The following is a 456,371-nucleotide window of genomic DNA, read 5'->3' as shown; positions in this document are numbered from 1 at the left end:
GGGGAAGCGGTGTCGCCCTCGCCGGGGATGATCAGCCAGCCGGCGACGTACACGATGATGCCGATGCCACCGAAGAAGCCGAGCACGGCCAGCAGCACGCGCCACAGCACCGGGTCGGTGTTCGTGGCCCGGCCGATGGCGGCGCACACCCCGGCCAGGTAGCGGCCCTCGCGGGGGCGCACCAGCCCGTACCGGGTGGTGAAGCCGGCGGCGCCGGGCGGCGGGGCGTACCCCCCGGGTGGCGGGCCGGTGAACGGCGCGCCGCCGCCGGGCGGCGTGGTCGCGTGGTCGGTGGGGGGCGCCGACCCCGGTGGGGGCGGCGGCGGGGCGTCCTGTGCTGCCGCCCAGGGGCGGGGCGGACGGGCAGCGTCCTCGGTCATGCCTCCGATACTGCTTGCCCGGCCGCCCGGACTGCCTCAGGACCCGACCCTGACCCCACCCTGAGATCCGCCGGTGGCGAAAGTCCGGGGCGTCCCCGTGGTCCGGGACGTCGCCGCCGTGTGACGATCTGAGCGTCGGCGCCGCCGCCCTCTCCATCTCGACCTGGGAGTTTCCGATCAGCAGCACCCCTGCCCCGCACGCCCCGCGCCTCTACCGGGCCACCGAGCACCGGCTGGCCGCCGGGGTGGCCGCGGGCATCGCCGAGCACCTGGGCATCCCGGTGCTGCGGGTGCGGATGGCGTTCATGGTCCTGCTCGGGCTCAGCGGCCTCGGGCTGCTGCTCTACGCCGCCTTCTGGGCGGTGGTGCCACCCCGCCCCGGCGACACCGCCGTCCCGCCGCGCCGTGACCTGGCCCAGCTGCTGCCGTTCGTGGCGATCGGGCTGGGCGTACTGCTGTTGCAGGTCTTCGCCTTCAACTCGGTGGGCGCGGCCGGCACCGCCGGCTGGCTGGTGGCGATCATCGCGGTCGGCGCGGGCGTCATCTGGCACCAGTCCGGGCCGGAGCGGCGCCGGCAGTGGGGCGACGCGGCGGTGCCCTGGCTGGGCGCGGTGGTGGAAGAGACCGACCGGCGCGCGTTCGTGCTGCGCTTCATCGGCGGCGGCGTGCTCGTCGCGGTCGGCATCATCGGCGTGGCGGCCGTCTACTCGCCGGCGCAGAACTTCGACGCGGTGCTCAACGGCGTGATCTTCGCGCTGGTCGGGCTGGCCGGCGTCGGCGTGGTGACCGGCCCGGTGCTCTGGCGGACCTGGAACCAGCTCCGCTCGGAGCGGGAGGGACGCATTCGCGAGCAGGAGCGGGCCGAGCTGGCCGCCATGGTCCACGACCAGGTGCTGCACACGCTGGCCCTGATCCAGCGCAACGCCAGCGACGTCAAGACGGTGCAGCGGCTGGCCCGTGGCCAGGAGCGCTCGCTGCGCAACTGGCTCTACAAGCCGACCGCCTCGCCGACCGAGCGGTTCGCGGCCGCGCTGGAGCAGGCCGCCGCCGAGGTGGAGGACACGTTCGCCATCACTGTCGAGGCGGTGGTCGTCGGCGACCGGGAGACCGACGAGCGGGTCGGCGCGCTCGTGGCCGCCGCCCGGGAGGCCCTGGTCAACGCGGCCCGGCACGCCGGTGTGCAGACCGTGTCGCTCTACGCCGAGGTGGAGCCGGAGCAGGTGAGCGTCTTCGTCCGGGACCGGGGCAAGGGCTTCGACCCGGATACGGTGGAGAATCACCGGCACGGCGTCCGAGGATCGATCATCGGGCGGATGAAGCGGCACGGCGGCCGGGCGGAGATCCGGTCCGAGCCGGGAGAAGGGACCGAGGTCCGGCTGATCCTGCCGATCAGCGGCTCCGGCTCCACGGCGGAAAGGGACAGGTGACATGTCCGAGCAGGAACCGGTCGAGGGCACGGCGCCGCGCGGGCCGCTGCGGGTCTTCCTCGTCGACGACCACGCGATGTTCCGGGCCGGCGTGCGCGCCGAGCTGGGCGCGCGGGTCGAGGTGGTCGGCGAGGCCAGCTCGGTGGCCGAGGCGGTGACCCGGATCGCGGCCACCGCGCCGGACGTGGTGCTGCTCGACGTGCACATGCCCGACGGCGGCGGCCGCGCGGTGCTGGAGGCGATGCGGCGTACCCACCCACAGGTGCGGTTCCTCGCGCTGAGCGTGTCCGACGCCGCCGAGGACGTGATCGGGCTGATCCGGGCCGGCGCGCGGGGCTACGTCACCAAGACGATCTCCCCGGAGGAGCTGACCGACGCGATCCGCCGGGTGGCCGACGGCGACGCCGTGTTCAGCCCCCGGCTGGCCGGGTTCGTGCTTGACGCGTTCGCGTCCCGGCCGGACGCGCCGGTGGCCGACCCCGAGCTGGACCAGCTCACCAACCGGGAGCGCGAGGTGCTCCGGCTGCTCGCCCGCGGGTACGCCTACAAGGAAATCGCCAAGGAGCTGTACATCTCGATCAAGACGGTCGAGACGCACGTCTCCAACGTCCTGCGCAAGCTCCAGATGTCGAACCGGTACGAGCTGTCCCGCTGGGCTGCCGACCGCCGCCTGGTCTGAGCTCACGTCGCTCGGCGACCCCCTGGGAGGCATCGTCCCCCCGGGGGGTCGTTGTTGTCCGCACAGTCGACGTCGGTATCCTCCGGACGGACAAAAAAGCCGCAGCCGTGCGCCCGTTGACGGCCCGGAGCGGGCGCGGTCCACGTCACAGCGCATGCGGGCGGCAGGGATGCCCGTCAACCTCCATGTGCCCGTCTTGCCTGTTCAGGGCCCTATCGTCCGTACGCTTTGTGATCTTTTCTCAAGTATCGGCAACGTGGCGGGCAACTAACGTCTTGATAACGGCACCTTCACGGAAAGGGCCGGTGGGTGTCACAGTGGCAGCACCTCACCCCCCGGTGTGAGGCATCTCGTCGGGCCTGCCGACCACGTGGACGCCGCCACCAGCGTCGCCGCGTGGTTGTCGACCCTGCGCGGTGCCCACGTCCAAGGTGTGGCGCCCGGCGGATCGGTACCCCTGGGGTGTCCCGAAATCCTCTGCGGTAAACCGACGTCCGGCTTGTCCGGGTCGCCGGTGGTGTCACCCCCAAACGTGCGTGAAACCCACGACGGAACCAGGTTAAGAAAGAGGAGGCCCCTCGGAATGAGAGTCTCGAAGCGGGCGAGCGGCGCGCTCGCGGTGGGCGCGGCATTCGCGCTCGTCGCGTCCGGCTGCTCCAGCGGGAACAACGACGGTGGCGACGCCGGCGCCAGCTCGGACGGCGCGATCGTCATCGACGGTACCCAGCCGGAGAACCCCCTGGTTCCGGCGAACACCACCGAGACCGGTGGCGGCGCGATCATCGACTGGATGTGGAGCGGTCTGGTCGAGTACCCCAACAACGGTGGGGCGCCGCAGAACCTGCTCGCCGAGTCGATCGAGACGAGCGACTCGAAGGTCTTCAAGATCAAGATCAAGCAGAACACCAAGTTCCACGACGGCACCACCGTCAAGGCCGAGAGCTTCGTCAAGGCCTGGAACTGGGCGGCGTACGGCCCGAACGGCGCGCAGAACGCCTCCTTCTTCTCCGACATCCAGGGCTTCGACGAGGTCTACACCGAGGACCCGGACGGCCCGGACGGCCCGCAGAAGGCCCCGGAGCCCAAGGCCAAGGACATGTCCGGCCTCAAGGTCGTCGACGACTGGAACTTCGAGGTCACGCTGAACGCGCCGACCGCCGTGTTCCCGACCAAGCTCGGCTACAGCGCCTTCGTGCCGCTGCCGGACGCCTTCTTCTCCACCACCCCGGCGGAGTTCGGCAAGAAGCCGATCGGTAACGGCCCGGTCAAGCTCGTCTCCTGGCAGGACGACGTCGAGATCAAGCTGACCCGCTTCGACGACTACAGCCTGCGCGACAAGATGAAGATCAAGGACGTCACCGTCAAGATCTACCAGGACGACACGGCGGCCTACAACGACCTGCTCGCCGGCAACCTGGACTTCCAGCAGCAGGTTCCGGTCTCCGCGCTGGCCGGTGACAAGTGGAAGACCGACCTGGCCGAGCGGGCCATGTCCTCGACCACCCCGTCGACCGGCATCATCGCCTTCCCGATCTACGACAAGCGCTTCCAGAACCCGAAGCTGCGCAAGGCGATCTCGCTGTCCATCGACCGGCAGGCGATCACCGACAAGATCTTCTTCGGTACCCGTAAGCCGGCCGACAGCTGGGCCAACCCGCTGACCCCGGGCGCCGAGCCGGGCAACTGCACCGCCTGCAAGTTCGACGTGGCCGAGGCCAAGAAGCTCTACGCCGAGTCCGGTGGCTTCCAGGGCAAGCTGACCCTGTCGTACAACGCGGACGCCAGCCACAAGGAGTGGATGGAGGCCGTCGCCCAGCAGATCAAGACCAACCTGGGCATCGACGCGGTCGCCGTCGGCGTGCCGACCTTCGCGGTCTTCCGCGCCAACATCAACGCCTACAAGATGACCGGCGCGTACCGGGCCGGCTGGCAGCAGGACTACCCGGACGTGGAGAACTGGATCAACCCGCTCTACGTCACCGGTGGTTCCTCGAACGACGGCAAGTACAGCAACCCGCAGGTGGACGCCCTCTCGAAGGAGGCCACCGCGGCCCCCAGCATCGAGGAGGCCCACAAGAAGTTCGCTGAGGCCGTCAAGCTGATCGACCAGGACGTTCCGTCGATGCCGATCTACTTCGGTGGCCAGCAGTCCGGCCACTCGGAGAAGATCAAGAAGCTCGAGCTGACCAACGTCGGCGAGCTCGACATCACCTCGGTCGAGCTCTGATCCGAACGCTCTGACCCCGGGTCGGGCTCGCCTACCGGTGAGCCCGACCCGGGGCCGTTCCGCGAGGGGGTGTACAACGAACCCCTCGCAACGTTGTCGCCGCCGCGCCGGCCCGCCCCGGCGCTCCCTGTCTGGAGGACCACCCCATGGGCCGTTATCTCTTGAGACGGCTGCTGCAACTCGTGCCGGTGTTCATCGGTACGACGTTCCTGATCTACTGGCTCGTCTGGTCAGTGCCCGGTGACCCCTTCGCCGGCAAGTGCGGCGACCGCGGTTGCCCGCCGAACTACCGCGCCATGATGACCGAGAAGTACAACCTCGACGAGTCGATCTGGGTGCAGTACGCCAGCTACATGAAGAACCTTCTGCAGGGTGACTTCGGTATCACGTTCGGCGGTCGCGAGATCAGCGACATCATCGCCACGTCGTACCCGAACACCCTGAAGCTGGCGGTGGTCGCCCTCGCCATCGAGGCCGTGATCGGTCTCGGCGCCGGCATCCTCACCGGCCTGCGGCGCAACGGCTTCCTGGACAACCTGGTCCTGGTCTCCACCCTCTTCCTGATCGCCCTCCCGGTCTTCGTCATCGGCTTCGTGCTGCAGTGGCTGCTCGGTGTGAAGTGGGGCATCATCAACCCGACCGTGTCCAACGAGATGCGGTTCAGTGAACTGATCGTGCCGGGCTTCGTGCTCGGAAGCGCATCGATGGCGTACATCGCCCGGGTGGCGCGTACGAGCATCGCCGAGAACCGGCGTGCCGACTACGTCCGCACCGCGATCGCCAAGGGCCTCCCGATGCGCCGCGTGGTCGGCGTGCACCTGCTGCGCAACTCGCTCATCCCGGTGGTCACCCTGCTCGGCACCGACCTCGGCGCGCTGATGGGTGGCGCGATCGTGACGGAGGGCATCTTCGGCATCAACGGCATCGGCCGTCAGGTGCTCCGCTCGATCGTCACCAAGGAGAGCGCTACCGTTGTCGGCATCGTCGTGGTGTTGGTGCTCGTCTATCTCATCATGAACCTGGTGGTGGACCTGCTCTACGCCGCCCTCGACCCGAGGATCCGCTATGAGTGACCGCCGCAGCGTACGAAACGTCCCAGCAGTCTGCGCGGGTAACCACGCCCGCGCCGAGCGCAGCGAGGTACGGGCATGAGTGACCCGAATACCGCGTCGATCGTGTCGACGCCGCCCGCGACCATGCCCACCGAGGCGGGGTCGGGCGCGCCCACCAACGCGGGCCTGCCGGAGAGCGCGAAGCAGAACAAGCCGCGTGGCCTGCTCGGTGACGCCTGGATCGACCTGCGCCGCAAGCCGCTGTTCTGGATCTCGGCGACGATCATCCTGATCTTCCTCGTGATGGCGGCCTTCCCGTGGCTGTTCACCTCCGGCGACGCGGTCAACGGCTCGCTGGACCGCAGCCGGGTCGAGCCGTCGTCGGCCGCCTGGTTCGGCTACGACGTGCAGGGCCGCGACGTCTACGCCCGGGTCATCTACGGCGCCCGCGCCTCGATCGTGGTGGCAGTGGTCTCCACCGTCCTGACGCTGCTCGTCGGCGGCACGATGGGCATCATCGCCGGCTACCGCGGCGGCTGGGTGGACGCGCTGCTGTCCCGTGTCGCGGACATCTTCTTCGGCCTGCCGTTCGTGCTCGGCTCGATCGTCATCCTGACCACGTTCAACGGCTCCGGCACCGACAACGGCGAGTGGACGATCATGGGCCTGGTCATCCTGTCCCTGAGCGTGCTGAGCTGGCCGGTGGTGATGCGGCTGATGCGCTCCTCGGTGCTCGCCACCAAGGAGGCCGACTACATCGTCGCGGCCCGCGCGCTCGGCGCCAGCACCGGCCGGATCATCCTCAAGCACCTGCTGCCGAACTGCCTGGCCCCGCTTCTGGTCTACGGCACGATCATGGTCGGCTCGTTCATCGGCGCGGAGGCCACGCTCTCGTTCCTGGGCATCGGCCTGAAGAGCCCGGTCGTCTCCTGGGGCATCATGATCAGCGAGGCGCAGAACTACATCCGGGTCTCGCCGTACCTGCTGTTCTTCCCCTCCGCGTTCCTCGTCGCCGCAGTGCTGAGCTTCGTCATGCTCGGCGAGGCGGTCCGCGAGGCCCTCGACCCGAAGCTTCGATAGGGGAACTGAGTTGTCCGACATTCTCGTGTCCGAGCAGTCCGCGCCGGGCGCCGACGGATCCGGTCGCCCCTCGGGCCGGCTGCTCGAGGTCGACGACCTTCGGGTGGAGTTCCGTACCCGGGACGGCGTCGCCAAGGTCATCAACGGAGTCACGTACCACGTCGACGCGGGGGAGACCCTCGCCGTGCTCGGCGAATCGGGCTCCGGCAAGAGCGTCACCGCGCAGACCATCATGGGCATCCTGGACACCCCGCCCGGGTTCGTCACCGGCGGCCAGGTCCGCTTCCACGGCAAGGACATGCTCACCATGTCCCCCGAGCAGCGGCGGCGGATCCGGGGCGAGGGCATCGCCATGATCTTCCAGGACTCGCTCTCGGCCCTCAACCCGGTTTTCACAGTCGGCTTCCAGATCGCCGAGCAGTTCCGCATCCGGCGCGGCATGAGCCGCTCGGACGCCAAGAAGCGCGCGATCGAGATGCTCGACCAGGTGAAGATCCCCAACGCCAAGGGCCGGTTCAGCAACTACCCGCACCAGTTCTCCGGCGGTATGCGGCAGCGCGCCATGATCGCCATGTCGCTGGCGCTGGACCCCGAGGTGCTGATCGCCGACGAGCCGACCACCGCCCTGGACGTGACCGTGCAGGCCCAGATCATGGACCTGCTCGGTGAGCTCCAGCGGGAACGGCAGATGGGCATGATCCTGATCACCCACGACCTCGGCGTGGTCGCCGACGTCGCGGACCGGATCGCGGTCATGTACGCCGGCCGGATCGTCGAGGAAGCCGACGTCTACGACCTGTACCGCAAGCCGGCCCACCCGTACACGCTCGGCCTGCTCAACTCGATCCCGCGGATGGACGAGAAGGGCCAGGAGCTCCGCACGATCAAGGGCCTCCCGCCGAACCTGATGAACATCCCGCCGGGCTGCGCGTTCAACCCGCGCTGCCCGATGGCGCAGCCGGTGTGCCGGGAGAAGGTCCCGCCGCTGCTGCAACTGGGCAACGGCCGGGCCAGCGCCTGCCACTTCGCCGAGGAACTGGTGAACCGTGACTGAGAACATCATCGAGGTTCGTGACCTGGTCAAGCACTACCCCGTGACCCGGGGCGTGGTGTTCAAGAAGACCATCGGCCACGTCAAGGCGGTCGACGGCGTCTCCTTCGACCTCAAGGCCGGCGAGACGCTCGGCGTGGTCGGCGAGTCCGGCTGTGGCAAGTCCACGCTGGCCCGGGTGCTGATGAACCTGGAGAAGCCGACCGGCGGCCAGGTGCTCTACAAGGGCCAGGACATCTCCAAGCTCTCCGGTGGCGCGCTGCGGCGGCTGCGCCGGCAGATCCAGCTGGTGATGCAGGACCCGTACACATCGCTCAACCCCCGGATGACGGTGGGTGACCTGATCGGCGAGCCGTTCGAGATCCACCCCGAGGTGGCTCCGCGCGGCAGCCGGCGCACCAAGGTCAAGGAGCTGCTCGACCTGGTCGGCCTCAACCCGGAGCACATCAACCGGTACCCGCACCAGTTCTCCGGCGGCCAGCGGCAGCGCATCGGCATCGCCCGGGCGCTGGCGCTGCGGCCCGAGGTGATCGTCTGCGACGAGCCGGTGTCGGCGTTGGACGTCTCCATCCAGGCGCAGGTGATGAACCTGCTGGAGAAGCTCCAGGGCGAGTTCGGCCTGTCGTACGTCTTCATCGCCCACGACCTGTCGGTGGTGCGTCACCTCTCCGACCGGGTCGCGGTGATGTACCTGGGCAAGATGGTGGAGATCGGCACCGAGGACGAGATCTACGAGCGTCCGACCCACCCGTACACCCAGGCGCTGCTGTCGGCGGTGCCGGTGCCCGACCCGACGGTGCGCGAGAGCAAGGCGATCATCCGGCTCCAGGGCGACGTCCCCTCGCCGGTCAGCCCGCCTTCGGGCTGCCGGTTCCGGACCCGGTGCTGGAAGGCGCAGGACGTCTGCGCCCAGGAGGTGCCGCTGCTCCAGATCCGGCCGGGCTCGGACCACCCGAGCGCCTGCCACTTCGCGGAGAAGCGGGAGATCGTCGTCACCCACGACGCGGCCTGACCCGAACCGGACCGCCTGCCGCCGTCAACTCGACGCCGGCAGGCGGTTCGTCGTATCCGGGGGCGTCACGGCGTCACAGCGGGCCGCGACCGGCGCGCAGCAGCAGGAGCGCGAGCTGGGTGCCGTCCGCGCCGAGCTCGGCCCGGAACCGCTCCAGGATCTCCCGTTCGCGGGAGAGCACGAGCCGGGTCCCACCGGAGGCCATCCGGGTCGCGCCGACCTCCTGGGAGAGCGCGGCCCGCTCCTGCCAGAGCGCGATGAGCGTGCTGTCGATCTCGTCGATCCGCCGCCGGATCTCACCGATCCGCTCGGCGGCCGTCGCGTCGTCGGTGCCGGTCCGGGACGCCGCGGCGCCGCTCGGGTCGGCGTCGGTCGGCCGGCCGTTGCGCGCCGGGCTGCCGCTGGACTCCACCACGTCAGTCATCATCGTCGTCCCTCTCGGGGCTCGGGCCCGGTACCCGGATCCCGGGACGGAAACGCCCCGGGCTCTCCGAGCCCGGGGCGTTTCGTAGGTCTGTGATCAGGCGCGACCCACGGCTGCCGGACTCCCGGTGCCGTAGTAAAAGTAGAAGCGCTGATCGAACACGTCGTCGAGTATGCCGACCACCCGGGCGGGCGCGCAAGAAGACGCACCAACAGGTGAGACGTGCCGCCGGGCGCCGACCGGCCGCGCGGGCGGGGAAGTGTCCGGCCGACGGCATAGACTCGGACTGCGATGCATCCTCTCTTCGACATCCCCGCGTCCCCGCCTGCGCCGGAGTCCCGGCCGACCCCGCCGCGCCGCCCCGGGGCCCCCGGGTCGGACCCGCAGGCCCTCCTCGACGGCCTGAACGGCCCCCAGCGGGACGCGGTGACCCACGCCGGCTCCCCGCTGCTCATCGTGGCCGGCGCCGGCTCCGGCAAGACCCGGGTGCTGACCAACCGGATCGCCTACCTGCTCGCCGCCCGGGACGTGCATCCCGGCGAGATCATCGCGATCACCTTCACCAACAAGGCCGCCGGCGAGATGAAGGAGCGGGTGGCCGCGCTCGTCGGCCCGCGCGCCCGGATGATGTGGGTGTCGACGTTCCACTCCGCGTGCGTACGCATCCTGCGGGCCGAGCACGAGCACGCCGGCCTGAAGTCGACGTTCTCGATCTACGACGCGGACGACTCGCGCCGGCTGATGCAGATGGTCGCCCGCGAGCTGGACCTGGACCCGAAGCGCTACCCGGCCCGGGGTCTGGCCGCCCAGGTGTCGAACCTGAAGAACGAGCTGGTCGACCCGGAGGAGTTCGCCGGCCGGGCCAAGGGGCCGAACGAGCGGGCGCTGGCCGAGGCGTACACGCTCTACCAGCGGCGGCTGCGCGAGGCGCACGCGCTGGACTTCGACGACCTGATCATGACCACGGTGCACCTGCTCCAGTCGCACCCGCACGTGGCGGAGAGTTACCGGCGGCGGTTCCGGCACGTGCTGGTCGACGAATACCAGGACACCAACCACGCCCAGTACGTGCTGATCAAGGAGCTGGTCTCCGGCACCGAGGGGATCCCGCCGGCCGAGCTGTGCGTGGTCGGCGACGCCGACCAGTCGATCTACGCGTTCCGCGGCGCGACCATCCGCAACATCCTGGAGTTCGAGCGGGACTTCACCGACGCCCGCACGATCCTGCTGGAGCAGAACTACCGCTCGACCCAGACCATCCTCAACGCGGCGAACGCGGTCATCGACCGCAACACCTCCCGCAAGCCGAAGCGGCTGTGGAGCGACGCCGGGGCCGGGGAGCAGATCGTCGGGTACGTCGCCGACACCGAGCACGCCGAGGCCGACTGGGTCGCCCGCGAGATCGACCGGCTGGTCGACGACGGCGACACCCGCCCGGGCGACGTGGCCGTCTTCTACCGCACCAACGCCATGTCCCGCGTGTTCGAGGAGGTGTTCATCCGGGTCGGCCTGCCCTACAAGGTGGTCGGCGGGGTGCGCTTCTACGAGCGCAAGGAGGTCCGCGACGCGCTCGCGTACCTGCGCGCGGTGGTGAACGACGACGACACGGTCAGCCTGCGGCGGATCCTGAACACCCCGCGCCGGGGCATCGGCGAGCGGGCCGAGGCGTGCGTGGAGGCGCTGGCCGCGCGCGACCGCATCTCCTTCGGCGCCGCGCTGCGCCGGGCCAAGGACGCACCCGGCATCTCCACCCGGGCCGCGAACGGCATCGCCGAGTTCGTCGCGCTGCTCGACGCGGCGCGGGAGCTGGCCGCCACCGGCACGCCGGAGGAGGTGCTGGAGGCGGTGCTGACCCGCTCGGGCTACCTGGCCGAGCTGGAGGAGAGCCTCGACCCGCAGGACGCCGGCCGGGTGGACAACCTCCAGGAGCTGGTGAGCGTCGCCCGGGAGTACACCGAACGGATCGAGGCGCTCGGCGCCGACGACGAGCGGGCCACCCTGGCCGGGTTCCTGGAGCAGGTGGCGCTCGTCGCCGACGCCGACCAGATCCCCTCCGACGACCCGGACCACCAGGGCGTGGTCACGCTGATGACGCTGCACACGGCCAAGGGCCTGGAGTTCCCGGTGGTCTTCCTGACCGGCCTGGAGGACGGCGTCTTCCCGCACCTGCGCTCGCTCGGCGACACCCGGGAGCTGGAGGAGGAGCGGCGGCTGGCGTACGTGGGCATCACCCGGGCCCGCCAGCGTCTCTACCTGTCCCGCGCGGTGACCCGGTCGGCGTGGGGCGCGCCCGCGTACAACCCGCCGTCGCGGTTCCTGGAGGAGCTGCCGCCGGAGCTGGTCCGCTGGGAGCGCACCGAGGGGTCGTACACCTCGTGGGGTGGCGGGGGCGGCGGCGTCGGCGGCCGGGCGGACCGCCTGGGCCGCGGCGGCTTCGCCGGCGGCACGCCGAAGGCGACCGAGCTGGCGAAGCGGCTGGGCGTGGACGCCAGCCGGCTGTCCACGGCGAGTGAGCTGAAGCAGGCCCCGAAGGTCTCGGCCGGGGACCGGGTCAACCACCAGCGGTACGGCCTGGGCCGGGTGCTGGCGGTGGAGGGGGCCGGGCCGGGCGCCCGGGCGCAGATCGACTTCGGCGACCAGACGATGTGGCTGGTGCTGCGGCACGCCCCGATCGACAAGCTCTGAGCGTGAGCGGGCCCGGTCCGGCTCGTGGCCGGACCGGGCCCTGCCCCTGTCGTGGCGCGGTCAGCAGGCCACGTCGATGCCCCGCGCGCGCAGGAACGGCGCCGGGTCGATCTGGTTCCACATGGCGCCCTGGTGCACCTCGAAGTGCAGGTGCGGGCCGGTGGAGTCGCCGGTGGAGCCTTCGTAGCCGATGACCTGACCGGCGGTGACCTTGTCGCCCACGGCGACGGCGAGCCGGCTCTGGTGGGCGTAGTGGGTCAGGTAGCCGTTGTGGTGGTCGATGAAGACCGAGATGCCGTAGCCGTCGCCCACGTCGCCGGCCTTGACCACGGTGCCCGCCGCGGCGGCGTGGATCGGGGTGCCGGCCGGCATGGCGAAGTCGATGCCGGCGTGCTGGGTGCCCCAGCGGGGCCCGTAGCAGGACGTGATGTCCGCGCCCTTCATCGGGATGACCCAGGTCGGCTTCTTCGCCACCGCCTTCTTCGCCACGGTCTTCTTCGGCTTGGGCTTGGCGGTGGCCGTCTTCTTCGGCGCCGGGGTGGTCGCGCTCGGGCTCGGCGCGGGGCTGGCGGGGACGGCGGACGGGGTGATCGGTTCGCGGGCCGAGCGGTCGGCGCGGGCCGCGTCGTCGACGCGGGCCTGTACGCCGAGGTCGACGGCGGCCGGCGTCGGCGCGGACCGGTCGGCGACGGTGACCACGCCGCCGATGCCGAGGCCGAGCAGGGCCACCGCGCCGGTGACCACGTATGCGGTGCGCCGGGCGCGGCGCGGACGCCGGTGCCGGGCGGGAGCGTTGTCCGGGGTGGGGCTGCTGTGCTGCACGGGATCCTTCACCAGTCGAGGGGCACGTGACCACGAAATACTGGTGTCGGCGCAGGTGGTGGCGGGTATCGGGTGGCCGGAGCAATGGCTGCGGGCCGTCGCGGCGTGCCCGGTTGCGGACCGGACGGGCGGTTCATCGGCGAAGACGATCACCTACCGATGTGGTCCCGCTCACACCGGCGGGTGTGACGTGGCAGACTTCCGCCAAACGAAACCGCCCGGATCGTGTGATCCGGGCGGTGACGGGGCGTACTGAGCGTCAGGAGGCGGCTACGTCGCCGTAAATCGCTTCGATTTCGAGCTGGATGTCCACTCCGCGCTCCTTGAGGAACGCCACCGGGTCCTGCGGCTGGCCCTTGACATGGATCTCCAGGTGCAGGTGGGAGCCGTAGGAGTGGCCGGTGTTGCCGACCAGGCCGAGCTGGTCGCCGGCCTTCACCTCCTGGCCCTCCTTGACCGACACGGCGGAGGAGTGGCCGTAGATGGCCTCGGTGCCGTCGGAGTGCTTCACGATCACCGCGTAGCCGTAGCCGCCGAACCAGCCCGCCTTGGTGACCGTCCCGGCGTGGACCGCCTTGTACGGCGTGCCCTCCGGCGCAACCAGGTCGATGCCGGTGTGCAGCTTGCCCCAGCGCATGCCGTAGGGGGACTTGAAGTCGTAGCCGTGCAGCGGCAGGAGCCACGGGTCCTGCTCGGTGATCTTGCTGTCGGTGCGGTCGGACCGGGACGCGCGGTCGGCGCTGTCGGCACGGGCCGCCGCGTCCTGGCTGGCGACCGAGGCCTGCCGGAGCTCGTCGAGGACCGAGGGGTTGACGCTCTTGGCGTCAGGAAGGGCGTTCGCGCCGATGGCGACGATGCCGGCGCCGACGAACGCGGTGGTGACCACCGCCGCGTAGCGGCTCCGCGGGGGGGTGGGTACGCGACGGCGGCCGCGATAGCGATCGGGCTCAGACGACAGGCGCTGGCGCACGCACACCCTCCGTTGTCGGGGATCCGATGCGACTCCGGACCGTTCGGTGAAGCTCGGTGGAACCTCCGGTGTCGCGTCGTCACCCGTCCGTGGACCTGATGACAACCGTGGACACGTTAGCCAACTGCCACTCCTGTCACAAGCCGAAGCGCCGAACTGGCGATTCGTTATGTCCGTTTCCATCCTGGCTTGTCATGTCTCGTGCCGCCGGTCGGATGGGCCTCCGACTGTCCATTCGTCGCGGACAGTGACCGATCGGCGGAGGTGTCCGGCTTTCCGCGTCCGCGCCTGAGCGGTAGGAGGGTAGCCCGGGCGTGGGACGGTCCGGGCCCCGCTTTCCGCCCCCCGCTCCGCCGGGTTACCGTTCGTTCAGGTCAGTGTCCTGGTGAAAGGTGTGCGCAGATGAGCTCTCGTATCCGGGTCGTCGTCGCGAAGCCCGGCCTGGACGGCCACGACCGGGGCGCGAAGGTCGTCGCGCGTGCCCTGCGCGACGCGGGCATGGAGGTCATCTACACCGGCCTGCACCAGACGCCAGAGCAGATCGTGGAGACCGCCATCCAGGAGGACGCGGACGCGGTCGGCCTGTCCGTGCTCTCCGGCGCGCACATGACGCTGTTCAAGCGCGTACTCGAACTGCTCGCCGAGCGCGAGGCCACCGACATCGTGGTGTTCGGCGGCGGGATCATCCCCGAGGCCGACCTGCCGGAGCTGGAGCGGCTCGGCGTCGCGAAGATCTTCACCCCCGGCGCGACCACCGGGTCGATCGTCGAATGGGTGCGGGAGAACGTGGCCCAGCCGGTCGGCTGACCCGCCGCATCTGCGGCTCCGGGCACGGGGGAGGGGCCGGACGCACCCCTCACACGCCCGGCCCCTCTATGCACGATGCCCCGCCGCCACCCCTCGACCGACAGGGCATCGGCCGCTCCCGTCGTCGCGCTTGACCAGCGCTCCGACATCACACTCAACGACGCCCCCGACCGGCGGTTACGCCCGGTCCGGCACATCCCCCGGACGGCTGACAACCGCGGCCGCCGCCGCGTGCCGGCGCCGCCGGAAACCGGTGCCGGCCGAAGAGGGCTGTGCATTACCGCACACCCCGCACCCGCTCGGTTGCCGCCGGTTCCCATCTCGTTAGGCTGCGGCAAATGGCCTGTCTCTTCTGATGACAGGCGTCAAACTGATTTTCCAACGCTGGTGGCGGCGCGACGGCGCGCCGCGGAGACGGGACGGGACGCGCAAACGTGGACCTGTACGAGTACCAGGGGCGGGACCTGTTCGAGCGGCACGGCTTGCCCGTGCTCGCCGGCGGCGTCGCCACTACCCCGGAGGAGGCCCGCGCGATCGCCGAACGCCTCGGCGGTCGGGTGGTCGTCAAGGCGCAGGTGAAGGTCGGTGGCCGCGGCAAGGCCGGCGGCGTGAAGCTGGCCGAGGGCGCGGAGGAGACGGTGGCCCGGGCCACCGACATCCTCGGCATGGACATCAAGGGTCACACCGTCCACAAGGTCATGATCACCGTGACCGCGGACGTGGCCGAGGAGTACTACTTCTCTTACCTGCTCGACCGGGCGAACCGCGCCTTCCTCTGCATCGCCAGCGTGGCCGGCGGCATGGACATCGAGCAGGTCGCCGCCGAGACGCCCGAGAAGGTCGTCAAGGCTCCGATCGACGCCAACACCGGCGTCGACGAGGCGAAGGCCCGGGAGATCGTCACCGCGGCCGGCTTCCCGGCCGAGGTCGCCGACCAGGTCGTCGACGTCGCGGTGAAGCTGTGGCAGGCGTTCGTCGCCGAGGACGCCACGCTCGTCGAGGTGAACCCGCTGGCCACCACCAAGGACGGCAAGCTGCTGCTCCTGGACGCCAAGGTCACGCTGGACGAGAACGCCGCGTTCCGGCACCCGGACCACGAGGCCCTGGTCGACCAGGCGTCGGTGGACCCGCTGGAGCAGGCCGCCAAGGCCAAGGACCTCAACTACGTCAAGCTCGACGGCGAGGTCGGCATCATCGGCAACGGCGCGGGCCTGGTCATGTCCACGCTCGACGTGGTCGCGTACGCGGGCGAGCGGCACGGCGGCGTCAAGCCGGCCAACTTCCTCGACATCGGCGGCGGCGCGAGCGCCGAGGTGATGGCGAACGGCCTGGAGATCGTCCTGTCCGACCCGTCGGTCAAGAGCGTCTTCGTCAACGTCTTCGGCGGCATCACCGCGTGCGACGCGGTCGCCAACGGCATCGTGCAGGCGCTGGCGCTGCTGGAGCAGCGCGGCGAGAAGGCCACCAAGCCGCTCGTCGTCCGTCTCGACGGCAACAACGCCGAGGCCGGTCGGGCGATCCTCGACGGCGCGGCCAACCCGCTGATCCAGCGGGTCGACACCATGGACGGCGCGGCCGAGCGGGCCGCCGAGCTGGCAGCTGCGGGGGTCTGACAATGGCTATCTGGCTGACCAAGGACTCCAAGGTCATCGTGCAGGGGATGACCGGTTCCGAGGGTTCCAAGCACACCCGGCGGATGCTCGCCGCCGGCACCAACGTGGTCGGCGGCGTGAACCCGCGCAAGGCCGGCACCACCGTCGACTTCGACGGCACCGAGCTGCCCGTCTTCGCGTCCGTCGCGGACGCGATGAAGTCCACCGGCGCGGACGTCACAGTCATCTTCGTGCCGCCGCAGTTCACCAAGGCCGCCGTGGTCGAGGCGATCGACGCCGGCATCGACCTGGCCGTGGTGATCACCGAGGGCGTGCCGGTGCACGACACCGCCGCGTTCTGGGCGTACAACAAGTCCAAGGGCGAGCGCACCCGGATCATCGGCCCGAACTGCCCGGGCATCGCCTCGCCGGGCGCGTCCAACGCCGGCATCATCCCGGCCGACATCACCGGCTCCGGCCGCATCGGCCTGGTCAGCAAGAGCGGCACGCTGACCTACCAGATGATGTACGAGCTGCGCGACATCGGCTTCTCCACCTGCGTCGGCATCGGCGGTGACCCGATCATCGGCACCACCCACATCGACGCCCTGGCCGCCTTCGAGGCGGACCCGGAGACCGACGCGATCGTCATGATCGGTGAGATCGGCGGCGACGCCGAGGAGCGGGCGGCCGAGTTCATCAAGGCCAACGTCACCAAGCCGGTGGTCGGCTACATCGCCGGCTTCACCGCCCCGCCCGGCAAGACCATGGGTCACGCCGGCGCGATCATCTCGGGCTCGGCGGGCACCGCCGACGCCAAGAAGGCGGCGCTGGAGGCGGTGGGCGTCAAGGTCGGCAAGACCCCGACCGAGACCGCCAACCTGATGCGGGAGCTCATGTCCGGCCGCTGAGCGGCCGTACCACGCGCCGAGGGGGCCGACCGGGGAACCGGCCGGCCCCCTCGCGTTCAGCGGTACCAGTACGGGTAGTACGAGTTGCCCCGGGCCCGCACGATGGCGCTGGCGACGATGTTGATCACACCGAACGCGATGGCCAGCCAGCCGAGCAGCTGCGACTTGCCGTTGCGCCGCGCGTCGCGGATCGACAGCGCGCCGAAGACGATGCCCAGGATGCCGCAGCAGAACAGGCCGAAGACGATGCCGAGGACGCCCCAGAGCGTGGTCCGGTCCCGGCCGACGGCCGGCGGCGGCGGTGGTGGTGGCGGATACGGAGCGTGCACGGCTTCCTCCGAACGGTAGGCGCCGCGACGGGAATGGTCGCGTCTGAGGCCGAGGCTAGACCGGATGACCACCGCTGAGGCGGGGGTTCGACGAACTCGCCGCGCTGCCGACCCGGTATCGGACTGCCGTCCTTCCCGCGGCGTGCCAGAGTAGACCCGATGTCACGTGTCACCCCTGACCAGCCACGCCGTCCGGCTTCCGGTCCCCGCGCCGGGGAACGGCCACCCGGCCGCGCCCGCCCGGCCGCGCGGGTGCCCGCGCCGCGCTCGGGCGAGGAGCCGCGCAGCCGGGCGCCGTTGCCCGTCGCGGCCGGGGTGGCGGCGCTCTGGGCCGCGCTGACCTCGTGGCTGCCGGTCTCCGTCGTGCTGGGCCTGGCCCAGCTCAGCGAGGACGCCGGCTCGCTCGGTGGCGCGCTGCGCGCCGGCCTGGCCGGCTGGCTGCTCGGGCACGGCGTGCCGCTGCAGACCACAGCCGGGCCGCTGGGCCTGATCCCGCTCGCGCTGAGCGCGCTCGCCGTCTGGCGGCTCACCCGCGCCGGCGTGCACGTCAGCCGGGCCGTCGGCGCGCGCGGGGCCGGCTCGCCCCGCCAGGCGCTCACCGTCGCGGCCGCCGTCGGGATCGCGTACGCGCTGCTCGGCGCGCTCGCCGCGTTCGCCGTCGACGCGGGCGGGCTGCGGGTCTCCCCGGTCACCGCCGCGCTCACGTTCGCCGCGTTCGGCGTGCCGGCCGCCCTGGTCGGGGCGCTGCGCACCACAGGCGTCTGGGCGCTGCTGACCGCGCGCTGCCCACCGCCGCTGCGCGACGGCCTGCGTACCGGCCTGGTCGCGGCGCTGCTGCTGCTCGGCGCGGGCGCGGGGGCGGCCGGACTGGCGGTGGCCACCGGCGGCGGCGACGCGGCCGACATGATCGGCGCCTACCGGACCGGGGTGGCCGGTCAGGCCGGCATCACCCTGGTCAGCCTCGCGTACGCGCCGAACGCCATCGCCTGGTCGGCCAGCTACCTGCTCGGTCCCGGGTTCGCCGTCGGCACCGACACCGCCGTCCGCACGAGTGAGGTGTCGGTCGGCGCGCTGCCGGCCGTACCGTTGCTGGCCGGCCTGCCGCGCGGCCCGATGGACGGGCTCGGCGCCGCGCTGCTCGCGGTGCCGGTGCTGGCCGCGATGGCGGCCGGCTGGCTCCTGGCCCGGCGGCTGATCCGGGCGGCCGCCGAGGAACGGGCCGATGTGGCCTGGCCGGCGCTGCTCGGGCCGGCCGCGCTCGCCGGACCGGTGGCCGGCGTGCTGCTGGGGCTGGTCGCGGCGGTCTCCGGCGGGCCGCTCGGCGGCGGACGGCTGGCCGAGGTCGGCCCGTCGCCCTGGCCGGTGGCGGTGGTGGCCACCCTGGTGATCGCGGTGGGCGCGGTACTCGGCGCGGCCGCCACCCGCACCCTGACCCGCCCGGCGCGTCCGGCACCCCCGCCCCGCGCCACCCCGGCGCCCCGCTGATCCGTCCGGCGCCGCGCGGGGAGAGAGACGCGCGAGGGGCGCCCGGCGGTCGCCGGACGCCCCTCGTTCGAACGACGGTCAGGCGCCGAAGTTGTTCATGTTGATCGCAGCGCCCGCGATGGCGCTGACGATGCCGACGACCACGCCGACGGCGCCGCAGATCAGGGCGGCCCGCGCCTGGCCGGCGTTGCTGGCCTCGCCCGCCTGGACCTTCTTCTGGCCGAGCACGCCGAGGACGACCGCCACGATGCCGGCCGGGACACCCAGCAGCGGGCAGCACAGGCCGAGCACGATCGAGGCGATGCCGACGATCATGCCGGCCAGGCCCATGGTGTTGTTCTGGCCCTGACCCTGCGCCGGGCCGGCCGGGTAGCCGGCGGTCGGGTACTGCGGCGCGGCACCGTACGGCGGCTGCTGCTGCGCGTACGGGTCCTGGCCGTAGGCGGGCTGACCCGAGGTGGGCTGGCCGTACGGCTGGCCCGACGTCGGCTGCTGGCCGTACTGCGGCTGCTGGCCGTACTGCGGGGCCTGCGGCGGCTGGGCGTACGGGTCGTTCGGCTGAGCGGTCGGGTCCTGGTTCGGCTGCTGGCCGTACGGGTCCTGGCCGGGGTAACCGGGCTGCATGTCTGGGTGCTCCTCAGGTTCGGTTCGGTTGTGCGTCAGTTGCTGCCGCTGTTGCCGGCGATACCAGCCAGGCCGCCGAGGAGGCAACATCCCACCACGATGATGGCGATCCAGGCCAGGCCGGCGATGAGGGCCCACTTGGACCACTTCTTGGACTCGGCGGCGGCAGCCTGGGCGCCGGCGTAGTCGCCCTGCTGGATCAGCGGGTTGACCTTCGACGCGTTGATGATGGCCGGGATCGCGAGCGGCCAGAACAGGAAGATCGCGACGATGGACATCGTCATGTTGTTGTCGATCTGCTGTGGCTGCTGCGGGGGGTATCCGGGCTGCATGCGACGTACTCCTCGGTCCGACGGCACGCGGCGTGCCGGATTCTTCGTGGGGTGCGGGCCGGGCGCGAGGCCGGACACCGGGCGACCGGCAGCGTACCGCGAGCACGCCACCCGGGAGGTCAACCGTTGAGCCGCTGCCCCGAGGCCGGGGCGCCTGACCTGCCCGATAGGGTTGCCGCGTGACCGAGCCCGCGTCCGTCGCCCGCCTCGTCGTCCTCGTCTCCGGTTCCGGCAGCAACCTCCAGGCGCTGCTGGACGCCACCGCCGACCCCGGCTTCGGCGCCCGGGTCGTCGCCGTCGGCGCCGACCGGGACGGGATCGCCGGCCTGGACCGGGCCGCCGCCGCCGGCGTGCCGTCCTTCGTCGAGCGTGTCAAGGACCACCCCACCCGCGCCGACTGGGACAAGGCGCTCACCGCGCGGGTCGCCGAGCACCGGCCGGACCTGGTCATCAGCGCCGGGTTCCTCAAGCTGGTCGGGCCGGAGTTCCTGGCCGCGTTCGGCGACCGCTACCTCAACACGCACAACACGCTGCTGCCGGCGTTCCCCGGCATCCACGGCCCCCGTGACGCGCTGGCGTACGGCGTGAAGGTCACCGGGGCCACGCTGTTCTTCGTCGACGCCGGGATGGACACCGGGCCGATCGTGGCCCAGGTCGCCGTGCCGGTGCTCGACGGCGACGACGAGGACACGCTCACCGAGCGCATCAAGTCCGCCGAGCGGCGCCAGCTCGTCGAGCAGGTCGGCCGCCTGGTCCGTGAAGGCTGGACGATCACCGGAAGAAAGGTCACCATCCCGTGAACGCCACTGAGGACGCCGGCCGCCGCCCGATCCGGCGCGCGCTGGTCAGCGTCTACGACAAGACCGGCCTGGCCGAGCTGGCCCGCGCCCTGCACGGGGCCGGCGTGGAGATCGTGTCGACCGGGAGCACCGCGTCGACGATCTCCGGCGCCGGGGTGCCGGTCACGCCGGTCGAGCAGGTCACCGGCTTCCCGGAGATCCTCGACGGGCGGGTCAAGACGCTGCACCCGAAGATCCACGGTGGTCTCCTCGCCGACCTGCGCAAGGACGCGCACGCCGCCCAGCTCGACGAGCACGGCATCGCCGGCATCGACCTGCTGGTCTCCAACCTCTACCCGTTCCAGGCCACCGTCGCCTCCGGCGCCGACACCGAAGAGTGTGTCGAGCAGATCGACATCGGCGGCCCGGCGATGGTGCGGGCCGCGGCGAAGAACCACGCCTCGGTCGCGGTGGTGACCGACCCGGCCGCGTACCCGGCGGTGGTGGCCGCGCTCGCCGACGGCGGTTTCACGATCGCCCAGCGCCGGGCGCTCGCCGCCCGGGCCTTCGCCGACATCGCCGACTACGACGTGGCGGTGGCCGACTGGTTCGCCACCACCGTGGCGCCGGCCGAGGACGGCTGGCCGCAGTTCGCCGGGCTGGCGCTGCGCCGCCAGGCCGTGCTGCGGTACGGCGAGAACCCGCACCAGGCGGCGGCGCTCTACACCGATCCGGGCGCGCCGGCCGGGCTGGCCCAGGCCGAGCAGCTGCACGGCAAGGAGATGTCCTACAACAACTACGTCGACGCGGACGCCGCCTGGCGGGCCGCCAACGACTTCCCGGACCAGCCGGCGGTGGCGATCATCAAGCACGCCAACCCGTGTGGCATCGCGGTCGGCGCGGACGTGGCCGAGGCGCACCGCAAGGCGCACGCCTGCGATCCGGTCTCCGCGTTCGGCGGGGTGATCGCGGTGAACCGGCCGGTCGACGCGGCGATGGCCGGCCAGGTCGCGGAGATCTTCACCGAGGTGCTGGTGGCGCCCGGCTTCGACGAGGACGCGCTGGAGCTGCTGCGGGCCAAGAAGAACCTCCGCCTGCTGCGGGCGCCCGAGTTCGCTGTGCGGCCCGCCGAGTGGCGGCAGGTCAGCGGCGGCGTGCTGGTGCAGTCGCGGGACGCCGTCGACGCGCCCGGCGACGACCCGTCCGGCTGGACGCTGGCCACCGGCGACCCGGCCGACTCCGCGACGCTGCGCGACCTGGCGTTCGCCTGGCGGGCGGTCCGCGCGGTCAAGAGCAACGCGATCCTGCTGGCCCGCGACGGCGCCACCGTCGGCGTCGGCATGGGTCAGGTCAACCGGGTGGACTCGGCGCGGCTGGCGGTCAGCCGCGCCGGCGACGAGCGGGCCCGCGGCTCGGTCTGCGCCTCCGACGCGTTCTTCCCGTTCGCCGACGGCCCGCAGATCCTCATCGACGCCGGGGTACGGGCGATCGTCCAGCCGGGCGGCTCGATCCGGGACGAGGAGACCATCGCGGCCTGCAAGGCGGCCGGCGTCACCATGTACCTGACCGGGACGCGGCACTTCTTCCACTGACCAGGCCGTAATCGCCCGGGTGCGTCGGTCGTCCACCCGACGGACGCACCCGGACGCCGGGCCGTTGCCCGCCGCCGGAACCGGTTGCTAGCGTGTGCGCGGCGACGATCGACCGTCTCCGCCGCCCGTGAGACCGGCAGGTGTGCCATGCGCGTTCGCGACCGGTTGACCGCCGTCGTCGTCACGCTGGCCTTCGTCCTGGCCGGACTGGGATCGGCCGCCGCGCCCGCCGTCGCCGCGCCACCTGCCGGAACGCTCGCCGCCGCGCCGGCCGCCGGAACGAGCCCGGTCGCGCTGCGTACCGCGTACCCCGGAATCTCCTGGTCGGGGCTTGCCGCCGGGCCGTGGCACGACCACGGCGGCGGCCTCGGCTACGCCGACGGACCGGACGACCTGGCCCCGGCCGGGCTCCCGCGCGTGGCCGGTCCGGCCGTGCCGGAACCCGTCGTGCCCGCGCCCCGGCCGCCGGTCGTGCCGCTGCCGCCGCGCGGCCCGCTCGCCGCGCGCGCCCCGCCGGCCGCCTGAGCCACGCCGGACCCGGGACCCGCACGCCGGGACACCTCACCCGAGCCGCACCGGACCGCCGCGTCGACCCGGCGGTCCGTCGCGGGACACCGATCACGTACGGCGGCGCGCCTCAACGCCGCCGGGATCGCCCCGGGTCCACGCCCAACCCGCCGCAGCGGAGGCCCCGCCCCCTCTTCCTCCGGGGGACGGGGCCTTCGTCGCGCTCACACGTCGGTGCGGACCTCGGCGAAGTGGCAGGCGCTGGGGTGCGGGTCCGCCGCCCGGGGCACGGTCTGCGGGTCCTGGACCGCGCAGACCTCCTCGGCCTTCCAGCAGCGGGTCCGGAAGTGGCAGCCGGACGGCGGGTCGGCCGGGCTGGGCACGTCGCCGCTGAGCCGGATGATGGTCTGCCGGTCGCGGGCCTCCGGATCGGGCACCGGGACCGCCGACAGCAGCGCCTGGGTGTACGGGTGGGTGGCCCGCTGGTAGATCTGCTCCTCGGTGCCGATCTCGACGATCCGGCCCAGGTACATCACCGCGACCCGGTCGGAGATGTGCCGCACCACCGACAGGTCGTGGGCGATGAAGATGTACGACAGCCCGAACTCGTCCTGGAGCTGCTCCAACAGGTTGATCACCTGGGCCTGGATGGAGACGTCGAGCGCCGACACCGGCTCGTCGCAGACGATGATCTCGGGCCGCAGCGCGAGCGCCCGGGCGATGCCGATGCGCTGCCGCTGGCCGCCGGAGAACTGGTGCGGGTACCGGTTGACGTGTTCCGGGTTGAGCCCGACCACGTCCAGCAGCTCCTGCACCCGCTGCCGCCGGCTGCGCTTCGGCGCCACCTCCGGGTGGATCTCGAACGGCTCGCCGACGATGTCGCCGACAGTCATCCGCGGGTTCAGCGAGGTGTACGGGTCCTGCATCACCATCTGCATGTTGCGGCGCAGCCGGCGCAGGTCCGCCCCGCCGGCCCGGAGCAGGTCCCGGCCCTCCAGCGTGACCCGCCCGGCGGTGGGCGTCTCCAGGCGCATCAGCAGCCGGGCCAGCGTGGACTTGCCGCAGCCGGACTCGCCGACCACGCCGAGCGTCTCGCCGCGCCGCAGCTCGAACGAGACGCCGTCGACCGCCTTGACCTGGCCGATGGTCTTCTTGAACAGCACGCCCTGGCTGATCGGGAAGTGCTTGACCAGGTGGTCGACGGAGAGGATGGTCTCGCCGCGCACCTTCGTGGCGTCAGCCGGCGCTGTCATCGTGCACCTCCTGCGCGAAGTGGCACGCGCTGGTCCGCCCGTCGCCGAGCACCAGGTCGTGCGGCACCTCGTCCACACAGACCTGCTGGACGTACGGGCACCGGGGGTGGAACGGGCAGCCGGAGGGGATCGCCATCAGGTTCGGCGGCAGGCCGCGGATGCTCGACAGCTCCTGGCCGCGCACGTCCAGGCGCGGGATCGACTCCAGCAACCCCTTCGTGTACGGGTGGGCCGGCGCCCGGTACAGCGCGTGCACGTCGGCGTGCTCGACGATGCGGCCCGCGTACATGACCGCGATCCGGTCCGCGACACCGGCGACCACGCCCAGGTCGTGGGTGATCAGGATGAGCGCCGTGCCGAGGTCGCGGCGCAGGTCGGCCAGGAGGTCCATGATCTGCGCCTGCACCGTCACGTCCAGCGCGGTGGTCGGCTCGTCGGCGATCAGCACCTTCGGGTCGAGAGCCAGCGCCATGGCGATCATGACCCGCTGGCGCATGCCGCCGGAGAACTGGTGCGGGTAGTCGCCGAGCCGCTTCGCCGCGGCCGGGATCCGGACCAGGTCCATCAGCTCGATCGTGCGCCTGCGCGCGTCGGCCCGGGACATCCCGGCCCGTTCGCGCAGCGACTCGCCGATCTGCCAGCCGACCGGGAAGACCGGGTTCAACGCCGACAGCGCGTCCTGGAAGATCATCGCGATCTCGGTGCCCCGGATCTGACGGCGTTCCTCCTCCGGCCGGGTCAGCAGGTCCCGCCCCTGGTAGAGGATCTGCCCGCCGCGCACGTACGCGGGCGGGGTGTCCAGGATGCCCATGATCGCCTGGGCGGTGACGGACTTGCCGGAGCCGGACTCGCCGAGCACCGCGAGCGTCTCCCCGGCGTCCAGGTGGTACGTCACCCCGTTGATGACCCGGGCCACGCCCTCGCGGGTGCGGAACTCGACGTGCAGGTCCCGTACCTCCAGCAGGTGCCCGCCCGGCGGGGTGGGCGAGGCCGGCGTGGGCCGGGCCGACGACTGGGTCATGGGTTGTCACCGCAGCTTCGGGTCGAAGGCGTCGCGGATCGCGTCGCCGAGCATGATGAAGGCGAGCACGGTCAGGGCGAGGAAGGCCGACGGTACGATCAGCGGCGTCGCCGACTCGCGCATGTGCACCCGCCCGGCGTCGATGTCGATGCCCCAGGAGATGGTCGGCGCCTTCAGGCCGATGCCGAGGAAGCTCAGCGTCGCCTCGGCCGCGATGAACGAGCCGAGCGCGATGGTGAGCACCACGATGGCCGGGGCGAGCGCGTTCGGCAGGATGTGCCGCCACATGATCCGACCGTTGCCGGCCCCCAGCATCCGGGCTGCGGCAACGTAGTCCTGCTCCCGGGCGGTGATCACCGAGGAGCGGACCACCCGGGCCGCTGTGGTCCACCCGAGCAGCGCCAGCACGAAGATCACCGCGAACAGCCGTACCGTGTCGCCGCTGGTGCTGACCCGCTTGAGCAGCACGATCGCGGCGAGCAGCAGCGGGATGCCGAGCACGATGTCGATCACCCGGGAGAGCACCGCGTCGACCCAGCCGCCGAAGTAGCCGGCGAGCATCCCGACGACGAGCGCGATCACGCCGGTGATCAGCGCGGAGAGCGCCCCCACCAGCAGTGAGGCGCGGGCGCCGTAGACCGCGCGGGCGAACGTGTCGCAGCCCTGGAAGTCGTACCCGAAGATGGCCCCGCCGGACGGCCCGGCGTGCTGGCGGGAGAGCACGCAGTCGCGCGGGTCGTTCGCGGCGAACAGCCCGGGGGCCACCGCCATCGCGGCGACGAGCACCACCAGGAGCAGGCTGATCCAGAAGACCGGGTTGCGGCGCAGGTCCCGCCACGCGTCCCCGGCCAGGCTGCGGGCCCGGTCGGGGCGCCCGGCCCGGCCGGGCGTGCCCGGTTCGCCGGAGACGCCGCGCCGCGCCGCCTGGTTCTCGGTGGCCGCCACCGTCTCGAAGTCACTCATAGCGGATCCTCGGGTCGAGGACGGCGTAGAGCACGTCCACCACCAGGTTGGAGAGCAGGTAGACCACGACGAGCACGCTGACGATGCCGACCACCAGGGGGCCGTCCTCGGTGCGGATGCCGCGGAACAGGTTGAAGCCGACGCCGGGCACGTTGAACACGCCCTCGGTGATGATCGCGCCGCCCATCAGGTTGCCCAGCTCGACGCCGAGGAAGGTGATCACCGGGATGAGCGAGTTGCGCAGCACGTGCACGCCGACGATGCGGCGTCGCCGCAGGCCCTTCGAGCGGGCGGTGCGGACGTAGTCGGCGCGCAGGTTCTCGGTCACCGAGGTACGGGTCAGCCGCAGCGCGGTGGCCAGGGACAGCGAGCCGAGCACGATGCCGGGCAGCAGCAGCGCGTAGAAGGAGGGTTGCGCTCCGGCGGTGGGCGGGAAGATCGGCCAGCGTACGCCGAGGAAGTACTGCGCCAGCGGCGCGAGCACGATGGTGGGTATGCCGAGCACCAGCAGCGTGAGCACGAGCGTGGCGTGGTCGAACACGCCGGAGCGGCGGATGGCCGCGATCACGCCGGCGGTGACTCCGAAGATCACCGTGACCGCCATCGCGATCACCGCCAGCTTGAGGGTGACCGGCCAGGCGGCGGCGAGGATGTCGCTGATCTGCCGCCCGGTCAGCGACTGCCCGAGGTCACCCTGGACCAGACCGCCGAGGTAGTTGAAGTAGCGGTAGAAGAAGCCGCCGACCCCTGTCGCGTCCAGGTGGTACTTCTCGGTCAGGTAGGCCCGCTGCGCGGGGGTCACCGGCCGCTCCCCGGCGAGGGCCTGGATCGGGTCGCCCTGCCCGGCGAACATCAGCGCGTAGACGATCAGAGTGGTCCCGAAGAAGGCGAGGACCATCTGCAGGAGTCGCCGCAGGATGAAGCGGAGCATGCTGGCAAGTCTGCCGAAAACGGCGCAAATGCGGGCCAATGCCAGGGCCGGGCCACCCGGTGGGGGTGGCCCGGCCCGTCAGCAGGGTGTCAGGCGAGTTCGATCTTCAGCAGGTCCACCCGGTCGAAGAGGTCCACGTGGACGTTCTTGACCTTGGTCGAGTGGCCGAAGTTGTTCTGCCCGTACCGTAGCGGGATCACCGGCATGTCCTGCGCGAGCAGGTCCTCCGCCGCCTGGTACTTCTTGATCGCCTCGTCCTCGGTCGCCGCGCGGGCGCCCTCGGCGAGCAGCTTGTCGAACTCCGGGTTGCTGTAGCCGTAGTAGTTCGACGAGCCGGTGCTGCTGTACAGCGGGCCGAGGTAGTTCTCCATGGACGGGTAGTCCATGACCCAGCCCATCCGGAACAGGCCGACCGGCTGCTTCTTCTTGACCTTGGTCAGCAGGTCCGCGAACTTCGGCTCGGCGGTGCCGACGCAGTCCACGCCCAGGTTGGCCTTGAGCTGGTTACAGGTGGCGTCGATCCAGTCCTTGTGGCCGCCGTCGCCGTTGTAGGACAGCTCGATCTTCTTCGGGCCGCCCGCGGCCTCGTACATGGCCTTGGCCTTGACCGGGTCGAACGCGCCCGCGGTGCCGATGGTGTTCTCCCGGTAGCCGGCGACCACCGGCGAGACGAACGAGCGGGCCGGCCGCTGCGAGTCCTTGAAGATCGACTTGGTGATCTCGTCCCGGTCGATCGCCATCGAGATGGCCTTGCGCACCTCGGGCTTGCTGAACTCCTCCTGGAACGTCGGGAAGGCCAGCACCTGCAGCGAGGAGGCCGGGCTCTCCTGGTAGCGGTCGCCCAGGTCGGTCGCGGCGGTGGACAGGTTCTCGGTCGGGATCGTCTTGATCACGTCGAGGTTGTCCGACAGCACGTCCGCGTACGCGGCGGTCGGCTGCTGGTAGATGCGGAACTCGACACCGGCGACCTTGGGCTGCTGGCCCGGGAAGGCGTCGTAGCGCTCCACCTCGACCTTGGCGTCGTGCTGCCAGCTGCCCTTCATCTTGAACGGGCCCTGACCGATCGGGGCCTGCTCGTAGCCCTCGGCCAGCACGCCCGGCGCGGAGAAGGCCGCCTTGGGCAGCGGGTAGAAGGCGGTGTAGCCGAGCATCGACTTGAAGTCCACGTACGGCTCGTTGAGCGTCACGGTGAAGGTCAGGTCGTCGACCTTCTGCAGGCCGCTGAGCGTCTTCGCCTTCGGCGTCTCGCCCTGGAGGTCGTCGTAGCCGGCCACCTTCTCGAAGAAGTAGCTGGAGTTCTGGCCGTTCGGGGCGTACGCGCCGTAGTTCCAGGCGTCGATGTAGTTGTCGACGGTGACCTTCTCGCCGTTGTGGAACGTGTAGCCGGGCTTCAGCTTGATCGTCCAGACCTTGTTGTCCGACGTCGTCACCGAGTCCGCCGCCACCTCGTGCGGCTTGTTCGCCTCGTCGTAGTCGACGAGCGGGCTGAACAGGGCCGACAGGACCTGGGAGCCGCTCGTCTCGTTGGTGTTTGTGGGCACCAGGTGCTGCGGCTCGGCGATCTCGATCCGCACGGCCGCGTCGGGGTTGCCGGCACCGCCGCTGCCGCCGCCCGAGCCGCAGGCCGTCAGGCCGAGCGTCACCGCGAGCGGGAGCGCGGCCCAGGCCGCGAGCCTACGAACACGCATGGGGTCTCCTCATCTCCTCACGCTGCGCGGTCGTCCCGACGTTGGGTGACTCTGCGCAACGAGCGGTAACGGTAGGTCGCGGTTCGGCCCATCGACAACTGGCGCGTGGTTGATCGATGACGGATCGTGTTCGCCCTGTCTTGTCGTTGCCGCTCGCGCGTGCTAAACCTCGCTCCTGCCTGGTTCTTTCCTGGTTGCCTCTGTTCCGGTCCGCGCGTGGCCGGGCGGTCTGCGACGGCTGTTCCCGCTGTCCGGTCCCTGCCCGTCCGGGTGTGACCGGGCTGCGGCGTCACCGTGATTGGTGACTCTCCGTGACTTAGCGCACGTTGCGCAGCGTGATCGTCGGCCGTCGTCGTCCGGGCCCGCCAGCGGGCGTGAGACGATCACGACGTGACGGCGACGATCCTGGACGGCAAGGCCACCGCGGCGGAGATCAAGGACGAGCTACGGGCCCGGGTCAAGGCGCTCGCGGAACGCGGCATCACCCCCGGCCTCGGCACGGTGCTGGTCGGGGAGGACCCCGGCTCCCAGGCGTACGTCAACGGCAAGCACCGCGACTGCGCCGAGGTCGGCATCGCCTCGCTGCGGGTCACGCTGCCCGCAGACGCCACCCAGGAGCAGCTCGACGCGGCTCTGGCCGAGCTGAACGCCGACCCGGCCTGCCACGGCTACATCGTCCAGCTCCCGCTCCCCGGGCACCTCGACACCCAGCGCGCGCTGGAGTCGATCGACCCGGACAAGGACGCCGACGGGCTGCACCCGGTCAACCTGGGCCGGCTCGTCCTCGGGTACGACGCGCCGCTGCCCTGCACCCCGCGCGGCATCGTGGAGCTGCTGCGCCGCCACGACGTGCCGCTGCGCGGCGCGAACGTGGCCGTCGTCGGCCGGGGCAACACGGTCGGCCGTCCGCTGGGCCTGCTGCTGACCCGGCGCAGCGAGAACGCCACGGTGACGCTCTGCCACACCGGCACGCTCGACCTCGCCGCGCACACCCGCGCCGCCGACGTCGTCATCGTCGCCGCCGGCGTACCGGGTTTGCTCACCGCCGACATGGTCAACCCGGGCGCGACAGTGGTCGACGTCGGCATCACGCGCGTGATCGGCGACGACGGCAAGGGCCGCTACACCGGCGACGTCGACCCGGAGGTCGCCGAGGTCGCCGGCAAGCTCGTGCCGATGCCCGGCGGCGTCGGTCCGATGACCCGGGCGATGCTGCTCACCAACGTGGTCGAACGGGCCGAGCGGGCGGGCTGACACCCACCCAGGTCATAACCGTCCGCCCCTGGCCCGATCGGTGCCAGGATGGCTGATACGGTCCGGAAAACCGACTGGGATCAGGGAGTGGGACGACCATGGGTAAGAAGGTCACTGTCGTCGGCGCCGGCTTCTACGGCTCGACCACCGCACAGCGCCTGGCCGAGTACGACGTCTTCGACACCGTCGTGATCACCGACATCGTGGAGGGCAAGCCGGCGGGTCTCGCGCTCGACCTCAACCAGTCCCGCGCGGTCGAGGGCTTCGAGACCAAGGTTGTCGGCGTCACCACCGGCCCGAACGGCGAGGGCTACGACGCCATCGAGGGCTCGGACGTGGTCGTCATCACCGCCGGCCTGCCGCGCAAGCCCGGCATGAGCCGGATGGACCTGCTGGAGACCAACGCCAAGATCGTCCGGCAGGTCTCCGAGAACGTCGCCAAGTACGCGCCGAACGCCGTCGTCATCGTGGTGTCCAACCCGCTCGACGAGATGACCGCGCTGGCCCAGCTCGCCACCCAGTTCCCGCGCAACCGGGTGCTCGGCCAGGCCGGCATGCTGGACACCGCCCGCTTCACCAACTTCGTCGCCGAGGCGCTGAGCGTACCGGTGAAGTCGGTACGGACCCTGACGCTCGGCTCGCACGGCGACACGATGGTCCCGGTGCCGTCCAAGAGCACCGTGAACGGCAAGCCGCTGCGTGACGTCATGCCGGCCGAGCAGATCGAGGAGCTGGTCGTCAAGACCCGCAACGGTGGCGCCGAGGTCGTCGCGCTGCTCAAGACCGGTTCGGCGTACTACGCCCCGTCCGCCGCCGCGGCCCGGATGGCGAAGGCAGTGGCCGAGGACTCCGGCGAGGTCATGCCGGTCTGCGCCTGGGTCGACGGCGAGTACGGCATCTCCGGCGTCTACCTGGGCGTCGAGGCCGAGATCGGCGCCGAGGGCGTGAAGCGGGTCGTCGAGACCGACCTGGACGCCGACGAGCTGGCCGCGCTGAAGGAGGCCGCCGAGGCCGTCCGCGCCAAGCAGGGCGACGTCGCCAGCATGTGAGCCCGACCAACTGCGCAGAAGGCCCGCCGGCTTCCGCCGGCGGGCCTTCCGCTGTCCCGCCCGCGTCTCTCCCCGCCCTCCCAGTTCTCCCCGCCCTCCCCGTCGATCATGAAGTTGACGGCGTATTCGATCTCCAATTCCGCCGCCAACCTCATGATCGAGCCGGTCGGGGGTGGGGGGTGAAGGGAGCGGTCAGGTGGGGAGTGGCCAGGGTGGCGGGGGAGAGGGTTGCCAGCAGGGTCGTGCGGGAGTGGCGGGCTTCGTCCGGGTCCACCTCGTGGGCGTACGCCAGCTCCGGGGCGACCAACTGGATCGCGTGCACGAGCAGGTCGCCGGTGATCAGGAGGCGCTCGTCGTCCGCCTCGATGAGCACCGACTGGTGACCCGGCGTGTGGCCTGGGGTGTGCAGCAGCCGTACCCCCGGGGTGAGGGGCGTCTCGCCGTCGACCACCCGCAGGCGGCCGGCGGCGCGCAACGGCCCCAGGAGCCGGGCCGGCAGTTCCGGGTGGAACAGATCCAGCGCGTCCAGCTCGGCGCGCTGTACCAGGTGGTCCGCGTTCGGGAACAGCGCGCCGGCCCAGCCCACGTGGTCGGTGTGCAGGTGGGTGAGGACCACGGTGCGGACGTCGGCCGGATCGATCCCGGCGGCGGCCAGCTCGGCCGGCAGCCGGCCGGGGACCGGCGCCCAGCTCGCGGCGAGCGAGTCGGCCGGGCCGATGCCGGCGTCGACGAGCGTGACCGGCCCGTCGCCGGTCCGCACCGCGAACGCGCGGAACCGCAGCCACCACCGGCCGTCGGCGGTGACGGCGCCCGGGTCGAGCCGGTCGGCAGCCGCCCAGTGCGCCTGGGTGGCGCCGGGAAACGCCTCGCCGCGGGGCTGGAAGAAGGGCCCCTCGCCGTCGGACAGCGCGGTGACCGTGATAGACCCGAGGGTGCGGCTGCGCGGCATCGCACGATGATGCCAGCGGGTCGCGGTACGGCGCAGCCCGCTTTTCCGGCGGCCCACCCGGGCCGCCTGGGGACTGCCGGCCAGTTTCCAGTACGCTCGTACTGCTTGAGCACGTGTCCCCCGAGAGGAGCGCCGGCCGATGGCGAAGATCAAGGTAAACAACCCGGTCGTGGAGATCGACGGCGACGAGATGACCCGGATCATCTGGAAGCAGATCCGGGAGCAGCTGATCCTGCCCTACCTCGACGTCGACCTGCACTACTACGACCTGTCGATCCAGCACCGTGACGCCACCGACGACCAGGTCACCGTCGACGCCGCCAACGCCATCAAGGAGCACGGCGTCGGCGTCAAGTGCGCCACCATCACCCCGGACGAGGCCCGGGTGGAGGAGTTCGGCCTGAAGAAGATGTGGCGGTCGCCGAACGGCACCATCCGCAACATCCTCGGCGGCGTGGTCTTCCGCGAGCCGATCATCATGTCGAACGTGCCGCGGCTCGTCCCGGGCTGGACCAAGCCGATCATCATCGGCCGGCACGCGCACGGCGACCAGTACAAGGCCACCGACTTCGTCGTCCCCGGCCCGGGCACGGTGACCATCACCTACACCCCGGCCGACGGCGGCACCCCGATGGAGATGGAGGTCGCCAACTTCCCCGGCGGCGGCATCGCCATGGGCATGTACAACTACGACGAGTCGATCCGGGACTTCGCCCGCGCCTCGTTCCGGTACGGCCTGGACCGCAACTACCCGGTCTACATGTCCACCAAGAACACCATCCTCAAGGCGTACGACGGCCGGTTCAAGGACATCTTCGCCGAGGTGTTCGAGAACGAGTTCAAGGCCGAGTTCGAGGCCGCCGGCCTCACCTACGAGCACCGGCTGATCGACGACATGGTCGCCGCCGCGCTCAAGTGGGAGGGCGGGTACGTCTGGGCCTGCAAGAACTACGACGGTGACGTGCAGTCCGACACCGTCGCGCAGGGCTTCGGCTCGCTCGGCCTGATGACCTCGGTGCTGCTCTCCCCGGACGGCCGCACCGTCGAGGCCGAGGCCGCCCACGGCACCGTCACCCGGCACTACCGGCAGTACCAGAAGGGCGAGAAGACCTCGACCAACCCGATCGCCTCGATCTACGCCTGGACCCGGGGCCTGGCCCACCGGGGCAAGCTGGACGGCACCCCGGCGGTCACCGAGTTCGCGAACACGCTGGAGAAGGTCATCGTGGACACCGTCGAGGGCGGCCAGATGACCAAGGACCTCGCGCTGCTCATCTCGCGGGACGCCCCGTGGCTGACCACCGACGAGTTCATGAACGCGCTCGACGAGAACCTGGCGCGCAAGCTCGCCGCCTGACGTGTAAGGAAGGGCCCCTTCTTAACGCCTCGCGTTGTAGAAGGGGCCCTTTTTAACACCTCAGGGCCATCGGGGCGGCGTGACCTCGCTCGGTGCGTTCTCGTTGACAGGGTGGACGAGATGCCAGTCGCGTCCGTGAAGGTGGGCCGTCGCCGCGCGCCGGCTGGCCGACCTTCGAGGCTGCTGAGCGCAGCCAGCCGTCCCTTCCCTGCGGGGGGTCCTGTCCCGGGCCCCCCGCGCCCCCGCGCCCGGGCCGCGGTTGTTAAGAAGGGGCCCTTTCTCTACCGCAGGCGTTAACAAGGGGCCCTTCCTTTCATGCGGCGCGCAGCAGCTCGGCGGCTCGCTCGGGGGCGATGTCGTTGATGAACACGCCCATGCCGGACTCCGACCCGGCCAGGTACTTCAGCTTGTCCTTGGCCCGCCGGATGCTGAACAGCTGCAGGTGCAGGTGGCCCAGCTCCCTGTCGATCCGTACCGGCGCCTGGTGCCAGGCCGCGATGTACGGCATCGGCAGGTCGAACAGCCCGTCGAAGCGACGCAGCAGGTCCAGGTATAGCGGCCCGAACGCGTCCCGCTCGGCGTCGTCGAGCGCCGGGATGTCCGGCACCGGCCGGTGCGGCGCCACGTGCACCTCGAACGGCCAGCGCGCCGCCGCCGGGACGTACGCGGTCCAGTGCTCGTTGCTCGTCACCACCCGTTCCCCGGAGGCGCGTTCGGCGGCCAGCACGTCGGCGTACAGGTTGCCGCCGGTGCGCTCGGCGTGCCGCCGGGCGGCGGCCAGCATGTCGCGGGTGCGCGGCGTGACGAACGGGTACGCGTAGATCTGCCCGTGCGGGTGGTGAAGCGTCACCCCGATCTCCACGCCCCGGTTCTCGAACGGGAAGACCTGCTCCACGCCGGGCAGCGCGCTCAGCGCTTCGGTGCGGTCGGCGAGCGCGTCCAGCACGGTCCGCACCCGGTGCGGGGAGAGCCGGGCGAACGAGGCGTTGTGGTCGTCGGTGAAGCAGACCACCTCGCACCTGCCGAGGCCGGGCCGTACCGGGGTGAACGGCGTGATCTCGGCCGGTTCGTCGGCGACCCGCTGGCTCAGTGACGGGAACCGGTTCTCGAACACGACGACGTCATAGTCGGGCGCCGGGATCTCGCTGTGCCGGTCACCTCGGGACGGGCACAGCGGGCACTGGTCGGCCGGGGGCAGGAACGTGCGGGTCTGCCGGTGCACCGCCACCGCCACCCACTCGTCGGTCAGCGGGTCGTACCGCAGCTGCGAGGCGGGTGGGGGAGGGGGCAGGTCCCGCCGGTCCGGCTGGTCCCGGACCGCGTCGTCCCGCTCGTCGAAGTAGATCAGCTCGCGGCCGTCGGCCAGCGCGATCTGCGTACGCTTCACTGCGCCCCCCTCTGCGCGGGCACCGTCACCAGCTCGCCCACCCTGTCGTCGAGTACCCGTCGTGCCTCGGGCGTCAACCGGTCGTCGGTGACCAGCACGTCCGCCGCGTCCAGCGGCACTATCGACGAGATGCCGACGGTGCCCCACTTGGTGTGGTCGGCCAGCACCACGAGCCGGTCCGCGGCGGCCACGAGCGCCCGGTTCGTGTCCGCCTCCATCAGATTGGGCGTGGTGAACCCGGCCCGTTCGCTGATGCCGTGCACGCCGAGAAAGAGCACGTCCAGGTGGAGCGCGGCGATCGCGGCCACGGCGAGCGGCCCGACGAGCGCGTCCGACGGCGTGCGTACCCCGCCGGTGAGCACCACTGTCTGGTCGGGCCGGCCGCCGACGTGCAGCGCCTCCGCCACCGGCAGCGAGTTGGTGACCACCGTGAGGCCGGGCACGTCGACAAGTCGCCGGGCCAGCTCGGCGGTGGTGGTGCCGGCGGAGAGGGCGATGGCGGCGCCGGGCCGGACCAGCCCTGCGGCGTGGTCGGCGATCGCCGCCTTCTCGGCGGACTGGCGGTCGGCCTTGGCGCGGAAGCCGGGCTCGTCGGTCGAGCCGGGACCGGCGGGCGTCGCGCCGCCGTGCACCTTGGCGAGCAGGCCCTGCTCGTGCAGCGTGTCCAGGTCGCGGCGGATGGTCATGTCGGACACGCCGAACTCGGCGGCCAGTTCGGTGACCCGGACGCCGCCGGCGAGACGCAGTCGTTCCAGGATCGCCGTCTGCCGCTGCCGCGCCAGCATTCCGGCCCACCTCCGAGCGTCACCGACCGCGATGCTCACGCGGTCGAACGTGTTCCAACAAAGGCGAACACTACCGCGCAACGAGGGGCGATGCGAAACCGCCGTCGTCCGTAAGGCCGGACGACGGCGGTCGAGGTGCTCGCAGGCCGGACGCGTCCGGCGGCCGAAAGGTCAGGCGGGCTGGAGGCGGGGCTCCACCCAGCCGGTCTCGGTGAGGTGTTCCATCACCTTCCCGATGGCCTCCTCGACGCTGATGTCCGAGGTGTCCACCACGAGATCGGCGTCGGTGGGCTCCTCGTACGGGTCGTCGATGCCGGTCATCCCGGTGAGCAGGCCGGCCCGGGCGCGGGCGTACAGGCCCTTGCGGTCGCGCTGCTCACAGACCTCAAGCGGCGTCGCCACGTGGACCAGCAGGAAGCCCGCGCCGGCCGCCTCGGCCATCTCCCGCGCGGTGGCGCGGGCCGCCGCGTACGGCGCGATCGGGCAGCAGATGCCGACCCCGCGGTGCCGGGCGATCTCGGCGGCCACCCAGCCGATCCGGCGCACGTTGAGATCCCGGTCGGACTTGCTGAACCCGAGCCCGGCGGACAGCTCCCGCCGCACCACGTCGCCGTCGAGCAGCGTGATCGTGCGGTCGCCCTGCTCACGGAGCACGTCGGCCAGGCCCCGGGCGATCGTCGACTTGCCCGAGCCGGACAGCCCGGTCAGGAAGATCACCAGTCCCCGGTACCGCCGCGGCGGGCGGGCCCGGACCAGTTCCTTCGCCACCGCCGGCGGGGTGTGCCACTCGGGCAGCGGGAAGCCCCGGTCCAGCAGGTCGTCGATCTCCTCCACGCTCAGCGCCAGCCGGCGGTTGCGCGGCGGGATGTCCTCCCGCCAGCGCCACTGCCCGTCCCGGTTGTCGTAGGCCAGCTCGCGGGGCACCAGCACACGCAGGCCGGCGCCGGAGAGCATGCCCTCGGTGGAGAGCAGGTGGGTCACGCCGTACGCGGCGGCGACCCGGGCCCGCAGCAGCGCGTCGCTGATCTCGTCACGCCGGCGGGCCAGCGGCACCGCCACCAGCGTCGCCGGGGGCATCCGGTCGCGGGCGGCGAACACGGTACGCACCAGCGCCTCGGACGGCAGGCCACCGGTCGACCCCTCGCCCACCGGGATCAGCACCAGCAGGTGCGCGCCGAGCGTGCGGGCCGCGTGCGCGATCTGCGCCAGTTGCGGGCGGTGCAGCGGACGGTCGGCGAAGACCCCGAGCACCCGGCCCGGCGGCAGCAGGCCGCGTACCTCGTCGGGGCCGCGCCGCAGGCGCTGGAACGGTCCGTGGCCGCCGTCGCCCAGGCGGCGCACCGTGCCACCGACGCCCACCAGGCCCTCGCGGCCCGGCCAGACGTCCGTCACGTCCATCGCCGCGACCGGCGCGCCCTCGCCGTCGGTGAGCACCACCGCCCGGCGGGCCGGGTCCGCCGGGTCGAGCCCGTCGGCCAGCGCGGCCGGCACCTGGAGCGTCACCGGCACCGGCCACGGGGTGCCGTCGGCCAGCCGGCCGCGCCGGCTCAGCGCGGTCAGGTCGGCCCGGCTCATGAAACCGGTGAGCGGCGCGTACGCCCCGCTCAGCAACAACTGGAGATCGGCCAGCTCAGCGGGTCTGGGCGCGTACGACGGCGCATCCCGCAGAACGTCCTCGGGCAGCAGCCACCCGTTGCTCATCGAACCCCCAACTCACCGGCCGGCACACAGTTTCGCAGCCCACCGGCGATCGGTCGAGAGCGCCACCCGGCCTCCCGGTAATCGCGCGTTCCGGCGATCGTGCCGAGGACGAACCGGGGTCTTCGAATCCTTACCGCCGGGCCGCCGCCGGTCGATCGTGCGAACGGCTGCCGGCGCGCGCCGTCCGGCCGAGCGCGCGATCCCGGATCCGCCGGACCGCCCGCCGGATCCGGGCGCGGAGCCGGCGCGGATCCTCCACCCGGGGCGGCCCGCCGTCGGCCGCGCAGCGCACCACGAGCGGCAGGTTCGCGTCCAGCGCCCACCCGGCCTGGATCACCCGGGCCCGGACCTCCCAGGTGCCCCGGGTCCGGCCGCCGTCGAGCGCCGCGAAGTCGACGGTGGCGGTGCTGCGGTGACAGACCCGGCCGTCGGCGGCCGGCTCGGTGGTGGCGTCGACCGGCAGGAAGAACTCCTCCCGGGTCTCCCGGCGGCGGATCACCACGTCGGTCCTCGCCCCGCCGGCCCGCATCACGACACCGTCCGGCGCGGCCTCGGCCACCGGGAGCACCGGCAGCCCTCGGTCGTCGAAGCGCAGCGGCTCGTCCCCGGCGCGCAGGTGGGCGGAGACGGCGACGGTCAGCGTCCGTCCCTCCACCTGCCACCGGTCGACGGCGGCGTGCGCCCGGACACTCACGTCCCACTCCGCCAGCCGGCGCAGGTCGGCCATCCGCCCCTGCGCGGCGAGATGCGCGATCACCTGGTACATCGGCGGCACCCCGGCGATCGCCTCGGGTGCGACACGCTCCTTCACGAGCTGCCCCACCTCGTCCGCCACCTGCCCGGCCCAGGGCTCCGGCGCGCTCAGCAGCGCCTGCCCGCGCAGCCGGTTCAGCATCTCCTTGCGCAGCCAGCGCCGGTGCAGCCGCAGGCGGGCCGCGGCCGGTGGGCGGTGGGCGTCCACGATGTCCATCGCGGCCCGCAGCGCCGCGTAGTACTCCGCCGGGTCCATCCGGGTGGCGGTGACGTTGCCCGCGTCCTCGCGGCGGGCGTGGTGGTAGCAGGGGTGGTCGGCCAGCACGCAGATCCGTTCGGCGAGCAGGTAGGCCGCCGCCATCAGCCGGTGGTCCTCCAGGCGTCGCGGGTGGCCCTCCGGGAAGCGCAGCCCGTGCCGGTCGAGGAAGGACCGCCGGAACAGCTTGTGACAGGTCATGCTGTCGGCCAGCGGCGCGTTCGCCAGGGTGGCGTCGAACCGGTTCTCCCGGAACAGCTCCCGCGGTACGCCCCGCCGGTGCCCGATCATCCGTCCGACGACGATGTCCGCGTCGTGTGCCCGGGCGCAGGAGTGCAGGCGGGCCAGCGCCTCGTCGCCGAACCAGTCGTCGTCGTCGGCGAAGAAGACGTACTCGCCGCGTGCCTGCTCCAGCCCCTGGTTGCGCGGGCGCGACGGCCAGCCCGAGTGCGGCAGGCGCAGCACCCGCACGTGCGGGTCGGCAGCGGCCAGCTCGTCCAGGCGCTGCGGCGTCCCGTCGGTCGACCCGTCGTCGGCGAAGATCACCTCGTACCCGCCGGGCGGCAGCCCCTGCCGCGACAGCGACGCGACGAGCGGATCGAGGTGGGCCCCGCAGTTGTACGTGGGCACCACCACGCTCACCGCCGGCCGGTCCGTACCGTCGCTCATGACGCCCCCCGTCGAGTCGCCTCACACGGTGGCAGCTTCCCCGCGACGCCGCTACCCCGTCGGTCACCTAGGGGGCCCGGAGCCGAGGGATCAGGGGATCGCCCGGGTCAGGACGGGCTCCGGCGCGGCCCCGGAGTTCTACGCTGAACGGCGTGACACTGCTCGCGACCGAGTCGCTGACCAAGACGTACGGAGGCCGGGTCACCGCGTTGACCGACCTCACCGTATCGGTCGAGCCGGGGATCATCGGGCTGGTGGGCGCGAACGGCGCCGGCAAGTCCACTCTGATCAAGATCCTGCTGGGTCTGCTCCCGCCGACCAGCGGCCGGGTACAGGTGCTCGGCCTCGACCCGACCACCGACCCGGCCGCGGTCCGCGCCCGGGTCGGATACATGCCCGAGCACGACGCCCTCCCGCCCGACCTGTCCGCCGCCGAGCTGGTCACCCACCTGGGCCGGATCAGCGGACTGCCGCGCACCGTCGCCCGGGAACGGGCCTCCGAGGCGCTGCGCCACGTCGGCCTGCACGAGGAGCGGCACCGGGCCGTCGGTGGCTACTCCACCGGCATGAAGCAGCGGGTCAAGCTCGCCCAGGCGCTCGTACACGATCCCGATCTGCTGCTGCTCGACGAGCCGACGAACGGCCTCGACCCGGCCGGCCGGGACGCCATGCTCGCGCTGATCCACCGGATCGGCACCGAGTTCGGCATCTCGGTGGTGGTCTGCTCGCACCTGCTCGGCGAGGTGGAGCGGATCTGCGACACGCTCGTCGCCATCGACGGCGGCCGGCTGCTGCGCGCCGACCGGGTGTCCGCCATGACCACCGCCACCGACGTGCTCGCCGTCGAGGTGAGCGAGGGCACCGACGAGCTGGCCGCCCGGCTCGCCGCGCTCGACCTGCCGGTGACCCGCGACGGGCGGCTGCTGCTCGTCCCGCTCGCCGACGACGCCACCTACGACCAGATCCTCGGCGCGGTCGCCGAGCTGGACCTGCCGCTGCACCGGCTGGACCAGCGGCGGCACCGGGTGGCCGAACTCTTCGCCGCGAGGGAGCCCAGCCATGTCTGACGCGACCGGGGTCATCCACGACATCGGCTACCAGCGCTACACCGGCCCGCGGCTCGGCCGCCGGCAGGTCTTCGGCGCGCTCTACCTGCACGGCGTGCGTACCGTCTTCGGGCTGGGCCGCAGCGCCAAGGCCAAGATCTTCCCGTGGCTGGTCGTCTCCGTGGTGACCGTGGTGGCCGCCGGGGTCACCGCGGTGCGCAGCCAGATCGGCGAGGTGGTGATGACGTACGCCCAGTTCGCCGACGCGATGAGCTGGCTGGTCATCTTCTTCGCCGCGGTGGCCGCGCCCGAGCTGGTCTCCCGCGACCTGCGCAGCGGCGTGCTGCCGCTGTACTTCTCCCGGCCGCTGCCGCGCGGCGACTACGCGCTGTCCAAGCTGCTGGCGCTTGTCACCGCGCTGTGGCTGCTGCTCGGCGGCCCGCAGCTGGTGATGTTCCTCGGCGCCGCGTTCACCACGAACCGGGGCGTACGCGGGGTGTGGGACGAACTGCTCGACCTGCTGCCCGGGCTGCTCTACGCCGGGCTCTGGGCGGTGGTGTTCGCCTCGATCGCGCTGCTCGTCGCCTCGCTGACCGGCAAGCGCGCGTTCGCGGCCGGCGGCATCGTGGCGGTCTTCCTGATGACCACGCCGGTCGTCGGCGTGCTGTCCATCCTGCCCTCGCGGACGATCAACGAGCTGGCCTTCGTCGCCTCCCCGCCGACGCTCGTCGGCGGCGTGGGCAACTGGGCGCTCGGCGACCGGCTGACCCAGGGACGGGGCGGCATGCCGATCGGCGACTTCGGGCCGGTCTACGCCGCGGTCGCCGTGCTGCTGGTCGCCGCCTGCGTCAGCCTGCTGCTCCTGCGATACCGGAAGGTGGCCGCCCGATGACGGCGATCAGCACCCAGTCGACGGCCGGCGCGCCCGCCGCCGCGACGAGCACGCTCGACCTGGCCGGTGTCTCCCGCTGGTACGGCAACGTGGTGGCGGTCAACGACGTCACCATGCGGCTCGGCCCCGGCGTGACCGGCCTGCTCGGCCCCAACGGCGCCGGCAAGACCACGCTGCTGCACATGATGGCGGGCTTCCTGTCGCCGTCGCGCGGCACCGTGACGCTGGACGGGGAGCCGACCTGGCGCAACCCCGGCGTCTACCGGCGGCTCGGCCTGGTCAGCGAGCGCGAGGCGGTGCACACGTTCCTCAGCGCGTACGAGTTCGTGCTGGCCAGCGCGAAGCTGCACCGGCTGCCCGACCCGGAGGCCGCCACGAAGCGGGCGATCGAGCTGGTCGAGATGGAGGACGCGCAGACCCGCCGGATCGGCACCTACTCCAAGGGCATGCGGCAGCGCACCCGGGTCGCCGCCGCGCTGGTGCACGACCCGCAGGTGCTGCTGCTCGACGAGCCGTTCAACGGGATGGACCCGCGCCAGCGGCTGCACATGATGGCGCTGCTGCACCGGCTCGGCGACGCGGGACGGACCATCCTGTTCAGCTCGCACATCCTGGAGGAGGTCGAGCAGGTCTCCGGCACCGTCCAGGTGATGGTCGCCGGCCGGCTGGCCGCCTCCGGCGACTACCGGACCATCCGCCGCCTGATGACCAACCGGCCGCACGTGTTCGCGGTCCGCTCCACCGACGACCGCGCCCTGGCGGTGGCGCTGATGGCCGAGGCGTCGGTCTCCGGCGTCGAGCTGGGCCGCACCGGCCTGACCGTCAAGGCCGGCGACTACGGCGCGTTCACCCGGGCCCTGCCCCGGATCGCGCTCCGGCACGGCATCCGGGTCCGGCAGCTCCTGCCGGAGGACGAGTCGCTGGAGAGCGTCTTCTCGTATCTGGTGGAGGCATGATGTCGACAGTCACCTGGATCACCGCGCGCGGCCTGTTCGGCCGGAGCCGGTTCCTCATGCTGCTGCCGTTGCCGCTGATCCTGATCGGCCTGGCGGTGCTCTGCCGGTCGCTCGGCGTCGACCCCGGCCAGTGGGGCCCGCCGGTGCTCGTCGGTCTCGGCCTGGCGGTGGTGCTGCCGGTGGTGGCGCTGATCGTGGGCACGGGCGTGCTCGGCGCGGAGATCGACGACGGCACCGTCGTGCACATCCTCACCAAGCCGCTGCCGCGCTGGCAGATCGTGCTGCCGAAGCTGGCGGTCGCGGCCGGCGTCACGGCGGTCACCGTCGGTGTCCCGATCTACGTCGCGGGCGTGCTCGCCGATTCGGTACGCCTCGGACTCGCCCTGGTCGTCGCCTCGGCGGCGGGCGCGCTGGCGTACTCGGCGCTGTTCCTGGCGCTGAGCCTGGTGACCCGGCGGCCGGTGCTGCTCGGCCTGGTCTACGTGCTGATCTGGGAAGGCCTGCTGGGCCGGTTCGTCAGCGGCACCCGGGTGCTGTCGATCCAGCAGTGGGTGATCGCCCTGGCCGACCGGATGGCGCCGACGCCGCTGCTCGGCACCAGTGTCTCGGTGCCGGTCGCGGCGGTGCTCACCGCGCTGGTGGCGGTCGGGTTCACCGTGCTGGCGATCGACCGCCTGCGCTCGTTCAGCGTGGCCGGCGAGACGAGCTGAGCCCGGAGGGCGGGACCCGTTTTCCGGCGTTCGCGACGGAAAACGGGTTCCGCCCTGCCGTGTCCGGTCTGCTAGTTTGCGGCGGCTACGAACACCGACACGGGGAGAACACTGTGCGTTCAGCTCGCTTCGCCCTGCTCGCTCCGGCCGCGGTGGCGATGATCGTCATGTCCGGCTGCGGCGACGACGAGGACACCCCCTCGGCCGGGTCGGCGGCGCCCTCCGCCCCGGCCGCCACGTCCGTGCCGCCGGTGACGCCGGCCCCGGTGGGCCTCGACGAGGCCACCCGGAAGACCTGCACGACGGCGGAGAAGGACATCACGGCCGCCCTGAAGGAGGTGGCCGAGGCGGAGAAGATCGGCCCGCCGGCCGGTCACTCGGCGGTCAGCGCGCAGTACTCGGCGGGCGCGGCCACGCTCTACACGCACGCCTTCACCAACAGCGACGAGGTGAACAGCGCGGTGAAGGGCGTCGCGACCGAGATGACCGACCTCGCCGACGCCTGGGCCAAGGCGCCGGGCAAGGCGCCGAGCAGGGCGGATCTCACCGCCGCCCGGGACAAGCTCAAGGCCACCTGCGCCGTCGACTGAGGAATGCACCGCCGCGGGCCGGTCCGGCCGGCCCTTCGGGGTGTTAAGAAGGGCCCCTTCTACAACGCCAGGCGTTAAGAAGGGGCCCTTCCTTACATCGCCGGCGGCGCTCAGAACGCGCAGGCGATGACCAGCTCGGTGGTGCGATCCGGCAGCAGGTCCAGCTTCGCGATCCGGCCCGCCGCGCGCAGGTCGTCGGCGACCGTGCCGAGCTGGTCCAGCACAGCCGCCGGTCCGAGCGCCTCGGCCAGCGGCACGTCCGCCTTCATCGACAGCTTCCGTTCCGACTTGGCGCGGCGCACCTGACCCAGCGCGTCCGCGGCCAGTCGCAGCAGTTCCGGGTCACCCGGCGCCTGCGTCGCGCGGCCCACCTCGTACGTGGTCGGCCACGGCGAGCGGTGCACCGAGCCGTACCGCCACCACGACCAGACCTCCTCGGTGACGAACGGCAGCACCGGCGCGAACAGGCGCAACTGCACCGACAACGCGGTCGCCAGCGCCGCCCGGGCCGAGTCGGCCGCCGGCCCGGTGCCGTAGGCGCGCTCCTTCACCAACTCGATGTAGTCGTCGCAGAACCGCCAGAAGAACGCCTCGGTGGCCATCAGGGCGGCCGTGTGGTCGTACCCGTCGAAGGCGGTGGTCGCGGTCGCGACCACGCCGGACAGTTCGGCGAGCATCGCGGTGTCCAGCGGTTGGGTCGCCGCGGCCCGCAGCGCGTCGGCGGCGCCCAGCCCGAGCGCGAACCGCGACGCGTTGAGCAGCTTGGTGGCCAGCCGCCGGCCCACCTTGACCTGGGCCGGGTCGAAGGCGAGGTCCATGCCCGGCTTGCCGTTGGCGGCCCAGTAGCGGACCGCGTCGGAGCCGTTCTGTTCCAGCAGCGCCATCGGCGTGACCACGTTGCCCTTGGACTTCGACATCTTCTTGCGGTCCGGGTCGAGGATCCAGCCGGAGAGCACAGCGGTGTGCCAGGGCAGCGCACCGTGCTCCAGGTGGGACCGGGCGACGGTGGCGAACAGCCAGGTCCGGATGATGTCGTGCCCCTGCGGGCGCAGGTCCATCGGGAAGACCCTGGCGAACAGGTCCGGGTCGGTCTCCCAGCCGCCGACGATCTGCGGGGTCAGCGACGAGGTGGCCCAGGTGTCCAGCACGTCCGGGTCGCCGGTGAAACCGCCCGGCACGCCGCGCTGCGACTCCTCGTATCCGGGCGGCGGTTCGCTGCTCGGGTCGATCGGGAGCGTCGCCTCGTCCGGTGTGAGAGGGTGGGTCCAGTCCGGCTCGCCAGTGTCGTCGAGCCGGTACCACACCGGCACCGGCACGCCGAAGAACCGCTGCCGGCTGACCAGCCAGTCACCGGTGAGGCCGCCCACCCAGTGTTCGTAGCGGTGCCGCATGTGCTCCGGCACCCAGCGCAGCTCCCGACCCCGGGCCAGCAGCTCCTCGCGCAGGCCGGCGTCCCGGCCGCCGTTGCGCAGATACCACTGCCGGGTCGAGACGATCTCCAGCGGCCGGTCGCCGCGCTCGTAGAACTTCACCGGGTGCGTGATCGGGCGCGGCTCGCCGACCAGATCACCCGCGTCGGCCAGCAGCTCCACCAGCGTCCGCCGGGCGCCGTTCACCGTCTGCCCGGCCAGCGCCGCGTAGGGCGCCGCCGGCACGCCGGCCGGCGGCTCCGGCAGCAGCCGCCCGTCCCGGCCGATCACCACCCGGGTGTCCAGCCGCAGCTCACGCCACCAGGTCACGTCGGTCAGGTCACCGAACGTGCAGACCATCGCGATGCCCGTGCCCTTGGCCGGGTCCGCCAGCGGATGCGCGCGCACCGGCACCTCGACCCCGAACACCGGGGTACGCGCGGACGCGCCGACCAGGTCCGCGTACCGCTCGTCGTCGGGGTGGCAGACCAGCGCCACGCAGGCCGGCAGCAGCTCCGGGCGGGTGGTGTCGATCAGCACCTCGCGGCCGTCCGGCCCGGTGAACCGCAGCCGGTGGTACGCGCCGGGCCGCTCCCGGTCCTCCAGTTCCGCCTGCGCCACGGCGGTGCCGTACCCGACGTCCCACAGCGTCGGCGCCTCGGCCTGGTACGCCTCGCCCCGCGCCAGATTGCGCAGGAACGCGCGCTGGCTCGCGGCGCGGGCCGCCGACCCGATCGTGGTGTACGTCAGCGACCAGTCCACCGACAGCCCGAGCCGCCGCCACAGCGCCTCGAACGCCTTCTCGTCCTCGACGGTGAGCAGTTCGCACAGCTCGATGAAGTTGCGCCGGGAGATCGCCGTCGGGTTCTTCCGGGCCGTGTCGTCCACCGGCGCGGACGGCGGCCGCCAGTTGCTGTCGTATGGCAGCGCCGGGTCGGGACGCACGCCGTACACGTTCTGCACCCGGCGTTCGGTGGGCAGCCCGTTGTCGTCCCAGCCCATCGGGTAGAAGACCGTGCGCCCGCGCATCCGCTGGAACCGGGCCACCGTGTCGGTGTGCGTGTACGAGAACACGTGCCCCATGTGCAGTTCGCCCGACACGGTCGGCGGGGGAGTGTCGATCGCGTATACGTCCGACCGCTCCTTCGTACGGTCGAACGCGTACGTGCCGTCGGACTGCCAGCGGCGGGCCCAGGTCTCCTCGATGCCGTCCAGGCTCGGACGCTCGGGGACGCCGCCGCGGGCGCTGATCGTCGTGTCGGTCATCGTCCGATGGTAGGCAGCCCGGTTGCCGCACTCCACGACTTTCCCCACCCCGCGCGTCCTCGCCGATCTTGCGCTTGCCGCCCCGGCACAAGCCGCTTTTCGGGCATCCCTCGGGCCGCAAGTGCAAGATCAACGAGGGTCGGAGGAGCGAGCTAGAGGAGCGAGTCGCGCCACTGGCGGTGCAGGGCGGCGTAGCGGCCGTCGGCGGCGATCAGCTCGGCCGGTGGGCCGTCCTCCACGATCCGGCCGTCGTCGAGCACCAGCACCCGGTCCGCCGTCTCCACGGTGGAGAGACGATGGGCGATCACCAAGGCGGTACGGTCGCGCAGCACGTTGTGCAGGGCCCGCTGCACCAACCGCTCGGTCGGCACGTCCAGCGACGAGGTCGCCTCGTCCAGGATCAGCACCCGCGGGTCGGCGAGGAACGCCCGGGCGAACGCGACGAGCTGCCGCTGACCGGCGGACAGCCGCCCGCCGCGCCGGTGCACGTCCGTGGCGTACCCGTCGGGCAGCGCGGCGATGAAGTCGTGCGCGCCGATCGCCCGCGCCGCCGCGACCACCGCCTCGTCGTCCGCGTCCGGCCGCCCGAACCTGATGTTGTCGGCCACGGAGCCGCTGAACAGGTGGGTCTCCTGGGTCACCAGCACCACCGCCCGGCGCAGTTCGGCGTCGGCCAGGTCACGCAGGTTCACCCCGTCCAGGTCGACAGCGCCCGCGTCCGGGTCGTGGAACCGGGCCAGCAGCTTCGCGACAGTGGACTTCCCAGCGCCGGTCGGCCCGATCAGCGCCACCGTCTGCCCGGGCGGCACGACCAGGTCCAGGCCGGACAGGATCGGCGTCTGCCGCCGGTAGCCGAAGTCGACGGCGCGGAACGTCACCGCCCCGCGCGGCGGCCCGGCCGGCAGCGGCACCGGGTCCGCCGGTTCGGCCACCGCCGGGCGCTCGTCCAGCACCCCGGCCAGCTTCTCCAACGCGGCGGTCGCCGACTGGAGCGCGTTGTAGAACTGGCTCAACTCCTCCATCGGCTCGAAGAACCGGCGCAGGTAGAGCAGGAACGCGGCGAGCACGCCCACCTCGACGCCGCCGCCCAGCACCCGCCAGCCGCCGTACCCGAGCACCACCGCCGTGGTCAGGTTGCCGATCAGCCGGATGCCCGGCGAGTAGATCGCGATCAGCCGGAACGCGCGCAGGCTGGAGCGCCGGTAGTCGTCGTTCACGGCGGCGAAGATGCGCTCGTTGCGCTCCTCCCGCCGGTACGCCTGCACCGCCCGGATCCCGCGCAGCGACTCCACGAAGTGCACGATGACCAGCGCCACCGCCTCCCGGGTACGCCGGTACGCGCCCGCCGACGCGCGCGCGAACCAGCGTGACAGCAGGAACAGGAACGGGAACGCGAGCAGCGTCACCGCCGCCAGCGGCAGGTCCAGCCAGAGCAGGATGCCCGCCACCGACAGCACCGACAGCCCGGCCATCACCAGCTTGTCGATGCCGCCGTCGACCAGTTCGGCGATCGACTCCAGGTCGCTCGTCAGCCGGGACACCATCCGCCCGGAGGTGTAGCGCTCGTGGAAACCGACGTCGAGGCGGAGGAAGTGCCCGTACACCCGTCGGCGCAGGTCCAGCAGGACGGCCTGGCCGATCCGGGCGGCGAGGGTGAGGAACGCGCGCCGGGCCGCGTACTCGACGGCTGTCGCCACCACGAACGCGGCGGCGACAGCGATCAGCGGGCCGGGATCACCGGCCCGCAGTGGCCCGATGCCCCGGTCGATGCCGAGCATGACCAGGTACGGGCCGGACATCGCGGCGGCGTTCTGGGCCAGCAGCAGCGCCACCGCCAGCCCGAGCGCACGCCGGTGCGGCCGCAGCAGTTGCCGCAGCAGGAGCCGGCTGCGGGCGCGGAGCCGGGCCACCGCCGCCGGTGAGGAGTCCTCGGCGCGGCTGCGGTCGGCGTCCGGGTCGGTGGCCCGGCCGCGCCAGCGGGACAGGTCGTCGCGTCCGCCGGTGCGGTTCGCGTCGTCGTGGCGTGGGCCGGCTGCGCCGTGCGCCTGCCCGTGCCCGGCGGTGCGCGCGCCGGTGTCGCGCGGCGCGTCGCGGGGCCGGGGCACCCGCGGCGCGCCGCCGGTCACGAGCGCACCAGACCGACGCCGCCGGAACGGCGCTCCGGCTCGGCGGAGAGCACCGCCCGGTACGCCGGCACCCGGGCCAGCATCTCCGAGTGGGTGCCGACGGCGACGATCCGGCCGCCGTCCAGCAGCGCCACCCGGTCCGCCAGCGCCACTGTGGAGGGGCGGTGCGCCACCAGCAGGGCCGTGGTGCGGCTCTCCCGCAGCACCCGGCGCAGCGCCGCCTCCACGAGCGCCTCGGTGTGCACGTCGAGCGCGGAGAGCGGATCGTCGAGCACCAGCAGTGCGGGCTGCCCGAGCACCGCGCGGGCCAGCGCGAGGCGCTGCCGCTGCCCGCCGGACAGCGACAGCCCCTGTTCACCGACCCGGGTGGCCAGCCCCCAGGGCAACTCGTACGCGAAGTCCGCCTGCGCCAGCGCCAGCGCCGCCCGGACCTCCTCCTCGCCCGCCTCCGGCCGCCCCAGCGTCAGGTTCTCCCAGACCGACATGGAGAACAGGGTCGGCTCCTCGAACGCCACCCCGACCAGCCGTCGCAGCGAGCCGAGCCGCAGGTCACGCACGTCGCGCCCGTCGACGGTGATCCGGCCGCCGGTCACCTCGTGCAGCCGGGGGACGAGCGACAGCAGCGTGCTCTTGCCGCAGCCGGTGACGCCGACGAGCGCCATCGTCTCGCCCGGCTCGACGGTCAGGTCCAGGTCGTGCAGCACCGGCGCCGAGGTGCCCGGGTAGCGAAAGGTGACCCCCTCGAAGCGGAGCCGGCCGCGTACGTCGGCGCGCTCCAGCGACCGGGCGTGCGGCGCGTCCACGATCGTCGGGCGGGTGTCGAGGACCTCCTGGATCCGGTCGGCGGCGGTGGCGGCCTCCTGGCCGTTGGCGATGATCCAGCCGAGCGACTGCACCGGCCAGATCAGCATGAGCTGGAGGCTGACGAACGCGACCAGCTCCCCGATGGACAGCGCGCCCTCGGCGACGGCCGCCGCGCCGGTCACCAGGACCGCGCCGAGGGTCAGGTTGGGCACCAGGTCGAACAGCGCCGAGGTGCGGGCCAGCAGCCGCGCCTTGCCGATCCCGGTGTCGTGCAACCGGCGCGCGCCGACGGCGAACCGTGCGGCCAGTTCCGGCCCCCGCCCGTACGCCCGCATGGTGCGTAGCCCCTGCGCGGTCTCCTCGACGAGCGTGGCCACGTCGCCCTGCTGGTCCTGCATCCGGCGCGACGCCGCGTGGTAGTGCCGGGCGAAGCGGCGGCTGATCAGGAACAGCGGTACGGCGCTGGCCGCGACCAGCGACCCCAGCCAGGGGTGCAGCCGGATCAGCAGCACCACCACGGCGACGTAGGTGATCAGGTTGAGGACCAGGAACAGCAGCCCGAAGGAGAGGAACCGCCGGATCACCGAGAGGTCGCTGGTGATCCGGGACAGCAGCTGGCCGGACTGCCAGCGGTCGTGGAAGCCGGCCGGGAGCCGTTGCAGGTGGGCGTAGATGTCGGCGCGGATGGCCGCCTCCATGCCCACCGAGGACGACGACTGGGTCCAGCGGCGGATGAAGATGAGAACCGCCTCGGCCAGCCCGAGCAGCAGCGCGAGGGCGCCGAGCCGCAGCAGCCCGGCCTCGTCGTGCCGGGCCACCGGCCCGTCGACCACCCGCTGCACCACCAGCGGAACGGCGAGGCTCGCCGCGGTGGCCGCGAGCGCCGCCACCAGCAGCCAGGCGAACTCCGTCGCGTACGGGCGCAGGTAGGGCCGCAGCCGCCAGAGGTTGCGCAGCGGCTTGGACCGGGCGTCGTCTTGCGCCGCGGGGTTGCCGTCGCTGGGCGCGGGCACTACCCGACGGTAGCCGCCGGGGGTGACGTTTCCGCTGTCAGCTAGCCGTCACCCGTCCCTCATGCCCGAGAAGCCACTTCTTCACGGGCAGGCCCCAGCGGTAGCCGCCGAGCGTGCCGTCGGTGCGCAGCACGCGGTGACAGGGCACGAAGAGCGCTGCCGCGTTGCGCGCGCATGCCGCCGCGGCGGCGCGGACCGCGGCGGGGCGTCCGGCCAGTGCGGCGAACCCGGTGTAGGTGACCGGGTCGCCGGGCTTGATGTCGCGCAGCACCTGCCAGGCGTGCGTCAGGAAGAGCCCGCCGCTGTGCTGCTCCACCGGGATCGCGTCGATCGCGGCGAGGTCTCCGTCCAGGTAGGCCCGGACGGCGGCGGTGACCGGACCGAGGTCGACCCGTTCCCGCAGGTCACCACGGAGGCTCGGGTGGGTCAACGGCGCCAGGGCCTCCGGGTCGGGCGTGAAGCCGGCCGCGCGTACCGCGCCGTCGGGGCCGGCGAGCACGCTCAACGGGCCGACCGGTGTGTCGATGACGGTGCTGTCCACAGTGCTCATGCTGCTCTCCAGAGTCGGATCGTCGCGTAGGACCGCCAGGGGCGCCAGCGTTCGGCGTACGCGAGCAGGGTCTTGGGGGTGTCGGGCAGGCCGAGCGCGGTTGCGCCGCGGCGTACGCCCAGGTCGGTGGTGAGGGCGACGTCGGGGTCGCCGAGTGCGCGCATGGCCAGGTAGCCGGTGGTCCACGGGCCGACGCCGGGCACCGCGGCCAGGAGCCGGACCGTCTCCTCCCGGTCGCCCCCGGGTTCCAGGTCCAGCGTCCCGTCGGCGACGGCGCGGGCCAGCGCCCGGATCGTCTCCCGGCGGGCGGCCGGCATCCGGAACGCCGGGTCCGGCGCCGCGAGCACGTCGGCGGGACCCGGGAACGCCACCAGGCCGTCGGCCGGGTCGTCGGTGCCCGAACCGCTCGCCGACCGGACGGCGGAGAGCAGGCGGGTGAGCGTGGTCCGCGCCGAGGTCAGCGAGACCTGCTGGGTCACGACGGCGCGGACGGCCAGCTCGAAGCCGTCGACCGCGTGCGGAAGCCGGACGCCCGGCTCGGCGACGACCGCCGGGGCCAGCGCCGGGTCGGCGGCCAGGGTGGCGTCCACCGCGACCGGGTCGGCGTCCAGGTCGAGCAGGCGGCGGCAGCGGGCCACCGCGGGAGCCAGGTCACGCATGTCGGCCAGCCGCAACGTGGCGTCGATGTGGCCGTCGGACGGGGTCAGCGCCACCGTGCCGGGACCGTGCGGCAGGCGCAGCCCCCGGTGGTAGGTGCCGTCGCGGACCACCTCGACGCCGGGCAGCGCGCGCAGCGCGAGGAAGTCCAGCAGCGCGCCCGCGTGCAGCGGTGGCCGGTATGCCAGCCGCAGCGAGAGCGTGCCCGCGCCGGTGGCCGAGGCCGGACCGCGTCGCCCGGCGCGCAGCTCGGACGGGGTGCCGCCGTAGACCTCACGGACCGTCTCGTTGAACTGCCGGACGCTGCCGAACCCGGCGGCGAAGGCCACCTCGGCCAGGCCGAGGCCGGTGGTCTCGATCAGGATCCGGGCGGTCTGCGCGCGCTGTGCCCGGGCCAGCGCCAGCGGGCCGGCGCCCAGCTCGGCCTGGAGCATCCGGTGCAGGTGCCGCTCGGTGTAGCCCAGCCGGCCGGCCAGCCCGGGCACCCCGTCGCGGTCGACCACGCCGTCGGCGATCAGCCGCATGGCGCGGCCGACCAGGTCGGCCCGGACGTCCCACTGCGGGGAGCCCGGCGCCGCGTCCGGCCGGCACCGGCGGCACGCCCGCAGCCCGGCCCCCTGCGCGGCGGCGGCCGACGGGAAGAAGCGGACATTCTGCCGCTTGGGTGTCATCGCCGGACAGGACGGCCGGCAGTAGATCCCGGTCGACGTCACGCCGGTGTAGAACCAGCCGTCGAACCGCGGATCGCGGCTGTCGACGGCCCGGTAACACCGCTCAAAGTCCAGCTCCATGCCCCGATCCTGCCCCCCGCCCCGCCGGCGTGGCTGGCGGTATTCGGACATGACGTGTGGCAGTCGCGTCAGCTCGGGGAGGTGGCGGTATCGCCGGTTCCCGGATGCCGCCACCTCGGCGGAATGGTGTGGATCATGCCCGGCGGACCCGAGAAAGTGTCGTAAGTGGTCGGTACGGTCCCGCCACCAACTCAAGAAAAGGTGCGGGGCATGGCGAGCGTGGCCGGGCGGGGTGTCCGCTGATGCGATCGGGGCGGGCACCGTTGGACGCCGCGGTGGTGCAGGGCTTCTACGAGCGGATGAGGTTGGTGGCGCCGGCCGCGTACGGCGCGATCGAGCGCGACCGGGCCGGTGACCCCGGCCGCCCCTTCCCCGACACCGCCTGCGGCCGGCTGGCCGGCTCGCTCGCCCCGGACGGGCTGCGCGCGCTCGGCATGTGGGCGCACCACTGGTGCATGCGCTTCTACGACGACGACACCCGCGTCGGCCTGCGGCTGGTCCGGGAGATCGCCGCCCGGTCCGGCCTGGGCTGGACCGTCGACGAGGTGCGGTGGCTGCTCGACCGGTCGTACGAGGCCGGGCCCGCCGCCGCGCACCGGTTCACGCTGCCGCTGGCCGCCGCGGCGCAACTGCCGGCCGGTGCGCTGCCCGAGGGTGTCGCCGCCGAGGCGTGGCCGGACGACTGGCGCCGGCTGCGGGCCGGCTGACGGCGCCGCCACCAGCCCACCGCTCCGCCGCCCGCCCGAACGCCGACCAGCGCCATCGCCGGGTGGTCTGCGTCGCCACCCAGCCGCGGGCGAGGAGGCCGGTCCGGCATCTGGGCGAGCACCATCGCCGCCACGGCCACCGCGAAACCGGCGAGCTGGACCGGGTCCAGCGCCTCACCGAGCACCGCCCAGCCGAGCGTCGCCGCAGTCAGCGGGCTCAACGCGCCGAGCACCGACACGCGGGACACCGGCAGTCGCGCCGCGCCCCGGAACCACAGCACGTACGCCAGCGCGGTGCCGGCCAGCCCGAGCCACGCGTACCCGAGAAGGGCCGGCCCGTCGGGCACGGGCGGCGCGCCCTCGACGGCGGCGGCGACCGGCACGATCATCAGGCCACCGGCGACGAGCTGCCAGCTCGTCGCTGCCAGGACGCCCACTCCGGGCGGCCGGCCCCAGCGGCGGGTGAGCACCAGCCCGGCGGCCATCGCCACGGCCCCGGCGAGCCCGGCGGCGACGCCGAGCGGGTCGAGGCCGGCGCCGGGGCGCAGCACCACGAGGGCGACGCCGAGCGGGGCGGCCACGGCGGCGACCAGCGCCGGCCGGGTGGGGCGGTCGCGGAGCAGCGCGACCGTCAGCACCACCACCAGCAGCGGCTGGGCGGCGCCGAGCACGGCGGCGGTGCCGCCGGGCAGCCGGTACGCGGCGAGGAAGAGCAGCGGGAAGAACACCCCGATGTTGAGCGCGCCGAGCGCGGCGGCCCGCCCCCACCAGCGGCCGTGTGGTCGCCTTCGGGTCAGCGCGAGCAGCAGCAGACCGGCCGGGAGGGCGCGGATCGCGCCGGCCCAGAGCGGCCGGTCCGGGGGCAGGAGTTCGGCGGTCACCAGGTAGGTGGTGCCCCAGGTGACGGGGGCGGCGGCGGTGAGCGCGACGTCGGTCCAGCGAGAGTTCACAGCAGCTTCCTCAGTTCTAAGTATCTTAGGGCTAAGCTACTCAGGCCCGAGCGAAAAGGGAAGTGGGACGTGGGGCACAATCGGCAGCCGTGACAGGCGACGAGGTGGACGCGATCGTCGAGCAGTGGCGGCGGGAACGACCCGGCATGCGGCCCGAGCCGATGGCCGTGTTCGGCCGCATCTACCGGCTCGCCCGGCTGGTCGGCGACGGCCAGGAGAAGGTGTACGCGGCCTGGGGCATCGGCCGAGGTGAGTTCGACGTGCTCGCCGCGCTGCGCCGCTCCGGTGAGCCGTACACGCTGGCGCCGAAGGCGCTCGCCGCCTCGCTGATGCTCACCTCGGGCGGCATGACCGGGCGGCTCGACCGCCTCGAACGGGCCGGCCTGGTACGGCGCTCGCCGGACCCGGCCGACCGGCGGGCGCTGCGGGTCACACTCACCGACACCGGTCGCCGGGTGGTCGAGGAGTCCGCCGAGGCCGGGCTCGCGGTGCAGCGGCGGATCCTCGACGCGCTGCCCCCGGCCGACCAGGAGCGGCTGGCCGACCTGCTGCGTACGCTGCTCGCCGCGGCCGACACCTCCGGTCCGGCACAATGATCGTCACTGTCATCGGCCGGAAGGACGCCCGTGCCCGCCTCTGAACCGACGATCGTCGCCACCAGCATGGGTTTCGCCAGCCGTCGTCGTGGCCCCTGGGACGCCCGGCCCAGCGCCCTGTTCGACCTGATGGCCGACCTGGCCGGGGCCGGTGACGCGCCGCGCGTCTGCTACCTCGGCCAGGCCACCGGCGACCAGCCGACCGGGTTCACAGTCTTCTACGGCGCCTTCGCCGGCACCCGGTTCCGCGCCTCCCACCTGGCGCTCTATCCGATGCCGAACGTCGAGGACATCCGCGCCCACCTGCTCGCGCAGGACGTCATCTGGGTCGGCGGCGGCAGCGTGGCCAACCTCTGCGCGGTCTGGCGGGTGCACGGTCTGCCGGAGATCCTGCACGAGTGCTGGCAGGCAGGCGTGGTGCTCGGCGGTGTCTCCGCCGGCTCGATCTGCTGGCACACCGGCGGCGCGACCGACAGCTACGGCCCGACGCTGCGGCCCTTCACCGAAGGGCTGGGCTGGCTCCCGTACGGCAACGGCGTGCACTACGACAGCGAGGAACAGCGGCGACCGCTGATGCACCAGCTGGTCGCCGACGGCACGCTCCCGGCCAGCCACTGCACCGACGACGGCGTCGGGCTGATCTATTGGGGCACGCGGCTGGCCGAGGCGGTGGCCGACCGGCCGGGCGTGGCCGCGTACGAGCTGGTCCGCGCCGAGGACGGCACCGCCCGGGAGACCCGGATCGAGCCGAGCCTGCTGTCGGAGTGACAGGCTTCGCGGACCTGCCTGCCCGGCGCGGGCGGCGAACCGCGTAAGCTGGTTCGTCGTGAGTCTCACCATCGGCATCGTCGGCCTGCCCAACGTGGGCAAGAGCACCCTGTTCAACGCGCTGACCAAGAACGACGTGCTCGCCGCGAACTACCCGTTCGCCACCATCGAGCCGAACGTCGGCGTGGTCGGGCTGCCCGACGAGCGGCTGGCCAAGCTGGCCGAGATCTTCTCCTCGCAGAAGGTGCTGCCGGCGCCCGTCTCCTTCGTCGACATCGCCGGCCTGGTCCGCGGCGCGTCCAAGGGGCAGGGCCGGGGCAACGCGTTCCTCGCCAACATCCGCGACGCCTCGGCGATCTGCCAGGTGGTGCGCGCCTTCTCCGACCCGAACGTGGTGCACGTCGACGGCAAGGTCTCCCCGGCCGACGACATCGAGACGATCAACACCGAGCTGATCCTGGCCGACATCCAGACGCTGGAGAAGGCGCTGCCCCGGCTGGAGAAGGAGGCCAAGCTCCGCAAGGACCGGGCCGCCGCCGTCGAGGCAGCCAAGAAGGCGGTCGAGGTCCTCGACAACGGCGTGACCCTGTACGCGGGCGCCGCCGCCGCGAAGGTCGAGCTGGAACACCTGCGTGAGCTGCACCTGCTCACCACCAAGCCGTTCCTCTACGTCTTCAACGTCGACGAGGCCGAGCTGGGCAACGCCGAGTTCCTCGACGAGCTGCGCGGCCTGGTCGCGCCCGCCGAGGCGATCTTCATGGACGCCAAGATCGAGTCCGAGCTGGTCGACCTGCCCGAGGACGAGGCCCGCGAGCTGCTGGAGTCGATCGGGCAGTCCGAGCCCGGCCTGAACCAGCTCGTCCGGGTCGGCTTCCGGACGCTCGGGCTCCAGACGTACCTGACGGCCGGCCCCAAGGAGGCGCGGGCCTGGACCGTCCCGGTCGGCGCGACTGCGCCGGAGGCCGCCGGGGTGATCCACAGCGACTTCCAGCGCGGCTTCATCAAGGCCGAGGTTGTCTCCTACGACGACCTGGTCGAGGCCGGATCGATGGCGGCGGCGAAGGCCGCCGGCAAGGTCCGGATCGAAGGCAAGGAGTACGTGATGCAGGACGGCGACGTGGTGGAGTTCCGCTTCAACGTCTGAGGCGGTGACGTCATCACTTCCGCTTCTCAGGCTGCCCGGCCGCCCACATCGCTGCGACGATGCACAGCAGCAGCAGACAACTGAACCCGCCGCAGAGCAGTGCCCCGACGGCGAAGAGACCTTCCATACGCATGATCGTAGAGTCGGCACAGCGCCACAGCGGCGATGGAGCTCAGGAAGATCAGCTTGGCGTTTCTGGGCCGTTCGGGCCGCCGAGGGCCGACCGGAGATGACCGACGACGACCAGCATTGCCCAGAAAAAGAGCAGGTCAACCGCCACGTAGAGGCGGCTGACCTGGTGGGCGACGGACGAGTCGGCCTGTGCGCACCGCTAGCAGCTGGCCGGCGAGGGAGAGACGCACCGGACGATCAGCCATCACGGCCCTAGTGACGGATGACCAGAACGAGCCTGACATGCGCTAATCTGCCCCGTGATCAACAACCCCACCGATGCCAGCCGTCGTCGCCGGCGTGCCGCCATCCCCATCACTGTGGGCGTCGCACTGTGCCTGGTCGGGCTCGGTGTCTGGCTCACCTTCGCCGTGCGCGGCGAGGATGGGCGTGGCGAGGACGCTCGTGAAATCGAGCTGGAAGTCACCTCAGGGGCCGGCCAGGTAAAGGGCATTGTCTGGCGGTACCCGGATGACGGGAACAAGATCCATGACGTGAGCGACTCTTCTGGCATGATCAAGACGCCCTGGTCACGGCGGATCGACGTCAAGTCTCTGAAGGGGCCGATCATTCTCAACGTCATCCATGACCCGGACTCCACCGGGGCGACCTGCCGGATACTGGTCAACGGCAAGGTGACGGAGGAGCAGAGCGGCGTCTTTCCGCACTGCATGACCACGGTCCAGCGGGCGTTCCCGGCGTCGTGACTTGTCAGCCTGCTTGGTCAGGCATGGCCGGGTCGCGCCCGTTGACCCCGGGGGCGAAGGCCGCACGGGTGAAGCTGGACATACTCGCCCGAGGTGAGACGGGGAGCTTGCAAGCGAGGGATCAGCGCGGGCCGGGGCGCACCGGCTGCGGCGGGTCGACGAGGACCAGCTCCAGGCCGTCGCCAGGCCGCCGGATGTCGATCCAGAGTGGCCAACGACGATCACTGGTGACGACGTCTGCCCGGGTGACAAGGCGTGATGGGCCCGCTAAGCAGGGTTGGCCGGGGCCTCCTTGCCTGTAGCTGGTGAACTGGTGGGGCGCGTCGAAGGTGTACGGGCCAGCGCTCAAGGCGAGACAGGGGTGCAGATCCGGCACCAGTCCCAGCTCACAGCGCGGTTGGCTCGTAGGTCAATGCCTCTTCGATGAAACATGTAGTCGGCGACGTGCGGGCATTGAGGATGGTTCGAGTTCTTTGACCTTTTTGCCTACCTCCTCGTCGGGCGTGTGCAATAGCTCAGCCATGAGCGCCAAGGCGCGCTGTCGAGCCTGCGGGCGAAAGTTCTCACGCCAGCTTCCGCCTCCGTCAAAGGTTGGCAAGCAGCCGGCAGTACTGCGAGGTACCAACACCTCTTGACCTGGACCGCAGGCATGTCGGTGCAGGCCATCGGCGAGCCGGTCCAGGTTCCGCTTCGACGTCTGAATCCGGCCCGCTTTCTCAGGAACCAGGCTGCCGAACGGGCCGCAGGTGACGTCCGACTATGACGTGCCCGACGCGGCGAACCTCTTCACGTCCTGGAGCAGGCAGTCGAGGAAGGTGGCCAGGTCCGGGGCGGCCACGTCGAAGCGCGGGTCCTCCGAGGTGTAGACGCCGTCGAGGACGAGGTCGGGAGGGAGTCGGTAGACGGGCGACCCGTCCGGCATCGCCAGCGCGTACTGCGTGCCGCCGCCGTCGCTGGCGAACACGACGACATCGGCGTCGTGGCGGCCACGTACGCGCCAGAGGTGCCGTGCCTCGTGAACGTGGACCACGTGGGAGGCGCTGTGCAGGAAGAACCCGTTGTCGATGTCGGCCAGGTCGACGGCGTCAACCACCGCGTACAGGTCGGCAAGTGCAGCGGGGATGGCGGGACGGGCAGCGGCGATCAGCGCGGCAGAGGTCGTCGAGGGCTCACTGACGGCGTTCTCACCGGGCGGGTATCCGTAGCGGTCCTCGAAGTCGAGCACCGCGGAAGCGACAGCATTCCGCAGATCCTCTCGCCAGGTCACCAGGTCTCGTTGCATCACGGCAGGACACTGCCACCGTGGACCAGAACTGACCAGGAGCGCTGGGAGCGGGACGACCGTCCGACCTGTCAGACGTCCGTACGCCGGATTTCGGGTCTTTGATCTCTGGGCCGGCACTGCGACGATGCAGGCCGTCGGAGGCGGCCGTGTGCGGACGTCTCGTGTCTCACCGACCGAGGAGCCGATGTGCGTCTGCCCCGTGAGCCCCACCCGGTTGACCGGCCGGGCCTGCTCATCTCCATGATCGTCTGTGGTGGCCTCGGGACTCTTGCGGCGAGCGGATGGAACGGCGACGCAGGGCGGTTCCAGCCGATCGCGGCGGTGCTCGCCGTGGTGCTGTTCGCGTGCTTCCTGATCTTGTTCGCGGTGTTCTGGGTCGGCTGGCTGATGCGTGGGCACGAGTTGTGGCGCGAGGCGCGACGTGAGCGCTGACCAGGACCGTCACCGGCATGACCGCCCGGTGGCTCGAACATGCGGTGCACGAGCTTCCGGGCGGGGTGCTGTGGGGCGCCGACGGCGCGACACCCACTACCTGAGCCGCCGCCGTCATTTCGTGGACCACGCGACGTACATCAGGGACCGTCGCGGGCCGATGCGGGTCTCGTCGTCGCCGCCGCCGGACTGGCTACGACGTCGCTGACCACCGCCGGGCCCGTGCAACGATGTGGGCGTGTCGGGCACGGCGGTGGACAGGCTGGCGGCGCTGGTCGGCTGGAACGGCAGGTCCTCCCACCGCCCGGACTGGTCGTCGTTGCACGCCGCGTTCGGCCACCGGTTTCCCACGGACTTCCAGCAGTACGTGGAGCGGTTCCCTCCGGGCGCCGTCGACTTCGTCCAGGTGTTCCACCCGTACGAACGGGACTACCAGGGGGATCCGGCCGTCTATGTCGAGCAGCTTCTGGCGCGCACCGATCCGGCCAACGACATCGAGGACTGGTACCGGTTCGGCAATGCGCCGGGGGAGCTGTTCTCCTGGGGCACGGTGAACGGCGAGTTCGAGCTCTGCTGGGAGCTGACCAGTGGGTCGCCCGACACCTGGACGTGCGTGGTGGCCGACATCCGCTGTCAGACCGGGGAACGTCATCCCGGCGGCATGGTGGACCTGCTGCTGGACGTCCTGGGTGGCACCGGAAGGGTCAGCTCCCTGGACTATCTCCGTGAGATCCTGCCGTCCGCCTTCGAGCCGTACCTGTAGTCGCGTGCCCACCCAGGCGACGACGCTTTTTTCAACGTCTGGTCCCAGCCTCGTGCCGAGAGACGTGTCCGTCGTGGTCAGGCGCGACGCTCGGCAAGGACCCTGCGGAACAGGGCGGGGTAGTCGGCATGAGCCAGCGGTAGCGCTCCGAGCGCGTCCGCGGTGAACCAGCCGACGGCTTCGTGTTCCTCCGGCGCCAGGTTGGCCGGAGACCCGCTCCACGCTTCGATCAGCCAAATCCGCATGTCGAACGTGTCGGCGTGAACCTCGTGCACGGGCGGACCCGCCGGCACCGCCACGTCGACGCCCAGTTCCTCTCGAAGCTCACGGGCAAGTGCGACACGGGGCGGTTCCCTGGGCTCGACGTGCCCGCCGGGCAGGTCCCAGACGTCGGGCAGCACACGACGCAGGGGAGAGCGGTGGCACAGGAGTATCCGGTTGCCGTCGCACAGCAACCCGGTGACGATGCGCGCCTTGGGAGATCCGTCCGCCGAGGCCTCCGATGCGGGGCCGGTCCACGTGGACACCGGACGCTACGCCTGCGCGTCCAGGTCGCGCACTGCGAAGCGGAGGTGTTCCCACTCCTCGTCGAAGATGACGTGAAGGCAGTGCAGGACCGGCTTCTCGTGTTCGGGTGACCACGCTGACGGCCGAGGCTCGGCGAGCAGCTCCGGAGTGACGCCCGTGAGGAAGTCCCGCACCATGGCCTGCCGCTCGGCGCGCAGATCGAGCACCTGGGCGAGACTCGGCCGCGCCGCGGGGAAGATCGACATGTCGAGTCCGTCCGTCTCGTACTCGGCGTGCGGCTGCCCGAGCGGATGGAAGGGCTGCGGCAGGCGCAGGATCGCCTTGCCGAGCCAGGCGTCGGTGGCGAACGCGAGGTGGCGCAGGGTCTGCGCGAACGACCACTCGCCGTCGATCGAGATGTCGGCGGCACCCTCGGGCATGGACACGACCCGGTCGACCGCGGCCGCCCAGGCTCGTTCGAGCGCCGCCCACGCCGCGCGCAGGCCGTCGGGATCCTCGGCACGCCTCAGCTCGCGCCCGGGGAACCGCCGGTTGAGTTCGGCCTCGACGAGCGGCACGACGTCGACACCGTTGACCAGCAGCGCGCCGTCGGTGAGCCACGGCGCGTCGATGTCGAGCCCGCGCACGTCGACGCCGCGCATCACCGCGCCGGCAAGCGTCGACCTGGTGAAGCGCGCGCCTTGCAGGTCCCGGTCCACGAACGTCGTGAGGTCGCTCTGGTCCACGGCGCACCCCTCTCGTCGGCGATCGCGGCAATGCTAGCGAGCAGGTCCGACAACAGCTGTCGATGCGACCGAACCGGGGAGCTGCGGGTGGCGGCCGACGACCCGCATCGCGCGGATCGTCGGCCGACCATCCGTGCCCGCCGTCAGGCGTTGGCCCGGCGGATGGCCGCCATACCCCCGAGGGCGGCCACCGCGGCGATCAGCGCGGGCCACCCCACCAGCAGGCTGACCTGGTGCTGGCTGCTCAGCCACTGCCAGATGTCACCGAACCATCCCTGCCAGGTGATCAACGCGACGAGCAGGCCGGTCACCAGGATCAGGGCCGCGCCGGCCCCGAACAGGCCGTTCATGCCGAACCGGACGTACCAGACGGCGACGAAGACGGAGACGAAGTTCAGGAACAGGAACGGCACCGCGTAGACGGCGATCTGCAACAGCCCGTTGTCGACGTCGACGTACGGGATTCGGAAGAACCGCAGCTGGATCCCGAAGCCGCCGGTGGCGCCCTCGATCAGGTTGAGCAGGTAGAGCAGGACGCCGTAGACGACCGCCTGCACCACGTTGACGAGCACCGTGGCGAGGTAGAAGGTGCGCCGGGTGACGCCCATGCCGAGCGCGAACGGGAACACCTGGCTGATCGAGGTGGCGGCGACGATCGAGCAGACGATGTAGATACTGACCAGACCGCCCGTGGTGTTCTTGCCCGGCGCGGCCTCGTCGATCGAGGCGAAGATCAGCAGGTTGACGCCGAGCGAGATGGCCATGATGCCCCATGGCCAGGCCAACTGGCTGACCCAGGCGATGGTGTGCATCCGGGCGACGTCGAGGATACGAGTCATCGCGCGTTCGTCCTTTCCGTCGTCAGGCGCACCACGGCCTGTTGGAGCGACACCGGCGCCAGGTCGATGCCGAGCTTCTTGGCGCGCGTCCGTTCGGCGTCGTCGAACGACCCGCGCAGCGACGCGCGGACCGCGCCGCCGAGTTGCTCACGATGCAGCGCCTGGTGCGCGGCGGCGAACTCGTCCACCGCAGCGGCCGGGCCGGACGCCTCCACCACCTCGCCGCGCAGCTCGTCGCTGGGCGCGTCGAGCAGCAGCTTTCCGCGGTCGAGCAGCAGTACGTGCTCGATCAGGTCGGCCACCTCGTCGATGAGGTGTGTGGAGAGCACGACGGTGCGCGGATTCTCGGCGTAGTCGGCGAGCAGCCGGTCGTAGAAGAGTTGCCGGGCGACCGCGTCGAGACCGAGGTACGGCTCGTCGAAGAAGGTCAGCGGCGCGCGTGCGGCCAGGCCGATCGTCACGCCCAGCGCGGACAGCATGCCGCGGGACAGTTTGCGTACCTTGCGCTTGCGCGGCAGGTCGAAGTCGTCCACCAGGGACTGCGCGAAGTCCTCGTCCCAGTTGGGGAACAGCCGCTTGGCCAGGCTCAGCACGTGCCGGACCTGGTACGCGGTCGGGTACGTCTGACTCTCCTTGATGAAGACCACCCGCGACAGCACCCGCTCGTTCTCGTACGGCCGCTCACCGAAGAGCATGAGGTCGCCGCTGGTGCCGCTGTTCTGGCCGGTGATCAGCTGCATCAGCGTCGTCTTGCCGGCGCCGTTGCGGCCGAGAAGCCCATAGATCTTGTCGCCCGTCAACGTGAAGGTGACGTCATCGAGAGCGGTCACCTCGCCGAACCGCTTCGTGAGCCCGGCTGCCGCCACGACGCTCATCGCTGTTCCTCCCCTGTGTCGATGAGCTTCTTCAGCTCCTCGGTGCCGATGCCCAACTTGCGTGCCTCCTCGATGAGGGGCCGCACGTACTGGTCGGAGAACTCGCGCCGGCGGCGTTCCCGGAGTGTTTCGACGGCGCCCGTTGCCACGAACATTCCGATCCCCCTGCGCTTGTAGAGAAGCCCGTCATCGACCAGGCGGTTGATCCCCTTGGCGGCGGTCGCCGGGTTGATCCGGTGGAACGCCGCAAGCTCGTTCGTCGACGGCACCTGGGTCTCCTCCGCGTACGTCCCGTCGATGATCGAGTTTTCGATCATCTCCGCGATCTGGACGAAGATCGGCCGGCCGTCATCCATCCTGGTTCTTTGGTTCATTACTCATGTAACTAACCTTGGCGCTCGCGGGCCGGGGCGTCAAGTCTTCTTCGGTACGCGTGGCCGATTACGGCTCGATCGAGTTCGCGCCGTGACACTGACGATCGACGAGAGCACCCGCCAGGTACGGCAGTCCGTCTGCGGCTGTTGCGACACCGCCGCGGAGCGGACCTGGGCCGACATCCATGCCGACGACGCGTCACCTTCGGCTGCCGGGTCGGGCCGGTGGCCGGCTCGCCGGGGCCGGCCGCGACGCTCGTCAACGGCGGTGAGGTCGCGGGGGACAGCCCGATCTTCGGCCGCAAGCTCCCCGAGTTCCGGCAGATGGTTGACCTGATCCTGGAGCGTGTCCTGCCGCGACCTCACCCGGTGATCAAGGGGTTTACGTCTCCCGGACCGCGCCGACCGGACACAAACTCCTTGATCACCGGGCGGGCCGGGGCGGGCCCGGGCCGGGGCGGGCGGGGCGGGCGGGGCGGGCGGGGCGGGGAGCGTCAGGTGACGTGCGGGCTGCGGCGTTCGATCAGGGTCACATCGCGCCAGGTGCCGTAGTGGCGGCCCACCCGCTCGCGGGTGCCGACGACGCGGAAGCCGCACGTCGCGTGCAGCGCGAGACTCGCCGTGTTCTCCGGGAACACGCCGGACTGGATGGTCCAGATCCCGGCCGCCTCGGTCGAGGCGATCAGCGCCTCCAGCAGCGCCCGGCCGACCCCGCGCCCGCGCCCCCGCGGGTGCACGTAGACGGAGTGCTCGACCACACCGGCGTAGACGCAGCGGTCGGAGACAGCGGAGCAGGCCACCCAGCCGAGCACGTCGCCTGCCTCGTCGAGCGCCACCCAGCGGTGACCGGGCAGGCGGGTGGCGGTGAACCGCGCCCAGTCCGGCGGCTCGGTCTCGAACGTGGCGTTGCCCTCGGCGATGCCCAGACGGTAGATCTCCAGTACGGCGTCGGCGTGCGAGTCGTCCATCGCGACGACGGTGACAGTCATCGGTTCCCCCTGTCCGGACCGGCGGTCGTCAGCGTAGTCGCGCGTCGAGGGGCCGGTACGACGCCCGGCCCCTCGACGTGAGCGCTACCGCCGCCGGTAGACGGAGATGTGCGAGCGGCTGCCCGCGTCGAACGGCGACCGGTCCCAGTCGGCGTACCGCTCGGTGAGCCGCAGCCCGGCCCGCTTCGCCAGCTCGTCGACCTGCTCCGGCCAGGCGTAGCGCATGGCGAACGGCTTCAGGTGCACGCCGGAGGCGTCGAACGTGACGGTCTGCCGCACGAACGTCTGCGCCGCGCGGTCGTACCGGTGCACGCGGATGGTGGCCGAGTCCTCGGTCACCTCCCGCACCTGGACCTGCTCGTCCCGGTCGAAGTCCGCCGGGTCGGGCACGAACGTCTCGATGACGAACGCCCCGCCGGGCGCGAGCACCCGGGCGACGTTGCGGAAGCACGCCGCCTGGCGTTCCTCGGAGACCAGGTTGAACAGCGTGTTGAACACCAGGAAGACCAGATGGTACGGCCCGGCGACCGGGACGTCCGCCATGTCGCCGATGGTGACGGGCAGGTCCGCGCCGCCCGGCTTGGCGCGCAGGTGCGCGACCATCTCCGGGGACGCCTCGACGCCCTCCACGGTCAGACCGCGGGCGGCCAGCGGCAGGGCCACCCGGCCGGTGCCGACCGCCAGTTCGAGCACCGGGCCGCCCTCGGCCAGCGGTGCGAGGAAGTCGACGGCCGGGGCCGGATCGGGATTGCCGGGGCCGTCGTAGGTGTCGGCCCAGAGCCGGCCGAACAAGCCGGGATCGTCGAAGACGGACATCACACGCCCTCCCGCCGGGCGGAAGGGACAGGACGCGGCGCGAGGTCAGCGACCTCCGCCGGAATGGGGTACGGAAACACGAAGCCTCGTTTCGGCAAGGGTGACGACGGGTCGGTTGGGCTTCGCAGCGTGTGGCATGGCGGTGCTCCCTCCGGTCGGCTTCGAGGGGTCCAGCAGACCAGCAGCCGACCGGGGCGACAACCGGATTACGCCCGCAGCGCGTCGTCCACACCGGTCTCCCGGCGGCCGAGGTGCACCGGGTCACGCCCGCTGAGCACGTCCACGGCGGCCTTGACGCAGGCGGCGTGCTCCCGGGTGGAGCTGATCCGCCACTGACCGGCGTACCGGCGGGCGGTGTCGTCGCCGACGCCGACGGTGTCGATGCCGGCGTCCCGGCAGAGCGCCACCGCGCGCGGCAGGTGGAACGACTGGGTGACCACAGTGGCCCGCCGGACCCCGAAGACGCGATGCGCGCGCACGCACGAGTCGTACGTGTCGAAGCCGGCATGGTCCAGCACCGTCTTCTCCGCCGGGACGCCCCGCTCGACGAGCCAGCGCCGCATCGCGTCCGGCTCGTCGTAGTCCCAGTCCATGTGGTCGCCGGAGAGCAGAAGCACCTTGACCTTGCCGGCGGCGTACAACTGGCGGGCGATCTCCAGCCGGCCGGCGAGGAACGGCGCCGGGGTGCCGTCCGGGTCCACCTTGGTGCCCAGCACCAGCGCGACCGGCGTCTCGGGCACGTCCGCGGCGCCGAACAGGCGGCCCTCGGCGGCGCCGCGGACCCAGGTCACGCTGGCGGTCGTGGCGGCGCCCAGCAGCACCACGGCGGCCGTGGCGAGCAGCAGGAGCCGGCGGACCAGGCGTACGGCCCGGCGGCGGTCGCCCCGCCAGGCCCGCCAGCGCGCCGTCAGCCCTCGCATGGCGGCGATTGTGCCAGTGCGGGTCAGGAGATGTGGTGCAGGATCACGTTGTGCACGTGGTGGCTCTTCTCCGCACCCCGGAACTCGACCTCGTAGGTGTGCGTGCCGACGTGCACGGCGATCGACCCGGTGGAGAAGAACGAGCCACCCCAGGACTTGTTGCTCACCACGCTCACGCTGGTGATCTTCGAGTACGGGATGCTGGTGATGGCGTACCGCTTGCCGACGAAGGAGCGGTCCTGGATGATCACCCGCCGGTCGGTCAGGCCGATGAAGCCGGTGCCGGTGCCCACCGCGTCGTAGACGGCGATGATCTGCTCACCGGGCAGCAGCCCGCTCTGGATCTGCTGGAACTGTTCCTTGCGGTCGTACGTGGGGCCAGACATGCATCTGAGGGTAGGCGGGGCGCGCCAGCGCTCAGGGCTCGGTGACCGCGCGGACCGCGTCCTCGATGCGCGCCGCGAGCAGCACCTCACCCTCGGTGAGTGGCTCGCCGTCGCCGTGGCCCAGCCGGATCTGGGTACGATCGGCCCGGCGGCTGATCTCCGGCCGCAGCCGCAGCGCGTCGGCGACCACCGCCACCCGTTCGGTGAGCGCGGCGTGCTGGGTGTCGTCGAGGACGATCGTGCGGCGGATCTGTTCGCCCTCGCGCGTCCATCCCGACAGCAGGGCCAGTGCGTCGCTGAGGTAGTCGTGCTTCGCACGGCCGCTGAACAGCACGCGCATCACCGCACCTCCCAGGCGTCGTTGCCGGCTTGTGGCCAAATCGTCGCCATCCCGTGTCCCAGTCGACGCTCTCTAGTCTCTCGCCACTCAGATGGTGTGTCCACGCCCACACTTCCGTGTTCTGCTGACCTGACGGCCGACGCAGCTACCCAAACCGCCGATTGATCTGGCACGCTGGTGGCCCGTGCGGACCGAACGGATTAGCGGGGGCGGACACGCCGACCGGCGGGAGCCGAGGGTGGTCGTCGGGGCCGCGATCATCGAGGGCGGCCGGGTGCTGGCGTGCGAGCGCTCCGCGCCCCCCGAGGTGGCGGGCCGGTGGGAGTTCCCCGGCGGGAAGGTCGAGCCGGGTGAGGCCGAGACCGACGCGCTGGCCCGCGAGTGCGCCGAGGAGCTGGGCGTACGGGTGGCTGTCGGCGCCCGCGTCGGCCGTGACGTACGGATGGCGCACGGCCGGTCCGTGCTGCGCGTCTACGCCGCCCGCCTGCTGCACGGCGACCAGCCGAAGGCCCTGGAGCACGCGGAGCTGCGCTGGCTCTCCGCCGCCGAGCTGGACAGCGTCGACTGGCTTCCGGCCGACGTGCCGATCGTGGCCGCGTTGCGTCCGCTGCTCGCCGCGTCCGACTGAGGCTCCGGACCGGACAGGCGGGCCGAAACGGGACGGGGGCCGGCGGCGTGTGCCGCTGGCCCCCGTCGTCGTGCTGTCGTTCAGTGCTTCGGCTCGTCCTGCTGCGGGTGGGCGAAGTTGAGGTGCTCCGGGGGCAGCGGGAACGTCACGTCGTCGCCGAACGGCGACGGCGCGGCGGCCCGGTTGAACGTCAGTTCGGTCAGCGGCAGCTTGCCGTTGGCGTCCACCGCCGGGGCGGTCGGGTGCGGCACCTCGCGGTGCCAGTTGACGCCCTGCTGGGCCTGACGCTCGGCGGCGCTGTCGTGCGAGCCGCCCGCGTGCGAGTGCACCCCGCCGTGCGAGTGCGTTCCGCCGGAGTGCGCGTGCGCCCCGCCGTGCGCCCCTCCGGACGTGACGGCACCGCTGGAATGCCCGCTGGTCGCGCTGGTCTGAGGCACCTGACCCCTCCGGAAGATCTTGTTACCGAGCCATACAAGGGGATCGTACCTGCGGTCGACGACCCGTTCCTTCATGGGGATGATCCCGTTGTCGGTGATCTTGATGTGCTCGGGGCAGACCTCGGTGCAGCACTTGGTGATGTTGCAGAAGCCGAGTCCCATGTCGGACTGCGCGTACTCCCGGCGGTCGGTACGCGCGTCCAGCGGGTGCATGTCCAGCTCGGCCGCCCGGATGAAGAACCGGGGGCCGGAGAACGCCGGCTTGTTCTCCTCGTGGTCCCGGATCACGTGGCAGACGTTCTGGCACAGGAAGCACTCGATGCACTTGCGGAACTCCTGCGAGCGCTCCACGTCGACCTGCTGCATCCGGTAGTCGCCGGGCGCCACGTCGGCCGGCGGCGCGAACGCCGGGGTCTCCCGGGCCTTCTCGTAGTTGAACGAGACGTCGGTGACCAGGTCCCGGATCACCGGGAACGTGCGCAGCGGGGTGACCGTGACGGTCTCGGACTCCTCGAACGTCGACATCCGCGTCATGCAGCCCAGCCGCGGCTTGCCGTTGATCTCCATGGAGCAGGAGCCGCACTTGCCGGCCTTGCAGTTCCACCGGCACGCCAGGTCCGGCGCCTCGGTGGCCTGCAGCCGGTGGATCACGTCGAGGACCACCTCGCCCTCGTTCACCTCGACCGTGTAGTCCTTCAGGTCGCCGCCGGTCTCGTCGCCCCGCCAGATGCGGAACTGGCGCTTACTTCCCATCAGTGTTCGCCTCCTCGGTGAGGGCGTCGAACTCGGCGAGTTCCTCGTCGGTCAGGTACTTGGCCAGCTCGGCCCGGTCGAACAGCCCGATCAGCTCCGGCCGCATCTTCGGCAGCGGCTTGTGGGTCAGCCGGACCGCGTCCCCGTCCAGCGAGCAGACCAGGTTGACCCGCCGCCACTTCGGGTCCATCGCCGGGTAGTCCTCCCGGGTGTGCCCGCCGCGCGACTCCTGCCGCTCCAGCGCCGCCATCGCGGTGCACTCCGAGACCACGAGCATGTTGCGCAGGTCCAGCGCCAGGTGCCAGCCCGGGTTGTAGCGCCGGCCGCCGACCGCGCTCACCTTCGCCACCCGCTCCCGCAGCTCGGCCAGCCGGCGCATGGCGTCCGCGAGCTCGCCCTCGCGCCGGATGATGCCGACCAGGTCGCCCATAACCGCCTGGAGGTCCTGCTGGAGCTGGTACGGGCTCTCGCCGGTGTCGCGCTGCAACGGCGCCAGCGCCGTCTCCACGGCGGCCTCCACCGCCGCCACCGACACCGCCGGGCGGCTGGTGAGCTGATCGGTGTACGTGGCCGCGTGCCCGCCCGCGCGCTTGCCGAAGACCAGCAGGTCGGACAGGGAGTTGCCGCCGAGCCGGTTGGAGCCGTGCATGCCGCCGGACACCTCACCGGCGGCGTAGAGCCCGCGCACCGTGCCGTACGCCGCGCCGGAGTCCGGGTCGACCTCGACGCCGCCCATCACGTAGTGACAGGTCGGGCCGACCTCCATCGGCTCCTTGGTGATGTCGACGTCGGCCAGCTCCTTGAACTGGTGGTACATCGACGGGAGGCGGCGGCGGATCTCCTCGGCCGACTTGCGGGAGGCGATGTCCAGGTAGACGCCGCCGGCCGGCGTACCCCGGCCCTCCTTGACCTCGCTGTTGATCGCGCGGGCGACCTCGTCACGGGGCAGCAGCTCCGGCGGACGCCGGTTGTTGTCCGGGTCGGTGTACCAGCGGTCCGCCTCCTCCTCGGTCTCCGCGTACTGCTTGCGGAACACGTCCGGGACGTAGTCGAACATGAACCGCTTGCCCTCGGAGTTCTTCAGCACCCCGCCGTCGCCGCGCACCGACTCGGTGACCAGGATGCCCTTCACCGAGGGCGGCCAGACCATGCCGGTCGGGTGGAACTGGAGGAACTCCATGTTGATCAGCGTCGCCCCGGCGCGCAGCGCCAGCGCGTGGCCGTCCCCGGTGTACTCCCAGGAGTTCGAGGTGACCTTGTAGGACCGTCCGACGCCGCCGGTGGCGAGCACCACGGCGGGCGCCTCGAAGAGGATGAACTCGCCGGACTCGCGGTAGTAGCCGAACGCGCCGGCGACGCGGTCGCCGTCGAGCAGCAGCTCGGTGATCGTGGTCTCGGAGAAGACCCGGATCCGCGCGTCGTAGCTGCCGAACTCCTGCTTGTCCTCCTGCTGGAGCGAGACGATCTTCTGCTGAAGCGTACGGATCAGCTCCAGGCCGGTCCGGTCGCCGACGTGCGCCAGGCGCGGGTACTCGTGGCCGCCGAAGTTGCGCTGCGAGATCTTCCCGTCCTTGGTGCGGTCGAACAGCGCGCCGTACGTCTCCAGCTCCCAGATCCGCTGCGGCGCCTCCTTGGCGTGCAGCTCGGCCATCCGGAAGTTGTTCAGGAACTTGCCGCCGCGCATGGTGTCCCGGAAGTGCACCTGCCAGTTGTCCCGCGAGTTCACGTTGCCCATCGCGGCGGCGGCGCCGCCCTCGGCCATCACCGTGTGCGCCTTGCCGAACAGCGACTTCGAGATGATCGCGGTCTTCTTGCCGGCCAACCGGGCCTCGATCGCCGCGCGCAGGCCGGCGCCGCCGGCCCCGATCACGACGACGTCGTAGTGGTGTCGTTCGATTCGCGTCTCAGTCATGTCCAGGCTCTCAGTTGATGAACCGCAGGTCGTTGATCCAGCCGGCGGCGACCGCCATCACGTAGAAGTCGGTGAGCGCCAGGGTGCCCAGGGTGATCCAGGCGAGCTGCATGTGCCGGACGTTCAACCAGGACACCCCGGTCCACGCCTTGTAGCGCATCGGGTGCTTGGAGAAGTGCTTGAGCCGCCCGCCGATGATGTGGCGGCAGGAGTGGCAGGAGATCGTGTACGCCCACAGCATCACCACGTTGCCGACCAGGATGATGTTGCCCAGGCCGAAGCCGAAGCCGTCGGGGGAGTGGAAGGCCAGGATCGCGTCCCAGGTGTTGATCAGCGAGATGATCGCGGCGGCGTAGAAGAAGTAGCGGTGCAGGTTCTGCCCGAGCAGCGGGAACCGCGTCTCACCGCTGTACGACTGGTGACCGTCCGGCACCGCGCAGGCCGGCGGCGACAGCCAGAACGACCGGTAGTACGCCTTGCGGTAGTAGTAGCAGGTCAGCCGGAACAGCAGCAGGAACGGCAGGGTGAGCGCCGCGTCCGGGATGATCCACCAGCCGGGCAGGAACTGGCCGAAGTGCGAGGAGCCCTCGACACAGCGGTCGGTGACGCAGGGGGAGTAGAACGGTGTCAGGTAGTGGTACTGCTCCACCCAGTACCACTTGTGCATGAAGACCCGGACCGTCGCGTAGATGACCCACGCGCTGAGCCCGACCACGGTGATCAGCGGAGCGAACCACCACCGGTCGGTCCGCAACGTCTTCGCCGCGATGGCGGCGCGCGCCCGCCCTCCCCGCGGCTGCGATCTCGGCGTCTTGGCCGACGTAGTTGTCATTCGAGTCATCTCCCTGACGTCACTGTCACGTCTTGCGCACGCACGAGGCCACACCGGCGAACCGGTGCGGCTAAGTGACACACGTTACGCCGATCTTCACGGCCCGGCCGCGCAACGCAGTGTCCCGTGTGTCCCGCAGCTTGGAAAGAGTCAGTTCATGATCAATGTGGCGGGTCGGTCGAACGGTGCGCCGACCGGCGCCGCGGGTGCGCCCGGCGACGCGCCGGATCACCCGGACGCGCCGCCGGTGAAGTGCCAGGAGGACAGCCGCAGCGTCGGCGCCTCGTACCAGGACCCGTCGACCCGGCCCGGCTGCCGGACCGGCGCCCGGCCCAGGCCCAGCACCCGCCCCGGCCCCAGCGCCCGCGGGTACGACTCGGTGAACCGGAAGTCGCGCACCGCCCGGGTCGGCACGCCGTCCTCGACCAGCCACACCCCGTTGCGCGTCAGCCCGGTGACCACCAGCTGCTTCGGGTCCAGCACCCGCGTGTACCAGAAGTCGCTCACCAGCAGCCCGCGCTGCATCCCGGCCACCAGCGCGGCGGTGTCCGGGTCGCCCACCGCCCCGGTGACGCCCGCGCTCACCGGCCCGGCCGCGACTGTCGCGTCCGCGTCGGCGACACCCGGATCCGCCAGCAGGCGGATGTTGTGCGGGATCGGCCCGAACGTCGCGCTACCCGGCATGCCGTGGCCGGTCGACCCGCTGCCCGCCTCCGCGCCGCCGCGCCTGTCGTACGCCACCGCCCCGGTGATGCCGCCCTCGACCAGCGGCAACGCCCGCCGCGGCGTGCCCTCCAGGTCGAACGGCAGAGTACCGGCGTGCAGCGGGTCGTCCACCAGCGTCACCAGCGGGTCGAACTGGGCGGTGCCCGGCTCGGCGAACGACTGCCGTTCGGCGTACCGCTTGCCGTTGAAGCCGAACCAGGCGAGGTTCTGCAGCAGGTCGGCGACGGCAGCCGGTTCGAGCACCACCTCGTAGTGCCCGGGCGGCAGCTCGACCGGGTCGGCCGCGGCCCGTGCCTTCGCCGCCGCGTGCGCGCCGAGCGCCGCGCCGTCGAGGTCGGCGAGCCGGTCGGCGCAGAGCCGCGCCACCCCGTCCGCGGCGCCGGCGCGGGCGATGCCGTCCATGGCCGCCTCGGCCGCGCTTCCGGCCGCCGTGTGCCCGGCCGAGTTGGCGAACGCCCCCGACCGGTACGCGGTGCGGCAGTAGCCGGCCGCCTCCAGCCCGTCGACCGCGTCCACGAACGCGCGTACCCGCTCGGCCCGCTCGCCGGGCGAGGCGAACGCGGTGGCCTCGTCGGTGGCCGGGCCGGACGGCACGGGCGTCGGCGCGGTCAGTCCCGGCCAGGCCGGGTCGGGCGGCGCGAGCCGGGCCGCGGCCCGGGTCCGCTCGACCAGGGCGGCCAGCCCGTCGGCGTCGACCCGGCTGCCGCTGCCGGTCGCGGTCCGCCCGTCCACGTGCAACCGCAGGTGTACGGAGACACCGGTCTCGGACACGTTCTGATGGATGAAGGAATTGGCGAACCGGGTCAGGGCCAGGTCGGTGCGGGTCACCAGCACCTCGGCCTCGGCGCCCGGACCGGCCGTACGCCGGACCAGGTCCACCACTCCGGCGGCGATCCCCAGTTCGGCGCTCATGCCGGCACTCCGCTTCGCTCCGTGCCGTCATGAGGCACTGTCGCCCTGAGCCTGCTGATTCGCTCGCTGCGCTCGCTCATGCCCGCACCCCCACCCGGACGCCGCGGAACCGGGCCGGCGCGGCCGGATGGCCGGTGTGCCCGACCTGGCCGGGCTGCCCCTTCCCGCAGTTGGGCGTGCCCCAGGCGACCGTCTCCGAGGAGAGCATGTCCATCGAGCGCCAGAAGACCGGCCCGATGCCGGTGTACGTCGGGTTGCGCAGCATCCGCCCCCGGCGGCCGTTCTTGACCTCCCAGCCGACCTCGCAGCCGAACTGGAAGTTGAGCCGCTTGTCGTCGATCGACCAGGACCTGTTGATGTCCATCAGCACCCCGTCGTCGGTGGCCGCGATGATCTCGTCCAGCGTGTGCGGGCCGGGTTCCAGGCCCACGTTCGTCATCCGCACCATCGGCAGCCGGGCCCAGCCGTCGGCCCGTACGCTGCCGCCGTAGTCCAGGCCGGCGACGGCGGCCGAGTCCCGGCCGGCGAGCACCCCGACCCACCGCCCCTCGCGGACCGCGTCCCGGGCCACGGCGGGGGAGCCCTCGTCGTCGTAGCCGAAGCTGCCCAGCGCCCCGGGGATGGTCGGGTCGATGGTCACGTTCATCAGCTCGGAGCCGTAGCGCAGCGAGCCGAGGCGGGCCAGGTCGAGCCAGGACGTGCCGGCGAACGCCGCCTCCCAGCCGAGGATGCGGTCCAGCTCGATGGCGTGCCCGACCGACTCGTGGATCTGCAGCGCGAGCTGCTCGCCGCCGAGGATCAGATCGGTCTCGCCGGCCGGGCAGAGCGGCGCGGTCAGCAGCTCGCGGGACTCCTCGGCGATCCGGGCGGCGTGCGCGGCCAGGTCCAGCGAGGTGACCAGCTCCCAGCCGGTCGTGCCGTACTGCCCGCGGTAGCTCGGGTAGGACCGGCGCTGCGTCTCGCCGTCGCCGATCGACGTGGCCGAGATGCCGCCGCCGCACTCCCGGATGTGCTGGTCGATCCGGTGGCCCTCGCTGGAGACGAACCATTTCGTGGTGTCCCAGATCTGGTAGAGCCCTTCGGCCAGGTCGGCGCCGTGCTCGCGCATCGTCGCGGTGGCGCGGACCAGCAGGTCGCCCTTGTCCGACAGCGGCACCCCGAGCGGGTCGACGGCGCACTCCGAGGCCCAGCTCGCCACCGCCGCCTCGGAAGGCACCAGGTCGATCGGCGGGCCGGGAACCCGCGCGCTCGCGGTGGCGATCGCCGCGGCGCGCCGGCCGGCGTCGCGGGCCGCCGCGTCGGACAGATCGGGTACGGCGTGGAAGCCCCACCCCGAACCGACGAGCGCGCGTACGCCCAGCCCGATGCTCTCGTCCTGGCTCAGCTCCTCGATGTCGCCGTTGCGCGCAGACATCGACTCGTAGCGGCGGTGCATGACCCGGGCGTCGGCGTAGCGGGCGCCCGCGTCCAGGGCGGCTTGGACGGCAGCGGTCGCCGCGTCGAACTCGCTCATGCTGGCACTCCGTTGCCCTGCTGACGCTCGCTCATGCCGGCACTCCGCTGCGCTGCGTGCCGGCATGAGGCACCTTTGCGCTGCCCCGATGATTCGCTCGCTGACGCTCGCTCATGCGCCGACCCTAGGCGAGCCCACCGACATCCGTCAGGGGACGAGATCCTCCGGCCGGATCGTGGCGCGGACGGGCTCGGTCAGCTCCAGCAGGGAACCGGGCTTTGTCACCGACACCTCCCGGTAGTGCCGACCCTGCCGCCGGTGGAGGTGCAGCGTGCCTGTCTCCTGCTCCACCAGCAGGTACCACTCGATGCCCGCGGCGGCGTAGTAGTGCATCTTGAGCACCTTGTCGGTTGCCGCGTTACCAGGTGAGATGACCTCGCACACGAGCCGAACGTCCCGCGCCTCGATCATCGGCTGGTCGAAGTCGATCGGCTCGGTGACGACCAGGTCGGGAATCGGTATGCGGCCTGGCCGGAGCCGGACGTTCACCGTCTCCAGCAGTTCCAGGCCGACGTGCCGGGCCGCGGCCTCCAGCAGGTTGCCGAGGTTCCGCTGGATTCGCTGGTGCCGCGGAGTCGGTGCCGGTGTCACGTGCAGGCTCCCGTCGAAGAGTTCGACGCGTTGCCGCGTCTCGCCGAGGGCGAGGTACTCCTCTTCGGTCCACGGGCCGTCGTGGCCGAACACCGCCGCGGTCATGGTCGCCTCCACCTCGTGCCGACAGGAATGGTCCCTTCGTCACCGGGACCATGGTCGCACTCCGGGTGCGGCGATGAGGCCGCGACGGCCAGTCGCGAGTGTGGATGTCCCAGGTGACGGGCGTGCGAGACGGAAACCCAGTCGTTACGCTCAGGCCGCTGACAGACCGCTCGATGTAGCTTATTTTCGCCTCCTGGGTTTTCCTGTAGGTTCTCTTCATCACCGAAGGGGAGGCGGTCAATGGGCAGGTCGGAGGCGGTGCCGTCCGGGGAGCCGGACCGCCCGGAGGTGCCGGAGCAGCGCTCCGGCGACGGGCCCTATCTCCAGGTCCGGGACCTGCGGGTGCGGTTCGACACCGAGGACGGTGTCGTCAAGGCCGTGGACGGGGTGTCGTTCGCTGTCGAGCGGGGCCGCACGCTGGGGATCGTGGGGGAATCGGGTTCCGGTAAGAGCGTGACGTCGCTGGCGATCCTCGGTCTGCACAACGTGAAGCGGACGACCATCTCGGGGGAGATCTCGGTCGGCGGGCGTCAGTTGGTGGGTCTGCGTGAGGAGGAGATCCGCCGGTTGCGGGGCCGGGACATGGCGATGATCTTTCAGGATCCGTTGTCGGCGTTGCATCCGTACTACTCGGTGGGCAGGCAGATCGCGGAGGCGTACCGGGTGCACCACCCCAGAGCCGGAAAACGGGAGGCCCGCAGCCGGGCGGTGGACATGCTCGGCCGGGTCGGCATCCCGCAGCCGGCGAAGCGGTTCGATCAGTTTCCGCACGAGTTCTCGGGTGGGATGCGGCAGCGGGCGATGATCGCGATGGCGCTGGTGAATGATCCGGATCTGTTGATCGCTGATGAGCCGACGACGGCGCTTGATGTGACGGTGCAGGCGCAGATCCTGGACCTGCTTGCGGATCTGCAGGCGGAGTTCCGGTCGGCGATCATTCTGATCACGCATGACCTGGGTGTGGTGTCTCAGGTGGCTGATGACGTGTTGGTGATGTACGCGGGTCGGGCGGTGGAGCACGGGAGTGTGGAGCGGGTGTTGCGGGCGCCGCAGCATCCGTACACGTGGGGGTTGTTGTCGAGTGTGCCGTCGTTGCACGCGGACGCGGACGCGGACCTGGTGCCGATCCCGGGTAACCCGCCCAGCTTGATCAATCTGCCGTCGGGGTGTGCGTTCCATCCGCGGTGCCGGTGGGCCGGCGTGAACGGTGACCGGTCCCGCACCGAGGTGCCCGAGCTGCGGGAGGCCGGCGTGCCGGGTCACCTGGTCGCCTGCCATCTGCCGGCGGGTGACCGGGAGCGGATCTACCGGGACGAGGTCGCGCGGGTGGGGGTGGCCCGATGAGCGCCGAGACCGAGCCGCTGCTGTCGGTGCGGGGGCTGACCAAGCATTTCCCGGTGCGGCAGGGCCTGCGTAGCACGGGTGCGGTGCGGGCGGTGGACGGGCTGGACTTCGACGTGCGGCCGGGTGAGACGCTCGGCCTGGTGGGGGAGTCGGGGTGTGGGAAGACCACGACCGGGCGGATGCTGGTGCGTCTGCTGGAACCCACCTCGGGCAGCATCATGTTCGCGGGGCGGGACATCACCCACGGCGGGCGGCGTGAGCTGCGCGCGCTGCGGCAGGACCTGCAGATCATCTTCCAGGACCCGTACGCCTCGCTGAACCCGCGCCACACGGTCGGGCGGATCGTGGCGATGCCGTTGCAGGTCAACCGGATCACCCCGCCCGGCGGCGTGAAGAAACGGGTCCAGGAGTTGCTGGAACTCGTGGGGTTGAATCCGGAGCACTACAACAGGTACCCGCACGAGTTCTCCGGCGGGCAACGCCAGCGCATCGGCATCGCCCGCGCCCTCGCGCTGAAACCGAAACTGATCGTCGCCGACGAACCCGTCTCGGCGCTGGACGTGTCGATCCAGGCGCAGGTCATCAACCTGCTACGCGACCTGCAACGCGACCTGGACCTGGCGTTCGTGTTCATCGCCCACGACCTCGCCGTCATCCGTCACTTCTGCCACCGCGTCGCCGTCATGTATCTCGGCAAGATCGTCGAGATCGGCGACCGCGACGACATCTACACCCGGCCCCAGCACCCCTACACCAGGGCCCTGCTGTCGGCGATTCCGGACGTCTCCACGCTCGGGCCCGCCGGACGGATCCGCCTCACCGGCGACGTCCCGACCCCGTTGAACCCGCCATCGGGCTGCCGCTTCCGTACCCGCTGCTGGAAAGCCACCGACCACTGCGCCACCGAAGAACCGGCGCTGACCACCCGGGACGGCGGCGGGCAGCTCACCGCCTGCCACTACCCGGAGAGCGGACCGGTCGGCGTGCCGACCGGCGAACCCGTGGAGGTGTCGAAATGAGCCTGTCGCCGGTCGAGGGCGTGGCGCTCGCCGAGATCGAGTCCTCCGATCAGGAGCCGGACGAGAAGAAGCGGCTGGTCGGCCGCTCACCGGGCCAGCTCGTCTGGGCCCGGCTGCGGCGCGACCGTACCGCAATGGTCAGCGGTGTCGTGCTGGCCCTGTTCATCCTGGCGGCGGTGGCCGCGCCGCTGATCCAGCGGCTGTACGGCGTGTCGCCGAACCAGCAGTTCGGTGACCTGTTGGACGCCACCGGCATGCCGCTGGGCTACGTGGGCGGCGTCAGCGGTGACCACTGGTTCGGGCTGGAACCGGGCCTGGGCCGGGACATCTTCATCCGGATGATCTACGGCATCCGGACGTCGCTGCTGATCGCGCTCGGCGCCGCGCTGGTCACCACGACCATCGGCGTGGTGCTCGGGATCGTCGCCGGCTTCCTGGGCGGCGTGGTCGACTCGGTGATCAGCTGGATCACCGACGTCGCGCTGGCGTTGCCGTTCCTCATCTTCGCGCTGGCCGTGGTGCCGACGTTCTCGCTGCGCTTCTACGGCCCCCGGGACGCGGTGCCGACGTGGTTCGCGGTGACCACGCTGATCGTGGTATTCGCCGCGTTCGGCTGGACCGGCACGGCCCGGCTCGTCCGGGGCCAGGTGGTGTCGCTGCGCGAACGGGAGTTCGTGGAGGCGGCGCGGGCCAGCGGCGCCGGGCTCGGGCACATGCTGTTCCGGCAGTTGCTGCCGAACATCTGGGCCCCGATCCTGGTGGCGTTCTCGCTCGCCGTGCCGTCGTACGTCACGGGCGAGGCGGCGCTGTCCTTCCTCGGCGTCGGGCTGCCCGAGTCGGTGCCGAGCTTCGGCCGGATGATCTACCGCAGCATCGACTACCTGCAGACCGACCCGGCGTACGTCTTCTTCCCCGGCATCACCATCTTCGCGCTCGTGCTGGCGTTCAACCTCTTCGGCGACGCGCTGCGCGACGCGCTCGACCCGAAGTCGTCACGGTAGGGGGTTCGACGACATGGTGCGGTTTCTGCTGAAGCGGCTGCTGCTCGCGGTCTCGGTGCTGCTCGCGGTGAGCATCGTCAGTTTCCTCATGTTCTTCGCGCTGCCCCGCGACCCGGTGACCGGCATGTGCCCGAAGAACTGCAACGCCGAGCGGCTGGAGCGGGTACGCACGGAGCTGGGGCTCAACGACCCGAAGCCGACGCAGTACGTCAACTACATGAAGGGCATCTTCGTCGGCCGTGACCTGGGCAGCGCGCAGGGCGGCAAGTGCGAGGCGCCCTGCCTCGGCTACTCGTACGTCAACAGCGAGGCGGTGACCGACACGTTCGCCCGGGTGCTGCCGGTGACGCTGAACATCGTGCTCCCGGCGGCGGTGCTCTGGCTGGCGCTCGGCGTGGGGCTCGGGATGATCTCCGCGCTGCGGCGGGGGTCGCTGCTCGACCGCATCTCGATCGGGTTGACGCTGACGTTCGCCTCGCTGCAGCTCTACTTCGTCGGCGCCGTGCTGCTGCTGGTCTTCGTGTACTCGCTGAAGATCCTGCCGACACCCCGCTACGTGCCGTTCCTGGAGAACCCGATCGAATGGGCGCGCGGCCTGGTGCTGGCGTGGGTGACGCTCGCGCTGCTCTTCTCCGCGATCTACGCGCGGCTGTCCCGGGCGCAGATGCTGGAGACGCTCTCCGAGGACTTCGTGCGGACCGCGCGGGCCAAGGGCGTGGCGAAACGCAATGTGTACGGACGGCACGCGCTGCGCGCCGCGATCACGCCGATCGTGACGATCGCCGGGCTCGACGTGGGCGCGGCGCTCGGCGGCACCGTCATCACCGAGACGACGTTCGGCATCCAGGGGCTGGGGCGTACGGCGGTGGAGGCGGTACGCCAGGGCGACCTGCCGACCATCATGGCCACCGTCCTGGTGTCGGCGCTGTTCGTGGTGGTGGCGAACATCGTGGTCGACCTGCTGTACGCGTTCATCGATCCACGGGTGCGTCTCGGCTGATCCGGGCGTCGCCGGTGGTCGATCGTTGTGCCCCCGTTATCTGCTCGAAATTTACCGCGAGTGAAAGCTAGGCGAAGCTTTCCTTCATCGGACCCGAGGAGTTGAGTATGCGAGCAAGACTCGCCACCGCCGTGGGCGGTGCGATGGCACTGGTGGTCGCCCTCAGTGCGTGCAGCAAGAACACCGGCGACAACGGCGACACCGCGGACACGAACAAGCCCCGCAGCGGCGCCATCGCGACCGACCCGAAGGACTCGCTCGGCCCGGCGGCCGAGGTGCCCGGCGCGGCCAAGGGCGGAACCTTCTACATCCTGCGCGAGAGCAAGATCTCCCACCTGGACCCGCAGCGGGTCTACTCGTTCGCCGGCCTGATGGGCAGCCAGCTCTACGCCCGGTTCCTCACCACCTTCAAGGACGACGGCAAGGGCAACGTCACGCTGGTCGGCGACCTCGCCGAGACGCCCGGCAAGAACGTGAACAACGACTGCAAGGTCTGGGAGTTCACGATCAAGGAGGGCGTCAAGTTCGAGGACGGCCGCCCGATCACCTCCAAGGAGATCGCGTACGGCATCGCCCGCTCGTTCGACCCGGACCTGACCGGCGGCCCCACCTACCTGCAGGAGTGGCTGGCCGACAGCCCGCAGTACGACACCAAATGGGACTTCAAGAAGAACAAGACCTCGCTGCCGCCCGGCCTGACCACGCCGGACCCGCGCACGCTGCGCTTCGAGTTCAACAAGCCCCGCTGCGACCTGCCGTTCGCGGTGTCGCTGCCGGCCACCGCGCCGCTGCCGCCGGACAAGGACACCGGCGTCAACCTGGACAACATGCCGTTCTCGTCCGGGCCGTACCGGTTCACCAAGATCCAGCCCGGCGTGGAGATGGTGCTGGAGCGCAACACGAACTGGGATCCGGCCACCGATCCGGTGCGGCACGCGTACCCGGACAAGTTCGTCTGGTCGCTCGGCTCGGACAACACCACCCAGACCAACCGCGTCCTCGCCGGCACCGGCAACGACGCGGCGGCGGTCGCCACCGGTGGCGTGCCGCCCGAGCTGATCGCGAAGGTGACCGGCGACCCGGCGCTCAAGGCGCGGATGATCGTCGCGGCGACGCCCAACGCCTACCGGCTGAGCATCAACACCACCCGGGTCACCGACCTGTCCGTGCGGCAGGCGATCAACTACGCGATCGACCGCAGCAGCATCACCAAGAACCTCGGCGGCCCGTACGGCGCGGTGCCGCTGACCACGCTGCTGCCCCCGACCACGCTCGGGTACAAGAAGTTCGACGCGTACCCGGCCGGTGAGAGCGGCGACCCGGCGAAGGCGAAGGAGACGCTGGGCGGCAAGTCGGTGAACCTGGTGCTCGGCACCTCCGACGACACCGCCTCGCAGGAGACCGCCACCCAGGTCAAGAACGCGCTGGAGAAGGCCGGCTTCACGGTCACCGTCAAGCCGATCCCCGAGGACGGCTACCTCGACTTCGTGAAGAAGAAGAGCAACCCCTGGGACCTGTGGGTCGACTCGTGGGCGGCCGACTGGCCCAGCGGCGCCTCGATCCTGCCGGTGCTCTTCGACGGCCGCAGCCTCAAGGCCGAGGGCAACAGCAACACGTCCCAGCTCAACAACGAGGCGATCAACGCCGAGTTCGACCGGGTGCTGGCCCTCGACCCGGCCAAGCAGGCCGAGGAGTGGAGCAAGCTGGACGAGAAGCTGATGAAGGAGTCCGCGCCGGCGGTGCCGCTCTACAACGAGGTGGTCTCCGTGGCGCACGGCGAGAAGGCCGGTGGCATCTTCATCGGCAGCATCTTCGGCTGGCCCAGCTTCGTCAACGCGTACGTCAAGCAGTAGCTCTGCAAGGAAGGGCCCCTTGTTAACGCGCGGCGTTAATAGGGGGCCCTTCCTCTACCGCAGGCGTTAACAGGGGGCCCTTCCTTACAAGTAGCGGCGGAGGAAGTCCAGCTCCAGCCGGAGCAGGCGCTCGGACACCCCGCCCGCGGCCAGGTGGCTCGCCCCGGTCAGCGGCAGCACCGCGTGCGGGCGGCCCGTCGCCAGCAGCGCTGCGGACAGCCGCAGCGTGTGCGCGGCCAGCACGTTGTCGTCGGCCAGGCCGTGCACCAGCAGCATCGGCCGGGCCTGCGCCGGGTCGCCGAGCGGCTCGGCGGCCAGCTCGACCAGCGAGTGGTGGGCGTAGACGTCCATGCCGTCGTCGGGCATGCCGAGGTAGCGCTCGCTGTACGCGGTGTCGTACAGCGCCCAGTCGGTGACCGGCGCGCCGACGATCGCGCACTTGAACAACTCCGGATGGCGCAGCACCGCCAGCCCGGCCAGCCAGCCGCCGAACGACCAGCCGCGCACCGCCACCCGTTCCAGGTCCAGGTCGGGGTGCTTGTCGGCGAGCGCGGTGAGCGCGTCCACCTGGTCGGTGAGGATCACGTCGGCGACCCGGCGGTGGATCGCCTTCTCGAACGAAGGCGCGATGCCGGGGGTGCCCCGGTTGTCGATGGTGACCACCGCGAAGCCCTGCTCGGCCCACCACTGCCGCTCCAGCCAGACGCTGCGGGCCGCCACCACCTCCTGGTGGCCGGGGCCGCCGTAGATGTCCAGCAGCACCGGCAGCCGGGTGCCCTTGACGTGCTCGGCCGGGTAGAGCACCGCGCTTGGTAGCCGCCGGTCGGTGACCCGGACCATCGTCGGCCGCGGCGCGTACGAGCAGGTGGCGGCCAGCGAGCGCAGCTCACCCACCTCGCGGTCGCCGTGCCAGACCCGCCAGCGCACGCCGGGGTGCTCCAGCGACGCGATGCCCACCGCCAGCGTGGAGCCGCCGATCGAGGCGGTGTGCCAGCCGGGGTCGCTGCCCATCCGGCGGGCGTCCATGCCGCCGCCGATGGTGGTCCGCACCCGGTAGAGGTGGCGCTGGCTCGGCTCACCCTCACTCGCCTCGACCAGCAGGTCCGCGGTCGTGCCCGGGCCGTTCGGCAGCCGCCCGACCACCCGCCGCACGTACAGCGAGGGCGGGGTGAGCAGCGTGCCGTCGGCGAACAGGCAGCGTGCGTCGTACCCGTCGTGGGCCAGCTCGCCGCCGACCAGCACCCGCCCGTCGGGCAGGTGGGCGGGGGTGCCGGGGATCGGTTCCACCCAGCGCGGGTCGGCCAGCTCGGCGTGCACCTGCGTCTCCCCGGTGCGCGGGTCCACCGCCAGCACCAGGCCGTGCTGCTGCGAGCGGCGCAGCACCGTGATCAGCGGCCCGCCGTCGGACCAGTCCGCCGAGCTCAGGTAGGGGTAGGTCTCCCGGTCCCAGTGCACGTCGACCCAGCCGCCGTCGAGGTCGAGCAGGTGCAGGCTGACCTCCGCGTTCGGGCCACCCGCGACGGGGTACGCCAGCGACGTCGGCGGGCTCGCCGGGTCGGCCGGGTCGTGCAGGTACCAGCGTTCCAGCCGGGACTCGTCGACCCGGGCGGCCAGCACGCTGCGCCCGTCCGGCGCCCACCAGTAGCCGCGGTAGCGGTCGAACTCCTCGGCGGCGATGTGCTCGGCCAGCCCCCAGGTCACGCCGCTGTCCTCACCGGCGAGCAGGTTGTCGGTACCGTCCGGCTCCACCACCCGCAGCTGGCCCCGGCGTACGCCCTCGGCGGCGTCGGTGACGTAGGCCAGCCGCTCGCCGGTCGGGTCGGGCCGGGGGTCGATCACCGGCCCGCCGGTGGCCACCTCGACCACGTCGCCGTGCACCAGGTCGGCCCGGAACAGCCGCCCGGCCAGCGCGAACGCGGCCACCCGGCCGGCGGCGTCCAGGGCGTACGAGCCGATGCCGCCGGAGCTGAGCCGCAGCCGCTCGCGCAGCGCCCGCTCACCCGGGGACAGGCGGGCCGGATCGGCGTCCGCGCCCAGCAGCACCGCCGGGTCGGCGACCAGGCGTTCCTCGCCGCTGTCGATGTCGAGCAGCCAGAGCGCGTCGGCCGGGTCCTCCGGTCCCGCGGAGCGCAGGAAGACGACCCGGGCGCCGTCGCCGGAGACGGTGACGGCGCGCGGCGCCCCGTGGCTGAACCGACGGGTACGGGCGGCCAGCTCGGGAAAGTCCACGCCTGCAGCGTAGGCGCGCGCCGGAGGTGATGTGGCCGACCTGAGCGGACGCATCACCGTCGAGCGGGCAGGACCGCCGGTTAGAGTGACGGGCGTGACGACGCTGCCCGACCGACGCCTTCTGCTGGTCCACGCGCATCCCGACGACGAGTCGATCGGCACCGGCGCGACGATGGCGCACTACGCCGCCACCGGCGCCCACGTCACGCTCGTCACCTGCACGCTGGGCGAGGAGGGCGAGATCCATGTCCCGGCGCTGGCCCAGCTCTGCGCGGCCGAGGCGGACCAGCTCGGCGGCTACCGGATCGGCGAGCTGGCCGAGGCCTGCGCCGCGCTCGGCGTCACCGACCACCGGTTCCTCGGCGGGGCGGGCCGCTACCGCGACTCGGGCATGATGGGCATGGCCACCAACGAGCATCCGCGGGCGTTCTGGCAGGCCGACCTGGACGTCGCCGCCGGGCACCTGCTGGAGGTCATCCGCGAGGTCCGTCCCCAGGTGCTCGTCACGTACGACCCGAACGGCTTCTACGGCCACCCGGACCACATCCAGGCGCACCGGGTGGCGATGCGCGGCGTGGAGCTGGCTGCGGCCGAGGGGATCGCCCCGGCGAAGGTCTACTGGACGGCCATGCCGCGCAGCGTGCTCGACGCCGGGCTGGAGACGTTCACCGAGTCCTCGGACAACCCGTTCGCTGGCATCGAGAGCGCCGACGAGCTGCCGTTCGGCACGCCGGACGCGGAGATCGCCGCCCGGATCGACGGCACCGAGCAGCACGCCGCCAAGGAGGCGGCGATGCGGGCCCACGCCACCCAGATCCCGGCCAACTCGTGGCTCTACTCGATCGCCGGCAACTTCGGCGGCGAGTTCATGGGCGTCGAGTACTTCACGCTCGCGGTGGGCGAGAAGGGGCCCGGCCATGGCCCGTACGGCTGGGAGGACGACCTCTTCGCCGGGATCGCCCCGGACGCCGCGGATCGGTCCCCCGTCGCGGCGGCCGGTGTCCGGTGACGCTGCCGGCCGTACCCGTGTCGACAGTTGCCGAGCCGCCACCGGAGGCCGCGCCGCCGAGCCGGGCGGAGCGGACGCTCGACCGCGCGCTGCGGGTTACCGGCGGCGTGCTGACGGTCTGGGGCGGCGTGCTGCTCGCGCTGCTCGAACTGATCTTCTCGACCTGGGCCTGGGAGCTGGTGCAGGGCCGTTCCGGCGCGGCGCAGGCGCTGGTCGGGGTGGGCGCGGTGGTCGTCGGCGTGCCGGTGGTGGTGGCGGCGACGGTGCTGCTGGGCTCGTTCGGGCACCGGTCGACGGGGGGCCGCTGGGCGGTCGTGCTGGCCGCGCTGCCGTGGTTCGTGGTGATCGTGGCGGGCGGTGTCCGGACCGTCGAGGGTGATCTCGCGCTGGTCGGCGACAACGTGCTCGGGCTGGCGCTGATCGTGGCCGGCGCGGTCACGTTCGCGGTGGTCGGTTTCCGGCACCTGGTGACGCCGCCCCCTGTCCGGTGAGGTGCTGACGCCACACAGGCGACGGTGGTAGACATTCCTGCCAGAGGCCCGCCGAGGGAGCGGGCGGTACGGCGGGAGGCGTGCGATGGGTCAGCGGTGGCGTGCGGTCGGAGTGCTGGCGGCCGCGTTGTTCGCGGTGAACGTGGTGGCCCGGCTGGTCACCAGATTCGCGTTCCCGGACGACGACGCCGCGTCCGACCGGGTGTCGCTGGCGATGTTCCTGGTGATCGGGCTGATCCTGGCGGGCGTCGCGTTCCGGTGGGGGGCCGACCGTCCGCTCGGCCGCCTGGCCGGTGACCTGGCCGCCGCGGTGGGGGTGGCGCTGGCGCTCACCGTGTTCGTCGGTCCGCTGGTGGTCGGGGAGAGCCCGTTCGGCGGTGGCGCCGGTCTCTTCTTCGCCCAGATCTGGCTCTATCTCGCCGCCACCGCCGCCGGTGTGCTGGTCGGCTACCTGATCCTCACCGCGCTCGGCCGGGACTACCGGTCCCGGCAGCTCAAGCGGTACGCCGAGATGAAGCGGTCCCGGCCGCGCCGGGTCGTCCGGCGCTGACCCTCCGGCCGTTCAGGCGGCCGGGGCGACCCGGGTCAGGTAGGTGTGGTGGGTGGTGAACCCGAGCCGGCGGTAGAGCTCGACCGCGCCGGTGTTGCTCTGCTCCACCTGGAGGAACGCCCGCGTGGCGCCCTCGTCCGCGCCCCAGCGGGCCAGGGCGCGGACGACCGCGACGGCGAATCCGCGCCGACGCGCCTCGGGCAGCACTTCGAGCAGGCTGACGCCGAGCCAGCGGCCTTCGCCGGTCACCGTGCCCCGGCCGACCGCGAGCAGCCGGCCGTCGATCCGCAGCTCCGCGAAGCGGACCCGGTCGACGGCCGTGAGCACGTGCCGCGCGGCGTCCGGCAGGCCTCCCTTGCGACCGGCGGCGATCGCCAGCCAGTCGTCGGCGGGCGCGCCGGCCAGCGTCACCGGCGGCGTGCCGTCCGGACCGGCGAGCGGCGGCGGGCCGTCCGGGCCGGCGGTCGGCGTGTCGGCATCCGGCGGCGTGTCGGCGAGCCCGGCGTCCGGCGGCGCGGCCAGGGCGCGCAGCGGCACGGTCTGCACCAGCACCGGGGGCCGGGCCGTCCAGCCGCGCGCGTCCAGTTCGGCGCCGACCGGGGCGGCCAGCGGCAGCGGGGTGTTCACCAGCGCGGTGCCGCCCCGCTCGGCGTACCAGCGCTGCACCGCGTCCAGCGCGGCGGGCAGGGGCCGGTCCGGGTCGCCGACCGGCAGCGCGCTGTTGGCCCGGCCGGTCCAGCCGTCGGCCCAGCGCAGCCGCCAGTCGCCGAGCCGTCCGCGTACCGGTGCGGGCCACGCCTCGTCGGCGGCCAGCTCCAGCGCGACCACGGCGGCGGCGGTGGGGCGGCGGGCCGGCGGCACCCGCTTGGCCCGGTGCACCTCGGCGACCGGTACGCGCAGTGGACCGGCGTCGGTGGCGAGGGTGATGTGGGTCTCGCTCAGCTCGACGAGTTCGCCGAGCGCGTCGGAGAACAGCGTGCGGCCCTCACGAATCCCCACAATCCGGCGGACCACGATCCGGTGTCCCACGTCCTGCTGTCGGAGCACGATCGACCCCCTCCCCGGCGAGATACTAGGCTCTTACCGTTGCGGGTGATCGCGACGAGTCTGCGGAGGAGAAGACCGGTGACCTACATCATCGCCGAGCCGTGCGTGGATGTGCTCGACAAGGCATGCATCGAGGAGTGCCCGGTCGACTGCATCTACGAGGGCAACCGGATGCTCTACATCCACCCCGACGAGTGCGTCGACTGTGGTGCCTGCGAGCCGGTCTGCCCGGTAGAAGCGATCTTCTACGAGGACGACGTCCCGGAGCAGTGGAAGGACTACACCGGGGCCAACTACGAGTTCTTCGAGGACCTGGGCTCGCCCGGTGGCGCCTCGAAGATCGGCAAGGTGGAGAAGGACGCCACCTTCGTCGCCGCGCAGCCGCCGCGCGGCGAGGGCCACTGAACCGGCGCTCGCCGGTCTCGGCACGGCTGCCCGACTTCACCTGGGACACCCTGGACGCCGCGGCCGCCACGGCCGCGGCGCATCCGGACGGTCTCATCAATCTGTCGATGGGCACGCCGGTCGACCCGGTGCCACAGCTGATCCGGCAGGCGCTGGCCGACGCGTCGAACGCGCCGGGCTACCCGCTGACCGCCGGCACCGCGGCGCTGCGGGACGCGATCGCGGCGTGGGTCGCCCGGGCCTGCGGCGCGGGCGTCGACGGGCTGGGCGTGCTGCCCACGATCGGCTCCAAGGAGCTGGTGGCGTGGCTGCCCACGCTGCTCGGGCTCGGCCCCGGTGACGTGGTGGTGGTGCCGTCGGTGGCCTACCCGACGTACGAGGACGGGGCGCGGCTGGTCGGCGCGACCACCGTACGCACCGACTCGCTGACCGCGCTCGGCCCGGATCCCCGGGTCCGGCTGGTCTGGGTCAACTCGCCGGGCAACCCGACCGGCCGGGTGCTGCCCGCCGCCCACCTGCGCAAGGTGGTCGAGTGGGCGCGCGAGCGCGGGGCCGTGGTGGCCAGCGACGAGTGCTACCTGCCGCTGGGCTGGGACGCCGAGCCCGTCTCGGTGCTCTCGCCCGAGGTGTGCGGCGGCTCGTACGACGGCGTGCTGGCGGTGCACTCGCTGTCCAAGCGCTCGAACCTGGCCGGGTACCGGGCCGGTTTCGTCGCCGGTGACCCGGCGCTGGTGGCCGAGCTGCTCAAGATCCGCAAGCACGCGGGTCTGATCGTGCCCGCGCCGGTGCAGGCCGCGATGGTGGCCGCGCTCGGCGACCAGGAGCACGCCGACGCCCAGCGGGAGCGCTACCGCGTCCGGCGGGAGAAGCTGCGTGCGGCGTTCACCGGGGCCGGCTTCACGGTCGAGCACTCGGAGGCCGGCCTCTACCTCTGGCTGACCCGCGACGAGGACTGCTGGGACACGGTGGACTGGCTGGCCCGCCGGGGCATCCTGGTTGCGGCCGGGATCTTCTACGGCCCGGCCGGCGCCCGGCACGTCCGGGTGGCGCTCACCGAGTCCGACGAGCGTGTCGACGCGGTGGCCGGGCGGCTCGCCGGGTCCTGACATGGCGGGCGAGCTGGCACGGGCGGCGGTGGTCGGCACCGGGCTGATCGGCGGTTCGCTGCTGCTCCGGTTGCGCGACGCCGGGCTCGACGTGACCGGCTGGGACCCGGACCCGGATACCCGCGGGCGGGTACGCGAGCGGGGCGTCGTGGTGGCCGACACGGTCGAGGACGCGGTGGCCGGCCGGGACGTGGTGTTCCTCTGCGGCCCCCTGCCGACGTTGCCGGCGACGTTGGCCCGGGTCGCCGCCGTCACCGACGACAGGTGCGTGCTCACCGACGTCGGCAGCGTCAAGGCCGAGGTGAGCACCGTCGCCACCGTGCAGGGGCTCGGGCACCGGTTCGTGCCGGGCCACCCGATGGCCGGGGCCGACCGGGCCGGACCGGACGCGGCCGAGCCGGGCCTGCTCGACGGCGCCGCCTGGGTGCTCTGCCCGGGGCCGACCGGGCTGGACGCCTTCCGGTGGCTGGCCGCGCTGCTCGTGGACGTCTTCCACGCCCGGGTGGTGCCGATGTCCGCCCCGGAGCACGACGGAGCGGCGGCGCTCGCCTCGCACGTGCCGCACGTGCTCGCCGGGGCGCTGGCCGGCACCGTGCACCGGTCGGCGCTGCGGGACGCGGTTCTGACGCTCGCGGCCGGGAGCTTCTCCGACGGCACCCGGGTCGCCGGCGGGCCGCCCGAACGGACCGCGAACATGCTGCTCGGGAACCGCGACCGCGTCCTCGCCGAGCTGGACGCGCTCGGCGTCTTCCTGGGCGAGCTGACCGAGGCGCTGCGCGCCGGCGACGCCGACGCGCTGGCCGAGCGCCTCGCCGAGGGGCGGCAGACCCGGTCCACGCTGCGGGCGCGCGAGTTCACCGCGCACCGGCGGGAGTTCCCGTGCGCCGCCGACCACGTCGGCGAGCTGGCGTACCTGCGGGAGTTGGGCGCCGCGGGCGGTCACCTGACCGGGGTACGCGAGGCGGGCGGCGCGGTCACCTACACGGGGCACCTGCCGGCCACGCCGCCGTTAGGCTGAGCGGCATGGCGGACGCACCGGTCGTGGCGGTACGCGGTGAGGCGTACCGGGAGGTGGCGCCCGAGCTGGCGCGGTTCACGGTGACGGCGACGGCCCGGGACCGGGATCGCGAGACCACGCTGACTCGGCTGGCCGAACGGGCCGCCGCGGTGCGGGCGCTGCTCGACGCGGCCGAGCCGGCGGTGGAGCGGCGGGAGACCGGCCAGGTGCACGTCTGGCCGGTGACGAGGCGTTCCGGCGACCGCGTGGTGGCCTACCAGGGCAGCGTGAGCACCACTGTCACGACGAGCGACTTCACCGCGCTGGGCGAGCTGATGCTCCGCCTGGCCGACCAGGAGCAGGTCGAGGTGGCCGGCCCGGTGTGGTCGCTGCGGCCGGACAGCCCGGCCTACCGGGAGGCGCGGCAGGCGGCGATCGCGGACGCGCTGGTCCGGGCCCGGGAGTACGCCGAGGCGCTCGGCGCCCGGGTGACGGCGCTGCGGGAGCTGTCCGACACCGGGCTGAGCGCGTCCCCGCCGATGATGGTCAAGGCGGCGTACGCGCGCTCCGGCGAGCAGCCGGAGCTGGAGTTGGAGCTGGACCCGGCGCCGCAGCCGGTGCAGGCGGCGGTCGAGGCGCGGTTCACCATCAGCGAGCCGGTGCTGGGCTGATGCCGGCGGCGGAGGTGCTCGGGCTCGACGACCTGGTCGCCCGGGCGCGCGCGCTGGCCGAGGCCGGCCCGCGTCAGCTGCTCGGCATCGCCGGGGCACCCGGTGCGGGCAAGTCCACCCTGGCGGAAGGGATCGTGGCCGCGCTCGGCCCGGTCGCCCGGCTGGTCCCGATGGACGGCTTCCACCTGGCCGGGACGGCGTTGGAGCGGCTCGGCCGGTCGGGGCGCAAGGGCGCGCCGGACACGTTCGACGTCAACGGGTTCGCCTCGATGCTGCGCCGGTTGCGCCGGCTGGAGCCGACGTCGGTGTGGGCGCCGGAGTTCCGCCGTGACCTGGAGGAGCCGGTCGCCGGGGCGATCGAGGTCCCGCCCGAGGTGCGCCTGGTGGTCACCGAGGGCAATTACCTGCTGCTGCGGGACGACCCGTGGGAGGAGGTGCGGACGCTTCTGCACGAGGCCTGGTTCCTCGATCTGGACGCGGAGGTGCGGGTGCGCCGGCTCACCGCGCGGCACGAGGCGTACGGGAAGTCGCCGGAGCAGGCCCGGGCCTGGGCGCTGGGCAGCGACGAGGAGAACGCCCGGCTGGTCGCGGGCACGGCCGTGCACGCCGACCTGGTTGTCCGCCTGGCCGACCCGCCGCCGGCGTGACGCCGGGCGCTGCCGCCGACCCGCCGCCGCACCGGCGCACGGTCAGCCGGCCCGCTGCCGGGGCGACGGCACGGTGCGGCGCAGCAACCGGGCCACCACGGCGCGCTCGCGGGTGAACTCCGCCGCCTCCGGGTAGCCGCTGTGGCTGCGGATGGGCGGGTCGGCCACCTCGCCGCCGGTCGGGTGCAGCGCCTCCGGGTCCGCCACCGGCACGTCCCGCTGCCCGGCGCTGACCTGCCAGCCGAGCGGATCCGTGTCCCGCCAGAAGTTCGTCCAGGCCACGTGGCCGCCGGGCCAGGTGAGCGCGCCGGCCAGCGTACGCAGCCGCTCCGGGCCGAAGTAGGACGGGAAGACCCGCCCGTAGAGCCGGGTGAGCTGGCAGCCGTAGGAGAAGAACCAGGTACGCAGCCGCCACCGGCGGGGCAGTTGCAGAAGCACTGCGGCGCAGATGACGGTGCCCTGGCTGTGTCCGGAGAGGATGACGCCGTCCATCCGGTCGCTGTGGTGCGGCGGTAGCGCCAGCAGGCCCGCGACCCGGGTCTGGAGTTCCGGTACGGCGCGCTCGGCGTAGCTGGGCGGGGCGAGCGGGTGCGCGGCCCGGGGCCAGAACGTGCACACGTCCCAGATCACGCCGACCGAGCGGCGTACCGAGTCGGTGCGGTAGACCAGCAGCCCGAGCGCCGCCATCACCACCGGCAGCCAGCCGAGGATGGCGTCTCCCCGTTCGGCGGTCCAGTGGATGGCGGTCTGCCAGCCGGAGGGGGACAGCGGGCTCGGCCGTTCGCCGGAGAGCGCGGCGGCGCAGCAGAGCGTGACCAGGACCGCGCAGAACGCGGCGTAGCAGCCCATCAGCCGGACCGCGTGCTCGCCGACCAGCCGGTGCAGCGCCCGGTACGTGCTGACGTCGCGGCAGCGTCGCCGGTCGTGCGCGGACAGGCCGGGGGCGGCGGTGAGCCGGGCGTACTCCACCCGGCGCAGGCGGTGCAGCAGGACCGCGACCCGGACCAGCAGCCCGATCAGCGCGAGCAGGCCGACCGCGCAGGCCAGCCCGGCCCAGAAGACGGCGAGCGGAGGTATCACCCGGCTCGGGCCGCTCGGCTCGGCCGACGCGTCCAGCCGGTCGCTGACCCAGTAGAGCAGTCCGGCGCAGTAGGCCGCCGCCATCATCCAGCCGAAACCGGCGATGACCGCCGGGGCGCAGCCCCGCCAGGCCAGATCGGTGTACGCGCCGAGCGGCTGGGTCGGCACCGTCGGGCGCAGGCGGGGCAGGAGCAGTCCGATGCCGGCCAGCACACCGGCCGGGCCGACGAGCATCCAGGTGCGCAGCGCGTCCGGCGCGTCGGGCAGGCCGGGCAGCCCGTGTTCGATCCAGGTCGCGCCCAGCGGCAGCAGCAGCGCCCCGGCGGCCGGACCGGCCAGTGCCCGCCGGCCGGAGCGGTTCGCCGCGGCGATGGCCACCAGCAGCAGCACCTGGTAGGCGACGAGCCAGGCGATGGCGGTGTCGTACCCGGGCAGTGACCGGTCGGCATGGCAGCCGGCGATCTCCGGCTGCGCCGCGCACCCGAGCGGCGGCCGGTACGCCGACAGCGGCTGGCCGGCCGGGCCCTCGGGCAGCAGCAGCAGGACGAACGTGCCGACCAGACCGAGCGCGGTGAGCGCCGCGACGGCGATGCTCCACCGGCCGAGCGGGGTGGAGCCCTGGCGCCGGCTCAACCAGGGCCGGGCCACCGCGATCACGGCGATCGTCACCACGGCGGCGAGCAGCGCGACGGTCGGCCAGGCGACAGCGGCCCGCAGGCCGCGCGGCGGATCCATGATGAGAACCGCGGTGACGGGTACGGCGGCGGCGGTGACCGCGCCCGTGCACAGGTGCAGCACGGCGGCGCGGCGCAGTTGCCCTTCCCCGTTCCAGAACGTCGGATCCTGGAGCGGGTTCTGCGGCGGCTCGCGCGGCTCCGGTGGTTCGACCGGCTCACCGTCTTCCCGGACGGGCGCATGGTGGTGCGGGTCGGCGGGCATCTGCGCCTCGTACTGGTAGGTGCGGAAGGCGACGAGTCCGATCGCGGCCAGCATGAGCAGCGGCAGCAGCAGTCCGAGCGCGAGCGCCCGGGTGCCCTGCCGCCACCAGGAGTCGCCGAGGAACTGCCACGGCCCGGGGAGCCGGCCGAGGCAGTCCGCCTCCACGCACTGCCAGCCGATCAGGTCCACGCCGACGCCGGTCACGGTCATGACGAGCGTGCAGGTCAGGCTCAGGCAGAACAGGCGGATGAGCCAGGCGGTGATGCCGGACCGGCTGGCCCAGCGCTCCTGGTCCGGGTCGGGCGGGATGCCCGCGCGGGCGTGCAGCGCGACGTTCGCCAGGGCGAAAGGGAGCAGCAGCGTCCACAGCGCCCGTTCCACGTCCCGCCGGGTCCGCGCGCCGGAGGTCAACTGCCCCCAGCTGTACGCCTCGACGGTGATCGGGTCGTCCCGGCCGGCTGTGGTGGACCGGTAGAAGCCGGTCACCTGACCGCCGGCGACGAGTGCTGGTTGCCCACCGTCACCGTTCGCGCCTGCTTTCAGGCCGAGCAGCTGATCCGGCGGGGTGTTCGACACCCCGTGCACCCGTAGTTCGAGGACCCGCTCCATAGTGCCTCCCGGTGAACGCCCTACTACTCAGAGTGCACGCCGGGGCTGGAGTCCGCATCCGCTGGAGCGGTTGTTCCCGCAGCTCAGGATGGCTGAGTCAGGCTTCTGATCGGACGAGCGGGGTTACCCACCGCCACCACATTGGCCGGCAGGTCGCGGGTCACGACAGCGCCGGCGCCGACCACCGTGTTCTCGCCGATGGTCACCCCGGCCAGGACGATCACTCCGCCGCCGAGCCAGACGTTGTCACCGATGGTGATCGGCTGTGCGGATTCCCACTTGGCCCGGCGCGCCTCCGGTTCGACCGGGTGGGTGGCGGTGAGCAGCTGCACGTTCGGTCCGATCTGGACGTCCGCGCCGATGGTGATGCGGGCGACGTCGAGGAGGACCGCGTTGAAGTTGACGAACGTGCGCGGGCCGATGTGCGTCTGGTGTCCGTAGTCGCAGTGCAGTGGCGGCCGGACCCAGGCGTCCTCGCCGAGTGAGCCGAGCAGTTCGCGCAGCGCGGCGAGGCGGCCCGCCGGATCGTCGGCGGAGCTGCGGTTGAAGCGTTCACTGAGCCGGGCCGCGCGCTCCAGGTCGGCGATGATCGCGGGATCGTCGGCGATGTACTGCTCGCCGGCCAGCATCCGGTCCTTCATGGAGGTCATCGCTCGATCGTCCCGGCCGGTTCGGGAGCGTGGTGGCGGTTCCGTCGGATCGGCGACTTCCCGATGCATACGCGGTATGCAATGCTGATACCCGCATCGATGTGTCCCTCATCGATGAAACGTTCGACGAAGGAGGAAGGTTGCTCCGGAATCGCAGAAAACTGGGCGCGCTGGGCATGGCCCTGGCGCTGGCGCTCGGTCTGCCGGTGCCCGCGCGGGCTGCCGCGCCCACCGGCCCGACCGCGCCCACCGGCCCGTCCGAACAGGCCGGCAACCGTACGGCCACCGTCACCCTGATCACCGGGGACCGGGTCACCGTCACCGGCGGCCACGCCGCGGTACGCCCCGGCGCCGGGCGTACCGGCATCGAGTTCCTGGTCCGCCGCGAGCGCGACCGCCTCACCGTGCTGCCGCAGGACGCGCTCCCGCTGGTCCGCGCCGGCAAGCTCGACCGGCGGCTGTTCGACGTCACCGGGCTGATCGAGGCCGGCTACGACGACGCGCGGCGCGACACCGTACCGCTGCTCGTGACGTACCGGCCGGGGGTGGCCCGGCGTGCGGCGGCTCCGCTCGCCGGCGCCCGGGTGACCCGCGACCTGCCGGCGATCACCGGCGCGGCGGTCGTCGCGTCCAAGAGCGACACCGGCGCGCTCTGGAACGCGGTCAGCGCCGACAGTTCCGGTGCCCGGCTCGACGCGGCGGGGGGTGTCGAGCGGATCTGGCTCGACGGCCGGCGGCGGGTGACGCTCGACCACAGCGTGCCGCAGATCGGCGCGCCGACCGCCTGGGCCGCCGGATACACCGGCAAGGGCGTCCGGGTCGCGGTGCTCGACACCGGCGTCGACCTCACCCACCCGGACCTGGCGGGCAAGGTCGCCGAGTCGCGCAACTTCACCGAGGAGACCAACCCGGACGACATCGTCGGGCACGGCACCCACGTGGCCTCGACCATCGCCGGCAGCGGGGCCGCCTCCGGCGGGAAGTACCGGGGCGTCGCGCCGGACGCCACGCTGCTGTCCGGGAAGGTCTGCGAGGTCTACGGCTGCACCGAGTCGGCCATCCTGGCCGGCATGCAGTGGGCCGCCGCCGAACAGCACGCCACTGTGGTCAACATGAGTCTCGGCGGCGGCGACACGCCGGAGGTGGACCCGCTGGAGGAGGCGGTGGGGACGCTCACCGAGCAGCACGGGACGCTCTTCGTGATCGCCGCCGGCAACGACGGCGCCGACGGCTCGGTCGGGTCGCCGGCCAGCGCCGACGCCGCGCTGGCGGTCGGCGCCGTGGACCGCGACGACGCGCTCGCCGACTTCTCCAGCCGTGGCCCCCGGGTCGGCGACGGAGCGATCAAGCCGGACATCACCGCGCCCGGCGTGGAGATCGTGGCCGCCCGGGCCGCACACGGCGAGATCGGCGACCCGGTGGGCGACAAGTACGCCGCACTGTCCGGCACGTCGATGGCCACGCCGCACGTGGCCGGCGCGGTCGCGCTCCTCGCCCAGCAGCACCCCGGCTGGACGCCCGCCAGCTACAAGGCGACGTTGATGGCCTCGGCGAAGCCGCACCCGGAGCAGACCGCGTACCAGCAGGGCGCGGGCCGGGTCGACCTCGCCCGCGCGATCACCCAGCAGGTGACCAGCGACCCGCCGTCCGTCTCGTTCGGCGTGGCGACCTGGCCGCACACCGACGACCAGCCGATCAGCCGGACCGTCACCTACCGCAACGGCGGGACCGCCCCGGTCACGCTGGACCTGAGCACCGAGTTCACCGGGCCGGGCGGACGGTCCGCACCGGCCGGCATGCTCACCCTCAGCGCCTCCCGGCTCACCGTCCCGGCGGGCGGCAGCGCCCAGGTGACGGTGGTCGTGGACACCCGGCTCGGCGGCGCCGACGGCTACTGGACCGGCCGCCTGGTCGCCCGCGCCGGCGACGCGGTGGCGGTGACCCCGCTCGCGGTCGACCGCGAGGTGGAGAGCTACGACCTGACGGTGACGCACCGCAACCGCTCCGGCGCTCTGACCGGTGACTACTTCACCAGCCTGCTCGGGCTCGACGACGCCAGCTACCGCGACGTGTACGACGCCGACGGCGAGGCCCGGCTGCGGGTGCCAAAGGGCCGGTACGGCGTGCAGAGCCTGATCTTCGCAGCCGGCGACGAGGGCTGGTCGGAGGTCTCCTTCCTCGCCCAGCCGGAGCTGGTGGTGACCGGCAACCAGCGGCTCGTGCTGGACGCGCGGGCGGCGAAGCCGGTCCGTACCACGGTGCCGCAGCGCGGCGCGGCACCGCTGCTGATCGACCTCACCGCGGCCTGGAAGCTCGACGACTTCCAAGCCAGCTTCGGGCTCTGGGCCGACAAGTTCGACGGTCTCTACTCGGGCCAGGTCGGCCGCAACGTCTCCGGCGACCTCTTCGTCGGCGCGGTCGCCAGCCAGTGGACCGAGGCGAAGGCGCCCGAGCGCAGCCCGTACTTCTACGGCCTGAACGAGCAGTTCCCGGGCCGGTTCCCGACCGGTTTCGTCAGGCACTACCGGCCCGCCGACTTCGCCACCGTCACGAGCCGGTTCGCCGCCGGCTACACCGGGATGGACAACGAACGGGTCGTGTTCCCGGAGTCCGACTACGACATCGGCGGCTCGGCGATCGTCCTGCCGGTCCAGGTGCCCGGCAAGCGGATCGAGCACCTCTCCACCGCCAAGACCCGCTGGAGCGCCGAGCTGGACTTCGGTGAGCGGGACGAGGACGGCTGGCTGGAGGCGCGGGCGGTGCTGCAGTCCGTGCCCACCCGCTACCGGGCCGGGCGCACCTACACCGAGGAATGGAACAAGGGCCCCTTCGGCCCGTCGTTCCCGCAGCCGCGCTGGCCGGAGGAGAGCATCACCCGCATCGGCGACAGCATCGTGGTCGCGCTGCCGGTGCACAGCGACGCGGCCGGGCATCCGGGCGGTTCGCTGAACGACACCGAGCACACGCGGCTGTTCCGCAACGGCAAGCTGGTCGGCGAGTCGCCCTACCCGGGGTACGGCGAGTTCACGGTGCCGCCGGGCGCGGCGAACTACCGGCTGGAGACCGTGGCGAAGCGGGGCTTCACCGACCTGAGCACCGAGGTCTCGGCGAGCTGGACGTTCCGCTCCAAGCGGGTTCCGGGCGACGTGCCGGCCCGGCTGCCGGCCATGGCGGTCCGGTTCACCCCGCCGCTGGCGGTGGACAGCTCGGCACCGGCGGGCCGGACGTTCACCGTGCCGGTGGCGGTGCAGCGCCAGCCCGGCGCGCCGTCCGGCCGGGTCGTCGCGCTCACCGTCGACGTCTCCTACGACGGCGGGAAGACCTGGCGCAAGGCGACGGTGAAGAAGCAGGGCGGGGCGTGGACGGCCACCGTCCGGCACCCGGCCGGCCCGGGGTACGCGTCGCTGCGGGCCACCGCCCGTGACGACGCCGGCAACACCGTGACCCAGCGGATCATCCAGGCGTACCGCCTGCGGTGAGCCGGCCGTCCGGGTCCGCGCGGTGGGCGCGGACCCGGACGGGGGTACGGCTCAGTCGTTGGCGTGCAGCGCGGCGTTCAGTTTGATGCCCTGGCCGGTGCGGGGCTTCGCCTCCAGCGCGCCGGTCACCGAGTTGCGCCAGAACAGCAGCCCGTCGACGCCGGACAGCTCGCGGGCCTTGACCGTCCGGCCGTCCGGAAGGGTGATCTTCGAGGCGGCGGTGATGTAGCAGCCGGCCTCCACCACGCAGTCGTCGCCGAGCGTGATGCCGACACCGGCGTTCGCGCCGATCAGGCTGCGCTCACCGATGCGCACCCTCTCCGTGCCGCCGCCGGAGAGCGTGCCCATGATCGAGGCGCCGCCGCCGACGTCGGAGCCGTCGCCGACCACCACGCCCTGCACGATGCGGCCCTCGACCATCGAGGTGCCCAGCGTGCCCGCGTTGAAGTTGACGAAGCCCTCGTGCATCACGGTGGTGCCGGAGGACAGGTACGCGCCCAGCCGGACCCGGTCCGCGTCGGCGATCCGCACCCCGGACGGCACCACGTAGTCGGTCATCCGGGGGAACTTGTCGACCCCGTACACGGCCAGGTGGCGGCCCACCGCCCGCTCGATGACACGCAGCTCGTCCACCCGCTCCGGCGGGCACGGCCCGGCCGACGTCCAGGCCACGTTCGCCAGCTTGCCGAAGATGCCGTCGAGGTTCAGCTCGTTCGGCCGCACCAGGCGGTGGGAGAGCAGGTGCAACCGAAGGTACGCGTCGGCCGCGTCCTTGATCGGGTCGTCCAGCGAACCGATCACCGTGGTCACCTCGACCGTGCGCAGACCGGGCAGCGCACGCGCGCCGATCGCGCCCGGCGGCAGGTCGAGCACGTCGGCCTGGTCCTCGCCGGGCACCAGCGGCAGCTCGCCCAGGCCCAGCTTGCCGGTCGGGTACCAGGTGTCGAGCACCTGGTCCTCGGCGGTGACGGTGGCCAGGCCGATGCCCCAGGCAGATGGTGCGGACGTCACGATGTCACCCTTCTCCTCCGGCAACGGCGTCCGCCGCTGCTCGCGGCCGCGGGCCTCGCCGAACGTGTTCCCTGGCCCGCCGAGGTTGACGGTACCGTGCGAGACATGCAGAACCCGTTGACCCCCGAGGTCCTGGCCGATCCGGTGGCGCTGACCCGCGCCCTGGTCGACATCGAGTCGGTCTCCCTCAACGAGAAGGCGATCGCCGACTGCGTCGAGGAGGTGCTGCGCCGTGTGCCGCACCTGACCACGTACCGGCACCAGAACACCGTCATGGCCCGTACCGACCTGGGCCGGGCCCAGCGCGTGGTGCTCGCCGGCCACCTGGACACCGTCCCGCTCAACGGCAACTTCCCCTCGACCATGCGCGGCGACCTGATGTACGGCTGCGGCACCTCCGACATGAAGTCCGGCGTGGCGTTCGCCCTGCACCTGGCGGTCACGCTGCCCGACCCGCGCTACGACGTCACGTACTTCTTCTACGAGGCCGAGGAGATCGAGTCGAAGTACAACGGCCTCACCCTGGTCGCGCAGACCCACCCGGAGTGGCTGGAGGCCGACTTCGCGGTGCTGCTGGAGCCGACGTACGGGATCGTCGAGGCGGGCTGCCAGGGCACCATGCGCGCGGTGATCACCACGCACGGGGAGCGGGCCCACGCGGCGCGTTCCTGGCACGGGGTGAACGCCATCCACGGCGCGAGCGAGGTGCTGCGGCGGCTGACCACGTACGAGGCGCGCCGGGTGACGATCGAGGGCTGCGACTACCGCGAGGGCCTCAACGCGGTACGGATCACCGGCGGGGTGGCCGGCAACGTCATCCCCGACCGGTGCGAGATCGAGATCAACTACCGGTACGCCCCGGACCGCGACCCGGCGGGCGCCGAGGCGCACCTGCGCGAGGTCTTCGCCGGCTTCGACCTGGCGGTCACCGACGCGGCGGCCGGCGCGCCACCCGGGCTGGACAACCCGGCGGCGCAGGAGTTCCTGACGGCGGTGGGCGCCGCCCCGATCGGCAAGCTGGGCTGGACGGACGTGGCGCGGTTCGCGGCCATGGGCATCCCGGCGCTGAACTTCGGGCCCGGCGACCCGAACCTGGCGCACCACAAGGACGAGCACGTCGAACTGACCAAGATCCGGGACGGCGCGGCCACCCTGCACCGCTGGCTGGCCCCGGCCTGACGCGCCGCGATCCGGGGCCCGCACCCGCCTGGCGGGCCCCGGATCGTCAGACGCTGGTCGTCAGGGGCGCGTCCGCCTCGCCGGTCTCGCCGGTGAGGTCGGTGCGGTGGGTCTCCATCATCCGGGCGCGGCGGCGCTCGGCCACCACGTCGCGGATCCGCCGCTGCATCTGACGGCGAATCCGGATCATCTCGCTGTTACTGATCAACGCTGGCTCCTCCCCCGAAGGCGCGTCGCCCGGGGTATACCGGGTATGTGAATAGTAAGACGTACGAGCCAGCGATTTAGTTGCCCGTATCCCAGATTTTCTTCGGCTCCCGGGCCAGCGCGTCCCGCCGGATCCGCTCCATTACGGTGACCACATGGGCGAGAGCAGCGGGAAGTCGGCTGGGCAGGGGCGGCGGGGGGAGACGCGTCGGGCGGAACGGCACCGCGGTGCGGTGACGCTGCGCAACCGGGCGATTCCGACGAGTACCGCTGATCAGCGACTGCTCGACTCCCGGGGACGCAGCGACTGGAAGACCAAGGACGCCTGGCGGGCCCTGCGGATCCTGTCCGAGTTCGTCGAGGGCTTCGACACCCTCGCCGACCTGCCCCCGGCGGTGAGCGTCTTCGGCTCCGCCCGCAGCAAGCCGGACAGCCCGGAGTGCCGGTTGGCCGAGGAAGTGGGCGCGGCACTGGCCCGGGCCGGCTACGCGGTGATCACCGGGGGCGGCCCCGGCGTGATGGAGGCCGCCAACCGTGGCGCCGGCGAAGCCGGCGGCCTCTCCGTCGGGCTCGGCATCGAGCTGCCGTTCGAGCAGGGCCTCAACGACTGGGTCGACCTGGCCATCGACTTCCGCTACTTCTTCGCCCGCAAGACCATGTTCGTCAAGTACGCCCAGGCGTTCGTGGTGCTGCCCGGCGGCTTCGGCACCCTGGACGAGCTGTTCGAGGCGCTCACCCTGGTGCAGACCGGCAAGGTGACCCGGTTCCCGGTGGTGCTGATGGGCACCGACTACTGGCGCGGACTGCTCGACTGGCTGCGTACGACGATGGCCGCCGAGGGCAAGATCGGCCCGGCCGACCTCGACCTGATCCGGCTCACCGACGACGTCAACGAAGCGGTCCGGCACATCGTGGAGGCCGAGGCGGTGCTCTCCGCCGAGCAGGAGGCGGTACGCGAGGAGGCGGTCGCCCGGGTCGCCGCCGACCAGCGCGCCGCCGCCGAGGCCGCCCCCGAGGGCCCGGCCGGACGGAGCTGAACGTGGCGAACGTCTGTGTCTTCTGCGCGTCCTCCCGTACCCTCGACGACCGCTGGCTCGCGCTGGCCACCGAGACCGGCGAGGAACTCGCCCGGCGCGGTCACACGCTGGTCAGCGGCGGCGGCTGCGTCGGCATGATGGGCGCCGTGGTGGAGGGCGCGCGGGCGGCCGGCGGCCGCACCATCGGCGTCATCCCGCAGTCCCTGGTCGACCTGGAGGTCGCCGACCTGGACTCCGACGAGCTGCTGGTGACCGACAGCCTGGCCGACCGCAAGACGCTGATGGACGAGAAGTCCGACGCGTTCGTGGCGCTGCCCGGCGGCCTGGGCACGTTGGACGAGCTGTTCGAGGTGTGGACCACAGCCACCCTGGCCCTGCACGCCAAGCCGATGGTGATCGTGGACGTGGACGGCTTCTACCGGCCGCTGCTCGACTGGATCCGCGGGCTCGGCGAGCAGCGCTTCCTCAAGCCGGCCGCGCTGGACCTGCTGATGGTCGCCGACAGCGTGCCCGCCGCGCTCGACCTGATCGACGCCCGCCTCACCTGACGCGCGCCCGGCCACCCGTGCTTGTTCACTACCGTCTCGGCGTGCTTGATCGACACTACTTCGGGGAGGTGGTGGTGTCCGGGCGCGCGTGATGCGGCCACTTCGCCGAGGTGGCGTGAACGCATGGAGCCGGGCGTGGGGCGGAGCCGGCAATGGTGCGCGCCGCGGGCAAGGTGAGCTGGTGACGGGCGGGACGACTGTCGGTTTCCGGGTGTCGTACCGGCGTGGTGGGATGTCGGTGATGCAGGCGTACCGGTTGGTGCGCCGGCCCGGCGGCGCGGGGGCGGGGGTCACCCACGACGCCGGGGCGGGGCAGGGGGTGGGTCGGTCCGGTGGGCCGGCCGAGGCGGAGCCGCGATCCGGGGGGTCGGCGGGCGATGCCGCGCACCCACAGACCGCCACGCCGCACGACAGCGCTTCGCCGCAGACCGGGACCGGGGCCGGGGCGGGCACGAACGTCTCGCGCCGGGTCGATCCGGTGCAGGCCGAGGTGGTCGCGCACACCGACGGGCCGATGCTCGTCGTGGGTGGTCCCGGCACCGGCAAGACGTCCACGCTCGTCGAGGCGGTCGCCGCCCGGGTGGCCGAGGGCGTCGACCCGGAGCGGATCCTGGTGCTCACCTTCGGCCGGCGGGGCGCCACCGAGCTGCGCCACCGGATCGAGGCGCGTATCGCCGGGGACGGACACCGCGTGGTCCGCGAGCCGCTGGTGCGCACGTTCCCGGCGTACGCCTTCGGGCTGCTGCGCCGCGCGGCGGCCGAACGCGGCGAGCCCTCACCGCGGCTGCTCACCGGCCCGGAGCAGGATCTGATCATCCGCGAGCTGCTCGACGTGGTGGGGGAGGAGCCCGGCGACGACCCGGTCGGCTGGCCGGAGGATCTGCGCCCCGCGCTGCGTACCCGGGCGTTCGCCCAGCAGCTGCGCGACCTGCTGATGCGGGCCGCGGAGCGCGGCGTCGGGCCGGTGGAGCTGGCCCGGCTCGGCGAGAAGCTGGGCCGCGCCGACTGGCCGGCCGCCGCGCGTTTCCTGCGGGAGTACGTCGCCGTGCTCGCCCTGCGCGACGTGAGCAACAGGGGCTCGGTCGCGTACGACCCGGCGGAGCTGGTGCGCGCCGCCACCGGCATGCTGCTCGACGATCCCGACCTGCTCGCCGCCGAGCGCCGCCGCCTGGCCCACGTGTACGTCGACGAGCTGGCCGACACCGACCCGGCGCAGCTCGACCTGCTCGCCGTGGTGGCCGGAGGCGGGCGGTCCCTGGTGGCGTTCGCCGACCCGGACTCGTCCACGTACGCCTTCCGGGGCGCCGACCCGGCCGGCGTCGCCACGTTCCCGCACCGCTTCCGCACCGCCTCCGGCGCGCCGGCGGCCCAGGTCACGCTCACCACCTCGTACCGGGCCGGGCCGGAACTGCTCGCGGCCACCGCCCGGCTGGCCCGGCGGCTGCGCGGCCCGGCGGCGCACCGGCGGCTGCGCCCGCTGCCCGATGCGCCGGCCGGAACGGTGGAGGTACGGACGTTCCGCTCCGCCACCAGCGAGTCGGCCTGGCTGGCGCACGCGTTGCGCGAGGCGCACCTGCTCGACGGCGTGCCGTGGTCCCGGATGGCGGTGCTGGTCCGCTCCACCGGCCGGCAACTGCCGTCGCTGCGGCGCGCGCTGCACACGGCCGGGGTGCCGACCGTCGTGCACGGCGAGGACCTTCCGCTGCACCTCCAGCCAGCGGTCGCCCCGCTGCTGCTCCTGCTGCGCTGTGCGCTCGAACCGGACCGGCTGGACGAGGAAGCCGCTGTCGCGCTGCTGCACTCGCCGCTGGGCGGGGCCGACCCGCTGGCCGAGCGGCGGCTGCGTCAAGGGCTGCGGGCGCTGGCGCTGGCCGGCGGCGACCGCCGTTCCTCCGGCGACCTGCTGGTGGAGGCGCTGCGCGACCCGGCCGAACTGTCCACCATCGAGCGCCGCTGGGCGGCCCCCGCGCAGGCCGTGGCGCACCTGCTGGAGACCGCCCGGCAGGCCGCCGCCACCCCGGGCGCGACGGTCGAGGACGTGCTCTGGGCGGTGTGGCGGGAGAGCGGGCTGGCCGAACGCTGGGCCGGGGCGATCACCAGGGGGCGGGCGGCCACCGGCGAGCACGAGACCGCCCAGCGGTGGCGGGCCGAGGCCGCCGACCGGGACCTGGACGCCGTACTCGTGCTGTTCGACGCGGCGGCCCGGTTCACCGACCGGCTGCCCGGCGCGCGTACCGAGGTGTTCCTCGACCACGTTCTCGGGCAGGAACTGCCCGCCGACACGCTCGCCGCCGCCGCCGACCGGGGCGACGCGGTACGCCTGCTCACCGCGCACGCCGCGAAGGGCCTGGAATGGGACCTGGTCGCGGTGGCCGGGGTGCAGGAGGGCGTCTGGCCGGACCTGCGCCTGCGCGGCAGCCTGCTCGGCTCGGAGCGCCTGGTCGACGTGCTGGCCGGTCGCGCCGACGGGGCCGGCCTGCGGGCCAGCCTGGTCGGGCAGACGTCGGCGTTGCTGGACGAGGAGCGGCGGCTGTTCCACGTGGCGATCAGCCGGGCGCGGCGGCGGCTGCTGGTCACCGCTGTGGCGTCGGCGGCGGTCGGCGGGGACGACCACGAGGAGCAGCCGAGCCGCTTCCTGCACGAAATCGCAGCCGCCGACCCACCCGCCACCGGCGCAGGCGGCACCGCCCCGACCGGCCCGGACCCGACCGGCCCCGGCCCGGCCGGGAACGGACCGACCGGCCAGGTCACGCGCGGGCAAACCGCTGACGGGCCGGTGCCGCACGGGGACGAGCATCCGCAGGACGGGCCGCCCGCCGTACTCCCGGTCACGCTGCCGCCACGCGGTCTCACCCTGTCCGCGCTGGTGGCGGAGCTGCGTACCGCTGTCACCGACCCGGCGGCGCCGATCACCCGGCGGCACGCGGCGGCGGGTGAGCTGGCGCGGCTGGCCGCCGCCGGGGTGCCCGGCGCGCACCCGGACGACTGGTGGGGGCTGCGCGGCCTCTCCGACGACCGGCCGCTGGTCGACGAGGGCGAGCCGGTGCGGGTCACCCCGTCGGCGATGGAGAGCGCGTTGCGGTGCAGCCTGCGCTGGCTGCTGGAACGGCACGGCGGCAGCGGGCCGGCGAGCGCCGCGCAGGGCGTCGGCAACCTGGTGCACGCCGCCGCGATGCTCGCCGAGGACGCCAGCGTCGACCGGGAGGCGTTGCTGGAGTACGTGGCCGCGCGGTTCGACGCGATCGAGCTGGCCGCCCGGTGGATGGCCGGTCCGGAGCGGCAGCGCGCCGAGGCGATGGTGGACAAGCTGCTGCGCTGGCTGGCCGGCAACCCGCGCCGGCTGCTGGCGATCGAGCACGAGTTCGCGGTCCGCCTCGACGATCCGTCCCGCCCGATCGAGCTGACCGGCCGGGTCGACCGGCTGGAGGTCGACGCCGAGGGGCGGCTCGTGGTGATCGACCTGAAGACCGGCAAGTCGACGGCGGTCACCGAGCGGGAGGTGGCCGAGCATCCGCAGCTCGGCGCGTACCAGGCGGCGGTGGAGGCGGGCGGGTTCGCCGAGTTCGGCGAGGAACCGGGCGGGGCCGCGCTGGTGCAGCTCGGCACCGGCGCGCGGGACGCCAAGGAGCAGACCCAGGCCGCGGCCGGGGAGGGCCCGGAGGCCGGGTGGGCCACCGCGCTGGTGCGCCGTACCGCCGACACGATGGCCGCCTCGACGTTCGCCGCGGTGGCCAACTCCAAGTGCCGGGTCTGCCCGGTGCGCACCAGCTGCCCGGTCTCCGGCCAGGGCCGCCAGGTGGTCGAGCCGCCCCCGGAGAACTCATGAGCGTTCAGCCGGCGCTGTTCGGCGCCTCCGCCACGCCTGCGCCGCGCGCGGCCGACGCCGGGCCCCGCTACACGCCCGTCGAGCTGGCCCGGCTGCTGCGGCTGCCGGCGCCCACCCGGGAACAGGCCGCGATCATCGCCGCGCCGGTGGAGCCGCTGCTGGTGGTCGCGGGTGCCGGCTCCGGCAAGACCGAGACGATGGCCGCGCGGGTGGTCTGGCTGGTCGCCAACTCCTACGTACGCCCCGAGCACATCCTCGGCCTCACCTTCACCCGCAAGGCGGCCGGCGAGCTGGCGCACCGGGTCCGGACCCGGCTCGACCAGCTCATCCGGCGGCTCGGCCGGCAGGGGCGGGACCCGCACGACGACCCGCTGGCGGGCGAGCCGACCGTGTCCACGTACCACTCGTACGCCGGGCGGATCGTCACCGAGCACGGGCTGCGCGCCGGGTACGAGCCGACCACCCGGCTGCTCACCGAGGCGTCCCGCTGGCAGCTCGTCGACATGCTGGTGCGCAACTACGACGGGGACATGTCCGAGGTGGACCGGATGCCGTCCACCATCACCGACGCGGTCCTGGCGCTCGCCGGTGAGCTGGACGAGCACCTGGTCGACCCGGACGAGCTGGCCGGCTGGACCGGCCGGTTCTTCGCCGAGGTGCAGTCGCGTCCCGGCCGGGTCTACGCCGACGTGCGCAAGGCGCTCCAGCTCCAGCGGACCCGGCTGAAGCTGCTGCCGCTGGTGCGCGCGTACGCCCGGCGCAAGGACGACTTCGAGGCGATGGACTTCGCCGACCAGCTCGCCCGCGCGGCCCGGGTGGCCCGCGACCACCCCGGCGTCGGCGTGATCGAGCGGGACCGGTTCCGGGTGGTGCTGCTCGACGAGTACCAGGACACCAGCCACGCCCAGGTGGTGCTGCTCAACGCGCTGTTCGGCGGCGGCCACCCGGTCACCGCCGTGGGCGACCCGTGCCAGTCCATCTACGGCTGGCGCGGGGCCAGCGCCGGCACGCTGGACCGGTTCCCGGCCGAGTTCGCCCGCACCGACGGCAGCCCCGCCGACGTGCTCAGCCTGACCACGAGCTGGCGCAACCGACCGGAGATCCTCGGTGTCGCCAACACGCTGTCGGTGCCGCTGCGGGCGGTCGGCGCGCGGGTGCCGGAACTGCACGCCGCGCTCAGCGTCCGCGACCCGATCCCGCACCGCACCCCGGGCGGGCAGGCCGCCGGCACCGTGCACTGCGCGCTGCTGGAGACGTACGCCGACGAGGCCGACTGGATCGCGGACAGCGTGCTGGCGGCCTGGCGGGGCGCGGCCGGGATGCCCGGCGCGCTGCCCGAGCACATCCCGGCCGACCGCCGCCCGACCACCGCGGTGCTGGTGCGGCTGCGCAGCCAGATCCCGGCGATCGAGGCGGCGTTGCGCGCCCGTGGGCTTCCTGTCGACGTGGTCGGCCTGGGCGGGCTGCTGGACACCCCCGAGGTACGGGACGTGGTGTGCACGCTGCGCGTGCTCGCCGACCCGACCGACGGGGCGGCGTTGCTGCGGCTGCTCACCGGCGCGCGCTGGCGGATCGGCCCGCGTGACCTGGTCGCCCTGCACCGCCGCGCTCGCGCGATCGCCCGCAGCCGCCGGGAACTGACCGGCGACGAGGGCCCGGAGATCACCGTGGACGTGCTGGACGAGGCGACGCTCGTGGAGGCGCTGGCGGACCTGGGGCCGGCGCAGGCGTACTCGGCCGAGGGCTACGCGCGGCTGCGCTCGTACGGGATGGAACTGGCGCTGCTGCGCTACCGCCTGGACCAGTCGCTGCCGGAACTGATCGCGGACATCGAGCGGACCATCGGCCTCGACGTCGAGGTGGCGGTCCGGGCCGGCCGGGACGGCGCGGGCGACGCCGGGCTGGCCCGCGCGCACCTGGACGCGCTCGGCGACGTGGCGGCCCGGTTCAGCGGCGAGACGCCCGGCGCGACGCTCGCCGGTTTCCTCGCCTACCTGGCCGCCGCCGAGGACGAGGAGCGCGGGCTGGCGCCGGGCGAGGTCGAGGTGGTGGCCGGCGCGGTGCAGGTGCTCACCTCGCACGCCGCGAAGGGCCTGGAGTGGGACGTGGTGGCGGTGGCCGGGATGACCCGGGGCGTCTGGCCGGGGCCGGTGCGCAACTCCGACCACTGGCTGGGCGGGCTGGGCGTGCTGCCGTTCCCGCTGCGCGGCGACGCGGACGGGCTGCCCGAGCTGGCCCTGCCGGAGGCGGAGGACCAGCGCGGGGTGGCCCGGGCGCTGACCGAGTTCACCGACGACTGGCGGGCGCACGACGAGCGGGAGGAGCGCCGGCTGGCGTACGTGGCGGTGACTCGCCCCCGCCGCCTGCTGCTCTGCTCCGGCTACTGGTGGGGGGAGGGGACCAAGCGGTTCCGCGGCCCGTCGGTGTTCCTGCGGGAGGTGCACGACGCCTGCCTGGCCGACCCGGACGGCCGTGTGGTCGACGCGTGGACGCCCGAGCCGGCCGGGGACGCGGTGAACCCGACCACCGAGACGGTGCTGCGGGCCGAGTGGCCGGCCGACCCGCTGGGCGCCCGCCGGCCCGCGCTGACCGAGGCGGCGGCGCTGGTCCGCCGGTACCTCGCCGACCCGGAGGTGGCCCGGCGCGAGGCGGCGCTGCTCGCCACCACCGGCGCGGCGGAGGACGCCGAGGTGGCCCGCTGGCGGCGTGAGGCCGAGCTGCTGCTCGCCGAGCGGGCGGAGCTGGCCCGGCAGGCCGAGGCGGTCGAGGTCGAACTGCCCGGCCATCTCTCGGTGACCCAGCTGGTGGCGTTGCGCCGCGACCCGGAGGCGCTGGCCCGTACGCTGCGCCGCCCGATGCCCACCGAACCGACGCCGTACGCCCGGCGCGGCACCGCGTTCCACGCCTGGCTGGAGCAGCGCTTCGGCGCGGACCGGCTGCTCGACGTGGACGAGCTGCCCGGCGCGGCGGACGAGGACGCGGCCCCGGACGAGGCCCTGGTCGAGTTGCAGGAGCGCTTCCTGGCCAGCGAGTGGGCCGACCGGGTGCCGGTGGAGGTGGAGGTGCCGTTCGCCACTGTCGTCGCCGGGGTGGTGATCCGGGGCCGGATGGACGCCGTGTTCGCCCGCCCGGGCGGGCGCTACGACGTGGTCGACTGGAAGACCGGGCGGCAGCCCACCGGCCGGGAGGCCGACGCGGCGGCGGTGCAGTTGGCGGTCTACCGGCTGGCCTGGGCGGAACTGGCCGGGGTGCCGGTGGAGCGGGTCGGCGCGGCGTTCCACTACGTCCGGGACTCGGTGACCGTCCGCCCGGCCGACCTGCTCGACGCGGACGGGCTGGCCGATCTGGTGGCCGCCGTGCCGGAAATCCCGGGGGATCTACCGCAGCACACGAGTCCGTGATACGTTGTCCGGGTTGCAGTTTTGGTTTCCAGAGACTCTGTGTGCGCCTGGCGGATTGTGGCCCCAGGCGCTCTTTGTTGTGTCCGGAGTTCTCCGGGCGGGGCGACCAGCAGCGACAGGCACGCCGCGTATTCCACGCGCGGGGTGCTCCTCTCCGGCCCGCAACACGTGCGGGCCGACCGTTCCGTCAAGGAGACGAAACACATGGCAATTGGCACCGTCAAGTGGTTCAACGCTGACAAGGGCTTCGGCTTCATCACCCCGGACGACGGCGGCGCCGACGTCTTCGCCCACTTCTCGGCGATCCAGACCTCCGGCTACCGGAGCCTGGACGAGAACCAGCGGGTCGAGTTCGAGGTGACCCAGGGCCAGAAGGGCCCGCAGGCGGAGAACATCCGCCCGCTCTGATCTTCGGATCAACCGGCACCACCACCGCGCCCTCTCGGGCGCGGTGCACGGGCCGGCCCGCCTCTGCCGGGCCGGCCCGTCCCTTTCGGTTCGTGCTTGTGACCACCGGTGACGCCGGTGACGCGCCGCAGCCCGGCGCCCTTCCTCGACACGTGCCGCCTCGAGGAAGGCTTTCCGCATGACCACGACCCTGCCCACGTTCGCCGCCACCGGCCTGGCGCCGGCGCTCGTCTCCGAGCTGACCGCGCAGGGCATCTCCGCGCCGTTCCCGATCCAGGCGGCCACGCTGCCGGACTCGCTGGCCGGCCGCGACGTGCTCGGCCGGGGCCGCACCGGCTCCGGCAAGACGCTCGCGTTCGGGCTGCCGCTGCTGCACCGTACGGCCGGCCGCCGGGCCCGCCCGGGCCGTCCGCTCGCGCTGGTGCTCGTACCCACCCGGGAACTGGCCGCGCAGGTCACCGCCGCGCTCACCCCGTACGCTGCCACGCTCGGGCTGCGCTGCGCCACAGTGGTCGGCGGGCTCTCCCTGACCCGGCAGGCGGCCGCGCTGCGCGCCGGCGCGGAGGTGCTGGTGGCCACGCCGGGCCGGCTGCACGACCTGATCGACCGCGGGGACGCCCGGCTGGACCAGGTGACCATCACGGTGCTGGACGAGGCCGACCAGATGGCCGACATGGGCTTCCTGCCGCAGGTGACGAAGCTGCTGGAGCAGGTCGCGCCGGGCGGGCAGCGGATGCTCTTCTCGGCCACCCTGGACCGGGGCGTGGACCGGCTGGTCCGCCGATTCCTGGCCGACCCGGTGACGCATTCCGTCGACCCGGGCACCGCCACCGTCACCGCGATGACCCACCACGTGCTGCACCTCGAGGCGGACGACAAGCAGGCCGCGCTGGCCCACATCGCCGCCCGCGAGGGCCGCACCATCGTCTTCATCGCCACCAAGCACCGCGCCGACCGGGTGGCCCGGCAGTTGCTCGCCAAGGGCGTACGCGCCGCGGCGCTGCACGGCGGCAAGTCGCAGCCGCAGCGCACCCGCATCCTGGAGCAGTTCCGCACCGGCCAGGTCACCGCGCTGGTGGCCACCGACGTGGCGGCCCGGGGCATCCACGTCGACGGGCTGGACCTGGTGGTCAACGCCGACCCGCCCGCGGAGGCCAAGGACTACCTGCACCGGGGCGGCCGGACCGCGCGGGCCGGCGAGTCGGGCACCGTGGTCACGCTGGTGCTGCCGGAGCAGCGCCGCGACGTCGCCCGGCTGATGAGCACCGCGGGCATCAACCCCAAGACCACCCGGGTACGCCCCGGCGACAGCGAGCTGAGCCGGCTCACCGGCGCCCGGGAGCCGTCCGGTGTGCCGGTGACCATCGCCGCGCCCGCTGCCGCGCACCCCGCCCCGGCGACCCGGCCCCGTCGGCGTCCGCGCCGCCGCTGACCGCGCCTGACCGGCTCGGCTTCGAGCGGGCCGGGTGATCGTTCCTGAGTCGGGAATCAGTCGACGTTCGGTCGGCTGTCCGACTGTCCGGCCTCGCCGTGGCGGCGATGCTGTCGGGCGGGGAACCGGTCGGGGGGTCGGCCGGACGCGGAGGGAGCGGTTCATGGCGGGGGAAGCCGGATCGGGCGGTGCACGGGAAGTGCTGCTGGTGCTCGCGGTGGCGGGGGCCGGCCTGGCGCTCGCCGCGATGGCCGCGTTCGGGCCCTGGCGGCCCTCCGACGGCGGCTCGCCGGATCGCGGCGCCGCCCGCAGCTTCACGCCCGGGATGAGCGTCCCGCACGCTCAGTAGCCCCGCCGGGCGGATGATGCCCGGAAAGCGATATGACTCTCAGGTATAAATATGCCCGAGAGTCATATCGGCCAGGAGTCATGCCCTCTGTGGCCGACAACGGCCGGGTCCGCGACCCCGCGCGCCGTCGCCCTGTGACCGGACGCGCGTCAGGGTGCCGTCGCCCGGTCGCTCAGCAGGTCGGCGAGCGTGGTCCGGTCCACGACCAGGGCGATCGCGCCGTCCACCGCCAGCCACACGTCCCGCAGGCCGGTGGCCACGCCGTGGTAGCCGGCCCGGTCGGCGGGGATGCCCCGGACGCTGGTGATCGCGCCACCCACCGCGCGGAGCACGTCGCCCACGCTGATCTCGTCCGGCGGGCGGGTCAGCGCGTACCCGCCCTCGGTGCCGCGATGGCTGTGCAGCAGCCCGGCCCGCCGCAGGTCGAGCAGGATCCCCTGGAGGAAGCTGAGCGGGATGTCCTGGCTCTCGGCCAGGCTCGCCGCCTTGACCAGCTCGCCGCCGCCGGACACCGCGTCGCCGGGGGTACCGGCGGCGTCGGCGACGGCGAGCATGGCCCGGAGCGCGTAGTCGGCGCGCGCGGAGATGTACACGACGTCAGTTGCCGGCCTGGTCCAGCACGCCCCAGCGGCGGCGGATCGCCTTGTCGGCGGCACCGAACGCGGTGTCCACGAGCAGGCCCACCACCAGGATGACGATCATGATGGCCATCAGCCGGGGCGCCTCGCTCAGTTCACGCGCGTACGTCAGCTGTGCGCCGATCGAGGTGCGGGTGGCGATGACCACCAGCAGCTCACCGGCCATCAGGCTGCGCCAGGCGAACGCCCAGCCCTGCTTGAGCCCGGCCACGATGGCCGGCAGCGCGGCCGGCGCGATCACGTACCGGTAGAGGTTGAGCCCCCGGGCGCCGAGGTTGCGGCCGGCGCGGACCAGCAGCGGCGGCACGTAGTCCACGCCGTGGATGACGCCGTTGGCGACCGACGGCGCGGCGCCGAGCACCACCACGAAGAAGATCGCCTGCTCGCTGAGCTGGAACAGCAGGATGGCCAGCGGGAACCAGGCGATCGACGGCATGGTCTGCAACGCGGTGATCATCGAGCCGAGCGCGGCCCGGAGCACCTTGACCCGGGCCACGCCGAGGCCGAGCAGCAGGCCGACCGCGACCGCGGCGGCGAACCCGACCGCCGCCCGCCGGGCCGTGGTGGCCAGGCCCTCCCAGAGCGCCGAGCTGAGCAGGTACTCTCCGAGGTCGCCGAAGACCACGGCCGGGCCGGGCAGCGCCCACGGCTCCTTCCACCCGGACCAGACCACCGCCTGCCAGATCGCCACCGCGAGCGCGAGCGCGGCGAGCTTGGGCCAGGTGGCCGACCACAGGCGGCGTACCCGGGACGGGCCCTTCTCCCGGCCGGCGATCTCCAGCGCGTCGAGCCCGGAGATCTCCGCGTCGGCCCGCGCCGACGCGGACAGGGTGTCACTGGCCATGCCGGCCCACCTCCTTGCGCAGCCGGTCGGTGACCTCGGCGGCGATGGCCGAGACCTCCGGCGAGTCGATCCGCCGGGGGCGCGGCACGGCGACCTCGGTGGAGTAGATGATCCGGCCGGGCCGGCTGGAGAGCAGCACGATGCGGTCGGCGAGCCGGGCCGCCTCGCGGACGTTGTGCGTGACGAACAGGACGGTGAGCTTGCGCTCGGTCCAGATCCGCTCCAGCTCGTCGTGCAGGATGTCGCGGGTCATCGCGTCCAGCGCGCCGAACGGCTCGTCCATCAGCAGCACCGGCGTCTCCAGCGCGAGCGTGCGGGCCAGCGCGACGCGCTGCCGCATGCCGCCGGAGAGCTGGTGCGGGCGCTTGCGGCCGAACTCCGACAGGTGGACCGTGCGCAGCAGCTCGGCCACCCGCTCCTTGCGCTGGTCGCGGGGGAGACCGCGCAGCTTCAGCGGCACCTCGACGTTGCCCTCGACGGTGAGCCAGGGGAACAGCGCCGGCTCCTGGAACATGAGCCCCGGGTTGACGCCCTCGCCCAGCTCGATGGTGCCGCCGCTGGCCCGGTCCAGGCCGGCGACCAGGTTGAGCAGCGTGCTCTTGCCGCAGCCGGACGCGCCGACCATGCAGACGAACTCGCCGGGCGCGATGTCCAGGGACAGTCCGTCCAGCGCCAGGACGGCCTGGTCGCCCTGGCCGTACACCTTTGTGACGCCGCGCAGCGCGACCGAGCCGGTCGCGCTGCGCGGGGTCGTGGTCGTCGACGTCACGGCTGGCTGACCTCGGCCTTGCCCTGCGCCTTGAGGACCTCGTTGAGGTACTTGAGGTCGTACAGGCCGTTCAGGTCGACCGGCTGGGTCAGCCCGACCGCGACGGCGTGGTCCAGGCCGGTCTTCAGCGAGGCCGGGATCGGGTCGTTTGTGAACTCCAGGGTCGGCCAGGCCTGCTTGATCAGCTTGAGGTCCAGCGGCTTGCCGGTGATCTTGCCGATGTGGTCGGAGATGGCCTGCTGCGCCTCGTCCGGCTTGGTGTTGACGAACTCGTTCGCCGCGACCTGGCCCTCGACCAGCTTCTTCACCACGTCCGGGTGCGCCTTGAGGAACTTGGTGCTGACCAGCAGGTTGGTGATGACGAACTTCTTGTCCGGCCAGAGGTCACGCTCGTCGACGAGCACCTTGCCACCGGCGTTGACCAGCCGGGAGACGAACGGCTCGGGCACCCATGCGCCGTCGATGGCGCCGCTGCCGAACGTCTCGATCGTCTGCGCGTTCTCCTGCGGCACGATCTTGACGTCGCCGCCGCCCTCCTTGGTGGTCTCCAGGCCCTTCTCCTTGAGCCAGAAGCGCAGCGCCACGTCCTGGGTGTTGCCGAGCTGCGGAGTGGCGATCTTCTTGCCGCGCAGCTGCTCCACCGAGGTGATGCCGGGCTTGACCACGAGCGCGACGCCGCCGGACGCCGCGCCGGAGATGACCCGGACCGCCTCGCCCTTGGACTTGGAGAAGGCGTTCACCGTCGGGTTCGGGCCGATGTACGTGGCGTCGAGCGCGCCGGAGAAGACCGCCTCGATGGCGGCCGGGCCGGCGTTGAAGGTCTTGGTGTCCAGCTCGACGTCGCTGCCGAGTTTCTCCTTGAAGATCCCCTTCTCCACGCCGACCACGGCCGGGGCGTGCGTGATGTTGGGAAAGTAGCCCAGGCGCAGCGTGACCGGGCCGGACCCGCTGGCGGCGTCGCTGTCCTCGCCGCAGGCGGCGGTGGTGCCGAGCGTGGCCGCGCCGACCGCGGCCAGGGTCGCCAGGGTGACCAGGCGGCGCAGGGGAAGCCCTCTCATCGAATGTCCAATCCGCAGTATTCCTATTTAGTTGGTAGGAAGAGTGGGGCAAGTGGCCGCCGGCGTCAAGACCCGTCCCGCAACAGTCCACCGTTCGGCCAGGGCACACCGGCGATAGAGCCGGTACGGAAGCGCTAATGTCGATCTCGTGTCCACGCGGAGAGCGAAGATCCCAGCGACGAAGTACCCGGCCGAACGGTTCACCCTCGACAACGGCCTGCGTGTGGTGCTCACGCCGGACCGCAGCGCCCCGGTCATCGGGGTGGCTGTGGTCTACGACGTCGGCATCCGCTCCGAGCCGGAGGGACGCACCGGCTTCGCCCACCTCTTCGAGCACCTGATGTTCCAGGGGTCGGAGAACCTGGAGAAGCTGGCCCACTTCCGGCACGTCCAGGGCGCCGGCGGGACGTTCAACGGCTCCACCCACCTGGACTACACCGACTACTTCGAGACGCTGCCCGCCAACGCCCTGGAACGCGCGCTGTTCCTGGAGGCCGACCGGATGCGCGGCCCCCGGCTGACCGAGGAGAACCTGCGCAACCAGGTCGACGTGGTCAAGGAGGAGATCCGGGTCAACGTGCTGAACCGGCCGTACGGCGGGTTCCCCTGGCTGACGCTGCCCCCGGTGATGTTCGACACCTTCCCCAACGCGCACGACGGCTACGGCTCCTTCGACGACCTGGAGTCGGCGACGGTGGCCGACGCCGCCGACTTCTTCCGCCGCTACTACGCCAGCGGCAACGCCGTACTGGCGGTCAGCGGCGACATCGACGTGGCCGAGGCGACCACGCTCATCGAACGGCACTTCGGCGACGTCCCGGCCCGTCCCGCCCCGCAGCGGCCCGACTTCACCGAGCCCGACCTGACCACCGAGCGGCGCAGCACGTACACCGACGCGCTGGCCCCGCTGCCGGCGGTGGCCGGCGCGTGGCGCGTGCCCGACCCGGTCGACGACTTCGCCGGCTACCTGCCCTACGTGGTGCTGGCCGAGGTGCTCACCGACGGCGACGCGTCCCGGCTGGTCGAGCGGCTGGTGCAGCGCGACCGGTCGGTCACCAGCCTCGGCGGCTACGTCGGTTTCATGGGCGACCCGTTCGACGTGCGCGACCCCACCGCGCTGCTGCTCCAGGCGCACCTGCCGCCCGGCGGCGACGTGGACAAGGTGCTGCGCACCATCGACGAGGAACTGGACCGGCTGGCGACCGACGGGCTGACCGACGGAGAGCTGGCGCGCACCCAGGCCCGGATGGCCACCCACCTGCTGCGCGACACCGACGCGGTGCTCGGCCGGGCGCTGCGGATGGCCGTGCTGGAACAGCAGCGCGGCGAGCCGGGCCTGCTCAACGAGCTGCCCCGGCTGGTCGGCGCGGTGACCGAGGACCAGGTCCGCGCCGCCGCCGCCACCCTGCGGCCCGAGCGCCGCGCGTCCGTCGAGGTCGTCGCCGGAGGAGCCCGATGAGCACGAGTACGACCACCGCCACCGCCGTCCGGCCGCTTCCGGCGCTGCGCCCGAACCGCCGTCTCAAGGTGCCCAAGCAGGCCGAGCGCACGCTGCGCAACGGCCTCACCGTGATCGCGGTACGCCGCTCCGCCGTACCGCTGGTCGAGCTGCGACTGTGGATGCCGTTCGGGCGCACGCACCTGGCCCGCGGCGCGATGCTGGCGCAGACCATGCTCGCCGGCACGCAGGCGCACAGCGCCACCGAGATCGCCGCCGAGCTGCAGAAGGTCGGCGGCGGACTGACCGCCGGGCTCGACCCGGACCGGTTGATGCTCTCCGGCGCGGGCCTGGTCACCGGCCTGGACCGGATGCTGGAACTGCTCGCCGAGGTGCTCACCGGCGCCAACTACCCGGCCGACTGGGTGGAGACCGAACGGGACCGGCTGGTCGACCGCATCCAGGTCGCCCAGAGCCAGCCCTCGCACCTGGCCCGAACCGCCCTGCTCAAGCGGGTGTACGGCCGCCACCCGTACGCCGTGCAGACGCCCGACCCGGACCAGGTCCGGGCGGTCCGCCCGGCCGCGTTGCGCCGGCTGCACGCCGAGCGGGTGCACCCGGCCGGGGCGGTGCTCGTGCTCGTCGGCGACGTGGCGCCGGAGCGGGCGCTGGACGCGGCCGAGCAGGCGCTCGCCGGCTGGCGCGGCGACGGCCACGTCGCCGAACTGCCGCCCGCGCCGCCGCTGGAACCCGGGCCGCTGCTGCTCGTCGACCGGCCCGGCTCGGTGCAGTCCTCGGTACGCCTCGCGCTGCCCGCGGTGCCCCGTACCCACCCGGACCACGCCGCGCTGCAACTGGCGAACCTCATCTTCGGCGGCTACTTCTCCTCCCGCTGGGTGGAGAACATCCGCGAGGACAAGGGCTACACGTACGGGCCGCACTCGCTCGTCGAGCACTCGGTGGCCGGTTCGGTGCTCATCGCCGGCGCCGAGGTGGCCACCGAGGTGACAGCGGCGGCGCTGGTGGAGACGAACTACGAGCTGGGCCGACTCGCCACGGTGCCGCCGAAGGCCGACGAGCTGGAGCAGGCCCGCCAGTACGCGCTCGGCACGCTCCAGCTCGGCATGTCGACCCAGGCCGGGCTCGCGTCGCTGACCAGCGCGTACGCCGGCAACGGGCTGCGACTGGACTTCCTCGCCGAGCACGCAGCCCGGCTCGCCGCCGCGACTGTGGACGACGTGGCCGAGGTGGCCGCCCGCTACCTGGCGCCGGCCCGCGCGGTCACCGTCGTGCTCGGCGACGCCGAACGGGTGGCCGACTCGCTCGCCGCGCTGACACCGGTGCGTACGGAATCCGCGTGAGCGGCGAGCCCGCGCCGCCGCTGGCCCGGTCCACGCTCGACCGGGCCGCCCACCGGCGTACCGACCCGGCCTGGCTGGCCGAGGCGTGGGAGCGGGCGCGGGTGCTGGTGCTCGACTCCGCCGCCGAGGGGCGTGCCCTGGTCCGGGGCGTGGCGAGCCCACCCGAACTGGTCCTGGTCGGCCCCGGCGACCTGCCCGAGGTGCCCCGGTCGGTGCCGATGTTCCTCGGCGTCGAGCCGGACGGCGTGCCGGTCTTCGCGGTCGACGGGCCGCTGCCGGCGCTGCCGGAGACCCGCCCGGCGCACCTGCGCGAGGTCGGCCACCTGATGACCGACCGGGACGCGGGCCTGTTCACCACCGCGCTGGCGCTGCTCAACTGGCACCAGCGGCACGGCTACTCGTCCACGACCGGGAAGGCGACGCAGGCCGACGAGGCCGGCTGGTCACGGATCGACCCGGGCGGCGACCGGGTCTGGCCGCGTACCGACCCGGCCATGATCGTGCTGGTGCACGACGGCATGGACGGAGCGGACGGCCGCTGCCTGCTCGGCAACAACGCGGCCTGGCCGCGCACCCCGGGACAGCGCCGCTACTCCTGCCTGGCCGGATACGTCGAGCCCGGCGAGTCGGCCGAGGCCGCCGTGCTCCGCGAGGTCCGCGAGGAGGTAGGCGTCCCGGTCGAGGAGATCGCGTACGTGGGCAGCCAGTCCTGGCCGTTCCCCGGCTCGCTGATGCTCGGCTTCCTGGCCCGCGCCGACCCCGACGCGCCGATCCGGGTCGACCTGGCCGAGATCGCGCACGCGCGCTGGTTCACCCGCCGGGAGATCGGGGCCGCGCTGGCCGGCGAGCCGGTGCCGGTGGGCGGGGGAGACCGGCTGATCCTGCCGCCGCCGTCGTCGATCGCGCTGTTCCTGGTGCACCGCTGGCTCGACGGCCACTGCTGACCCGCCCGCCCGCCCGTCGGGTTGGGGCGTTTCGGCTGGCGGGCGCAGGGCCGGGCGGGCACGGTCCCGGCCCGGACCGTCGTTGCCGCGACGGTCGCGGGCCGGGAACACGGGCCGTCGTGGCCGGGTGAGGCGATGATCGGCGGGGGAAGCCGGTCCGGCCACGACGGACGTCAGCGTCCGGTCATCCACCGTGCCAGCGGTACGGCTGCCCCGGTGCGGAGTCCTCGATGGGCAGCACCTTGACCCGGTGCCGGCCGGCGCGTACCGCCCCGACGGCGGACAGCGCTCGGGCGAGCAGGAGCGCGGCGTCCCGGTCCTCGGCGTGGACGACCTGGCGGCGGGGTTCCGGCGTGCTCGTCTCGTCCCGCAGGCGGCCCCCACCGGCCCAGGCGGCGGCGATGTCGGCGTCGGCGGCGGTACGGATCTCGGTGCGGACGATCAGGAACCGCATGGTGTCCCCCGGAGAGTGGACGGTTACCCGCTGGAACTTCCACGTCACTCCCGCGTCATGTTACGCCGATGTGTCCTCCCGACAAGTGGAACGCGCCACCTCGACCGATCGGGGGATGCCAGGTCAGCACCGTTGTCGGGGCCGGACACGCGAGGGGGCCGCCGGCGTGACGCCGACGGCCCCGAACGTTCGCCGGATCAGTCCAGATCGAACTGACCGTTCTTCGCTCCGGCGAGGAAGCCGAGCCAGCCGGCCCGGTCGAACAGCAGGACCGGCCCGCTCGGGTCCTTGCTGTCCCGCAGCGCCATGGTCGCCGGCCCGGTGCCGAGCGGCGCGACCTCCACGCAGTTGGAGGTCTGGCTGCGGGTGCTCTTGCGCCAGGCGGCGCCCACGAGCTGTCCCGAGAGGGCGGTCGTGCTGGTACAGATCTTGTTCATGGTGCTTGCTCCTGGTGAGGTGCTCCGATGGGACCGAGCGACGCCGGAGCGCGGACGGTGTCCTTACCGGATCACCGCTCCGTGGTGAGGCGCCCCGAGTCCCGGCGGCGCTGGGTCGGCGCCGTTGCCGGCCCGTACACCGCCGTGGACTCGACTGCCGTGCCGGTCAGCCGTCCTGTCGCCTCGATCAACCAGGAGAGGGTGTCCGATGCGGAGAGTGCCGACGAGCATAGCCACTCGAACACCACTTTATAGCGATTTAGGGTGTTCACCTCGGTCGACATGACGTCGGTGAACCCACCTTCGATGGCCAATGTCTCCGGATCGAGCGGATCGGCGAACCGGTAGACCGAGAACGCGGTCGGCGGAAGGTACCAGTCGCCGACCCGAGTGTCCCGCAACAGCAGCAGCAACGTCACGTTCGGGAGCAGGGCCATCTCGCACAGGTGGACGAGCTGGTCGTGCAGCACCTCCGGCGGGCCGGCCCGCCGGCCGAGGGCGGCCTCCTCCAGCACGGCCGTGTACCGGGGCACGTCGGGGGAGCGGGTCAGCAGCGACTGGCGGGCCTGCCGCGCGCGTACCTCGGTCTCCGGGTCCTCGTGCTCCTGGTCGCCGGCCTGGGCGGCGACCTGCGCGGCCGACATGATCCGGTGCCGGGCGTACCCGGGCGTCTGCAGCAGCCCCGGGACCAGCACCGGGTTGTACTCGGAGATCTCCGCGCAGCCGGCCTCCAGCTCGGCGAAGGCGCGCTGCTGCTGGGTCATCACCGGGAAGTTGCGCAGCCAGCCGCGCATGTCGCCGGCCTCGTGGGTGATGCCGGTCAGCTCCGCGCGCTGCTCCTCGTCGGCGCCGTAGAGCGTCAACAGCACGTCCACGTCGTCCGGGTCGGGCCGGCTGCGGCCGTTCTCCAGGCGGGACAACTTGGATGCGGAGGCCCAGCCGATCCGCTCGATGACCTGGTCACCGGTCAGACCGGCCTGTTCGCGGAGCCGGCGCAGCTCGATGCCGAGTCGACGGCGGCGCAGAATCGGGCCTGGTACGGCAGGAGGCACGGCGTCCTCTTTCCCGTCGACCGTCGCAGGACGCGACGGTAACTGTATGAAATTCGCCCCCCACGGTCAGTATGGACGTCGCGACCGGCGTCGGAGGTTCCGGCACGGGCGTGTCACGAGACAAAAAGAGGACTGTGGAGGGTGTCTTCACCAGCGCCCACCCCCGACGCGCCCCTGGTGGCGCACCCCTGCCGGAGGCAACCCGATGCGCACCGTCCTGCGCCGCCCCGACTTCCGTCTCCTCTTCGCCGCAGTGGTGGCGAGCATGGCGGCGGAGTCGGTGCTGCTGCTCGCCCTGGCCGTCTGGGTCAAGGATCTGACCGGGTCGGACAGCATGGCGGGGGCGACCATCTTCGCGGTCATCGCACCGATGGCCCTCGCCCCGCTCGTCGGCTGGGTGGTCGACCGCTACCGCCGGAAACCCTTCTTCATCGCCGCCAACCTGGTCGCCGCGGCGCTGCTCAGTCCGCTGCTCACGGTCCGGGACCGCTCCGACGTCTGGGTGATCTACGTGGTCGCGGCGTTCTACGGACTCTCGTACATCACCCTCGCCGCCGTGCTCAACGGACTGATCCGGCATCTGGTTCCGGCCGAGTCGCTGGCCGACGCGAACGGACTGCTGCAGACGGTCCGGCAGGGCCTGCGGCTGATCGGGCCGCTCGCCGGGGCGGGCGTCTACGCCGCCGTCGGCGGCTGGCTGCTCGCCGTCCTGGCCATGACCGGATTCCTGGTGGCCGCGGCGGTGGTCGGCCGGCTGCGGGCGCAGGAGCGGGAACCGTCCCGGTCCGGCCGCCGCGGGCCGTCCGAGCTGAGCGCCGGGCTGCGCCACCTGACCGGCGAGCCGGCGCTGCGCCGGGCGCTGCTCGGGTACGGGCTCGGCTCGCTGGTGATGGGCTTCACCGAGTCGCTGATCTTCGCGTACGTCGACCTGGGTCTGCGCCGCGAGGCCGCGTTCGTCGGCGTGCTGGTCATGGTGCAGGGCGTCGGCGGCCTGGTCGGCGGCCTGTTCTCGGCCGCCGTGGTCCGCCGGTACGGCGAAGTCGGGGCGCTGGCCGCCGGGGTGACGTTCTTCGGACCGGCCGCGCTGGCGCTCGCGTACCCCCGGTTGTGGCTCGGGGTGGTGGCGCTGCTGCTGGCCGGCCTGTCGCTGCCGCTGACCATGGTGGGGTTGAACACGCTGATCCAGCGGCGGACGCCGCCGCGGCTGCTCGGCCGGGTCACCGCGGCGTCGGAGGCCCTGGTCAGCGGTCCGCAGGCGCTCTCCATCGGCACCGGCGCGCTGCTCGTCGGGGTGTTCGACTACCGGCTGCTGTTCGCAGTGGTCGGGGCGGTCACCACGGCGGCCGGCCTCTACCTGTGGCGGGGCCGCGGGCTGAGCGCGCCGGTCGCCGGGCCGGTGCGGATCCCGGGGCCCCGGAAGCCGGCCGACGACGGCGTGCTCAGTCGGGGCGGCTCCTGAACGGCGGCGAGCGGCCGTACCCGGGTCGGGTACGGCCGCTCGCAGTGTCGCGGGAGATCAGCCGGGCAGCGCGGCCAGGTGCTGCTTGACCTGGTTGATCGAGGGGTTGGTCAGGGCGCTGCCGTCGGCGAAGCGCAGCGTCGGGACGGTCTGGTTGCCGCCGTTGACGCTCATCACGAAGTCCGCGGCCGCGGGGTCCTGCTCGATGTCGACCACCTCGTACGCGATGCCCTCCCGGTCGAGCTGCGACTTCAGCCGGTGGCAGTAGCCGCACCACGGGGTGGAATACATCGTCAGCATGGTCTGGTCCTCCAAGGGGTGGCTCGCGCCCGGTCCGATCAGGCCAGGCTAACCGCTGCAACGTCACACGATGCTGGGATGATTCCCTGCTGTGGGCGTTCACTCAGGTGCGGAACGGGTGCTGGCCGGGCTGGATCCGGAGCAGCGGTCCGCGGTGACCGCCCCGGCCGGGCCGGTCTGCATCCTGGCCGGCGCCGGCACCGGCAAGACGCGGGCGGTGACGTCGCGGATCGCGTACCGGGCGCTGACCGGCGACATCGCCGGCCGGCACGTGCTGGCGGTCACGTTCACCGCCCGCGCCGCGGCCGAGATGCGCAGCCGCCTCACCGTGCTCGGCGTGCAGGGGGTGCAGGCGCGCACGTTCCACGCGGCGGCGCTGCGGCAGGTCCGCTACTTCGCGCCCCGGCTGCTGGCCGGGCGGGCCATGCCGGAGCTGCTGGACAGCAAGGTGCGGGTGGTCACGCTCGCCGCCGCCAAGGTCGGGCTGCGCGCCGACCGGGCCGCCGCGCGCGACCTCGCCGCCGAGATCGAATGGGCCAAGTCGTCGCTGGTCGAGCCGGGGGAGTACGTGGTCGCCGCGGCCAAGGCGCTGCGCGAGACGCCGTACGAGCCGGCCCGGGTGGCCGACGTGTTCGACGCGTACGAGCGGCTCAAGCGCGGCAACGGGGTGATCGACTTCGAGGACATGCTGCGCGCCGCGGTCTGGGGCATCGAGGAGCATCCGGACGTCGCCGAGCAGGTGCGCAATCAGTACCGGCACTTCGTGGTCGACGAGTACCAGGACGTCAACCCGCTCCAGCAGCGGCTGCTGGAGGCGTGGCTGGGTGGCCGGGACGACCTGACAGTGGTCGGCGACGCCAGCCAGACGATCTACTCGTTCACCGGCGCGACCTCGTCGTACCTGGTCGACTTCCCCCGGCTGCACCGGGGCGCGACAGTGGTCCGGCTGGTCCGCGACTACCGCTCCACCCCGCAGGTGGTCGGGCTGGCCAACGCGGTGATCTCCCAGGCGCGGGGCACCGAGGCGCGGCTGCGGCTGGAGCTGCACGGCCAGCGCCGGCCCGGTCCGGAGCCGGAACTGCGGATCTTCACCGACGAGCCGGCCGAGGCGAACGCGGTCGCCGCCCGCTGCCGGGCGCTGGTCGCGGGCGGCACCCCGGCGCGGGAGATCGCTGTGCTGTTCCGCACCAACGCGCAGTCCGAGGCGTACGAGAAGGCGCTTTCCGAGGCCGGCGTGCCGTACGTGCTCCAGGGCGCGGAGCGGTTCTTCGAACGGCCCGAGGTGCGCCAGGCGATGATCGCGCTGCGCGCCGCCACCCGGTCGGCGTCCGTCGACACGCCGCTGCCGGCCGCCGTGGTCGAAGGGCTCTCGGCGGTCGGCTGGGCGCCCGACGCGCCCCCGCCCGGCGGCGCCGCGCGCGAGCGGTGGGAGGCGCTCGCCGCGCTGGTCCAGCTCGCCGAGGAGTACGCCGCCGACGCCGAGGCGGAGCCGGGGCTGACCGGGTTCACCGAGGAACTGGCCCGGCGGGCCGCCCAGCAGCACGTGCCCACCGTCGAGGGGGTTACGCTCGCGTCGCTGCACTCGGCGAAGGGGCTGGAGTGGGACGCGGTGTTCCTGGTCGGGCTGGCCGAGGGCACGCTGCCCACCACGTACGCGAAGACCATGGAGCAGGTCGAGGAGGAACGGCGGCTGCTCTACGTCGGGATCACCCGGGCCCGGGAGTGGCTCTGGCTGTCGTACGCCACGGCGCGCTCGCCGGGTGGGCGGGCCCGGCGGCCGTCGCGCTTCCTGCCGCAGCTCGACCGCTCCGGCGGCGGCGAGCGGGCCGGCGGCGGCGGACCGGCGCGGCGGGCCGAGCGGCGCCGGCCGCAGGTGGTCTCGTGCCGGATCTGCGGCGCGACGCTGCTCGCCGGCGCGGACCGCAAACTGGGCCGCTGCCCGACCTGCCCGTCGGACATCGACGAGGAGCTGTACGAGCGGCTGCGCGATTGGCGGCAGCGGGTCGCGGGAGCGCAGAAGGTGCCGGCGTACGTGGTCTTCACCGACGCCACGCTCACCGCGCTGGCCGAACGGAAGCCCGGTCGCACCGAGGAACTGGTGGCGATCGCCGGGATCGGGCCCCGAAAAGTCGGGCTTTACGGTGATACGGTCCTCGCCCTGGTGGCGGGCGCCACGGTGGACGAGGTCTGCTCACAGAAAACTTCTGAAAACTAGCCGTAAATCGTTTGCCCTCGCCCGAGGGCGAGGAATAGCCTCATGACACACCTCGCGAGCGGCGCTGTTCTGGCTGCTCAACGGGGATGAGTCCACGGTCGGCACGAGGAGAGTAGGGAGGTGGCACCAGTGAAGATCTTCAACTATGAGCGTCTCGCGGCGATGCCGTCTGCCGTCGCTCCGCTGTCGGCTGTCCGGGTGGCCCTCGCCGCTCGACCGTCGGCTCCGCAGGTGCACCAGGTCCAGGTTCAGGCCGAGCTGAACCTGACCGTTGCGCCGATCGCCGGAGTCGAGGGGACCAGTGGCTTCGCGGGCAAGGGCATCGATGGCGCCAAGAAGCGCACGGATGTCCGCGGCGTTCCACCTCGAGGTAGACCGGTCTGATCCATCAGACGCCGGCTCACCTCGAGGCCGCGGAACCCGCATACCGGGATCCGCGGCCTCAGTTTTTTGTCCCGCCGAAGTACGTCGGAATGCGATCCACGAGATCGAAGTGAGAGAGAGGTGACCGGAGGATGAGTCTGGCGTTGGCCCCCCTCGACGTGAGCGTCGACGTGGAGGCGAACCTGCCCTGCCGGAAGTTCGACCCCGACCTGTGGTTCTCCGACTCGCCCGCCGAGCTCGAGCTGGCCAAGTCGCTCTGCGGGGACTGCCCGCTGCGCGTCGAGTGCCTGGCCGGGGCGGTCGAGCGAGCCGAGCCCTGGGGCGTCTGGGGCGGCGAGATCTTCGAGCGTGGCGCGGTCGTCCCGCGCAAGCGGCCCCGTGGCCGTCCGCGCAAGGAGGACCTCGCCCGCGACGCGCAGCTCCGGGTCGAGGCGGAGGCGCGACTGGCGGCCAGCGGGCTGTCCGAGTCGCGTAGCGCCGTCCGGCTGGCAGCCTGACACACCTACGTTCCGAAACCGACCGATGCCGGTGTCCCTCCACCGGCCGACCTGAGAGAGAAATTCTGATGCTGAACCTGCCGAACGGATTCGAGATGCAACTACTCCACGAAGCGTTGTCCAGGGCCCGAATGCGCCGGCCTCAGGCCGGTCGCACCACCACGAGCACTGAGGCAACCCGTTCCGCCCGTACCGTCGCCATGCGGAGTCGCAGCCAGTCGGCACGCGACCTGGGCGTCCTGTAGAACGATCGCGTGAGGAAGGGGCGGTGACCTGCTGGTCACCGCCCCTTCGCCTGCTCCGTGCCCAGCCGGTGCTCAGGGCACCGGCGCGAAGCCGGGCAGCCAGCGTTCCAGGATCGACCGGTAGGACGCCTTCGCCTCCAGCTGGCAGAGCACGCCGATCGAACCCAGCGTGACCCGATGGATCATCAGATACGACGGGGGCAGGTTGAGCTGGCGGCTGAGCTGGTACGCGGGGGAGCGGGGACTGGCCAGCCGGGTCGCCTCGGCGCGCAGCCAGGCCCGGGTGAAGCGGAACTCGTCGGCCGCGATCGGCTCCAGCATCGGACGCAGGAAGTCGAGCACCGCCGGGGCGTCGATCGACTCGGTGCGGCTGACGAAGCCCTCGGCACGCAGCCCCTCCACCACGGCGTCGGCGTCGCCGTTCAGCGCGAGCGCCGCGATCCGGCCGATCGGCTCCGGCGTGCCCTGCGGCATCCGGGCCACCGCGCCGAAGTCGATCACACCGAGCCGCCCGTCCGGCAGCAGCCGGAAGTTGCCCGGGTGCGGGTCGGCGTGCAGCAACCCGGCCCGCTCCGGCGCGGACAGGTGCAGCTCGGCCATCAGCCGGCCGGCCTCGTCGCGCTGCTCCTCGGTGCCCTCCCGGATGATCTGGGACAGCGGGATGCCCTCGACCCACTCGGTGATCAGCACCCGGGGCGCGGCGTCGAGCACCTCCGGGATGAAGATGTCCGGGTCGTCGGCGTACGCGGCGGCGAACGCGCGCTGCGACTCCGCCTCCAGTTCGTAGTCCAGCTCCTCGGTGATGCGCTCGCGCAGTTCGGCCAGGAGCGGCTTCACGTCCAGCCCCGGCTGGATCGCCCGGAACATGCCGCCGAGCCGGGAGAGCTGCTTGAGGTCGGCGAGCAGGGCGTCACCTGCGCCCGGGTACTGGATCTTCACGGCCACGTCCCGGTGCTGCGGGCCGCCGTTCGGGCCGTACCCGGGGTCGCGCCAGAGGGCGCGGTGCACCTGGCCGATGCTGGCCGCCGCGGCCGGGGTGTCGTTGAACTCGACGAACCGGTCGCGCCAGTCCGGGCCGAGCTGCTCGGCGAGCACCTTGTGCACCGTCGCCGCCGGCAGCGGCGGGGCGGCCTCCTGGAGCTTGGTGAGCGCCTGCCGGTAGGGTGCGGCCACCTCCTCGGGCAGCGCCGCCTCGAACACCGACAGGGCCTGGCCGAACTTCATCGCCCCGCCCTTGAGCTGCCCGAGCACGCTGAACAGCTGCTCGGCGGTGCGCTGCTGGATCTCGGCGGAGATGACGTCGGACGCGAGCCCGGTCACCCGCTTGCCCATGCCGAGGACGGTTCGACCGGCGAATCCGAGCGGCAGGGCGGCGAGTTTGGCGGTGCGGGACACGGCCCGGCGCGGGATGTCGGTCACCCGGCCATTGTTACCGACTCGGGGCCCTCGATGCTGCCGTGCGGCCGGGAGCGGCCGGGGCCGACCGGATCGGGCGACGCCGGCAGCAGCCACAGGAGGGGTGCGGCGGCCACCGTCGGTGACGCACCCGGCCCGGGGCTGCGACCTCCACCGCGCCGCCGAGCGTCTCCGGGTGGCCGCCGTCGAGCTGGGCCAGCGCCTCGGCCGTGGCGAACGCGGCGGCGGCGAGCCGGGTGGTGGCGGCGCAGGCCCGCTCGCCCCGGTCGGCGGCGAGCTGGGCGGCGAGCGCCGGCCAGTCCGGGTCCCGGTCGCCGCGGTGCAGGTCGAGGCAGCGCAGGCACGGACCGACGGGTGGGCGGACCAGCGGGCCGATCACGGGTACGCCGCCGCGCAGGTCGAGCAGCAGGTGGGGCTGGCGTCGGCGGGCGTACCCGGTGGCCAGCAGCTCGGCCGGCCGGTCCACGCCGAGCTGCACCACCAGGTCCGGCCGGGCCGCCCGGATCGGGGTCGTGGCAGTGCCCGGCGCGCACCGCTCCAGCGCCGCGCGTACCGCCGGGCCCAGCGGCCGGCCCAGCTCCGCGGCGGTCAGGCCGGTCCCGACCAGGTCGCCGGCGCCGACCGGGCCGGCCAGATCGGGTACGACGTGCCCGACGCCGGCCTGGGCCAGCGCGACGGCGACCGCCGCGCCGAGTCGTCCCGTGCCGGTGACCAGCACCCGGGCGGACCGGCGGCGGCGCAGCAGCCGGGCCGGTGTGCCGGGCAGGTCGGGGCAGGTAAGCGCCAGCGCGGCGGCCTCGGCTGCCAACCGGGTCCGGACCGCGCCGGCGAGGTCACGGGGGAACAGGGCCTGCGCGGGCACCACCAGGCCGGCGTTGCGGAGCGTGTCGAGCAGCGCGCGTGCCTCGTCGGGCGGCACCCGGGCGGCGCCGGCCTCGGCCAGCACGGCGCGTTCGCTGCGGGTGCCGTCGAGCAGGTCGAGCAGGCGGGCCGTGCCCGGCGAGGACATCTCCAGCAGCACCGCCCGGCCGGGCAGCTCACCGAGTTGGAGCGTATGGCGGTCGCGCCAGAGCCGGGTCAGGCCGGGCAGCAGGATCGGACGGACGAGCGGTGTCGGATCGGTCACGGCACCGATAGTGACCGTCTCCAAGCGCTCCGTCGTTCGTTGTCCACAGGTGCGGCGAGCCGTGGCCAGCCTTGTCCACAGGATCTCGCCGGTTTTCCACAACTGGCGGGTAACTGTGTCGGTTACCCGACGGGGAGGGCGGCCGAGGGCCGCCCTCCCCGTGGAGCGGTCAGACCTTGGCCTTGCCCAGGATGCGGTTCACTGTTGTGCCGCACACCGGGCACTTGCCCTTGGCCATGTTCATGCCGGTCTTCGAGACCTCCACGTGCCCCTCGAAGTCCCGCTTCTCCTTGCACTTGACGCAGTAACCGTTGTAGGTCTGGGCCTGGTCGGCCACGGTAGCCTCCTCGTCTCGTCCGCCGGAGGTTGTCCCGGCGGTCTCCCTGCGGCCGAACGCGACGTCGGCGCCGGGGGGTTCTCCGCGATCAGTCACCTGACCGTGGTTGGCGGACCCTACCCAGGTCTGGGCGGTTCCATGTCAGCTGTACGCCGACTCTGTGAGCTAGTCGACGTCGAGAGTGTGCATGCCGAGTTACGTCGGATAAGTCAGTTTCGCGCGGACACGCCGGGTAAAAGCGCCCAGATCCCCTTCGTGTGCCCCTGACGCCGGTCACTCACCGTAGATCACTTAACGTTGCAGAGGGTCGGTTGGTGATGGTCATCTACCAGCGCAAAGAATTTTTTCTGGACTCCTGACAATCAACCGCCATTTTCCGGGCGCGTGTCGTCGTGTTGACTCTTGCGGAGTCCTGGTCAGTACGCATTAGCTTTCCATCGTGACAGTCAACCGAGGCTGCGCGGGCCGGTAATGGCCGTGACGCGGAAGCCCGTCGTCGAGGTACGGCGCAGTCAGCGCCGGCGGCGCACGGTGTCCGCGTACCGGGACGGGGAGCGCGTCGTCGTGCTGATCCCCGATCAGTTCTCCCGGGCCGAGGAGAGCGAGTGGGTCGACCGGATGCTGGCCCGGCTCGCCGCCCGCGAGGGCCGGCTCGCCCGCTCGGACGCCGAACTGCTCGCCCGCGCCCGCCGCCTGATCGACAGCTACCTTCCCGAGTACGGCTCGGCCGCCGTTCCCGCGAGCGTGCGCTGGGTGACCAACCAGAACGGCCGCTGGGGCTCCTGCACCCCCGCCGACCGCACCATCCGGATCTCGCACCGGATCCAGGACATGCCCGACTGGGTGATCGACTACGTCCTCCTGCACGAGCTGACGCACCTCATCGTGCCCAGTCACAACGCCGAGTTCTGGGCGCTGGTCGCCCGGTACCCGCGCTCGGAGCGGGCGCGCGGCTACCTGGAGGGCGTGGCCGCCACCGCCGCCATCCCCTGACCGCGCCCCCGCCCTCTGGCGCCCGCGCGGTCGATCATGAAGTTGACCTGGTGATCCGTCCGTTTCGTCACCGTCAACTTCATGATCGCGTGTGGGGTGGGGTTAAGGTCGGCGGGTGTCCCGACGTGTGGTGGTGGCGTTGCTCGGCCCGGTGACCTGGACGCCGCCCGGAATCGAGCCGGCGCGATGGCGTACCGCCCTCGCCGAGGACGTGGTGGACCTGCTGGTCACGCTGAACGAGGTGGAGACCGCCGTCGCGGTCGCCGCGCGGGACCGCTGGCTGGCCGACGCCGTGGTCTGGCCCGGCACCCCGGTGTACGAGGTGCCGGAGCCGACGCCGAACGCGGTGTTCGCGACGCTCGCCGCTGCCGGCCCGGAGGCGGTCTACGACCAGGTGGCAGTGGTGGCGGCGGACGCGCCGGACGTGCCGGGGCTGACGCTCGGCAAGCTGCTGCGGCCGCTGACCACCCGGCCGGTGGCGGTGGCCCCGGTCGAGGGAGGCGGAACCGGGCTGCTGGGAGTGGCTGCTCGACTGCCCGTACCGGCGTGGTTGCCGGCGCTGGACCTGGACACGACCGCGCCGGCCGAGGTGCGCCGGGCCGCGCCGAGCCCGGGGGACTTGGCGGTCACCGCCGGCTGGCGCCGGATGCGCGGTCCCGCCGACCTGGCCGCGCTCGACCCGGCCGTCGAGGGCTGGGAGGCCACCCGGGCCCTGCTGTCCGGCCGCCCCGTCTGACCCCTGTCCCTACTGCCTAGCCGCGCATCCGGCCACTCCGCGCATCCGGCCACTCCGCCGATCTTGGAGTTGTGGTGCCTGACAAACGTCGCTACCCGGGCATCCTGGGCGCCACAACTCCAAGATCGACGGGCCGGGCCGGGCCGGGCCGGGCCGGGGCGGGCCCGGGGCGGGCCCGGGGCGGGCCCGGGGGTGTACTGCGTCAGCGCTTGTCGTCGTCCTCGCCGGGGGACTTCTCCTCCGGGGCGCCCGGCGCGGAGAAGTCGAAGTTCGCCAGCTCGTCGTCGAGATCGGTGCTGGTCGTGGCGAACGCCTCCGGCGCGGCGAAGTCGTCGTCGGAGGGCAGCAGGTCCGGGTGGCCCCAGATCGCGTCCCGGCCGGCGATGCCGCGGTGCTCGGTCAGCGCCGCCCACAGCACAGTGGCCTCGCGCAGCCGACGGGGCCGCAGTTCGAGACCGACGAGCGCGGCGAACGTCTGCTCGGCCGGGCCACCCGCGGCGCGGCGGCGGCGGAACGCCTCGCCGAGGCGTACGACGTTGGGGAGGCGGTCACCGGCGGCGCTGTCGACGACGTGGCAGACCCAGCCCTCGACCAGGGCGAGTACGGTCTCCAGCCGGGCCAGCGACGCCTTCTGCGCGGGAGTGTCCTCGGGCGTGAAGATGCCCTCCAGCGCGATCGCCTGCATCGACTCCGGGTCGGTCGGGTCGACCCGGCCCATCGCCTCCTCGATCGCCTCCCGGTTGACCCGGATGCCCGCGGCGTAGTTCTCCACCGCGGTCAGCACGTGCCCGCGCAGCCACGGCACGTGCTGGAACAGCCGCTGGTGGGCGGCCTCGCGCAGGGCCACGTAGAGGCGTACCTCGTCCTCGGGCAGCTCCAGGCCCTCGCCGTACGCCTTGATGTTGGCGGGGACGAGCGCGGCGGTGCCGGCGGGGCCGAGCGGCAGGCCGATGTCGCCGGCGGAGAGCACCTCGGCGGCGAGCGAGCCGAGCGCCTGGCCGAGCTGGCCGCCGAAGAGCGCGCCGCCCAGCGTGGCGACCATCGACTGCATCGGGCCGAGCTGGGCGCGGGCCTCCGGCGGCACCAGGTCGCCCATCGCGCCGACCATCCGGCTGGCGACCGGGTCGCAGAGCTTGCGCCACACGTCGAGCGTCTTGAAGATCCACTCGTTGCGGTTCCAGGCGACCGAGGTGCGGATGCCGGAGGGCCACGAGGTCGCCGGCTCCAGCCAGAGGTCGGCGATGCGCAGCGCCTCCTCGACCGCGTTGCGTTCGAACGGCGACACCGCCGGGTCGCCGGCGGCGGCGAGCTGGCTGGCGGCTACCTGCCGGGCGAGGTCCCAGTTGACCGGCCCGCTGCCCGGCGCCGAGAGCAGGTGCTGCAACTGCGACATGAACTGCTGCATCGCCGCGGGATCGTTGGGGTCCGGTGGTTGACCACCCGGGAGCGCGAAACCGAACGGAATATCAGGCACGACGTCTACGGTACGCGCGCCCCGCCGCAGGTCGTGCCACTCGGCGTTGCGCTGAGGGCGAAGTCCTCGGGTCACCGCGCCGGGCGGCGGGGCGCGGATCGGTACGCTCTGGCGCATGAGACGTCGCGGCGTGACCGTCCTGCTCGGTGCCCTGCTCACCGCACTGCTCAGCGTCGGTGTGCTGAGCGTGCCGCTGCCGTACGTGGTGCTCGGCCCGGGTCCGACGGTGAACACGCTGGGCAGCGAGGACGGCAAGGAGGTCATCCAGGTGACCGGCCGCGCGACGTCGACGTCCGCCGGTCAGCTCCGGCTCACCACGGTCGGCGTGCAGCCGACGGTGCGGCTCCGGTCGGCGCTGGCCGGATGGTTCTCCTCGGACGAGGCGGTGGTGCCGCGCGAGCTGGTCTACCCGCCGGGGCAGTCGCAGGAGGAGGTCGAGAAGCGCAACGCGGAGGACTTCCAGAACTCGCAGACCAGCGCCGAGACGGCGGCCCTGCGTGAGCTGGGCTACCCGATCAAGGTGCTGGTCAAGGCGGTCACGGCGGGCGGGCCGTCGGCCGACGTGCTGCGCCCCGACGACGTGCTCACCTCGGTCGACGGGGTGCCGGTGACGAGCGCGGCCAAGCTGACCGAGCTGATCCGGTCGAAGCCGGCCGGCACCGCGCTGCGGATCGGCTACACCCGCGGCGACACCCCCGGCACGGCCACGGTGACCAGCCAGGAGCAGGACGGCCGGCCGCGGATCGGCGTGGAGATCGACCAGCAGCAGCCGCACCCGTTCACCCTCAAGATCGACCTGGGGGACATCGGCGGGCCGAGCGCCGGGCTGATGTTCTCGCTCGGCATCATCGACAAGCTGGAGCCGGCCGACCTGACCGGCGGCAAGATCATCGCCGGTACCGGCACCATCGACGACGAGGGCCGCGTCGGCCCGATCGGCGGTATCGCGCAGAAGCTCGTCGGCGCCAAGGAGGCCGGCGCGAACGCGTTCCTGGTGCCCGCCGACAACTGCGCCGAGGCCGTCCGCAACCCGCAGCCGGGCCTGCCGATGCTGAAGGTCGCCACGCTGGACGAGGCATTGAAGGCACTCGAGGCGCTGCGTACCGGGGGGCAGCCGACGCGCTGCTGAACCGGCCGGGACCACGACTGCTGTGCCGATCGTGACGTGACCTTGACCCGACGTGCTCAGGATGACCCCGTACTCTTGGTGCCTGGTCGGAGCCGATCACATCGAGCGTGCGGAGCCAACAGTGGTCATGCGTAGCAGTCCCTTGCCGAGGATGAGCCGACGCGGACGCGTCACCATCGGTGTCCTGATCGGGGTGTTCGTCTTGTTCACCCTGCTCGGCTGGGGCGTCAACGCATGGACGGACTGGCTCTGGTTCAACGAGGTCCGCTACACCCAGGTCTTCACCGGCGTGCTCGCCACCCGGCTGCTGCTGTTCCTGGTGGTCGGCGTCGGCATGGCGCTGATCGTGGCCGGCAACCTCTGGCTCGCCTACCGGCTGCGACCCCGGATGCGCCCGCACTCGGCCGAGCAGGCCACGCTGGAGCGCTACCGGATGCTCCTGAGCCCTCGCCTCGGCACCTGGATCGCGCTCGCCGCCGCCGTCGTCGGACTGTTCGCCGGCCTGTCCGCGCAGAGCCGGTGGAGCCAGTGGCTGCTGTTCCGCAACGGCGGCGACTTCGGCGTGAAGGACCCCGAGTTCGGCATCGACGTCGGCTTCTACGTCTTCCAGCTCCCGTTCTGGCGCTACCTGCTCGGCGTCGGCTTCACCGCCGTCGTGCTGTCCCTGCTCGGCGCGCTCGCCGTGCACTACATCTTCGGCGGGGTGCGGCTGCAGGGCGTCGGCGACCGGATGACGAACGCCGCCCGCGCCCACCTCAGCTCGCTGGTCGCGTTCTTCGTGCTGCTCAAGGCCGTCGCGTACGTGCTGGACCGGCGGGCCATGCTGCTGGAGTACAACGACAGCGCCAAGCTCTACGGCGCCGGCTACGCCGACGTCAACGCGCTGCTGCCGGCGAAGGAGATCCTCGCCTGGATCTCCGTCCTGGTGGCGCTGGCGATCATCGTGTTCTCCAACGCGGTCATGCGGAACCTGGTCTGGCCGGGCATCTCGCTCGCCCTGCTCGGCGTCTCCGCGGTCGCGATCGGCGGCATCTACCCGTGGGCCGTGCAGACGTTCGAGGTCAAGCCGAGCGCCCGGGACAAGGAAGCGCCGTACATCGAACGCAGCATCAAGGCCACCCGCACCGCGTTCGGCCTCGAGGGCACGAAGACCACACCGTACGCGGCGAGCAACCTCGTTCCACCCGCCAGCCTGGCCACCGACACCTCGGTGGTGCAGAACATCCGGCTGCTCGACCCGCAGCTGGTCTCCGAGACGTACACCCAGCTCCAGCAGGTACGTGGCTTCTACGACTTCGGCTCGAAGCTGGACATCGACAGGTACTCGGTCAAGGACAAGACCTCCGACTACGTGGTCGGCGTCCGTGAGATCAACTACGGCGAGCTGACCGACCAGCAGAGCAACTGGATCAACCGCCACACCGTCTACACCCACGGGTACGGCCTGGTGGCCGCCCCGGCGAACCAGGTGGTCTGCGGCGGTCAGCCGTACTTCGTCTCCGGCTTCCTGGGTGAGAAGGCGCAGGAGGCGTGTTCCTCGCCGGCCGAGGAGATCCCGGCCCAGCAGCCGCGGATCTACTACGGCGAGCGGATGGAGCCCGGGGACTACGCGATCGTCGGCCAGAACGGCGACCGCAACGTCGAGTTCGACCGGCCCACCTCCACCGGTGGCGAGCAGTACTACACCTACAGCGGCGAGGGTGGCGTCAAGATCGGTTCGTTCCCGCGCCGCCTGCTCTACTCGATCAAGGAGCAGGAGCCGAACTTCCTGCTCTCCGAGGCGGTCAACGAGAACTCGAAGCTGCTCTACGTGCGCAACCCGCGTGACCGGGTGGAGAAGGTCGCCCCGTTCCTCACGCTCGACGGCGACCCGTACCCGGCGGTCGTGAACGGCCGGGTCCTGTGGATCATCGACGGCTACACCACGGCGGCGACCTACCCGTACGCCGAGCGGGTCAACCTCCAGGCGGAGACCGCCGACGAGCTGACCGGCCGGGGCACGTTCCAGCTCGCCCGGGAGAACGTCAACTACATCCGCAACTCGGTGAAGGCGACTGTCGACGCCTACGACGGCACGGTCAAGCTCTACTCGTACGACGACACCGACCCGGTCCTCAAGGCGTGGAACAAGGCGTTCGGCGGTGACCTGGTGCTGCCCAAGGGCGACATCCCGGCCGAGCTGGCCGAGCACTTCCGCTACCCGGCGGACATGTTCAAGGTGCAGCGCAACCTGCTCACCAAGTTCCACGTCACCGACCCCGGCGACTTCTACTCCGGCCAGGACTTCTGGCAGGTGCCGAACGTGCCGGACGCGCCGGACAGCGGGCAGAAGCAGCCGCCGTACTACCTCTTCACCCAGTTCCCCGGGCAGGAGGGGCCACGCTTCCAGCTGACCTCCGCGGTCACTCCGAACGGGCGGCAGAACCTCGCCGCGCTGGTCTCCGGCTCGTACGTCGACGGCAAGCCACAGCTGGAGGTGCTGGAGCTGCCGGACCAGACCCGGATCTCCGGGCCGACGCAGGTGCACCAGCAGATGACGAACAACGGCGACATCCGGCAGCAGCTCAACCTGCTCTCCTCGAACCAGGCCCAGGTGCAGTACGGCAACCTGCTCTCGCTGCCGTTCGCCGACGGCATGCTCTACGTCGAGCCGGTCTACGTGAAGAGCAGCAACCAGGACGCGTACCCGCTGCTGCAGAAGGTGCTGCTCTCCTACGGTGACGGCGGCTCGTACGTGGTGCTCGCCAACAACCTCAACGACGGCATCAAGCAGCTCGTCGAACAGGGCAAGCGGGCGCCGAACAACAACCCGCCGCCGAGCACCGACGACAACGAGACGCCGACGCCGACGCCGACGCCGACCGGGGGTGACAACAACACCCCGCCGGCGACCGGCGAACTGGCCCAGGCGGCGGCCCGGGTGCAGACCGCGATCAGCGAGGTCAAGGCCGCGCAGGCGTCCGGCGACTTCGAGCGGTACGGGCGCGCGCTGAAGGCGCTGGACGAGGCGATGAGCGCGTTCCAGCAGGCACAGTCCGCGGCCGGCGGCTCGGGCAACCCGGCGCCGTCGGGCAGCGCCTCACCGCCGGCGCCCACGTCGCCCGCGCCCACGCCGAGCGGCTGACGCCGAGCCGACACCACGAGCCCGTGGTCCGGGACCGCAACGGTCACCCGGACCCCGGGCTCGTGTCGTCTTCCGGACTCCCCGCCCGCAACCCCGGACCGCACTGCGCCGTCAACAGTGCAGGTGGACGTGTGGGGGCGGGAGGGCACATGCGGGACGCGAACAGCTTCGACGACTTCTACCGCAGCACGTCGGGGCGGGCCATCCGGTACGGATACGCGGTGGCCGGCGACCCGGCCGAGGCCCAGGACCTCGTGCAGGAGGCGTACGCGCGGGCCTGGCGGCAGTGGGCGAAGCTCGCCGCCCATCCCGCTCCGGAGGCGTGGCTGCGGCTGGTGATCAGCCGGCTGGCGGCCGACCGGTTCCGGCGGCTGCGCGGGTGGCGCCTCGCGGCCAGCCGCACCGGGCCGCCGCCCGACGTCGGGCCGCCGGGCGAGGACACCGTGCTGCTGGTCGGGGCGCTGCGGCAGCTTCCGCCCCGGCACCGGCAGGCGCTCGCCCTGCACTACCTGTTCGACCTGCCGGTGGAGGAGATCGCCCGGGAGGCCGGGGTTCCCGCCGGCACTGTGAAGTCCTGGCTGTCCCGGGGACGGGCCCGGCTGGCCGAGCTGTTGCCCGGCGTCGCCGCCGAGGAGCTGGAGGTCAACGATGTCGCCTGAACTGCACCGCTACTACCGGTCCCTCGCCGCCGACACGGACGAGCGGGTGCTGCCGGCGCCGGACCGGCTGCGCCGCAGCGCCGACCGCTGGGCCCGCCGCCGGGCCGCGCTGACCGTCCTGGCCGCCGCCGGGCTGGTCGCGGGCACGGTGGCCGGCAGCCAGCTGGTGCTCGCCGCCGGGCCGGGCCCCGACCCGGCTCCACCGCCCGCGGGTACGCCCACCCCGCGGCCGTCGTCCGTCGCGCCTTCGGTCGTGCCGTCGTCGCCGCCCCCGCCGTCGCCGTCCGTCGGCCGTACCCCCGGCTCGCGGAGCCCGGCCGTGACCACCACGCCTCCGGCCGCGGCGACCCCGACCACGATCCCGGACCGGGCGTTCTTCGTGCTGCCCGCCGCGAACGACGCCGGTACCGGCAACTACTTCGGCCCGGGGCCGGTGCTGCCGGTGCTCTGCGGCGCGAGCCCCGGCGACGAGCGGGTGGTGGCGCGGCGGGCCCGGTCGCTGCCGTACCGGCGGGCCGGGGCCTCGGCCGACGAGGTGCCGTCGGGCAACTACCGGCACAGCATCACGATCTACCGGTCCGGCGGCGCCGGCGCCGCGCTGGCCGAGCTGCGCGCGGCGGTGCGGGCCTGCCCCGAGCAGCCCGCCCGGGGTACGCCGCCGGTGACGGTGCGGCAGCGTCTGCTGCCCGACAGCGGGTACGGCGACGAGTCGGTGCTGTTCGAGACGCGGACGCCGTACCGGGACGCGAACGGCGATCCGAGCGGCGGCGACGAGGTGCACCTGATCCGGGCGGTCCGCGTCGGTGACGTGGTGTCGCTGCTGTGGGAGCAGGGCTGGGAGAGCACCTCGACCGAGCGCGCCCAGTTCGACGCGGACAGCCGCCGGGCGGTCGAGGCGGTCCGGCGGTGGCTGGAGTGAGTACCCGTTTTGCGCCTCCCCGGGTCGGTGCGCTACGGTTGTCGAGCCGACGCGGGGTGGAGCAGCTCGGTAGCTCGCTGGGCTCATAACCCAGAGGTCGCAGGTTCAAATCCTGTCCCCGCTACTCGTGACGAAGGGCCCCGGAGTTCTCTCCGGGGCCCTTCGCCGTTTCCGCCTGCCGCCGGTCCGCGCGGGCCGGCGGCAGGATCGGGGACCCGGCTGATCTCCGGGATCGGAGTGCGATAAGCTTTACGAGCCGACGCGGGGTGGAGCAGCTCGGTAGCTCGCTGGGCTCATAACCCAGAGGTCGCAGGTTCAAATCCTGTCCCCGCTACTCGTGACGAAGGGCCCCGGAATTCTTTCCGGGGCCCTTCGCCGTGTCCGGCGACATCCGCCCTCATCCGCCGTGCCCCGGTTGCGGGTCTCGGCGAGGATGGGGGGCATGTCTGCATGGAACAAGTGGTGGGGCCGCCTGGGCGCGGTCCTCGGTACGGTCGTGCTCTCGGTGTTCGTGCCGGTCGCGGCCTGGGCGTCGTCGGGCACCGGCGAGATCGTGGTGGAGGCGGCGCGCCGGCGCGGCCGCGGCGGGTTCGGCTTCCTCGGCCTGCTCTGCTGCCTCGTGGTGGTCGGCGGCATCGTCCTGCTGGTGCTGCTGCTCACACGCGGACGCCGCAACCGCCCCCCGCGCTGACCCCCGGGCCCGCCCGCCCCGGCTGATCATGAAGTTGGCGGTGCGCCGCGTCCGATTTGTCGCCGCCAACCTCATGATCACCGGGCAGGGCGGTCGGTCGGGCGCGGCGGGCGGGTCAGCTCGCCAGGGCGGCGTTGGCTTGGGCCATGAAGCGCGAGGTGGCGGTGCGGGCGCCGGAGCGCTTGCCGCGGATGCTCTCGGCCGCGTCGATCAGCAGGGTGCGGACCTTGGCGTGTCCCTTGGGCGGCGGCGCGGGTGACGGACCGGCCAGCCCGTCCAGTTCGGCGCCGAGCGCGGCCATGCGCTTCTCGGACCGGTCGGTCAGCTCGCCGGCGACGAACGAGCGCACCTGCTTGCTGGCGTTGAGGCCGCGCTCCACGCCGAGGAGCCGGCCGGCCGCCACGTTCGTGGTCAGGAAGTCGATCACGTTCGCCACCACCTCCGGGTGGCGGGTGCCCTGGAAGCCGGCCCAGTACATCGACGCCCGGGGCCACTGGGCGGCGGGCGTGCCCGGAAAGGCCACCGCCGCCAGCTCGTCGTCGGTCAGGCGTTGCAGCTCCGGCAACTGGTGCGACCAGGCGAACGAGGCCGCGGTGTGCCCGGTGACCACGAGCTGGCGGGCCAGCTCGCCGCTGTCCGCCTGCTCGACCAGCGCGGCGCTCGGGGTGGCCCGGCCGAAGCGGGCCACCTCCCAGAACTCGAACCAGTCGAGCAGCTCGGCCGAGCTGAAACCGAGCTGCCGCCCCCGGTACATCTCGCTGCCCTGGCCGCGCAGCCACAGCCAGAGCGCCCGGTAGTCGCCGGAGGCGTCCATGGTGCCGGCCACCCGGTTGCCGGAGGCGCGGGTCACGCGGGCGGCCCAGGCGACGTATTCCTTCCAGGACATCCCGGTGCGCGGCTCGGGCTGGCCCAGCCGGCGCAGCAGCGCGCGGTTGAACACCAGCGCCGCGCTGGTCTGCGCGGCCGCCACGCCCACGGTCCGCTCGTCCACCTGGCCGTAGCGGGCCAGCTGCGCCGGCACCTCGCGCAGGTCGATCCGCCCGTCGGCGGCGTACGGGCTGAGGTCGAGCAGGATGTCCCGGCCGGCGTACTCGGCGAGCAGCGTGTCGTCGATCTGGAACAGGTCCGGCGGGTTGCCGCCGGTGGCCTGGGTGGCCAGCCGGTCGTAGTAGCCGCTCAACCCCTGCCAGGTGACCCGGAAGCTGACCCGGGGGTTCTGCTGCGAGTACAGGCGCAGCGCCTGCTCGGTGGCCGCCGCCCGCCGGTCGCCGCCCCACCAGAACACCGACAGCTCGACCGGGCCGTCGTCGACGGCAGCCTCCTCCGGGCTGCACCCGGCCAGTGCCGGCAGCCCGCCGCCGAGCAGCGGCAGCCCGGCGAGCGCGCCGAGAAGCCGTCGCCGGTCCAGGCCGGGACGGGGTACGGACTGCGCAGCGGGCACGGATCTCTCTCCGAACGTCGGTGGACGGATCATTTCACCGGCCCCTACGGCGGGGTGTCAACGCCGGGCGGGACCTCCGGTGGGCGCGCCGGGCGGCCCCCGCCGGTCATGGTGTACTAGCGCCGTGGAACTTCTGCATTCGGGCAAGGTCCGGGACGTCTACGCCGACGGCGAGGACCTGATCCTGGTCGCCACCGACCGCGTCTCCATCTACGACGTGGTGCTGCCGACCCCGATCCCGGACAAGGGCCGCCTGCTCACCGCGCTGTCGCTGTGGTGGTTCGAGCAGCTGTCCGACCTGGTGCCGAACCACGTGATCTCGGCGACGGACGTGCCGGCGGAGTTCGCCGGCCGGGCGATCCGCTGCCGCCGGCTGGACATGGTGCCGGTCGAGTGCGTGGCCCGGGGCTACCTGACCGGCGGCGGCTTCGCCGAGTACCAGCGCACCGGCTCGGTCTCCGGGGTGCCGCTGCCGCGCGGCCTGGTCGAGGCGTCGATCCTGCCCGAGCCGATCTTCACGCCGTCGACGAAGGCGCCGAAGGGCGAGCACGACGAGCCGATCACGTACGAGCAGGTGGTCGACAAGGTCGGCCCGGAGGTCGCGGAGCGGCTGCGGCAGATCACCATCGACGTCTACCGGCGCGGCGCGGAGATCGCCGCCGAGCGGGGCATCCTGATCGCGGACACGAAGCTGGAGCTGGGCTGGGCGGCGGACGGCACGCTGGTTCTCGGCGACGAGGTGCTCACCTCCGACTCGTCCCGGTTCTGGCCGGCCGAGTCGTACCAGCCGGGCCGCGCCCAGTTCTCCTACGACAAGCAGTACGTGCGGGACTGGGCCACGTCCAGCGGCTGGGACAAGCAGCCGCCCGCGCCCGAGGTGCCGGCCGAGGTGATCGAGGCGACCCGGGCCCGCTACGTCGAGGTGTACGAGAAACTCACCGGCAACCGCTGGGACTGACGCTCACTCGGCCCAGTCGAGCGTGCGCTCGACCGCCTTGTGCCACTGGCGCAGCTCACGCTCCCGGTGCGCCGGGTCCATCGTCGACTCCCACTGCGCGTCCGAACGCCACTTCTCGCGCAGCGTGGCCAGGTCCGGCCAGAACCCGACGGCCAGGCCGGCGGCGTACGCGGCGCCGAGACACGTCGTCTCGGTGATCCGGGACCGTACGACCGGCACGGCCAGCACATCGGCGAGGAACTGCATGAGCAGCTCGTTGCCGGTCATCCCGCCGTCGACCCGCAGCCGGCGCAGAGCCACGTCGGAGTCGGCGTTCATCGCGTCGACCACCTCGCGGGTCTGGAACGCGGACGCCTCCAGCACCGCGCGGGCCAGATGCCCCTTGGTGATGTAGCCGGTCAGCCCGGCGATCACGCCCCGGGCGTCGCTGCGCCAGTGCGGGGCGAACAGGCCGGAGAAGGCCGGCACCACGTAGCAGCCGCCGTTGTCGTCGACGGTGCGGGCCAGCTCCTCGACCTGCGGGGCGGAGGAGATCAGGCCGAGATTGTCGCGCAGCCACTGCACCAGCGAGCCGGTGACCGCGATGGCGCCCTCCAGCGCGTACACAGCGGGCTGGCCCTCGATCCGGTACGCCACGGTGGTGAGCAGGCCGTGCCGCGACGGCACCGGGCTGGCCCCGGTGTTGAGCAGCAGGAAGCTGCCGGTGCCGTAGGTGCACTTGGCCTCGCCGGGCTGGAAGCAGGTCTGCCCGAACAACGCGGCCTGCTGGTCGCCGAGCGCGCTCGCCACCGGCACCCCGGCCAGCACCCCCTGCGCGGTGCCGTACACCTCGGCCGAGCTGCGGATCTCGGGCAGCACGGCGGCCGGGACGCGCAGCGCGTCGAGCAGCTCCGGGTCCCAGTCGAGCGTCTCCAGGTCCATCAGCATGGTGCGGCTGGCGTTCGTCACGTCGGTGACGTGCCGGCCGGTCAGCTTCCAGATCAGCCAGCTGTCCATGGTGCCGAACAGCACCTCGCCGCGCTCGGCCCGCTCGCGCAGCCCGTCGACGTGGTCGAGCAGCCAGCGCAGCTTCGGCCCGGCGAAGTAGGTGGCCGGGGTCAGGCCGGTGCGGGCCCGCAGCCGCTCCTGGTCGTACGTCTCGGTCAGCTCCCGCAGCAGCGGGCCGGTGCGGGTGTCCTGCCAGACGATCGCGTTCGCCACCGGGCGGCCGGTCTCCCGGTCCCACACCACAGTGGTCTCCCGCTGGTTCGTGATGCCCACCGCGGCCAGCGACTCGGTGCCGATGTCGGCGCTGGCCAGCGCCTCGCGGACCACGTGCTCGACGTTCGTCCAGATCTCCTCGGCGTCGTGCTCCACCCAGCCCGGCCGGGGGAAGATCTGCCGGTGCTCGCGCTGGGCCACGGCGACGATCTCGCCGGCCCGGTCGAAGACGATGCAGCGCGACGACGTGGTGCCCTGGTCGATGGCGGCGACGAACTCTGCGGTCACGGCAGCACCGTACCCGCCGCGAGTGTCCACCGTCTCCTCCCGGCGGCCCGTACGATCATCAGACGTGCGTGACATTGCCGTGTTCAGCGGGTCGGCCCATCCGGTCCTCGCCGCCGAGATCTGCGCCCACCTCCACGTCCCGTTGCATCCGGTGCGGGTGTCCCGGTTCGCCAACGACTGCCTGGAGGTGCAGTTGCAGGCGAACTGCCGGGAGCGCGACGTCTTCCTCATCCAGCCGCTGGTGCCGCCGGTGCAGGAGCACCTGGTCGAGCTGCTGCTCATGATCGACGCGGCCCGGGGCGCGTCGGCCGCCCGGATCACAGTGGTGCTGCCGCACTACGCGTACGCCCGGTCGGACAAGAAGGACGCGCCGCGCATCTCCATCGGCGGCCGACTCGTCGCCGACCTGCTCACCTCCGCCGGCGCGCACCGGGTGCTGGCCATGACGCTGCACTCGCCGCAGGTGCACGGCTTCTTCAGCGTCCCGGTGGACCACCTGCACGCGCTGCGGGAGCTGGCCGCCCACTTCAAGGGGCACGACCTGGGCAACGCGGTGGTGGTCTCGCCGGACCTGGGCAACGCCAAGGAGGCCGCCGCGTTCGCCCGGATGCTGGGTACGCCGGTGGCGGCCGGCGCGAAGCAGCGCTTCAGCGACGACCGGGTGCAGATCAGCACGATCATCGGCGACGTGACGGACCGGGACGTGATCGTGCTGGACGACGAGATCGCCAAGGGCAGCACCGTGATCGAGCTGATCTCGCACCTGCGCGAGCGGCGGGTCCGTTCGATCCGGCTGGCCTGTACGCACGGCCTGTTCTCCAGCGGGGCGCTGGAGCGGCTCAGCGGGCAGGAGGGCGTACTGGAGATCGTCTGCACCAACACCGTGCCGATCCCGGCGGAGAAGCGGGTGCCGAAGCTGGAGGTGCTGTCGGTGGCGCCGGCTCTGGCCGAGGCGATGCGGCGGATCCACAACGGGGAGTCGGTCAGCGCCCTGTTCGCCTGACGGTGGCGAGCGCGGCGGTGATCCGGACGACGGTGCCGGCGTCGCCGGTCTCCACCTCCATCGTGTCGCTCAGCTCCCGGGCCAGCCAGAGGCCCCAGCCGCCGGCGGTGTCCGGCGCCGGCCGGTCACGGTCGCGCAGCCGCCGCTCGCTGATCCCGGGCCCGTGGTCGGCGACCTGGCAGACCAGCTCGCCGTCGCGCTGCCAGAGTCGCAACCAGCCCTGCCCGCCGCCGTGCCGCACCGCGTTGGTGATCAGCTCGTTGACCGCCAGCACGAAGTCGTCCAGCCGTTGACCGGACAGGCCGGAGTCCTGCGCGCAGGAGGTCACCGAGTGCCGCAGCTCGGTCACCTGCGCCTGACCGAAGGCCGTGGCGAGAAGGAGGGAAGGTTCGATGGGCACAACCGTACGCGGTGCGGGGAGTTCTGCGTCTGTCATGACCCCGTCCCGACGATGGCTCTCGACGACTTTCGCGGCATTTCAACCGTACGTCAGGGTTTCTCAGGCCGCACCGGCCGGGGTCCCCTCGACCGGCTGTGACAGGGTGACGCACATGCCGTCGTCCTCCGGCCTCGAGGGCCCGTTCTGGCGCTCCATCGCGGTGTTCCGGTTCGCCGCGCTCGCGTACGTCGGGCTGGTCGTGCTGCGCGACGCGGACCGCTACGCGCACCCGGTCGCCGCGGGCGGCGTCCTGCTGGCGATGCTGGCCTGGAGCGGCGTGACGGCGGCCGGCTACGGCCGCCCGGCCGGGCGGCGCTGGCCGCTGCTGCTGGCCGACCTCGGCGTGGTGCTGGCGATCATCCTGGTCACGCCCTGGGTGGTCGGGCGCGCGGCGCTCGCCGCCGGCGTGCCGATGCTGACCGCCGCCTGGCTGGCCGGGCCGGTGCTCGCCTGGGCGGTCTCCGGCGGGCGGCGGCGCGGCGCGGTGGCCGCGCTGGTGCTCGGCGGCGCCGACCTCGCCACCCGGGACCGGATCAGCCCGTCCGCGCTGACCGGGGCGATCCTGATGTTGCTCGCCGGTGTGGTGGTCGGGCACGTGGCGCGGCTGGCGGTGCAGGCGGAGGAGCGGTTGCAGCGGGCGGTGGAACTGGAGGCGGCGACCCGGGAACGGGAGCGGCTGGCCCGCGACATCCACGACTCCGTGCTCCAGGTGCTCGCGCTGGTCCGGCGGCGCGGCGCGGACCTGGACGGCGAGGCGGCCGAGCTGGCCCGGCTGGCCGGCGAGCAGGAGGCCGCGCTGCGGGCGCTCATCGGCCGGGCGGGCGCGCCGCCGGACCCGGCCGGGGCCGAGCAGGACCTGCGCGACCTGATCGACAGGTACGCCTCGGCCACCGTCGTGGTGTCCGCGCCCGCCACCCCGGTGCCGCTGCCCGCGCGGACCGCCGGTGAGCTGGGCGCGGCGGTCGGCGCGGCGCTGGACAACGTGGCCCGGCACGCCGGTGGCCGGGCCTGGGTGCTGATCGAGGACGAGGAGGAGACGGTGACCGTCTCGGTACGCGACGAGGGGCCGGGCATCCCGGACGGGCGGCTGGCGGAGGCCGCCGCGCAGGGGCGGCTCGGGGTGGCGCAGTCCATCCGGGGCCGGGTGGCCGACCTGGGCGGCGAGGTGCGGATCGCGTCCGCGCCGGGCGCCGGCACCGAGATCGAGCTGATCGTGCCGAGGAGCCGCGGGTGAGCATCCGGGTGATGGTGGTCGACGACCACCCGATGTGGCGCGAGGGCGTGGCCCGCGACCTCACCGAGGCGGGTCACCAGGTGGTGGCGACCAGCGGCGAGGGGCGGCAGGCGGTACGGGTGGCCGCGGCGGCCCGCCCCGACCTGGTCGTGCTCGACCTCCAGCTGCCGGACATCTCCGGCGTCGAGGTGATCCGGGGGCTGCGCGCGGCGTTGCCCGAGGTGCGGGTGCTGATGCTCTCGGCCAGCGGCGAGCCGCAGGGCGTGCTGGACGCGGTCAAGGCCGGCGCCACCGGCTACCTGGTCAAGTCGGCCGCCCCGGCGGAGTTCCTGGACGCGGTGCGCCGTACGGCGGCCGGCGAGCCGGTGTTCACGCCGGGCCTGGCCGGCCTGGTGCTGGGGGAGTACCGGCGGCTGGCCGCGGCGCCGCCCGCCCCGGACGACGACGCACCCCGGCTCACCGAGCGGGAGACCGAGGTGCTGCGCCTGGTCGCCAAGGGGCTGTCCTACAAGCAGATCGCCGACCGGCTGGGCCTGTCCCACCGGACCGTGCAGAACCACGTGCAGAACACCCTGGGCAAGCTCCAGTTGCACAACCGGGTCGAGCTGACCCGGTACGCCATCGAGCGGGGCCTGGACGGCTAGCTAGCGGGCGTCCGGCGGGCGGGTCTCGTGCACCGCCAGCTCCTCCGCGCTGGCCCCGCCACCGGCCGCGCCCGCGTCGTAGGCGACGTTGTCGGTCTCCTGGTCGGTGTGCGCGCCCTCGTCCGGCTCGACCAGCCGGCCCACCTGGTGGTCGGCGACGGTGCCGAGCTGACCGTGGTCGTACACGGAGACGGGGGAGTCCGGGTCGGATACCGGGCCCGGGTCGATCACGTCGGCGTCGAGCTGGGCCTGCGCGGCGGCCTCCTCGCTGTCCGCCTCGGCGGCGATGTCCGGGTCGACCGGGCCGGCCAGCGGGTCGTCGGCGGGACGCTCGTACTGCTCGCGCTGGAGCTTGTAGTCCAGCGACTCGCCGTCGAGCTGCTCCTCCGCCGTGGTGCCGAACTCGTCCACCGCGACCGGCGTGCGGTCGCCGGGGAGCTGGGCCGGCTCGGGGCCGTCCGCCTCGCGCCCGGTCAGCACGTCGTCGTTGGCGGTGGAGTCGTCGTCGGCGGTGTCGGGCAGGCCCGCCGCCTCGGGATCGGACACGGGGGTGGGGTACTCGTCGTCGCGCATGCTCGGGAACTACCCACTGCGCTCCCCGCCCTAACCGCAACCGGCCGGGTGGATCGGGAGCAACAGGGCGAAAGGGCGCCTCAGTTGCGGACCGCCGCCTCGTCCTCGACGTACAGCACGCACCACACCACCTTGCCGTCGGGCAGCGGAGTGCTGCCCCAGCGCCGGGCCACCGTGTCGATGAGCAGCAGCCCGCGCCCGCCCAGCGCGTCCGCCGCCGCCGGACCCGCGTACGCGGGCTGCCCGGCCGAGTGGTCGCGGACGGCCACGTGCAGCGCGTTGCCGCGCGGCGCCAGCCGGAGCGTCATCGGGGTCAGCGCGTGCGCCACCACGTTGTTGACCATCTCGGTGACCGCGATGCAGGCCGGTTCGACCAGCTCCGGCAGGCCCCACCGGAGGCACCCGGCGGAGACCAGCGACCGTGCCTCGCGCGCGGCCTCGACCACCGGGGGCAGTTCGACGCCGAGCGGGTCCGGCGGCGGGTCCGGCGGCGTGGCGTCCGGGTCGAGCAGCATCTCGCTGGCCGGCCAGTCGGACACCGCCCGGCAGACCTCGTCCAGCGCGTCGCGGGCCAGCGGGTCGGCGATACGCACCCCGGACAGGTCCACGAGCAGCAGGCCGGGGCGCTGCCACAGCCGGGCCAGCAGCGCGTCCCGCACGGCCTCCACCTCGGCCCGGTCGAGCACGCCGGTCAGCCGGACTCTCGCGGAGGAATCGTCGGTCTCCACCAGGCAACGCGCATCCGTCGGCATGATCGCCCCATTGTGCACCTCGGCCGCCGCCCGCGCACCGGTCCGGTCGGCGGGACTCACGGCCGGCCCGTCCGGGACCGGCGGCTGATCGCCGCCGCCGTGCCGACAGCGGTGCCGGCCGCCAGACCGACGGCCGCGGTGAGCCGCAGCAACTGACCCCGCCGCCCGGACCAGCCGTCGGTCCGCTCCGCCGCCGCGCCGGGGGTGAAGACGGCGCCGGTGGAGTCGGCGCGTACGCCGGGCCCGAACTGGGTGCGCGCGGTGTACCAGCCCATCACCCGCTCGGCCAGCGCCGGGGCGAGCCGCCACTGGAGCCCGATCAGCCGGGCCGCGCCGCCCGCGTACGCCTCCCGCCGGGGCCGGCGCAGCAGTTTCACGATCGTCTCGGCGACCATCTCCGGCGGGTACACCGGCGGTGGCGGGGTCAGTTCCCGGCCGGTGTGGTTGGCCGCGTGCCGGAAGAACGGCGTGTCGATGGTGGCCGGCAGCACCGTGCAGATCGAGATGTTGCCCCGCCCGGTCACCCGCAGCTCCTGCCGGACCGTGTCGGCCAGGCCGCGGATCGCGTGCTTCGTGGCGTTGTACGCCGACTGGTACGGCATCGCCACCTCGGCCAGCACCGAGGCGTTGTTGACCAGCACCCCGCCACCGGCGGCGGTCAGCCAGGGCAGCGCCGCGCGTGTCCCGTACACGGCCCCCAGCAGGTTCACGTCCACCACCCGGCGGAACTCGGCCACCGGGATCTCGTCGAACAGTCCCACGGTGCCGACCGCCGCGTTGTTGACCCAGGCGTCGATCCGGCCGAACTCGGCCACCGCCCGCGCCGCGAGCTGCTCCACCGCCTCCGGGTCGGTCACGTCGGTGGGCACCACCAGGGCCCGTCCGCCCAGTTCCCGGCAGCTCGCCGCCACCCGGCGCAGCGCCGACCCGGTCCGGGCGGCGAGCACCACGTCGGCGCCCCGCTGGGCCAGCGCGTACGCGGTCGCCGCGCCGATCCCGCTGGAGGCGCCGGTGATGACGACCGTGGCGTCGGAGAGGCTGCGGGTTAGCGGCATTCTCCGGCGGTACCCCCGGACCGCCCGGTCATGCCGACCGATTTCGACGGTGATCGGGTTCGGTCGGCCGTCCCGCTCGCGGGACAGCGGTGGCCCGGTGACCCCGATCTGCCAGGTTTGGGCGCGCCGGACCTGGGTTAATGGGACGCTCTGACCGGAGACCCCGCTACGCGAGAAACGCATGGAGGTGCACCATGCGCGTCGGCCTTGTATGCGCGCACGCCGGCTCGTCCACCGACGGTCCCACCGTCGGGACGCAGGAGCACATTGCGCGCGTGGCGGCGGAGCTCGCCGCCCGGGGCCACGACGTCCGCGTGTACGAGCGCCGTGCCGCCGCCGCCCAGCCCGCCCTGACCGAACTCGACGGCTACCGGGTGGAACGTGTGCCGGTCGGCCCGCCCGACGTGCTCTCCACCGCCGAGCTGGTGCCCTTCGTCGCCGAGTACGGCCGCTGGCTGGCCGGGCAGTGGGCCGGTGACTGGACCCCCGACGTGGTGCACGGCCACTACTGGATCGGCGGGCTGGCCGCCGCCCATGCGGTACGCGCCACGGACATCCCGGTGGTGCAGACGTTCCACTCGCTCGGCGTCGAGCAGCTGCGGCACCTCGGGCCCCGGTACGGCGGCCCGGGCGAGCGCATCCCGCTGGAACGGGCGCTGACCCGGGCGGTGGACGTGGCGGTGGCCCAGTGCAACGACGAGGTGGACGAGCTGACCCGGATGGGCCTGCAGCGCACGTCGGTGGCGATGGTGCCGACCGGGGTGGACACCGGCCAGTTCCATCCGGACGGCGAGGCGGCGCCCCGCGACCAGCGGGCCCGGATCCTCTCCGTCGGCGGGCTCGCCCCCGGACACGGGCAGGACGACCTGATCCGGGCGATGCGGCTGGTCGGCGACGCGGAGCTGGTGATCGCCGGCGGCCCGCCGGCCGAGCGGCTGGACGGGCACGCCGAGGCGCGCCGGCTGCGGGAGCTGGCCGAGCGGGCCGGGGTGGCGGAGCAGGTGAAGCTGGTCGGCGCGGTGCCGCACGACCAGATGGCGACCTGGTACCGCTCCGCCGACGTGGTGGCCTGCACGCCGCACTACGCGTCGGCCGGGCGGGTGTCGCTGGAGGCGATGGCCTGCGGCGTGCCGGTGGTCGGTTACGCCATGGGCGGCATCGCCGACGCGGTGGTGGACGAGGTGACCGGCAAGCTGGTGCCGCCCGGTGACGTACGCACGCTCGGGGTCACGCTGCGCCGGCTGCTGTCGGACAACGCCGGGCGGTTCGCGTACGGGCACGCCGCGGTGGACCGGGTCCGGTGCAGCTACACGTGGGAACGTACCGCCGCCGCGCTGGAACGTCTCTACGAGCGGGTGATCGGGCGTCGCCGCCCGGCCACGCCGATCGAGCCGACGCCGGTCGAGGTGACGCCGCCGGTCGAGGTGGCCGTCTCGGAACGGGGACCGGTCGAGGCGGCCTGAACCGGCACCATCCCGGCGCCCACTATCGCCTTCTGGCGGGCGCTGGCGTGGTGGTGCTGCGGTTCGGCGTACCGGGTCAGGCCGACCACCGCCGCAAGCGTGACCAGGAAGCCCAGACCGGCCAGCCACTCCCGGCCGGGCCAGATCTTGTCGTTGAGCAGCAGCAGGCCGACGATCGCCGCGGGCACCGCCCCGGCGGCGTCCATCGCGGCCACCGCCGCCGTGGTCGACCCGCGCTGCATGGCCAGGCCGAGCAGCAGCTGGCCGATGACCGAGTGGACGATCAGCAGGTAGAGCAGCGGGTCGCGGACGAACGCCTCCACCGATCCGGCCGAGGCGAGCGGGCGCGCCGCCACCGCGGCGGCGGAGAACGCCATCCCGGCCAGCGAGCCGAGCACCACCGACCCGAGCGCGCCGTGCAGCCGGGCGGCGAAGAACCCGGACCCGGCGATCGCGAACACCGCCACCGCCAGGCCGACCAGCCCGGCGGTGCCGAGCTGCCGCGACGGCGCCGGCTGGGCCGACAGCACCAGCGCGGTGATGCCGGCGAACAGCAGCACCAGCAGCACCACCTCGGCGGCCGGCAACCGCCACTTGAGCACCAGCACGCCGAGCACGGCGGTCACCCCGAGCCCGGCCGCCACGCTCGCCTGCACCAGGAACAGCGGCAGGTCGCGGCGGGCCAGGAACGCCAGCACGAAGCCGACCACCTGGCAGGTCAGGCCGATCAGGTACGTCCGGTGCCCGGCCAGGCGCAGCAGCAGCCCCGGGTCGAACGTGTGGTGCACGGTTGTCCGCGCCGCGGCGACCGACTGGAGAAGGTTGGCGAAGCCGTACGCGACGATCATCGCTGCCAGGAAGCACCAACCGGAGGAAACCACCTGGCGAGGATAGAGGCTCTTCCCGGTTCAGCGCTCGGCTGGACGGCCGAGCCGGGCCAGGATGTCGTCGTGCAGCGCGCCGTTGCTGGCCACGGCGCTGATGTCGGCGGAGTCCGCGCCCGCCGGGGCCGGCCGGCCGGCCAGATCCGTGATCACGCCACCCGCCTCGGTGACGATCGGCACCAGCGCGGCGATGTCCCACAGCGACAGCTCCGGCTCCACCATCACGTCCAGCGCGCCCTCGGCCAGCAGCATGTAACCGTAGAAGTCGCCGTACGCGCGGCTGCGCCAGGTGTCCCGCATGAGCTGGAGGATCGCGTCCAGCCGGCCGGCCTGCTCCCACCCGGTCAGCGACGAGTAGCAGATGCTCGCGTCGCCGAGCGCGGTGACGCCGGAGACCCGGATCGGCGTGCCGTCCGCCGGTCCGGCGCCGGCGAACGCGCCCGCGCCGAGCGCGCCCCACCAGCGGCGGCCCAGCGCCGGGGCGGAGACCAGGCCGAGCACCGGCCGGTCGTGCTCCAGCAGCGCGATCAGGGTGGCCCAGACCGGTACGCCCCGGACGAAATTCTTCGTGCCGTCGATCGGGTCGATCACCCAGCGCCGCCCGTCCGGCCCGGCCGGCGGCTGCTCGCCGTACTCCTCGCCGAGCAGGCCGTCGCCGGGACGGTGGGTGGCCAGCAGCGCGCGGATCTCCCGCTCCACGGCGGTGTCCGCGTCGGAGACCGGGGTCAGGTCCGGCTTCGACTCGACGCGCAGGTCCAGCGCGCGGAACCGGGCCGAGGAGACCGCGTCCGCGGCGTCGGCGAGCAGGTGGGCGAGGGCGAGATCGTCGGCGTACCCGGTCATGACGGACACGCTAGTGGCGTGACCACGACCGTCGGTCGTCGGGGCGTCACCCGAGCGCTGTCACCGCCTCAGTCGGGGCCGACCAGGAGGACGAAGGTGCGTGCCAGGCCGAAACGGTCGGTGCGCGGCCAGTCCAGAGCGGCGAGCGCGGCGGCGGACGGCTCGTGCCGCCGGCCGTTGATCCGCACCTCGCACTCGGTGACGTCACCACCCTGGCCGACCAGCATGCGAACGCCGTTGAGATGTGGACGGTCCAGCCCGGCCGCGATCACCGGCGCCAGGGTCGACCACGGCATCGCCTCGGCGAACCACTCCTGCTTGTGCTGCGATCCGTCGGCGGACCATCCGGTCACGCCGCCGACGATCGCATGCCAGCCGGCGAACCCGCCCTTGTCGCCCGACCTGAAGTGGCTCGCCAGCCGCCCTCGCTGCTCGATCATCTCCAGGACCGTCACCAGGCAGGTCTCGATCCACGCCCCGATCGCCTGACGGGCCGCCTCGACCGGGTCGGCCGCCAGGCCGAGCGTGCAGTCGACGATCGTCGGCACGTCCGGCCGGTCCGCGTTCAGCAGGAGCTCCAGGTCCAGGTGGCGGTAGTCGTCGCTGTCCGGCGGAAGGACCCGGACGCCCAGCGATCCCGACCGCAGCATCGGCCCGTCGGTCATCCGCCACTCGCCACCCACCTCGGCGAGCATCGGCGCGGCCAGCTCCAGCACCCGCTCGGCGGGCAGAGGCCGTGGGGTCGGCCGGGGATCGATCATGGTGGGTCAGCGTACCGGCGAGGCCCGGCGCCGTGGGCCCGGCCGGCGACGCCGGTCAGGACCCGGCGAGCGGATCGCCGGGGTTGCGCTCCGGCTCGCGCGGGTCGCCCTCGCCGCTGCGGGAGGCCAGCAACCGGCGGTACGAGGCGAGCCGGCGCGCGTCCGCCTTCCCGGCGGCCACCCAGGCGTCCAGCGCGCAGTCCGCCTCGTCGGCGGTGTGCGGGCAGTTGGCCGGGCAGTCCACCGTCGCCTCGACGAGGTCCGGGAAGCCGTGCAGCAGGCTCTCGGCGGACACGTGGGCCAGCCCGAAGCTGCGTACCCCCGGGGTGTCGACGATCCAGCCGGTGTCGCCGTCGGCGCCGGGCTCGGCGGGCAGCCGCAACGCCACCGCGCTGGTCGAGGTGTGCCGGCCCCGGCCGATCGCGCTGACCGTGCCCACCGCGCGTGCGGCGTCCGGGACCAGGCGGTTGACGAGCGTCGACTTGCCCACGCCGGAGTGGCCCACCATCACCGACACCCGGCCGGCGAGCAGCGCCCGCAGCGCGGCCAGGTCGGAGTCCGGGCGGATCAGCACGTACGGCAGCTCCAGCTCGGTGTAGTAGCCGAGCACCGCCTCCGGGCCGCCCAGGTCGGCCTTGGTGAGGCAGAGCAGCGGCTCGATGTCGGCGTCGTACGCGGCCACCAGGCAGCGGTCGATGAACCCGGTACGCGGCGGCGGGTCGGCGAGCGCGCTGACGATCACCAACTGGTCGGCGTTCGCCACCACCACCCGTTCCAGCCGCCCCTCGGCGGTGGTCTCGTCGTCGTCCGCGGTACGCCGCAGCACCGAGGTCCGTTCGGCGATGCGCACGATCCGGGCCAGCGCGCCCGGCGCGCCGGAGGTGTCCCCGACCAGACCCACCCGGTCACCCACCACCACCGACTTGCGTCCCAGCTCGCGGGCGCGCATGGCGGTGACGAGCGGGGCATCCGGCCCGGCCCCGGGCAGCACGCAGGTGTAGCGGCCCCGGTCGACGGCGATGACGAACCCGTCGACGGCGTCGGCGTGCCGGGGGCGGGTGCGCGTACGCGGCCGCGACGACCGGCCCGGTCGGACCCGGACGTCGTCCTCGTCGTACTCGCGCCGCTTCGTCGCCAGGACGTCCCCCCGCTGTCAGTTCTTGCCGGTCACCATCCCCGACCATAGTGCCGGGAACTCCGGCATGGTCTTGGAGGTGCACGCCACGTCGTCGACCTCGATGCCGGGGACGGCCAGCCCGGCCACCGCGGCCGCGTGCGCCATCCGGTGGTCGGCGTACGTGCGGAACGTCCCGCCGCGCAGCGGGCGGGGCCGGATGTCCAGCCCGTCGGGGGTCTCGGTGATGTCCGCGCCGAGCGCGGTGAACTCCTTGGCGAGTGCGGTGACCCGGTCGGTCTCGTGGCCCCGGATGTGGCCGATGCCGGTGAGCCGGGACGGGCCGTCGGCCAGCAGCGTGAGCGCGGTCAGCACCGGGGTCAGCTCGCCGACGTCGGAGAGGTCGGCGTCCAGCCCGCGTACCGTGCCGGTGCCCCGCACGGTCAGGCCGTCGGTGCCGAGCGTCACCTCGCCGCCCATCCGGTGCAGCAGCTCCCGCAGCCGCTCGACCGGCTGGAGGCTGCTGCGCGGCCAGTCCTGCAACGTCACCTCGCCGCCGGTGACCAGCGCGGCGGCGAAGAACGGCGCGGCCCCGGAGAGGTCGGGTTCGATCTCCCAGCCCCGCCCGGACAGCGGGCCCGGCTCGACGGCCCAGACGTCCGGCGTGGTGTCGTCCACCGCGGCGCCGGCGGCGCGCAGCATCTGCACCGTCATCCGCAGGTGCGGCGCGGACGGGACCGGGGGACCCTGGTGCCGGACCACCACGCCCCGGTCGAACCGGGGCGCGGCCAGCAGCAGCCCGGAGACGAGCTGGCTGGACGCGGAGGCGTCGATGACCACGTCGCCGCCGGTCACCTGCCCGGCGCCGAGCACGACGAGCGGCAGGCTGCCCGTCGGCGGGGTGTCGATGCGGACGCCGAGCGCCCGCAGCGCGCCGATCAGCGGGCCGAGCGGGCGGGTGCGGGCGTGCGGGTCGCCGTCGAACGTGACCCGGCCGGCGGCCAGCCCCGCCACCGGCGGCAGGAAGCGCATCACCGTGCCGGCCAGGCCGACGTCGACGTGCGCCGGCCCGGCGAGCGGATGCGGGCGGACCAGCCAGCGGTCGTCGTCGGAGATGGACATGTGCGCGCCCAGCTCGCGCAGGCCGCCGGCCATCAGCTCGGTGTCCCGGGCGCGCAGCGGCCGGGCCAGTGTCGACGGCCCGCTGGCCAGCGCGCCGAGCACCAGGGCCCGGGCGGTCATCGACTTGGAGCCGGGCAGGCGCAGTGTCGCGGCGACCGGGTCGCTGGCGGTCGGCGCGGTCCACGGTTGCGGCTGACGGGTAGCGATCGGATTCCCCACGGTCACATTCTGCCAAGTTCCCGGCCCGGTGGAACCGTCCGTGGCCGCTGCTCCCGTTGGGCGGGACAGCCGAAACGTCCGGATGGGGCTAGCGTGGGCGCCATGTGCGGGAGGTACGCCACGACCCGGAGCGCCGGTGACCTGAGCGCGCTGTTCTCCTCGGCTGACGAGACCGGCGGGGTGGCGCCGGACTTCAACGTCGCCCCGACCGATCCGGTGCCGCTGGTCCGGCTCGCTCCGGAGGGGCACCGGCTGCTCTCCCTGGGCCGCTGGGGGCTGTTGCCGGGGTGGTCCCGCAGCGCCGCCGGCGCCGCCCGCATGATCAACGCGCGGGCCGAGACGGTCGCGACCAGCCGGGCGTACGCGCCGTCGTTCGCCCGGCGCCGGTGCCTGGTGCCGGCCGACGGGTGGTACGAGTGGGTCCGGCTCGCCGGTGGCGGGCGGCAGCCCTACTTCATGACGCCCCGGGACGGCTCGGTGCTCGCCTTCGCCGGCATCTGGTCGGTGTGGGAGTCGGCCGGGGTGGCCCGGCTCACGTTCAGCGTGCTCACCACCGCTGCGGTCGGCGAGCTGGCCGAGGTGCACGACCGGATGCCGCTGCTGCTGGCGCCGGATCGCTGGGCGGATTGGCTCGGCCCCGCCGACGACCCGGCCGGGTTGCTCGCGCCGCCCGACGCCGGCCTGCTCGCCGGGCTGGAGATCCGCCCGGTCTCCCGGGCGGTCGGCGACGTCCGCAACGACGGTCCCGAGCTGATCGCGCGGGTGTCTCCGGAGGGCGTGGAGGCGGTCTCCGGGCCGACCCTGTTCTGATCACGCTCCGCCACATCGACGCGCCCCGTTTGCCGGGGTTGCGCCGGAAAAGTCGCCCGGACGTTCAGTCAGTTTCATTGAAGACTCTTGTCCTTACGTATGCGAATGCGATAGAACACAGCGCCGGTGATGGGCGTTGGTTCGCACGGGGCGACGACACCCATCGATCTTGCTGAAAGATCTCTGCCGGTCCCACGGGGGAGGTGGGTGTATTGACACGGGCACGCATGCCCCGCCCGCACGAGGTCGCCGCGGCACGGCGCGACCCACGACTGCTGCGGGCTCTGCACGAACGACGCCAGGACGAGGCGTGGCGCACCAGAGGCACCTGTCAGAACGTCGATCCGGAGACGTTCTTCCCGGCGCCGAACGAGCCGGCCGACGCGGCGGTGGCGCTCTGCCGCACGTGCGACGTCCAGGGCTCCTGCCTGGCCTGGGCGCTGGAGGTGGGCGACTGCCACGGCGTCTGGGGCGGCACCACGCCGCGCGAGCGCCGAGCCATGCTCGTGGCCTGGCGCAGCGAGGTCCAGCCCGACCCGGACGCGATCGACGACGCCGGCCCGCCGGTGCGTGACCGCCTGCTCACCCTGGTGCCGCTGAGCTGATCCCTCGTCGCCCGTGGCCTGTTCGCAGGTCACGGGGGACGACCGGTTCGGCCCGTCCCGGCGCTGCCGGCCGACCGGCACGCGCAGAATGGGCCGGTGCGGCACGACGACGAGTTCGACACACCCCGAGGACGGGCCCGGTTCCGCTTCCACCCGCCCGCAGACGGCGCGACAGTGCTGGTGCTGGGCCACGGGGCAGGCGGCGACGTGGACGCGCCGGACCTCACGGCGGTCCGGGACGCGGTGCGCGACGCCGGGGCCGGGGTGGCCCTGGTGACCCAGCCGTACCGGGTCGCCGGGCGGCGCGCGCCCGCTCCCGCCGGGCACCTCGACGAGGCGTGGACGGCGGTGCTGGCCGAGCTTCGCCGGCGCGCCCCGCAGGTGCGCGTCTGGGTGGTCGGCGGCCGGTCCAGCGGCGCCCGGGTGGCCTGCCGCACCGCCGCCGCCGTCGGGGCGGCCGGAGTCGTCGCGCTGGCGTTCCCGCTGCACCCGCCGGGCCGGCCGGAACGCTCCCGGGCCGCGGAACTGCTCACCGGGCTGCCCACGCTCGTGGTCAACGGCGACCGGGACCCGTTCGGCGTGCCCGAACCCGGCCCGGGGATCGAGGTGGTGGTCCGGCCGGGACAGCGGCACGACCTGCGGGGCGACCCGGCCGGCACGGCCGCCGTGGTCCGGGACTGGCTGCGCGTACACGGATGGTTGTCCTGAGCGACGGCGCGCGCCGTGACCGTCGCCCGCGGCGGGTCGTTGCACCGGTTGGTGCCGGCCGCCCGGTTCGGGTGCGCCGGGGCCACCCTCCCAGGCCCTTCCTGGTCCCAGCGGCGGTCGCGGCCGCCGCCGGGGCCAGGATCGGGTGGGACCGGTGGAATGCCGCACCCCGTACCTCGCGTTACCTCCCTGTGGACGACGACAGTGCCAGCGCGAGGGGGGTGACCGGTGCCGATACAGACACGGAGCCGGGAACGGGACGAACGGGACGAGCGGCAGCTCAGGCGGCTGCTCGACGCGCCGGAGTGGCCCGCGGCGTCGGTCGTGAGCACCGGCACAGACTCCGGAAGTGAATCTGCCGGAAAGTGGGTACGCGTATCCTCAGCGGGAAAGCATCCGACGCGAGGGGATGTGCGGTTGACCACCGAGAAGACGGACGAGCGCAGGGCCCGCTTCGAGCGGGACGCTATGCCCTTCGTCGACCAGCTCTACGCCGCCGGTCTGCGGATGACCCGCAACCCGGCCGACGCGGAGGACCTGGTTCAGGAGACGTACCTGAAGGCGTACGCCGCCTTCCACCAGTTCGAGCAGGGCACGAACCTGAAGGCCTGGCTCTACCGGATCCTGACCAACACCTACATCAACACCTACCGTAAGCGGCAGCGGCAGCCCATTCAGGCGCCGACCGAGGAGATCACCGACTGGCAGCTCGCCGAGGCCGAGTCGCACACCTCCAGCGGCCTGCGCTCGGCCGAGACGGAGGCGCTCGACCGGCTCCCGGACAGCGACGTCAAGGAGGCCCTCCAGCAGTTGCCGGAGGAGTTCCGCCTGGCCGTCTACCTGACCGACGTCGAGGGCTTCTCCTACAAGGAGGTCGCCGACATCATGGGCACGCCGATCGGCACCGTGATGTCCCGTCTGCACCGTGGCCGACGTAATCTGCGGAAGCTGCTCGAGCAGTACGCGGCGGAGCGCGGTTTCAGCGCCGCCTCGTCGAAGAAGGGTTCGACCGCCGCCGCCAGCCGGGAGGTGTGACCGTGAGCTGTGGACAACCGCACGAGACGGACTGCCGCGAGGTGCTCGCCGAGGTCTACCTCTACCTCGACCTGGAGTGCGGCGAGGAGCGCCGGCTGCTGATCCGGCACCACCTGGACGAGTGCGGGCCGTGCCTGCGCGAGTACGGCATCGAGCAGGAGGTCAAGGCGCTCGTGGCCCGGTGCTGCGGCAACGACTCGGCGCCGGAGAAGCTGCGTGAGCGGCTGCGTCTGCGGCTGACCGAGCTGGTGGTCTTCGAGACCACCGAGTCCCGCGAACTGGCCGACTGAACAAGCGACGGAACGGCCCGGGTCCGAATGATCGGACCCGGGCCGTCACGCGTTTCCGGCAGGTGCCGCGCTGCTCCCGATGATCAGGAGTTGGGGCGCTTGCCGTGGTTGGCGCTGCTCTTCTTCCGGGCCTTCTTCTTGCGGGCCTTCTTCGCCATGCTCTGCCTCCTTGTGCTGGTCACGGTTCCGTCCGCGGCTGGCCGCGGCGGAGGTCGCGGTGTGGCTCCCCGGCTCGCCGGTGGCCGACCCGCACGATGCTAGTGCCGACGCAGCCCGCCGGAGCGCGGTGGGGCGCATCGCGTGCCCGGTGGTGCGCGGCCCGGCGTGACCGGCGTCATGATTGGATACCGTTCGCAGGACTGTCGGGGAGTCGTCGGGGAGAGGGAGGGCCGGAAGATGGCCGAGGAGATCCGCGCCGAGATGGTGGCGAACGTCTGGAAGGTCGTGGTGTCGGCCGGCGACACCGTGTCCGAGGGCGACACGCTCGTCATCCTGGAGTCGATGAAGATGGAGATCCCGGTGGTCGCCGAGTCCGACGGCGTGGTGCAGCGCCTCGCCGTCAACGAGGGAGACGTGGTGCAGGACGGCGACCTGATCGCGGAGATCGGTTGACCGCCCTGCTGGTGCGCCGCGCCGAGCCGGCGGACTTCCCGGCCGTGGCGCGGCTGACTGTGGCCGCGTACGAGGCGGACGGCCAGCTCAAGGACGAGAGCGGGTACGCGCCGGTGCTCGCCGACGTGGCCACCCGCGCCCAGACCGGCGAGGTGCTGGTGGCCGTCGACGACACCACCGGCCAGGTGCTCGGCGCGGTGACGTTCGTGCTGCCCGGCACCCCGTACGCCGAACTCGCCGGCCCGGGCGAGGCGGAGTTCCGGATGCTCGCGGTGGATCCGGCCGCGCAGGGCCGGGGCGCCGGCGCCGCGCTCGCGGCCGCGTGCGTGACGCGCGCGACGGAGCTGGGCTGCACGGCGGTGGTGATCTGCGTACGCGCCGGGATGGCGGCGAACGCGCACCGCCTCTACGAGCGGCTCGGGTTCGTCCGGCTGCCGGAGAAGGACTGGTCGCCGCTGCCCGGCATCGACCTGCTCGGTCTGCGGCTGGACCTGACCGCGGCGGGCTGAACCGGCTCAGCCCTGGCCGGTCTCGCCGATCTTGGCGAGCAGCTCGTCGGCCACCTCGAGCGCGATCCGCTTCCGCTCGTCGTCGGTGATGCCGGGCGCGCGGACCGCGAACCAGCTGGTGTGCACCGCGAACAGCGTCAGCGTGGCGCGCAGCTGGGCGGCCGGCGAGTCGTCACCCCGGCACAGCTCGTGGGCCAGCCGCATCATCCGGTCCCGCATCTGCTGGCCGGCGACCAGGCTCTTGAGCACCGTCTGGTTCTGCTCGAAGAAGCGCATCACCTGGGGCAGGTCGCCGGCGAACATGCTGTCGGCGTACCGCCCGAGCAGGGCGCGCCGGGTCGCCAGGGTGGGTGGCTGGTCGGCGGCCCAGGCGATCAGCTCGTCCATCCGGCGCAGCCGGTCGTCGACGAAGCTGGTGACGATCTCGTCCTTGCTCTTGAAGTGGTAGTAAAGCGCCGCCTTCGTGACGCCGAGCCGCTCGGCGATCTCCCGCAGTGACGTCTTCTCGTAGCCCTGCTCGGTGAAGAGTTCCAAGGCGACGGCCTGGATGCGCTGCCGTGTGCCTCCTGTGGTCTCCCTCACCAGCCGACTTCCTTCCAATCCGCTTGACGTCCGACCTTCATCAGCTTACCGTCCGGCTAGTAAGTCAACTAGCCGGGCGGCAAGTAAGTTGATCACATGATCTGCGGGGGAGCCTACCGATGAGTCAACAAGCCCCGGTCGTCGCGAGACCGAACATCCGCGTCGTCCTGTTCGGCCTGATGATCGCGATGATGCTCGCGATGCTCGACAACATGATCGTCAGCACCGCGCTGCCGCGGATCGTCTTCGAGTTCGGGGGCGCCGACCACTTCACCTGGGTGGTCACCGCGTATGTGCTGGGCACTACTGTCTCCACGCCGATCTGGGGCAAACTCGGCGACCTCTACGGACGCAAGGCCGTCTTCCTCACCGCCGTCGTCGTGTTCCTGGTCGGCTCGGCGCTGTGCGGCATGTCCGGCTCCGGCGTCTTCGGCGGCGCCGACAGCGGCATGATCGAGCTGATCGCGTTCCGCGCCGTGCAGGGCCTCGGCGCCGGTGGCCTGATGGTCGGCGTCATGGCGATCATCGGTGACCTGGTGCCGCCCCGCGAGCGGGGCCGCTACCAGGGCATGATCGCCGGCATCATGGCCATCGCCATGGTCGCGGGGCCGCTGGTCGGCGGCTTCATCACCGACAACCTCTCCTGGCGCTGGGCGTTCTACGTCAACCTGCCGCTGGGCGGCGTGGCGCTGCTGGTCCTGGCCACCACCATGCACCTGCCGAAGTACCGTACCGAGCACAAGATCGACTGGCTGGGCGCGGCGCTGCTGTCCGTGGGCATCACCGCGATCGTGCTGGTCACCACCTGGGGCGGCAACCAGTACGACTGGGCCTCGCCGCAGATCCTCGGCCTCGCCGTGCTGGCGGTGGCCGCGCTCGGCGTGTTCGCTCTCGTCGAGCGGCGCGCGCCCGAGCCGATCCTGCCGCTGAGCCTGTTCGCCAACCGCAACTTCGCGCTGATCTCGGTGATCGGGTTCCTGCTCGGCTTCGCCATGTTCGGCGCGATGAACTTCCTGCCGCTCTACCAGCAGACCGTCCAGGGCGCCTCGGCCACCAACAGCGGCCTGCTGCTGCTCCCGCTCATGTTCGGCATGCTCGTGGTCTCGCTCGTGGTCGGCCGGACGATCACCAAGACCGGCCGCTACCGGGCCTTCCCGATCGTCGGCGGCGTCGTGATGGCCGCCGGGATGGGCCTGCTCAGCCTGCTCGACGTGGACACCAGCAAGGCGCAGTCCTCGCTCTACATGGTCGTGCTCGGCGTCGGCATGGGCTTCCTGATGCAGACCTCGATGCTGATCGCGCAGAACAGCGTCGAGCAGAAGGACCTCGGCGCCGCCAGCGGCGCCGCCACGTTCTTCCGGTCCATCGGCGGCTCGTTCGGCGTCTCCCTCTTCGGCGCGATCTTCGCCAACCGTCTCGCCGACTCGGCGGCCGGCCCCGCGTTCGCGGGCTCGGGTGGCGGCGAGGGCGGCGCGATGAACCTGGAAGCCCTCAAGAAGCTCACCGGCCCGATGCGCGAGGCGGTGCTCGGCGGCCTCGCCGACGCCATCTCGCACGTCTTCTTCTGGGCGGTCCTCTTCACCGTGGCCGTGCCGGTGCTCGCCTGGTTCATCAAGGAGGTGCCGCTGCGCGCGACGAACGACGTGCGGCCGGCCGGCCCCACGCCGGAGGACGAGGCCGAGGCCGCGCTCGGCAAGGCCCCCGTCGCCTGACTCACCCGCCGCGGCCCCGCGCCCCCACCCCGGGGGTACGCGGGGCCGCCGCGTCTCCACTCCAGCGAGGCACCCGGTGCCTTCCGCCCGCTGCCCGCCACATCGGGGGAGTGGTGGGGTCGGAGGGCAGTTGATCGCGCCACCTCGGCGAAGTGGCGGCGCTCGGCTGGGTGGTGGGGGCCGGGGAGCCGGCCGGAAATGGGGCCCCGGAACGGTCCCGGCGCTCAGCCTCTGCGGAACAGGGCGGTGAGGCGTCGCCAGAGGCGGCGCAGCGGGCCTCCGCCGGCGCCGGCGATGAGCGAGTCGGCGGTGGCGCGGGCGGCCGGGTCGAGGGCCGGGGTCGCCCGCGCCAGATAGGCGAGCGACACCGCCACCGGGGTACGCCGGGCGGCGCCGGATGCCACCTCGGTGAGCCGCCCGGCCACCACGGCGGCCACGTCGGCGCGGGTGGCCGGGTCCACCCAGGCGGCGGTGACCAGGGCGAACAGCGCCGCCTCGGCGGCCGGGCCGGGAACGGTGGCCAGTTCGTGCAGCACCCGCCGCCGGGTCGACGACTCCCACGGCTCGTCGGTGCGGTGGTGCAGCAGGCCGAGGCAGGCCCAGACCTGCGCGCAGCGTCTCCACAGTGCCGGGTCCTGCCCGCCGAGCACGCGGCCCAGCGCGGTGGCGGGTGCCTCCGGCGGGTGCGCCAGCAGCGCGAGCAGGTCGGCGAGGTCCAGTGTGGCCAGCCCGACGGCGGCGTCGTACGCGGCCGGGGGGTGCGCCCACGCCGGGTGCGCCAGGTGCTGGAGGCGGCGTACCGCGGCTGCCGAGGGGGCGGGCCCGTCGGGGGACGGGAAATCGTCGTCTGCCGGTGTGACCTGACCCAGCCAGGGCCGCCCCCGGCAGCATTCGGCGAGGTCGCCGTGCTCGTGCGTGTCGTCCGGATGTTCCCGGACGAAATCGGCGAGCGCCACCAGGTGGTCCACGTCGCCGTCGCGCAGGTAGCGCAGCCGGTGCGCGGTGTGCACGGCGCAGTCGAAGGTGGGGTCCTTCGCCAGCGCCCGGTCGATCCAGCCCAGCGCCGCGTCGAGCCGGCCGTTGTCGGCGAGCGTGCCGGCGATGTCCGCGTAGACGGCGAGGTCGTCGGGGTCGCGCGCGACAGCCCGTTCCAGCGCCGCCAGCGCCTCGCCGGTGCGGCCGGCGCTGCGGTACGCGTACCCGAGCCACACCTCGCCGAGTTTGGTGGGCTGTGCGCGTACCCCCCGGGTGGCCCAGGTGACGGCGAGGGTGACCTCGCCGAGGCGCCGGGCCAGCGCGGACGCCGCGCCCAGCAGCAGCGGGTGGGCCGGATGCACGGTGATCGCGTTGCGGGCCAGCGTGAGGTACGGCGCCAGCGGCTCGCGCAGCCGGCGCGGCGCGGGGTCGGGCGCCGCCGCGCAGACCTGCATGAGGATCCGGGCGGTGCGTTCGGGGTCGAGGCGTTCCGGCAGGTCGGTGGCGGTCACCCAGGGTACGGCGGCCCACGGCGCGGCGGGCGCGTAGCCGGTGGCGGCGGCCAGCAGGTCGAGCCCTTCGGCGGGCCGGCCGGCGGCGGCGAGCAGGTGCGCGCGGGCCACCACGGCGCCGACGAACGCCTGCTGGCCGAGCGGGAAGAGGTCCAGGTCGCCGCCGCTGGCCGCGTCCAGCCGGGCGAGCGCTTCGTGCGCCTCGGGCAGCGTGGGGGAGCGGACCAGCGCGGCGGCGATGTGGTCGGCGGCGTGCCGCAGGTCGCCCTCGCCCAGCGCCAGCCGGGCCAGCGCGAGTTCCTCCTCCGCCGAGAGCGCGGCGTCGTCCTCGGGCACGTCGTCCTTCCGCCGGTCGGGGTCGGTCAGCCGGGCAAGCCTAGGGGATCTTCCGTCAATTAGTGATCCACTGCGCACTCCTGCTCGTTGCGTTGATTGAGGCTGCTGAAACGTGCAAGACTGAGCATCGAACGCGCGAGAAACGCGCAGAAGGAGGTCTGGAGTGACGCGAGCAGGGGCCGGTATGGCCGCCGACATCGACGAGCAGCCGGCCGGTTACGAGCGTCTGCTCTCCGCCGAGCACGCCGCGGCGATCGCCGAGGTCGCGGCCGTCGTCGCGCAGCGGCGCCCCCGGCACGTGGTGTTCACCGCGCGGGGCACCTCCGACCACGCCGCGCTCTACGCGGCCTACCTGACCGAGATCCGCCTCGGACTGCCCGCCGGACTGGCCTCGCCCAGCGCGATCACCGTCTTCGGCGCCCGGCCCGACCTCTCCGACGCGCTCGTCGTCGGCGTCAGCCAGAGCGGCGGCTCGCCCGACCTCGCCGAAGTGCTGCGGGTTGCCCGCGCCTCCGGCGCGCTCACCCTGGCCGTCACCAACAACCCCGGCTCGCCGCTGGTCGAGACCGCCGAGCTGAGCGTGGACATCGCCGCCGGCCACGAGCGGGCGGTCGCCGCCACCAAGACCTACACCGCCGAACTGCTCGCGCTGCTCATGCTGATCGAGGGGGTACGCGCCGGCGACGGCGTGCTGCCCGCCGAGGAGCGCGCCGCGCTGAGCCGGCTGCCCGAGCTGGCCGCGCAGACGCTCGCCGACGACACCCCGGCCCGGCTCGCGCCGCGCTACCGGTTCGCCGCCCAGCTCGTCACCACCGGCCGGGGGTACGCGTACCCGACCGCGCGCGAGGCGGCGCTGAAGCTGATGGAGACCTCGTACCTGCCGGCGCTCGCCTTCTCCGGCGCCGACCTGCTGCACGGCCCGCTCGCCATGACCGACCCGGACGTACCGGTGCTCGCCGTCGTCGGCTCCGGCCCCGGCGGCACGTCGATGCGCGAGGTGCTGCCCCGCCTCGGCGAGCGCCGCGCCGACGTGGTGGTGGTCGGCTCCGCCGAGGTCGGCGAGACCCGGATGGCGGTGCCCGAGGTCGACGAGCGGTACGCGCCGCTGCTCGACATCCTGCCGCTGCAACGGCTCGCCCTGGCCCTGGCGCTGGCCCGGGGCGAGGACCCGGACGCGCCGCGCGGCTTGAAGAAGGTCACGGCGACGATGTGAGGCCCGGCGTGGCACGCTGTGTGGCGTGTCCACCCTCCGTGACCTCGCCGAGGAGCACACCGCGCTCCGCCCGGCCGACATCGACCACCTGCACCGGATCGCCGGCGACTGGCAGCTGCTGTCCGACCTGTCCTTCGCCGACCTGCTGCTCTGGGTGCCGGTGGACGGCGACGGCACGTTCCTCTGCGTGGCCCAGGTCCGTCCCACCACCGCCCCGACCGCCTACCTGGACGACCAGGTCGGGCGGATCGTCGGCGGGGCCGAGGTGGCCCACCTGGAGGTGGCCTACCGGCAGGGACGGATCTGGCGCGAGGGCGACCCGGTCTGGTACGGCGACGTCCCGGCCCGCCACGAGGCGATCCCGGTCCGGCTGCGCACCGGCGACGGTGAAGCCGGCGAGGTGATCGCCGTGGTGGGCCGGGACACCAACCTGTCCACCGCGCGCACCCCGAGCCAGCTGGAACTGAACTACCTCACCACCGCCGACGACCTGGCCCAGATGATCGCCGACGGCACGTTCCCGCCGCCCCGGCACCCCGGCGAGACCACGTCGGCCCCCCGGGTCGGCGACGGCCTGGTGCGGCTCGACGCCAACGGCAAGGTCACCTACGCCAGCCCGAACGCCCAGTCCGCGTACCGCCGCCTCGGCTACGCCTCCCACCTGGTCGGCGAGGACCTGGCCAAGCTGCACCGCCGGCTCGCCGGCGACCCCCTCGAAGGCACCGACGCGGGCAACGCCGTGCTCGCCGCGCTGCGCGGCGAGGCGCCGCCCCGGCGGGAGATCGACGCCCGCGGCGCGACCATGCTCACCCGGGCGCTGCCGCTGATGCCCGCCGGAGTGCCGATCGGCGCGCTGGTGCTGGTCCGCGACATCACCGAGGTACGCCGCCGCGACCGCGCCCTGATCACCAAGGACGCCACCATCCGGGAGATCCACCACCGGGTGAAGAACAACCTCCAGACCGTCGCCGCGCTGCTGCGCCTGCAGGCCCGGCGGGTCTCCATGCCCGAGGCCCGGGTCGCGCTGGAGGAATCGGTACGCCGGGTCGCCTCGATCGCGCTGGTGCACGAGACGCTCTCCATGTCCAGCGACGAGGCGGTCGAGTTCGACGGCATCGTGGACCGGGTGGCCAGCGCCGCCACCGAGGTCGCCGCCACCGAGGTGAGCGTCGGCATGCGCCGCCGCGGCACGTTCGGCGTCCTGCCCGCCGAGATCGCCACCTCGCTGGTGATGGTGCTCAACGAGCTGCTGCTCAACGCCGTCGAGCACGGTTTCCCGTCGGCCGAGGAGGAGGCGGCCGCTCCTCCTGTGGACGTGCCCCGGCCGGAGGCGGGGGTTTCCGCGCCCCGGCCCGAGGTTGTGGTCTCCGCGCACCGGGCGCGCAAGCAACTGCACGTCACGGTGACCGACAACGGCCGGGGGCTGCCCGAGCAGTTCGACGCCGAGCGCGGCGGCAACCTGGGCCTGCAGATCGTCCGGGCGCTGGTCACCGGCGAGCTGCGCGGCACCATCGAGCTGCGTAACGGCGCCGACGGCGGCACCGAGGCGGCCATCGTCGTACCGCTGGCCCGCGGCACCACCGACCGCCTCACCGGACGAGCAGGGCCACTGTGATCCCCGGACGCGGCCACACCTGCCGCACCGTGTAGCCCGCGCGCAGCGCGTCGCCCTTCGCACCCGGCACCGCCGCCAACGGGTCCGCGCGTCGGCCGGTGACCACCAGCCACACCCGGTCCACCCCGGCCAGGCACCGCGCCGGGTCGTCGCACTCCACGGCCCAGAGGCTCGCGTCCTGACGCTGGTCGCGGACCACCAGCACGTCGCGTGGCAGCCTCGACCCCAGGTGGTACGCCATGCCGAGATCCGGGAACAGCCAGCCGTCCCGGGGCGAGTAGACGATCGCGTCGCCCGGCCGCTGCCCGGCGCGGATGATCCCGGCCGCGCCCGCGTAGTCGACGGGTGCGCTGCGCGGCCACTCGTGGGTGCGGCGCAGCGCCGCCTGATCGGGCAACCCGAGCAGCCCGGCCAGGACCACCACCGCGATTCCCGCCGCGACCCGTCCGCGCGGCGACGTCGGCCCTTGCTCTGCTTCCGTGGGCGCGGCAGTGCGGCCGGCTGCGGCGGGTGTCGCCGTGCGCGCTGGTCCAGCGGGCGTTGCTTCAGCGGGCGCCGGTTCAGCGGGCGTTGCTTCAGCGGGCGTTGCTGTTGCCGGCGTTCGGGCCGGTGCGGGAGTGACCCGCGCGGCAGCCAGCGCGGCGCCGGCCAGTACGCAGGCGAACGGCACGGTGAAGACCAGGTAGCGGGTCACCCAGAGCGGCACCATCGTTCCGGCGGCGAACATCAGCAGCACCGGCAGCAGCACGGCGGCGGCCGGCAGCAGCGCCCGGCGACCCAGCCGGGCCACGCCGAGCGCCGCGAGCGCGAGCACGAAACCGCCGACGACGCCGCTCTGCGCCAGCGCACCTGGTAGCGCCGCCAGGTCGGGCAGGCGCGCCGGGTCGACCCAGTCGAGCTGTCGACCGCGCTGCCCCCGGGCGACGAGTGCCAGTGGGGTGACGAGCACGACGGCCGGCACCAGCGCCAGCAGCCACCCGGCCAGCGTCTCCCGAGCCTCGCCGGTCACGTTCTGCGGTTCCGCTTCCGGCGCGTCCGTGCCATGCTCCCTGCTCCCGGGATGCGGTGACACCCGTGGCGTTCCACCGGCGTTCGATCTCGTGGCTGGGTGGAACGCCGTGGGTGTCTGCGGGGCGTCGTGACACCCTTGGTGTTCCACTCGCGCTCGATCTCGTGGCTGGGTGGAACGCCACAGGTGTCTGCGGCGTGGCCGGCTCGCGTCGGGCATCTGGGCTCGGGACTGGCCGGGCCGATCGACGACCCCCGCAGGGCCATGTGCGGCGGTCAGCAGCACCACCACGGCGTGCGCGGCGAGCAGGGTGAGCGCGACCAGGTGGAGCAGGCCGAGCGCGGCGACCGCAGCGGCGTACCCGGCCCAGCGTCGCCAGGTCGGCCGGCGCAGCGCCTCGACCAGCAGCAGCGTGGCCAGCACGGCGAGCAGCGTGGCTAGGGCGTACGGGCGGGCCTCCTGCCCGTACCTCGAGGTGACCGGCAGGACCGCGAACAGCAGTCCGGCCAGCAGCCCGGCGCGACGGCCGACCAGCACCGCGCCGAGGCGGGCGGTGAGCGCGGCGGCCACGGCCATGGCGAGCGCGGAGGGCAGTCGCAGCGCCGTCGGCGACGTGCCGGCAATCGCCGTCCAGCCGTGCATGAGCAGGTAGTACGGCCCGGTGGCGGCGTCGATGGTGCGGGTCATCCGGGCCAGGTCGGATAGCGGGCGGGTGGCCGCGCTCCAGGTGGCCAGCTCGTCCCGCCACGGCTGGGCGTGCCCGATCCCGGCCAGCGTCACCACGAGCGTGAGCAGCCCCGGCGTCACCCACACCGCCCAGCCGGGAAGGGCGCGAACAGACGCGGGCCCGAACCTCCTCACCCCCGCAGCGTCACACGCCCGCTCCCGCTCACCCCCCAGCTCCCCCATTTCCCACCCACCCGGCCCACCCCACCCCACCCCACCCCACCCCGGCCCCCGCCCCGTCGATCATGAGGTTGACGGCACTCACCGTCCCTTTTGCCCCCGCCAACTTCATGATCAACGGTGCGGTGGCGGGGGTGGACGGGAACCGGCGGTGTCGACCAAGGAGATTGCGGCCTGATGTGGCGGGTTGGGGGACGTCAGCTCCTTGATCAACGGGAGAGGGCGGGGAGGGGCGGCGGGGGCAGGGATGGGAGTCGATCCCGGTTGGGGCCCGTGATGTGGGATCACAGTGCGGAGCTGTGGTCCGGCCGGGCGTGGTGTGGCAGCATGAGGCACATGACCGCCGCTGTCGTCCGCCGCTTCGTGGCTCGCCGCCACGTCGATTACGGCCGCGTGCGCAGCGCGATCTGTCCGGCCCACTGACGACGCCCGACCCTTCCGTCTCGGGCGCGCACTCGCGCCGGCCGTCATCGACATCGCCGTCCACGGCCCACTCCCGGGCCGGCCGCCGCGTCCGCGCTCGCAGGCACCGCAGCAAGCAATGGAGGACGCCGCGATGGCGGTCAGCAGCACCCCGACCCGTCCCGACTCCCCGGCGCCCGCCGCCCGTGCGCCCCGCCGGCCACGCGGCGAGGGCCAGTGGGCGCTCGGGCACAAAGAGCCGCTCAACCCCAACGAGCGGATCAAGAAGGACGACGACCCGCTGAACGTGCGGGACCGGATCGAGAACATCTACGCCCATCGCGGTTTCGCCTCGATCGACCCGCAGGACCTGCGCGGCCGGTTCCGCTGGTGGGGCCTCTACACCCAGCGCAAGGCCGGCATCGACGGCGGGCGTACCGCAGTCCTGGAGCCGCACGAGCTGGAGGACGAGTTCTTCATGCTCCGCGTCCGGGTGGACGGCGGCCAGCTCAACCTGGCCCAGCTCCGCGTGATCGCGGACATCTCCCGCGAGTTCGCCCGGGACACCGCCGACATCACCGACCGGCAGAACATCCAGTACCACTGGATCCGGGTCGAGGACATGCCGGAGATCTGGCGCCGGCTGGAGGCGGTCGGCCTGCAGACCACCGAGGCGTGCGGCGACTGCCCCCGGATCGTGCTGGGCAGCCCGGTCGCCGGGGTGGCCCGGGACGAGGTGCTCGACCCGACTCCGGCGATCGACGAGATCGTCCGCCGGTACGTCGGCGACAAGGCGTACTCCAACCTGCCCCGCAAGTTCAAGACCTCGATCTCCTGGCTGGTCGACACCCCGTACGAGGCGAACGACATCGCGTTCCTCGGCGTGGAGCACCCGGAGCACGGTCCCGGCTTCGACGTGTGGGTGGGCGGCGGGCTCTCCACCAACCCGATGCTCGCCAAGCGGCTCGGCGTCTGGGTGCCGCTGAACGACGTGCCGGACGTGTGGGCCGGTGTGGTCGGCATCTTCCGCGACTACGGCTACCGCCGGCTGCGTAACCGGGCCCGGCTGAAGTTCCTGGTCGCCGACTGGGGCGTGGAGCGGTTCCGGGAGGTGCTGGAGAAGGAGTACCTGGGCCGCACGCTGCTGGACGGCCCGGCCGCGGAACTGCCGGCGAAGCCGGTCGACCACATCGGTGTGCACGCCCAGCGTGACGGCGCGAACTACGTCGGCGCGGCCCCGGTGGTGGGCCGGGTCTCCGGCACCCAGCTGGCGCAGCTCGCCGACGTGGTCGAGGCGCACGGCAGCGGCCGGGTGCGGCTCACCCCGTACCAGAAGCTGCTGGTGCTGGACGTGGCGCCGGAGCGGACCGAGGAGCTGGTCACGGCGCTGCGCGGGATCGGCCTGGAGGCCCGGCCGTCGGCGTGGCGGCGCGGCACGATGGCCTGCACCGGCATCGAGTTCTGCAAGCTCGCCATCGTCGAGACCAAGCGGCGCGGCGAGGAACTGGTCGCGCGACTGGAGGAGCGGCTGCGCGACTTCGACGCGGACATCTCCATCCACCTCAACGGCTGCCCGAACGCCTGCGCCCGCACCCAGGTCGCGGACATCGGGCTCAAGGGCCAGCTCGTGGTCGGCCCGGACGGCCGGCAGGTCGAGGGTTTCCAGGTGCACCTCGGCGGCGGCCTCGGCATGGCCCAGGGCCAGACCGCCGGTTTCGGCCGCAAGCTGCGCGGCCTGAAGACCACCGCCGAGGAGCTTCCGGAGTACGTGGAACGGCTCGCCCGCCGCTACCTGGCCGGCCGGACCGAGGGTGAGACGTTCGCCAACTGGGTGATCAGAGCCGACGAGGAGGAGCTCCGATGAGCGATGCCCGATCTGCGCCTCTCTACTGCCCGTACTGCGGGGAGGAGGACCTGCGACCGCACGAGGCCGGACACGGCGCCTGGGAGTGCCACGCCTGCGCGCGGGTCTTCGCGGTCAAGTTCACCGGTCTGCTGAGCCGGGCGGTGACCCGGTGAGCGGCCTCGTCTCCGCCGCCGGCCTCGGCCTGATCGGCGAGGCCGGGCCGGCCCGCCGGGACTCGGAGGAGTTGCGCGCGCTGGCCGAGGAGGCCGGCCGGGAGCTGGCGGACGCGCCGGCGATCGAGATCGCCCGGTGGGCGGCCGAGACGTTCGGCGAGCGGTTCTGCGTGACCAGCTCGATGGCCGACGGGGTGGTGGCGCACCTGGTCTCCCGGGTCGCGCCCGGCGTCGACGTGGTGTTCCTGGACACCGGGCTGCACTTCCCGGAGACGCTGCGGGTGCGTGACGAGGTGGCCCGCCGGATGCCGGTGCGGGTGCGCTCGATCCGGCCTCGGATGACCGTGGGCCAGCAGGACGGCCAGTACGGTCCGCGGCTGTTCAACAGGTCCCCGGACGACTGCTGCCAGCTGCGCAAGGTCGAGCCGCTGGAGCGGGCGCTGTCCGGGTACGACGCGTGGGCCGCCGGGCTGCGCCGGGACGAGTCGCCGACCCGGGCGAACACGCCGGTGGTGGGCTTCGACGTGCGGCGCGGCAAGGTCAAGGTGAACCCGATCGCGGCGTGGACGCAGCGGGAGGTGGACGCGTACGTGGCCCGGTACGACATCCCGGTCAACGAGCTGTTCGCCCGTGGCTACGGCTCGATCGGCTGCTGGCCGTGCACCCGGCGGACGAAGGCGGGGGAGGACCCGCGGTCCGGTCGCTGGGCGATGTTCGAGAAGACCGAGTGCGGCCTGCACACCTGAGGGCCGGGCCACCCGTGGTGCTGGTGGCGCACGGGAGCCGTGACCCTCGGGCGGCGGAGGCGACCCGGGCGCTGGCCCGGGCCGTGGCGGCCACCTGGCCCGGTCGTGCGGTGCTGCCGAGCTGGCTGGACCACACCGATCCCGGCCCGGCCGAGGTGCTGCGCGGGCTTGCCGCCGCCGGCCACTCCCGGGCGGTTCTGGTGCCGCTGCTGCTGACCGCCGCGTACCACCGGAAGGTCGACATCCCGGCGGCGGTCGCGGCGGCCGGCGCCGAGATCGAGGTACGGGTGACCGACGTGCTGGGCCCGGCCGGCTCCGGCGTGGACGGCGGGTTGCTGGACGGGCTGCGCCGCCGCCTGGCGGAGGCGACCGGCGACGGGCCGGGCGGGCTGGACGCGGTGGTGCTGGCGGCGGCCGGTACCCGGGATCCGGCCGCTCGTGCCTCGGTGGGCCGGGTCGCGGCGGCGTTCGGCGCCGGGCTGGGCGTGCCGTGCCGCGTGTCGTACGCGTCGGCGGCGCCGCCGGAGGTCGGCGGCGCGGTGACGCGACTGCGCGCGGCGGGGGCCCGCCGGGTCGCGGTGGCGGCCTACTTCCTGGCGCCGGGCCGGTTCCACGACGGGGTACGCGCGGCGGCCCGGTCGGCGGGCGCGGTGGCGGTGGCGGAGCCGCTGAACGACCTGCCGGAGTTGGCGGATCTGGTCCGGCGGCGCGTGGACACGGTCGCGGCCTGACGGGTGAGGACAACGCAACGCCCCGGCCGGAATCCCGGCCGGGGCGTTGTCGTGTGGTACGGGTCAGGCGGAGTGAGCGCGCAGCACCCGGAGACCGCCGCGGCGCTTCACCGCGCGGCGCTCCTCTTCGCTCATCCCGCCCCAGACGCCGGCGTCCTGACCGGACTCCAGCGCCCACTGCAGGCACTGGTCGGTCACGGGGCAGCGCCGGCAGACGGCCTTCGCCTGCTCCACCTGAAGGAGGGCCGGGCCGGACGTCCCGATGGGGAAGAACAGCTCCGGGTCCTCGTCGCGGCAGACCGAATCGTGGCGCCAGTCCATGGCGGCAACACTCCTCATTCTTAGTGGGTGGCCAGTAAACGCTTCGTTGCTATTCCTATTTGCGTCCGCATTGCCGAAGGGTGACGGTCAGCATCCATCAATTCGGCGCAGCGTGAGCAGGCTGTGGGGTGCCTGGACCTGCTGGAACAGCTCAACCGAACGAGCATATCCAGGCAATGTCCCGGCAACACGAGTTCGCTTGTGAATACTTTCACGAACTACAGCGATGTCAAGGGTGCCGCTCGGAAAAACTCCGAACAGTGAGCGGGCTCACCACCCATTTGTCCGGGTTTACCAGGGTCCTGGTTACCCGGCGTGCCACAGTCGATAATCAATGTAGTACGGTCTGCGTGACGTTGCTGACATTTCCGGCACCCTTCCTCGGCGTGGCGGCCACCGCGCCCGCGCGGCGGGGGGATCCGCGTCAACCGACTGGAGTACCCGAGACCTAGCAGATTACTCTCAGTGCCGCCGGCACGGAGGTGAATCGGACTTTCTCCCGCTCGCCGAGGTAGTCCCCGTCCATCTGGAACGGCAGTGGGCGCTCCGAGCGCAGGGTGAACTCCGCCAGGTCGTGCAGGCGCAGCACCTGCTTGCCGTGCGGGTCCGGCTTCCGGGAGAAGAACTGCGCCGCCGTACGGGCCGTGCTGGCCACCCGCAGCCGCCGCAGCGCGAGCACGTCGAGCCCGAGATCGAACGAGGCTTCCGGGTTCGGGTTGATCTCCCGGTCGCCCAGGTACGTCCACGGCGCGGTGTTCTGGATGATCGCCGTGGCCAGCTCCGTGTCCGGCGCCTCACCCGGACGCTCCAGCGTGATCGACGGGTGGCGGCGGTCCGAGCCGACGAAGTACTGGCTCGCGGTGGACCGGAAGTAGAGCGCCGGCGTGGAGACGCGCCCCTTCTTGCGGGACTGTTCCACCCGGCGGATGACCGCCGCGTCCAGCCCGAAGCCGGCGCAGAACGTGAAGTAGCGGTCGTCGGCCCGGCCCAGCCCGATCGTGCGGGACCGGCCCAGCCGCAGTCCCTCCAGGATCATGCTGGTGCCGTCCGGCCATTCCCGGGGCAGCCCGAGCGCGCGGGCGAAGACGTTCGTCGAGCCGCCGGGCACGGTGGCCAGCGCGGGCAGCCGCTCGGCCGAGGTCTGCCCGGTCCGGAACGTCGGCGGCTCCGCCGCCATCAGGCCGTTTACCACCTCGTTGACGGTGCCGTCGCCACCGAGCGTTACCACCAGGTCGACGCCCTCCTGGGCGGCCTCCCGGGCCAGGTCCATGGCATGGCCCCGCCGGCGCGTGTAGCGCACCGACAGGTCGACTTCACTGCGCAACGCCCGGACCAGCACGTCCCGGCTGCGCTCGCTGGTGGTGGTGGCCTTCGGATTGACCACCAGGACGGCCCGCATGGGCGGCACTGTACCGCGACTACCCACCGGTATCGTGGCGCCCGTGACGATCGACTCCGACCCGGTCCCCGGCACGCTGCGCGCCGCGGTGCTCCTGCTACGCGCGGAGGCGGCGGCGCTCGGGCTGATCGCGGTGTGGCTCATCTGGTCCGACCTCACCGCTGAGACGACGGACCTGGTCTCGGCGCTGTGGGTGACCGCGTTCGCGATCGGCGGCGCGGTGGCGCTCTGGGCGCTCGGCGGCGCGTTGTCCCGCCGTCGCGCCGGCGCACGCGCGCCCGCGATCGTGCTTCAGCTCATGCTGCTGCCGGTCGGCTGGTTCATGATCGAGGGCGGCATGGGCTGGCTCGGGCTGCCGCTCATGGCGTTCGGCATCGGCATGGTCGGGTTGCTGGTGAGCGGCCCGACCAACCGCGCGCTCGGCTTCGGCGACCCGGCCCGCTGAACGCCGGACGGCCGCCGGAGCGGTGGCCGCGACCCGGTCAGTAGCCGCCGGCGCGGCGGGTCAGCAGCGAGATGGTGGCCCGGCCGTCGGTCGCGTGGGCGTTGGCCCCGGTGGTCAGCGCAGTGAGCACCTTCCAGGCGAACGACGACTCCGACGGCAGCGTCGCGCCCCGGACCGTCGGCACCGTGACCTCGACGGTGAGCGCGTCCTCGGTGACCGCGAACCGGCACTCCAGCTCGGCGTCGCGGGTGGCGATGGCGAGCAGCATGGCGCACGCCTCGTCGACGGCGATGCGCAGGTCCTCGATCTCGTCGAGGGCGAACTGCAGCCGGGCCGCGAGGCCGGCCGTGGCGGTGCGGAGCACGCCGAGGTAACCACCGTCGGCGGGCACGGTGAGGTGGACGACGTCGTCGTCAGTCGTCGGGTGCCCGGTCAGTTGAGTCACGGCTCCTCCCCCCGGTGCGGGACTCTACCCGGTCAGGGGGTCGGCCGCGTGGGCGCGGCCGTCGCGTGCGTGGCGAGCTCGCGCAACGCGGGCCCGGCCAGGCGGTACGGGGTCCACTCGTCCATCGGCGTGGCGCCGATCGCGGCGTAGAAGCGGGCTGCCGGGTTCCAGTTGATCATCCACCACTCCAGCCGCTGGTAGCCGCGCTCGACGCAGATCGCGGCGAGGGTGGCCAGCAGCATCCGGCCCGCGCCGGTGCCCCGGGCGGACGGGCGGACGTACAGGTCCTCCAGGTAGATGCCGTGCACGCCGGCCCAGGTGGAGAAGTTGAGGAACCAGAGCGCGAAGCCGACCGGCTGGTCCGCCGCGTCGACGGCCACGTGACCGAAGAGCGCCGGCGCCGACCCGAACAGGGCCGCCTCCAGCTGCTCGGTGGTGAGGTGGCACTGCTCCGGGGCGCGCTCGTACTCGGCGAGTTCGTGCACCATGGCGACGACGGCCGGTACGTCCCCGGGACGTACCGGCCGGATCGTCGGAGTGCCGTCGGGCGACGTCACGCCTGCTTGGTCTCCCAGAAGATCTTCGAGATCTCGTCGATCTTCGCCAGCAGCTCGTCCGCCTTGGCCGGGTCGGTCGCGCCCTTGGCGCCGGCCGCGCCGGCCAGCTTGGTGGCCTCGTTGAACAGCTGGTGCAGGTGCGGGTACTTCTCGAAGTGCGGCGGCTTGAAGTAGTCGGTCCAGAGCACCCACAGGTGGTGCTTGACCAGCTCCGCCCGCTGCTCCTTGATCAGGATGGCGCGGGTGCGGAACTCCGGGTCGGTGTTGGCCTGGTACTTCTCACAGATCATTTTGACCGACTCGGCCTCGATCCGGGCCTGGGCCGGGTCGTATACGCCGCAGGGCAGGTCGCAGTGAGCGCTGGCCGTCACCCGGGGCGTGAGGATGCGGGGAAGGCGCATCAGGGTCCTCCATGGGTTGTTTGCGATGATCCAAGACGACATTACTCCTGGAGACGCCCTCGGGGGCTGGGAGGTGACATGGCGCCCACCGGCGAACCTCCGGCGCTGCGCGGCCCGCTGACGCCGGTGCTGGTGACCGGCCCCTCCATGTCCCCCACGCTGCGGCACGGCGACGCGGTGCTGGTCCGCACCGGCGGCCGGGCGGTGCGCCCCGGTGACGTGGTCGTCGCGGTCTTCCGCAGCCGTCCCGACCTGCTCGTCGTCAAGCGGGCGGTGGAACCGCGCGACGGCGGCTGGTGGTTGCGCGGCGACAACGAGTTCGTCGCCGACGACTCCCGCGCGTACGGGGTGGCCGACGTCCGCGGCCGGGTGGTGGCCCGCTGGTGGCCGCGTCCGGGACTGGTCAGGGGCCGGTAACGACCGGAGCGGATATGACCCCGCTCACATACTGGCTGCCGAAGCGTGACTATGCTCGGAAAGTGCCCGGGTGACCCCCGCACCGCCGCGCCGCCGGTCGCTGACCACCGCTGACCACGCCGGCCGGTCCGTCTGCTCGACAGATCCTGGAGTCACCATGTCTTCGTCCACCCCGGACCCCGCCGATCCCGTCTTCCGCCTGCACGTCGGCGGCAAGATGGCAGTCGCCTCCACCGTCCCGCTGACCAGCCGCGAGGACCTCTCCCTCGCGTACACCCCGGGGGTTGCCCGGGTGTGTGAGGCGATCGCCGCCGACCCCGCGCTCGCCGACACCTACACCTGGGTGTCGCACACCGTCGCGGTCGTCACCGACGGCTCCGCCGTACTCGGTCTGGGCAACATCGGCCCGCGCGCCGCGCTGCCCGTGATGGAGGGCAAGGCGGTGCTGTTCAAGCAGTTCGCCGGCGTCGACGCGGTGCCGGTCTGCCTGGACACGCAGGACGTGGACGAGATCGTCGCGACGGTCAAGGCGCTCGCGCCCTCGTTCGGCGGGATAAACCTGGAGGACATCAGCGCGCCGCGCTGCTTCGAGGTGGAGCGGCGGCTCGACGAGGCGCTGGACATCCCGGTCTTCCACGACGACCAGCACGGCACCGCGATCGTGGTGCTCGCCGCGCTGCGCAACGCCGCCACGCTGCTCAACCGCAAGCTCGGCGACCTGCGGGTGGCCGTCAGCGGCGCGGGCGCGGCCGGTGTCGCGGTGACCAAGATGCTGATCGCCGGCGGCGTCGACCCGGCCGGGGTGGTGGTGTGCGACTCGCGCGGCATCATCGGCCGGCACCGCGAGCTGACCGGCACCAAGGCCGAGCTGGCCGAACTCACAAACGCCGAGGGCCGCCAGGGCGACATCACCGAGGCGCTGCGCGGCGCGGACGTGCTCATCGGCGTCTCCGGCGGCCAGATCCCCGAGGCGGCGGTGGCCGGCATGGCGCCCGGCGGCATCGTGTTCGCGCTGGCCAACCCCACCCCGGAGGTGCACCCCGAGGTGGCCGCCCGGCACGTGGCGGTGGTCGCCACCGGGCGCAGCGACTACCCGAACCAGATCAACAACGTGCTCGCGTTCCCCGGCGTGTTCCGGGGCGCGCTGGACGCCGGCGCCACCCGGATCACCGACTCGATGAAGGTGGCCGCCGCCGACGCCATCGCGAACGTGGTGGCCGAGTCGCTCACCGCCGACGCGATCGTGCCCTCGCCGCTGGACCCCCGGGTCGCGCCGGCGGTGGCCGAGGCGGTCGCCGAAGCCGCCCGCCGCGACGGCGTCGCCCGCCGCTGAGATGTAAGGAAGGGGCCCTTCTTAACGCCTCCGGTAGAGGAAGGGCCCCTTCTTAACTGCTGCTCAGCTTGTTACCGTGCCGATCATGCGTGCTGCCTTCGCCTCGGCCTTCGACACCGACAACCCGCTCGCCGCGCTCGCCGTCGGCGACCGTCCCGAGCCGACCCACCCGCAGGACGACTGGGTCACCGTGCGGGTCCGGGCCAGCTCGCTCAACCACCACGACCTCTGGTCGCTGCGCGGTGTGGGCCTGACCGCCGACCAGCTCCCGATGATCCTCGGCTGCGACGCGGTCGGCACCGACCCGGACGGCAACGAGGTCGTCATCTACCCGGTGGTGCCCACCCCGGGCGACCCGCGCGGGGTCTCCATCCTCTCCGAGCACTACCAGGGCACGTTCGCCGAGCTGGTCGCCGTACCCCGGATGAACCTCCTGCCGCTGCCCGACGGCCTGTCGGCCACCGACGCGGCGTGCCTGCCCACGGCCTGGCTCACCGCCTGGCGGATGCTGACCACCAAGGGCCGGGTCGCCGACGGCGAGTCGGTGCTGGTCCAGGGCGCCGGCGGTGGCGTGGCCACCGCGGCTGTCGCACTCGGCGTCGCGCTCGGCAAGCGGGTGTACGCGACCAGCCGCGACGCCGCCAAGCGGGAGCGGATCGCCGAGCTGGGCGCGACCGCGCTGGAGCCCGGCGCGCGGCTGCCGGAACGGGTCGACGTGGTGATCGAGACGGTCGGCGCGGCCACGTTCGACCACTCGCTGAAGTCGGCCGCGCCGATGGCCCGGATCGTGGTCTCCGGCGCCACCTCCGGCCACGAGCCGAAGGTCAACCTGCGCCGGGTCTTCGCCATGCAACTGGAGATCCTCGGCACCTCGATGGGCACCCCCGACGAGCTGACCGAACTGCTCGCGTTCTGCGCCGAGCACGAGGTGCGGCCGGTGGTCGACCGGGTGGTGCCGTTCAGCGAGATCACCGAGGCGTTCGCCCGGCTGCAGTCCGGCGACGTCTTCGGCAAGGTGGTCGTCGACCACACCGCCTGAGGCGCGCGGCGCAGCGTGTTAAGAAGGGGCCCCTTCTCTACCGGAGGCGTTAATAAGGGGCCCTTCCTTACAGCCGGTCGTCGAGCGTGGCCACGCCGCCTCGGGCCGCGGCGGCGGGGAGGCGCTCCTTCGCCGCCGGGTCGCCGTAGAGCGTCCAGCGGAGGAACTCGATCGTGGTGTCCGCGACCACGCCGAGCGCCTTGCCGTCGCCGAGCAGCGCCCGGCCGTGGTCGCCCTTCGGCAGGCTGAGCATCGCCTTGGGCCACGGCACCGCGTCGAAGACGGCCTTGCCCGCGGCGTACGACACCACCTCGTCGGTCTCACCGTGCACGTACAACTGCGGCGCGACGGTGCCGGCGAACGCGGTGCCCACGCCGAGCGCGGTGCCGGCGAAGACGATGCCCGCGTCCAGCCGCGCGTCCCGGCCCGCGGTGAACAGGCCGATAGTGGTCACGCCACCGGCGCTGTGCCCGGTCGCGGCCACCCGCTCCGGGTCCAGCCGGCCACGCAGCGGATCGCCCGCCTTCTCGCCGAGCGCGAGCACCCGGGTCAGCACGTACGACACGTCGGCCGGCTGGTTCAGCACGTCCAGCGCGTTGCCGTCGGTGCCCCGAGAGGTGTGCGGGAAACGTGGCGCGGCGACCACGAAACCGGCCGCCGCCCAGCGCGTGAGCAGCACCTGGTAGTCCTCCGGCCGGGCGGTCAGCCCGTGGCTGAACAGCACCACCGGGAACCGCCCGGCCGCCGCCGGGGCGGAGCGCTCGACCGCGCCACCGGCCGCGCCCGCCGCCGGGTACCAGATCGTCACCGGCAACGGCCGGTTGCCGTCCCGGTTCAGCTTCACCTGGCGTACGCCGACCGCGAAGCTCTCCGTGGGCGCCTTGCCGGCGGGTACGCGCGGGGTCGGTGTGACGCTTGTCGGTGCGGTGTCCGGAGCGGGCCGCCCGGCCGGGGCGGCGGGCTGCTCCGAGCAGCCGGCGAGGGCGGCGCCGAGGACGGCGGCGGTGAGCAGGGCGACGGGACGACGGCGCATGAACTGAATTGTGCCTCGCGATCGCCTGTGACCCCGCCCGGTCAGCCGGTCGGGTGGTCGCACGCCGATGCGCGGAGCCGGGCCAGGTCGGCGGCGTCCTTGGCACGGCGGGGCCGCTCCGGCATCCAGACCGGGAACATCTCCTTGAACTCGATCTGCGCGGCGATGCTGATCACCGGGGCCGCTAGCGGACCGATCCGGCCGGGTGGGGCGCTCAGCATGCCCTCGGGCAGGACGGTGCCCGCCCACGGTCCGGCGCCCACGACGACCCGGCCCGCCGTGTCCCGGTCGAGGTACGCGAAGCTCAGCTCGACGTCGTCCCGGACCAGGTCGAGCTGGAGCGTTGCCGGCATTCGGGGGTCGGGCCGCCAGCTGAGCGCGCCGAGCCGGTCGGCCAGCAGGTCGGCGTCCCGCCGCCAGCAGTACCAGTCGACATCGACGTGGGGGCGGCTCACCGCTCCGAGGTGGAAGTCCATCGCCCAGCCGCCGCGCAGCCAGACGTCGATCCCGGCCGCTCCGGCCACCTCGACGACCTCACGGATGGCGCCCAGTTGCCGCCCTTCCAGCCCGTCCACGCCCGCACCCTACCCACCCCCGCCCCGGCTCGCGTCGATCATGAAGTTGGCGGCATCTGCTGTCCGGTTTGTCGCCGTCAACCTCATGATCAACGGCGCTGGGCCGGGTGCCGTCACGTGGGGAGGGAGTGGGTCGTGAAAGTTGTGCCGGGGGCTGTCGCGTCGGCGGGGAGGCGACGCAGCGCTGCCCGGTCGGCGTAGAGCGTCCAGCGCAGGAAGTCGGTGGTGGTGGCGAGCACCTGGGGGAAACCGGCCCGGCCCGGCGTCAGATACTCGCCGTGGCCCTGACCGCGCAGGCTCAGGAAGGCGGCCGGCCCGAGGCAGCGGGCGTACGCGGCCCGGCCGATCGACTCCGGCACGATCCGGTCGGCGCTCCCGTGCACGAACAGCATCGGCGCGAGCGGACGGGAGAAGCCGGCGACCATCCGGCCACCGGCGATCACGATCCCGGCCCGTAGCGGGGTCGGTTGCCCGGAGGCGAACATTCCGAGGCTGGTGTGACCACCGGCCGAGTGCCCGGCGGCGGCGAACCGGTCCACGGCCAGGTGCGCGCCGAGCGGGTCACCGGGGCGGGTGCCCAGACGGACCAGGTGGCGGACCAGCCGCCAGGCGTCGGCCGGCTGGTTGCGTACGTCGTCGCGGGTGTAGCTGCGGGCGCGCAGGCTCGTACGCGGGTAGGTGGGCGCTACCACCACGAACCCGGCGGCCGCCCAGCGGCTGGTCAGGGCGGCGTGCAGCGCGGGCAGGCTGCGCAGCCCGTGGCTGTAGAGGACCACCGGGAACCGGCCCGCCGCGAACGGCGCGCCCGGCCGCACCCGTGGCCCGTCCAGCGTGCCGGTGCCGGACGGCCCGGCGGCGGGGCCGGTCGAGGTGGCGGCGGGGCCCGGCGAGAGGGCGGCGTCACGTGCGGGGGCGGAGCCGGGTAGCGCGGTGGTGTGGGCCGGTGCGGCGGGACCTGCGGAAGTGGACGGGGTCGCCTGCGTGGGCAGGTCGGCCGGGTACCAGACGGTGACCGGCAGCGGCCGCGCGCCCTCCGGGTCGAGCGTGAACTGGCGCATCCCCACCGCGTACTGGCGATCGGGCGCGGGCCGGACACCGGCCGGTACGGGATCGGTGGTGGCGACGGCCTGGCCGCAGCCGGCCAGCAGCGCCGTCATCAGCGCGGCCACCAGCCGCTGCCCCCTCACACCTGCACGGTAGGCAGCCGAGTGGTCGGTCCGCGCCCGCCGTCCGGATCGGCTGCCGTCACCACCCGGCCGGGCGACGCCTCCACCGGCCGGGCGGGTTTGCGCGGGCCGGGTGAGCCGGATGTCGAGCTCCGGCCTGGCGGGGCGGCCTGGTCCGGCCGGTTTCGCTAGGGTCACCCGCATGGCTGAGAACTACACCGACCCGAGTGGCAACACAGCGCAGTTCCGCGCGTTCGTCGATTCGCCCGAGCCGGCCGCGTCGGCGTCGGCGCCGTCCCGGGTGCCGCTGATCGCCGGTGTGGCTGTCGCCGTCGTCGTGGTGGTCGCGCTGGTCGCCTGGATCGCCCTGGGCTGACCCGGCCGCCGCGCGCCGGTCGCCGGCAGCGGCAGGGTCGGGTTTGGAAGCGCTGGGGTCACGCCACCTCGCCGAGGTGGCGACATCGGGCGCACCGGGTCACGCCACCCCGCCGAGGTAGCGGCACCGTCGCCCCGAACGCGGTCAGACGCCCAGCACCTCGCGGGTCTCGCGGGCGATCTCCCGCTCCTCGTCGGTGCCGACCACGAGCACCGCCACCTCCGCGCCGTCCGGCGAGACGATCCGGTCGCCGTGGCCGTCGTTGCGCGCCGGGTCGACGGCGATGCCGAGCCGCTCCAGCCCGGCCAGCGACGCGGAACGCACCGGCGCGGCGTGCTCGCCCACCCCGGCGGTGAACGCGATCGCGTCGACCCGGCCGAGCAGCGCGTAGTACGCGCCGACGTAGCCGGTGATGCGCCGGCAGTAGACGTCGAAGGCCAGTGTCGCGTCCGGGTCACCGGCGGCACGCCGGGCCAGGACCTCGCGCATGTCGTTGACGCCGGTCAGTCCGAGCAGGCCGCTGCGGTGGTTGAGCAGGTCGTCGATGTCGTCGACGCCCATGCCGCCCTCGCGGCGCAGGTGGAAGATGACTGTCGGGTCGAGGTCGCCGCTGCGGGTGCCCATCACCAGGCCCTCCAGCGGTGACATGCCCATCGAGGTGGCCACGCTGCGGCCACCCTGGACCGCGCAGGCGCTCGCCCCGTTGCCCAGGTGCAGCGTGATGGTGTTGAGCTGGTCGTACGGGCGGTCGAGCAGGTCCGCCGTGCGCCGCGAGACGTACGCGTGCGAGGTGCCGTGGAAGCCGTACCGGCGGACGCCGTACCGCTCGGCGGTGGCCTTGTCGATCGCGTACGTGGCGGCGGCCTCGGGCAGCGTGTGGTGGAACGCGGTGTCGAAGACGGCCACCTGCGGGACGTCCGGCAGCGCCTCCCGCGCGACGCGGATGCCGGCCAGGTTGGCCGGGTTGTGCAGCGGGGCGAGCGGCACCAGGTCCTCGATGGCGGCGACCACCGCGTCGTCGATGCGTACCGGCTCGCTGAACTTCCGCCCGCCGTGCACCACCCGGTGGCCGACGCCGGCCAGCCTGGTCAGGTCGAGCCGACCGATGATCTCCCGGACCGCGCTCTCGTGGTCGGCCGGCCCGCCGCCGGGTTCGCCGATCCGTTCGACGGTGCCCTTGTCCAGGACGTCGTCGCCGTCGTACAGCCGGTACTTGACCGACGAGGACCCGCTGTTGAGGACCAGGATGCGGCTCATTCCGACGCCTCCGCGGCGGCCTGGATGGCGGTGATCGCCACCGTGTTGACGATGTCGGGCACGGTGGCGCCGCGGGACAGGTCGTTTACCGGCCGCCGCAGGCCCTGCATGACCGGCCCGACCGCCACCGCCCCGGCCGACCGCTGCACCGCCTTGTACGTGTTGTTGCCGGTGTTCAGGTCCGGGAAGATGAACACCGTGGCGCGCCCGGCGACCGGGCTGTCCGGCAGCTTGGTGGCGGCCACCTGCGGGTCGATCGCCGCGTCGTACTGGATCGGGCCCTCGACCAGCAGGTCGGGCCGGCGTTCCCGGACCAGCTTGGTGGCCGCCGCGACCTTCTCCACGTCGGCGCCCGCGCCGGAGCTGCCGGTGGAGTAGGACAGCATCGCCACCCGCGGCTCGATGCCGAACCGGGCCGCGGTGTCGGCCGACGAGATGGCGATGTCGGCGAGCTGGTCGGCGTCCGGGTCGGGGTTGACGGCGCAGTCGCCGTAGACGAGCACCCGGTCGGCGAGCAGCATGAAGAAGACGCTGGAGGCGACCGAGACGCCCGGCACGGTCCGGATGATCTCGAAAGCGGGCCGGATGGTGGCGGCTGTGGTGTGGGTGGCGCCGGACACCATGCCGTCGGCGTGGCCGGTCTGCACCATCATCGTGCCGAAGTAGTTGGGTTGCGCCACGATGTCGTGCGCCAGTTCCACGGTGACGCCGCGGTGGGCGCGCAACTGCGCGTACGCCTGCGCGAACTCGTCCCGCCACGGGCTGGTCGCCGGGTCGACCACCTGCGCGTCGCCGAGGTCCACGCCCAGCTCCCGGGTGCGGCGGGCGATCTCGTCCGGGCGGCCGAGCAGCGTGATCTCGGCGACGCCCCGGCGCAGCAGCACCTCGGTCGCGCGCAGGATCCGTTCGTCGGCGCCCTCGGGCAGCACGAGCCGGCGGCGTTGGGCGCGGGCCCGGTCGATCAGGTCGTTCTCGAACATCAGCGGGGTGACCCGCGCGGACCGGCTGACCCGCAGCCGGCGGGCCAGGTCGTCGGTGTCCACGCAGCGTTCGAACGCGCCGAGCGCGGCCTCGACCTTGCGCGGGTTGGCGGTGCTGGGGCGGCCCTCGATCCGGCTGGACGCGGACACCGTGTCGTAGCTGTCGCTGGGCACCGACAGCACCGGGAGCCCGGTGTTCATCCGCTCGACCAGGCGCATGGCCCGCGGGTCGGGCTGTTCGCCGAGCGTGAGCACCAGCCCGGCCAGCGACACCTGCCCGGCGACGTGCGCGGCCCCGGCGGCCACCAGCAGGTCGGCGCGGTCGCCCGGGGTGATCACCAGCGCCCCGTCGGTGAGGTGGTCCAGCAGCGTCGGCACGTGCGCCGCGCCGACCACGTAGTCGAGCACGTCACGGTCGAGCGCGGTCTCGTCGCCGGTGAGCACGGTGCCGCGCAGCGCCGCGGCGACCTCCGCCACCGTCGGCGCCGACACGGTCGGCACCTCCGGGATCGCGTACGCGGGCACCGGCAGCTCGGGCAGCGTCATCGGCTCCGGCACGCGGTTGGCCAGCGCCGCGATCACCGTCGCGCCGAGGTCGACCAGATCGTGGTACGCGCCGCGCAGCGCCGCCGCGATCGTCTCGGGCGTCTGCCCGAAACCGTCGACCACCGGGACCACGACGCTGCTGAACTCGGTCGCGAGCCGGGCGTTGAAGGCCAGCTCACGCGGGCCGGTGCCGTCGCCGTAGGCGAAGTCGCTGCCGACCACCACTATCGCCGGGCAGCGGCGTTCGACCTCCCGGTAGCGGGTGACGATCCGGGAGATCAGCTCCTCCCGGCGGCCGTCCGCGACGAGCGCGCTCGCTTCGGCGTACGTGGCGCCGTACAGCTCGTCGACCGGCAGATCCATCCGGTAGCGCTCGGTGAGCAGGGCCAGGATCGGGTCGGTGCCGTCGCCGGTGACGAGCGGCCGGAACGCGCCGATTCGTTCCACCTGGCGGGACAACAGCTCGGCCAGCCCGAGCGCCACTGTCGATTTTCCCCCGCCCGAGCCAACGCCGGTCAGGTACACGCTGCGCGCCACGGCACCCAACCTACAAGATCGAGGTCGGTGCTGTCCGTTCTGCCTGGTCAGCACGGCTAGCCGGGGGAGAAGGTGGAAGTTTCTCGCATCTACACTTGGCCGTGTGGAAGGCCCGACAGCACTGATTCCCGTCGTACCGGAATCGCCCCCCGTCTTCGTCGACCCGAGCGGGCGGCGACGTCGGCGGCTGCGCCGTCTCGCCTACTGCGCCGGCGCGGCCGGCGTGATCTACACGGTCATGGTGGGGGTCAGCTTCGCCGGCGGGCCGATCACCCCGGACACCGTCATCCCGTTCGTCGAGCCGACCAGCGAGCAGCGGCTGCCCTCGCCGAAACCGTCGGACACTCCCGCGCCGACCCGTGCCACGCCGGACACGCCCACCGACATCCGCACCGCGCCGGTGCGGGTGCCGGCAACCTCCGTCGCCCCCGCCGCCACGGTCCCGCCGAGCCCTCGGTATCCCCGGCCGACCCGGACCGCACCGACCGCGCCCCGGCCCGTCCAGACGCCGGCCACCACCGCGCCGCCCACCGCCCCCACCGCCGAGGTGCCGCCGCCCGTTGTCGACCCGCCGGCGGTTGTCGACCCGCCCGCCGCGCCGGTCGCGCCCGCCGATGAGTGACCAGGCGCCCGCCCGCCCGAACCCGCAGACAAGTGAGCAGCCCACAGTCACGCTGGACCGCCGCCGTGTGCGGGCCGCCCGCGGGCACCGGGCCGGGCGGCAGCCGGACGACGCGCCCACAGCCGTGCTGGACGTCCGGCAGATCCCCGGCGTGCGGCAGATCCCCGGCGCGCGCCGGTCCCGTGGGCGGCGTCTCCTGCCCCGGCCGAGCTGGGCCCTGGTCGCCATGGTCGTGGTCGTCCTGGGCGGTCTGCTGGTCGTCGAGGCGTACACGAACGCCGCGTTCGTACCGGACAACCGGGTGACGCCCGGCAGCCAGCGGGAGGTCCCCAGCTCGGTGGTCGGCGGCGGCCCGATCGTCAACGTCGGCGCGGAGGGCCGGACCCAGTCGCACCGCCTGCCGCCGCGGACCGTCGCGCTCACCTTCGACGACGGACCCGACCCGCGGTGGACGCCGGAGGTGCTGCGCGTCCTGGACAAGTACCAGGTCAAGGGCACCTTCTTCGTCATCGGTTCGCAGGTCGTCAGAAACCCGGAGGTGACCCGCCGGCTGGTGGCCGAGGGCCACGAGCTGGGCGTGCACACGTTCACCCATCCCGACCTCGCCGCGCTGCCGGAGTGGCGGCGCGAACTGGAGTACGCGCAGACGCAGCTCGCCATCGCCAGCACCACAGGTGTCCGGACGTCGCTGCTGCGCTTCCCGTACTCGTCCCGGGCGGACGCGTACACCGACCGGGACTGGCCGATGCTGCGGCAGGCGGGCGAGCTGGGCTACCTCACGGTCGTCAACGACGTGGACAGCCGGGACTGGGAGCTGCTCCCGGTCGAGGAGATGATCGCGAACGCCACGCCGGACGGGACGGCCGGCACCATCGCGCTGTGGCACGACTCGGGCGGCGACCGGGCCGGCACCGTGGCCGCGCTGGACCGCTACATCCCGGCGATGCTGGAACGCGGCTACCGCTTCACCACCGTCAGCGAGGGACTCAACCAGACGTTCGCGGCCGCGGGTGTGTCCGGCCCGGTGGGCGGGCACACGGCGGTCCCGCTCGACGAGCGGTTGCGGGGCCACGTGCTGGTCGGCGCGGTACGCGTCGCCGACGGCATGTTCGGGGTGCTCGGCGTCTTCTTCGTTCTCGTCGGGGTGCTCACGATCGGCCGTACCCTGCTGCTGTTCGTCGTGGCCCCGCGGCACGCGCGCCGCCGCCGTCGCCGCGACTGGTCCTGGGGCCCGCCGGTCACCGAACCGGTCTCGGTGATCGTGCCCGCGTACAACGAGCGGGAGGGCATCGCCGCGGCGGTCCGCTCGCTGGCCCTGGGCGACCACCCCGGCGGCATCGAGGTGGTGGTGGTCGACGACGGCTCGACCGACGGCACCGCCGACATCGTCGCGGCGCTGCGCCTGCCGAACGTGCGGGTCGTGCGCAAGCCCAACGGCGGCAAGCCCAGCGCGCTGAACACCGGCGTCGCGCTGGCCCGGCACGACCTGATCGTCATGGTCGACGGCGACACGATCTTCGAGCCGGACTCGGTCCGCCGGCTGGTCCAGCCGTTCGCCGACCCCCGGGTCGGCGTGGTCGCCGGCAACGTCAAGGTCGGCAACCGCCGCGGCCTGATCGCCAAGTGGCAGCACATCGAGTACGTCATCGGCTTCAACCTCGACCGCCGCCTCTACGAGACGCTGCGCTGCATGCCCACCGTCCCCGGCGCGATCGGCGCGTTCCGGCGGCAGGCGCTGGAGCAGGTGGGCGGCCTGACCGACGACACGCTCGCCGAGGACACCGACGTCACCATCGCCGTCGGCCGCGCCGGCTGGCACATCGTGTACGAGGAGAGCGCCCGCGCCTGGACCGAGGCGCCGACCACCATCGGCCAGTTGTGGAAGCAGCGGTACCGGTGGAGCTACGGCACCATGCAGGCGATGTGGAAGCACCGGCGCTCGGTGATCGAGAGCGGTCCGTCGGGCCGGTTCGGCCGCCGGTGCCTGTCGTTCCTGACGCTGTTCGGCGTGCTGCTGCCGCTGGCCGCCCCGGTGATCGACCTGCTCGCCATCTACGGGCTGATCTTCCTGGACCGCAGCGACACGGTAGTGGCCTGGCTGGTGATGCTCGCGCTCCAGTTCCTCACCGCGGTGCTCGCCTTCCGGCTGGACCGGGAGAGGCTCGGCGTGCTCTGGGTGCTGCCGTTGCAGCAGTTCGTCTACCGGCAGGTCATGTACCTGGTACTGCTCCAGGCGGTCGGCACCGCGCTGACCGGCGGCCGGCTGGGCTGGCAGAAGCTGCGGCGTACCGGGGACCTGCGGGTCGCCGGGCGGGGCGCGGCCGGCTGAGGCCGCGCCCGGCCGCGCGCGTCAGTCGTCGTCGTCCGGGTCGTCGAGGCGGGCCAGCCAGGTGGCGAACCGCTCGATCGGGGTCTCGAACTCCGGGTTCAGGTCGACGAAGTCACGCAGCCGCTCGCCCAGCCACTCCAGGCTGACCTGCTCGTCACCCCGGCGCTCGACCAGCTCCTCGATGCCACGGTCGGTGAAGTACACGGTGTTCCTCTCGTCGTACGGCAACGGCCCGCCCCGGGTCGGGACGGGCCGCTGCCGGTGGTGTCACGGGCGGGGGAGAGCCGCCTCGATCAGCGCGTTCTGCTCGACCTCGTGCATCTTCGCCGAGCCCACCGCCGGGGCGGCGGCGGCCGGCCGGGAGATGCGGCGCAGCCGGACCTCGGGCAGGTGCTCCAGCAGGTTGAGCGCGACGAACGACCAGGCGCCCTGGTTGGCCGGCTCCTCCTGGACCCAGGCGAAGTCCTCGGCGTTCGGGTACTGCGCGAGCGCGGCCCGGACCTCCTCGACGGGCAGCGGGTAGAGCTGCTCCATCCGGATGATCGCGGTGTCCGTCACGCCCCGCTCCTGCCGGGCCTGGAACAGGTCGTAGTAGACCTTGCCCGAGCAGAGCAGCACCCGCTTCACCTGCTCCGGCGCCGGAGCCGCGGTGTCGGCCAGCACGGGCTGGAACGTCCCGGTGGTGAAGTCCTCGACCGGCGACACGCAGAGCTTGTGCCGCAGCAGCGACTTCGGCGTGAACACCACCAGCGGCTTGCGCTTGGGCGACATGGCCTGGCGGCGCAGCAGGTGGAAGTAGTTCGCCGGGGTGGTCGGGATGGCCACCCGCATGTTGTCCTCGGCGCAGAGCTGGAGGAACCGCTCCGGGCGGCCGGACGTGTGGTCCGGGCCCTGGCCCTCGTGGCCGTGCGGCAGCAGCAGCGTCACCGCGGAGCGCTGACCCCACTTCACCTCGCCGGACGAGATGAACTCGTCGATCACCGACTGGGCGCCGTTGACGAAGTCACCGAACTGGGCCTCCCAGGCCACCAGCGCGTTGATGTTCTCCACCGAGTAGCCGTACTCGAAGCCCATGGCCGCGTACTCGGAGAGCAGCGAGTCGTGGACGAAGAAGCGCGACCGCTCGCCGTCGGCGGTGAGCGACATCAGCGGCAGGTAGTCCTCGCCGGTCTTGGCGTCGACCACCGAGGCGTGCCGCTGGACGAACGTGCCGCGGCGCGAGTCCTGCCCGGCGAGCCGGACGGTGACGCCGTCGTGCAGCAGCGTGCCGAACGCGATGATCTCGGCGAAGCCCCAGTCGATGCCGCCCTCGACGGACATCTTGCGGCGCCGCTCCAGCAGCTGCTGGATCCGCTTGTGCGGGGTGAAGCCCTCCGGCAGGTTGACGTGCGCCTCGCCGATCGCCTTGACCACCGCGGCGTCGGTGGCGGTGTCGACATGCGGCTCCGGCTCCTCCTCCCGCGGCGGGCGGCTGAGCTGACGCGGTGTGGTCGCGGCGTCCCGGGTGGCCTTGAAGACCCGCTCCAGCTGCCCCTGGTAGTCGCGCAGCAGCTCCTCCGCGTCCTCCACGGTGATGTCGCCGCGCCCGATCAGCTCCTCGGTGTAGAGCTTCCGGACCGACCGCTTGGAGTCGATGATCTTGTACATCTCCGGGTTGGACATCGACGGGTCGTCGCCCTCGTTGTGCCCGCGCCGGCGGTAGCAGACCATGTCGATCACGACGTCCTTGTTGAACGCCTGCCGGTACTCGAACGCGAGGCGGGCCACCCGGACCACTGCCTCCGGGTCGTCGCCGTTCACGTGGAAGATCGGCGCCTGGATCATCCGGGCCACGTCGGTGCTGTAGAGGCTGGACCGGCTGTACTCCGGGGCGGTGGTGAAGCCGACCTGGTTGTTGACGACCACGTGCACGGTGCCGCCGGTGCGGTAGCCGCGCAGCTGGGACAGGTTGAGCGTCTCGGCGACCACACCCTGGCCGGCGAAGGCGGCGTCACCGTGCACCGCCAGCGGCAGCACGGTGTAGCCCTCCAGCTTGAGGTCGATCCGGTCCTGCTTGGCCCGGACTATCCCCTCCAGCACCGGGTCGACGGCCTCCAGGTGCGACGGGTTCGCCACCACCGACACCTTGACCGCGTGCTCGCCGTCCGGAGTGGTGAACTTGCCGTTCTGGCCGAGGTGGTACTTCACATCGCCCGAGCCCTGGGTGGAGCGCGGGTCGAGGTGCCCCTCGAACTCGGAGAAGATCTTCTCGTACGGCTTGCCGACGATGTTCGCCAGCACGTTGAGCCGGCCGCGGTGGGCCATGCCGATGACGACCTCGTCCAGCCCGGCCTCGGCGGAGCACTCCAGCACCTCGCCGAGCAGCGGGATCAGCGACTCGCCGCCCTCCAGCGAGAAGCGCTTCTGGCCGACGTACTTGGTCTGCAGGAACGTCTCGAACGCCTCGGCGGCGTTGAGCCGGTTCAGCACGTGCTTCTGCTCGTCCTGGCTCGGCTTCTCGTACTTGCGCTCGACCCGCTCCTGGATCCAGCGCCGCTCCTCCGGGTCCTGGATGTGCATGTACTCGATGCCGACGCGGCGGCAGTACGAGTCGCGCAGCACGCCGAGGATCGAGCGCAGCTTCATCCGCTGCTGGCCGGCGAAGCCGTTGACCGGGAAGACGCGGTCGAGGTCCCAGAGCGTGAGCCCGTGCTGGAGGACGTCCAGGTCCGGGTGCTTCCGGATCTTGAACTCCAGCGGGTCGGTGTCGGCCATCAGGTGGCCGCGCACCCGGTACGCGTGGATCAGCTCGTGCACCCGCGCGGTCTTGTTGATCTGGCCTTCGCTGTCGACTGCGACGTCGCGCATCCAGCGCACCGGCTCGTACGGGATGCGCAGCGAGGTGAAGATGTCGTCGTAGAAGCCGCGCTCACCGAGCAGCAGCTCGTGCATGACCTTCAGGAACTCGCCGGACTGCGCGCCCTGGATGATCCGGTGGTCGTACGTGCTGGTCAGCGTGATGACCTTGCTGACCGCGTTCTCGGCCAGGGTGGCCTCGCTCATGCCCTGGTAGGGGGCCGGGTACTCCATCGCGCCGACGCCGATGATGGCGCTCTGCCCCTGCATCAGGCGCGGGATCGAGTGCACGGTGCCGATGCCGCCCGGGTTGGTGAGCGAGATCGTGGTGCCGGAGTAGTCCTCCATGGTCAGCTCGTTGCGGCGGGCGCGCCGGACCACGTCCTCGTACGCCTGCCAGAACTGCCGGAAGTCCATCTGCTCGCAGCCCTTGATGGACGGCACCACCAGGTTGCGCGAGCCGTCCGGCTTGACCAGGTCGATCGCGATGCCCAGGTTGACGTGCTCCGGGCGGACCATCGCCGGCTTGCCGTCGACCTCGGCGAAGGAGTTGTTCATCTCCGGGTGCTCGACGACGGCGCGCACGAGCGCGTACCCGATCAGGTGGGTGAAGCTGACCTTGCCACCGCGACCCCGGGTCAGGTGGTTGTTGATCACGATGCGGTTGTCGACGAGCAGCTTGGCCGGGACGGCGCGCACGCTGGTGGCGGTCGGGACCGACAGCGACGCGTCCATGTTCTGCACGATCTTGGCGGCGACGCCGCGCAGCGTCGTGGTGCCGGCGGCGCTCGCGGTCGGTGCCTTGGCGGCCGGCTTGGCCGGGGCGGACTTCTTGGCCGGCTCAGGCGCCTTCGCCGCCGGCTTCGCCGCGGGCCTGGCCGGGGCGGCCGCCTTCGGCTCGGCCTTGGCGGGGGCCGCCTTGGCGGGCTGCTCCTTGACCGTGGTCACTGCTTCCTGCTGCTCGGCCGGCTCCGGCTTCGCGGCCGGCTTGGCCTGCCCCTCCGGGCGCGGCGTGGCGGCGCCCGGGGCCGGCCGGTAGTCGGCGAAGAAGTCGTGCCAGGCCGAATCGACGCTCGAGGGGTCGGCGAGGTAGCGCTGGTACATCTCCTCGACGATCCACTCGTTCGGGCCGAAACCCGCCAGTGGGTTCTCCTGCGAAGTCTGCTGGGTCGACACGGCCGCTAATCGCCTCTTTCACGCGGTTGTGAATGTCACGGTGGCCCCCGGTGACCCCCGGTTGCCGACGCTGGGTAAACCGATGCCAAGGCTACGCCGTGCGCTGGGCGCAGGCATTCTCGCCTCCGGCTGGTGGTCCGTTTCACAGAAGATGCCAGAAGTTCGGCAAACGCTGCGTGATCCGGCGACTCCTGCTAGACGGCGAAGGCCCCGGCCGGTGACGGGTGTCACCGGCCGGGGCCCGGCCTGAGCGCGAGGTCAGGAGATGTCGCGCTTGCGGATCGTGGCGACGCCGATCGCGCCGGCCACCACCGCGTACCCGATCAGCACCAGCGCGCCCGCCCACTGCGGCGGGTTGCCCGGGATGTTGGTGTCGCCGCCCACCATGAGCCCGGAGGCCAGCGACGGAACCAGCAGCTGGAGCTTGTTGATCCAGTCGCCGTACCGCGAGGCGAGCAGGCTCAGCACGATCGCCGCGCCGATCGCGCCACCCAGGTAGAACAGGATGCCGGTCACGGTGGCGCCGATCTGGCTGCGGATCAGCACGCCGAGCCCGACGCCGAGCACCGACCAGAGCACGTAGGCCAGGCCGTTGAGCGCGATCGCCCGCCAGATCGCCCCGCTGCCGAGCTGCGAGCCGACGTCCACCGAGCTGAGGATCAGCGGCGCGGTGATCAGGTTCAGCACCGTGGTGACGACCCAGAACAGCAGCGCCAGCACGCCAGCCGCGGCCAGTTTGGCCAGCATCACCGCGGTGCGGTGCGGCGCGGTGAGGAACGTGGTGGTCACCGTCTGGTGGAAGAACTCGCTGGTCACCACCACGATGCCGAGCAGCAGCACGATGAGCAGGCCGAAGAACTGGCCGTTGGTGTAGAGGTTGGCCGCCAGGTTGTCGGCGGCCGAGATGGCCTGCAACTGGTCGGACTGCTCGGCCGGCACCTCGCCGAAGTCCCCGCCGGCCAGCGCCTCGGTCTGCAGCCAGTTGAAGAACAGCGTGAGCGCCCACAGCGCCAGGCTGATCAGCCCGAAGATCCACCACGTGCTGGTGGTACGGATCTTGAGCAGTTCGGATCGGACAAGCGTCATCGGATCTCCGCCTTTCCGGCCGTCAGCTCCAGGAAGACCCCTTCGAGGTCGGGCCGCTCGGTGGTCAGCTCGTGCAGCTCGACCTTGGCGGCCAGCGCGAGGCGGCCCACGGTCGGGGCGTCCACGCCGCTGACCAGCAGCGCGCCGTGCGGGTCGGCGTCGACGGTGGCGGACTGCTCGCGCAGCACCGTGGCCAGCTCGTCGGCCTGCGGGGTGCGCACCCGCACCCGGACGCCGTGCGTCATCGACGCCATCACCTGGTCGACCGGACCCTGCCGGACCAGCTTGCCGGCCGCGATGATCACCACGTCGTCGGCGAGCAGCTGCATCTCGGAGAGCAGGTGGCTGGAGACCAGCACCGTACGACCCTCGGCGGCGAGACCCTTGAGGAAACCGCGCATCCAGCGGATGCCCTCCGGGTCCAGGCCGTTGGCCGGCTCGTCCAGGATCAGCACCTGCGGGTTGCCGAGCATCGCCGCGGCGATGCCGAGGCGCTGCTTCATGCCCAGCGAGTAGCCCTTGAACTTGCGCTTCGCCGCGGGCGAGAGCCCCACCAGGGCGAGCGCCTCGTCGGCGCGCTCCTTCGGCAGCCCGGCCGCCGCGCAGATCACCCGCAGGTGGTTGATGCCGGTGCGGCCCTTGTGCGCGCTGGACGCCTCCAGCACCGCGCCCACCGTGCGCAGCGGGTCGGGCAGGTCGGCGTACCGGCTGCCGCCGATGGTCGCCGTGCCGGCACTCGGCGTCACCAGGTTCAGCAGCATGCGCAGCGTGGTCGTCTTACCGGCGCCGTTCGGGCCGAGGAAGCCGGTGACCCGGCCCGGCTCGACGGTGAACGACAGGTTGTCCACCGCGCGGACGGTCTTGTATTGCTTGGTCAGGCCGGACACGATGATCTGGCCGGTCCCGGCACTGGGGCGTGGCTGCCCGTCGGACATCATTCTCCTCTCCTGCCCCGGCGGGCATGACGCGCGCCGGTGGGGGCGCTGTTGCGGGGGCGCCCCGCAACAGCCTTCCAACCCGGCGCAAGGGGGTCAATCAGGCGGGACGTGTACGCGCCGTCCTCCTCAGGTAGGACATCAGGCGGTCGCCAGCGCCACCCAGGTGGCCCGGGCGCGGCCGAGCAATGCGCCGTCCGCACCGTACAGGCTGGTGTGCACCTCCGCCTTCCGCCCCTCGCCGCCCACCGCGAGGCCGGTCACCACGCACTCGTCGCCGGGTCGTGGCAGCGCCGTGACCTGTGCGGCGATCCGCCCCAGGACGTACGGGCGGCCGGGCGCGAGCACCGCCCAGCCACCGGGGCAGTCCAGCGCCGCCCACACCGTCGCGGGCGTCACCTCGGCCGGGGCGCGGAACGGCGCGGCGGTCCGCCCGTCCGGCAGCCGCCCCGGGAAGATCCGCAGGCCGTCCGGGTGCGCCGGGCCGCAGACGAAGCAGCGGGGAAACGGGTGGTCCAGCAGACCGGGGTACGCCCGCGCGGCGTCGGCCGCCGTCGCCCGGTCCACCGGCGGCACCACCGCCTCGACCGCCTCCACCCGGCGTACCTGGGCGATCAACTGGCCGTCCGGGTCGCGTACCTCGCCGTCGGCGGCGGTCAGCGGGGTCTCCAGCGGCGGCGGCCGGCGCAACGTGACCTCCACCGGCCCCCGGTCGTCGATCAGCGCGGCGAAGATCCCGGCGCTCCAGCCGCCGTTGCCCGAACCGTCCGGTCCCTGGAACCGGGCCTCGACCAGCATGCGCACCTCCGGGTTCACCTCCGCCGGCGTCCTCGCCGGCGTCCGGCAGCCTCGCACACACCCGCGCCGCACCGGCCGTCCCGGTGCGCACGACGCCGCCGACCGGCGTTCACCGGATCGACACCCCTCACCCCGCCCGGTGGCAACCCACGGCACCTACACAGGAGCCATGGCCGTTCTGCACGCCGCTGGCGCACCGCTCACGACCAGCGGTTACACCCTGCTGATCGCCGACGACCCGACACTGGTCGCGGCCGCGCAACGCCTGCGCCACGAGGTGTTCGCCGGCGAACTCGGCGCCACAGTGCCGAGCGCCGTCACCGGGCTCGACTCCGACGAGTTCGACGCGCACTGCGACCACCTGGTGGTGCTGCGCGAAGGCACCGCCGAGGTCGTCGGCACGTACCGGCTGCTGCCACCCGGCCGCACCGCACGCCGGTACGCCGACGGCGAGTTCGACCTGCGCCCGCTCGCCCCGCTCCGCGACGACCTGGTCGAGGCGGGCCGCTCGTGCGTGCACCCGGACCACCGGACCGGCGCCGTGATCAACCTGATGTGGGCCGGGATCTGCCGCTACCTGCATCTGCGCGGCTCCCGCTGGCTCGGCGGCTGCGCCTCGGTGCCGGTCACCGACGGCTGGGTCGCCGCCGCTGCGGTGTGGGCCGAGGTCAGCGCCCGGCACCTGGCCCCGCCGGCGCTGCGGGTCACCCCGCGCCGACCCTGGTTCGCCGAGGCGCCCGCCGCCGACCCGGGCGCGCTCACCCCCCGCCGAACGCCGGGCGCTCGTGCCGCCGCTGCTGCGCGGCTACCTGCGGCTCGGCGCCTGGGTGGCCGGTGAGCCGGCGTACGACAGCGACTTCGGCTGCGCCGACTTCTACGTGCTGTTCTCGCTCGACCGGATGAACGCGCGCTACCTGCGGCACTTCCTCGGCGGCGGCTCGTGACCGCCGCTGCTCCTCCGCGTGGCAGGGCCGCGGCCGGTCCCGTCGGGGGCGTGGCCGGTCGTGCCGGGGGCGGGCCGGGGGAGGGCCTGTGGCGGCCCGCGTCGGGCTGCGGGCCGGACTGCCTGCCGCCGCCCACCACCCCGGAGGTGTCGCGCCTGCGCCGGGCGGGACGGCTGCTCGGCGTACTCGGAATGCTGCTGGCCGGGGCCGGCCTGGCCGCGCTCCTGCCGCTGCTGCCGGCGGCGCGTGGGCGGGCCGCGACGCGCGGCTGGGCGCGGTGGACGCTGCGTACCCTCGGGGTGCGGCTGGTGGCCCGGGGCCGGGCGCCGCGCGGCCGGGCGTTGCTGGTCGCCAACCACGTCTCGTGGCTGGACGTCCTGGCGGTGCTGGCGGTCTCGCCGGCCCGGATGCTGGCCAAACGCGAGGTGCGGCGCTGGCCGGTGGTGGGTGCGCTCGCCGCCGCGGCGGGCACCGTGTTCGTGGACCGGTCCCGCCCGCGCGACCTGCCCGCCACCGTCGCGCGCGTGGCCGAGTCGCTGCGCTCCGGGCGGCCGGTGGCGGTCTTCCCGGAGGGTACGACCTGGTGCGGCGCCGCCACCGACTGTCGCCCGGCCGGTGGCTTCCGCCCGGCGATGTTCCAGGCCGCCGTGGCCACCGGCACGCCGGTGGTGCCGCTGGACCTCGCCTACCGGTACGGCGGTGACCCGGGCACGCTCGCCGCCTTCCTCGGCGAGGAGACGCTGTGGGCCTCGATGCGCCGGGTGCTCGCCGCCCGGGGCCTGACCGTGGTCGTGACGGTGCGGGCCGCGCTGTACCCGGTGCCGGGGGCGGATCGTAGGGCGCTGGCCCGGGCCGCCGAGGCCGCGATCCGCCCGACCCCGCCCGGCCGCAGGCCTTACCGGCGCGCGCGTCGCGCCGGACCGTCAGAGATCTTGGAAGCAAACGGCCGTCATGAGGACCTTTTGCTTCCAAGATCTACCGGCTGCGGGCGGACGAGGGGGCGAACGGGCGTCGGAGACGCGACACAGTCGCGATAGGCGCTTGTTCAGTCGCGATGTATCGCGTTACGCTCCTCGTGTTACTCGACGTGCCGTCGGTCGGTACGTCGTCGAGGGGAGGACGCCATGACCAACTGGACGGTCGACAGCCCGCAGCGGATCACGGTGGACGAGCCGGTCACCCGGCTCGACGTCCGGCTGGTCAGCGGCCGGCTCAACGTGGTCGCCACGGACGGCCCGGCACGGGTCGACGTCACCCGGATCGGCCGGCGGCCACTCCTGGTCGAGATGCGCGACGGCCGGCTGACCGTCCAGCACGAGCGGCCGACCCGGTGGCCGGGCGTGCTCTGGTCCTTCGGCGGCTTCCACCGCCGGTATCGCGCCGAGGTGTCGGTCGCCGTACCGGCCGAGGTCCTCGCCGACCTGCACCTGGTGGACGGCACGCTCGTCGCCTCCGGCCTGCGCGGGGACACCAGGGTCGACGTCACGTCCGGCGAGGTCACGCTGCGGGGGTTGCGGGGACGCACCAGCGCCAAGGTCATCTCCGGCCCGGTCGAGGCGCTCGGCATCGGCGGCGACCTCGACCTGGAGACGGTCTCCGGTGAGCTGATCCTCGCCGACAGCGCGCCCGAGCGGGTACGCGCCCACGCCGTCTCCGGCTCGATCACCTGCGACCTGGACAACCCGCGGGGCAGCGAGATCCGGCTCAGCGCCATCTCCGGCAGCATCACCGTACGGGTCCGCGAGGACAGCGACCTCACGGTGCACCTGCACACCACCGCCGGCAAGATCACCAGCGGCTTTCCGCAGGTGGACGGCGGGCAGCGGGGCTTCGGTTCGATCAAGGACAGCCACGGAGTGCTCGGCGGCGGTACGGGTAGGCTCTGGGCCTCCGCGACCTCCGGCAGCATCGCGCTGCTCGCCCGCCCGGTCGCGACCGCCGAGGACGTGGAGGAGCTGCCGTGACCGCCGTGTTCAGCCACGGCCGGCTCCGGCTCTACCTGCTGAAGCTGCTCGACGACGGCCCGAAGCACGGATACGAGCTGATCCGCCTGCTGGAGGACCGCTTCCTCGGCCTGTACGCGCCCAGCGCCGGCACCATCTACCCCCGTCTGCAACGGATGGAGGCGGAGGGCCTGGTCACGCACACCGCCGTGGGCGGCCGCAAGGTCTACGAGATCACCGAGGCGGGCCGCGCCGAACTGCGGCAGCGCGCCGACGAGCTGTCGACCCTGGAGGCCGACATCGGCGCCGCGGTCGAGGACCTGTCCGCGCTGGCCGGTGAGATCCACAACGAGGTACGCGGCTCGGTCCGCGACCTGAAGCGCGAACTGCGCGAGGTGGCCCGGCAGACCCGGCAGGGCGCGTGGACGGCCTCCGCCACGGCCCGTCCGGCGGGCGACGGGGGATCGGCCCGTCCGGACGACTCGCCGCTGCTCGCCGAGTTCGACAAGCGGCTGGCCGCGTTCACGGTCGAGGTCGGCGCGCTGGTGCGGGCGCGGCGGCTCAGTGACAACCAGCTCCGGACCGCGATCCGGATGCTCGACGGAGCGGCCGAAGGGCTGCGGCGACTGTTCCGCTGATCTCACAGGTTGTTTCCAGGATCCACCCAGCGTGGCCGCAGCCGGAGCGCGGATGATGGGGCCCATGGCGGCTACCCAGACGGAGGCTCGACTGCTCGTGGTCGAGGACGATCCCAACATCCTCGAACTGCTCTCCGCGAGCCTGCGTTTCGCGGGCTTCGACGTGGCCACCGCGACCAGCGGCAGCGCCGCGCTGAACGCGGCCAAGGACCACCGGCCCGACCTGGTGGTGCTGGACGTGATGCTGCCCGACCTGGACGGCTTCGAGGTCATCCGGATGCTCCGCGAGGGCGGCACCCGTACCCCGGTGGTCTTCCTGACCGCGCGCGACGCCACCGACGACAAGATCCGCGGGCTCACCCTGGGCGGCGACGACTACGTCACCAAGCCGTTCAGCCTGGAGGAGCTGACCGCCCGGATCCGGGCCGTGCTGCGGCGCACCGCGACCGGCGACCAGACCCCGTCCCGGCTCACCTTCGCCGACCTGGAGCTGGACGAGGAGACGCACGAGGTGCACCGCGCCGGTCAGCGGGTGCAGCTCTCGCCGACCGAGTTCAAGCTGCTGCGCTACCTGATGCTCAACGCCAACCGGGTGCTCAGCAAGGCGCAGATCCTCGACCACGTCTGGAACTACGACTTCCGCGGTGACGACAACATCGTCGAGTCGTACATCTCGTATCTGCGCCGCAAGGTCGACAACACCCAGCCGCGGCTGATCCACACGCTCCGGGGAGTGGGTTACGTGCTACGCAAGCCGGCGGCGTGAACGTCGTCCACGACGCGAAGGGCAGGCTGCGCAGCGTCCCGCTCCGGCTGAAGCTCGTCGCCTCCGTCCTCGCGCTCGTGGCTGCGGCCCTGGTGGTGATCAGCGTGTCTACCGCCTATTTCCTGCGCAGCTATCTCGTCGGGCAGATCGATACCGAGCTGAGCGACTCGGTGAACCGGTTCGAGTCGATCCCGCCGACCGGTATCACGTTGCCCAGCGACTACCTCGTGGTGCTGACCAGCCGGGGCAGCGGAGAGGTCGACGGCGGAATCGCCTACGACACGGATCGGTTCCAGGAGCGGGACCTGCCGAGCTGGCCCACGGAGGTGAGCGGGTTCCGGAAACTGGAGGGAGATCCGTTCACCGTTCGGGCGCGCGACAGCTCGGTCCGCTGGCGGGTGCTCTACACCCAGTTGCCGAACGGGCAGATGGCGTTGATCGGGGAACATCTGACCGACGTCGACATGGCCGTTCGACAGCTCGTCTGGATCGACCTTCTGGTCGGGGGCGCGGTGCTGATCTCGCTGGCGTCCGTCGGCGCCGGAATCGTCCGTACCAGCCTGAAGCCGCTGGTGGAGATAGAGCGTACGGCGGCGGCCATCGCCGGCGGCGACCTGACCCGGCGCGTGCCCGACCCGGAGATGGGACGGCCGTGCCCGACCTCGGAGCTGGGTCGCCTGTCCCGGGCGCTGAACGCGATGCTGGCGCAGATCGAGGCCGCGTTCACCGCGCGGGCGGCCTCCGAGGCGGCGGCGCGCAGCGCCGAGATGGGCGCGCGGGACGCGGCCGCGTACGCGCAGGCGTCGGAGGCGCGGGCCCGCCGGTCCGAGGAGCGGATGCGGCAGTTCATCGCCGACGCCTCGCACGAGCTGCGGACGCCGTTGACCACGATCCGGGGCTTCGCCGAGCTGTACCGGCAGGGCGCGGCGCGCGCGCCGGAGCAGACCGCCGACCTGCTGCGCCGCATCGAGGACGAGGCGGCCCGGATGGGGCTGCTGGTGGAGGACCTGCTGCTGCTGGCGCGGATGGACCGGGAACGGCCGATCGCGCTGGCCCCGGTCGAGCTGCCGGTGCTGGCCTCGGACGCGGTGGAGGCGGCCCGGGTGGTCGCCCCGGACCGGCGGATCGAGCTGGAGCGGGACCCGGGCGCGGGCCCGCTGGTGGTGCTCGGCGACGACGCCCGGCTGCGCCAGGTGATCGGCAACCTGATGACGAACGCGCTCACCCACACCCCACCGGACGCCTCGGTGACGCTGCGGCTGCGGGCGGAGGCGGGCAACCTCGCCGTGGTGGAGGTGGCGGACACCGGTCCCGGCCTCACGCCGGAGCAGGCCGAGCGGGTCTTCGAACGGTTCTACCGGGTGGACGCCGCCCGTACCCGGCGGGCCGGCGGGCCGATCAGCACCGGCCTCGGCCTGGCCATCGTGGCCGCGCTCGTGGCCGCGCACCACGGCACCGTCGAGGTGGACAAGACCCCCGGCGGCGGGGCGACGTTCCGGGTGAAGCTGCCGCTGCTGCCCGAGGCGCCCGAGCCGGGCGAGTGACGTTCAGAAAACTTCCAGGCGGATTCCAGGCTGATGACAGTGCCACAGGGAAAGCTGGGGGCATGACCGACCACGAGACCGATCCGCAGCGGTCGCCGGCCCCCGCCGACGCCGAGCCGTCGCACCACACCGCCGAGCTGCCCCGCGTCGAGAGCGGGACGTCGGACTCCTCGAACACCTCGAACACACCGGCCGCCGCGCCGGTTCCGGCCGACTCCCCGGCCGCCGGAACCACGGCGCAGGCCGGAACCACGAACCCGGCCGCTCCGCCGGCCGGCCCGTACCCGCCGCAGGGCGGGACGCCGTACCAGGCCGCGGCGCAGCAGCAGCACCCCTGGTACGGGCAGCAGCACCAGCAGCACGGCTGGGCCCAGCAGCAGAGCGGCTCGGGCTACCAGTCGGCGCCGCACAGCGGCGGGCCGGTCCCGTCGTACCAGGCGCAGCCGTACCAGGGACAGCACGGACAGCACGGGCAGCACGGCTACCAGCCGTACCAGGCCGGGCAGCCGACCCCGCCGTGGGGCACGCCGCAGCCGGCGCGGCCCAGCCGGGCCGGGAAGATCGTCGGCGTGGGCGCGCTGGCGCTGGCGCTGATGTTCGGCTCGGGCGTGGCCGGTGGCGCGCTGGCGCTCGCGCTCGACGGGGACGGCCCGACCCGCACCTACTCCGCCGCCCCGATCATCAACAGCGCCGACCTGCCCAAGATCGCGGCGTCCGTCCAGGACAGCATCGTCACGATCATGACGGGCAGCGGTGAGGGATCCGGGGTGATCCTCAGCGCCGACGGGTTCGTGCTGACGAACAACCACGTGGTGGCCGGCGCCGGTGGCGACACCGTCCGGGTGGTCTTCGCCAACGGCAAGAGCGCGACCGCCAAGATCGTCGGGACCGACCCGAAGACCGACCTCGCGGTGGTCCAGGCCAGCGGGGTCAGCGACCTGAAGGCGGCGAAGTTCGGCGACAGCGACGCCATGCAGGTCGGTGACCAGGTGCTCGCCCTGGGCAGCCCGCTCGGCCTGCAGGGCTCGGTCACCGCCGGCATCCTCAGCGCCCGCGACCGCACCATCCAGGCGGGCAGCGGCCAGCAGAACCCGCAGCAGGGCGCCAGCTCGATCTCCGGCCTGCTGCAGACCGACGCCCCGATCAACCCGGGCAACTCCGGCGGCGCGCTCGTCAACACCCGGGGCGAGGTGATCGGCATCAACACCGCCATCGCCACCGCCGGGCAGGGCAGCACCGGCAACATCGGCGTGGGCTTCGCCATCCCGAGCAACAAGGCCAAGGACGTGGCCGAGAAGCTCCAGCGCGGCGAGAAGATCAGCCACCCCTCGCTCGGGGTGAGCGTGAACGGCGCCGAGGACGGCGGCGCGCTCGTCGCCGCCGTCACTCCGGGCAGCCCCGCGGAGAAGGCCGGGCTCCAGCGCGGCGACGTGATCACCAAGTTCGGCGACAAGGTGATCAACGACTCGAACGATCTGGTCGGCGCGGTGCAGGCCGGCAAGGTCGGCGACCGGGTCGAGGTCGAGTACAAGCGAAACGGATCCGCCGAGACCGCAACCGTGACGCTCGCCGAGACGTCATAGTCCCCAAGACCTGCCTCCCTCCTGGGCGGCGGGCGACGGAGCCAAGGGGGTTGGCTCCGTCGCCCGCCGCCCGTCCTCTTTCTCACCCGGTGCGGGTGAGACCGGCTCACCCGCAACCGGGCCACGCTGGGGGCATGACCACCACGTCCACCGTGCGTACCGACCAGCAGATCCAGCGCGACGTCCTCGCCGAACTGGACTGGGACGCGCAGACCCGGGCCACCGACGTCGGCGTGACGGTCGCCGACGGCGTCGTCACGCTCACCGGGCGGGTGGACAGCTACGCGCGGCGGTGGGCCGTCGAGCGCTGCGCCCACCGGGTACGCGGGGTGCGCGCGGTCGCCAGCGACCTGGAGGTCGACCTGACCGCCACGGACCGGCGTACCGACGCCGACATCGCGATCGCGGCCGGCCGGGCGCTGGAGTGGGACAGCTTCGTGCCGGCCGAACGGCTGGACGTGACGGTCGCCGCCGGCTGGGTCATGCTCCGGGGCGAGGTCGAGTTCGGCTTCCAGCGCCGTACCGCCGAGCGTGAGCTGCGCCGGCTGCGCGGCGTACGCGGGGTGACGAACCTGATCGAGGTACGGCCCCCGGCCCCGCCCAGCGACGAGCAGCAGCGCCTCGACCTGCGCCGCCTGCTGCTGCGGCGGACCGGCACCGAGCGCATCGACGCCCGGGTCGACGGCGACACTGTGGTGCTCGACGGCGTCGTGGGCGCCTGGTGGCAGCGCGAGGAGGCGGAACGGGCCGCGTGGGCCCTGCCGGGCGTACGTGAGGTGCACGTCGGGATCGTGGTGTCCGGCTGAGCCGACGGCGTGTCGTTTACCGCGGGCCGGGCCGGGAACCCGCGACCCAGCGGGTACGCCGGGGACCGAGCGGGGAGGACTCGTGGCCGTGAACCAGCAGTCCTCGGAGCGCTGGCGGGCCGGGCCGCTGCGGATCGCGATGGTGGTGCCGCCCTGGCTGTCGGTGCCGCCGCCCGGCTACGGCGGGCTGGAGACGCTGGTCGCGGGACTGGTCGACGCGCTCGTCGAGCGGGGGCACGCGGTGACGCTGTTCGGGGCGGGGACCGGGCACGGCACCTCGGCCGACTTCGTCTCCACCTGCGACGAGCTGCAGTACGAGCGGATGGGCGAGTCGCTGCCCGAGCTGGCGCACCTGGCCCACGTCGACCGCCTGATCGGCCCGGCGGACTTCGATCTGGTGCACGACCACAGCACGATCGGCCCGCTGGTGGCCGGACGCCGCCGGGTGCCCACTGTCGCGACCGTGCACGGCAACCCGGTGGGCGAGTACGGCACCGTGCTCGGCAACACCGACCGGGGGGTGGGCCTGGTCGCGATCTCGCACGCGCAGCGCCGGGCGAATCCGGGGCTGCCCTGGGCCGGCACCGTGCACAACGCGATGCCGCTGCGGGACGTCCCGCGCAAGCGGGCGCCCGGGACGGGTCCGGTGCTCTGGCTGGCCCGGTTCAGCCCGGACAAGGGCCCGGACGTGGCGATCGCGGCGTGCCGGGCGGCCGGGCTGCCGCTCACGCTGGCCGGCAAGTGCAACGAGCCGGCCGAGCGCCGCTACCTGGAACAGGTGGTACGGCCGCTGCTGGGCGACGACGTCACGCTCGTGCTGAACGCCGACCGCGAGGCCGCGTGGCGGCTGCTGCTGGAGGCCCGTTGCCTGATCATGCCGATCCAGTGGGCGGAGCCGTTCGGCATGGTGATGGTGGAGGCGATGGCGACCGGCACCCCGGTGGTGGCGCTGCGCCGGGGCGCGGTGCCGGAGCTGGTCCGCTCCGGGGTCACCGGGTTCGTCTGCGACGACGCCGACGAGCTGCCGGCGGCGTTGTCGGCGGCAGTCGGCCTGGATCCGGCGGACTGCGTCGCGCATGTCGCGGAGAACTTCTCGGTGGAGCGGATGGCCGCCGACTACGAGGCGGTCTACCGGGGCTTCCTGGCCGCGCGAGCGGGCACACGGGCACCCCGGGCGGTCGCGCCCGCGGTCGCGGGCTGACCGGTCAGGTCTGCCCGGCCACGAGTTCCGCGGCGGCCGCGTCGAGTCGCCGCGCGTACCCGGGGGTGATGCTGCCCTCGCGGCGGCGTTCGTCGATCTTGTCGCGGAGCCGGTCCACGGCGGCGGTCACCTCGCCCTCACCGCTCGCGGCGACCGCGTTGCGCAGCAGGTTGCGCAGGTCCACCCCGACGTCCTCGCGGATCTGACCCTCCGCCAGCCCGGCCTCGATCAGCCCGTCGACCCGTTCGGCGGCGTCGGGCTGGCCGGTCGCGGGCGGACGGTTGCCGCCGGTGGCGGGCGCGCTCGACGGTGTGGCCGGCGCCGTGACGACCGGCGGCTCCGGCGCGGGCGCGACGGTGGACGGCGGCTGGACCGGCCCGGCGGTCGGCAGCACCCGGGGGTCCTCCGGCCGGTCCGGTGTCAGCGTGGGCACGAGCAGCGCGGCGGCGGCGACCACCGCCACGCCGGCCGCCGCGAGCGCGAGGACGCGCCGCCGGCTCGGCGCGGCGGCCGGGTTGCCCGGCGGGACCGGGTCCGCGGCCGGCCCGGGCGGCGGGGGAGCAGACGACGGCGGCAGCGCGGGCAGCGTCATGGTGGGCGCCAGCATGGTGGCGGCCTGCGGGTCGGCGGGCAGCATCTGGTCGCGCAGCACGGCCGCCACCCGGTGCGCGGTGGGCCGCTGTCGCGGGTCGCGGGCCAGGCAGCGCAGGCAGATCTCCGCGACCGGTCCCGGCAGCCCCGGTACGCCGTCCAGGCTGGGCTCCGGGCTCTCCGCGAGCGCGGCGCTCAACTCCTCCCAGGTCTCCGCCGGGTACGGCGGGTGCCCGGTCAGCGTCTCGAACAGCAGCACGCCGAGCGAGTAGACGTCGGTGGCCGGCTGGGCCGGCGCCCCGTCCAGCCGTTCCGGCGCCACGTACGCGGGGGTGCCGAACGTGCCGCCGTCCTCGTCGTCGTCCGGCGTCCCGACCCGGGTGGCGATGCCGAAGTCGAGCACCTTCGCGCCGGTGCCGGTCATCATCACGTTGGCCGGGGTCACGTCCCGGTGCACGATGCCGAGCCGGTGCGCGGCGGCGAGCGCCTCGGCCACCTGCGCGCCGGTCTCCACCGCCTCCGGCCAGGGCAGCGGCCCTTCGGTGAGCCGGTGTTCCAGCTCCTCACCGGCGAGCAGCTCCATCACCACGAACGAGGTGATCGAGCCGTCCGGCGCCACCGTCTCGCCGTAGTCGTGCACGGCCGTGACATGTGGATGGTCGAGCTGGGCGGCCGAGCGGGCCTCCTCGCGCACCATGTCGCGGAACCGGGCGTCGGCGGCGAGCGAGGGCGCGAGCACCTTGACCGCCACCACCCGGTCGAGCACCTCGTCGCGGGCCCGCCAGATCACCGACATGCCACCGGCGCCGATCCGGTCGATGAGCCGGTACCGACGGGCCAGCAGGCGGCCGGCCTGGAGTGTCGCCATCAGCTCGCACCTGCCTGGGCTCGGGAGCGCTATCAGGTTGCGTGAATGTGTCTTACCTGTCAACAGTCCGCGCGGCGCCGATCGCGCGGCGCGCATCCGTGATGGCTCCCGGTCACCGCCGGGACCAGCGGGGACGGTCCGCCCGGCCGGCTGTGGGCCGCGTGCCAGGATGAACGTCATGGCAGCAGGTCCGGTGGCGTTCGTGCTCGGCGGCGGGGGAGTGCTCGGCGCGGTCGAGGTGGGGATGCTGCGCGCCCTGTTCCGCGCCCGGATCAAACCCGACCTGGTGCTGGGCACCTCGATCGGCGCGGTCAACGGCGCCCTGGTCGCCGCCGACCCGACCGAGGCGGTCACCGACCGGCTGGTCCGGCTCTGGGCGTCGCCCGAGGCCAGCGAGGTGTACGGCGACTCGGTCGCCCGCCAGCTGCGCCGGTTCGCCGCCCGTACCCACCTGCACTCGCCCCGGCCGCTGTACCGCCTGCTGGAGAGCACACTGGGCGAGGACACCACCTTCGCCGACCTGGCCGTGCCGTTCCGCTGCTGCGCCGCGAACATCGAGCGCGCCGCCGAGCACTGGTTCCACAGCGGGCCGCTGGTGCCGGCCGTGCTCGCCTCCGCCTCGGTGCCCGGGCTGCTGCCCCCGACCCAGATCGACGGCCAGCACTACATCGACGGCGGCGTGGTCAACTCGATCCCGGTCGGCGAGGCGGTGCTGCTCGGCGCGAAGCAGATCTTCGTGCTCCAGGTGGGCCGGATAGAGCGTGAGCTGAGCCCGCCGCGCCGCCCCTGGGAGATCGCCCAGGTGGCGTTCGAGATCGCCCGCCGGCACCGGTTCGCGCGGGAGATGGCGGCGCTGCCCGAGGACGTGGAGGTACACGTGCTGCCCACCGGCGGGCTGGAGCCGCGCGACGACAGCCCGTGGGCGTACCGGGACACCGCGGCGGTGGGCCGGCGGATCAGTCGCGCGTACACTGCCTCCCGCCGATACCTGGACACCGCGCTGGAGCGCTGATGCCGTTGCCGCCCCGCTGGCTCCGCCGGCTGGTGCTCGCGCCCGGAGTGGTGCTGCTCGCCTTCTTCGTGGTGACCACGCTGCCGGCCTGGGCGCTGCTCGCGCTCGCCGCGTCGCCGCTGGTGCCGGGACGGCTGCGCCCGCTGCGGCTGCTCTGGTTCGGCACCGTCTACCTGGTCTGGGACGCCGCCGCGCTGCTGGCCCTCTTCCTGCTCTGGCTGGCCTCCGGCTTCGGCGTCTACAAGCGTGCGCCGGCCTTCCAGCGGGCCCACTACGTGCTCGCCGGATGGTTCCTGCGGGTGATGTTCTGGCAGGCCCGGTGGACGCTGCGGCTGAGCATCGACGTGGTCGGCACCGACCCGGACACCGCCCTGCCCGGCCGCCCCGAGCTGGTGGTCTGCCGGCACGCCGGGCCCGGTGACTCGTTCATCCTGATCCACGCGCTGGTGAACTGGTTCAATCGGGAACCCCGGATCGTGCTCAAGGAGACGCTCCAGTGGGATCCGGCCATCGACGTGCTGCTCAACCGGCTGCCCAACCGGTTCATCGCGGCCGGGCCGGACGGGCGCGACTCGGTGGTGCGGCAGATCGGGCACCTGGCCACCGGCCTGGACGACGACGACGCCTTCGTGATCTTCCCGGAGGGGGGCAACTTCACCCCGTCCCGGCGGCTGCGCGCGATCGACCGGCTCCGCGGGCTCGGGCTGGAGCGGATGGCGCGCCGCGCCGAGCGGATGCGGCACGTGCTCGCCCCGCAGCCCGGCGGGCTGCTCGCCGCGCTCGACGCCGCGCCGGACGCCGGAGTGATCTTCGTGGCGCACACCGGCCTGGACCAGATGCTCACCGTCGCCGACGTGTGGCGCGAACTGCCGATGGACAAGCGGATCGTGATGCGGTTCTGGTCGGTGCCGCCGGAGGAGATCCCGGCCGGCGAGCAGGAACGCATCGACTGGCTGTTCGACTGGTGGGCCCGCATCGACAGGTGGATCGCGGACAACCGCAACGGCACCGTCGACGCCTGATCCGATTCCCCGCGCCTGTTCGGCGCGCCGGCCGCGCGCCGCGTAAGGTGCGCTGGTGGAGCAGATCTGCGTGGTGACGACTGTGGTGGACGCCCGCGGGGTCGCGGACGTGCTGGCGGCCGCGGCGGTCGCCGGCCGGCTGGCGGCGTGCGCCCAGGTCGGCGGCCCGGTGGACAGCACCTACTGGTGGCAGTCGGCGATCCAGACCACCGCCGAGTGGCAGGTGCGGTTCAAGACCGCGCCGGACCGGGTGGACGCGCTGGTCGACCAGCTCCGCGCCAACCACCCGTACGAGGTGCCGGAGATCCTGGTCAGCCGGGAGGACAGCGGCAACCCCGGTTACACCGCCTGGGTGCGCGAGCAGACCCGGCCCTAGGTACTCCTACTCTGTCCGCCCGCCCCGCCGCCCGCGAAGCTGGCCGGGTGGAGAACACCGGCTACCCCTGCCCCGGTTGCGGCGCCCCGGCCGACCTCGTCGCCGGATGCCGCGGCTGCGGCCGTCCGCCCTACCCGCCCGCCGCCGAGGTGATCCGGCTGGACCGGGAGATCACCGAGCTGGCGCCGCGCGTCGAGGCGGCCCGGCTCGCGTACCACGATCTGTCCGGCCGCCTGTCCACGGCCCGGCAGCGGCGGTCGGCGCTGGCCGCCCGGATCCGTCAGGAGATCCCCGTGCCGGGCGCCGCCGGTCCCGCGCCGCTCCCGGCGCCGCCGCCGCGTCAAATCCCGCAGGCCCCCGCCCCGGTACGCCCCGGCGGCGCGGAAACCTCCACCCGGGCGGTGCAGGGGCTGCTGTTCGTCCTGGGTGGACTGCTGCTCGGCACCGCCGCCGTGGTGTTCACCGCTGTCGCCTGGGCCACGTTCGGGGTGACCGGCCGGGCGCTGGTCCTGCTGGCGGTCACCGCGCTTGCTCTGGCCGCGCCGCTCGTCGCCCGGGCGCGCGGGCTGCGCGGCACCGCCGAGACGCTCGCCTCGGTGGCGTTGCTGCTGGTGGTCCTGGACGGGTACGCCGCCTGGTCGGTGGACCTGTTCGGGGTGACCGGCCTGCCCGGCAGCCGGTACGCGGCGCTGGTCGCTGCCGTCAGTACCGCGGTGGCGGCCGGATACGCGCTGGTCAGCCGGCTCACCGCACCCTGGTTCGCGGCGTGGCTGCTGGCGCAGCCGGTGCTGCCCCTGGCCGTGGCCGCGTTCCGGCCCACCGCCGCCGGCTGGGCGCTGGTGCTGACCGCCGTGGCGCTCGGCGACCTCGCGGTGGTGGTGGCGCTGCGCCGCCGTACCTCCGGCAACCGCGCCGCGGTGGCGGCCGGGCTGGTGCTGGGCTGGACCGGGCACGGCGTGGCGCTGGTCCTGGCGGCCGGCTGCGCGCTGGTGCCGCTGGCGGTCGGCCACGCGGCGGGCACGCCGCTGCTGGCCGGTGGCCCGCTGCTGCTGGTGGTGCTGGCAGCGGTCGTGGGCGCGGTAGCGGCCGGCGGCCGGTTCTGGCGCGCGACCACCACCGGACTGCTGGCGCCGGTGCTCGCGGGCGCGTTGATCCGGCCGGTCGCCGAGCTGCGTTCCGGGCTGCTGCTGATCGCCGCCGGCCTCGTGGTGGCGGCGCTCGCCGGTGCGGTCCGGGCGCTGCCCGCGCCGGTGCGGACCGGTCCGCTCGTGGGCGTGCTCGCGGTGGCCGCCGCGCTGGGCCAGGTCACCGTCGTGCTCACCGGCGTGGTCGGCGCGGCGACCGCGAGCGCCTCGTTCCCGGCCTGGCAGGGCGGGCGGGACGTGCCGGTCCCGTCCTGGGGCTGGCAGCTCCCGGCGGCCCTGCTGCTGACCGCCGGCGCGGTCGCGCTGCTGACGCCCCGGGCCGGCCGGCCGCTGGTCGGTGTGATCGCCGCCGGGCTGGTCGCGCTCGCCGCGCCGGCCGTGACGGCCGTGCCGTGGCCGCTGGTGCTGGTGGTGGACCTCGTGGCGGCCGCCGCGCTGCTGCTGGCGGCGGTGGCCCGGCCGCGCCCGGGCCGGGTGGCGGTCCCGGTCGCCGCGTCGGCCGCCGCGGTGCTGCTCGGGCACGCGCTGCTGGTCGGTGTCGCCGCGCCCGGCGGGGCGGTGGCGGTGCTCGCCGTGACGGCGCTGCTCGGCGTGACGGTGGCCGGGCTGGGCCGGCGCGGGCTGGGCGCGCAGCCGGTCGTCGGCGGCGTCGCGCTCGCGGTGGCGCTGGTCGCCGTACCGGCGGCGGTGGCCGTCGCGCTGTTCGGCCTCGGCGCGCCGCCGTGGTGGCAACTGCGGGGTGCGGCCGCCGCCGTCGTGGTGCCGGTGGTCGTCGTCCTCGCCGTCCGTCGCCTGTGGACCGACCTGAGCGGGTACGCCTCGACCGGGTTCGCCGTGGCGCTCGCCGGGACCGGCCTGGTGCCGCTCGTCGCGCCGGGCGGGGAACCGGTGGCGCTCTACGCGGCGGCGGGGGTCCTGCTGGCGCTCGCCGCCGGGGGTGGCTCCCGGCCGGCGGCCGCCCCGCGCGCGGTGGGCGCCGCGCTGGCCGTGGTGGCGTTGCTGGCCACGGCGCGGACCGTGCTGCTGGTGTTCGCGGGCCTGCCGGTGCGGCCCGGGTCCGGGGTGCCCGCCGCCGCGGCGGCTTCCGCCGGGACCGCCCGCGCCGGGCTGGTGCTGCTGCTCCTGGGCGTCGCCGCCGGGGCGTACGCCGCGACGGGTCGCCGCGTCGCGTGGTGGGTCGCCGGGGCGCCGTTCGGCGCGGTGGCGCTGCCGGTGCTGGCCGAGGCGGCCGGCGCGCCCTGGCCGGTGGTGCCGGCGACGGCGTTCGGGGTCGGGCTGGCCGCGTTGCTGACCGCCGCGCTGACCGGGGCGTACCGGGCGGTGCTCGTGCCGCTGGCAGTGGTGCTGGCCGTACCCGGGTTCGGTGGTCTGCTCGCCACCCGGGCCGGGACGCTCGCCGCGCTCGGTGTGCTGGTGGTGGCCGGGGCGGTGACCGGGGTGGCCGGACGGCCGGCGGTGGTCCGGATCGTGGGGTGGCTGGGCGCCGTCGCGGCGGCCACCGGGTTCGCCCTCGTCGCGTCGCTGACGGCCGGGCAGTCGCTGCGTACCGGGGCGTTCGCGGTCCTGGCCGTCGCGGCCGTGACGCTGCACGCGGCGCCGCTGCTGCGCGTGGTCCGGTCCGGCGGTCCGGGCGGCGTCGGGCGGGCCGGCACGTGGGCGCTGGAGGCGGCGGCGCAGGCGGTGGCGCTGCTCGCGCTGCTGCTCACCGGCGGCTCGTTGCGGCACGCGGCGGCGGTCTGCGTGCTGTGGGGCGTGGCCGTCGCGGTCCGGGTGCTGCGCCGGAGCGAGTCGCCGGGCGGGCGTCGCGTGCTGGCCGCGGTGGCCGCCGGCAGCGAACTGGTCGGTGGGTGGCTGGTGCTGGCCGCGCGCGGGGTGGTCGTGCTGGAGGCGTACACGCTGCCGGCGGCGGCGCTCGCCCTGGGCGCCGGGCTGCTGGCGCTGCGACGCCGGCCCGGGCTGACCAGCTGGCTGACGTTCGGTCCGGCGCTCGGCGCGGCGTTCCTGCCGAGCCTCGTGTCGGTGCTCGTCTCCGGTGAGCCGCAGCCGTGGCGGCGGCTCGCGCTCGGCGCGGCGGCGGTGGCGGTGGTGCTGGGCGGGGCGGCCCGGCGCTGGCAGGCGCCGGTGGTGCTGGGCGCGGCCACGCTGGTGCCGCTGGCGCTGCACGAGCTGGCCCGGGGCTGGGACCTGCTGCCCCGCTGGCTCTTCCTGGGCGTGGGCGGGCTGCTGCTGATCGGGCTGGCCGCCACCTACGAGCGGCGCCGGCGTGATCTGGTCCGGCTGCGCGAGGCCGTGGCCCGCCTCGGCTGACCCGAGCGGCGAGCCCTCTCACCGACTGTGGTGAGAGGGCTTCGCTGCGCCGGTGCGCCTCACCTGATCGGCGAGCCGCCGTCGACCGGGATGGTGTGGCCGTGGATGAACGACGCGTCGTCGCTGGCGAGGAAGCAAACCGCGCGGGCGATCTCGTGCGGTTCGCCGTACCGGCCGGCGGGCGCCTGCATGGTCAGGTCGTAGAACGGGAAGTCGCTGGTGATCTCCGCGCCCTCGAAGGCGGCGGTCTTGATCACGCCGGGGCCGATGCCCACAGCGCGGATGCCCTGGTGGCCGTAGTCGTAGGCGATCTGCTTGGTGAGCCCGATGACGCCGTGCTTGGCGGTGGTGTACTCCGCGCCGACCTCGCTGGCGACCAGGCCGGACGCCGACGACACGTTGATCACGACACCCTTGCCGCGCTCCAGCATGTGCGGCAACGTGGCCTTTGTGGCGAGGAAGACGCCCTTCAGGTCAACCTCCATGACGCGGTCCCACTGCTTGTTCTCGATCTCCAGCAGCGGCACGTACGCGCCGAACACGCCGGCGTTGTTCACCAGCACGTCGATGCGCCCGTACGCGTCGAGGGCGGTGCTCACCATGGCGCGTACCGACTCCTCGTCGGTGACGTCGGCCGCCACCGCCACCGCGTCGCCGCCGGCTTCCTTGACGCGGGTGACAGTCGCCTCGGCGCGTTCCAGGGAGAGATCGGAGACGACGACCTTCGCGCCTTCGGCGGCCAGCTCGACGCACATGGACATGCCGAGTCCGGAGCCGACCTGGTCGGGGCTGAAGCCGCCGCCCGTCACGAGCACCACCTTGTCTGTCAATCCACGCACCGTGATGTCTCCCGTCTGTCGATGACCGTGCGTCCGGCACGGCTGACCGTTCGGATGAACTGTACTCATCTTTACGTACAGATTAGCTGTTCAGAGGGGGTGCGCCCACCGATGCGTGGGCTTGCTGCGGTGTGACGAAGATCGTTTGCCCGGGTCCGGCCCGGCGGGGTAGGGACAGCACCACCCCCGAGCCGGGGGTGTGCGGGATTACCCACGGCGACGATCGTCGCCAGAATCGGTGACGGAGAGTCGCGTACGAGAGCGTGGCTCGCGCATCGGGGGGCGACATGACTTCTTCCACGTCGACGGAACCCGCGGCACGGCGGGGCAGCGACTACGCGCGGCTGTCCCGCCGCATCGCCGAGGCGGGACTGTTCGAGCGGCGGCCCGGCCGGTACGCGCTGCGGATCGCGCTCACGCTCGGCGCGTTCCTGGCCGGCTGGGCCCTGGTGGCGCTCGTCGGTGACTCGTGGTGGCAGGTGCCGCTTGCAGTGGTGATGGCGGTGGCCACCACCCAGGTGGCGTTCCTCGGCCACGACGCCGGGCACCGGCAGATGTTCCGGCGGCGCGGGCCCAGCGAGGCGGCCGGGCTGGTCGCCGGCAACCTCGCCGTCGGGCTCAGCTACGGCTGGTGGGTCGACAAGCACAACCGCCACCACGCCAACCCGAACCACACCGACGACCCGGACGTCGGCGCGGGCGCGCTGGTGTGGACGTACGAGCAGGCGAGCGCCACGCGCGGCCTGGGCCGGTGGATGGCCCGCCGCCAAGCGTGGCTGTTCTTCCCGCTGCTGCTGCTGGAAGGGCTGGCGCTGCACGTGGCGAGCGTGCGGGCGCTCGTCGACCGCGAACCGGACGGGCGGTGGCGGGTGCCGATGCGGCACCGCGCGGTGGAGGCGCTGCTGCTCGCCGCCCACGCCGCCGGCTACCTCGGTCTGCTGTTCGCGGTCATGTCACCGGCCAAGGCGCTGGTGTTCGCGGCCGTGCACCAAGGGCTGTGGGGCCTCTACATGGGCTGCTCGTTCGCCCCGAACCACAAGGGCATGCCGATGCCCACCGACGAGGACGAGCTGGACTACCTGCGTAAGCAGGTGCTCACCTCGCGCAACGTACGCGGTGGCCGGCTCGTCGACCTGGCGCTGGGCGGGCTCAACTACCAGATCGAGCACCACCTGTTCCCGAACATGCCCCGCGCCAACCTGCGCCGGGCCCGGCCGCTGGTGATGGCGTACTGCGCGGAGCAGGGCGTCCCGTACGCGGAGACCGGGCTGATCGAGTCGTACCGGCAGGCGCTGGCGCACCTGCACGACGTGGGCCGCCCGCTGCGCGCGGGCTGACCCGGCCGGCTCCCGGTAGGGTCGTCGCTTGGTGGAGGGCGCGCCACGGTGGTGGCGCGCGGCACGGCGGGGCGTACCACCCCGACCGCGTCACGGGACGACATCGTGCGGAGCTGCGGCATGAGATTCGAGATCAGCAAGGTGCTCGACGCCATCGAGGGACGGGTCTGCACCGATCCGTCGCTGGCCCGGGCCGTGGTCGACCTGGCCGAGGTCATCCGCTGGCAGAACCTGGACGGCGGTCGGCCGGCCAGCCTGCTGCGCCTTGGCATGGTCATCGACGCGCTGTCCCGGCAGATCGGTGAGGACAGCGTCCCGGTCTACGCGATCGTGCACCGGGCGCTGCTGTCCGACGCCGACCTGACCTCCAACGAGCGGATGGTGGTCCGCCGCTGGGCCGACGACGGCCTGGTGGAGGTGCTCGACCAGCCCGGTGACCGGATGCTGGAGGTGGCCGACCTGCTCGGCCTGCCGGTGCTCACCCGGGCCCGGCTGGACGGGCTGGTGGGCCGGTACCCGTGGCTCGGGCAGGCCGGGCGCGTGCTCGCCCCGGTGCCCGGCGCCGGTGGGCCGGTGTTCATCGCGCACGTCGGCGGCGGCCAGGACCCGGCCACCGGCAGCCGCTCACCGGCCGGCGTCAAGTTGCTCTCCCGGCAGTGGCGCTGCCCCGAACCGGGCTGCGCGCTGTTCGGCGGCGGCGGGGGCGGCGGCGCGTTCGCCGACCTGGCCGCCGTGGACCGGGCGCCGGCCGAGCAGCCGCCGCCCACGCTGCGCACCGGCGCCCCGACCTGCCCCCGGCACGGCGCGCGGCTCTCCGACGCCGGTCCGCGCCCGCGTACCGAGGTGCTCGCGGTGCGCATCGGCGGGCTGGTGCGCAAGCGGTTCGCGCTCACCGAGACCGAGCCGGTGCAGGTCGGCCGGGCGCCGGAGGGGCCGGGCGCGGTGACGCTGGGCCAGTGGCTCAACGACGAGGCCCGGCGCTGGATCAGCCGCAGCCACATCCGGCTGGAGCTGCGCGTGGGCGAGGTGGTGGTCACCGACACCAGCACCAACGGCTCCGGCGTACGCCCGGGTGGCTCGATGGCGGAGAACGAGCGGATCGCGCTGGCGCCGCAGCAGTCCCGGGTGCTCGCCGAGGGGGACCTGATCGAGCTGTACCCGGGCGTGCAGGTGGGCCGCGCCGCCAAGATGAGCAGCGACGCCACGTACACCCCGAACTCGGTGATGGCCGAGGCGCCGACGATGGCGATGCGGCTGCCACGTCAGTGACCCGCACGCGAAGGCGCCGGGACCGTCGCGGTCCCGGCGCCTTCTCGCGTACGGCCTCAGCCGGCCAGCACGGCGGCGAGCTGCGCCACCGCGTGGTCGATCTCCTCTTCGGTGATCACCAGCGGCGGGGCGAGCCGGATGGTCGAACCGTGCGTGTCCTTGGCGAGCACACCCCGCTCCATCAGCAGCTCGCACGCCTGCCGGCCGGTCATCAGCGCCGGGTCGATGTCCAGTCCGGCCCACAGGCCGCGACCGCGTACCGCCACCAGGCCCTTGCCGATCAGGCCGCGCAGGCCGGCGTGCAGCCGCTCGCCCAGCTCGGCCGAGCGGCGCTGGAACTCGCCGGTCGCCAGCAGCCGGACCACCTCGGTCGCGACCGCGCAGGCAAGCGGGTTGCCGCCGAACGTCGAGCCGTGCTGGCCTGGCTGGAGCACGCCCAGCACGTCGCGGTTCGCGGCCACCGCCGACACCGGCACGATGCCGCCGCCGAGCGCCTTGCCGAGCAGGTACATGTCCGGCTCGACGCCCTCGTGCTCGCAGGCGAACGTCGCGCCGGTACGCCCCAGGCCCGACTGGATCTCGTCGGCGACGAACAGCACGTTGCGCTCGGTGCAGACCCGGCGCACACCCGGCAGGTAACCCTCCGGCGGCACCACGACGCCCTGCTCACCCTGGATCGGCTCCAGCAGCACGGCCACCGTGTTCTCGTCGATCGCCTCGGTCAACGCGGCCAGGTCGCCGTAGGGGACCACGGTGAAACCCGGGGTGTACGGCCCGAAGTCGGCGCGCGCGTCGGAGTCGGTGGAGAAGCTGACGATGGTGGTCGTACGGCCGTGGAAGTTGCCCTCCGCCACCACGATGTTGGCCTGGCCCGGCGTGACGCCCTTGACCTGGTAGCCCCACTTGCGGGCCACCTTGATGCCGGTCTCCACCGCCTCGGCGCCGGTGTTCATCGGCAGCACCAGGTCCTTGCCGCAGAGCGCGGCCAGCTCGCGGCAGAAGTCGGCGAACTGGTCGTGGATGAACGCGCGGCTGGTCAGCGTGAGCCGGTCGAGCTGCGCGTGCGCGGCCTCGATCAGCTTCGGGTGCCGGTGGCCGAAGTTCAGCGCCGAGTATCCCGCCAGGCAGTCCAGGTAGCGGCGGCCGTCCACGTCGGTCAGCCAGGCGCCCTCGGCCGACGAGATCACCACGGGCAGCGGGTGGTAGTTGTGCGCCGTGTGACGCTCCGCGTCCCGGACCGCGGACGGAGTCCGCAGCATGTCGTCGATGATCACTTGCTCGCCTTTCCCTGACGGAGTCGCAACGTGCAGCACTTCGGTCCGCCGCCGGCCTTGCGCAGCTCGGACAGGTCGATCCCGATGGTCTCGTAGCCCCGGTCGCGCAGCTTCGCGGCCAGGTCGGTGGCCTGCGCGGGCAGCACCACGTGCCGGCCGTCGCTGACCGCGTTCAGGCCCAGCACCTCGGCGTCGGCCATGGTGGCGTGGATCGCGTCCGGGAACAGCCGGCGCAGCACCGCCCGGCTGCCGGGGGAGAACGCCTCCGGCAGGTACGCCACGGTGCGCTCGTCGAGCACGGTGAGCGCGGTGTCCAGGTGGTAGAAGCGGGGATCCACCAGCTGCATGGTGACCACCGGGTAGCCGAAGACCTCCTGGAGCTGCGCGTGCGAGGCGTGCGCGGTGCGGAACCCGGTGCCGGCGAGCAGGTGGTCACCGGCCAGCAGGATGTCGCCCTCGCCCTCGTTGACGTGCTTCGGGTCGTACATCTCGAAGCCGGCGGCCTCGAACCAGGCCCGGTACGCGGGCGCCTCGTCGGCGCGCTGCGGGTCGCGGAACTGCACCGCCATGGCCTTGCCGTCGATCACGGTGCCGCCGTTCGCGGCGAAGACCATGTCCGGCAGGCCGGCGACCGGCTCGATCAGGTCGACCTCGTGGCCCAGGTCGAGGTACGTGCGCCGAAGCTGCTCCCACTGCCGGATCGCCAGGTCGGCGTCGACCGGGGCGGTCGGGTCCATCCACGGGTTGATCGCGTAGTCGACGGCGAAGTACGTCGGCCGGCACATCAGAAAGCGCTGGCGGATGGCGTCCATCGTCATGTCGTGCTCCCAGGGTCGGGCGCGCCCGGCCACCGTCGGCCCACGGGCTGGCGCCGTGGTCCAACGTTATGCGGCCCGGGTAGACGACATCCACCGCGAGAAGTTGCGTTGAGCAGCGAATCGTTGCGTTGAGCCAGTGGGCGGCGAACGATCGTTGCGTCGACGCCGGACACACTTCGGGGGCGGCGAACCGCCGCCCCCGAAAGAGGTGTTGCCCGGCCGGTGAACCACCGGAGCTGATCAGGCTGCCGCCGCCCTGCGTCGGCGATCGGGACAGTGCCCGTCAGAACCAGTTGGCAAACTGTGAGTCGAGCCACTCGCGGAAGCGGCCCACCCAGTCGCCGTCGGTGGTCGGCCAGTCGAACTGGCCGGTCATCGCCACGATGCCGAGCACCACCGCGGCCAGGCCGACGGCGATGCCGATCAGCGCGTCGGTCTTGCCCGCCACGTGCCGGCGACGGGTCGCGATCAGGCCCAGCACGGCCAGCACCGCGCCGGCCGCGCCGACGCCGATGCCGTACCCGGCGAGCGTGCCGGAGAGCACGAACAGCGCCCCGACCACCGAGACGATCAGGCCGAGCGTGGCGAGCAGGCTGGCCCGGGGACGCTTCGTGGTGTACGGCTCCGGCCGGTCCACCCGGCCGTCGCCGTCGGTGTCCGTACCGTCGGGGCGGCCGTCCCGGTCGAGGTCGGTGCGGCCGTCGCGGTCCAGGTCGGTGGTGCGCTCGGCGACGGGCGCCGCGCCGGCGGTCCGCGCGTCGGTCACCGGGACGGTCCGCGTGTCGGCGTCGACCCGGCGGCCGGTGACCGCACGCGCCGCCGCGCCCCGGTCCGCGGCCCGCCGCCGTGCCTCCGCCTCCCGCTCGTCGTCGGCCGCCACGGTCCGGCGGCCGGTCGTCGTGGTCGCCGTCCGGCCGTCGGTGGTGGCGTCGAGGTCGCGTGCGTCCCGGTCGGTCGCCGCGTCCCGGGCGCGCTCGTCGTCGGTGGCGGTGGCGGCGCTGCGGTACGTGGTCCGCTCCTCGTCGCGGTCGGTGACCACCGGCCGGTCGGCCGGCTGCTCGGCGGTCCGGTCGCGTTCGTCGACGACACCGTCGCCGTTGGTATCGGTACTGGTCGCCGGAGCGTTCCGGCGGGACAGGATCTTCACTGTGGCACCTCCTGATCCAGGCGCGGAGGCCGCGCATGACATGCAGGAAGTACCCAGGGGTGCCGAAATCGACACCCCTGGGCTCGCTCCGCACGCTCAGGCGTGCCGTCCGGTCACGCCACCGTGCGTGACCACTGCTGGTTGGTGCCCGAACCGCAGGTGTACTGCTGGACGTCCGCGCCGTCTCCGGTGCCGGCGTTGACGACGTCCAGGCACTTGCCGCTGTGCCGGGCCCGCAACTGGAACCAGCCGTCGCGCGCGGCCCACTGCCACTGCTGGTTGGCGCCGCTGCCGCAGGTGTACTGGATGATGTTGGCGCCGTCGGCGGTGCTCGCGCTGGCGACGTCGAGACACTTGCCGCTCGCGGCGTTGACGAGGCGGAACCATCCGCCGCCGGCGTCCTGGAACTCCCACCTCTGGTTCCCGCCGCCGTTCCAGCTCCACTGCTTGACCTCGGCGTTGTTCGCCGTGGAGCCGTTGATCACGTCCAGCACCCGGCCGCTGTGCCGGGCGGTGACGCGGTAGTACGCGGGCGAGTTGCCGGTGACGGTGCCCGCCGCCGCGTCGATGGTGACCGACGGGTACCAGGTCAGGCTCATGCTGGTGGCGGTCGGAAAGGCGATCGGCAGCCACACGTACTGGGAGTCGTTGGCCGGGCCGCCCCACGCTCCGGCCCACCTGTCACCCAGATAGAGGTAGCTGGTGCCGGACGTGCCCTGGATCGGCAGCACGAACGCCGGCTGCGAGTTGAACGTGGTGCCGTTGCCCACGTCGGTCCAGCCGCTCCACGGTCCCGAGATGCTCGGCGCGGTGGCGTACCGGGCCTGGTTCGGGCTCCACCCCGTCGCCCCCGACGTCAGCAGGAAGTAGGTGCTGCCCCGCTTGAACATCGCCGGCGCCTCGCGGTGCGCGCCGTCCCAGAAGTTGCCCACCAGGGTGGCCACGTTGAGGTAGTCCGACGTGAGCCGGTAGATGTTCAGGTCGTAGTTGTCGTCGGCGGCCGAGATCATGTACGCGGTGCCGTTGTCGTTGTAGAGCGTGATGTCCCGGGACATGTGCTGCCCGAGCGGCCGGAAACTGCCGTGATAGGTGTAGCTGCCGTCCACAGTGGCCGAGGAGGCGACAGCCGCCCGGGCCTCGTTGTAGTCGGACCCGTTCTCCTTGTGCATCCACATCACGAACCGGCCGGTGGCGGCGTTGTAGATGACCTTCGGCCGTTCGATGTTGGCGACCCGCAGCTCGGCCGCCGACGACTGGGTGAGCACGTTGTTGCGGAACTCCCAGGTGCGCAGGTCCGTCGAGCGGTAGACGGAGACCGCCAGGAACGTGTTGTCCGGGTTGCGGTTCTCGCCGAACCAGTAGTAGTAGTCGCCGACCTTGAGCACGCCGCCGCCGTGGGCGTGCACCACGGCGCCGCTCGTGTCGGTGAACTGGGTGCCGTTGGTGACTGTCACCGGCGCCGCCAGCGCGCCCGCCGCCGGTCCCAGCACCGCCGCCGCGAGAGCCACCGCGAGCGCCACCACGACCGCGCCGTACCGTGTCGTCCCTCGCACGGCTGTCACCTGCCACACTTCGGCGTGATGGTGCCGGGCGTCGCGCCGGCCGCCACGAGCAGGCCGAACGTCGTCGAGCCACCCGGCGGCAGCGTCCCGTTCCAGGAGGCGTTGCGGACCGCGACGTCCTGGCCGGTGCCCTCCGCCACCCCACCCCAGACCGACTGGATGCGCTCGTCACCCGACCAGCGCCAGGAGACGAGCCAGCCCGGTGCCGGCTCGGCGCCGTCGTTGCGGACGGTGACCGTGGCGACGAAGCCACCGCCCCAGCCGGCGTCGATCGTGGCCGTCGCGGAGCAGGTTCCCGACGTCCGGGCCGGCCCGCCGATCACGTACGGGTCCCGTGTGCCGTGGGTGTCGCCGAACCGGAACCAGTAGTCGGTGTCGGGGGCCAGGCCGGTGACTGTCACCTTTCCCTGGCGCTCCGGCCCCGTGACGGCTTCGGCCACCGGGTTGCGCCACGCGGCGGCGTCCTCGCGGCTGGTGAAGAGGCTGACGAGGAGCGGCGGGTCGTAGCCGCAGGGCGGGCTGAGCACCATCCAGTAGGTGATGGTGACGCTGGTCGCGGTGGCCCCGGTCACCTGGCCGGTGACCGGCAGCGCCGGCGGGCAGGCGAAGGTGGGCGTGGGAGTGGGCGTCGCCGTGGCGGCGGCCGTCATCGCCGTGGCGGCGGGTGACTGGTCGGCACCGGCCGAGGCGGTCAGGCCGGTCAGGGTGAGGGTGGCGGCCAGTGCCGCGCCGAGCGTACGGAGCATGTGTCTCTCCCGAGCTGGGGGCGCCGGGGGCGGTCGGCGCCGGAGTGGTGGTGGACCGCGATGTCGCCGCCGTAGCGGCACGGCGGAGCGCCGGAGACGACTGCCCGGCACCGGGGTGGCACATCACCCCGCGCTTGTCCCTCCGGCGAGATCGAGCGGCTCGCACTGGCTCCCGAGCGCTACCGCCGCCAGTCTTTCAGTCGACGAACATCGATTCAACGTCGTCTCAGGACCCGACGTCGCCGGCGGTCCGATCCGCTGGCTACGCTTGGTCGTTGTGCCAGAGGGACACACCATCCACCGCCTCGCCGCCCGGCACGCCGAGCTGTTCGCGGGCGACAAGGTGCACGCAGACAGCCCGCAGGGCCGCTTCGCCGAGGGCGCGGCCCGCCTCAGCGGCACCGTCCTGGACGGCACCGAGGCGTACGGCAAGCACCTGCTGCACCACTACGCCGGCGAGCTGACGCTGCACGTACACCTGGGTCTGTACGGGAAGTTCGCCGACGGGCCCGGGGAACCGCCGTCCCCGGTCGGGCAGGTGCGGCTGCGCCTGCACAGCGACCGGAACTGGCTGGAGCTGCGCGGCCCGACCGCCTGCGAACTGCTGACCCCGCCCGAGGTGACGGCGCTGCGCGACCGGCTCGGGCCGGACCCGCTGCGCGCCGACGCCGACCCCGACCGGGCGTACGCGCGGATCCGCCGCAGCCCCACCCCGCTCGCCGCGCTGCTGCTGGACCAGTCGGTGGTGGCCGGCACCGGCCTGATCTTCGTGACCGAGGCGCTGTTCCGGGCCGGCCGGCCGCCGCTGCTGCCCGGCCGCGACCTGAGCGCGGCCGGCTGGGCCGAACTCTGGACGGACCTGGTGACGCTGATGACCCGCGCGGTCGAGCGGGGCCGGATCGACACGGTGCGCGACGCCGACCTGCCCGAGGTCACCGGCCGCGCGCCGCGCGTCGACCGGCACGGCGGCGAGGTGTACGTCTACCGCCGCCCCGGCGCGCCCTGCCACGTCTGCGGCACCGAGGTGAGCCGGGGCACGCTGGCCGGACGCAACCTGTACTGGTGCCCCACCTGCCAGGCGGGCTGACTCACATCTCGTCGAGCAGCCAGCGGGCCGCCTCGACGTTGCCGGGGAAGACCTGGTCGCCGCCGATGCTCCAGGCCACCGTCTGGCCGATCGCCCAGCCGCGTACCCGCTCCCGGTCCAGGCCCAGCTCGGCGCTGAGACGGTCGAGCCGGTGCCGGACCGCCGCGGGGGAGTGGCCCAGCTCGGCGCCGCGCACCAGCGGTACCACCGCGAACTCCCGCTCGCCGACCAGCGGCTTCGGGTCGATCACCAGCCACGGATCGCGTCCCGCCGCCAGGATGTTGCCGGCGTGCAGGTCCTGGTTGACCAGCACCTGCTCACCCTGGCTCGGCGCCAGGTCGGCGAGCAGCCCGAGCGCGGCGTCCAGCAGCCGCCGCTCGTACGGGCGGTTGGCCCGCTGCCAGTTGCCCGGCATCCGCTCCGCCCAGCCGGCCGCCTCCTCGGCGAGCGAAGTGAACGGCGGTCCGGCCGGCACCCCGAGGCGGGGCAGCAGCTCGACCGCCACCTCCAGCGCGGCGTCGGGCGGCAGGCCGTACAGCGGGGTGCCGGGGTCACAGCGCTCGACGAGCAACGCGCGCCGGCCCGGATCGTGGGCGAGCAGCCGGATCGCGCCCCGGCCGTCCCAGTGCGCCAACGCGGTGGCCTCGTGACGGCTGTCGTCGTCCGGGTACTGGAGCTTAAGCACCGCCCGCGTCCCGTCGGGCAGCGTCGCGGGCAGCGCCAGCGACGCAAACGCGTACCCGAACGGCGGCCCGACCGTCAGCTCCCACCGTGCGACGCACGCGGCGAGCCGGTCCGGCAGCTCCGCGAGCCAGGCCCGCCCGGCCTCCGTCCGCTCGACCCAGCGCAGGCTCTCAGGAATGTCACACCGCATCCGGTCATCCTGGCCGAGCGAGGCGACCGGCCGTGCACCGCGGCGTCCTCGACGCGCACGCCGACGAAGTGACGCTCATGGCCGTCCCGGCCCTCGCCGAGCGGCCTGACGAAGACGAGATGGATCAACCGGACGGTGCTCATCTGCCCGAGATCACCGCCGACGCCGGTCCCACCCTTGACGCAGCCACGCCTCCCACCAGCTCGCCGAGGTGGTGGCATCATCACCCTTGATCAACACCACCTCGCCGAGGTGGTGGTGTCGCGGAGCCGTTGATGCCACCACCTCGGCGACCTGGTGTTGATCAAGCTGGGCCGTGGCTGTCAGTCGGCGGGCAGCATTCGGCACCCGGTGTTGACCAAGGAGTTCGCGTCACCGGAGCGCCAGAAATTCGCCGCAAACTCCTTGATCAACTGGCAGGAGTGGAGGGTTCGGCGCGGGACGTCAGGTGCCGGGTGTGGTTGGGGAAGGGGCGCCGGTGTGATCCGCGGTCAGGGGAGCCGGGCCGGGGCAGTCGTCGTGCCCGGCCCGGTGCCCGTCCGGATCTACCGTCCGTCCGGGGTCGGTCGGCGGCGGCGGGCCAGCAGCATCAGGCCGGCGCCGACGATCAGGAGAGCCCCGCCGCCAGCCACCAGCGGCGCGGTGGCGGGACCGGTGATCGGAAGCCCTCCGGTGCCTCCGCCTCCGACGGTGCCACCGCCTCCGCCGCCGCCCGGCGAGGGCTCGCCGCCGGGTGTCGACACGCGTACGGTGACCACCTCGGACACGCCGACCGTCGCCGGGTCTTCACTCGGGACGACTACGCGGTAGCGCAAGGTGCCGGGTGTCTTCGGCGTGATGGGGATGCGGTACGCGCCGCGGTCTCCGCTCGTCAGGTCGGCGGCCACCTTCCGCCACGTCCTGCCCTGGAGTTGCTGTAGTTCGATGTTCCAGCCGGCGTCGGGCTTCACCTCGCCGGTGATGGTGACTGTGGTGCCGGGCGTGACGGTGGTGCGGTTCGCTTTCGCCGTGACTGTCGGCTTCACCCGGGGATGGTCTGCCGTGACGACGATGTAGGACGGTGCGACCCTCGAGTTGGACGGACGGGTGATGCCGACGCACTTGAGGTAGCTGTCGCCCTTCGGATAGGTCCGGGAGAACGTGCCGTCGGCCTTGGTGGTGCCGTTGGGCTCGCTGTGATATTCAACGCAGAGGTTGTCGGTGCCGAAGAAGATGGGCTGGTTACCGATGCCCTCGCCGGTGTCCTCGTAGTAGAACCGTCCCGCCACGGTCAGCGGTCCGTCACCGACCAGCGGGTTCGGGGTGAGACGCATGGTGACCGCGGGCCGGTGTGTGCCGGTGACCTCCAGCCTGGTGTCCGCCGAGGCGGGCGGGTCGACGTCGAGCCGGTTCCAGGCGGCGTCCGTCGCCACCAGACGGTGGACCTCCCAGGTGCCGTTCCAGGTCGACGGCACGTGGATCGTCGCGCTCCAGGTGCCGTCCTGCGGGGTGCCAGCGGTGAGCGACAACTCGGCGCCGTCGGTGCGGTCCGTGCCGACGAGGCGCAGACCGACGTAGGGCAGGGAGCCGCCGTCCATCTCGGAGGCCTCGACCACGCCGGTGTCGTCGGTCAGGTGCACCGTCACCGTCACCGGCACCAGGTCGACGCCCGAGACGGAGACCGCGTCGGGTGAGACCGTGACGTCCACCAGCACCGGTGGCGTCTGGTCCGCCGCGGCCGCAGGGGAAGGCGTGGCGGTTGCGGAGGGCGTGGCGGTTGCGGAAGGTGCGGCGGTTGCGGGCGGCGCGGCGACGAGGACACCGCCGGGCAGCAGGAGAAGAGCCGTCGCGGCCATGCGCCACACTCGCATGTCGGTGCCCCTTCCGAGGTTGACCGGTAACGGAGAGTTCTCCTGTCGGTACCGTACTCCGTCGATGTGTTGCCGGCTGCCCCGTCGGCCTGTCGATTCGCCGGGACGGTCGGCCGAGGACCCCGGCCGACCCGCCCTCCGACTCGGCCGGCGGCTCAGCGCAGCCGGCGGATGTCCCCGTGCGCCCGGTAGAAGCCGCCCCGGCCGGACTCGCGGACCTCGGTGACCAGGAAGCGCGCGCCCGGCTCGCGGATGCCCTTGGGGAACTGCACCGGCCAGTCCCGCCGGTAGCCGTCGGCCAGAACGTGGACGCGCAGCCGGCCGCCCTGCTCGACGCACTGCACCAGCACGCCGTCGCGGTCGTCGGTGGTCACCTCGACGGAGGTCCAGGCGGCCGGCTCGGGCAGCCGGGCCGGCGCCTTCACGTCGACCACGTCCGGCACGCTGCCCGCCTCGGCCGCCCGGATCGCCGCCTCGCTCGCGTCGATGCAGGCCAGGTGGCCGCTCGTGGTGACCACGTAGAGCCGGTTGTCGTGGTACTGCATCGAGTACGCCGAGCCGCAGCCGGTGCCCAGCTTCCACAGCCGGTTGCCGGCCTGGTCGAAGCAGTAGATCGAGGACGCGCTGTCGCCCGCGAACACGTACCGGCCGCCCTCGGCGGTGGCGCAGGAGAAGACCGCGGCGTCACAGCGGTACGTCTGCTCGGCCCGCCCGTCCTTGCGCAGGCGGACCACCTCGCGGGTGCCGGTGCCGGCGAACACGGCGTCCCGTTCCTGCCAGCCGAACAGGACCGCCCCGGTGCCGGTGTGCCACAGTTCCCGCCCGGTACGCCAGTCGTAGCCGGTGACCCCCTGCGAGTGGCCGTGGTAGATCGCGTCGGCGTCGCAGCGCACCATCCACGCGGACCGGCCGCGCCCCGGCCGGCGCCAGAGGAACTCGTCCTCGTGGTCGATCGCCGAGACGCCGCCGTCGCGATCGGACACGCCCAGCACGCCGTCGTGGATGTCCAGCCAGTAGATGTCGATCTCGGGCGCGATCGCGTACGCCGCGCGCGGCACCTTGCCGGACAGGTCGTAGACGTTGCCGTCGTCGCAGCCGGCGTAGACCCAGGCGTCGTCGGCGACGATGCACTTCACCCCGTCGGGGAGCCGGACCTGGTTGACCAGCCGGGCGTCGTGGTCGAGCGTGGTGATCACGCCGTGCTCGTTGCCGACCATGCAGTGCCGGTCGTCGACGAAGATGCCGAAGGCGGGCGCGCCCGAGGCGTACCGCCAGAGGACCGGCGCGGTGCGGGCGGTGGAGCGGGTGCTGACGATCTGCCGGCGCGAGACCGTGCGCTTCTGGCGTACGCCGCGCACCGCCGGGGCGTACCCCTTGCGGACCTTCTCGCCGATCTTCTTCGCGGCGGCGGCGCGAGCGCGGGCGTTGTCCGGGAAGGTGCTCGTCTTCACCTGGCCCTGGTCGCCGATGCGCCCGTAGCGCACGGTCATCGCGGTGTCGTCGACCACCACCTCGTAGAACTTGTGCGCTCCACCGTCCACTTCGGACAGTTCGAGGTAGGTCGTCTCCTGTGACATGGGGGTTTACCTCCGAGGGGAAGTGCCGGACCGGCAACGCGCACACGCTAACGCCGGGCACCGACAAACCCGGGTCTCGGTGTTAAGAAGGGGCCCTTCCTCTACCGGAGGCGTTAATAGGGGGCCCTTCCTTACACAGCGGCGGCGAGGGCGTCGACGGCCTTGCGGGCGGCGATCAGCACCGGGTCCCACACCGGGGCGTACGGCGGCGCGTACCCCAGGTCGAGCGCTGTCATCTCGTCCACCGTCATGCCGTTCCACAGCGCCACGGCGAGCGCGTCGATCCGCTTGGCCGCCTCGGACCAGCCGACGATCTGCGCCCCGAGCAGCCGCCCGCTGGGCCGCTCGGCGATCAGCTTGACGGTCATCTCCCGCGCGCCCGGGTAGTAGCCGGCCCGGTTCGTCGACTGGGCCAGCACCGTGACGAACTCGAAGCCGGCGTCCAGCGCGTCCCGCTCGCGCAGCCCGGTGCGGCCCACCTCCAGCTCGCAGACCTTGGTGACGGCGGTGCCGATCACGCCGGGGAAGGTGGCGTAGCCGCCGCCGATGTTGATGCCGGCGACGCGGCCCTGCTTGTTGGCGTGCGTGCCGAGCGGGATGTGCACCGGCATGCCGCTGACCCGGTGCAGCGACTCCACGCAGTCACCGGCCGCCCAGACGCCGGGCACGCCCGGCACCCGCATCCGGCGGTCCGTCCGGACGCCGCCGGAGGGCCCGATCGGCAGTCCGGCGGCCTCGGCGAGCGCGGTGTTGGGGCGTACCCCGAGACCCAGGACCACGACGTCGGCCGGGACCGGTCCCTCGTCGGTGACCACGGCGGAGATCCGGCCGTCCCGCTCCTCCAGCCCGGTGACGGTGAGGCCGGTGCGGACGCCGATGCCGGTGGCACGCATCGCGTCGGCCACCAGCTCGCCCATGTCCGGGTCGACGGTCGACATGGGTTGGTCGGCCTGCTCCACCAGTTGGACGGAGAGCCCGCGCTGCACGAGCGCCTCGGCCATCTCCACGCCGACGTAGCCGCCGCCGACCACCACCGCGCGCCGGGGCCGGGGCTCGCGTTCCAGCCAGTCGATCAGCGCCGCGCCGTCGCCCAGCGTCTGCACGCCGAACACGCCCGACACGTCGTCGCGCGCCCAGTCCGGCTGCACCGGGGACGCGCCGGTGGCGTACACCAGGGTGTCGAAACCGGCGCGGACCTCGCCGCCGCCGTCCAGGTCCCGCGCGATCACCTCGCGGCGGTCCAGGTCGACGGCGGTGACCTCGTGCCGGGTACGGACGTCGATGCCGAAGTCGTCGCGGAAGGTCTGCGGATCGCGGCTGATCAGCTCGTCCCGCTCCTCGACCAGGCCGCTCACCCAGTAGGGGATGCCGCAGGCCGAGTAGGAGGTGAAGTGCCCCCGCTCGAACGCGACGATCTCCAGGTCGGACCGGTCGCGGCGGCGGCGACGCGCCTGCGACGCCGCCGACATGCCGGCGGCGTCGCCGCCGATGACGATCATGCGCTCCGCCACGCCGCCCATCCTGTCACGCCGGGACACGGCCGTGCGGCCGCTCAGCCACGGGTCTGGCGTGCCACGTCCGTGACCACGTCGACGAGCCGTCCGGTACGCGCGAACACCGCCCGCTGCCGGGCCGCTCCGCTGCCGTGCCGGCGCAGCCCGCCCAGCAGGTCGGTCACCCGGTCGAGGTCGCCGTGCCGCTCCAGTTCCGGGCGCAGCCGGTCGACGAGCCGGTCCAGCAGCTCCCAGGCCGGGCGCAGCTCACCGTCGGTCAGGTCGACGCCCTCGCCCTCCAGCCCGTCGTGGGCGGCCCGCCAGTGCGCCGCGACGAGCAGGTGGTGGTCGGTGTTGACGGCGGGACGGCCGGCGGCGATGTCGGTGAGCGCGGTCGCCACGAGCGCGCGGACCAGCGCGGCGACGAGCACCGCGTCGTCCACGGTCGGGCAGACGTCGCCGATCCTGATCTCCACGGTGGGGTACTTGGCGGAGAGCCGGGCGTACCAGTAGAGCATTCCCTCGTCCAGCATCACGCCGCTGGCGATGAGCTGCCGGATGAGCCGCTCGTAGTGCTCGTGCGACTCCAGGTACGGGGTGGGCGCGACCGACGGCCAGCGTTCCCACTCCACCGAGCGCCAGCTCGCGTACCCGGTGTCCTCGCTGCGGGAGAACGGGGAGTTCGCGGTGACCGCCTGCAGGATCGGCAGCCACGGCCGGACGTGGTTGAGCACCTGCACGCCGGTGTCCGGGTCGGGGATGCCGACGTGCACGTGCATGCCGTTGTTGCCGGGACCGGGCACCAGCAGCCGGAACCGCTCGATCATTCGGTCGAAGCGGGGCTTGTCCACCACCGGCGGCACCGGCCCGTCGACCGGTCCGGTGCCGATCGCGAGCAGCCGTACGCCGGCCCGCTCGGCCGCGTCGGCCAGTTCGGCGCGCAGCATCGACAGCGAGTGCCGGATCGAGGACAGGTCCAGCCCGGGCGGGCTGCCGATCTCGATCTGGCTGGTCTGGAACTCGCGCTCCACCTGACCGCGCAGCTCCGCCGGCACCTGCTCCATGACCAGGTCGACGGCGGGTACGGCGGTCCCGGTGTGCGGGTCGGCGAGCAGGAACTCCTCCTCGACGCCGACTGTCAGCAGGTCGGTTCCGCCCGACGCGGCGCTCCGCTCCCGCTCCGCCACTGAGCCGCTCATCGCCACCACCGTCTCCTCCGGACCACTCGCGGCACGGTGCCGCGTGGTCGAGGACCTGTTACCCACCGTGTCCGTTCCGGAAAACGTGCCGGTGGGCGTGTCGGCGCCGGTTCGCCCGTTCGGGTCGGTCGAGTGCGTTCGCGCACGGGGCAGCAGGGCGTGACACGGCGGGATACCGTGGTCGCGTGGCGGGGATGCTGGCGGTGCTGACGGGGGCGTGGGCGTACGCGCTCGCCCTGTTCGCCGACCGGCCGGCCGGGCTGCTCGCCGGCGCGGCGGTGGTCGCCGCGCTGCTGCTCGCCACCCTGCTCGCGCTGCGGGTCCGCGCGCTGCCCACGCCGCCCGGCACCCGGTTCGCCGCCGCGTTGCGGGCCCGCGCCCGCCGTCGCGGCGTTCCCCGCCAGGTCGACCCGAACGCGCCGGGGCGTCCGCGCCCCCGCGCACCCGGCCTGCGCCCCTCGGCCGCGTAGCCACCCTCCGGCCCGCGCCGGCGGGCCGCCGTTTCCTTCCCGGCTTTCGCGGCCGATTCCGTCGTCATCCGTCCCGCCGTGCGGCACGTCGCCGCCCGGGACACCCGGAATCGCCATCGAGGGGTCCACCCATGCTCGCCTTCGCACCGTTGCACTCCGCGGCGTCGGCCGCGGCCACCGTCGTCACCTGGCTCGCCGACGTGCTCGCCCCGCTCACCGGCGGCGCCGCCACGGCGGCCGCCATCGTCCTGTTCACCGCCGCGGTCCGGCTGCTGATCTCGCCGCTGACAGTGGCCCAGGTCCGCGGGGAGCGGCGCCGGACCGCACTCGCCCCCGAGGTACGGGAACTCCAGCGCCGGTACGCCGACGACCCGGCCCGCCTCCAGACCGAGTTGTTCGCGCTCTACCGCAACGCCGGGGCCAGTCCGGTCGCGGGCTGCCTGCCGGCGCTGTTGCAGGCGCCGTTTTTCCTGGTCATGTACCGACTGTTCGCCACCGGTGACGGCGCGCCGCAGCTGCTGGGGGAGCGGCTGGCCGGCGTACCGCTGGGGTGGCACCTCGGCGATGGCCTGGCCGGCCCGGTGCCGCTGGTGTTCGGCGTGCTGCTGGCCGCGTTGCTCGCGCTGGCCTGGTGGTCGTCGCGGCGGATGCGCCGGGCGGCAGCCGCCACCGGCACCGTGGCCGGGACGCCGACCGAGGGTCCGGGCGCGGCGGTGCTCGGCCGGCTGCTGCCGCTGCTGCCGTACGGCACGGTGCTGGTGGCGCTGGTGGTGCCGCTGGCGGCGGTGCTCTATCTGGTGACCACCACGGCGTGGACGGCGCTGGAGCAGGTGGTGCTGCGTCGCCCGCAGCCGGCGGCAGCCATCGACAAGCGTTGACAAGTGCGGGGGCGGGCGCGTAGAAATCGCTCTCAGAGAGCGCTCTCCCGGACCCGTCCCCGCAGAGAGGCACCCCGAATGAACCCGATCCCGGCGGCTCCGGCCGCCTCCGCCACCGTGCCCCGATCGCGCCGCCGCCTCGCCCTGGCCGCGGGTGTGCTCGCGCTCACCACAGCGCTCGCGGGCGTCTCGATGACCGCCCAGGCCGCGGTGCCCCCGACTCCCTCCGGCTGGAGCCTGGTGTGGAGCGACGACTTCACCGGCTCGGCCGGCACGCTGCCCTCGTCCGCCAACTGGATCATCGATACCGGCACCAGCTACCCGGGCGGCCCGGCCAACTGGGGCACCGGCGAGATCCAGACCTACACCTCCAGCACCGCCAACCTGGCCCACGACGGCTCGGGCAACCTGCGCATCACGCCGCTGCGGGACTCGGCCGGCCGCTGGACCTCGGCCCGGATCGAGACGGTACGGGCGAACTTCAAGCCGCCGTCGGGCGGCGTGCTGGCCCTGGAGGGCCGGATCCAGATGCCGAACGTGACCGGCGCGGCGGCATCCGGGTACTGGCCGGCGTTCTGGGCGCTCGGCTCGCCGTACCGGGGCAACTACCAGAACTGGCCTGGTATCGGCGAGTTCGACGTGATGGAGAACGTCAACGGGATCAACTCGGTCTGGGGCGTGCTGCACTGCGGTGTCGCGCCGGGCGGCCCGTGCGGGGAGTTCAACGGCATCGGCGCGTCCCGGGCCTGCCCGGGCAGCACCTGCCAGTCGGCGTTCCACACCTACCGGTTCGAGTGGGACGCCTCGATCAGCCCGCAGCAGCTGCGCTGGTACGTCGACGGCCAGCTCTTCCACACCGTCGGGCAGAACCAGATCGGTGAGCCGTACTGGAGTCAGATGACCAGCCACGCCGGCTACTTCCTGCTGCTCAACGTGGCGATGGGCGGCGGCTTCCCGGACGGCGTGGCCGGCTCGGCGACGCCGACCGCGTCGACGGTGTCCGGCCGGTCGATGCTCGTCGACTACGTGGCCGTCTACACCCGGGGTGGCGGGAGCAACCCGTCGCCGACCCCGACCACGCCGCCGCCGGGCGGGGTGCGTGACGCCTACTCGACGATCCAGGCCGAGTCGTTCAACGCGCAGAACGGCGTGCAGGTGGAGACGTGCTCCGAGGGCGGCCAGGACATCGGCTGGCTCGCCAACGGCGACTGGGCCCGCTACGACAACGTCGACTTCGGCTCCACGCCGCCGCGCGACTTCGTGGCCCGGGTGGCCTCCGGCGCGGCGTCCGGGGTGAGCGGGCTGGTGGAGGTCCGGGTGGACAGCCCGACCGCGCCGCCGATCGGCAGTTTCGCGATCGGCAACACCGGCGGCTGGCAGACCTGGCGCTCGGTGCCGGGCAACGTCGGCGCGGTGACCGGGCGGCGCACGGTCTACCTGACGTTCAGCAGCGGGCAGCCGTCCGACTTCGTCAACGTCAACTGGTTCACCTTCCGCCGCTGAGGCCGATGGGGGCGCGACCCGGATCCCGGTCCGGGTCGCGTCGAACCGGTGCTGGACAGAAACAGTTAACACTCCTAATAATAGGCGCACGTCGACGGTTGTGAATCCCTCTCCACCCCCGCCCGTCCCCTGGAGGACGCCGTGAGACTCCGCCCCCGCCTGGCGACGCTCGCCGCCGCGCTGACCACCGCCGTGGTCGCCGGCGCGCTGCTCGCCGCCCCGCCCGCCTCCGCCGCCACCGCGGCCTTCGTCCGTACCTCCAGCTGGAGCAGCGGGTACGAGGCCCGGTTCACCGTCACAAACGACAGCTCCGCCGCCATCTCCTCGTGGAACGTCCAGTTCGACCTGCCGTCCGGCAGCACGCTCGGCTCGTTCTGGGACGCCCGCCTCACCACCTCCGGCCAGCACGTCACCGCCGTGAACCAGTCCTGGAACGGCGCGCTCGCCCCGGGCGCCAGCACCAGCTTCGGCTTCGTCGTCAGCGGCACCGGCGACCCGGTGAACTGCACCGTCAACGGCGCCTCCTGCGCCGGCGGCGGCAACCCCGGCAACCCGGGCGCGCCCGCCACCCCCGGCGGCCTGCGGGTCACCGGCACCACCGCGTCGTCGGTCTCGCTCGCCTGGAACGCGGTCTCCGGCACCGTCACCGGCTACCGGGTGTACGAGGGCAGCACGGTCAAGGCCACCGTCACCGGCACCTCGGCCACCGTCTCCGGGCTGGCCGCGTGTAGCGGGCACAGCTACACGGTGACCGCGTACAACGGCAGCGGCGAGTCGGCGAAGTCGGCGGCGGTCGCGGCCACCACCAGCGGCTGCACCGGTGGCGGCGGGGGCGCGATGGCCGCCGCTCCCTACCTCTACCCGGGCTGGGGCGACCCGCCCGCGCCGTCCACAGTGATGGGCGCGACCGGGATCAAGTGGTTCACCATCGCGTTCGTGCTCTCCGGCGGCGGCTGCACCCCGGCCTGGGACGGCACCGGTCCGCTGACCGGCGGCACGCACGCCGCCACCATCGCCGCGATCAAGGCGGCCGGCGGCGACGTCATCCCGTCCTTCGGCGGGTGGAGCGGCAACAAGCTCGGCCCGAACTGCTCGTCCGCCGCCGCGCTGGCCGGCGCGTACCAGCAGGTCATCAACGCGTACGGGCTGAAGGCCATCGACATCGACATCGAGAACAGCGACGAGTTCGAGAACGAGGTGGTGCAGGACCGCATCCTGGACGCCCTGAAGATCGTCAAGCAGAACAACCCGGGGATCAAGACCATCATCACGTTCGGCACCTCGACCACCGGGCCGTCGTACTACGGCACCCGGCTGATCAACCAGGCCGCGGCCAAGGGCGCCGGGATCGACGTGTTCACGATCATGCCGTTCGACTTCGGCGGCGGCGCGAACATGTACCAGAGCACCGTCAACGCGGCCGAGGGCCTGAAGACCGCGCTTAAGAACGCGTTCGGCTGGTCCGACGCCACCGCGTACGCCCACATGGGCCTGTCCGGCATGAACGGCCTCTCCGACCAGCAGGAGCTGACCTCGCCGGCCACCTGGACGCAGATCCGCGACTGGGCGAAGGCGCGCGGCCTGGCCCGGTTCACGTTCTGGTCGGTCAACCGGGACCGGCCCTGCCCCGGCGGCGGCGTGGTCGCCAACTGCTCCGGCATCGCGCAGAACACCTGGGAGTTCACCGGCATCACCGCCGGCTTCTGAGCCCGCGACGCGGTCAGCGCCCGGCGGTCACCGACTGCCGGGCGCGCCGCCGGCGCACCTTCTTCACCGCCCAGCTCACGATCATGAAACCGAAGACGGCGAAGATCGCGTAGTTGAACCACGAGCTGTACCTGTCGACGTCCTCCCACCGCGATCCGAGGGTGAACCCGGCGCCGACGATCAGCGCGTTCCACACCCCGCTGCCGAGCGTGGTGAGCAGGATGAACTCACCGAGCGGCATCCGGTTCGCGCCGGCCGGGACGGAGACCAGGCTGCGGACCACCGGCACCACCCGGCCGATCAGCACCGCCCACCGCCCGTGCCGCTCGAACCAACGGTCGGCCTTCTCCAGATCCTGCAGGTCGACCAGCGGGATGTGGTCCAGCCAGCGCTTGAGCCGCTCCTCGCCGAGCGCCGCGCCGAGCCAGTAGAGCACCAGCGCGCCGAGCAGCGAGCCGACCGTCGCGGCGAGCACGATGAACACCACGTTGAACCGGCCCTCGGCGGACAGGTAACCGGCCATCGCCAGCACGATCTCGCTCGGGATCGGCGGGATGATGCTCTCCAGCGCCACCAGCAACGCCACGCCGACCGCGCCGAGCGAGTCGATCACGCTCGCCACCCAGCCGGTCAGCCCGGTGAACTGGTTCGGGTCGACGTCCTGGGCCACGGCCATGTCGGTCCTTCCACGCGAGAGCCGGAGATCCGAAAGTGTTACCCGGACCGGCCGGTGTCACACCTGTGACTCATCCCTCCGGGTGCAGCGCCGCGTCCGCCGGACCCCGTCGCCAGCCGGTGAAGCGGACCCGCAGCCCGCCCCGGCTGGGCGAGCAGCAGTACGGCCCGGCCGACGCCTGCGCCGCCGGGTCGAGCGGGGCGACGCGGACCAGCCGCCACGGCTCGTCGTCGCACCGGGCCCGGACGGTCAGCGCGTCCCCGGCCCGGCTCACCCGGACCGTCACCTCCCGGCCCGACCACTGCGGCACCGGCGCCACCGACCAGTCCGAGAACTCGTCGGTGACCACGGCGCCGACCTGCGGCGCGCCGTCGCTCACCTCGACCCCGGCCTTGGTCCACCGCCGCTCGTCCACCCGGACCAGCACACCGGCCTGATCGAACTGCTCCGAGTAGTCGAGGAGGAAAGACACCTCCACGGCGCTGCCCGCGCCGAACGGCGCGAGCAGTGCCGAGCCGTCGTCGTGCACGAAGCCGTAGCTGGTGCGCCGCCAGAAGTCGCTGCCGCCGTGCGGCTCGACGAGCAGGCCGCCGTCGACCGGCTCGGCCCGCTCGGGCGGGTTCAGCCAGTGGCCGGCGGACCAGTCGTACGCCTCGTTCATCCCGGCACCGTACCGGGTTTGACGGCGCGCACGTTCGGAGAAGTAGTCCTCGCATGGGTGACAGGTGGTATCAGGAGGCGGTCGTCTACTGCCTCGACGTCGACACGTACGCGGACTCCGACGGCGACGGAGTGGGTGACTTCCAGGGGCTGATCGGCCGGCTGGACTACCTGGCCCGGCTCGGCGTGACCTGCCTGTGGCTGAACCCGATCCATCCCTCGCCCAACGAGGACGACGGGTACGACGCGACCGACTTCTACAACGTCGACCCGCGACTGGGCACGCTCGGCGACTTCGCCGAACTGCTGCACCAGGCGAGCAACAGGGGCATCCGGGTGATCATCGACCTGGTGGTCAACCACACCTCGGACCAGCACCCGTGGTTCCAGTCCGCCCGGTCCTCGCCGGACTCGCCGTACCGGGACTGGTACGTCTGGGCCGACCACGAGCCGGCCGACCGCCACCAGGGCATGGTGTTCCCGGGCGAGCAGCACGAGACGTGGACCTACGACCGGACCGCGAAGGCGTGGTACTACCACCGCTTCTACAAGTTCCAGCCGGACCTGAACATCGAGAACCCGAAGGTCCGCGCGGAGATCAAGAAGATCACCTCGTTCTGGCTCCAGCTCGGCGTCTCCGGCTTCCGGATGGACGCCGTGCCGTTCATCATCGAGCGCACCGAACCGGGCAACCCGAACTCGCCGAAGGACTTCGACTTCCTCACCGACCTGCGTCAGCACGTGCAGTGGCGACGTGGCGACGCGGTCCTGCTGGCCGAGGCGAACGTGGAGCCGGACGAGCTGCCCGTCTACTTCGGTGACGGCAGCGGCTCGGGCAACCGGATCCACATGCTGTTCGACTTCATGCTCAACGGCCGGCTGATGCTCGCCCTGGCCCGGGAGGACCCGGAGGTGATCATCGAGGCGTTGCGGGACACCCCCAAGCTGCCCACCGGCGGTCAGTGGGCCACGTTCCTGCGCAACCACGACGAGATCGACCTGTCCCGGCTCACCGCCGACCAGCGCAACGACGTGCTGGCGAAGTTCGGCCCGGACGAGAACATGCAGCTCTACGGCCGGGGTATCCGCCGTCGTCTCGCGCCCATGCTCGGCAACGACCGCCGGCACATGGAGCTGGCGTACTCGCTGCAGTTCTCGCTGCGCGGCACGCCGGTGCTGCGCTACGGCGAGGAGATCGGCATGGGGGAGGACCTGTCGCTGGACGGGCGCGACGCGATCCGCACCCCGATGCAGTGGTCCTACGCGGACAACGCCGGCTTCTCCACCGCCGAGCCGGAGAAGCTGGTCCGCCCGGTTATCGACAAGGGCGAGTACGGCTACCAGAAAGTAAACGTCACCGCCCAGCGCAAGGACCCGCGGTCGCTGCTCGGCTGGTTCGAGCGGATGATCCGGACGCTGCGGGAGGCGCCGGAGACCGGCTCGGGCAGCACCACCCACATCGACGTGCCGATGCCGCCGGGCGTGCTCGCGCACCGCGCCGACGGGCGTACCGGGACCATGGTCTTCCTGCACAACCTCGGCACCGAGGACGTGGAGGTGGACCTGAGCACGCTGGCCCCGGAGGCGGACCTGCCGATCGACGTGCTCAGCGACCGCAACTACGAGGACGTGGGCAAGCTCGACCGGCTCAAGCTCGGCGGGTACGGCTACCGGTGGATCCGGCTCTGCCGGGGCCACGAGCGGTAGACGCGGCGTACCGGCGGGTTAAGCTCCTTCGATCGAGCCACAAGTTACCGGGAGGTAAGCATGTCGGAGGAGCCCCGCGTCGCCATCGTCACCGGAGCCGCGCGCGGCATCGGCGCGGCGACCGCCCGCCGGCTGGCGGCCGACGGCATGGCCGTCGCCGTGGTCGACATCGACGAGTCCGCCACCAAGGAGACGGTGGACGCCATCGGCTCGGCCGGCGGCCGGGCGCTCGCCGTCGGCGCCGACGTGTCCGACCGGGCCCAGGTCGAGGCCGCCGTGGAACGGATCGCCGCCGAACTGGGCGCACCGACAGTGCTCGTCAACAACGCGGGTGTGCTGCGCGACAACCTGCTGTTCAAGATGACCGAGGGCGACTGGGACACGGTCATGGGCGTGCACCTGCGCGGCGCGTTCCTGTTCAGCCAGGCCGCGCAGAAGCACATGGTCGAGGCGAAGTGGGGCCGGATCGTCAACCTGTCCAGCACGTCCGCGCTCGGCAACCGGGGCCAGGCGAACTACTCGGCCGCGAAGGCCGGCCTCCAGGGCTTCACCAAGACGCTGGCGATCGAGCTGGGCCCGTTCGGTGTCACAGTCAACGCGGTCGCGCCGGGCTTCATCGTCACCGACATGACCGCCGCCACCGCGGCCCGGATGAAGGTCGACTTCGACGACCTCCAGAAGCACGCCGCCGCCGAGATCCCGGTACGCCGCCCCGGCCGCCCGGAGGACGTCGCGCACACCATCTCGTTCCTCGCCAGCGAGGGCGCGTCGTTCGTCTCCGGCCAGGTCATCTACGTCGCCGGCGGTCCGAAGGACTGACCGGCCCCCGACCCGGCGCGGGCCCGCTCAGGCGGGGTCGCGCCGGGTGCGCCAGAGCCAGAACAGACCGAGCACCGGCAGCACCAGCGGCACGTAGCCGTAGCCGCTGCCGAAGCCGGACCAGACCGTCTCGTCCGGGAACAGCTCCTTGTCGGCGATGCTCAGCACACCGACGCCGAGCACCCCGACCAGTTCGACGGCGCAGCAGGCCAGCGCGACCCGGCGGCCGGCGTGCCCGGCCCGGGCCAGCCCGACCGCCGCCACGATGTAGATCAGCGCCGCCACCGCGGACAGCAGATACGCCACCGGCGCCTCGTCGAACTTCGTGGCGATCTGCAGGCCGGCCCGCGAGGTCGCGGCGATGGCGAAGACGATGTAGACGGCGATCAGCAGCCGGCCCGGGCCGCGGTTGGTGGCGCGATGCTCGTGCGCGGTCGTGGTGTCAGCCACCGAGCGCCTCCCAGGTCTGCTGGAGCCGGACCGCCACGACCGGCGTGACAAGGCAGATCGCGCAGACGATGCCCGAGCCCCACCGGGTCGGCTCCATCCGCGCCAGCACCCAGGCCAGCGGCGGCAGGCAGACGAGCGTCGCCAGGTAGCCGAAGAACGCGCCCGGCTCGCCCGGCCGCTCGCCGCCGCCGAGCGCGACGAGCGCCACCACGGTCAGCGCGAGCAGCGCCACCTCCAGCACGGCCAGGCCGACGAACTGGATCCGGTCCGGCGGCCGGTGGCGTACCGCCGCCACCAGGGCCCAGAGCGCGACCGCCAGCGAGATCACGATCGCGACCGTGGCGAGCGGCCCGTCCACCGGCGATCCGGCGGCCGCCGCGACGGTCGTCGACACAGTGTCGTTCACCGGCACAGCCTACTAACCGGTGTAGTAGCGGCCCGCCCGCCGGGTCGAGGCGCGCCGGACCGGCCGGACGACTAGCGTGGATCACGGTCCCGGCGTACGCCGGTGGCGGACGTCGACGGCAGGGGGTCCGGGTGCGGTTCGGGTTGTTCGGCACGGGTTACTGGGCGGCGCAGACGCACGCCGCGGCCATCGAGGCGCACCCGCGGGCACGCCTCGCCGGCGTGTGGGGGCGCAACCCCGCCAAGGCGGAGGAACTGGCCACCCGGCACGGCGTACCGGCCTTCACCGACGTCGACGCGCTGATCGACGCGTGCGACGCGATCGCCGTGGCGCTCCCGCCGGACGTGCAGGCCGACATCGCCGTCCGCGCCGCCACCGCCGGGCGGCACCTGCTGCTGGACAAGCCGTTGGCGCTCGACCTCGCCGGCGCCGACCGGGTGGTCGACGCGGCCCAGGCGTCCGGTGTGGCCTCGGTGGTCTTCTTCACCCAGCGCTTCCACCCGAACGTCACCGGGTTCCTCGCCTCGACCGCCGCGGCCGGCGGCTGGCAGCACGCCCGGGCCACCATGTTCGCGTCGATCTTCCAGCCGGGGAACCCGTACGGCGACTCGACCTGGCGGCGGGAGCGCGGCGCGCTCTGGGACATCGGCCCGCACGCGCTGTCGCTGATCCTGCCGGTGCTCGGCCGGGTCACCCGGGTCGCCGCGATGGACGGCCCGAGCGGTCTGGTGCACCTGCTGCTCACCCACGACGGCGGCGCCACCAGCTCGCTCTCGCTCACCCTGGACGCGCCGTCCGAGGCGGTCACCCGGGACTTCGTCTTCTTCGGCGAGAACGGCACCGAGACCGTCCCGCCCGGCGACGGCAGCGCGCTCCAGGCGTTCTCCACCGCGCTCGACCAGTTGCTGGAAGAGGTCGACGCGGGCACCCGCGACCACCGCTGCGACGTGCGGTTCGGCCGCGAGGTGGTGGCCGTGCTCGACGCCGCCGAGACCGCAAGGTCGCAGGGCCGCACCGTCGAGCTGTAAGGAAGGGCCCCTTATTAACGCCTCCGGTAGAGGAAGGGGCCCCTCTTAACACCCGCAGGTCAGGCGCCGGCCAGCGTGACGATCGCCTCGCCCAGTTCGGTGGGGGACTGGAACTCCTCGGCCGGCAGGGACCGCAGCGCCTGCAGCGCCTCGGTGCTGGCACCGTTCTCCTGGCCCCAGCGGACCAGGTCCTCCCGGGAGACCGGGTAGTCCAGCCCGGCCAGGAACTCCTGCAACTGCGCGCCGGTGACGGTCATGCCGCCCGGCTACCCAATGAGCCCGGCGCCATGCCCCCAGCCGGGCCCGCGTCCGCCGCTACGCCCGCCCCGCCGACCCGGGCCGCAGCCGCCGCCGTACGCCCGCCGCCCGACTCGACGGCGGCGGTTTGCCCCGGCGGGCCCCGGGTAGCCGCGGACATGCTGGTTCAGCGGCTCGGCGCGCCGAGCGACTTCGACCCGCTGCTGGAGCGCGTCCGGGACGCCCGCGTGGTGATGATCGGCGAGGCGACGCACGGCAGCTACGACTACTACCGGCTGCGGGAGCAGTTGACCCGGCGCCTCATCGCCGAGCAGGGGTTCGACTTCGTGGCGGTGGAGGGGGACTGGCCGGACTGCGACAGGGTGCACCGGTCGGTGGTCGGCGCGCCGGACGGGCTCGCCGATCCGCTGGTCGCGCTGGAACGGTTCGAACGCTGGCCCACCTGGATGTGGGCGAACGCCGAGGTGGCCCGCTTCTGCCGCTGGCTGCGGGCGTGGAACCTGGAACGCCCGGAGGGGGAACGGGCCGGCTTCCACGGGCTGGACGTGTATTCCCTCTGGGAGTCGATGCAGGCCATCTTCGACTACCTGGGCGAGGAGGACCCGGCCTCGCTGGAGGCGGCGCAGGAGGCGTACCGCTGCTTCGAGCCGTACGGCAAGCGGCCCGAGGAGTACGCGATGGCCAGCCGGTTCGTCTCCGCCCGGTGCGAGGAGGAGGTGGTCCGGCTGCTGGCGCGTACCCGGGAACAGGCCGCCGCGGACGGCCCGGACCGCTTCTCGGCCTGGCAGAACGCGGAGGTGGTGGCCGGCGCGGAGCGGTACTACCGGGCCATGGTCGGCGGCGGCCCCGAGTCGTGGAACGTGCGCGACATCCACATGGCCGACACGCTCGACCGGCTGCTCGACCGGTACGGGCCGGGCTCGCGGGGAATCGTGTGGGCGCACAACACGCACGTCGGCGACGCCCGGGCCACCGACATGGCGGCGGACGGGATGGTCAACATCGGGCAGTTGGGCCGGGAACGGCACGGCCGGGACACGGTGGCGCTGATCGGCTTCGGGAGCTGGCGCGGCAGCGTGATAGCCGCTCCGCGCTGGGGTTCCCCGGCCGAGGCGATGGTGGTGCCGCCGGCCCGGAAGGGCTCGGTGGAGCACCGGCTGCACGAGCTGATGCCGGACCGGGCGGTGCTGGTCTTCGGCGGCGACGACCAGCCGGAGTGGGTGACCGGCGAGGCGGACCACCGGGCCATCGGGGTGGTGTACGACCCGAGCTTCGAGTCCTGGGGCAACTACGTGCCGACCCGGCTGGGCGAGCGCTACGACGCGTTCATCTGGTGCGACGAGACCACGGCGCTGCACCCGCTGCCGGCGCACGTCACGCCCGGCGAGATGGAGACGTACCCGGCGGGGGTGTGACCGGGTGGGGCCCGTCGGACCCCACCCGGTACGGCTCACACCTGGGCGTGCTGCTTCTCGGCGAGGTGGGCGCGCAGGCCCTCACCCTCGACGTCCACGTTGGGCAGGATCTTGTTCAGCCAGCGCGGCAGCCACCAGGCGGCGTTGTTCAGCAGCGACATGACCGCCGGCACGATGGTCATCCGGACCACGAACGCGTCGATGGCGACGCCGATCGCGAGCGCGAAGCCCATCGACTTGATGATCGGGTCCTCCAGGAAGACGAAGCCGCCGAACACCGAGATCATGATGAGCGCCGCGGCGGTGACCACCCGGGCGCCGTGCCCCATGCCGTTGATGGTGGCCTGCTGCGCGGTGTCGCCGTGCACGAAGTCCTCGCGCATCCGGGAGACCAGGAAGACCTCGTAGTCCATGGCCAGGCCGAACAGGATGCCGATGAGCAGGATGGGCAGGAAGCTGACCAGCGGGGCCGGGGTGTCCAGGCCGACCAGGTCGGCCAGGTGGCCCTGCTGGAACACCGCCACGGTGATGCCGAACGTGGCCGCCACGGTGAGCAGGAAGCCCAGCGCCGCCTTGACCGGCACCAGGATCGACCGGAACACCAGCATCAGCAGCAGGATCGACAGGCCCACCACCAGCAGCAGGTAGACCGGCAGCGCGTCGGAGAGCTTCTCGGACACGTCGATGCCGACCGCGGTGACGCCGGTGAGCAGCACGTCGGCGTTCTGGATGCCGGCGACCTGCTTGCGGATGTCCTGCACCACCGTCTCGGTGGCCTCGTCGGTCGGCCCGCTCTCCGGGATCACGCCGAGCAGCGCGGTACGCCCCGACGGGTCGACCTGCGGCGGGGCCACCGCGAGCACCCCGTCGGTCTTCTGGATCAGCGCGGTGACCTGCGGGATGGCGGCCTGGGTCGCCTGCGGCGAGTCGGCGGTCACCACGACCGCGAGCCGGCCGGTGAAGCCGGGGCCGAAGCCCTCCCGGATCAGGTCGCTGCTGACCCGGGCCGGGGTGCCCTCGGCGGCGGCGGAGGCGTCCGGCAGCGCCAGGCGCATGTCCTGGGCCGGGATCGCGAGCAGGCCGAGGCCGAGCAGCCCGACCAGGATCACCGGGATGCGCAGCTTGGTGACCCAGTTCGCCCAGCGGAAGCCGAAGCCGGTGCGGTCCTCCGAGCCGGTGGCCGGGTCCTCGACCGCCTTGCGGTCACGCAGCTTGCGCGGCAGCACCTTGTAACCGGCGAAGCCGAGCAGCGCCGGCGCCAGCGTGATCGCCACCAGCACGGCGATCGTGACGGTGCCGGCCGCGGCCAGGCCCATCACGGTGAGGAACGGGATGCCCACCACGGCCAGGCCGGCGAGCGCCACCACCACCGTGGCGCCGGCGAAGACCACAGCCGAGCCGGCGGTGCCGACCGCGCGGCCGACCGCCTCCTCCGGGGAGAGCCCGTCGAGGAGGTTCTGCCGGTGCCGGGAGGTGATGAACAGCGAGTAGTCGATGCCGACCGCGAGGCCGAGCATCAGCGCCAGGATCGGCGCGGTGCTGGTCAGCTCGACCGCGCCGCTGAGCGCGAACAGACCGGCCATGCCGACGCCGACGCCGATCAGCGCGTTCAGCATGGTCATCCCGGCCGCCACGAGCGAGCCGAACGTGATCACCAGGACGATCGCCGCGACCAGCACGCCGATCGCCTCGGTCGAGCCGACCTCCGGCTCGGCGTTCAGCACCTCGCCGCCGGGGGCGATCTGCCAGCCCTGCGCCTCGGCCTGCTCGCCGACCTTCTCGTACGCGTCGCGCTGCTCGTCGGTGATCTCGTCGACCCCGCCGGCGAACTGCACCTGGATCAGCGCGTAGCGGCCGTCCGGGGTGAGCGCCTGCGCCTGGTACGGGTCGACCGCGCCGACCACGCCGGGCAGCGTGGCCGCCTCCTGCGTGACCTGCTTGACCAACCCCTGGCCGGCGGGCGTGGTGAGCGCGCCGTCCTGTGGCGCCTTGATCGCGATCGTGCCGGTGGCGCCGCTGGCCGCCGGGAAGCGGTCGGCGAGCAGGTCGATCGCCTTCTGCGACTCGGTGCCGGGCATGGTGAAGTTGCTCGCCGTCGGGCCCCGCAGCGTGGCCGCGGCCAGGCCGAGGCCGACGAGTACGACGAGCCAGATGACGGCGACGAGTCGCCGTCGGCGCAGAGATGCCCGGCCGAGCCGGTACAGCAGGGTCGCCATGGACCTTCCTTGTCCTCGCAGGTTCGGATCAGATGGAGACTTCGAGCGCGCGGTACGCCACGGCGAGCAGCGCGGGTCGCAGCTGTTCGTCGGGGATGTCCAGGAACTCGCCGCAGGTCTCGGCGATGCCGGCGAGCACGACGAGCGCCGCGACCCGGGCCTCGGGCCGGTCGGAGAAGCCGGCGAACGCCGCGACCAGCCGTTCGGAGATCTGCTGGATGTGCATGAACGTGGGCTGCTGGAGCAGGTCGGAGAACTCGCCGCGGAGCAGCGCGATCTCGCGGCGGAAGCGGACCGCCAGGTCGACGAAGCCCTCCGCCGCGACGCGCTGGGCGTCCGCGCCGGTGTGCTCGGCGATCCGGGTGTCGAGTTCCTCCAGCACCGCGATGGCCGGCGCCATCAGCTCGCCGAGCAGCGCGTCCTTGCTGGCGAAGTGGTAGAGCACTGTGGCTTTGGAGCAGCCGACCTCACGGGCGATGTCCTGGAGTGAGGTGCCCTTGTAGCCGGTGACGGCGAACCGCCGAGCCGCCGCGGTGAGCAACTCGTCGTGGGTGGCCGGGGTGGGGCGCGCCATGACATCAAGCATGCCTGACCGATCGGTCAGGTGCTGACCGATCGGTCAGATAGAGCGCGTGGTGTTCGCCACATAAGGGCGATTTCAGTTGTTCAGGCCGGTGGGTGGCCGTGCCTACGGTCGTACTCGGCCCGGGCCGCGCTGATCGCCTCGCGGTGCCGTTCGGCCCAGCTGGTCAGCGCCACCAGCGAGTCGTACAGCTCGCGGGCCATCGGGGTGGCCGTGTACTCGACCTTCGGCGGCACGCAGGGGTGAACGTGCCGGTCCAGCAGCCCGTCCCGCTCCAGGTTGCGCAGCGTCAGCGTGAGCATCCGGCGGCTGATCCCCTCCACCCGGCGCTCCAGCTCGGTGAAGCGAACCGGGCCGGCCGAGGCGGCGATCAGGATGCCGATGGCCCACTTCCCGCCCACCCGGTCCAGCGCCTCCCGCACGGTGCAGGCGCTCGCCTGCTCCGCCGCGCCCGATCCGCACCGGTCCGCCTCTGCCTCGCCCACGCCCCGATCGTCGCAGGTGCCGGCCGGTGAGGCGCGCGCCGGGCACCGTGTCGGGGTTGCCGAGCCGGGCCCGGCCCGGGATGGTGGTCCGATGGGCGCCGCCGACGAGACCCGGGCCGGAGTGTCGCTGACCAACCTCGACCAGCCGCTGTTCGACAGCGCCGGGGCGACCAAACGCGACCTGGTCGACTACCTCGACGCGATGGCTGACCGGATCCTGCCGGAACTGCGGGACCGGCCGCTGTCGGTGCTGCGGGTGCGGCCCGGCCAGGAGCCGTTCATGCAGAAGAACCTGCCGAAGTACACGCCCGACTGGGTGCGCCGTACCGAGGTGTGGGCCGAGGCGTCGCGCCGGCGCATCTCGTACGCCCTCTGCGACGACCGGCGGACGCTGCTCTGGTTCGCCAACCAGCGGGCCGTCGAATACCACCCGACGCTCGGCCGGGCCGCGCAGCCCGAGCACCCGACCCACCTGGTGCTCGACCTCGACCCGCCGGAGGGCGACTCGTTCCCGGCCGCCGTGCGGGTCGCGCTGCTGGTCCGGCAGGCGCTCGCCGACGCCGGGCTGGCCGGCGCGGTGAAGACGAGCGGCGCGAAAGGGCTGCACGTGATCGTGCCGGTCGACCCGGCCACCACGGCGGAGGAGGCCGCCGCCGCGACCCGGGCGCTCGCCGTCCGTACCGAACGGCTCGACCCGGCGGCCGCGACCACCGCGTTCATCGTCGCCGACCGCCGCGGCCGCGTCTTCGTCGACTCCACCCGGGCGTACGGGGCGACTGTGGTGGCCGCCTACAGTCCCCGGATCCGGCCCGGCGCCCCCGTGTCGTACCCGGTGGGCTGGACCGACCTGGAGAGCGCGAGCCCAGCCGACTTCACCGTGCGGACCGTGCCCGCGCTACTGGGCGACCGGGATCCCTGGGCGGAGGCGCTGCCCGCGCCGCAGCGGCTGCCGGCGGACCTGGTCGAGCAGGGACGGACCATCCCGGTGGCCCGGGTGCAGGCGATGCACGAGGGCAAGCGGCGCGCCAAGGCCCGCCGCGAGGCCGGGTGAGCCCGGTCCGCGTCAGCGCCGCCCGGTCCTCGCCGCCGGCGGGTGCTTGCCCCAGGTGAACGCGATCAGCACCACGGCCAGGGCCCAGGTGACGATCATCGTCCAGATCGGGTGGGTCTCGGTGGCCGGGCGGCGGGCTCGCCCGCGTCCACCTCCCGCAGGATCCGCGCGGCGCGGGGCAGGTCGCCGCAGGCGGTTGCGCGGGCCGCGTTCGCCAGGGCCAGCCGGATGGCGCCGCCGGGGGAGGGGCTGTGCTCGTGCGCCCGCTGGGCCGCCGCCACCAGCTCGGCGGCGTCGGGGTGCCCGAACCGGGCCGCCAGCGACGCCAGCATGGTGAGCGTCCAGCTCCGCCCCGCGACGTCCAGCTCCTGGTTCAGCGCCCGCCCGAGGTACGTCAGGGACAGCGAGGGACGCTGGGTCGCGTAGTAGGCGCCGAGCCGCCCGAGCAGCATCGCCCGCTGGCGTGGCCCGTACCGGTCGGCGGCGACCTCCCGGTGCAGCATCCGCAGCGTCTCGTCCACCCGGCCCGCTAGGTAGAGGTTGTCGGCGACGTCGACCAGCCAGGCCAGGCGCGCCTCCGCCGCCCCGGGCGCGGGGGCGGCCAGCAGCAGATCAGCGGCCAGGCTGGGACCGACCGCCGGGTCGACCGCCAGCCGCGCGGCCAGCGCCGAGGCGGACCGGCTCACCGCCGGCAGGACCCGCAGCAGCTGCCGGGCCGCCTGGGCCGGGCGCCCGGCGTCGGCGAGCACCTCGGCCGCCGCCTCGCGCAGCGCCTGCCGCACCGAGGGCGGGGTGTCCCGCAGTACGTCGTCGCGCAACGCGATGGAAGACAGCCGCAGCCCGGCGGCGGTGTCGACGAGGAACCCGCGCGCGATCAGCTCCTCCACCGTCGCGTCGATCCGCTCGTCCGACGTGGTGCCGGTGTGCGCGGCCACCGCTTCGAGGAACCACAGCCCGCAGGGGGCGTCCGCGACGGCGACGGCGCGCATCACCGATCGGTGCGCGGTGGTCAGCGAGGAGGGTACGCCCGTGTGCATCTTGGGGCGGTTGGTCAACGGAGTCTCGGGCAACTGGCTCACCTTCGCAGGTGCTGGGGTTCGACCCGTTCACCGCGAGGTTAGCCAGCCCGTGACCTGTACATTCCCGAATTCGGGGACACTGCCGCGCACGCCGGGGACACGACGAAGGCCCCTGACCGGGCTGGTCAAGGGCCTTGCGGTGATCTGATCTGGTGCCCCCGGCAGGATTCGAACCTGCGCTCCCGCCTCCGGAGGGCGGTGCTCTATCCCCTGAGCTACGGGGGCTCAGCGACCCGAGAAGAGTAGCAAACCCCCTCCCGGATCACCGAATCGGTACCCCGCGAGTCGATCTTCGTCGGATCAGGCGGCGGCGACGGCGCGACCACAGCTCGGCAGCGGATGCAGCACGACGCGCCGGGGCAGCCGACGGGGCCATTCGTTGCGCGGCCACGAGCCGTCCACGATCAGGTGCACCGTGCGCTCCTCGGCGCCGCTGAGCCGCAGCACGAAGTCCCGGGGCAGCGGCGGATCCACCGACGGCGTGGTGACCATGAACCGCACCCGTCCCCGCGACGAGACCGCCGAGACCACGTCGGCGGCGGGCATGGTGCCGCGCAGGCGTACCCGGCCGATCCAGTAGACCTCGGCGGCGTGCTCCTGGGCCGCCCGCGTGATCGTCGGGTACTCGCTGCGTACCCACCGCTCGACCGCGCTGACGCACAGGCCGCAGGCCCGCTCGCGCGGCTCGCGCGGCCCCAGACCCCAGGCCCGCAGGTACGCCCCGACGGTGCCGGCGTCCATCGTCAGCCCGAACCGGCGCTCGATGAGGGCGGTCAGGCTCTGCCGTGTCCAGAGCTCCTCGTCGAGGCCGAACTCGTCGGGGTGGACCCCCCGGAGCACGTCGATGAGTTCGAGTTCCTGTTCGCGGCTGAGCGTTCCCGGCTCGCCCTGCCGCAGTCCGCGACGGACGGCTGCCACCGCTCCGTCACCGCCGATGGTGTGGCGTCGGCACCAGCTGGTCACCGACCGCCCTGCGTCTCTGAGTGCAACCCCCACGTCTTGGGCAACGAGCCCGAATCGCAACTGGTCACGATATGTGGGTAGAAAACTCTCCAACCCCCACAATGACCCGTTAACCCCAAACCGTTACAAACCCACAAACCGGGACATCTCACCCCCGGCCCCAACCTTCGACGTGGCCTCTCCGTCCCACCTCGACCGGCCCGCCTGCCCCGAACACATCACCCCGGGCCACGAGCCCACCCTTGATCGACTCCATCTCGCCGAAGTGGCTGCATCGCACCCACCCTGATCTCGCCACCTCCCCGAACTGGTGTCGATCAAGAGCGGGGATGCCGCCACTTCCCCGAGCTGGTGTCGATCAAGCACCGAGCCGGAAGCGCGGGTACGCGAGGCGGGCGGGGTGCCCGGTCGGGCCGGCCTTCGGCCACCAGCCGACCCTCGGCACGGCCACCCCGTCCCACCTCGTCCTACCTCGACCGGCCAGCCTGCCCGAGCACATCACCCTGCTCTTGATCCACTCCACCTCGCCGAAGTGGTTGCATCCCACCCACCTTGACCCCGCCACCTCCCCGAACTGGTGTCGATCAAGGGCGGGGATAACGCCACCTCCCCGAGCTGGAGTGGATCAAGAGCGGGAGGCGGCCGCTTCCCCGAGCTGGAGTGGATCAAGCTCCGAACCGGAAGCGCGGACGCGCGAGGGGCGGGCGAGGATGCCCTGTCGGGCCGACCCGGGCCGTCCTCACCCATCCTCCCGCGATCTTGCACTTGCGGCCCTCGCGTAACGGGGCGAATCCGGCATGGCCGGGGCAGTAACTGCAAGATCGCCGGGGCGGGCGGGCGGGTGAGGGCGGGACGGGGGAGGCCCGGTGCCCCTGGGAAGGGGGACCGGGCCTCGGGGGTCTTGCGGGGTGGCGGGTGGTGTTACGGGGTGCCGCCCAGGCGCTTCAGCGCCGCGCTCAGGTTGGTCAGGTCGTTCTGCTGCGTGTTCTTCATGACCTGCGCGACCGCCAGCACGTCGTCGTCACGCCCCTGCTCGAGGATGCCGTCGATCATGTGCACGCCGCCGATGTGGTGGCGGATCATCATCTGCAGGAAGAGCACGTCGAACTCGCGGCCGCTCGCGGCGCGCAGCTTCGCCATCTCCTCCGGCGTGGCCATGCCCGGCATCAGGCCGTCCTTGATCAGCCCGCCGCCGTCCTTCATCCACGCCATCGGCGCCTGCCCGCCGGTCGGGTCCAGCTTCCAGGACCGCAGCCAGGTCTGCATGGTGCCGATCTCGCCCTGCTGGCCGGTGGCGATGTCCACGCCGACCTGGCGTACCTCAGGGTCCTGCCCCTGGTTGAACGCGAGCAGCCCCATGGCCACGGCCTGGTTGTGGTGGGCGGTCATGTCCCGGGCGAACCCGGCCTCCGCCGAGTTCTCACCCGGCCGGGTGAGCGTGGGGGTGAGCAGACCGCCGGCGTACCCGAGGAGCAGCCCGACCACGAGGGCGGCGACCACCGCCGGCAGGCCGTAGCGGCGCATCGCGCCCCGGCCGCCCTGGTCGGCGGCCGGAGCCTCGTCCAGCTCGCTGTCGGTGGTCACCGGAGCGGTCATCGCGGCGTCGTCCTTACTGGGTGGGCTGCTGGGGCATGGTGTTCTGCAGGTTGTCGCGCGGAGCGGTGCCGGTGGCCGTGACGCCCTGGTCGCAGAGCGCGTTCGGGCCCTCGATGGAGGCGTTCACCCGCAGCGTCTTGATGAAGTCGTCGATGCGGCCGTCGTCGGCGTTGTCGACCTTGAGCTGGTAGCCCCAGGCCTGCAGCGAGATCGGCTTGTCCAGCCCCTCGAACGGGCTGAGCATCAGCTTCTCCTTGCCCTGCACCTTGCTCTTGAGCTTCTCCACCTGGTCGGCGGGCAGGTCCGGGCGGTAGGTGATCCACACCGTGCCGTGCTCCAGGCTGTGCACCGCGTGCTCGTTGGCGATCGGGGCGTCGTAGACGTCACCCATGCAGTTCTGCCAGGCCTGGTTGTGCGGGCCGCCGACCGGCGGGAGGACGTCGTACTTGATCGCGCCGGGCTGGTGGTTGCCGCCCTTGACCAGGTCCTTGTCCTTCTCGCGGTAGTCGACGATGCCGTTGATCGCCTGGGCCCGCTTCTCCCACGGCTGGCCGCCCTGGTAGACCGCCCAGGCGCCGACGCCGATGATGCCCACGGCCAGCACGCCGACCGCGACGAACAGGGCGATCGGGCCCCACGAGCGACCCTGGCTCACCTTCACCGGGGCGATCGGCTTGCGGCCCTTGCCGCCGGCACCGGGCCGTGGCGTGCCCTTGCCGCCCCCGGCCTTGCCCGCGCCGGCCTTCGCGGCTGGCTTGTCGGCAGCCGCGGGCCGGCCGGCGGCCGGCTTCTTGCCGGTGCTGACCACGGTGGGACGGCGCTCCGGGCCGCCCGGGGTGCTGATGCTCATCGTGCCTCGTCAGGTCGGTCGGTCAGGGGGGCCGCGGGGCCGGTTCACATGCTGGGTCGCCGCCGCGGTGCCCGAGTCTACCCCCGATAACATGGATCAGTGACTCCCGCAGAACTCGCCGAGGTCGTCCTCGCCGCAGCCCACGCCGTCTTCGACGAGCGCGGGCTGGACCGCGCCGCGCTGCCCGCGCAGACCACCGTCGAGCGACCCCGTAACCCGGATCACGGCGACTACGCCTCGACGCTGGCGCTCCAGCTCAGCAAGAAGGTGGGCGTACCCCCGCGGGAACTGGCGACCGCGCTGGCCGACGAGCTGGCCAAGGCGCCGGGGGTCAAGTCGGTGGAGATCGCCGGGCCGGGCTTCCTGAACGTCCGCCTCGACGCGGCCGCCGCCGGTCAGCTCGCCAAGCTCATCGTCGAGGCCGGCCCGGCGTACGGGAGCAGCGACACCCTCGCCGGGCAGCGGATCAACCTGGAGTTCGTCTCGGCGAACCCGACCGGCCCGGTGCACATCGGCGGGGTCCGCTGGGCGGCCGTCGGTGACGCGCTCAGCCGACTGCTGCGCGCCACCGGCGCCGACGTCGGCACGGAGTACTACTTCAACGACGCCGGCTCCCAGATCGACCGGTTCGCCCGCTCGCTGCTGGCCGCCGCGCAGGGCCAGCCCGCGCCGGAGGACGGCTACGGCGGCGCGTACATCGCGGAGATCGCCGCCGAGGTGGTCCGCCGCCGGCCGGACGTGCTCGACCTCACCCCGGACGCCGCCGAGGAGGTCTTCCGGACCGAGGGCGTCCAGCTCATGTTCGCCGAGATCAAGTCCTCGCTGCGCGACTTCGGTGTGGAGTTCGACACCTACTTCAACGAGAAGGACCTGCACGACCAGGGCGCGCTGGACGCGGCGCTGGCCCGGCTGCGGGAGCAGGGGCACGTCTTCGAGTCCGAGGGCGCGACCTGGCTGCGCACCACCGAGTTCGGCGACGACAAGGACCGGGTGCTGCGCAAGTCCAACGGCGAGTGGACGTACTTCGCCGCCGACTGCGCCTACTACCTGAACAAGCGGGAGCGCGGCTTCGACCGGGTCGTGATCATGCTGGGCGCCGACCACCACGGCTACATCGGCCGGATGAAGGCGATGTCGGCCTGCTTCGGCGACGACCCGGCGCGCAACCTGGAGATCCTTATCGGCCAGCTGGTCAACCTGGTCCGCGACGGCGCCCCGGTGCGGATGAGCAAGCGGGCCGGCACCGTGGTCACGCTGGAGGACCTGGTCGACGCGATCGGCGTGGACGCGGCCCGGTACGCGCTGGCCCGCTACTCGGCCGACTCGCCGATCGACATCGACGTGGAGCTGTGGACCCGGGCCAAGAACGACAACCCGGTCTACTACGTCCAGTACGTCGCGGCGCGTACCGCCGGGGTGGCCCGCAACGCGGCCGAGATCGGGCTGACCCGGGGTGACGCCGCCGCGTTCCAGCCCGAGCTGCTCGGCCACGACAAGGAGAACGAGCTACTCAAGGCGCTCGCCGAGTTCCCCGCCGTGGTGGCCACCGCCGCCGAGCTGCGCGAGCCGCACCGGGTGGCCCGCTACCTGGAGGAGAGCGTCGCGCAGGCGTACCACCGGTTCTACGACAACTGCCGGATCGCCCCGCAGGGCGACGAGAAGATCACCGACACCCACCGGGCGCGGCTCTGGCTCAACGACGCGACCCGGGTGGTCATCGCCAACGGCCTGCGCCTGCTCGGGGTGTCCGCGCCGGAGCGGATGTAGTCATGCGGGCGCATGAGGCAGGAGCGCTGCACGGCGAGATCGGCAGCCGGGGGCCGGCCTGGCTGCGTACCCCGGTCGACGTCAACGCCCTGGTGCCGCAGCTGTGGCCGCGCAACGTGGTGCGCGGCCCGGCCGGCGCGCTGACCGTCGCGGGCCTGGACGTCCGCGACCTGGCCGCCGAGTACGGCACCCCGGCGTACGTGCTGGACGAGGACGACCTGCGCGAGCGCTGCCGCGAGTTCCGCGCGGCTTTCCCGGACACGGACGTCTACTACGCCGGCAAGGCCTTCCTGTGCCGCGCGGTGGTCCGGATGATCGCCGAGGAGGGCCTGTTCCTCGACGTCTGCACCGGCGGTGAGCTGGCCACCGCGCTGTCGGCCGGGATGCCGGCGGAGCGGATCGGCTTCCACGGCAACAACAAGTCGGTCGCCGAGCTGACCCGGGCGGTCGACGCCGGGGTGGGGCGGATCATCGTCGACTCGTTCACCGAGATCGACCGGCTCTCCGAGCTGGCCCGCGAGCGCGGGGTACGCCCGAAGGTGCTGGTCCGGGTCACCGTCGGCGTGGAGGCGCACACCCACGAGTTCATCGCCACCGCGCACGAGGACCAGAAGTTCGGCTTCTCGCTCGCCGGCGGCGCCGCCGCCGCGGCCGCGTTCAAGATCCTCGACGAGGACGTGCTGGAGCTGCGCGGCCTGCACTCGCACATCGGCTCGCAGATCTTCGACGCCAGCGGCTTCGAGGTGTCCGCCCGCCGGGTGCTCGCGCTCCAGTCGCAGATCCGCGACGCCCGCGGCGTGGAGCTGCCCGAGCTGGACCTGGGCGGCGGCTTCGGCATCGCGTACACCACCCAGGACGACCCGGCGTCGCCGCACGACCTGGCGAAGCGCCTGCGCAAGATCGTCGACGGGGAGTGCGCGGCGGAGAACCTCGCCGTGCCGCACCTGTCGGTCGAGCCGGGCCGCGCGATCGTCGGCCCGGCCGTGTTCACGCTCTACCAGGCCGGGACCGTGAAGGACGTGGACGGCCTGCGCACCTACGTGAGCGTGGACGGGGGGATGAGCGACAACATCCGTACCGCGCTCTACGACGCCTCGTACTCGGCCACGATGGCGAACCGCACGTCGACGGCGCAGCCGATGCTCGCCCGCGTGGTGGGAAAGCATTGTGAGTCCGGGGACATCGTGGTGAAGGATGAATTTCTGCCCGCCGACGTGCAGCCCGGAGATCTTGTTGCGGTGCCCGGCACCGGGGCGTACTGCCGGAGCATGGCCAGCAACTACAACCATGTCCCGCGGCCCCCGGTCGTCGCCGTCCGTGACGGTCGGGCGCGGCTGATCGTCCGCCGGGAGACCGAAGACGACCTGCTGGCATTGGATGTGGGATGACCTCACCGGTTCGCTTGGCGCTGCTCGGCTGTGGCACGGTCGGTAGCGACGTGGTCCGACTGCTGCACGAGCAGTCGGCCGACCTCGCCGCCCGGATCGGCGCCCCGCTGGAGATCGCCGGGATCGCCGTACGCCGGCTCGGCCGTGACCGCGGCGACCTGCCGGTCGACCCGGCGCTGTTCACCACCGACGCGCTCGGGCTGATCAAACGCGACGACGTGGACGTGGTGGTCGAGGTGGTCGGCGGCATCGAGCCGGCCCGCGGCTGGCTCGTCGAGGCGCTGCGCGCGGGCAAGAGCGTGGTCACCGCCAACAAGGCGCTGCTCGCCGAGGACGGCGCGACGCTGCACGACGCCGCCGCCGAGGGCGGCGCCGACCTCTACTACGAGGCGAGCGTCGCCGGGGCGATCCCGCTGCTGCGCCCGCTGCGCGAGTCGCTGCACGGTGACCGGATCACCCGGGTCACCGGCATCGTGAACGGCACCACCAACTTCATCCTCTCCGCCATGGACGCCACCGGCGCCGGCTTCGCCGAGGCGCTGGAGGAGGCCACCGAGCTGGGGTACGCCGAGGCGGACCCGACGGCCGACGTGGAGGGCTTCGACGCCGCCGCCAAGGCCGCCATCCTCGCCTCGCTGGCGTTCCACACCCGGGTGACCGCCGCCGACGTGCACCGCGAGGGCATCACCGAGGTGACCGCCGCCGACGTGGCCAGCGCCAAGGCCATGGGCTGCACGATCAAGCTGCTCTGCATCGCCGCCCGGGGCGTCGACCCGGAGGGCCGGGAGACGGTGAACGTCCGGGTGCACCCGGCGATGATCCCGCTGACCCACCCGCTCGCGAGCGTCGGCGACGCGTTCAACGCGGTGTTCGTCGAGGCCGACGCGGCCGGGCAGCTCATGTTCTACGGCCGGGGCGCCGGTGGCGCGCCCACCGCCAGCGCGGTGCTCGGCGACGTGGTGGCGGTGGCCCGCAACCGTCTCGCCGGGGTACGCGCGGCGAGCGAGTCCGCGTACGCCGACCTGTCGGTGCGGCCGATGGGCGAGGCGCTCACCCGCTACCACATCAGCCTCGACGTGGCCGACCGCCCGGGTGTGCTGGCCGGGGTGGCGGGGGTCTTCGCCCGGCACGAGGTGTCCATCGCCACGGTGCGGCAGGGCCCGGCCGGCGGCGACGCGGAACTGGTTATCGTCACCCACGTCGCGCCCGACGCCGCGCTCGCGGCCACCGTCCGTGAGCTGCGCGGACTGGACATCGTCCGCTCGGTGACGAGCGTGCTGCGGGTGGAGGGCGGCGCGTAACCGGCGCGTCCCGCCTGATGGTTAAGGCAGGGTGTGCCGGTGGCCGGCCGGGCAGGCTGGTCCACGCTGTTGGCAGGCCCCGGAGCGGGGCGACAGAGGCGAGGAGCGCGACATGTGGCGGGGACTGATCGAGGCGTACCGGGACCGGCTGCCGGTCACCGACGCGACTCCCGTCGTCACCCTGCACGAGGGCAACACGCCGCTGCTGCCGGCACCGGTGCTCTCCGCCCGGGTCGGCGCGGACGTCTGGCTCAAGGTCGAAGGGGCCAACCCGACCGGCTCGTTCAAGGACCGGGGCATGACGGTCGCCGTCTCCAAGGCCGTCGAGGCCGGTGACAAGGCGATCATCTGCGCGTCCACCGGCAACACCAGCGCTTCCGCCGCCGCGTACGCGGCCCGCGCCGGGATCACCTGCGCGGTGCTGGTGCCGCAGGGCAAGATCGCGCTGGGCAAGCTGGCCCAGGCGCTCGTGCACGGCGCGAAGCTGCTCCAGGTGCAGGGCAACTTCGACGACTGCCTCGGGCTGGCCGGCAAGCTCGCCCAGGACTACCCGGTCGCGCTGGTCAACTCCGTCAACATCGACCGGCTGCACGGCCAGAAGACCGCCGCCTTCGAGATCGTCGAGGCGCTCGGCGACGCGCCCGACATCCACTGCCTGCCGGTCGGCAACGCCGGCAACATCACCGCGTACTGGATGGGCTACTCCGAGGACCTGCGCGACGGCAACGCCACGAAGGCCCCCCGGATGTACGGCTTCCAGGCCGCCGGCGCGGCCCCCATCGTCACCGGCCAGGTGGTGCCGGAGCCGTCCACGATCGCCACCGCCATCCGGATCGGCAACCCGGCGAGCTGGACCAAGGCCCTCGACGCGCGGGACGCCTCCGGCGGCCTGATCTCCGCCGTCACCGACCGGGAGATCCTGTCGGCGTACCGGCTGCTGGCCCGCGAGGTGGGCGTCTTCGTGGAGCTGGGCAGCGCGGCCAGCGTCGCCGGTCTGCTCCAGCAGGCCGCCGCCGGCAAGGTGCCGGCCGGGTCGCGGGTGGTCTGCACGGTCACCGGGCACGGTCTGAAGGACCCGGAGTGGGCCATCTCGACCGCGCCCGCGCCGGTGACGATCGCCAACGACGCGCTGGCCGCCGCGCGCTCCCTCGACCTGGTCTGATCCCTCCGTCTCCCGCGGTGTTCCCGGACCGGCCGGCGCCCTCCGCGCTCGACCCATGCCAGTTCGGGGAGGTGGCGGTATCCCCGCTCTTGATCGACACCAGCTCGGGGACGTGGCGGGATCAGGGTGGGCGGGTTGCAACCACCTCGGCGAAGTGGAGTCGATCAAGGCGGGTGCGGGCGACCCTCAAGCACGGCAATGTCATCGGCTGGGGCGGATGCCGGGAGTGTCGGGCCGTGCGGCAGACTCAGGGCCCCGCAAACCCCCTCTTCAGGAGTGAGTAACGCCGATGTCGCTGCTCGCCAGATTCAGTCTCGCCAACCGGGGCCTGATCGCCCTCGTCGCGTTGGTGACGACGGCGTTCGGGCTGTTCGCCGTGCCGTCGCTGAAGCAGCAGCTCCTGCCGTCGCTGGAGTTTCCCGCCGCGTTCATCGTGGCGACGTACCCGGGTGCCGCGCCGGAGATCGTCGAAGCCCAGGTCGCCGAGCCGATCGAGAATAGCCTCAAGGGCATCCCGGGCCTGGACACGGTCACCTCGACCTCGCGCGAGGGCTCGGCCACGGTCCAGGTGCAGTACGAGTTCGGCACCGACCTGGACGACGTGGTCAACAAGATGGAGACCGCGCTCAACCGGATCGACGCCCAGTTGCCCGAGGGCGTCGACCCGCAGGTGATCGCCGGCAGCACCGACGACCTGCCCGCCGTGGTGGTCGCCGCGACCGGTGACGGCGACGAGCGGGCGCTGGCCGAGAAGCTGCGTACCGCCGTCGTGCCGGAGCTGGAGGCGCTGGACGGCGTCCGGTCGGTGGACGTCACCGGCGCCCGGGACCAGATCGTGACGATCACGCCGGACCCGGCGAAGCTCGCCGCCGCCCGGGTGGCGCCGACCGCCATCGCGTCGGCGCTCAAGAGCAACGGTGTGGCGGTGCCGGCGGGCGCGCTCGCCGACGGCGACCGGTCGCTGCCGGTGCAGGTGGGCACGCCGATCCGTACGCTCGACGACCTGCGCGGCATCGTGCTCACCACGGCGCCCGCCGCCCCGGTACGCCTCGGCGACGTCGCAGCGGTGGAGCAGCAGCTCGCCCCGGCGACCTCGTTGACCCGTACCAACGGCAAGCCCAGCCTGGGAATCGCGGTGACGGCCGCTCCGGACGGCAACGCGGTGGAGATCTCGCACGAGATCCGGGACCGGCTGGACGAGCTGGGTGACGCCGCGGGCGCCGAGCTGACAGTGGTCTTCGACCAGGCACCGTTCGTCGAGAAGTCCATCGAGAGCCTGACCACCGAGGGCCTGCTGGGCCTGGTCATGGCGGTCGTGGTGATCCTGGTGTTCCTGCTGTCGGTGCGTTCCACGGTGGTCACCGCGGTGTCCATCCCGCTGTCGGTGCTGGTCGCGCTGATCGTGCTCTGGTCCGGCGACTACTCGCTCAACCTGCTCACCCTGGGCGCGCTGACCATCGCGGTGGGCCGGGTGGTGGACGACTCCATCGTGGTGCTGGAGAACATCAAACGGCACCTGGAGTACGGCGAGCCGAAGCGGGACGCGATTCTCACCGCGGTCCGCGAGGTGGCCGGCGCGGTGACCGCGTCCACGCTCACCACTGTCGCCGTGTTCGCGCCGATCGCCCTGGTGGGCGGCTTCGTCGGGCAGCTCTTCGCCCCGTTCGCGATCACCGTGACGGTGGCGCTGCTCGCCTCGCTGCTGGTGTCGCTCACTGTCATCCCGGTGCTGGCGTACTGGTTCCTGCGGCCGCGCGGCGGCGCCGACGACGCCGCGGCCCGGCGGGAGGCCGAGGAGAAGGAGCTGCGCAACCCGCTGCAGCGGGCGTACCTGCCGGTGATCGACTTCGCCACCCGCTCCCGGAAGACCCGGTGGGCGACCGTCGGCCTGGGCCTGCTGGTGCTCCTGGGCACGTTCGGGCTGGCACAGAAGCTGGAGACGAACTTCCTGGACGACTCGGGCCAGGACACGCTCGCCATCCGGCAGGAGATGCCGGCCGGCACCTCGCTCGCCGGCACCGACCGGGCCGCCGCGCGGATCGAGGAGGTGCTGCGGCGTACCCCCGGGGTGGAGACCTACCAGGTCAGCGCCGGTGGTGGCGACAACCCGTTCGCCGGCGGCGGCAGCGACCGGGCCACCTGGTCGCTGTCGCTCTCCGACGACACCGACGCCGCGACGGTACGCCAGGGCCTGCGCAAGGAGTTCGACGCGCTCGGCCCGGAGGTGGGCGAGCTGACGTTCGGCGGCGGGCAGAACGCCTCGGCCAACCAGGTCGAGGTGGTGGTGCAGGCCGCCGACCAGGAGACGCTGACCCGGGCGGCCGAGGCGGTACGTGCCGCGATGGCCGACACGCCGGGCGTGGAGGACGTCACCAGCAGCCTGGCCACGCGGGTGCCCCGCGTCGAGGTGACTGTGGACCGGGTCGCCGCGGCCCGCGCCGGGCTCACCGAGGCGGCCGTCGGGCAGCTCGTCGCGCAGGTGTACCGGGGTGCGCCGCTGGGCCAGGTCACGCTCGACGGCACGGCTCAGACCGTGGTCCTGAGCAGCGGTGCCCGGCCGCCGCTGACCGTGGCGGAGCTGCGGGCGCTGCCGGTCGGCGCGGTGCCGCTGGATGCGATCGCGGACGTCAACCAGGTCGAGGGCCCGCAGCAGGTGACCCGGATCGACGGCGAGCGCAGCGTCTCGGTCACCGGCACGGCGACCGGCTCGAACCTCGGCGCCACCACGCAGGAGCTGCAGAAGCGGCTGGACGCGCTGGACGTGCCGGGCGCCACGTACGAGATCGGCGGCGTCAGCGCCGACCAGGCGGACGCGTTCGCGGACCTCGGGCTCGCGGTGCTGGCCGCCATCGCGATCGTCTTCCTGATCATGGTGGCCACGTTCCGCAGCCTCACCCAGGCGCTGATCCTGCTGATCTCGGTGCCGTTCGCGGCGACCGGGGCGATCGGGCTGCTGCTGGTCACCGGGACGCCGCTGGGCGTGCCGGCGCTGATCGGCGTGCTCATGCTCGTCGGCATCGTGGTGACGAACGCGATCGTGCTGCTGGATCTGATCAACCAGTACCGGGCGCAGGGCATGGACGTGACCGAGGCCGTGGTGGAGGGCGGCCGGCGCCGGCTGCGGCCGATCCTGATGACAGCCGTCGCGACGATCTTCGCGTTGCTGCCGATGGCGCTCGGCCTGACCGGTGAGGGCGGCTTCATCTCCAAGCCGCTGGCGATCGTGGTGATCGGCGGCCTGCTCAGCTCGACGTTGTTGACGCTGGTGCTGGTGCCGACGCTCTACACGATGGTGGAGCACACCAAGGGCTCGTTCCGGGCCCGGCGCCGGGGCGCGGCGGCGCCGGTCGAGCCGGAGCCGGCGGCCGATCCGGTGCCGGTGCCGGTCGGCGGCGGCGGCGAGGAGCGCGTCGAGGAGCGGGCTCGGGTCGCGCCGCCACCGGCCCGCCCGTCGGGCGCGCTGATCGACGGTACGGACCAGTTCGAGGTGCTCCGCCTGCCCAAGAGCCGCCGTTCCCCGCTTCCCCCCACCGAGTGACGGGTCGGGAGGGGCCCGCGCGGCCCCTCCCGACACCTCGGCGCACGGGACACACCAGAAGCGCATCCGGCGGTACGCTCGGTGAGCTGATGCCTACTTTCGGTGCGGGGGCGCGATGGGGGTCGCGGGCCGGTGGAATCGACGTACCGTGCTGCGCCGGTCCGCGCTGCTGTTGGGCGGCGCCGCGCTCGGCTCCGCCGCCACCGTGGAGAGCACCTGGGTGGCCGACCGCCGCCTCCCGCTGGCGGGCGGCCCGGCCAGCGCCACGCTCGGCAACCGCCACCAGGACGTCGGTCGCGGCGGGGTCCAGGTCGTCTGGGGCGTACGCACCGACGAACCCCTGGTGGCGCTCACCTTCGACGACGGCCCCCGCCCACAGTGGACCCCGATGGTGCTGGACACGCTGGCCGAACACCGGGTGCCGGCCACCTTCTTCCTGGTCGGTGAGCGGGCGCGCCGGCACGCCCCGCTGGTCCGGGACCGGATGGACGGCCACGAGGTCGGCAACCACAGCTGGGCGCACCGCGACCTGGCCCGGATGGACGCCGCGACGGTCTACGACGACCTGCGCCGCAGCCACGATGCGATCACCGCGGCCACCGGATCGTCCCCGCGACTGCTCCGCCCGCCCTGGGGACATCTGGGCGGCGCGGTGCTGTACGCCTCGGCCCGGCTGGACTACCGGCTGGTGCTGTGGACGCTGCAGATGGTCGAGAGCGAGTTCCCGCACGACCCGGCCGGGCACGCCCGGCGGATCGTGGCCGACGTGCGCCCCGGCACGATCGTGCTCGGGCACGACGTGGGCGACGACCGGCGGCTGGTCGCGCTCCGCGGCCTGCCCGACATGATCGACGGGTTGCGGGCCCGGGGATACACCTTCGTCACGGTCTCCGACCTGCTGCGCCGAGCTGCCGGTGGGGGAGCGGCCCGATAGGGTGCCCGCGTGTCGCCCACCCTCTCCGTCCTCGTCCGCAACCGCGACTTCCGCCATCTGTTCATCGCCGAGCTGGTCGTGTTCGGCGCGGACTGGTTCGTCATGGTGCCGCTGCTGGTGCTGCTGCCGGAGCTGACCGGCAGCGGGGTGTGGGGCGCGCTGGTGCTGGCCGTGGACACCGGCACCACCGCGTTGCTGCTGCCGTACGCCGGGACCGTGGCCGACCGGTTCGACCGCCGCAAGGTGATGATGGCGGCGAACATCGCGGCCCTGGCCGGTGTCCTGCTGCTGCTCGGTGTGCGCGGCGCCGGCACGGCCTGGCTGGCGCTGGCGGCGATCGCGCTGGTGGCGGTGGCGAAGGCCTTCTACTCGCCGGCCGCCCAGGCCGCGCTGCCCAACGTGGTCGACCCGGCGGACCTGGCGGCGGCGAACGCGGTCGCCGGCTCGGCCTGGGGCACCATGACAGTGGTCGGCGCTTCACTCGGCGGCATCCTGAGCGCCGTGTACGGCCCGTACGCCAGCTTCTGGGTGGCCGCCGCGGGCCTGCTCGCCGCGTTCGGCCAGGCCGCGCTGATCCGCCGGCCCCTGCAGGCGCCGCGCGACCCGGCGGCGGCCGTGCCGCGCACGTGGGCGGCGATCCGGGAGGCGCTGCGCTACATCGTCCAGCGTCCGCGCGTGCTCGCGCTGGTCACCGTGAAGTCGGCGGTCGGCCTCGGCAACGGCGTGCTGACCGTCTTCCCGCTGCTCGCCGGCGTGTACGGCGTCGGCCCGGTCGGCGCGGGCCTGCTCTTCGCCGCCCGGGGCGCCGGGGCCCTGGTCGGTCCGATCCTGATGCGCCGGGTGCTCAGCAACCGGGCCTGGCTGCTCACCGGTCTGGCGCTGTCCATGTCACTGTACGGCCTGGCCTATCTGGGCGCGTCGGTGGTGTCCTGGTTCCCGCTGGTGCTGGTCCTGGTCTTCCTGGCCCACCTGGGCGGCGGCAGCAACTGGGTGCTGTCCAACTACGCGTTGCAGGGCGAGGTGCCGGACCGGCTGCGCGGCCGGGTCTTCGCCACCGACATGATGCTGGCCACGCTCGCCATCGCGGTGAGCCAGCTGGTCGTGGCGCTCGTGGTGGACCGGGTGGACGAGCGCACCGTGCTGGTCGGTTGCGGCCTGGCCACCGTCGTCTACGCGCTCGGCTGGCGGTTCGCCACCCGGCGGCTCTCGCTCACCGACCCGGTCGACGCGCCGACCCCGGAGCGCACCGGCTGACACGCCGGTCCCACGCTCCGGGCGGTCCGGCCGGGCTGTCGGGGTGACGTCCTAGCATGAGCCGGTGCCGACGACCTTCCTCCCCGGCCCGGTCCGGGTCCGGGTGCCCGCGACCAGCGCCAACCTGGGCCCCGGCTTCGACGCGCTCGGCCTGGCGCTGGGCCGCCACGACGACGTCACGGCCGAGGTGACCGGCGGCGGCGTGCGAGTGGCGGTCACCGGCGAGGGTGCCGGTGAGCTGCCGGCGGACGAGCGGCACCTGATCGTGACCGCCATGCGGGCCACCTTCGACGTGCTCGGCGCGCAGCCGGCCGGCCTGGCGCTGGAGTGCGAGAACCGCATTCCCCAGGCGCGTGGGCTCGGCTCGTCCTCGGCCGCGATCGTGGCCGGGGTGCTGGCGGCCCGCGCCCTGGTTGCAGACGGCGAGCAGCGGATGGACGACGACGCCGCGCTGCGGTTGGCCGCCGAGTTGGAGGGGCATCCGGACAATGTCGCGCCCTGCCTGCTCGGGGGCTTCACGATCGCCTGGACGGAGCCGGGCGGCGCGCGGGCGGTATCGCTGCCGGTGGCGCCGGCCGTGCGCCCGACCGTCTTCGTACCCGCCGAGCGGGGCCTGACCTCGGTGGCCCGGGCCGCCCTGCCGGCCACCGTGCCGCACGCCGACGCGGCGCTCAACGCAGGCCGGGCGGCCCTGCTGGTGCACGCGCTGACCACCGATCCGGCGCTGCTGCTGCCGGCCACCGTCGACCGGCTGCACCAGGAGCAGCGGGCGCCCGGGATGCCCGCCACCGCGGCGCTCGTCGGCGCGTTGCGTGCGGCTGGTGTGGCGGCTGTGGTCAGTGGGGCGGGGCCGACGGTGCTGGCGCTTTCCCAGGTCCCGGTGGGATTTGAGCCGGGAACAGATTGGCGCCGGTGGGAGTTGCCGATAGATGTCAGCGGTGCCCGGGTCATCCGGGGTAGACTTTGACACGCCGAGCGGGGCCCTGTTGCCGCAGGTCGGAAGAGTTGATTACGCTCTAGACCTAGCACAGCCGCGAAGCATGCGATCTTCCTGCGGTTCGGCGCACCCCCGAAGCTCTCGGCGGTCAGCCCGTCACCCCTGCCCAAGGCCCACGCCGCACCGCAGTTTCCACAGGTCGCCGCAGGCGGCGAGACCTGCTCACCGATGGTGGTGAGTCGGGAAACCACCGGCTGCTGTGTCACAGACTCCCGCGACGCGTCCATGCGAGGCGGGTGCACCGAGGCCGCCCGGCCACCTGGCTCCACGACTCCGGGCAGCTCCGGCCTATCGAGGGAAGGAATCCATTGAGCGACACCACCGACGTGACGTCGGATGTTTCCAACGTCGCTGGCGATGCCACCACCGCCGCCCCCACGCGCCGCCGCCGGAGCGGCACCGGCCTGTCGGCCATGCTGCTGCCGGAGCTCCAGAGCCTGGCCGCGTCGCTCGGCATCTCTGGTACGGCCCGCATGCGCAAGGGCGAGCTGATCAGTGCCATCACCGAGCGGCAGCAGGGCGGCGCCGCCGCCGGAACCCCTCGACCGCGCGCCGAGGTAGCGGCCGCGGCTGCTGCTCCCGCCCGTGAGGAGGTGCACGCGGAGGTCCGTGAGGAGCGGGCCGAGGCGCGCCCCGCCGAGCAGGCGCCCGCCGCCGAGGCGACCGAGGGCCGTACCCGTGGTCGCCGCAGCCGGACTGCGGCCGCGACCACCGAGGCCCGCCCGGCCGAGACGCCGGCGACCGAGGCGCGGCCGGCCGAGACGCCGCGCGCCGAGGAGGCGCCCGCCGAGACCGGCGAGCGGACCGACCGTGCCGAGCGCGGTGAGCGCAACGAGGGCCGGGGCCGTGAGCGCGGCGGCGAGCGTGCCGAGCGTGGCGGCGACCGGGCCGAGCGTGGCGACCGGGCCGAGCGCGGCGACCGCAACGACCGGGGTGACCGGGCCGAGCGGGGCGACCGTAACGAGCGTGCCGACCGGGGCGAGCGCGCCGAGCGCAACGACCGGGGCGACCGCAACGACCGGAACGACCGGGGCGACCGGAACGACCGGAACGACCGGGGTGACCGGAACGACCGGGGTGACCGCAACGACCGTGGTCAGCGCGCCGAGCGGGACAACGACGGCGACGACGACGGCGAGGGCGGCGGCCGGCGGGGCCGGCGCAGCCGGTTCCGGGACCGTCGTCGCGGCCGCGGCGAGCGGGGCGAGGGCGACAGCGGTGGCGGCCGCGAGCCGCAGGTCGGCGAGGACGACGTGCTCGTCCCGGTCGCCGGCATCATCGACGTGCTCGACAACTACGCCTTCGTCCGGACCACCGGCTACCTGGCCGGCCCGAACGACGTGTACGTCTCGATGTCCCAGATCAAGAAGTACGGCCTGCGCCGCGGTGACGCGATCACCGGCGCCGTGCGGGCCGCGCGGGACGGCGAGCAGCGGCGCGACAAGTACAACCCGCTGGTCCGGCTGGACACCATCAACGGGATGGAGCCGGACGAGGCGAAGCGCCGGCCGGAGTTCTACAAGCTCACCCCGCTCTACCCGCAGGAGCGCCTGCGGCTGGAGACCGAGCCGCACATCCTCACCACCCGGGTGATCGACCTGGTCATGCCGATCGGCAAGGGCCAGCGGGCGCTCATCGTGTCGCCGCCGAAGGCCGGCAAGACGATGGTGCTGCAGGCGATCGCGAACGCGATCACCCGCAACAACCCGGAGTGCCACCTGATGGTGGTGCTGGTCGACGAGCGGCCCGAAGAGGTCACCGACATGCAGCGCTCGGTGAAGGGCGAGGTCATCGCGGCCACGTTCGACCGTCCGCCGCAGGACCACACCACGGTGGCGGAGCTGGCGATCGAGCGGGCCAAGCGCCTGGTCGAGCTGGGGCACGACGTGGTCGTGCTGCTCGACTCGGTGACCCGGCTCGGCCGGTCGTACAACCTGGCGGCGCCGGCCAGCGGCCGGATCATGTCGGGTGGTATCGACTCCACCGCGCTCTACCCGCCCAAGCGCTTCCTCGGCGCGGCGCGCAACATCGAGAACGGTGGCTCGCTGACCATTCTCGCCACCGCGCTGGTGGAGACCGGGTCCATGGCGGACACGGTCATCTTCGAGGAGTTCAAGGGCACGGGTAACGCCGAGCTGAAGCTGGACCGGAAGATCGCCGACAAGCGTGTCTTCCCGGCGATCGACATCAACCCCTCCGGCACCCGCAAGGAGGAGGTCCTGCTCGCGCCGGAGGAGCTGGCGATCATCCACAAGCTCCGCAAGGTGCTGCACTCGCTGGACTCGCAGGCGGCGCTCGACCTCCTGCTGGACCGGCTCAAGCAGTCCCGCACCAACATCGAGTTCCTGATGCAGATCGCGAAGTCCACTCCGGGCGAGTGAGCTGACGGATCCGACGAACGAGGGGCACGGCCGTACGCGGCCGTGCCCCTCGTCGCGTACCGGGCACCGCCGATGGTGAAGTTTTCCTACGGTTCAGTCGCTAGGTATTGAAACTTCTGTTCATCGTCGGGTTGACTGTCGTCCATGCGAACCCGCAGTCGACCCGCCCGCCTCGCCGGCGTCCTGCTGCTGACGCCGTTGCTGACCATCACCGCGCCGACGCCGTCCGCCGCGACGGCCGCCGGGCCGTCGCCCGTCGCGCCGCCGGCCGCCACCGCCGCCGAGGACGCGCCACGCGCCTCGTCCCGCCCCGACCCCGCCGTCGCGCTCGCCGGTGTGGAGCCGGCCGGCGGCCTGGAGACCGCCAAGAGCACCCGGCCGGTCGCGCCCGGCCTGAGCCTGACCTCCTTCGACAGGTACGACGCGGCCGGCTGGCTGCGCGCCGACGCGCTCACCGCCGACCTGGGCGGCGGGCTGACGGTGGACTACGTGAACTCCGGCGAGGTGACCAGGGACGAGCCGCTGCGCGCCGCGGTGGACCGGTCCCGCGCGGTCGCGGCGGTCAACGGAGACTTCTTCGACATCAACAACTCCGGCGCCGCCCAGGGCGTCGGCATCCGCTCCGGCGAGCTGGTGCAGTCGCCGATCGCCGGGCACCCCAACGCGGTGGGCATCAGCGCGCAGGGCGTCGGCCGGGTGGTCGAGGTCGGCTTCGAGGGCGCCGCGACGCTGCCCACCGGGCCGGTGCCGCTGACCCAGTTCAACAACATGGTGCAGCGCGACGGCGTGGGCGTGTTCACGCCGCTCTGGGGCTCGTACACCCGCAAGCGGGCCGTGGAGGGCGCGGCCCGGACGGTCGAGGTGACGCTGACCGGCGGCCGGGTGGCGAGCGTGGCCACCACGGCGGGCGAGGGGCCGATCCCGGCCGGCAGCACCGTGCTGCTGGGCCGCGAGGCCGGTGCCGACGCGCTCGCCGCGCTGCGGCCCGGCGACGCGGTGGACGTGACCTGGCGGCCGCGGGCCTCCGACGGCGGTGACCTGCGCGCCGCCGTGGGCGGCGGCAACGTGCTGGTCCGCGACGGCGTGGTGCAGGACATCGCCGACGCGTCGCTGGCCCCGCGCACAGCTGTCGGTTTCTCCGCCGACGGACGCAAGATGATCATGATGACGGTGGACGGCCGGCAGGTGGACAGCCGTGGCGTCACGCAAACCGAAATGGGCCGCATGATGGCCGAGCTGGGCGCCGCGAACGCGCTCAACCTCGACGGCGGCGGCTCCTCCACGCTGCTCGCCCGGGAGCCGGGCGCGGCCACGGTCCAGGTGGAGAACAGCCCGTCCGACGGCAGCGAGCGGCCGGTACCGAACGGGCTCGCCGTCTACGCCCCGAAGGGCAGCGGCCGGCTCACCGGCTACTGGCTGGAGACCGCCAGCGACCCGACCGCCGCGCCGGGCGTCGCACCGGTGCGCGGCGGCCGGCCGGACCGGGTCTTCCCCGGCCTCACCCGCCGGCTCACCGCCGCCGGATACGACGAGACGTACGGCCCGGCCGCCGGCGAGCCGCGCTGGCACGCCACCCACGGACGGGTCGACGGCGACGGCGTGTTCCGGGCCGCCGTCCCCGGCCGCAGCACCGTCACCGCCGCCCGCGGCCGGGCCCGCGGCACCATCGAGCTGACGGTGCTCGGCCCGCTGCAGCGGATCGACGGCACCGTCGACCGGGTCGGCCTGGACCGCGCCGGTGACAGCGGCCTGTTCGGCGTGGTCGGCTACGACGCCGAGGGCAACACCGCGCCGATCGAGCCGGCCGACCTGAAGCTGGAGTACGACAGGGACCTGCTCTCCGTCACCCCCACCGCCGACGGCAACCTGTCCGTCAAAGCGCTCGCCGCGACCGGCTCGGCGCTGGTCACCGCACGGGTGGGCAACCACAGCACGGTCCTGCCGGTGACCGTCGGGCTCACCGACGTGCCGGTGGCCGGGTTCGACGACGCGGCGTCCTGGAAGTTCAGCCAGGCCCGCGCCTCCGGGTCGGTCGCACCGGCGGAGGGGCACACCGGGAGCGGGCTGCGGATGTCGTACGACTTCAGCCAGTCCACCGGCACCCGGGCCGCGTACGCCGACCCGCCCGCGTGGATCGACGTACCGGGCCAGCCGCAGGCGTTCGGCATGTGGATCAAGGCCAACGGCACCGGCGAGTGGCCCAGCCTGCACCTGCACGACGCGCAGGACACCCAGTTCGTGCTGCGCGGCCCGTACCTGGACTGGACCGGTTGGAAGTACGTCGAGTTCGCCGTACCGCCGGGCGTGCAGTACCCGGTGCGGGTGCGCCGGTTCTACGTGGCCGAGACCGACCCGGCCAAGCAGTACCGCAGCGAGGTCGTGATCGACGACCTGGTGGCCCGGGTACCGCCGGACGTGCAGGCGCCGCCGGAGCCGAACCGCACCGACCGGGTGGTGCTGCGCGACGGCACAGTGGACGAGGCGCCCTGGCGCTTCGCGGTGCTCTCCGACGCCCAGTTCGTCGCCGCGAACCCGGACAGCGACCTGGTCGCCCAGGCCCGCCGTACGCTGCGCGAGGTCCGCGCCGCCCGGCCGGACTTCCTGATCATCAACGGCGACTTCGTGGACACCGCCTACCCGGCCGACTTCGCGCTGGCCAAGCGCATCCTGGACGAGGAGCTGGGCGGCGAGGTGCCGTATCACTACGTGCCGGGCAACCACGAGATCATGGGCGCGCCGATCGACAACTTCCGCAGCGTCTTCGGGGACACCTCGCGCGTCTTCGACCACCGGGGCACCCGGTTCCTCACACTCAGCACGGCCACCGGCTCGCTGCGCGGCGGCGGGTTCGACCAGGTGGAGCTGCTGCGCCGGACGCTCGACCAGGCCGCTGGCGACCGCTCGGTGGGCTCGGTGGCGGTGCTGTTCCACCACCCGCCGCGCGACCCGAGCCCGGCCAAGGCCAGCCAGCTCGGCGACCGTAAGGAGGCGGCGCTGGTCGAGCAGTGGCTGGCCGACTTCCAGCACCGCACCGGCAAGGGCGCGCTGATGGTCAACGGGCACGTCGGCACGTTCCACGCCGACCGGGTGGACGGCGTGCCGTACGTGATCAACGGCAACTCGGGCAAGGACCCGTCGACCCCGGCCGCGCTCGGCGGGTTCACCGGCTGGACCGAGTTCGGGGTGGACCCGGTGACGCCGGGGGAGGCCGAGCGGGCCCGCCGTGACCCGCTCGCCGAGGGCCCGACGTGGGTGAGCGCGGAGATGCACGCGCACGTCGACCGGCTCGCGCTGACCGCGCCCGCGCAGGTGCGCCAGGGTTCGCCGGTGGACGTCACGGCCACGCTCACCCAGCCCAGCGGCCGGCAGGTGCCGGTGGCGGCGCCGGTCAGCGCCGACTGGTCCGGTTCGCCGAACCTGCACATCGGCGGCGCGACGGGCGTACGGCCGTGGCACGTGGCCCGGTTCGACCCGGCCACCGGCCGGCTGACCGCGCTGCGCCCGGGGGCGCAGGTGCTGCTGGCGGTGACCGTCAACGGCGTGAAGGCCGAGACGACTGTCACCACGGCCGCCGCGGTCCGCGCCCCCGCCGCCTGACCCGGAGGCCGGGGCTCCTCATCCTGGGGGAGGAGCCCCGCCCTCCCCGCCCCCGGCCCCCGCCCCCGCCCCCGCCTCGCTCCCCCGCTCCGCTCCGTTGATCATGAAGTTGACCTGGACAAAAGCGACAGGAATTGCCGCCAAGTTCATGATCAGCAGGGTGGGGGGCGTGGGGGTGGGAATGCGGGAGTGTGGGCGGGCGTTGCGGGTGGCGGACCTCCTGTGCCGGGTGGAAGACGCCCGTGGCAGACTGGTCAATCGGCCACCGGTTCCGGTTCACGCCCGAGCCCGTCGCGGACGACGGGGAGCATCGACGGCGACCCGGCGACCACCGACGAAAGGACCGAGGCGACATGAAGCCCAACATCCACCCGGAGTACGTGACCACCGAGGTCCGCTGCTCCTGCGGCAACACCTTCACGACCCGCAGCACCGCCAAGGGCGGCGCCATCAGCGTCGAGACCTGCAGCGCCTGCCACCCGTTCTACACCGGTAAGCAGCGCGTGCTGGACACCGCCGGTCGGGTCGCGAAGTTCCAGCAGAAGTACGCCAAGGTTCAGGGCAAGAAGGCCAAGTAGCTCCGTCGACGACGCCCGTGTCCGGCTCCTGCCGGGCACGGGCGTTCGTCCGTTTGTGCCGGTTTTCACCCCAAGGAGCATCCGCAGCATGAGCAGTGAGCGCCTGGCCGCCCTCCTCGACGAGTACGCCGAGCTGGAGCGGCGGCTGGCCGACCCGGCCATCCACGCCGACCAGGGCACCGCCCGGCGGGTCGGCCGCCGGTACGCCGAACTGGTCCCGCTGCACAAGGCGGCCGGCGAGCTGGAGCAGGCCCGCGCCGACCTGGCCGCCGCGCGCGAGCTGGCCGCCGAGGACCCGACGTTCGCCACCGAGGCGGAGGCCATCGCCAGCTCCCTGCCGGCGCTCGAGGAACGGCTCGCGGAACTGCTCATCCCGCGCGACCCGCACGACGCCAAGGACGTGATCGTCGAGATCAAGGCCGGTGAGGGCGGCGAGGAGTCGGCGCTGTTCGCGGGGGACCTGCTGCGGATGTACACCAGGTACGCCGAGCGGCACGGCTGGGTCACCGAGGTGATCGACGCCCAGGACTCCGACCTCGGCGGCGTCAAGGACGTGTCGCTGGCGATCAAGAGCAAGGGCGTGCCGGAGGGCGGCAACGGGGTCTGGTCCCGGCTCAAGTGGGAGGGCGGCGTGCACCGGGTGCAGCGCGTCCCGGTGACCGAGTCGCAGGGCCGGATCCACACCAGCGCCGCCGGCGTGCTGGTGCTGCCCGAGGCGGAGGACGTCGACGTCACCATCGACCCGAACGAGCTGCGCATCGACGTGTTCCGCTCGTCCGGCCCCGGCGGGCAGTCGGTGAACACCACCGACTCGGCGGTACGGATCACCCACGTGCCGACCGGCATCGTGGTGTCCTGCCAGAACGAGAAGTCGCAGCTGCAGAACCGCGAGCAGGCCATGCGCATCCTGCGGGCCCGCCTGCTCGCCGCGGCCCAGGAGCAGGCCGACGCGGCGGCGTCGGACGCCCGCAAGGCGCAGGTCCGCACCGTGGACCGGTCCGAGCGGATCCGCACCTACAACTTCCCGCAGAACCGGATCACCGACCACCGCATCGGCTACACCGCGTACAACCTGGACCTGGCGCTGGCCGGCGAGCTGGACGGGGTGCTCGACGCGCTGGCCGAGGCGGACCGCGCGGCCCGCCTGGCCGGCGAGACGGAGCTGTCCCGCCGCTGACCGCTGGGTGTTAACAGGGGGCCCTTCCTCTACCGGAGGCGTTAACAGGGGGCCCTTCCTTACCGCTCAGCTCGCGCGTGGTCGCGCCTTGGCGCGCAGCATCTCCCGGTCGGCCAGCTCGAACGCGGTGCCGAGCGCCTCCCGGACGCTGACAGTGGTGCTGCCGTCGACCTCGGCGAAACCGATCGTCACCCCGACCGGCGTGCCCGGGACCAGGGACTCCCAGTCCTCGGTGCGGACGGCGGCCTCGATCCGCCGGGCCACCTCGACCGCCTCCGGCATGACGGTGTCGGGCAGCACCACGACGAACTCGTCGCCGCCGTAGCGGGCCACGAAGTCGCCCCGCCGCATCACCCGGTTGATCACCCCGGCGACCCGTTGCAGCACCAGGTCGCCGGAGTGGTGGCCGTGGCGGGTGTTCACCGCCTTGAACCCGTCGAGGTCGCAGACCCCGATCACCACGCGCTCGCCCCGGGACACCACGGCGCCCAGGTAGCGCTCCAGCCGGCGCCGGTTGGGCAGGCCGGTGAGCGGGTCGGTGAGCGCCTCGCCCTCGTACCGGGCCGCCTCGCGGCGCATCTCCTCGTGGTCGATCCGGGCGGCGATGCCGTCGATGTAGACGTCCCGCAGCCGGTCGCTGCGCCGCGCGGCCAGCCGGAACGCGTGCCGGTCGGCCCGGTGCGCGCCCGCGTGGTCGCCGGCCCGGGCCAGCGCGACGCTGCGCAGCCGGGGTGCCTCGGCCGCGCCGAGCGTCTCGTCGGAGACCTGGAGCGCGTCCAGCCGGGTGACCGCCTCGATCGGGCGGTTGGCGGCGACGGCCAGGCAGACCTGACCGAGCTGGCGCAGGTCGCGGGCGCGGGCGCTGTCGCCGCCGTGGCCGAGCAGCCGTTTCGGGTCGGCGTCCCCGGCGGACTCCACCCGGTCGCCGAGCGCGGCCCGCCGGGCGGCCGCGTAGCCGTACGCGGCGAGGCTGCTGGGGCGCAGGTTGCCGGCCCGCCCGCCGCGTAGGAAGCGGGCCAGGTCACCGGCGACGTCGCGCAGCACCCGCAGGCAGCCGTCACTGTCGCCGTTGTGGTCCAGCGCCACCGCGTTGCGCAGCCGGATCCCCGGCGCGGCGAACGTCTCCTCCGGGATGCCGGCGCTGAGCCCCACCTCGCGGGCCCGCTCGATCGCGCCCAGCGCGTGGCCGTGGAAGCTCAGGTACGAGTACGCCATCGCGAGGTCGTGCCAGCCCCACGCGGTGTCCCGGTCCGGCGTGTCGTCGGCGCCCAGCGCGCGGGCGGCCCGGACCAGGTGCATCACGCACCGGTCCAGCGCGCCCTGGTGGTGGGCGGCGAGCGCGGCGAGCGCGTTGAGGTGCCCGTGCAGGTAGGGCTCGGCGAGGTCGCGTACCGCGGCGGAGGCGTCCTCGACGGCCCGGGTGAACTCGGCGGTCCGGCCGAGGTTGATCAGCGCGGACAGGCGCTGCACGAGCGCGTCGGCGCGGGCGTACGGGTCGCCGGTGGTGCGGATGACGCGGTCGAGCAGGACGCACGCCTCCGCGGACCGGCTGGCCTCCTGCAGTGACCGTGCGCGTCGGAGAGCGTCAACCTGGTCCTCGACCTGGTCGAGCCAGCCCACTCGCGACCTCCCTGCGGTGTGCGCCCGGACGCACCCGCTCGTGAGGTGAGCCGCGACGCCTCATGATTATTGCGTGACCGCACTCCCGCAACACCCGTCCGAAGGGACAGAACGCGAACGCGCCTCGCTGGTGATCAACCGGGTGGCGCGCGCGCTCGCCGCGGCGGGCGTCGAGGCGCCCCGCGCCGAGGCCGAGCAGCTGGCCGCGTACGTCCTGGACGTGCCACGCGGCCGGCTGGCGCTGGCCGACGGCTTCACCCCGGCGCAGCGTGACCGCCTGGACGCCCTGGTCGGGCGGCGGGTGACCCGGGAGCCGCTGCAGCACCTGCTCGGCTCGGCCGGTTTCCGGCACCTGGAGCTGGCGGTCGGGCCGGGCGTGTTCGTGCCGCGGCCGGAGACCGAGCTGCTGGCCGGGTGGGGGATCGAGCGGGCCCGGGAGCACGCCGCGCCGCTCGTGGTCGACCTGTGCAGCGGCTCCGGCGCGATCGCCCTGGCGGTGGCGCAGGAGGTGCCCGCGGCCCGGGTGGTGGCTGTGGAACGGTCCCCGGCCGCGCTGGCCTGGCTGCGGCGCAACGCGGCCGACCGGGCTGCCGCCGGGGACCGGCCGGTCGAGGTGGTGGCCGCCGACGTGACCGGTCCGGAGCTGCTGGCCGGCCTGGCCGGGCGGGTCGACGTGCTGCTGTGCAACCCCCCGTACGTGCCGAGATCGGTGGCGGTGCCGCCGGAGGTGGCCGGGCACGACCCGGACGAGGCGGTGTTCGGCGGCGCGGACGGGCTGGACGTGATCCGCCCGGTGGTGCGCCGGGCCGCCGAGCTGCTGCGCCCGGGCGGCGCGATCGGGATCGAGCACGACGACACGCACGCGGCGGCGGTGCCCGCGCTGCTGCGCGGCGACGGCCGCTACGACCGCGTCGAGGAGCACCGGGACCTGGCCGGGCGGCCCCGTTGGGCGAGCGCGTCCCGGCGGGCGGACGGCACCCACGCCGAGACCGCCCGGGCGTGGCAGACTGACTCCTCGTGATGCTCTACGACTGTCGGTCGCCCGCCGACCGGGACCGCGGCATCGCCGCTGCCATCGAGGCGGTCAAGAACGGGGAACTCGTCGTCCTGCCGACCGACACGGTCTACGGCATCGGGGCGGACGCGTTCACGCCGTACGCGGTGAAGGCCCTGGCGGACACCAAGGGCGGCGCCCGGCAGGCGCCCCCGGTGCTCATCGGCTCCCGGCACACGCTCGACGGCCTGGTGTTCTCGCTGCCCGGCGCGGCCCGCGACCTGGTCGAGGCGTTCTGGCCGGGCGCGCTGACCATCGTCGTGGAGCACTCGCCGAGCCTGGCCTGGGACCTGGGCGACACCAGCGGGACGGTGGCGGTGCGGATGCCGCTGCACCCGGTGGCGCTGGAGGTGCTGCGGGAGACCGGGCCGATGGCCGTCGCGTCGGCCAACAAGGTCGGCCAGCCGGCCGCGCTCACCGCCGAGGAGGCGCGCGACCAGCTCGGCTACGGCGTGCGGGCCTACCTGGAGGCCGGGCCGGCGGTGGACCCGGTACCGAGCACGATCGTCGACCTGACCGGCGAGGTGCCGCGGGTGCTGCGTGAGGGCGCGGTGACGCTGGCGAAGCTGCGGGAGGTCGTGCCAGGCATCCTCGACGAGCGGGGGATCTGAGTGCCGCCCTTCACCGTCCTGCACGTCTGCATGGGCAACATCTGCCGGTCGCCGATGGCCGAGCGGCTGCTGCTGCTCGCGGTCCGGGAGCGGCTGGCCCGCCTCGGCGTCGACCCGGCCGGTTCGGACGCGCTCGTGCACAGCCACAGCGCCGGCACCGGCGGCTGGCACGCGGGCGAGGAGATGAACCCGCCCGCGGCCCGCCAGGTGCTCTCGCGCGGCGGTGACACCGAGGGGTTCGCCGCCCGGCGGCTGCGCTCGGACCTGATCGACGCCGCCGACCTGGTGCTCACCGCAACCGCCGACCAGCAGGAGTACGTGGTGGCGCTGCGGCCGGACGCCGCCGCGCGCACGTTCGTGCTGGGTGAGTTCGGCCGTCTGCTCGGCGGGCTGGACCGCGCCGCGCTGCCGCCGGCCGAGCCCACGCCGGACGCCGTGTACGCGCGCGGCGTCGCGCTCGTGGCGGCTGTCGACGCGGCCCGGCAGAACGCCTCCGCGCTGCCCACCGACGATCTGGACGATCCGTGGGGCCGGGGCGACCAGTGCTTCAGCCGGGTCGCGGACGAGATCGAGGAGACGGTGCAGCCGCTGGCTGCCGCGCTGTTGCCCTGAGATTCATCCTTCCTCGCGAACTTTCTGCGCCTTTCTCGGAAGGTGTCGGCTAAAGCGAACATTCGGGTCATTCTGAACTGGTCCGTACGGCCGGCTCCTGCGGGGAGAGCTGATGAACCGGGCCTATCTCGACAAACTGTTCACCGTTGTGCTCGCCGGCGTGCTCGCCGGGCTGGTCCTGGCCGTCGCGGCGCTGCCGGCCGCGCTGGTCTTCGGGCTGGGCCTGAAGAACCTGATGCCGTACACCGCGCTGCCGGAAGCGCTCAAGACGCCGCAGCCGGCACAGCGGTCCAACCTGTACGCCAACGACGGGCGGACGCTCATCACCTCGTTCTACGTCGAGGACCGGGTGGACGTGCCGGTCGCCGAGGTGGCGCCGGTGATGCGCGACGCCATCGTGGCCGCCGAGGACGTGCGCTTCTACGAGCACCACGGCGTCGACGTGCGCGGCGTCGCGCGGGCGTTCACCGCCAACCGCCGCGAGGGCACCCGCCAGGGCGCCTCCACGCTGACCATGCAGTACGTGCGCAACGCGCTGGCCGGGGACCCACGGCTGACCGAGGAGCAGCGCGCCGCCGCCACCGAGATCACCGTCGGGCGCAAGATCCGCGAGATGCGGTACGCGCTGACGCTGGAACGGCAGATCGGCAAGGACGAGATCCTCGGGCGCTACCTGAACATCGCGTACTTCGGCGCCGGGGCGTACGGCATCGCCGCCGCCAGCAAGCGCTACTTCTCCACCACACCGGACCGGCTCACGCTGGCCCAGGCCGCGCTGCTCGCCGGGCTGGTCCGGTCCCCGGCGGACGACCCGATCAATGGCGACGCCGACTCGGCGCGGCAACGGCGGGCGTACGTGCTGGACCGGATGGTGGAGACCGGCCGTGCGAGCGCGGCCGACGCCGAGGCGGCGAAGGCGGCGGAGCTGGCGCTGGCGCCCAACACCACCCCGAACGACTGCGCCGCGGTGCCCGCCGACCACAACGACTGGGGCTTCTTCTGCGACTGGTTCACCCAGTGGTGGAACGCCCAGCCGGCGTTCGGCGAGACGGTGGACGAGCGGCAGCGCACGCTGCGCCGCGGTGGCTGGTCGATCGTGTCCTCGCTCGACCCGGACGTGCAGGCCAAGGCGAGCGAGCAGGTGCGGGAGATCTACCCGGAGACGATCGCGCGCGCCGCGCCGACCGCCGTGGTGCAACCGGGCACCGGGCGGGTGCTGGCGATGGCGGTGAACCGCACGTACGGCGTGGCCGCGAACCCGGACGGTCAGCAGAACTACCCGAACACGGTCAACCAGCTGGTGGCCGGCGGTGGCGGCATCACCGGCTACCAGGCGGGCTCGACGTTCAAGCTGTTCGCCCTGCTGGCCGCGTTGGAGTCCGGGCTGCCGCTGGACACGGTGTTCGACGCGCCGCGCGTCTACGTCACGCAGTACCCGGTCGGCGCCGGCCCGGCGAGCTGCGGCGGCCGGTGGTGCCCGGCGAACGCCAACACCTACTGGATGGACGGCGACCGGGACATGTGGGACGCGTTCGGCCGGTCGGTGAACACGTACTTCGCCTGGCTCACCGAGCGGGTCGGCGCGGACCGGGTGGTCGAGATGGCCCAGCGGCTGGGCATCGTGTTCCGCGCTCCGGCCGACGCGAAGATGGCCCACGACGGCGCGAAGAGCTGGGGCCCGTTCACGCTCGGCGTCTCCGCCACCACGCCGCTCGACCTGGCCGGCGCGTACGCCGCGGTGGCCGCCGAGGGCACCTGGTGCCGGCCCACGCCGGTCACCTCGATCGCCGACCCGTCCGGCCGGAAGATCCCCGCCGGGAACACCGACTGCCGGCAGGTGCTCGACACCGAGGTCGCCCGCGCGGCGGCCGACGCCAGCCGCTGCCCGGTCGGCGACCAGTCGATGTACCGGCGTTGCGACGGCGGCACGGCCGAGGAGCTGGCTCCGGGCCTGCGCCGCCCGGTGGCCGGCAAGACCGGCAGCTCGGAGCGGAACGCCACGGAGACGGTCGTCGCGTTCACGCCGCAGCTCTCGGTGGCGACGATCGCGGCGAACCCGGACGACCCCCGGGACGCGGTCGGCGGCGGCGTGCAGAAGCGGCAGATCGCCGCGGTGGGCCGCATCCTCGCGTGGGCGTTGCGCGACGAGCCGGTACGCGACTTCGTCCCGCCGGGCCAGGCGGTCGCCTTCCAGCACACCAGCCCGCGCACCGGCAACTGAGGGTCAGCTCGCCGGCCTGCCGTATCGCGCGACCATGGTTCGGACGGCTTCGTCGACGACCGCTGTCGTGCGGTCCGGGGTGACCGTCCAGTCCGGGAGGACCAGGCGCGGCCAGAGCAGGTAATTGGAGATCATCCCGAGGAAGTGCGTGGCGGCCATCTCCGGGTCGGCGACGTCCGCGGCTCCCGCGTCGTGCTCGGCCGAGAGGTAGATCCGGACGGACTCGAAGTACGGCAGCTTGCCCTGCGCGAAATGTGCTCTGGCCAGCTCGGGAAAGCGTGGCAGCTCGGCGATCACGATGCGGAACAGGTCGGTCATCTCCGGCCGGCTCAACAGCGTCGCGTAGTGCCGTCCGAGGACCGTCAAGCCGGCCGTCAGGTCACCGGCAGGTGGCACGTCGGCGACCTCGTTGCGGGCCCAGGAGTCGATGACGATGGCGTCGAACAGAGCCGCCTTCGTCGGAAACTGCTTGAACAGCGTCGCCTTCGACACGCCGGCACTGGCGGCCACACGCGCCAGTGAGGCCCGGTCGTAGCCCAACTCCAGGAAGAGCTCGGTGGCGGCCTGCACGATCAGCGCGCGCTTCTCCTCCGCCACACGCTGGTGATAGGCCGACGGCGCTGGGGTCATGCGGCCATCATAGCGAGGCGAGTGGGTTGACTCACCATTCGCCCAGGGCGTAGCGTCGGCATGGTGAGTCGCCCGACTCGCCATCCGTCTCGCGTCACCGGAGGATCCGATGTCCCGCTTCGCCAATCAGACAGTTCTCGTCACCGGCGGCACCGGTGGGCAGGGGGCCAGCCACGTTCGCGCCCTGCACGCCGAGGGCGCCAACGTCGTCATCGGCGCCATCGACGCCGAGCGGGGCGCCGGCCTCGCCGCCGAGCTGGGACACCGGGCGCGGTTCGTCCGCCTGGACGTCTCCCGGGAGGAGTCGTGGGTCGCCGCCGTCGCGGAGACCGAGAAGGCATTCGGCGCGCTCACGATCCTGGTCAACAACGCCGGGGTGCAGAACCCGCCGGCCCTCATCGAGTCCACCGACCGGGCCACCTGGGCTCGTATCCTCGACGTCAACCTCACCGGCACGTTCCTCGGCATCAAGGCGGCCGCCCCGGCGCTGCGTCGCGCGGGGGGAGGAGCGATCGTCAACATCGGCTCCACCATGGGCATGGGTGGTACCGCCCTCTACGCGCCCTACGTCGCCGGTAAGTGGGCGGTGCGTGGGCTCACCCGGACCGCCGCCCTGGAGCTGGGCCGCGACAACATCCGCGTCAACGCGATCCACCCCGGCGTGATCGAGACCCCGTTCATCACCGAGCCGGCGGCCGGCAGCGACGCCCCGATCGCCGACTTCTACTCGCCGGAGCCGTTCGCCGTCCCGCGACTCGGGCAGCCCGCCGACATCACCGCGCTGCTGTTGTTCCTCACGTCGCCGGACGCGGCCTTCATCACCGGCGCCGAGTACGTCATCGACGGGGGACTGCTCCTCGGCCCCGCACTGCGGGGCGACTCTCCCGCCTAACCGGCCGGGTGTTCGGCGCCCTTGGCGATGTTGCGGGCCATGCCGCCGAAGACGACGGCGTGGAACGGCGCCACCGAGGCCCAGTAGAGGTGGCCGGGCAGGCCGCGCGGGAGGAACACGGCACGCTGCACGTACCTGCTGCCGCCGTTACCGTCCGGTTCGGCGCGCATCTCCAGCCACGCCCGGCCGGGCAGCCGCATCTCGGCGCGCAGCCGCAGCAGCTCGCCCGGGACGATCTCCTCGACCCGCCAGAAGTCCAGCGCCTCACCGACCTGGAGGCGATGCGGGTCGCGCCGCCCCCGGCGCAGCCCGACGCCGCCGACCAGCCGGTCCATCCAGCCGCGGACCGACCAGGCCAGCGGGAACGAGTACCAGCCGTGCTCGCCGCCGACGCCCTCGATGACCCGCCACAGCGCCTCCGGTGGCGCGTCCACCGCCCGCTCCCGCATGTCGGTGTACGCGGTGCCGCCGGACCAGCGCGGGTCCGACGGCAGCGGCTCGGCCGGCGCGTCCGGCCCGCTCGCGTTCGACCAGCGCGTCTCCACCTGCGCGTCGCGCACCTTGGACAGCGCCAGCGCCACCGCCTGGTCGAAGCCGGTCAGCCCCTCGGGCGGGTCCGGCACGTACTCGGCGATGTCGTGCTCGTGCGCCACCGCCTCGTGCACCAGGCTCTCCACCAGCGGCCGGGCGATCGCGTTCGGCACCGGCGTGATCAGGCCGACCCAGTGCGAGGACAGCGACGGGGTGAGCGGGCGCACCGGCAGGATGACCCGGGGGCGCAGCCCGGCCACCCGGGCGTAGCGCTGCATCATGTCGCTGAAGGTCAGCACGTCCGGGCCGCCGATGTCGAAGGCCCGGTTCACCTCGGCCGGCAGGTGCGCGCAGCCGACCAGGTAGCGCAGCACGTCCCGGACCGCGATCGGCTGGATCCGGTTGCGCACCCAGCGCGGGGTGACCATCGCCGGCAGCCGCTCGGTCAGGTACCGCAGCATCTCGAACGAGGCCGAGCCGGATCCGATGATCACCGCGGCGCGCAGCACCGCCGTCGGCACGCCGCTGTCCAGCAGGATCCGCGCGACCTCCGCTCGGGAGCGCAGGTGCGCCGAGGGCAGGCCGTCACGCTCCGCCGGCTCCGGCCCGCCGAGGTACACGATCCGGCGTACGCCGGCGGCGCGCGCCGCCTCGGCGAAGTTGGTCGCCGCCTCCCGGTCGGCCGCCTCGAAGCCGCGCTGGCCGAGCGAGTGGACCAGGTAGTACGCGACCTCCACGCCCTCGAACGCGGACGGCAGCGTCTCCGGGCGGCGCAGGTCGCCCTCGACGATCTCCGCGTCGGCCGCCCAGGGCACGTCCCGCAGCCGCCCGGCCGTGCGGGCCAGGCAGCGTACGGTGTGTCCCTCGGCCAGCAGCCGGGGCGCCAGGCGCCCGCCGATGTAGCCGGTCGCGCCGGTGACGAGGCATCTCACGGCCTCCAGTCTGCGGCTCCGTAGACTCCTTCGCTGTGGAGAACGCGAGGGACACCTTCTGGGGGCCGGACTTCCAGCAGCTCAGTACCGTCGATCCGGAGATCGCCGAGGTGGTGCTGGGGGAGCTGGACCGGCTGCGCGGCGGTCTGCAACTGATCGCCAGCGAGAACCTCACCTCGCCCGCGGTGCTGGCCGCGCTCGGTTCCACGCTCACCAACAAGTACGCCGAGGGCTACCCGGGCCGGCGCTACTACGGCGGCTGCGCCGAGGTGGACCGGGCCGAGGAGCTGGGCATCGCCCGGGCGAAGGACCTGTTCGGCGCCGAGCACGCCAACCTCCAGCCGCACTCCGGGGCGAGCGCCAACCTGGCCGCGTACGCCGCCCTGGTGCAGCCCGGTGACACGGTGCTGGCCATGGACCTGCCGCACGGCGGGCACCTGACCCACGGCAGCCGGGTGAACTTCTCCGGCAAGTGGTTCCACCCGGTCGGCTACACCGTCCGGCCGGACACCGAGACGATCGACTACGACGAGGTACGCGACCTGGCCCGGGCGCACCGGCCGAAGCTGATCATCTGTGGCGCGACCGCGTACCCCCGGCTCATCGACTTCGCCCGCTTCCGCGAGATCGCCGACGAGGTCGGCGCGTACCTGATGGTGGACGCCGCCCACTTCGTCGGCCTGGTGGCCGGCGGCGCGATCCCGTCCCCGGTGCCGCACGCCGACGTGGTCACCGCGACCACGCACAAGGTGCTGCGCGGTCCGCGCGGCGGCATGATCCTCTGCCGGGAGCCGCTGGCCGCGCGGATCGACAAGGCGGTCTTCCCGTTCACCCAGGGCGGCCCGCTGATGCACGCGGTGGCGGCCAAGGCGGTCGCGCTGCGCGAGGCCGCGCAGCCGGAGTTCCGCACGTACGCCGCCCAGGTGGTGACGAACGCGCGGGCGCTCGCCGACGGCCTGGCCGCCGACGGCCTGCGGCCGGTCTCCGGCGGCACCGACACCCACCTGGCGCTGCTCGACCTGCGCGAGACGGGCGTGACCGGCGCCGAGGCCGAGGCCCGCTGCGACGCCGCCGGCATCACGCTGAACAAGAACGCGATCCCGTACGACCCGCAGCCGCCGATGGTCGCCTCCGGCATCCGGGTGGGTACGCCGAGCGTCACCACCCAGGGCATGCGCGAGGGGGAGATGGGCCGGATCGCCGGGCTGATCGCGCGCGCGGTACGCACCGATCCCGGCGCCCCCGGAGGCGCGGACACGCTGGCCGAGTTGGCCCGCGAGGTCGCCGAGCTGGTCGCCGCCTTCCCGGCGTACCCCCGATGACGGCGCCACGGGCGGGTGAGCCCGGCGCGATCCGGTCCCGGCTGAACCACCTGCGGCTACCGTTGCTGGCGTGCGCGGCCCTCGCGGTGGTGGGGGTGCCGGCGGCGGCGCTGCTGCGCGGCCCGACCGGGGCGGCCGGCTTCGCGGCCGGGGTGGCGCTGGTGATCGTCAGCTACCTGATCTCCAGCCTCTCGGTGGCCTGGGCGGACGCCATCCACCCTCGGATGATCATGTCGGTCGGGCTGGTCACCTACGCCACCAAGATCGTGATCCTGGGCGTGGTGATGGCCGCCGTGGCGGCCACCGGCTGGCCCGGCCTGCCGGACATGGGCGTGGCGATCATCGCGGCCGTGGTGGCGTGGACCGGTGCCCACCTGACCTGGGCGATGAGATCACCGCTGCCCACATTCGAGCGTCGCGACGACAGCGAGTGACTTTGCTGAATCGTGTCCGGTACGGCGGGTGCCCTGACGGGCGCGACAGGAGTAACGTGGCGCCAGGTTGACGCGCCCGCAGTACGGCCCGCACGCTGTCCGCAGTGTGGGGGGTGCCGCACATCCCCGCGCGCCCCTGCTGATATTGTTCGCCACGTCATGGCCGATGACCCCCACTCCCACAAGTCCGACGAGCACTCGTCGGAGGGTGTGGCAGGCGCCGTCGTGGGTTACCTGCTCGCCGGCATTCTGGTGTGGGGTGGCCTCGGCTGGTTGGCGGAACGGTTCCTCGGTCTGCCAGCCGGCATCGGGGTCGCCGTCGGCATGATGCTCGGCGCGGCCGGGGCGATCTACCTGATCATGAAGAGGCTCAGTGCCTGAGTTCCGGCACACGCGGGTCTGTTGAGTGCGGAGGATGACACGGTGAGCGGACAGCTGGTCGTCGCCCAGGACCTTCCCTGGCCCCCCAGCGTCGGGGATTTCTACCCGCCGGACGTGGCCGGCCCCTGGGTCACCAAGTTCAGCATCATGATCTGGATCGCCGTCGCGCTGCTGATCATCTTCTTCGTGGCCGCGTACCGGAAGCCGAAGCTGGTGCCGGGCAAGGGCCAGTGGGCCGCCGAGGCCGTCTACGGGCTGGTCCGGGACAACATCGCCCGTGAGCAGATGGGCAACGCGGGCATCCGCTTCGCGCCCTACCTCACCGTGCTGTTCAGCTTCATCCTGCTGACAAACATCTTCAGCATCGTGCCCGGCCTGCAGATCTCGCCGAACTCGCACATCGCGTTCCCGATCGTGCTCGCCGCCATCTCGTACGTCATGTACAACTACGTCGGCGTCCGCAAGCACGGCCTCGGCAAGTACCTCAAGCAGAGCCTCATCCTGCCCGGCGTGCCGTGGCCGATGCACTTCCTGCTGATTCCGATCGAGTTCCTGCAGAACTTCGTCGTCCGGCCGGTCACCCTGGCACTGCGACTCTTCGCCAACATGTTCGCCGGCCACCTGCTCCTGCTGGTCTTCACCGTCGGCGGCTTCGTGATGCTCGGGTCGAGCAGCGTCTTCGTGCAGGCGACCTCGGTCTTCTCCTTCGCGATGGCGATCGTGATGGCCTTCTTCGAGGCGCTGGTGGCGGTGCTGCAGGCATACGTCTTCGTCACGCTGAGCGCCAACTACATCGGCACGTCGCTGGCCGACGAGCACTGAGATCCGGCTCGGCGGGCACCCGGCCCGGCCAAGCATCTGGTACCGACCGCGTACACGTGAGCCCTCACGTGTGAACTAGGAGGAATACCCGCAATGAACGTTCTTGCCGAGATCGGTGGCAACGTCAACACCATCGGCTACGGCCTCGCCGCCATCGGCCCCGGTATCGGTGTGGCCCTGGTCTTCGCGGCCTACATCCAGTCGAGCGCCCGCCAGCCCGAGTCGGCCGGCTACAACCGCACCTGGCTGGTGCTGGGCTTCGCCCTGGTCGAGGCGCTGGCGCTGTTCGGCCTGGTGCTCGCCTTCGCCGTTAGCTGACGCGAGCTCTCCCGATCCGGAGGTCTGACATGTATCTCGCCGCCGAAGGCGCGCACAATCCGATCTTGCCGATCTGGCAGGAGATGGTCGTCGGAACGATCTCCTTCGCCCTGCTCGTCTTCGTCCTGCTGAAGTTCGTCATGCCCCGCATGGAGGCGATGTACCAGGCGCGGGTCGACGCGATCGAGGGTGGCATCAAGCGCGCCGAGGCGGCCCAGGCCGAGGCGAACAAGCTGCTCGAGCAGTACCGGGCCCAGCTCGCGGAGGCGCGTACCGACGCCGCCAAGATCCGCGACGACGCACGGGCCGACGCCGACGGGATCCGCCAGGACATCCTCGCCAAGGCGCGTGAGGAGTCCGACCGGATCATCGCCGCCGGCAAGGAGCAGCTCGCCGCCGAGCGGGCCACCATCGTGCGCGAGCTGCGTACCGAGGTGGGCACCATCGCGGTGGACCTGGCCAGCAAGATCGTCGGTGAGTCGCTCGCCGACGAGGCGCGTCGCAAGGGCACCGTCGACCGGTTCCTGAGCGGTCTCGAGAGCACGGGGGCCCGCTGATGCAGGCCGCCAGCCGGGAGTCGTACCGGGCCGGGGCCGAGCGCCTCGACGCGTACGTCCGCGGCGCGGAGCCGTCGGCGGTGGCTGCCACCGCCGACGACATCCTCTCCGTCGCCGCCCTGCTGCGGCGTGAGCCGCGGCTGCGCCGGGCGCTCTCCGACCCGGCCCGGGCCGGCGCCGACCGCTCCGGCCTGCTCGGCGACATGCTGCGCGGCCGGGTCGGCGCGGAAGCGCTCGACCTGCTCGCGTCGATGGTGTCCGGCCGCTGGTCGGCCCCGTCCGAGCTGCTCGACGGTGTCGAGCGCCTCGGCGTGGAGGCGCTGCTGGCCAGCGCCGACCTGTCCGGCGACCTGGGCGAGGTCGAGGACGAGCTGTTCCGCTTCGGGCAGGTCGTCTCCGGTTCCGCCGAGCTGTCCAACACGCTCTCCGACCCGATGGCGTCGGTCGAGCGGCGGGCCGAACTGGCCCGGCAGCTGCTCGCCGGCAAGGCCCAGCCGGTCACCGTCAGCCTCGTCGAGGCCGCGCTCGCTGGTTTCGGTGGACGCTCCTTCACCGGTGCGCTCACCCGGCTGGTCGAGCTCGCCGCCGACCGGCGGGACCGTCAGGTCGCGTACGTGACCGTGGCGGCTCCGCTGACCGAGGAGGAGGAGCGACGCCTCGGTGCCCGCCTCTCGGAGATGTACGGTCGGGAGGTCTCCGTCAAGCAGACGGTCGACCCCGACGTGCTCGGCGGGGCGCGCGTACAGGTCGGCTCCGACCTGTACGACGGCACCGTCCTGCGCCGCCTCAACGAGACCCGCAACGCGCTCGCCAAGCGCTGAGCCCTGATTCGTCGCCACCGGACCGGTCGGTACCAGGTATCCCGGGCCCTGAGATACTTAAGGAAGCAGAGGATGGCCGAGCTGACCATCTCGACGGAGGAGATCCGCGGCGCCCTGGAGCGCTACGTCTCCTCCTACACGGCCGACGTCTCCCGCGAGGAGGTCGGCACCGTCGCCGACGCCGGCGACGGCATCGCCCACGTCGAGGGCCTCCCCTCGACCATGACCAACGAGCTCCTGGAGTTCGAGGACGGCACGCTCGGTGTGGCGCTGAACCTCGACGTCCGGGAGATCGGTGTCGTCGTCCTCGGTGACTTCGGCGGGATCGAAGAGGGCCAGCGCGTCAAGCGCACCGGCCGGGTGCTCTCCGTGCCGATCGGTGACGCGTTCCTCGGCCGCGTGGTCAACGCGCTCGGCGAGCCCATCGACGGCCTCGGCGACATCGCCAACGAGGGCTACCGCGAGCTGGAGCTCCAGGCCCCGAACGTGATGTCCCGCAAGTCGGTCGACGAGCCGCTGCAGACCGGCATCAAGGCCATCGACGCGATGACCCCGATCGGCCGCGGTCAGCGTCAGCTGATCATCGGTGACCGGAAGACCGGCAAGACCACCGTCGCGCTGGACACCATCCTCAACCAGCGCGAGAACTGGCGCTCCGGCGACCCGAAGAAGCAGGTCCGCTGCATCTACGTCGCGATCGGCCAGAAGGCCTCCACCATCGCCTCCATCAAGGGGACGCTGGAGGAGGCGGGCGCGATGGAGTACACCACCATCGTCGCCTCCCCGGCCTCCGACCCGGCCGGCTTCAAGTACCTCGCCCCGTACACCGGCTCGTCCATCGGGCAGCACTGGATGTACGGCGGCAAGCACGTCCTGATCGTCTTCGACGACCTGAGCAAGCAGGCCGAGGCGTACCGGGCCGTGTCGCTGCTGCTGCGCCGCCCGCCGGGCCGTGAGGCCTACCCGGGTGACGTCTTCTACCTGCACTCGCGTCTGCTGGAGCGCTGCGCCAAGCTCTCCGACGAGCTGGGCGGCGGCTCGATGACCGGCCTGCCGATCATCGAGACCAAGGCGAACGACATCTCGGCGTTCATCCCGACCAACGTCATCTCCATCACCGACGGCCAGATCTTCCTCGAGACCGACCTGTTCAACCAGGGCGTCCGGCCGGCCATCAACGTCGGCACCTCGGTCTCCCGGGTCGGTGGCGCCGCGCAGGTGAAGCCGATGAAGAAGGTCGCCGGCTCGCTGCGGCTGAACCTGGCCCAGTACCGCGAGCTGGAGGCGTTCGCCGCCTTCGCCTCCGACCTGGACCGGGCCTCCCGCGCCCAGCTGGACCGCGGTTCCCGCCTGGTCGAGCTGCTCAAGCAGCCGAACTACTCGCCGTACCCGGTGCAGGAGCAGGTCGTCTCCGTCTGGGCCGGCACCGAGGGCAAGCTGGACGACGTCCCGGTCGGCGAGGTCCGCCGCTTCGAGTCGGAGTTCCTGCAGTACCTGCGGCACAAGCACGAGGGCGTCCTGGCCTCGATCGCGGACCACAAGTGGGACGACGACATCATCGCCTCGCTCGACTCGGCGATCACCGAGTTCAAGCAGCTCTTCCTGGGCAAGGAGGAGGAGGTCCGGATCAACGAGGCGCCGGCCAAGCCGCTGGAGGGTGAGCAGTCCCGCGAGACGGTGACCCGCCTGCGCGACGGCGCCGACCGCCCGGCCGAGAGCTGATCCGATGGCCGCCCAGGTACGCGTTCTCCGGCAGCGGATCCGTTCCGCCAAGGGGATGAAGAAGATCACCAAGGCGATGGAGCTCGTCGCGACGAGCCGCATCGCCAAGGCCCAGGCCAAGGTGGCGGCCTCGCTGCCGTACGCCGAGGCGATCACCGGCGTGCTGACGGCGCTGGCCTCGAACGCGCGGATCGACCACCCGCTGCTCACCCCGCGCGAGCGGGTGCGGCGGGCGGGCGTCCTGCTGGTGACGGCCGACCGGGGTCTGGCCGGCGGCTACAGCTCGAACGCGATCCGGACCGCCGAGTCGCTGATCGCCCGGCTGCGCGCCGACGGCAAGGAGCCGGTGCTCTACGTCATCGGCCGCAAGGGCGTGGCGTACTACCGGTTCCGCAGCCGGCAGATCGCCGGAAGCTGGACCGGCTTCTCGGAGCAGCCGACGTTCGCCGACGCCCGCGAGGTCGGTGACACGCTGATCAAGGCGTTCACCGCCGGCGCGGACGACGTGGACGGGGATGCCGGCGCCGACGGGATCCTCGGCGTGGACGAGCTGCACATCGTCTACACCGAGTTCAAGTCCCTGATGACGCAGAACCCGGTGACCCGGATCATCGGCCCGATGCAGGTCGAGGACCGGCCTCGGACCGAGGGCGCGCTGCCGGCGTACGAGTTCGAGCCGGAGCCGGAGTCGCTGCTCGACGCCCTGCTGCCGAAGTACATCAACACGCGGATCTTCGCGGCGTTGCTGGAGTCGGCGGCGAGCGAGTCGGCCGCCCGCCGGCGGGCGATGAAGAGCGCCACCGACAACGCCGAAGAGATGATCGAGAAGTACACGCGCGAGATGAACTCGGCCCGTCAGGCCGGGATCACCCAGGAGATCAGTGAGATCGTCGGCGGCGCGAACGCGCTGGCCGCGTCGGGAAGTGAAGTGTGATGACTGTATCCGCAGTTGAGACCAAGACGGCCACGGGTCGCGTGGTCCGGGTCATCGGCCCGGTCGTCGACGCCGAGTTCCCGCGCGACGCCATGCCGGAGCTGTTCAACGCTCTGCACGTCGACGTGACCCTCTCGGGTGGTGAGAAGACGCTGACCCTGGAGGTCGCCCAGCACCTGGGTGACAACCTGGTCCGTGCCATCTCGATGCAGCCGACCGACGGTCTGGTCCGCGGCGCCGACGTGCGTGACACCGGGGCGCCGATCAGCGTGCCGGTGGGTGACGCGGTCAAGGGCCACGTGTTCAACGCGATCGGCGAGTGCCTCAACCTCACCGAGGGCGAGACGATCGAGGCCGACGACCGGTGGGGCATCCACCGCAAGGCCCCGGCCTTCGCGGACCTGGAGCCGAAGACCGAGATGCTGGAGACCGGCATCAAGGTCATCGACCTGCTCGCCCCGTACGTCAAGGGCGGCAAGATCGGCCTGTTCGGCGGCGCCGGCGTGGGCAAGACGGTGCTCATCCAGGAGATGATCACCCGGGTGGCCCGGAACTTCGGTGGTACCTCGGTCTTCGCCGGCGTGGGTGAGCGCACCCGCGAGGGCAACGACCTCATCGCCGAGATGACCGAGTCGGGCGTCATCGACAAGACCGCGCTCGTGTACGGCCAGATGGACGAGCCGCCGGGCACCCGTCTGCGGGTCGCGCTCTCCGCGCTCACCATGGCGGAGTACTTCCGCGACGTGAAGAAGCAGGAGGTGCTGCTCTTCATCGACAACATCTTCCGCTTCACCCAGGCCGGTTCCGAGGTGTCCACGCTGCTCGGCCGTATGCCGAGCGCCGTGGGTTACCAGCCGACCCTGGCCGACGAGATGGGCGAGCTCCAGGAGCGGATCACCTCCGTCCGGGGCCAGGCCATCACCTCGATGCAGGCGATCTACGTGCCCGCCGACGACTACACCGACCCGGCGCCGGCCACCACGTTCGCCCACCTCGACGCGACCACCAACCTGGAGCGGTCGATCTCCGACAAGGGCATCTACCCGGCCGTGGACCCGCTGGCGTCCTCGTCCCGGATTCTCGCCCCGGAGTTCGTCGGCGAGGAGCACTTCGCCGTCGCCACCGAGGTGAAGCGGATCCTGCAGCGCTACAAGGACCTGCAGGACATCATCGCCATCCTCGGTATCGAGGAGCTCTCCGAGGAGGACAAGCTCACCGTCGGCCGTGCCCGCCGGATCGAGCGGTTCCTCTCGCAGAACACGTACGCGGCGGAGCAGTTCACCGGCGTCCCCGGCTCGACGGTCCCGATCGCCGAGACCATCGACGCCTTCCGCCGGATCAGCGAGGGGGAGTTCGACCACTTCCCGGAGCAGGCGTTCTTCATGTGCGGCGGCCTGGAGGACCTCAAGGCCAAGGCCAAGGAACTGATGGGTGAGGAGGGCTGAGAGCCCGCTCACACAGGGGAGGGCCGTCCCGGCGAAAGCCGGGGCGGCCCTCGCCGTTTCCGACCATTGCACTACCAGATGCCCGGATCTCCGGCAAGCAGTTCGCCGAATCGCGCGGTACCGTTCCTGACACGACTTTCACATCCCGGCCGTTGATCTCTGCAACCAAACGGACCCCCGCGCCCGTCTTCCTACCCGTGGGCGTGACGATTGGAGATGCTCGTGGGCGGTAAGGGCGGCACGGACCGCGGCAAGCGGTCCATGTGGCGAGGCGTGCCCCGGTGGGCCCGCGTGTGCACGATCCTGGGCATCGTCATGGTGGTGCTCAGCGGCTCCGTGCTGCTCGGCTCCCGCGCCCTCGTCGCCCGCTACGAGGGCTCGGTCGGCAAGGCCGACCTCTTCGGTGACCAGGCCGCCGGCGCCAACGAGAAGAAGAGCGACATCAAGGGTCCGCTCAACATCCTGCTCGTCGGCGTCGACCCGCGTACGTCGACCGCCCGGCCGCTCGCCGACTCGATCATGGTGCTGCACGTGCCCGCCAGCATGGACCGGGGTTACCTCTTCTCGCTCCCGCGCGACCTGCGGGTGGACATCCCGGCCTTCGCCAAGGCCGACTACTCCGGCGGCAACGACCGGCTCAACGCCGCCATGTCGCACGGCAGCAACGTACCGGGGCAGAATCCCAGCACCGCGCAGGGCTTCGAACTGCTCGCCAAGACCGTGCAGGACGTCACCGGCATCAAGCGCTTCGACGCCGGCGCGATCATCAACTTCAGCGGCTTCAAGAAGATCGTCGACGCCATGGGCGGCGTGGACATGTACATCGAGCGGGAGGTCCGGTCCGAACACCTCCAGCCGGACGGTACGCCCCGCCAGCTCCGGCCCGGTGGCGGCGGCTACCTCGGACCGCAGGCGGTGTACAAGAAGGGCAACGCCCACCTCGAAGGCTGGCAGGCACTGGACTACGTCCGGCAGCGCTACCCGAAGAACGGCGTGCCGGACGGCGACTACGGCCGGCAGCGGCACCAGCAGCAGTTCGTCAAGGCCATGGCGAGCCAGGCGGTCAGCGCCGACGTGGTGACCAACCCGGTCAAGCTCGACCGGGTGCTGCGGGCCGCCGGCAAGTCGCTCGTCTTCAACGGGCGCGGCAACAGCGTGGTGGACTTCGGGCTGGCGCTGAAGGACATCCGTCCGAACGCGATCGAGACGATCAAGCTGCCCGGCGGGGCGATCGGCGCCGGCAGCGCGTACCGGGGTGAGCGGCTGCTCGAACCGGCGGAGGACTTCTTCACCGCCCTGCGCACCGAACAGCTCGATGCCTTCCTGCTGGAGCACCCCGATTTCATTCAGAAAACCAAGTAGCCTGGGCGGGTGCGGGGCCGTGGTGGTCCGGCTCTCACCACCCGCGTTGGGTGGGCCGCGGGGGCGCGACTAGACTTTCGGCAATCCGCCGCCGCAGCAAGGAGACAGCGTGGCACAGCAGCTTCACGTCGAGCTCGTAGCCGTCGAGGAGAAGGTCTGGACCGGCGAGGCCGAAATGGTCGTCGCACGGACGACCGAGGGTGAGCTCGGTGTGTTGCCGGGGCACGCGCCGCTGCTCGGCCAGCTCGCGGAGCCCAGCCAGGTACGCATCAAGCAGGCCGGTGGCCAGCAGGTCGTCTTCGACGTGCCCGGCGGCTTCCTGTCGGTGACCAGCGAGGGCGTCACGGTGCTCGCCGAGAGCGCGACCCCCGCCACCCCGGCCCGCTGAGCAGACCCGCCGATGGAGATCGTCGAAGGGTTCGGAATCGGCGTAGCGGTAGTCGTCGTCGCCATTCTGATCCTCTTCATCCGGCGGGCCCTGTTCACACGTAGCGGTGGCACCATCCGGCTGAGCGTGCGGGTCTCCACGATCCTCGACGGTCGCGGCTGGTCACCCGGGTTCGGTCGCTTCGTCGGCGACGAACTCCGCTGGTACCGCATGTTCAGCTTCGCGCTGCGCCCCAAGCGGGTGCTCTCCCGCGAGGGGCTGGCGGTCGAGCGACGCCGGCTGCCCGAGGGCCAGGAGCGCATGTCGATGCCGGCCGAGTGGGTGATCCTGCGCTGTACCAGCCACCACGCGCCGATCGAGATCGCCATGGCGCGTTCCACGGTTACCGGATTCCTGTCCTGGCTCGAGGCCGCCCCACCCGGGGCGGTCTCGCCGCGTCTGGCCTCCCAGGACTGGCCCGCCGCCTGACCTCAGCCGCTTGATCGACTCCACTTCCCCGAGGTGGCGGCACCCCCGCACACCTTGGCCGGCTGAATCCGGCACCCGGTTCGCCCAGTCCGGCTGCCCCCGCACGACAGCCCTCACCTCGCCATCGATCTTGGAGTTGTGGCGCCCACGATGCCCGTTTGACGAGGTATGCGAGGCACCACAACTCCAAGATCGCCGAAGTTCCCAGGAGTTCCTGACGGGTTGCCGCCCCCCAGCTCCTGATGCCCCGCGCGATCTTGCACTTAGGTGCCCCATAAATCCGGCGAATCGGGTGCCGCGAGGGCTCAAAGTGCAAGATCGCGCGTGCGGCCCGCGGACCTGCGGCGGGGCGGCCGCCTCGGGTCAGCCCCCCTCCGAGAGCGTCGATCATGAACTTGGCGGCACTTGGTGTCCGTTATGTCGCCGCTAACCTCATGATCAACGCTATGGCGGGTGCCCGGGGAGGCTTCTTCGAGGGTGATCAAGGGGTTTGTGTCCTTGTGGGTGCCGGAAAGGGCCGCAAACTCCTTGATCGCCGGGGCGCAGAGCGAGGTGCCCGGGCTGGGCTCGGTGAGGTTTGGCGTGTGTGGGGTGGAAGTCCCGGTTCGGGGGTGGTGGGCGGCACTCTCGTGGCGGAATCGCTGGCGGGTGCGGGGCGTTGTAACCAGGTGAACGACCGAGAAACCCGGCTCGCCCCCGAGCGAGGCGGCATCCCCAAGCCGGGAATCACCCTGGCCGGCCGGTCGTTGAGTATGGTTCCGACGACGTGAACCCCGCGCCGCCCCCCGGTGGCGTGAGGCGCCCGGGAATGATGCCGGGTCGACGGTCGTTGGACATGCTTCCGGCGCCGCGTAGAGGCCCCCAGCCCCCGCGAGCAGCCGGGATCCCCCTTGAGACTTTCTTGAGCGCCTGACGGTGCCCACACCCCCCCCGGTCCCCCCCCCGGGGGGGGTGTGTCGACCCCCGAATGGAGCCCCCATCATGAACACGATTCTGCGTAAGAGCGTTCTGGGTATTGCTGGTCTGGCTTTCACCGGTGGCGTGTTCGCCGGCCCGGTCGCCGCCCACGCGGCCGACACCACCACGCACGCGAAGCCGGTCACGGCCACGGTGCAGTCCGACAAGCTGATCCCGCACGGCGTGCAGGGCGACCAGTCCCGCATCGACCTCAATGACGAGCAGACCGCCAACGTCAAGGCCATCATTGCCGCGACGAAGAAGGCCGGCATGGACGAGCGTGCCGCGGTCGTGTCGATCGCGACCGCGTTGCAGGAGTCGAAGCTGGAGAACCTCGGCCACCTCGGTGACCGTAACGACCACGACTCGCAGGGCCTGTTCCAGCAGCGCCCGTCCTCCGGTTGGGGCACGGTCGAGCAGATCACCGACCCCGAGTACTCCACCACCGCGTTCCTGAAGGGTCTGAAGCAGGTCGACGGCTGGCAGGACATGCCGCTGACCAAGGCCGCCCAGACCGTCCAGGTCAGTGCTTACCCGGACCACTACGCCCAGTGGGAGCAGCAGGCCGCCGACCTCGTCGCCAAGCACTGGAACAGCTAAGACGAGGTAAGACACAGCGAAAGGCCGGCACCCCGAACCAACGGGGTGCCGGCCTTTTCACGTCTCCGCTACCAGCTCGACCTCGTACCCCTGCCCGTCGGTGAGGTAGGCGGCGTAGCTGTCCGGGCCGCCCGCGTGCGGGTGCCGGTCCGGGAACAGCAGCGTCCAGCCGTACTCTCCGGCGGCAGTGACCAGCCGCTCGACGGCGGCCGGCGGGCCGGCGTGGAAGGCCAGGTGGTTCAGGCCGGGCGCGCGCCTGTCGTGGGTGCGGCCGGTGAGCGCCGGTGACTGCTCCAGCACGATGTACGTCGCGCCGAGACGCCAGGAGCGGCCGGCGGGCCAGTCCTGGTACGGCGTCCAGCCCAGCTCGCCGAGAAGCCAGCCCCACGAACGACTGGCCGCCGCCAGGTCGGGTACCCACACCTCCACGTGATGGAGGCTGCCGATGGTCAGCGCTTCCCGCCCGGAACCCATAGCACGTCGCCGTCCGGATTTGCCGTTCTTGACAGGATAAAGAGCAAATCGGAGAGCCGGTTGAGATACTTTGCCGGGAGGGGACTGGTCCGATCGGGGTCGTGTGCGACCAGCGCCCATGCCGCACGCTCGGCGCGCCGGGCGGTCGTCCGTGCCACGTGCAGCAGTGCCGCACCAGCGGTGCCGCCGGGGAGGATGAAGGAGTCGAGCTTGCTCAGGCGCGCGTTGTACTCGTCGCACCAGCCCTCGAGGCGCTCGACGTACTCCTCGGTCACCCGCAGCGGCGGGTACTTCGGGTCCGGCTCGACCGGCGTCGCCAGGTCCGCGCCGACGTCGAACATGTCGTTCTGTACGGACTCCAGCACGGCTCGCAGCTCGTCCGAGAGCTGCCCCAGGGCGAGCGCGACGCCGATCGAGGCGTTGCACTCGTCCACGTCCGCGTACGCGGCGATGCGCGGATCGGTCTTCGGCACCTGCTCGTTGTTGCTCAGCCTGGTCATGCCGGCGTCGCCGGCCTTGGTGTAGATGCGCGTGAGGTGGACGGCCATGACGCACAGCCTACGGATACCGGACCTGACCATCCCGGCCCGGCCGAGTCCGGTTGGGCCGGGGGACGCGAGCGATCCGGCGGTCAGCGACGTCGACGTCATCCGGGTACGCGGTGACGCCCGGCTCGACGGCACCGTGCACGTGGTGGGTGCGAAGAACTCCGCGCTGAAGCTGATGGCGGCGGCGCTGCTCGCGCCCGGCCGCAGCCTGATCACCAATGTGCCCCGGATCACCGACATCGCGATCATGGGCGAGGTGCTGCGGCGGCTCGGCTGTGGCGTACGTTTCGGGCCGGACGACCCGGTCGACCCGATGGTGGCCCACGGCGGTGTGGAGCGGTCCCGCTCGGTGCTCATCGACGTGCCGGAACGGCCGGGCGCGGAGGCCGACTACGACCTGGTGCGGCGGCTGCGCGCGTCGATCTGCGTGCTCGGTCCGCTGTTGGCCCGCCGGGGGTACGTGCGGGTGGCGCACCCGGGCGGCGACGCGATCGGCTCACGCGGCCTGGACATGCACATCGCCGGGCTGGCCCGGATGGGCGCGGAGATCTCCGGTGAGCACGGCTTCGTCATCGCCGAGGCCCCGGACGGGCTGCACGGCGCGGACATCGTGCTGGACTTCCCGAGCGTGGGCGCGACCGAGAACCTGGTGATGGCGGCGGTGCTGGCCCGTGGCGCCACGACTATCGACAACGCGGCCCGGGAGCCGGAGATCGTCGACATCTGCACCATGCTGAACCGGATGGGCGCCCGGATCGAGGGGGCCGGCACGTCGACGCTGCACATCGTCGGCGTACCCGGGTTGCAGCCGGTCCGGCACGCCACGGTGGGGGACCGGATCGTGGCCGGGACGTGGGCGTTCGCCGCCGCGATGACCCGCGGCGACGTGACGGTGACCGGCCTGGACCCGGCGTACCTGGAGGTCGCGCTGGACAAGCTGGTCGCGGCCGGCGGCCTGGTCGAGACCCGGGGTGACGCCTTCCGGGTACGCATGGACGACCGCCCGAAGGCGGTGGACGTGGTGACGCTGCCGTACCCGGGTTTCGCCACCGACCTGCTGCCAATGGCGATCGGGCTGGCGGCGGTCAGCGAGGGCGGCTCGCTGATCACCGAGAACATCTTCGACGGCCGGTTCATGTTCGCCAACGAGATGATGCGGCTGGGCGCGGAGATCCGTACCGATGGCCACCACGCGCTGGTGTGCGGCCGGGAGCGGCTGTCCGGCGCCCCGGTACGCGCGACGGACATCCGGGCCGGCGCCGGCCTGATCATCGCCGGGCTCTGCGCCGACGGGTTGACCGAGGTCTCGCACGTGCACCACGTCGACCGGGGCTACCCGGACTTCGTGGCGGACCTGCGGGCGCTCGGCGTCGAGGTGGAACGCGGGACCGCGCCGGAGGAACCGGACCTGGCCATCTGACAGCCGGTGCTTATCCGTCGTTAAGTAGGGTTCTGGCAGACGTTGCAGAACACGGCGAGGGAGAAGCAGATGGCGGGTCGACTCGCGGTCGTCGGTGCCGGGCTGATGGGCTCGGGCATCGCCCAGGTGGCGGCGCAGGCGGGCTGGCAGGTGACGCTGCGCGACATCGACGACGCGGCCACGAAGCGCGGTGTGGACGGCATCCGGAAGTCGCTGACGAAGTTCGCCGAGAAGGGCAAGATCGAGGCGTCCGACGTCGAGGCGACGCTGGGCCGGATCACGCCGACCACCGATCTGGAGGCCGCCGCCGACGCGGACATCGTGGTCGAGGCGGTCTTCGAGAAGATCGAGATCAAGCACGAGGTGTTCCGCGCGCTGGACAAGATCTGCAAGGCGGACGCGGTGCTGGCCACCAACACGTCGGCCATCCCGGTGACCCAGATCGCCACCGCCACCGAGCGCCCGGAGTCGGTCGTCGGCACGCACTTCTTCTCGCCGGTGCCGATGATGAAGCTCTGCGAGCTGGTACGCGGCTACAAGACCAGCGACGCGACCATGGACACGGTCAAGTCGTTCGCCGAGGGGATCGGCAAGACGGTGGTGGTGGTCAACCGGGACATCGCCGGTTTCGTCACCACCCGGCTGATCTGCGCGTTGGCGATGGAGGCGGTCAAGCTCGTCGAGGCCGGCGTGATCTCCGCCGAGGACCTGGACACCGCCTGCAAGCTGGGCTTCGGCCACGCCATGGGCCCGCTCGCCACCGTCGACCTGACCGGCGTGGACGTGCTGCTCAACGCCACCCGCAACATCTACACCGACACCGCGGACGAGAAGTTCTTCCCGCCGGAGCTGCTCCAGCGCATGGCCACCGCCGGCGACCTGGGCCGCAAGACCGGCCAGGGCTTCTACTCGTACTGACCGGCCCGTCCCGCCCCCGGCCCGAGCGGCCGGGGGCGGTTCACGTCCGGGGCGGGCTGAGCGCGGCGCCGATCAGCGCGAACGCGTCCGGGATGACTGTGCCCCAGTAGCCGAAGTTGTGCCGCCCGTCGGCCCAGGCGGCGCGTACCGGCTCCTCGGGCAGCGCCCGGGCCAGCGCGCGGACATCCTTGAGGAAGTTGTCCTGCCGCCCGCACCAGAGCCCGACCGGCGTGCCGCGCAGTTTGTCCACGCCGGTGAAGACCGCGTCGCCGGGGCTCACCGCGGGGGAGAAGGCCGCCGCCATCCGCAGCCATTTCGGGTACGTCTCGGCCAGCAGCAACGCGCCGAAGCCGCCCATCGACCAGCCCCACACGGCCAGCCGGCTGCTGTCGAAACCGCGCCGGGCGCACCAGGTGGGCACCTCCTCGCGCACCATCCGCTGCGGGTCGTCGTCACCGGAGGCGCGCCAGGACAGCCGCCCGCCGGTGGCGCCCGCGAGCGCGAACGGCGGGGCGCCCCGGCGTACTGCGTCGGTGAGGAAGCGGGCCAGGCCGAACCGGCCGTAGTCGCGCGGGGTGGCCGACGCGCCGTGCAGCACCAGGCAGACGGGCAGGCCGCGGCCGTCGCCGTACCCGTCGGGCACCGCCGTCCAGAAGTCGACCTCGCGGCCGCGCGCGCCGGACGCGATGCGGATCAGGCGTTCGTCGCCGGCCGAGGCGTCCGGCAGGGCCGGGGCCGGTCCCGGGCGGGTGCCGGCCAGTTGCCGGGCGGCCAGACTGCCGACCACCGCGGCGCCGGCCACGCCGGCGGCGGCGCCGAGCAGGGTACGCCGGGTCAGCGTGGGTGCCATGCCGGCGAGTGTGCCACCGCCGGGCGCGTGTTAAGAAGGGGCCCTTTCTCTACCGGAGGCGTTAAAAGGGGGCCCTTCCTTACACCTCAGCCGTCGCGCTTGGTGGTCCAGCGGAACGTGGTCAGGCAGAGCACCAGGCCGATGACGCACCAGGCGCCCAGCACCAGCGCGACGGTGCCCAGCTCGAACGACCCGCCCGGCTCCCGCGCGCCGAAGCTGTCCGGCAGGAACACCGAGCGCAGCCCCTGGCACATCCACTTGAGCGGGAAGATCGCCGCGACCTGCTGCATCCAGGTGGGCAGGCTGGTGAAGACGAAGAACACGCCGGAGATGAACTGGAGCACCAGCGCGACCGGGGTGACCACCGCCGAGCCGCTGCGGGCGGTACGGGCCAGCGACGAGATGGCGATGCCGCAGAGCGTGCAGGCGGTGACGCCGAGGACGGAGACCCAGGCGAACGTCAGCCACTTGGCGGTGGTCTGCGGCAGGTCCAGGTCGAACATCGCCACCGAGACGGCGAGCAGCAGCACGGTCTCGGCGATGCCGATGACCACCACCATGATCACCTTGCCGGCGAACCAGACCCACTTCGGCATCGGCGTACCGCGGTAGCGCTTGAGCACGCCCCGGTCCCGCTCGATCGGGATCCAGATGCCGAGGTTCTGGAAGCTCACTGTCATCAGGCCGGTCGCGATCATGCCGGTGATGAAGTACTGCGTGTAGCTGACCCCGGGCGCGATCTCGTCGCTGAAGATCGCCGCGAAGATCAGAATCATGATGATCGGGAAGCCCATCGTGAACACGACGGACTCCCGGCTGCGCAGGAACTGGGTGATCTCCAGCCGCCCCTGGCGCAGCGCCAGCGCGCCCGCGCCGGGCCGCCGGGCCGCGGCGGCGGTGACCGGGGCCGCGGGGTTCGTCGTGGTGGTCATGAGTGTCCGATCATCCGCAGGTAGACGTCTTCCAGGGTCGGCCGGGTCACGGTGAGGCCGGGCACCTCGCCGCCGAAGCGCGCGGCCAGGTCGTACACCAGCGCCGTCGGCGTCGCGGTCTCCGCCGAGGCCAATGTCCCGTCGGGGGTACGCCAGGAGACGGTCGCGAGCGACTCCTGCCGGTTGCCCAGCCGGTTCGGCGGCGCGACCTCGATCACCCGCCCGGCGGCGATCACGCCGACCCGGTCGGCGAGCGCCTCGGCCTCGTCCAGGTAGTGGGTGGTGAGCACGATCGTGGTGCCGGCGGCGGACAGGTCCCGGATCAGCTCCCAGAACTCGCGCCGGGCCTCCGGGTCGAATCCGGTGGTCGGCTCGTCGAGGAAGAGCAGCTCGGGGCGGCCGATGATGCCCAGCGCCACGTCCAGGCGGCGCTTCTGCCCGCCGGAGAGCGTGTGCGTACGCGCCTTGGCCTTGGCGCCCAGCCCGACCCGCTCGACCACCTTGTCCGGGTCGTCCGCGCCCGGGTAGAAGCCGGAGAAGTGGCGGACCACCTCGATGACGCTGAGCTCGTCGAACTCGCCGGTGCCCTGGAGCACGATGCCGACCCGGGAGCGCCAGGCGGCGTCGGGGTGGGCGGGGTCGGCGCCGAGGACGCGCACCTCGCCGGCGTCGCGCTGCCGGTAGCCCTCGAGGATCTCGACCGTTGTGGTCTTGCCGGCGCCGTTCGGGCCGAGCAGGGCGAACACCTCGCCCCGGTGGACGTCCAGGTCCACCCCGGCCACGGCGACGTTGTCGCCGTACGCCTTGCGCAGCCCTCGCACGGAAATCGCGAGCTCGTTCTCCATGCCGTCAAGTGTGCGTCGTGCGGTGGCCCGTTCCGCTGCCGGGTCAGCTATATACGCGAGGTATACACTCGGTGTAGTCTCTGCTCATGACGGTTCCCCTGACCCTGCTCGGGCTGCTCGAACGCGAACCGAGCCACGGCTACGACCTCAAGCGCGACTACGACACCTTCTTCGGGCGCGGCAAGCCGCTGCCGTACGGGCAGGTCTACTCGACGCTGAGCCGGCTGGCCCGCGACGGCAAGGTGGTGGTCGGCGACGTGGCTCCCGGCGCGGGGCCCGACCGCAAGCGCTACGTGATCACCGACCTGGGCGCCACCGAGGTGGAGCACTGGCTGACCGAGCCGGTCGAACCGGAACCGCACCTGCAGACCCTGCTGTTCACCAAGGTCGTGCTCGCGCTGATGCTCGACCGCCCGGCCGAGGAGTACCTGGACACCCAGCGCGCCGCGCACCTGCGCCGGATGCGTGAGCTGACCGAGATCAAGCGCAGCGGCGAACTCGTCGACGTGATGCTGGCCGACCACGGCCTCTACCACCTCGAGGCGGACCTGCGGTGGATCGAGACGACAGGCGCCCGGCTGGACGCCCTGAGAAAGGCGGTACGGCCATGAGCCCGATGATCGAGGCACGTGACGTCACGTACGCGTTCGGCGAGACACCCGCCCTGCGCGGCGCGAACCTCGCCGTGGCCGCCGGCGAGGTGGTCGCCGTGATGGGACCGAGCGGCTCCGGCAAGTCGACGCTGCTGCACTGCCTGGCCGGCATCCTGCGCCCCGACTCCGGCGAGGTCCGGTTCGACGGCGCCCGGATCGACACGCTCGGCGAGGCCGACCGGAGCACGCTGCGCCGCGACAGCTTCGGCTTCGTCTTCCAGTTCGGGCAGCTCGTGCCGGAACTCACCGCGGCCGAGAACGTGGCGCTGCCGCTGCTGCTGCGCGGTGTCCGCCGCACTCCGGCGCTGCGCGCCGCGCGGGGCTGGTTCGAGCGGCTCGGCCTGGCCGGCATGGAGCACCGCCGCTCGGGCGAACTGTCCGGCGGGCAGGCCCAGCGGGTCGCACTGGCCCGCGGCCTGGTCGCGGAGCCCCGGGTGCTGTTCGCCGACGAGCCCACCGGCGCGCTCGACTCGCTCACCGGCGAGGAGGTGATGACGCTGCTGGTGGACGCCGCCCGCGAGAAGGGCACCACAGTCGTCCTGGTGACGCACGAGGCGCGCATCGCGGCGTACGCCGACCGCGAGGTCATGGTGCGGGACGGCCGGGTCAACGCCCCCGCCGGGGTCGCCTCATGATCGGGCTCGCGCTCCGGCTCGCCGTCGCCGGTGGCCGGGAGGCGCTGCTCCGGCTGGTCGCCATCGCCGCCGCCGTGGCGGTCGGCACCGGCCTGCTGCTCACCACGCTCGCCGGTGTGAACGCCACCGACGCCCAGCTCACCCGCTACGCGTCGATGTACCCGCAGGAGACGGCGGGCGGGTCCGCCGACCCGCTGCTGTGGTCGACCCGGTTTGACTACTTCCGGGGCGACCAGATCGTTCGCATCGACGTCGCCGCCACCGGCCCGGACGCGCCCACGCCGGTCGGCGTTCCCCGCGCGCCAGGACCCGGCGAGTTCTACGCCTCCCCGGCGCTGCGCAAGCTGCTGGCCACCACCCCCGCCGACCAGCTCGCCGACCGCTACCCGGGCCGGGACCTCGGCGAGATCGGGCCGGCGGCGCTCACCTCACCGGACACCCTGCTCGTCCTGGTCGGCGGCACCCCGGAGCAGGTGGGCGGGCTGGACCAGGTCCGCAAGGTCACCCGGCTCGACGGCAACAGCGCTCCGCTGCCCGGGGCCGCGGTCGACCTCATCCTCGGCGTGGTGGCGGGCGGACTGCTGTTCCCCGTACTCGTCTTCATCGGCACGGCGACCCGGCTCGGCGCCGCCCGCCGGGAGCAGCGGTTCGCCGCGATGCGGCTGGTCGGGGCCACGCCCCGGCAGATCTCGGCGGTCGCGGCCGTCGAGGCCGCGCTCGCGGCGGCGGCCGGCGCGGCGGCCGGCTTCGCGGTGTTCTTCGCGTTCCGCAGCCAGCTCGCCGGCATCCCGTTCACCGGCATGCCGTTCTTCCCCGGGGACATGGCCATCGGTGCGCCGGAGGCCCTCCTGGTGGCCCTCGGCGTGCCGGCGGGCGCGGCGGCCGCGGCCTGGGTCGCGCTGCGCCGGGTCCGGATCTCCCCGCTCGGCGTCACCCGCCGCGTCACGCCCCGACCACCACGGGCGTACCGGCTGATCCCGCTCGCGCTCGGCCTGGCCGGGCTCGGCTTCGCCCTGGTGTACCGGCCGCCCACGTCGGACGGTCAGACCGCGCTGTTCCTGCCCGCGCTGCTGCTGGTCATGGTCGGGCTGATCACCGGCGGCCCCTGGCTGACCATGGTCGGCGCCAAGGTGCTGGCCGCCCGGGCCGGCCGCCCGGCCGCGTTGATCGCCGCGCGCCGGCTCGCCGACAACCCGGCAGCCGGGTTCCGGGCGGTCAGCGGCGTGATGCTCGCGCTGTTCGTCACCACGGTGGCCGTCGGTGTGATGGGGACGATCACGTACGAGCGCGGTCCGGCGCCCCGGGGGTCGCTGGAGGCCGGCCGGCTGTCGATGGTGCTCACTGACGACCCGCCGGTGCCGGGCACGCTGCTGGCCGACCTGGCGGCGGTGCCCGGCGTCCGCAACCCGGTGCTCGTCCGGGAGAACCCGGTACGCGGTGACGGCCGCGACTCCGGGGTGATCGCCTGCGCGGACATCCCGCCCGCCTACGGGCGGTGTGCCGCCGGGGCGAACGTCGCCGAGGTGCCGCCGGACCTGATCCCCTGGCGGGAGTCCGCCTCGGCCGACCGGATCTGGCCGTCGTCCCCGGTGGACCCGGCTGCCCTCGCGGGACTCCCGGCGGGTTCGGTGGCGGTCGAGGCGGGGGATCCGGTCGCGGTGGAGCGGGCCCGGACGGTCCTCGAAGCCGCGTTCCCGACGTTCTACGTGGCGCCGAACGTGCCCGGCGACTTCGAGGCCGACTTCGCCGACACCATGCGGGGCTGGCAGCGGCTGGCCGACCTCGTCGTGGTGGCCGGTCTCGTGCTCGCCGGGTGCAGCCTGGCCGTGGCCGTGGCGGCCGGCCTCAGCGAACGGAAGCGGCCGTTCAGCCTGCTGCGGCTCAGCGGCGCCCCGGTTCGGCTGCTGCGCCGGGTGGTGGCCCTGGAGAGCGTGGTGCCGCTGCTGACCGTCGCCGTGGTGGCGGTCGGGATGGGACTGGTCGCCGCACACCTGTTCCTGCGCGCCCAGATGCAGTACGACCTGCGCGTACCGGGGATCGGGTTCGCCGCTGTGGTGGCCCTCGGCGTGCTGGGCTGCCTCGCGGTCATCGCGGCCACGCTGCCGCTGCTGGAACGGATCACCGGCCCGGAGACCGCCCGCAGCGAATGACCCGTACGGTGGGCCGGTGTGTGCGGCCGGCCCACCGTCGCGGGCCTGGGGTTGTGTGGTTTTCCACACTCTCTTTTACTAAACGGTAACTTAAACTCCGGCCATGGACGACGCGATGCCGGGACGGCTGCCCGAGCGGGACCGCCCGTGGGTGATGCGCACGTACGCCGGGCACTCCTCCGCCGCGGCCACCAACGCGCTCTTCCGCCGCAACCTGGCGAAGGGGCAGACCGGCCTGTCGGTCGCCTTCGACCTGCCCACCCAGACCGGGTACGACCCGGACCACGAGCTGGCCTCCGGTGAGGTGGGCCGGGTCGGCGTGCCGGTGGCGCACCTGGGCGACATGCGGGCGCTGTTCGAAGGCATCCCGCTCGCCGAGATGAACACCTCGATGACCATCAACGCCCCGGCCATGTGGCTGCTCGGCCTCTACGGCACCGTCGCCGCCGAGCAGGGCGCGGAGCTGAGCCGCTGCGCCGGCACCACGCAGAACGACATCATCAAGGAGTACCTGTCCCGGGGGACGTACATCTTCCCGCCGGCGGCCTCGCTGCGGCTGACCGCCGACATCATCGCGTACACGCTGCGCGAGATGCCCCGGTGGAACCCGGTGAACATCTGCTCGTACCACCTCCAGGAGGCCGGGGCGACGCCGGTGCAGGAGGTCGGCTTCGCGCTGGCCACCGCCGTCGCCGTGCTCGACACCGTGCGCGACTCCGGCCAGGTGCCGCCCGAGCGGATGGGCGACGTGGTCCAGCGGATCTCGTTCTTCGTCAACGCCGGGGTGCGCTTCGTCGAGGAGATCGCCAAGATGCGCGCGTTCGGCGCGCTCTGGGACGAGATCACCCGCGACCGCTACGGCGTGGCGGACCCCAAGCAGCGCCGGTTCCGCTACGGCGTCCAGGTCAACTCGCTGGGCCTGACCGAGGCGCAGCCGGAGAACAACATCCAGCGCATCGTGCTGGAGATGCTGGGCGTCACGCTGTCCCGCGATGCCCGCGCCCGGGCCGTGCAGCTGCCCGCCTGGAACGAGGCGCTGGGCCTGCCCCGCCCGTGGGACCAGCAGTGGTCGCTGCGCATGCAGCAGGTGCTGGCGTACGAGTCGGACCTGCTGGAGTACCCGGACCTGTTCGCCGGCTCGCACGTGATGACCGCGCTGGTCGACGACATCGTCTCCGGCGCCCGCGTCGAGCTGGAGAAGGTGCTGGAGATGGGCGGCGTGGTCACCGCCGTCGAGTCCGGCTACCTCAAGAGCGCGCTGGTGGCCTCGCTCGCCGAGCGCCGTCGCCGGATGGAGTCCGGTTCGGACGTGGTGGTCGGCGTCAACCGGTTCACCGAGACCGAGCCGTCGCCGCTGACCGCAGCGGGCGCCGAGGCGATCGAGCAGGTGGACCCGGCCGTCGAGGAGGCGGCCACCGACGGCGTACGCCGGTGGCGGGCCGACCGGGACGCGGCGGCTGTCGAGGCGGCGCTGGACCGGCTGCGCGCCGACGCCGCCACCACGGCGAACCTGATGCCGGCGACGCTTACCTGTGTACGGGCCGGGGTCACCACCGGCGAGTGGGCGGGCGCGCTGCGCCAGGTGTACGGCGAGTACCGCGCGCCGACCGGCCTGGCCGGGGCGGTCGGAACGGCCGGTGACGCGACCCTCGCCGGGGTGCGGGAGCGGGTCGCCGCCACCGCGCGGGAGCTGGGCAGCGGCCGGCTGCGGCTGCTGGTCGGCAAGCCGGGGCTGGACGGGCACTCCAACGGCGCAGAGCAGATCGCGGTACGCGCCCGCGACGCCGGGTTCGAGGTGGTCTACCAGGGCATCCGGCTGACCGCCGGGCAGATCGTGGCGGCCGCCGTGGAGGAGGACGTCGACCTGGTCGGGCTTTCCGTGCTGTCCGGCTCGCATCTGGCCGCCGTGCCGGCGGTGCTGGACGGGCTGCGCGCGGCCGGTCGGGGCGACCTGCCGGTGGTGGTGGGCGGGATCATCCCGGCCGCCGACGCCGAGGCGCTGCGGGCCGCCGGGGTGGCCCGGGTGTTCACGCCGAAGGACTTCGCGCTCACCGGCATCATCGACGAGCTGGTGACGGTGATCCGCGAGGCCAACGCCCTGTCGTGAAAGGAAGGGCCCCTTATTAACGCCTCCGGTAGGGAAGGGGCCCCTTCTTAACACCCGCGCGCGAAAGCGGCGCCTCCATGCGGACGGCGCCTCCGGACGGGTGGGTCAGCGGCTCTGGTAGGTCATGCAGTCGGCCATGTCCATGTCGGGACCGACGGTGATGGCCGGGGCGTGGCACTCCAGGTCGGCGTTGTGCCGGCAGTCGGCGCGCGAACACGCGCCGACCTGGGCGACCAACTGGTCGAGGCCGCCGCGCACCGGCATCTCGACGAACGTGTGGCAGTGGGCGTGGTCGCTGCTGCCGATCGTGATGGCGAACGCGTGGCAGTCGTTCGTGTGGTTGTAGGCGCAGGACCGGACGGCGCACTCCTGGACCCGGGGCATCTCCAACGACGCGGTCATCTCCCGTACCTCCTTGGGTTTCTTGCCCCGATTTTAGAGGTTTCGGGAGCTCGCGCGGGTCAGACGCGGAAGCCGGCCGCGCGGGCCGCGGCGCGTTCCCGTCGCCGCTCCCGGCGGCGGCGGAACAGCCACGGTACGAAGAACACCAGGCCGAGCAGGAACACCAGGACCAGCACCGGCAGCAGCAGCGCCACCACCGACATGACCACGCTCGTCGCGTCCTCGGCGGTGCTGGCCACCGGCGCGCCCACCCCGGCGGTGGTCGCGTTGATGACCGGCCGGGCGGCGGCCTTGAGCAGGTGCACGCCGAGCGCGATGAGCACGCCGACCACGACCGGCACCCACTGGTGCGAGGAGAAGAACGTGTCCGGGTCGCTGACGGTGACGGTCTCCGAGCCGGCGCCCGCGCCGAACGCGAGCCCGCCGGCGGTCGGCCGGACCACCGTCTGCACCACGTCGTTTACGTGGTCGACCACAGGCACCTTGTCGGCCACCACCTCGACCGCGAGCAGGACGGCGAGGATCAGCACCACCCAGCCGTTGCCGAGCCACTGCCAGCCGCTGGGCAGCTCGACCAGGTCGGTGTAGCGGGACAGCAGCCCCATCAGCAGCAGCGGGATGTAGGCGTTCAGGCCCGCCGAGGCGGCCAGACCGGAACCGGTGAGGACTTCGAGCACGATCTCAATATGGCACCGGTACGCCAGTGGCGCTCGTCGGCGTCCGCCGGGGCCTCGGCTACCCTCGGCGGGTGCGGTTGGTGATTGCGAAGTGCTCAGTGGACTACGTCGGACGGCTCTCGGCCCACCTGCCCCCGGCGACCCGGTTGCTGATGGTGAAGGCGGACGGCTCGGTGTCGATCCACGCGGACGACCGGGCCTACAAGCCGTTGAACTGGATGAGCCCGCCCTGCCGGCTGGAGGAGGCGCCAGGCGTCTGGCGGGTGGTCAACAAGGCCGGCGAGGAGCTGCGCATCACGCTGGAGGAGATCTTCCAGGACACCTCGTACGAGCTGGGCGTGGACCCGGGCCTGCGCAAGGACGGCGTCGAGGCGCACCTGCAGGAGCTGCTCGCCGCGAACCCGGAGACGCTGGGGGAGGGCTTCACGCTGGTCCGCCGCGAGTACATGACCGCGATCGGGCCGGTCGACCTGCTCTGCCGCGACGCGGTCGGCGGCGCGGTGGCGGTCGAGGTGAAGCGGCGCGGCGAGATCGACGGCGTGGAGCAGCTCACCCGCTACCTGGAGCTGATGAACCGGGACCCGCTGCTCGCGCCGGTGGCCGGCGTGTTCGCCGCGCAGGAGATCAAGCCGCAGGCCCGGGTGCTCGCCACCGACCGCGGTATCCGCTGCGTGGTGGTCGACTACGACAAGCTGCGCGGCATCGAACGCGACGAGCTGACGCTGTTCTGAGGCGCCGCCTCAGCGGCCCCGGCCGTACATCAGCTTGGCGATCTTGACGATGCGGGCGATGTCGGCCGGGGTGCGCTCGAACGTCATCGCCGGCAGCAGCGACCGGGCCCGGCGGCGGGTGACCGACTTGGGCCGGCCGAACTCGCGCAGCCCCTCCTCGCCGTGGATGCGGCCGATGCCGGACTCGCCGACGCCGCCGAACGGCAGCGTCGACATGCCGGCGAAGGTCAGCGCCGAGTTGACCGAGGCCATGCCGGAACGCAGCCGCCGCGCCACCGCCACCGCCCGCGCCCGGCCGAAGACCGAACCCCCGAGCCCGTACGGCAGCGCGTTGGCCCGCTCGACCGCCTCGTCCACGTCCCGGACGCGATTGACGACGAGCGTCGGGCCGAACGTCTCCTCCTGCACGGCGGCCGAGTCCTCCGGCACGTCGACCAGCACGGTCGGGTGCACGTACGGCGGCTGGACCGCCTCCGGGCCGCCCAGCACCGCCCGGCCGCCCCGGTCGAGCGCGTCGTCGATGTGCCGGCGGATGATGTCGATCTGCGACGGCATGGTGATCGGGCCGAGGTCGGTCCCGTCGGGGCCGACAGTCAGCCGCCCGGCCTTCGCCACCACCTTCTCGACGAAGGCGTCGTAGACCTGGTCGACGGCGTAGACCCGCTCGATGCCGATGCACGTCTGGCCGGCGTTGGTCATGCCGCCCCACACGCACGCGTCGGCGGCGGCGTCCAGGTCGGCGTCGCTGTCCACGATCATCGCGTCCTTGCCGCCGGCCTCCAGCAGCACCGGGGTGAGCGTCTCCGCGCAGGCGGCCATCACCCGCTTCGCGGTGGCGGTCGAGCCGGTGAACGCGACCTTGCCGACGCCGGAGCGGCACAGCGCCGCGCCGACCGCGCCGAAGCCGTGCACCACCTGGAACACCGGCTGCTCCGGCACCACCTCGGCGAACCTGTCGACCAGCCACTGGCCGACCGCCGGGGTGTACTCGCTCGGCTTGAAGACCACCGCGTTGCCGGCCGCGAGCGCGTACGCGGCGGAGCCGATCGGGGTGAAGACCGGGTAGTTCCACGGGCCGATCACGCCCACCACGCCGTACGGCTGGTATTCCAGGTGGCCGGAGAACTCGGCGAGGACCAGCCGGGAACGGACCCGGCGCGGCCCGAGCACCCGCTGCGCGTTGCGGGCCGCCCAGTCGATGTGCTCCAGCGCGGTGAGGATCTCCACGACGGCGTCACCGACCGGCTTGCCGCCCTCGGTGTGCATCAGGTCGGCCAGTTCCTCGATCCGCCGCGCGAGCACGCCACGCCAGCGCTGGAGACGGTCCCGCCGGCCGGCGAAGCCGAGCCCGGCCCACCAGTCGCCGGCCGCCCGGGCGCGGTCGACCGCGGCACGCACGTCCGCCTCGGAGGCCAGCGGGAAACTGCCTGCCTCGGCGCCGGTGGCCGGGCTGGTCGACACCAGCCGACCTTCGGAGATGAGCGGGGCGCCCGGCACATGCACAGCGGTCATGGCCGAAGTCTAGACCCGAGGATTACTCGCCGGTAGGTGTCGCACGCGCCGTACGCTGCGCGGACGATCAGCCCTCGCATCGACGGAGATGCCGTCCGAAACGGCGAACGGGAGATGACCGGCCGGGGTCGCGGGGGTGACCGCGCGGTGGTGCAAGCCACTACGGTGAGGTGGCAGGCTGACGCCGCGGGGCGATGTGGGGTGGAGGTCGACTGTCCATGGAGGAGCATCCTGAGCTGATGCCGTTGCTGACGGTGTCCGGCGGGGCGATGCGGGGGCTCACGTTCCGGGTCGGCCAGGACGCGCAGGTGATCGGCCGGGCGCCGACCGCCGACATCGTGCTCGCCGATCCGCATCTGAGCCGGCGGCACGCCACCGTCCGGGCCACCCCCGAGGGGGTGCTGCTCACCGACCTCGGCTCGACCAACGGCACCTGGCTCAACGACACCCGGGTCACCGGCAGCGTGGCGATCGCCGACGGCGACGTGGTCCGGCTCGGCCGCACGGATTTGCGCCTCTACGACCCGGGGGTGGCCCGCACCGACCCGGTCGGGATGAGCTTCGGCGCGCTGCGCCGCGACCAGCGTCCCACCCTGCCGCTGCCGGTCCCGGCGCCCCGCCGGCCGATCGAGGCGCGCGAGGCGCAGCCGGCCGACGTGAGCTAGACCTCGGGCATCCGCTGGACCCGGGGGCCACTGAGTGCCGCCGATCCCCGGGCCCCGCTGACCCCTCACGCCCGCGCCGCCCCCGGCCGCGCACCCACCACCCACCACCCGCCACCTCCCCACCCTCCCCGCCCCACCCATTCGCGGTGATCAAGGAGTTTGGGTACGGAAACGGCTCCCGCGGTGACGCAAACTCCTTGATCACCGCCGCGCCGCGACCGGCGCGCCGCGACCGGCGGAGGGTGGGCTGGGCGGGTTGGCGCTCCCAGGCCCGGTCGATCATGAAGTTGGCGGTGTTCTGCGTCCGATTTGTCGCCGCCAACTTCATGATCGACGCGGTGGCGGGGCGGGGGTGCGCGCCATGGTCGGGTGGGGCGGTGTGGGGGTGGGGGACATGGACCGGGGGCGGGCGGGCGTGCCAGCATGCGCGGATGCGCAGCGCACGGCTCACGGTCCAGGCCAACGGCATCACCCAGGCGGTCCGCGTGGCCGGTCCGCCGGACGGCGTACCGGTCCTGCTGGTGCACGGCAACGTCTCCTCCTCCGCCTTCTGGGAACCGCTGCTCGCCCGGCTGCCGGACACGCTCCGGGTGGTCGCCCCCGACCTGCGCGGCTACGGCGAGACCGACACCGCACCCGTTGACGCCACCAGGGGGCTCGACGACTTCGCCGACGACGTGGCCGCGTTGCTGGACGTCCCGGGGCTGTTCCCGCCCGGCGCCCGGCCGGTGGTGGCCGGGCACTCGCTCGGCGGCGGCGTGGCGATGCGGCTGCTCGTCGGCCACCCCGAGCGGGTATCCGGGCTGCTGCTGGAGGCGCCGGTGTCCCCGTACGGCTTCGGCGGCACCCGGGACCTCGACGGCAACCCCACCACGCCCGACTTCGCCGGGACCGGCGCCGGAGGCGCGAACCCGGACTTCGTGGCGCGGCTCGCCGCCGGTGACCGGAGCGCCGACGGCCCGACCAGCCCGCGGGCGGTGCTGCGCGCCGCGTACGTGGCCGACCCGGCCTCGCTGGGCGAGCACGAGGACCTGCTGCTGGACAGCATGCTGACCACCGCCACCGGGGACGACAACTACCCGGGCACCGCGGTGGCCTCGGCGCACTGGCCGGGGACCGCCGCCGGGCCGCGCGGCGTCCTCAACGCGTTGGCCCCGGCCCACTTCCGGCTCGCCGACGAGCTGGTCGCCGTGCCGGTCAAGCCGCCGGTGACCTGGGTACGCGGAGACGCCGACGTGATCGTCTCGGACACCTCGCTGTTCGACCTGGCGTACCTCGGTCAGCTCGGCGTGGTGCCCGGCTGGCCGGGCCCGCAGGAGTGCCCGCCGCAGCCGATGGTGGGGCAGACCCGCGCGGTGCTGGACCGGTACGCGGCGGCCGGCGGGACGTACCGTGAGGTGGTGCTGCCCGGGTGCGGGCACAGTCCGCACCTGGAGCGGCCGGCGGAGTTCGTCGCCGAACTGCTGGCGCTGGCCGGGGAGAACGCCACCGGCTGAGGCGCGGTGCGTGAAATATCCCACGGCGTCTCGACAACACAGCGTCACGTGGCAGACTCCGGCGCATAACCTTAGCGGCCGTTCATGTCGCGGACGGCGGAGTCGAGCCAGGGGAGGCCGGTCGTGGCGCGGGAGTTCACCAGGGTGGGCGTGGTGGGTCTGGGCACCATGGGTGCCGGCATCGTGGAGGTGTTCGCCCGCAACGGCCTCGACGTCACAGCCGTCGAGATCTCCGAGGCCGCCCTGGAGCGGGGGCGGGTCACGCTGACCGGCTCCACCGACCGGGCCGTCGCCAAGGGCAAGCTCGCCGAGGCCGAGCGGGACGCGCTGCTGGCGCGCGTCGACTTCCGGGTCGGGCTGGACGCGCTGCACGACGTGGACCTGGTGATCGAGGCGGTGCCCGAGCACCTGGACCTCAAGCAGCGGATCTTCGCCGAGCTGGACCGGGTCTGCAAGCCCGAGGCGATCCTGGCCACCAACACGTCCTCGCTGAGCGTCACCGAGATCTCCGTCGCCACCTCCCGGCCCAACCAGGTCATCGGCATCCACTTCTTCAACCCGGCCCCGGTGATGAAGCTGGTCGAGGTGGTCCGCACGGTGGTCACCTCGGCCGACGTGGTCGCCGACGTGGAGGCGCTCTGCGAGCGGCTCGGCAAGGTCGACGTGACGATCAGCGACCGGGCCGGCTTCATCGCCAACGCGCTGCTGTTCGGCTACCTGAACCACGCGGTCGGCATGTTCGAGGCCCGCTACGCCACCCGCGAGGACATCGACGCCGCCATGAAGCTCGGCTGCGGCCTGCCGATGGGCCCGCTGGCGCTGATGGACCTGATCGGTCTGGACACCGCGTACGAGATCCTCGACACGATGTACCGGCGCGGCGGCCGGGACCGCCGGCACGCCCCGGCCCCGCTGCTCAAGCAGATGGTCACCGCCGGGCTGCTCGGCCGGAAGTCCGGTCGCGGCTTCTACACCTACGAGCGGCCGGGCTCGCCGAAGGTCGTACCCGACGAGTACACGCCGCCGGCCGGTGACGCCGCGCTCGCCGACGGCGCCCGCGCCATCGCGAAGGTCGGCGTGGTCGGCTCCGGCACCATGGCCACCGGCATCATCGAGGTCTTCGCGAAGGCCGGCTACGAGGTCATCTCGGTGACCCGGGGCGCGGAGAAGTCCGCGAAGGTCTGCGAAACGGTGAAGACCTCGCTCAACAAGGGCGTGGTGCGGGGCAAGCTCAGCGAGACCGACCGGGACGCCGCGCTGGGCCGGATCACCTGGTCCGCGACGCTGGACCACCTGGCCGACGTCGACCTGGTGGTCGAGGCCGTGATCGAGGAGCTGAGCGTCAAGAAGGCGCTGTTCGCCAGCCTCGACGAGATCTGCAAGCCGGGCGTCGTGCTCGCCACCACCACCTCGTCGCTGCCGGTGATCGACGTGGCGATGGCGACCCAGCGCCCGGCCGACGTGATCGGCCTGCACTTCTTCAACCCGGCGCCGATCATGCCGCTGGTGGAGATCGTGCGGACCATCCGCACCTCCGCCGAGACGTCGGCCACCGCCCGCGCGGTCTGCGCGACGCTCGGCAAGACCGGCGTGGTCTGCGGCGACCGGTCCGGCTTCATCGTCAACGCGCTGCTCTTCCCGTACCTGAACGACGCGGTGCGGATGCTGGAGGCCAGCTACTCGACCGCCGACGACATCGACTACGCGATGAAGCTCGGCTGCGGTTACCCGATGGGCCCGTTCGAGCTGCTCGACGTGGTCGGCCTGGACGTCTCGCTGGCCATCCAGCGGGAGCTGTACCTGGAGCTGCGCGAGCCCGGCTTCGCCCCGGCGCCGCTGCTGGAGCACCTGGTGACGGCCGGCTACCTGGGCCGCAAGTCCGGCCGCGGGTTCCGCGACCACACCCGGCGCTGACCGTCGTCAACAGCCGGGCCCGGTGACGGCGTCTTCGAGGTGTGACCTTCGAGGAGTACGTCGGCAGCCGCGGCCCGGCGCTGTTGCGTCTGGCCCGGCTGCTGACCGGCGACGCGCACCGCGCCGAGGACCTGACCCAGGACGTGCTGGCCCGCGCGTACGTGCACTGGCGCAAGATCGCCCGGGCCGACCGGCCCGACGTGTACGTGCGCCGGATGCTCGTCAACGCCAACACGTCCTGGTGGCGGCGGCGGTCCAGCCATGAGCTGGCCGTCGACACGTTCGCCGACCGGCCCGAACGCGGCGACCTCGGCGGCGAGGCGGCGGACCGGGACGAGATGTGGGGGCTGATCCGCGCCCTCCCGGACCGCCAGCGCGCCGTGCTGGTGCTGCGCTACTACGAGGACCTGGACGACGCCACGATCGCCCAGATCCTCGACTGCTCCCCGGTCACCGTCCGCACCCACGCGATGCGGGCGCTCGCCCACCTCCGGGAGCGCTGCGGCGTCCCGATGACAAAGGGGAGCCGGCTGTGACCGACCTCGACCAGCGAATCGTCTCGGTGTTGCGGGAGCACGCCGAGGGGGAGACAGACACCGGACGCCTGCTGCGCCGCTCGCGCGCGCTCGGCCGGCGCCGGCAGGTACGCCGCCGAGTCACCGCCGGCACCGCGCTCGCCCTGGTCGGCGTGCTCGGCTTCACCGGCGTGGTACGCGCGGACGTGGGCGGGCTGGCCGGGCGGATGCCCTGGACGGCCGCGACGCCGGAGGTGGCGCCACCCCCGGTGCCGCCGCTCGCCGACGGGGTGCCCGGGGCGCTTCAGCGTCCCGATCTGGTCGGTACCGATCCGCAGGTGCTGCACCTGGGCGTCGACACCACCCGGGCCCGCTATCTGGGCTGGTCCGTCCACAGCTCGAACGCGGTCGAGTCGATCCGACTCAGCGCCGACGGCGGACAGCCGGTCCTGCTCGAGGTGAGTCCGGTGGCGAAGGCGCTCGACGACACCTCGATCGAGGGTTTCCCGGTGCAGGCCGTCAGCGGTCGGCTGACCTTCGACGGTGGCGTGCTGCGCGTCGCCGGTACCGACGGTCTGGTCAAGTCGTGGCAGCCCTTCCCCGGTCTCTACGCCCGGGCCGCCACGCTTCGCGGTGACGTGGCCGCCTTGGACCGGGTCGCCGGCCTGGTGCGCTGGGACGAGGCCCGGCGATGCACCGGGCCGGTGCGGCTGACCACGTTGCCGGCGAACGCGGCGGTGACGGCATGCGCGGTGGACGCGGCCGCCTTTCCGAAGAGCCTCACGGTTCAGCTCACCGTCGCCCGGGCGCCCTCCTCGACCATGTGGTTGCGGCTGATCTACGGGGCGGAGATGGGGGAGGACAAGGGCCGCGCCAGCAACCGTGACCTGGGTGGCCGCCCGGGCTTCCGCTATCCGGACGGCAACCGCCTGGAACTGCTCAGCCTGCCCAAGGTGCGCTTGACAGTCGACTTCGCCTGGCCCTTCCCCGGCGAGGGACCCCCGGGGCAGGTGAACTTCACCGAGGCCGACGCGGCGACCGTGCTGACCGGAGCGAAGGTGGCGGCAGACCTCACCCGTCCGCACACCTGGCCCTGACCGGCCACCCGAGCGATCTTGGTACGGAACGGCCCTTGGAAGGGCGTACCCGTACCAAGATCGCTCGGGCCGGTCCGGCCGGCGGCCCGTACGCTTGGTGACCGTGAGCCCCCGTCGCAACCGGCCCCGCCGGGAAGAAGACCCCGGCCTGGACGCCGAGCGTGCCCGCCACGGCGTACCGACAGTGCAGCAGTGGCGCGACGGCGACTGGCAGGTACGCGCGATCAGCGGCGGCGCATCGGTCAAGACGTACCGTTGTCCCGGCTGTGACCAGGAGATCCGGCCGGGCGTGGCGCACCTGGTGGCCTGGCCGGCCGACGACCGGGGCGACCTGACCGACCGCCGGCACTGGCACTCCGGCTGCTGGCGGGCCCGGGACCGGCGCGGCCCGAACCTCCAGCGCGGCCGGGGCGCCCCGCGCTACGGCTGAGCGATCTGGATCACCCGGTTCCCGTCCCACTGGGCGGCCGGGCCGCCGACGCGGGAGACTGGCAGGCGTGAGCACTCCGATTCGCGCGTCGTCGATCCTGCCCGGCCGCCGGGAGGACATCGAGCTGCACACCGCCGACGGGCTGACGCTCGTCGGTGAGCTGGCCCGGCCGCTGGAGGGCGAGCCGTCCGCCACCCTGGTCTGCCTGCACCCGCTGCCCACCCACGGCGGGATGATGGACAGCCACGTGTTCCGCAAGGCGGCCTGGCGCCTACCCGCGCTGGCCGGCCTCGCAGTGCTCCGGTTCAACACCCGGGGCACCAGCAGCGTCCGCGGCACCAGCGAGGGCGCCTTCGACGGCGCCGTCGGCGAGAAGTTCGACGTGGCCGCCGCGATCGAGTACGCCGAGTTCCACGAACTGCCGAACATCTGGTTGGTCGGGTGGTCGTTCGGCACCGACCTGGCGCTGAAGTACGGCTGCGACCCGGCGGTGGCCGGCGCGATCCTGCTCTCCCCGCCGCTGCGCTACTCCGCCCCGGAGGACCTGGCGGTCTGGGCCGAGACGGGCAAGCCGCTCACCGCGCTGGTCCCCGAGTTCGACGACTACCTGCGGCCGGAGGAGGCCGGGCAGCGGTTCGCCGCCGTCCCGCAGGCCGAGGTGGTCGGCGTGGACGGCGCCAAGCACCTCTGGGTCGGCGACGCGGAGAAGGTGCTGGACGAGATCGTCCGGCGGGTCGCCCCGGGCGTACCGCTGCCGCTGCCCACCACCTGGGACGGCCCGATGGAGACCGGCGACGTCAGCGCGTACGCGGACCGCACTGTCGCCGCGTTCGCCGACACCCCGGTGCCCGGCCCGGCCCAGCGGCGCGCCGAGTAACGGCTCAGCGGGCGTCCTGGCGGGGTAGCACCACCTCGCGCAGGATCAGCTGCAACGCGGCCACCGTGGGAATCGCGATGAGCGCGCCCACCACGCCCAGCAGCGCCACCCCGAGCAGCGCGGCCAGCAACGCGGCCACCTCGTTCACCGAGACCGCCCGGCGCATGATCTTCGGGTAGATCAGGTAGTTCTCCACCTGCTGGTAGACCACGAAGAAGACCAGGCAGGCGATGCCCACCGGCAGGTCGGTGGCGAGCCCGACGAGCGTCACCACCACCGCGCCCAGCGTCGCGCCGATCTGCGGGATCAGGTCGGTCACCGCGACCACCACGGCCAGGGCGAACGGGTACGGCAGGCCGACCGCCAGCGCGAACACGAACGTGCTGACCCCGGCCAGCACCGCGATGGCGAGCGCGCCCACCATGTACGCGCCGACCCGGGTCAGGATCTCGTCGCCGATCAGCCGGACCCGCTCCCGGCGCGAGCGCGGCACCAGCGCGTACCCGAGTTCGCGCAGCCGGTCGAAGTACGCCAGGAAGTAGATCGTCAGCACCAGCACGGTGAGCAGGCGGAAGAGCGTCCCGAAGATCAGTTGCGCGCCGCCGAGCACACCGCCGAGCGCCCGCCCGACGTTGTCCGCGTTCGCCGCCGCCTGGACCCGCTCCATCACGTCGTAGCGGATCACCAGATCGTTGACAGTGGGGTTGCGGCGCAGCTCCTCGACGTACCCGGGTAGCTGCTGGATGAACTGGCCGGACTGGGTCACCACCGGCGGCACCAGCGCCAGCAGCCCGGCGACGATCAGCAGCAGCAGGGTGAGTGTCACGACCGCCACCGCCAGCCCGCGCGGCAGGCCCCAGTTGCGCAGCCGGACCACCGCCGGGTGCAGGCCGACCGCGAGGAACAGCGCGATCACCACGAGCACCAGGATGCCGGCCGCGTTCCGCACGCCCAGGAACAGCGCGTACGCCAGCAGCACGCCGAGCGCGCCGGTGAAGCCGATCAGGAAGGCGCTGCGCCGTAGCGGGCGCCCCGGCACGCCGAACCGGCCGCTCGGCTCGAACTCGGCCGGCTCGACGTCGGTCGGCCGCTCGCTGCCCATGTCCGTGCCGGCTCGCGGGTTGCCGACGGCGGTCGTGGCGTCGCGCGCGGGTTCCGCCTCGCCGGTAGGGTTCACGGCCGCCGCCTCGTCATCAGGGGCGGCGGAGACCTCCTGCGACACCCGTGCCTCCCGGCTTCCGCGCTGCCGGCTCGCCCGCCGGTGCCGTCCACGGCCGACGCGCGGCCCTCTGCCCGCAGGGTAGTCCTCGCCGTCCGCCCCGACCATCCCACCACCGCTTCCGGCCGGGCCGTCCCGCCGGGTGCGGCGGGTGGGTCAGTCCTTGTCGACCGTCACCGTGCTGGGCTTGGCGCTGCGCTCGTCGGTGGTCGGCTTGGTCGGGCGCTTGCCGTTCTCACCGGTGCTGGTGATCTTCGTGGGGGTGGCGCCCCGCCCGCCCTCACCCGGCACGGCGGCAACAGTGGGCTCGCCGTCGACGCCCGCCCCGCCGGGGGAGTCCATGGTGGTCACCGGCTCGCCGACCGGTTTCGCCTTGCCCGCGTCGGCGGGCTCGCCGTCACCAGTGGCCGGCCCGGCGCCGCTGGGGACCGCGGTGGCGGTGCCCTTCGCGGCCACCGGCGCACCGCCGCCGGCCGGGGTGTCGCCGACCGTCTCCGCGCCGCTGGTGACCGGTGTGCCCTCGCCCGCCGGCCCGCCGTCGGCAGTGGACCGGCCGGTGGAGGCGGCGGCGAGGTCGTCCGGGTCGACCGGGGTGGCCGTGATGCCGGCCGAGTCGGCGTCGCGCCGCAGATCCGCGAGCTGCCGCTGCAGGTCGTCGGACTCCTGCCGCGACTTCCACGTCTCGGTACGCAGGTCGGCCAGCTCCTGCTGCGCCTTGGCGATCTCCAGCATCACACCGGCGAGCTGCTGCCGGCCGGCGGCCACCTCCTGCTGGGTCGCGGCCAGGTGCTGCTGCGTCGTGGCGAGGTGCTGCTGGGTGGTGGCCGCGTACTCCTCGAACTGGCGGCGCGAGGCCGCGACGTGCTCGTCGGCCTTGCGGCGCTGCGCGGTGGCGTCCGCCTCGGCCCGGCGCAGCAGCTCGGCGGCCTCCAGCTCGGCCTGCTGCCGCATGCTCAGCGCGTCGGCCTCGGCGGCCTGCCGGACGTCGGCGGCGGTGCGCTCGATCTCGTCGCGGCGCATGGTGTACGCCTGTTCCAGCTCCTCCTGCCGCTTGGCGTGCTGCTTGTCCAGCTCGTCGCGGCGCTTGGCGAACTCCTGCTCGGCGGCGGCCCGGCGCTGGGCCAGCTCCTTCTCGGCGCTGTCCCGCCGCTCGGCGACCTCCTTCTCCACCCCGGCCCGCCAGGCGCCCAGCTCCTGCTGGGTCTGGGCGCGGGACTGCTGCACGTACGCCTCGGTCTCGGTGCGCATGCGCTGCACGTACGCCTCGACCTCGGCGCGGTTGCGCTTGCCGGCCTCGGCGGCCTCGGTGGTGAGCCGGTTGGCCTCGGTGCGGGCCCGGCCGCGGGTGGCCTTGGCCGCCTCCTCCGCGTCGTCCACGATCTTCTTGGCCTCGGCGAGCGCCTTGGCGTGCGTGGCCCGGCCGGCCTCGGCGGCGGCGTCGGTGAGCCGCTTGGCCTCCTGCTGGCCCTTGGCGTGCACCTCCTTGGCCGCCTCGCGGAGCTGGTTCGCCTCCTGCTGGGCCTTCGCCAGCGCCTCCTTGGCCGTCTCGCGCAGCCGGGCGGCCTCCTGCTGTGCCCGGGAGTGGATCTCCTTGGCGGTGTCGCGGAGCTGGGTGGCCTCCTGCTGGGCCTTCGCCAGCGCGTCCTGGGCGGTCCGGCGCAGCTTCTCCGCCTCGTCCCGGGCGGCGGCGCGCATCTTCTCCGACTCGTCCTGCGCGCTCTTGCGCAGCGTCGCCGACTCGTCCTTCGCGGCCTTCAGCGTGGCCTCGGCCTCGGCCTTGCGGGCGGCGGTGTGCCGCTCCTCCTCGCTCCGGCGGGCGGCCAGCGCGATCTCGAAGTCCTTCAGCGCCTGGGCGGCCTGCTCCCGGGCCTCCTCGACGATGTGCTCGGCGGCGGCCCGGCGGGCCTCGATCTCCTCGTTGGCGGCGGCGAGGATGTCGTCGGCCTGCTCCTCGGCCATGGTGAGGATCTGCTCGACACGCGGGCCCAGGTGCCGGAACGACGCCCGGTCCACCACCGCCGCCTGCTTGCGCACCTGGGCCAGGTCGCGCTGGAGCACCTCGACCTGACCGGCCAGCTTGTGGATCTGCGTGTACGCCTGTTCCCGCTCGGTCGTCAGCGCCGCGATCTCGTGCTCCGCGCGAGCGACGTAGCGGTCGACCTGCCGTTTCTCGTACCCCCGCAGGGCGGACTCGAAGCTGGGCTCCGTCGTCACGTCCCCGCCGAGCGCGAACAGTTCCTCGCCGTGCGACATGACCCCATCCTCACACGCATCCGGCTCTGCTGGGGCGATACGGACGCCCCTTCTGGGAGCTACTTCACCCTCCCGGCGAAACGGGCCCGCACAGCATGACGGCGCGAGGCGACACCGGTCACCCGGTGTCACCCCGCGCCGTGGCTCATGCCCCCGACAGCGGGTGTAACGGTCAGCCGGCCGACTCGGCCGTCACCTTCTGCCCGGAGGCGTCGGCCTTCGGGGTGTCGCCCTTGCCGCCGGCCGGCACGCCCGGCACGATGCCGGCCAGGCCGGACAGCATCTGCCCGAGCTGCGAGGTGACCGCGTCCTTCTGGCGGGTGAGGTCCTCGACCTCGCGGCGGGCCGCCTGCGTGGTCAGCTCGGCCTCGGTACGGGCCTCGTTGAGCACCCGCTGCGCCTCGGCGCGCGCCTCGTTGAGCGTCTTGTCGGCCAGCGCCTTGGCCTTGTCGACGGTCTCGTTGGCGGTGCGCTCGGACTCGACCCGGCGGGCCTCGGCCCGCTGCTCGATCTCCTTGGCCCGCTCCTGCGCGGCGCGGGCGCGCTGCTCGGCCTCGTTCACCAGCTTCTGGGTCTGCGCGACCTGGGCGGCGTGCCGCTCCGACTCCTCGCGCTCGGCCTTCTCCCGCCGCTCGGCGAGCTGGAGCTCCAGCGCCTGCAGGTCCTTGTCGCGCTTGTCGCGCGCGTCGGTGAGCAGCTTGGTCGCCTCGGCGCGCTTCTCCTCGGCCTCCCGGGCGGCCTTGGCCCGCTGCTGGGTGATCTCCCGCTCGGCGGTGGCGCGCAGCGTGGCGACCTCGCGCTCGACAGTCGACTTCAGCTCGGCCACCTCGTGCGCGGTGACCGTACGCAGCTGCTTGGTCTCGCGGTCGGCGTCGGCGCGCAGCGTGTCGGCCTCGCGGCGGGCCTGCACCCGGACCTCGGCGGCCTCGCGCTCGGCGGCGGTACGGACGCTGCCGGCCTCGCGCTCGGCGGTCGCCTTCATGGCGGCGGCCTCGGCGCGGGCCTTGTCGGTGATCTCACGCGCCTCGAGGCGGGCGGCGGAGAGGATGCCCTCCGACTCGCGCTTGGCCTCGTTGCGGTGGTCGTTGGCCTGCTCCTCGGCCAGCCGCAGGATCTGCTCGACGCGAGTGCCCAGGCCGGACAGGGTCGGCCGGCTGTTCTCCTCGAGCTGCTTGTTGGTCTCGGTGAGCTTCTGCTCGAGCGCGCTCTGGCGCTGCTCGGCCTGCCGCAGCCGGCGCTGAGCGTCGTTCATCCGCTGCTCGGCCTCGGCGCGGGCCTGCTCGGACTGGCTCAGGGCGGCGGTGAGGCGGCCGATGAAGTCGTCCACCTGGTTGGTGTTGTAACCGCGCAGGCCAACGGTGAAATCGGGCTGTGAGTTCGCGTTATCGAAGAACGCAAGAGGGGAGGACTGCTGCTGGGGCATTGGGACATACTGGCAGACGCCCCAGGGTGGTTCGCAAGAGCGGTCGGCACCTTTCGCGTCCTGTTTACATGGTCAACTCGGCCGCCCGGCGGGACCGGACCAATAGGCGATCTTGGCAGCTCCCGGGCGGGTCGGGCGGGTCGGGCTTCTGCGGGGAAGGCGGCGCGAAAAGGGCCGCGGGTTCGACACCCACGGCCCTTTGTGCGTACGCCGGTCGAATGGCGCCCGGGTCGGCCGGAAAGGCAATCCGGGACGACCGTACGGTCAGTGACCGCGGAAGCGGTTGATCGCGCTTTCGTGCCGCGCGCGCATCTCGGTGTCCCGGACGCCCAGTCCGTCGGCGGGGGCGAGGCACCGCACGCCGACCTTGCCCTGGTGCGCGTTGCGGTGCACCTCGTACGCGGCCTGGCCGGTCTGCTCCAGCGCGTACGTCTTCGACACGGTCGGGTGCACCTTGCCGAGCGCGACCAGCCGGTTTGCCTGCCACGCCTCGTGGTAGTTGGCGAAGTGGCTGCCGACGATCCGCTTGAGGTGCATCCACAGGTAGCGGTTGTCGTACTGGTGCATGTAGCCGCTGGTGGAGGCGCAGGTGACGATCGTGCCGCCCTTCTTGGCGACGTAGACGCTGGCGCCGAACGTCTCCCGGCCCGGGTGCTCGAAGACGATGTCCGGGTCCTCGCCGCCGGTCAGCTCGCGGATGCGCTCACCGAAGCGGCGCCACTCGTCCTGGTCCTGGGTCTGCTCGTCGGACCAGAACTTGAACCCCTCGGCGGTACGGTCGATGACCAGCTCGGCGCCCATCTTGCGGCACAGCTCGGCCTTCTCCGGCGAGGAGACCACGCAGACCGGGATCGCGCCGCCGTTGAGCGCCATCTGGGTGGCGTACCCGCCGAGGCCGCCGGACGCGCCCCAGATCAGCACCACGTCGCCCTGCTTCATGTTCGCGCCGTGGTGCGAGACGAGCTGCCGGTACGCGGTGGAGTTGACCAGCCCCGGGCTGGCCGCCTCCTCCCAGCTCAGGTGGCGCGGCTTCGGCATCAGCTGGTTGGCCTTGACGATCGCCAGCTCGGCCAGGCCGCCGAAGTTGGTCTCGAAGCCCCAGATCCGCTGCTGCGGGTCGAGCATCGTGTCGTCGTGACCGGCGGAGTCCTCCAGCTCGACCGACAGGCAGTGCGCGACCACCTCGTCGCCGGCCTTCCACTTGGTCACGCCCGGCCCGGTGCGCAGCACGACGCCGGCGGCGTCCGAGCCGACCACGTGGTACGGCAGGTCGTGGCGGCGGGTCAGCTCGGAGAGCCGGCCGTAGCGCTGGAGGAACTTGAACGTGGGCAGCGGCTCGAAGATGCTCGTCCACACCGTGTTGTAGTTGATCGCGCTGGCCATCACCGCGACGAGCGCCTCACCCGGGCCCAGCTCGGGGGTGGGCACCTCCTGCACGTGCAGCGCCTTGCGCGGGTCCTTGTCGCGGGTGGCCATGCCCTCGAACATGCGGGTGTCCTCGGCGCGCACCACCACGCCCCGGTAGCTCTCCGGCACGGGCAGGCCGGCGAGCCCGGCGAGCTCCCGCTCCGGCTGCGACGAACCCTCCGCCGCCATGATCGCTTCGAGGATGTCCTGCACGGTGACCTCCCGTTTGTCCGCACCCGCACACCGCGGGCAGGGGTGCTGCCATCGTCGGCGCCGATGCGACGGGACCGCCATGTCGGCAATCGACACATTCGGCACCGGTCGCCGCTGCTGTTCGGGCGGACGTTACTTAACGGTAGCTAAAGCAGGAACCCCTCTGTGAAAAACTGCATCGACCGATGCGTGGAGGTGTACGTGGGAACGTGCAAGCGCGCACTGCCGCGCGCGTTCCCACTTGTTAGGAAGGGCCCCTTCTTAACAGACGTCTGTTAAGAAGGGGCCCTTCCTTGCGCATCAGGCGGGCTGGACCAGCTCGATCAGCACGCCCCCGGCGTCCTTCGGGTGCACGAAGTTGACCCGGGAGTTCGACGTGCCGCGCCGCGGAGCGTCGTAGAGCAGCCGCACGCCACGCTCGCGCAGCGCCGCGCAGGCCACGTCGATGTCCGCCACCGTGTACGCCACCTGCTGGATGCCCGGACCGCGCTTGTCCAGGAACTTGCCGATCGTGGTGTCCGGGGACAGCGGCGCGAGCAGCTGCACCATGCCGCCGGACGCGTCCGGCCCGACCGCCAGCATCGCTTCGCGTACGCCCTGCTCCTCGTTCGTCTCGGTGTGCATGCAGCGCATGCCGAAGGTGCGCTGGTAGAAGTCGATCGCGGCGTCCAGGTCGCCGACGGCGATCCCGACGTGGTCGATGCGGCGCAGCCCGATGTCTGTGACAAACTCGGCAGCGGGCTCGACGGGGGAGTTCTCAGCCATGACGCTAGTCTGACCGAACAATCGTTAAGGCGTACAGGTCGGCACCCCCTCGGAGGCAGGCAATGGCTTCGGTGATCGTCAGCGGCGCGCGGACCCCGATGGGGCGCCTGCTGGGCAACCTCAAGGACCTCCCCGCGACCAGGCTCGGTGGCATCGCGATCAAGGCGGCGCTGGAGCGCGCCGGCGTCGCGCCCGACCAGGTCCAGTACGTGATCATGGGGCAGGTGCTCCAGGCCGGCGCCGGGCAGATCCCGGCCCGGCAGGCCGCCGTCGAGGCCGGCATCCCGATGTCCACCCCGGCGCTGACCATCAACAAGGTCTGCCTCTCCGGGCTGGACGCGATCGCGCTGGCCGACCAGCTCATCCGGGCCGGCGAGTTCGACGTCGTGGTGGCCGGCGGCATGGAGTCGATGACCAACGCCCCGCACCTGCTGCTCGGCCAGCGCTCGGGCTACAAGTACGGCGACGTGGCGGTCAAGGACCACATGGCGCTGGACGGACTCACCGACGCCTGGGACTGCTGCTCGATGGGCGAGTCCACCGAGCGGCACGGCGCGAAGCACGGCATCACGCGCGAGGAGCAGGACGCGTTCGCCGCGGCCAGCCACCAGCGCGCCGCCGCCGCGCAGAAGAACGGCCACTTCGCCGACGAGATCACCCCGGTGGTCATCCCGCAGCGCAAGGGCGAGCCGCTGGTGATCAGCGAGGACGAGGGCATCCGGCCGGACACCACCGCCGAGTCGCTCGGGAAGCTGCGCCCCGCCTTCACCAAGGACGGGACCATCACCGCCGGCAGCTCCTCGCCGATCTCCGACGGCGCCGCCGCGGTCGTGGTGATGAGCAAGGCCAAGGCCAAGGAGCTGGGGCTCACCTGGCTGGCCGAGATCGGCGCCCACGGCAACGTGGCCGGCCCGGACAACTCCCTGCACTCGCAGCCGTCCAACGCGATCAACCACGCCCTGAAGAAGGGCGGCCTGAGCATCGACGACCTCGACCTCATCGAGATCAACGAGGCGTTCGCGGCGGTCGGTATCCAGTCCGCCCGTGACCTCGGCGTCGATGCCGACAAGGTGAACGTCAACGGCGGCGCGATTGCGCTCGGCCACCCGATCGGCATGTCCGGCGCCCGGCTCGTGCTCACGCTGGCGATGGAGCTGAAGCGCCGGGGCGGCGGCACCGGCGCGGCGGCGCTCTGCGGCGGTGGCGGGCAGGGCGACGCGCTGATCATCCACGTGCCGACCGGTGACGAGAGCTGATAGCTGATACCTGTGAGTGACGTACAGAACGCCCCGGCGGCGGCCACCGGCCCGGTGCGCCGCAGCCGGGACGTACCCATGCTTGTCGAGCGGGCCCGCGCGGGCGACCCCCGCGCGGTGGCCCGGCTGATCACCCTGGTCGAGTCCGGCGACGAGGTGCTGCCGCAGGTCGCGGCGGCGCTCGCGCCGTACGCCGGGCAGGCCCAGGTCGTCGGCCTGACCGGCTCGCCCGGGGTGGGCAAGTCGACCACCACGAACGAGCTGGTCCGGGCGTTGCGGGCGCGCGGTCACCGGGTCGGCGTGCTGGCGATCGACCCGTCCAGCCCGTTCACCGGCGGCGCCATCCTCGGCGACCGGGTCCGGATGCAGGACCACGCGACCGACCCGGGCGTCTACATCCGCTCGATGTCCAGCCGGGGCCACCTGGGCGGGCTCTCCGCGGCCACGCCGCAGGCGGTGCGGGTGCTGGAGGGCGCGGGCTGCGACGTGGTGCTGGTCGAGACCGTCGGCGTCGGGCAGGCCGAGGTGGAGGTGGCCTCGCTCGCCGACACCACGCTGGTGCTGCTCGCGCCGGGCATGGGTGACGCGATCCAGGCGGTGAAGGCCGGCATCCTGGAGATCGCCGACGTCTTCGTGGTCAACAAGGCCGACCGGGACGGCGCCGACGCCACGGTCCGCGACATCCAGGGCATGATCGCGCTCGGCGAGCGCGGGCCGGGGGAGTGGCGGCCGCAGGTGGTGCGCTCGATCGCCGCCCGCGCCGAGGGCATCGACGACATCGCCGCCGCGATCGACAAGCACCGCGACTGGCTGGAGCGCCACGGCGAGCTGCGCCGCCGCCGGGAGACGCGGGCCGCCGCCGAGATCGAGGCGATCGCGCTGGGCGTCCTGCGCGCGCGGATCGGCTCGCTGCGCGACGGTACGCAGCTCCCGACGCTCGCCGCCAAGGTGGCCGAGGGCGCCATCGACCCGTACGCGGCGGCCGACGAGCTGCTGGCCCAGCTAGGCTCCTGACCCGCCCCCGCTCCCGCCGAGATCTTGGTACGAATCGGCCCCCATAGGGGCCCTTTCGTACCAAGATCTCCACCGCTCCCACCTGGCGGAACGCCGATCCCGCGTGACGGGAGGCGCTCGCCGAACCTCGGGCCCACGCCACCCCCACAACCCCGCGATCTTGCAGTTGCGGCCCCGGGGGCGCCTGCTTCGCGGCTTCTGTCGGGGCCGCAACTCCATGATCGACGGTCGATGTACGCTCCCCCGGACGAGGGAGGGTGGGGCGCGTGGAGCACGACGCTACTCAGGAACTGCCGGTGACACCTGGCGTGGTCGCGGGCGGGAGCACTTCGGTGTCGGACGAGGTGGTCGAGAAGATCGCGGTGGCCGCCGCGAAGTCGGTGCCCGGGGTGGCCGAGCTGGGCGGCGACATCGCCCGCTTCTTCAACGCCGTGCTGGACCGGGTCGGGCTGGACCAGGTCGGGGACGCGCGGCGCGGCTGCTCGGCGCACGTCACCGACGGGTCGGCAGTGGTCAACCTCGTCCTCGTGATCGATGCCGGCCACCCGGTGCCGCAGGTGACGAACGAGGTGCGGGCCGCTGTGGCGTCCGCGATCGAGGCGTACGGACTGCGCGCCGCCGAGATCAACATCCGGGTCGACGACGTGGCGATGGGTACGCCCACCGTCTGACGAGCGCCGCCCGGCTCAGTCGTGTGCCGGGCGGGTCAGCTCCACCTCGTCGCCCGGCAGCAACTCCACGTCGCCCTCCGGGCCGTGGATCTCGAGCACCGGTACGCCCTCGTCCAGCAGCATGTTCCGGCGCTCGGCACCGGTAGGCATCCGCGCGACGACTCTCGCGCCCGCGGCCAGCTCCACCTGCCTGCGCTGCGGCGTCTCCCGGACCCGCGTGCCGAGCGGACGGCTGGTGGTGACGAGCCCTTCCGACCGCAGCAGCGAAATCGCCATCCGGACCGCGTCGCGGCCGATCTGGTGTTCCTGGCTGAGCCGCGACTCGCTGCCGACGCTCGCCCCGGGCGGCAGCGCGCCCGATTCGATCTGCTCCCGGATCAGGTCGGCGAGCTGGACGTAGACCGGCGTGTGCGAGCGCGGATCGATGGTCATGACGTAAGCCTTGTGCCCCGATAGATCTGATCCATCAAGGCTTTATGGCAATGATGGATTGTAGCCATGTTGGATTCTTGCTATGGTCGGAGCGTGTTCGCGCGGTAACCGGCGGACATGACTCCTTCGAGTGCGCTCAATCTCGACTGCCCCGGTGCCGTACCGCGAAGTGACGCTGCGGTGGCGGGGCGGGCGGGTCCGCCCGCGCGCGGCGGGCGGGTGGTCCCGCCCTTCCAGTCCTTCGACCACGAGAGGCAGGCGTTGGTGCGGTGGAACATCCGGTGGCCCGGTCGGCGCGCGCGAGCCGGTCGCGGCACCACCCAGCCGGGCTGCTACCGGGCGGCCAACTACACGCCGTTGCGCCCCTGGCAGGTGCGGGAACGGCGGTTCCGGACGACGCGGCTGGGCCGGCGCGGGCTCGACCCGGCCGAGGTGCACGAGTTCCTCGACCGGGTGGCGCTCGACCTGGCCGACGTCTACCGGGCGCTCGGCGTCAGCCGGGAGGAGACCGCGCGGGTCCGGGACGCGCTGCGGCGCTGGCAGTCCGAGCAGGCGCAGATGCGGATGAACGCGGGGGCGTACCGTCGATGAGTCCCCGCGAGCGGTTCGTCATCCACCTGCCGGTCGTCGCCGGTGACCTGGCCGGCGCCGTACGCCTGGCCCGGGTCGTGGCCCGCTGGTCGGGCGTGCTCGCCCAGGCCGACCCGGGCGAGACCACCGTCTCGGCCGAGGACGAGCAGGGCGTACGCCATCGGGTCTTCTGTGATCTGCGGATGGGCGACGGCCGGCGCTGCCTGCTGCGGGCCGACCACGACGGCCGGTGCGCCCGCCGGCCGCTCCGGTGACCCGCCGCCCGGCCTGCGCACTCGTCGTGACGGGCGGGGGCTGACCGCCGCACGGGTCGATGCACCGTACCGTTGTTCCCAGCGGCGCGAGGCCGCCGTGCGTCGGGAGGTTCGCCATGCCGAAGGGTGTCTCGTTCGCTCCAGTGCGAACCGTGAGGGCGTACGAGGGGATCGTCCGGCAGGTCGAGGAGCGGATCGCCGCCGGGGATCTGCGGCCGGGGGACCGGCTGCCGAGCGAGCGCGAACTGACGACGCAGTTCGACGTCAGCCGGTCCACTGTGCGTGAGGCGCTGCGCGTGCTGGAGAGCAGCGGCCTGATCCGTTCGCGTCCCGGTGACCCGCTCGGGCCGCAGGTGATCGCCTCGACCGCCTCGGCGATGCGCAAGCTGTTCGCCCGGGTCGTGGACAGCCGGCGGCTCGGCGTGGCGGAGTTGCTCCAGTTCCGGATGATCATCGAGTCGGCGGCCGGTTCCGTCGCCGCCCGGATGGCGTCACCGTCCGAGCTGGACGAACTGGAGCAGGCGCTGGCGGGCATGCGGGACGCGGTGGCCGACGGCTACGAGGCGTTCAGCGCGGCCGACGTGCGCTTCCACGAGCACGTCGCCCGGCTGTCCGGCAACGAGTTGCTCGTGCTCTGCCTCGACGCGGTCCGGAGCATGGTGCTGGACCTGATCTCCACCAAGCTCGCCGAGGCGCCGGACCGCGAGGCCCTGATGGAGCGCACCCTGGCCCACCACCGCCGCGTTCTCGACGCGATGCGCGCCGGTGAGGCCGACGAGGTCACCCGGCTGACCCGCGAGGAACTGCACCGCTACTACGCCGAGTACGTGCCGGAGGCGCGCCGCTCGATGGTGGACGTATTGCTCTGAATCCGCCTGATGTGGCCTGACCTCGGATTATGAGAGTCGGCCATCAGCTGAGCAGGCTCTTCCCTTCAACTGGTCTGACCAGTAGCCTCCCCCACATCTCGTCGTGTACCACGGGGGACCACCAGTTGCCCAATGCATCGACCGCCCCGGATTGGGGCGGAGGTCGCACCGCTTCACATGGGAGAAGCTGCATGAAGTCGTCCAGATTCGCCGCGATCGCCGCGGCAGCCCTGGTCTGTCCGGGACTCGTGCTCGTCGGGTCGCCCGCGTCGGCCAACCCCGCCGCCGGCGCCCCGGGCGCCCACAACGCCATCACCGACGTTCCCGGAATCCAGGTCGGCCAGGTTCAGTCCGACACCGCCCCGTACCTGACCGGCACCTCCGTCGTGTACATGCCGCAGATGTCTGTGGCCAGTGTGGACCAGCGTGGCGGCGCTCCCGCCACCAAGGAGACCGACCTGCTCAGTCCGCTCAACTCGAACCCGGGCGTCAACGCGATCCAGCTCGGCGGTAGCAGCATGTACGGGCTGTCCGCCACCAACGGCATCATCCGCTGGCTGGAGGACCGCGGCGAGGGCGTACGCGTCGGCGCCGGCGGCGTGGCCCCGATCGTCCCGGCCGCGGACATCTTCGACCTCGGCCGCGGCGGTGACCCGAAGGCGCGCACCTCCGCCGAGTGGGGCTACCTCGCGGCGCAGGCCACTTCGGACGGTCCGGTCCGTCAGGGCGGCGTCGGCGGCGGCACCGGCGCCCGCGGCGGCGGCCTGCGCGGCGGCGTCGGCACCGCCAGCGTCCACCTCGGCGACGGCATCTACGTCGGCGCGATGGTGATCGTCAACCCGGCCGGCTCCCCGGTCGACCCGGCCGACTGCACCCTGTACGGCGTCAAGTTCGGCATCGGCAACGAGTTCGCCGGCTACAAGGCTCCGAAGAAGCAGGAGTGCAACCCGCCGAGCACCGCCGCGCAGCAGCCGGCGAACACCACGATCGCCGTGGTCGCCACCAACGCGCCGCTGGAGAAGGCCGCTGCCCAGCGGATGTCCGGCAACGCGCACGACGGCATGGCCCGCGCGATCAGCCCGATCCACACCCTGGGCGACGGTGACACCGTCTTCGCCGTCTCCACCGGCAAGGGCGAGGCGCTGCAGATCAACGACCCGGCCGACACCCGTCAGCTGAACGCCATCTTCAACGCCGGCGCCAGCACGCTGGCCCGTGCCATCGCCAAGGCCGTTCTCTCGGCCGAGAGCATCGGCAACACCACCAGCTACTGCGACCGCTACCCCTCGGCCTGCAAGGGCATGAAGCAGCTCAAGCAGTGGCGTACGCAGGGCAACGCCCCGGACGTGACCCCGGAGACCTTCGCCCAGGCCACGCAGGCGCTGGCGCAGACCCCGGTCCCCGCGCCGGCCGGTGCCGACAACGGCAAGCCCAAGCCCAAGCCGAAGGCCGCTCCGGCGGGCAACACCACGCAGCAGGAGTCGCAGAACGGCATGGTCCTCGCCTCCGACAACACCGGCGGTCCCACGCTCTCCACGGGCGTGACCACGGGCCTGCTGGCCGCCGGCATCCTGGGCGTCGGCCTGCTGGGCATGCACCTGCGGGGTCGCCGCCGGGGGCAGGCTTCCGACCAGCTCGCCTGACACGCACGCCGTCTCACCCTCGCGCCGGTAGCTAGGCGCGTGTGAACGATCGAGGCGGGTTCCGTCCACCCCGGACGGGACCCGCCTCGCTGCGTTCCTCAGCCACCCGCCCCGCGCGGCGCGCCCGGCGTGCGCCCGGCGTGCGCCTTGCCGATCTTGGACTTGTGGTGGCTCACAAAAGTCGCCACTCGGGCATCCTGGGCGCCACAACTCCAAGATCGGCGGAGTGGGCCGTCACGGCCCGCGCACCTCGAAGCAGGGCAGATGCTGGGCGCGCCGGACGCAGCCGGCCAGGCGTGGGGAGCGTGCCGCCTCGGCGGGTTGCTGCGCAGCGCTGTCGCCGGACTCCAGGGCCGGGCGTACGCAGTTCAGCCCCGGCTCGGCGACGATCGTCGACGTCCCGCGTCCGGGCAACGCGAACCCGGCTCGGCGATGCCGGTGCCCCGGGCGTTGCCCTAGAGGCCGTCGGCCGGCCCGAGCCGCTGCCGGGCCGGCCGGTGTCGGGGCGCCCCGAGGCACGCCTGCACCATCACCTCGACCTCCTCGCGGGTGCAGGCACACGTAGAAGGACCTGGTGGGCGGAGCCCACCAGGTCCTTCTACGTCGTGGTGCTGGTTACTTCTTGGAGACCTTGGTGACGTCGAACGACTGGGTCACCGCGTCCTTCGGGTAGCCCTCGACGCCGTCGCGGATCACCGCCAGGTTCGGCAGCAGGAACAGCCAGTCGCTGGCCGCCTCCTGCGAGATGACCTTCGCGGCCTCGGCGAACTTCTTGTCCCGGGTGGCCGCGTCCAGGGCCGTGTCGGCCTCGTTCATGAGCTGCGTGACGGCCGGGTTCTTGTACCGGTAGTAGTACTCCGGCTGCCCGTAGCGGACCAGGTCACGGGGCTCGACGTGGGCGATGATCGACATGTCGTAGTTGGCCTTGCCGAGCACCTTGTCCAGCCACTGCGGCATCTCGACGTTGTTCTGGGTCACCTTGATGCCGACCTCGGCGAGCTGCGAGGCGACGAACTGCGCGGAGGCGCGGGCGTAGCCGGGCGGCGGGACGTCCATGGTCAGGGTGAGCCCGTTCGCGTGACCGGCGTCGGCGAGCAGCTGCTTGGCCTTGGCGGGGTCGTGCGGGAAGTCGCCGGTGCGGTCCTCGTACCACGGGTCGCTCGGCGGCACCATGCTGCCGATCTTCGTGCCGTAGCCGGACCACACGGTCTTGATCAGCGCGTCGTGGTCGATCGCGTGGCGGATCGCCTGGCGCACCCGGGCGTCGGCCAGCGGGCCCTTGCTGTTGTTCATCGACAGGACGACCTCACCGGTCGTCTTGCCCTCGATCACCTGGAACTGCTTGTTGCCCTTGAACACCTCGAGCAGCTGCGGCGCCTGGATGTTCGCCACGATGTCGAGCTGGCCGGAGAGCATCGCGTTGTTCAGCGCGTTCGCGTCGGTGATGTAGCGGAAGACGGCGGTGGCGACCTTCGCCTTCTCACCCCAGTAGCCGTCGTTGCGCACCAGGGTGATGCTGTCGCCGCGGTTCCACTTGTCGAACTTGAACGGGCCGGTGCCGTTCGGCTTGGTCCCCAGGTCGGTGGCGTTCTCCTTGAGCACCACGCCGACGCGGCCGGCGACGTCGAACAGCCAGCTCTGGCTCGGCCGCGACAGCGTCACTTCCACCGTGGACGCATCCGGCGCCTCGACGGTCTTCACGACCGTCATCTGGGACTTGAACGGGTTCGTCGAGCCCTCCGCGGTCACCCGCTTGAAGCTCCACACCACGTCCTGCGCGGTGAGCTTCTGGCCGTCGTGGAAGGTCACGCCGTCGCGGAGCTTGAACGTGTACTTGGTGCCGTCGTCGGACATCTTCCATTCGCTGGCCAGCAGCGGCTCCACCTCACCGGTGTCCGCGTTCTGGCGCACCAGGCCCTCGTACACGTTGTAGAGCAGGACCTGCGGGATCGCGGCGCCGGCCTCGGCGGTCAGGTCGAGGCTTACCGGCTCGAGGTAGGCACCGAGGGTGACCGTACCGTTGCCGGAACCGCCACCGCCGGTGGTGGTCTCGGAGTCACCATCGCTACTGCACGCGGTCAGAGCCAGCGCCGTGGCGAGCAGCACGGCGGGCAGCGTTATCTTCAGCCGATTCATTCGTGTGTCCCATCGCGAAGAACGCCAAGGGCGCTCGTAGCCTGTGAGGCGGGACACTAGGAGTGTGGTACCCGATGCAAAAGGGCCAGTTCAGCGGGGTCGGCAGGTACCAATCGGCGTCTGACTACCGGGCCACCCGGAATCCGGTGTTGCCACTTGAGGAGTCAACGGTGGTCCGACTCCGTGCGGCCACGCGGTAACGGTTGCAATAAGAGTCGTGGCAGAGGTACGAACCACCCCTGATGACGCTCTCACCTGGTGAGACGTGTCCTCGGCGGTCGCGCCAGGGTTCGGCCGTGAGTTCCCAAACGTTGCCCGCGACGTCGTACAGGCCGTAGCCGTTCGGCGGAAACGCGGTCACCGGAGAGGTGCCCACGAACCCGTCGTCCGCCGTGTTGACAGCGGGAAAGGCGCCCTGCCAGATGTTGCACAGGTGCCGCCCGCCCGGGGTCAGCTCGTCGCCCCAGGCGTAGCGGGCCTGGGACAGCCCGCCGCGTGCCGCGTACTCCCACTCGGCCTCGGCCGCCAGCCGCGTCCCCGACCACTCGCAGTACGCCTCGGCGTCCCGGTGGGAGACGTGGACGACCGGATGCCGCTCGCGTCCGGACAGGCCCGAGCCGGGCCCGTCCGGGGCCGCCCAGCGCGCCCCCTCGACCGCCAGCCACCAGGGCGCGCCCGGCACCGTGGCGTCGAGCACCCACGGGCGCGCGGACGGGGCGAGCAGCAGGTGGAAGACGAAGGACCAGCCGTACCGTTCCGCGTCGGTGCGGTAGCCGGTGGCCTCGACGAAGCGGGCGAACTGCCGGTTCGTCACCGGTGTCGCGGCGATCTCGAACGGGGCCACGGTGACCGGGCGGACCGGCCCTTCCAGGTCCTCCGGGAAGCCCTCCGGATCGTCGGTGCCCATGAGGAAGGTGCCGCCGGGCAGCGCGATCAGGTCGTCCGTACCGGCGGGGCCGGCGCGGACGGCACTGGGGCCGGCCGTCGATCCGGCGGCGGCGGGCGGGCGTTTCGGCGCGCAACACGGCGACGGCGGAGGGCTTCCTCCGCCGTCGTCCGGTTCAGCCGATTCGGTGCTCACATCCGCGCTACGCCGGCAGGGCGTCCGCCTGGTACGCGTCCTCGCTGATGGCGGCGGCGACGGCGTCCCCGAAGTCCTCCGTCGACATGCCCATCTCCGGCCCGCGCATCGCGCCCAGGCGCGGCAGCACCGCCTTCACCCCGTCCTCCAGGCTGCGGGCCGCCTCCGGGTGGCCCAGGTGCTCCAGCATCAGCGCGGCGCTGAGGATCGACCCGGCGGGGTTGGCCCAGCCCCGGCCCGCGATGTCGGGCGCGGAGCCGTGCACCGGCTCGAACATGCTCGGCGCCGACCCGGTCGGGTTGAGGTTGCCGCTCGCGGCCAGGCCGAGACCGCCCTGCACGGCCGCGCCGAGGTCGGTGATGATGTCGCCGAACAGGTTGTCGGTGACCACGACGTCGAACCGCTCCGGCTGGGTGACCAGGTAGAGGCACATCGCGTCGACGTGCACGTACTCCACCGAGATCTCCGGGTACTCCGCCGCGACCTCCTCGAAGGTCCGCTGCCACAGGTCGCCGGCGTACGTGAGGATGTTCGCCTTGTGCACCAGGGTCACGTGCTTGCGGCGGGTCAGGGCCAGCCGGAAACCGTGCCGGATGAGGCGTTCGACCCCCTTGCGCGTGTTGACCGACTCCTGGGTGGCGATCTCGTCCGGCCCGCCCCGGTGGATGAAACCGCCGGCACCGACGTAGGCGCCCTCGGTGTTCTCCCGCAGGATCACCAGGTCGCACTGCTCCGGACGCAGCCCGCCGATGGGCGAGGGCACACCTGGTAGCAGCTTGACCGGCCGCAGGTTGACGTACTGGTCGAAAGCGGTCCGCAGATGGATGACCAGGCCGCGTTCCAGCACCCCGGGTGGCACCGAGGGGTCGCCGACGGCGCCGAAGAGAATGGCGTCCGCCTTGGCCAGTTCCCGCTCCACGTCCGGCGGCACGACCTGGCCGGTGATCCGCCAGTAGTCCGCGCCGAGTTCGTAGTCTTCCCAGACCAGGTCCAGCCCGAACCGCTGGGCGGCGGCGTCGCACGCCTTGACCGCCTGCGCGGTGACCTCCGGTCCGATGCCGTCGCCGGGCACCAGCGCGATTCGCTGGGCGCTCATTAGTCCACCTCTGTCCGCGTGCAGGAGACCCTCACCTGCCATCGTCGGCCAAGAGTGGCGGGATCGGGCCCTCCGCAACAGGTCCAGGTCTCCGGCTAGGCTGGTACCAGCGGGATGCGGATGGTGTGCGCAGGAGTGCGACGACGGGACGAGGCGAGATCCCCGCGAGAGGTGGGGAGGTCGAGATGGCGGATTTTCTGCTGCCGGTCAACCCGCAGAGCACGGTTCCGCTCTACGAGCAGATCATCACGGGGCTCGAGGACGCGATCCTCGCGGGGCAGTACGACGACGGCCCGCTGCCCAGCACCCGCCGTCTGGCCGAGGCGCTGGGCGTCTCCCGGAACACGGTGCTGACCGCGTACGACCGGCTCATGGAGCAGGGCCTGATCGCGACGATTCCCCGGCGCGGCCTCTACGTCTCCTCCGAGGCGGTGGTCCGGATGCGGGCCGCGCGCCGGACCTCCCGCTCCGCGACACGGCCCATCGACTGGGAGGCACGGCTGCCCGAGCCGCCGCCCACCCCCGTACACCGGGACCCGGCGTGGTCGCGGGCGCCGTTCCCCTTCGTCGTCGGCCAGCCGGATCCCGGCATGTTCCCCACCGGCGCGTGGGAGCGGGCGCAGCGCGAGGCGGTACGGCAGGACGGGCTGTCCCGGGTGATCGGGGACGCCGGCCAGGCCGACGACCCGCAGCTCGTCCGCCAGCTCTGTGAGCACGTGCTGCCGTCGCGTGGCATCTCGGCCGAGCCGAACCAGGTGATGATCACGCTGGGCTCGACGCACGCGCTGCACCTGCTGGCGAGCGTCCTGGTCCGGCCGGGCAGCGTCGTGCTGGTGGAGGACCCGGGCTACCCCGACGCGCGGACGATCATGCAGATGGCGGGCGCCGACGTGGTGCCCGGCCGGGTGGACGAGGACGGCCTCGTCGTGGAGGACCTGCCGGCCGACCTGCACGGCGCGGAGCTGGTGTACGTCACGCCGAGCCACCAGTACCCGACCGGCGCGACGATGTCGGCGTCCCGGCGTGAGGAGCTGCTGCGCCGGGCCGGCGCGGCGGACGCGGTGGTGATCGAGGACGACTACGACCCGGAGATGACGTTCCGGGGCATCCCGGCGGTCGCGGTGCGGGCGCTGGACGACGAGGACCGCGTGGTCTACCTCGGCAGCTTCAGCAAGCTGCTGGCGCCGGGCCTGCGGCTCGGTTACGTGGTGGCGTCCCCGGCGCTGGTGGAGGCGATGCGGGCCCGCTCCCGCTACGTGCTGCGCCACCCGCCCGGACCGATGCAGCGCGCCCTGGCCCGGATGATCGCCAGCCGGGACCTCGCCCGCCACGTGCGGCGTATCCGCGCCCACTACCAGGGGCTGTACGAGGAGATGACGCGCGCGATCGAGCGCCACGTGCGCTGGGGGCCGCAGCCGGTGCCGCGCGGCGGCCTGGCCCGGTGGATCACCGGCCCGCCCGGTCTGGACGCCGGGCAGCTCGCCGTCGACCTGCGCCGCCAGGGTGTCCTGCTCGACCCGGGCGAGCCGTACTGGACCACCCGCCCCACCCCGCGTCACCACTTGCGGCTGGGGTACCAGGTGATGCCGCTGGACCGGATCGACGAGGGGGTCCGGCGGGTCGCCGCGGCCGTAGAAGACCAGGTCCGGCCACGGCTGGTACCCCCACCGACCCGGAAACTGGACGTTCCCCTCCGGGGTCGGAGTTCGTAACCTCCGACGCCATGACGTCGGACACCCATGCCTCCCTCCGCGCCGGCCATCTCGTGGACGAGCAAGCCGTCGTGTCGCTCACCCAGGACCTGGTCCGCATCCCCTCGACCTGGGACGCCGCGCAGGGGCGGAGCGAGCAGCCAGTGGCGGAGCTCGTCGCGCAGGTCATGCGGGGCTTCGGCTGGCGGCCGGAGGTCACCGAGGTCGTTCCCGGGCGGCCCAACGTGGTGGCGGTGGTGGAGGGCGGCCTGCCCGGTCCGACGCTGATGTTCGAGGGGCACACCGACGTCGTCACCGAGGGTTCTCCCGAGGAGTGGACGGTCGACCCGTTCGGCGGCGACATCGTCGACGGGCGGCTGTACGGTCGCGGCTCCGCCGACATGAAGGCCGGCGTCGCCGCGATGATCCACGCGGCCCGGGCCGTCGAGCTGGCCGGACCGTTCCCGGGCCGGATCGTGGTGGCGGCCCTGGTGGACGAGGAGGGCCAGATGCTCGGCGCGAAGCACTTCACCACCACCGCGCTGGCCCGCGAGGTGGACGCCGCGATCATCTGCGAGCCGGAGGCGGAGGAGATCTGCGCGGTCGCCAAGGGCGCGGTCCGCCTGCTGGTCACCTGCACCGGCAAGATGGCGCACGGCGCGATGCCGCAGCACGGCCGCAACCCCGTTCCGGCGGTGGCGGAACTGGTGGCCGCGCTCGGCCGGTACCAGAAGGAGCTGCAGGCCGACCCGGGGGAGCACGAGCACCTCGGCCTGACGTTCCTGACCCCCACGGTCCTGGACGCCGGCTCCGCCGACCAGCTCAACGTCATCCCCGGCCGCGCCGTGCTCGGCGTGGACTGCCGGACCGTCCCCGGCGTCGACCACGCCGCGCTCGCCGCGCGCGTGCGCTCCGACGCCGACGAAATCGGCGCCCGGCACGGCGTCAGCTTCGCCGTCGAGGTCGTCGACGACCGGCCGTGCGCGGTCACCCCGGAGGACCACCCGATCTCCCTGGCGGTGGCGCAGGCGCACAGCGCCGTCACCGGTACGGCGCCGGTCTTCGGCGGTGTGCCCGGCGCGACCGACGGCACCATCCTGTGGCGCGACAGCGGCATCCCGAACGTGGTGTACGGCCCCGGCCCGAAGTGGATCGCCCACCAGCCCGACGAGTACGTCGAGGTCGACGACATCGTCCGCAAGACCAGGGTCTACGCCGAGGCGGCGCTGGCCTTCCTCACCGGCGCCGCGACGGGTGCGGCGTCGTGACCGCGCAGGAGCTGCTGACCGCGCTGCCCGCCGGCCTGCCGATCGGCGCGGGCTGGGCCACCACCGCGCAGACCGCGCCGGTCCGTTTCCCGTACGACGGCAGCACCGTGACCCAGGCGCCCTGGGGTGACACCGCCGACGCGGAAGCGGCTGTCGACGCCGCGCACGAGGTCGCCGCGGAGATGGCCGGCCTGCCCGGTCACCGGCGGCGCGCCATCCTCACGACAGTCGCCGCCGAGGTCCGCGCCCGCGCCGACGACCTCGCCGAACTGCTGGTCCTGGAGACCGGCAAGCCGCTTGTCGACTGCCGGGTCGAGGTCGCCCGCACGCTCGTCACGCTGGAGACGGCGGCCGAGGAGGTCGGACACCTCACCGGCGAGACGGTGGCACTGGACATGCAGCCGGCCGGCGAGGGCATGCTCGGCTTCTGGGTACGCCGACCGGTCGGCGTCGTCGTCGGCATCACCGGGTTCAACTACCCGCTGCTGCTGGCCGCGCACAAGGTCGCGCCGTCGGTGGCGGCGGGCTGCCCGGTGATCGTCAAGCCGGCGCCGAACACGCCGCTGGCCACGCTGGTGCTGATCGACCTGTTCCGCCGGGCGGGCTGCCCGGCCGCCGGCGTCCAGCTCGTCACCGGCGGTGTCGAGGTCGGCAAGCTCCTGACCACCCACCCGCGCGTCGCCGCCGTGTCGTTCACCGGGTCCGCGCAGGTCGGCCACCAGATCGCCCGCGCCGCGGCCCCGCGCAAGGTGCTGCTGGAACTCGGGTCCAACGCGGCGCTCGTCGTCGGCCGCGACGCCGACCTCGACCGGGCTGCGGAAGCGGTCGTACGCGGCGGGTTCTACGCCTCCGGCCAGGCGTGCATCAGCGTGCAGCGGGTGATCGTCGAGGAGCCGGTCCGCGAGGCGCTGCTGGACCGCCTCCGGCCGCTGCTGGCGAACGTCACCACAGGTGATCCCCGGTCCGCCGACACCCGCGTGTCCGCCCTGGTGGACGAGGCGTCCACCGAGCGGGTCCACTCGTGGGTGGACCGCGCGGTCGCCGCCGGGGCGCGCTGCCTGTCCGGCGGTACGGCGCAGGGCCGGGTGCTGCAGCCGACGGTGCTCGTCGACGTCCCCGAGGACGCCGAGTGCTGGGCGGAGGAGATCTTCGGGCCGGTGGTCTGCGTCCGGTCGGTGCCGGATATGGACGCAGCAGTCGAGCTGGTCAACCGGTCCCGCTACGGGCTCCAGGCCGCCGTCTTCACCCGCGACCTGGCGGTGGCCCTCGACGTGGTGCGCCGCCTCGACGTCGGTGGCGTGCTTGTCAACGAGGTGCCCGGCTTCCGCGCCGACAACATGCCGTACGGCGGCGTCAAGGACTCCGGCATCGGCCGGGAGGGACCGCGCTTCGCCATGGAGGAGCTGACCGTGACCAAGATGGTGATGATCAGGCCATGATTCGGAGTGGGAGCACACAGGCATGGTGATCTACTTCGTCCGGCGGCTGGCCATCCTCGCGGTATCCCTGTTCGCCGCGTCGATCCTCGTCTTCACGATGCTGTCGCTGCTGCCGGGCGACCAGGCGCAGGCGATGCTCGGCGTGAACGCCACCCCGGAGGCGCTGGAGGCGCTGCGGGAGCAGTTCGGGACGAACCGCCCGTTCACCGAGCGGTACCTCGACTGGGCCGGCGGCCTGATCCGCGGTGACTTCGGCATCTCGCCGCTCAGCGGGGTGTCGGTCGGCTCGGAGATCGGCGACAAGCTCGGCGTGACGGTGCCGCTGATCCTGGCCGGGATGACGCTGGCGCTGCTCATCGCCGTACCGCTGGGCATCCTCGCCGCGGTGAAGAGCCGGACCGCGATCGGCACGGCGCTGTCCGCGCTGAGCCAGGTCGGCATCGCCGTTCCGTCGTTCTGGCTCGGCATCCTGCTCATCACCGTGTTCGCGGTGAAGCTGCAGTGGCTGCCCGCCGGCGGGTTCACCGGATGGGACGACTTCGGCGGCGCTGTCCAGGCCCTGCTGATGCCGGCGCTGGTCCTCGGCGTGGCCCAGGGCGCGATCCTGATGCGCTACGTCCGGTCCGCGGTGGTCGAGGTCATGCAGGAGGACTTCATCCAGACCGCGCGGGCCAAGGGGCTCAGCCGCTCGCAGTCGCTGACCCGGCACGCGCTGCGCAACGCGGCCATTCCGGTCATCACCGTCCTCGGTCTGCAACTCGCGACGCTGCTCATCGGCACCGTCGTGATCGAGAACGTCTTCGGCCTGCCCGGTCTCGGCCGGATGCTGCTGCAGGACGTGGGCAACCGCGACCTGCTGAAGGTGCAGGGCACGGTGATGGTGCTGACCGCCGCGGTGCTTCTGATCAACTTCGTCGTCGACGTGGTGTACCACGCGGTCGACCCCAGGCTGAGGAGCAAGGCATGACATCAGTCGCCGACGCCCCACCGGACGCCACCGCCGACGTCGTCGCGGCCGGCCCGGTCAAGCCGCGCCGCCGCTGGAACCTCACGCTGGTGATCGGCGCCGGCCTGGTGGGCCTGGTCGTCCTCACCGCGCTGGTGTCGTTCCTCTGGACGCCGTACGACCCCACCCGGGTCGACCCGTCGCAGACGCTGCTCTCCCCGGGCGGCGACCACTGGCTCGGCACCGACCACTTCGGCCGGGACATCGTCAGCCAGCTCCTCGTCGGCGCGCGGACCACACTGTTCGTCGGCGTCGTCGCGGTGGCGATCGCGGCCGTCGTCGGCGTACCGCTGGGTCTGCTCGCCGCCACCGGGCACCGCTGGCTCAGCGAGCCGGTGATGCGGGCGCTGGACATCGTGTTCGCGTTCCCGGCCATCCTGCTGGCGATCATCCTGGCCGCCGGCTTCGGCGCCTCCACGCTCACCGGCATGATCGCGATCGGCGTCGCCAACGTCCCGGTGTTCGGCCGCCTCACCCGGGCCGGCGCGATGCAGGTGCTGCAGAGCGACTTCGTGCTGGCCGCGCGCAGCTACGGCCGCCGGGGCGTGGTGCTCATGGTCCGGTACGTGCTGCCCAACATCGCGGCCCTGCTGATCGTGCAGGCGTCGGTGTCGTTCGCGCACGCGGTGCTCGCCGAGGCGGCGCTGTCCTACCTCGGGTACGGCACCCCGCCGCCGACCCCCACCTGGGGCCGGATGCTCCAGGAGGCCCAGAACTACTTCGTCGTGCAGCCGATGCTGGCCGTCTGGCCCGGTCTGGCCATCGCCCTGTCGGTGCTCGGTTTCAACCTCATGGGCGACGGGCTGCGCGACGCCCTCGACCCGCGGCTGAGAGGACGGTGACCGGCGTGAGCGGGCTCGTGGTGGAGGACCTCGTCGTCAAGGTCCACGACATCCAGGCCGTCAAGGGCGTCTCGTTCGAGATCGGGCGGGGCCGGCGGATGGGGCTCATCGGCGAGTCCGGCTGCGGCAAGTCCCTGACCGCGCTCGCGCTGATGGGCCTGCTGCCGCACGGTGTGACCGCGTCCGGCCGGGTGCTGCTCAACGGGCGGAACCTGCTCGACCTGTCCGACAAGCAGATGTGCGCGGTCCGCGGCAACGACATCGCCATGGTGTTCCAGGAGCCGATGACCGCGCTGAACCCGCTGATGCGGGTCGGCAACCAGGTCGCCGAGTCGCTGCGGCTGCACAAGGGGATGAGCCGCGCGGCGGCCTCCGCCCGCGCCGTCGAACTGCTCGAACGGGTCCAGCTGCCCGAGCCCGACCGGACCGCGCGCAAGTACCCGCACCAGCTCTCCGGCGGTCAGCGCCAGCGCGTCGTGCTGGCCATCGCGCTGGCGTGCGACCCGGCCGTGCTGGTCGCGGACGAGCCCACCACCGCGCTGGACGTCACGGTGCAGGCGGAGATGCTGCGGCTGATGGACACGCTGGTGCGCGAGGAGGGCGCGTCGCTGCTGCTCATCACGCACGACCTGCCGGTGGTCGCCAGCATCTGCGAGGAACTGCTCGTCATGTACGGCGGCTCGATCGTCGAGTACGGCGACGTGACGACCGTCTTCGACTCGCCCCGGCACCCGTACACGGCGGGCCTGCGGGCGTCGACGGTGCTGGAGAGCACCGACGGCAGCGGCCGGCTGTCGACGATCCCGGGCCGCGTGCCGTCGCTCGGGTCGTTCCCCACCGGCTGCGTGTACCGCAACCGCTGCCCGCGCGCCGACGACGTCTGCGGCACCGTGCCGCTGCTGACGGCGCCGCCCGGCAGCACCCAGCGGGCCGCCTGCCACCACCCGATCGAGAGCGACCAGCCCCTAGGAAGCGGGAAGGCCAGCGCATGACCACCACCCCGTTGCTGGAAGCCGTCGACGTGGTGCGCGAGTACCGCGCCCCGCGGCGGTCGCTGCGTACGCCGGGCCAGCCGATCCGCGCGCTCGACGGCGTGAGCGTGCAGGTCCACGAGGGCGAGGCGTTCGGCATCGTGGGGGAGAGCGGCTCCGGCAAGTCGACGCTGTCGCGCATCCTCATGGCCCTCGACCAGCCGACGTCGGGCACCGCGTTCTACAACGGCCAGCGCATCAGTGGCGTACCGGAGCGGAAGCTCGCGTTCCTGCGGCGCGACGTGCAGATGGTGCTCCAGGACCCGATGTCGTCGCTGAACCCGCGGATGCGCGTCGCGGACATCATCGCGGAGCCGATGCGCGCGCTGCGCCTGCCCGGCGACCACCGGGCCCGCGTGGCCGAGCTGATGCACTCCGTCGGCCTGCCCGAGGAGGCGGTGACCCGCTACCCGCACCAGTTCTCCGGCGGTCAGCGGCAGCGCATCGCGATCGCCCGCGCCCTCGCGGCCGGGCCCAAGGTCATCGTCGGGGACGAGCCGGTCAGCGCGCTCGACGTGTCGGTGCGCGCGCAGATCCTCAACCTGCTCACCGACCTGGCCGAGCAGTTCAAGCTGACCCTGATCCTGGTCTCCCACGACCTCTCCGTGGTCCGGTACCTCTGCGACCGGATCGCGGTGATGAACCAGGGCCGGATCGTCGAGACGGGTGACACCGAATCGATCTACTCCGACCCCCAGCACCCCTACACCCAGAGGCTGCTGTCCGCGGTGCCCACCCTGAGCGGCGACCTCCTGGACCGATTCAACAGGAGCAGCACATGAGGTTGGTTGACCGCGTCGCCGTCGTCACCGGAGGCGCCAGCGGCATCGGACTGGCCACCGTCGGCCGGCTGGTCGAGGAGGGCGCGCGCGTCGTCATCGCCGACCTCGACGGCGACCGCGCCGCCGAGGCGGCCGCCGGCTTCGGGTCCGCCGTCGTCGGCGTGGCCTGCGACGTCACCCGGGCGCAGGACTGCCGCGCCGCCGTCGAGACCGCCGTCGAGCGGTTCGGGCGGCTCGACCTCATGCACGCCAACGCCGGTACGCCGTTCACCGGACCGGTCGACGAGGTGGACCAGGCGACGCTGGACCGCGTGATCGACGTCAACCTCAAGGGCGCGTTCTGGACCGCGCAGGCGGCCGTGCCCGCGCTGATCGAGGCCGGCGGCGGCTCGATCGTGTTCACCGCGTCCCTGCAGGCCGTCATCGCCCGCCCCCGGTACGCGCCGTACACCGCCGCCAAGCACGGCGTCATCGGCCTGATGAAGGCGCTGGCGCTGGAACTCGCGCCGCACGGCATCCGGGTCAACGCGATCGCCCCGGCGGCGACCGAGACGCCGATGCTGTCGGCGTTCCTCGGTGGCATGGGCGACGTGCCGGACAGCGCCCGGGAGAACTTCCGCGCGTCGATCCCGCTGGGCCGCATGGCGACGCCACGGGACTCCGCCGACGCGGTGGTGTTCCTCGCCAGCGAGGAGGCGCGGATGGTCACGGGCCACACGCTCGTCCTCGACGGCGGCACGACGGCCGGCTGAGGCGTACCGTGACCAGTTCGCTGGCGGACCCTTCGTACGAGGGCACGATCGGACGCACCTACCACGACTCGACGGAGCACTGGAGCGCGCCGCCGTCGGCCGCCCCGGGCACCCCGAACGTGGTGTACGTGCTGCTGGACGACGTCGGGTTCGCCGACTTCGGCTGCTTCGGCGCCGAGATCGACACCCCGACGATCGACCGGCTGGCCGCGTCCGGGCTGCGGTACACCAACTTCCACACCTCGCCGCTGTGCTCGCCGACCCGGGCCAGCGTGCTCACCGGCCGCAACCACCACAGCGTCGGCATGCGCATGCTGTCCAACTTCGACAGCGGCTTCCCCAGCGGCCGGGGCCGGATCACCCACGCCGCCGCCACCGTCGCGGAGATGCTCGCCGACGCCGGGTTCAACACCATGGCGGTCGGCAAGTGGCACGTCGCGCCGCTGGAGCACACCACGCCGTCCGGGCCGTACGACCAGTGGCCGCTGGGGCGCGGCTTCGAGCGGTACTACGGCTTCCTGGAGGCGGAGACCGACAACTTCTATCCGGAGCTGGTCCACGACAACCACCAGGTGGACCCGCCGGCCACCCCGGAGGAGGGTTACCACCTCACCGAGGACCTGACCGACCGGGCCATCGGGTTCGTCCGGGACCAGACGTCGTTCACCCCGGAGAAGCCGTTCTTCCTCTATCTGGCGTACGCCGCGGCGCACGCCCCGCACCAGGCCCCGCCGGAGTACCTGGCGAAGTACCGGGGCCGCTACGACGCCGGCTGGGACGTCGTCCGCGCGGACCGGCACCGGCGGCAGATCGGGCTGGGCATCATCCCGCCGGACGCGCCGCTGCCACCGCACAACCCCGGCGTCGTGCCGTGGGACGACGTGCCGCCGGAGCAGCGCCGCCTGTTCGCCCGCATGCAGGAGGCGTACGCGGCGATGGTCGACCACACCGACGCCCAGCTCGGGCGCCTGGTCGACTTCCTGGAGCGGATCGGCCGCCTCGACAACACGATCTTCGTCCTCATGTCGGACAACGGGGCCAGCCCGGAGGGCACGCCGCTCGGCACGCTCAACCCCACCGCCTTCCAGAACCGGGTGCCGGAGAACCTCCAGGACAGCCTGGACCGGATCGACGAGATCGGCGGCCCGCGGGCGCAGAGCAACTACCCGCTGGGCTGGGCGCAGGTCAGCAACACCCCGTTCCGCCGCTACAAGCAGCACACCCACGAGGGCGGGGTCCGGGTGCCGTTCGTGCTGAGCTGGCCGGCCGGTGACGTGCCCGGCGGGCAGGTGCGCACGCAGTTCCAGCACAGCATCGACGTCACCGCGACGGTGCTCGACCTGGTCGGGGTGCAGCCGCCCGCGGTGCGCCGGGGCGTACCGCAGATGCCGCTGCACGGCCGCAGCTTCCGCGACGGGCTGCGCGACCCGGCGGCGCCGCCGTCGCGGGACCGCCAGTACTTCGAGATGTTCGGCCATCGTGGCATCTACCACCAGGGCTGGAAGGCTGTCGCGTTCCACGAGCGCGGCACCTCGTGGGACGAGGACCGCTGGGAGCTGTACCGGATCGACGAGGACCCGACCGAGAGCCGGGACCTCGCCGCCGAGTACCCGGAGGTGCTGCGGCGTCTCATCGAGGAGTTCTGGATCGAGGCGGCCCGCTACGACGTGCTGCCGCTGGACGACAGGGGATTCGCGGTCCGGGCCCGGGTGCCACGCCCCGGGTCGGTGCGGGACCGGCTTGTCTTCACCTACCTGGCGGGCGTACCGACTGTGTCCGGCGCGGCGGTGCCGCCGACGATGAACCGCTCGCACGCCATCACCGCGCGGGCGCGCCGCACCGACGCGGCGCAGGGCGGCGTGATCGTGGCGCTCGGCAACGTCAGCGGCGGCTACGTGCTGCACATCAAGGACAACCGCCTGGTGTACGAGTACAACTACCTCGGCGAGCACCACGTGCTGCGGTCCGAGGGCGAGCTGCCGCTGGGCCCGGTGGAGCTGACCTTCGAGCTGACGAAGACCGCCGACTGCCAGGGCGTCGGCCGGCTGTACGTGGACGGCGAGGCGGCGGGCGCGGCGCTGTTCCCGCGGTTGCTGCCGTTCTTCCACGGGTTCGCGGGCATGGACATCGGGCGCAGCATCCACTCGCCGGTGTCGCCGAGCTACCCGGCCCGGCACGAGTTCTCCGGCGAGATGGAGTACGTGCGGTTCCGGCTGGCCGCGTCCGAGGAGGTCGGCGAGCCCATCGCGGCGGCGGACGACGTCGCGCCACGGCCGTCGGCCGGCGTGGGGTTCGAGGTCGTGGACTGACGCGCGCGGCGCGTACGGCGACGGCGCGTGGACGGACCTCGTTGTCCGTCCACGCGCCGTCTGTCTGCGGGGGCCTCAGCGCAGGGCCAGGCCCCACAGCGGGTCCTCCAGGAACCGCCCGACGTGGGCGAGCACCCGGCTGCCCAGCTCCCCGTCCACGAGCCGGTGGTCGAACGACAGTGACAACTGCACCGTCCACCGGGGAACGACCTGCTCGTCGACGACCCACGGCATGCGGCGCAGCGCGCCGAGACAGAGGATCGCCGCCTCACCGGGGTTGAGGATCGGGGTGCCCGCGTCCACCCCGAACACTCCGATGTTGGTGATGGTGACGGTGCCGCCGGCCAGGTCGGCGGGACGGGTGCGGCCCTCCCGCGCGGTGGCTGCCAGCTCGTTCAGCGCGACCGCGAGGTCCCGTACCGGAAGGGTCTGCGCGGCCTTGACGTTCGGCACCAGCAGGCCGCGCGGCGTCGCGGCGGCGATGCCGAGGTTGACGTCGGCGAACCGGACGATCTCCTGGTTCCCCTCGTCCCACCGGGCGTTGACGTCCGGGTGCCGGCGGATCGCGTCCAGCAGCGCCAGCGACGCCACGAGCAGCGGGCTGACCTTGATGCCCTGGAAGGACGGGTCCTGCTTCAGCCGGTCCACGAACTCGACGGTGCCGGTCATGTCGACGGTGAGGAACTCCGTGACGTGCGGCGCGGTGAACGCGCTGGCGACCATGGCGGCGGCCGTCGCCTTGCGCACCCCGCGTACGGGCAGGCGCTCGTCCCGCCGGGCGTCGGTCGCCGCTGCCGGGCCGGTGGTGTGGTCGAGCAGGTCCTGGCGCGTGATCCGGCCGCCGGGGCCGCTGCCGCGCACGTCGGCCAGTTCCACGCCGAGGTCCTTGGCGAGCTTGCGCAGCGGCGGCTTGGTGAGCGCCGGCGGTCGGGACGTGTGCGGCCGGCGGGCCGGCTCGGCCGGGCGGACCGACGGCGTGGCGCGGCGGGGCCGGCGGGTCCGCGCCTGGGCGGACACCCCGTAGCCCACGAGCACCGCGGTACGTTCCGCCGCCGGCTCGTCAACGGCCGGTTCGTCAGCGGTCGGCGGCGCGGCCGCGGGCTCGTCGGCGGGCGTCGCCGGGCCGTCCCCCGGCACCCGGATCGCGATGATCGGCGAGCCGACCTCGACGGTCTGCCCCTCCTCGGCGAGCAGGCGGTCCACCACCCCGGCGTACGGGCTGGGCAGCTCGACGACGGCCTTTGCCGTCTCGATGTCCACCAGGATGTCGTTGAGGCCGACCGGATCGCCCGGAGCGACCCGCCAGGTGACGATCTCGGCCTCCGTGAGGCCCTCGCCGACGTCGGGCAGGCGGAACTGCTGAACGCTCACTGGTACCTCTCCCCTCACGCGGCCAGGACGCGGTCGACGGCGTCGAGGATCCGGTCCAGGTCGGGCAGGTACTCCTCCTCGACCTTGGCCGGCGGGTACGGCAGGTTGAACCCGCCGACCCGCTCGACCGGCGCCTCCAGCGAGTAGAAGCACCGGCTCGTCACCTGCGCGACGACCTCGGCGCCGAACCCGGCGAACGTGGGGGCCTCGTGGACCACCACCGCCCGCCCGGTACGGCGGACCGACTCCTCGATGGTCGCCACGTCCAGCGGGGAGATGGACCGCAGGTCGATCACCTCGATGTCGCGGCCCTCCTGCGCCGCGGCCTCGGCGGCGGCGACGCAGGTGGCGACGGTGCCGCCGTACGTCAGCAGCGTGACGTCGGCGCCGGGGCGCACGACGCGGGCACGGTGAAGCGGCATCGGTGGCCCCGCGTCCTCCGGTGTCACCTCGCCCTTGACCCAGTAGCGGCGCTTCGGCTCGTAGAAGATCACCGGGTCGTCACCGGCGACGGCCTGGCGGATCATCCAGTGCGCGTCGTCCGGGCTGGCGCAGTAGACGACCCGCAGCCCGGCGGTGTGCGCGAAGTACGCCTCGTTCGACTCGCTGTGGTGCTCCACCGCGCCGATGCCGCCGCCGACCGGGATGCGCACCACCACCGGCAGGGCGGTACGGCCGCCGGTGCGGGCCCGCATCTTGGCGAGCTGGGAGACGATCTGGTTGAACGCGGGGTAGACGAAACCGTCGAACTGGATCTCGCAGACCGGGCGGTACCCGCGCAGCGCCAGCCCGATGGCGGTGCCGATGATCCCGGACTCGGCGAGGGTGGTGTCGACCACCCGGGCCTCGCCGAAGTCCTTCTGCAGACCGTCGGTGACCCGGAAGACGCCGCCGAGCCGGCCGACGTCCTCGCCCATCAGGAGGACCTTGTCGTCGTCCTCCATGGCGCGGCGCAGGCCGCTGTTCAGTGCCTGACAGAGAGTGAGCATGAACGAGTTCTCCGATCGGGGCGGACGTCAGTCGAGGAAGGAGCCGCGGTAGGCGACGAACGCGTCGCGCTCCTCCCGCAGAAGCTGGGGCACGTCGGACAGCACCGTGGCGAAGGCGTCCGCGAGGTCCGGGGCCGTCAGGGCCAGGCACTCCCGGCGGGTCCGGTCGGCGAGTTCGTCCGCCTCGGCCTGGATCTGGCCGAGGAACGTCTCGTCGCTCCAGCCCTCGGCGCGCATCAGCGCCTCGACCCGGGCCAGCGGGTCCCGCGCCCGCCAGGCTTCCAACTCGTCGGCGGTGCGGTACCGGGTCGGGTCGTCGGACGTGCTGTGCCCGCCCATCCGGTACGTGGTGGCCTCGACGATCGCGGGGCCCGCGCCGGCGCGGGCGTGCTCGGTCACCGCTGACGTCACCGCGTACACCGCCAGCACGTCGTTGCCGTCGACCCACTCGCTGCGCAGGCCGAACCCGGCGCCGCGCCGGTGGATCGGGGTACGCGTCTGCGACGCGGTCGGCGTGGAGATGGCCCACTGGTTGTTCTGGCAGAAGAACACCATCGGGGCGGCGTTGACGGCGGCGATGTTCATGGCCTCGCTCGCGTCGCCCTCGCTGGCCGCGCCGTCACCGAAGTACGTCACGACCACCGTGTCGCTGCCGTCGCGCTGCACGCCGAGCGCGTACCCGGTGGCGTGCAGCAGTTGCGCGGCCAGCACCAGCGTGTAGATGTGGAACGAGTACGGCTCCGGGTCCCAGCCGCTGTGCGCGACGCCGCGCCACTGCCGGAGCAGGTCGGCCGGGCCGATGCCGCGCCACAGCGCCGCCGCGTGCTCGCGGTAGCTCGGGAAGACGTAGTCGTCGGCGCGTACCGCCGCGACGGAGCCGACCTGTGCGGCCTCCTGGCCGCGGCACTGCAGCCACAGGCCCAGCTCGCCCTGTCGCTGCAACGCGAACGCCTCGTCGTCGAGGCGGCGGGCCAGCCGCATCCCCCGGTACAGGTCGCGGGTGAGGCGGCCGAGGGCGTCTCGGTCGACGTCCACGTCCGGGTGCAGGCGTCCGTCCGGGGTGACGAGCTGGGTCCAGCCCTCGGCGGCGCGCGGAAGGTCGGTGGTACCGGTGAAGGGGTTGGTGACCGGTGGGTCGGCGAGATCTACGGTAGTCATTCGTCACCTTCTGGGTGCGTCGGTCTCCGCGTCACCGGGGTCGCCGGCCGTCTCGCGGATCTCGGATATGGGACCGCCCGCCGGGGTGGACCCGGCGGGCGGTGATGGGCGTACGTCTAGACCGTGTGCCGGTCGGCGAGTGTCAGCGCCTCGTCGAGGACCGCCAGTCCCGCCTTGGCCTCCGTCTCCGACACCGTGCAGGGCGGCACCACGTGGATCCGGTTGAAGTTGGCGAACACGACCAGGCCGCCCCGCTTGCACTCGGCCAGCACGTCGTTCATCTCCGGCGACGAGGCCCCGTACGGCGCCAGCGGCTCCCGGGTCTCGCGGTCGCGGACCAGTTCCAGCGCCCAGAAGACGCCGAGCCCGCGTACGTCCCCGACGCTCGGGTGCCGCTCGGCGATCTCGCGCAGCCCCGGGCCGAGCACGTCCGCGCCGATCCGGGCGGCGTTCTCGACGATGCCCTCGTCCCGCATCGCGTTGATGGTCGCGACGGCGGCGGCGGTGGCCAGCGGGTGGCCGGAGTAGGTCAGCCCGCCGGGGTAGGGGCGGGTGGCGAACGTGTCGGCGACGTGGTCGGCGATCACCACACCGCCGAGCGGCACGTAACCGGAGTTCACGCCCTTGGCGAAGGTGATCAGGTCGGGCGTCACGCCGTAGTGGTCGATGGCGAACCAGGCGCCGGTACGCCCGAACCCCGCCATCACCTCGTCGGCGATGTAGAGGATGCCGTGCCTGTTGCACAGCTCGCGTACGCCGGCGAGGAAGCCCGGCGGCGGCGGCATGATGCCGGCGGTGCCCGGCACGGTCTCCAGCACGATCGCGGCGATGGTGGACGGGCCCTCCATCTCCACGACCCGTTCGAGGTGGCGCAGCGCGAGCCGGCTCTCCTCCTCCTCGGTCGTGGCGCCGAACTCCGACCGGTACAGGAACGGGCCGAAGAAGTGCACGACCCCGGCGGTGCCGTTGTCGCTGGGCCAGCGACGCGGGTCGCCGGTCAGGTTCACCGCGGTCTGGGTGCCGCCGTGGTAGCTGCGGTACTGGGACAGCACCTTCGGCCGGCCGGTGTGCAGCCGGGCCATCCGGACGGCATGCTCGATCGCGTCCGCGCCGCCGTTTGTGAAGAACACCTTCTCCAGGCCCGCCGGGGTCCGCTCGGCGATCAGCCGGGCCGCCTCGCTGCGGGCGTCGTTGGCGTACGACGGCGCGATGGTGCACAGCTTGGCGGCCTGCTCCTGGATCGCCGCCACCACCGCCGGGTGCTGGTGGCCGATGTTGGTGTTGACGAGCTGGGAGGAGAAGTCCAGGTAGCGGTTCCCGTCGCCGTCCCAGAAGTACGAGCCCTCGGCGCGCTCGACCACCATCGGGTCGAGCAGGGCCTGGGCCGACCAGGAGTGGAAGACGTGGGCGCGGTCGAGTTCGTAGGTGCGGCGTGCGCTGGTGCTCATTGTCGCGTCTCTCCCGCTGCTCAGACGTTCTCGGGGAAGCCGAGGTTGATTCCGCCGTGGCTGGGGTCGAGCCAGCGGGAGGTGACGACCTTGCCGCGGGTGAAGAAGTGCACGCCCTCGGCGCCGTGGGCGTGGGAGTCGCCGAAGAGGCTGTCCTTCCAGCCGCCGAACGAGTAGTAGGCCATCGGCACCGGGATCGGCACGTTGACGCCGACCATGCCGACCTCGACCTCGTTCTGGTACCGGCGGGCCGCGCCGCCGTCGTTGGTGAAGATGGCGGTCCCGTTGCCGTACGGGTTGGAGTTCACCAGCTTGAGCGCCTCGTCGTAGCTGCCGACCCGCACCACGGACAGCACCGGCCCGAAGATCTCGTCGGTGTACACGCTCATCTCCGGCGAGACCCGGTCCAGCAGGCTCGGCCCGAGCCAGAACCCGGACTCGTCGCCGTCGACCTGCACCTTCCGCCCGTCCACCACCAGTTCGGCGCCGGCCTCGACGCCCGCGTCCAGGTACGACGCGACCCGGTCGCGGTGCTCCCGGGTGACCAGCGGCCCCATGTCGCAGGAGCGGCGGCCGTCACCGATCTTCAGGCCGGCGATGCGCTCGCGGATGCGCGCCACCAGGTCGTCGGCGACGGGCTCGACGACCACCAGGGCGGAGATCGCCATGCACCGCTCGCCGGCCGAGCCGAACCCGGCGTTGACCGCCGCGTCGGCGGCCAGGTCGAGGTCGGCGTCCGGCAGCACCACCATGTGGTTCTTCGCGCCGCCGAGGGCCTGTACGCGCTTGCCGTTGCGGGTGCCGGTCTCGTACACGTACCGGGCGATCGGGGTGGAGCCGACGAACGACACGGCCTTGACCTCGGGGTGCTCCAGCAGCCGGTCGACAGCGACCTTGTCGCCGTGCACCACGTTGAACACGCCGGCGGGCAGGCCGGCCTGCTCCCAGAGCCGGGCGACGAGCAGCGACGCGGACGGGTCCTTCTCGCTGGGCTTGAGCACGACGGCGTTGCCGGCCGCGATGGCGATCGGCACGAACCACATCGGGACCATCACCGGGAAGTTGAACGGGGAGATGACGGCGCAGACGCCGACCGGCTGCCGGATGGAGTAGACGTCCACGTTCGTGGACACGCCCTCGGAGTAGCCGCCCTTGAGCAGGTGCGGGATGCCGCAGGCGAACTCGACGACCTCCAGGCCGCGGGTGACCTCGCCCAGGGCGTCCGAGACGACCTTGCCGTGCTCGGCCGTGATCAGCTCGGCCAGTTCCTGCTTGTGCTGGTTCACCAGCTCCCGGAACGCGAACAGCACCTGGGTGCGCTTGGTCAGCGACGAGTTCCGCCAGGAGGCGAACGCGGCGGCGGCGGAGGCGACCGCCTGGTCCACCTCGTCGACGGAGGCCAGCGGCACCTCCGTCCGGACCGCGCCCAGCGCCGGATCGTAGACTGGGGCCGTACGCTCGGTGACGCTGGCGAACGCCTTGCCGTCGATCCAGTGGGTCACCCGCTCCAGCGGGACGGGAGCGGGCACGGTGCCGGGTGCTGTCTGGGTCATGCCCGGATCATCTGCGCTTCCCCAGGCCCGGGCAATGGGCACTGTGTCGTTCCAGCCCGGGAGAAGCACACATACTGTGCGCCGGAGCGAGGAGGGAGACGGTCTGATGCCGATGACGGTTCGCGACGTGCTCGAACTGCCGGCGTTGCAGCAGGCCGGGCCGCGTGTCATGGCCGGGCGGGACCGCCTGGACGCTCCGGTGCGCTGGGTGCACGTGGCCGAGATCCCGGAGATCGCCGACCTGCTCCGCGGCGGGGAGCTGGTGCTGACCACCGGTATCGGCCTGCCGCCGGACGACGACGGGCTGCGCCGGTGGATCGACGGCCTGGCGGCGGTCGGCGCGGCCGGGGTCGTGGTCGAGCTGGGCCGCCGGTTCGGCGGGACGCTGCCGGCCGCGCTCGTCGAGCAGGCCCGCAGCCGGAACCTGCCGCTCGTCGCGCTCCAGCGGGAGATGCGGTTCGTGGCGGTGACCGAGGTGGTCCACTCGGTGATCGTGGAGGAGCAGACCGCCGAGCTGCTCGCGAAGGACGAGATCCACCGGATCTTCACCGAGCTGTCGGTGGAGGGCGCGGAGCCCCGGCAGGTGCTCCGCGAGGTCACCCGTCTGTCCCGGCGTCCCGTGGTGCTGGAGAACCTCTCCCACCAGGTGCTGGCGTACGAGACCGGCCCGCTGTCGGCCGAGGAGCTGCTCGACCGCTGGGAGACCCGCTCACGCGCGGTCGAGGTCCCGTCCGGCACCGGCTACGAGCCGCGTTCGGGCTGGCTGGTGACCGGCGTGGAGGCGCGGGGCAACAGGTGGGGGCGGCTGGTGCTGCTGTGCGACCAGGAGCCGCCGGCCCGGACGAGCGTCCTGCTGGAGCGCGCCGCGTCCACCATCGCGCTGAACCAGCTCGTCGCCCGGGACGACTCGTCTGTCGAACGGCAGGCGCGCAGCAGCCTGCTGTGGAGCATCGTCAACCACTCCGCGCCGACCCGGGACGTGGCGCTGCGGGCGCGCGGGCTCGGTGTGGCGCTGGAACAGCGGCGGCTGCTCGGGGTGGTGGTCCGACGGCGCCGGCCGGGCCCGGGGCCCGGCGCCGAGATGAACGCGCGCCGCCGGGAACTGCTGGACGCGGTGGAGACGGCGGTGCGCGACTGCGGGCTGGCGGCGCTGGCCGGGGACGTCGACGGGCTCGGTGGTGCGGAGGTCACCGTGCTCGTCGCCCTCACCGACGCCGAGTCCGACGAGGCCGCGTTGCTCGGCCTGTCCACCGCGCTCACCCGGGCGGGCCTGCGGGCCGGGTCGGACGTCGTGGTCGCCGCCGGATCAGTGGTCAGGTCGCTGGACCTGGCGCGGCGCTCGCTGATCGAGGCGGCCCAGGTGGCCGACGCCACGGCGCACACCGCCGAGCCCCGGCCCTTCTACCGGCTCCTCGACGTCCGCCTCCGGGGCCTGCTGTACCTGCTGCGCGACGACGTGCGTCTGCAGACGTTCGTCGAGCGCGAACTGGGCCCGCTGCTCTCCTACGACGAGCGGCACGGCACGAACCACGTGGCGCTGCTGGAGGCGTACCTGGTCGAGGGGCGCAACAAGCGGCGTGCGGCGGAGGAGATGTCGCTGTCCCGCTCCGCGCTGTACCAGCGGTTGCAGTTGATCGAGCGGGTGCTCGGCGTCGACCTGGATTCGAGCGAGCGGCGCCTGTCGCTGCACGTGGCGCTCACCGCCCGCGACGTCATGCGCGGCGGCGGCATCTCCGGTGCCGCGGGCTGACGGTCACCTGCCGCGACGGGCCCGGGGGCGCCGCACACCGTCGCGGGTGGGCGAGGTGTGCACGCTGACGCTGACGACCGGGATCGCCCTCGCGACGCTCTTGCGTACCGTCTCCAGCGACGCCGTGGCGGGGGAGCACTCCACGATCATCACCGCCGACCGGTCCGGGCACTGCACGTACTGGACGTGCGTCACCGCGACCCGGCGTGAGTGCAGGACGGACAGCACCTTGAGCAGGCCGGTGGTGGAGTGCCCGGGGCCGAGGTGCACCACCATCGTGCACGCGCCGGCGGGGGAGTCGTCGTGCGGCCGGACGGCCGGGCCGGGAAGCCGGCGATCGACGGTGTCGGGGGGAAACGGGAACGTGGTCACGGGAGCCTCACAGTGTCGAGCCGACAGGGTGGCTTGGCCGGCGACGCACGCGAAGGCGTACGCCGCCTAGGTAATCGGCCCGATCGCGATGTGCATGCCCACGGCGGGGAGTGTGGCACGTCTCCGGGCCGCCGGGGAGGCTCCGGCGGCAAGCCGTCCGGCACGTGAGACAGCGCTCTGACCTGCGGATCGACGATCGTGGTGGGGCTTCGCGCCGGGCGCCTGCGAGTTACCGGCCGGTACGCATGCACTTAAGGATCGTTCAGGATCTCGCTCTACACTCGGGCTTGGGACGACGACTTGAGAAGGAGCTCCGCGCATGGACGCTGACGAGATCGCCGCCGGTCGGGCCCGCTGGCAGGCCCGCTACGACGCCGCCCGCAAGCGCGACGCGGACTTCACCACGCTGTCCGGCATGAGTGTCGAACCGGTGTACGGCCCGCCGGAGGGCGCGGCGTACCCGGGCTTCGACCGGATCGGCTGGCCGGGCGAGTTCCCGTACACCAGGGGTCTGTACCCGACCGGCTACCGCGGACGGACCTGGACCATCCGGCAGTTCGCCGGTTTCGGCAACGCCCGGCAGACCAACGAGCGCTACAAGATGATCCTCGGCGCCGGTGGCGGCGGGCTCTCCGTCGCCTTCGACATGCCGACGCTGATGGGACGCGACTCCGACGACCCGCAGTCGCTCGGCGAGGTCGGCCACTGCGGTGTCGCCGTCGACTCGGCCGCCGACATGGAGGTGCTGTTCGACGGCATCGACCTGGCCGGCGTGACCACCTCGATGACCATCTCCGGTCCGGCCGTGCCGGTCTTCTGCATGTACCTGGTCGCCGCCGAACGGCAGGGCGCCGATCTGTCCACACTGGACGGAACGCTCCAGACGGACATCTTCAAGGAGTACATCGCGCAGAAGGAGTGGCTGTTCGACCCCGAGCCGCACCTGCGCCTCATCGGCGACCTGATGGAGTACTGCGCCCGGGAGATCCCCCGGTACAAGCCGCTGTCCGTCTCCGGCTACCACATCCGCGAGGCCGGCTCGACCGCCGCGCAGGAGCTGGCGTACACGCTCGCCGACGGGTTCGGGTACGTCGAGCTGGGCCTGTCGCGCGGGCTCGACGTGAACACGTTCGCCCCCGGCCTGAGCTTCTTCTTCGACTCCCACGTGGACTTCTTCGAGGAGATCGCCAAGTTCCGCGCCGCCCGCCGGATCTGGGCCCGCTGGCTGCGCGACGTGTACGGCGCCACCAGCGAGAAGGCGCAGTGGCTGCGGTTCCACACGCAGACCGCCGGAGTGTCGCTCACCGCGCAGCAGCCGGTGAACAACGTGGTGCGCACCGCCGTGGAGGCCCTGGCCGCGGTGCTCGGCGGCACCAACTCGCTGCACACCAACGCCCTCGACGAGACGCTCGCCCTGCCCACCGACGAGTCGGCCGAGATCGCCCTGCGTACCCAGCAGGTGCTGATGGAGGAGACCGGGGTGACCAATGTGGCCGACCCGCTCGGCGGCGCCTGGTACGTCGAGGCGCTCACCGACCGGATCGAGGCCGAGGCGGAGGAGATCTTCGCCCGGATCAAGCAGCTCGGCGGCGAGGGCCCGCACGCCATCGGCCCGATGACCTCCGGCATCCTGCGCGGCATCGAGGACGGCTGGTTCACCGGGCACATCGCCGAGTCGGCGTTCGCCTACCAGCAGGCGCTGGAGAAGGGCGACAAGAAGATCGTCGGCGTCAACTGCCACACCGGCACCGTCGCCAAGGACCTGGAGATCCTGCGCATCTCGCACGAGGTGGAGCTGGAGCAGCGCCGGGTGCTGGCCGAGCGCAAGTCGGCCCGCGACGACGCCGCCGTCACCGCCGCCGTGGCGCGGATGGTCGAGGTGGCCCGCAGCGGCGAGAACATGATCCCCGCCATGCTCGACGCGGTCCGCGCCGAGGCCACCCTCGGCGAGATCTGCGACGCCCTCCGCACCGAGTGGGGCGTCTACCGCGAGCCCGCCCGCTTCTGACCGCCGCTTTGTAAGGAAGGGCCCCTTGTTAACAGCTGCTGTTAACAAGGGGCCCTTCCTCTACCGCAGGCGTTAACAAGGGGCCCTTCCTTGCGGGCGGGCTGAGCTGGGGGAGAGTGGTGACTGTCGCCGTCGCGGCTGGTCGGAGATCCGTCGCGTACGTGCGAGACTAGACAACCATGAGCGACCCACGGATCACCTCGTCGATCTTCACCCGCGGCGCGGTCGACCTCAGCGCGCTGCGCACCCCCGCACCTGCCGACACCTCCACCGCCACACCGTCTCCGGGCGGCACGCCCGCCGGGCTGCCGGGCAGCCCCGCCGGCTCTGCCGCCGTGATCGACGTGACCGAGGCGAACATCCAGTCCGAGGTGCTCGAACGCTCGCTCACCACACCGGTAGTGGTCTTCTTCGGCGCCGCCGGTTACCCGGAGAGCGACCAGTTCGCCCCGGTGCTGGAGAAGCTGGCCGCCGAGGGCGGCGGAGCGTGGCTGCTGGCCCGGGTCGACGTGCAGCAGCAGCCGCGGCTCGCGCAGATGTTCCAGCTCCAGGCGCTGCCCACCACGTACGCCATCGTCGGTGGCCGCCCGATCGACGCCTTCCCCGGCCCGGTGCCCGAGTCGCAGTTGCGACAGTGGCTCCAGGCCGTGCTCAAGGCCGGTGGCGTCACCGTCGCCGAACCGGAGGACCCGCGCCTCGACGCCGCCGACGACGCGCTGATGAGCGGTGACCTCGACGCGGCCGAGGCGGCGTACCGGAAGATCCTCGCCGAGTCCCCGGCCGACGCGGCGGCGGAGGCGGGCCTGGCGCAGGTCGGGCTGGCCCGCCGGGTCGCCGGCGCCGACCCGCAGGGCGCGCTGGACGCCGCGGCCGCCGCCCCCGACGACGTGGACGCCCAACTGCTGGCCGCCGACATCGAGGTGCTCAGCGGCCTCGCCGACCAGGCGTACCAGCGGCTCGTCGGCCTGGTCCGGCGCACCGCCGGGGACGACCGGGACCGGGTACGCCAGCACCTGCTCGGCCTGTTCACCATCGCCGGCCCGGACGACCCCGCCGTGGCCTCCGCCCGACGCGCCCTGGCCAGCGCGCTGTTCTGAGTCAACCCGCGCGGGCCGGCGCACCGCCGGCCCGCCCGACCACCGAGGACGGGAGCCCATGATGCGCCGGATCGCCGTCCTCGACGCGCCGACGAACCTCGGGCTGCGCCCACCCACCGCCAGCTCCGTGCCCGGATGCGCCAAGGCGCCGGGCGCGCTGCGCGACCACGGCCTGCTCGCCCGGCTGCGGGCCCGAGACGCCGGCTGCCTGACCCCGCCCCGGTACGACCCGGGGGACTGGCGACCCGGCGACGGCGTCTGCCACGCGCCGGAGATCTCCGCGTACTCGCTGGCGCTCGCCGACCGGATCGGCGCGATCATCGACCGGGGCGAGTTCCCGCTGGTGCTCGGCGGCGACTGCTCGGTGCTGCTCGGCTCCGGGCTGGCCATGCACCGCCTCGGTGAGGCGGTCGGTGGGCGGATCGGCCTGGTCTTCGTCGACGGCCACTCCGACTTCCGGCACCCCGGCAACGCCTCCTACGTCGGCGCGGCCGCCGGGGAGGACCTGGCGCTGGTCACCGGGCGGGGGCAGCCCGACCTGGCGGCCATCGAGGGGCGGCGGCCCTACTTCCGGGACATCGACGTGGTGGTGCTCGGCATCCGCGCGCAGGACGAGTACCGCCTCGACCTGCAGGCCGCCGGCATCACCACCCGGCCGGTGCCGGCGCTGCGCGCCGAGGGCGCGGCCCGGACCGCCCAGTGGGCGCACGAGCAGCTCGTCGACTGCGCCGGCTACTGGGTGCACATCGACGTCGACGTGCTCGACCCGGCGGTGATGCCCGCCGTGGACGCGCCCGACCCCGGTGGCATCGCCTTCGCCGAGCTGGAGATCCTGCTGGCCGGGCTGGTCGACACCCCGCACTGCCTCGGCGTCGAGCTGACCGTCTTCGACCCCGACTACGACCCGGACGGGGCGTACGCGGCCGAGATCGTGAACACGGTGGTGGCCGGGCTCGCCCCGGTCGTAGCGCCGGGCGCCGTTCCGCCCCGTCTGCTGCCGCCCGGCCCGCCGCCCCAGCGCGCACGGTACGCGGAGGCAACCCGGGCGGGCAGCTTCCTATCGCCGAACGGCGACGCCGCAGAGCGGGACGCGGATCCGGCGGCCGGGACCGCCGGGCTCGGCTCCGGCCTGGCGGCGGACGAGCCGGATCTCGCCTCAGCGCCGACGTCCGGAGGGCTCGCCTCGGCGTCGTTGGAGACGCCGGTGCCGGCCGTCGCCGTTGAGCCGATCGGGCCAGCCGCCGCGGTCTCCTCCGGGCTGCTGCGTCGGGTGCCCCAGACCGACGAGGACGCACCGAAGGACACCCCGCCGTCGTCCGCGGGCATCGACTGATCGCGCGGCAGTTCAGCCCGGCCGTCGGAACACGAACGCCGCCGCCTTCCGCTGCACGGCGGTCACCTCGGCGACGCTCAGATGGAGCAGCCTCGCCGCCGACGCCATCTCCTCCGGAAGCGTAGCCCCGCTCTCCAACGGGACGTCCGTGTTGAAGCAGACCGGCACACCCGCGTCGAGGAAGGTCCGCACCGGGTGGGCGTGGGCCGCGTCGACCGCGCCCAGGGCCAGATTCGATGAGATCGACACCTCGACGAGCACACCGTCGTTTCCCAACCGCTTGAGCAGCGACGGGCTGCGGGCGGCGGCGACCGCGTGGCCCAAACGCTGCGCGCCGAGTTCGTCCAGGGCACGCCATACGCCATCCAGGTGCCCGAACTCCCCGGCGTGCACCGTGACGCCGAGCCCCGACTCGCGGGCGGCGCGGAACAGGCCCCGGAACGGAGCCGTGTCGTCGTACCTGCTCTCGTCGCCGGCGAGGTCGATGCCCACGAAGGTGGCCGGAAGGTCGGCCAGCGCGCCCGTGCAGGCGCGAACGAACTCCTCGTCGCTGTCCCGGTTGATCAGGAGAATCCCCCGGACCGACGGGCGCTCCAGCGACTCCATTGTGGTGTGCGCGACGCGGAGGAACGCGGCCAGTGGCATGCCGTCCCACACGAACCGCCGCGGCGAGAGCCGGAGTTCGACGTGATCCACCCCTTCCCGGCGCTGCTCCTCGTGCATCTGCCGGATGAACGATCGCAAGTCGTCCGCCGACACCGGGAGCCGTCCGCGATTGCCGACGTCGTGCGCGGCGAAGAAGGCCGCCGGATCCCGGCGATGCTCGGCGGGAGTCAGGCCCACCTGTAGACGTTTGCGCTGCTGGGGTTCGAGGTGCAGATGGAGGTGGGGCAGCACGGTCAGTACCTCCTCGTAGCCAGCACCTTTACCCAGCTCTGCGCGGATCGGCCCGAGTTGCTCTCCTCCTCGGTCCAGGCCCGGGTCACCTCGAAGCCGGCCTCCTCTACCAGAGCGCGCAGCTCGGGCAGCTCGTACAGGAAAAAGTGCCGGACCTCGCCCGATTCGCCCAGCTGCTCGCTGACGAGCCCTCGGCCCTCCTTGACCGAGATCTGCATGATGCCCCCGGGTCTCAGCACCCGGTGCAGCTCGTCGAGCGACCGTCGTACGTCCGCACCGCCGAGATGCAGCAGGACCGCCGAACACCAGATCGCGCCGACGGAGCAGTCGGCCAGTGGGATGTCCCTGATGTCGGCCACCAGCCGTGAGAACGGGGCGCTCCACTTGACCTGGGTGAGCAGGGAGGCAGAGGCGTCCATGGCGACGACGGGACGGCCCCTGGCCGCCATGTAGTGTGCGTCCCGACCCGCGCCCGCCCCGGCGTCCAGTACCGGACCGGTGGTCGCATCGAGCAGGTGGTCGATCTGGTGGGGAAGCGCGGAGTCGTCCGCGAACTGTTCGGTGTCCGCCGCGTAGCGCGCGGCGTTGTTCTCGTAGGTGGCCAGCGTCTCGTCCAGGACCTCGGCACCAATCGTCTCGTTCATCCGCGCCTCGTCCCGTCGGAGTTCCCTAATGGTGATGTGGCAGTTCTCAATATAGGGAAAAGCGGCCCAGTCCCAGGTGTCCGGCAGGCCCACGATTTCGGCCCAGACACGTCGCGCGTACTGCGAAACCGCAGGAGGTTCGAGGGTCAGATAGTGGAAGGACGGTGCCCACGAGCAGTAGTAGTAGTTCCTGCGGGCGTCGGCCGCCTTGATCAATGGGCCGAGGCCGTCGACGGGGTGGGCGCCGGGTGGAACCAGCGCGCGGGCATCCGCCTCCGGCGGGAGCGGAAACAAATGGATGTGACAGTGGGTGATGCAGCCGCCGCCGCGGTGACCGGCCTCCTTGCCCGACGAGCCGTGTTCGACCAGAGTCACCCGGCAGGCGAAGACGCGCTCGATCTGGGCGGCGACGGCGCGGGCCAGGACGTGCAGCCGGGACCGTTCCCCGGCGGGGAGGTCGCCGCTGCTCGGCGCGTGACGGTGCGGTACGACCAGGGCGTAGCCCGGAGTCAGGGAGCCGAGTCCGGCCATGACGTCGAGGCCCGACCACCGCATGACGAGCCGGGGCGGCGAGGGATCGTCGAGGCCGGACGCGCCAACGGTGTTGCGCCTGACCTCCCGGCACATCTCGCAGCTGTCGGCCGGTCCGCCCGTCACTGCCCTTGCCCTCCGCGCCGCCGGCGTGCCCCCCAGATCAGTTGGAAGATCAGCAGCAGCGCGGGGAGGATGAGACCGACCAGAAACTCGGTGCGATCGACGGCTCTGGTCAGGTAGAGGACCACCGCGCCGATCGAATAGACGACCCCGATCGACCACAGTGCGAGCGTCACCTTGCGTCGGCGTACCCAGTTCAGCAGGAAGTTGCGCATCAACAGGGCGCTGGTCAGCCTCCTCGCGCTCACCTGTGTCTGTACCAGGGCGCAACCCGGGTAGAGGAGCTGAGCCTCGCCGGTCCGTCCGGGGAACACCGCCTCCCGCATCTTCGACAGGGCCGAGACGAAGGGCCAGATCGCCCAAATGGACTCCCGTAACGGGCTGCGTGGCAGTTCCCAGGCGCCGGTCGGACCCTGATCCCGCATGATCGCGGAAGCCGCCGCGAACAGTTTGGGTTGCAGCGGGTCGACGCCGGCCGCCAGGAGAGCGGTGACGGCGATCGGGCCGGCGAAGTGCGGCAGGACATTCTGGAACACCGTCTGGCGGTCCCCGTCCGGGTACGGGACGTCGAACTCCTCCACCGTCGACGACCGCTCGACGTGCTCGCCCGCCTCCAGCCGTTCGAGGATCCAGTCGGTCGTCTTGCTGATCGTGTTGACGCTCAGCGCGCCCTCGAGTTGGGAGAGGGCGAGCAGGGCGAAGCTGGTGTGCAGGAGGGTGGGCGGAGCGCCGGGCAACGGGCCCCAGGCCGGCGCGTCGGGGCTCTGCGCCCCGATCAGCCACTTCTTGGCGTTGTCGATGACGTGCGGCGGGCCGCCGCACTCCTGGAGCGCCAGCATGCACAGCGCGGTGTGGAAGACTCGTGAGGGTTGACCGGCGTATGAGGCCCAACCGAAGTCGGTGTTCTGGTTCTCTTCCAGGAAGCGCACGCCACCCCGCAATGCGTCGGACGCGGCGAGCCGACCCGTGCCGGGAGGGCTCAGCGCGCGTACCACCCACGCGGTGGCCTCGATGATCGGGAAGCCGTTGGTGGTTCTCACGGCCCAGCCACCCGCTCCGCCGTCCGGATCGACGATCTGCTGGTCGACCAGGTATTTGATGATCTCGTCAGCCCGTTCGAACTCCTGACCCGCGATGCGGAAGGTGAACAGCCCGACGGCGGAGGCGGTGATTCCCGGATTGGGATCGTCCAGGAAGTGATACCAACCAGCCGTGCCCTCGGGCGACCGGAAGTTGACCCGAAGGCAGGACAAGGCGCGGTCGATGGATTCGGACAGGGATTTTCCCGAGAGCGCTGCTACTGGGTGTGCCAATTCATCTCCACAGCGATGATGGGCGGATCGCCGCCTGTGGGCGCGTGTCGGCACCGTACAGCGCTGTCTTGATGTTCACCACCCGTCATGACGGGAGTCGATGGCCGTCGGTTGCGGTAATGACCCGATCGACGACTGTCCGAGAAAAAGCGCAAGGGATTTGCGAGGGTGTGTCGGAGTTTCGTCGCCGCGTCGGCCGCCGCTTCCCCACCGCAAGTGAATGCCGGACATCCGACAGTGCTGCGCCCGGTGCGCGTACGGCGGGGCAGGCGGGCTAGCGGGCGAGGCCGCGCAGGAACTTCTCGGCGATCGGCGCCGCCACCTTCGAGCCCGCCCCGCCCTGCTCGACGAAGACGGCGAAGGCCACGTCACCCTGCCACCCGACGAACCAGGCGTGCGTGTTCGCCGGGTTGTTGTCGTACTCCGCGGTGCCGGTCTTGCCGTGCACCGGCTCGCCGGGCACATCCGCCAGCGCGCTGCCACTGCCCGCGGTGACCACCCCGCGCATCAGCGACTTCAGCGCCGTCACCGACTCCGGCTTGAGCGCCTCGCCGGCCGGCGCGGGCTTGGCCGGCGCCGGGTCGAGCAGCAGCTTGGGCTGCTCGAACTTGCCCCGGGCCACGGCCGCGGTGGCGCTCGCCATGGCCAGCGGGCTCACCAGCGTGGTGCCCTGGCCGATCGCGGCGGCGGCCTGCTCGGTGGCCGGGCCGTTGGCGGAGACCTTGCCGGTGAACGCGTCCGCGCCGAGATCCCACGCGGCCTCCAGGCCGAGCGTACGGCCGGCCTGCGCCAGCCCGTCCGGGCCGAGCTTCGGCGCCAGCGCCACGAACGCGGTGTTGCAGGACTTGGCGAAGTCGGTGGCGAACGGCACCGCGCCCAGCTCGAAGTTGTCCGAGTTCTTGAAGCTGCGGCCCTCGACCGTCGCCGTCTTCGGGCAGTTCACAGTGGTCTGCGGGGTCACCGCGCCCCGGTCGAGCAGGCCGAGCGCGCTGACCATCTTGAACGTCGAGCCGGGCGGCACCTGGGCGGTGAACGCGAGGTTCTCGCCGGCCGCCCCGGGACCGTTCGCGGCGGCCAGTACCGCGCCGTCGCTGATCCGCAGCGCCACCAGCGCGGAGCGGCGGGTCTGCCCGCGCAACGCGGCGTCGGCAGCGTTCTGGGTCGCCACGTCGATGGTGGTCTTCACCGGCTGACCGGGCTTCGGGTCGGCGCGGTACAGCTCCGTGCCGGTCGGCTCGACCTTGCCGTCCGGGGTGGTCCGCTCGGTGATCACGGTGACGCCGGTGACGCCGCGCAGCCGCTCGTCGTACCGGCCCTGGAGGCCGCCGTGGCCGACCAGGTCGCCGCGCGCGTACCGCTCGGGGTGGGCCTGCAGGTCGTCGGCGGTGGCCTGGTCGACCGAGCCGAGCAGCGCCCGGGCGAACTCGCGCGTCGGGGCCAGCATGAGCTGGTCGGTCGCGAACCGGGTGCCGGGCAGCTCGTAGATGCGTGGCTTGATCTGCCGGTATGCGTCCTCACGCAGCGTCACCACCTCGACGAGCCCGTCCGGCTTCGCCTCCTTGAGCCGCTTGGGCAGGTCGCCCAGGTCGACCGGCGGGCTGAGCGCGGGCCGGATCGCCTTGAACGCGGCGTCCAGCTTCTTGACCAGGCCGGGCACGTCGGTGACCTCGCCGGGAACGACCTGCACCCGGACCACCGGGCGCGGCGCGACGATCGGCTGGCCGGCGGCGTCCAGCACGCCGGCGCGCTGCGCCGGCTCCCGCCGCAGCGCGATCCGGTCGCCGCTCTCCAGCTTCTCGTGCACCACAGCCGGTTCCCAGATCACCTGCCACTGGTCGTCGCCGCCGCGCTTGAGGCGTACCGGGTTCTCGTAGGCCCAACGGGCGCCGCCGGGCAGCGCCCAGCTCACCTTGACCCGGGCGGTGGCGACGTCGCCCTTGGTGGTGATCTCGCCGGTGCGCGTCAACTCCGGCGGGTTGGCGGCCAGCTCACCGGCGAGCGCCTGGAGCTGCTTGGTCACCTCGCCGGCCGCCACCCGCCCGCCGGCCGGCTGGATGAAGCCGACCGCCTGCAGGTCGCCGGAGCGCCAGCCGCCGAGGAACGCCTCGACGGCCGCCTCCGGGCCGTCGTCGCCGGAGCATCCGGTCAGCGCGCCCGCTGTGACCAGGGCGGCGGCCAGCCCCGCGAGGAGGCGACGACGGGTGTGACGGCTGGGGCGGACGGGGTACGACACGGGCATGAAGCGGTCCCTCCGGTGCTCAACTGCCCTGCACGCTAGTACGGCCCGGCGCTCGCCACCGCCCCGCCACGGCCTCCGGCAGCGCGGAAAGCCCCGTGTGGCAGTGTGATGAACATCGCCAGTCGGGGTACTCCGCGGGCGGCCGACCACGAACCCGCAACGGGTGAAAGGACAGAGTCCCGATCCGGACGTCCGGCCGGTGGTCCGCCGCGGGAGGTACCACGCGGTAGGGCCTAGGCTGGGCGGCAGAGTGACCCACAGTGCGGTGGGTCGAGGGGAGTGGCACCGATGGACCGGCGTCCGGCGATCAAACCGGGACCCGACCTCCGGCAGGCTGACACCGGCCGGGACGACGACAGCTACGATTCGGCGACCGACGGGGACGGTTTCAGCCGTCTCGACACAGGAGTGACCGGGATGACCGGTTCCAGCATCGACACCCTCTACGACCTGGGCCTGCCCACGCAGGCACTGGCCGACGAGTCGGAGGACGCCGAGCTGGACGAGCCCGTTCCCAACGCGGAGCGGCTGGTCGCCCAGGCGGTCGCGCTGGCCGGCGACGACCACGACGCGGCCACACTCGTGGACCGCTTCTGGCGGTTCGCGCCGGACGAGGAGCTGATCGGCTTCACCGCCGAGGAGATGCTGGAGGCGGCCCGGGCCCACCGGGACCTGGCCCAGCAGCGGGTTCCGGGCGAGCTGAAGCTGCGCATCCACGAGCCGGACGCCGAGCAGCACCACACGGTCGTCGAGATCGTCACCGACGACATGCCGTTCCTGGTCGACTCGGTGACCGCCCTGCTCAACTCCCGTCACCTCGACGTGCACCTGCTGGTGCACCCGCTGGTCGTGGTGCGGCGCGAGCCGCTGGGCCGGCTCACCGAGGTCTCGGCGGACGTGGAGCCGGACGACGCCATCGCCGGTGACCTGGTCGAGAGCTGGATGCGGATCGAGATCGACCCGGTCCGCGACCCGGCCGAGCGGGAGGCGCTGCGCCGCGAGTTGCAGCGGGTGCTCACCGACGTGCGCGAGGCGGTCGAGGACTGGCCGAAGATGCGGCAGCGGGCCCTCGCGCTCGCCGACGAGCTGGCCGCCGCCCGGACGTCGGACAACCGCCCGCCGGTGCCGGAAAAGGACATCACCGACTCGGTGGAGCTGCTGCGCTGGCTGGCGCACGACCACTTCACGTTCCTCGGCTACCGCGAGTACCGCCTGGTCGACGCCGACGGCGCGCGCGGCAGCGGGCAGGCCCTGGAGGCGGTGCTCGGCACCGGCCTGGGCATCCTGCGCTCCGACTCGCCGGAGGCCCGGTCGCTGAACTCGATGACGCCCGAGGCGCACGAGAAGGTGCTGGAGAAGCGCCTGCTCATCATCACCAAGGCCAACTCGCGTGCCACCGTGCACCGCTCGGCGTACCTCGACTACATCGGCTTCAAGATCTTCAACGAGGCCGGCGAGGTGGTCGGGGAGCGGCGCTTCCTGGGCCTGTTCTCCACCGCCGCGTACCGGACCAGCGTGCAGGAGCTGCCGGTGGTCCGGCGCAAGGTCGCCGAGGTGCTCGACCGCTCGGGCCTGAGCCTGCGCAGCCACTCCGGCAAGGACCTGTTGCAGATCCTGGAGACGTACCCGCGCGACGAGCTGTTCCAGATCAAGACCGACGACCTCTACCACGCGGTGATCGGCGTGCTGCGGATGGCGGGCCGCCGGCAGCTGCGGGTGTTCCTGCGCCGCGACGCGTACGGGCGGTTCATCTCCTGCCTGATCTACCTGCCGCGGGACCGGTTCACCACGCAGAACCGGCTGCGCATGCAGGACATCCTGCTGCGCGAGCTGAACGGCGTCGGCGTCGACTACACCACCCGGGTGACCGAGTCGATGCTGGCCCGCGTGCACTTCATCGTGCGGACCGACCCGAACAACCCGCCCGGTGACATCGACGCCGACCTGCTCGCCGAGGAGCTGGCCGACGCGACCCGCCTCTGGGACGACGACTACCGGCTGGTGCTGGAGCGCAAGCTCGGCGACGAGCAGGCCAAGCACCTGTTCGCCCGGTACGCCGACGCGTTCCCGGAGGGCTACAAGGACGGGCACACGCCGTACGAGGCGATGAAGGACCTGGCGAAGCTGGAGCTGCTGGAGGAGCCCGGCCAGCTGGAGATGCACCTGTTCCGCAAGCAGGCCCCGCCGCGTCCGTACGCCGCCCGCGCCGCCGACGCCGACGAGGCGATGGACGTGCGGTTCAAGGTCTACCGGTACGGCGAGCCGATGATGCTCTCCGCCGTGCTGCCGGTGCTGCACTCGCTCGGTGTGAAGGTGGTCGACGAGCACCCGTACGAGGTGGAGCGCGTCGACGGCCGGATCTGGCTCTACGACTTCGGTCTGGAGCTGCCCGAGCGGCACCAGGACCTGGCCGAGGTACGTCCGCACGTGGAGAACGCCTTCGCCGCCGCCTGGCGGGGCGAGGCCGAGGTGGACGGCTTCAACGAGCTGGTGCTCCGGGCCGGGCTCACCTGGCGGCAGGTCGTCGTGCTGCGCGCGTACGCGAAGTACCTGCGCCAGGCCGGCACCGTGTTCTCCCAGGAGTACATGGAGCAGACGTTCATCGCGTACCCGCAGATCGCCGAACTGCTGGTGAAGCTGTTCGAGACCCGGTTCGCCCCGGGCGCCACCACGCTCGACGAGCGGCGGCAGCGCAGCGGTGAGCTGGTCGACGCGATCGGCGAGGCGCTGGACGAGGTGGCCAGCCTCGACCAGGACCGCATCCTGCGGGCCTACCTGACGCTGATCCAGGCCACGCTGCGCACCAGCTTCTACCAGAAGCCGGTGGGCGGGCGGCCCAAGCCGTACGTGGCGTTCAAGCTGGACCCGCAGGCCATCCCGGACCTGCCCGCGCCGCGACCCAAGTTCGAGATCTTCGTCTACTCGCCCCGGTTCGAGGGCGTGCACCTGCGCTACGGGCCGGTGGCCCGCGGCGGCCTGCGCTGGTCCGACCGGCGCGAGGACTTCCGGACCGAGGTGCTCGGCCTGGTCAAGGCGCAGATGGTGAAGAACGCGGTGATCGTGCCGGTCGGCGCCAAGGGCGGCTTCGTGCTCAAGCAGAAGCCGGGCGACCGGGACGAGGCGGTGATCTGCTACAAGGAGTTCATCTCCGCGCTGCTGGACGTCACCGACAACATCGTCAGCGGCGAGATCGTGCCGCCCGAGGACGTGGTCCGGCACGACGGCGACGATCCGTACATGGTGGTGGCCGCCGACAAGGGCACCGCGACGTTCTCCGACATCGCCAACGAGATCTCCGAGGCGCACAGCTTCTGGCTGGGCGACGCGTTCGCCTCCGGCGGCTCGGCCGGCTACGACCACAAGAAGATGGGCATCACCGCCCGGGGCGCCTGGGAGTCGGTCAAGCGGCACTTCCGGGAGCTGGGGCACGACACCCAGACGCAGGACTTCACTGTGGTCGGCGTCGGTGACATGTCCGGCGACGTGTTCGGCAACGGGATGCTGCTGTCGAAGCACATCCGGCTGGTGGCCGCGTTCGACCACCGGCACATCTTCCTGGACCCGGATCCGGACTCGGCCCGGTCGTGGGAGGAGCGCAAGCGGCTGTTCGACATGCCGCGCTCGTCGTGGGAGGACTACGACCGCGAGCTGATCTCCGAAGGCGGCGGCGTCCACTCGCGTACGGCGAAGTCGGTGCCGATCTCGCCGCAGGTCCGCGCGGTGCTCGGCCTCGACGAGGACGTCACGCAGCTCAGCCCGCAGGAGCTGATGAAGGCGATCCTCACCGCGCCGGTGGACCTGTTCTGGAACGGCGGCATCGGCACCTACGTCAAGGCGTCCAGCCAGACCAACGCCGAGGTCGGCGACAAGTCCAACGACGCCATCCGGGTGGACGGCAAGAGCCTGCGCTGCCGGGTGGTCGGCGAGGGCGGCAACCTGGGCTTCACCCAGCAGGGCCGGATCGAGTACGCCTCGACCGGCGGCCGCATCTACACCGACTTCATCGACAACGCGGCCGGTGTGGACTGCTCCGACCACGAGGTCAACATCAAGATCCTGCTCAACACGGCGGTGGCCGACGGGGAGCTGGACCGGCCGGAGCGTGACGAGCTGCTGGCCCGGATGACCGACGAGGTCGCCGAGCTGGTGCTGCGGGACAACTACGACCAGGCGCGGGCGCTGAACAACGCCCAGGCCCAGGCCGCCTCGCTGCTCCCGGTGCACCGGCGGATGATCAACGACCTGGAGCGGTCCGGCGCGCTGGACCGGGCCCTGGAGGCGCTGCCGTCGGACGAGGAGCTGGCGGTCCGCACCGAGAGCGGGCTGACCGCGCCGGAGTTCGCGGTGCTGCTCGCGTACGTGAAGATCGTGCTGGAGCGCGAGATCGTCGGCGAGGGCCTGGCGGACGAGGAGTGGACGACCGACATCCTGGTCAACTACTTCCCGACGCCGCTGCGGCAGCGCTTCGCCGACCGGATGGGCCGGCACCGGCTGCGCCGGGACATCGTCACCACGGTCCTGGTCAACGAGGCGATCAACCGGGGCGGCATCTCGTTCGTCTTCCGGGTGGTCGAGGAGACGGCCGCCTCCGCGGCGGACGTGCTCCGGGCGTACGTGGTGGTCCGCGAGGTGTTCGGCCTGCGTGACCTCTGGGACGCGGTCGAGGCGCTGGACAACAAGGTCTCGCCCGAGCTGCAGACCGCCGTCTACCTGGACACCCGGCGGCTGCTCGACCGCGCGGTGCGCTGGCTGGTCACCAACCGCCGGTCGCCGATCGACGTACCGGCGGAGATCGACCGGCTGCGTGGCGGCGTTGCCCAGCTCCTGCCGGACCTGGAGCACCGGTTCTGGGGCACGGAGCGGGAGGCCATCGCGGCGCACATCGAGTCGCTCGTCGACCGGGGGCTGCCGCGTGACCTGGCCGAGCAGGCGACCCGCCTGATGTACAGCTTCGGCCTGCTCGACATCGTCGAGACGGCGCAGGCGACCCGGCGGGACGTGGGCGAGGTGGCCTCGGTCTACTTCGTGCTCTCCGACCGGTTCCGGGTGGACGCGCTGCTGTCGAAGATCTCCCTGCTGCCGCGCGAGGACCGGTGGCAGACGCTGGCCCGGATGGCGCTGCGCTACGACCTGTACGCCGCGCTGGCCGCGCTCACCGCCGAGGTGCTCGGCTCCACCCCGGACGACGTGCCGCCGGTGGAGCGGGTGCAGGAGTGGGAGCAGGCGAACGCCACCTCGATCCACCGGGCGCACCGGGCGATGGGGGAGTTCGACGAGTCCCGCGCCGACCTGTCCGCGCTGTCGGTGCTGCTGCGCCAGATCCGTACCCTGGTCCGGACCTCGGCGGCGGCCTGATCCTTCATCCGAGCGTGGCCCGGTGGTCGGTTCCCCGACCACCGGGCCACCGCCGTTTCCGCCCTCAGCTCGTCATCGGGGCGTAGACGACGATGTTGTTCAGGTAGCTTCCGGCCGTCTTGTCGAACACCCCGCCGCAGGTCACCACGCGCAGGGCGGGCACGGCCGACGGACCGTAGACCTGCGCGGCGGGAAAGGCGGTCTTCGGGTACGACCCGACCTCGCGCACCGTGAACGTGGCGGATCTGCCGTCCTGCCGGGTGACCGCTATCGTGTCGCCGGCCACCAGCGCGCCGAGGTTGAAGAACACCGCCGGGCCGAGCTGGGCGGAGTCGACGTGGCCCACGATCACCGCGTTGCCGGCCTCGCCCGGGCTGGCGCCGGGGGAGTACCACCCGGCCTTCATGGCCTGGTCCAGCGGGGGCACCTGGACCGTGCCGTCCGGGTTCGTGCCGAGCGACATGATCTCGGCCCGCACCCCGATACGGGGGATCGAGATGGTCGTCGGCGCGGACCGGGGCAGTGGAGCCGGGGCGGCGCCGTTCGGGCTCGTCGCGCCCGCTGGGCCCGTTGCTGCCGGAGCGCCCGGGACCGCTGCGGCCCCCGGGGCGGCTGCGGTGCCCGGGGCGGCCGCGGTGCCCGGGGCGGCGCCGGGTGGGCCGGTCGTCGGGCCGGGCGTCGCGGGGCCGACGGCGCCCCCGGCGGCGTCCGCCGTCGGCAGGCCGGTGCCGTCCGGCGTCAGCTGACCCTCGGCGTCCGGCCCCGGTTGGCCCTCGGCGTCCGGGTCTGTTTGGGGGCCGGTGGTGACCGGGGCCGCCTGCCCGAGCGGCTGCGGCGGGGACGGTGGCGGGACGGTCCGGACGGACGCGCCGATCAGACCGGCCCCGGCCATGGCGAGCAGGACGACGACGGCCGTGCCGGCGGCACGCCACGGACTTCCGTGACGGCCGCCGGCCCGGGTCGTCGTCCGGTCAGACCAGGTCACCGGCCCGCCGCCGGCGCAGCAGCACCAGGCCGCCCAGTGCCGCGGCGCCGATCATGCCCGCGCCACCGGTGGCGAGGGTACGGTCCACGCCGGTGGTCGTCATGCCGCCGTCGCCGCCGTCGACCCCACCGCGCGGCAGGACCACCAGCTCGCCCTCACCGCAGGAGCCCCGCAACTCGTACCGGCCCGGCCGGGCGTCGTGCGAGACGGTGGCCTCGCCGTAGTAGACGAAGTCCTTCCCGTGCTCCCAGCCGTCCTTGCCGTCCTTGCCGTAGTCGCGCTCGGCGTCCTTGCCGTAGTCGCCCTTGTCGTCCTGCCAGGCGCCTCCGCTCGCCTGCCAGTCGTCCTTGTCGCCCGGCCAGTCGCTCTTGTCGCCCGGCCAGTCGTTCTCACCTTCCTGCCAGTCGTTCTTGCCGCCCGGCCAGGAGCCGTGCTCGTCCTTGCCGTCCTTGCCCTTGTCGTCCGGCCGGCCGCCACGGTCGTCCTTGCCGTGCTCGTCCTTGGCGTCCTTGCCGTGCTGTTCCTTGCCGTCGGGGCCGTGCGCGTCCTTGGTCCAGTCCGGCCCGCCCGGCTTCTCCTTCTCCCAGCCCGGCTCGGCGTCCTGGCCGTACTCGTCGTGCCCCTGCCAGTCGCCGGGGTCGACGGCCGCGCCGGCCCCCGCGCCGCCCGGCTGCGGCTGCCCTTCCGGCTGGCCGGCCGGCGGCTGGGGCTGGTCCGCCGGGGGCTGCGGCATGCCGTCGCCACCCGGGCCGTTGCCGCCGGGCCCGTTGCCACCCGGACCGTTGCCACCCGGGCCGTTGCCGCCCGGGCCGTTGCCGCCCGGCCCGTTGCCGTCAGGCCCATTTCCGCCCGGCCCGTGTCCGTCCCCGCCCGGCTCGCCGCGGCCGTCCGGGCCCTTGCCGTGGTCGTCCTTGCCGTCCGGGCCCTTGTCGTCCCAGCCCCAGTCCTGGTCGCCGCCCCAGTCACCGCCCCGGTCGGCCCAGTCGCCGTGCTCGCCGTCGCGGGCCGGGCGCAGGTCGACCTTGCCGGTCACCTTCGACCAGACGGTGGCGTGCTGCTGCGGCTCGGAGCAGATCGCGAGCAGTTCGACGGTGTCTCCCGCCTTCACCACGTGCGGCTTGGCGATGACCTTACCCTCGTCGTGCCCGCCCGCGTAGGCCATTCCCGGGGTGAACACGAGAAGGCCGGCGCCGCCGAGGGCAGCGCCCGCGACCACCTTCCCGAGCATCTTCTTAGCCATGACCAGCGTCTCCATCCCTGTTCGTCCTGAGCCCGACGTCAGTCGAGCTAAGGCCGACGTTAGACCTTTTCGCGACTTATTCGGGGAAAGATTCGCTTTTAGGAGTTTGTGGAGATCGGGCGTGTCCGCGCTGTCCCCGCCTCCGCGCGCTGATCGGCCCGACTTCGGCGACCCCGCGACCCGGATCCCGCTCGTACGGTTCCCGACGGTCTCGCCTCCGCCGGTGGGTGGAACGCCATGGGTGTCATTTGGCCGTTTTGACACCCATGGCGTTCCACCCGGCCGAGGCGGAGGCGGGACGGTCCGCCGCCCGGCGTGAGGGTGGCGCGGCGAGGTGGGGGCCGCGGGTGGTTGGCGGCGAGCCCGGCTGGTGTAGCGGGGTCCGGGCGCGCGGTGAGCGGGGCGGGCTCGGGACGGGCGGTAGGGTGGGCCGCGAGGCGCATCGAGGCATTGCCATGGAAGCGCTCCCATGCAAGAATCGCTGCACGCGGTTCGGGGAGCCACACCGCGAGCTCAGGCGTCGAGGGCAGCCGGTTGACCGGCCGACGTCCGGCTCCATCGGCCGGTCCTGCGGACCGGTCGGCACCACCACCCCCAACGCCCGTCCGGGTCGGGCGTCCCCCGAAGTAACCAGTGGCGCGCACGGTCGTTCCCGCAGGGCGACCGCCGCCGCCATTTGCGCCGGGCCGTACGCGGATCCGGTCTCGCCCAAGGAGATCAGTGGCATGAATCTGTGGAGAAGGCTGTCCGGCCGGAACCGGGCGCTCGCGCTGACCAGCGCCGGCGTCCTGGTAGCCGGTGGACTGGTGACCCTCCCGGTCACCGCGGCGCAGGCCGCCACCCAGTGCAGCGTGACCTACACGACCAGCGACTGGCCCGGTGGATTCACCGGCACCGTGACCATCAAGAACATCGGTGACGCGCTCACCTCGTGGAACCTCGGCTTCACCTTCCCGAACAGCTCGCAGCGGGTGGTGAACGGCTGGTCCGCGCGGTGGTCCCAGAGCGGCCAGAACGTCACCGCGCAGAACGAGTCGTACAACGGGGCGCTCGCCAGCGGCGCCAGCACCACCATCGGCTTCAACGGCTCCTGGAGCGGCAGCAACCCCAAGCCGACCCAGTTCACGCTGAACGGCACGGTCTGCAACGGCGGCACGCCGACCACCAGCACCCCGCCGACGAGCACGCCGCCCACCAGCACGCCGCCGACCAGCACCCCGCCCACGAGCACGCCGCCGACGTCGACCCCGCCGACGTCGCAGCCGCCGCCCGGGCAGCGGGTCGACAACCCGTACGCCGGGGTGAAGGGGTACGTGAACCCCGAGTGGAAGGCCAAGGCCGAGTCGGTGTCCGGCGGCAACCGGGTGTCGAACAACCCGACCGCGGTCTGGATCGACCGGATCGCCGCCATCAACGGCACGCCGGACAGCAGCTCCAACGGCGCGATGGGCGTCCGTGACCACCTGGACGCCGCGCTCGCCCAGGGCGCCGGCTACATCCAGTTCGTCATCTACAACCTGCCCGGCCGCGACTGCTCGGCGCTCGCCTCGAACGGCGAGCTGGGCCCGGACGAGCTGCCCCGCTACAAGGCCGAGTACATCGACCCGATCGCCGCGATCCAGGGCGACTCGAAGTACCGGAACCTGCGCATCGTCAACATCATCGAGATCGACTCGCTGCCCAACCTGGTGACCAACACCTCGGGCAACGCGGGCGGCACGGTCATGTGTGACACGGTGAAGGCCAACGGCGCGTACGTGAACGGTGTCGGCTACGCCCTGGCGAAGCTGGGTGCGATCGGCAACGTCTACAACTACATCGACGCCGCCCACCACGGCTGGATCGGCTGGGACAGCAACTTCGGCCCGGTCGCCGACCAGCTCAAGGCCGCCGCTGTGGCGTCCGGCAGCACCGTCGCCAACGTGGCGGGCTTCATCGTCAACACGGCGAACTACTCCGCGCTGAAGGAGCCGTACGTCAAGATCACCGACACGGTGAACGGCCAGACCGTGCGGCAGTCCAAGTGGGCCGACTGGAACCAGTACCTCGACGAGCTGTCGTTCGCCCAGGCGTTCCGGCAGAAGCTGGTCTCGATCGGCTTCGACAGCAACATCGGCATGCTGATCGACACCTCCCGCAACGGTTGGGGCGGCTCCGCCCGGCCGACCGGCCCCGGCCCGTCGACCAGCGTGGACGCCTACGTCGACGGTGGCCGGGTCGACCGCCGCTTCCACACCGGCAACTGGTGCAACCAGGCCGGCGCGGGTCTCGGCGAGCGGCCGCAGGCCAACCCGGAGCCCGGGATCGACGCCTACGTCTGGGTGAAGCCCCCGGGTGAGTCGGACGGCTCCAGCAAGGAGATCCCGAACAACGAGGGCAAGGGCTTCGACCGGATGTGCGACCCGACCTACACCGGTAACGCCCGCAACGGCAACAGCATGTCCGGTGCCCTGCCGGACGCGCCGATCTCCGGCGCGTGGTTCGCCGCCCAGTTCCAGCAGCTGATGCAGAACGCGTACCCGCCGCTCTCCTGAGCCGCGGCCGTACCACCCGCGGCGGCGGGAGTGAGGCACCGCCCGCGCGGGTTCCCCGGGCCCCTGGTCGACGCCCACGTCGACCAGGGGCCCTCGGGCGTCCGGGTCAGGGAACCGTACGCTCGATCGCGGCCCGGCCCAGCTCGTGCAGGTCGTGGCGGGCCCTTTCCAGGTTCTCCGGCGTCATGTCCTGGCCCCGGGCCATCACCAGGTCCTCCGGGTCCCAGGGCTGCTCGGCGCCGGTACGGATGCCGTCCGGCGCCGCGCCCGTGCCGGTGCCGGTCGCGCCGGTCCCGGCCGCGTACGGGTCACCGATGATGTTCGGCGAGCCGGTGTCGGCCACCGCGCCGTCGGGCTCGGTGAAGGTGGGGTTGTCCGGGTCGACGCCGCCGGCGCGCAACTGGGGCACCGTGCTGTCGTCGTCCACCGCCGCGGCCACCTCGGGGGTCTCCTCGAGCGGCCGCTCGCCACCGCGGTCACGATCGGTCATGCTGCTGCCCTCCTGTCCCTTCGCGTGATCCCCTGGGCGTACCCGGTGCGGGCCGCGCCATGCGGACGGTCAGGCGTCGTCGTGGCCGGGCTCCGGCGTCTCGGTCGGGCTCAGCCGTTGCCAGAGCAGCATCAGCAGGCCGAACACCAGCATCGCCGCGCCGGCCCACAGGTTGATCCGCAGGCCCTGTGCCTTGTCGATCTCGGCGGACGTGTCGAAGAGCCCCATCAGGCCGACGATCAGCCCGTACGCGACGAACAGGCCGCCGATGACCCGGCGGATGTCGAACAGCCGGGCCGCCGCCGAGCGGGCCTCGCGGGCGTCCTCGGTCTCGTCGACGAGCGGGTCGTGCGCCTCGCCGCCCTGGTAGTTGCGGTCCGCGTCGTCTGTCATGGCGTGCGTCCCCTCCTCTAGAAGACCGGGATGTAGAACAGGGCGGCGAGGATCACGGCGACGACGCCGAGCAGCACCGGGGAGCGGTACCAGGCGGCGTCGCCGGCCAGCGAGTCGTCGGCGAGCGCGGTGTCGCTGAGGCCGTACACCAGCCCGGTCAGCTGGTCGTCGGTCTTCGGCCGGGTCAGCGGCGTGACGATCGCGGCCACCACCGCGACGGTGGCGAAGGCCAGGCCCGCGCCCCAGAAGCTCTCCTCCAGGTCCGAGTTGAAGCTGATCACGCCGCCCTTGTAGAGCAGGTACGTGGCGGTGGCCACGACGGTGCCGGACAGCAGCGACCAGAACCCGGCCAGCGGGGTCATCCGCCGCCAGAACATGCCGATGATGAAGGTGCCGAAGAGCGGGGCGTTGAACACCGAGAAGAGCGCCTGGATGTAGTTCATGATGTTGCTGAACCCGGCCGCGATGAACGCGGTGCCGATGCCGATCACCACCGCGCCGACTGTGGCGAGCCGGCCCACCTTCACGTAGTGCTCGTCCGACTCGTTGCGCCGGAAGTACGCCTGCCAGATGTCGTACGTGAAGACGGTGTTGAACCCGCTGACGTTGGCCGCCATGCCGGCCATGAACGAGGCCACCAGGCCGGTGACCGCGATCCCCAGCACGCCGTTGGGCAGCAGGTCGCGCATGAGCAGCGGGATCGCGTTGTTGTAGACCAGGTCGCCGTCGTCGGCGCCCAGACCTTTGACGGTGACCAGGGCGATCAGGCCGGGGATCACGGTGACCGCGGGGATGAGCAGCTTCGGGTAAGCGGCGATGATCGGCGTACGCCGGGCGGCGCTCATGTTCCGTGCGGACAGCGCGCGCTGCACCTCGGCGAAGTTCGTGGTCCAGTAGCCGAAGGAGAGCACGAAGCCGAGGCCGAACACGATGCCCAGCCAGTGCGCGCCGAGCGGGTTGCCGGTGCTGCCGGTGCCCTCCCAGGCGTGCAGGCCGGCCTCGCCGAGCCTGGAGTCGCGGACCGCGTCCATCAGGCCGCTGACGCCGCCGACCTTGACCAGGCCGATGACCGTGATCGGCACCAGACCGGCGATGATCACGAAGAACTGGAGCACCTCGTTGTAGATCGCGCCGGAGAGCCCGCCGACGGTGATGTACGCCAGCACGATCACCGCGCCGACGATGATCGCGAACCAGAGCGGCCAGCCGAGCAGCGCCTGCATGATCAGCGCCAGCGCGTAGAGGTTCACGCCCGCGATCAGCACCTGGGCTACCGCGAAGCTGATCGCGTTGAGCAGGTGGGTGGGGCGGTTGAAGCGCAGCCGCAGGTACTCGGGGACGCTGCGGACCTTGGAGCCGTAGTAGAACGGCATCATCACGATGCCGAGGAAGACCATCGCCGGTACGGCGCCGATCCAGTAGTAGTGCACGGTCATGATGCCGTACTGGGCGCCGTTGGCGGCCATGCCGATGATCTCCAGCGCGCCCAGGTTCGCCGAGACGAACGCCAGGCCGGTGACCCAGGCAGGCAGCGATCGGCCGGAGAGGAAGAAGTCCACGCTGGTGCGGATCGCGCGCCGGGCGGCGAAACCGACGCCGAGCACAGTGACGAAATAGAGCGCGAGGATCAGGTAGTCCACCGCGTTCATGTCCAGACGCAGGCCGCCGCCGCCCATGCCCGTGCTCCCCTCGTGTGCACCGCTGCCCGCACGTACCCCGTTTGCGAAGTTTCATGCCTGCTGGCCGGTCCGGGCGCGACGGAGCCCCGGCCGGGTCGCCGGCCGGGGCTCGGTGGGGTCCTGCGGCGGGCCTCAGCGCCCCAGTACGCGGTCCAGGAAGTCGCGGTAGCCGCGCACGGCCACCCGGAGCTGCTCGGTGTCGGTGGAGCCGGACTCCTGCCACGCGCCGAGCCGGGTGCGCTGCTCGCGCAGGGCGGTGGAGAGCGCCTCGATCGCCTCCTCGACGAGCGACTCCGCCTCGCCGACCGCGGCGCGCGGGTCGTCCACGAAGCGCAGCTGCACGTCGCGCCAGCGGTCCCGGAAGCCCTGCGCCGCCTCCGGCGCGAACAGCGTCGCGGCGTCGGCCGGTACCGCGCCCGGCGTGGGCCGGTCCGCCCCGCCCAGGGCCGTGCCGGCCGCTGCCGCGCCCGCCGCCGCGGTGCCCGCGTCGACGTGGTCGTGGCGCCGGTCGGCGTCCTCGTCGGCCGCGGGGACCGGCTCGGCGTCGGGGTCGACCAGGCCCGGCTCGGCGCTGCCGTACCCGACCGCGCCGTCGGCCGCCGCGTCGTCCCGGACGACACCGTTGGCCCGCGCGTCGCCGTCGACCGCCGCGTCGCCGTCGGCGTGCTCGGCGTCCCAGCGGTCGCGGTCGTGCAGTCGGTCCCCGGCCGTCGGATCGGCCCGCTCGTCGTCCAGCGGCTCGGTCCGGCCCGGCGCGCCGTCGCCCGGCACCGCGGTGTCCTCGTCGCGGGCGTCGCGCTCGTCCTGCGGACGGCCGCTCGCCAGCGCCGACGCGGCGACCGCGTCGCCCACCGTGGCCGCGCCGAACGCCGTCGGCAGCGGCGCCGGCTCGTGGAACGGCGGACGCCCGTCGTCGTCGCGCCCGTCGTCGGTACGGTCGGCCGCGTCGCTCAGTTCGCCGGCGTCGTACGCGCGGGTCTCGTCGACCTCGTGTCCCCGGTCGTCGATTCCGTCGTGGCGCCGGTCGTCGGCGCCGAGTTCACGCCGGTCGTCGGCGACGGCCGGGTCGTCGAAGGTGCCCCGGTCGTCGAGCGCGTCCTCGGGCACGTCGGCCCGGTCGGCGTCGTGCCGGCCGGGGCCGGCGTGCTCGCCCGGCTGCGGCACCGGTACCGGCGCGGACCGGACGGCCTCGGGGTGGTCCTGCGTGACCTGCTGCTCTTCCTGGCGCATGGCGGCGGCCTCCTCAGCGGCTCGTGACGTCGTGGTCGTGGTCGGGGTGGCGCTGCTCCGGCTGCTCCCGCTGCTCCGGCTGCGGCGTCGACGTGGGCACCGGGTCCTCACCGAGCAGGTCGGCGAAGAGGGCCCGGTAGTGCACGAGCGCCTGCCGGAGGTCCTCGGTGCCGGCCTCGCCGCGCTCGTTGCGCTGCCGGATCTCGTGGGCGTCGCGGTAGTGGGTGAGCGTGCGGGCGTGCTCGACGGAGAGGTGGGCGATCTGGTCCGAGAAGTCCCCGGTGGGGTATCCGCGCTCGGCGATCAGGCGGCTGACCAGCTCGTCCGCCTCGCCGACGGTCTCAGCGGGCGAGTCGACGAAGCGCACCTGCAGCTCTTCCCAGGCGGCGGCGTAGCGGGCCCGGGACTCCGGGCTCAGCGGGGTCAGCTCCAGTTCGGCGTGCCGGCGCTCGCGCTCACGCAGCTCGCGTTCGGCCGCGCCGCGGCTGTCCTGCTCGGCGACGACCCGGTCGTACTCCGGGCCGAAACGCTCCCGCAGCGCCCGGCGGCGGCTGGCGACCACGGCGAACGCGGCGAGCGCGGCGATGACGAGGACGACGATGACTATGACGATTACCTGGGTGGACGACATGGCTCCTCCTTCGCCCGCTGGTATTCCCTCATGCGGGTGATCGCCAATCCCGTTGCGCGGCACTTTCCGCCCCGGTCGGGAAATAAGGAGCGGTGTCGCGACCGCCGTCCGGTGCCGGTCCGGTGTCCGACTGCGCCCGCCGTGCCCGTCTCGGACCGTAGTGAGAGCCGAGACGGCCGGTAGTGCATCCGCCCCGGATTACGTATCCTGCCCAAGGCGTCCGGGCCGGGGCCCGGCGTCGTGGCCGGCGAACGTGACGGCCGCTGCCGGCGCCACCGAGCGACACCTTCCCGGGCGAGGTCTGATTGAACACCCGTGACTGGCCGATCCGCGCCAAGCTGACCGCGCTGGTCATCGGCCCGGTGACCGGGCTGCTGGCGTTGTGGATCTTCGCCACCACGCTCACCTTCGGGCCCGCGCTCGATCTGCTCTCCGCCCGTACCCTTCTCTACGACCTCGGCCGTCCCGGCGAGCGCGTGGTGGCGGAGCTGCAACGGGAGCGACGGCTGTCGGTGGTCCAGCTCGCCGGCCGCAGCGCCCTGCCGGCCCTGGCGGAACAGCGCGTACGCACCGACGACGCGATCGTCGAGCTGCGCCGCAAGGTCGACGGCAAGGCCCTGCGCGACGTCGCCGACGAGCAGCTCGACGGCCGCCTCGACCAGCTGGTCTCGGCACTGGACGCGCTGCCCGCCGGACGCGCCTTCATCGACGACCGGAAGGTGGACCGGTCCGGCGCCGTCGGCCTCTACAGCGGGATGATCGGTTCGGCGTTCCAGGCGTTCGGCGCGATGGCAGCGCTGCCCGACGCCCAGCTCAACCGGGAGGCGACGGCGCTCACCGCGCTGGGCCGCTCCCGCGAGCTGCTCGGCCAGGCCGACGCGCTGCTGGCCGGCGCGGTCATCGCGGGCCGGTACGCCGACGGCGAGCACGAGCAGCTGGTCCGGACCCTGGAGAACCAGCGTTTCCTGGCGGAGACGGCGGTCGCCGAGCTGCCGTCCGAGGAACGGACCTCGTACCAGCGGTTGACCGAGGGCGCCGGGTTCGTCAAGCTGCGCGCGCTCCAGGACACCCTGATCCGCTCGTCCGCGTTGCCGGCCCGGTTCGACATGGCCGGCTGGGAGGCCGGCCACGCCGAGGTGTGGCAGAGCCTGCGCGACTTCGAGCTGCGCGGCGCGGACGCCCTGGCCGAGCGGTCGGTGCCGATGGCCACCCGGATCCTCGTCCAGCTCGCCGCCGCCGGTGTGCTGGGTCTCGTCGCGATCGTCGTCTGCGTGCTGGTGGCGCTGCGGGTCGGCCGGTCGCTGGCCCGGCGGCTGACCGGCGTACGCACCGCCGCGACCGAGGTCGCCGAGCAGCGGCTGCCCGACGTGGTCGCCCGGCTGCGCCGCGGCGAGGAGGTCGACGTCGCCCGGGAGGCGCCCGAACTGGACCACGGCGGCGACGAGATCGGTCAGGTGGCGCGCGCGTTCAACGAGGTGCGGCGTACCGCGGTGCGCGCCGCGATCGACGAGGTCACCCTGCGCCGGGGGTTCAACGAGGTGATCCTCAACCTCGCCCGGCGCAGCCAGGGCCTGGTGCACCGGCAGTTGGCGCTGCTGGACCGGCTGGAACGGCGTACCGAGGACCCGGACGAGCTGGCCGGACTGTTCCAGGTCGACCACCTGGCAACCCGGCTCCGGCGGCACGCCGAGGACCTGGTCATCCTCGCCGGCGCCGCGCCCGGGCGGGGCTGGCGCCGGCCGGTCGCCGCGGTCGACGTGATGCGCGGCGCGATCTCCGAGGTCGAGGCGTACGACCGGGTCGACGTGGGTGAGGTGGCGTCGGCCGGGGTGCTCGGCCGGGCCGTCGGCGACGTGATCCACCTGCTCGCCGAGCTGATCGAGAACGCCACCGCGTACTCCCCGCCGGGCACCCGGGTGGACGTCACCGGCCGGACCGTGCCGGGCGGCTACACCATCGAGATCACCGACCGGGGGCTGGGCATGTCCGCGCCGGCCCTGGCCGCCGCCAACCGCAAGCTGGCCGAGCCGCCCGAGTTCGACCCGGCCGGCAGCGCCCGGCTGGGGCTGTTCGTGGTGGCGCGCCTGGCCGCACGGCACGGCGTGCGGGTGGAGCTGCGGCCGGCCCGTCCGGCCGGGATCGTCGCCGCGGTGTTCGTACCGTCGGATCTGATCACCGACGAGCCGCCGGTGGGCACGGACGGCCCCGCCGGGCCGGAGCGGCGGCGCCTGGCCAAGGTGACCCGGTTGACGACGGTGCCGCGTCCGGGGCGCCCGAACCGGCCGGGACGGGACCGGTCGGAGAGCACCGTGGTCCCGTTGCAGTCCGCGCGCGCCTCGACCGTGGAGCCTCCCACCGACGGCGACGGCCTGCCACGCCGGATCCGGCGGCGCGGCGCGTCCGCGCGTCCGCGCGCGGCGGTCGTGGACGCCCCGGCGTACCGCACGCCGGAGGAGGCGCGCCGGGCCATGTCGGCGTTGCAGGCGGGCACCGCGCGGGGTCGCCGGGACGGCGCCCGCGCCACCGACCCGGCCGGTGACGCCGATCCGGCCACCACCGAAAAGCCTGACACCGGTACGCCGTCCGCCACGTCGGGGCCGGCCGTGGAGCCCGCCCTGCCGGTGGCGGAGGACCGAACCGCGACTGAGAGGGACGCCTAGTGGTGTACACGACGCGGCAGAACGCCGATCTCGACTGGCTGCTCGACGACCTGGTGGAGCGGGTGCCCGCCGCACGCCGGGCGGTGGTGCTCTCGGCGGACGGGCTCCTGCTCGGCGCCTCCGGCGACCAGGACCGCAGCGAAGCGGAGCACCTGTGCGCGCTGGCGTCCGGCTTCTCCGGCCTGGCCAAGGGCGCCACCCGGCACCTGGGCGGCGGCGCGGTCCGCCAGACCGTGGTGGAGATGGAGTCGGCCTATCTCTTCGTGACCGCCGCCGGACAGGGCGCCTGCCTGGCGGTGGCGAGCGACGCCGACGCCGACATCGGCCTGGTGGCGTACGAGATGGCGATGCTGGTGATCCGGGTCGGGGAGAACCTGGCCGCGCCGGCCCGCAGCGGCGGGGGGCCGGCCGATGCGCGCTGACTCGCCCGGGCCGCAGCACGAGTGGCTGGACGCCGACGCCGGTCCGGTGGTGCGCCCGTACACGCTCACCGGGGGCCGGGTGCGCCCGCCGGTGGACGGCTTCGACCTGCTGGCTTTCGTGCTCGCCACGCCGGACGCCGAGCCGGCCGGCACGCCCGGCCTCCAGCCGGAGCATCGCCGGCTGATCGAACTGGCCCGCCGGCCGAAGGCCGTGGCCGACCTCGCCGCCGACCTGGACCTCGCCGTGGGCGTGGTGCGGGTGCTGCTCGGCGACCTCCTCGCCCATGGCTTCGTCGCGGTGCACCGGCCACCGGCCACCGCGTACCTGCCCGACGACAACATCCTCAAGGCGGTGGTCAGTGGACTCCGTGCGTTATGACCGGGAGCCGGGGGCGCCCCAGGTGCCGCTGGCTCTGAAGATCCTCATCGCCGGTGGCTTCGGCGCCGGCAAGACGACGCTGGTCAGCGCGTTGAGCGAGGTCCGGCCGTTGCAGACCGAGGAGGTCCTCACCGGCGCCGGGCTCGACACCGACGACGTCTCCGGGGTGGAGCAGAAGGCGACCACCACGGTGGCGATGGACTTCGGCCGGATCACCATCAACGACGACCTGCAGGTCTACCTGTTCGGCACCCCGGGTCAGGACCGGTTCTGGTTCCTCTGGGACGAGCTGGCGTTCGGCGCGCTCGGCGCGGTGGTGCTCGCCGACACCCGGCGGCTGGCCGACTGCTTTCCCTCCATCGACTACTTCGAGCAGCGGGGCATCCCGTTCGTGGTGGGCGTCAACTGCTTCGAGGGCTCCCGGCGGTTCGGCCTGGAGGCGGTGCGCGACGCCCTCGACCTGGACCCGGACGTCCCGCTCGTGCTCTGCGACGCCCGGGACCGGCAGTCCGGCAAGCTGGTGCTGATCTCGCTGGTCGAGCACGTGGCGCGGCAGCGCGGCGAGCCGGTGCCGGTGGGCTGAGCCGCCCGCGGCGAATCTCGTCGGCCGTCGCGGGACTGATCGGACGCCTGACCGGGAAGCCTCTGGTTGGATCTGGCGGAGACAGGACCGACGGAAGGTGGGAGCGGTGACCGGGCAGGACGAGATCGTCCACATCGGCGGCTACACGGCGGAGACGGGCGGGCGGGGTGAGGGCGTCGTCGCGGCCCGGCGGGACCGGGCGACCGGCGGGCTGACGCCGCTGGGTGTCGTGGCGGTCACCCCGTCGCCGTCGTTCCTGGCCCGGCATCCGGCGCTGCCGGTGCTGTACGCGTGCAACGAGCTGCCGGACGGCCGGGTCGGCGCGTTCCGGGTGGCGCCGGACGGCGACCTCACGCCGCTGGGCGAGCGCCCGTCCGGCGGGGCCGAGCCCTGTCACGTGGCGGTGGCCCCGGACGGGCGGCACCTGTTCGTGGCGAACTACGGCGGCGGCAGCGTGGCGGTGTTCGGCCTGGACGCCGAGGGCGTGCCGGGGGAGCGCGCCGACCTGGTCCGGCACGAGGGGCACGGCCCGGACACCGACCGGCAGGAGCACGCGCACTGTCACATGGTCTCGCCGGATCCGGCCGGCGGCGCGCTGCTCGCCGTCGACCTGGGCACCGACTCGGTCTACCGGTACGACGTCGACGCCGGATCCGGCCGGCTGACGCCCCGGGAGCCCCGGGTGAGCACTCCGCCCGGCACCGGGCCCCGCCATCTGGCCCGGCACCCGGACGGGCGGCGCGCGTGGCTGGTCGGCGAGCTGGACGCCACTGTCACCGCGTACGACCTGACGCCGGACGGGCCGCGGGAGCGGGCGCGCGTCGACGCCAGCGGGCGGGCCGGGCATGTCCAGCCGTCCGAGGTGAGCGTGGGACCGGGTGGGCGTTTCCTCTACGTGGGCAACCGGGGCGTCGGCACGGTGGCGGTCTTCGCGCTCGACGGCGAAGCGCCGGAGCTGGTGGCCGAGGTCGACACCGGCGGTGAGTGGCCCCGGCACTTCGCGTTCGCCGGTGAGCACCTGTACGTCGCCGACGAGCGGGCCGACATGATCAGGATCTTCCGGGTCGATCCGGTCAGCGGCGTGCCCGAGGTGATGGGGGAGCCGGTGCCGGTGGCGAGCCCGACCTGCTTCCTGCCGTGAGCGGACGGTCACCGAAACGACCGTCCGCAGTGGACTTCATCACTCTGAAATGACTGACCAGTAACTTAGCGTATGAGTTAGGTGATCAACTGTTTCTGCTGCGTAACTTTCGTCCGAACGGTTGTGGTGGTAACCCCACGAGGTACGCAAGATGGTCACCGTGTCTGGCCGCCATCGCATGCGTTCCAACCTCCGTGGAGCAGGCGCCGCCGCTGTGGCGGTAGCCCTGGTCGCCGTCGTGGGCGGCTCCTGGTTCGGCTACCAGCAGCTGGCCGGCCCGAACTGTTCGGGCCGGATCGAGCTGTCGGTGGCGACCGCCCCGGAGATCGCCCCCGCGGTGCGCGGCGCCGCCGACCAGTGGGTCGCCGACGGCGCCGCGGTGGGCGGCACCTGCATCGCCGTCAACGTCTCCTCCTCCGAGTCGGTCGAGGTGGCCGCCGCGGTGGCCAGCAAGCACGGCGCCACGCTCGCCGGAGTCGGGCAGGCCAGCGGCACCGCTGTCACCCCGGACGTCTGGGTGCCGGACTCCTCGACCTGGCTGGTCCGGCTCAAGAGCGGCGGAGCCAGCGCCTTCGCGCCGACGAACGGCGCCTCGATCGCGCGCAGCCCGGTGGTGGTGGCGCTGCCCGAGCCGGTGGCCTCGCGCATAGGGTGGCCGGACAAGAAGCTCCGCTGGTCCGACCTGCTGACCCAGGTCACCGCGAGTAAGCCGCTGCGGGCCGGGATCGTCGAGCCGACCCAGGACGCGGCCGGCCTGTCCGGGCTGCTGTCGCTCACCGCCGCCGCCAGCTCCACCGGCGATTCCGGCTCGCCGAAGGCGCAGGAGGCGATGGTCGGGGCGCTGCGGGCCCTCGCCACGAACCGCTCCTCGCTGCGGCAGGACCTCCTCGCGCGGTTCCCGCGCTCGTCGGACCCGACGGCGATCGCCAACGGGCTGGGCGCGGCGGCGCTGTCCGAGGAGGACGTGATCGCCTACAACAGCACGAAGCCGCCGATCCGGCTGGCCGCGCTCTACCTGGAGCCGGTGCCGATCCCGCTCGACTACCCGTTCGCGGTGCTGCCCGGCATCGAGCCGGCCAAGGCGTCCGCCGCCCGGGTGCTCTTCGAGGTGCTGCGTACGCCGGACTTCAAGGACCGGCTGGCCGCGCAGGCGCTGCGCGCGCCGGACGGCAACTGGGGGCGCGGCTTCCAGGCCCCGACGGGCGCGCCGAGCCCGGCGAACGGCGGCGCGAGCCAGGTGCCGCCGTCCGGTCAGGGCGGCGCGGCCGACCTCGACCCGGGCGCCATCTCGACGGCGACCACCACCTGGTCGGTGGCCACGCAGTCGGGCCGGATGCTCTGCGTCATCGACGTCTCCGGCTCGATGAAGAAGCCGGTCGCGACGGCGAACGGCGCCAGCCGGGAGCAGGTCACGGTGGCGGCCGCGAGCCAGGGCCTCGGGCTCTTCGACGACTCCTGGTCGATCGGCCTGTGGACGTTCTCCACGAACCTTCAGGGCTCGCAGGACTGGAGCGAGCTGGTCGGGATAAAGCCGTTGTCGAGCAACCGGGGGGCGCTGCAGCGCGGCCTCGCCTCGATCAAGCCCTCCAGCGGCGACACCGGCCTGTACGACACCATGCTCGCGGCGTACAAGAAGGTGCAGCAGGACTGGGAGCCGGGCAAGGTCAACTCGATCGTGCTGTTCACCGACGGCAAGAACGAGGACGACAACGGCATCTCGCAGAAGGAGCTGCTGGACCAGCTGAAGAAGCTGAAGGACGACGAGCAGCCGGTCCAGGTGGTCATCATCGGCATCGGCACCGAGGTGAACCGGGCCGAGCTGGAGTCGATCACCAAGGTCACCGGCGGCGGCGCGTTCGTCACCACCGACCCCAGCAAGATCGGCGAGATCTTCCTCCGGGCGATCGCGCTCCGGCCGCCCGCCCCGCGCTGACCTGAAGCTCAGCGCTAGTCTTCCGCCGTACCGGCAAATCCGGTACGGCGGAAGGCTTCCCGGGTCAAGACGCGGGATGAGAACTGACGGTAATGCGTCCGAATCAATCGGTCACCATAATTGTCCAGGCATGATGACCGGGTGCCTCGACCGCGGGCTCCACACCGGAGCCGGGCGGGGACGGGGCGGTCCTGAGCGAAGTGGGGAGGGCCGGTGACCTCGGCGACGCTGTTGACCCCTGCCACGTCGTCGCGACCCGGTGGTGAACGCCCGGGCAAGACGACACGAGCCGCGGAGCGGGCCTACATCCGGGTCCTGGTGGTGCTGGACACCACCGTGCTGGCGGTGGCCATCCTGGTCGGTTACCTGGCCCGGTTCGGCGACGAGGAGCCGACCGGGTCCGAGATCCCGTACGTCGTGGTAGCCCCGGCGCTGCTGCTGGTCTGGCTCGTCTCGCTCAAGGCGATGCGGTGCTACGACGACCAGGTGCTCGGGTACGGCGCGGACGAGTACCGCCGGGTCAGCGCGGCGAGCATGCGGCTGGCCGGCGGTATCGCGATCGCCGGGTACATCGCCGACGTCGGCGTCTCCCGGGGCTTCCTGGCCATCTCCTTCGCCGTCGGCACCGTCGGCCTGGAGGTGGCGCGGTTCGCGGCCCGCAAGCGGCTGCACCGGGCCCGCGACCGGGGCGCCGGCTGGTCGCGCAAGGTGCTCGTGGTGGGCGACACGGCACACGTGCTGGAGCTGGTGCACACGCTGCGCCGGGAGCCGTACGCGGGCTACCAGGTGGTCGGCGCGTGCATTCCGGACGCGCTGCTCGCCCCGGTGCCGCAGCGGCTGGGTGACGTGCCGGTGGTCGGCTCCTTCCGGGGCATCCCGGAGGCGGCCACCGCGATCGGCGCCGACACGGTGGCGGTCACCGCCTCCGGTGAGCTGACCGCGACCCGGCTTCGCCGCCTGGGCTGGCAGCTGGAGGGCACCGGGGTCGACCTGGTGGTGGCGCCGGCGCTGACCGACGTCGCCGGCCCTCGCATCCACACCCGCCCGGTCGCCGGCCTGCCGCTGATCCACGTCGAGGCGCCCGAGTTCCGTGGCGCCCGCAAGCTGGTCAAGGGCTTCGTGGACCGGTCGATCTCGCTGATCGCGCTGCTCGTGCTGGCGCCGCTGCTGATCGTGATCGCGCTCGCCATCAAGATCGACAGCCGGGGTCCGGTGCTGTTCCGGCAGACCCGGGTCGGTCAGGGCGGCGAGGAGTTCGGCGTCTTCAAGTTCCGCACCATGGTGGTCAACGCCGACGCCCTGCTCGCCGAGCTGGCCGCGCGCAACGAGACCGACGGCCTGATGTTCAAGATGCGCGACGACCCGCGGGTGACCCGGGTGGGCCGGCTGCTGCGCAAGTGGTCGCTGGACGAGCTGCCCCAGCTCGTCAACGTGCTGCTCGGCCAGATGAGCCTGGTCGGCCCGCGCCCGCCGCTGCCGTCCGAGGTGGCTCGCTACGACGGCGACGTGGCGCGACGCCTCCTGGTCAAGCCCGGCATGACCGGCCTCTGGCAGGTCAGCGGCCGGTCCGACCTGAGCTGGGAGGACGGCATCCGGCTCGACCTCTACTACGTGGAGAACTGGTCGCTGGCCGCCGACCTGACCATCCTCTGGAAGACGTTCGGCGCCGTGATCAACAGCCGCGGCGCGTACTGAGCGGGCCGGGTCAGGGCTGCGGGCCCAGCCAGTCCAGGCACACCACCACCGCGTCGTCCACCAGATCGCCGGCGACGAAGGCCCGCAGGTCGCCGATCAGCGACCGGACCGCGTCCAGCGGCTCCATCGGCCCGGTCCGGCGCAGGAACCGGTCCAGCGCCGCCTCGCCGTAGCGCCCCTGCTCGGTGGTGGCGTCGATGACGCCGTCGCTGACCACGAAGAGCCGGTCACCGCGCTCCAACTGGAACGTCTGCTCCCGGTAGTCGGTGCCCTCGAACATGCCGAGCGGGAACTGCTCGTCCAGCGCCTGCTCGCTGACCTCGCCGGCCCGCAGCCGCAGCAGACGGGGCGAACCGGCGTCGACCACGGCCAGCGTGCCGGTGGCCAGGTCCAGTTCGACGAGCAGCACCGAGACATGCTGCTGGCCCCGGTGCTGCGCGTAGATCGCCTGGTCGGCCAGCGCGGCCTGATCGGCCAGGGGGAGCCCGGCCCGGCGCGCGTTGCGCAGCGCGTACGTGGCCAGCGAGGCGAGCAGCGCCGCGGCCACCCCCTCACCGAAGCCGTTCAGCACCGCCAGCCAGAGCCGGTGGCCGTCGTCGGACCAGTCGAAGCTGTCCCCGCGCACCGCGTACGCCGGTTCCAGCTGCCCGGCCAGGCTGAACGACGGCCGGATCCGGCTGCGCCCGGGCAGCAGCTCCCACTGCATCTCGGCGGCCAGCGTGAGGCGCCGGCTGCGCCGGGCGGTCCGGTAGATGTCGGTGGTCGCCATGACCGCGCTCAGCTCGTGCCCGAGCACCGTGGCGATGGTGTCCAGCTCGCGGCGCGCGTCCGGGTCGGCCGGCACCGGAGAGACCCGGAGGACGCCCCGGCGCTCGCCGCGCATGCCCACCGGGAACCAGCCCACCTCGTCGGCGATCACCGGCTCCTGATGGTCGAAGGCGCGCCAGGCCGGGTGACCGGGGCGGGCGAGCGCCTCGCCGTCACCCAGCGGCAGCAGCTCGGCGAGCCGGTAGTCGACCTGGTAGAGCTCGGTGCGGGTGATTCCGTACGTGCGCGCCAGCTCGGCGGCGAGCCGGTCCACGATGAGATCCGTCGGCGCCTCGGTCAGGACCCGGCGCGCGCGGCCCTCCGCTCCGCTCATCTTTGCTCCTTTGCACAGGTCGCCGGGCAGATCCGGGGGGTAGTCTCGGGCCCACCATGACCGAAGAGCCTGGTCCCCAGGGACCTGACACGAGTATGTCCGCCGCCCTGGACGAGGCGGCAGGCACCTTGCTCGCCGTCTGGGAGGCGGCCCGGGAGCGCACCACCAGCCGGCTGTCCAGTGCCCAGTTACGCGCGATCATGGTCGTCGAGCAGTATGACGGCATCAACCTCCGCCGGCTCGCCACCCTCACCGACATGCTGCTCTCCTCCGCCAGCCGGCTCTGCGACCGGCTGGTCGCGGCCGGCATGCTGGAACGCGAGCCGGGCCGCTACGACCGGCGGGAGATCTCCCTGCACCTCACTCCGGAGGCCCTGCGGCTCCTCGCCGAACTGCGCACCGACCGGCGGCGCCGGCTGGAGCGGATCCTGGACGGAATGAGCTCGGAGGGCCGGGTGGCACTGCTGCAGGGCATGCGCGAGTTCGACGTGGTCGGCCGGCGCGGGGAGGCGACAGCGGCCGAGGGCTGGCCGGTGCTGCAGCCCTCCGGGGAGCGGATCGGTGACCCGGCCCGCCCGTCCGGCGAGCCGCCGGTGGCCCGTACCGCCTGACTTCACCCGCGGACGGCCCGCAGCCGGGCCACCACCCGGGGATGCTCGGTCAGCGCCCGCTCCAGCGTGCCGAGCACCTCGTCCAGCAGCGCCCGCCCGCCCCGGGACGTCAGCGCCTCCGCCTGCCACTCGACGAAGTCCCGCAGCAGCCGGTCGTCGTCCACCCGCACGGCCGCGATCAGCGCGTCCACCAGGTGCGCGATGCCGGTGGCGGCGTCCTCGGCGGTCTCCTCGGGCGGGTCCACCGCGGTCAGCGCGAGCCGGACCAGCTCCCGCCGCCGGTGCAGCAGGGCGACGTACGAGTCGTCGGGCGGCGGTGGTGGCGCGCCGATGTGCGTGCCCGCGGACAGCGGCCGGTCCAGCAGCGCGACGGCGTCCCGGGCGCTGGCGCCCCAGGCCGCCGCGCCGATCGTGGCGGCCCACCGGCCCTCCGGCCCGAAGCCGGGGCCGCCCGCCAGTACCGGCACCCCGGCCGCGCGGCTCGCCTCCACCATCCGCGCCGCCCGGACCAGCCGGTTCGGCTGCACGCAGCTCAGCAGTACCGCGTCCGGGCCGGTCTGGTGCAGGTAGGAGACCAGGTGCCGGGCCGGCACGCTGGCGCCCAGGAACGTCACCCGCCAGCCGGCCGCCCGGACCACCTCGGCGACGATCCGGGCGGCCAGCGCGTGCCACTCGCCCTCGACGCAGGCCATCACCACGTGCCCACGTCGCGGTGCGCCGATCGTCGCGCCCACCGCGCCGACCACGAGTTCGCTGACATGGGTGGCGGCGTGCTCCTGGGCCACGCTCCAGGAACCGGTGAGCCAGCGGCGGCCGATCTCCTGCTGCGCCACCGCGACGAGGTCCACCAGGATGTCCGCGACCGGCACGCCGTCGGCGAGCAGTTCCTGCGCCAGCGCGATCGCGCCGGCCCGGTCGGCCCGGTCCAGGTGATCGAGATAGGCGGCGAGCGTCTCCGGCCCGATCCGGCGCTCCGGGCTCACCCGGCGGCCAGCGCCAGCATGGCGATGTCGTCGTGCGGCTGCCCGTCCAGCCACTCGTCGACGAGCTGGAGCACCCGCTCCACGAGCGCGGCCGGCGGGAGCCCGGCACCGGAGGCGACCGCCTGGCGCAACCGGTCCTCGCCGAACATGGCCAGCTCGGTCGGGCCGCCCCGGGCCTCGGTCACCCCGTCGGTGTACGCCAGCAGCAGGTCGCCCGGCGTCAGCCGTACCTCGGCGTCGACGAACCGCGCGTCGGTGAGCGCGCCCACCGGCATGCCGCCCACCCGGACGGTCTCGATCCCGCCGCCGGCGCGGGCGACGAGCGGGGCGGGGTGCCCGCCGCCGGCCACCCGGACCCGCAGCCCGCCGCCGGGCTCGCGGCGGACCGCGCCGAGCAGGAGCGTCGTGAACTGGGCCCGGCGGGCGGCGTCCGGCGCGTCCAGCAGCGCCCGGTTGAGCAGCTCCAGCAGTTCCCGGGGACGCTGCTCGACGAGGCGCAGCGTCTGCAGCGACTGGCGTACCCGGCCGGTCAGCACTGCCGCGCCGACGCCCTTGCCGCAGACGTCGCCGAGCGCGAGGAGGCCGCCCTCGGCGGTGGGGAACACGTCGTAGAAGTCCCCGCCGATGCGCAGGCTGTCCCCGGCGGCGCGGTAACCGCCGGCGAGCGTCATCCCGGGCAGGCGCGGCAGTTCCGGCGGAAGCAGGCTGTTCTGCAGCACGCGCGCCAGGTGGGCCTGCTCGCCGTACAGCTCGGCGGCGGCCAGCGCGGCGCCGGCCCGCCCGGCGAACTCCCGGGCCAGTGCGATCTCCCGCTGGTCGAAGCCGGGCCGCTCGGGGCGGCGGGCCAGCACCAGCGCGCCGGCCGGGCCGCCGGCGCTTGGCATCGGGCTGATCAGCACGGTGCCCGGCCGGCCGAAGCCGGTGGGCAGCACCTCGGCCAGGTCGGCCAGTTCGGCGTCGAGCCAGGGACTGGGCTCGGTGCGGTCGCCGTCGAGCGCCTCGACCAGCCCGGGGACGGACTCCACGGTGCGCCAGCCGGTCACGCCGGTGACCGGGCCGGAGTCGCCGGTGGCGTACCGGATCCAGTGCGGCGCGTCCTCGGCGGGCGGGGCCGGGCGGTGCACCACCACGGCGACGTCGGCCAGGTAGGGCACCGGCAGCGTGACCGCGGCGCGCAGCGTCTGGTCCCGGTGCAGGGACAGCCCGAGCCGGCTGCCGGCCCGGGCGAGGAACGCGGTCCGGGAGCGTTCGGCGAGCAGCGCGTCGGTGCGTGCGTGCTCCTCCGTGACGTCTCGGACGTACCAGGCGCCGCGCCCGGCGGCCAGCGGGCGCCGCAGCCCGCGCAACCGCCGGCCGTGGTGCTCGGTCTCGAACGTGTCCGACCCGGTGCGCGCCGCCTCGGCCAGCGGCGGCACCTGGCACCCGACCAGGTCGACGCCGGGGGTCAGCTCCGGGAGCAGGTCGGTGGCCATCGCGTTGACCAGGGCCACCACGCCGGCCGGGTCGACTGTCACGACCGCTTCGGCGAGCCCGTCCAGCAGCTCCTGGGCGAGCCGGTCGTCAGCCGGGAGCGCGGCCCCGGCCACCCGCCGGGGTCGCTTCCTCCAGGCGTGCCCACCGCCGCTGACCGGCCCCGCGACACCGCCCCGGCGCGCGGCTGTCACCTCAGGTGGCCGGGCGCTTCGGTCAGTCGACCCCTGCGCATGCTGTCGGTGCACTCCTCGCTCGGCGGACAGGTTGCCTGGCGGCAAGCGTACCGAGCGCGGGCACGTAATGCCCGTCCAGGAACGGCCGGATCAGGCGCTGCGGGCCAGCCAGCCCACCGGCCGGTCGACGATCCGGCGGACCACCGAGCCGGCTCCGCCGACCGCCGCGGACTGCGCCCCGAGCACGGCCGGGCGTACCTCGACCGGTGCCCAGGCGGCGGTCAGCACCCGCCGGGAGATCTCCGCCACCACAGGCGGCCGCAGCCAGGGGGCGAGCGGGGCGTATCCGCCGCCGAGCACCACCGTGTCCAGGTCCAGCAGGTTCACCACGCCCGCCACGGCGACCCCGAGGGCGGCGCCGGCGTCGGCCAGGGCGGTCAGCGTGGCCGGGTCACCGGCGTCGGCCAGGTCGGCGAGCCGGGTGGCGGCGGTGTCGGCGGGCAGTTCCGCGCCGGGCAGCCCGGCGGCGGCCAGGATCGCCTCCTGGCCCGCGTACCGCTCCAGACAGCCCTGGCCGCCGCAGCGGCACGGCCGCCCCTGCGGCTGGACCGGGAAGTGACCGATCTCTCCGCTCCAGCCGCGCGCGCCCCGGTAGAGCGAGCCGTCCAGCACGATTCCGGCGCCGATGCCGATCTCGCCGGTGATGTGCAGGAAGCTGCGGGGGCCGGCCGGTCGCGCGTACAGCTCGCCGAGCGCCGCCAGGTTGGCCTCGTTGTCGACCACGAGCGGTGGCACCCCGTCGACCGGCTCGGCCAGCGAATGCCCGGCCAGCAGCGCCGGCACGTCCACGTCCCGCCAGCCGAGGTTCGGCGCGAGCCGGACCAGGCCGCCGTCGCCGACCAGGCCGGGCACGGCGAGCGCCGCGCCGGCCAGGGTCAGTCCGTCGCGTACGGCGGCGGCGCGCGCCTCGGCGGCCAGTGCGGCGAGCCGGGCGAGCGCGTCGGCGGGGGAGACCGGGCGCAGGTCGGCGCGGCGGACCAGGTGGTGCCGGACCGTGCCGGTCAGGTCGACGACGCAGGCCGCCAGGTAGTCGACGTTCACCTCCAGGCCGAGCCCGGCCGGGCCGTCGGAGGCGAGCACCAGCCCCCGGGCCGGCCGGCCCGCACCGGTACGCGGCTCCGGCTCCGCCTCGGCGACCAGCCGGCCGGCGATCAGGTCGTCGACCACGGCGGAGACGGTGGCCCGGGTCAGGCCGGTGTCGGCGGCGATCCCGGCCCGCGAGGGCGGCCGGTCGGCGGCGGCGATCCGCCGGAGCACCACTGCGAGGTTCAACTCGCGCAGGCTGCCCTGCCGGACCGCCCCGGCCGTGCTGGCGCTTGTCACCTCTTGACACTGCCACATCGCCGCCATTTAATTCAACCGCTGAACAAATCGCGGACGACACCACCACTGGAGGTCTGCCATGGCACCCCGTCCCACCCCCGCGGACAAGTTCTCCTTCGGCCTCTGGACGGTGGGCTGGCCGGCCCGTGACCCGTTCGGCGACGCGACCCGTCCCGAGCTGGACGCCGTCGAGGCCGTGCACCGGCTCGCCGAGCTGGGCGCGTACGGCATCACCTTCCACGACGACGACCTGGTCCCGTTCGGCGCGGACGCCGCCACCCGCGACGCCCGGCTCAGCCGCTTCCGCAAGGCGCTCGACGAGACCGGCCTGGTCGTGCCGATGGTCACCACCAACCTGTTCAACCACCCGGTGTTCAAGGACGGCGGCTTCACCAGCAACGACCGCGACGTGCGGCGGTACGCGCTGCGCAAGGTGCTGCGCAACATCGACCTGGCCGCCGAGATGGGCGCGAAGACGTTCGTCATGTGGGGCGGCCGGGAGGGCGCCGAGTACGACGTCGCGAAGGACGTCCAGGCCGCGCTGGACCGCTACCGCGAAGCGGTCGACCTGCTCTGCGAGTACGTCGTCGACAACGGCTACGACCTGCGCTTCGCGCTGGAGCCGAAGCCGAACGAGCCCCGGGGCGACATCCTGCTGCCCACCGTCGGCCACGCGCTCGGCTTCATCTCCACCCTGGCCCGCCCGGAGATGGTCGGGCTGAACCCGGAGGTCGGGCACGAGCAGATGGCCGGGCTGAACTTCGCCCACGGCATCGCCCAGGCGCTCTGGCAGGGCAAGCTGTTCCACATCGACCTCAACGGCCAGCGCGGCATCAAGTACGACCAGGACCTGGTCTTCGGCCACGGCGACCTGCTCAACGCGTTCGCCCTGGTCGACCTGCTGGAGCACGGCGGCCCGAACGGCGGCCCGGCCTACGACGGCCCGCGCCACTTCGACTACAAGCCGTCCCGCACCGAGGACATCGCCGGCGTGTGGGCCTCCGCCGAGGCGAACATGCGCACGTACCTGCTGCTCAAGGAGCGGGCCGCGGCGTTCCGCGCCGACCCGGAGGTGGTCGAGGCGCTCGCCGCCGCCCGCGTGGCCGAGCTGGCCACCCCGACGCTGAACCCGGGTGAGGGCTACCGCGAGCTGCTCGCCGACCGCACCGCGTTCGAGGAGTTCGACCCGGAGGCCGCCGGGGCGAAGGGCTTCGGCTTCGTCCGGCTCAACCAGCTCGCCGTCGAGCACGTGCTCGGCGCGCGCTGAGGCGGGCCGCCATGCCGCTCGTCGCGGGGGTCGACTCGTCGACCCAGTCCTGCAAGGTGGTGGTCCGGGACGCGGAGACCGGCGCGCTGGTCCGGCAGGGCCGCGCGCCGCACCCGCCCGGCACCGAGGTCGACCCGTACGCCTGGTGGGAGGCCCTGCGGGCGGCGGTGGCCGAGGCCGGCGGCCTGTCCGACGTGGCAGCCGTCTCGGTCGGCGGCCAGCAGCACGGCATGGTCTGCCTGGACGCCTCCGGTGAGGTGGTCCGGCCGGCGCTGCTGTGGAACGACACCCGGTCCGCCGACGCGGCCCGGGACCTGGTCGAGGAGGCCGGCGGCGGGGAGACCGGCCGCCGGTTCTGGGCCGAGGCGACCGGCGCGGTGCCGGTGGCCAGCTTCACCGCGACGAAGCTGAGGTGGCTGGCCCGGCACGAGCCGGACAACGCCGACCGGGTGGCCGCCGTGTGCCTGCCGCACGACTGGCTCACCTGGCGGCTCGCCGGCGCGCCCGGCCTGGACGCGCTGCGCACCGACCGGGGTGACGCCAGCGGCACCGGCTACTGGTCGCCGCGCACCGGCGAGTACCGGCTGGACCTGCTGGAGCGGGCCTTCGGGCGGCGCGTGACGGTGCCGGTCGTGCTCGGCCCGGCCGAGGCGGCCGGGCACCTCGACCCGGCGGTGCTCGGCGACGGCGCGGCGTCCGGTACGGCCGGAACCCCGGGAACCGGTGCCGCCGGCCCGGTGCTCCTCGGGCCGGGCACCGGGGACAACGCCGCCGCGGCGCTCGGTGTCGGCGCCGGTCCGGGCGACGTGGTCGTCTCGATCGGCACCTCCGGCACCGTCTTCGCGGTCGCGGACAACCCGGCCGCCGACCCGAGCGGCGCGGTGGCCGGGTTCGCCGACGCCACCGGCCGGTTCCTGCCGCTGGTGTGCACGCTCAACGCGGCCCGGGTGCTCGACGCCACCGCGACCCTGCTCGGCGTCGACCTCGACACGCTCGGTGAGCTGGCCCTGTCCGCGCCGCCCGGCGCCGACGGGCTGGTCCTGGTGCCGTACCTGGAGGGGGAGCGGACGCCGGACCGACCGCACGCCACCGGCGAGCTGAAGGGCCTGACACTGCGCACCTCGACCCCGGCGCACCTGGCCCGGGCCGCGGTCGAGGGGATGCTCTGCGGGCTGGCCGACGGTCTCGACGCGCTGCTCGCCCAGGGCGCCCGCGCCGACCGGATCATCCTGGTCGGGGGCGGCGCCCGGTCCGCCGCGGTACGGCGGATCGCGCCGCAGGTCTTCGGCCGCCCGGTGGTGGTGCCGCCGCCCGGCGAGTACGTGGCCGACGGCGCGGCCCGGCAGGCCGCCTGGGTCGCGCTGGGTGGCGACACCCCGCCCACCTGGTCGGTCGGCGACACCGAGGAGTACACCGGCGAGGCGGTCCCCGCCATCCGCGAGCGCTACGCCCACGCCCGGGGGTAAGGAAGGGCCCCTTCTTAACGCCTGCGGTAGAGGAGGGGCCCCTTCTTAACACGCGCGTCGGCCGGGGGCGGTGTCCCGGAACCGGCCCGCACCTGATTGGCTGCCCTGCATGACGGGCACGAAGGTCTCCCGGCGCGGGAACGCGGCACACCGGTTCTACAGCGTCGTCGTCTTCGTGGTGCTCGCCTCGCTGGACAACGTGGCGATCGGCCTGGTGCCGCCGCTGTACGGGCCGATCTCCACCGCGCTCGACGTACCCCAGCGGATGCTCGGCCTGGTCACCGCCGTCAGCTTCCTGGTCAGCGCGGTGGCGGCGGTGGGCTGGGCGTACGTCGGGGACCGCACCAACCGCAAGCCGCTGCTCATGGTCGGCACGCTGCTCTGGGCCGCCGGCACCGCCGGCAGCGCGCTCGCCGGGGGGTACGCGACGTTCCTGGCCGCGCAGTTCGTCGGCGCGGTCGGGCTGGGCGCGGTGGGCTCGGTCGGCTTCTCCGTGGTCACCGACCTGATCTCACCGCGCCGCCGCGGCCTGGTGATGAGCTTCTGGGGGCTGTCCCAGGGCGTCGGAACGCTGGCCGGGACGCTGCTCGGCGGCGTGCTCGGGGCGACCGACTGGCGGCGGCCGTTCCTGCTGCTGACCGGCGTGGGTCTGGCCGCCACGGTGGCGTACCTGTTCACCTACGACATCCGGCGCGGGCAGAGCGAACCGGAGCTGGCCGGGGCGATCGACGCCGGGAACGAGTACGACTACCGGATCAGCCGCGCCGACCTGCCCCGGATCCTGGCCCGCCGGACCAACCGCTGGCTGATCCTGCAGGGGCTGACCGCCCAGGCCGCGTTCGGCTCGCTGGTCTGGCTGCCGGTGCTGTTCAGCCAGCGGGCCGAGGCGCAGGGCTACTCGCCGGCGACGGCCGTGGTGGTGGGCAGCGTCTTCGCCACCCTGTTCCAGCTCGGCGGGGTGTTCTCGATCGTGGGCGGCCTGGTCGGCGACGCGCTGCAACGGCGTACGCCCAGCGGCCGGGCCACCGTCGCGGCCGTCGGCATCCTCGCGGCGCTGCCGTTCTACCTGGTCCTGTTCTTCGTGCCGATCCGCATCGACGTGCCCGACGGCGCCGGGGCGGGCGCGGTGGTGACGGCGGTGCTGTCCAGCGTGCTGACCGAGCCGACGGTGGGGCTGAGCCTGCTCACCGCCGTGGTGGCGCTGGCGCTGACGTCGGCGAACTCGCCGAACTGGTTCGCGCTGATCGCCGACGTCAACCCGCCCGAGCACCGGGGCACCGTCTACAGCCTGGGCAACCTCGTCAACGGCGTCGGGCGGGCGGCCGGCAACGGGCTGGTCGGGGTGGTGTTCGCCGCGCTGCGTACGGCCTTCCCGCCGCCGTTGAACTACGCGGTCGGGCTGGCCGCGTTCCAGCTCTTCTTCATCCCGACCGGGATCATGTACTGGCTGGCCGCGCGTACGTCGCCGCGGGACATAGCGCAGGTGCACGACCTGCTGCACGCCCGCGCCGACCGCCTGGAAGGAAGGGCCCCTTCTTAACGGTGAGTGTTAATAAGGGGCCCTTCCTATACCGGAGGCGTTAACAAGGGGCCCTTCCTTACACCACCCGGAACCAGACGGTGACGTCCGTCGGGACCGTGGCGTCGTCCAGCGGCGCGCTCGACACCAGCACCTGCGCGCCGGCCGGGAGCGGCGCCGGGTCGGCCCCGAAGTTCGTCAGCACGGTGAGGTCGCCGTTGGTGAACGTGAGCACCTCGTCGCCGGAGGACAGGAACCGCAGCGGGCCCCGGGCCAGCGCGTGCTCGCGGCGCAGCCGCAGCGCGGTCCGGTACAGCTCGTACGTCGACCCGGGCACGCCGCGCTGCCGGTCCAGCGCGTACTCGGCCCAGGTCGACGGCTGGGGCAGCCAGCTCGCGTCGGTCGGCCCGAAGCCGTACGACGGGGCGTCGGCCTCCCACGGGATCGGCACCCGGCAGCCGTCCCGGCCGCGCTCGGTGTGCCCGCTGCGCGCCCAGGTCGGGTCCTGGCGGGCCTCGTCGGGCAGCGTGGTGTGCTCCGGCAGCCCCAGTTCCTCGCCCTGGTAGAGGTAGGCGGAGCCGGGCAGCGCGAGCATCAGCAGGCTGGCTGCCCGGGCCCGGCGCAGACCCAGCGCGGCGTCCGGCTGCGGGTCGTCCACGCCGACGCCGTTGGCCCGGCCACCGGCGGTGCCGAGCCCCAGCCGGGAGGCGTGCCGGACCACGTCGTGGTTGGACAGGACCCAGGTGGTGGGCGCGCCGACGGAGTCGGTGGCCTCCAGCGAGCGGGTGATCACCGCGTACTGGGCCGGCGCGGTCCAGGCGGCCAGCAGGTACTCGAAGTTGAACGCCTGGTGCATCTCGTCCGGGCGCACGTACCGGGCCAGCCGCTCGGCCGGCTCCACCCACGCCTCGGCGACCAGGATCCGCTCACCGGGGTACGAGTCGAGGACCCGCCGCCACTCCCGGTAGATCTCGTGCACGCCGTCCTGGTCCCACATCGGCGGGCGCGGCTTGTCCACCTCGCTGCCGGAGAGGATCTCCTGCGGCTCCTGCCAGTCGGCCAGGTCGGCCTGCTTGATCAGGCCGTGCGCCACGTCCACCCGGAAGCCGTCCACGCCCCGGTCCAGCCAGAAACGCAGCACGTCGAGGAACTCCGCGCGCACCTCCGGGTTGTCCCAGTTGAGGTCGGGCTGACCGGAGTCGAACAGGTGCAGGTACCACTGTCCGTCCGGCAGCCGCGTCCAGGCGGGGCCGCCGAAGACGCTCACCCAGTCGTTCGGCGGCTCGGCGCCGTCCGGGCCCTTGCCGTCGCGGAAGACGTAACGCTGCCGCTCCGGGCTGCCCGGGGCGGCCGCCACCGCCTCGGTGAACCAGCGGTGCGCGGACGAGGTGTGGTTGGGCACCAGGTCGACGATCACCCGTAGCCCGCGCGCCTTCGCCTCGGCGATCAGCTTGTCGGCGTCGGCGAGCGTGCCGAACAGCGGGTCGACGTCGCGGTAGTCGGCCACGTCGTACCCGGCGTCGGCCTGCGGGGACGGATAGAACGGGGACAGCCAGAGCGCGTCGACTCCCAGCTCGGCGAGGTGGTCGAGCCGGGAGGTGATGCCCGGCAGGTCGCCGATGCCGTCGCCGTCGGAGTCGGCGAACGAGCGCGGGTAGACCTGGTAGATCACCGCCTCGGTCCACCAGCCGGTGCCCGGGGCCTGCTGCGTCGCGTCGGTGTTCAGCGCCTTACTCCTGTCTGGGTGGTGCGGGGACGAGCAAGTTGGTTCAGTGTGCCCGCGGCGGCGCTGTCGATTCGCGCACCACCAGGCGAGTGGGCAGGATCACCGGGGGTGGCGTCCCGTCGTCGGTGCCGGCGCCGCGCGGCGCGGGCACCAGGCCGGGGTACGGCTCGGTGGCCCGTACGCCGAGCGGGTCGAGCAGGATGCGGGCGGCGAGCAGTCCCTGGTCGGCGGCGGGCTGGGCGATCGTGGAGAGCCCGAGCACACCGGCGAGGTCGTGGTCGTCGATGCCGATCACGCTCACGTCCTGCGGCACCCGTAGCCCGGCGTCGCGCAGCGCGGTGACCGCGCCCATCGCCATCTCGTCGCAGGCGGCGAAGATGGCCGTCGGCGGCTCGCCCCGGGCCAGCAGTTCGGCGGTGGCCCGGGTACCCCCGTCGATGGTGAACCGCGACTCGACGTCGAGGCTCGGGTCGGGCCGCAGCCCGGCGGCCCGCAACGCCTCCTGGTAGCCGCGCCGCCGGTCCAGGTGCGTGGTGAAGGCCAGTTCGTCGTCCGGGTCGCCGGAGATGTGCGCGATCCGGGTGTGGCCGAGGTCGAGCAGGTGGCGGGTGGCGGTCCGGGCGGCGGCCACGTCGTCGATCCGGACGCAGGGCCACCCGGGCACCTCGCTGCCGGAGCTGATCGTCACGCCGGGCAGGTCCAGGTTCGTCAGCGCGTGCACGTCCGCCGCGCGCAGCGGGGTGGCGACCAGGATGATCGCGTCCACGCGCTTGTGCAGGCTCGCCGTGCGCAGCACCCGCTGGCGGGTCTGCTCCCGGCCGCCGAGGTTGTAGAGCAGCAGGTCGTAGCCGCTGTCCTGGAGGAACTCCTCGACCGCCTCGACCACCGTGCCGAAGAACCACCTGGTGATCCGGGGCACCACCACCGCGACCGTGCCGGTCCGGCCGCCGGCCAGCCGGCTGGCGCTCGGGGACACCGCGTACTGGAGTTGTTCGGCGGCGGCGAGCACCCGGCGCCGGGTCGCGGCCGAGACCGTCGGCAGGCCCCGCAGCGCCCGGGAGACGGTGGCCGTGGAGACCCCGGCCAGCCGGGCGACGTCGTCAATTCTGGTCATCGTGTGGGCTCCCCGCCGTGACCCGGGCCCCGCCGCCGGCCGTGCCGGCGGCGGGGCGCGGATCAACCCTTGACGCTGCCGGCGAGCAGGCCTCGCACGAAGAAGCGCTGGAGGGACAGGAACACGATCAGCGGTACGACGATCGACACGAACGCGCCGGCCGTCAGCCGCTGCCACTCGTTGCCCCGGGTGCCGGCCAGTTCCGCGAGCCGGACCGTCAGCGGGGCGGTCTCGTCGCCGCCACCGGCGAAGATCAGCGCGACCAGCAGGTCGTTCCAGACCCAGAGGAACTGGAAGATGCCGAACGCCGCCAGCGCGGGCATGATCAGCGGCAGCACGATGGTGCGGAAGATCTTCGGGTGGGTGGCCCCGTCGACCCGGGCCGCCTCCATCAGGTCGCCGGGAAGCTGCGAGATGAAGTTGTGCAGCAGGAACACGGCGAACGGAAGCGCGAAACAGGTGTGCGCGAACCACACCTGGGCGAACTTCTGCTCGTCGACCAGGTCCCACGCGGGCAGGATCTGCACCCCGGCGATCGTGACGCCGGTGGAGAAGAACCGCAGTAGCGGCACCAGGGCCATCTGCAGCGGCACGATCTGCAGTGCGAAGATGCCGATGTAGACCCAGTCCCGCCCCTTGAAGTTCATCCACGCCAGCGCGTACGCCGCGAGCGACGCGAACGCGAGCGGGAAGAGCACCGAGGGGATGGTGATCGCCAGCGAGTTGATGAAGTAGCTGGCCAGCTGCCCGGACGAGCCGGAGCTGAACAGCACCTCCTGGTAGTTCTCCAGCGTGATCTGCGGGTCGCTGAAGAACGTCCACCACCCGGTGGTCTTGATCTCGTTCTCCGGCCGGAGCGAGGAGATGAACAGGCCGAAGGTCGGGATCGTCCAGAGCATCGCGATCACGACCGACACGAGCGTGGCGGTACGGCTGTTCAGACGCTTGCGCACCCGGGCGCCCCGGGTGGCCGGTTCGGTGGCCTGGGCGCCGACTCCGACGGTGGGCGTGGTGGTGGTCATCTCAGCCCTCCCGCTGCTTGCGCAGGTTGCGGATCTGGTAGATCACGATCGGGATCACCAGGACGAACAGGAACACCGCCAGCGCCGAGCCCTGCCCGTTCTCCTGGTAGCGGAACGCCTGGTTGTACATCTCGGTCGCGATCACGTTCGTGTCGTAGTTGCCGTTGGTGGCGGTGCGGACGATGTCGAAGACCTTGAGCGTGGCGATGGAGATCGTCACCACCACGACGATCAGCGCCGGCCGGATGCTCGGAATGGTGATCCGCCAGAACATCTGCCACGCGGTGGTGCCGTCGAGCCGGGCCGCCTCGACGATGTCGGCCGGGATGGCCTTGATCGCGGCGGAGAGCACCACCATCGCGAAACCGGCCTGGATCCACACCATGATCACGATGAGCAGGAACGTGTTCAGCGGCGAGTCCAGCAGCCACTGCTTCGGTTCTCCGCCGAGGCTCACCACGATCTGGTTGAGCAGGCCGATCTGGTCGCCCTCGCCCCGGTAGGCGTAGACGAAGCGCCAGATGATGGAGGCGCCGACGAACGAGATCGCCATCGGCAGGAAGATCAGGGACTTGGCGACCGCCTCGAACCGTGCCTTGTCCACCAGGACCGCGTAGATCAGGCCGAACGCGGTGGCCACCAGCGGCACCAGCAGCACCCAGATCAGCGTGTTGACCAGGACCCGGACGATCGAGTCCTCGGCGAACATCCAGCGGTAGTTGTCCAGTCCCACCCAGTTGCTGCTGCTGGAGTCCATGAAGGAGAGCAGCGTGGTGCGGATGGCCGGCACCACCAGTCCGACGGCGAGCAGCAGCAGCGTCGGCAACAGGAAGAAGAACGCGAACGCGCCCTCGCGCTGCTTGGGCCGGCGGGGCAGCGGCGTGCCGCTCACCGAGGCGGCGACCAGTTGCGCCTCCCGGCGCCGGGCGAAGTACGACGGCACCACGTCGAGGAGCAGGAGCAGCCCGCCCACCACCGCGACGAAGGCGATCAGCCCGTACATCAGCATGAGGAACTTCGGCTGCTCCGCCGCGAAGTCGAACTCCATCGACCCTCCTTCAAGGGTTCGGCTAGCAGAGGTGGCCCGGTCCGGGGGAACCGGACCGGGCCACCTGCTAGATCACTTCCAGCTGCCCTCGATGTCGTTCAGGACGGAGTTGGTGTCCTTGCCGTTGATCCAGGCCACCATGCCCTTCCAGAAGGTGCCGGCGCCGACCGCGGCCGGCATCAGGTCCGAGCCGTCGAAGCGGAAGACCGTCTTCTCGTCCTGGAGGATGCCCACGGAGAGCTTGTCCACCGGGTTCGGCACGTTGTTGATGTCCAGCTTCTTGTTCGCGGACACCCAGTCACCGATCTTGGCGCGGCTGTTGGCGTACTCGCCGGAGGCCAGGTAGGTCTGCACCGCCTGGACCTCGGGACGGTCGGCGAACGCGCCGACGAACTCGCCGCCGCCCAGCACCGGCTTGCCCTTGGCCGGGTCGATGGCCGGGAAGTAGAACGCGAAGACGTCGCCGTCCTCGGCCACCTTGGTGCCCTCGGGCCACTGGTTGGCGTAGAAGGACGCCTGGCGGTGCATCGCGCACTTGCCGGTGGTGATCGGCGTGCCGCCCTCCTGGAAGGCGGTGGTGGAGATGCTCTTGACGCCGCCGAAGCCGCCGTTCATGTACTTCTCGTTCTTCAGGATGGTGCCGGCCCGGTTGAGCGCGTCAGCCACCTGCGGGTCGTTGAACGGGATCTGGTGGGTGGTCCACTTGTCGTAGACCTCCGGGCCACCGGTACGCAGCAGCACGTCCTCGATCCAGTCGGTGGCCGGCCAGCCGGTGGCGTCACCGGACTCGATGCCGGCGCACCACGGCTTGGTGCCGCTGGCCGCGATCTGGTCGGAGAGCTTGATCAGGTCGTCCCACGTGGTGGGGACGGTCCAGCCCTTGTCCTTGAAGGTCTTCGGCGAGTACCACACGAAGGACTTCACGTTCGAGCCGAGCGGGGCGCCGTAGAGCTGGCCGTTGACGGTGCTGTACTTCAGCCAGTCGGGGGAGTAGTTCTGCTCGGCCATCGCCTTGGTGTCGGCGCCGACCGGCTTGAGCTTGCCCGAGTCGACGAAGCGCTTCAGCAGGCCCGGCTGCGGGATGAAGGCGAGGTCGGGGGCGTTGCCGCCGTCGACCCGGACCGGGAGCTGCGCCTCGAACTCGGCGTTGCCCTCGTGGTCGATCTCGATGCCGGTGCAGTCCTCGAACTGCTTCCAGGACTCGTTGAGGCGGTCGGCCTCGATCTCCCGGATGGAGGAGTAGATGGTCACCTTCTTGCCGTCGTGACCTTCGTACTTCTCGTATGCGGCGCATTCGGCCGATCCGGCCTTGTCGCTCTTCTTGTCATCGCCGGTGCCGCAGGCGGCGACACCGAGCGCCAGCCCCAGGACGCCGGCGACCGCGAGCGTCTGGCGCGATCTGGCAAACGCCATGCCGATCTCCTTCCTTGCCGGCGCGTGGGGGGATCGAACCCGCGCCGGTCCGATGGTCGTCCTCACATGTAAGCGCTTGCATCGTGTCGGGTCCACCCCTGGCCGGACACGGCCCGGTAACAATCCCGAAACCCTGGCCAGGGGCTTGGGTGCGCTCCCACGAATCTTCCCGGGAGCGGAACTTTCTGTCAGGATGTCCGCATCACATTGAAGACTTTCAACATTGGAGGCAGTGGATGCGTAAGCGATGGCTCGCCCTCGGGGCGAGCGCGACGGTCCTGGCGGCGACCCTCGTGCCGGCCGCGCCGGCGATGGCCGCGCCGACGTTCAAGGTCCCGTTCCCCTGCAACCAGTCCTGGTCCGGTCAGACCCGGACCAACCACAGCCCGGCGAACGCCATCGACTTCAACCGCACCGACGACGCCGGCGACCCGGTCGTCGCCAGCGCGCCCGGCACCGTCGACGTGGTCACCAACCTCGGCGACACCAGCTACGGCAAGTACGTCCGGATCAACCACGGCGGCGGCCACACCACCTACTACGCCCACCTGAGCGCCTTCAACGTCTCCGTCGGGCAGACCGTCGGCTACGGCCGGGTGATCGGGTACGTCGGCACGACCGGCGGCTCCACCGGCCCGCACCTGCACTACGAGCAGCGCATCGACGGCAGCTCGGTGAAGATCAAGTTCAACGGCGTCCAGGCGCTCTACTGGGGCACCAAGACCTACACCAGCGACAACGGCTGCGGCGGGACGAACACCGGCCAGGGCACCGTGAACACGGCCGGCTCCCCGCTGACGGTCCGCTCCGGCCCCGGCACCGGCTACAGCTCGGTCGGCACGGTCGCCGACGGGGCGAAGGTGACCATCCAGTGCCAGACCAGCGGCACCAGCGTCAGCGGCACCTACGGCACCAGCTCGATCTGGGACCGGATCGGCTCCGGCCGGTTCATCTCCGACGCCTACGTCTACACCGGCTACGACGGCTACATCCCCGGCGTACCCCGCTGCTGAGCCCGGCGGGCGCGGGGGCGACCGGCCCTCGCGCCCGTACCGGTCAGGAGTTCAGCCGCCACACCGCGAAGTTCAGCGCGGACGCGAACGTCACCCACGCCCAGTACGGCAGCATCAGCAGCGTGGCCGGCCGGGAGACGCGCCGGAACAGGACCACGGTCACGCCGATCGCCAGCCACATCAGCACGATCTCGGCGAACGCCAGCCCGTACGCCCCGGCGCCGAAGAACAGCGGGGTCCAGATCGCGTTCAGCACGAGCTGCACCACCCAGGCCCAGAGCGCGGGGCCGAACCCGGCCCGGCGCCAGACCAGCCAGCCGGCGATCGCGATCAGCGCGTAGAGGACCGTCCAGACCGGGCCGAACAGCCACGACGGCGGCGCCCACGCGGGTTGCTCCAGGCTCTGGTACTCGGCGGAGGTGCCCTGCACACCCAGCCCGCCGATCGCGGCCGCGGCGAAGGTGGCGGCGCCGAAGCCGAGCAGCGCCCACCACTTCCGGGCGCCGGTGGTGCGCCGGGTGACACTCTGCGACGTCTCCATGGTCGAGATGTTTCCGCTCGACCCGCCCGGCAAACGCCGGCCCGGACGCGGAAAAGCCGGAGTCACCCGGCCCGGGTGTTCCGGTCCGGCAGGACGGAACACCCGGGCCCGGCGACCCCGGCGGGTACGAGAACCGCTGTTACGTGTTGAAGATGCTGACGCCACCCGGGCCGACCAGGAGGCCGACGACGATGAGGACGATGCCCCAGAGGATCTGCCGGCGGAACAGGGCGAGAATTCCGGCGACCACCAGTACGACTGCGAGAATCCAGAGAATCAGCTCCATGTCGGCTGAATACCCGTGCGCCCGATCCCGGAAACCTCCCGGTCAGTCGAGCTGGTCACCGCCCAGGTGGAAGACGCTGTACGCCTGCTTGATCACCGGGTGCGCCACGTTGCGCACCCGCACCCCGCCCGGCGTGGTGCCGCGCTCGGTGCCGTGGTGGGCGTGCCCGTGCAGCGCCAGCGCGGTGGGCGCGGCGTCGATCGCCTGCCCGAGCTGGTAGCAGCCGAGGAACGGGTAGATCTCCAGCGGCTCGCCGGCGAGCGTGTCCGGCACGGGGGAGTAGTGGGTGAGCGCGACGAGCGCGTCGCAGTCCAGCGAGAGCAGCGCGTCGGCGAGTGCGTCGGCGCTCTCCCGGGTGGTCCGTACGAACGCCTTCATCTCCGGCTCGCCGAAGTCGCTGGCGCAGCGCCCGGCGAACCCGCCGCCGAACCCCTTGACGCCGGCCACCCCGAGCCGCCCGCCCGGCGTGTCCACCACGACGCCGGTGCCCTCCAGCACCGTGATCCCGGCGTCCTCCAGCACCTTCACCACCTGCGGCACCTGGTCGCACTGGTGGTCGTGGTTGCCGAGCACGGTGATCACCGGTACGCCGAGATCGCCGAACTCCCGGGCCACGCAGCGCGCCTCGGCCTCGGTGCCGTGCCGGGTCAGGTCACCGGCGAGCAGCAGCGCGTCGGCGGAGCCGGGCAGCTCCTCCAGCGCCGGACGGAACCGGCCCACCACGTCCTCGTCCAGATGCACGTCGCCGACGGCGGCGATCCGGATCACCATCGAACCTCCCTCACGGCAGCTCCTCGACCTGGGTGGGCGCCTGCGTGCGGATCACCCCGATGTCGCTCGTCACGTGGGTGTCCGGGAAGCGCTCGGCCACCCGGCGCAGGATCTCCTCCCGCCGGTGCGGGCTCTCCACCTCGCCGTAGAGCACCAGCCCGTTCTCCCGCCGCACCACGGTGATGCCCTGCTCGGCCACCGTCGGGTCCTCGGCCAGCATGCTCTGGATCTCCGCCTCGACGTACTCGTCGGGGGGAACGTCGCCGGACAGTCCGGTCACAGGGTCTCCCTTCCGCCGGGCGCGCCGCCGGGCAGCACGTCCAGCCGGTCGAGCAGCACCAGGAACGCCTCCGCGTACGGCGAGTGCTGCGTCTCCTTCCGTACCCGTTCCCAGTCGATCTGTTCCCGCAGCGAGCGAGCCAGCGGCAGGGCGCGGGCGAAGTCGCAGTAGTGCTGCGAGAAGCTCAGCAGCTTGTGCACCATGAGCTGGCTGGCCGAGAGCACCGGCATGTGGATGGCGTCGACCGGGCGCACGATCGTGTCGGCGAACGTCTCCTCGGTCACCGGCGTCTCCACCGGCCGGTGGATCAGGTCCACCATCCGGTCCTCGTCGTAGACCTTGACCAGCCAGTCCTCCGGCGGGCGCTCGGCGGTGAAGCCGGCCTCGACGAGCGCCTCCAGGGCCCGGTCGACGTCCGCCTCGCGGAGCAGGAAGTCCACGTCGTGGTCGCTGGAGTGGCCGCCGTGCGCGTACACCGCGAAGCTGCCACCCAGCGCGAACGGGATCTCGGACTGTTTGAGCACGGCGGCGACCTTCTTCAGCGTGTGCACCAGGGTCTCGTCCCCGCGCTCGGCCATCTGCGGCTCCCTCGTCGTCATGGGCGGTGGGATCACGTTGCGTACCCGGCGGACGCTCCGGTCACACCTGTTGCGGCGCGATCGGCCCGCCAGGGCAGGAAAGCGACATACAGGCCGGTGTGGGCGTCGGTCGGATAACCTCGGGAGGGTGGCCAGCTCACTGCGGACGCGGCGGGGCAGGGCCCGACTGCGTGCCGTCGCCCTGATCGGCATCGACGGCTCAGGCAAGACCACCCAGGCGCACCGGCTCGCCCAGGCCCTCACCGCCGCTGGCCACCCCGCGACGTACCACCGCAACGCCGGTGGCCGCCGCTGGCTCGGCCGCGTCGCCCAACGGATCGGCCGTCCGGATGCGCAGCGGCTCGTCGGGCGTGACGGCCTGCTCGTGGTCGAGTCGGCGCTGCGCTGGCTGGCCATCGCGCTCGCGCTGCTGAGCTGCCTGGTCACTGGCCGTACCGCGGTGATGGACCGCTGGTCGTACTGCCAGTACGCGAGCATCCGGGCGCACGGCGGGCAGCGGTGGGAGCGGCTGGTCCGGGCCGGCTACCGGGTCTTCCCGGCGCCCGCTGTCACGTTCCTGCTCACCGTCGACCCGGCCGAGGCGTACCGCCGGATCGAGCGGCGCGGCACCGACCACGAGAGCATGGCCTGGCTGACCGACGCGGACACCGCCTACCGGAGGCTGCCGGAGTACGGCGGCTTCGTGGTGGTGGACGGCAACGGCCCGCCGGAGGAGGTGGCCCGCCGGATCCGGGCGCACCTGAGCGAGTGGCTGCCCGACGATCCGTCCGCCGGTCCCGGCCCGGCTCCGGGCGGCCCTCCACGTCCGGCCGGCGGGGCGGGCCGCGACGGCCCGGTGCCGGTTCAGGCCCGGCCGTAGACCGGGATGCCGGCGCCGCTCGTGGGCGCCGACTCGGGGGAGGCCAGGAACCGGATCACGCCGGCGATCTCCGCCGGAGGCACCCAGCGCCGGTGGTCGGCGTCGGGCTGGGCGGCCCGGTTGGCCGGGGTGTCGATGACGCTCGGCAGCACCGTGTTGCACCGCACCCCGCGCTGGCGGTACTCGACCGCGACCGCGTCGGCGAACGCCCGCACCGCGGCCTTGGCGGTGACGTAGCCCGAGGCGCCCGGGAACGGCGACACCGCCGCCCGCGCGGAGACGCAGACCACGGCGCCGTCACCGGTCGCCACGAGGTGCGGCAGTGCCGCCCGGGTCACCAGGTAGGTCGGGCGCAGGTTGAGCCGCAGCATCCGCTCGAACTCCTCGACCGGGGTCTCGTGCACCAGGCCGCCCGCGGCGTACCCGCCGACCAGGTTGACCACCGCGCGCAGTGGCGCGGCCGGCTCGGCGGTCGCGACCTCGACCGCCCGCGCGGCCCCCTCGGAGGTCAGCAGGTCGGCCACGACCCGGACCGGGCCGTCGTCCGTCCCGGCCTCCCGCTGGGGTACGACCACCCGCCAGCCTGCGTCGAGGAAGGCGGCGGTGACCGCGCCGCCCAGCCCACCCGTGCCTCCGGTGACCAGCACCGTGCGTTCCGTCATGGACGCACACGCTAGTCAACCGTCGTGCCGACCGACCGGTGACCCGCACGGGCCGTCCGGACCGTCCGGCCGAGGCCGACCAGGCAGGCCCTGCCGCGCGACGGCGGACCGGCACGTCGGGCGGCAGGAGTGACTCGACCGGACCGGTTGAGGCGGTGGGGCTGCGACAATGGGATCCTTGGCCCGGGGGCGGGCACGGAAGACGGTAAATTTCCCGATACGCGGTGTCATGGTTGACGCTCACGCGCTCTGAAAGTAAGTTTCATCCGTGGCGAAGAGTCCGAAGATTTCTGCGAGTCACGAGCCCGGTGGACTGATCGTCCACATCAGCGGCCTGCTGCCCTCGCTGTCCCCGGCCGAACAGCGGGTGGCCCGGCTGGTCGTCGCCGATCCGGCGGACGCGGCCCGGCGCACGATCACCGACCTCGCCACCGCCGCCGAGACGTCCGAGGCGACAGTGATCCGCTTCTGCCGCTCGGTCGGCATGGACGGCTACCCCCAGTTGCGCATCCGCCTCGCCGCCGAGGCCGCCCGCCGGGTCGAGCCGCCGGACGCGCGGGTGGTCGGTGGCGACATCCCGCCGGGCGCGGACCTGGCCCAGATCATCGCCACCATCGCCTTCAACGACGCCCGAGCCGTCGAGGAGACCGCCGAGCAGCTCGACCCGGCCGTCTGCGAACAGGTGGTCGAGGCGATCGGCGCGGCCGGCCGGATCGACGTCTACGGCGCGGGCGCCAGCGGCTTCGTCGCCTCCGACTTCCAGCAGAAGCTGCACCGCATCGGCCGCATCGCGTTCTACTTCCCGGACGTGCACACCGCGCTCACCTCCGCCGCCCTGCTCGGGCGCGGCGACGTCGCGGTCGGCATCTCGCACACCGGCACCACGTCCGACGTCATCGAGGTGCTGGAGCAGGCGCGGGCCCGGGGAGCCACCACCGTGGCGCTCACCAACTTCCCGCGCTCGCCGATCACCGAGGTCGCCGACCACGTGCTCACCACAGCCGCCCGGGAGACGACCTACCGCTCCGGCGCGACGGCCAGCCGGCTGGCCCAGCTCACCGTCGTCGACTGCCTCTTCGTCGGGGTGGCCGCGCGCAGCCGGGCCCGGACCAAGAAGGCGCTCGAAGCCACGGCCGAGGCGGTCCAGTCGCACCGGGTCGGTCCCGGGCGGAGGCGGGGATGACGGCGGGCCGGGCGGAGCGCGACGGCGTGGCGGCGATCCGGCCGGTGGTGCGTGTCGGCGCGCCGACCGAGCGGCGCAACCCGCACAGCTTCGACCTCGACCTGATGTCCACCCGGGACGTGCTCACCGTGATCAACGAGGCGGACCGGCGGGTGCCGGCCGCCGTCGCCGCGGTGCTGGACGAGATCGCCGAGACCGTCGACCTCGCGGTGGCCGCGCTGCGCGACGGACACCGCGTGCACTACTTCGGCGCCGGCACCTCCGGCCGCCTGGGCGTGCTGGACGCGGCCGAACTGGCCCCCACGTTCAACTCGCCCCGGCACTGGTTCTGCTCGCACCTCGCCGGTGGCCCGGACGCCATGTGGCGGGCGGTCGAGGACGCCGAGGACGACGAGCGCGGCGGCGCCGCCGAGGCCGCCGAGTGCGTGCGCCCGGGCGACCTGGTGGTCGGCCTGGCGGCCAGCGGACGCACCCCGTACGTCCTCGGGGCGCTCGCCGCGTCCCGGGAGCGGGGGGCCGCTACGGTGCTGCTCTGCGCGAATCCGGAGGCCCCGGCCGCCGCGTCGGTGGACGTCTTCATCGGCGTGGACACCGGGCCGGAGGTGGTCACCGGGTCGACCCGGATGAAGGCCGGCACCGCGCAGAAGCTGGTGCTCAACACGTTCTCCACGGCCGTCATGGTGCGTCTGGGCCGTGTCTACTCGAACCTGATGATCGACATGGTGGCCACCAACGCCAAACTGCGCGGTCGCATGATCTCGATCCTCGTGGAGGCCACCGGTTGCGCCGAGGAGGTCTGCCGGGTCGCGCTGCGGGAGGCCGACGGCGACCTCAAGACCGCGCTCGTCGCGCTGGTCTCCGGCGCGGAGGTGCCGGCCGCCCGGGCCGCGCTGGCCCGCTCCGCCCACCAGGTACGCGGCGCGCTCGCCCTGCTCGCCTCCTGACCGCCCCCGCTCACCCCTTCTCCCGGCGATCCACCCGCCCGGCGCATCCGTCCGGCGGGTGCGACACGTATCACGTGCGGGAGGGGGACGTTCCCGCCCGTACGGATTGTTCAACGAGGCGGAGGGTAATCCTGAGCGTGGCTGAACCGACCGGTCCACGAGCGCGTATCTCGCAGTGACCAGGATCGCAACGACCCGGTGACGCGGCTCGCTGTGTTCATGGAACAGGCAATGGTGCCATTCCATGGGCGAATAGCGATTCAGCAGCTCCGGCGGGCCCCAAAAGCCGTGTCCGGAAGCCGTCCGAACCGGGCCGGTAACAGGAAACATGGACCGGGCTCTCAGCTAGTACTCAGGCATTCGTGACAGTTTCGACTCACGACATGGAATCCCCGAAGCGTCACATCTGTTGTGTAGGTGTCAGCACCTACGGGCACAGCGGAGGTTACGGGGAGGGCTGATGAACGTGGGGATGGCAAGGAACCGGGCAACCGGCGCGAGCGAGGGGACCGTGGCAATCGTGGACAAGAACATCGGCATGCGTACCGACGAGGTCGCCGAGGAGCGGGACCTGGTCGGCGTCTACCTGCACGAGATCTCCCGGACGCCGCTGCTCGACGCCGCCCGGGAGGTCGACCTCTCCAAGGCGATCGAGGCGGGCCTCTACGCCGAGCACCTGCTCGACGAAGACCGGATCCCCGAGGGCGTCGACCGGGAGGACCTGGAGCGGCTGGTCGTCGAGGGTGAGCGCGCGAAGGACCTGTTCATCCGCGCGAACCTGCGACTGGTCGTGTCCATCGCCCGGCGCTACGTGCGCTCCGGGATGCCCATGCTGGACCTGATCCAGGAGGGCAACACCGGCCTGGTCCGGGCGGTCGAGAAGTTCGACTACGAGCGGGGTTTCAAGTTCTCCACCTACGCGACCTGGTGGATCCGCCAGGCCATCAGCCGGGCGATCGCCCAGCAGGAGCGGACCGTACGGCTGCCCGTGCACCTGGTGGAGGACGTCAACCGGATGCGCAACGTGGCCCGGCAGCTCACCCGTGAGCTGGGCAGCGACCCGGAGCCGGAGCAGATCGCGACCGCCCTCGGCGTGACCGTCGAGCGGGTCAACGAGCTGGTCCGCTGGTCGCAGGACACCGTCTCGCTGGACACCCCGGTGGGCGACGACGGCGACACCAACCTCGGTGACCTGGTCGCCGACAGCGACGCGCCGTCGCCCGAGGAGATCGTGCTCACCGGCCTGGAGCGGCAGCGGATCGAGGGTCTGCTCAACCACCTCGACGACCGGTCCGCCGGCATCATGCGGGCCCGGTACGGCCTGGAGGACGGTCGCGAGCACTCGCTGACCGAGGTCGCGTCGCGGTTCTCGCTCTCCCGGGAGCGGATCCGCCAGCTGGAGATCCAGGCCCTCGGCCGGCTGCGTGAGCTGGCTCGCGCGGAGGGGCTGCAGGCGGCCTGACCTGGTAGTAATTGAGACAACGAACGGCCGGCGTCCGACAGGGGGACGCCGGCCGTTCGCCGTCCGCGTCGATCAGACCCGGCCGTAGCCGGCGATCGACATGATGTTCATACCGCGTTTGCTGACGTTGCGTCCGGCGCTGGGCGCGTCGATGATCTGGCCGTTGCCGACGTAGAGCGCCACGTGCCCGAGCCCGGAGTAGAACACCAGGTCCCCCGGTTGCAGCTGGCTGCGGCTGATCCGCGTGGTGGCGTTCCACTGCCGTGCCGCGCTGTGCGGCAGCGACTTTCCGGCGGCCCGCCACGCGGCGAGCGTCAGACCGGAGCAGTCGTAGCTGCCCGGGCCGTCCTGGGCATAGCCGTAGGGCTTGCCGACCGCGCCGTAGGCGTACCGCACGGCCTTGCCGGCGTCGCCGGAGACGGCCGGGGGCTTGCCCGCCGAGCCGGCGTTGCCGGGCGCCTCGGTGGCCCGCCCGTACGCCCTGCGCCGCATCTCGTAGAGGTCGGCCAGGTCTCCCTCGATCCGCGTCTTCGCGGACTTGAGCTGCTTGGCCTGCGCCGCCTCCCGGGCGAGCGTGGCGTCCAGCCGGGTCTTCTGGTCGATCAGCCGCTGCTGGTCGGCGGTGAAGCTGGAGAGGGTGCGCTGGCGCTGGCGGGTGAGCTGGTCCAGTGTGCCCAGCCGCTCCGGCAGCGTGGCCTGGCCACCCGGGTCCAGCAGGGCCGCCGCGGTACGCATGCCGCCGGTCTTGTACGCCGTCGCCGCCAGCACGCCCACCTCGGCGCGGCTGCGCTCGGCCTGTTCCTGCAGCGGCCCGATCCGGGCCTCCAACGTGGCCGCCGTGGCCTTGTTGGCCTTGATGTCCTCGTTGAGCTTGTTGTAGGACTCGACGATTCGCTCCAGCTCAGTCGAGGACTTCTCGATCTGCTTCGTCAGCTCTGCGGGTGTGGGCTCGGCCCGGGCCACCTGCGCCGGGGCGAGCAGCGCGGCCGAGAGGCCGGCCACCGCGAGCGAGCGGAGCAGCATCCGTAAGGACGACAAGAGCGGAAAGCTCCTCTCCCACCGGTCGCCGGGCGCGTTCGCGACCCGGCGACACCGGCCCGGGGCCATCCGGGTGGATGGCTGTCGACCGGGCCGACCTGCACAACCTAACCCGTGATCGGAGTGGTCGGGAGTTCAAGCAGGGGCGAAAGTTGGCAAAGTGGCGGAAAGTGACGATGGTGCAGCATGGTGTGGCTCGCCCGATTGGTCGTTCTGGGCGGATGTCGTCAGCCACCGCCACGCAAAGTCATGACAAAGACTGAAATCGCTTCCTCTTTCCGGCGGGCCACCCGGGGCAGAACCGGCGGCCGATCGCCGAAAACCCGAGGTCAGGTGGCGGGCCCGCAACACAATGAAGCCCGGAACCGGGATTCCCGCACGGGATCCGCGTCCCCGGGAGGCCGCCGTGCAGACCGAACGCTCCGCCACCCAGCCGCCCCGACCCACCTCGCCCAAACTGCTCTACGCCCGCCCCGGCATCGTCGTCACCGCCGAGCGCTTCACCGTCGGCCGCAACAGCTGGCCGGTGGCCGAGATCACCCAGGTGCGGACCGATCGCGGCCCGCACGACCGGCTCGCGATCCGCGCCGTCGCCGTGTCCGCCGCGATGATCGCCGCGGTCGGGCTGCTGCTCGGCTTCACCGGCGGCCTGCACCGGCTCACCGCCGAGGCGTACCTCCTGCTCGGCGCGGTCGGGCTGGTGCCGCTGCTGCTCGTGCTGATCGGCGACCGCTGGCGGCCCCCGGCGCACGAGCTGTGGGGCCGGGTGCGGGGCACCGAGGTGCTGCTGTTCAGCAGCGACGACGAACGACAGTTCGGTCAGGTCAGCCGGGCGCTGCGCCGCGCCCGCGAGGCGGCGCGCATGGGCGGCTGGGCCGACCCACCGGCGGCCGAGCCGTGGCGACCGGCGCGGTGAGCGGCGCTCAGCCCGCGACCGGCTCCGGGGTACGCGGCTGCTGCTCGGCAGCCACCCACTGGCTCACCCGCCGCTCGGCGTAGAACGAGACGAACGGCACGGTCCCGGCGAGCATCACCAGCAGCATCCGCTTCAGCGGCCAGTTCGCCCGGCGGGACAGGTCGAACGTGAGCGCCAGATAGAGCATGTACAGCCAGCCGTGCGCCACGCCGACCACGCCCACCACGCTCGGGTTGTCGAAGCCGTACTTCAGCGGCATGCCGATCAGGACCAGCACCACGAGCGCCACGCCCACGATCCAGGCGATCACGCGGTACCGGGTAAGGGCTCCGCCCACCGTCGTCCGTCCTTCCGCACCGGCCTCAGCCGGGATAGTCGCCGGGCCGGGCGCCCGGATTGGCGTTCAACCAGGATAGATAGCGGTTGTACGCGGCCAGCTCGGCGTCGTCCGCCCCGTCGGCCGGGGCGGACGGCGTCCGCACGACGCGCACCGGGCGGCGTACCGCCGGGGTGGTGACGGCCGGCTCGGCGCCGGCGGCCGCCGACGGCGCCGGATCGGCCGTCGGCTGCGCGTCGCCCGGCGGCGTCGCCCGCAGCGTCTGGCGGACCTCCCGCCACCAGACGAAGATCACGAAACCGGCGAACACCGGCCACTCGATCGCGTAACCGAAGCTGATCGCGTTGCCCCCGGCGGCGCGGGTGACCTGCCACCAGCCCATCCCGAGGCAACCCGCCACCAGCACGACCATGGCCACGTGGCGGACGATCCACGCCGGTGTCCAGAGCCGTTCCATGCCCACGAGAGTACCGGGACTCCCCGGGCGTCTCCGACACGGCGTCGTAGTCCGGGCGGTGGTTTGGTGGCACGCCCGCTGGGCATCCGAACAGGTGCCAACCCGAACGAGACGAGGGGGCGACGATGACCGAATCGGTACGCCGGGACGCGAGCCCGGAACAGCGGGTCGCGGAGTGGGACGGCGATCACGCCCGCACCGTCGACGGCGAGCAGCTCGGGGTGGACCCGGTGGAGCTGGGCGACGAGGACCTGGTCCGGGAGATGCAGAGCCTGCACCGCACCCGGCTGGACACGCTGCGCCACGCCACCGACTCGGCGCTCGCCAACCACCTGCGGCGCACCGCCGAACTGGAGACGGAGTACCTGGCCCGGCACCCCGGCCGGGAGGTCGACCCGAGCCGGCTGCGGGACGCCTGATGGGCAGCCACGCCGAGCGCGGCATGTCCGCGCCCCCGGAGGTGGTGTTCAACACCGCCACTGATCCGGACCGCTCCTCGGCCTGGCTGCCCGAGCGGCTGCGCAACTCCGGCACCTGCCGGGTCGAGGTCGTCGACGCCGACGACATGCGCGCCCGGTGGAGCGCCGCGGACTGGTCCGCCGAGATCGACGTGGAACCGGCCGACGCGGGCGGCGCCCGGGTCCGGCTCGACCTGGCCGGCCCGGACCACGACCTGGCCGACGAGATCCTGGCCAACCTCGACCGCGAGGTGGCCGACAACCTGACCGCCGGCTGAGCCCGGGCGCACGACGAGCACGAGGAGGCCGGCTTGACCGGGAGTGGCCTGAAGCAGAAGGTGGCGCGCCTGCGCCAGGCGTACGCGCCGCACGAGCACCGGCCGCTGGAGGGCTACCTGAAGGCGATGGGCACGTACGCGGGCGTGACCGCCGCGCTCGTCGGCCTGGTCCGGGCGACCGGACGGCCGGTGCCCGAGCGGCCCACGCCGGCGGACGTGGTGCTGCTCTCGATCGCCACGCACAAGCTCAGCCGGCTGCTGTCCAAGGACGCGATCACCAGCCCGCTGCGGGCGCCGTTCACCCGCTACGACCACCCGATCGGCAGCGGCGAGGTGATGGAGCAGGTCCGCGACGAGGGCAGCCCCACCCGGCACGCGCTCGGCGAGCTGGTCAGCTGCCCGTTCTGCCTGGCGGTCTGGGTCGCCACCGGGCTCACCGGCGGCCTGGTGCTGGCGCCCCGGCTGACCCGGCTGGTCGCCACCGCGCTGACCGCGGTGGCCGCCTCCGACTTCCTCCAGATGGGGTACGCGGTCGCCCAGCAGGCGGCCGAGGGCGGTCACCACGAGGCGTGAGGGATGCGGACACGAAAGGGGGCCGGCGCACGCCGGCCCCCTTTTCGCGCGTCTCCCACGGTCAGGTGGGGGTGGTGCCGTGGTCCTCGCCGGCCCAGCCGCGCGACGCCTCCGGCTCCCGCTCCTCCTCGTCCTCCCCGGTGACGATGTCCCGGTCCACAGCGGTGCGCTCGTGCTCGTTGGCGAAGTCCGGCTCCGGCAGCGTGTCGACGCCCTCCGGGGGCTGGCCGAGCGCCGCCAGGTGCTCGTGCTCGGGGTTGCGGTCGGTCATGTCGCGTCCTCTCGTCTTCCGGGGGCTCAGGCGACCGTGCCGCCCAGCAGATCGGCCGCCTCGTCCGCCGCGTACTCGCCCTGGGGGAGCGCGGCGATCCGGGTGAGCAGCTCCGCGGGGAGTTCGGCGGCCACCGCCCGGCGGTAGATGTCCGCCTGGGTGATCCGCTCCTGGCCGTGGTAGATGTCGTCGAGCAGGTCGTCGAGCGGCCGGGTGTCGGGCTGCTCGGTCACGGGCGCGTCATCGGTCACGCCGACCACCTACCCGGCGCCGAACCGGTCAAACTCGCCCCAACCCCGCTCAGGCCGGCGCCGGCAGCGTGGCCCGGCGGGCCCGGACGGCCTGGGCCAGGTGCTCCAGGACCTCGGCAGTGGTGTCCCACCCGATGCAGGCGTCGGTGACCGACTGGCCGTACGCCAGCTCCCGGGTCGGGTCCAGGTCCTGCCGGCCGGGCACCAAGAAGCTCTCCAGCATGATGCCGACGATCCCGCGCTGACCGGCGGCGAGCTGGGCCGCCACGTCGGCGGCGACCAGCGGCTGGTTGCGGTGGTCCTTGCCGCTGTTGGCGTGGCTGGCGTCGACCACCACCCGCTCCGGCAGGCCCGCGGCGCGCAGCAGCTCCAGCGCCCCGGCCACCGACTCCGCGTCGTAGTTCGGCCGGCCGCCCCCGCCGCGCAGCACCAGGTGCCCGTCCGCGTTGCCCCGGGTGTGCATGATCGCCGGGGTGCCGGAGACGTCGATGCCGGGGAAGACGTGCGGCACCCCGGCCGCCCGGATCGCGTCCACGGCGGTGGCGATGCTGCCGTCGGGGCGGTTCTTCATGCCGATCGGCATGGACAGCCCGGAGGCGAGCTGCCGGTGCACCTGGCTCTCCACCGTCCGCGCGCCGATCGCGCCCCAGGCCACCGTGTCCGCGATGTACTGCGGGGTGATCGGGTCGAGGAACTCGCAGCCCACCGGCAGGCCCAGCCGCAGCACGTCGAGCAGGAGCGCCCGCGCGGTACGCAGACCGGTGTTCACGTCGCCGGACCCGTCCAGCGCCGGGTCGTTGATCAGGCCCTTCCAGCCCACCGTCGAGCGCGGCTTCTCGAAGTAGACGCGCATCACCACGAGCAGGTCGTCGGCGACCCGGGCGGCGGCCTCGCGCAGCCGGCCCGCGTACTCCAGGGCGGCGGCCGGGTCGTGCACGGAGCAGGGGCCGACGACGACGAGCAGCCGGTCGTCGTCGCGGTCCAGCACCCGGCCGACGGCACGGCGGCCCGCCACGACGGCCTCGGCCAGCGGCGTCTCGAGCGGCAGGTGGTGGTGCAGCAGGGCCGGGGTGGTCAGCGGCACCACACGGTCGATGCGCTGGTCGATGACCCGATGGGCGTCCTGGGACGTGGTCACGGTGGGGATTCCTTCCGCCGACCGTGCCCCCGTGCCGGGTCCGGGGGATCGAGCCGGCTGCTCGCATACGAAAGGGCAGGGAAAAGAATCCCTGCCCGGCCGGCTCGAAGAGGTAAGTGACGTCAGCTCATGGTCGAGTCACCGGCTCCTCCAGCCGGCTGCCTAAACCATCGATACGACCGCGTCACGTCGGCCAGCGTACCCGACGCGCGCCGGAAAGCCCGCTGTCGTTCCGAAGTGCGGAACACGGGGTATGTGATCGCCATGACCACCAGCCATGACCCCAGTGACCAGGAACGGATCGAGTCCCGGGCGCATCTGCTGCCGGAGGAGGCGGCGGCGGGCAGCGACGACGCCGAGGCGCAGGCCGACGCGATCCTCACCGAGTCCGACATCCGCGAGGCGGACCAGAACGCCGCCCCCGACACGGTGCTGGAGCACCGCACGTCCGAGCAGACAGTCACCCCCGTCGAGCCGCCCGACTGAGCGTCGCGCCCCGGGCCCGGCGGGAACCCCGGTAACTGTCGTTCCGCAACCGGGCCAGCGGGCCGGCCAGGCGCAACCCCGGCGGCACGTTGCCGATCGGATCGAAGGCGAGCGCGGCGTCCTCGGCGGCGCCGCGCTCGCCGTCGAGGCGTACCTCGCCGAACGGCCGCCACCGGCCTGCCGCCGAGGCCACCGCCAGCACCAGCCGGGGCTCGTCGGCGGCCACCGCCGCGCCCGCCTCGGCCAGGCCGCGACCCAGGTCGGGTGACTCCGGGTCGGCCAGCACGGCCAGGAACAGCCGTCGCCCGCCGGCCCGGAACGGCATGATCGACGTGTACGTCCCGGTGAAGCGCCGCCGGGGCAGCGGCAGGTTCCGCAGCACCGGCGCGGCGCCGCTGGAACTGAACAGCAGGTCCACCGGCGGCTCCGGGTCGCGGCGCAGCCGTACCGCCACGCCCAGCACGTCCGGCCAGGCGCGCGGCGTCGGCACGCCCTTGGAGAGGCGGATCGTGGCCGGCCACCGGCCCGGCAGGTCGAGCAGCGGCACCCCGGTCGGCGGTCCCGGCGTACCCCAGATCCGGACCTCGCCGCCGAACGTGCGCCCCGCGGGGTGCAGCAGGCGGGCGTGCCGGAGCCGGGCCAGCGCGGCGGCGGCGCGCTCGACGACGGACGGTGAGGTGGCGGCCATGCCCGCACGGGTACCCCGGCGCGCACCGACGATGCTCCGGCGCGCGTGTCACCTTTCCGCCTCCGGGATCGGATAGCGTCGTCTCATGCCCGACAGCGGTTTCCCCTGGCCGATCGAGACGACCCGACTGGACAACGGCCTGCGTGTGGTGGTGAGCGAGGACCGGACCGCCCCGGCCGTGGCGGTCAACCTCTGGTACGACGTGGGCTCCCGCCACGAGCCGGCCGGACAGACCGGCTTCGCGCACCTCTTCGAGCACCTCATGTTCGAGGGTTCGGTGAACGTGGCGAAGACCGAGCACATGAAGCTGATCCAGGGCGCGGGCGGCTCGCTCAACGCGACCACCAACCCGGACCGCACCAACTACTTCGAGACGGTCCCGGCCGAGCACCTGGAGCTGGCGCTCTGGCTGGAGGCCGACCGGATGGGCGGGCTGGTGCCGGCGCTGACCCAGGAGACGCTGGACAACCAGCGCGACGTGGTGAAGAACGAACGGCGGCAGCGCTACGAGAACGTGCCGTACGGCGACGCCTGGCTGCGCCTGCTGCCGCTGCTCTACCCGCCGGGGCACCCGTACCACCACGCGACGATCGGGTCGATGGCCGACCTGAACGCCGCCGACCTGGCCACCTTCCAGGAGTTCCACAGCACCTACTACGCGCCGAACAACGCCGTCCTCACCGTGGTCGGCGACACCACCGCCGCCGAGGTGTTCGGGCTCGCCGACAAGTACTTCGGCGGGCTCGCCGCGCGCGCCGACATCCCGGCCGCGCCGGACGGCCGTACCGTGCCGGCCACCGGCCGCCCGGCGGTGGAGACGGTCACCGCCGACGTGCCCGCCCCCCGCGTCTACGTCGCGCACCGCACCCACCCGTTCGGCACCCCGGGGTACGACGTGACCACGGTGCTGGCCACCGTGCTCGGCAGCGGCCGGGGCAGCCGCCTCTACCAGCGCCTGGCCGACGGCGAGCGGATCGCCCAGCCGGACCTGGTCGGCGCGTACGGGGTGGACCTGGCACACGCGCCCGCCCCGCTGATCGCCACCGCCACGGCCCGCCCCGGGGTGAGCGCCGAGCGGCTGCGCGACGGGCTGGCCGAGGTGGTCGACGAGCTGGCCACGGTGCCGGTGACCGCCGCCGAGCTGGACCGCGCCAAGGCGCTGCTGAGCACCATGTGGTGGCGGCAGATGTCCACTGTCGACGGGCGGGCGGACACGCTCGGCCGGTACGCCACCCAGTTCGGCGACCCGGCCCGCGCGGCCGACCGGCTGCCGGCCTGGCTCGCGGTGACCGCCGAGCAGATCGCCGAGCAGGCCGCCGAGCTGCTCGGCGCCGCCGACCGGGTGATCCTGACCTACCTGCCCGAGGAGAAGTGATGTCGCTGATCGCCACCCGTCCCGGCCCCGGCGCCGCCCGCGCCTACCGGTTCCCGCAGGTGGTCCGGCGGACAGCGGCCGGCGGCCAGGTGGTCGCCGCGCACCTGCCCGGGCAGAACCTCGCCGTCGCGTTGCTGCTTCTCGACGGCGGCGCGGGCCGGGAGCCGGTCGGCAAGGAAGGGCTCGGCGCGGTGCTGGCCAAGGCGCTGGAGGAGGGCACCGCGCAGCGGGACGCCACCGCGTACGCGCTGGCCATCGAGGCGCTCGGCACCGAGCTGTCGACCGGGCTGGACTGGGACTCGTTCCAGGTGAGCGTGCAGGTGCCGGTGGACCGGCTGACCGCCGCCGTGGAGCTGCTCGCCGAGGCGGTCCGTACGCCCCGGCTCGACCCGGCCGACGTGCGCCGGGTCCGCGACGACGAGGCGACGGCGCTGCGGATGGACTGGGCCAACCCGGGCCCGCGCGCCGACGCGGTGCTGCGGGCCGAGCTGTTCGGCGCGCAGCACCGGTGGGGCCGCCCGCTCTACGGCGACCCGGACAGCGTGGCCGCGCTGGAGGTGGACGACGTCACCGTCTTCCACTCCGAGTGGTTCATCCGCCCCGGCACCCTGATCGTCGCCGGTGACCTGGAGCGGATCGACCTGGACGCGCTCGCCGCGACGGCGTTCGCCGGCGCCGGCGGCGGCCCGGTGGAACGCGGCGGCCCGATCGACGTGCCGCTGACCGGGCAGCGCCGGATCATTCTGGTGGACCGGCCCGGCTCGGTGCAGTCCACGCTGCGGCTGGGCCACCCGTCCCCGCACCGCGCCCACCCGGACCACGTGCCGATGACGCTCGCCGGCACCGTGCTCGGCGGCGCGTTCACGTCCCGGCTCAACCACCTGATCCGCGAGGTACGCGGCTACACGTACGGGATCCGGGGCGACTTCGCCTCGTCCCGGCGGTTCGGGCGGTTCGCGGTCAGCTCCGGCGTGCAGACCGCGGTGACCGCCCCGGCGCTCGTCGAGTCGGTGGGCGAGATCTCGCGTACCCAGCTGACCGGGGTCACCGAGGACGAGCTGGAGGTGGCGCGCTCCTGGCGGGCCGGCCAGCTCTCGGTCGAGCTGCAGAGCCCGCGCGCGATCGCCGCGGCCCTGACCACGCTGGTCGTGCACGACCTGCCGGACGACTACCACGCGCGGCTGCGGGAGCAACTGCTCGCGGCGACCGTCGAGGACGTTTCCGCCGCCGCGGCGACCTACCTGCACCCTGAGTCGCTGACCATGGTGATCGAGGGGGACGCGGCGGTCATCCGGGACGAGCTGGTCGCCAGCGGTCTCGGCGAGGTGCTCGACCACACGTGACCGGACGGGGCGGCGGGCCTGTGATTCCCGTCGCCCCGCATCCGCGCGGTGGGAAACGTTTCCCACCCGCACCGCCCGGCTGGGTAGCCTCGCGGGCATGAGGATCGGCATTGTGGGAGCCACCGGTCAGGTCGGTGGCGTCATGCGGCAGGTGCTGGCGGAGCGCGAGTTCCCGGCGGAGCAGGTGCGCCTGTTCGCCTCGGCCCGGTCGGCCGGGCGCACGCTGCCCTGGCGCGACGGCGAGGTCACCGTCGAGGACGCGGCCACCGCGGACTACCGCGGCCTGGACATCGTGCTCTTCTCGGCGGGCAAGGCCACCGCGAAGGAGCTGGCTCCCCGGGTCGCCGAGGCCGGCGCCGTGGTGATCGACAACTCCTCGGCGTTCCGGATGGACCCGCAGGTGCCGCTGGTGGTCGCCGAGGTCAACCCGCACGCGATCGCCGACCGCCCGAAGGGCATCGTGGCGAACCCCAACTGCACCACGATGGCCGCCATGCCGGTGCTGCGTCCGCTGCACGACGAGGCCGGGCTGGTCAGCCTCGTCGTCGCCACCTACCAGGCGGTCTCCGGCGCCGGCCTGGCCGGCGTGGCGGAACTGGACGAGCAGGTCCGCAAGGTGGCCGGGGACGCCGCCGGACTGGCCTTCGACGGCGGTGCGGTGGAGTTCCCGGCGCCGCGCTCGTTCGCCCGCCCGATCGCCTTCAACGTGCTCCCGCTCGCCGGCTCGATCGTCGACGACGGCTCGTTCGAGACCGACGAGGAGCAGAAGCTGCGCAACGAGAGCCGCAAGATCCTGGAGATCCCCGGGCTGAAGGTCTCCGGCACGTGTGTGCGCGTCCCGGTCTTCACCGGCCACTCGTTGCAGATCAACGCCCGGTTCGCCCGCCCGATCGACCCGGCCCGGGCCCGCGAGCTGCTCGACGGCGCGCCCGGCGTGGCGTTGCGCGACGTGCCCACGCCGCTGGAGGCGGCCGGCCAGGACCCGACGTACGTCGGCCGGATCCGGGCCGACGAGACCGTCGAGCACGGGCTCGCGCTGTTCTGCGCCAACGATAACCTGCGCAAGGGCGCGGCGCTGAACGCCGTGCAGCTCGCCGAACTGGTCGCCGCCGAGCGCTGACCCTGCGGGCGTCCGTGCCGGGCCACCCGGCACGGACATCCGCTCAGCGGGTATGCCCGCCGGGTCGCCGGCCGCCCCGCGCGCCGGCAGGGCGGAGGTGCCGATGACGGCCGAAGGGGACACCGAGGCCGCCGGGATGCGTTCGGATACGGGCCGGGCGATCGGGTTCAGCGACGCGGTCTTCGCCATCGTCATCACGCTGCTGGTCCTCGACCTGCGGGTGCCCGAGACGGCGCCGGGCGGAATGCTGCGCGCGCTGCTCGACCAGTGGCCGGTCTACCTCGCCTACGTCACGTCCTACCTGTACGTGGCGGTCAACTGGCTGAACCACAAGGGGACGTTCCACCGGGTCCGCTGCGCCGACCGGGGACTGCACTGGGCCAACCTCGGCGTGCTGTTCAGCGTGGCGCTGCTGCCGTTCGTCACCGCGCTCGTCTCCCGCGCCGTGGAGGAGGGCGACGTCTTCGACGAGCGGGTCGCGGTGTCCGCGTACGGGCTGGTCGGCGTGATCCTGTCGATCACGTGGCTGTGGCTCTACCACTACCTGAGCCGGCACCCGGAACTGCTGGAGCCGCACGTCCCCGCCCGTTTCTTCGAGGCCGAACGCGTCCGGGCGCTGCTCGGCGTCCTCGCGTACGCGATCGCCGGTCTGGTGGCCGTGTTCCTGAGCGTGCCGGTGGCGCTCGTGGTGCTCCTGCTGCTGCCGATCTTCTACGGGCTGTCCAGCAACGGCTTCTACGACCTGCGCCGGCGCCTGCGCCACCGGCGGTGACGCCCCGCGTTACCCCGCCTCGGGCGGCGGGTAGACCGCCGTGCCGACACCGAGAGGGGAGCACCATGACAACGGTCGGAGAGTTCATGACGACCCGGTTGGTGACGATGGACGGCAACGACACGCTCACCGCCGCGGCGCAGGAGATGCGCGACAGCGCCATCGGCGACGTGGTGGTGACCGACGGCGACAACGTGGTCGGTATCGTCACGGACCGGGACATCACGGTGCGGGGCGTGGCCGAGGACATGGATCCCACCTCCACCCGGCTCAACCAGATCACCAGCAAGGACGTGGTGACGGTGAGCCAGTACGACGACGCGGTGGCCGCCGCCGACCTGATGCGCACGTACGCGGTCCGCCGGCTCCCGGTGGTCGAGGACGGCCGGCTGATCGGCCTCATCTCCATGGGTGACCTGGCGGTCGAGCGGGAACCCCAGTCGGTGCTCGCGGACATCAGCGCCGACGACCCCAACAACTGACCTGACCGTCGCGGTGACGCCGGCTCCCGGTTCGGGGGCCGGCGTTCCGCGTCACGCAGGCGACGCGGCGGTCACCCGGATCGGGCGAGGTTGACCGCGGAACGGGTGGGGACACCGCATCCCGGACGGAAGACCGCGGAACGCGGGAGGAGTCGCCCGGATGGTGGACATGGCCACAAGATTCTTCGAGGACCTGGACCGGCGGGGGTTCGAGCCCTTGTTGGTCAAGACATCCGGAACGCTGCGCTTCGACCTGCACGAGGGCCCGCACACCACGCACTGGCTGCTGGAGATAGAACGGGGCAACCTGCGGGTCCGGCAGGAGGACGGCGAGGCGGACACCGTGGTCGGCACCGAGCCGCGCCTCTTCGCCGAGCTGGTCGGCGGTGAGGAGAACGCCATCGCGGCGCTGCTGCGGGGCGACATGACTGTCGTCGGCGACCTCCGGCTGGTGTTGCAGGTCGAGCGGGTCTTCCCCGGTCCGCCGGACTCCCGGGGACCACGTCACACGTTCGGTGGGAGGGGCGCCTGATGCCCGGGCAGAACACCGTCCGCATCCTGGACGGCAACACGTTCGTGGTCAGCGAGGACAGCGGCGACATCGAGGCCACCCCGAACGAGCCGACGGGTCTTTTCTCGCTCGACACGCGCTACCTGTCGAAGTGGGTGCTCACCGTCAACGGCGAGCGGCTCAACGTCCTGTCCTACGACGACCTGCAGTACTACGAGGCCCGGTTCTTCCTGGTGCCCGGCATGGCCACGCACTACATCGACGCGAAGCTGTCGGTGATCCGGGAACGGGCGGTGGGCGGCAGCTTCCGGGAGACGCTGACCATCCTCAACCACGACGAGAAGGCGGTCGACCTGGAGGTCCGGATGGACGCCGGGTCCGACTTCGCCGACCTCTTCCAGATCAAGGACGAGATCCTGAACAAGAAGGGCGAGCTGTACGCCGAGGCCGAGTCGGACCGGCTGCGCCTGGGCTACCGGCGGGGCAACTTCCGGCGCGAGACCGTCGTCTCCGCCAACCAGCCGGCCCGCTACGACCAGCGCGGCTTCGCCTGGAGCCTGCGGCTGGAACCCAACGAGCAGTGGGACGCCGTCATCGACGTGCAGACGTTCGCCATCGGTCCCGGCGGCCGGGACCTGCGGATCGGGCTGCGCGCCCACGGCGTCGAGCGGCTCGCGCTCCAGCATGACCTGGAGGAGTGGATCAGCCGGGCCCCGAAACTGAACAGCGAGCACGAAGATCTCGCCGCGACCTACCGGCGGAGCCTGGTCGACCTCGCTGCGCTGCGCTTCTCGCCGCTGTCGCTCGGCGGGCAGACGCTGCCCGCGGCCGGCCTGCCCTGGTTCATGACCATGTTCGGCCGGGACAGCATCCTCACCTGCCTGCAGGTGCTGCCGTTCGCGCCGGAGATGTCGAAGACCACGCTGCGGATCCTCGCCGCGCTGCAGGGCACCCGGTTCGACGACTTCCGGGACGAGGACCCGGGCCGGATCCTGCACGAGATGCGCTACGGCGAGACCGCCGCGTTCGAGGAGCAGCCGCACTCGCCGTACTACGGCTCGGTGGACGCCACCCCGCTGTTCGTGGTGCTGCTCGACGAGTACGAGCGGTGGACCGGCGACGGGGCGCTGGTCAAGGAGCTGGAACTGGAGTGCCGGGCCGCGCTGAGGTGGATCGACAAGTACGCCGACCTGATCGGCAACGGCTATATCTGGTACGAGCGGCGCAACACCGACACCGGCCTGGAGAACCAGTGCTGGAAGGACTCGTGGGACTCCATCTCGTACGCCGACGGCACGCTGCCGCCGTTTCCCCGGGCCACCTGTGAGGTGCAGGGCTACGCGTACGACGCGAAGATGCGCGCGGCCCGGCTGGCCCGGGTGTTCTGGGGCGACCACACGTACGCCGACCAGCTCGAACGCGAGGCCGCGGAGCTGAAGCGGCGCTTCAACCAGGACTGGTGGGTCGCCGACCGCGGCTTCTACGCGCTCGCGCTGGACCCGGACGGGCGCCAGTGCGACGTGCTCAGCTCCAACATCGGCCACCTGCTGTGGAGCGGGATCGTGGACGAGGAACGGGCGTCGAGTGTCGCCGAGCACCTGGTGGGGCCCCGGCTCTGGTCCGGCTGGGGGGTGCGGACGCTGGCCGAGGGCGAGGTCCGCTACAACCCGATCGGCTACCACAACGGCACGATCTGGCCGTTCGACAACTCGTTCGTCGCCTGGGGCCTGCGCCGGTACGGCTTCAACGAGGAGGCGGCCACCGTGGCCAACGGCATCCTCGACGCGGCCGCCTACTTCGACGGCCGACTGCCCGAGGCATTCGGCGGCTACCAGCGGGAGCTGACGAAGTTCCCGGTGGAGTACCCGACCGCGTGCAGTCCGCAGGCGTGGTCCACCGGCGCGCCGCTGCTGCTGATCCGCACCATGCTGGGCCTGGAGCCGCACGAGGGGCACCTGGCGGTGGACCCGCGCCTGCCGATGGGCATGGGACGCATCGAGGTGCTGGACATCCCGGGCCGCTGGGGCCGGGTGGACGCGTTCGCCCGGGGCCGGCTCGACCTCGACGAACTGGCCGAATGAGTCAGTGCCCGGGCGGACGCGCGGTGTGCGCCTCGTCCGGCGGCAGCAGGCAGAACTCGTTGCCCTCCGGGTCGGCCAGCACGGTCCAGCGCGGCAGCTCGCGTACCACTGTCGCGCCCGCCTCCAGCACGGCGGCCCGCTCCTCGGCGTCGCCGACCAGGTCGAGGTGGATCCGACCGGGCGCGGGCAGCTCGGCGGCGGGGCTGATCCACAGGTCCGGCCGCCGCCCGTGCGGGTCGCGCAGCAGCACCGCCTCGGCCGGGGCGAGCGTGCCCTCGGCGAGCTTCACCCGGTCCTCCTCGACCACCGGCAGCCCGGTGACCGCGCTCCAGAACGGCGCGAGCAGGTACGGGTCGCGGCAGTGGATGACGATCGCGGCGAGGTCGGGCATGCCTCGAACCTAGTCGCCCGCGACGGCGGGCAGGACGTTGTCCAGGAACGCGGCGGCGGTCGCGAGCAGGTCGGGCCGGGCCAGGTCGAGCGCGTGACCCCCGCCTGTGAGCCACAGATGCACCGGGTGACCGGCGGCGAGCAGCCGAGCGGTCAGCTCGACCGGCTGGGCGGCCGGCACCGCCTCGTCGTCGCGGCCCTGGACCAGCAGCACCGGCACGCCGGAGCCCAGGTGGGTGGCCACTGTCGCGTCGGCGGTGGCCGGGTCGCCCGCGGCCGGCGGGTGGCCCAGCAGGTCGGTCCACGGGTCGTCGCCGGGGGCACGCCGTCGCCGCTGCTCCGGGTCGAGCGGGTCGACCGGCGCCCAGTACGCGAGCACGCCCGCCACATCGCCGGGCCGGTCCACCCCGCGCAGGGCGAGCTGGAGGGCCAGCATCCCGCCCGCTGAGTCGCCGCCCACCAGCAGCGGCAGGCCGTCCGCCCCGCTCCACGCGGCGCGCGCGGCTTCGCGTACGTCATCGAGCTGGGCCGGCCAGCGGGCCTGGTGGGAGAACCGGTAGGTGGCCTCGACCACGCGCAGCCCGAGGGACGCGAGCGCTCTGCCGTCCTCCTCGGCGCGGGCACGCCAGCCTCCGCCGTGGATCCAGAGCAGCACCGCGCGTTCGGTCACGGCACCATCGTCGCCGCACCCGCCCCCGGTGCGCGAGCCCGGTCTGCCGAGGGCAGATCGCCCCTACGGTCGCGTAACCTACCCGGGGTAAAGTTTCGCCATGTCGGAACTCGTGTACCCGCCCGTGATCACCGCCGCGAAGACGATGTTCCGGCTCCTCGACCTGCGCCTCGACGTGTCCGGCAGCGAGCACGTGCCGCCCACCGGCGGCGCCGTGCTCGCATCCAACCACGTGAGCTACCTCGACTTCATCTTCTGCGGCTACGGCGCGCACCCGGCCAAGCGGCTGGTCCGCTTCATGGCCAAGGACAGCGTCTTCCGGCACCGCGTCTCCGGGCCGCTCATGCGCGGCATGAAGCACATCCCGGTCAACCGGGCCGCCGGCGCCGGCTCGTACGCCGCCGCGGTGAGCGCGCTGCGCCGCGGCGAGGTGGTCGGCGTCTTCCCGGAGGCGACGATCAGCCGCTCCTTCGTCGTCAAGGACCTCAAGAACGGCGCGGCCCGGATGTCGCAGGAAGCCGGCGTGCCGCTGCTGCCGGTCGCGCTCTGGGGCACCCAGCGCATGTGGACCAAGGGCCGCCCGCGCACGCTCACCCGCCGGCATACGCCGATCACCATCATCGTCGGCGATCCGATGGACCCGGCCGCCTACCCGGACGCCACAGTCATGACCGCCGACCTGCGTACCCGGCTGTCGGCGCTCGTCGACCGGGCCCAGCGGGAGTACCCGGACCAGCCGTCCGGCCCGGACGACACCTGGTGGCAGCCGGCCCACCTGGGCGGCAGCGCGCCCACGCCGGAGGAGGCCGTCGAGCTGGACCGCTCCGAGCGCCGCACCCGCAGCGCCTCCTGACCCCCGCGGTCCGCAGCTCGGCTCGGCTCGGCTCGGCTCGGCTCGGCTCGGCTCGGTAGATCTTGGTACGAAAAGGCCCCCATGAGGGCCCTTTCGTACCAAGATCTACACAGATCTCATGACGTAGTACGTTCGTCTCATCTGGTGGTGTGCCCTCCAGGAGTGCGGTGCGCGCCCGGCCGAACTGAGCGAGTGGAGTCTCACGCAACGCCCCTCCGTTGCCGAGATCTTCGGCCGCCCACCACGCACATACGAGGAAAGGGCCGCCGAGAACGCTCACCTGTTCCGCCGACTGAGGACAGCCGCACCGCGCAAGGATGCACCTCCATGCCGCAGAGGATGCGCGCTCGGGGGAGGGTCAGCAGGCGGAACCGGGCTGGTCGCGGGCCGGGACGTCGGACAGCGCCCACGGCGACGCCTCGGCCACCGGCGGACGGTAGTAGTCGTCGCGGGACAGGAACTCCACCGGCAGCGAGCCCGGCAGCGTCACCGTGCCGAGCATCGGGCCGGGGGAGGCGGCGACCCGGGTGGCGAGCACGTCCCGCTCCGGCGGTGAGAGGTCGACCAGATCGGGGTTGGCCAGGCGGTATCCGGCCACCGCGCGGCGGACCTGCCGGGCCAGCCCGGCGACCGGCCCGACCGGGCCGGTCAGTGCCAGCGCCGGCTGCCGGATGGTGCGCAGCGCGTCGCAGACCACGCGCAGCTCGGCTGTGCCGTCGCCGTGATCGACCAGTTCCAGCCGGGACGGCCACTGCCAGCGGATCTGACCGCTGACCAGGCGGGACAGCCGGACCGGGCGCCGGTGCCGGGCACCCGTCCGGCTGTCCTGCCCGGGGACCACTGACAACTCGGAACCGCTGCAGACGTACGCCAGCCGGCGGTCGGTCACGGTGATCGTCGCCGGCGCGGGCAGCGCCCAGCAGCGGACGTCCTCGGTGGGGCCCAGCAGGTGACCGGCGACCCGCAGCAACTGATGCCCGAGTATGCGCTCACCCGGCTCGGGCACCAGCGCGTAACGCCGGTCCAGCACGGGACGGGTGGGGTCGGCGTCGGCGTCGAACCGATGCGGTCCGACGAAGAAGGGTGCGGCGTCCTCCGGCACGGTACGACCTCCCGGTGACGGTTGGCGGTATCAGGGAGCCTGCCGGATTCGTAGGGTGATTGTCATGACACCTGTTAGGGGGTCGGCCGGTCGGCCGACGCCTGCGACCGGTAGATGCCGATATCTTCCGGTCGGACGAGTCCGTCCTCGATCGCGCGGGCGAGCAGGGCCGCCTTCGTGGCAGCCGGACGCCCCGCTCGGGTGTACTTGATCCGCGCTCGGTCGACGTACTGCTTCACTGTGTGCTCGCTGATCTGCATCCGGCGCGCCACCGACGCCTTCGACATCGACTGGAACCACAACAGCAGCGCCTCGCGCTCCTTGTCCGACAGGGCCGGACGATCCGGCCGGGCGTCGCCGACCATCGCGCCGGCCAGCGCGGGCGGCACGTACGGCCGGTCCTGCGCCGCCGCCAGCACGGTGCCCACACAGTGCTCGCGTCCCTCGTGCTTGGCCAGGAACGCCACCGCGCCCGCGTCCAGCGCGGCCAGCATGGTCGGCGGGTCGCTGTGCTCGGAGTAGACCACCACCCGGCGCCCGGCCGCGCTCAGCTCGGCCAGCTTGTCCAGCACCATCCGGCCGTGCAGGCGCAGGTCGAGCAGCACCACCTCGGCGTCGGGCGCGGCCCGCAGCACCTCGTCCGGGTCGTCGCCGGTGGCCACCACCCGCAACCGCGGCTCGCCGGCCAGCCAGGCCCGCACCCCGTCGATCACCACCGGATGGTCGTCCACGATCGCCACCCCGATCGGCCACCCGGCGTTCACGTCCGCCGCCAGCGGGTCTGCGTCCATCTGATCTCCCCGTCCCGCTCGTGCAGGTGTTCCACCGGTCCGCCCCCACCGGTCGTCGTCTCGTCCGGGCCGTCGTGGTCCGGTGTCACCAGGCTGACCACCACCTCGTCCGGTCCCGCGACCACTGTCAGCCGCGCCCAGCCCTCGGCCGCGGCGAGCCCTGCCGTGAGCGGGTCGGCCAGCCCGCGCCGGATCTCCACCGGCAGCTCCGGTGGCGTGCCGACCGCCACCAGGTCGATCGGCAGTCCGTTGCGTTCGGCCAGGTCGGCCGCCGCGCGCAGCTCGTGCAGCAGCGCGTCGGGCACGTCGTCGGACTCGGCGATGAGCCGGCGCAGCCGGGCCGCGGCCAGCACCGCCCGCCGCCGCACCGCCGGGTCGGCCGGGTCGGCGTCGCCCGCCGTCAGCTCGGCCAGCACCTCCTCGGCGGTGCCGCTGACCAGAGCGAGCCGTTCCTGGCGCTCGGTGCGGGCCCGCTCGGCCGCCTCCCGCTCCGCCGCCACGGCCAGCGCCGCCGCCGCGGTGGCGGCCCGGGCCCGGGCCTGCGCGGTGAGCGCCGCCGCGCCGACGAAGACCGCCACCGGCAGGGTGGAGGTGCCGTAAACGTACATCGTGGCCCGGCTCAGATCGGCCGACGCGGTCGCGCCGTACAGCACCACCGCGGTCACCGCGATCGCGCCGTGCGCGGCGAGCATGACCAGCAGCCAGCGCACCGGCCGCCGCCAGAGCGCCAGCAGGAAAAACCACGCCAGGCCGCCCCACACCCAGTTGGCGGTGCTGAACAGGAAGCGCTCGCCGGCGCCCGCGACGACCGCCGCGTCGACCACCAGCAGCGCCGCGGCCAGGCTCCGGGCCGGGGGCAGTTCGCCGCGCAGCAGTAGTACGCCGGCCCAGATCCCGATCAGCGCGGTCACCAGCCAGCCCACCGCCACCACGGCGGGGAAGGCCATTCCCGGTCCCGCCCGCAACACGGCCGGCAGCGCGATCGCCAGGTGCCAGGCCGCCGCGATGACGATGGCGGCGATCCGCGCGCCCCCGTCGGAGGCGTCGGCCACCGCGTGCGCCTCCGGCGGGGCGGTGGCCGGTCCGGGGCGCGTCGCCACCCGCGGCCGGGGAAGTGGACGCAGCACGGAGTCGGCGGTCACCGCCGCACCCGACTCAGTCGGCATCGGACCACTCCAGCCGAATCCGGGTGCCCGCGCCAGGGGCGGAGGTCACCAGCGCGCGTCCACCCACAGTGGTCATCCGCCCGTGGATCGACTCGCGCAGCCCGTACCGGTGGGCCGGGACCGTGGCGGGGTCGAAGCCCGGACCGTCGTCGACCACTTCGACCACGACGGCGCCGCCCTCGCGGGCCAGGCGCAGCGACGCGGTCGCGCCGGGTGCGTGCCGCGCCACGTTCGCGAGCGCGGCGGCGGCGCTGTCGGCTAGCGCCGTGGCGACCTCCGCCGGCAGCCGGCAGGGCGCGAGCGTCGCGGTCACCGCCGGCCCGGGCGTTCCGGCGAGCACCTGGCGCAGCCGTTCGTCCAGGTCGGCCTCGCCGGCCGCGGTCGCGGACCGCGCGCCCGCCAGGGCGGTGAGGGTACGCAGATCGTGCGCGCACCGCTCGCGCAACGTCGCCGAGTCGGGTACCGCGCCGAGGCCGACCATGGTGAGCGTGCCCAGCACGGTGTCGTGCAGGTCGCGGTTCTGCCGCCGTTCGTCCTCGCGGGCGGCGCGCGCGACCACCGCCTCGTGGGACAGCCGCTGGTAGTCGGCGAACGCGGCGTCGGCGCGGGCGATCCGGCGGCGCATCACCGCTGTCATCACCGCCGCGCTTCCGGTCTGCACCAGCAGCGTCCCGGCGTGCGCCCGCGCCTCGACCGGGTTGCCGGCCAGCGTGGTGCCGGTGACGTACGCGGCGGTGACCAGCAGCCCGGCCGGCACCGACCAGCGGGCCGGCGCGGTGGCCTGCGTGTTGATCACCGTCGAGCTGGCCAGCACCGCGATCCAGCTCGCCTCGCCCGGCAGCACCTCCGGCGCGACCAGCCACGGGACGGCGAGCGCGGCGGCGGTGGTGAGTGCGACGTCCCCGGCCACCAGCGGGCCGTCGATGCCGTGCCGGAACGCCCGCCAGGCGTACCAGACCGACCAGACGGTGAGGACGACGACCGCGGGGATCAGCAGCGCCACCCGCACCGGCGGTGTCCGCACCGACAGCGCGACCACCGCGCCGACCAGACCGCAGGTGAGTCGCAGCAGCGCGGGAAGCGTCGTGAAGATCAGCGTGAACGCCTCAGCCGCCGGCCGGGCCTGGGTGGACCCGGGCAGAGACGTGGCGGCAGCGACCGGCATCGGGGGGATGTCCTTCCGGCAGCGACCCGGCCGGGTCCGCGCGGCATAGATTGACGCCGGAGAATAACACGGTTTGTGGGTACTGGTCACCCTTGGTGCTTGACGAGTTTCGCTCCGGCGTAAAGCAGCCGAGGCTCAGCGCCCCGCCGAGAAGCGGAGCCGCACCCTCCGGTTTACGGTTGCCGGCGTCTCCTACCCTGCGGGGTATGGCATACCAGCCGGCCATGGTGCCGCCGAAGAAGTCCAAGCGAACCCTGTTCATCGTGCTCGGCGTGGTGCTGGCGATCTGTTGCTCCGGCGGTGTGCTCGGCGGCTTCTTCCTCTTCCGGGTCGTGCAGGAAGCCACCGGCCCGGCGCGCTCCACAGCGCAGACCTACGCCGAGGCGATCGTCGACCGCGACTACCCCGCCGCGTACCGGCAGCTCTGCACCCGCGTACGCGACCGGGTCAGCGAGGCGGACTTCACCCGGCAGCAGTCCTCCCAGCCGGAGTTCACCGGCTACGAGATCACCGGGCTCAACGTGTCGAACAACAACGGCCGGGTGAGCGGGTCGACGACCATCCGGTTCACCCCGGCGGTCGGGACCAACGTGACGCAGTCGTTCCCGATGGTCAAGGAGGACGGGGAGTGGCGGATCTGCGAGTGAGCCGGTGGCGCTCCTCCGCGCGCACCTGATCCACTTGTCGCATGGCCCCATCTCCCACCGCACCGGTTCCCCCGGCCGTCGAGGACCGGCTCGCCCGCGAACGCAACGTCTGGCTCTGCACGCTGCGCCGGGACGGCTCACCGCACATGACGCCGGTGTGGTTCGTGTACGCCGACGGCGTCTGGTGGATCGGCTGCGAGGGCCGCAGCGTCAAGGCCCGCAACGTGGCGGCCGACCCCCGCGTCTCGCTCGCCCTGGAGGACGGCGTCCACCCGGTCGTCGCGGAGGGCGTCGCCCGCCTGCACCGTGCCGGCTTCCCGCCCGCGATCGTGGCGGCGTTCGCCGAGAAGTACGGCGGCTGGGACATCCGGCAGCCGGTCACACCGGACAGTGAACGGGTGCTGCTGGAGGTGCCCGTCCGGCGGTGGCTGCTCGCCGGCCGGGCACGCTAGTCCCCGGAGAATCCCCAGAAGTAGATCTCGCTCGGGACGCCCGCCTCGTCGTGCAGCACGGCGTACCGGCCGAACCAGCGCTGCTCGGCCAGCGGCGCGAGCGCCTCGACGTGCGCGCGGGTCGGCCTGGCGACGCCCACACGTGCGAGCGCTTCGGCCTCGGTCACCCGCTGGAACGTCCCGAAGCCGGGCTCCTCGCCGTCGGCCAGCACCCGCGACATGTCCAGGATGGAGTGTGTGCCGGACTCCTGTACCCGCTCGTCCGCCCACAGCTCCTCCTCGCTGCGGGGACGGTCCGGAAAGTCGGCGGCGGACGCACCGAACTCGCCCGGCGCCGCCCACCAGTAGTCGCCGGTCTCGAAGACCTGCCGGCGCAGTTCGTCAAGCGCGGCCCGGGCATCCGGCTGGTACGCCACGAAGTAGGTCCATCCCGATGCGCCCACGCTGCCTCCCGGTGATCCCGCTCGTCGATCGCCGTCGTGCGGCGGCGCACGCGATCATGCCCGACACCACCGACGAAACCGGCGGGTCGACGCGACCAGGATTCCTGTGCCACTCTCCGCCATGCGTCTGTCGTCGGGCCTGCGCGGGCGATCGCGCCTACGGGTGCGAATCGGTGATCGCGATGACCTCGTCGAGGCGGTCCAGGGCGGCCCGGAGATCGTCGACCTTGGCCTGGATGCGCTCGCGCTCGGCGCGCAGCATGGCCCGCTGCCCGGGGTCGGTGTGCCCGGAGTCCCAGCAGGGCAGGAGTTCGGCGATCCGGCTGCTGGTCAGGCCCGCCGCGTACATCTGCTGGATGAACCGGACCAGCGTGACCGTGTCCGGCCGGTAGAGGCGCTGGCCGGACGGGCTGCGCCTGGGGACGAGAAGGCCCTGCTCCTCGTAGTAGCGCACGGCGCGCACCGAGACACCGGCGCCGCGCGCCACCTCACCGATGCGGATCAGCGGCTCGGGCACGGTGACCCCTCTCACCCCGGTTTCGGCGATCAACACTTGCCTCTGACGTCAACGTCAGGTTTTAGCGTACCGGGCATGGACATCAACGACTCGGTAGCCCTCGTCACCGGCGCCAACCGCGGCCTGGGCCGCGCCTTCGCCCAGCGCCTGCTCGAACGCGGCGCCCGCAAGGTCTACGCGACCGCCCGCCGGCCGGAGACCGTCGACCTGCCCGGCGTCGAGGCGCTGCCGCTCGACATCACCAGCCCCGCATCCGTACGGGCCGTCGCCGCTGCCGCCCCGGACGTCACGCTGCTCGTCAACAACGCCGGCATCCAGACCGGAACCGACCTGGTGACCGGTTCGCTGGAGGCGGTACGGCACGAGGTGGAGACCAACGTGCTCGGCCACCTGACGATGATCCGCGCGTTCGCGCCGGCCCTCGCCCGCAACGGCGGAGGCGCGATCGTGAACGTGCTCTCCGCCATGTCGTGGTTCGGGACCAGGGGCGCCGGCGCGTACCACCTGACCAAGGCCGCCGCCTGGGCCATGACCAACGGCGTACGCCTGGAACTCGCCGACCAGGGCACGCTCGTGACGGCGGTGCACCTCGGCCTGGCCGACACCGACATGTCAGCGGGCTGGCCCGTCGACAAGATCGCGCCGTCCGATCTGGCCGACGCGGCGCTCGACGGCGTCGAGGCGGGCGCCGCCGAGGTTCTCGCCGACCAGTGGAGCCGGGACGTCAAGTCCCGGCTGACGCTGACGCCGGAGGAGTTCAACGCCGCGATGGACCGCGCCCTGGCGGCGCTGGCGGCCTGACCGGGCCTGGCGGTACGTGCCGGTCGTGGCCGCGTTCGCTGAGGCGCCACATCGCCGACCGGTTGCAGCGCGTTGACGGTGACCCGGAGGGTGTCGTGGCGCTTCCGATCACCCTGATGCAGGATGCAGCGGGTGACCTCGATCTATCGAACCGCTGCGGGCCGCGACAGGATCCGCCGGTGGTGCGAGGAACAGTTGACTGCATGGCCGGTCCCGCACGATCGACGCGTGATTCGCGCCCAGGCCGAAGACACTCACGTCGTCTCCGTCGGCGCAGGCCCGGTCACAGTCGTCTTCGTCGCTGGTGACCGCTTCAGCAGCACCGCCTACCTGCCGCTGCTCACTGCCCTGGCCCAGCGCTATCGGGTGGTCGCCGCCGACCTTCCAGGCCAGCCAGGGCTGAGCTCCGACGAAGCGGGCACCGCCGGTGGCCGGCTCACGTGGTACGGCTCATGGCTGGGAGAGGCCATCGAGAAGACCACCGCCGGGCCGGTCGTGGTGCTCGGGCATTCGTTCGGCGGCGCTGTCACGCTCGCCGCGGATCATCCGCGGATTCGGGGAAAGGTCGCCGTGTCTCCAGGCGGGTTGTGCCGGCTCCGGATCACACCCCGTGTCCTGCTGGCGTTCCTGGCCTGGCTGGTGCGGCCACGAGCTGATTCGAGCCGTCGACTGCTACGTGTCCTGTCTGCTCCCGGCCAGGAGCCCCGCGCCGAACTGGTCGAATGGATGACGCTGGTCGCCCGGTACGCCCGTCCGGTGAGCTCCGACGACCTCGTACCGGCGGCCGCTCACACGATGCCGGTCGTGGTCGCGAGCGGACACCACGACGTGTTCCTGCCCCCGGAACGACTGCGCGCAGGAGCACGACAGCGGATCCATGCGGACGCCGACATCGTTCCCGCCGCCGGCCATCTCGTCACCGACGAGCACCCCGACCTGATCGCCGCGCTGGTTGCCCGGCTGGAGGATCAGTGGCGCTGAACAAGCGGGGCAGTCGGCCCATCGTCGTCGACGGCAACCGCTACTGCTGGCTCGTCCGCCGGAAGCCGACGTACAGCCAGGGTCTGACCTGGTCACCGTTGAGCTTCGCCGTTGAGCGCGCGGATCTGGCTGGGTGCGCCACTCTCGTCGTCCGACTCGCGTCACCGCGACCGGACAACTGGATGAATGCCGTGGCCTCTCCGGTGCTCCCTTCGCTGGTCGCAAGTGCCATCCGGCAGGGGCTTGAGCGGGGCTGGCAGCCCGAGCGCCCCGGCTCCCCGTTCCTGCTGGACCTCGGCGCTGACGAGCAGGGCTAGGGCCGGCGACGCGGAGCGCACCGCGCTGAAACACGTCCTTGGAACTCGTCTCGTGACCGTGCGGAAGGCCGGAAACGCGGTTCTCCGATTGGCGTTTCGCTCCGTAGGATCTCCGGCGATCAAGGGGGATGAACGGTGGGCGATTTCCAGCAGTTCGTGACGGATGTGACTTCACGTCTGTCCACCATGTCCAAAGGTGAGTTGTACCTCGTCGGCGACGGCCTCGACCGGGACTCACTCTGGCTCACCTTCCTCGAATCCTTCCCCGCCGGCACCAATCTCCGGTTCCGTGAGCGATCCGAGTACGACTGCTCGACCTGCCGCCGTTTCATCAAGCACTTCGGCAACGTCGTCGAGATCCACGACGGGCGGGTCCGTACCGTCTGGTCCGGGGTCTCGGCCTCCGACCCGGTCTTCTCCGTGGTCGCCGCCGCTCTGGACGAGTTCGTGCTTTCGCTGCCGTTGGCCACCGTCTTCCGGTCCACTCAGGCGCAGTACGGCACGAAGACCACCCGATCGCTGCGCGACGGCCAGGTCGAGGTGTGGCACCACCTGCACGGCCGGGTGGAGAAGCGGCATCGTGTCGAAGACGTCGGCGCGGCACAGAGCGACTTCAACGCCGCGGTGCAGGTCTTCCAGCGGGGCCTGGCCGAGCTGACCCCGCACGCTCTGGACACCGTCGTCGACCTCATCGACGACAACGCCCTCTACCGCGGCACGGAGCATCGTCGGGCGGTGACCGAGTTCCGGTCGCTGCAGAACCGGTGGACGAAGGCGACCGACGGACGGGCCTTCGTCTTCGCCAACGCCATGAACCCGGCGGCACGCTTGCGCAACACGGTGATCGGCACCCTCGTCCAGGCTCTCTCCGCCGGCGTCGACCTGGAGCAGGCGGTCCGGTCGTTCGAGACGAAGGTGGCGCCGCAGAACTACCAGCGCCCCACGGCGCTGATCACCCCGGCCATGGTCAAGGCTGCCATGAAGACCATTGACGAGTTGGGCATCGAGGAGTCGTTGCAGCGACGGTTCGCCCGGCTGTCCGACGTGTCGGTCAACAACGTGCTGTGGGTCGACAATGACACCCAGCCGCAGATGAAGGACGGCATCGAAGGGCTGCTCATGCAGGCGGCCACCACGACGTCGACAGGTGCGCGCCTTCGTGACGCGAAGCCGGAGGAGATCCCCGTGGTCTCCTTCCTGAAGGACATCCTGCCCGGAGCCACCTCCATCGACCTGTGGGTCGCCAACACCCACGAGCCGCACTTCGTCAGTCTCACGACCGGCCGGCACCCGGCCGCTCCGCGGTTGTTCAGGTGGGACAACGACTTCGCCTGGTCGTACGGCGGCAACGTCGCCGACTCGATCCGGGAGAAGGTCAAGCGGGCCGGCGGCAACGTCACCGGCAAGCTGCGGGTGAGCCTGTCCTGGTTCAACCACGACGACCTCGACCTGCACGTGTTCGAACCAAACGGCGACCACATCTGGTACCAGGAGAAGCGCGACAAGCTGGACGTCGACATGAACGCGAGCGGGCCGCTCTCCCGCGAGCCGGTGGAGAACGTCACCTGGGCCGACCATGTCGCCGACGGTGAGTACCGGATCGAGGTGAACCAGTACCGCAAGCGGGACAGCGCCCAGGTCGGCTTCGTGATCGAGACCGAGAGCAACGGGAAGATCGAGCATTACCGTCACGAGCGCGCGGTCGGCCACAAGGAGACCGTCGAGGTGGGCCGGATGACGGTTGCCGGCGGCGTGATCACCGCTTTCCGGCCGGGTAAGGACGTGCAGCGAGGCAGTGCGGGCAAGGAGCTGTGGGGGATCACCACCGAACAGTTCGTACCGGTGTCCACCGTCATGTACTCGCCGAACTACTTCGACGACAACGAGGTCGGCAACCGGCACTACTTCTTCATCCTGAAGGGGTGCGTGAACGATCAGCCGACGCGGGGGATCTACAACGAGTTCCTCCGCGCCGACCTGCAACCGCATCGCAAGGTGTTCGAGGTTCTCGGCGACCGCACCAAGTGCGAGCCCTCTCCGGATCAGCTTTCCGGCCTCGGCTTCAGCTCCACGATCCGTAACTCTGTGGTCGCCAAGGTGACCATGACCGGCGGCCGGCGCCGCCTCCTCAGCATCCAGTTCTGATCCCCTACCCAGAAAACGGAGAGAGGTCGTCGTGACCATTTTTGAGAAGGCCACGCGGGAGAAGTTCCGCTATCCGTCGGCGAAGGGACTGCTGACCACGGAGCAGTTGTGGGAGCTTCCGCTGACCGCCAAGTCCGGCTTCAGCCTCGACGACGTGGCCAAGGCGGTCAACGCCGAACTGAAGGCCGTCGACACCGAGTCGTTCGTGGCCACCGAGGCCAATCCGGCCAAGGCGACCCTGGAAACCAAGTTGGAGGTCGTCAAGCACGTCATCGCCGTCCGCCTCGCGGAGGACCAGGCGGCGAAGGCGGCGGCGGCCAAGAAGCTGGAGAAGGAGAAGCTGCTGGCCGTCCTGGGGCGGAAGCAGGACGCGGTCCTGGAGAACCTGACTGAGGCGGAGCTGCTGGCCCGGATCAACAACCTGTAGCCCGCTGACGATCTGGCCTGCGGTGGGGATGGTGCGCCCGGCAGGATTCGAACCTGCGGCCTTGGGATTAGAAGAAGGTCTCGGATGGGTGGTCGCATGGCTGCGCACCTGGTCGGCTCGTCCGTCGTTGTCGGTTGGCGTCGGCGTCAGCCGGCGGTCTTGGCTGTACATGTGGCTGTACGGCTACACGGGTTTAGGAAGTGTGGGCACGGGCGGAAATCGCTCGGCAATCACCTGGGTGTTGGTAGACCGAAACGTCTGGCTCCGGCGGTCCAGGGCTCTTGTAGAACACCTGGTGCGGCACTTGCCGGTGTGCCCGCCTGGCGGGCGTTACGAAACACCTGACAACTCCCTGCGAGGGGTGGGGCCTCGACGACGCACCGGCTGAGCAGGAGAAGGCGTGCCCGAGAGAACCAGGGAAGCGTTGCTCAGTCCTGATGATCTTGCTATCGTTAACCCACCACCAGGGCACCACTGTGTCTTCACATAGCTAAACCCTTGTCGAAACCGACAGGGGTTTTTTTGTGCCCGAAATAGATCGTCAGGCCCCAGCGCAGCCCGCGCTGGGGCCTTCGTCGTTCACGGAAGGGACCGCCATTGAACCTCCACCCCGACTTCTTCAACCTCGGCATCCTGCTTCTTCTCGCTTGGGCCATCACTCTCGCTGCGGTGGTCATCCTGGTGCTGGGTCTGGCGAACTTCGCCTTCAAGAAGGCCCGCGCTCAGGACGTGCCGGACGTTCTTCTTGCACTCGCTCGTATCCTTGGGATGGTCCCCTGGCTTGGGCAGCTGGCCTCTGTGATCCGGACTCTGTCGGCCACCACCGGAAGTTCGGCGCCGCCCCAGCTGCCGCCCGGTGGTGGTTCTGTGACTTCTCCCGGCGCCGGCCAGTCCACTGGAGGCATGCCGTGAAGCGTGGCCGCAACCATCGCGATAGCACAGCCGATCGCGCCCTGCGCACCCCTGATGACTTCATCGCCGCTCTGGAACAGCTGACGACGAATGAGCGGAGCGTCCTGCTCCTGCGGTTCTGGGCGTACCAGACTCTCAGCGAGATGGCGGAGCGCCTCGGTGTAACCCGCGAGCGCGTGAGGCAGATCGAAAATCGGGCCATCTGGAAGCTGCAGGGCCATGAGGACTCGATCGACATCATGCAGTCTGCGCTGACAAGCGGAACCTGGAAGGCGGTGCTCAAGCAGTACAGCGACCTCCTAGAGCCCTATGTCAACGTCAAAGACCGGGAGATGGAGGAACTTGAGCGATTTGACCGCGAGTACGACAGCCGCCACGGATCTTGCGAGGTCTGCAACCAGGAGTTCAACCGGACACGGAACGGGCGGCCTCGCCGCTTCTGCTCCAGCTCGTGCCGACAGATGGCCTACCGGTTGCGGCGGCAGTCACCTAGTCGCCCGCCCTCCGCGTGATTCAACCTCTACCCAAGGCCCCCTGCGGCAATCAAAGTGTCATCCCTGTCTGCCGCCGACCCACACACCGTGGAGTGGGCCAGGGCCAGGGTGACAAGGTGGAGCGCCCTACTGGACGAACGACCTTGTCACCCTGGCCCTGGTCTGCTCGGCTCTGCCTGGGTCGGTGGCTGGCGGGATGGCATCCCACCACCCACGAACCGGAACCGTTCGCAACTCCATCTCGGAGTCGTCTGGCCCCCGCCGGAGGCATGCCCTTAATTGGCCGGCGCGCCGGCCGATGCCGGCGCTTGCGCCGCCAGCAGGCCGAGCGCGGCCGGCGCGGCCCGCTTGCGGGCCGCCTTGATGTGCTGCGGGGTCACCGCCTGGGAGCCTTGTACGTCTGCGCCCTGACGGTAGGGCTTCGTCGTGGGGAACTGCTCGGGCTCGCCTGGTCGGATATCGACTTCGACGCCAGCACGCTGACCGTTCGGCAAACCGTGCAGCGGGCCGAAGGCCGCCTCCAGCTCGTGGCGCCCAAGACGGAGCGGTCTCGGCGCACGGTTCCGGTGCCGGCGCAGACCCTCGCCCTGTTTCGCGCGCATCGTCGGCAGCAAGCCGCGGATCGGTTGGCGGCGGGGGAGCGGTGGCAGGATCACGGCCTGGTCTTCCCGTCCAAGGTCGGTACTCCGATGGACCCGGACCACATCGACCGGACGTGGCACAAGATCCGGGCGGCTGCCGGCCTCGACTGGCTGCGGCTGCACGACCTGCGGCACGCCTGCGCGACGTTCCTGCTCGTCTCCGGTGCCTCGCCCCGGACGGTGATGAAGGTGCTCGGGCACAGCCAGATCGGGCTGACGATGAACACCTACGCCCACGTCCTGCCGGAGATCGAGCGCGCCGCCGTGGACGAGGCCGCGAAGCACCTCTTCGGCTGAGTTGGCTGTACGAATGGCTGTACGTGAGCCGTGGTGATCGATTCGACCGGGTGCGGGAAGCCGCTGACCTGCGGTTACGGTGGTGCGCCCGGCAGGATTCGAACCTGCGGCCTTGGGATTAGAAGTCCCCTGCTCTATCCGCTGAGCTACGGGCGCGCGCCGACGGTCGTCGCGCCAAGAGGGTACCGCCGCTCCCCGTCCGCCCGGGGGTACGGGTCGGCGCGTCCGTTCCGCCCCTCAGCGTCCCATGCCGGGGCCCGGAACGGCACCACAGTTCCGGCGGGTCCCGCGTGGGCCGGGCGGGACGCGATCCGTACCCTCGTCGGATGCTGCTCGACCAGGAAACCGAGAACGAGATCGTCTTCGAGCTGTGTCAGCTCCTCGGACGGGCGATCCTGCCCCTCACCGGCTCGGACGGCCCGGGCACGCCGCCCGGCGTCCTCGGCACCGCCTTCTTCTACAGCGAGCTGGTCGGCGCCACCGACGACGGGGAGATCGCGCACGAGTGGCTGCTCACCGCCGACGCGCTGACCGACCGGGCGTACGGCGAGATCGGGTTGCGGTCGAGCGTCACGGACCCGGCCGAGGGCGCGGACGAGCCGATCGACCTGCCCGGTTTCGCCGACCACTGGCTGCACCTGCCGGAACTGGGGCTCGCCGCGATGCCGACCGGCGGTCTGCACGGCTGGGCCGACGACCGGGGCTGGCGCTGGCGTACCCAGCAGGTCACCGAGGCGGTGGCCGCGCCGGCCGACTCGGTCGCCCGGATCGGCGCGGCGCCCGTCTCGGCGTTCGTGCTGGCCCTGGGCGCGGGTGAGGACGGGTCGCGGCCGTTGGAGGCGGTGGTCGAGCGGGTCGCCCGGGACGGCGGCGAGGTGCGGGTCACCACGGAACTGCCCGCCGGCTACGTGGGCGCGCCGGTGTTCGCGGTCGAGGCCGGACCGGACGGCGGGTCGGCGTTGCGCTGCCTGGGCGTGGTGCTGCCGCCGCAGGCAGGCGGACATCCGATCGCGACGTTCGACCGGATCCGCGCCGCGCTCGCGGCGGTCGTCACCGACTGAAGCGGCGAGGCGGGGCCGGGCTCAGCCCTCGGCGGTCGCGTCGGCCGGCCGCCGAGGTGACGGCGGCGTCGTGGGCTCCGGCTCGGTCGGTCCGGCGCGGAGGAATCCCTCCGCCCACCGTCCGACCTCCGCGAAGACCTTCTCGCGTACGCCCGGACTGGACAGCGTGAGGTCGTGCAGCCCGCCGTCGAAGCGGGCCAGCGTGACGTGCCGGCCGAGGCGGGGCGCCCAGCGCACCATGTGCTCGACGTCGAGCACCGCGTCGGCACCGGTGGCGCTGTCGTGCCACTTGGTGCCCCGGAAGCTGCGCGTCGAGCAGGCCAGCAGCACCGGCACCGGGATGTCCAGCCCGGCCCGCAGGCGACGCTGACCGGTGCGGATCGCGTTGAGCCAGCCGGCCCGCACCGGGAACCCGGCGAGCGGCTTCCAGGCCAGGTCGTACCGCCACTCGCCCCGGTGGTCGGCGTGCAGGCTCTCGCCGTACACGGTGCCCAGGCCGAACGGCAGGACACGCTGCGGCGCCCTGCGGCCCAGGCGGGAGACGGCGGCCGCGAGGGGTCGACGGACCATCCAGGGCGCGTTGATGTCGAAGAAGGGGCTGTTGAGCACGATGCCGTCGACCAGTCCGGCGTCGCGGCGGTCGTGCGCCCAGAGCGAGATGATCAGGCCGCCGGTCGAGTGGCCCATGGCGAGCAGGGTGTCGTGGCCCTCCTCGGCCCGGATGATCTCCGCGGCGGCGTCCAGCTCGGGGAAGTAGTCGCTCAGGTCGCGGCAGAAGTTCGGGGTCTGGTGCGGAAGCAGGCTGCGGCCGTACTTGCGCAGGTCGAGCGCGTAGAAGTCCCAGCCGCGCTCGGCGAAGAAGTCGGCGACGTGGGTCTGGAAGAAGTAGTCGACGAAGCCGTGCACGTAGAGCACGGCGCGGCCGGTCGGGCGGTCGGCGCGCCGCCGCACGAGGGTCGCGACCACCGGCCCCTCGTCGTCGGTGCCCAGCTCGATCGTCCGCCGCTCGTAGGGGGCGCCCAGCACGTCCGGTTCCACGACCGCGACGGTACGCCGCCGCGCTACCCGGCGGTAGGGGTGTTGGGCTGTAAGGAGGGGGCCCTTGTTAACGCATCCGGTAGAGGAAGGGCCCCTTCTTAACAACGCCTCAGCGCGGGGACGGCCCGCCCGCCGGCACCGAGCGGGCGGGCCGTGCCAGGATTCAGACGGTTTCGGCGTCCTCGCGTGCGGCGTCCTGCAACGGCACGCCCTCGGGCTGGTCGACGGCGCGCAGGTGCTTGTTGTTGCGCGGCTCCTGCCGGGTCTTCGCGTCGTTGAGCTTGCGGCGCAGGTCGTCCCGGACGTCGTTGAGCGCGGCGTGCAGATCCTCCTCGGTCGAGGTGGTGACGATCTTCTGCCGACCGGCGATCCAGCACTCCAGGGTCACCTTCTGGCCCCGGGCCTCACGATCCTTGACGGACACCTCCAGCTCGGTGGCGTCGGCGTGGAAGCCGGCGAGCCGGGTGTCCAGGGTCGCGAACTGCTCGGCGATCCAGTTGCGGTCGCCCTGGGAGAACCCGGCGCCGACCCGCAGGCACTCGGCCACGGTCGCGGGGTTCGCCACGGCGCTCATCGCGCTGCCTCGCGGACGTCTCGGAGAAGCATCGGAGCTCCCTTTCTCTCGGTTGATCAAGTACTTACCCAACCGGCGCGATTCCGGAACGCCTGCTTGCCGGCTCCACTCGATCATGCGTCGCCGCAGGTCAGGCGCGTAGGGCCGGTTGACCTAGCAGATCGGGACCTTGATCAGGGGGTTGTCCACAAGGCGGTCCGTCATCCACAGGTACGGGCCGGGCGGGTGGCCCGGGCTAGGCGGCGGGCCGACGCTTCCCGGGACAAGTCGATCCCTGGGAGGGGCGATGTTCGATACGTACGTCACGATCGTCGGCAATGTGCTGACCGCGCCGGAGTGGCGCCGGACCACCCAGAGCGGAACGCTGGTGGCCAACTTCAAGGTCGCCTCGACCGCCCGCCGGCTCGACCGCGACAGCGGCCGCTGGGTCGACGGCAACAGCCTGCGGGTACGGGTCAACTGCTGGCGCCGCCTGGCCGAGGGAGTCGCGTCCTCGGTGGCGGTCGGCGACCCGGTGATCGTCGCCGGCCGTCTCTACACCCGGGACTGGACCGACGAGTCCGGCACCCACCGCACGCTCTACGAACTGGAGGCGGTCGCGGTCGGGCACGACCTGTCCCGCGGCCGGGCCCGGTTCCTGCGTAACCAGCCCCGCGCGGCCACCAGCACGGTCGAGGACGCGGAGGCCGAGCAGCGGGTGCACGGCGAGACGACCGAGCCGGTGCCCGACGGGCAGGCCCCGGCCACCTTCGACGACCGGCCCTTCGACGACGACTTCCCGCCCTCGGAGTACGGCGGCGGCCGGGTCGGGCCCGTCGGCACCGTGGAACGGGTGGGTGAGCCCGACCCGTTCGACGCCCGGTCCGTCGACGCCCGGTCCGTCGACGCCCGGTCCGTCGACGCCCGGCCCGGTGCGCGGCAGGCCGCCGGCTTCGACCCCGGTTCGGGTGGCCCGGCGGGGGAGGAGGACGAGCTGGGCGACGTGGCCGACGACGGGCCGGCCACGGCCGAGGACGACGAACTGGGCGAGGTCGCACCGCCGGAGGTCGGCGGACCGGGTGGTTCCGGGCCGGGTGAGGGCGAGCCGGGTGAGGGCGAGCCGGGCGGCGCGAGCCCGGGCGGGACCGCGTCGGGGCGCCGGAGCAGGCGACGGACCCCGGTGCCCGCCTGACAGTCCGACGGGGGCGCGGGGTGGTGACATCGGCGTCTCCACCCCGCGTACGACTAGGCTGGCCGGCCGGAGGTGGTGACGGGTGCGGCAGGCGACCGCCATGGCGAACGCGACCGGACTGGTGGCGGGTTACGCGCTCGACGCGCTGCTCGGTGACCCCCGCCGGTGGCATCCGGTGGCCGGCTTCGGCCGGGCGGCCGGCGCCCTGGAACAGCGGCTCTACCGTCCCGACCGGTCGGCCGGCGCCGCGTTCACGGCGCTCGCCGTCGGCGCGCCGGTCCTGCTCGGCGCCGCCGCCGCGCTGGCCACCCGCCGTCATCCGGTGGCCCGGGCCGCGCTGGTCGCCGCCGGCACCTGGACGGTGCTGGGCGGGCGCACGCTGCGGCACGAGTCCCGGGTGATGGCACGGGCGCTGGGCCGGGCCGACCTGCCCGCCGCCCGGGCCCGCCTCGGCAACCTCTGCGGGCGGGACCCGTCCGCCCTCGACGAGTCCGAACTCGCCCGCGCCACGGTCGAGTCGGTCGCCGAGAACACCTCGGACGCCGTGGTCGCCCCGCTGGTCTGGGGCGCGGTCGCGGGCCTGCCCGGCCTGCTCGGCTACCGGGCGGCAAACACGCTCGACGCGATGGTCGGTCACCGCTCACCCCGGTACGCCCGCTTCGGCACCCCGGCGGCCCGGCTGGACGACGTGCTGAACCTGGTGCCGTCCCGGCTGACCGGGCTGCTCACGGTCGCGGTCGCGCCAGCGGCGCACGGGGACCGTGCCGTCGCCTGGCAGGTGTGGCGGCGGGACCGGGCCGACCACCCGAGCCCCAACGCCGGTCAGTGCGAGGCGGCGATGGCGGGCGCGCTCGGTGTCCGGCTCGGCGGGCGCAACGTCTACTTCGGCCGCGCCGAGACCCGGCCGTTCCTCGGTGACGGGCCCCGCCCCGAGGCGCGGCACCTGAAGCGGGCCGCCCGGATCTCCGGCGCGGTCGGCGCGGCCGCGCTCGGCCTGGCCGCGCTCTACCCGGTGACCGTCGGGCGCGTGGCCGGGGCCGCCGGACGGGCCGCGCTCGGCGCCCTCATGCGTGCAGCCCGCCGGGAGAACGGGCGGTGAGCGGCGGGCTGCTGGTCGCCGGCACCACCTCCGACGCCGGCAAGAGCGTGCTCACCGCCGGCATCTGCCGCTGGCTGCGCCGCCGGGGCGTCCGGGTCGCGCCGTTCAAGGCGCAGAACATGTCGAACAACTCCGCCGTCGTGGTCGGGCCGGACGGTCGCGGCGGGGAGCTGGGCCGAGCCCAGGCCATGCAGGCCGCCGCCTGCGGGCTCGACGCCGACCTGCGGTTCAACCCGGTGCTGCTCAAGCCGGGCAGCGACCACGCCAGCCAGGTGGTGCTGCTCGGCGAGGCGGTCGACACGGTCACCGCCGGCAACTACCACGAGGTGCGGTCCCGGCTCGCCACCACCGCGTCCGCGGCGCTGACCGAGCTGCGCGAGGAGTACGAGGTGGTGATCTGCGAGGGCGCGGGCAGCCCCGCCGAGATCAACCTGCGCGACGGCGACTACGTCAACATGGGGCTGGCGCGTGCGGCCGGGCTGCCGACGATCGTGGTCGGCGACATCGACCGGGGCGGCGTGTTCGCCTCGATGTTCGGCACCGTCGCCCTGCTCGACGCGGCCGATCAGGCGCTGGTCGCCGGGTTCGTCGTGAACAAGTTCCGGGGCGACCGGGGGCTGCTCCAGCCGGGGCTGGACATGCTGCGCCGGGTCACCGGCCGTCCCACGTACGGGGTGGTGCCCTGGGCGCTGGACCTGTGGCTGGACGCGGAGGACTCGCTCGCGTACGGGCGGGTGCTCGGCCGGCCGCCCGCGCCCCGGGGCACCGACTGGCTCGACGTGGCAGTGGTGCGGCTACCCCGGATCAGCAACGCCACCGACGTCGAGGCCCTCGCCACCGAGCCGGGTGTGCGGGTACGCCTCACCGTCGAACCGGCCGAACTGGCCGCCGCCGACCTGGTGGTGCTCCCCGGCACCAAGTCGACTGTCGCCGACCTGGCCTGGCTGCGGGAGACCGGCCTGGCCGACGCGGTACTGGCGCACGCCGCCGCCGGACGGCCGCTGCTCGGCATCTGCGGCGGCTTCCAGATGCTGGGCCGGGTGATCCACGACCCGGTGGAGAGCCGCGCGGGCACCGTGCCCGGCCTCGGGCTGCTGCCCGTCGAGATCACGTTCGAGCCGGTCAAGACGGTGCGCCGGGCCGAGGGCAGCGCCGCGGGAGACGTGCCGGTGAGCGGCTACGAGATCCACCACGGCCGGGTGTCGACGGCCGACCCGGGGCTCGCGCCGCTGTTGCGTCACACCGACGGCACCGGCGAGGGCGCGCGCCTCGGCAACGTGTACGGCACCCACTGGCACGGCACGTTCTCCTCCGACGAGTTCCGCCGCCGCTTCCTGACCGAGGTCGCGGCGGCGGCCGGGCGCACCGGCTTCAAGGTCGCGCCGGACACGTCCTTCGCGGCGGCCCGGGAGCGGACGCTGGACCTGCTCGGCGACCTGGTGGAGGAACACCTCGACACGGACGCGCTGTGGCGGCTGATCGAGTCCGGTCCGCCGCCGGGACTGCCGTTCGTGCCACCCGGCGCGCCGCCGGCACAGAGCGACGTCCGGCGGCCCGCCGTCGACCGCGCGGTTCAGTAGCGCACGTCGGCGGGGCGGTCGGACATCGGCAGCCCGGCCTCCCGCCAGCCCTGCACCCCGCCGATCATGTCGGTGGCCTGCCGCAGCCCCAGCGTCTGGAGGCTGGCGGCGGCCAGGCTGGAGCTGTACCCCTCCCGGCACACCACGACGATCTCGCGGTCGTACCCGGTGGCCTCGGGGATGCGCCAGGCGCTGGCCGGGTCGAGCCGCCACTCCAGCACGGTGCGGTCGATGACGATCGCGCCGGGCAGCTCACCCTCCTCGCGGCGCTGCGCCTCGGTACGCGTGTCGATCAGCAGCGCGCCGCCTCGGACCGCCTCGACGGTCTCGTGCGGAGTGAGCCGGCGGAGACCGGCGCGGGCCTGTTCCAGGAGGGCGTCGACGCCCGGACACATCACGTCATGGAGCACCCCCCGATGATGCCCAGCCGCCCACGTCACCGCTCGCCGAAACGGTCCGCCCGGGTCGCAGGTTCCAGCGGACGGGGGAACGTTAGCGTCGGTCGGGTGAACGTCGCCGTGATCGAGGCGTACGCCGGGTTGGCCCGCCGCGTGCTGGCCGGTCCGGCGCGGTTGGGGCGTACCCGGCTGGTGGCCGTCGACGGGCCCAGCGGCGCGGGCAAGAGCGTGTTCGCGACGCGCCTCGCGGACGCGCTCGCGGAGCGGGCGAGCGGCGTGCGCCCGCCGTTGGTGCACACCGACGACCTGCTCGACGGCTGGGACGACCAGCTCACGTTCTGGACCCGGCTGGAGGAGCAGGTGCTCGGCCCGGTGCGGGCCGGCCGGGCGGGCGGCTACCGCCGCTACAGCTGGGTGCGACGCCGGCTCCTGGACCGGGTGGTGCCGGTGCCGGCCGGTCCGGCGCTGATCGTCGAGGGGGTGAGCGCCGCCCGCGCCGCGGTACGCCCCGAGCTGACGCTGTCGGTGCTCGTCACCGCGCCGGCCGAGCTGCGGTTGCGCCGGGCGCTCGCCCGCGACGGTGAGCAGATCCTGCCGGAGTTGCGCCGCTGGCACGCGGGGGAGCGGGCGCACTTCACCGCCGACGGCACCGCGGCGGCGGTGGACCTGGTCGTCGACGGCGCCCCGGACCTGCCGCACGACGCGGACCGCTACTACGTCCGGGTGGGCGGCCGGCGATCAGGCTCGGCCGACGTGGCGGGGTAAGGCCAGCATACGATTCCGGTCATGACCACTCCGATCCTCTCCGAGTCCGAGGTGCGGGCCGCCGTCGAGCGGGAACTGCCCGGCGTCCGTGCCGACCTCGAGCGACTCGTCCGCATCCCGGGCATCGCCTTCGAGGGCTTCGACCACTCGCACGTGGAGCGTTCCGCCGAGGCGGTGGCGGAGCTGCTGCGCGGCTGCGGCCTCGACACGCGGATCGTCCGGTCCGGCGGCCAGCCCGCGGTGATCGGCACGAAGGCGGCCCCGCCCGGCGCGCCCACCGTGCTCATGTACGCGCACCACGACGTGCAGCCGGTCGGCGACCTGTCGCTGTGGGAGTCGGACCCGTTCGAGCCGGTGGAGCGTGACGGCCGCCTCTACGGCCGGGGCGCCGCCGACGACAAGGCCGGCATCATGGCGCACGTCGCCGCGCTGCGCGCGTTCGGCGACCGGCTCCCGGTCGGCGTGGTGCTGTTCATCGAGGGCGAGGAGGAGTACGGCTCGGACTCGCTGGAGCGGCTGCTCGCCGAGCACCGTGACGATCTGGCCTCCGACGTCATCGTGATCGCCGACTCCACCAACTGGGACGTCGGCGTGCCCGCGCTGACCACCTCGCTGCGCGGCATCGTCAACTGCTTCGTGGAGGTGCGCACGCTCGACCACGCGGTGCACAGCGGCATGTTCGGCGGCGCGGTGCCGGACGCGCTCACCGCGCTGGTGAAGCTGCTCGGCACGCTGCACGACGAGGCCGGTGACGTCGCGGTGGACGGACTGGTCGGCCGCGAGGGCGCCAGCGTCGACTACCCGGAGGACCGGTTCCGCGCCGAGGCCGGCCTGGTCGACGGCGCGGAACTGTTCGGCACCGGCCGGATCACCGACCGGCTCTGGACCAAGCCGGCGCTGGCGATCCTCGGTGTGGACGCGCCGGCCACCGGCGAGGCGCCGAATGCGCTGGTGCCGTCCGCGAAGGCGAAGCTGAGCGTACGGCTCGCGCCGGGCGACGACCCGAAGAAGGCGTACGCGGCGCTGACCGCGCACCTGGAGCGGCACGCGCCGTGGGGCGCGCAGGTGTCGGTGACGTTCGAGCACGACGGCGCGCCCTGCGTCATCGACGCCTCCGGGCCGATGTTCGACGCGGCGCGGTCGGCGTTCCGGGCGGCCTGGGACGGCACCGACCCGGTGGACATCGGGGTGGGCGGGTCGATCCCGTTCATCGCCACGTTCCAGGAGATGTTCCCGCAGGCCGCGATCCTGGTGACCGGGGTGGAGGACCCGCACGCGCGGGCCCACGGGCCGAACGAGAGCCTGCACCTGGGCGAGTTCGCGCGGGTGTGCCTGGCCGAGGCGCTGCTGCTGGCCCGGGTGGCGGAGGCCGGAAACCGCGGCTGAGGTGTCGAAACCGTAACTTCGGGGCCGATGTCGGAGTTTGTGGTGTGTCGGCGGGCGGGGTGTTATAGCCTTTCGAACATGCGTACGAACGACGAGATGGAGCGGCTTCAGGCCGCCGTCCGTGCTCTGGGGGACGTCGACGTCTCCGCGTGGTCCGAGGACACGCTCAACGAACAGATCGGCGAGCTCTCCGCCGCGCTGGTTACGCTCGACGCGCTGCTCACCCGGGTCGCCGAGGGCGTGCGCGGGCGCGGCCTGCGGATCGAGGAACCGGTCTCGGCCTGACCGGTTGCCGGTGACCCGGCCACCCGTGTGGTGTGCCGGGTCGCCGGATCGGCCCCGGTGTCGCAGGTGACTGGCAGGATATGGGCGTGCGTTTCGTGGAGCTGGCGGCCACCTCGGCCGCGGTCGGCGCCACCAGCGGCAGACGAGCCAAGGTGGAGCTGCTGGCCGCTGCGCTGCGCGGGCTGGAGCCGGGCGAGATCCCGGCCGGCGCCGGCTATCTCGCCGGTGAGCTGCGCCAGCGTCAGACCGGTGTCGGCTGGGCGGGCCTGCGTGACCTGCCGCCGCCGGCCGCCGAGCCGACGCTCACCGTCGCCGCCGTCGACGCGGCGATCGAGGAGATCTCCCGCGTCGCCGGCTCCGGTTCGCAGGCCCGGCGGCGGGATCTCGTCGGCCGTCTCTTCGCCGCCGCGACCGCCGACGAGCAGCGCCTGCTGACCGGCCTGTTCCGGGGCGAGCTGCGGCAGGGCGCGCAGGCCGGGCTGCTGACCGACGCGGTCGCCCGCGCCGCCGACGTACCGGTCGCGGCCGTCCGGCGTGCCCTGCTGCTCGCCGGTGACCTGCGCGCGGTGGCGGTCGCGGCGCTCACCGGCGGCGCCCCGGCGCTGGCCGGGTTCGGCCTCCAGGTGGGCCGCCCGCTCGCGCCGATGCTGGCGCAGAGCGCGCCCTCCGTCGACGAGGCGCTCACCGCCACCGGCGTGCCGGCGATGGTCGACGTGAAGCTCGACGGCATCCGCATCCAGGTGCACCGTTCCGGCTCGGACATCGCCGTGTTCACCCGCAGCCTGGACGAGATCACCGGCCGGCTGCCCCAGGTGGTGGCCGCCGTACGCGCGCTGCCCGCCCGCGAGCTGGTGCTCGACGGTGAGGCGATCGGGCTGGACGCGGCCGGCCGGCCGCTGCCGTTCCAGGAGACGTCCAGCCGGGCTGCCCGGCGCACCACGCCCAGCACCACCGGGCCGACGCAGGTCGCGCCCGCTGTGCTGGCCGCCGCCGAGCGCACCGGCGAGCCGGTGCTCACGCCGTACTTCTTCGACCTGCTGCACCTCGACGGCGCCGACCTGATCGACGCGCCCGGGCGGGAGCGGTGGGCGGCCCTGGCCCGCGCGGTCGACGCCTCGCTGCTCGTCGACCGGATCGAGGTGGACGACGCGGAGCAGGCGGCCACGGCGTTCGCCGCGGCTGTCGACGCCGGGCAGGAAGGCGTGGTCGTGAAGGACCCGGCCGCGCCCTACGACGCCGGCCGGCGCGGCTCGGCCTGGGTCAAGGTCAAGCCGCGGCACACGCTCGACCTGGTGGTGCTCGCGGTCGAGTGGGGCAGCGGCCGGCGCGAGGGGTGGCTGTCGAACCTGCACCTCGGCGCCCGTGACCCGCGAACCGGCGAGTTCGTCATGCTCGGCAAGACCTTCAAGGGGCTCACCGACGAGATGCTGCGCTGGCAGACCGAGCGGTTCCTGTCGCTCGCAGTGGAGAAGGGCGACTGGGAGGTGCGGGTCCGGCCGGTGCAGGTGGTCGAGATCGCCTTCGACGGGGTGCAGACCAGCAGCCGCTACCCGGGTGGCATGGCCCTGCGCTTCGCCCGCGTGCTGCGCTACCGCCACGACAAGAGGGCCGCCGAGGCGGACACGATCGACGCGGTCCGCGCCATCCACGCCGGCCGGCTCACCGGCTGACCGGTCCGGCTCAGGCGGAGGTGGGGGCGGCCGGCTCGGCGGCCCGGTCCACCGGCTCGCCCGGCTTGTCCAGTCCGGCGAGGCGCCGCGCCTCGCGGCGCGCCACCCAGCCGTAGCCGAACAGGCTCATCACCGCGAAGATCCACCACTGCCACACGTAGCCGAAGTTCTGCCAGTTGTTCGTGTGCCCGATCTGCACCGCCCGGAAGGCCGGGTCGGCGGCCGGCGTCTGCCCGTCGAGCAGCACGTAGCCGCCGGTCACCGGATAGGGGAGCTGCTCGGCCAGGCGGGGGATGTCGATGCGCCGGGCCTCCAGCTTCCCGTCGCGCCGGCTGACCCCGCCCCCGCCGCTCTCGCTGGCGACCACCCGGCCGGTCACTGTCACCTCGCCGCCCGGCGCCGCCGGCACCTGCGGCTGGACCGTCGCGCCTGCCCCCGGGGCGGGCGGGATCCAGCCCCGGTCGACGAGCACCGCGCTGCCGTCGGCGAGCACCAGCGGGGTGAGCACCTCGAAGCCGACCGTCCGGTCGACGGTCCGGCCGCGGATCAGGACGGTGTTCGCGCTGTCGTACCGGCCGGTGGCGGTGACCCGGCTCCAGGTCAGCTCCTCGGCCGGAGCGGGACCGACGGCACCCGCGCCGCCGGTGGGCGCGGGCAGCGCGTCGCGCAGCGGCGCGGGCGTCATGGTGGCCCCGGCGTCGATCCGGTCGTTGATCGCCGTCCGGCCCCGGTAGCGGTCCAGCTGCCAGTTGCCCAGGAACACCATCACCGTCGCGGCGACGAGCGTCAGCGCGAGGTAGCCGAGCCAGCGCGGGGTCAGCAGGAACCGGTACACGTTGGCCAAGGCTACCCGTATGAGCGATGCCACTCGCCGTCGCCGGGCAGAAACGGCGGTACGCGCGGACGTCGCGGGCCGGGCCGGACGGGTATGGTCACGCGGGCGGAAACCACCCACATCAGGAGTCGATGATGACCGACGTGCCGCGCGTCGTGCTGAGTGCGCCCTCCTCGGGTCACGGCACCGGCGCCGTCTCTCTCGGCCTGCTGGCGGCCCTCGCCGACCGGGATCTCCCGGTGGCCGGCTTCAAGGTCGGGCCGGACCAGGTGGACGCGGCGTACCTCGGGCTCGCCGCGGGCCGTCCCGGGCGCACGCTCGATCCGAGGCTGGTCGGTCCGGAGCGGATCGTCCCGCTCTTCGCGCACGGCGCGGCCGGGACCGGGTTCGCCCTGGTGCAGGGGACGATGGGCCTCTACGACTCGGTCGCCGGGCGGCCGGAGAGCGAATCCACGGCGGCGGTGGCCACCGCGCTGCGTAGCCCGGTGGTGCTCGTGGTGGACGTGGCCGCGATGGGCCAGTCGGTGGCCGCGCTGGTGCACGGCTTCCGGGCGTACGACGACGAGCTCTGGCTGGGCGGCGTGATCCTCAACCGGGTTGCCTCGCCCCGGCACGAGGCGCTGCTGCGCGAGGCGCTCGACGACGTCGGCGTGCCGGTCTACGGGGCGCTGCGCCGGCACGAGTTACCGCCGGTGCTGCCCGCCCGGCGGTACGGCACCGGTCCCGTGGTGCGCGGCGACGCCGATGCCGAACGTGGCGTACGCCGGCTCGGGGAGGCGGTGGCCGCCACCGTCGACCTCGATCGGCTGCTGGTGCTGGCCCGGTCCGCCCCGGCGCTCACCGTTCAGGCGTGGTCGCCGGAGCCGGCCGATGCCCCGGCGGCGTCGGCGGAGCGCCCGGTGGTCGCGCTGGCCGGCGGCCCGGCCGGCGCCTACAGCCACCCGGAGGTCGCCGAGCTGCTGCGCGCCGCCGGCGCCGAGGTGGTCACGCTCGATCCGCTGCGCGACGAGGCGCTGCCCGCCGGGGCGCGGGCGCTCGTCGTCGGCGGCGGGTTGCCCGAGACGTACGCGGAGCAGCTCTCCGCCAACCGCCGCCTCTGCATCGCGGTGGCCGAGCTGGCCCGCTCGGGCCGTCCGGTGATCGCCGAGGGGGCCGGCCTGCTCTGGCTGGCCCGGGAGCTGGACGGCCTGCCGATGTGCGGCGTGCTCGACGCGGTCGGCACGGTCCGGGACGGCCTGGTGGTCGGCTACCGCACGGCCACGGCGGTCACGGACAGCGTCGTGGCCCCGGCCGGTACGACGGTGACCGGGCACAAGCAGCACGCGGCAGTGCTCACGCCGCGCGCCGGTGAGCGGCCGGCCTGGCGCTGGGAGGGCGGCAACCCGGAGGGGTTCGTCCGGCAGGCCGTGCACGCCTCGCAGCTCGTGCCGCACTGGGCCGCGCACCCGGACGTCGCCGCCCGGCTGGTGGCCGCCGCGCTGGCGCCCGTGCCGGCGCCCGCCTGACCGCAAGGTGACGGAAACGTCGATCAAGGAGCTCGCGTCGGCGGATCAGGCGATCCGGACGCAAACTCCTTGATCGACTACCCGGGCGCACCCCCGGGCGGATCGGGGCGGGTCAGCCGACTATCTGGTCCGAGGGTGGGGTGAACTGGCGGGTCGGCTGACCCTTCAGGGAATCCCGCAGGGTCTGCGCCACCGCGTTCACCGGGATCTGCGACTGCCCGTCACCCACCGCGTTGAACGGATTGTCCGGGTCGGCGATGAAACTCGCCGCCGCCAGCTCCGGCGTGTAGCCGACGAACCACGCCGACCGGGTGCTGTCCGTCGTACCCGTCTTGCCGGCGACCGGCCGGCCCACGGTGCCGCGGACGCTGTCGGCCGTCGACCAGCCGCCGCAGCTCCCCTTCGCCGGGGTGTCGCCGGTCGGGCAGCGCGCCGCGTCCGTGGCGGCCCGGGCCGCGTCCGCGTTCACCACCTGGCGGCACCGCGGCTTGGCGACCTCCCGCTGCACCCCGCCCGGCGTGGTGTACGTGGCCGGTGTGCCGTCCCGGTTCATGATCGCGTTGACCGGGATGGCCTCGCAGTAGCGCCCGTCGGCGGCGATGGCGGCGTACGCGTTCGCCATCTCCAGCGGGGTGGCGTCGGAGACGCCGAGCGTGAACGCGCCCCACTTCTTCGCCTTGCCCGGCGACGCCTGTTCCTTGTCCACGTCGGTACGCCAGCGCAGCCCCAGTTGCTCGGCCAGCCGCACCCCGGCGTCCGCGCCGATCTTCTCCTCCAGCTGGACGAAGTAGGTGTTCACCGACTTGCCGAAGCCGGACCACATGGTCTGCCGCCCGGTCATCGCGCCGCTGGCGTTCGACGGGGCCCACCCGTCGTAGACGGCCGACTTGTACGTGTACGGCGAGTCGTACGCGGTGGACAGCGGCATCCCGGCGTTGAGCGCGGCGAGCATCGGGAACATCTTGAACGTCGAACCGGCCTGGTAGCCCGGGAGCGTCCCGCCGCCGAGCAGCGGCGCCACCGTGTTCGGGTAGTTCGCCTTGACCTTCGGTCCGGCCTCCGGGTTCGAGCTGTTCGGGTTCTCGGCCAGATCCAGCGAGTAGTTCCGGTTCACCGCCATCGCCTTGATCCGCCCGGTGCCGGGCTCGGCGACCACGATGCCGTTGGCGAACGGGCTGCCGGTGTTGTCCTTGGCGCCCACGTTCTTCTCCGCCGCCGCCTGCGTCTTCGGATCGAGCGCGAGCACGATCCGGTAGCCGCCGCGGCGCAGCTTGTCCATCCGTTCCAGCCGGTTCTCGCCGAACGCGGGCTGGGCGCTCCACCAGTTCTTCAGGTAGTCGCAGTAGAAGCCCCAGCTACGGTGCCCGCCGTCGATCGCGGCGCAGTCGTTCGGCGGGTCGGTCAGCTTCAGCTTGATCGGCTGGCCCTTGGCCGCCGCGGCGGCGTCGGGCGACAGGTAACCGAGGCGGGCCATGTTGTCCAGCACGTAGTTGCGCCGGCCGGTGGCCTCCTTCTGGTCGGAGGTGATCGGGTCGTACTCCGACGGCGACTTCACCAGCCCGGCCAGCGTGGCCGCCTCGACCGGGGTGAGTGTGGCCGGGGTCTTGGAGAAGAAGATCTGCGAGGCGGCGTAGATCCCGTACGCGCGGTGGCCGAAGTAGGCCGAGTTGAGGTAGCGCTCCAGGATCTGTTCCTTGGTCAGGTGCTTCTCGATGTCCAGCGCCATGCGCATCTCCTTGACCTTGCGCAGGCTGGTCTGCTGGGTCGCCTCCTGGACCTCCTTGGGCGTGGTCGCGCTGTCCCGCAGCGCCATCCGCACGTACTGCATGGTGATCGTCGAGGCGCCCTGGGAGACGCCGCCGGATCGGGCGTTGGAGACGAAAGCTCGCGCCACGCCCTTCGGGTCGACGCCGTGGTGCTGGTAGAAGCGGTTGTCCTCGGCGGCGACGATCGCCTGCTGGATGTTCGGCGACATGTTCTCGATCTTGGTGTACTGCCGGTACTCCTCGTAGAACATCGTCAGCACCGTCTTGCCGTCCGGCGCGTAGACGTACGAGGTCTCGGCCGGCAGCGCGGTCTTGAGGATGCTCGTCTTCTGTTCGATCGCGTGCGCGGTGGCCTTGGCCCCGATGCCGGTGACGGCGACCAGCGGATACAGGGCGGCGGCGACCACGATGCCGGCGATCAGCCCGGCGCGGAGAAGAGGAACGAGACGGCCAGCGGAAGCAAGGGGACGACTGCTCACGGGGTCAAGCTATGACATTTCCGATTCGGAAATGAGAAGAACTCATAAACCGGCGGACCGTGACGCGACCCACGCCGGGATGCGCTGTCCCGGGCGGCGGCTACCCGGCAGGATCGCGGACATGCCCGCACCATCGACCGGGAGCGCCGCCGCGCTCGACGAGCCCGACTTGGGCCACCACGGGGACGCCGAGGCCACGCCCGGCCTGGTCGACCTGGCGGTCAACGTGCGCCGCGCCCCGATGCCGGACTGGCTGGCCGACCCGGTCACCGCCGCGCTGGGCGACCTGGCCGCGTACCCGGACCCGGCGCCGGCCCGCGCCGCCGTCGCTCACCGGCACGGGCGACCCCCGGAAGAGGTACTCCTCACCGCCGGCGCCGCCGAGGGTTTCGTCCTGATCGCTCGCGCGTTGTCCGGCGTCCGCCACCCCGTCGTGGTGCACCCCCAGTTCACCGAGCCGGAAGCCGCGCTGCGGGCCGCCGGGCACCGGGTGGACCGGGTGCTGCTCGACCCGGCCGACGGCTTCCGCCTGGACCCGGCGAGCGTCCCGGAAGACGCCGACCTGGTCATGATCGGCAACCCCACGAACCCGACCTCCGTGCTGCACCCGGTGGAGGCGATCGCCACGCTGGCCCGCCCCGGACGGGTGCTCGTGGTCGACGAGGCCTTCGCCGACACCACCACCGCGCCGGGCGTCGACGGCGAGCCCGAGTCCCTGGCCGCGCGTCGCGACCTGCCCGGCCTCGTGGTCGTGCGCAGCCTCACCAAGACCTGGGGCCTGGCCGGGCTGCGGATCGGCTACCTGCTCGGCGACCCCGCGCTGCTGGCCCGGTTCGCCGCCGCGCAGCCGCTCTGGGCGGTCTCCACCCCCGCGCTCGCCGCCGCCACCGCCTGCGCCGCGCCGGCCGCCGTCGCCGCCGAACGCGCCGTCGCCGCCGAACTCGCCGCCGACCGCGACCACCTGGTGGCCCGCCTGTCCGGCCTGCCCGGGGTACGCGTGGCGGGCCGCCCCGCCGCCGCCTTCGTCCTGATCCACGTGGCCGGCGCCGCCGACGTGCGGGAGCGGCTGCGCGCGCACGGCTGGGCGGTACGCCGGGGCGACACGTTCCCCGGGCTCGGCCCGGACTGGCTCCGGATCGCCGTACGCGACAGGGGCACCACAGACGCGTTCATCGAGACGCTGGCACGGATCCTGGAGGCATGATGCTGGAGTCCACAGTCGCGGCGATCCGGCCGCTGGACGAGGCCGCCATGGCGGCGGCCCGCGAGTTGCAGGGGCGGCTGACCAAGCCCGCGGGCTCGCTCGGCGCCCTGGAGCCGCTCTCGGTACGCCTCGCCGGGCTGGCCGGCGCCTGCCCGCCGCCGCTGCCCGAGCCGGCCGCGGTGGCGATCTTCGCCGGTGACCACGGCGTGCACGCCCAGGGCGTGACCCCGTGGCCGCAGGAGGTCACCGCCCAGATGATCGCCAACTTCCTGGCCGGCGGCGCCGTGGTGAACGCGTTCGCCCGCCAGGCCGGCGCCTCGGTCACGGTGGTGGACGTCGGCGTGGCCATCCCGATCCCCGGCGCCGAGTCCGCCGACCCGGCCGGGCCGCGTCTGGTGTCCGCGAACGTCCGCGCCGGCACCCGCGACATGACGGTCACCGCCGCGCTCACCCGGGACGAGGCCCGCACGGCCGTCGAGACCGGTATCCGGGTCGCGGGCGAGCTGATCGACGCCGGGGCGGGCATCCTGCTCACCGGCGACATGGGTATCGGCAACACCACCCCGTCCGCCACGCTCATCGCCGCGTTCTCCGGCGTCGACGCCGCGGCGGCCACCGGCCGGGGCACCGGGGTCGACGACGAGACGTACGCCCGCAAGGTGGCGGTGGTGCGGGCCGCGCTGGCCCGGCACGAGCCCGACCCGGCCGACCCGCTGGGTGTGCTGGCGACCGTCGGCGGGCTGGAGCACGCCGCGCTGACCGGCCTGATCCTCGGCGCCGCCGCGCGCCGGGTGCCGGTGCTGCTCGACGGCGTGATCGCGGTGAGCGCCGCGGTCGCCGCCGCCGCGTTCGCGCCGGACGCGGTGGGCGCCATGGTGGCCGGGCACCGCAGCGCTGAGCCGGGCGCCACGGCGGCGCTGCGGCACCTCGGGCTGGAGCCGCTGATCGACCTGGGGCTGCGGCTCGGCGAGGGCACCGGGGCTCTGCTCGCCCTGCCGGTGGTCACCGGCGCGGTCCGGGTACTGCACGAGGTGGCGACGTTCGACTCCGCCGGGGTGGCGGAGAAGTGACCGGACCGACGTCGCCCAGCCCGTACCCCCTGGGGTTGCGGCTGGACGGGCGGCGCGTGGTCGTCGTGGGCGGGGGAGCGGTCGCCACCCGGCGGGTGCCGGCGCTGCTCGACGCCGGCGCGGACGTCCTGCTGGTCTCGCCCGAACTGACGCCGGCGCTGCGTGCCCACGTCGACGCCGGGCGGCTGCACTGGGAGCCGCGCCGGTTCGCCCCCGGTGACCTGGACGGTGCGTGGCTGGTCCAGGTGGCGGTGGACGACCGGACCGCCGCCGCCGCGGTCAGCGCCGCCGCGGCCGAGCGGCGGATCTTCTGCGTACGCGCCGACGACCGGACGGCGGCGAGCGCGTGGACGCCGGCGGTGACCCGGCACGGCCCGGTGACGGTGGCGGTCCTCGGCGGCGGCGACCCCCGCCGCGCGATGGCAGTCCGCGACGCCGTCCGGGAGTTGCTCGGAAGGAAGGGCCCCCCGTTAACGCCTGCGGTAGAGGAAGGGACCCCTGTTAACACCGGCGGCCGCGTCGCGCTCGTCGGATCCGGTCCGGGCGACCCGGAGCTGATCACCGTGAAGGGATGGCGGCTGCTCACCGAGGCCGAGGTGGTCGTCGCCGACCGGCTCGTGCCCGGACTGCTCCTGGACGAGATGCGCCCCGACGTCGAGCTGGTCGACGCCTCCAAGATCCCGTACGGGCCGTCGCGTGCCCAGGAGGAGATCAACCGGATCCTGGTGGACCGGGCCCGGGCCGGCAAGGTGGTGGTACGGCTCAAGGGCGGCGACCCGTACGTCTTCGGCCGGGGCGGCGAGGAACTGCTGGCCTGCGCCGAGGCGGGCGTACCGGTGACTGTGGTACCCGGCGTGACCAGCGCGATCGCGGTGCCCGAGGTGGCCGGCGTGCCGGTGACGCACCGGGGCGTGGCGCACGAGTTCACAGTGGTCTCCGGGCACCTCGCGCCCGACGCGCCCGCGTCGCTGGTGCGTTGGGACGCCCTGGCCGGGCTGCGCGGCACGCTGGTGATCCTGATGGGGCTGAAGAACCTCGCCGCGATCAGCGCCACCCTGATCGCGCACGGCAAGCTGGCGGACACCCCGGCCGCGGTGATCCAGGAGGGCACCACGTCGGCCCAGCGCACGCTGCGCTCCACGCTCGGCGCGGTCGCCGCCGACGTCGAGGCCGCCGCCCTGCGCCCACCCGCGATCGTGGTGGTAGGCGACGTGGTGCACGCCCTGACCCCCGCCTGACCCTCCGCCCTCGCCCTCGCCCTACGCCGCCCCGCCCCGCCCCGAGCGCGTCGATCTTGCACTTCGTGCCCGCGGGATGCCCGTTTCGGCCACCTTTGCCCGGGCCGCAACTGCAAGATCGCGGGGGCGGGGCGGGGCGGGCGGGGGCGGGGCGGGGCGGGGATGGAACGAGGGCGGCGGCGGGGACCGGAGGGTCCCCGCCGCCGCCCTCGTACGGCGTTACTGCTTGAGCATGTTGTCCAGCAGCAGGGCGCAGCGGAT

Annotated in this window: 418 protein-coding genes, 4 tRNA genes and 4 pseudogenes (2 of these 426 only partly in view); 238 read left to right on the top strand and 188 right to left on the bottom strand. The window is 72.8% G+C overall.

Translation table 11 applies throughout. The features are described 5' to 3' along the window. Positions 1–380 carry the beginning of a PspC domain-containing protein gene (locus J3R08_RS27125; protein ID WP_209963201.1) on the bottom strand. 1,462 nt of this gene lie to the left of the window's left edge, so only the first 380 of its 1,842 coding nucleotides appear in the window; it begins with the start codon at positions 378–380; the stop codon falls past the left edge of the window. Between the two features lie 155 nt (positions 381–535). On the opposite strand from J3R08_RS27125, the gene J3R08_RS27120 reads away from it, so the two are divergent. From J3R08_RS27120 to J3R08_RS27090, 7 genes are all read left to right on the top strand, one after another. Continuing rightward, positions 536–1,807 (top strand): ATP-binding protein, encoded by a 1,272-nt coding sequence (locus tag J3R08_RS27120; RefSeq protein WP_084213052.1) that lies wholly within the window; start codon positions 536–538, stop codon positions 1,805–1,807. Between the two features lies 1 nt (position 1,808). Beyond that, complete coding sequence (locus tag J3R08_RS27115) at positions 1,809–2,486, top strand: response regulator transcription factor (protein ID WP_030501521.1); 678 nt, start codon at positions 1,809–1,811, stop codon at positions 2,484–2,486. Positions 2,487–3,069: 583 nt separating this feature from the next. Beyond that, on the top strand, positions 3,070–4,713 hold the full coding sequence (locus J3R08_RS27110) for an ABC transporter substrate-binding protein (RefSeq protein WP_043328348.1): 1,644 nt from the start codon (positions 3,070–3,072) through the stop codon (positions 4,711–4,713). Between the two features lie 146 nt (positions 4,714–4,859). Beyond that, positions 4,860–5,786 (top strand): ABC transporter permease, encoded by a 927-nt coding sequence (locus J3R08_RS27105; RefSeq protein WP_013288523.1) that lies wholly within the window; start codon positions 4,860–4,862, stop codon positions 5,784–5,786. 75 nt (positions 5,787–5,861) lie between these two features. Beyond that, positions 5,862–6,845 (top strand): ABC transporter permease, encoded by a 984-nt coding sequence (locus J3R08_RS27100; RefSeq protein ID WP_043328349.1) that lies wholly within the window; start codon positions 5,862–5,864, stop codon positions 6,843–6,845. A 25-nt stretch (positions 6,846–6,870) separates the two neighbouring features. After that, the gene (locus J3R08_RS27095; protein WP_043328350.1) at positions 6,871–7,899 is read left to right on the top strand and encodes an ABC transporter ATP-binding protein; all 1,029 of its coding nucleotides are present in this window, start codon (positions 6,871–6,873) and stop codon (positions 7,897–7,899) included. Then, entirely contained in the window at positions 7,892–8,908 is a 1,017-nt protein-coding gene (locus tag J3R08_RS27090; protein ID WP_043328351.1) for an ABC transporter ATP-binding protein, read from the top strand. Before J3R08_RS27095 ends, J3R08_RS27090 begins: the two co-directional genes overlap by 8 nt. 73 nt (positions 8,909–8,981) lie before the next feature. Here the strand turns inward: J3R08_RS27090 and J3R08_RS27085 are convergent, their stop codons facing one another. Further along, positions 8,982–9,335 (bottom strand): chorismate mutase, encoded by a 354-nt coding sequence (locus tag J3R08_RS27085; protein ID WP_064446565.1) that lies wholly within the window; start codon positions 9,333–9,335, stop codon positions 8,982–8,984. 288 nt (positions 9,336–9,623) lie between these two features. On the opposite strand from J3R08_RS27085, the gene pcrA reads away from it, so the two are divergent. Beyond that, a complete protein-coding gene (pcrA, locus tag J3R08_RS27080) occupies positions 9,624–12,017 on the top strand; it encodes a DNA helicase PcrA (protein WP_043328353.1) in 2,394 nt (797 codons plus the stop codon). A gap of 60 nt (positions 12,018–12,077) precedes the next feature. Here the strand turns inward: pcrA and J3R08_RS27075 are convergent, their stop codons facing one another. Both J3R08_RS27075 and J3R08_RS27070 read right to left on the bottom strand, forming a co-directional pair. Continuing rightward, a complete protein-coding gene (locus J3R08_RS27075) occupies positions 12,078–12,839 on the bottom strand; it encodes a M23 family metallopeptidase (RefSeq protein WP_176722804.1) in 762 nt (253 codons plus the stop codon). 259 nt (positions 12,840–13,098) lie between these two features. Continuing rightward, positions 13,099–13,809, bottom strand: coding sequence for a M23 family metallopeptidase (locus J3R08_RS27070; RefSeq protein ID WP_043328356.1), 711 nt, complete (start codon positions 13,807–13,809; stop codon positions 13,099–13,101). 402 nt (positions 13,810–14,211) lie between these two features. Between J3R08_RS27070 and J3R08_RS27065 the strand changes: the two genes are divergently transcribed. The 3 genes from J3R08_RS27065 (at position 14,212) to sucD (ending at position 17,119) form a co-directional block, all read left to right on the top strand. Further along, positions 14,212–14,616 (top strand): cobalamin B12-binding domain-containing protein, encoded by a 405-nt coding sequence (locus tag J3R08_RS27065; protein WP_030501512.1) that lies wholly within the window; start codon positions 14,212–14,214, stop codon positions 14,614–14,616. A gap of 434 nt (positions 14,617–15,050) precedes the next feature. Next, the gene (gene sucC / locus J3R08_RS27060; RefSeq protein ID WP_209963199.1) at positions 15,051–16,229 is read left to right on the top strand and encodes an ADP-forming succinate--CoA ligase subunit beta; all 1,179 of its coding nucleotides are present in this window, start codon (positions 15,051–15,053) and stop codon (positions 16,227–16,229) included. Positions 16,230–16,231: 2 nt separating this feature from the next. Further along, the gene (gene sucD, locus J3R08_RS27055; protein ID WP_030501510.1) at positions 16,232–17,119 is read left to right on the top strand and encodes a succinate--CoA ligase subunit alpha; all 888 of its coding nucleotides are present in this window, start codon (positions 16,232–16,234) and stop codon (positions 17,117–17,119) included. Between the two features lie 56 nt (positions 17,120–17,175). On the opposite strand, the gene J3R08_RS27050 is transcribed toward sucD, so the two are convergent. Continuing rightward, positions 17,176–17,448 (bottom strand): DUF4190 domain-containing protein, encoded by a 273-nt coding sequence (locus J3R08_RS27050; protein WP_209963198.1) that lies wholly within the window; start codon positions 17,446–17,448, stop codon positions 17,176–17,178. 159 nt (positions 17,449–17,607) lie between these two features. Between J3R08_RS27050 and J3R08_RS27045 the strand changes: the two genes are divergently transcribed. Then, entirely contained in the window at positions 17,608–18,933 is a 1,326-nt protein-coding gene (locus tag J3R08_RS27045; RefSeq protein ID WP_043328359.1) for a DUF6350 family protein, read from the top strand. Positions 18,934–19,011: 78 nt separating this feature from the next. Here the strand turns inward: J3R08_RS27045 and J3R08_RS27040 are convergent, their stop codons facing one another. Beyond that, the gene (locus J3R08_RS27040) at positions 19,012–19,557 is read right to left on the bottom strand and encodes a DUF4190 domain-containing protein (protein WP_043328360.1); all 546 of its coding nucleotides are present in this window, start codon (positions 19,555–19,557) and stop codon (positions 19,012–19,014) included. Between the two features lie 35 nt (positions 19,558–19,592). Next, positions 19,593–19,889, bottom strand: coding sequence for a CD225/dispanin family protein (locus J3R08_RS27035; protein ID WP_043328361.1), 297 nt, complete (start codon positions 19,887–19,889; stop codon positions 19,593–19,595). A gap of 179 nt (positions 19,890–20,068) precedes the next feature. Between J3R08_RS27035 and purN the strand changes: the two genes are divergently transcribed. The 3 genes from purN (at position 20,069) to J3R08_RS27020 (ending at position 22,785) form a co-directional block, all read left to right on the top strand. After that, a complete protein-coding gene (purN, locus tag J3R08_RS27030) occupies positions 20,069–20,689 on the top strand; it encodes a phosphoribosylglycinamide formyltransferase (RefSeq protein ID WP_069088272.1) in 621 nt (206 codons plus the stop codon). Then, a complete protein-coding gene (gene purH / locus J3R08_RS27025; protein WP_043328363.1) occupies positions 20,686–22,260 on the top strand; it encodes a bifunctional phosphoribosylaminoimidazolecarboxamide formyltransferase/IMP cyclohydrolase in 1,575 nt (524 codons plus the stop codon). Before purN ends, purH begins: the two co-directional genes overlap by 4 nt. A 147-nt stretch (positions 22,261–22,407) precedes the next feature. Continuing rightward, positions 22,408–22,785, top strand: coding sequence for a hypothetical protein (locus J3R08_RS27020; RefSeq protein WP_209963196.1), 378 nt, complete (start codon positions 22,408–22,410; stop codon positions 22,783–22,785). Between the two features lie 206 nt (positions 22,786–22,991). On the opposite strand, the gene J3R08_RS27015 is transcribed toward J3R08_RS27020, so the two are convergent. From J3R08_RS27015 to J3R08_RS26995, 5 genes are all read right to left on the bottom strand, one after another. Next, a complete protein-coding gene (locus tag J3R08_RS27015; RefSeq protein ID WP_104114344.1) occupies positions 22,992–24,020 on the bottom strand; it encodes an ABC transporter ATP-binding protein in 1,029 nt (342 codons plus the stop codon). Next, on the bottom strand, positions 24,004–25,041 hold the full coding sequence (locus J3R08_RS27010) for an ABC transporter ATP-binding protein (protein WP_064446559.1): 1,038 nt from the start codon (positions 25,039–25,041) through the stop codon (positions 24,004–24,006). Before J3R08_RS27010 ends, J3R08_RS27015 begins: the two co-directional genes overlap by 17 nt. Before the next feature lie 6 nt (positions 25,042–25,047). After that, complete coding sequence (locus J3R08_RS27005) at positions 25,048–26,004, bottom strand: ABC transporter permease (RefSeq protein WP_030501500.1); 957 nt, start codon at positions 26,002–26,004, stop codon at positions 25,048–25,050. Continuing rightward, the gene (locus tag J3R08_RS27000) at positions 25,997–26,935 is read right to left on the bottom strand and encodes an ABC transporter permease (RefSeq protein WP_043328367.1); all 939 of its coding nucleotides are present in this window, start codon (positions 26,933–26,935) and stop codon (positions 25,997–25,999) included. Before J3R08_RS27000 ends, J3R08_RS27005 begins: the two co-directional genes overlap by 8 nt. Before the next feature lie 89 nt (positions 26,936–27,024). Next, on the bottom strand, positions 27,025–28,623 hold the full coding sequence (locus J3R08_RS26995; protein ID WP_209963195.1) for an ABC transporter substrate-binding protein: 1,599 nt from the start codon (positions 28,621–28,623) through the stop codon (positions 27,025–27,027). Positions 28,624–29,013: 390 nt separating this feature from the next. On the opposite strand from J3R08_RS26995, the gene J3R08_RS26990 reads away from it, so the two are divergent. Further along, complete coding sequence (locus tag J3R08_RS26990) at positions 29,014–29,877, top strand: bifunctional methylenetetrahydrofolate dehydrogenase/methenyltetrahydrofolate cyclohydrolase (protein WP_043328369.1); 864 nt, start codon at positions 29,014–29,016, stop codon at positions 29,875–29,877. Positions 29,878–29,975: 98 nt separating this feature from the next. Beyond that, positions 29,976–30,926: a malate dehydrogenase gene (locus tag J3R08_RS26985; RefSeq protein WP_043328370.1), complete on the top strand. Its 951-nt coding sequence runs from the start codon at positions 29,976–29,978 to the stop codon at positions 30,924–30,926. A gap of 151 nt (positions 30,927–31,077) precedes the next feature. On the opposite strand, the gene J3R08_RS26980 is transcribed toward J3R08_RS26985, so the two are convergent. Then, positions 31,078–31,875 (bottom strand): MBL fold metallo-hydrolase, encoded by a 798-nt coding sequence (locus J3R08_RS26980; RefSeq protein ID WP_209963194.1) that lies wholly within the window; start codon positions 31,873–31,875, stop codon positions 31,078–31,080. A 139-nt stretch (positions 31,876–32,014) separates the two neighbouring features. Between J3R08_RS26980 and J3R08_RS26975 the strand changes: the two genes are divergently transcribed. After that, a complete protein-coding gene (locus tag J3R08_RS26975; protein WP_174535075.1) occupies positions 32,015–33,232 on the top strand; it encodes an NADP-dependent isocitrate dehydrogenase in 1,218 nt (405 codons plus the stop codon). Between the two features lie 313 nt (positions 33,233–33,545). Here J3R08_RS26975 and galT read toward each other — a convergent pair whose 3' ends face one another. From galT to J3R08_RS26955, 4 genes are all read right to left on the bottom strand, one after another. Further along, on the bottom strand, positions 33,546–34,619 hold the full coding sequence (gene galT, locus J3R08_RS26970) for a galactose-1-phosphate uridylyltransferase (protein ID WP_209963192.1): 1,074 nt from the start codon (positions 34,617–34,619) through the stop codon (positions 33,546–33,548). After that, positions 34,616–35,404 (bottom strand): DeoR/GlpR family DNA-binding transcription regulator, encoded by a 789-nt coding sequence (locus J3R08_RS26965; RefSeq protein WP_209964459.1) that lies wholly within the window; start codon positions 35,402–35,404, stop codon positions 34,616–34,618. Before J3R08_RS26965 ends, galT begins: the two co-directional genes overlap by 4 nt. Before the next feature lie 171 nt (positions 35,405–35,575). Continuing rightward, positions 35,576–37,105, bottom strand: coding sequence for an adenylyl-sulfate kinase (cysC, locus tag J3R08_RS26960; protein WP_209963189.1), 1,530 nt, complete (start codon positions 37,103–37,105; stop codon positions 35,576–35,578). 130 nt (positions 37,106–37,235) lie between these two features. Next, positions 37,236–38,783, bottom strand: a complete 1,548-nt coding sequence (locus J3R08_RS26955; protein WP_084789606.1) for a glycosyltransferase family 2 protein — start codon at positions 38,781–38,783, stop codon at positions 37,236–37,238. A 152-nt stretch (positions 38,784–38,935) separates the two neighbouring features. Between J3R08_RS26955 and J3R08_RS26950 the strand changes: the two genes are divergently transcribed. The 5 genes from J3R08_RS26950 (at position 38,936) to J3R08_RS26930 (ending at position 42,977) form a co-directional block, all read left to right on the top strand. Continuing rightward, positions 38,936–39,850 carry an ABC transporter ATP-binding protein gene (locus tag J3R08_RS26950; protein WP_043328380.1) on the top strand — a complete coding sequence of 305 codons (915 nt, stop codon included), beginning with the start codon at positions 38,936–38,938 and terminating at the stop codon, positions 39,848–39,850. Next, positions 39,843–40,721 (top strand): ABC transporter permease, encoded by an 879-nt coding sequence (locus J3R08_RS26945; RefSeq protein ID WP_043328381.1) that lies wholly within the window; start codon positions 39,843–39,845, stop codon positions 40,719–40,721. The genes J3R08_RS26950 and J3R08_RS26945 overlap by 8 nt, the downstream gene beginning before the upstream one ends. Beyond that, on the top strand, positions 40,718–41,677 hold the full coding sequence (locus J3R08_RS26940) for an ABC transporter ATP-binding protein (protein WP_064448850.1): 960 nt from the start codon (positions 40,718–40,720) through the stop codon (positions 41,675–41,677). The genes J3R08_RS26945 and J3R08_RS26940 overlap by 4 nt, the downstream gene beginning before the upstream one ends. Continuing rightward, positions 41,677–42,387, top strand: a complete 711-nt coding sequence (locus tag J3R08_RS26935) for an ABC transporter permease (protein WP_043328383.1) — start codon at positions 41,677–41,679, stop codon at positions 42,385–42,387. Before J3R08_RS26940 ends, J3R08_RS26935 begins: the two co-directional genes overlap by 1 nt. Before the next feature lie 152 nt (positions 42,388–42,539). Further along, positions 42,540–42,977 carry a hypothetical protein gene (locus J3R08_RS26930; protein ID WP_209964456.1) on the top strand — a complete coding sequence of 146 codons (438 nt, stop codon included), beginning with the start codon at positions 42,540–42,542 and terminating at the stop codon, positions 42,975–42,977. Positions 42,978–43,087: 110 nt separating this feature from the next. Here the strand turns inward: J3R08_RS26930 and valS are convergent, their stop codons facing one another. The 5 genes from valS to J3R08_RS26905 all read right to left on the bottom strand — a co-directional run bounded on the left by valS (position 43,088) and on the right by J3R08_RS26905 (position 51,593). Beyond that, positions 43,088–45,652 (bottom strand): valine--tRNA ligase, encoded by a 2,565-nt coding sequence (valS, locus tag J3R08_RS26925; RefSeq protein ID WP_209963186.1) that lies wholly within the window; start codon positions 45,650–45,652, stop codon positions 43,088–43,090. A 152-nt stretch (positions 45,653–45,804) separates the two neighbouring features. Beyond that, positions 45,805–47,637, bottom strand: a complete 1,833-nt coding sequence (locus J3R08_RS26920; protein ID WP_245255684.1) for an ABC transporter ATP-binding protein — start codon at positions 47,635–47,637, stop codon at positions 45,805–45,807. Positions 47,638–47,774: 137 nt separating this feature from the next. Then, the gene (locus tag J3R08_RS26915) at positions 47,775–49,595 is read right to left on the bottom strand and encodes an ABC transporter ATP-binding protein (RefSeq protein WP_209963184.1); all 1,821 of its coding nucleotides are present in this window, start codon (positions 49,593–49,595) and stop codon (positions 47,775–47,777) included. A 37-nt stretch (positions 49,596–49,632) separates the two neighbouring features. Further along, entirely contained in the window at positions 49,633–50,145 is a 513-nt protein-coding gene (locus J3R08_RS26910; RefSeq protein WP_209963182.1) for a methylated-DNA--[protein]-cysteine S-methyltransferase, read from the bottom strand. Then, positions 50,142–51,593 (bottom strand): AlkA N-terminal domain-containing protein, encoded by a 1,452-nt coding sequence (locus tag J3R08_RS26905; protein WP_043328388.1) that lies wholly within the window; start codon positions 51,591–51,593, stop codon positions 50,142–50,144. Before J3R08_RS26905 ends, J3R08_RS26910 begins: the two co-directional genes overlap by 4 nt. A 242-nt stretch (positions 51,594–51,835) precedes the next feature. Here J3R08_RS26905 and J3R08_RS32265 point away from each other — a divergent pair, with 242 nt between their 5' ends. Beyond that, positions 51,836–52,300: a hypothetical protein gene (locus J3R08_RS32265; RefSeq protein WP_245254817.1), complete on the top strand. Its 465-nt coding sequence runs from the start codon at positions 51,836–51,838 to the stop codon at positions 52,298–52,300. Between the two features lie 176 nt (positions 52,301–52,476). Here J3R08_RS32265 and J3R08_RS32260 read toward each other — a convergent pair. Beyond that, positions 52,477–53,181, bottom strand: a pseudogene (locus tag J3R08_RS32260) (EamA family transporter); the annotation flags it as partial. A 158-nt stretch (positions 53,182–53,339) separates the two neighbouring features. On the opposite strand from J3R08_RS32260, the gene J3R08_RS26895 reads away from it, so the two are divergent. The 4 genes from J3R08_RS26895 (at position 53,340) to J3R08_RS26880 (ending at position 56,636) form a co-directional block, all read left to right on the top strand. Next, positions 53,340–53,846 (top strand): MarR family winged helix-turn-helix transcriptional regulator, encoded by a 507-nt coding sequence (locus J3R08_RS26895; protein WP_043328390.1) that lies wholly within the window; start codon positions 53,340–53,342, stop codon positions 53,844–53,846. A 30-nt stretch (positions 53,847–53,876) separates the two neighbouring features. After that, positions 53,877–54,614 carry a peptidase E gene (locus J3R08_RS26890; protein ID WP_209963175.1) on the top strand — a complete coding sequence of 246 codons (738 nt, stop codon included), beginning with the start codon at positions 53,877–53,879 and terminating at the stop codon, positions 54,612–54,614. A gap of 58 nt (positions 54,615–54,672) precedes the next feature. Further along, positions 54,673–55,758, top strand: coding sequence for a redox-regulated ATPase YchF (gene ychF, locus J3R08_RS26885; protein ID WP_043328395.1), 1,086 nt, complete (start codon positions 54,673–54,675; stop codon positions 55,756–55,758). A gap of 431 nt (positions 55,759–56,189) precedes the next feature. Beyond that, entirely contained in the window at positions 56,190–56,636 is a 447-nt protein-coding gene (locus J3R08_RS26880) for an MmpS family transport accessory protein (RefSeq protein WP_158629848.1), read from the top strand. A gap of 757 nt (positions 56,637–57,393) precedes the next feature. On the opposite strand, the gene J3R08_RS26875 is transcribed toward J3R08_RS26880, so the two are convergent. After that, a complete protein-coding gene (locus J3R08_RS26875) occupies positions 57,394–57,903 on the bottom strand; it encodes a hypothetical protein (RefSeq protein WP_209963172.1) in 510 nt (169 codons plus the stop codon). Between the two features lie 204 nt (positions 57,904–58,107). Here J3R08_RS26875 and J3R08_RS26870 point away from each other — a divergent pair, with 204 nt between their 5' ends. Continuing rightward, positions 58,108–58,353 carry a hypothetical protein gene (locus J3R08_RS26870; protein ID WP_064447927.1) on the top strand — a complete coding sequence of 82 codons (246 nt, stop codon included), beginning with the start codon at positions 58,108–58,110 and terminating at the stop codon, positions 58,351–58,353. A gap of 238 nt (positions 58,354–58,591) precedes the next feature. Then, positions 58,592–59,116: a hypothetical protein gene (locus J3R08_RS26865; protein ID WP_209963169.1), complete on the top strand. Its 525-nt coding sequence runs from the start codon at positions 58,592–58,594 to the stop codon at positions 59,114–59,116. Between the two features lie 77 nt (positions 59,117–59,193). Here the strand turns inward: J3R08_RS26865 and J3R08_RS26860 are convergent, their stop codons facing one another. The 10 genes from J3R08_RS26860 to J3R08_RS26815 form a co-directional block, all read right to left on the bottom strand. Beyond that, on the bottom strand, positions 59,194–59,643 hold the full coding sequence (locus J3R08_RS26860; protein WP_274476773.1) for an NUDIX domain-containing protein: 450 nt from the start codon (positions 59,641–59,643) through the stop codon (positions 59,194–59,196). A 6-nt stretch (positions 59,644–59,649) separates the two neighbouring features. Beyond that, positions 59,650–60,369, bottom strand: coding sequence for a DinB family protein (locus tag J3R08_RS32255; RefSeq protein WP_209963167.1), 720 nt, complete (start codon positions 60,367–60,369; stop codon positions 59,650–59,652). Between the two features lie 143 nt (positions 60,370–60,512). Next, positions 60,513–61,208 (bottom strand): hypothetical protein, encoded by a 696-nt coding sequence (locus J3R08_RS26850; protein ID WP_064447924.1) that lies wholly within the window; start codon positions 61,206–61,208, stop codon positions 60,513–60,515. After that, positions 61,205–62,083: an ATP-binding cassette domain-containing protein gene (locus J3R08_RS26845; protein ID WP_043328404.1), complete on the bottom strand. Its 879-nt coding sequence runs from the start codon at positions 62,081–62,083 to the stop codon at positions 61,205–61,207. The genes J3R08_RS26850 and J3R08_RS26845 overlap by 4 nt, the downstream gene beginning before the upstream one ends. After that, positions 62,080–62,439 (bottom strand): GntR family transcriptional regulator, encoded by a 360-nt coding sequence (locus tag J3R08_RS26840; RefSeq protein ID WP_043328406.1) that lies wholly within the window; start codon positions 62,437–62,439, stop codon positions 62,080–62,082. Before J3R08_RS26840 ends, J3R08_RS26845 begins: the two co-directional genes overlap by 4 nt. 512 nt (positions 62,440–62,951) lie before the next feature. After that, a complete protein-coding gene (locus tag J3R08_RS26835) occupies positions 62,952–63,446 on the bottom strand; it encodes a GNAT family N-acetyltransferase (protein ID WP_209963165.1) in 495 nt (164 codons plus the stop codon). Positions 63,447–63,530: 84 nt separating this feature from the next. Next, positions 63,531–64,262 (bottom strand): class I SAM-dependent methyltransferase, encoded by a 732-nt coding sequence (locus tag J3R08_RS26830; protein WP_209963160.1) that lies wholly within the window; start codon positions 64,260–64,262, stop codon positions 63,531–63,533. Positions 64,263–64,468: 206 nt separating this feature from the next. Then, entirely contained in the window at positions 64,469–65,182 is a 714-nt protein-coding gene (locus tag J3R08_RS26825; RefSeq protein ID WP_209963158.1) for a vancomycin high temperature exclusion protein, read from the bottom strand. A 23-nt stretch (positions 65,183–65,205) separates the two neighbouring features. After that, positions 65,206–65,568 carry a PH domain-containing protein gene (locus J3R08_RS26820; protein WP_018784695.1) on the bottom strand — a complete coding sequence of 121 codons (363 nt, stop codon included), beginning with the start codon at positions 65,566–65,568 and terminating at the stop codon, positions 65,206–65,208. A 31-nt stretch (positions 65,569–65,599) separates the two neighbouring features. After that, positions 65,600–65,908 carry a 4a-hydroxytetrahydrobiopterin dehydratase gene (locus J3R08_RS26815; protein WP_018784696.1) on the bottom strand — a complete coding sequence of 103 codons (309 nt, stop codon included), beginning with the start codon at positions 65,906–65,908 and terminating at the stop codon, positions 65,600–65,602. Positions 65,909–66,092: 184 nt separating this feature from the next. On the opposite strand from J3R08_RS26815, the gene J3R08_RS26810 reads away from it, so the two are divergent. Then, on the top strand, positions 66,093–66,536 hold the full coding sequence (locus J3R08_RS26810; RefSeq protein ID WP_181373769.1) for a (deoxy)nucleoside triphosphate pyrophosphohydrolase: 444 nt from the start codon (positions 66,093–66,095) through the stop codon (positions 66,534–66,536). Positions 66,537–66,616: 80 nt separating this feature from the next. Here the strand turns inward: J3R08_RS26810 and J3R08_RS26805 are convergent, their stop codons facing one another. From J3R08_RS26805 to J3R08_RS26780, 6 genes are all read right to left on the bottom strand, one after another. Beyond that, positions 66,617–67,726 (bottom strand): succinate dehydrogenase/fumarate reductase iron-sulfur subunit, encoded by a 1,110-nt coding sequence (locus J3R08_RS26805; RefSeq protein WP_043328414.1) that lies wholly within the window; start codon positions 67,724–67,726, stop codon positions 66,617–66,619. Then, complete coding sequence (locus J3R08_RS26800; RefSeq protein ID WP_043328415.1) at positions 67,716–69,638, bottom strand: fumarate reductase/succinate dehydrogenase flavoprotein subunit; 1,923 nt, start codon at positions 69,636–69,638, stop codon at positions 67,716–67,718. The genes J3R08_RS26805 and J3R08_RS26800 overlap by 11 nt, the downstream gene beginning before the upstream one ends. A gap of 10 nt (positions 69,639–69,648) precedes the next feature. Then, complete coding sequence (locus J3R08_RS26795; protein ID WP_043328416.1) at positions 69,649–70,470, bottom strand: hypothetical protein; 822 nt, start codon at positions 70,468–70,470, stop codon at positions 69,649–69,651. Positions 70,471–70,698: 228 nt separating this feature from the next. Then, entirely contained in the window at positions 70,699–72,108 is a 1,410-nt protein-coding gene (locus J3R08_RS26790; RefSeq protein ID WP_209963155.1) for a TldD/PmbA family protein, read from the bottom strand. 76 nt (positions 72,109–72,184) lie between these two features. Next, positions 72,185–73,621 (bottom strand): TldD/PmbA family protein, encoded by a 1,437-nt coding sequence (locus J3R08_RS26785; protein WP_043328418.1) that lies wholly within the window; start codon positions 73,619–73,621, stop codon positions 72,185–72,187. A gap of 147 nt (positions 73,622–73,768) precedes the next feature. Beyond that, complete coding sequence (locus tag J3R08_RS26780; protein WP_043330945.1) at positions 73,769–74,317, bottom strand: Uma2 family endonuclease; 549 nt, start codon at positions 74,315–74,317, stop codon at positions 73,769–73,771. Positions 74,318–74,557: 240 nt separating this feature from the next. Between J3R08_RS26780 and J3R08_RS26775 the strand changes: the two genes are divergently transcribed. The 5 genes from J3R08_RS26775 to J3R08_RS26755 all read left to right on the top strand — a co-directional run bounded on the left by J3R08_RS26775 (position 74,558) and on the right by J3R08_RS26755 (position 80,534). Beyond that, positions 74,558–75,661 (top strand): ABC transporter ATP-binding protein, encoded by a 1,104-nt coding sequence (locus tag J3R08_RS26775; protein WP_209963153.1) that lies wholly within the window; start codon positions 74,558–74,560, stop codon positions 75,659–75,661. Beyond that, entirely contained in the window at positions 75,658–76,680 is a 1,023-nt protein-coding gene (locus tag J3R08_RS26770; protein WP_209963151.1) for an ABC transporter ATP-binding protein, read from the top strand. The genes J3R08_RS26775 and J3R08_RS26770 overlap by 4 nt, the downstream gene beginning before the upstream one ends. After that, positions 76,677–77,681: an ABC transporter permease gene (locus J3R08_RS26765; protein WP_174537635.1), complete on the top strand. Its 1,005-nt coding sequence runs from the start codon at positions 76,677–76,679 to the stop codon at positions 77,679–77,681. Before J3R08_RS26770 ends, J3R08_RS26765 begins: the two co-directional genes overlap by 4 nt. A 13-nt stretch (positions 77,682–77,694) precedes the next feature. Further along, positions 77,695–78,681: an ABC transporter permease gene (locus J3R08_RS26760; RefSeq protein ID WP_043328426.1), complete on the top strand. Its 987-nt coding sequence runs from the start codon at positions 77,695–77,697 to the stop codon at positions 78,679–78,681. Positions 78,682–78,788: 107 nt separating this feature from the next. Beyond that, a complete protein-coding gene (locus J3R08_RS26755; RefSeq protein ID WP_043328427.1) occupies positions 78,789–80,534 on the top strand; it encodes an ABC transporter substrate-binding protein in 1,746 nt (581 codons plus the stop codon). An 84-nt stretch (positions 80,535–80,618) separates the two neighbouring features. Here the strand turns inward: J3R08_RS26755 and J3R08_RS26750 are convergent, their stop codons facing one another. After that, complete coding sequence (locus J3R08_RS26750; RefSeq protein ID WP_043328429.1) at positions 80,619–82,763, bottom strand: prolyl oligopeptidase family serine peptidase; 2,145 nt, start codon at positions 82,761–82,763, stop codon at positions 80,619–80,621. 85 nt (positions 82,764–82,848) lie between these two features. Between J3R08_RS26750 and mshB the strand changes: the two genes are divergently transcribed. The 3 genes from mshB (at position 82,849) to J3R08_RS26735 (ending at position 84,813) form a co-directional block, all read left to right on the top strand. Next, complete coding sequence (gene mshB / locus J3R08_RS26745; protein WP_209963148.1) at positions 82,849–83,772, top strand: N-acetyl-1-D-myo-inositol-2-amino-2-deoxy-alpha-D-glucopyranoside deacetylase; 924 nt, start codon at positions 82,849–82,851, stop codon at positions 83,770–83,772. After that, positions 83,769–84,263 carry a hypothetical protein gene (locus J3R08_RS26740; RefSeq protein ID WP_043328433.1) on the top strand — a complete coding sequence of 165 codons (495 nt, stop codon included), beginning with the start codon at positions 83,769–83,771 and terminating at the stop codon, positions 84,261–84,263. Before mshB ends, J3R08_RS26740 begins: the two co-directional genes overlap by 4 nt. An 85-nt stretch (positions 84,264–84,348) precedes the next feature. After that, positions 84,349–84,813 carry a hypothetical protein gene (locus J3R08_RS26735; protein ID WP_209963146.1) on the top strand — a complete coding sequence of 155 codons (465 nt, stop codon included), beginning with the start codon at positions 84,349–84,351 and terminating at the stop codon, positions 84,811–84,813. 12 nt (positions 84,814–84,825) lie between these two features. Here the strand turns inward: J3R08_RS26735 and J3R08_RS26730 are convergent, their stop codons facing one another. Next, complete coding sequence (locus J3R08_RS26730) at positions 84,826–85,860, bottom strand: GNAT family N-acetyltransferase (RefSeq protein ID WP_104115156.1); 1,035 nt, start codon at positions 85,858–85,860, stop codon at positions 84,826–84,828. A 78-nt stretch (positions 85,861–85,938) separates the two neighbouring features. On the opposite strand from J3R08_RS26730, the gene fdxA reads away from it, so the two are divergent. The 5 genes from fdxA to J3R08_RS26705 are packed head-to-tail and all read left to right on the top strand — an operon-like array spanning position 85,939 to position 89,686. Continuing rightward, positions 85,939–86,265 (top strand): ferredoxin, encoded by a 327-nt coding sequence (fdxA, locus tag J3R08_RS26725; RefSeq protein WP_007464872.1) that lies wholly within the window; start codon positions 85,939–85,941, stop codon positions 86,263–86,265. Beyond that, a complete protein-coding gene (gene dapC / locus J3R08_RS26720; RefSeq protein ID WP_043330946.1) occupies positions 86,262–87,371 on the top strand; it encodes a succinyldiaminopimelate transaminase in 1,110 nt (369 codons plus the stop codon). Before fdxA ends, dapC begins: the two co-directional genes overlap by 4 nt. A 1-nt stretch (position 87,372) precedes the next feature. Beyond that, positions 87,373–88,389: a prephenate dehydrogenase/arogenate dehydrogenase family protein gene (locus J3R08_RS26715; RefSeq protein WP_209963143.1), complete on the top strand. Its 1,017-nt coding sequence runs from the start codon at positions 87,373–87,375 to the stop codon at positions 88,387–88,389. Positions 88,390–88,394: 5 nt separating this feature from the next. Continuing rightward, a complete protein-coding gene (locus tag J3R08_RS26710) occupies positions 88,395–89,039 on the top strand; it encodes an SIMPL domain-containing protein (RefSeq protein WP_030504648.1) in 645 nt (214 codons plus the stop codon). After that, positions 89,039–89,686, top strand: a complete 648-nt coding sequence (locus J3R08_RS26705; protein ID WP_043328439.1) for a nucleoside/nucleotide kinase family protein — start codon at positions 89,039–89,041, stop codon at positions 89,684–89,686. The genes J3R08_RS26710 and J3R08_RS26705 overlap by 1 nt, the downstream gene beginning before the upstream one ends. A 42-nt stretch (positions 89,687–89,728) precedes the next feature. On the opposite strand, the gene J3R08_RS26700 is transcribed toward J3R08_RS26705, so the two are convergent. Beyond that, positions 89,729–92,314 (bottom strand): hypothetical protein, encoded by a 2,586-nt coding sequence (locus tag J3R08_RS26700; protein ID WP_209963140.1) that lies wholly within the window; start codon positions 92,312–92,314, stop codon positions 89,729–89,731. An 83-nt stretch (positions 92,315–92,397) separates the two neighbouring features. Next, positions 92,398–92,964, bottom strand: coding sequence for a sugar O-acetyltransferase (locus J3R08_RS26695; RefSeq protein ID WP_166457214.1), 567 nt, complete (start codon positions 92,962–92,964; stop codon positions 92,398–92,400). 140 nt (positions 92,965–93,104) lie between these two features. On the opposite strand from J3R08_RS26695, the gene J3R08_RS26690 reads away from it, so the two are divergent. Beyond that, the gene (locus tag J3R08_RS26690; RefSeq protein WP_209963135.1) at positions 93,105–96,443 is read left to right on the top strand and encodes a S8 family serine peptidase; all 3,339 of its coding nucleotides are present in this window, start codon (positions 93,105–93,107) and stop codon (positions 96,441–96,443) included. A 51-nt stretch (positions 96,444–96,494) separates the two neighbouring features. Here J3R08_RS26690 and dapD read toward each other — a convergent pair whose 3' ends face one another. Next, positions 96,495–97,454 (bottom strand): 2,3,4,5-tetrahydropyridine-2,6-dicarboxylate N-succinyltransferase, encoded by a 960-nt coding sequence (gene dapD, locus J3R08_RS26685; protein ID WP_209963133.1) that lies wholly within the window; start codon positions 97,452–97,454, stop codon positions 96,495–96,497. Positions 97,455–97,559: 105 nt separating this feature from the next. Between dapD and dapE the strand changes: the two genes are divergently transcribed. Then, positions 97,560–98,633, top strand: coding sequence for a succinyl-diaminopimelate desuccinylase (gene dapE, locus J3R08_RS26680; protein ID WP_104115152.1), 1,074 nt, complete (start codon positions 97,560–97,562; stop codon positions 98,631–98,633). A 46-nt stretch (positions 98,634–98,679) separates the two neighbouring features. Here the strand turns inward: dapE and J3R08_RS26675 are convergent, their stop codons facing one another. Beyond that, positions 98,680–98,841, bottom strand: coding sequence for a hypothetical protein (locus J3R08_RS26675; RefSeq protein WP_166457212.1), 162 nt, complete (start codon positions 98,839–98,841; stop codon positions 98,680–98,682). 154 nt (positions 98,842–98,995) lie between these two features. On the opposite strand from J3R08_RS26675, the gene J3R08_RS26670 reads away from it, so the two are divergent. From J3R08_RS26670 to J3R08_RS26640, 7 genes are all read left to right on the top strand, one after another. Further along, positions 98,996–99,877, top strand: coding sequence for a TIGR00730 family Rossman fold protein (locus J3R08_RS26670; protein ID WP_209963130.1), 882 nt, complete (start codon positions 98,996–98,998; stop codon positions 99,875–99,877). A 2-nt stretch (positions 99,878–99,879) separates the two neighbouring features. Beyond that, complete coding sequence (locus J3R08_RS26665; RefSeq protein WP_043328444.1) at positions 99,880–100,425, top strand: TIGR00730 family Rossman fold protein; 546 nt, start codon at positions 99,880–99,882, stop codon at positions 100,423–100,425. A 241-nt stretch (positions 100,426–100,666) separates the two neighbouring features. After that, positions 100,667–104,251 carry an ATP-dependent DNA helicase gene (locus J3R08_RS26660; protein ID WP_209964435.1) on the top strand — a complete coding sequence of 1,195 codons (3,585 nt, stop codon included), beginning with the start codon at positions 100,667–100,669 and terminating at the stop codon, positions 104,249–104,251. Continuing rightward, positions 104,248–107,652, top strand: a complete 3,405-nt coding sequence (locus J3R08_RS26655; RefSeq protein WP_209963127.1) for an ATP-dependent helicase — start codon at positions 104,248–104,250, stop codon at positions 107,650–107,652. Before J3R08_RS26660 ends, J3R08_RS26655 begins: the two co-directional genes overlap by 4 nt. A 204-nt stretch (positions 107,653–107,856) precedes the next feature. Continuing rightward, positions 107,857–108,060, top strand: a complete 204-nt coding sequence (locus J3R08_RS26650) for a cold-shock protein (RefSeq protein WP_013288421.1) — start codon at positions 107,857–107,859, stop codon at positions 108,058–108,060. Positions 108,061–108,238: 178 nt separating this feature from the next. Continuing rightward, positions 108,239–109,492, top strand: coding sequence for a DEAD/DEAH box helicase (locus tag J3R08_RS26645; protein WP_030503654.1), 1,254 nt, complete (start codon positions 108,239–108,241; stop codon positions 109,490–109,492). Between the two features lie 163 nt (positions 109,493–109,655). Next, on the top strand, positions 109,656–109,841 hold the full coding sequence (locus tag J3R08_RS26640; RefSeq protein ID WP_209963125.1) for a hypothetical protein: 186 nt from the start codon (positions 109,656–109,658) through the stop codon (positions 109,839–109,841). Between the two features lie 149 nt (positions 109,842–109,990). On the opposite strand, the gene J3R08_RS26635 is transcribed toward J3R08_RS26640, so the two are convergent. Genes J3R08_RS26635 through J3R08_RS26620 form a run of 4 tightly spaced genes read right to left on the bottom strand, consistent with a single transcriptional unit; the run spans position 109,991 to position 113,150 of the window. Continuing rightward, positions 109,991–110,434, bottom strand: a complete 444-nt coding sequence (locus J3R08_RS26635; RefSeq protein ID WP_069087336.1) for an Rrf2 family transcriptional regulator — start codon at positions 110,432–110,434, stop codon at positions 109,991–109,993. A gap of 4 nt (positions 110,435–110,438) precedes the next feature. Continuing rightward, a complete protein-coding gene (locus J3R08_RS26630) occupies positions 110,439–111,323 on the bottom strand; it encodes an ABC transporter permease (RefSeq protein ID WP_030503657.1) in 885 nt (294 codons plus the stop codon). Then, positions 111,313–112,092 carry an ABC transporter ATP-binding protein gene (locus J3R08_RS26625; protein ID WP_030503658.1) on the bottom strand — a complete coding sequence of 260 codons (780 nt, stop codon included), beginning with the start codon at positions 112,090–112,092 and terminating at the stop codon, positions 111,313–111,315. The genes J3R08_RS26630 and J3R08_RS26625 overlap by 11 nt, the downstream gene beginning before the upstream one ends. Then, the gene (locus J3R08_RS26620) at positions 112,089–113,150 is read right to left on the bottom strand and encodes an ABC transporter substrate-binding protein (RefSeq protein WP_043328448.1); all 1,062 of its coding nucleotides are present in this window, start codon (positions 113,148–113,150) and stop codon (positions 112,089–112,091) included. Before J3R08_RS26620 ends, J3R08_RS26625 begins: the two co-directional genes overlap by 4 nt. 148 nt (positions 113,151–113,298) lie before the next feature. Here J3R08_RS26620 and J3R08_RS26615 point away from each other — a divergent pair, with 148 nt between their 5' ends. From J3R08_RS26615 to nudC, 3 genes are read left to right on the top strand one after another with little or no spacing between them, the layout of a single operon-like run. Beyond that, entirely contained in the window at positions 113,299–114,609 is a 1,311-nt protein-coding gene (locus tag J3R08_RS26615) for a pitrilysin family protein (protein WP_043328449.1), read from the top strand. Further along, positions 114,606–115,949, top strand: a complete 1,344-nt coding sequence (locus J3R08_RS26610; protein WP_043328450.1) for a pitrilysin family protein — start codon at positions 114,606–114,608, stop codon at positions 115,947–115,949. The genes J3R08_RS26615 and J3R08_RS26610 overlap by 4 nt, the downstream gene beginning before the upstream one ends. Continuing rightward, positions 115,946–116,893 carry an NAD(+) diphosphatase gene (gene nudC / locus J3R08_RS26605; RefSeq protein ID WP_043328451.1) on the top strand — a complete coding sequence of 316 codons (948 nt, stop codon included), beginning with the start codon at positions 115,946–115,948 and terminating at the stop codon, positions 116,891–116,893. Before J3R08_RS26610 ends, nudC begins: the two co-directional genes overlap by 4 nt. Positions 116,894–117,077: 184 nt before the next feature. On the opposite strand, the gene J3R08_RS26600 is transcribed toward nudC, so the two are convergent. The 3 genes from J3R08_RS26600 to J3R08_RS26590 all read right to left on the bottom strand — a co-directional run bounded on the left by J3R08_RS26600 (position 117,078) and on the right by J3R08_RS26590 (position 118,836). After that, entirely contained in the window at positions 117,078–117,347 is a 270-nt protein-coding gene (locus J3R08_RS26600) for a hypothetical protein (RefSeq protein WP_043328453.1), read from the bottom strand. A gap of 197 nt (positions 117,348–117,544) precedes the next feature. After that, complete coding sequence (locus J3R08_RS26595) at positions 117,545–117,784, bottom strand: DUF397 domain-containing protein (RefSeq protein ID WP_043328454.1); 240 nt, start codon at positions 117,782–117,784, stop codon at positions 117,545–117,547. A gap of 71 nt (positions 117,785–117,855) precedes the next feature. Continuing rightward, on the bottom strand, positions 117,856–118,836 hold the full coding sequence (locus J3R08_RS26590) for a helix-turn-helix transcriptional regulator (RefSeq protein ID WP_030503665.1): 981 nt from the start codon (positions 118,834–118,836) through the stop codon (positions 117,856–117,858). 205 nt (positions 118,837–119,041) lie between these two features. Between J3R08_RS26590 and J3R08_RS26585 the strand changes: the two genes are divergently transcribed. Beyond that, positions 119,042–120,295 carry an MFS transporter gene (locus J3R08_RS26585; RefSeq protein WP_043328456.1) on the top strand — a complete coding sequence of 418 codons (1,254 nt, stop codon included), beginning with the start codon at positions 119,042–119,044 and terminating at the stop codon, positions 120,293–120,295. 57 nt (positions 120,296–120,352) lie between these two features. Here the strand turns inward: J3R08_RS26585 and J3R08_RS26580 are convergent, their stop codons facing one another. Beyond that, positions 120,353–120,595, bottom strand: a complete 243-nt coding sequence (locus J3R08_RS26580; RefSeq protein ID WP_043328458.1) for a mycoredoxin — start codon at positions 120,593–120,595, stop codon at positions 120,353–120,355. 91 nt (positions 120,596–120,686) lie between these two features. Between J3R08_RS26580 and J3R08_RS26575 the strand changes: the two genes are divergently transcribed. From J3R08_RS26575 to J3R08_RS26565, 3 genes are all read left to right on the top strand, one after another. After that, the gene (locus J3R08_RS26575; protein WP_043328460.1) at positions 120,687–122,810 is read left to right on the top strand and encodes an ATP-dependent DNA helicase UvrD2; all 2,124 of its coding nucleotides are present in this window, start codon (positions 120,687–120,689) and stop codon (positions 122,808–122,810) included. A gap of 129 nt (positions 122,811–122,939) precedes the next feature. Then, a complete protein-coding gene (locus J3R08_RS26570) occupies positions 122,940–123,194 on the top strand; it encodes a hypothetical protein (protein WP_082931090.1) in 255 nt (84 codons plus the stop codon). 131 nt (positions 123,195–123,325) lie between these two features. Continuing rightward, the gene (locus J3R08_RS26565; RefSeq protein ID WP_030503670.1) at positions 123,326–123,691 is read left to right on the top strand and encodes a WhiB family transcriptional regulator; all 366 of its coding nucleotides are present in this window, start codon (positions 123,326–123,328) and stop codon (positions 123,689–123,691) included. A gap of 317 nt (positions 123,692–124,008) precedes the next feature. Here the strand turns inward: J3R08_RS26565 and J3R08_RS26560 are convergent, their stop codons facing one another. The 3 genes from J3R08_RS26560 to J3R08_RS32250 form a co-directional block, all read right to left on the bottom strand. Further along, positions 124,009–125,355 (bottom strand): AarF/ABC1/UbiB kinase family protein, encoded by a 1,347-nt coding sequence (locus tag J3R08_RS26560; RefSeq protein WP_030503671.1) that lies wholly within the window; start codon positions 125,353–125,355, stop codon positions 124,009–124,011. Between the two features lie 10 nt (positions 125,356–125,365). Further along, a complete protein-coding gene (locus J3R08_RS26555) occupies positions 125,366–126,478 on the bottom strand; it encodes a TOMM precursor leader peptide-binding protein (protein WP_209963121.1) in 1,113 nt (370 codons plus the stop codon). A 169-nt stretch (positions 126,479–126,647) separates the two neighbouring features. Next, positions 126,648–126,815 (bottom strand): DUF5679 domain-containing protein, encoded by a 168-nt coding sequence (locus tag J3R08_RS32250; RefSeq protein ID WP_007464795.1) that lies wholly within the window; start codon positions 126,813–126,815, stop codon positions 126,648–126,650. A gap of 471 nt (positions 126,816–127,286) precedes the next feature. On the opposite strand from J3R08_RS32250, the gene J3R08_RS26545 reads away from it, so the two are divergent. Together J3R08_RS26545 and J3R08_RS26540 are read left to right on the top strand one after the other, a co-directional pair. After that, positions 127,287–127,808, top strand: coding sequence for a M48 family metallopeptidase (locus J3R08_RS26545; protein ID WP_043328464.1), 522 nt, complete (start codon positions 127,287–127,289; stop codon positions 127,806–127,808). A gap of 115 nt (positions 127,809–127,923) precedes the next feature. Then, a complete protein-coding gene (locus tag J3R08_RS26540) occupies positions 127,924–128,544 on the top strand; it encodes a hypothetical protein (protein ID WP_209963118.1) in 621 nt (206 codons plus the stop codon). Positions 128,545–128,746: 202 nt separating this feature from the next. Here J3R08_RS26540 and J3R08_RS26535 read toward each other — a convergent pair whose 3' ends face one another. Beyond that, positions 128,747–130,018 carry a zinc-dependent metalloprotease gene (locus tag J3R08_RS26535; RefSeq protein ID WP_082931089.1) on the bottom strand — a complete coding sequence of 424 codons (1,272 nt, stop codon included), beginning with the start codon at positions 130,016–130,018 and terminating at the stop codon, positions 128,747–128,749. Positions 130,019–130,133: 115 nt separating this feature from the next. Here J3R08_RS26535 and J3R08_RS26530 point away from each other — a divergent pair, with 115 nt between their 5' ends. From J3R08_RS26530 to J3R08_RS26500, 7 genes are all read left to right on the top strand, one after another. Next, a complete protein-coding gene (locus J3R08_RS26530; protein WP_205798149.1) occupies positions 130,134–131,147 on the top strand; it encodes a PDZ domain-containing protein in 1,014 nt (337 codons plus the stop codon). A 127-nt stretch (positions 131,148–131,274) separates the two neighbouring features. Continuing rightward, positions 131,275–134,271 carry a UPF0182 family protein gene (locus J3R08_RS26525; RefSeq protein ID WP_222949565.1) on the top strand — a complete coding sequence of 999 codons (2,997 nt, stop codon included), beginning with the start codon at positions 131,275–131,277 and terminating at the stop codon, positions 134,269–134,271. Between the two features lie 149 nt (positions 134,272–134,420). Next, entirely contained in the window at positions 134,421–134,930 is a 510-nt protein-coding gene (locus J3R08_RS26520; RefSeq protein WP_043328470.1) for an RNA polymerase sigma factor, read from the top strand. Continuing rightward, positions 134,920–135,849 carry a hypothetical protein gene (locus J3R08_RS26515; protein ID WP_209963115.1) on the top strand — a complete coding sequence of 310 codons (930 nt, stop codon included), beginning with the start codon at positions 134,920–134,922 and terminating at the stop codon, positions 135,847–135,849. The genes J3R08_RS26520 and J3R08_RS26515 overlap by 11 nt, the downstream gene beginning before the upstream one ends. Positions 135,850–135,899: 50 nt before the next feature. Next, positions 135,900–135,973 (top strand) — tRNA-Met (locus J3R08_RS26510). 136 nt (positions 135,974–136,109) lie between these two features. Next, positions 136,110–136,183: transfer RNA gene (locus tag J3R08_RS26505), tRNA-Met, on the top strand. A gap of 108 nt (positions 136,184–136,291) precedes the next feature. After that, a complete protein-coding gene (locus J3R08_RS26500; RefSeq protein ID WP_043328474.1) occupies positions 136,292–136,540 on the top strand; it encodes a hypothetical protein in 249 nt (82 codons plus the stop codon). Positions 136,541–136,655: 115 nt separating this feature from the next. On the opposite strand, the gene J3R08_RS26495 is transcribed toward J3R08_RS26500, so the two are convergent. Next, positions 136,656–137,981: an ABC transporter substrate-binding protein gene (locus tag J3R08_RS26495; RefSeq protein ID WP_166457203.1), complete on the bottom strand. Its 1,326-nt coding sequence runs from the start codon at positions 137,979–137,981 to the stop codon at positions 136,656–136,658. Positions 137,982–138,105: 124 nt separating this feature from the next. Here J3R08_RS26495 and J3R08_RS26490 point away from each other — a divergent pair, with 124 nt between their 5' ends. Next, positions 138,106–138,939: a phosphoribosylaminoimidazolesuccinocarboxamide synthase gene (locus J3R08_RS26490; protein WP_043328477.1), complete on the top strand. Its 834-nt coding sequence runs from the start codon at positions 138,106–138,108 to the stop codon at positions 138,937–138,939. Positions 138,940–138,942: 3 nt separating this feature from the next. On the opposite strand, the gene glpK is transcribed toward J3R08_RS26490, so the two are convergent. Then, positions 138,943–140,427 (bottom strand): glycerol kinase GlpK, encoded by a 1,485-nt coding sequence (glpK, locus tag J3R08_RS26485; RefSeq protein ID WP_209963113.1) that lies wholly within the window; start codon positions 140,425–140,427, stop codon positions 138,943–138,945. A 64-nt stretch (positions 140,428–140,491) separates the two neighbouring features. Between glpK and J3R08_RS26480 the strand changes: the two genes are divergently transcribed. Then, the gene (locus J3R08_RS26480; RefSeq protein WP_069087346.1) at positions 140,492–141,430 is read left to right on the top strand and encodes a ribose-phosphate pyrophosphokinase; all 939 of its coding nucleotides are present in this window, start codon (positions 140,492–140,494) and stop codon (positions 141,428–141,430) included. Here the strand turns inward: J3R08_RS26480 and J3R08_RS26475 are convergent. Beyond that, on the bottom strand, positions 141,411–141,866 hold the full coding sequence (locus tag J3R08_RS26475; protein ID WP_043328481.1) for an ATP-binding protein: 456 nt from the start codon (positions 141,864–141,866) through the stop codon (positions 141,411–141,413). The genes J3R08_RS26480 and J3R08_RS26475 overlap by 20 nt on opposite strands. A gap of 115 nt (positions 141,867–141,981) precedes the next feature. Between J3R08_RS26475 and macS the strand changes: the two genes are divergently transcribed. Both macS and J3R08_RS26465 read left to right on the top strand, forming a co-directional pair. Then, positions 141,982–143,103: a MacS family sensor histidine kinase gene (gene macS / locus J3R08_RS26470; RefSeq protein WP_064447892.1), complete on the top strand. Its 1,122-nt coding sequence runs from the start codon at positions 141,982–141,984 to the stop codon at positions 143,101–143,103. Positions 143,104–143,114: 11 nt separating this feature from the next. After that, positions 143,115–143,747 carry a response regulator transcription factor gene (locus tag J3R08_RS26465; protein WP_176722742.1) on the top strand — a complete coding sequence of 211 codons (633 nt, stop codon included), beginning with the start codon at positions 143,115–143,117 and terminating at the stop codon, positions 143,745–143,747. Here the strand turns inward: J3R08_RS26465 and J3R08_RS26460 are convergent, their stop codons facing one another. The 3 genes from J3R08_RS26460 to J3R08_RS26450 all read right to left on the bottom strand — a co-directional run bounded on the left by J3R08_RS26460 (position 143,748) and on the right by J3R08_RS26450 (position 146,127). After that, entirely contained in the window at positions 143,748–144,320 is a 573-nt protein-coding gene (locus J3R08_RS26460) for a DUF5709 domain-containing protein (RefSeq protein WP_043328485.1), read from the bottom strand. It abuts the gene before it with no gap. Between the two features lie 80 nt (positions 144,321–144,400). Continuing rightward, a complete protein-coding gene (locus J3R08_RS26455) occupies positions 144,401–145,072 on the bottom strand; it encodes an ATP-binding protein (RefSeq protein ID WP_051611585.1) in 672 nt (223 codons plus the stop codon). 56 nt (positions 145,073–145,128) lie between these two features. Then, positions 145,129–146,127 carry an SDR family oxidoreductase gene (locus tag J3R08_RS26450; RefSeq protein WP_043328486.1) on the bottom strand — a complete coding sequence of 333 codons (999 nt, stop codon included), beginning with the start codon at positions 146,125–146,127 and terminating at the stop codon, positions 145,129–145,131. A 194-nt stretch (positions 146,128–146,321) separates the two neighbouring features. Here J3R08_RS26450 and J3R08_RS26445 point away from each other — a divergent pair, with 194 nt between their 5' ends. Further along, positions 146,322–147,590, top strand: a complete 1,269-nt coding sequence (locus J3R08_RS26445) for a glycosyltransferase (protein WP_209963111.1) — start codon at positions 146,322–146,324, stop codon at positions 147,588–147,590. Here the strand turns inward: J3R08_RS26445 and J3R08_RS26440 are convergent. The 5 genes from J3R08_RS26440 to aroA all read right to left on the bottom strand — a co-directional run bounded on the left by J3R08_RS26440 (position 147,473) and on the right by aroA (position 152,533). After that, positions 147,473–148,438, bottom strand: coding sequence for a hypothetical protein (locus J3R08_RS26440; protein ID WP_176722743.1), 966 nt, complete (start codon positions 148,436–148,438; stop codon positions 147,473–147,475). The genes J3R08_RS26445 and J3R08_RS26440 overlap by 118 nt on opposite strands. Positions 148,439–148,498: 60 nt before the next feature. Beyond that, positions 148,499–149,317, bottom strand: coding sequence for a histidinol-phosphatase (gene hisN / locus J3R08_RS26435; RefSeq protein WP_064447890.1), 819 nt, complete (start codon positions 149,315–149,317; stop codon positions 148,499–148,501). A 68-nt stretch (positions 149,318–149,385) separates the two neighbouring features. Then, on the bottom strand, positions 149,386–150,078 hold the full coding sequence (locus J3R08_RS26430; RefSeq protein WP_043328492.1) for a DUF6348 family protein: 693 nt from the start codon (positions 150,076–150,078) through the stop codon (positions 149,386–149,388). Positions 150,079–150,133: 55 nt separating this feature from the next. Further along, positions 150,134–151,027 carry a ribosome small subunit-dependent GTPase A gene (gene rsgA, locus J3R08_RS26425; RefSeq protein WP_231915597.1) on the bottom strand — a complete coding sequence of 298 codons (894 nt, stop codon included), beginning with the start codon at positions 151,025–151,027 and terminating at the stop codon, positions 150,134–150,136. 204 nt (positions 151,028–151,231) lie between these two features. Further along, positions 151,232–152,533 carry a 3-phosphoshikimate 1-carboxyvinyltransferase gene (aroA, locus tag J3R08_RS26420; RefSeq protein WP_209963109.1) on the bottom strand — a complete coding sequence of 434 codons (1,302 nt, stop codon included), beginning with the start codon at positions 152,531–152,533 and terminating at the stop codon, positions 151,232–151,234. A gap of 102 nt (positions 152,534–152,635) precedes the next feature. Here aroA and J3R08_RS26415 point away from each other — a divergent pair, with 102 nt between their 5' ends. The 5 genes from J3R08_RS26415 to rsrA all read left to right on the top strand — a co-directional run bounded on the left by J3R08_RS26415 (position 152,636) and on the right by rsrA (position 155,981). Continuing rightward, positions 152,636–153,343 (top strand): SOS response-associated peptidase, encoded by a 708-nt coding sequence (locus J3R08_RS26415; protein ID WP_104114250.1) that lies wholly within the window; start codon positions 152,636–152,638, stop codon positions 153,341–153,343. A 212-nt stretch (positions 153,344–153,555) separates the two neighbouring features. After that, the gene (locus J3R08_RS26410; RefSeq protein WP_030503699.1) at positions 153,556–153,948 is read left to right on the top strand and encodes a WhiB family transcriptional regulator; all 393 of its coding nucleotides are present in this window, start codon (positions 153,556–153,558) and stop codon (positions 153,946–153,948) included. Between the two features lie 96 nt (positions 153,949–154,044). Then, positions 154,045–154,656, top strand: coding sequence for an alpha/beta family hydrolase (locus tag J3R08_RS26405; RefSeq protein ID WP_209963108.1), 612 nt, complete (start codon positions 154,045–154,047; stop codon positions 154,654–154,656). A gap of 228 nt (positions 154,657–154,884) precedes the next feature. After that, positions 154,885–155,691, top strand: coding sequence for a sigma-70 family RNA polymerase sigma factor (locus J3R08_RS26400; RefSeq protein ID WP_043328498.1), 807 nt, complete (start codon positions 154,885–154,887; stop codon positions 155,689–155,691). Positions 155,692–155,693: 2 nt separating this feature from the next. Further along, positions 155,694–155,981 carry a mycothiol system anti-sigma-R factor gene (gene rsrA, locus J3R08_RS26395; protein ID WP_043330951.1) on the top strand — a complete coding sequence of 96 codons (288 nt, stop codon included), beginning with the start codon at positions 155,694–155,696 and terminating at the stop codon, positions 155,979–155,981. An 83-nt stretch (positions 155,982–156,064) separates the two neighbouring features. Here the strand turns inward: rsrA and J3R08_RS32895 are convergent, their stop codons facing one another. Next, entirely contained in the window at positions 156,065–156,139 is a 75-nt protein-coding gene (locus J3R08_RS32895; RefSeq protein ID WP_369752275.1) for a 50S ribosomal protein bL37, read from the bottom strand. 238 nt (positions 156,140–156,377) lie between these two features. Between J3R08_RS32895 and J3R08_RS26390 the strand changes: the two genes are divergently transcribed. Both J3R08_RS26390 and J3R08_RS26385 read left to right on the top strand, forming a co-directional pair. Next, positions 156,378–156,593 (top strand): biotin/lipoyl-binding carrier protein, encoded by a 216-nt coding sequence (locus tag J3R08_RS26390; protein ID WP_043328500.1) that lies wholly within the window; start codon positions 156,378–156,380, stop codon positions 156,591–156,593. Next, a complete protein-coding gene (locus tag J3R08_RS26385) occupies positions 156,590–157,102 on the top strand; it encodes a GNAT family N-acetyltransferase (protein WP_064447885.1) in 513 nt (170 codons plus the stop codon). Before J3R08_RS26390 ends, J3R08_RS26385 begins: the two co-directional genes overlap by 4 nt. Positions 157,103–157,108: 6 nt before the next feature. Here the strand turns inward: J3R08_RS26385 and J3R08_RS26380 are convergent, their stop codons facing one another. Then, on the bottom strand, positions 157,109–157,684 hold the full coding sequence (locus tag J3R08_RS26380; RefSeq protein ID WP_064447884.1) for a TetR/AcrR family transcriptional regulator: 576 nt from the start codon (positions 157,682–157,684) through the stop codon (positions 157,109–157,111). A gap of 119 nt (positions 157,685–157,803) precedes the next feature. Between J3R08_RS26380 and J3R08_RS26375 the strand changes: the two genes are divergently transcribed. After that, a complete protein-coding gene (locus J3R08_RS26375) occupies positions 157,804–159,396 on the top strand; it encodes an MDR family MFS transporter (RefSeq protein ID WP_064447883.1) in 1,593 nt (530 codons plus the stop codon). A gap of 224 nt (positions 159,397–159,620) precedes the next feature. Here the strand turns inward: J3R08_RS26375 and J3R08_RS26370 are convergent, their stop codons facing one another. Then, positions 159,621–161,219 (bottom strand): tetratricopeptide repeat protein, encoded by a 1,599-nt coding sequence (locus tag J3R08_RS26370; protein WP_209963105.1) that lies wholly within the window; start codon positions 161,217–161,219, stop codon positions 159,621–159,623. Between the two features lie 184 nt (positions 161,220–161,403). On the opposite strand from J3R08_RS26370, the gene J3R08_RS26365 reads away from it, so the two are divergent. Next, positions 161,404–162,432 (top strand): SIS domain-containing protein, encoded by a 1,029-nt coding sequence (locus J3R08_RS26365; protein ID WP_069087353.1) that lies wholly within the window; start codon positions 161,404–161,406, stop codon positions 162,430–162,432. Positions 162,433–162,457: 25 nt separating this feature from the next. Continuing rightward, positions 162,458–164,047, top strand: coding sequence for a PAS domain-containing sensor histidine kinase (locus tag J3R08_RS26360; protein WP_064447882.1), 1,590 nt, complete (start codon positions 162,458–162,460; stop codon positions 164,045–164,047). On the opposite strand, the gene J3R08_RS26355 is transcribed toward J3R08_RS26360, so the two are convergent. After that, positions 164,022–165,965, bottom strand: a complete 1,944-nt coding sequence (locus tag J3R08_RS26355; protein WP_374102392.1) for a glycosyltransferase family 39 protein — start codon at positions 165,963–165,965, stop codon at positions 164,022–164,024. The two genes, J3R08_RS26360 and J3R08_RS26355, sit on opposite strands and share 26 nt — an antisense overlap. 553 nt (positions 165,966–166,518) lie before the next feature. Between J3R08_RS26355 and J3R08_RS26350 the strand changes: the two genes are divergently transcribed. From J3R08_RS26350 to J3R08_RS26335, 4 genes are read left to right on the top strand one after another with little or no spacing between them, the layout of a single operon-like run. Further along, entirely contained in the window at positions 166,519–168,228 is a 1,710-nt protein-coding gene (locus tag J3R08_RS26350; protein WP_209963103.1) for a nitrite/sulfite reductase, read from the top strand. Further along, a complete protein-coding gene (locus tag J3R08_RS26345; RefSeq protein ID WP_013288361.1) occupies positions 168,225–168,383 on the top strand; it encodes a hypothetical protein in 159 nt (52 codons plus the stop codon). The genes J3R08_RS26350 and J3R08_RS26345 overlap by 4 nt, the downstream gene beginning before the upstream one ends. Further along, positions 168,380–169,129: a phosphoadenylyl-sulfate reductase gene (locus tag J3R08_RS26340; RefSeq protein WP_209963101.1), complete on the top strand. Its 750-nt coding sequence runs from the start codon at positions 168,380–168,382 to the stop codon at positions 169,127–169,129. The genes J3R08_RS26345 and J3R08_RS26340 overlap by 4 nt, the downstream gene beginning before the upstream one ends. Then, the gene (locus J3R08_RS26335; RefSeq protein ID WP_209963099.1) at positions 169,111–169,860 is read left to right on the top strand and encodes a sirohydrochlorin chelatase; all 750 of its coding nucleotides are present in this window, start codon (positions 169,111–169,113) and stop codon (positions 169,858–169,860) included. Before J3R08_RS26340 ends, J3R08_RS26335 begins: the two co-directional genes overlap by 19 nt. Positions 169,861–169,923: 63 nt before the next feature. On the opposite strand, the gene J3R08_RS26330 is transcribed toward J3R08_RS26335, so the two are convergent. Together J3R08_RS26330 and J3R08_RS26325 are read right to left on the bottom strand one after the other, a co-directional pair. After that, positions 169,924–170,181 (bottom strand): WhiB family transcriptional regulator, encoded by a 258-nt coding sequence (locus J3R08_RS26330; protein ID WP_013288358.1) that lies wholly within the window; start codon positions 170,179–170,181, stop codon positions 169,924–169,926. A gap of 448 nt (positions 170,182–170,629) precedes the next feature. Further along, on the bottom strand, positions 170,630–171,580 hold the full coding sequence (locus J3R08_RS26325) for a diacylglycerol kinase family protein (protein WP_030503232.1): 951 nt from the start codon (positions 171,578–171,580) through the stop codon (positions 170,630–170,632). 43 nt (positions 171,581–171,623) lie between these two features. Here J3R08_RS26325 and J3R08_RS26320 point away from each other — a divergent pair, with 43 nt between their 5' ends. Further along, entirely contained in the window at positions 171,624–172,025 is a 402-nt protein-coding gene (locus tag J3R08_RS26320) for a hypothetical protein (RefSeq protein ID WP_043328520.1), read from the top strand. A gap of 37 nt (positions 172,026–172,062) precedes the next feature. Here the strand turns inward: J3R08_RS26320 and J3R08_RS26315 are convergent, their stop codons facing one another. The 3 genes from J3R08_RS26315 to sodN are packed head-to-tail and all read right to left on the bottom strand — an operon-like array spanning position 172,063 to position 173,428. Next, positions 172,063–172,470: an ATP-binding protein gene (locus J3R08_RS26315; protein WP_030503230.1), complete on the bottom strand. Its 408-nt coding sequence runs from the start codon at positions 172,468–172,470 to the stop codon at positions 172,063–172,065. 32 nt (positions 172,471–172,502) lie between these two features. After that, positions 172,503–173,027 (bottom strand): GNAT family N-acetyltransferase, encoded by a 525-nt coding sequence (locus J3R08_RS26310; RefSeq protein WP_209963097.1) that lies wholly within the window; start codon positions 173,025–173,027, stop codon positions 172,503–172,505. Continuing rightward, entirely contained in the window at positions 173,024–173,428 is a 405-nt protein-coding gene (gene sodN, locus J3R08_RS26305; RefSeq protein WP_043328527.1) for a superoxide dismutase, Ni, read from the bottom strand. The genes J3R08_RS26310 and sodN overlap by 4 nt, the downstream gene beginning before the upstream one ends. A 78-nt stretch (positions 173,429–173,506) precedes the next feature. Between sodN and J3R08_RS26300 the strand changes: the two genes are divergently transcribed. From J3R08_RS26300 to J3R08_RS26290, 3 genes are all read left to right on the top strand, one after another. Continuing rightward, on the top strand, positions 173,507–173,845 hold the full coding sequence (locus J3R08_RS26300; protein ID WP_043328529.1) for a S24 family peptidase: 339 nt from the start codon (positions 173,507–173,509) through the stop codon (positions 173,843–173,845). 157 nt (positions 173,846–174,002) lie between these two features. Further along, complete coding sequence (locus J3R08_RS26295) at positions 174,003–175,178, top strand: NADP-dependent malic enzyme (protein ID WP_043328531.1); 1,176 nt, start codon at positions 174,003–174,005, stop codon at positions 175,176–175,178. A gap of 85 nt (positions 175,179–175,263) precedes the next feature. Further along, a complete protein-coding gene (locus J3R08_RS26290) occupies positions 175,264–176,217 on the top strand; it encodes a zinc-binding dehydrogenase (RefSeq protein ID WP_030503225.1) in 954 nt (317 codons plus the stop codon). Positions 176,218–176,284: 67 nt separating this feature from the next. Here the strand turns inward: J3R08_RS26290 and J3R08_RS26285 are convergent, their stop codons facing one another. The 3 genes from J3R08_RS26285 to J3R08_RS26275 form a co-directional block, all read right to left on the bottom strand. Continuing rightward, the gene (locus J3R08_RS26285; protein ID WP_209963095.1) at positions 176,285–177,250 is read right to left on the bottom strand and encodes a chlorophyllase; all 966 of its coding nucleotides are present in this window, start codon (positions 177,248–177,250) and stop codon (positions 176,285–176,287) included. Between the two features lie 41 nt (positions 177,251–177,291). Beyond that, positions 177,292–177,825: a nucleotidyltransferase domain-containing protein gene (locus tag J3R08_RS26280; protein ID WP_209963093.1), complete on the bottom strand. Its 534-nt coding sequence runs from the start codon at positions 177,823–177,825 to the stop codon at positions 177,292–177,294. Positions 177,826–177,938: 113 nt separating this feature from the next. Continuing rightward, the gene (locus tag J3R08_RS26275) at positions 177,939–179,012 is read right to left on the bottom strand and encodes an alpha/beta hydrolase (protein ID WP_064447874.1); all 1,074 of its coding nucleotides are present in this window, start codon (positions 179,010–179,012) and stop codon (positions 177,939–177,941) included. Between the two features lie 181 nt (positions 179,013–179,193). Between J3R08_RS26275 and J3R08_RS26270 the strand changes: the two genes are divergently transcribed. Continuing rightward, positions 179,194–179,367 (top strand): hypothetical protein, encoded by a 174-nt coding sequence (locus J3R08_RS26270; protein WP_166457193.1) that lies wholly within the window; start codon positions 179,194–179,196, stop codon positions 179,365–179,367. A 144-nt stretch (positions 179,368–179,511) separates the two neighbouring features. On the opposite strand, the gene J3R08_RS26265 is transcribed toward J3R08_RS26270, so the two are convergent. Together J3R08_RS26265 and pta are read right to left on the bottom strand one after the other, a co-directional pair. Further along, positions 179,512–180,624: an acetate/propionate family kinase gene (locus tag J3R08_RS26265; RefSeq protein WP_209963091.1), complete on the bottom strand. Its 1,113-nt coding sequence runs from the start codon at positions 180,622–180,624 to the stop codon at positions 179,512–179,514. Further along, complete coding sequence (pta, locus tag J3R08_RS26260) at positions 180,621–182,696, bottom strand: phosphate acetyltransferase (RefSeq protein ID WP_209963089.1); 2,076 nt, start codon at positions 182,694–182,696, stop codon at positions 180,621–180,623. The genes J3R08_RS26265 and pta overlap by 4 nt, the downstream gene beginning before the upstream one ends. 94 nt (positions 182,697–182,790) lie before the next feature. On the opposite strand from pta, the gene J3R08_RS26255 reads away from it, so the two are divergent. Together J3R08_RS26255 and J3R08_RS26250 are read left to right on the top strand one after the other, a co-directional pair. After that, positions 182,791–183,309 carry a hypothetical protein gene (locus J3R08_RS26255; protein WP_069087363.1) on the top strand — a complete coding sequence of 173 codons (519 nt, stop codon included), beginning with the start codon at positions 182,791–182,793 and terminating at the stop codon, positions 183,307–183,309. Beyond that, entirely contained in the window at positions 183,302–185,638 is a 2,337-nt protein-coding gene (locus tag J3R08_RS26250) for a bifunctional polysaccharide deacetylase/glycosyltransferase family 2 protein (RefSeq protein WP_209963087.1), read from the top strand. Before J3R08_RS26255 ends, J3R08_RS26250 begins: the two co-directional genes overlap by 8 nt. A 21-nt stretch (positions 185,639–185,659) precedes the next feature. Here J3R08_RS26250 and J3R08_RS26245 read toward each other — a convergent pair whose 3' ends face one another. The 5 genes from J3R08_RS26245 to J3R08_RS26225 form a co-directional block, all read right to left on the bottom strand. Continuing rightward, complete coding sequence (locus J3R08_RS26245) at positions 185,660–185,842, bottom strand: DUF6104 family protein (protein WP_209963086.1); 183 nt, start codon at positions 185,840–185,842, stop codon at positions 185,660–185,662. A 63-nt stretch (positions 185,843–185,905) separates the two neighbouring features. Continuing rightward, on the bottom strand, positions 185,906–189,649 hold the full coding sequence (locus J3R08_RS26240) for a multifunctional oxoglutarate decarboxylase/oxoglutarate dehydrogenase thiamine pyrophosphate-binding subunit/dihydrolipoyllysine-residue succinyltransferase subunit (protein WP_209963084.1): 3,744 nt from the start codon (positions 189,647–189,649) through the stop codon (positions 185,906–185,908). A gap of 258 nt (positions 189,650–189,907) precedes the next feature. Continuing rightward, the gene (locus J3R08_RS26235; protein WP_064447869.1) at positions 189,908–190,735 is read right to left on the bottom strand and encodes an ABC transporter permease; all 828 of its coding nucleotides are present in this window, start codon (positions 190,733–190,735) and stop codon (positions 189,908–189,910) included. Beyond that, complete coding sequence (locus J3R08_RS26230; protein WP_369799327.1) at positions 190,732–191,673, bottom strand: ABC transporter ATP-binding protein; 942 nt, start codon at positions 191,671–191,673, stop codon at positions 190,732–190,734. Before J3R08_RS26230 ends, J3R08_RS26235 begins: the two co-directional genes overlap by 4 nt. A 138-nt stretch (positions 191,674–191,811) precedes the next feature. Further along, entirely contained in the window at positions 191,812–192,468 is a 657-nt protein-coding gene (locus J3R08_RS26225) for a hypothetical protein (RefSeq protein ID WP_187694276.1), read from the bottom strand. 169 nt (positions 192,469–192,637) lie between these two features. Between J3R08_RS26225 and J3R08_RS26220 the strand changes: the two are divergent. The 9 genes and pseudogenes from J3R08_RS26220 (at position 192,638) to J3R08_RS26180 (ending at position 201,893) form a co-directional block, all read left to right on the top strand. Then, positions 192,638–193,412 (top strand): annotated as a pseudogene (locus tag J3R08_RS26220) (GNAT family N-acetyltransferase). Between the two features lie 50 nt (positions 193,413–193,462). Further along, complete coding sequence (locus tag J3R08_RS26215; protein WP_209963082.1) at positions 193,463–194,449, top strand: 1-acyl-sn-glycerol-3-phosphate acyltransferase; 987 nt, start codon at positions 193,463–193,465, stop codon at positions 194,447–194,449. Between the two features lie 87 nt (positions 194,450–194,536). Beyond that, positions 194,537–195,376, top strand: a complete 840-nt coding sequence (locus tag J3R08_RS26210; protein ID WP_043328551.1) for a DUF4097 family beta strand repeat-containing protein — start codon at positions 194,537–194,539, stop codon at positions 195,374–195,376. Further along, positions 195,373–195,993 (top strand): PadR family transcriptional regulator, encoded by a 621-nt coding sequence (locus tag J3R08_RS26205; RefSeq protein WP_030503210.1) that lies wholly within the window; start codon positions 195,373–195,375, stop codon positions 195,991–195,993. The genes J3R08_RS26210 and J3R08_RS26205 overlap by 4 nt, the downstream gene beginning before the upstream one ends. A gap of 64 nt (positions 195,994–196,057) precedes the next feature. Then, entirely contained in the window at positions 196,058–196,759 is a 702-nt protein-coding gene (locus J3R08_RS26200; RefSeq protein WP_043328553.1) for a response regulator transcription factor, read from the top strand. Continuing rightward, a complete protein-coding gene (locus J3R08_RS26195; RefSeq protein ID WP_113974702.1) occupies positions 196,756–198,303 on the top strand; it encodes a HAMP domain-containing sensor histidine kinase in 1,548 nt (515 codons plus the stop codon). The genes J3R08_RS26200 and J3R08_RS26195 overlap by 4 nt, the downstream gene beginning before the upstream one ends. A 62-nt stretch (positions 198,304–198,365) precedes the next feature. Continuing rightward, positions 198,366–199,886 (top strand): trypsin-like peptidase domain-containing protein, encoded by a 1,521-nt coding sequence (locus J3R08_RS26190; RefSeq protein ID WP_069087369.1) that lies wholly within the window; start codon positions 198,366–198,368, stop codon positions 199,884–199,886. Between the two features lie 134 nt (positions 199,887–200,020). Then, positions 200,021–200,692, top strand: coding sequence for a BON domain-containing protein (locus J3R08_RS26185; protein WP_104114516.1), 672 nt, complete (start codon positions 200,021–200,023; stop codon positions 200,690–200,692). A gap of 139 nt (positions 200,693–200,831) precedes the next feature. Continuing rightward, complete coding sequence (locus J3R08_RS26180) at positions 200,832–201,893, top strand: glycosyltransferase family 4 protein (RefSeq protein ID WP_209964431.1); 1,062 nt, start codon at positions 200,832–200,834, stop codon at positions 201,891–201,893. A 4-nt stretch (positions 201,894–201,897) separates the two neighbouring features. Here the strand turns inward: J3R08_RS26180 and J3R08_RS26175 are convergent, their stop codons facing one another. After that, a complete protein-coding gene (locus J3R08_RS26175) occupies positions 201,898–203,352 on the bottom strand; it encodes a serine/threonine-protein kinase (RefSeq protein ID WP_064447865.1) in 1,455 nt (484 codons plus the stop codon). Positions 203,353–203,530: 178 nt separating this feature from the next. Between J3R08_RS26175 and J3R08_RS26170 the strand changes: the two genes are divergently transcribed. The 4 genes from J3R08_RS26170 to J3R08_RS26155 are packed head-to-tail and all read left to right on the top strand — an operon-like array spanning position 203,531 to position 209,214. After that, entirely contained in the window at positions 203,531–204,364 is an 834-nt protein-coding gene (locus J3R08_RS26170) for a patatin-like phospholipase family protein (protein WP_043328558.1), read from the top strand. Then, entirely contained in the window at positions 204,364–205,386 is a 1,023-nt protein-coding gene (locus tag J3R08_RS26165) for a 1-acyl-sn-glycerol-3-phosphate acyltransferase (RefSeq protein WP_064447864.1), read from the top strand. The genes J3R08_RS26170 and J3R08_RS26165 overlap by 1 nt, the downstream gene beginning before the upstream one ends. A gap of 55 nt (positions 205,387–205,441) precedes the next feature. Beyond that, the gene (gene cutA, locus J3R08_RS26160; protein WP_030503202.1) at positions 205,442–205,762 is read left to right on the top strand and encodes a divalent-cation tolerance protein CutA; all 321 of its coding nucleotides are present in this window, start codon (positions 205,442–205,444) and stop codon (positions 205,760–205,762) included. A 47-nt stretch (positions 205,763–205,809) separates the two neighbouring features. Continuing rightward, positions 205,810–209,214 (top strand): SCO7613 C-terminal domain-containing membrane protein, encoded by a 3,405-nt coding sequence (locus J3R08_RS26155; RefSeq protein ID WP_209963080.1) that lies wholly within the window; start codon positions 205,810–205,812, stop codon positions 209,212–209,214. Between the two features lie 59 nt (positions 209,215–209,273). Here the strand turns inward: J3R08_RS26155 and J3R08_RS26150 are convergent, their stop codons facing one another. Continuing rightward, positions 209,274–210,053 (bottom strand): SDR family NAD(P)-dependent oxidoreductase, encoded by a 780-nt coding sequence (locus J3R08_RS26150; protein WP_209963077.1) that lies wholly within the window; start codon positions 210,051–210,053, stop codon positions 209,274–209,276. A gap of 287 nt (positions 210,054–210,340) precedes the next feature. On the opposite strand from J3R08_RS26150, the gene J3R08_RS26145 reads away from it, so the two are divergent. Both J3R08_RS26145 and J3R08_RS26140 read left to right on the top strand, forming a co-directional pair. Further along, a complete protein-coding gene (locus J3R08_RS26145) occupies positions 210,341–211,390 on the top strand; it encodes an acyl-CoA desaturase (RefSeq protein WP_209963075.1) in 1,050 nt (349 codons plus the stop codon). Positions 211,391–211,510: 120 nt separating this feature from the next. Further along, positions 211,511–212,659 carry an FHA domain-containing protein gene (locus J3R08_RS26140; protein ID WP_064447934.1) on the top strand — a complete coding sequence of 383 codons (1,149 nt, stop codon included), beginning with the start codon at positions 211,511–211,513 and terminating at the stop codon, positions 212,657–212,659. A 56-nt stretch (positions 212,660–212,715) separates the two neighbouring features. Here the strand turns inward: J3R08_RS26140 and rocD are convergent, their stop codons facing one another. The 5 genes from rocD to J3R08_RS26115 all read right to left on the bottom strand — a co-directional run bounded on the left by rocD (position 212,716) and on the right by J3R08_RS26115 (position 218,206). After that, positions 212,716–213,930: an ornithine--oxo-acid transaminase gene (rocD, locus tag J3R08_RS26135; RefSeq protein ID WP_176722746.1), complete on the bottom strand. Its 1,215-nt coding sequence runs from the start codon at positions 213,928–213,930 to the stop codon at positions 212,716–212,718. Then, entirely contained in the window at positions 213,930–214,745 is an 816-nt protein-coding gene (ddaH, locus tag J3R08_RS26130; protein ID WP_181373781.1) for a dimethylargininase, read from the bottom strand. Before ddaH ends, rocD begins: the two co-directional genes overlap by 1 nt. Before the next feature lie 289 nt (positions 214,746–215,034). Continuing rightward, on the bottom strand, positions 215,035–215,898 hold the full coding sequence (locus J3R08_RS26125) for a DUF4190 domain-containing protein (RefSeq protein ID WP_104114522.1): 864 nt from the start codon (positions 215,896–215,898) through the stop codon (positions 215,035–215,037). A 113-nt stretch (positions 215,899–216,011) separates the two neighbouring features. Beyond that, a complete protein-coding gene (locus tag J3R08_RS26120) occupies positions 216,012–217,451 on the bottom strand; it encodes an RICIN domain-containing protein (protein WP_209963073.1) in 1,440 nt (479 codons plus the stop codon). A gap of 5 nt (positions 217,452–217,456) precedes the next feature. Beyond that, positions 217,457–218,206 (bottom strand): cellulose binding domain-containing protein, encoded by a 750-nt coding sequence (locus J3R08_RS26115; RefSeq protein WP_209963071.1) that lies wholly within the window; start codon positions 218,204–218,206, stop codon positions 217,457–217,459. A gap of 277 nt (positions 218,207–218,483) precedes the next feature. Here J3R08_RS26115 and J3R08_RS26110 point away from each other — a divergent pair, with 277 nt between their 5' ends. Then, positions 218,484–219,293, top strand: a complete 810-nt coding sequence (locus tag J3R08_RS26110) for an Fpg/Nei family DNA glycosylase (protein WP_166457180.1) — start codon at positions 218,484–218,486, stop codon at positions 219,291–219,293. 1 nt (position 219,294) lies between these two features. On the opposite strand, the gene J3R08_RS26105 is transcribed toward J3R08_RS26110, so the two are convergent. From J3R08_RS26105 to J3R08_RS26085, 5 genes are all read right to left on the bottom strand, one after another. After that, positions 219,295–220,167, bottom strand: a complete 873-nt coding sequence (locus J3R08_RS26105) for an aminoglycoside phosphotransferase family protein (RefSeq protein WP_209963069.1) — start codon at positions 220,165–220,167, stop codon at positions 219,295–219,297. A gap of 545 nt (positions 220,168–220,712) precedes the next feature. Then, positions 220,713–222,017 (bottom strand): hypothetical protein, encoded by a 1,305-nt coding sequence (locus J3R08_RS26100; protein WP_140946426.1) that lies wholly within the window; start codon positions 222,015–222,017, stop codon positions 220,713–220,715. 155 nt (positions 222,018–222,172) lie between these two features. Beyond that, positions 222,173–223,594 (bottom strand): WGR domain-containing protein, encoded by a 1,422-nt coding sequence (locus J3R08_RS26095; RefSeq protein WP_209963068.1) that lies wholly within the window; start codon positions 223,592–223,594, stop codon positions 222,173–222,175. A gap of 131 nt (positions 223,595–223,725) precedes the next feature. Then, positions 223,726–225,105 carry an FAD-dependent oxidoreductase gene (locus J3R08_RS26090; protein WP_113974731.1) on the bottom strand — a complete coding sequence of 460 codons (1,380 nt, stop codon included), beginning with the start codon at positions 225,103–225,105 and terminating at the stop codon, positions 223,726–223,728. A gap of 41 nt (positions 225,106–225,146) precedes the next feature. After that, positions 225,147–226,295, bottom strand: coding sequence for a glutamate--cysteine ligase (locus J3R08_RS26085; protein ID WP_209964428.1), 1,149 nt, complete (start codon positions 226,293–226,295; stop codon positions 225,147–225,149). 185 nt (positions 226,296–226,480) lie between these two features. Here J3R08_RS26085 and J3R08_RS26080 point away from each other — a divergent pair, with 185 nt between their 5' ends. From J3R08_RS26080 to J3R08_RS32540, 4 genes are all read left to right on the top strand, one after another. Next, positions 226,481–226,756 carry a DUF6412 domain-containing protein gene (locus tag J3R08_RS26080; RefSeq protein WP_043328576.1) on the top strand — a complete coding sequence of 92 codons (276 nt, stop codon included), beginning with the start codon at positions 226,481–226,483 and terminating at the stop codon, positions 226,754–226,756. A gap of 131 nt (positions 226,757–226,887) precedes the next feature. Next, positions 226,888–227,634 (top strand): membrane protein insertase YidC, encoded by a 747-nt coding sequence (locus J3R08_RS26075; RefSeq protein WP_043328577.1) that lies wholly within the window; start codon positions 226,888–226,890, stop codon positions 227,632–227,634. A gap of 78 nt (positions 227,635–227,712) precedes the next feature. Next, positions 227,713–229,137: a carbohydrate-binding protein gene (locus tag J3R08_RS26070; protein ID WP_043328578.1), complete on the top strand. Its 1,425-nt coding sequence runs from the start codon at positions 227,713–227,715 to the stop codon at positions 229,135–229,137. Between the two features lie 141 nt (positions 229,138–229,278). After that, the gene (locus J3R08_RS32540; RefSeq protein ID WP_209963066.1) at positions 229,279–230,844 is read left to right on the top strand and encodes a cellulose binding domain-containing protein; all 1,566 of its coding nucleotides are present in this window, start codon (positions 229,279–229,281) and stop codon (positions 230,842–230,844) included. A 13-nt stretch (positions 230,845–230,857) separates the two neighbouring features. Here the strand turns inward: J3R08_RS32540 and J3R08_RS26060 are convergent, their stop codons facing one another. Together J3R08_RS26060 and J3R08_RS26055 are read right to left on the bottom strand one after the other, a co-directional pair. Further along, on the bottom strand, positions 230,858–231,520 hold the full coding sequence (locus tag J3R08_RS26060) for a DedA family protein (protein WP_209963063.1): 663 nt from the start codon (positions 231,518–231,520) through the stop codon (positions 230,858–230,860). Between the two features lie 70 nt (positions 231,521–231,590). Beyond that, a complete protein-coding gene (locus J3R08_RS26055) occupies positions 231,591–232,181 on the bottom strand; it encodes a DUF1349 domain-containing protein (protein ID WP_043328581.1) in 591 nt (196 codons plus the stop codon). Between the two features lie 53 nt (positions 232,182–232,234). On the opposite strand from J3R08_RS26055, the gene J3R08_RS26050 reads away from it, so the two are divergent. Together J3R08_RS26050 and fabG are read left to right on the top strand one after the other, a co-directional pair. After that, positions 232,235–233,887 carry an alpha-amylase family protein gene (locus J3R08_RS26050; RefSeq protein WP_209963061.1) on the top strand — a complete coding sequence of 551 codons (1,653 nt, stop codon included), beginning with the start codon at positions 232,235–232,237 and terminating at the stop codon, positions 233,885–233,887. A 60-nt stretch (positions 233,888–233,947) separates the two neighbouring features. Next, entirely contained in the window at positions 233,948–234,706 is a 759-nt protein-coding gene (gene fabG / locus J3R08_RS26045) for a 3-oxoacyl-ACP reductase FabG (RefSeq protein ID WP_209963059.1), read from the top strand. On the opposite strand, the pseudogene J3R08_RS26040 reads toward fabG, so the two are convergent. Together J3R08_RS26040 and J3R08_RS26035 are read right to left on the bottom strand one after the other, a co-directional pair. Further along, positions 234,679–235,156, bottom strand: a pseudogene (locus J3R08_RS26040) (hypothetical protein). The gene fabG and the pseudogene J3R08_RS26040 overlap by 28 nt on opposite strands. Then, positions 235,149–235,562, bottom strand: coding sequence for a hypothetical protein (locus J3R08_RS26035; protein WP_082931094.1), 414 nt, complete (start codon positions 235,560–235,562; stop codon positions 235,149–235,151). Before J3R08_RS26035 ends, J3R08_RS26040 begins: the two are co-directional and overlap by 8 nt. A gap of 131 nt (positions 235,563–235,693) precedes the next feature. Here J3R08_RS26035 and J3R08_RS26030 point away from each other — a divergent pair, with 131 nt between their 5' ends. Next, positions 235,694–236,590, top strand: coding sequence for a Gfo/Idh/MocA family protein (locus tag J3R08_RS26030; protein ID WP_043328587.1), 897 nt, complete (start codon positions 235,694–235,696; stop codon positions 236,588–236,590). Between the two features lie 59 nt (positions 236,591–236,649). Here the strand turns inward: J3R08_RS26030 and J3R08_RS26025 are convergent, their stop codons facing one another. Beyond that, on the bottom strand, positions 236,650–236,847 hold the full coding sequence (locus J3R08_RS26025; protein ID WP_043328589.1) for a DUF2795 domain-containing protein: 198 nt from the start codon (positions 236,845–236,847) through the stop codon (positions 236,650–236,652). A gap of 159 nt (positions 236,848–237,006) precedes the next feature. Between J3R08_RS26025 and J3R08_RS26020 the strand changes: the two genes are divergently transcribed. Continuing rightward, entirely contained in the window at positions 237,007–238,263 is a 1,257-nt protein-coding gene (locus tag J3R08_RS26020) for an erythromycin esterase family protein (protein ID WP_064447850.1), read from the top strand. Between the two features lie 35 nt (positions 238,264–238,298). On the opposite strand, the gene J3R08_RS26015 is transcribed toward J3R08_RS26020, so the two are convergent. From J3R08_RS26015 to J3R08_RS26005, 3 genes are all read right to left on the bottom strand, one after another. Then, the gene (locus J3R08_RS26015) at positions 238,299–240,479 is read right to left on the bottom strand and encodes an MMPL family transporter (protein WP_064447849.1); all 2,181 of its coding nucleotides are present in this window, start codon (positions 240,477–240,479) and stop codon (positions 238,299–238,301) included. Positions 240,480–240,507: 28 nt separating this feature from the next. Continuing rightward, the gene (locus J3R08_RS26010; protein ID WP_043328594.1) at positions 240,508–241,053 is read right to left on the bottom strand and encodes a TetR/AcrR family transcriptional regulator; all 546 of its coding nucleotides are present in this window, start codon (positions 241,051–241,053) and stop codon (positions 240,508–240,510) included. 92 nt (positions 241,054–241,145) lie between these two features. Continuing rightward, on the bottom strand, positions 241,146–241,547 hold the full coding sequence (locus J3R08_RS26005; RefSeq protein ID WP_043328596.1) for a helix-turn-helix domain-containing protein: 402 nt from the start codon (positions 241,545–241,547) through the stop codon (positions 241,146–241,148). 91 nt (positions 241,548–241,638) lie between these two features. Here J3R08_RS26005 and ligD point away from each other — a divergent pair, with 91 nt between their 5' ends. Continuing rightward, on the top strand, positions 241,639–242,598 hold the full coding sequence (gene ligD, locus J3R08_RS26000) for a non-homologous end-joining DNA ligase (RefSeq protein WP_064447848.1): 960 nt from the start codon (positions 241,639–241,641) through the stop codon (positions 242,596–242,598). 95 nt (positions 242,599–242,693) lie between these two features. Here ligD and J3R08_RS25995 read toward each other — a convergent pair whose 3' ends face one another. From J3R08_RS25995 to J3R08_RS25975, 5 genes are all read right to left on the bottom strand, one after another. Beyond that, positions 242,694–243,668 carry a hypothetical protein gene (locus J3R08_RS25995; RefSeq protein WP_245254807.1) on the bottom strand — a complete coding sequence of 325 codons (975 nt, stop codon included), beginning with the start codon at positions 243,666–243,668 and terminating at the stop codon, positions 242,694–242,696. Between the two features lie 159 nt (positions 243,669–243,827). After that, a tRNA-Arg gene (locus J3R08_RS25990) sits at positions 243,828–243,902 on the bottom strand. Positions 243,903–243,977: 75 nt separating this feature from the next. After that, positions 243,978–244,673, bottom strand: coding sequence for a winged helix-turn-helix domain-containing protein (locus J3R08_RS25985; protein ID WP_069087384.1), 696 nt, complete (start codon positions 244,671–244,673; stop codon positions 243,978–243,980). Between the two features lie 888 nt (positions 244,674–245,561). Continuing rightward, positions 245,562–246,236 carry a DUF305 domain-containing protein gene (locus J3R08_RS25980; protein ID WP_043328618.1) on the bottom strand — a complete coding sequence of 225 codons (675 nt, stop codon included), beginning with the start codon at positions 246,234–246,236 and terminating at the stop codon, positions 245,562–245,564. A 13-nt stretch (positions 246,237–246,249) separates the two neighbouring features. Further along, positions 246,250–247,086, bottom strand: coding sequence for a DUF3105 domain-containing protein (locus J3R08_RS25975; RefSeq protein ID WP_043328620.1), 837 nt, complete (start codon positions 247,084–247,086; stop codon positions 246,250–246,252). A gap of 99 nt (positions 247,087–247,185) precedes the next feature. On the opposite strand from J3R08_RS25975, the gene argS reads away from it, so the two are divergent. The 12 genes from argS to prfA all read left to right on the top strand — a co-directional run bounded on the left by argS (position 247,186) and on the right by prfA (position 267,160). Next, positions 247,186–248,853 (top strand): arginine--tRNA ligase, encoded by a 1,668-nt coding sequence (gene argS / locus J3R08_RS25970; RefSeq protein ID WP_043328621.1) that lies wholly within the window; start codon positions 247,186–247,188, stop codon positions 248,851–248,853. 2 nt (positions 248,854–248,855) lie between these two features. Continuing rightward, positions 248,856–250,241: a diaminopimelate decarboxylase gene (lysA, locus tag J3R08_RS25965; protein ID WP_113974605.1), complete on the top strand. Its 1,386-nt coding sequence runs from the start codon at positions 248,856–248,858 to the stop codon at positions 250,239–250,241. Next, on the top strand, positions 250,238–251,542 hold the full coding sequence (locus tag J3R08_RS25960; protein ID WP_043328623.1) for a homoserine dehydrogenase: 1,305 nt from the start codon (positions 250,238–250,240) through the stop codon (positions 251,540–251,542). The genes lysA and J3R08_RS25960 overlap by 4 nt, the downstream gene beginning before the upstream one ends. A 112-nt stretch (positions 251,543–251,654) precedes the next feature. After that, the gene (gene thrC / locus J3R08_RS25955) at positions 251,655–252,704 is read left to right on the top strand and encodes a threonine synthase (protein ID WP_043328624.1); all 1,050 of its coding nucleotides are present in this window, start codon (positions 251,655–251,657) and stop codon (positions 252,702–252,704) included. 289 nt (positions 252,705–252,993) lie between these two features. Beyond that, complete coding sequence (locus J3R08_RS25950) at positions 252,994–256,242, top strand: efflux RND transporter permease subunit (RefSeq protein WP_209963057.1); 3,249 nt, start codon at positions 252,994–252,996, stop codon at positions 256,240–256,242. 115 nt (positions 256,243–256,357) lie between these two features. Further along, positions 256,358–257,176, top strand: coding sequence for a polysaccharide deacetylase family protein (locus J3R08_RS25945; protein WP_043328627.1), 819 nt, complete (start codon positions 256,358–256,360; stop codon positions 257,174–257,176). 9 nt (positions 257,177–257,185) lie between these two features. Beyond that, complete coding sequence (locus J3R08_RS25940; RefSeq protein WP_209963055.1) at positions 257,186–258,430, top strand: MFS transporter; 1,245 nt, start codon at positions 257,186–257,188, stop codon at positions 258,428–258,430. Between the two features lie 64 nt (positions 258,431–258,494). Beyond that, positions 258,495–259,397, top strand: coding sequence for a homoserine kinase (gene thrB / locus J3R08_RS25935; protein WP_043328630.1), 903 nt, complete (start codon positions 258,495–258,497; stop codon positions 259,395–259,397). Positions 259,398–259,735: 338 nt separating this feature from the next. Then, positions 259,736–261,808, top strand: coding sequence for a transcription termination factor Rho (rho, locus tag J3R08_RS25930; RefSeq protein ID WP_209963053.1), 2,073 nt, complete (start codon positions 259,736–259,738; stop codon positions 261,806–261,808). Between the two features lie 144 nt (positions 261,809–261,952). Further along, the gene (locus J3R08_RS25925; protein WP_209963051.1) at positions 261,953–265,405 is read left to right on the top strand and encodes a phosphodiester glycosidase family protein; all 3,453 of its coding nucleotides are present in this window, start codon (positions 261,953–261,955) and stop codon (positions 265,403–265,405) included. A gap of 353 nt (positions 265,406–265,758) precedes the next feature. Beyond that, positions 265,759–265,983, top strand: coding sequence for a 50S ribosomal protein L31 (gene rpmE / locus J3R08_RS25920; protein WP_030504744.1), 225 nt, complete (start codon positions 265,759–265,761; stop codon positions 265,981–265,983). An 88-nt stretch (positions 265,984–266,071) separates the two neighbouring features. Next, the gene (gene prfA / locus J3R08_RS25915) at positions 266,072–267,160 is read left to right on the top strand and encodes a peptide chain release factor 1 (RefSeq protein WP_043328634.1); all 1,089 of its coding nucleotides are present in this window, start codon (positions 266,072–266,074) and stop codon (positions 267,158–267,160) included. Between the two features lie 66 nt (positions 267,161–267,226). Here the strand turns inward: prfA and J3R08_RS25910 are convergent, their stop codons facing one another. Next, entirely contained in the window at positions 267,227–268,780 is a 1,554-nt protein-coding gene (locus J3R08_RS25910; protein WP_064447839.1) for a diguanylate cyclase, read from the bottom strand. A 130-nt stretch (positions 268,781–268,910) separates the two neighbouring features. Here J3R08_RS25910 and prmC point away from each other — a divergent pair, with 130 nt between their 5' ends. From prmC to J3R08_RS25890, 4 genes are all read left to right on the top strand, one after another. After that, positions 268,911–269,801, top strand: a complete 891-nt coding sequence (gene prmC, locus J3R08_RS25905) for a peptide chain release factor N(5)-glutamine methyltransferase (RefSeq protein ID WP_043328636.1) — start codon at positions 268,911–268,913, stop codon at positions 269,799–269,801. After that, positions 269,801–270,445 (top strand): L-threonylcarbamoyladenylate synthase, encoded by a 645-nt coding sequence (locus J3R08_RS25900; protein WP_043330966.1) that lies wholly within the window; start codon positions 269,801–269,803, stop codon positions 270,443–270,445. Before prmC ends, J3R08_RS25900 begins: the two co-directional genes overlap by 1 nt. Then, positions 270,446–271,057 carry a phosphotyrosine protein phosphatase gene (locus J3R08_RS25895; RefSeq protein WP_043328639.1) on the top strand — a complete coding sequence of 204 codons (612 nt, stop codon included), beginning with the start codon at positions 270,446–270,448 and terminating at the stop codon, positions 271,055–271,057. A 112-nt stretch (positions 271,058–271,169) separates the two neighbouring features. Beyond that, positions 271,170–273,278, top strand: coding sequence for a transglycosylase domain-containing protein (locus J3R08_RS25890; RefSeq protein ID WP_113974610.1), 2,109 nt, complete (start codon positions 271,170–271,172; stop codon positions 273,276–273,278). 3 nt (positions 273,279–273,281) lie between these two features. On the opposite strand, the gene J3R08_RS25885 is transcribed toward J3R08_RS25890, so the two are convergent. After that, positions 273,282–273,908: a TetR/AcrR family transcriptional regulator gene (locus J3R08_RS25885; protein ID WP_043328643.1), complete on the bottom strand. Its 627-nt coding sequence runs from the start codon at positions 273,906–273,908 to the stop codon at positions 273,282–273,284. Positions 273,909–274,017: 109 nt separating this feature from the next. On the opposite strand from J3R08_RS25885, the gene J3R08_RS25880 reads away from it, so the two are divergent. Beyond that, complete coding sequence (locus tag J3R08_RS25880; RefSeq protein ID WP_104115783.1) at positions 274,018–274,800, top strand: SDR family NAD(P)-dependent oxidoreductase; 783 nt, start codon at positions 274,018–274,020, stop codon at positions 274,798–274,800. Here J3R08_RS25880 and J3R08_RS25875 read toward each other — a convergent pair. Then, positions 274,797–276,263: an SDR family oxidoreductase gene (locus J3R08_RS25875; RefSeq protein WP_113974612.1), complete on the bottom strand. Its 1,467-nt coding sequence runs from the start codon at positions 276,261–276,263 to the stop codon at positions 274,797–274,799. The two genes, J3R08_RS25880 and J3R08_RS25875, sit on opposite strands and share 4 nt — an antisense overlap. A 35-nt stretch (positions 276,264–276,298) precedes the next feature. Between J3R08_RS25875 and glyA the strand changes: the two genes are divergently transcribed. From glyA to J3R08_RS25805, 14 genes are all read left to right on the top strand, one after another. Beyond that, positions 276,299–277,585: a serine hydroxymethyltransferase gene (glyA, locus tag J3R08_RS25870; protein ID WP_209963049.1), complete on the top strand. Its 1,287-nt coding sequence runs from the start codon at positions 276,299–276,301 to the stop codon at positions 277,583–277,585. Beyond that, on the top strand, positions 277,582–278,019 hold the full coding sequence (locus J3R08_RS25865; protein WP_064447834.1) for a hypothetical protein: 438 nt from the start codon (positions 277,582–277,584) through the stop codon (positions 278,017–278,019). The genes glyA and J3R08_RS25865 overlap by 4 nt, the downstream gene beginning before the upstream one ends. 159 nt (positions 278,020–278,178) lie before the next feature. Further along, on the top strand, positions 278,179–278,400 hold the full coding sequence (locus J3R08_RS25860) for a hypothetical protein (protein WP_030504733.1): 222 nt from the start codon (positions 278,179–278,181) through the stop codon (positions 278,398–278,400). A gap of 42 nt (positions 278,401–278,442) precedes the next feature. Further along, complete coding sequence (atpB, locus tag J3R08_RS25855) at positions 278,443–279,222, top strand: F0F1 ATP synthase subunit A (RefSeq protein WP_043328655.1); 780 nt, start codon at positions 278,443–278,445, stop codon at positions 279,220–279,222. Positions 279,223–279,315: 93 nt separating this feature from the next. After that, a complete protein-coding gene (gene atpE / locus J3R08_RS25850) occupies positions 279,316–279,540 on the top strand; it encodes an ATP synthase F0 subunit C (protein WP_018789141.1) in 225 nt (74 codons plus the stop codon). 29 nt (positions 279,541–279,569) lie between these two features. Continuing rightward, the gene (locus J3R08_RS25845; protein ID WP_030504731.1) at positions 279,570–280,097 is read left to right on the top strand and encodes a F0F1 ATP synthase subunit B; all 528 of its coding nucleotides are present in this window, start codon (positions 279,570–279,572) and stop codon (positions 280,095–280,097) included. Then, positions 280,097–280,918: a F0F1 ATP synthase subunit delta gene (locus J3R08_RS25840; protein WP_030504730.1), complete on the top strand. Its 822-nt coding sequence runs from the start codon at positions 280,097–280,099 to the stop codon at positions 280,916–280,918. Before J3R08_RS25845 ends, J3R08_RS25840 begins: the two co-directional genes overlap by 1 nt. Before the next feature lie 72 nt (positions 280,919–280,990). After that, on the top strand, positions 280,991–282,640 hold the full coding sequence (gene atpA / locus J3R08_RS25835) for a F0F1 ATP synthase subunit alpha (RefSeq protein ID WP_064447833.1): 1,650 nt from the start codon (positions 280,991–280,993) through the stop codon (positions 282,638–282,640). 4 nt (positions 282,641–282,644) lie between these two features. Then, positions 282,645–283,574 carry a F0F1 ATP synthase subunit gamma gene (locus tag J3R08_RS25830; RefSeq protein ID WP_030504728.1) on the top strand — a complete coding sequence of 310 codons (930 nt, stop codon included), beginning with the start codon at positions 282,645–282,647 and terminating at the stop codon, positions 283,572–283,574. Next, on the top strand, positions 283,574–285,019 hold the full coding sequence (atpD, locus tag J3R08_RS25825; RefSeq protein WP_043328657.1) for a F0F1 ATP synthase subunit beta: 1,446 nt from the start codon (positions 283,574–283,576) through the stop codon (positions 285,017–285,019). Before J3R08_RS25830 ends, atpD begins: the two co-directional genes overlap by 1 nt. A gap of 216 nt (positions 285,020–285,235) precedes the next feature. Further along, a complete protein-coding gene (locus J3R08_RS25820) occupies positions 285,236–286,381 on the top strand; it encodes an LCP family protein (protein ID WP_064447832.1) in 1,146 nt (381 codons plus the stop codon). Positions 286,382–286,490: 109 nt separating this feature from the next. Then, positions 286,491–286,769: a F0F1 ATP synthase subunit epsilon gene (locus tag J3R08_RS25815; RefSeq protein WP_043328661.1), complete on the top strand. Its 279-nt coding sequence runs from the start codon at positions 286,491–286,493 to the stop codon at positions 286,767–286,769. A gap of 12 nt (positions 286,770–286,781) precedes the next feature. Next, complete coding sequence (locus J3R08_RS25810) at positions 286,782–287,237, top strand: DUF2550 domain-containing protein (RefSeq protein ID WP_043328663.1); 456 nt, start codon at positions 286,782–286,784, stop codon at positions 287,235–287,237. 981 nt (positions 287,238–288,218) lie between these two features. Next, on the top strand, positions 288,219–288,794 hold the full coding sequence (locus tag J3R08_RS25805; protein ID WP_209963046.1) for a hypothetical protein: 576 nt from the start codon (positions 288,219–288,221) through the stop codon (positions 288,792–288,794). A gap of 57 nt (positions 288,795–288,851) precedes the next feature. On the opposite strand, the gene J3R08_RS25800 is transcribed toward J3R08_RS25805, so the two are convergent. Both J3R08_RS25800 and J3R08_RS25795 read right to left on the bottom strand, forming a co-directional pair. Beyond that, on the bottom strand, positions 288,852–289,268 hold the full coding sequence (locus J3R08_RS25800) for a VOC family protein (RefSeq protein ID WP_209963044.1): 417 nt from the start codon (positions 289,266–289,268) through the stop codon (positions 288,852–288,854). Further along, complete coding sequence (locus J3R08_RS25795) at positions 289,244–289,816, bottom strand: cob(I)yrinic acid a,c-diamide adenosyltransferase (RefSeq protein ID WP_013475364.1); 573 nt, start codon at positions 289,814–289,816, stop codon at positions 289,244–289,246. The genes J3R08_RS25800 and J3R08_RS25795 overlap by 25 nt, the downstream gene beginning before the upstream one ends. Here J3R08_RS25795 and murA point away from each other — a divergent pair. Together murA and J3R08_RS25785 are read left to right on the top strand one after the other, a co-directional pair. Then, positions 289,815–291,236, top strand: coding sequence for a UDP-N-acetylglucosamine 1-carboxyvinyltransferase (gene murA, locus J3R08_RS25790; protein WP_064447829.1), 1,422 nt, complete (start codon positions 289,815–289,817; stop codon positions 291,234–291,236). The genes J3R08_RS25795 and murA overlap by 2 nt on opposite strands. Positions 291,237–291,305: 69 nt before the next feature. Continuing rightward, on the top strand, positions 291,306–292,154 hold the full coding sequence (locus J3R08_RS25785; protein WP_104112431.1) for a 3-hydroxyacyl-CoA dehydrogenase family protein: 849 nt from the start codon (positions 291,306–291,308) through the stop codon (positions 292,152–292,154). A gap of 40 nt (positions 292,155–292,194) precedes the next feature. Here the strand turns inward: J3R08_RS25785 and J3R08_RS25780 are convergent, their stop codons facing one another. The 3 genes from J3R08_RS25780 to J3R08_RS25770 form a co-directional block, all read right to left on the bottom strand. After that, on the bottom strand, positions 292,195–293,004 hold the full coding sequence (locus J3R08_RS25780; RefSeq protein WP_209963042.1) for an alpha/beta hydrolase family protein: 810 nt from the start codon (positions 293,002–293,004) through the stop codon (positions 292,195–292,197). An 86-nt stretch (positions 293,005–293,090) separates the two neighbouring features. After that, positions 293,091–293,936 (bottom strand): ABC transporter permease, encoded by an 846-nt coding sequence (locus J3R08_RS25775; protein WP_043328679.1) that lies wholly within the window; start codon positions 293,934–293,936, stop codon positions 293,091–293,093. After that, a complete protein-coding gene (locus J3R08_RS25770; protein WP_043328681.1) occupies positions 293,933–294,781 on the bottom strand; it encodes an ABC transporter ATP-binding protein in 849 nt (282 codons plus the stop codon). Before J3R08_RS25770 ends, J3R08_RS25775 begins: the two co-directional genes overlap by 4 nt. A gap of 86 nt (positions 294,782–294,867) precedes the next feature. Here J3R08_RS25770 and J3R08_RS25765 point away from each other — a divergent pair, with 86 nt between their 5' ends. The 4 genes from J3R08_RS25765 to J3R08_RS25750 all read left to right on the top strand — a co-directional run bounded on the left by J3R08_RS25765 (position 294,868) and on the right by J3R08_RS25750 (position 300,326). Beyond that, on the top strand, positions 294,868–295,392 hold the full coding sequence (locus J3R08_RS25765; RefSeq protein WP_069087235.1) for a PadR family transcriptional regulator: 525 nt from the start codon (positions 294,868–294,870) through the stop codon (positions 295,390–295,392). Beyond that, positions 295,389–296,069, top strand: a complete 681-nt coding sequence (locus J3R08_RS25760; RefSeq protein ID WP_043328688.1) for an ABC transporter ATP-binding protein — start codon at positions 295,389–295,391, stop codon at positions 296,067–296,069. Before J3R08_RS25765 ends, J3R08_RS25760 begins: the two co-directional genes overlap by 4 nt. Continuing rightward, on the top strand, positions 296,066–298,219 hold the full coding sequence (locus J3R08_RS25755; RefSeq protein WP_209963040.1) for an FtsX-like permease family protein: 2,154 nt from the start codon (positions 296,066–296,068) through the stop codon (positions 298,217–298,219). Before J3R08_RS25760 ends, J3R08_RS25755 begins: the two co-directional genes overlap by 4 nt. Before the next feature lie 103 nt (positions 298,220–298,322). Further along, positions 298,323–300,326, top strand: coding sequence for a protein meaA (locus J3R08_RS25750; protein ID WP_069087238.1), 2,004 nt, complete (start codon positions 298,323–298,325; stop codon positions 300,324–300,326). Positions 300,327–300,431: 105 nt separating this feature from the next. On the opposite strand, the gene J3R08_RS25745 is transcribed toward J3R08_RS25750, so the two are convergent. Together J3R08_RS25745 and J3R08_RS25740 are read right to left on the bottom strand one after the other, a co-directional pair. Beyond that, positions 300,432–300,728 (bottom strand): DUF1540 domain-containing protein, encoded by a 297-nt coding sequence (locus J3R08_RS25745; RefSeq protein WP_043328704.1) that lies wholly within the window; start codon positions 300,726–300,728, stop codon positions 300,432–300,434. A gap of 59 nt (positions 300,729–300,787) precedes the next feature. Beyond that, positions 300,788–301,405, bottom strand: coding sequence for a DUF4126 domain-containing protein (locus tag J3R08_RS25740; RefSeq protein WP_043328707.1), 618 nt, complete (start codon positions 301,403–301,405; stop codon positions 300,788–300,790). Between the two features lie 71 nt (positions 301,406–301,476). Between J3R08_RS25740 and nucS the strand changes: the two genes are divergently transcribed. Then, positions 301,477–302,136 (top strand): endonuclease NucS, encoded by a 660-nt coding sequence (gene nucS, locus J3R08_RS25735; protein ID WP_030503891.1) that lies wholly within the window; start codon positions 301,477–301,479, stop codon positions 302,134–302,136. 9 nt (positions 302,137–302,145) lie between these two features. On the opposite strand, the gene J3R08_RS25730 is transcribed toward nucS, so the two are convergent. Further along, positions 302,146–303,648 (bottom strand): aldehyde dehydrogenase family protein, encoded by a 1,503-nt coding sequence (locus tag J3R08_RS25730; RefSeq protein WP_113974619.1) that lies wholly within the window; start codon positions 303,646–303,648, stop codon positions 302,146–302,148. 218 nt (positions 303,649–303,866) lie between these two features. On the opposite strand from J3R08_RS25730, the gene J3R08_RS25725 reads away from it, so the two are divergent. The 7 genes from J3R08_RS25725 (at position 303,867) to J3R08_RS25695 (ending at position 310,642) form a co-directional block, all read left to right on the top strand. After that, positions 303,867–304,313, top strand: a complete 447-nt coding sequence (locus J3R08_RS25725) for an FHA domain-containing protein (RefSeq protein ID WP_043328712.1) — start codon at positions 303,867–303,869, stop codon at positions 304,311–304,313. Between the two features lie 431 nt (positions 304,314–304,744). Then, complete coding sequence (locus tag J3R08_RS25720; RefSeq protein WP_140946395.1) at positions 304,745–305,809, top strand: alpha/beta fold hydrolase; 1,065 nt, start codon at positions 304,745–304,747, stop codon at positions 305,807–305,809. A gap of 123 nt (positions 305,810–305,932) precedes the next feature. Then, complete coding sequence (locus tag J3R08_RS25715; RefSeq protein WP_064447821.1) at positions 305,933–307,723, top strand: 3-hydroxyacyl-CoA dehydrogenase family protein; 1,791 nt, start codon at positions 305,933–305,935, stop codon at positions 307,721–307,723. A gap of 41 nt (positions 307,724–307,764) precedes the next feature. Further along, the gene (locus J3R08_RS25710; protein ID WP_064447820.1) at positions 307,765–308,259 is read left to right on the top strand and encodes a SigE family RNA polymerase sigma factor; all 495 of its coding nucleotides are present in this window, start codon (positions 307,765–307,767) and stop codon (positions 308,257–308,259) included. Further along, positions 308,256–309,335 carry a hypothetical protein gene (locus J3R08_RS25705; RefSeq protein WP_209963038.1) on the top strand — a complete coding sequence of 360 codons (1,080 nt, stop codon included), beginning with the start codon at positions 308,256–308,258 and terminating at the stop codon, positions 309,333–309,335. The genes J3R08_RS25710 and J3R08_RS25705 overlap by 4 nt, the downstream gene beginning before the upstream one ends. A 97-nt stretch (positions 309,336–309,432) precedes the next feature. Continuing rightward, positions 309,433–309,765, top strand: coding sequence for a hypothetical protein (locus tag J3R08_RS25700; protein ID WP_069087243.1), 333 nt, complete (start codon positions 309,433–309,435; stop codon positions 309,763–309,765). 67 nt (positions 309,766–309,832) lie between these two features. Next, entirely contained in the window at positions 309,833–310,642 is an 810-nt protein-coding gene (locus J3R08_RS25695) for an alpha/beta hydrolase (protein WP_064447817.1), read from the top strand. 4 nt (positions 310,643–310,646) lie between these two features. Here J3R08_RS25695 and J3R08_RS25690 read toward each other — a convergent pair whose 3' ends face one another. From J3R08_RS25690 to mce, 5 genes are all read right to left on the bottom strand, one after another. Then, positions 310,647–311,744 (bottom strand): AI-2E family transporter, encoded by a 1,098-nt coding sequence (locus J3R08_RS25690; RefSeq protein ID WP_197494949.1) that lies wholly within the window; start codon positions 311,742–311,744, stop codon positions 310,647–310,649. Between the two features lie 273 nt (positions 311,745–312,017). After that, positions 312,018–314,114 carry a hypothetical protein gene (locus J3R08_RS25685; RefSeq protein ID WP_209963036.1) on the bottom strand — a complete coding sequence of 699 codons (2,097 nt, stop codon included), beginning with the start codon at positions 314,112–314,114 and terminating at the stop codon, positions 312,018–312,020. A 172-nt stretch (positions 314,115–314,286) separates the two neighbouring features. Then, positions 314,287–315,537 (bottom strand): DivIVA domain-containing protein, encoded by a 1,251-nt coding sequence (locus J3R08_RS25680; protein ID WP_043328731.1) that lies wholly within the window; start codon positions 315,535–315,537, stop codon positions 314,287–314,289. Between the two features lie 264 nt (positions 315,538–315,801). After that, complete coding sequence (gene ccrA / locus J3R08_RS25675) at positions 315,802–317,157, bottom strand: crotonyl-CoA carboxylase/reductase (RefSeq protein ID WP_043328733.1); 1,356 nt, start codon at positions 317,155–317,157, stop codon at positions 315,802–315,804. A 300-nt stretch (positions 317,158–317,457) separates the two neighbouring features. Beyond that, the gene (mce, locus tag J3R08_RS25670; RefSeq protein WP_043328735.1) at positions 317,458–317,922 is read right to left on the bottom strand and encodes a methylmalonyl-CoA epimerase; all 465 of its coding nucleotides are present in this window, start codon (positions 317,920–317,922) and stop codon (positions 317,458–317,460) included. A 62-nt stretch (positions 317,923–317,984) separates the two neighbouring features. Here mce and J3R08_RS25665 point away from each other — a divergent pair, with 62 nt between their 5' ends. The 3 genes from J3R08_RS25665 (at position 317,985) to J3R08_RS25655 (ending at position 320,863) form a co-directional block, all read left to right on the top strand. Further along, positions 317,985–319,178 (top strand): acetyl-CoA C-acetyltransferase, encoded by a 1,194-nt coding sequence (locus J3R08_RS25665; protein WP_209963034.1) that lies wholly within the window; start codon positions 317,985–317,987, stop codon positions 319,176–319,178. A gap of 78 nt (positions 319,179–319,256) precedes the next feature. Next, the gene (gene meaB, locus J3R08_RS25660) at positions 319,257–320,192 is read left to right on the top strand and encodes a methylmalonyl Co-A mutase-associated GTPase MeaB (RefSeq protein ID WP_240925857.1); all 936 of its coding nucleotides are present in this window, start codon (positions 319,257–319,259) and stop codon (positions 320,190–320,192) included. A gap of 266 nt (positions 320,193–320,458) precedes the next feature. After that, entirely contained in the window at positions 320,459–320,863 is a 405-nt protein-coding gene (locus J3R08_RS25655) for an Asp23/Gls24 family envelope stress response protein (protein WP_030503875.1), read from the top strand. A 15-nt stretch (positions 320,864–320,878) separates the two neighbouring features. Here J3R08_RS25655 and J3R08_RS25650 read toward each other — a convergent pair whose 3' ends face one another. Continuing rightward, the gene (locus J3R08_RS25650) at positions 320,879–321,295 is read right to left on the bottom strand and encodes a winged helix-turn-helix domain-containing protein (RefSeq protein ID WP_030503874.1); all 417 of its coding nucleotides are present in this window, start codon (positions 321,293–321,295) and stop codon (positions 320,879–320,881) included. A 264-nt stretch (positions 321,296–321,559) separates the two neighbouring features. Between J3R08_RS25650 and J3R08_RS25645 the strand changes: the two genes are divergently transcribed. The 4 genes from J3R08_RS25645 (at position 321,560) to J3R08_RS25630 (ending at position 324,652) form a co-directional block, all read left to right on the top strand. Further along, on the top strand, positions 321,560–321,886 hold the full coding sequence (locus J3R08_RS25645; RefSeq protein ID WP_369799366.1) for a DivIVA domain-containing protein: 327 nt from the start codon (positions 321,560–321,562) through the stop codon (positions 321,884–321,886). After that, a complete protein-coding gene (locus tag J3R08_RS25640; RefSeq protein ID WP_209963033.1) occupies positions 321,883–322,140 on the top strand; it encodes a hypothetical protein in 258 nt (85 codons plus the stop codon). Before J3R08_RS25645 ends, J3R08_RS25640 begins: the two co-directional genes overlap by 4 nt. A gap of 152 nt (positions 322,141–322,292) precedes the next feature. Beyond that, positions 322,293–323,009: a FadR/GntR family transcriptional regulator gene (locus tag J3R08_RS25635; RefSeq protein ID WP_274476686.1), complete on the top strand. Its 717-nt coding sequence runs from the start codon at positions 322,293–322,295 to the stop codon at positions 323,007–323,009. 191 nt (positions 323,010–323,200) lie between these two features. Further along, positions 323,201–324,652: a P1 family peptidase gene (locus tag J3R08_RS25630; protein WP_209963029.1), complete on the top strand. Its 1,452-nt coding sequence runs from the start codon at positions 323,201–323,203 to the stop codon at positions 324,650–324,652. 234 nt (positions 324,653–324,886) lie between these two features. Here J3R08_RS25630 and J3R08_RS25625 read toward each other — a convergent pair whose 3' ends face one another. From J3R08_RS25625 to J3R08_RS25610, 4 genes are all read right to left on the bottom strand, one after another. Then, positions 324,887–325,066: a hypothetical protein gene (locus tag J3R08_RS25625; protein WP_140946394.1), complete on the bottom strand. Its 180-nt coding sequence runs from the start codon at positions 325,064–325,066 to the stop codon at positions 324,887–324,889. Between the two features lie 201 nt (positions 325,067–325,267). Beyond that, entirely contained in the window at positions 325,268–326,788 is a 1,521-nt protein-coding gene (locus J3R08_RS25620; protein WP_209963028.1) for an ABC transporter substrate-binding protein, read from the bottom strand. A 124-nt stretch (positions 326,789–326,912) separates the two neighbouring features. After that, complete coding sequence (locus tag J3R08_RS25615) at positions 326,913–327,869, bottom strand: formylglycine-generating enzyme family protein (RefSeq protein ID WP_104114885.1); 957 nt, start codon at positions 327,867–327,869, stop codon at positions 326,913–326,915. A gap of 7 nt (positions 327,870–327,876) precedes the next feature. After that, positions 327,877–328,965, bottom strand: coding sequence for a 3-isopropylmalate dehydrogenase (locus tag J3R08_RS25610; protein ID WP_064447810.1), 1,089 nt, complete (start codon positions 328,963–328,965; stop codon positions 327,877–327,879). A 185-nt stretch (positions 328,966–329,150) separates the two neighbouring features. Between J3R08_RS25610 and J3R08_RS25605 the strand changes: the two genes are divergently transcribed. From J3R08_RS25605 to J3R08_RS25565, 9 genes are read left to right on the top strand one after another with little or no spacing between them, the layout of a single operon-like run. After that, positions 329,151–330,677 (top strand): PLP-dependent aminotransferase family protein, encoded by a 1,527-nt coding sequence (locus tag J3R08_RS25605; RefSeq protein ID WP_030503866.1) that lies wholly within the window; start codon positions 329,151–329,153, stop codon positions 330,675–330,677. A gap of 11 nt (positions 330,678–330,688) precedes the next feature. Further along, positions 330,689–331,924, top strand: a complete 1,236-nt coding sequence (locus J3R08_RS25600) for a M20 family metallopeptidase (RefSeq protein ID WP_043328753.1) — start codon at positions 330,689–330,691, stop codon at positions 331,922–331,924. Continuing rightward, positions 331,921–333,363 carry an aldehyde dehydrogenase family protein gene (locus tag J3R08_RS25595; protein WP_209963025.1) on the top strand — a complete coding sequence of 481 codons (1,443 nt, stop codon included), beginning with the start codon at positions 331,921–331,923 and terminating at the stop codon, positions 333,361–333,363. Before J3R08_RS25600 ends, J3R08_RS25595 begins: the two co-directional genes overlap by 4 nt. A gap of 22 nt (positions 333,364–333,385) precedes the next feature. After that, positions 333,386–334,330, top strand: coding sequence for an ABC transporter permease (locus J3R08_RS25590; protein WP_209963021.1), 945 nt, complete (start codon positions 333,386–333,388; stop codon positions 334,328–334,330). Then, positions 334,327–335,211 carry an ABC transporter permease gene (locus J3R08_RS25585; protein ID WP_043328759.1) on the top strand — a complete coding sequence of 295 codons (885 nt, stop codon included), beginning with the start codon at positions 334,327–334,329 and terminating at the stop codon, positions 335,209–335,211. The genes J3R08_RS25590 and J3R08_RS25585 overlap by 4 nt, the downstream gene beginning before the upstream one ends. A 5-nt stretch (positions 335,212–335,216) precedes the next feature. After that, positions 335,217–336,203 (top strand): ABC transporter ATP-binding protein, encoded by a 987-nt coding sequence (locus tag J3R08_RS25580; protein WP_280841741.1) that lies wholly within the window; start codon positions 335,217–335,219, stop codon positions 336,201–336,203. After that, positions 336,200–337,024, top strand: a complete 825-nt coding sequence (locus J3R08_RS25575) for an ATP-binding cassette domain-containing protein (protein ID WP_030503861.1) — start codon at positions 336,200–336,202, stop codon at positions 337,022–337,024. The genes J3R08_RS25580 and J3R08_RS25575 overlap by 4 nt, the downstream gene beginning before the upstream one ends. Further along, complete coding sequence (locus tag J3R08_RS25570) at positions 337,021–337,776, top strand: SDR family NAD(P)-dependent oxidoreductase (RefSeq protein WP_187693386.1); 756 nt, start codon at positions 337,021–337,023, stop codon at positions 337,774–337,776. Before J3R08_RS25575 ends, J3R08_RS25570 begins: the two co-directional genes overlap by 4 nt. An 8-nt stretch (positions 337,777–337,784) precedes the next feature. After that, positions 337,785–340,085, top strand: coding sequence for an arylsulfatase (locus J3R08_RS25565; protein WP_209963018.1), 2,301 nt, complete (start codon positions 337,785–337,787; stop codon positions 340,083–340,085). A gap of 75 nt (positions 340,086–340,160) precedes the next feature. On the opposite strand, the gene J3R08_RS25560 is transcribed toward J3R08_RS25565, so the two are convergent. The 5 genes from J3R08_RS25560 to J3R08_RS25540 form a co-directional block, all read right to left on the bottom strand. Beyond that, a complete protein-coding gene (locus J3R08_RS25560; RefSeq protein ID WP_209963016.1) occupies positions 340,161–341,456 on the bottom strand; it encodes a dihydrolipoamide acetyltransferase family protein in 1,296 nt (431 codons plus the stop codon). A 14-nt stretch (positions 341,457–341,470) separates the two neighbouring features. After that, positions 341,471–342,445, bottom strand: a complete 975-nt coding sequence (locus J3R08_RS25555; protein WP_043328770.1) for an alpha-ketoacid dehydrogenase subunit beta — start codon at positions 342,443–342,445, stop codon at positions 341,471–341,473. Positions 342,446–342,472: 27 nt separating this feature from the next. Next, positions 342,473–343,603: a thiamine pyrophosphate-dependent dehydrogenase E1 component subunit alpha gene (locus tag J3R08_RS25550; protein ID WP_209963012.1), complete on the bottom strand. Its 1,131-nt coding sequence runs from the start codon at positions 343,601–343,603 to the stop codon at positions 342,473–342,475. A 116-nt stretch (positions 343,604–343,719) separates the two neighbouring features. Continuing rightward, complete coding sequence (locus J3R08_RS25545; protein ID WP_069087255.1) at positions 343,720–345,051, bottom strand: aspartate aminotransferase family protein; 1,332 nt, start codon at positions 345,049–345,051, stop codon at positions 343,720–343,722. 20 nt (positions 345,052–345,071) lie between these two features. Continuing rightward, positions 345,072–346,604, bottom strand: coding sequence for a CoA-acylating methylmalonate-semialdehyde dehydrogenase (locus tag J3R08_RS25540; RefSeq protein WP_374102391.1), 1,533 nt, complete (start codon positions 346,602–346,604; stop codon positions 345,072–345,074). A gap of 106 nt (positions 346,605–346,710) precedes the next feature. Here J3R08_RS25540 and J3R08_RS25535 point away from each other — a divergent pair, with 106 nt between their 5' ends. Next, positions 346,711–348,354 (top strand): PucR family transcriptional regulator, encoded by a 1,644-nt coding sequence (locus tag J3R08_RS25535; protein ID WP_209963011.1) that lies wholly within the window; start codon positions 346,711–346,713, stop codon positions 348,352–348,354. Positions 348,355–348,357: 3 nt separating this feature from the next. Here the strand turns inward: J3R08_RS25535 and J3R08_RS25530 are convergent, their stop codons facing one another. After that, entirely contained in the window at positions 348,358–348,726 is a 369-nt protein-coding gene (locus J3R08_RS25530; RefSeq protein WP_064447798.1) for a hypothetical protein, read from the bottom strand. 319 nt (positions 348,727–349,045) lie between these two features. Here J3R08_RS25530 and J3R08_RS25525 point away from each other — a divergent pair, with 319 nt between their 5' ends. The 3 genes from J3R08_RS25525 (at position 349,046) to J3R08_RS25515 (ending at position 353,164) form a co-directional block, all read left to right on the top strand. Further along, entirely contained in the window at positions 349,046–350,734 is a 1,689-nt protein-coding gene (locus J3R08_RS25525) for a methylmalonyl-CoA mutase (RefSeq protein ID WP_064447797.1), read from the top strand. A gap of 179 nt (positions 350,735–350,913) precedes the next feature. After that, complete coding sequence (locus J3R08_RS25520) at positions 350,914–351,831, top strand: tetratricopeptide repeat protein (RefSeq protein WP_043328779.1); 918 nt, start codon at positions 350,914–350,916, stop codon at positions 351,829–351,831. Positions 351,832–351,889: 58 nt separating this feature from the next. Beyond that, on the top strand, positions 351,890–353,164 hold the full coding sequence (locus J3R08_RS25515; protein WP_043328780.1) for an arginase family protein: 1,275 nt from the start codon (positions 351,890–351,892) through the stop codon (positions 353,162–353,164). A gap of 12 nt (positions 353,165–353,176) precedes the next feature. Here the strand turns inward: J3R08_RS25515 and J3R08_RS25510 are convergent, their stop codons facing one another. The 4 genes from J3R08_RS25510 to J3R08_RS25495 form a co-directional block, all read right to left on the bottom strand. Continuing rightward, positions 353,177–354,061, bottom strand: coding sequence for a hypothetical protein (locus tag J3R08_RS25510; RefSeq protein ID WP_064447796.1), 885 nt, complete (start codon positions 354,059–354,061; stop codon positions 353,177–353,179). A gap of 2 nt (positions 354,062–354,063) precedes the next feature. Next, positions 354,064–355,362 (bottom strand): methyltransferase domain-containing protein, encoded by a 1,299-nt coding sequence (locus J3R08_RS32770; RefSeq protein WP_043328781.1) that lies wholly within the window; start codon positions 355,360–355,362, stop codon positions 354,064–354,066. Beyond that, positions 355,359–356,672, bottom strand: coding sequence for a prenyltransferase/squalene oxidase repeat-containing protein (locus tag J3R08_RS25500; RefSeq protein WP_209963009.1), 1,314 nt, complete (start codon positions 356,670–356,672; stop codon positions 355,359–355,361). Before J3R08_RS25500 ends, J3R08_RS32770 begins: the two co-directional genes overlap by 4 nt. A 274-nt stretch (positions 356,673–356,946) precedes the next feature. After that, positions 356,947–358,911, bottom strand: a complete 1,965-nt coding sequence (locus tag J3R08_RS25495) for a penicillin-binding transpeptidase domain-containing protein (RefSeq protein WP_064447795.1) — start codon at positions 358,909–358,911, stop codon at positions 356,947–356,949. A 288-nt stretch (positions 358,912–359,199) separates the two neighbouring features. Here J3R08_RS25495 and J3R08_RS25490 point away from each other — a divergent pair, with 288 nt between their 5' ends. Next, positions 359,200–364,266: an NAD-glutamate dehydrogenase gene (locus tag J3R08_RS25490; RefSeq protein ID WP_209963007.1), complete on the top strand. Its 5,067-nt coding sequence runs from the start codon at positions 359,200–359,202 to the stop codon at positions 364,264–364,266. A gap of 64 nt (positions 364,267–364,330) precedes the next feature. Here the strand turns inward: J3R08_RS25490 and J3R08_RS25485 are convergent, their stop codons facing one another. Together J3R08_RS25485 and J3R08_RS25475 are read right to left on the bottom strand one after the other, a co-directional pair. After that, positions 364,331–365,158: a class F sortase gene (locus tag J3R08_RS25485; RefSeq protein WP_245255647.1), complete on the bottom strand. Its 828-nt coding sequence runs from the start codon at positions 365,156–365,158 to the stop codon at positions 364,331–364,333. A 79-nt stretch (positions 365,159–365,237) separates the two neighbouring features. Further along, complete coding sequence (locus J3R08_RS25475; RefSeq protein WP_209963005.1) at positions 365,238–366,506, bottom strand: hypothetical protein; 1,269 nt, start codon at positions 366,504–366,506, stop codon at positions 365,238–365,240. A gap of 710 nt (positions 366,507–367,216) precedes the next feature. Here J3R08_RS25475 and J3R08_RS25470 point away from each other — a divergent pair. After that, positions 367,217–369,025: a glycoside hydrolase family 6 protein gene (locus J3R08_RS25470; protein WP_043330970.1), complete on the top strand. Its 1,809-nt coding sequence runs from the start codon at positions 367,217–367,219 to the stop codon at positions 369,023–369,025. 106 nt (positions 369,026–369,131) lie between these two features. On the opposite strand, the gene J3R08_RS25465 is transcribed toward J3R08_RS25470, so the two are convergent. From J3R08_RS25465 to J3R08_RS25445, 5 genes are all read right to left on the bottom strand, one after another. Next, positions 369,132–369,515 (bottom strand): hypothetical protein, encoded by a 384-nt coding sequence (locus J3R08_RS25465; RefSeq protein WP_043328785.1) that lies wholly within the window; start codon positions 369,513–369,515, stop codon positions 369,132–369,134. A 69-nt stretch (positions 369,516–369,584) separates the two neighbouring features. Continuing rightward, positions 369,585–369,908 (bottom strand): hypothetical protein, encoded by a 324-nt coding sequence (locus tag J3R08_RS25460; RefSeq protein ID WP_043328786.1) that lies wholly within the window; start codon positions 369,906–369,908, stop codon positions 369,585–369,587. Positions 369,909–369,925: 17 nt separating this feature from the next. Continuing rightward, positions 369,926–371,584 carry a sodium:solute symporter family protein gene (locus tag J3R08_RS25455; protein ID WP_064447792.1) on the bottom strand — a complete coding sequence of 553 codons (1,659 nt, stop codon included), beginning with the start codon at positions 371,582–371,584 and terminating at the stop codon, positions 369,926–369,928. Between the two features lie 135 nt (positions 371,585–371,719). Further along, positions 371,720–372,817: a hypothetical protein gene (locus tag J3R08_RS32890; protein ID WP_209963003.1), complete on the bottom strand. Its 1,098-nt coding sequence runs from the start codon at positions 372,815–372,817 to the stop codon at positions 371,720–371,722. A 13-nt stretch (positions 372,818–372,830) separates the two neighbouring features. After that, on the bottom strand, positions 372,831–373,448 hold the full coding sequence (locus J3R08_RS25445; RefSeq protein WP_043328790.1) for a hypothetical protein: 618 nt from the start codon (positions 373,446–373,448) through the stop codon (positions 372,831–372,833). A gap of 305 nt (positions 373,449–373,753) precedes the next feature. On the opposite strand from J3R08_RS25445, the gene J3R08_RS25440 reads away from it, so the two are divergent. From J3R08_RS25440 to J3R08_RS25410, 7 genes are all read left to right on the top strand, one after another. Further along, complete coding sequence (locus tag J3R08_RS25440) at positions 373,754–376,108, top strand: nitrate- and nitrite sensing domain-containing protein (RefSeq protein ID WP_064447789.1); 2,355 nt, start codon at positions 373,754–373,756, stop codon at positions 376,106–376,108. Beyond that, on the top strand, positions 376,108–376,530 hold the full coding sequence (locus J3R08_RS25435; RefSeq protein WP_043328791.1) for a roadblock/LC7 domain-containing protein: 423 nt from the start codon (positions 376,108–376,110) through the stop codon (positions 376,528–376,530). The genes J3R08_RS25440 and J3R08_RS25435 overlap by 1 nt, the downstream gene beginning before the upstream one ends. Then, positions 376,520–376,909 carry a DUF742 domain-containing protein gene (locus J3R08_RS25430; RefSeq protein ID WP_030502282.1) on the top strand — a complete coding sequence of 130 codons (390 nt, stop codon included), beginning with the start codon at positions 376,520–376,522 and terminating at the stop codon, positions 376,907–376,909. The genes J3R08_RS25435 and J3R08_RS25430 overlap by 11 nt, the downstream gene beginning before the upstream one ends. Continuing rightward, positions 376,890–377,492, top strand: a complete 603-nt coding sequence (locus J3R08_RS25425; RefSeq protein WP_043328792.1) for an ATP/GTP-binding protein — start codon at positions 376,890–376,892, stop codon at positions 377,490–377,492. Before J3R08_RS25430 ends, J3R08_RS25425 begins: the two co-directional genes overlap by 20 nt. A gap of 106 nt (positions 377,493–377,598) precedes the next feature. Beyond that, positions 377,599–378,633: a lactonase family protein gene (locus tag J3R08_RS25420; RefSeq protein ID WP_176722729.1), complete on the top strand. Its 1,035-nt coding sequence runs from the start codon at positions 377,599–377,601 to the stop codon at positions 378,631–378,633. A gap of 178 nt (positions 378,634–378,811) precedes the next feature. Beyond that, positions 378,812–380,566, top strand: a complete 1,755-nt coding sequence (locus J3R08_RS25415; RefSeq protein ID WP_051611375.1) for a substrate-binding domain-containing protein — start codon at positions 378,812–378,814, stop codon at positions 380,564–380,566. Positions 380,567–380,779: 213 nt separating this feature from the next. After that, positions 380,780–382,261: a sugar transferase gene (locus J3R08_RS25410; RefSeq protein ID WP_043328795.1), complete on the top strand. Its 1,482-nt coding sequence runs from the start codon at positions 380,780–380,782 to the stop codon at positions 382,259–382,261. 10 nt (positions 382,262–382,271) lie between these two features. On the opposite strand, the gene J3R08_RS25405 is transcribed toward J3R08_RS25410, so the two are convergent. Then, on the bottom strand, positions 382,272–383,402 hold the full coding sequence (locus J3R08_RS25405) for a PP2C family protein-serine/threonine phosphatase (RefSeq protein ID WP_209963001.1): 1,131 nt from the start codon (positions 383,400–383,402) through the stop codon (positions 382,272–382,274). A 95-nt stretch (positions 383,403–383,497) separates the two neighbouring features. On the opposite strand from J3R08_RS25405, the gene J3R08_RS25400 reads away from it, so the two are divergent. After that, positions 383,498–384,013 (top strand): MarR family winged helix-turn-helix transcriptional regulator, encoded by a 516-nt coding sequence (locus J3R08_RS25400; protein ID WP_140946171.1) that lies wholly within the window; start codon positions 383,498–383,500, stop codon positions 384,011–384,013. 2 nt (positions 384,014–384,015) lie between these two features. Here the strand turns inward: J3R08_RS25400 and J3R08_RS25395 are convergent, their stop codons facing one another. The 3 genes from J3R08_RS25395 to J3R08_RS25385 form a co-directional block, all read right to left on the bottom strand. Continuing rightward, positions 384,016–384,996, bottom strand: coding sequence for a B12-binding domain-containing protein (locus J3R08_RS25395; protein WP_166457029.1), 981 nt, complete (start codon positions 384,994–384,996; stop codon positions 384,016–384,018). Continuing rightward, positions 384,993–386,582: a PP2C family protein-serine/threonine phosphatase gene (locus tag J3R08_RS25390; RefSeq protein ID WP_280841905.1), complete on the bottom strand. Its 1,590-nt coding sequence runs from the start codon at positions 386,580–386,582 to the stop codon at positions 384,993–384,995. Before J3R08_RS25390 ends, J3R08_RS25395 begins: the two co-directional genes overlap by 4 nt. 210 nt (positions 386,583–386,792) lie before the next feature. Beyond that, a complete protein-coding gene (locus J3R08_RS25385) occupies positions 386,793–388,052 on the bottom strand; it encodes an ROK family protein (protein ID WP_140946172.1) in 1,260 nt (419 codons plus the stop codon). Between the two features lie 52 nt (positions 388,053–388,104). On the opposite strand from J3R08_RS25385, the gene xylA reads away from it, so the two are divergent. From xylA to J3R08_RS25370, 3 genes are all read left to right on the top strand, one after another. Further along, entirely contained in the window at positions 388,105–389,292 is a 1,188-nt protein-coding gene (xylA, locus tag J3R08_RS25380; RefSeq protein WP_043328799.1) for a xylose isomerase, read from the top strand. Positions 389,293–389,303: 11 nt separating this feature from the next. Continuing rightward, complete coding sequence (gene xylB / locus J3R08_RS25375) at positions 389,304–390,758, top strand: xylulokinase (protein ID WP_209962999.1); 1,455 nt, start codon at positions 389,304–389,306, stop codon at positions 390,756–390,758. Between the two features lie 109 nt (positions 390,759–390,867). Then, a complete protein-coding gene (locus tag J3R08_RS25370) occupies positions 390,868–392,298 on the top strand; it encodes an MFS transporter (protein ID WP_043328800.1) in 1,431 nt (476 codons plus the stop codon). A 58-nt stretch (positions 392,299–392,356) separates the two neighbouring features. Here the strand turns inward: J3R08_RS25370 and J3R08_RS25365 are convergent, their stop codons facing one another. From J3R08_RS25365 to J3R08_RS25345, 5 genes are all read right to left on the bottom strand, one after another. Continuing rightward, a complete protein-coding gene (locus J3R08_RS25365) occupies positions 392,357–394,003 on the bottom strand; it encodes an alpha-amylase family glycosyl hydrolase (protein ID WP_043328802.1) in 1,647 nt (548 codons plus the stop codon). A 43-nt stretch (positions 394,004–394,046) separates the two neighbouring features. Further along, positions 394,047–395,117 carry a LacI family DNA-binding transcriptional regulator gene (locus tag J3R08_RS25360; protein ID WP_043328803.1) on the bottom strand — a complete coding sequence of 357 codons (1,071 nt, stop codon included), beginning with the start codon at positions 395,115–395,117 and terminating at the stop codon, positions 394,047–394,049. Between the two features lie 62 nt (positions 395,118–395,179). Next, positions 395,180–396,139 carry a carbohydrate ABC transporter permease gene (locus J3R08_RS25355; protein WP_043328804.1) on the bottom strand — a complete coding sequence of 320 codons (960 nt, stop codon included), beginning with the start codon at positions 396,137–396,139 and terminating at the stop codon, positions 395,180–395,182. 1 nt (position 396,140) lies between these two features. Continuing rightward, positions 396,141–397,187 (bottom strand): carbohydrate ABC transporter permease, encoded by a 1,047-nt coding sequence (locus tag J3R08_RS25350; protein WP_030502266.1) that lies wholly within the window; start codon positions 397,185–397,187, stop codon positions 396,141–396,143. A 72-nt stretch (positions 397,188–397,259) separates the two neighbouring features. Further along, positions 397,260–398,600 (bottom strand): ABC transporter substrate-binding protein, encoded by a 1,341-nt coding sequence (locus tag J3R08_RS25345; protein WP_030502265.1) that lies wholly within the window; start codon positions 398,598–398,600, stop codon positions 397,260–397,262. Positions 398,601–398,836: 236 nt separating this feature from the next. Between J3R08_RS25345 and J3R08_RS25340 the strand changes: the two genes are divergently transcribed. Next, complete coding sequence (locus J3R08_RS25340; RefSeq protein WP_043328805.1) at positions 398,837–399,613, top strand: M23 family metallopeptidase; 777 nt, start codon at positions 398,837–398,839, stop codon at positions 399,611–399,613. A 43-nt stretch (positions 399,614–399,656) separates the two neighbouring features. Here the strand turns inward: J3R08_RS25340 and J3R08_RS25335 are convergent, their stop codons facing one another. The 5 genes and pseudogenes from J3R08_RS25335 to J3R08_RS25315 form a co-directional block, all read right to left on the bottom strand. After that, entirely contained in the window at positions 399,657–400,154 is a 498-nt protein-coding gene (locus tag J3R08_RS25335) for a TspO/MBR family protein (protein WP_043328806.1), read from the bottom strand. Positions 400,155–400,293: 139 nt separating this feature from the next. Next, entirely contained in the window at positions 400,294–400,440 is a 147-nt protein-coding gene (locus J3R08_RS25330; RefSeq protein WP_013288160.1) for a GPGG-motif small membrane protein, read from the bottom strand. After that, positions 400,431–401,211 (bottom strand): annotated as a pseudogene (locus J3R08_RS25325) (metallophosphoesterase). Before J3R08_RS25325 ends, J3R08_RS25330 begins: the two are co-directional and overlap by 10 nt. A gap of 10 nt (positions 401,212–401,221) precedes the next feature. Next, on the bottom strand, positions 401,222–401,431 hold the full coding sequence (locus tag J3R08_RS25320) for a hypothetical protein (protein WP_225319459.1): 210 nt from the start codon (positions 401,429–401,431) through the stop codon (positions 401,222–401,224). 56 nt (positions 401,432–401,487) lie between these two features. Beyond that, entirely contained in the window at positions 401,488–402,069 is a 582-nt protein-coding gene (locus J3R08_RS25315; protein WP_043328811.1) for a nucleotidyltransferase, read from the bottom strand. Positions 402,070–402,217: 148 nt separating this feature from the next. On the opposite strand from J3R08_RS25315, the gene J3R08_RS25310 reads away from it, so the two are divergent. Beyond that, the gene (locus tag J3R08_RS25310; RefSeq protein ID WP_043328813.1) at positions 402,218–402,949 is read left to right on the top strand and encodes a dTMP kinase; all 732 of its coding nucleotides are present in this window, start codon (positions 402,218–402,220) and stop codon (positions 402,947–402,949) included. On the opposite strand, the gene J3R08_RS25305 is transcribed toward J3R08_RS25310, so the two are convergent. Then, positions 402,934–403,611 carry an SDR family NAD(P)-dependent oxidoreductase gene (locus J3R08_RS25305; RefSeq protein WP_209962998.1) on the bottom strand — a complete coding sequence of 226 codons (678 nt, stop codon included), beginning with the start codon at positions 403,609–403,611 and terminating at the stop codon, positions 402,934–402,936. The two genes, J3R08_RS25310 and J3R08_RS25305, sit on opposite strands and share 16 nt — an antisense overlap. Before the next feature lie 268 nt (positions 403,612–403,879). Between J3R08_RS25305 and J3R08_RS25300 the strand changes: the two genes are divergently transcribed. From J3R08_RS25300 to J3R08_RS25290, 3 genes are all read left to right on the top strand, one after another. Continuing rightward, positions 403,880–404,794 carry a MurR/RpiR family transcriptional regulator gene (locus J3R08_RS25300; protein WP_051611377.1) on the top strand — a complete coding sequence of 305 codons (915 nt, stop codon included), beginning with the start codon at positions 403,880–403,882 and terminating at the stop codon, positions 404,792–404,794. Beyond that, positions 404,791–405,738, top strand: coding sequence for an N-acetylmuramic acid 6-phosphate etherase (locus J3R08_RS25295; RefSeq protein WP_051611378.1), 948 nt, complete (start codon positions 404,791–404,793; stop codon positions 405,736–405,738). The genes J3R08_RS25300 and J3R08_RS25295 overlap by 4 nt, the downstream gene beginning before the upstream one ends. A 472-nt stretch (positions 405,739–406,210) precedes the next feature. Further along, positions 406,211–407,200, top strand: coding sequence for an RNA polymerase sigma factor RpoD/SigA (locus J3R08_RS25290; RefSeq protein ID WP_043330973.1), 990 nt, complete (start codon positions 406,211–406,213; stop codon positions 407,198–407,200). 72 nt (positions 407,201–407,272) lie between these two features. Here the strand turns inward: J3R08_RS25290 and J3R08_RS25285 are convergent, their stop codons facing one another. After that, complete coding sequence (locus J3R08_RS25285; RefSeq protein ID WP_043328816.1) at positions 407,273–408,238, bottom strand: C40 family peptidase; 966 nt, start codon at positions 408,236–408,238, stop codon at positions 407,273–407,275. Positions 408,239–408,644: 406 nt separating this feature from the next. Here J3R08_RS25285 and J3R08_RS25280 point away from each other — a divergent pair, with 406 nt between their 5' ends. Further along, positions 408,645–409,154: a DUF6232 family protein gene (locus J3R08_RS25280; protein ID WP_043328818.1), complete on the top strand. Its 510-nt coding sequence runs from the start codon at positions 408,645–408,647 to the stop codon at positions 409,152–409,154. 7 nt (positions 409,155–409,161) lie between these two features. Here J3R08_RS25280 and J3R08_RS25275 read toward each other — a convergent pair whose 3' ends face one another. Continuing rightward, positions 409,162–409,491, bottom strand: coding sequence for a DUF3817 domain-containing protein (locus J3R08_RS25275; protein ID WP_043328820.1), 330 nt, complete (start codon positions 409,489–409,491; stop codon positions 409,162–409,164). Positions 409,492–409,516: 25 nt separating this feature from the next. Next, positions 409,517–409,948 (bottom strand): hypothetical protein, encoded by a 432-nt coding sequence (locus tag J3R08_RS25270; RefSeq protein WP_064447779.1) that lies wholly within the window; start codon positions 409,946–409,948, stop codon positions 409,517–409,519. A gap of 125 nt (positions 409,949–410,073) precedes the next feature. Here J3R08_RS25270 and J3R08_RS25265 point away from each other — a divergent pair, with 125 nt between their 5' ends. Genes J3R08_RS25265 through J3R08_RS25255 form a run of 3 tightly spaced genes read left to right on the top strand, consistent with a single transcriptional unit; the run spans position 410,074 to position 411,257 of the window. Continuing rightward, positions 410,074–410,367 (top strand): DUF6158 family protein, encoded by a 294-nt coding sequence (locus J3R08_RS25265; protein WP_030502251.1) that lies wholly within the window; start codon positions 410,074–410,076, stop codon positions 410,365–410,367. Further along, positions 410,367–410,684, top strand: coding sequence for a hypothetical protein (locus J3R08_RS25260; RefSeq protein WP_064447778.1), 318 nt, complete (start codon positions 410,367–410,369; stop codon positions 410,682–410,684). Before J3R08_RS25265 ends, J3R08_RS25260 begins: the two co-directional genes overlap by 1 nt. A gap of 33 nt (positions 410,685–410,717) precedes the next feature. Then, on the top strand, positions 410,718–411,257 hold the full coding sequence (locus J3R08_RS25255; protein WP_030502249.1) for a DUF1360 domain-containing protein: 540 nt from the start codon (positions 410,718–410,720) through the stop codon (positions 411,255–411,257). A gap of 61 nt (positions 411,258–411,318) precedes the next feature. Here the strand turns inward: J3R08_RS25255 and J3R08_RS25250 are convergent, their stop codons facing one another. The 3 genes from J3R08_RS25250 to J3R08_RS25240 are packed head-to-tail and all read right to left on the bottom strand — an operon-like array spanning position 411,319 to position 412,926. Next, positions 411,319–411,528 (bottom strand): hypothetical protein, encoded by a 210-nt coding sequence (locus J3R08_RS25250; RefSeq protein WP_043328824.1) that lies wholly within the window; start codon positions 411,526–411,528, stop codon positions 411,319–411,321. Between the two features lie 26 nt (positions 411,529–411,554). Continuing rightward, complete coding sequence (locus J3R08_RS25245) at positions 411,555–411,788, bottom strand: hypothetical protein (protein ID WP_018786980.1); 234 nt, start codon at positions 411,786–411,788, stop codon at positions 411,555–411,557. 40 nt (positions 411,789–411,828) lie between these two features. Then, positions 411,829–412,926, bottom strand: coding sequence for a 3-deoxy-7-phosphoheptulonate synthase (locus J3R08_RS25240; protein ID WP_043328826.1), 1,098 nt, complete (start codon positions 412,924–412,926; stop codon positions 411,829–411,831). 255 nt (positions 412,927–413,181) lie between these two features. Between J3R08_RS25240 and J3R08_RS25235 the strand changes: the two genes are divergently transcribed. After that, positions 413,182–413,403 carry a hypothetical protein gene (locus tag J3R08_RS25235; protein WP_013288141.1) on the top strand — a complete coding sequence of 74 codons (222 nt, stop codon included), beginning with the start codon at positions 413,182–413,184 and terminating at the stop codon, positions 413,401–413,403. On the opposite strand, the gene J3R08_RS25230 is transcribed toward J3R08_RS25235, so the two are convergent. Then, a complete protein-coding gene (locus J3R08_RS25230) occupies positions 413,378–414,091 on the bottom strand; it encodes a phosphodiesterase (RefSeq protein WP_209962996.1) in 714 nt (237 codons plus the stop codon). The genes J3R08_RS25235 and J3R08_RS25230 overlap by 26 nt on opposite strands. Before the next feature lie 85 nt (positions 414,092–414,176). Between J3R08_RS25230 and J3R08_RS25225 the strand changes: the two genes are divergently transcribed. The 7 genes from J3R08_RS25225 (at position 414,177) to J3R08_RS25195 (ending at position 421,775) form a co-directional block, all read left to right on the top strand. Beyond that, positions 414,177–415,466 carry a pitrilysin family protein gene (locus J3R08_RS25225; protein ID WP_043328830.1) on the top strand — a complete coding sequence of 430 codons (1,290 nt, stop codon included), beginning with the start codon at positions 414,177–414,179 and terminating at the stop codon, positions 415,464–415,466. Continuing rightward, positions 415,466–416,809 carry a pitrilysin family protein gene (locus J3R08_RS25220; RefSeq protein WP_069087278.1) on the top strand — a complete coding sequence of 448 codons (1,344 nt, stop codon included), beginning with the start codon at positions 415,466–415,468 and terminating at the stop codon, positions 416,807–416,809. The genes J3R08_RS25225 and J3R08_RS25220 overlap by 1 nt, the downstream gene beginning before the upstream one ends. A 97-nt stretch (positions 416,810–416,906) precedes the next feature. Beyond that, positions 416,907–417,929, top strand: a complete 1,023-nt coding sequence (locus J3R08_RS25215; RefSeq protein WP_064447774.1) for an aspartate-semialdehyde dehydrogenase — start codon at positions 416,907–416,909, stop codon at positions 417,927–417,929. Positions 417,930–418,032: 103 nt separating this feature from the next. After that, a complete protein-coding gene (locus J3R08_RS25210) occupies positions 418,033–418,701 on the top strand; it encodes a TMEM175 family protein (RefSeq protein WP_084789688.1) in 669 nt (222 codons plus the stop codon). Between the two features lie 65 nt (positions 418,702–418,766). Then, complete coding sequence (locus J3R08_RS25205) at positions 418,767–419,183, top strand: CBS domain-containing protein (protein ID WP_043328834.1); 417 nt, start codon at positions 418,767–418,769, stop codon at positions 419,181–419,183. 160 nt (positions 419,184–419,343) lie between these two features. Beyond that, a complete protein-coding gene (locus J3R08_RS25200) occupies positions 419,344–419,715 on the top strand; it encodes an SCP2 sterol-binding domain-containing protein (protein WP_043328836.1) in 372 nt (123 codons plus the stop codon). After that, the gene (locus J3R08_RS25195) at positions 419,715–421,775 is read left to right on the top strand and encodes a glycogen debranching N-terminal domain-containing protein (RefSeq protein WP_043328837.1); all 2,061 of its coding nucleotides are present in this window, start codon (positions 419,715–419,717) and stop codon (positions 421,773–421,775) included. Before J3R08_RS25200 ends, J3R08_RS25195 begins: the two co-directional genes overlap by 1 nt. Position 421,776: 1 nt before the next feature. Here J3R08_RS25195 and J3R08_RS25190 read toward each other — a convergent pair whose 3' ends face one another. Then, the gene (locus J3R08_RS25190; RefSeq protein ID WP_043328838.1) at positions 421,777–422,166 is read right to left on the bottom strand and encodes a VOC family protein; all 390 of its coding nucleotides are present in this window, start codon (positions 422,164–422,166) and stop codon (positions 421,777–421,779) included. Positions 422,167–422,175: 9 nt separating this feature from the next. Beyond that, a complete protein-coding gene (locus J3R08_RS25185) occupies positions 422,176–422,835 on the bottom strand; it encodes an alpha/beta hydrolase (RefSeq protein ID WP_043328840.1) in 660 nt (219 codons plus the stop codon). A gap of 100 nt (positions 422,836–422,935) precedes the next feature. Here J3R08_RS25185 and J3R08_RS25180 point away from each other — a divergent pair, with 100 nt between their 5' ends. Continuing rightward, on the top strand, positions 422,936–423,688 hold the full coding sequence (locus tag J3R08_RS25180; protein ID WP_209962994.1) for a 1-acyl-sn-glycerol-3-phosphate acyltransferase: 753 nt from the start codon (positions 422,936–422,938) through the stop codon (positions 423,686–423,688). Between the two features lie 358 nt (positions 423,689–424,046). Here the strand turns inward: J3R08_RS25180 and J3R08_RS25175 are convergent, their stop codons facing one another. From J3R08_RS25175 to J3R08_RS25160, 4 genes are all read right to left on the bottom strand, one after another. Continuing rightward, the gene (locus J3R08_RS25175; RefSeq protein ID WP_069087280.1) at positions 424,047–424,790 is read right to left on the bottom strand and encodes a hypothetical protein; all 744 of its coding nucleotides are present in this window, start codon (positions 424,788–424,790) and stop codon (positions 424,047–424,049) included. A gap of 74 nt (positions 424,791–424,864) precedes the next feature. Further along, positions 424,865–425,581, bottom strand: coding sequence for a response regulator transcription factor (locus J3R08_RS25170; protein WP_043328844.1), 717 nt, complete (start codon positions 425,579–425,581; stop codon positions 424,865–424,867). Then, entirely contained in the window at positions 425,551–426,747 is a 1,197-nt protein-coding gene (locus J3R08_RS25165) for a hypothetical protein (RefSeq protein WP_209962992.1), read from the bottom strand. The genes J3R08_RS25170 and J3R08_RS25165 overlap by 31 nt, the downstream gene beginning before the upstream one ends. Continuing rightward, positions 426,737–427,912: an ATP-binding protein gene (locus J3R08_RS25160; protein ID WP_064448673.1), complete on the bottom strand. Its 1,176-nt coding sequence runs from the start codon at positions 427,910–427,912 to the stop codon at positions 426,737–426,739. Before J3R08_RS25160 ends, J3R08_RS25165 begins: the two co-directional genes overlap by 11 nt. A gap of 206 nt (positions 427,913–428,118) precedes the next feature. On the opposite strand from J3R08_RS25160, the gene J3R08_RS25155 reads away from it, so the two are divergent. Beyond that, positions 428,119–428,559: a hypothetical protein gene (locus J3R08_RS25155; protein WP_043328848.1), complete on the top strand. Its 441-nt coding sequence runs from the start codon at positions 428,119–428,121 to the stop codon at positions 428,557–428,559. A 41-nt stretch (positions 428,560–428,600) separates the two neighbouring features. Next, positions 428,601–429,011 (top strand): TIGR03618 family F420-dependent PPOX class oxidoreductase, encoded by a 411-nt coding sequence (locus J3R08_RS25150; protein WP_064448672.1) that lies wholly within the window; start codon positions 428,601–428,603, stop codon positions 429,009–429,011. Here the strand turns inward: J3R08_RS25150 and J3R08_RS25145 are convergent. Beyond that, entirely contained in the window at positions 429,008–429,454 is a 447-nt protein-coding gene (locus tag J3R08_RS25145) for a hypothetical protein (protein ID WP_209962989.1), read from the bottom strand. The two genes, J3R08_RS25150 and J3R08_RS25145, sit on opposite strands and share 4 nt — an antisense overlap. Before the next feature lie 157 nt (positions 429,455–429,611). After that, entirely contained in the window at positions 429,612–429,971 is a 360-nt protein-coding gene (locus J3R08_RS25140; protein WP_166457043.1) for a MerR family transcriptional regulator, read from the bottom strand. A gap of 75 nt (positions 429,972–430,046) precedes the next feature. Between J3R08_RS25140 and J3R08_RS25135 the strand changes: the two genes are divergently transcribed. From J3R08_RS25135 to J3R08_RS25100, 8 genes are all read left to right on the top strand, one after another. Then, a complete protein-coding gene (locus tag J3R08_RS25135) occupies positions 430,047–430,772 on the top strand; it encodes an SDR family oxidoreductase (RefSeq protein WP_113974659.1) in 726 nt (241 codons plus the stop codon). A 132-nt stretch (positions 430,773–430,904) separates the two neighbouring features. Beyond that, positions 430,905–431,753: an alpha/beta fold hydrolase gene (locus J3R08_RS25130; RefSeq protein ID WP_209962987.1), complete on the top strand. Its 849-nt coding sequence runs from the start codon at positions 430,905–430,907 to the stop codon at positions 431,751–431,753. Then, the gene (locus J3R08_RS25125; RefSeq protein WP_113974661.1) at positions 431,744–432,070 is read left to right on the top strand and encodes a hypothetical protein; all 327 of its coding nucleotides are present in this window, start codon (positions 431,744–431,746) and stop codon (positions 432,068–432,070) included. Before J3R08_RS25130 ends, J3R08_RS25125 begins: the two co-directional genes overlap by 10 nt. Before the next feature lie 135 nt (positions 432,071–432,205). Next, positions 432,206–434,215, top strand: coding sequence for a hypothetical protein (locus J3R08_RS25120; RefSeq protein WP_209962985.1), 2,010 nt, complete (start codon positions 432,206–432,208; stop codon positions 434,213–434,215). 31 nt (positions 434,216–434,246) lie between these two features. Further along, positions 434,247–434,642, top strand: a complete 396-nt coding sequence (locus tag J3R08_RS25115) for a hypothetical protein (protein ID WP_043328857.1) — start codon at positions 434,247–434,249, stop codon at positions 434,640–434,642. Positions 434,643–435,239: 597 nt separating this feature from the next. After that, on the top strand, positions 435,240–435,554 hold the full coding sequence (locus tag J3R08_RS25110) for a hypothetical protein (RefSeq protein ID WP_209962984.1): 315 nt from the start codon (positions 435,240–435,242) through the stop codon (positions 435,552–435,554). Next, entirely contained in the window at positions 435,551–436,066 is a 516-nt protein-coding gene (locus J3R08_RS25105) for a sigma-70 family RNA polymerase sigma factor (protein ID WP_209962981.1), read from the top strand. The genes J3R08_RS25110 and J3R08_RS25105 overlap by 4 nt, the downstream gene beginning before the upstream one ends. A gap of 251 nt (positions 436,067–436,317) precedes the next feature. Beyond that, positions 436,318–436,986, top strand: a complete 669-nt coding sequence (locus J3R08_RS25100; protein WP_245254804.1) for a site-specific integrase — start codon at positions 436,318–436,320, stop codon at positions 436,984–436,986. A gap of 80 nt (positions 436,987–437,066) precedes the next feature. On the opposite strand, the gene J3R08_RS25095 is transcribed toward J3R08_RS25100, so the two are convergent. After that, positions 437,067–437,142 (bottom strand) — tRNA-Arg (locus J3R08_RS25095). Between the two features lie 170 nt (positions 437,143–437,312). Here J3R08_RS25095 and J3R08_RS25090 point away from each other — a divergent pair. Beyond that, positions 437,313–438,047 carry a hypothetical protein gene (locus J3R08_RS25090; RefSeq protein ID WP_209962978.1) on the top strand — a complete coding sequence of 245 codons (735 nt, stop codon included), beginning with the start codon at positions 437,313–437,315 and terminating at the stop codon, positions 438,045–438,047. 21 nt (positions 438,048–438,068) lie between these two features. On the opposite strand, the gene J3R08_RS25085 is transcribed toward J3R08_RS25090, so the two are convergent. Both J3R08_RS25085 and J3R08_RS25080 read right to left on the bottom strand, forming a co-directional pair. Next, positions 438,069–439,085: an alpha/beta hydrolase gene (locus tag J3R08_RS25085; RefSeq protein ID WP_209962976.1), complete on the bottom strand. Its 1,017-nt coding sequence runs from the start codon at positions 439,083–439,085 to the stop codon at positions 438,069–438,071. 163 nt (positions 439,086–439,248) lie between these two features. Further along, positions 439,249–439,659: an HPF/RaiA family ribosome-associated protein gene (locus J3R08_RS25080; protein WP_043328869.1), complete on the bottom strand. Its 411-nt coding sequence runs from the start codon at positions 439,657–439,659 to the stop codon at positions 439,249–439,251. A gap of 286 nt (positions 439,660–439,945) precedes the next feature. Between J3R08_RS25080 and ssb the strand changes: the two genes are divergently transcribed. From ssb to J3R08_RS25065, 3 genes are all read left to right on the top strand, one after another. Next, positions 439,946–440,830 carry a single-stranded DNA-binding protein gene (gene ssb / locus J3R08_RS25075; protein WP_209962974.1) on the top strand — a complete coding sequence of 295 codons (885 nt, stop codon included), beginning with the start codon at positions 439,946–439,948 and terminating at the stop codon, positions 440,828–440,830. 82 nt (positions 440,831–440,912) lie between these two features. Further along, positions 440,913–441,929, top strand: coding sequence for a cobalamin biosynthesis protein (locus J3R08_RS25070; RefSeq protein ID WP_374102390.1), 1,017 nt, complete (start codon positions 440,913–440,915; stop codon positions 441,927–441,929). Next, positions 441,926–443,509 carry a cobyric acid synthase gene (locus J3R08_RS25065; RefSeq protein WP_209962972.1) on the top strand — a complete coding sequence of 528 codons (1,584 nt, stop codon included), beginning with the start codon at positions 441,926–441,928 and terminating at the stop codon, positions 443,507–443,509. Before J3R08_RS25070 ends, J3R08_RS25065 begins: the two co-directional genes overlap by 4 nt. Here J3R08_RS25065 and J3R08_RS25060 read toward each other — a convergent pair. Further along, the gene (locus J3R08_RS25060) at positions 443,503–443,904 is read right to left on the bottom strand and encodes a rhodanese-like domain-containing protein (protein ID WP_013288093.1); all 402 of its coding nucleotides are present in this window, start codon (positions 443,902–443,904) and stop codon (positions 443,503–443,505) included. The genes J3R08_RS25065 and J3R08_RS25060 overlap by 7 nt on opposite strands. A gap of 111 nt (positions 443,905–444,015) precedes the next feature. Here J3R08_RS25060 and J3R08_RS25055 point away from each other — a divergent pair, with 111 nt between their 5' ends. The 4 genes from J3R08_RS25055 (at position 444,016) to J3R08_RS25040 (ending at position 448,013) form a co-directional block, all read left to right on the top strand. Beyond that, positions 444,016–444,672, top strand: coding sequence for a uridine kinase (locus tag J3R08_RS25055; protein WP_280841908.1), 657 nt, complete (start codon positions 444,016–444,018; stop codon positions 444,670–444,672). 21 nt (positions 444,673–444,693) lie between these two features. Continuing rightward, positions 444,694–446,058, top strand: a complete 1,365-nt coding sequence (locus J3R08_RS25050; protein ID WP_064448658.1) for a dipeptidase — start codon at positions 444,694–444,696, stop codon at positions 446,056–446,058. 78 nt (positions 446,059–446,136) lie between these two features. Continuing rightward, on the top strand, positions 446,137–446,343 hold the full coding sequence (locus tag J3R08_RS25045) for a hypothetical protein (RefSeq protein ID WP_030273275.1): 207 nt from the start codon (positions 446,137–446,139) through the stop codon (positions 446,341–446,343). An 86-nt stretch (positions 446,344–446,429) separates the two neighbouring features. Then, a complete protein-coding gene (locus J3R08_RS25040; protein ID WP_209962968.1) occupies positions 446,430–448,013 on the top strand; it encodes an ATP-dependent DNA ligase in 1,584 nt (527 codons plus the stop codon). Between the two features lie 10 nt (positions 448,014–448,023). On the opposite strand, the gene J3R08_RS25035 is transcribed toward J3R08_RS25040, so the two are convergent. Next, positions 448,024–448,848 (bottom strand): SURF1 family protein, encoded by an 825-nt coding sequence (locus tag J3R08_RS25035; RefSeq protein ID WP_043330989.1) that lies wholly within the window; start codon positions 448,846–448,848, stop codon positions 448,024–448,026. 134 nt (positions 448,849–448,982) lie between these two features. On the opposite strand from J3R08_RS25035, the gene J3R08_RS25030 reads away from it, so the two are divergent. Then, a complete protein-coding gene (locus J3R08_RS25030) occupies positions 448,983–450,353 on the top strand; it encodes a cobyrinate a,c-diamide synthase (RefSeq protein WP_064448657.1) in 1,371 nt (456 codons plus the stop codon). Between the two features lie 112 nt (positions 450,354–450,465). On the opposite strand, the gene J3R08_RS25025 is transcribed toward J3R08_RS25030, so the two are convergent. After that, positions 450,466–452,598, bottom strand: a complete 2,133-nt coding sequence (locus J3R08_RS25025; RefSeq protein WP_069087290.1) for a transglycosylase domain-containing protein — start codon at positions 452,596–452,598, stop codon at positions 450,466–450,468. Positions 452,599–452,719: 121 nt separating this feature from the next. Here J3R08_RS25025 and cobC point away from each other — a divergent pair, with 121 nt between their 5' ends. Genes cobC through cobA form a run of 3 tightly spaced genes read left to right on the top strand, consistent with a single transcriptional unit; the run spans position 452,720 to position 456,110 of the window. Continuing rightward, positions 452,720–453,802 carry an Rv2231c family pyridoxal phosphate-dependent protein CobC gene (gene cobC / locus J3R08_RS25020; protein ID WP_209962966.1) on the top strand — a complete coding sequence of 361 codons (1,083 nt, stop codon included), beginning with the start codon at positions 452,720–452,722 and terminating at the stop codon, positions 453,800–453,802. Further along, the gene (cobT, locus tag J3R08_RS25015) at positions 453,802–454,872 is read left to right on the top strand and encodes a nicotinate-nucleotide--dimethylbenzimidazole phosphoribosyltransferase (RefSeq protein ID WP_209964414.1); all 1,071 of its coding nucleotides are present in this window, start codon (positions 453,802–453,804) and stop codon (positions 454,870–454,872) included. Before cobC ends, cobT begins: the two co-directional genes overlap by 1 nt. Continuing rightward, positions 454,869–456,110, top strand: a complete 1,242-nt coding sequence (gene cobA, locus J3R08_RS25010; RefSeq protein ID WP_209962965.1) for a uroporphyrinogen-III C-methyltransferase — start codon at positions 454,869–454,871, stop codon at positions 456,108–456,110. Before cobT ends, cobA begins: the two co-directional genes overlap by 4 nt. A 219-nt stretch (positions 456,111–456,329) precedes the next feature. On the opposite strand, the gene otsB is transcribed toward cobA, so the two are convergent. After that, a protein-coding gene (gene otsB, locus J3R08_RS25005) for a trehalose-phosphatase (protein ID WP_043328885.1) crosses the window boundary here: on the bottom strand, positions 456,330–456,371 show its 3' end. The gene runs 2,559 nt beyond the window's last position; the window shows 42 of its 2,601 coding nt (coding positions 2,560–2,601); the start codon falls outside the window, past its right edge; the stop codon is at positions 456,330–456,332.

This window comes from Micromonospora sp. HB375 (genome assembly GCF_017872985.1).
GTDB classification, from domain to species: Bacteria; Actinomycetota; Actinomycetes; order Mycobacteriales; family Micromonosporaceae; genus Micromonospora; species Micromonospora chalcea.
The sequence above is the reverse complement of the archived record's forward strand: the minus strand, read 5'-3'. Positions and strand labels throughout refer to the sequence as shown.

Excerpts from the sequence above, each read along its gene's own strand:
- J3R08_RS27115 (WP_030501521.1), top strand. The coding sequence starts at position 1,809 with ATGTCCGAGCAGGAACCGGTCGAGGGCACGGCGCCGCGCGGGCCGCTG.
- J3R08_RS27110 (WP_043328348.1), top strand. The coding sequence starts at position 3,070 with ATGAGAGTCTCGAAGCGGGCGAGCGGCGCGCTCGCGGTGGGCGCGGCA.
- J3R08_RS27105 (WP_013288523.1), top strand. The coding sequence starts at position 4,860 with ATGGGCCGTTATCTCTTGAGACGGCTGCTGCAACTCGTGCCGGTGTTC.
- J3R08_RS27100 (WP_043328349.1), top strand. The coding sequence starts at position 5,862 with ATGAGTGACCCGAATACCGCGTCGATCGTGTCGACGCCGCCCGCGACC.
- J3R08_RS27085 (WP_064446565.1), bottom strand. The coding sequence starts at position 9,335 with ATGATGACTGACGTGGTGGAGTCCAGCGGCAGCCCGGCGCGCAACGGC.
- pcrA (WP_043328353.1), top strand. The coding sequence starts at position 9,624 with ATGCATCCTCTCTTCGACATCCCCGCGTCCCCGCCTGCGCCGGAGTCC.
- J3R08_RS27065 (WP_030501512.1), top strand. The coding sequence starts at position 14,212 with ATGAGCTCTCGTATCCGGGTCGTCGTCGCGAAGCCCGGCCTGGACGGC.
- sucD (WP_030501510.1), top strand. The coding sequence starts at position 16,232 with ATGGCTATCTGGCTGACCAAGGACTCCAAGGTCATCGTGCAGGGGATG.
- J3R08_RS27045 (WP_043328359.1), top strand. The coding sequence starts at position 17,608 with ATGTCACGTGTCACCCCTGACCAGCCACGCCGTCCGGCTTCCGGTCCC.
- J3R08_RS27040 (WP_043328360.1), bottom strand. The coding sequence starts at position 19,557 with ATGCAGCCCGGTTACCCCGGCCAGGACCCGTACGGCCAGCAGCCGAAC.
- J3R08_RS27035 (WP_043328361.1), bottom strand. The coding sequence starts at position 19,889 with ATGCAGCCCGGATACCCCCCGCAGCAGCCACAGCAGATCGACAACAAC.
- J3R08_RS27020 (WP_209963196.1), top strand. The coding sequence starts at position 22,408 with ATGCGCGTTCGCGACCGGTTGACCGCCGTCGTCGTCACGCTGGCCTTC.
- J3R08_RS27015 (WP_104114344.1), bottom strand. The coding sequence starts at position 24,020 with ATGACAGCGCCGGCTGACGCCACGAAGGTGCGCGGCGAGACCATCCTC.
- J3R08_RS27010 (WP_064446559.1), bottom strand. The coding sequence starts at position 25,041 with ATGACCCAGTCGTCGGCCCGGCCCACGCCGGCCTCGCCCACCCCGCCG.
- J3R08_RS27005 (WP_030501500.1), bottom strand. The coding sequence starts at position 26,004 with ATGAGTGACTTCGAGACGGTGGCGGCCACCGAGAACCAGGCGGCGCGG.
- J3R08_RS27000 (WP_043328367.1), bottom strand. The coding sequence starts at position 26,935 with ATGCTCCGCTTCATCCTGCGGCGACTCCTGCAGATGGTCCTCGCCTTC.
- J3R08_RS26995 (WP_209963195.1), bottom strand. The coding sequence starts at position 28,623 with ATGCGTGTTCGTAGGCTCGCGGCCTGGGCCGCGCTCCCGCTCGCGGTG.
- J3R08_RS26985 (WP_043328370.1), top strand. The coding sequence starts at position 29,976 with ATGGGTAAGAAGGTCACTGTCGTCGGCGCCGGCTTCTACGGCTCGACC.
- J3R08_RS26980 (WP_209963194.1), bottom strand. The coding sequence starts at position 31,875 with ATGCCGCGCAGCCGCACCCTCGGGTCTATCACGGTCACCGCGCTGTCC.
- J3R08_RS26975 (WP_174535075.1), top strand. The coding sequence starts at position 32,015 with ATGGCGAAGATCAAGGTAAACAACCCGGTCGTGGAGATCGACGGCGAC.
- J3R08_RS26965 (WP_209964459.1), bottom strand. The coding sequence starts at position 35,404 with ATGCTGGCGCGGCAGCGGCAGACGGCGATCCTGGAACGACTGCGTCTC.
- cysC (WP_209963189.1), bottom strand. The coding sequence starts at position 37,105 with ATGAGCAACGGGTGGCTGCTGCCCGAGGACGTTCTGCGGGATGCGCCG.
- J3R08_RS26955 (WP_084789606.1), bottom strand. The coding sequence starts at position 38,783 with ATGAGCGACGGTACGGACCGGCCGGCGGTGAGCGTGGTGGTGCCCACG.
- J3R08_RS26945 (WP_043328381.1), top strand. The coding sequence starts at position 39,843 with ATGTCTGACGCGACCGGGGTCATCCACGACATCGGCTACCAGCGCTAC.
- J3R08_RS26940 (WP_064448850.1), top strand. The coding sequence starts at position 40,718 with ATGACGGCGATCAGCACCCAGTCGACGGCCGGCGCGCCCGCCGCCGCG.
- J3R08_RS26935 (WP_043328383.1), top strand. The coding sequence starts at position 41,677 with ATGTCGACAGTCACCTGGATCACCGCGCGCGGCCTGTTCGGCCGGAGC.
- valS (WP_209963186.1), bottom strand. The coding sequence starts at position 45,652 with ATGACCGACACGACGATCAGCGCCCGCGGCGGCGTCCCCGAGCGTCCG.
- J3R08_RS26910 (WP_209963182.1), bottom strand. The coding sequence starts at position 50,145 with ATGAGCACTGTGGACAGCACCGTCATCGACACACCGGTCGGCCCGTTG.
- J3R08_RS26905 (WP_043328388.1), bottom strand. The coding sequence starts at position 51,593 with ATGGAGCTGGACTTTGAGCGGTGTTACCGGGCCGTCGACAGCCGCGAT.
- J3R08_RS32265 (WP_245254817.1), top strand. The coding sequence starts at position 51,836 with ATGCGATCGGGGCGGGCACCGTTGGACGCCGCGGTGGTGCAGGGCTTC.
- J3R08_RS26850 (WP_064447924.1), bottom strand. The coding sequence starts at position 61,208 with ATGACTCGTATCCTCGACGTCGCCCGGATGCACACCATCGCCTGGGTC.
- J3R08_RS26845 (WP_043328404.1), bottom strand. The coding sequence starts at position 62,083 with ATGAGCGTCGTGGCGGCAGCCGGGCTCACGAAGCGGTTCGGCGAGGTG.
- J3R08_RS26840 (WP_043328406.1), bottom strand. The coding sequence starts at position 62,439 with ATGGATGACGGCCGGCCGATCTTCGTCCAGATCGCGGAGATGATCGAA.
- J3R08_RS26835 (WP_209963165.1), bottom strand. The coding sequence starts at position 63,446 with ATGACTGTCACCGTCGTCGCGATGGACGACTCGCACGCCGACGCCGTA.
- J3R08_RS26830 (WP_209963160.1), bottom strand. The coding sequence starts at position 64,262 with ATGTCCGTCTTCGACGATCCCGGCTTGTTCGGCCGGCTCTGGGCCGAC.
- J3R08_RS26825 (WP_209963158.1), bottom strand. The coding sequence starts at position 65,182 with ATGCGAGGGCTGACGGCGCGCTGGCGGGCCTGGCGGGGCGACCGCCGC.
- J3R08_RS26820 (WP_018784695.1), bottom strand. The coding sequence starts at position 65,568 with ATGTCTGGCCCCACGTACGACCGCAAGGAACAGTTCCAGCAGATCCAG.
- J3R08_RS26815 (WP_018784696.1), bottom strand. The coding sequence starts at position 65,908 with ATGCGCGTGCTGTTCAGCGGCCGTGCGAAGCACGACTACCTCAGCGAC.
- J3R08_RS26805 (WP_043328414.1), bottom strand. The coding sequence starts at position 67,726 with ATGGGAAGTAAGCGCCAGTTCCGCATCTGGCGGGGCGACGAGACCGGC.
- J3R08_RS26800 (WP_043328415.1), bottom strand. The coding sequence starts at position 69,638 with ATGACTGAGACGCGAATCGAACGACACCACTACGACGTCGTCGTGATC.
- J3R08_RS26795 (WP_043328416.1), bottom strand. The coding sequence starts at position 70,470 with ATGACAACTACGTCGGCCAAGACGCCGAGATCGCAGCCGCGGGGAGGG.
- J3R08_RS26790 (WP_209963155.1), bottom strand. The coding sequence starts at position 72,108 with ATGAGCGCCGAACTGGGGATCGCCGCCGGAGTGGTGGACCTGGTCCGG.
- J3R08_RS26785 (WP_043328418.1), bottom strand. The coding sequence starts at position 73,621 with ATGAGCGAGTTCGACGCGGCGACCGCTGCCGTCCAAGCCGCCCTGGAC.
- J3R08_RS26780 (WP_043330945.1), bottom strand. The coding sequence starts at position 74,317 with ATGACCGCGGCGGTGTTCGGCCACGACGGCCCGTGGACCGAAGAGGAG.
- J3R08_RS26775 (WP_209963153.1), top strand. The coding sequence starts at position 74,558 with ATGGGCAGGTCGGAGGCGGTGCCGTCCGGGGAGCCGGACCGCCCGGAG.
- J3R08_RS26770 (WP_209963151.1), top strand. The coding sequence starts at position 75,658 with ATGAGCGCCGAGACCGAGCCGCTGCTGTCGGTGCGGGGGCTGACCAAG.
- J3R08_RS26765 (WP_174537635.1), top strand. The coding sequence starts at position 76,677 with ATGAGCCTGTCGCCGGTCGAGGGCGTGGCGCTCGCCGAGATCGAGTCC.
- J3R08_RS26760 (WP_043328426.1), top strand. The coding sequence starts at position 77,695 with ATGGTGCGGTTTCTGCTGAAGCGGCTGCTGCTCGCGGTCTCGGTGCTG.
- J3R08_RS26755 (WP_043328427.1), top strand. The coding sequence starts at position 78,789 with ATGCGAGCAAGACTCGCCACCGCCGTGGGCGGTGCGATGGCACTGGTG.
- J3R08_RS26735 (WP_209963146.1), top strand. The coding sequence starts at position 84,349 with ATGGGTCAGCGGTGGCGTGCGGTCGGAGTGCTGGCGGCCGCGTTGTTC.
- J3R08_RS26715 (WP_209963143.1), top strand. The coding sequence starts at position 87,373 with ATGGCGGGCGAGCTGGCACGGGCGGCGGTGGTCGGCACCGGGCTGATC.
- J3R08_RS26710 (WP_030504648.1), top strand. The coding sequence starts at position 88,395 with ATGGCGGACGCACCGGTCGTGGCGGTACGCGGTGAGGCGTACCGGGAG.
- J3R08_RS26705 (WP_043328439.1), top strand. The coding sequence starts at position 89,039 with ATGCCGGCGGCGGAGGTGCTCGGGCTCGACGACCTGGTCGCCCGGGCG.
- J3R08_RS26700 (WP_209963140.1), bottom strand. The coding sequence starts at position 92,314 with ATGGAGCGGGTCCTCGAACTACGGGTGCACGGGGTGTCGAACACCCCG.
- J3R08_RS26695 (WP_166457214.1), bottom strand. The coding sequence starts at position 92,964 with ATGACCTCCATGAAGGACCGGATGCTGGCCGGCGAGCAGTACATCGCC.
- dapE (WP_104115152.1), top strand. The coding sequence starts at position 97,560 with ATGCAGAACCCGTTGACCCCCGAGGTCCTGGCCGATCCGGTGGCGCTG.
- J3R08_RS26670 (WP_209963130.1), top strand. The coding sequence starts at position 98,996 with ATGGGCGAGAGCAGCGGGAAGTCGGCTGGGCAGGGGCGGCGGGGGGAG.
- J3R08_RS26660 (WP_209964435.1), top strand. The coding sequence starts at position 100,667 with ATGCAGGCGTACCGGTTGGTGCGCCGGCCCGGCGGCGCGGGGGCGGGG.
- J3R08_RS26655 (WP_209963127.1), top strand. The coding sequence starts at position 104,248 with ATGAGCGTTCAGCCGGCGCTGTTCGGCGCCTCCGCCACGCCTGCGCCG.
- J3R08_RS26650 (WP_013288421.1), top strand. The coding sequence starts at position 107,857 with ATGGCAATTGGCACCGTCAAGTGGTTCAACGCTGACAAGGGCTTCGGC.
- J3R08_RS26645 (WP_030503654.1), top strand. The coding sequence starts at position 108,239 with ATGACCACGACCCTGCCCACGTTCGCCGCCACCGGCCTGGCGCCGGCG.
- J3R08_RS26640 (WP_209963125.1), top strand. The coding sequence starts at position 109,656 with ATGGCGGGGGAAGCCGGATCGGGCGGTGCACGGGAAGTGCTGCTGGTG.
- J3R08_RS26630 (WP_030503657.1), bottom strand. The coding sequence starts at position 111,323 with ATGGCCAGTGACACCCTGTCCGCGTCGGCGCGGGCCGACGCGGAGATC.
- J3R08_RS26620 (WP_043328448.1), bottom strand. The coding sequence starts at position 113,150 with ATGAGAGGGCTTCCCCTGCGCCGCCTGGTCACCCTGGCGACCCTGGCC.
- J3R08_RS26610 (WP_043328450.1), top strand. The coding sequence starts at position 114,606 with ATGAGCACGAGTACGACCACCGCCACCGCCGTCCGGCCGCTTCCGGCG.
- J3R08_RS26600 (WP_043328453.1), bottom strand. The coding sequence starts at position 117,347 with ATGCGGTTCCTGATCGTCCGCACCGAGATCCGTACCGCCGCCGACGCC.
- J3R08_RS26595 (WP_043328454.1), bottom strand. The coding sequence starts at position 117,784 with ATGAACAAGATCTGTACCAGCACGACCGCCCTCTCGGGACAGCTCGTG.
- J3R08_RS26585 (WP_043328456.1), top strand. The coding sequence starts at position 119,042 with ATGCGCACCGTCCTGCGCCGCCCCGACTTCCGTCTCCTCTTCGCCGCA.
- J3R08_RS26580 (WP_043328458.1), bottom strand. The coding sequence starts at position 120,595 with ATGCTGACGATGTATTCCACCCCGTGGTGCGGCTACTGCCACCGGCTG.
- J3R08_RS26565 (WP_030503670.1), top strand. The coding sequence starts at position 123,326 with ATGAGTCTGGCGTTGGCCCCCCTCGACGTGAGCGTCGACGTGGAGGCG.
- J3R08_RS26545 (WP_043328464.1), top strand. The coding sequence starts at position 127,287 with ATGGCCGTGACGCGGAAGCCCGTCGTCGAGGTACGGCGCAGTCAGCGC.
- J3R08_RS26530 (WP_205798149.1), top strand. The coding sequence starts at position 130,134 with ATGAGACGTCGCGGCGTGACCGTCCTGCTCGGTGCCCTGCTCACCGCA.
- J3R08_RS26525 (WP_222949565.1), top strand. The coding sequence starts at position 131,275 with ATGCGTAGCAGTCCCTTGCCGAGGATGAGCCGACGCGGACGCGTCACC.
- J3R08_RS26520 (WP_043328470.1), top strand. The coding sequence starts at position 134,421 with ATGCGGGACGCGAACAGCTTCGACGACTTCTACCGCAGCACGTCGGGG.
- J3R08_RS26515 (WP_209963115.1), top strand. The coding sequence starts at position 134,920 with ATGTCGCCTGAACTGCACCGCTACTACCGGTCCCTCGCCGCCGACACG.
- J3R08_RS26500 (WP_043328474.1), top strand. The coding sequence starts at position 136,292 with ATGTCTGCATGGAACAAGTGGTGGGGCCGCCTGGGCGCGGTCCTCGGT.
- J3R08_RS26475 (WP_043328481.1), bottom strand. The coding sequence starts at position 141,866 with ATGACAGACGCAGAACTCCCCGCACCGCGTACGGTTGTGCCCATCGAA.
- macS (WP_064447892.1), top strand. The coding sequence starts at position 141,982 with ATGCCGTCGTCCTCCGGCCTCGAGGGCCCGTTCTGGCGCTCCATCGCG.
- J3R08_RS26465 (WP_176722742.1), top strand. The coding sequence starts at position 143,115 with ATGGTGGTCGACGACCACCCGATGTGGCGCGAGGGCGTGGCCCGCGAC.
- J3R08_RS26460 (WP_043328485.1), bottom strand. The coding sequence starts at position 144,320 with ATGCGCGACGACGAGTACCCCACCCCCGTGTCCGATCCCGAGGCGGCG.
- J3R08_RS26455 (WP_051611585.1), bottom strand. The coding sequence starts at position 145,072 with ATGCCGACGGATGCGCGTTGCCTGGTGGAGACCGACGATTCCTCCGCG.
- J3R08_RS26450 (WP_043328486.1), bottom strand. The coding sequence starts at position 146,127 with ATGCCGCTAACCCGCAGCCTCTCCGACGCCACGGTCGTCATCACCGGC.
- J3R08_RS26445 (WP_209963111.1), top strand. The coding sequence starts at position 146,322 with ATGCGCGTCGGCCTTGTATGCGCGCACGCCGGCTCGTCCACCGACGGT.
- J3R08_RS26440 (WP_176722743.1), bottom strand. The coding sequence starts at position 148,438 with ATGATCGTCGCGTACGGCTTCGCCAACCTTCTCCAGTCGGTCGCCGCG.
- hisN (WP_064447890.1), bottom strand. The coding sequence starts at position 149,317 with ATGACCGGGTACGCCGACGATCTCGCCCTCGCCCACCTGCTCGCCGAC.
- J3R08_RS26430 (WP_043328492.1), bottom strand. The coding sequence starts at position 150,078 with ATGATCGATCCCCGGCCGACCCCACGGCCTCTGCCCGCCGAGCGGGTG.
- rsgA (WP_231915597.1), bottom strand. The coding sequence starts at position 151,027 with ATGCGCGCCCGCGAGCTGGGACGCAAGTCGGTGGTGGTGGGTGACCGG.
- J3R08_RS26415 (WP_104114250.1), top strand. The coding sequence starts at position 152,636 with ATGTGCGGGAGGTACGCCACGACCCGGAGCGCCGGTGACCTGAGCGCG.
- J3R08_RS26390 (WP_043328500.1), top strand. The coding sequence starts at position 156,378 with ATGGCCGAGGAGATCCGCGCCGAGATGGTGGCGAACGTCTGGAAGGTC.
- J3R08_RS26375 (WP_064447883.1), top strand. The coding sequence starts at position 157,804 with ATGAGTCAACAAGCCCCGGTCGTCGCGAGACCGAACATCCGCGTCGTC.
- J3R08_RS26365 (WP_069087353.1), top strand. The coding sequence starts at position 161,404 with ATGGCCGCCGACATCGACGAGCAGCCGGCCGGTTACGAGCGTCTGCTC.
- J3R08_RS26355 (WP_374102392.1), bottom strand. The coding sequence starts at position 165,965 with ATGGGGGAGCTGGGGGGTGAGCGGGAGCGGGCGTGTGACGCTGCGGGG.
- J3R08_RS26350 (WP_209963103.1), top strand. The coding sequence starts at position 166,519 with ATGGCGGTCAGCAGCACCCCGACCCGTCCCGACTCCCCGGCGCCCGCC.
- J3R08_RS26345 (WP_013288361.1), top strand. The coding sequence starts at position 168,225 with ATGAGCGATGCCCGATCTGCGCCTCTCTACTGCCCGTACTGCGGGGAG.
- J3R08_RS26330 (WP_013288358.1), bottom strand. The coding sequence starts at position 170,181 with ATGGACTGGCGCCACGATTCGGTCTGCCGCGACGAGGACCCGGAGCTG.
- J3R08_RS26325 (WP_030503232.1), bottom strand. The coding sequence starts at position 171,580 with ATGCGGGCCGTCCTGGTGGTCAATCCGAAGGCCACCACCACCAGCGAG.
- sodN (WP_043328527.1), bottom strand. The coding sequence starts at position 173,428 with ATGCGCCTTCCCCGCATCCTCACGCCCCGGGTGACGGCCAGCGCTCAC.
- J3R08_RS26300 (WP_043328529.1), top strand. The coding sequence starts at position 173,507 with ATGGCGCCCACCGGCGAACCTCCGGCGCTGCGCGGCCCGCTGACGCCG.
- J3R08_RS26295 (WP_043328531.1), top strand. The coding sequence starts at position 174,003 with ATGTCTTCGTCCACCCCGGACCCCGCCGATCCCGTCTTCCGCCTGCAC.
- J3R08_RS26290 (WP_030503225.1), top strand. The coding sequence starts at position 175,264 with ATGCGTGCTGCCTTCGCCTCGGCCTTCGACACCGACAACCCGCTCGCC.
- J3R08_RS26285 (WP_209963095.1), bottom strand. The coding sequence starts at position 177,250 with ATGCGCCGTCGTCCCGTCGCCCTGCTCACCGCCGCCGTCCTCGGCGCC.
- J3R08_RS26270 (WP_166457193.1), top strand. The coding sequence starts at position 179,194 with ATGGCTGAGAACTACACCGACCCGAGTGGCAACACAGCGCAGTTCCGC.
- J3R08_RS26265 (WP_209963091.1), bottom strand. The coding sequence starts at position 180,624 with ATGAGCCGCATCCTGGTCCTCAACAGCGGGTCCTCGTCGGTCAAGTAC.
- J3R08_RS26250 (WP_209963087.1), top strand. The coding sequence starts at position 183,302 with ATGAGTGACCAGGCGCCCGCCCGCCCGAACCCGCAGACAAGTGAGCAG.
- J3R08_RS26235 (WP_064447869.1), bottom strand. The coding sequence starts at position 190,735 with ATGACGCTTGTCCGATCCGAACTGCTCAAGATCCGTACCACCAGCACG.
- J3R08_RS26230 (WP_369799327.1), bottom strand. The coding sequence starts at position 191,673 with ATGATGTCCGACGGGCAGCCACGCCCCAGTGCCGGGACCGGCCAGATC.
- J3R08_RS26225 (WP_187694276.1), bottom strand. The coding sequence starts at position 192,468 with ATGCTGGTCGAGGCCCGGTTCCAGGGACCGGACGGTTCGGGCAACGGC.
- J3R08_RS26210 (WP_043328551.1), top strand. The coding sequence starts at position 194,537 with ATGACCAACTGGACGGTCGACAGCCCGCAGCGGATCACGGTGGACGAG.
- J3R08_RS26200 (WP_043328553.1), top strand. The coding sequence starts at position 196,058 with ATGGCGGCTACCCAGACGGAGGCTCGACTGCTCGTGGTCGAGGACGAT.
- J3R08_RS26190 (WP_069087369.1), top strand. The coding sequence starts at position 198,366 with ATGACCGACCACGAGACCGATCCGCAGCGGTCGCCGGCCCCCGCCGAC.
- J3R08_RS26185 (WP_104114516.1), top strand. The coding sequence starts at position 200,021 with ATGACCACCACGTCCACCGTGCGTACCGACCAGCAGATCCAGCGCGAC.
- J3R08_RS26180 (WP_209964431.1), top strand. The coding sequence starts at position 200,832 with ATGGTGGTGCCGCCCTGGCTGTCGGTGCCGCCGCCCGGCTACGGCGGG.
- J3R08_RS26175 (WP_064447865.1), bottom strand. The coding sequence starts at position 203,352 with ATGGCGACACTCCAGGCCGGCCGCCTGCTGGCCCGTCGGTACCGGCTC.
- J3R08_RS26170 (WP_043328558.1), top strand. The coding sequence starts at position 203,531 with ATGGCAGCAGGTCCGGTGGCGTTCGTGCTCGGCGGCGGGGGAGTGCTC.
- J3R08_RS26165 (WP_064447864.1), top strand. The coding sequence starts at position 204,364 with ATGCCGTTGCCGCCCCGCTGGCTCCGCCGGCTGGTGCTCGCGCCCGGA.
- J3R08_RS26145 (WP_209963075.1), top strand. The coding sequence starts at position 210,341 with ATGACTTCTTCCACGTCGACGGAACCCGCGGCACGGCGGGGCAGCGAC.
- J3R08_RS26140 (WP_064447934.1), top strand. The coding sequence starts at position 211,511 with ATGAGATTCGAGATCAGCAAGGTGCTCGACGCCATCGAGGGACGGGTC.
- ddaH (WP_181373781.1), bottom strand. The coding sequence starts at position 214,745 with ATGGACGCCATCCGCCAGCGCTTTCTGATGTGCCGGCCGACGTACTTC.
- J3R08_RS26115 (WP_209963071.1), bottom strand. The coding sequence starts at position 218,206 with ATGCTCCGTACGCTCGGCGCGGCACTGGCCGCCACCCTCACCCTGACC.
- J3R08_RS26105 (WP_209963069.1), bottom strand. The coding sequence starts at position 220,167 with ATGCGGTGTGACATTCCTGAGAGCCTGCGCTGGGTCGAGCGGACGGAG.
- J3R08_RS26100 (WP_140946426.1), bottom strand. The coding sequence starts at position 222,017 with ATGCGAGTGTGGCGCATGGCCGCGACGGCTCTTCTCCTGCTGCCCGGC.
- J3R08_RS26095 (WP_209963068.1), bottom strand. The coding sequence starts at position 223,594 with ATGTCACAGGAGACGACCTACCTCGAACTGTCCGAAGTGGACGGTGGA.
- J3R08_RS26080 (WP_043328576.1), top strand. The coding sequence starts at position 226,481 with ATGCTGGCGGTGCTGACGGGGGCGTGGGCGTACGCGCTCGCCCTGTTC.
- J3R08_RS26075 (WP_043328577.1), top strand. The coding sequence starts at position 226,888 with ATGCTCGCCTTCGCACCGTTGCACTCCGCGGCGTCGGCCGCGGCCACC.
- J3R08_RS26070 (WP_043328578.1), top strand. The coding sequence starts at position 227,713 with ATGAACCCGATCCCGGCGGCTCCGGCCGCCTCCGCCACCGTGCCCCGA.
- J3R08_RS26060 (WP_209963063.1), bottom strand. The coding sequence starts at position 231,520 with ATGGCCGTGGCCCAGGACGTCGACCCGAACCAGTTCACCGGGCTGACC.
- J3R08_RS26055 (WP_043328581.1), bottom strand. The coding sequence starts at position 232,181 with ATGAACGAGGCGTACGACTGGTCCGCCGGCCACTGGCTGAACCCGCCC.
- J3R08_RS26050 (WP_209963061.1), top strand. The coding sequence starts at position 232,235 with ATGGGTGACAGGTGGTATCAGGAGGCGGTCGTCTACTGCCTCGACGTC.
- fabG (WP_209963059.1), top strand. The coding sequence starts at position 233,948 with ATGTCGGAGGAGCCCCGCGTCGCCATCGTCACCGGAGCCGCGCGCGGC.
- J3R08_RS26025 (WP_043328589.1), bottom strand. The coding sequence starts at position 236,847 with ATGACCGTCACCGGCGCGCAGTTGCAGGAGTTCCTGGCCGGGCTGGAC.
- J3R08_RS26020 (WP_064447850.1), top strand. The coding sequence starts at position 237,007 with ATGCTGGTTCAGCGGCTCGGCGCGCCGAGCGACTTCGACCCGCTGCTG.
- J3R08_RS26015 (WP_064447849.1), bottom strand. The coding sequence starts at position 240,479 with ATGGCGACCCTGCTGTACCGGCTCGGCCGGGCATCTCTGCGCCGACGG.
- J3R08_RS26010 (WP_043328594.1), bottom strand. The coding sequence starts at position 241,053 with ATGGCGCGCCCCACCCCGGCCACCCACGACGAGTTGCTCACCGCGGCG.
- ligD (WP_064447848.1), top strand. The coding sequence starts at position 241,639 with ATGGGCGCCGCCGACGAGACCCGGGCCGGAGTGTCGCTGACCAACCTC.
- J3R08_RS25980 (WP_043328618.1), bottom strand. The coding sequence starts at position 246,236 with ATGACCGCTCCGGTGACCACCGACAGCGAGCTGGACGAGGCTCCGGCC.
- J3R08_RS25975 (WP_043328620.1), bottom strand. The coding sequence starts at position 247,086 with ATGAGCATCAGCACCCCGGGCGGCCCGGAGCGCCGTCCCACCGTGGTC.
- lysA (WP_113974605.1), top strand. The coding sequence starts at position 248,856 with ATGCGGGCGCATGAGGCAGGAGCGCTGCACGGCGAGATCGGCAGCCGG.
- J3R08_RS25960 (WP_043328623.1), top strand. The coding sequence starts at position 250,238 with ATGACCTCACCGGTTCGCTTGGCGCTGCTCGGCTGTGGCACGGTCGGT.
- thrC (WP_043328624.1), top strand. The coding sequence starts at position 251,655 with ATGTGGCGGGGACTGATCGAGGCGTACCGGGACCGGCTGCCGGTCACC.
- J3R08_RS25950 (WP_209963057.1), top strand. The coding sequence starts at position 252,994 with ATGTCGCTGCTCGCCAGATTCAGTCTCGCCAACCGGGGCCTGATCGCC.
- J3R08_RS25945 (WP_043328627.1), top strand. The coding sequence starts at position 256,358 with ATGGGGGTCGCGGGCCGGTGGAATCGACGTACCGTGCTGCGCCGGTCC.
- J3R08_RS25925 (WP_209963051.1), top strand. The coding sequence starts at position 261,953 with ATGCGAACCCGCAGTCGACCCGCCCGCCTCGCCGGCGTCCTGCTGCTG.
- rpmE (WP_030504744.1), top strand. The coding sequence starts at position 265,759 with ATGAAGCCCAACATCCACCCGGAGTACGTGACCACCGAGGTCCGCTGC.
- prfA (WP_043328634.1), top strand. The coding sequence starts at position 266,072 with ATGAGCAGTGAGCGCCTGGCCGCCCTCCTCGACGAGTACGCCGAGCTG.
- J3R08_RS25900 (WP_043330966.1), top strand. The coding sequence starts at position 269,801 with ATGCTCTACGACTGTCGGTCGCCCGCCGACCGGGACCGCGGCATCGCC.
- J3R08_RS25890 (WP_113974610.1), top strand. The coding sequence starts at position 271,170 with ATGAACCGGGCCTATCTCGACAAACTGTTCACCGTTGTGCTCGCCGGC.
- J3R08_RS25885 (WP_043328643.1), bottom strand. The coding sequence starts at position 273,908 with ATGACCCCAGCGCCGTCGGCCTATCACCAGCGTGTGGCGGAGGAGAAG.
- J3R08_RS25880 (WP_104115783.1), top strand. The coding sequence starts at position 274,018 with ATGTCCCGCTTCGCCAATCAGACAGTTCTCGTCACCGGCGGCACCGGT.
- J3R08_RS25865 (WP_064447834.1), top strand. The coding sequence starts at position 277,582 with ATGACGGCGCCACGGGCGGGTGAGCCCGGCGCGATCCGGTCCCGGCTG.
- J3R08_RS25860 (WP_030504733.1), top strand. The coding sequence starts at position 278,179 with ATGGCCGATGACCCCCACTCCCACAAGTCCGACGAGCACTCGTCGGAG.
- atpE (WP_018789141.1), top strand. The coding sequence starts at position 279,316 with ATGAACGTTCTTGCCGAGATCGGTGGCAACGTCAACACCATCGGCTAC.
- J3R08_RS25845 (WP_030504731.1), top strand. The coding sequence starts at position 279,570 with ATGTATCTCGCCGCCGAAGGCGCGCACAATCCGATCTTGCCGATCTGG.
- J3R08_RS25840 (WP_030504730.1), top strand. The coding sequence starts at position 280,097 with ATGCAGGCCGCCAGCCGGGAGTCGTACCGGGCCGGGGCCGAGCGCCTC.
- atpA (WP_064447833.1), top strand. The coding sequence starts at position 280,991 with ATGGCCGAGCTGACCATCTCGACGGAGGAGATCCGCGGCGCCCTGGAG.
- J3R08_RS25830 (WP_030504728.1), top strand. The coding sequence starts at position 282,645 with ATGGCCGCCCAGGTACGCGTTCTCCGGCAGCGGATCCGTTCCGCCAAG.
- atpD (WP_043328657.1), top strand. The coding sequence starts at position 283,574 with ATGACTGTATCCGCAGTTGAGACCAAGACGGCCACGGGTCGCGTGGTC.
- J3R08_RS25820 (WP_064447832.1), top strand. The coding sequence starts at position 285,236 with ATGCTCGTGGGCGGTAAGGGCGGCACGGACCGCGGCAAGCGGTCCATG.
- J3R08_RS25810 (WP_043328663.1), top strand. The coding sequence starts at position 286,782 with ATGGAGATCGTCGAAGGGTTCGGAATCGGCGTAGCGGTAGTCGTCGTC.
- J3R08_RS25805 (WP_209963046.1), top strand. The coding sequence starts at position 288,219 with ATGAACACGATTCTGCGTAAGAGCGTTCTGGGTATTGCTGGTCTGGCT.
- J3R08_RS25800 (WP_209963044.1), bottom strand. The coding sequence starts at position 289,268 with ATGGGTTCCGGGCGGGAAGCGCTGACCATCGGCAGCCTCCATCACGTG.
- murA (WP_064447829.1), top strand. The coding sequence starts at position 289,815 with ATGACGCACAGCCTACGGATACCGGACCTGACCATCCCGGCCCGGCCG.
- J3R08_RS25795 (WP_013475364.1), bottom strand. The coding sequence starts at position 289,816 with ATGGCCGTCCACCTCACGCGCATCTACACCAAGGCCGGCGACGCCGGC.
- J3R08_RS25785 (WP_104112431.1), top strand. The coding sequence starts at position 291,306 with ATGGCGGGTCGACTCGCGGTCGTCGGTGCCGGGCTGATGGGCTCGGGC.
- J3R08_RS25780 (WP_209963042.1), bottom strand. The coding sequence starts at position 293,004 with ATGGCACCCACGCTGACCCGGCGTACCCTGCTCGGCGCCGCCGCCGGC.
- J3R08_RS25775 (WP_043328679.1), bottom strand. The coding sequence starts at position 293,936 with ATGACCACCACGACGAACCCCGCGGCCCCGGTCACCGCCGCCGCGGCC.
- J3R08_RS25770 (WP_043328681.1), bottom strand. The coding sequence starts at position 294,781 with ATGGAGAACGAGCTCGCGATTTCCGTGCGAGGGCTGCGCAAGGCGTAC.
- J3R08_RS25765 (WP_069087235.1), top strand. The coding sequence starts at position 294,868 with ATGACGGTTCCCCTGACCCTGCTCGGGCTGCTCGAACGCGAACCGAGC.
- J3R08_RS25760 (WP_043328688.1), top strand. The coding sequence starts at position 295,389 with ATGAGCCCGATGATCGAGGCACGTGACGTCACGTACGCGTTCGGCGAG.
- J3R08_RS25755 (WP_209963040.1), top strand. The coding sequence starts at position 296,066 with ATGATCGGGCTCGCGCTCCGGCTCGCCGTCGCCGGTGGCCGGGAGGCG.
- J3R08_RS25750 (WP_069087238.1), top strand. The coding sequence starts at position 298,323 with ATGGACGACGCGATGCCGGGACGGCTGCCCGAGCGGGACCGCCCGTGG.
- J3R08_RS25745 (WP_043328704.1), bottom strand. The coding sequence starts at position 300,728 with ATGACCGCGTCGTTGGAGATGCCCCGGGTCCAGGAGTGCGCCGTCCGG.
- J3R08_RS25730 (WP_113974619.1), bottom strand. The coding sequence starts at position 303,648 with ATGACCGCTGTGCATGTGCCGGGCGCCCCGCTCATCTCCGAAGGTCGG.
- J3R08_RS25725 (WP_043328712.1), top strand. The coding sequence starts at position 303,867 with ATGGAGGAGCATCCTGAGCTGATGCCGTTGCTGACGGTGTCCGGCGGG.
- J3R08_RS25720 (WP_140946395.1), top strand. The coding sequence starts at position 304,745 with ATGCGCAGCGCACGGCTCACGGTCCAGGCCAACGGCATCACCCAGGCG.
- J3R08_RS25690 (WP_197494949.1), bottom strand. The coding sequence starts at position 311,744 with ATGGGCAGCGAGCGGCCGACCGACGTCGAGCCGGCCGAGTTCGAGCCG.
- J3R08_RS25685 (WP_209963036.1), bottom strand. The coding sequence starts at position 314,114 with ATGTCGCACGGCGAGGAACTGTTCGCGCTCGGCGGGGACGTGACGACG.
- J3R08_RS25680 (WP_043328731.1), bottom strand. The coding sequence starts at position 315,537 with ATGCCCCAGCAGCAGTCCTCCCCTCTTGCGTTCTTCGATAACGCGAAC.
- mce (WP_043328735.1), bottom strand. The coding sequence starts at position 317,922 with ATGGCTGAGAACTCCCCCGTCGAGCCCGCTGCCGAGTTTGTCACAGAC.
- J3R08_RS25665 (WP_209963034.1), top strand. The coding sequence starts at position 317,985 with ATGGCTTCGGTGATCGTCAGCGGCGCGCGGACCCCGATGGGGCGCCTG.
- meaB (WP_240925857.1), top strand. The coding sequence starts at position 319,257 with ATGCTTGTCGAGCGGGCCCGCGCGGGCGACCCCCGCGCGGTGGCCCGG.
- J3R08_RS25650 (WP_030503874.1), bottom strand. The coding sequence starts at position 321,295 with ATGACCATCGATCCGCGCTCGCACACGCCGGTCTACGTCCAGCTCGCC.
- J3R08_RS25640 (WP_209963033.1), top strand. The coding sequence starts at position 321,883 with ATGAGTCCCCGCGAGCGGTTCGTCATCCACCTGCCGGTCGTCGCCGGT.
- J3R08_RS25630 (WP_209963029.1), top strand. The coding sequence starts at position 323,201 with ATGAAGTCGTCCAGATTCGCCGCGATCGCCGCGGCAGCCCTGGTCTGT.
- J3R08_RS25620 (WP_209963028.1), bottom strand. The coding sequence starts at position 326,788 with ATGAATCGGCTGAAGATAACGCTGCCCGCCGTGCTGCTCGCCACGGCG.
- J3R08_RS25610 (WP_064447810.1), bottom strand. The coding sequence starts at position 328,965 with ATGAGCGCCCAGCGAATCGCGCTGGTGCCCGGCGACGGCATCGGACCG.
- J3R08_RS25605 (WP_030503866.1), top strand. The coding sequence starts at position 329,151 with ATGGCGGATTTTCTGCTGCCGGTCAACCCGCAGAGCACGGTTCCGCTC.
- J3R08_RS25600 (WP_043328753.1), top strand. The coding sequence starts at position 330,689 with ATGACGTCGGACACCCATGCCTCCCTCCGCGCCGGCCATCTCGTGGAC.
- J3R08_RS25590 (WP_209963021.1), top strand. The coding sequence starts at position 333,386 with ATGGTGATCTACTTCGTCCGGCGGCTGGCCATCCTCGCGGTATCCCTG.
- J3R08_RS25585 (WP_043328759.1), top strand. The coding sequence starts at position 334,327 with ATGACATCAGTCGCCGACGCCCCACCGGACGCCACCGCCGACGTCGTC.
- J3R08_RS25575 (WP_030503861.1), top strand. The coding sequence starts at position 336,200 with ATGACCACCACCCCGTTGCTGGAAGCCGTCGACGTGGTGCGCGAGTAC.
- J3R08_RS25570 (WP_187693386.1), top strand. The coding sequence starts at position 337,021 with ATGAGGTTGGTTGACCGCGTCGCCGTCGTCACCGGAGGCGCCAGCGGC.
- J3R08_RS25555 (WP_043328770.1), bottom strand. The coding sequence starts at position 342,445 with ATGCTCACTCTCTGTCAGGCACTGAACAGCGGCCTGCGCCGCGCCATG.
- J3R08_RS25550 (WP_209963012.1), bottom strand. The coding sequence starts at position 343,603 with ATGACTACCGTAGATCTCGCCGACCCACCGGTCACCAACCCCTTCACC.
- J3R08_RS25545 (WP_069087255.1), bottom strand. The coding sequence starts at position 345,051 with ATGAGCACCAGCGCACGCCGCACCTACGAACTCGACCGCGCCCACGTC.
- J3R08_RS25540 (WP_374102391.1), bottom strand. The coding sequence starts at position 346,604 with ATGACCCAGACAGCACCCGGCACCGTGCCCGCTCCCGTCCCGCTGGAG.
- J3R08_RS25535 (WP_209963011.1), top strand. The coding sequence starts at position 346,711 with ATGCCGATGACGGTTCGCGACGTGCTCGAACTGCCGGCGTTGCAGCAG.
- J3R08_RS25525 (WP_064447797.1), top strand. The coding sequence starts at position 349,046 with ATGGACGCTGACGAGATCGCCGCCGGTCGGGCCCGCTGGCAGGCCCGC.
- J3R08_RS25520 (WP_043328779.1), top strand. The coding sequence starts at position 350,914 with ATGAGCGACCCACGGATCACCTCGTCGATCTTCACCCGCGGCGCGGTC.
- J3R08_RS25515 (WP_043328780.1), top strand. The coding sequence starts at position 351,890 with ATGATGCGCCGGATCGCCGTCCTCGACGCGCCGACGAACCTCGGGCTG.
- J3R08_RS25495 (WP_064447795.1), bottom strand. The coding sequence starts at position 358,911 with ATGCCCGTGTCGTACCCCGTCCGCCCCAGCCGTCACACCCGTCGTCGC.
- J3R08_RS25490 (WP_209963007.1), top strand. The coding sequence starts at position 359,200 with ATGGACCGGCGTCCGGCGATCAAACCGGGACCCGACCTCCGGCAGGCT.
- J3R08_RS25485 (WP_245255647.1), bottom strand. The coding sequence starts at position 365,158 with ATGGCCGGGGCCGGTCTGATCGGCGCGTCCGTCCGGACCGTCCCGCCA.
- J3R08_RS25475 (WP_209963005.1), bottom strand. The coding sequence starts at position 366,506 with ATGGAGACGCTGGTCATGGCTAAGAAGATGCTCGGGAAGGTGGTCGCG.
- J3R08_RS25470 (WP_043330970.1), top strand. The coding sequence starts at position 367,217 with ATGAATCTGTGGAGAAGGCTGTCCGGCCGGAACCGGGCGCTCGCGCTG.
- J3R08_RS25465 (WP_043328785.1), bottom strand. The coding sequence starts at position 369,515 with ATGACCGATCGTGACCGCGGTGGCGAGCGGCCGCTCGAGGAGACCCCC.
- J3R08_RS25460 (WP_043328786.1), bottom strand. The coding sequence starts at position 369,908 with ATGACAGACGACGCGGACCGCAACTACCAGGGCGGCGAGGCGCACGAC.
- J3R08_RS25455 (WP_064447792.1), bottom strand. The coding sequence starts at position 371,584 with ATGGGCGGCGGCGGCCTGCGTCTGGACATGAACGCGGTGGACTACCTG.
- J3R08_RS32890 (WP_209963003.1), bottom strand. The coding sequence starts at position 372,817 with ATGCGCCAGGAAGAGCAGCAGGTCACGCAGGACCACCCCGAGGCCGTC.
- J3R08_RS25445 (WP_043328790.1), bottom strand. The coding sequence starts at position 373,448 with ATGTCGTCCACCCAGGTAATCGTCATAGTCATCGTCGTCCTCGTCATC.
- J3R08_RS25430 (WP_030502282.1), top strand. The coding sequence starts at position 376,520 with ATGCGCGCTGACTCGCCCGGGCCGCAGCACGAGTGGCTGGACGCCGAC.
- J3R08_RS25415 (WP_051611375.1), top strand. The coding sequence starts at position 378,812 with ATGCGTTCCAACCTCCGTGGAGCAGGCGCCGCCGCTGTGGCGGTAGCC.
- J3R08_RS25405 (WP_209963001.1), bottom strand. The coding sequence starts at position 383,402 with ATGAGCGGAGCGGAGGGCCGCGCGCGCCGGGTCCTGACCGAGGCGCCG.
- J3R08_RS25400 (WP_140946171.1), top strand. The coding sequence starts at position 383,498 with ATGTCCGCCGCCCTGGACGAGGCGGCAGGCACCTTGCTCGCCGTCTGG.
- J3R08_RS25385 (WP_140946172.1), bottom strand. The coding sequence starts at position 388,052 with ATGGCGGCGATGTGGCAGTGTCAAGAGGTGACAAGCGCCAGCACGGCC.
- xylA (WP_043328799.1), top strand. The coding sequence starts at position 388,105 with ATGGCACCCCGTCCCACCCCCGCGGACAAGTTCTCCTTCGGCCTCTGG.
- xylB (WP_209962999.1), top strand. The coding sequence starts at position 389,304 with ATGCCGCTCGTCGCGGGGGTCGACTCGTCGACCCAGTCCTGCAAGGTG.
- J3R08_RS25370 (WP_043328800.1), top strand. The coding sequence starts at position 390,868 with ATGACGGGCACGAAGGTCTCCCGGCGCGGGAACGCGGCACACCGGTTC.
- J3R08_RS25360 (WP_043328803.1), bottom strand. The coding sequence starts at position 395,117 with ATGACCAGAATTGACGACGTCGCCCGGCTGGCCGGGGTCTCCACGGCC.
- J3R08_RS25355 (WP_043328804.1), bottom strand. The coding sequence starts at position 396,139 with ATGACCACCACCACGCCCACCGTCGGAGTCGGCGCCCAGGCCACCGAA.
- J3R08_RS25350 (WP_030502266.1), bottom strand. The coding sequence starts at position 397,187 with ATGGAGTTCGACTTCGCGGCGGAGCAGCCGAAGTTCCTCATGCTGATG.
- J3R08_RS25345 (WP_030502265.1), bottom strand. The coding sequence starts at position 398,600 with ATGGCGTTTGCCAGATCGCGCCAGACGCTCGCGGTCGCCGGCGTCCTG.
- J3R08_RS25340 (WP_043328805.1), top strand. The coding sequence starts at position 398,837 with ATGCGTAAGCGATGGCTCGCCCTCGGGGCGAGCGCGACGGTCCTGGCG.
- J3R08_RS25335 (WP_043328806.1), bottom strand. The coding sequence starts at position 400,154 with ATGGAGACGTCGCAGAGTGTCACCCGGCGCACCACCGGCGCCCGGAAG.
- J3R08_RS25330 (WP_013288160.1), bottom strand. The coding sequence starts at position 400,440 with ATGGAGCTGATTCTCTGGATTCTCGCAGTCGTACTGGTGGTCGCCGGA.
- J3R08_RS25320 (WP_225319459.1), bottom strand. The coding sequence starts at position 401,431 with ATGCTGGCCGAGGACCCGACGGTGGCCGAGCAGGGCATCACCGTGGTG.
- J3R08_RS25315 (WP_043328811.1), bottom strand. The coding sequence starts at position 402,069 with ATGGCCGAGCGCGGGGACGAGACCCTGGTGCACACGCTGAAGAAGGTC.
- J3R08_RS25305 (WP_209962998.1), bottom strand. The coding sequence starts at position 403,611 with ATGACGGAACGCACGGTGCTGGTCACCGGAGGCACGGGTGGGCTGGGC.
- J3R08_RS25295 (WP_051611378.1), top strand. The coding sequence starts at position 404,791 with ATGACGGCGGGCCGGGCGGAGCGCGACGGCGTGGCGGCGATCCGGCCG.
- J3R08_RS25290 (WP_043330973.1), top strand. The coding sequence starts at position 406,211 with ATGGCAAGGAACCGGGCAACCGGCGCGAGCGAGGGGACCGTGGCAATC.
- J3R08_RS25270 (WP_064447779.1), bottom strand. The coding sequence starts at position 409,948 with ATGGAACGGCTCTGGACACCGGCGTGGATCGTCCGCCACGTGGCCATG.
- J3R08_RS25265 (WP_030502251.1), top strand. The coding sequence starts at position 410,074 with ATGACCGAATCGGTACGCCGGGACGCGAGCCCGGAACAGCGGGTCGCG.
- J3R08_RS25260 (WP_064447778.1), top strand. The coding sequence starts at position 410,367 with ATGGGCAGCCACGCCGAGCGCGGCATGTCCGCGCCCCCGGAGGTGGTG.
- J3R08_RS25250 (WP_043328824.1), bottom strand. The coding sequence starts at position 411,528 with ATGACCGACCGCAACCCCGAGCACGAGCACCTGGCGGCGCTCGGCCAG.
- J3R08_RS25235 (WP_013288141.1), top strand. The coding sequence starts at position 413,182 with ATGACCACCAGCCATGACCCCAGTGACCAGGAACGGATCGAGTCCCGG.
- J3R08_RS25230 (WP_209962996.1), bottom strand. The coding sequence starts at position 414,091 with ATGGCCGCCACCTCACCGTCCGTCGTCGAGCGCGCCGCCGCCGCGCTG.
- J3R08_RS25225 (WP_043328830.1), top strand. The coding sequence starts at position 414,177 with ATGCCCGACAGCGGTTTCCCCTGGCCGATCGAGACGACCCGACTGGAC.
- J3R08_RS25220 (WP_069087278.1), top strand. The coding sequence starts at position 415,466 with ATGTCGCTGATCGCCACCCGTCCCGGCCCCGGCGCCGCCCGCGCCTAC.
- J3R08_RS25215 (WP_064447774.1), top strand. The coding sequence starts at position 416,907 with ATGAGGATCGGCATTGTGGGAGCCACCGGTCAGGTCGGTGGCGTCATG.
- J3R08_RS25210 (WP_084789688.1), top strand. The coding sequence starts at position 418,033 with ATGACGGCCGAAGGGGACACCGAGGCCGCCGGGATGCGTTCGGATACG.
- J3R08_RS25205 (WP_043328834.1), top strand. The coding sequence starts at position 418,767 with ATGACAACGGTCGGAGAGTTCATGACGACCCGGTTGGTGACGATGGAC.
- J3R08_RS25200 (WP_043328836.1), top strand. The coding sequence starts at position 419,344 with ATGGTGGACATGGCCACAAGATTCTTCGAGGACCTGGACCGGCGGGGG.
- J3R08_RS25195 (WP_043328837.1), top strand. The coding sequence starts at position 419,715 with ATGCCCGGGCAGAACACCGTCCGCATCCTGGACGGCAACACGTTCGTG.
- J3R08_RS25190 (WP_043328838.1), bottom strand. The coding sequence starts at position 422,166 with ATGCCCGACCTCGCCGCGATCGTCATCCACTGCCGCGACCCGTACCTG.
- J3R08_RS25180 (WP_209962994.1), top strand. The coding sequence starts at position 422,936 with ATGTCGGAACTCGTGTACCCGCCCGTGATCACCGCCGCGAAGACGATG.
- J3R08_RS25170 (WP_043328844.1), bottom strand. The coding sequence starts at position 425,581 with ATGGACGCAGACCCGCTGGCGGCGGACGTGAACGCCGGGTGGCCGATC.
- J3R08_RS25165 (WP_209962992.1), bottom strand. The coding sequence starts at position 426,747 with ATGCCGACTGAGTCGGGTGCGGCGGTGACCGCCGACTCCGTGCTGCGT.
- J3R08_RS25160 (WP_064448673.1), bottom strand. The coding sequence starts at position 427,912 with ATGCCGGTCGCTGCCGCCACGTCTCTGCCCGGGTCCACCCAGGCCCGG.
- J3R08_RS25155 (WP_043328848.1), top strand. The coding sequence starts at position 428,119 with ATGGCATACCAGCCGGCCATGGTGCCGCCGAAGAAGTCCAAGCGAACC.
- J3R08_RS25150 (WP_064448672.1), top strand. The coding sequence starts at position 428,601 with ATGGCCCCATCTCCCACCGCACCGGTTCCCCCGGCCGTCGAGGACCGG.
- J3R08_RS25135 (WP_113974659.1), top strand. The coding sequence starts at position 430,047 with ATGGACATCAACGACTCGGTAGCCCTCGTCACCGGCGCCAACCGCGGC.
- J3R08_RS25100 (WP_245254804.1), top strand. The coding sequence starts at position 436,318 with ATGCCCTTAATTGGCCGGCGCGCCGGCCGATGCCGGCGCTTGCGCCGC.
- J3R08_RS25090 (WP_209962978.1), top strand. The coding sequence starts at position 437,313 with ATGCTGCTCGACCAGGAAACCGAGAACGAGATCGTCTTCGAGCTGTGT.
- J3R08_RS25080 (WP_043328869.1), bottom strand. The coding sequence starts at position 439,659 with ATGAGCGCCGTGGCGAACCCCGCGACCGTGGCCGAGTGCCTGCGGGTC.
- ssb (WP_209962974.1), top strand. The coding sequence starts at position 439,946 with ATGTTCGATACGTACGTCACGATCGTCGGCAATGTGCTGACCGCGCCG.
- J3R08_RS25060 (WP_013288093.1), bottom strand. The coding sequence starts at position 443,904 with ATGTGTCCGGGCGTCGACGCCCTCCTGGAACAGGCCCGCGCCGGTCTC.
- J3R08_RS25050 (WP_064448658.1), top strand. The coding sequence starts at position 444,694 with ATGACCACTCCGATCCTCTCCGAGTCCGAGGTGCGGGCCGCCGTCGAG.
- J3R08_RS25045 (WP_030273275.1), top strand. The coding sequence starts at position 446,137 with ATGCGTACGAACGACGAGATGGAGCGGCTTCAGGCCGCCGTCCGTGCT.
- J3R08_RS25030 (WP_064448657.1), top strand. The coding sequence starts at position 448,983 with ATGACCGACGTGCCGCGCGTCGTGCTGAGTGCGCCCTCCTCGGGTCAC.
- cobC (WP_209962966.1), top strand. The coding sequence starts at position 452,720 with ATGCCCGCACCATCGACCGGGAGCGCCGCCGCGCTCGACGAGCCCGAC.
- cobT (WP_209964414.1), top strand. The coding sequence starts at position 453,802 with ATGCTGGAGTCCACAGTCGCGGCGATCCGGCCGCTGGACGAGGCCGCC.